This window comes from Pseudomonas sp. Z1-29 (assembly GCF_051131995.1).
Taxonomy (GTDB): Bacteria; Pseudomonadota; Gammaproteobacteria; order Pseudomonadales; family Pseudomonadaceae; genus Aquipseudomonas.
Window position 1 is genome coordinate 4,880,392 of sequence record NZ_CP071645.1, and the last position, 417,109, is coordinate 5,297,500.

Genomic DNA, 417,109 nt, shown 5'->3' on the forward strand with positions numbered 1-417,109 from the left:
CCTGAACTGGACCTTCGACACCACGCTGCTGCGCGCCAACCTGGGCGTCGCCGAGCGGTTCAGCGAATACCGCACCGACCTCAAGGAGCTGTCGCCCCAGGACAAGGACCGTATGCATGTCTACGGTGATGTCGGCTATCAGTGGATGCCAGGCCAATGGGCCGGGATCCGTGCCCACCACAGCCATGACAGCGGCAGCCTCGACTATCCGGTCCCGGGCCAGGCCACCGACACCCTGGACAAGACCCAGAACGGTGATCTGACCTGGCTCGGCCTGGAAGCCAACAGCGACGCCTACAACTGGCGCAACACCAATACCGTCAACTATTGGGCAAGCGTCACCGGCATGACCGGCGACCGCGACACCGTCAACCCGCTGAACGCCGACGGCACCCGCCCCGCGCAGCTCAAGCGCAGCGACGACGTCGACGGCTGGGCCACCGACCTGGGTATCCGCCTGCGCCTCGACCCGCAATGGCAAGTCGGTGCGGCCTATGCCCGCGCCAGCGAGGACTACGAACAGAACGGCCTGCAAAGCAACCGCTCGAACTTCACCGGCACCCGCTCGCGCGTGCATCGTTTCGGCGAAGCGTTCCGTGGCGAGATGGCCAACACCCAGAGCGCCAGCCTGTTCGGTTCCTGGCAGTTGCGTGACGAATACGACGCCAGCCTGGTGTACCACAAGTTCTGGCGCGTGGACGGCAACAAGGCAGTGGGCAGCAACGGCATCAACGCCGTGGAAAACAACACCGATGACGTGACCGGCGCGATCCTGTCCACCTCGTCCCTGCCGCTGCGCGACGGCGACAAGGACCTGGGCCAGGAAGTCGACCTGGTCGTCACCAAGTACTTCAAGCAAGGCCTGCTGCCGGCTGCGCTGAGTCAATCGATTGATGAGCCGTCGGCGCTGGTGCGCTTTCGTGGCGGCGTGTTCAAGCCAGGCGACGCCTACGGCAAAGAGGTCGATTCGTACATGCATCGCGCCTTTGTCGACGTGATCTGGCGCTTCTGATGCGAACGGCCATGGGAGTGCCCGATATGAACCACTACCTCAGGAACAGCCAGGCGATGAAAGGTTCGATCAGCCTGTTGGCCGCAGCCATGCTGCTGGCCGGCTCGTCGGCGTTCGCCAACGTTGAACCGGTGGTCAAGCCGGGCAACGTGGTCAAGGAACTGCAGCAAGCCAAGACCTACACCGTCAGCAGCGCGCCAACCGCACCGCTGGAACTGGCCGCACCGACCCTGCCCGACCTCTCCGGCTACACCGCCGAAGCGGTCGCGGCGAAGATCGTGCGCAGCAAGCCCGGCAAGGTCAGCGTGCGGCGGATGATGCAGGAAAACGCCTTGAAGGACTTCATCGGCGGCGACAACAAGATGGCCGAGTGGGTGGTGCGCCAGCACGGCATCCCGCAGGCCATCTTCATCGACGACGGCTACATGAACCTCAAGGATCTGGTCAAGAAGGTGCCCAAGCAGTACCTCAAGGAAACTTCGCCAGGCGTCTTCCTGGCGCGGATTCCGATTGTCGTGGGCGAAAAAGGCATCCTGGAGATCGACAAGCAGACCCAGGAACTGCGCCTGTCCCAAGAGGGAGGCTCGTTCCTGGTCAACGATGGCCGGATGTTCATCCGCGACACCAAGGTCACCGGCTGGCGTGAAAAGGACAACGGCCCCGCGACGTTCCGTTCGGCCAACGAGTTCCGGCCGTTCCTGCTGTCCTGGGGCGGCACCGAGACCTACATCGTCAACACCAAGATGGCCAGCTTCGGCTACGCCAACAGTAAGTCGTACGGCGTCAGTATTTCCCAGTACACGCCGAACATGGCCAAGGTCCTCAAGCGCAAGGAACCGACCGGCTGGATCATCGGTTCCGAGTTCTCGGACATGTGGTACGGCTTCTACTGCTACGAAACCAACGACTTCGTGGTCAAGAGCAACACCTACAAAGACAACATCGTCTACGGCATCGACCCCCACGACCGTTCCCATCGGCTGATCATTGCCGACAACACCGTCTACGGGACCAAGAAAAAGCACGGGATCATTATTTCCCGTGAGGTCAACGACAGCTTCATTTTCAACAACCGCAGCTACGACAACAAACTCTCGGGCCTGGTGATCGACCGTAACAGCGTGAACAACGTGATCGCCTACAACGAGATCTACAAGAACCACACCGACGGCATCACGCTTTATGAGAGTGGTGACAACCTGTTGTGGGGCAACAAGGTGATCAGCAACCAGCGCCACGGCATTCGGATTCGTAACAGCGTGAACATCCGCTTGTACGAAAACCTGTCCATGGCCAACGGCCTGACCGGGCTCTACGGCCACATCAAGGACCTCTCCGACACTGACCGGGACATCAAGCTCGACCCGTTCGACGCCCAGGTCTCCTTGATCGTGGTCGGCGGCGAACTGGCCGGCAATGGCAGCGGCCCGTTGTCCATCGACTCGCCATTGAGTGTCGAGCTGTACCGCGTGTCCATGCTCGCGCCGACCAAATCCAGCGGCATCAGCTTCACGGGGATTCTTGGCGAACGCCAGGACGAAATCCTCGACCTGCTGGTGCGCCAGCAAAAAGCCGTGCTGATCGACCCTGTCGAACGCCAGACCGAAATGCGGGACTGAGGAATGACCTTTATGAACCCACAGATGATCAAACTTCTGGGCCTGTCCGCCCTGACTGCCGGCATTCTCGCCGCCGCAAGCGGCGCGCGTGCCGATGAAGTCAAAGCACCGACCTTTACCGCCGAACCCTGCTGCAACCTGTGCCCGGCTGCCCATGACGCGAAGAACTACACCACGCGCTACCAGCAGAACTTCACCACGCTGGTGCAGGCCCAGGGCGACTGGCTGTTCCGTACTCAGGAAGACCTGCGTACCGAGTTCAATACCACGCCGGCCGGTTACAAGCGCATGCAACAACTGCACGACGCCTTCAAGAAAAAAGGCGTCGAGCTGGTAATCGTCTACCAGCCGACCCGTGGCTTGGTGAACCGCAACAAGCTCAACCCGCAGGAGAAGGCTTCCTTCGACTACGAAAAGGCCCTGGCCAATTACAAAACCATGCTCGGCCGTTTCGCGCAGATGGGTTACGTGGTGCCGGACCTGTCGCCACTGACCAACGAAAACCTGCCCGAAACCCTGCCGGCCCACGACTTCTACTTCCGTGGCGACCAGCACTGGACCCCGTACGGCGCCCAGCGCACGGCGAAGATCGTGGCCGAGAAGGTCAAGCAGATCCCGGCCTTCGCTGACATTCCCAAGCAGGAATTCGAGACCAAGAAGTCTGGCCGCATGGGCAAGACCGGCACCCTGCACAACATGGCCGGGCAACTCTGCGGCACCAGCTACGCGATTCAGTACATGGACCAGTTCACCACCGAGCCCAAGGGCGAGGCTGGCGACGGCGACCTGTTCGGTGATTCCGGCAATCCGCAGATCACCCTCGTGGGCACCAGCCACAGCGGCAAGAACTACAACTTCGCCGGTTTCCTGCAAGAAGCCATCGGCGCCGACATCCTCAACGTGGCCTTCCCGGGCGGCGGTTTCGAGGGCGCGATGATCCAGTACCTGGGCAGCGAAGAGTTCCAGAAGAATCCGCCGAAGATTCTCATCTGGGAATTCTCGCCGCTGTATCGCCTGGACCAGGAAACCATCTATCGCCAGATGATGGCGCTGCTCGACAACAACGGTTGCGAAGGCAAGCCGGCGCTGATGAGCAGCAAGGCCAAGCTCAAGCCGGGCAAGAACGAATTGATGGTCAACAGCAAGAATATGGACCTGCGTAACGGCAGTCACCAGATCGACATCCGCTTCACCGACACCTCGGTGAAAACCTTGCAAGCCACCCTCTGGTACATGAATGGGCGCCACGAGGACATCAAGATCGAAAAACCGAACACCTCCGAAACCGACGGACGTTTCGCCTTCCAACTGCGCACCGACGAAGACTGGGCCTCGCAGAACCTCCTGGCTCTAGAGGTCCAGGGTCCTGAAGCCGGTAAAGAGCCACTGCAAGTGGAAGCGAAAGTCTGCAAACGCAATGCATCTCCGCAAGCCGAGCAACAAACGGCTCAAATCGGACAATGAGGTCTCGTCTCATGACCAGAACCATGCGCACCCGAACGTTGAAAACGCTGTTGGCGCCATCGCTGCTGACCCTGGCGATATTCGCCGGGGCCACGCAGGCCGCGGCTCCACTGCGCCCGCCGCAGGGCTACTTCGCACCGATTGAAAAGGTCAAGGAAGGCTCCGGCGGCCAGGGCTGCGAAGCCGTGCCGACGCCTTACACCGGCTCGCTGCAGTTTCGCAGCAAGTACGAGGGCTCCGACAAGGCTCGCGCAACGCTGAACGTGCAGTCGGAAAAAGCCTTCCGCGACAGCACTGCCGACATCACCAAGATCGAGCGCGGCATCAGCAAGCAGGTCATGCAGTTCATGCGCGACGGTCGCCCCGAGCAACTGGAATGCACCCTGAACTGGCTGACCGCCTGGGCCAAGGCCGATGCGTTGATGTCCAAGGATTTCAACCACACCGGCAAGTCCATGCGCAAATGGGCGCTGGGCAGCATGGCTTCGGCCTATGTGCGCCTGAAGTTCTCCGAGTCGCGCCCGCTGGCGAACCACCAGGAACAGGCGCAACTGATCGAGAGCTGGTTCAGCAAGATGGCCGACCAGGTCGTCAGCGACTGGGACAACCTGCCGCTGGACAAGACCAACAACCACTCGTACTGGGCCGCCTGGTCAGTGATGGCGACCGCCGTGGCGACCAACCGTCGTGACCTGTTCGACTGGGCCGTCAAGGAATACAAGGTCGGCGTCAACCAGGTAGACGCCGAAGGCTTCTTGCCCAACGAGCTCAAGCGCAAGCAACGCGCCCTGTCCTATCACAACTATGCCCTGCCGCCGCTGGCGATGATCGCCAGTTTTGCCCAGGTCAACGGCGTGGACCTGCGCCAGGAAAACAATGGCGCCCTCAAGCGACTGGGCGACCGGGTCCTGGCCGGGGTGGAAGACCCGGACATCTTCGAAGAGAAGAACGGCGACGAGCAGGACATGAAGGATCTGAAGATCGATTCGAAATTCGCCTGGCTCGAACCGTTCTGCAGCCTCTACACCTGCTCCGAGGACGTGCTGGAACGCAAGCATGAAATGCAACCGTTCAAGACCTTCCGCCTCGGCGGCGACCTGACCCGCGTGTATGACCCTTCGCGGGAGAAAGGCGAGAAAGGTAGTTAAGACAACACATTTCCTGTGGCGAGGGAGCTTGCTCCCGCTGGGGTGCGTAGCGCCCCCAAGCCTGACGATGCGACTGCTTCGCAGCCGAGCGGGAGCAAGCTCCCTCGCCACAGGTAAGCAAGTGTTCGAAATGTAATAGCCCCCCGGTTTTCATGGGGGGGTTTGGGGGGGCTCTGGCCCTTGACTGTTGATTCAACATGGAGAGATCGGGATGGTATTTTCATCCAATGTGTTCCTGTTCCTGTTCCTGCCGATCTTTCTCGGCTTGTACTACCTGAGCGGGCAACGCTATCGCAACCTGCTGCTGCTGATCGCCAGCTACGTGTTCTATGCCTGGTGGCGGGTGGACTTCCTCGCCCTGTTCGCCGGCGTCACCCTGTGGAACTACTGGATCGGCCTGAAAGTCGGTGCCGCCGGCGTGCGCACCAAGCCGGCCCAGCGTTGGCTGCTGCTCGGCGTGGGCGTGGACCTGGCCATCCTGGGCTATTTCAAGTACGCCAATTTCGGTGTCGACAGCCTCAACGCGATCATCACCGGCTTCGGGCTGAACCCGTTCATCCTGACCCACGTACTGTTGCCGATCGGTATCTCGTTCTACATCTTCGAGTCCATCAGCTACATCATCGACGTGTATCGCGGTGACACACCGGCCACTCGCAACCTGATCGACTTCGCGGCATTCGTGGCGATCTTCCCGCACCTGATCGCCGGCCCCGTGCTGCGTTTCCGTGACCTGGCCGACCAGTTCAACAACCGCACCCACACGCTGGACAAGTTCTCCGAAGGCTGCACGCGCTTCATGCAGGGCTTCATCAAGAAAGTGTTCATCGCCGATACCCTGGCGGTGGTGGCCGACCATTGCTTCGCCTTGGAGAACCCGACCACGGGCGATGCCTGGCTCGGCGCCCTGGCGTACACCGCGCAGCTGTACTTCGACTTCTCCGGCTACAGCGACATGGCCATCGGCCTGGGCCTGATGATGGGTTTCCGTTTCATGGAAAACTTCAAGCAGCCCTACATCAGCCAGTCGATCACCGAGTTCTGGCGGCGCTGGCACATCAGCCTGTCGACCTGGCTGCGCGACTACCTCTACATCACCCTGGGCGGTAACCGCAAAGGCACGCTGATGACCTATCGCAACCTGTTCCTGACCATGCTGCTCGGTGGTCTGTGGCACGGTGCGAACATCACCTACGTGATCTGGGGTGCCTGGCACGGCATGTGGCTGGCCATCGAAAAAGCGGTGGGCATCGACACCAACCCACGCAGCATCAACCCGATCCGCTGGGCATTGACCTTCCTGCTGGTGGTGATGGGCTGGGTGATCTTCCGTGCCGAAAACCTGCACGTCGCCGGTCGCATGTACAGCGCGATGTTCAGCTTTGGTGACTGGTCGCTGTCGGAACTGACCCGCGCCAACCTCACCGGCCTGCAGATCGCTACGTTGGCGGTGGCCTACATCACCCTCGCCTTCTTCGGCCTGCGCGACTTCTACACCAATCGTCCGCCGGTCAAGGCCAAGCCTGAAGAGAGCACCGAAGCCAATGGGCCTGCCACTGCGCAACCGGGACTGATCAAAGCCGTACCGGGTGACAACCCGTCGACCATCCATGAACCAGGCTACACCGTCGGCGTCGAAGCCCAGGTGCAACCGGCCTACTGGACCGTGGACTGGTCGCGCTACGTGATGCGCACCCTGGTATTGGTGTTGTTCATCGCCTCGATTCTCAAACTGTCGGCGCAAAGCTTCTCGCCGTTCCTTTACTTCCAGTTCTGAGGGATCCGGACATGACCCGCTCATTACGCATCTTCTACGTCGCACTGTTCATGCTGATACTGACAGCGCTGGGTATCTGGTCGATGCGCAGCTTCCTCGGCTTCAGCACCAACCCCGATGCGACCGTGCTCAACGGTCGCTGGGCCAAGGCTGTGGAAACGCATTACGACGAAGAATTCCCGATCAAACGCCTGGGCACCAACATCTGGGCGGCGCTGGACTACAAGCTGTTCAACGAGGGCCGCAAAGGCGTGGTCCTGGGCCGCGATCAGTGGCTGTTCAGCGACGAGGAATTCAACCCGATCGTCAACGAAGACCAGAACCTGCAAGGCAACTACGCGCTGATCGAAGGCGTGCGCCAGAAGCTCAAGGAGCAAGGCATTACCCTGGTCATGGCCATCGTGCCGGCCAAGGCGCGGCTGTATCCGGAGCACCTGGGTGAAGTGAAGCCTTCGAGCATTCACGCCAACCTGTACCAGGATTTCCACGCCCGTGTCGCGGCGGACAAGATCCTTGCCCCTGACTTGCTCGCCCCGCTGCAACAGGCCAAGCAAAGCGGTCAGCAAGTGTTCCTGCGCACCGACACCCACTGGACTCCGGAAGGCGCGCAAATCGCTGCGGAACATCTGGCCAAAGCGATTGCCGAACGCACACCACTGAATGGTGAGCCACAGCGTTTCGTCACAGAGCCTGCGGAAAAAATCATCCACAAGGGCGACCTGCGTCAGTTCCTGCCGCTGGACCCGCTGTTCGAAAACCTGATGCCAGCCCAGGAACCGCTGGTCAAGCGCAACACCCGCGAAGCCGACGACCAGCCGGCCAGCGAAGACGCACTGTTCGCCGATGCCCAGGTGCCCGTGGCTCTGATCGGTACCAGCTACAGCGCCAACCCGAACTGGAACTTCGTCGGTGCACTCAAGCAAGCCCTGCACAGCGACGTCGTCAACTACGCCGAAGACGGCCATGGCCCGATTCTGCCGATGCTCAGCTACCTCAAGAGCGACGCCTTCAAGAACAGCCCGCCACAAGTGCTGATCTGGGAGTTTCCTGAACGTTATCTGCCCGTGAACAACGAGATCGGCGACGCCGATCCGCAATGGGTCGCCGAGCTCAAACAAGCCGGCGCCCGCCAACAGAACGTAGCTGCAAACACACAATCCGAGACGCCCGACCGGGCGCAAAACTGAAAGAGAGGTCCACCATGACTTTCAACACTACTCCTCGCCGTCTCGCTGCTCGCTCCTTCAAGGCCGTTGCCCTGGTCGCCAGCATGAGTGCCCTGTCCTTCTCAGCCTTTGCCGGTGACTCGGCCCTGTACGGCCCGGTCGCGCCAAAAGGTTCGAGCTTCGTGCGGATCTACAACGCCAGCAACGCCGAAGTCAGCGCCACCGTCGGCAGCACCAATATCAGCGACGTGGCCCCACTGGCCAGCAGCGACTTCAGCTTCATGCCTGGCGGCGACTACAGCGCCAAGGTGGGCAGCCAGACCGTACCGGTTAAACTGGCCTCCGATCACTATTACACCCTGGTCAACAACGCCAGCGGCCAGCCACAACTGATCGAAGAGCCACCGTTCAAGAACAAGCAGAAATCCCTGGTCCGCATGCAGAACCTCAGCGACAAGCCGCTGACCCTCAAGACCGCTGATGGCAAGACCGAAGTGGTTCCGAACGTAGCGGCCAAGGGCCGTGGCGAACGTGAAATCAACCCGGTGAAAGTGAGCCTGGCACTGTACGAAGGCGACAAGAAAGTCGGCGACGTCAAGCCTGTTGCCCTGGAGCGTGGCGAAGCGGCCGTGCTGTACGTAACCGGCTCCGGCAGCAGCCTGTCGCCAGTCTGGGTGAAACGCCCGGTGTCGACCCGCTGATGAGTTTTCCTGACTGACGCCCTGCCTGTGGGGGCCAACCTGCTCCCACTTTGAACCGAGGCGTCATTCAGGCACGGAACAACAACAAGAGAGTGAAACGACAGAACGCAGTAGCTCTGAAACCATTTCGATTTTGTAGGAGTAACACACATGATTCCGGTGATCTTGTCAGGTGGTAGCGGCTCACGTCTTTGGCCGCTTTCGCGCAAGCAATTCCCTAAACAGTTCCTGGCCTTGACCGGCGAACATACCCTGTTCCAGCAGACCCTCGAGCGCCTGGTGTTCGAAGGCATGGACACGCCGATCGTGGTCTGCAACAAGGACCACCGCTTCATCGTCAACGAGCAGCTGTCGGCCCGCAACCTGGAAGCCCAGCGCATCCTGATGGAACCGTTCGGTCGCAACACGGCACCTGCCGTGGCCCTGACTGCGATGATGCTGGTCAATGAAGGCCGCGACGAACTGATGCTGGTGCTGCCGGCCGACCACGTCGTCGAGGACCAGAAGGCCCTGCAACGCGCCCTGGCGCTGGCCACCGTGGCCGCCGAGCGTGGCGAAATGGTGCTGTTCGGCGTACCGGCGACCAAGCCGGAAACCGGTTATGGCTACATCAAGTCGACCAACGATGCCCTGCTGCCTGAAGGCGTCAGCCGCGTTTCGCACTTCGTCGAAAAACCCGACGTCAAGCGCGCCACTGAGTTCGTCGATGCCGGCGGTTACTTCTGGAACAGCGGCATGTTCCTCTTCCGCGCCAGCCGCTTCCTCGAAGAGCTGAAAAAGCACGATCCGGACATCTACGACACCTGCCTGCTGACTCTGGAGCGCAGCGAGCAGACCGCCGACACCATCACTTTTGACGAAGCCACTTTCGCCTGCTGCCCGGACAACTCCATCGACTACGCCGTGATGGAAAAAACCCAACGCGCCTGCGTAGTGCCGCTGTCGGCCGGCTGGAGCGATGTCGGCTGCTGGTCGTCGCTGTGGGAAGTCAATCCGAAGGACGCCAACGGCAACGTCACCAAGGGCGACGTCGTGGTGCAGGACAGCCGCAACTGCATGATCCACGGCAACGGCAAGCTGGTGTCGGTGATCGGCCTGGACAACATCGTCGTGGTCGAAACCAAGGACGCCATGATGATCGCCCACAAGGACAAGGTCCAAGGCGTGAAGCAGATGGTCAACACCCTCAATGCCCAGGGCCGCACCGAAACCCAGAACCACTGCGAAGTCTATCGTCCATGGGGTTCCTACGACTCGGTGGACATGGGCGGTCGTTTCCAGGTCAAGCACATCTCGGTCAAGCCGGGCGCGTGCCTGTCGCTGCAGATGCACCACCACCGCGCCGAACACTGGATCGTGGTCAGCGGCACCGCCGAAGTGACCTGCGACGAGAATGTGTTCCTGCTCTGCGAAAACCAGTCGACCTACATCCCGATCGCGTCGGTCCACCGCCTGCGCAACCCGGGCAAGATCCCGCTGGAAATCATCGAAGTGCAGTCCGGTAGCTACCTGGGCGAAGACGACATCGAGCGCTTCGAAGACATCTACGGTCGCTCCACCCCGATCGAACGCGGCGTGTCGGTGAAGACCATCGCGCAGTAACAATCAGCCGTACAAGAAGCCCCCATCCAGCCCACTGCGTCCCCTATCCGCAGCGGGTTGGGCGGGGGCTTTTTTTGTTTATCCGAAGCCCGCGACGAACTTCGTTTTTATGGGATGGAGCTCGCTCCAGCTAATCGGAGCGTCATGTGTGAAACGGGATCCATTCGTTAGTCCCTTTTTTCCTATAGGCCACTATATGCGCCGCCGGAATTGGCGTGATGAATGTGAGCTCTACCGTCATGGGCGGTATCATCGCAACAAAGTCAGCCTGATCAAGCGAGTCACCACTCATTAAAAGACGAGCGCTCAATTTTCCTTTCGGTTTGAATTCGAACGGCTGCTCGAGCCCCAATGTTTTTTCATTGACATTTCGCTCTTTCAGTCCAGGGATCTCCATGCGGTACAAATAATTTCTGGTGTCACCGTACCCCCCCGAATCCTCGTCCATCCCCGTGGATAGAAAACCAGGGACGGGACTTCTTACATGTTCATTGGCAATGGTGTTAAAGCCTTTATTGACCAATGCGCTCCGAAACTCCCTCTTAATTTCCGGACCTCTGTTATCCCTAGGATAAAAGCCACCGGCTTTGTGAATCTGCTCGGGAGAACGATCGTCGCCCCTCATGGCCAATATTCCGCCAGATTGGGTAACGGTTAATACGTGCGAGCCAACCAACATCGTCGTCTGTTCGCCTTGGGTTGGGGGTAATTCACTCCGCGCGCTATCGACTCCAGATGTCGTTGCAGAACTTACATCGTCAGTTGTCGGCGTATCAGCGATTAGCTCCAGCCGTCGAAAGGCTTGGGCGGTTGAGATTATCGAGAATGCTTTGTCCTTACCGCCTACGGTTTGAGGAGTCACTTGAATGTCGGGTGCGCTCCCGCCAGGCTCAAAAAGATTCTTCATTCTACTAACCGCACCCACACCCTTCCTTCCAAGCATAAGTCCAGCATTATCAATCCAAGTCATCGGATTGTTCTTGACCATCCGATACACATTCAAACCGTCCACCGCCCCCGCCGGATCCGGATTCACCCAACGCTGCAACCACGGGACGTAATAACGAAAGCCATAGTAATAAAGCCCCGTCGCATCCCGTTCCTTGCCCGAATAGCGGACCGTCTTGTAGTCCACCTCGATGACATCATCCCCAGCCAGATAGGCCGTCTCACCAAAGGGATAGAAATGCTCCCGGCTGATCGTCCGCCCGTCCTGGGCCAGTTCCAGGCCGACCGAGCCCAAGTGATCCGCAATACTGTATCGAAAGCAGTCATTCTCGCCGGTCGGCGGTGCGCTTTCCCAATGCAGCACCCGAACATCACCGAGCCCACCCTGGACGATGATCACCTGTAGCGCCTCGCCCGTGCCGCTGTCGGCACGCAATTCCAACCCCGGCAAATAACGCACCTCGGCGGCCACTGTGCGGGCGCCGGTTTGCAAGGTGCGCAGCTTGCGCACCCGTTGCCCGCCGCCGTCATAGATATAGGCCTCGCTATCGTTGAGCCCCGAGGCACGTTCGATGGGCGTCACCGAACTCAATTGGTTGCGCAAGTCCCACGCCAGGAACCGTCCCGCGTCCAATTCCAGGCAATTACCCCGCGCATCGAACGCGGCGGCGATTTCCTCTTCCGTGGGTGCCTCGCCGTTGCGGTAAGGCAGGCAGCGATTGCTGTAGCGAGCCGCTTTGATTTCCCGACCATGGCTTTGGGCACCGACGTGGGTCAGTTCCAATAAATTACCGGCCTCGTCGTAGCGGTAGGTCTGCCGGTAATTGCTCACCGCCGCTGGGTCGTTGCGCCCCACAGAGTCGGGCCCCTGGTTGGCGCCGCCCGCCTCCCACCCCGTGGCTTCGATCAGTTGGTAGAGACTGTCGTAGGCAAAGCGGCTGACCGGCTCGATGCGCTGGTTGGCGAAGTAGCGGATCGGCTGTTTTTTGTCTTCGATGCTCAATACGTTGCCCATGGGGTCGTAGGCATAAAGCAAATGTTGCAGAACATCGCCCGCGCGCACGGCTTGGCGCTCGATCAGTCGCCCGTCTTCGGGGCTGTAGGTGAGCGTGGTCTGAACGCCGTTGCCGGCCGTTTCCTGTTCGATCTGCCCTTGGGCGTCGTAGCGAATGTCGCTCACCAGCGACTGCCACTCGCCCTGCCCCGCCAACTGCAATTGGCTGCCAGACATCCGGCCATCGGGCGTCAGGCTTTGGCAATGTCGGTTTTCCCTGGCATCGACCTGCTCCAGCACGTCACCCAGCGGGCCAACGCGCCACGTCGAAACGGCGCCGTCGCCAGGTTCAAGCAAGTGCTCGCGATCCCCTTCCGACTCCGGCCAGTCAGCTGGCGCGGCATCGAGAATGAAACGGCGATCCTGGACAAGGTTCTGCCCCGCCAAGGCAAACGACGCCAGCACCAGCGTCCCCGCCGGGTCGTCGTGACGGATCAATTGCCCATGCTGGTTGTGGTCTTGATCGCGCTGGCCGGGGTATCCGTAGGTCATGCGCTCGGTGCAGCGACGCGGCTGGCTGGTGCCTTGCTCGAACACGGCCACGGGACGCAGGGAGTCATCGTAGAGGGTTTCCTGCTGCGTCCCTCGGCCATCCCAACCGAGCAAACCTTCGCCAGCGAGGCCCGGCAGACCGGTCTGTATGCCCGCGTCGACGCCGTCCGTATGCAGCGTGGCGCCGGACAGCGAATAGATCGCAGAGAGATTGGCCGGTGCCGGTTCGCCGGATTCAAACAGGGCCCACAAGCGCGGATCCCACTGTTTAATCGCGCGCCCGGCCACGTCAAAGAGACTGCGCTTGATACGCCGCTGCGCAAGGCTGCCCTCAAGGCTGCGGCAATAGCCGACCGAGCGAACCGCCAGGCCACGCGGATCGGAAGCAGTCAGCGTTGGTGTTCGATAATCCACACCCATCATCCAGTGTCCCGTCGTAGCGCCAGGGTGGTCGCTGACCATCAAACCTCGACTCCACAACGTTGCCTACTGTCAGATGTGACGGTGACGACCGGCGGCCAAAAGGCAGGTGAATACCCATTTCCCGCCCCCTTCGGTAGGATGTCGCCAAGGTCACGGAGGCTTCAACCATGCTCATCGGCGTTTTGCTGGTCATCACCTGGCTCATCCTGCTGTTGCGCTACCCGGCCAAGGCCTTGCCGGTGTCCCTGGCGGCGTTCGTCGGGCTGGGACTGGTGGCGGCGTGGGTGCTCTGGCAGGAAAACCGCGAAACCCGGCAACTGGCGCGCCTGGATGTGCGCATTGCCTATGCACCTGAACGCTGTCCCGCTGACCGTCCGCTGTCGTTGGGCCTGACAAATGGCAATGACGTGCCGTTGACCGAGCTGCAGTGGCGAATAGCGGCCTACGCGCCTGGCGACACCATTAACCTGGCCGAAAACATCTACAGTTCACCGCGCTACCGCGGCCCCGGCGAATTGCAACCCGGCGCCGATTGGCAGGACTGTCTGCCGTTGCCGCCGTTGCGTCCCGGCTATCGCCCGCAAACCCTGGAGTTTCGCGCCGAGCGGTTGCAGGGAAGTTTCTCTAATTGATTTCAAATCCGCCGTTACACAAGGAAAGCGCCATGCCCGTTGCGTTGATCACCGGTTGTTCCAGCGGCATCGGCCGCGCCCTCGCCGACGCCTTCAAGACCGCCGGTTACCAGGTCTGGGCAAGCGCGCGCAAGGATGACGACGTGGCGCAGTTGCGCGCCGCCGGGTTCACCGCCGTGCAGCTGGATGTCAACGACGCTCAGGCACTTGAACAGTTGGGCGAGCGGATCAACCAGGAACATGGCGGCCTCGATGTGCTGGTCAACAACGCCGGTTATGGCGCCATGGGTCCGTTGCTGGATGGCGGCGTGCCGGCCATGCAGCGTCAGTTCGAAACCAACGTGTTCGCCATCGTCGGCGTGACCCGCGCGCTCTTTCCCGTGCTGCGCCGGGCGAAGGGGATGGTGGTGAATATCGGCAGTGTTTCCGGTGTGCTGGTCACGCCATTTGCCGGGGCGTACTGCGCCTCCAAGGCTGCCGTGCATGCCTTGAGTGATGCGCTGCGCATGGAACTGGCGCCATTCGGGATCCGCGTGATGGAGGTCCAGCCCGGTGCCATTGCCTCCAGCTTCGCGAAAAATGCCGGCCATGAAGCCGAGCAGTTGATCAGCGAACAATCGCCCTGGTGGCCCCTGCGTGACGGTATCCGCGCCCGCGCCAAGGCCTCCCAGGACAACCCCACCCCCACCAGCGAATTCGCCGCCGCGCTGCTCAAAGCCGTGCAACAACCCAAACCACCGCGCTTGTTGCGTCTGGGCAATGGCAGCCGGGCGTTGCCGTTGATGGCCGGTCTGTTGCCCAAGGGGTTGCTGGAGAAAGGCTTGATGAAGCGGTTCGGGTTGGGTCGGTCATTGTAACTATCAAGGCTTGCAAGCTTTGCTGTTGTGGCGAGGGAGCTTGCTCCCGCTCGGCTGCGCAGCAGTCGCAATCCGGCTGATGCGGTTTACCTGACGCACCGCAGTGGCTGGTTTGGGGCGGCTTCGCCGCCCAGCGGGAGCAAGCTCCCTCGCCACGGGTGAACGAAAATCCAAGAGCAAATGGTAAAAAAGTGGGAGCGAGCCTGCTCGCGAATACGGTCTCACATTCAACATTGATGTTGGCTGAAACACCGCTATCGCGAGCAGGCTCGCTCCCACAGGGGCTCAGCGCTTGTCGTGGGGTTCTACCACCACCGTGCACGTCATCCCCGCCGCCAGCAGCACGCCATCCGGTACTTCATCCAGATGTATACGCACCGGCACCCGCTGGGCCAGGCGCACCCAGTTGAAGGTCGGGTTCACGTCGGCAATCAGTTCCCGGCTCTCGGGGTTGTCGCGGTCGTAGATGCCCCGGGAGATACTTTCCACGTGCCCCTTGAGCAGTTCGCCACTCATCAACTGCAACTGCGCGGCATCGCCGACCCGCACCTTGGGCAACTTGGTTTCCTCGAAGAAGCCATAGACCCAGAACGAATTCATGTCCACCACGGCCATCTTCGCCTCGCCGATGCGTGCATAGTCACCACGGTGCACATTGAGGTTGGTGACGTAGCCGTCCACCGCCGCACGGACCTCGGTGCGAGCCAGGTTCAGCTCGGCCGCCTCCAGCTGCGCCTGGGCGTGCTGGTAATCAGCCAGGGCCGAGTCGGCGATATTGCTGGCGTCGTCACGGTTTTCCCGGGAAATCACCAGGCTGTCCAGGTCGGCGCGCCGATGAGCGTTGACCTTGCGCATCTCCCAAGTGGCCTTGCGGGACGCCACCAGGGAACGCGCCTGCTTGAGCGCAATGCGGTAATGCTCGGGGTCGATGCGCATCAGCAAGTCGCCCTTCTTGACCAACTGGTTATCACGCACCGGCACCTCGATCACTTCGCCGCTGACGTCGGCGGCGACGTTGATGATGTCGGCCCGGACCCGGCCATCGCGGGTCCATGGGGTGTTCATGTAATGCACCCACAACGTCCGGCCGATCCACAGCGCAAGCGCCAGCACCAACAGCGTCGCCAGCAGGCTGAAAAATTTCTTCATCGCATCGATCTCAACGGTAGACCGTCAGCGCCAGCGCGCCGAACAGGCAAGTGAACAGGCTCAGGCGCAGCAGCGCCGGATGCCAGAAAAAACGGTACAGATCCAGCCCCGAGAGGAAACGATCCAACGCCCAGGCGAGGCCGGCGGCGATGAAAAACATCAGGGTCATGGTCGGCATGTATACGCCGTGGAAGGCGATCTCACGGAGCATGTTCAGGTTCCTGGGGCAGCGACGCGGCATAAGCCGCCAAGGGTGATTGCGGGTCCAGCAGAGAGGTGCGGATGAAGTGCAGGTAGCTCTTTACCCGGCGCAGGGCGGAGGTGTCGAAATGCGGGGCGAAAGGTTCGTCGGTGGACTGGACCCGGCTGATGGCCTGGTCCACCGCGACCAGGGCGCGCTCCAGATTTTTCTGGCCAGGCTGGCGGAACAGCCGCACCAGCGCCCGCCCCATCACCCGGATCGCCTGGCGCCATGGCTGGCTTTCGGCATAGGCCGGATGCACCGGCAGCGTCGCCTGTTCCTTGCGCAACTGGATGATCGCGTGGCCGACTTCCAGCACCACGAACATCCAGCGCAGCAAGTCCCGTTGCACCCGGGGCTGTCCCGCCGCCAGCCCGTAGGCCTGGTGCAGCAGATCGCGGGTACGGCTCTCGAATCCCGACGCGAGGCCCTTGAGCTTGCCACTGATGGCGAACACCACTTGTTCGCGCAAGTCCTGTTCCAGCCGGCGCCACATCCAGCGGCTGTTGGGCGGCAGGATGATCGCCCCGGCAGCCGCACACACCAGCATGCCGAGGATCATCGCGAGGTAGTCGTTGATGAAGGCGTAGGGGTTGTAGACCGTCAGGTTGTCCGGCACCGAGCCGGTGCTGAAAAAAATCAGCAGGCCCAGCCCGACCCCGGCGTATTGCGCACGTGAGCTGAGAAACGCGCCCAGCATGATCACGGGCGCCAACATCACGCAGAGCAAGGGGAAGCCGTCGATCAACGGGAAGATGAAGAACATCTCGACAAACCCGATCAACGCCCCGAACAACGTGCCGCAGGCCATCTGGAACGCCATGCGCTTGGGGTTCGGCGTGGCGGCCGACAAGCCCACGGTGGCGGCGGCGATCATCGTCATGGTCGCACCGCTCGGCCAGGCCGTGGCGACCCAATAGCTGCCCAGCACCACCAGGATGAAGGCGGCACGAAAACCGGCAGCCGCGGCGGCCAGGCCATTGGTCTGCGACACGAAGGGTTCGTCCCAGCGCTCACGTTCGTGGCGGTGATCGGCCAGCGACGCGTGGGTCTGGGCGTAGCCATGCAGGTCTTCGACGAAGCGATACAGCAATTCGTATGCAGTATGGAAATCCAGCTGCTGCGCCTCACTGGGATCCGTCTCTTGAAATTGTCCCCGCAGTTGGCGCACCCGGGCTGGCAAGTCGGCCTTGTAGGCCGCCAGCGCCGCCGCCAGACGCGTCGCATCGGCGTCGGTCAAGGCCCGCGCGCTGAAGCCGTCGAGCAATTCGGCGAGGGTTTGCAAGCCGGGTTTGATCGCGTCCACCACCGCATCGGCCGCGCCATTGCGCAAGCGTTCAAGCAACTGATGCAAGGCGTTGAAGCGCGTGGTAACGCCCATGAATTCGCTGTTCAGGCGACTCAGTCGGCCGTTGCGCCGGCGCATGTGCGGGTCTTCGAACACGGTCACGCTGCGCAGGCTTTCCAGGCCCACCGCCTCGGCGATGAAAGCGACGTTGCGTGCCTCGAATGCCTCGGGCTGGCTGCGTCCGCGCAAGCCATCGGTGACGAACAGGGCGAACACGCCGAAGCGCTGGTAGAGCGCGTTGCGCATGGCCGCGCTCGCGGTTTGCGGCAGGATTGCAGCGCTGATCGCGGTGGCGCAGAGAATCCCCAGGGCAATCTCCAGCACCCGCCACACCGCCGCCATGAAAGCCCCTTCCGGATGGGCCAGGGCCGGCAGGCCGATCATCGCCGCGGTGTACCCGGCCAACACAAAACCGTAGGCGCGAAAGTTGCGATAACGCGCTGCTCCGGCCGAACAGATGCCGACCCAGATCGCCAGGCAGCCGAGAAACAACTCGGTGTTCTGGGCGAACAGGGCGATCAGCGCCACCATCACCGTCGAGCCGGCCAAGGTACCGAGCAGGCGATAAAAACTCTTGGCGAAGACCTGGCCACTCTGCGGCTGCATGACGATGAACACGGTGATCATCGCCGTACGCGGTTGCGGCAACTCCAGGCGCATCGCCAGCCACAGGGTCAGGAACGCGGCGAGCAATACCTTGAAGATGTAGACCCAGGTCACCCCATCGCTGCGGGCCCAGTCGAAAAAGCCACGGCGCCATTCGAGGCGATGAAGCCGAAGTAAATACGTCACGGAAGGCCTGCTTAGCATCGTGGCGAGGGAGCTTGCTCCCGCTCGGGTGCGCAGCACCCATCTGAAGAACCTGGGGCTGCTTCGCAGCCCAGCGGGAGCAAGCTCCCTCGCCACAGGGGAGCGCTTGCCACAGGCATGTCGCTGCCGGCCTCCAGCCCGCCGCCCAATGCGGTGACCAAGTCGGCATGGGCGCTCAGCCGCGCTGCCTCTACCTGCTGTTGCACCTGTTGTTGCTTGAACAGCAGGCTCTGGGCGTTGAGCACGTTGAGGTAGTCGGTGAGCCCACGCTGGAACGCCACCAGCGCGATGTCGTAAGTGCGCTGGGCGGCGGCCACCGATTCGGCGGCGAAAACCTGTTGCTTGTCCATCGACTCACGGCGAATCAACCGGTCGGAAATGCTCTTGAGGGCATTCACCAGCGTCTGGTTGTAGCGCGCCACGGCGATGTCATAACCCGCCGCAGCCTCGCCCAACTCGCCACGCAGGCGTCCGCCATCGAAAATCGGCAGCGAAATCGCCGGGCCGACGTTGTAGGTGAGCTTCTTGCCTGTCAGGAACTCCAGCGCCCCACCGCCAGTAGCCATGTAACCCAGGCTACCGACCAAGTCGACGTTGGGGTAAAAACCCGCGCGCGCCACCTCGACTCCACGGGCCTGGGCCGCCACCTGCCAGCGCGCGGCAACCACATCCGGGCGCTGGCCGAGCAGTTCGGCGGGCAACGCCGATGGCAGTTTCAACGGAGCCCCCAGCGCCAGGCTCGGCCGTTGCAGGCGCGCGCCGTCGCCCGGGCCCTTGCCGGCCAGCGCCGCCAATTGATTGCGGCTCAGGGCAATGGCTTCGTCGAGGGCATCGAGCTGACGATGGGTTTCCGGCAATGGCGCCTGGGCCTGGCTGACTTCGAAATGGGTGCCGATGCCACCGTCCAGACGCTTTTGCGCCAGTTCGAGGATCTGCTCTTGCTGATGGAGGGTCGCGGCGATGATGTCGTGCTGGGCGTAATGCAGCGAAAACTGGATGTAGGCGCGCACGATATTGTCCTGCAATTCCAGCTGCGCCTGCCGCGCCTCGGCGACGCTGACATGGGCCAGGTCGACGGCCCGCTCGCTGGCGCTGCGCTCGCGGCCCCACAGGTCCAACGCATAGCTCAGGCCCAGGGCGGCGTTGTTGTCCCAAGTGGTGGTGTTGGCCAGTTCGCCGGGGCCATAAAACTGATCGGTGGGCCAGTTGTGGCGCTTGAGGGCCGACTCGCCATTGATCTGCAGCGACTCGGCGGCCTCGGCGACACCCGCCATGGCCTTGGCCTGGCGCACCCGGGCGACGGCCATGGCCAGGCTCGGGCTGTCTCGCACGGCCAGGTCAATCCAGCCGTCCAGTTGCGGGTCACCATAGGCTTTCCACCACTGGCGGGTCGGCCAGTGAGCATCGCGGGCGGCCTCGCGTATCGCCGCATCGGTCGCCAACTGGTTGGCCAACAAGAGCTCGCCTTGCGGCGCGATCCCTCCCGTCCCGATACAACCGCTGAGGGTCAGCGTCAAAACCCAAACACTGAGAGTCTTCAGCTCTCTGCTGATGCAACGCGGCACGGGCGCAATATTCCTGAGGTGGAGAGGCAAGAAGAGATGATGAGAATTTCGCCCTGACACACCTGTGGGAGCGAGCCTGCTCGCGAAAGCGGCCGGGCAGACACACCGAGGACAATTGGAGTGCCTGTTTCGCGAGCGGGCTCGCTCCCACAGGATCCAGGACTGGCGGCAATTCTAGGCATCACCCCCAACGGCGATAAGCCGACCTTTCTGCGAATCTTTGTTACCGTTATCGTGATAATCCATTAGTCGGGGTCCCGCATCTCTGTAACTTCATGTCACAATTTGGCACCTCCCAAGAGAGCCCTCCATGGACACTTTGCAAAACATGCGTGCGTTCAGCTGTGTTGCCGAAGCCGGCAGCTTCACCGCCGCCGCCGCGCAACTCGACACCACCACGGCCAACGTCTCGCGTGCGGTTTCCAACCTGGAAGCGCATCTGCAAACCCGTCTGCTCAACCGCACCACTCGCCGCATCGCCCTGACCGAAGCCGGCAAACGCTACCTGCTGCGGTGCGAGCAGATCCTGGCGTATGTCGAAGAGGCGGAAGCCGAGGCCAGCGATGCCCATGCGCGCCCGGCCGGACAATTGAAAGTCCACACCATGACCGGCATCGGCCAGCATTTCGTCATCGATGCCATCGCCCGTTATCGCAAGACGCACCCGGACGTGACCTTCGACCTGACCCTGGCCAACCGGGTGCCGGACATCCTCGACGAGGGCTACGACGTCTCGATCGTACTCGCCAGCGAGTTGCCGGACTCCGGCTTCGTGTCCCAGCGCCTGGGAATCACTTACAGCATCGTCTGCGCGTCGCCCGCCTACGTGAAGGCCAGCGGCTGCCCGCAGAAACCCAGCGACCTGCTGAACCACGCCTGCCTGCGCCTGGTCAGCCCGGTCATTCCGCTGGAGAAATGGGTGTTCGACGGCCCGGAAGGCCAGGAGATGGTCACCATCAACAGCTCACCGTTCCTGGTGAATTCCGCCGATGCGATGAAGACCGCGATCACCAGCGGCATGGGCGTGGGCGTGCTGCCGGTGTACGCCGCCATCGAAGGCTTGCGCAACGGCACGCTGGTGCGGGTCATGCCCAACTACCGCTCGCAGGAACTGAACCTTTACGCCATCTACCCTTCGCGCCAGTACCTGGATGCGAAGATCAAGACGTGGGTCGAATACCTGCGAGGCTCGTTGCCGGAAATCCTTGCGGCGCACCAGGCCGAACTGACGGCCTATGAATTGAGTGGAAGCCTGACGGGAGCACGGGTCGCGAACTGAATCCGCGACCGCGCGCCGAGGGGAAAGATCAGCGTTTGCCCATCGAACGGCGCGTGCCGGGAGGCGCGGCGCCGGGGGTCTTGGTATGGCCATTCTTCGCGCCGTTCTTGTACCACGGTTGTTGGCCGGCACCTTTGGCCGCTGCCAGGTCGCCTGGTTTGAATGGAAACTTGAAGGCCGGGATCGGCGCCTTGTCGTCGGCGGCGCTGGAAACATCGCTGTCGGTCTGGCCGGACGGTTCACCGTTCGGGTGCTCGTCCACAGGCGATGGTGTTGGGGAAGTCATGTAAGGCTCCGGGCGGGTATGCCGGGCTCGGTAAGTGAGCCGCGAAACGCAGCAGTATACCTGCGCAAAATCGCGGTGCACGGGGTAGATTCAATGGCTAAGTTCCGTCTGACGGGAAACCAAGATAAAACTGACAGCCCTGACAGCTAGCCGTCACCTTCCTGACGGGCTCACAACGCTATATAAGAAAGCCAGGAATTCCTCCGTCCCGAACCGGCGTTTCACGTTCATGCCTATCCAGAAAAAAACCGTCCTGCTCGTCGCGTTACTGATCGCCCTGGCCGCCCTCGCCCTCTGGTTCATCATGAAGCCCGTCGCCAGCAAACCCAGTGCTTCCACCGCCGTGCCAGTGAAGGTGATAAGCGTTGTCGAGCAGGATGTGCCGCGCTTTGCCAGTGGCATCGGCACGGTACTGTCGCTGCACAGCGTGGTGATCCGTCCGCAGATCGACGGCATCCTCACCAGGCTGCTGGTCAAGGAAGGGCAACTGGTCAAGAAGGGGGACCTGCTGGCGACCATCGATGATCGTTCGATCCGCGCCAGCCTCGACCAGGCCCGCGCCCAGCTCAGCGAGAGCCAGGCGCAACTGGCCGTGGCCCAGGTCAACCTCAAGCGCTACAAGCTGCTGAGCGTCGATGACGGCGTATCGAAGCAGACCTACGACCAGCAACAGGCGCTGGTCAACCAGCTCAAGGCCACTGCCCAGGGCAACCAGGCGGCCATCGATTCGGCGCAGGTGCAGCTGTCCTACACGCAGATCCGCTCGCCGGTGAGCGGTCGCGTCGGCATTCGCAATGTGGATGAAGGCAACTTCCTGCGCACCAGCGACACCGAAGGCCTGTTCTCGGTGACCCAGATCGACCCGATCGCCGTGGAGTTCTCCTTGCCCCAGCAAATGCTGCCGACCTTGCAGCGATTGATCGCCGCCCCGGACCAGGCCTTGGTCAAGGCCTACGTCGGGGCCGACGGCGTGACCGGGGAATTGCTCGGCGAGGGGCGGCTCAGCCTCATCGACAACCAGATCAACACCAATACCGGAACCCTGCGGGCCAAGGCCGAATTTAATAACGCCGCGCAACGGCTGTGGCCGGGGCAACTGGTGACGCTGAAAATCCAGACCGCTATCGACAAGGGTGCCCTGGTAGTGCCGCCCACCGTGGTCCAACGCGGGCTGGAGCAACACTTCGTCTATCGGGTCAAAGGTGACAAGGTCGAAAGCGTGCCGGTGCAAATGGTTTATCAGGACAGCGACAGGCACATCATCAAAGGCGTGAACGCCGGCGATCAGCTGGTGAGTGACGGCCAGTCACGCCTCAAGCCCGGCGCCAGCGTCCAGGTGCTCAGCGATCCGCCTGCCCTCGCCAAGACCGGGCAGGCGCAGCCATGAAGGGCCGCGGCTCGATATCGGCGTGGTGCATCGACCACCCCATCGCCACGGTGCTGCTGACGTTCGCCCTGGTGTTGCTAGGGTTGATCGCCTTTCCCCGCCTGCCCGTCGCGCCTTTGCCCGAGGCGGAATTCCCGACCATCCAGGTCAACGCCCAACTTCCCGGCGCCAGTCCCGAAACCATGGCATCGTCCGTGGCGACCCCACTGGAGGTGCAATTCAGCGCCATTCCCGGCATTACCCAGATGACCTCAAGCAGTGCGTTGGGCTCGACCAACCTGACCCTGCAATTCAGTCTCGACAAGAGCATCGACACCGCCGCCCAGGAAGTGCAGGCGGCGATCAACACCGCCGCCGGCAAGCTGCCCAATGACATGCCGAACCTGCCGACCTGGCGCAAGGTCAACCCGGCCGACAGCCCGGTGCTGATTCTCAGCATCAGCTCCGACCTGATGCCAGGCACCGAACTGAGTGATTACGTCGAGACGCTGCTCGCCCGGCAGATCAGCCAGATCGACGGTGTTGGACAGATCTATATCACCGGCCAGCAGCGGCCGGCGATCCGGGTCCAGGCCTCGGCCGACCGGCTTGCCGCCATCGGCCTGACCCTCGCCGATATTCGCCAGTCCTTGCAGCAGGCCAGCCTCAACCTGGCCAAGGGCGCGCTGTATGGCGAGTCGAGTATTTCCACCTTGTCCACCAACGACCAGCTGTTCAAGCCGGAGGAATACGGCGAGCTGATCGTTTCCTACCGGGACGGCGCACCGGTCCATCTCAAGGACATCGCCAAAGTCGTCAACGGTTCGGAAAACGCCTACGTGCAGGCCTGGTCCGACGATCAGCCCGGCGTCAACCTGGTGATCTTCCGCCAGCCGGGGGCGAACATCGTCGAGACGGTCGACCGCATCCAGGCGGCGCTGCCGACCCTGGAAGCCATGCTGCCGGCCGCCATACAGGTCAAGGTGATGATCGATCGCACCCAGACCATTCGCGCTTCGCTGCATGAAGTGGAAATCACCCTGCTGATCGCGGTGCTGCTGGTGGTGGCGGTGATGGCGCTGTTCCTGCGCCAGCTCTCGGCGACGCTGATTGTCTCGGCCGTGCTCGGGGTGTCGCTGACCGCCAGTTTCGCGCTGATGTATGTGATGGGTTTCAGCCTCAACAATCTGACCCTGGTGGCGATCGTCATCTCGGTGGGGTTCGTGGTGGACGACGCCATCGTGGTGGTGGAGAACATCCACCGGCACCTGGAAGCCGGCGATGGCATGCGCGAGGCGGCGATCAAGGGCGCCGGGGAAATCGGCTTCACGGTGGTGTCCATCAGCTTCTCGCTGGTGGCGGCGTTCATTCCGCTGCTGTTCATGGGCGGCGTGGTCGGGCGGCTGTTCAAGGAGTTTGCCCTGACCGCCACTTCGACCATCCTGATTTCCGTCGTGGTGTCCCTGACCCTGGCGCCGACCCTGGCTGCCTTGTTCATGCGCGCCCCGAAACATCACGCCCATGCCAGGCCGGGTTTCGGCGAGCGCCTGCTCGGCTGGTACGAACGCGGCCTGCGCCGGGCCCTGGCCCACCAGAAACTGATGATCGGCGTGTTCGGCCTGACCCTCGCCCTCGCGGTCGTGGGCTACCTGTTCATCCCCAAGGGCTTCTTCCCGGTCCAGGACACCGGCCTGGTGCTGGGCACCAGCGAAGCGGCGGCCGATATCTCGTTCCCGGACATGGTGGCCAAGCACAAGGCCCTGGCCGAGATCGTCGCCGCCGACCCGGCAGTGCAGACTTTCTCGCACTCCGTCGGCGTCTCGGGCAACAACCAGACCATCGCCAACGGCCGCTTCTGGATCGCCCTCAAGCCTCGGGGCGAGCGCGATGTATCGGCCAGTGGCTTCATCGACCGGATCCGCCCCAAGTTGCTGAAGATTCCCGGCGTTGTGCTGTACCTGCGGGCCGGGCAGGACATCAACCTCAGCTCCGGCCCGAGCCGCGCCCAGTATCAATACGTGCTCAAGAGCAACGACGGGCCGACCCTCAACGCCTGGACGCAGAAACTCACCGACAAGCTGCGCAGCATTCCGGCATTCCGCGACATTTCCAACGACTTGCAACTGGGCGGCAGCATCACCCACATCAACATCGACCGCAGCGCGGCGGCACGTTTCGGCCTCACCGCCAGCGATGTCGACCAGGCGCTCTACGACGCTTTCGGCCAGCGGCAGATCAATGAATTCCAGACCGAGACCAACCAGTACAACGTCATCCTGGAACTCGACACCCAGCAACGCGGCAAGGCCGAAAGCCTGGCGTATTTCTATCTGCGCTCGCCGCTGAGCGGGGAAATGGTCCCGCTCTCGGCCCTCGCCCGCTTCGACGCACCGACCAACGGCCCGCTGTCGATTGCCCACGACGGCATGTTCCCGGCCGCCAACCTGTCGTTCAACCTCGCGCCGGGGGTGGCGCTGGGGGATGCCGTGCGCCTGCTCGACCAGGCCAAGAACGAGATCGGCATGCCCGCGGCCATCACCGGCAGCTTCCAGGGCGCGGCCCAGGCGTTCCAGAGTTCGCTGAAAAGCCAGCCGTGGCTGATCCTCGCTGCGTTGGTGGCGGTGTACATCATCCTCGGCGTGCTCTACGAGAGTTTCGTCCATCCGTTGACGATTATTTCCACGTTGCCCTCGGCCGGCCTCGGCGCGTTGATCATGCTCTGGCTGTTGGGCCAGGATTTCTCGATCATGGCGCTGATCGGCCTGGTGCTGCTGATCGGTATCGTCAAGAAGAACGGCATCCTGATGATCGACTTCGCCCTCGATGCCCAGCGCAACGGCGGGATGGCGCCGCAGGAAGCGATTTTCCAGGCCTGCCTGACGAGGTTCCGTCCGATCATGATGACGACCCTGGCCGCCCTGCTCGGCGCCCTGCCATTGATGCTCGGCTACGGCCCCGGCGCGGAGTTGCGCCAACCCTTGGGCATCGCGGTGGTCGGTGGCCTGCTGGTGAGCCAGGCACTGACGCTGTTCACCACGCCGGTCATATACTTGTGGTTGGAGCGATTGTTCCATCGGCCCGCGCCTCGACCCGGTTCTGCGCCGACGGCGGCGCTGGCAAATGCAGACTGAGGCCGGGCCATGCGCGTTCTGATCATCGAAGACGAAGAAAAAACCGCCGACTACCTGCACCGCGGCCTGACCGAACAAGGTTACATCGTGGATGTGGCGCGGGACGGCGTCGAAGGGCTGCACCTGGCCCTGGAAAGTGACTATGCGGTGATCGTGCTCGACGTCATGCTGCCGGGCCTCGACGGCTTTGGCGTGCTGCGGGCCCTGCGCGCCCGCAAGCAGACGCCGGTCATCATGCTCACCGCCCGCGAACGGGTCGAAGATCGCATCAAGGGCCTGCGCGATGGCGCCGATGATTATCTGGGCAAGCCGTTTTCGTTCCTGGAGCTGGTGGCCCGCCTGCAAGCCCTGACCCGCCGCAGCAGCGGCCATGAACCGGTGCAGGTGAGCATCGCCGACCTGTGGATCGACCTGATCAGCCGCAAGGCCAGCCGCGCCGGGCAGCGCCTGGACCTGACCGCCAAGGAGTTTTCGCTGCTCAGCGTGCTGGCTCGCCGCCAAGGCGAGATCCTTTCGAAAACCGCGATTGCCGAAATGGTCTGGGACATCAATTTCGACAGCGACGCCAACGTCGTCGAAGTGGCGATCAAACGCCTGCGGGCCAAGCTCGACGGGCCTTTCGAGCACAAACTTCTGCATACCATCCGAGGGATGGGTTATGTGTTGGAGAATCGCGGTGAGTAACAGCATCGCCCTGCGCCTGAGCGGCATGTTCACGCTGGTGGCGGCGCTGGTGTTCCTGCTGATTGGCGGCGGCTTGTACCAGCAGGTCGAAAAAGGTCTCGGCCTGTTGCCAGAGGCGGAGCTCGATGCCCGCTACAGCGTGCTGGAGTCCACCGTCGGCCGCTATGGCACGCCGGAGCACTGGGTCAAGATCAACAACAAATTGCGCTTGCTCGGCGAGGAGGATAAACGCATCCACTTCTGGATCGTCAGCGATGACCCGCGCTTCGAATACGGTAACCCCGATGCACAGATCCGTGCCTTCGCCGCAGGTCCATTGGGCAAACGTGACCTGAAGCTGGCGACGCAGCATTACCCGATGAAAGTGCTGGTGAGCCAGTTCCCGGCCAAGGACCAGCGGCCGCCGCTACGGTTCATGATCGGTATCGACACCGAGACCTTCTACCAGACCCAGCATCGTTTGCTGGTCGCGCTGGTGAGCCTGGCGATCGTCGGCGTGCTGCTGGCCTCGTTGCTGGGCTACTGGGTGGCGCGCATCGGTCTCAAGCCACTCATCAGGTTGTCGGACGAAGCCCGGCGCCTGGCCCCGCCCCGGCTCACCGGGCGCTTGCAATTGTCACCGCTGCCACCGGAACTCAACCAGTTCGTCAGTTCCTTCAACGCAACCCTGGACCGCGTCGAGCAGGCGTATTCAAGGCTGGAGTCATTCAATGCCGACGTTGCCCATGAACTGCGCTCGCCGCTGACCAACCTGATCGGCCAGACGCAGGTGGCGTTGACTCGCGGGCGCTCGGCAGAGCATTACTTCGAAGTGCTGCAATCGAACCTCGAAGAGCTGGAGCGACTGCGCTCGATCATCAACGACATGTTGTTCCTGGCCAGCGCCGACCAGGGTAGCAAGGCCACCAAGCTGACCACGACGTCCCTGGCCGATGAGGTGGCAACCACCCTCGATTATCTGGACTTCATCCTCGAAGACGCCCAGGTCCGGGTTCGCGTCAGCGGCGATGCCCAGGCCAGTATCGAAATCGCCCACCTGCGCCGGGCCTTGATCAATCTGCTGAGCAACGCCGTCCAGCACACCGCGCCCGGCCAGGTGATCGACGTGGACATCGAAGCCACCGGCGACCAGGTCATCCTGGGCGTCACCAATCCCGGCGAGCCTATCGCCGGCGAACACCTGCCGCGCCTGTTCGAGCGCTTCTACCGGGTCGACGTCTCCCGCAGCAACAGCGGCGCCAACCACGGCTTGGGCCTGGCCATCGTCAAGGCGATTGCGCTCATGCACGGCGGCGATGTATTCGTGCGCAGCGACCGTGGTGCCAACACCTTCGGGATCCGCTTGCCGGCCTGAGGAGCAAGCCCGCCCCCACGAAACTCCTGTGGCATACGCCCACCCAAGGACAACACTGTGGGAGCGAGCCTGCTCGCGAAGGCGGCAGTCCATCCAACCTCGATTTCCATGCAATAAGCCACGATGTGGATTGCTCAATTCCAGTGTCACAAGCACAATCTTGCAAAAGGCCAGCATTGTCTGATGCCAGTCATCCGCTGTTAAAGATGAGCAGCCTATGGGAAGGATCCCAGCCACATGACAATGCAGATCGGAATCATGAGCGCGAGCAGTGCAACACCCGGCAACATTCCGCTTTCGATACGTTCGGAGCGGGTACTCGTTTTGGCCAGCTCGCTGGTTGTCATCGCTATCGTAGCTATCGTGACGTTCCTGCTGATCCGTGAACACGCCAGCGCGCAGCAGGCAGCGACGCGCGCGGCGAGCAACATTGTGCAGTTGATCGACGCCGACGTACTGCGCAATGTCGAACTCTACGATCTTTCGCTGCAAGGCCTGATTGCCGCAGCGAAACGCCAGGATCTCCAGGACGTTTCGCCAACGATCCGCCACCTCGCCCTGTTCGACCGCGCCACCGCAGCCCCTTACAAAGGCGACATATTGCTGCTCGACAAGCGCGGCGACGTGGTCGCCGATTCCGCTTCGGTCGAACCGCGCAAGGGCAATTACGCCGATCGGGAATATTTCCAGTCCCATCTGCAGGATCCGGGCCCGGGCATGAAGATCAGCCGTCCGTTCCGGGCCCGGAGCAGTCCGCATGATTGGCGCATCAGCTTCAGCTACCGCTTGAACGACGACCGAGGAGAGTTCATGGGTGTGGCCGAGGCTGCAATGCGCCTGGGCTACTTCAGCCAGCTCTTCAAGAGCTTGAACATCGGCCATGGCGGCACGGTCAACCTGGTCAGCCGCGACGGGATCCTGTTGGCTCAGGAGCCGCCTCTGGCCGAAGACATGATCGGCAAGGATTTCAGCAGTCGACCGAACTTCGTGCGGATCCTGCGCGAAGGCGATGGCAGTTTTACCAGCGTGTCCAGCGTGGATCAGAAGCAGCGGCTGTACACCTTTTCCCAGGTAGGTAATCTGCCGCTGATCGTCGTGGTCGCGCTCTCTTCCCAAGAGGTTTTCGCGTCATGGCAACGCACGGCGCTGCTGGTCAGTGGCGCCACGGGCGCGCTGTGCTTCAGCTTGCTCTGGCTCACCTGGCTGCTGCGTCGGGAATTAAGACGCCGGCACACCGCTGAACGGGAACTGGCCCTGCTGGCATCCGTCGACCCGCTGACAGGCCTGGCCAACCGCCGGACGCTGGACCAGACGCTGCAACTGGAGTGGCTGCGCGCCCAGCGCTCCGGTCAACCGTTGTCGATCCTGATGATCGATGCCGACCACTTCAAGGCGCTCAATGATCGCCTGGGCCACCAACGCGGTGACGAGGCGTTACGAACCCTGGCGCAACTGATCGGCGGGTACGTGCGCCGACCGGCCGACCTGGCGGCGCGTTATGGCGGTGAAGAGTTCTCGGTGGTGCTGCCGGAGACGACGACCGCAGGAGCGTTCACCATGGCGCAAAACATTCGCGAAGCCGTTGAGCAACTGCCCGGTGAATTGACCATGACCGTCAGTATCGGCATCGCTACGTGGGCGAACGGGCCTTACAACGAACTTGAGGCGTTGCTGCTCGCCGCCGACAAGGCGCTCTACCAGGCCAAGGCCAGCGGGCGTAATCGAGTTGTTTGTGCGATGTAAGCCTTGCTCCTGCTTTTGTGGCGAGGGAGCTTGCTCCCGCTGGGCCGCGAAGCGGCCCAGAGATAGCGACTCGCTCGCCTGATCCACCGCAGACCAGGTTGAGGACTGCTTCGCAGTCCAGCGGGAGCAAGCTCCCTCGCCACAAAAGCCTTTCGCAGCCGACATAAAACCCAGCCATAAAAAAAGGCCACCCGAAGGCAGCCCTTAAAAAACTAGAGAGGTTTTTTGCTTACACGGCCGCTACAGGGCGCATGTAAGAGATTGGTGCGGTGCTGGCGTCTTCGAACGTCACGACTTCCCAAGCGTCTTTCTGCTCAATCAACTTGCGCAGCAGCTGGTTGTTCAGTGCGTGGCCGGACTTGAAGCCCTTGAACTCACCAATCAGGCTGTTGCCCAGCAGGTAGAGGTCGCCGATTGCATCGAGGATCTTGTGTTTGACGAATTCGTCTTCATAACGAAGGCCGTCTTCGTTCAACACGCCATCGGAATCGACCACGATCGCGTTTTCCACACTGCCACCGAGTGCGAGGTTGTGCTTGCGCAGGTACTCGATATCACTCATGAAACCAAAGGTACGCGCGCGGCTGACTTCTTTGACGAACGAAGTGCTGGAAAAATCCACGCTTGCACTCTGGGTGCGGTCACGGAAAACCGGGTGATCGAAATCGATCTCGAAGCTCACCTTGAAACCTTCGAAAGGGACGAAAGTGGCGCGCTTGTCGCCGTCTTCCACTGTCACTTCCCGCAGGATGCGGATGAACTTCTTGGCCGCGTCCTGCTCTTCCAGGCCAGCCGATTGAATCAGGAATACGAAAGGTCCGGCGCTGCCATCCATGATCGGGACTTCGGACGCGGAGAGCTCGACGTAGGCGTTATCGATGCCCAGGCCAGCCATGGCCGAGAGCAAATGCTCCACCGTGTCCACTTTGGTGTCACCGTTGACCAGCGTGGTCGACATAGTGGTTTCACCAACGTTTTCCGCGCGAGCAGGAATCTGCACCACAGGGTCGAGGTCGGCACGACAAAACACAATGCCGGTGTCGACAGGCGCGGGCTTGAGGGTCAGATAGACCTTCTCGCCGGAGTGCAGGCCGACACCTGTGGCACGGATAATATTCTTCAGGGTGCGTTGTTTAATCATGGCATGGGCCGCTTCAGCGCAAATTGCGAACTGGTATCAACAAAGGCTGGCGATGATAGCAGACCAGACCTTTGCTGAACACCAATCACCCGTATACCCCTGATACATTCCATCAATCGGCCTGACGACGCAGGAATGCCGGGATGTCCAGGTAATCCAGATCGTCTTGCGGATTCATCTTCGCGGCAGTCGCAGCACCGGCCTGGGCCTGGTTGCGCATGACGGTCGGACGGTCCAGGTCACGGTAGTTCACCGCGGGAGCTTCCTGACGAGCGGCAGCTTGCTGCTGGGGCTGCGAAGCCATGGCGGTCTGCACGGTGTTGTCGATCACCTTCATCGGTTTCTCGATTTTCGCGCCCAGGCCAGTGGCAACCACGGTCACGTGCAGTTCGTCACGCATGTCCGGATCGATAACGGTGCCGACCTTGACCATTGCGTGGTCGGAAGCGAACGCCTCGATGATGCTACCCACGTCGGAGTACTCGCCCAGGGACAAGTCCGGACCGGCGGTGATGTTCACCAGGATGCCGCGGGCGCCCTGCAGGTTCACGTCTTCGAGCAGCGGGTTGCGGATGGCCGCTTCGGTGGCTTCGCGTGCACGGTTCGGACCGCTGGCGCAGCCGGTGCCCATCATCGCCATGCCCATTTCGGACATCACGGTGCGTACGTCGGCAAAGTCGACGTTGATCATGCCCGGACGCTTGATGATGTCGGAGATACCGCGAACGGCACCGGCCAGTACGTCATCGGCCTTGGCGAAAGCCGACAGCAGGCTGGCGTCCTTACCGAGGATGGTCAGCAGCTTCTCGTTGGGGATGGTGATCAACGAGTCGACGCTTTCGCTCAGCGCGCGGATGCCTTCATCGGCGATCTGCATGCGCTTGCGGCCTTCGAACGGGAACGGACGGGTCACCACCGCAACGGTGAGGATGCCCATTTCCTTGGCCACTTCGGCAATGATCGGCGCTGCACCGGTACCGGTACCGCCGCCCATGCCAGTGGTGATGAACACCATGTTGGTGCCAGCCAGGACTTCAGCGATGCGCTCGCGATCTTCCAGGGCAGCCTGACGGCCAACCTCGGGATTCGCGCCGGCACCCAGGCCCTTGGTCACGCCGGTACCGAGTTGGAGGATGGTCCGCGCGCCGATGTTTTTCAGCGCCTGAGCATCGGTGTTGGCGCAGATGAACTCAACGCCTTCGATGTTGCTCTTGACCATGTGGTTGACAGCGTTGCCGCCGCCACCGCCGACACCGATTACCTTGATAACCGGGCTGGCGGGGATGTTGTCTACGAGTTCGAACATTTTCCCTCTCCTTTCATTCTCTAGTTTTTTCGCCTACTGCGTTTGTTGCCGTCTTGCAACGCCGGGCCTGAAACCCGACGCCTGAATCTGAAATCGTTTAGAAATTGCCCTTCACCCAAGCCTGGAGCCGCTCGAACAGCGGTGCCTTGGGCTCTTCGCTGCTGTAGCTGTCACGGCTGCCGATGCCCGAGAACGAGATCCCGTCGGATTGCTTTTGCAGGCCGTACATCAACAGGCCCACGCCAGTCGAATAGATCGGGTTGCGCACCACGTCATCCAGGCCCTTGACGCCATGGGGCACGCCCAGGCGCACCGGCATGTGGAAAATCTCTTCGGCCAGCTCGACCGCGCCTTCCATCTTCGACGTACCGCCGGTCAGCACGATGCCGGCCGGGATCAGGTCTTCGTAGCCGCTGCGGCGCAGTTCGGCCTGGATCAGCGTGAACAGTTCGTCGTAGCGCGGCTCGACCACTTCGGCCAGGGCCTGGCGCGACAATTCGCGCGGCGGACGGTCGCCGACGCTCGGCACCTTGATGGTTTCACCGGCACCGGCCAGCTTGGCCAGGGCGCAGGCGTAACGAATCTTGATTTCCTCGGCGTACTGGGTTGGGGTGCGCAGCGCCATGGCGATGTCGTTGGTCACCTGGTCGCCGGCAATCGGAATCACTGCCGTGTGACGGATGGCGCCTTCGGTGAAGATCGCGATGTCGGTGGTGCCGCCGCCGATGTCGACCAGGCACACGCCGAGTTCTTTCTCGTCGTCGGTCAGCACCGAGTAGGCCGAAGCCAGTTGCTCGAGGATGATGTCGTCGATTTCCAGGCCGCAGCGACGCACGCACTTCTCGATGTTCTGCGCGGCGTTCACGGCGCAGGTGACCACGTGGACCTTGGCTTCCAGGCGTACGCCGGACATACCCAGGGGCTCGCGTACGCCTTCCTGGTTATCGATCACGTAATCCTGCGGCAGGGTGTGCAGCACCCGCTGGTCGGCCGGAATCGCCACGGCCTGGGCCGCGTCAAGTACGCGCTCAAGGTCGGCGGAGCTGACTTCACGGTCCCGAATCGCCACGATGCCGTGGGAGTTCAGGCTGCGGATGTGATTGCCCGCGACACCGACGAACGCCGAGTGGATCCGGCAACCGGCCATCAGCTGCGCTTCTTCGATGGCGCGCTGGATCGATTGGACGGTGGACTCGATGTTCACCACCACGCCTTTCTTCAAGCCACGGGACGGGTGTGTACCGATCCCGACGATGACCAGCGTGCCGTCGTCCGCGACCTCGCCTACCAGCGCTACCACCTTGGAAGTGCCGATATCCAGACCGACGATCATTTTTCCGCTTTGCACGTTTGCCATGGGTCCTGCCTCTTCTTAATTCTTCGCGACGGCGGGTTCGGCCGTCGTCGGCGCTACAGGTTCCCGCCAGCCAACAGCGAGGCCGTTGGCGTAGCGCAGATCGATGCGCGCAATGTTCGTAATCTGTTCTTTGAGCGTCTTGTCATAGATGGCAATGAAGCGGCGCATCTTTTCCACCAGGTTGCCGCGCCCGAGCAACAGCTCGATGCCCGGCCCCGAGCTGCCCGCGCCAGTGGTCAGGAACCAGCTGCCGCGCTCACGCAATTCCAGGCGCGCGATGGAGAAGCCCAGTGGCCGCAACATCTGACTCAACACCTGGTATTGCTGCATCACTTGCTGCTGGGCCCGCTGTGGACCGAACAGTTGTGGCAAATGTTCATAATTGGCCAGTTCCCGTGGCGTAAACGCCTGGCCCTGGTTGTTCAACAGCGACTCGTCGCCCCAACGGGCCACCGGCAACTGCTCTTCCAGACGAATCGACACCTGGTCCGGCCATACCCGCCGCACTTCGGCGTGGGCGATCCAGGGCATCTGCTCCAGCTCGGTGCGCATGCCCGCCAGGTCGATGGTGAAGAAGCTCGACGCGACGAACGGAGCGATCCGCTGCTGCACCGCCTGCTGGCTGATGTAGCTCAGGTCACCCTGGACGTTGATCCGGGCGATCGGACGATCGGCATAAGGCAGCAGCCGCTGCGCGCCTTCATACGTGCCGAACCCCAATACCACCAGCATCACCGGCCAGAACAGGCTCTTGAGAAAGCCGAAATTGGCTTTCGGCAAGCGCGCCGACATCGGCTCTTTGGCCACCATTCGGCTGGCACCCCGCGGCACCGGCTTGCGACCGGGTGCGGATGGCTGATGACGAAGCGATGCGCCTTGCATGGCTTAACCCCTGGACTCTTGGTTGCCGACACTGGCGGCCAGGATCGACAGCACCAGTTGCTGGAAATCCAGGCCGGCAGCACGAGCCGCCATCGGAACCAGGCTGTGGTCGGTCATGCCGGGCGCGGTGTTGACTTCCAGGAACCAGAACTGCCCATCGGCGTCCTGCATCACGTCCGCCCGCGCCCAACCGGCGATACCCAGCGCCTCACAGGCCTTGGCCGTGAGGTCCATCAATTGTTTTTCCTTGGCAGCGTCCAGCCCGCAGGGAATGCGGTACTGGGTGTCATTAGCGATGTACTTGGCGTCGTAGTCGTAGAACGTGTGGGGCGTGCCCAGCGCAATCGGGGGCAACACCTGGTCACGCAGGGTGGCGATGGTGAACTCGGGACCGGTGATCCATTGCTCGACCAACACTTGCGAATCGTAGGAACTGGCGTCCTTCCAGGCTGCGGTCAACTCAGGCAGCGAATTCACTTTCGCCATGCCGATACTTGAACCTTCATGGGCCGGTTTGACGATCAAAGGGAAGCCCAGTTCCGTCGCCGCCGAAATACAATCGGCCTCGGACGCCAGCACGGCGTGACGCGGCGTCGGGATGCCGAGGCTGTGCCAGACCTGTTTGGTGCGCAACTTGTCCATCGCCAGGGCGGAAGCCAGGATGCCACTGCCGGTGTAGGGAATGCCCAGGCATTCGAGCAAGCCCTGCATGCTGCCGTCTTCGCCGCCACGGCCATGAAGAATGATGAAGGCGCGATCGATCTTTTCGCTCAGCAGGCGCTGCAGGAAGTCGTCGCCCACGTCGATGCCGAATGCGTCGACGCCGGCGCTTTGCAGGGCTTGCAGCACGGCGTTGCCGGACTTGAGAGAGACCTCGCGCTCGGCGCTCTTGCCACCGAACAGCACGGCCACGCGGCCGAAGGCTTTCGGATCAAGGGTCGAGACCAGGTTGGCGTAGGCAGCAGTCATTTCAGTTTCCCCTCGCTGGAGGCCACGGTGGCTCCGGCGAATAACGGACTTTTCAACAGTTTCGGGGCCAGGCCACCGATATCACCGGCGCCCTGGCAGAGCAGGATGTCGCCGGCGCGCAGCAGCGGCTTGACCAGCGGCGCGAGGTCCACGCCGCGGTCGATGTAGATCGGGTCCAACTGGCCGCGCTGGCGGATGCTGTGGCACAGCTGGCGGCTGTCGGCGCCCGGGATCGGCTCTTCGCCGGCCGGGTAGACTTCCATCAACAGCAGCACGTTGGCGTCGGCCAGCACCTGGACGAAATCGTCGTACAGGTCGCGGGTGCGGCTATAGCGGTGCGGCTGGTAGACCATCACCAGCCGGCGCTCCGGCCAGCCACCGCGCACGGCCTTGATCACCGCCGCGACTTCGGTCGGGTGATGGCCGTAGTCATCCACCAGCATCACGTTGCCGCCGTCCACCGGCAGCTCGCCGTAGACCTGGAAGCGTCGACCCACGCCCTGGAACCCGGACAGGCCCTGGACGATGGCTTCATCGCTGACGCCTTCGTCGGTGGCGATGCAGATGGTCGCCAGCGAGTTGAGCACGTTGTGGTTGCCGGGCATGTTCACCGACACGTCCAACGGCTCGCGATCAGGACGCAGCACGGTGAAGAACGTCTGCATGCCCTGCTGGCGCACGTTGATCGCGCGCACGTCGGCGTCTTCGCCAAAGCCGTAGGTCACGGTCGGACGCTTGATCAGCGGCAGGATTTCGCGCACCACCGGATCGTCCAGGCACACCACCGCCAGACCGTAGAACGGCAGGTTGTGGAGGAACTCGACGAAGGTTTTCTTCAGTTTGTTGAAGTCACCGTCGTAGGTCGCCATGTGGTCGGCGTCGATGTTGGTCACCACGGCCACCAGCGGTTGCAGGTGCAGGAAACTTGCATCGCTCTCGTCGGCTTCGGCGATCAGGTAGCGGCTGGTGCCCAGTTGGGCATTGGTGCCCGCGGCGTTCAGGCGCCCACCGATCACGAACGTCGGGTCCAGGCCACCGGCAGCGAACACCGAGGCGATCAGGCTGGTGGTGGTGGTCTTGCCGTGAGTACCGGCGACGGCGATGCCGTGGCGATAGCGCATCAGCTCGGCGAGCATCTCGGCGCGCGGCACCACGGGAATGCGACGTTCCAGGGCGGTGGCGACTTCCGGGTTGGAAGTGTTCACGGCGCTGGAGACCACCAGCACATCGGCGTTGGCGGCGTTCTCGGCACGATGGCCGATGAAAATCTGTGCACCGAAGGATTCCAGGCGCTCAGTGACCGGCGAAGCCTTCAGGTCGGAACCCGAGACCTGGTAACCCAGGTTCAGCAACACCTCGGCGATTCCGCACATGCCCACGCCGCCGATCCCGACGAAGTGGATGCGGCGGATGCGGCGCATTTCCGGCTGCGGCATGGCTTTGCGATTCTCAACCATGGGCCACCTCCAGGCAGGTATCGACCACTTGGGCCGTTGCATCGGGTTTGGCCAGGCGGCGCGCGGCGCGGGCCATGTCTTCGAGTGTTTGCGGCTGCATCAAGACCTCTGTCAGGCGCGCAGCGAGATCCGCGGCGCCAGTCGTTCTTTGTGGCATCAGGAAGGCAGCGCCTTCGCGGGCCAAATAATCGGCGTTGCGGGTCTGGTGATCGTCGATGGCGTGGGGCAAAGGCACCAGCATCGAGGGCAGACCGGCGGCAGCCAGTTCACTGACGGTCAGCGCGCCTGCGCGGCAGACCACCAGGTCGGCCCAGCCATAGGCTTGGGCCATGTCTTTGATGAAAGGCTGCACTTGCGCCTCGACGCCAACGGCGCGATAGCGCTCGGCGGTCACTTCATCGTGGTTTTTGCCAGCCTGGTGAAACACTTCAGGGCGCAGTTCGGGGGCGACCTGGGACAAGGCTTCGGGCAGCAGTTTGTTCAACGGTTCCGCTCCCAGGCTTCCGCCCAGGATCAGCAAACGCGCCTTGCGTCCGGCCAGGGCCGGGCGCGGTGTATCGAGGAACAGCTCCGTGCGCACCGGGTTACCGGTGGTGCGACGGCTGCCCGACAGGGTAAAGGTGTCGGGGAAGGCTTCACACACTCGAGCGGCCAACGGCACCAGTAACCGATTGGCGGTACCAGCGACCGCGTTCTGCTCATGAACGATCACCGGCACACCGGCCAGTTTTGCCGCGACGCCGCCAGGACCGGTCACATAACCGCCGAAGCCGACGACACACACCGGCCGCAGCCGACGGATGACCGCCCGCGCCTGCCAGATCGACTTGAGCAGCATCAGCGGTGCCTTGAGCAGCGACAGCTTGCCTTTGCCCCGCAGGCCACTGGCGTTGATCCGATGCAGCTCGAGGCCGGCGGCGGGTACCAGTTCATTCTCGATGCCACGCGGCGTGCCGAGCCAGTGCACGGTGTAGCCGCGCGCCTGGAACTCCCGGGCGCAGGCCAGCGCCGGAAATACATGCCCGCCGGTTCCGCCCGCCATGATCAGCACGTTAGCGCCCATGAGTCGGCTCCTCGGCGAAGTCGCTTTCATGGAATTCCATTTCTTCGCTGCCCAGGTGGGTTCGACTTTCCCACTCGATGCGCAGCAACAAGCCGAGGCAGGCACAGCAGATCACCAGGGAGCTGCCGCCATAACTGAGGAACGGCAGCGTCAGGCCCTTGGTCGGCAGCAGGCCGACGTTCACCCCGATGTTGATCAGAAACTGGCCGATCCACAGGAACGACAGGCCGTACGCCACGTACGCGGCAAAGAACTGCTTGGCCTTCTCGGCCCACAAGCCGATGTACATGCCGCGCACACAAACGAAGACGAACAGCGCGACGGTGCACAGGGAGCCCACTACCCCCAGCTCCTCGGCGAGAACCGAGAACACGAAGTCGGTGTGAGCTTCCGGCAGGTAGAACTGCTTTTGCACACTGTTGCCCAGGCCCACGCCCAGCCACTCGCCGCGACCGAAGGCGATCAACGCCTGGGTCAACTGGTAGCCGGAACCGAACTGGTCGGCCCACGGATCGGTAAAGGTGATCAGGCGCGCCATCCGGTACGGCTGGGCCTGCACCAGGACGGTCACTGCCGCGAACGCCAGCGCTACCATCAGGGTGAAGCGGAACAGCCCGACACCGCCGAGGAACAGCATTGCCGCCGCCGCGCCCATCATCACCACCGTCGCGCCGAAGTCCGGCTCCATCAGCAGCAGGCCGGCCATCGGCAGCAGCACGATGAACGGCTTGAAGAAGCCCATCCAGCTCTCGCGCACTTCTTTCTGACGACGCACCAGGTACCCGGCGAGGTAGATCACCACAAAGACCTTGGCGATTTCCGAGGGCTGCACGTTGAAGAAGCTGAAGCCGATCCAGCGCATGGAGCCGTTGACCTCGCGGCCGATACCCGGCACCAGCACCATCACCAGCAGGCCGAAGGCACCCAGCAACATCAGCCAGCCCAGGCGTTGCCAGGTGGCGATCGGCACCATCATGGTGACAATGCACGCGCCCAGGCCGATCACCAGGTAAATCAGGTGGCGGATCATGTGGTAGAGGGTGTTGCCCGATTGCACGGCGGCCACTTCCGACGAGGCGGAGGTGATCATCACCAGGCCCAGGCCGAGCAGCGCCAGGCAGCCGGCGAGCATCGGGAAATCCAGGTCGATACCGCGACCGGTAATCAGCGGCGACGGGTACGGCTTGATGATGTTCATCAGGCTCATGCCAAGTCCTCCGCAGCCTGGGCGAACAGTTGCCCGCGCTCTTCGTAATTCTTGAACATGTCGAAACTGGCGCAGGCCGGCGACAACAGCACGGCATCGCCCGGTTGCGCGAGGGCACGGCATTGCTGCACGGCTTCGTCCAGCGAAGCGACGCGAACCTGCGGCACGGCATCGCCGAGGGCTTGGGCGATCAGTTCGCGATCGCGGCCCATCAGCACCACGGCACGACAGTTGGCCGCCACCGGATCGCGCAGGTCTTTAAAATCGGCGCCCTTGCCGTCGCCACCGGCAATCAGCACGAGCTTGCCCTGGATGTCCGCGCCGAGGCCTTCGATGGCAGCCAGGGCGGCGCCAACATTGGTGGCCTTGGAATCGTTGTACCAGGCCACGCCATCCAGGTCGCGCACCCACTGGCAGCGGTGCTCGAGCCCGGCAAAGCTGCGCAGCGCCGAAAGCATGGCGTCGAACGGCAGCCCGACGGCATGCCCGAGGGCGAGCGCGGCCAAGGCATTGGCCTGGTTATGGGCGCCGCGAATCTTCAGTTCGCGCACCGGCATCAGGTTCTGGAATTCGAAGGCCAGATATTTCTCGCCGTTCTCTTCGCGCAAACCGAAGCCTTTGAAATCTGGCGCGCCGAGGCCGAAAGTCCAGCATGGCAGCCCTTCGCTCATCAGCGGACGGGTCAAGGCGTCCTGGCGGTTGAACACCACTTGCCGGGCACCACGGAAAATCCGGTGCTTGGCCAGGTGATAGGCCGGCAGGCCGCTGTAGCGGTCCATGTGGTCTTCGCTGATGTTCAGCACAGTGGCCACTTCAGCGCCAAGGTGATCGGTGGTCTCGAGCTGGAAGCTCGACAGCTCCATGACGTACAGCTCGACCTCGTCGCTGAGCAGATCCAGCGCCGGGGTGCCGAGGTTGCCGCCCACGGCGACACGCTTGCCGGCGGCCGCGGCCATTTCACCGACCAGCGTGGTGACGGTGCTTTTCGCATTGGAACCGCTGATGGCGATAATCGGCGCCTTGGCGTTGCGCGCGAACAGCTCGATGTCGCCGGACAATTTCACGCCCCGGGCGGCGGCAGCCTGCAGGGCCGGGGTCGCCAGGGCCAGGCCGGGGCTCACGTAAAGCTCGTCGGCGCGGCACAGGAACTCGACGTCCAGCTCGCCACAACGCACATCCACCTGGGGATAGTCACGACGCAGCGTGGCCAGCTCAGGTGGATTTTCCCGCGTATCGGCGACGGCAAACGACACACCCCGGTTCGCCAGGAAGCGAACCAGGGACATGCCGCTCTTGCCGAGGCCGACAACGATGCGGAAGTGGTCAGAAGCGATCAGGGACACTCGTTCTACCTCAGCTTCAGGGTGGCAAGGCCGATCAGCACGAGAATCACGGTGATGATCCAGAAACGGACGATCACGCGCGGCTCGGGCCAGCCCTTGAGTTCAAAGTGGTGGTGGATCGGCGCCATGCGAAATACCCGGCGGCCGGTCAATTTAAAGGAAGCAACCTGAATGACGACTGACAGGGTCTCCATCACGAACACGCCGCCCATGATGAACAGGACGATTTCCTGGCGAACGATGACGGCGATGGTGCCCAGGGCCGCGCCCAGCGCCAGCGCACCGACGTCGCCCATGAAGACTTGCGCCGGGTAGGTGTTGAACCAAAGAAAGCCCAGGCCGGCACCGATCAGCGCGCCGCAGAATACGATCAGCTCGCCCGCCCCCGGTACATAAGGAATCAGCAGGTATTCAGCGAATTTCACGTTACCCGACAGGTAGCAGAAGATCCCCAGCGCACCACCGACCATCACCGTCGGCATGATCGCCAGGCCGTCGAGGCCGTCGGTGAGGTTGACCGCGTTGCTCGAACCGACAATCACAAGGTAAGTCAGTACGATGAAACCTGCGCCCAGCGGGATGCTGTAGTCCTTGAGCATCGGCAGGATCAGGGTGGTTTCCACCGGCGAGGCGGCGGTCATATAAAGGAAGATCGCCGCGCCGAGGCCGAACACCGACTGCCAGAAATATTTCCAGCGGCTTGGCAGCCCACGGGAGTTCTTCTCGATGACCTTGCGGTAGTCGTCGACCCAGCCAATGGCGCCGAAAAACAGCGTCACCAGCAGCACGACCCAGACGTAACGGTTCGCCAGGTCGGCCCAGAGCAAGGTGCTGATACCGATGGACGACAGGATCAGCGCGCCGCCCATGGTCGGGGTGCCGGATTTGGACAGATGCGACTGCGGGCCGTCGTTACGAACCGACTGGCCGATCTGCAGGCTCTGCAGGGTGCGGATCATCCACGGGCCCAGGAACAGCGACAACGACAACGCGGTCAGCACACCCAGGATCCCGCGCAGGGTCAGGTACTGGAAGACCGCGAAGCCTTTGTGGAACTGTTGCAGGTACTCCGCTAGCAGCAGCAGCATTAATGTTTCTCCATACGGGTGCCGCACAAAGCCGCAACGATGTTTTCCATCGCCGCACTGCGTGAGCCCTTGATCAATAGGGTGGTGTTCGGGTCTTGCTCGGCGCCCAGGGCCTGGATCAGCTCGGCCTGCGTGGTGAAATGCTGTGCGTGCTCGCCAAACGCCGCCACGGCGTGGGCCATCATCGGGCCGACGGCGTACAGCGCATCGACCTTGCCGCGCGCGTAGGCACCGACATCGTGATGGCCTTGCTGCGCCCACTCGCCCAGTTCACCGATATCCCCGAGCACCAGCACGGTGCGACCGGAGAAACCGGCAAGGATATCCACAGCGGCGCACATGGACGTCGGGTTGGCGTTGTAGGTGTCGTCGATGACGCGCATGCCGTTGCTTGCCAACTGCGCGACGCTGCGTCCCTTGACCGGTTGTACGGCGTTCAACCCGGCGACAATGCCCGGCAACGACACACCCAGCGCATGGGCGGCGGCCGCGGCGGCCAGGGCATTGGCAACGTTATGCGTGCCAAGCAGGTTCAACTGCACGCGCTCCGCGCCATCAGGGCTGTGCAGGTTGAAAGCCGGGCAACCACGGGCGTCGCGATCCAGGTCGCTGGCGTAGAAATTCGCCGCCAGGTTGCTCAGGGCGAAGCTCAGCACCTTGCGCTCCCCGGCCCGGGTCTTCCAGATTTCGAAGGCTTTATCGTCGAGATTGAGCACGGCGATGCCATCGTTAGCCAGCCCTTCGATGATCTCGCCCTTGGCCTCGACAATTTTCTCGGGGCCGCCGAACTCGCCGACATGGGCGGTCCCGGCGTTGTTGAGCACCGCCACGTGAGGCTTGGTCATGCCGACCGTGTAGGCAATCTCGCCGAGCCGTGAAGCGCCGAGTTCGATGACCGCGGCGCTGTGCTCCGGCGCCAGTTCGAGCAGGGTCAAAGGCACGCCGAGGTCATTGTTCAGGTTGCCACGGGTCGCCAGGACCGGACCGCGTGTGCGCAGGATGCTCGCGAGCATTTCCTTGACCGTGGTCTTGCCGCTGGAACCGGTGATGGCCGCGACCGGATTGGCAAACGCCGCGCGATTCAGCGCACCGAGCTGGCCCAGGGCCTGGCGAGTGTCGCTGACCAGCAACTGCGGCAGCGTGCTGTTGCTTACTTCCCGCTCGACCAGTGCCGCGACCGCGCCTTTGGCTGCCACCTCGTTGAGGTAATCGTGACCGTCGAAACGTGGTCCGGCCAGAGCGACGAACAACTGCCCCGGCGCGATCGCACGGCTGTCGATGCTGACGCCGTCGAACGAGGCGTCCGCGGCGATCAGGCGCGCATTCAAAGCGTTGCTCAGCTCGCTGAGCTTCAAGGCCTTAAGCATGGGCCACCTCCCACGCGGTCAGGGCGTGATCGGCTTCCACCAGATCGGAAAAGGCCTGGCGCACGCCGTTTATTTCCTGGTAGTCCTCGTGCCCCTTGCCGGCCAGGACGATGACGTCGTCCGCCGAAGCGCTGGCGATCAATTGGGCAATGGCCTGGCCACGCCCGGCCACGAAGGTGACGTTATCGACCTCCGAGAAACCGGCGCGGATGTCGTCGAAAATGCGCGCTGGATCTTCACTGCGCGGATTGTCATCGGTGACCAGCACGCCATCGGCCAGTCGTTCCACGACCTCGGCCATCAATGGGCGCTTGCCGCGATCACGATCGCCGCCGCAGCCGAACAGACAAAGCAACTTGCCCTTCGCGTGCGGGCGCAGGGCCGTGAGGACTTTTTCCAGTGCATCGGGGGTGTGGGCATAGTCGACCACCACCAGCGGCTGGGTTCCGCCGCCCAGGCGCTGCATGCGACCGGCCGGACCTTCGAGTTTCGGCAGCACCTTGAGAATTTCGTCCAGGGCATAGTCCAGCCCGAGCAAGGCGCCAATGGCGGCCAACACGTTGCTCAGGTTGAAACGCCCCAGCAAGGTGCTGCGCAAGTGGTGCTCGCCCTGGGGTGTGACCAGCGTGGCGCGCACGCCTTCGTCATCGAACTGCGCCTGACGGATATAAAGGTAGGCGCTGGGGTCTTCCTGGCTGTAGGTGATCAACCGGGACTCGCGCTGCTCGGCGGCCAGTTGGCGGCCGAACTCGTCATCAATGTTGATGACCCGGCACTTCAGATCGTTCCAGGCGAACAGCCTGGCCTTGGCTTCGCCGTAGGCTTGCATGGAGCCGTGGTAGTCCAGGTGATCCCGGGACAGGTTGGTCAGCACCGCGACGTCGAACGCCAGTGCAGTGACGCGACCCTGATCGAGGCCATGGGAAGAGACTTCCATCGCCACGGCCTTGGCGCCGGCCTTCTTCAGGTCGGCCAGGGTCGCCTGCACGGCAATCGGGTTCGGCGTGGTGTGCAGGCCGCTTTGCAGCGCGCCATGGAAACCGTTGCCCAGCGTTCCGACGATGCCGCAATGCTGGCCGAGCAGATCCAGCGCCTGCGCCACCAACTGGGTAACGCTGGTCTTGCCGTTCGTGCCGGTCACGCCGATCAGGTTCAGGTGACGGCTCGGTTCGCCATAAAAACGCCCGGCGATGTCCGACAACTGCGCCGCCAGTCCCTTGACCGGGATCAGCGGAACATCAGTGATCGGCAGCACGGTTGCGCCGTTCACTTCATAAGCCACCGCCGCCGCGCCGCGCTTCAAGGCGTCGGCAATGTGGTCCCGACCATCGAAACGGGCACCCGGCACCGCCAGGAACAGGTCTCCGGCGCGCACGTCGCGGCTGTCGAGGGCCAGCTCGCGAATCAGCAGGTCATGCCCGGCGTGGGCAAAAATCTTGTTCAGGCTCAGGGACATCAGCCACGCCCTCCGTCGGCTTTCAGGGGGACGACCGGGGCGGTACTCGCCTGCTGGGTCGGCGGCAGGTTATCCGGGGTGATGTTCATCAGGCGCAGGGTGCCGGACATCACTTTGCTGAACACCGGCGCCGATACCAGGCCGCCGAAATAACCGGCCTTGCTCGGTTCGTCGATGACCACCACGATGGCATAGCGCGGATCGCTCATCGGCCCGAAGCCGGCGAACAGCGAACGATAGGAATTCTCGGCATAACCCTTGGTGCCCACGGAAGTCTTGCGCGCCGTACCGGACTTGCCGGCAACGTGATAGGCCGGAACCTGAGCGCGATAGACACCGCGCGGCGCCTCGATCACCTGTTGCAGCATGCCCTGCATGGTCTTGGCGACGTCCTCAGGGATTACCTGGGTGGTTTGCGGCGCCTTGTCGGTCTTGATCAGCGTCAGCGGGGCAATACGGCCATTGTTAGCCAGCGCGGAAAACGCGTGGACGAGCTGGATCGCCGTCACGGAAACACCGTAGCCGTAGGACAAAGTGGCTGTTTCCGCCTTGCGCCATTCACGATAGTTGGGCAGGTTGCCGACGCGCTCGCCTGGGAAGCCCAGGCCCGTGTCCTGGCCGAGGCCGATCTTCTGGGCCAGGCGATAAATCGCCTCGCCACCGATATCGAAGGCGATCTTGCTCATGCCGACGTTACTGGAATTGATCAGGATGCCGGTCAGGTCGAGCACCGGTCCTTCGGTCTTGGATACGTCACGAATGGTGTACTTGCCGATCTGCAACGTTCCCGGATAGACCTCGACGGTGTCGCTCGGCTTCCAGCGCCCGGTTTCCAGGGCGGCGGCCATGGACACGGCCTTCATCGTCGAACCGGGTTCGAACACGTCGATCATCGCGCGGTTGCGCATCATCGCCGGCTGCAGGTTGCGACGGTTGTTCGGGTTGTAGGTCGGCTGGTTGACCATGGCGAGGATCTCGCCGGTCTTCACGTCCATGATCACCAGGCTGCCGGCCTTGGCACCGTTCTCGACGATGGCGTTGCGCAGCTCGCGGTTGGCCAGATATTGCAGGCGCAGGTCAATGGACAACGCCAAGGGCTTGCCGGCCTTGGCGTTTTTGGTGACCTGGACATCCTTGATCAGCCTGCCGCGCCGATCCTTGATGACCTGGCGCTTGCCGGCGACACCGGCGAGCCATTCGTCGTAGGCCAGCTCGACCCCTTCCCGTCCCCGGTCATCGATGTCGGTAAACCCGACCATATGGGCGGTGACCTCACCGGCCGGATAAAAACGCCGAAACTCTTCGATGCCGTAGACGCCCGGCACTTTCAGGTCGAGCACGCTCTGGCCTTGCTCGGGCGTCAGCCCGCGCACCAGATAGATGAATTCCTTGTTGGCCTGGGCTTCGAGGCGTTCGGTCAGAGCCTTGGGGTCCTGGCCGAGGGCGGCAGCCAGCGCCGGCCACTTCTCCTTGGCCTGCTGCATTTCCTTGGCGTTCGCCCACAAGGTGGTCACTGGTGTGCTGACAGCCAGCGGCTCGCCATTGCGGTCGGTGATCAGGCCACGGTGAGCCGGGATCGGGATATGACGCACGCTACGGGCGTCGCCCTGCTCCTTGAGGAAGTCACGGTCGACCACCTGCAAGTCGATGATGCGCCACGAGATGGCCGCGACCATGATCCCGAGCAAACCCAGGACCAGGCGGAACCGCCACGGGAACAGCGCCCCTTCGAGCTTCATCATGGCGCCACCATCTGCACTTCAGCCGCACCGGGGATGCGCATCTTCAGTTGTTCGGTCGCCAGGACTTCGATACGGCTGTGGGCGGTCCAGGTACTTTGCTCCAGGATCAACCGACCCCACTCGGCCTGCGCCTTGTCGCGCACGCTGAGCTCGTTGTAAAGGGTGTTGAGCAACTGCCGGTTCCAATGCGCGCTGTAAGACACGGCAATGGCCGAAACGAGCACGCCAATAAACAGCAGCAGCATGAAAAAGCTGCCGCCTGGCAGGGGCTTGGCGAAGAGCTTGCTCACCGCAACTTCTCCGCGACACGCATGACGGCGCTACGGGCGCGAGGGTTGGCCTTGAGCTCGGCCTCGGAGGCGAACTGCGCTTTGCCATGAATCTTGATTTTCGGTACGAACGCCTCGAAACGCACCGGCAGATTGCGCGGCAGGTTATCGGCTTCGCCTTTGGTGAGCTTGCGCATGAACAACTTGACGATACGGTCTTCCAGGGAATGGAAGCTGATCACCACCAGGCGCCCACCGATTTCCAGTGCCTCGAGAGCGGCTTCGAGACCGGCCTCAAGATCGCCCAATTCGTTGTTGACGTGGATACGCAGCCCTTGGAAAGCCCGGGTCGCCGGGTTCTTGCCTTTTTCCCAGGCAGGGTTGGCAACCTTCAGCACTTCGGCCAGATCACCGGTACGCTCGAACGGCTTGATGTCGCGACGCTCGACCACCGCGCGCGCCATGCGCCCGGAAAAACGTTCCTCGCCGTATTCCTTGAACACGCGGGCGATTTCTTCTACGGACGCGGTATTGACGAATTCAGCCGCGCTGATGCCACGGGACGGATCCATGCGCATGTCCAGCGGACCGTCGTTGAGAAAACTGAAGCCGCGTTCCGGGTCGTCCAGCTGCGGCGAAGACACGCCCAGGTCAAGCAACACGCCGCTGACCTTGCCTGCCAGGCCGCGTTGGGCGACTTCCGAACCGAGCTCCGCAAAGCTGCGCTGCACAACGACAAAGCGGCCGTCTTCGGCCGCTAGCGCTTGCCCGGTGGCAATCGCTTGAGGATCCTTGTCGAACCCCAGCAGCCGACCGTCCGGACCGAGCTGGCTGAGAATCAGCCGGCTGTGCCCGCCACGCCCGAACGTGCCGTCCAGATAGCAGCCATCAGGACGTACGGCGAGAGCCTCGACGGCTTCGTCAAGCAGTACGGTGATGTGGTTAAAGCCGCTATCAGTAGTCACAGGATCAAATCACGCAGTTCATCAGGCATGGCGCCCGGTTGTTGAATAGCAGCAAGGTCGGCGGCAGAAACCGCATTCCAGGCATCTTCGTCCCACAGCTGGAACTTGTTCAGTTGGCCCACCAGCATCGCGCGCTTGTCCAGCTTGGCGTACTCGCGCAGACGCGGTGGCACCAGGAAACGACCGCTGCCGTCGAGTTCGAGGTCGACGGCATTACCGATCAGCAGGCGTTGCAGGCGACGGTTCTCTTCCCGCAGCGAAGGCAGTGCGCGCAGTTTGGTTTCGATGATTTCCCACTCATCGAGAGGGTAAACGCATAAACATGGATCAACGGCGTCGATCGTGACGATTAACTGTCCTGAACTTCGCGAAACGAGCTCGTCACGATACCGGCTCGGCATGGCGAGACGGCCTTTTGCATCGAGACTGATAGCGTTAGCTCCGCGAAACACGTCAGCGTTTCTCCACTTTTTGGCGTTTTACCTTCAAAAAAACCCACTTCATGCCACTTTCCGCCACTTGCGCACACTATAGGAATGCGCCCACCGCACCGTCAAGGCGCGGAATGAAGGAAAAGCCTTATAGATCGGAGATTTAGGAGCGTTTCAGGAGGGGCAACAAGAAACTGACGTAGGAAAATTCGCTTTAACTCGAAGGCACACAGGGGACTGCACGCAGAAGTTAAAGTGATTTATTAAGAGTAAGATTTTTTTGATCTTAGGAACTGCTTCTGCCATTGATTCCGGCAGGGAGGGAAAAGGTGGAGAGTCGATCTGTAAGCCGGGTTCTGTCTTGAACAGTCATTCGTCTACGATGGCCATCACTGGACATCTTTAGCAACCTACCCGGTCCCAGCGCGGGCCACGCCTTGGGACCCTATTTGGTCTTGCTCCAAGTGGGGTTTACCTAGCCACGAACTGTTGCCAGTCGTGCGGTGCGCTCTTACCGCACCTTTTCACCCTTACCGGCGCCGAAGCGCTTAGGCGGTTATTTTCTGTGGCACTTTCCGTAGGCTCGCGCCTCCCAGGCATTACCTGGCACTTCGCCCTATGGAGCCCGGACTTTCCTCCCCCCCCTAATTTTCATAGAGGGCAGCGACTGTCCGATCGACTCTCCGCCGCGAAGGTTAACGGTAGCGCGCCCGAAGAACAAGCGCTAAAAGCCCTTGGCCAGCTTGGCGCGCCGGTTTCATTGGGCCTTCTGTTTATCCAGCGCAGCCTGATACAGCACATTCTTGCGCTCGCCGGTGATCTGCGCGGCGAGGGCCGCCGCTCGCTTGAGGGGCATTTCCTCCAGCAACAGATCAAGGATGCGCATCGCTTCGCTACTGACGGCGTCTTCGTCCTGGGGCGGTGTCCAGCCCGCGACCAGCACCACACACTCGCCACGCTGCTGATTGCTGTCGCTTTCAACAAACGCACGCAACTGCGCCAGAGGCAGCCCCTTCAAGGTCTCGAAGGTTTTCGTCAGTTCCCGAGCCAGCAATGCCTGGCGCTCGGGACCGAACACCAGCTCCATGTCCTGGAGACATTCGAGGATACGGTGCGGCGCCTCATAAAAGATCAGCGTTCGAGGTTCCTCCTTTATAGCTTCCAGGCGCCCTCGCCGCCCCACCGCCTTGGCCGGCAGGAAACCTTCGAAGATAAACCGGTCCGATGGCAAGCCGGCCGCCGACAACGCCGCGATCAATGCGCAGGCACCTGGCACCGGCACTACATTGATACCGGCAGCGCGGGCCTGGCGCACCAGGTGGTAACCCGGATCGGAAATCAGCGGCGTGCCGGCATCGGAAATCAGCGCCACATTGTCGCCGGCCAGTAGACGGGTAATGAAACGACTGCCTTCGTCCCGTTCGTTATGTTCATGGCAAGCTGCCAATGGCGTGGAAATACCGAAGTGCTGCAGCAGACGCTGGGAGTGACGCGTGTCTTCGGCGGCGATAAGGGCGACCTCGCCAAGGATCTTCAGCGCGCGGGCGCTGATATCGTCCAGGTTGCCGATGGGCGTCGCCACCACGTAAAGCGAGCCGGCAGCGGAATTCAAAGCACCTGGAGCAGTCAAAGCGCACACCTCATGATCATGAAAGTGGGCATTGTAGCGTGTGCCGCCATTCTCAGCCGCTCACATTAACCCTTGTGGCGAGGGAGCTTGCTCCCTCCCACGGGGTCAGACATTCGAGTGAGCAGCATCTTTGTGCTGCAATGCACGCTTTGAAATACCTAAATTGATCGATTCACACCACTAACATCGCGCCCCGGCCAGTGCTTGGGTACAATTCGACGCTAATTTGATCTCGTATCAGGAACACTTACATGATCGCTTGCCTGCGGCTGCTCTCCGCCCTCTGCCTCGCTGCCCTCCTGGCGGCTTGCGTCAGCTCGCCCTCGTCCAGCCTTGGCGAACTTCCACGGACCCCGGACGCCAGTATCGAGCAATTGCTCGAACAGGCCGCCCAGAGTAAAAACCCGGAACAAGCCGCCCTGCTGCGCTTGAGCGCCGCCGACCTGGCCTACCGCCAGGGCAATGCCGGCCAGTCCGCACAGATCCTGCAACAAGTGCCGATGGAGCAGCTCAAGCCCGGCCAGCAGATTTTCGCCAACGCGTTGTCAGCCGAACTGGCGATGACGCGCAACCAGCCCAAGGCCGCGCTGACTTCGCTGAGCCATCCGAGCCTGCAGCACCTGAGCGAAATGCCCGTGGAGCAGCAAGTCCGCACCGGTACCGTCCGCGCTCGCGCCCTGGAGGCCGATGGCCAGACCCTGGCCGCCGCCCGCGAGCGGATCTTCATTGCTCCGCTGTTGGAAAACGAAGCGCAGGCAAAAAATCACGAAGCCATCTGGACACTGATCGCCTCGCTGCCCACCGATCAACTGCAACCGACCACTACCGACGATCTCGGTGGCTGGCTGAGCCTGGCCAAAGCCGTGAAAACCGCCGGCACCCTGGAGCAGCAGCAAGCCGCCATCGACAGCTGGCGCGAACAGAACCCGAAACACCCTGCCGCACTCCAGTTGCCGACGCCGCTGGTCAAGCTCAAGGAGCTGGCAAGCCAGCCACTGGGCAAGATCGCCGTGTTGCTACCGCAGAATGGCCCGCTGGCCGCGGTCGCAAAAGCACTGCGCGAGGGCTTCATGGCCGCGCATTACCAGGCCCAACAGGCCGGGCAGAAGCCGCCGAGCATCCAGTTCTATGACAGCGCCAGCCTGACCTCGATGGACGAGTTCTATCGCAAGGCCCAGGCCGACGGCGTACAGCTGGTGGTCGGCCCGTTGGAAAAACCATTGGTCAAGCAGATCAGCACCCGCCCGCAATTGCCGATCACCACCCTGGCGCTGAACTACAGCGAAGGCGAACAAGGCCCGCCGCAACTGTTCCAGTTCGGCCTGGCGCCTGAAGACGAAGCCCGCGAAGTCTCCCGGCGCGCCCGCGCCGACGGCCTGCATCGTGCAGCCGTGATGGTGCCGAAAGGCGAATGGGGCGATCGCGTCTTGAAAGCCTTCAGCCAGGATTGGCAGGCCAATGGCGGGACCATCATGGCAATCGAGCGTGTCGACCAGCCGGTGCAACTGGCCCAGCAGATCGCCGACATGTTCCAGCTGCGCCAGAGCGAAGGTCGCGCCAAGAGCCTGCAAAGTACGGTAGGCACCGCGGTCGCGGCGCAGCCATCGCGTCGCCAGGACATCGAGTTCATTTTCCTCGCGTCGACCCCGCAGCAGGCCCAGCAGATCAAGCCGACCCTGAACTTCCAGTACGCCGGCGACGTGCCGGTCTACGCGACCTCCTCGGTGTTCAGCGTCAGCGGCGACCAGAACCAGTACAACGACATGAACGGCGTTCGCTTCTGCGAAACCCCATGGCTGCTCGACGCGAACGATCCGCTGCGCCAGCAGGTCACCGCGCAGTGGCCCCAGGCGGCCGGCAGCCTGGGCCGGCTGTACGCGATGGGCGCTGACGCCTATCGCCTGGCTCCACGCCTCGGCCAGCTCAAGGCCCTGCCGGACAGCCGCATCGAAGGCCTGTCGGGTAGCCTGGCTGTCTCCCCGACCCAGCGCGTGCAACGTCAACTCCCTTGGGCGCAGTTCGTCAACGGCCAGGTCCAGCGCCTGCCGGACACTCCGCGCTGATGCCCGACCGATCGCGCCAGCAAAGCGGCAGGGATGCCGAGGGCCTCGCCCTCGCGCATCTTGAGCAACACGGCCTGCGACTGCTGGCGCAAAACTGGCTGTGCAAACGCGGCGAGCTGGATCTGGTCATGCTTGACGGCGATACAGTAGTATTCGTCGAAGTCCGCTACAGAAAAAATACCCAATGGGGTGGCGCGCTCGACAGCATTGACCAGCGCAAGCGCCAGAAGCTGGTTTTCGCCGCGCAGTATTTCCTGCAACGCGAGTCTCGCTGGGCCGATCATCCTTGTCGCTTCGACGTGGTTGCCATCGATAGCAACGTCGACCAACTGAATTGGCTGCAAAACGCCTTCGACAGTTGAGCGCAGCCGAGCCGGACACCTTCACTCAACTTTTTGCTCTTTGCTTTGCGCGCCGCACATTTGTGCCGATAAGTCGCGCTACTTAAGGTCACACAGATGGACATGCAATCGCGAATCCGCCAGCTTTTTCAGGCCAGTATCGACACCAAGCAACAGGCGATGGACGTACTTGCACCGCACATCGAGCAAGCCAGCCAAGTGATGGTCAATGCCTTGCTCAACGAGGGCAAGATGCTTTCGTGCGGCAATGGCGGTTCGGCCGGCGACGCCCAGCACTTCTCTTCGGAACTGCTCAACCGCTTCGAGCGCGAACGTCCGAGCCTGCCGGCCATCGCACTGACGACCGATAGCTCGACGATTACCTCGATCGCCAACGACTACAGCTACAACGAAGTGTTCTCCAAACAGATCCGCGCCCTCGGCCAGCCTGGCGATGTGCTCCTGGCGATCTCCACCAGTGGCAATTCGGCGAATATTATTCAAGCGATCCAGGCCGCACATGATCGCGAAATGATTGTCGTAGCATTGACCGGTCGCGACGGCGGCGGCATGGCTTCACTGCTGTTGCCTGAAGACGTAGAGATCCGCGTACCGGCCAATGTCACCGCACGTATTCAGGAAGTCCACCTGCTGGCGATCCACTGCCTTTGCGACTTGATCGACAGCCAACTGTTCGGGAGTGAAGAATGACCCCTAATCGCCTAGGCCTTTTGGCCCTGACCCTGTGCCTCGGCATCAGCGGCTGCACATCGGTGGTTAACGCCAGCCGGGAAAAGCCGATTGAAGACGACCGCGGCACCCGCACCTTCGGCAGCAAGATCGACGACTCGTTGATCGAAACCAAAGTGGGCGTGAACATTGCCAAGGCCGACCCGGACCTGGACAACAATTCGCACATCGTCGTCACCAGCTTCAACGGCGTTGTGCTGCTGGCCGGCCAGACGCCCCGCGCCGACCTCAAGGCCAAGGCCGAACAGGAAGCCAGCGCCGTGCAGAGGGTCAAGACCGTGCACAACGAACTGCAGGTCCTCCAGCCCTCCTCGCTGCTGGCCCGCCAGAACGACGCCTGGCTGACCACCAAGATCAAGACGCAGATGCTCACCGACGCCAGCATTCCTGGTTCGCGCATCAAGGTTGTGACAGAGAACGGGATTGTCTATCTGCTGGGGTTGCTGACCAAGCAGGAGGCCGCGCAGGCGACCAATCTTGTTCAGGGTGTGTCTGGGGTGCAGAAGATCGTCAAGTTGTTTGAGTACATTGACTGATATCAAGCTCTGACTCGCTCAAGAAAATGGCGCTTGCTCCGCGATGGAGAGGCGCCGTTTTTTTGGGATGTCGGTTGGTGTGTATATCCGTTGCTGCGGTTATGGCTGCTAATGGTTTCGCCCTTACGGCGAGTCACTTTCAAAAAGCGTGAAAGTAACCAAAGCGCTTCTGCCCCACCACTCGGCACCTCGCCTGGGCTCGGTGTGCCCGCACTCCGGCATTGCTCCGTGAGCACGCCGCGAAGGGCCGTCCCTGGCCCAACGCGGCTATCCCGGCATCCATGCCGGGATGCCCACTCCACAATGCCTGCGTTCGGCCAGCGTGGTTAACGGGGCGCCGAAATCAACGTCCGCCACGAGGCGGCCTTAAAGCCGACCTGGTTTCGGTGGGACCGCGTTACTTCCTGTGGGAGCGAGCCTGCTCGCGAAGAAGACGGTACATCCAACATCGTCTTCTGCTGACACTCCGCCTTCGCGAGCAAGCTCGCTCCCACATTGGATCTGCAGGGAACATAAAACTCATGTGCACCACAGATCTCCTGCGGGAGCGAGCTTGCTCGCGAAGAGGCCACCACACTCCAGAATCTTCATCGACTGGCACTCCGCCTTCGCGAGCAGGCTCGCTCCCACAGTGGATCTTCAGGGAACATAAAACTCATGTGCACCATAGATCTCTTGTGGGAGCGAGCCTGCTCGCGAAGAGGCCATCCACATCTAACATCCTAATTGACTGACATTCCGCCTTCGCGAGCAGGCTCGCTCCCACAGAGGAAATGCAAAACCCACGAAACCAGGTCGGCTCGAAGGCCGCCTCGTGGCGGACGTTGATTTCGGCGCCCCATTAACCACGCTGGCCGAACGCAGGCATTGCGCAGTGGGCATCCCGGCATGGATGCCGGGATAGCCGCGCTGGGCCAGGGACGGCCCTTCGCGGCGGGCCCACGGAGCAATGCCGGAGTGAGGGCACACCGAGCCTAAGCGAGGTGCCAAGTGGTGGGGCAAAAGCGTTTTGCTTACTTTTGCGCTTCATAAAAGTGAGTCGCTGTAAAAGCGAAACCATAAGCAGCCATAACCGCAACAACGGATATACACACCACCCAACCCCACAAAAAAATGCCCGCATCTCACGACACGGGCATTTTCTCAACCAGGTTACCGGCCTTTCACACAGACCCGATCACTTCACCACTTTCAAACTAGGCCGCCCGCTAGGACGCGGCGGCTCATCGTCGGGCGGCAGATCCTCATCCGCCTCGAACTCTTCCTCACCGTCCAACGGCACTTCCAGCTCGAATACCATTCCCTGGCCATTCTCCCGGGCATAGATTCCCAGGATGGAGGCAATCGGCACGTACAGCGTATGCGGCACCCCACCGAAGCGCCCCTCGAAACTGACCGCATCGTTGTCCATGTGCAAATGACGCACAGCGGCCGGCGATACGTTCAAGACAATTTGCCCGTCATTGGCAAAACCCTGCGGCACCTGTACCGACGGATACTCGGCATTGACCAGCATGTGCGGGGTGCAATCGTTGTCCACAATCCACTCGTAGAGCGCGCGGACCAGATAAGGTCGACTGGAGTTCATAGCGGCTCCCTAAGCCTTAGCGCATGTCACGTTCGACACCAGACAGACTCGCCTGGAAAGCCTCACGCGCAAATTGGCGCTCCATATAATCAAGCAACGGCTTGGCGGGCCGTGGCAGTTCGATACCCAGGATCGGCAAACGCCAGAGTATGGGCAATAGGCAGCAATCCACCAGACTTTGTTCCTCACTGAGGAAAAACGGCTTGTCGACAAACAGCGGCGACACGCCTGTCAGGCTTTCGCGCAATTCCTTGCGCGCCACGACACGCGCCGGCTCCTTGGTCCTGGAATCCAGGATCAGGTCCACCAACCCGCACCAGTCACGCTGGATGCGATGGATCAGCAAACGACTGTTGGCACGCGCGACCGGGTACACCGGCAGCAAAGGCGGATGCGGATAACGCTCATCCAGGTACTCCATCACCACGGTCGACTCCCACAGTGCCAGGTCACGATCGACCAGCGTGGGCAGGCTGCCGTAAGGGTTCACCTCGATCAGCTTCGGCGGCTGACGGCCCGCTTCGACGTAAATGATCTCGGCGCTGACACCCTTCTCGGCCAGTACGATACGTACCCGGTGGGAATAGTGGTCGGCGGGGTCGGAGTAACAGGCCAACCGATTGGTCACGCCCATGGCGATCCTCCTCGCTTGTTGAAATTATCGAAAAACGGAAAAACGAGCGCGCCCAGAGGGCGTCTCCCGTAACCACCTGGCCGACCAGGCTCGTTACACCTTCAGAGACGCCCTTGGGCGCGCACGATTAACAGCAACGGCTTACAGCTTTATCAATGCACGTCTTTCCAGTATTCACGCTTGAGCAGATAAGCGAATACGAAGAAGAACGCCAGGTACAGCAATACATACGTACCGATGCGCTGATGTTCCAGCTTCACCGGGTTGGCCGAGTAGGCCAGGAAGGTCACCAGGTTCTTGACCTTCTCGTCGAACTGCTCCGGGGTCAGGCTGCCGGAGTTCGGCACGATGGTCAGCTGGTCGCAGGCTTCATGGGTCAAAGCGGTGCCGGTCAGCGGATCATATTGCTTCTTGCCGTCCTCGACGATCTGAACCTGCTTGCAGCCTATCACCTGACGACCCTGCAGGCCGACCAGAACGTTCGGCATGCCGACGTTCGGGAAGACCTTGTTGTTCACGCCCCAAGGGCGCGCCGGGTCTTCATAGAACGAACGCAGATAGCCATAGAGCCAGTCGGTACCACGCACGCGCGCCACCAGGGTCAGGTCGGGCGGCGCCGCGCCGAACCAGGTCTTGGCATCCGCCGGCTGCATGCCGATGTTCATGTGGTCGCCCAGCTTGGCGCCGGTGAACACCAGCTTTTCAAGCATCAACTCATGGGGAATACCCAGGTCATCGGCCACGCGCTCGTAGCGCTGGAACTTGGCGCTGTGGCAGCCCATGCAATAGTTGGCGAAAGTACGGGCGCCGTCCTGCATGGCCGCTTTGTCGGAAACGTCGATGTCGACTTTTTCCAGCTCCGGACCACTCGATGTGGACGCAAAGGACAGAACAGGCAAAGCAGCAAGAATCAGTACAGAAAATAGCTTTTTCATCAGCCAGCCACCCTTTCCGGAACCGGTTTGGTCTTCTCGAGCCTGGTGTAGAACGGCATCAGAATGAAGTAGGCGAAGTACAGGAAGGTGCAGACCTGCGACAGCAGCGTCCGGCCCGGTGTCGGTGCCAGCACACCCAGCACGCCGAGGATCACGAACGAGATGCAGAACACCCAGAGCCAGATCTTGCTCAGCCAGCCCTTGTAGCGCATCGACTTGACGGGGCTGCGGTCCAGCCAGGGCAGGACGAACAGCACGGCAATCGCGGCGCCCATGGCAATTACGCCCAGCAGCTTGTCGGGAACCGCTCGCAGGATCGCGTAGAACGGGGTGAAGTACCAGACAGGGGCAATGTGCTCAGGGGTCTTGAAGGCGTTGGCCTGTTCGAAGTTCGGCTTCTCGAGGAAGTAGCCGCCCATTTCCGGGAAGAAGAACACGATCGAACAGAAGATGAACAGGAAGACCACCACGCCGACGATGTCTTTCACGGTGTAGTACGGGTGGAAGGCGATGCCATCCAGCGGTACGCCGTTCTCGTCCTTGTGTTTCTTGATGTCCACGCCATCGGGGTTGTTCGAGCCGACTTCATGCAACGCCAGGATGTGCAGCACCACCAGGCCGAGGATCACGATCGGCAAGGCCACGACGTGCAAGGCAAAGAAGCGGTTCAGGGTAATGCCCGAGATCAGGTAGTCACCGCGGATCCACTGGGTCAGGTCATCGCCGATGACCGGGATCGCACCGAACAGCGAGATGATCACCTGGGCGCCCCAGTAGGACATCTGGCCCCACGGCAGCAGGTAACCCATGAAGGCTTCGGCCATCAGCGCCAGGTAGATCAGCATGCCGAACACCCACACCAGCTCACGCGGCTTCTGGTACGAACCGTAGAGCAGGCCACGGAACATGTGCAGATAGACCACGATGAAAAACGCCGAGGCGCCGGTGGAGTGCAGCAGACGCAGAATCGAGCCGTACTCGACATCACGCATGATGTACTCGACGGAGGCAAACGCTTCCTCCGCCGACGGGGTGTAGCTCATGGTCAGCCAGACACCGGTAACGATCTGGTTGACCAGGACGAGCAAGGCCAGGGAGCCAAAAAAGTAGAAGAAGTTGAAATTCTTCGGCGCGTAATACTTGCTGAGATGGTCTTCCCACATCTTGGTCGCGGGAAAGCGCGCATCAAACCAGTCCATTAATTTGCTCATCACGCTTTCTCCGTATCGACGCCAACGACAATGATGTCGTCCGACTCATAGGAATGCGGGGGAACTGGCAGGTTCAGAGGTGCAGGCTGCGATTTGTAGACGCGACCGGCCAGGTCATAGTGGGAGCCGTGGCATGGGCAGAAATAACCACCGACCCAGTCTTTGCCCAGGTCGGCAGGCGCCACTTCGGGACGGAACGTTGGCGAGCAACCCAGGTGAGTGCAGATCCCGATCAGCAGCAGCACTTCCGGCTTGATCGAACGGGTTTCAGGGTTGACGTACTCCGGTTGGACCGAGTTCTTGGAAGAGGGATCGGACAGCTGGCCCTCGATCTTTTTCAGATTCCCCAGGATCTCCTCTGTACGGCGGACGATGAATACCGGCTGGCCGCGCCACTCAGCAATCATCTGCTGGCCTGGCTCGATCTTGCTGACATTCACTTTCACCGGTGCGCCTGCGGCTTTCGCCTTGGCACTGGGAAACCATGACCCCACGAACGGGACCGCAGCCCCCACCGCTCCTGCAGCACCCACCACGGATGTGGCTGCTACCAGGAAGCGACGCCGGCCTGCATTCACGCCGTCATTGCTCATTCAGTCCTCTCCCATCAGCTTTGTGGCCTGTTAAATCAGGCGTCTACTAAGTAAAAATCTGAACTTATAAAAATTTTGCCGAATGGTAATGAAAACCCCCAATTCTGACAAGGTAATTACCCAGCGGCCAAACCGCCAGGCCTTGTAGTATAGGGGCTCTACGAATGTGGCAAGTTGTCACAGAGCAATTATTTCGCGCATAAAAAAAACGCCCAGCTCCGTGAGGAACTGGGCGCCTTTTGAACGCGGAAGCGAAATTAACGCTTCGAGTACTGCGGACGCTTACGCGCTTTACGCAGACCGACTTTCTTACGTTCTACTTCGCGAGCATCGCGAGTTACGAAGCCAGCTTTACGCAGGGCGCTGCGCAGAGTTTCGTCGTAATCCATCAGGGCGCGAGTGATGCCGTGGCGGATTGCGCCAGCCTGGCCACTTACACCACCACCGATAACGGTGACGTAGATGTCGAACTTCTCGACGGTCTCGGTCAGTTCCAGCGGCTGACGAACTACCATGCGGGCAGTTTCGCGGCCGAAGAAGTTATCCAGGGAGCGGTTGTTGATGGAGATGTTGCCAGTACCCGGACGCAGGAAAACGCGTGCGGTTGCAGTCTTGCGACGGCCAGTGCCGTAATTTTGAGTCGCCGACATAATGAACTATTCCGTTAAAACTTCAGTTCTTGGGGCTGCTGAGCAGTATGAGGGTGAGCAGCGCCCGCATAAACCTTCAGCTTACGATACATGTCGCGACCCAGTGGGTTTTTAGGCAGCATGCCTTTAACCGCGGTCTCGATCACGCGCTCAGGGGCTTTGGCGATCAGCTTTTCGAAGTTGATCGACTTGATGCCGCCAGGAAAACCGGAGTGGGAGTAGTACATTTTGTCAGTGGTTTTAGCGCCAGTAACACGTACTTGCTCGGCATTGATCACGACGATGTAGTCACCGGTGTCAACGTGAGGGGTGTACTCAGGCTTGTGCTTGCCACGCAGACGGCTCGCGATTTCGGTGGCCAGACGACCCAGGGTCTGACCAGCAGCGTCGACGACAAACCAGTCGCGCTTTACTGTTTCCGGTTTAGCAGTAAAAGTTTTCATTCTTTATAGCCTCAGGGGCCGCCCTGTAAATTAGACGGCGGATCTTACTGAATAGTGCGTACTTTGACAAGTCAAAGGCAGCCGGATACAGACGCTTTCGGGGGCTCGGGTCGGCGCGTCCGTTCAACGGCAAGATTCTTCGGCGGCGGCGCATCACTTCCACTGCAGAAAGAGGTGCGCAATTATGCAGATTGCGAAAAATATTTCAACCTGCTTTTATGATTGTTTTGCCCAAGGAGTCCCTGATGGACTATCGCAAGCTAGGCCGTACCGATCTGAATGTCAGCGCCTTGTGTCTCGGAACCATGACCTGGGGCGAGCAGAACAGCGAGGCAGAGGCGTTCGCCCAGATTGAACGCGCCAAGGGTGCCGGGATCAATTTCCTCGACACCGCCGAGATGTACCCCGTGCCGCCGAAGGCCGAGACCTACGCCACCACCGAGCGTTATATCGGCAATTATTTCAAGAGCCGTGGCGACCGCGCCGACTGGATCCTGGCCAGCAAGATCGCCGGCCCGGGCAATACCATCGACTATATCCGCGACAAGAATCTCAAGCACAACCGCCGCCACATCGTCGAGGCGCTGGACGCCAGCCTCAAGCGCCTGCAGACCGACTGGATCGACCTGTACCAACTGCACTGGCCGGAGCGCAGCACCAATTTCTTTGGCCAATTGGGCTACACGCACAAGGCCGACGAGGATTTCACCCCTCTGGAGGAAACCCTCGAAGCCCTGGACGAACAGGTCCGCGCCGGCAAGATCCGCCATATAGGCCTGTCCAACGAGACGCCGTGGGGCACCATGAAATTCCTCGCCCTGGCCGAAGCCCGCGGTTGGCCTCGCGCGGTGTCGATCCAGAACCCGTACAACCTGCTCAATCGCAGCTTCGAAATCGGCTTGGCGGAAATCGCCATTCGCGAGCAATGCGGCCTGCTGGCCTATTCGCCCCTGGCGTTCGGTTTCCTGTCGGGCAAATACGAAAACGGCGCACGGCCCGCCAAGGGCCGCCTGACGCTGTACAGCCGCTTCATGCGTTACTTCAACCCGCAATCGGAAGCCGCCTGCAGCCGCTATGTGGCACTGGCCCGCGAACACGGCCTGGACCCGGCGCAGATGGCCCTGGCATTTGTTACCCAGCAGCCGTTCGTGACCAGCAACATCATCGGCGCCACCACGCTGGAGCAACTGGACAGCAACATCGCCAGCTTCGACCTCAAGCTGTCGGATGAAGTGCTGGCGGGAATCGAGGCGATTCACAAGGACCAGCCGAATCCGGCGCCTTGATCCATAGGCCCCATCGCGAGCAAGCTCGCTCCCACAAGGGTTCTTTGTCGATCACAAAATAATGATCAGACACAAACCCTGTGGGAGCGAGCTTGCTCGCGATAGCGGTCTAACTGTCCTAATGCATCAAAGCGACCGCGCAATAATCTCCTTCATGATTTCGTTGGTCCCCGCATAGATCCGCTGCACCCGCGCATCAGCCCACGCCCGGGCGACCGGATATTCCCACATGAAACCGTAGCCGCCATGCAACTGCACGCATTCGTCGAGCACCTTGCATTGCAGGTCGGTGCCCCAGTACTTGGCCATCGCCGCCGTCGGTACATCGAGCTTGCCCTGCAGATGAAGCTCCAGGCAGCGGTCGACAAAGACCCGGCCGATCTGGATCTCGGTGGCCATTTCCGCCAGTTTGAAGCGGGTGTTCTGGAAATCCGCGATGGATTTGCCGAACGCCTTGCGGTCACGGGTGTAATCCAGCGTCCATTGCAGCGCCGCTTCGGCCGAGGCCAGGCCACCGATGGCGACGGTCAGGCGCTCCTGAGGCAGTTCCTGCATCAGGTAGGCGAAGCCCATTCCGGCCTGGCCCAGCAGATTTTCCTTCGGCACGCGGACATCCTGGAAGAACAGCTCCGACGTGTCCTGGGCCTTCATTCCGACTTTCTCCAGGCGCTTGCCTTTTTCAAAGCCCGGCGTACCCGCCTCCACCAGGAACAGGCTAGTGCCTTTGGCCCCCGCCTTCGGGTCGGTCTTGGCGACGACAATAACCAGGTCGGCCAGGAAGCCATTGGTAATGAACGTCTTGGAGCCGTTGATCACGTATTCATCGCCGTCGAGCACTGCCGTGGTCTTCACGCCTTGCAGGTCGGAACCGGCGCCCGGCTCGGTCATGGCGATGGCCGTGACCATTTCGCCGGACACCAGTTTCGGCAGGTATTTATGCTTCAACGCTTCGCTGCCGTAATGCAGGATGTAAGGCGCGACGATATCGGAATGCAACGAGAAGCCGATCCCGGTCAGCCCCAGGCGGCCGATTTCCTCGATCACCACCGTGCTGTAGAGAAAATCCGCTTCCAGCCCGCCGTAGGCCTCCGGCAGATGCGAGCACAACATCCCCGCCTCCCCAGCCTTGTTCCAGAGTTGGCGATCGATGTGCCCCTGTTTTTCCCACTGGCTGTGGTACGGCACGGCTTCTTTTTCAAGGAAGGTTCGTACGGTGTCGCGAAACAACTCGTGCTCGGGACTGAACAGGGTTCTGGGGATCATGGCGCACCTTTGGTTATTGTTGGGTGTGGTTATCCGACAGAGCCTAAGCCTGCGGCGTATGAGAGGACACTGGACACATCCGACAAAAAATAAGACGATCCAGCCGTCTGGTGACCACTTTCCCCTATAAAAATAAAGATGAGTTATGTCCATGCACGCCTCCACGCCCTTGCGGCGCGTCAGCATCCTGGCAGTCGACCGGGTTTTCGCTTCCACCCTCATGCAGGCCAAGGATTTTTTCCACCTGGCCAGCCTGCGCTACGGCAAACAGCTTGGCCACGGCCTGACCCCAGCGTTCGAAACCCGGCTGGTCAGCCCTGACGGCAAGCCAGTCAACAGCTTCAGCGATGTGCTCATGCCGGTGGACGGTGGCCTCGAAAATACCGATGTGATCATCCTGCCGGCGTTCTGGGATGACTTTGCCACGCTCTGCCAACATTATCCCCAGGTCCTGCCCTGGCTGCGCGAACAACACGCTCGCGGTGCGGTGCTCTGCGGCGAAGCCACCGGAGTATTCTGGCTGGCCGAGGCCGGGCTGCTCGACGGCAAGGAAGCCACCACCTACTGGCGCTTCTTCAATGCCTTCAAGGAGCGTTTCCCTCAGGTGCACCTGAACCAGGACAAGCACCTGACCGACGCCGACAATCTGTTCTGCGCCGGCGGCACCACGTCGGCCTGCGACCTTTACATCTACTTGATCGAACGCTTCTGCGGCGCCAACGTCGCCCAGGCCGTGGCGCGGGACATCCTGTATGAAGTGCAACGCAACTATTCGCCGGGACGCATCGGCTTTGGCGGGCAGAAACTGCATCAGGACGTGATCATCCTGCAGATCCAGCAATGGCTGGAGGAGCATTTCGCCGACAAGTTCCGCTTCGAGGACGTCGCCCGGGAGCACGGCATGAGCATCCGCAATTTCATGCGCCGCTTCCAGACCGCCACCGGCGACAAGCCCTTGCACTACCTGCAACGCCTGCGGATAGAAACCGCCAAGGGCCTGCTGTCCGGGAGCCGCAAGAGCATCAAGACGATCAGCTATGAAGTCGGCTACGACGACGCGAGCTTTTTCGCACGACTGTTCCGGCAGCACACCGACCTGTCACCGAACCAGTACCGGCAGCAATTCCAGCAGGCGGCGTGAGCACGTCGCTGAACGCAAATTCCATTGTGGGAGCGAGCCTGCTCGCGAAGGCGGTGTGTCAGCTTGCAGGGTTGCTGAACAGGCTCGCCTCTTCGCGAGCAGGCTCGCTCCTACTTTTGATTTCCGCTCATTCATCTTGGGAGATGCCCTACAAACCACACGGAAACGGCTGACTTACGCTCCACGCCCGTTTCGCCTCTTATAAACACGCCATTAAACAGCGTGAATAAAAATAAAAAGAGGTTTCTTGAATGAGCGAGCCAACCAGTCCTGTCCGCGTAGCGGTTGTGCAATTCGACCCTCAGGTCGGCGTAAGGAATCATGAGCAGAACCTGCATCACAGCCTTGCGCTGGCGTTGGAGGCGGTAAACGGCGGAGCGAATCTCATCGTTCTGCCCGAGCTGTCAAATACCGGTTATTTTTTCAGCAACCGACAGGATGCGTTCGAACACTCCGAATTGGTCCCTAACGGGCCGAGCGTGCAGGCCTGGAAGGACTTCGCCCGCCAGCACAAGATTTACCTGGTGGCCGGCTTGACAGAGCGCGAGGGCATGCGGCTTTTCAACACCGGTGTTCTGTTGGGGCCAGACGGTTTTATTGGCAAGTACCGAAAGGCCCATTTGTGGAACCTGGAGAAACTCTGGTTCACACCAGGGGACCTGGGTTTTCCAGTGTTCGAAACCCCGATAGGCCGCATCGGAATGCTGATCTGCTGGGACATCTGGTTTCCGGAAGTGCCGCGAATCCTGACCCAGCAAGGCGCGGACATCATCTGCAGCCTGAATAACTGGGTCTGGACGCCCCCACCGCTGTTTGATGACGCAGGCAAGTGCATGGCGTCATATCTGACCATGACGGCGGCACACGTCAATAACGTGTTCATTGCGGCGGCAAGCCGCATCGGCGAAGAACGCGGTGCCCGCTATCTGGGCTGCTCGCTGATCGCGGGTACTAACGGTTGGCCGATTGGCGCGGTGGCCTCCGCCGACCAGCAGGAAGTGCTGTTCGCCGACATCGACCTGACCAGTTCCCGTAGCGCCGCCATCTGGAACAACCTGAACGACCTGCACCGTGATCGGCGTTCGGATCTCTACGATCCGATGCTTGGTTATACCCAGCACCCTCTCCTGCCGCGCTGAGGGGGTTTATCCAATGGAATCCACAAACGAAAAACGTCAACGCCGGCATACCGCTCGTTCACCGCTGGATCTTGCAGTGATCCTGTTGATGCTCGGCGCGCTGTCGCTGGTCTTCTGGCTTTCTTTCATGAGCCTCGCCTCCTGGCCCGACTACGGCCACATGGTGTCGAATTTGCCACAGCCAACCTCATGGCTACGCTGGGTGGTGGGAGACATCAGCGAGGTCGCCTTTTATAAGCATGAATTTGCATCCATCGGACTGCTGGCGGGTGCATACCTGGCATACCGGGCCAATGAAACGGGAAAGGCCTGGCAAGGTTTTTCCATCTGCTACGGCAGCGGCCTGTGGCCGTGGGTCGTCGCCAGCTCACTGCTTGGGCTCCTGCTCAGCAACCTGTTATGGGGCTGGACCGTTACGGCCACCGCCTGGCAACCGACCTTTGCCGCATTCGTTTCATTGCCGGCGGCGATGGTGCTGATGTTTGGCGGTGGCTGGAAAGTGGCGATCAATGGCGCAGTCATGGGTGCATTGCTGGTCACCCCGGCGTGCTTGTTGCTGGTCAATTACGTCTGCAATCCACTGGGTTTGCCGGCAGTGATCGGCAACGTCTCGGGGATGGCTGTCGCCAGCGTCATGGCATTCCTGCTCTGTCGTTATGTGCCAAGCCTGGTGAGCTCGCAGGTCTCAATGAAACCATCCGAAACGCCATCAAGGCCCACGCCCAGCCGTGCACCCGACTACGGTGTCGTCTGGAGCCTGCGCCGAGTCTTGGCGGATTTCTCCGAAGCGCCGTTCTTCGGCAATGAGTGGGCCAGCCTTGGGCTCATATCGGGCGCCTTGCTGGCCTATGCCTTGAACCCGATGAGCCCGGTCTACGGCTCGGGCTTGCTGCCGCAACTGATCGGTGCGCAAGCGCTGACCTCGGCCTTGGGCGTGATGATCTGGCGTCGACAGTGGAGGTTGCGAGGCTGGTATCCCACTTATATCCCGCTGGTATCGGTCGTGCCTGCCGCGGTTCTGACCTACGGCGGCAGTTGGCCGGTGATTGTCTCCAGCGCCTTGCTAGGTGCATTTGTGGCGCCGCCACTGGCGTGTGCGATTGCCAAAAGGCTACCCACCGACATGCACGGATTTATTGCGAATGTCCTGTCCATGGCCATCAGTACCTTGCTCATCATTCCGCTTATCGGACGCCTGATAACCAACTGAGCCGCCCCCTTCCACGGCTGCATCTCGACCGGTAGGCGGTTGCAGCCATTTTTTGCAAGCACGCGAGGTATCACATGGACTTGCCCAACCTGAGCATCGCTTCACTCGGCGGCACCGTGAGCATGCAGGCCCGGGTCTTCGGAGAAGGAGTGGTCCCGACCGTCAGCGGCGCAACCCTGCTGGCTTCGGTACCCGAATTGAGAACCCTGGCCCGCGTCACTGTCGAAACGCTCCAACTGTTGCCCAGCGCCTCATTGAGTTTCGAGCATTTATTGAGTGTCCTGCGCTGGGCGAACACTCAGATCGAGCTAGGTGCGGTGGCGGTTGTCCTCACTCAGGGCACCGACACGCTGGAGGAATCCGCCGCATTTTTCGATCTCTTGTGGGACCACGACGAACCTCTGGTGCTTACTGGAGCGATGCGTTCCGCAGCCCAGACAGGCGCCGACGGACCGGGCAATCTGCTGGATGCCTGCCAGGTCGGCTTGGCCGAGAGCAGTTGGCGACGTGGTGTTCAGGTGGTCATGAACGGACAGATTCATTCGGCGCAGGCAGTTCGCAAAACCGATTCGATGGCACTGCAGGCTTTTTCTTCGCCCGTCGTAGGCCCGGCAGGCCTGTTACTGGAAGGTGACGTTCACTATTTCCACCCTCCACGCCAGCGCCACGTCTTGCCGTTGCCACAGCGCTCGACGCACAAGGTTGCGCTATTACAAGCGTCGCTGTCTGCCGACAGCCTGTTGCTGGAGAACGTTCTCGCGCTGGGTTACGACGGGCTGATGATCGCCGGTTTCGGCGCAGGGCACGTTTCTGAAACCTGGGCTGGAAAAATTGACGCCATTGCCAGAAAAATCCCGGTCATTGTTGCGACTCGCTGCGATTGCGGCCCAACGGCTCGCTCGACTTACGGCTTCAAGGGCGGCGAGATGGATCTGGCTAAAAGGGGTGCTTCGATGGCCGGTTTTGTCTGCCCACGAAAATCGAGGATTCTCTTATGGCTGCTGCTCGGTTGCCAGCGACAAGATGACCTGGCTCGCTATCTGAGGCTTTTGCAGTATTGAGGTTGCCTAGACGGATCGGCGGGGGCTGCTGCGCAGCCCAGCGGGAGCAAGCTCCCTCGCCACGGGTTTGTGCTGCAGTTGTATTACGGTTTATGCGCCCGCGACAGGAATTCGTGGGATTGCATCTCCAGCAGGCGACTGAGGGTCCGCTGGAATTCGAAGTTCAGGCGACCGCCGGTATAGAGGTCCTTGAGCTCGACTTCAGCCGAGATGATCAGCTTCACGTTGCGGTCGTAGAATTCGTCGACCATGTTGATGAAACGGCGGGCGATGTCATCGGTGGTGACGCTCATCTGCTCGACGCCGCTGAGCAGCACGGCATGGAAGATCTTGCCCAGCTCGATGTAGTCGTTCTGGCTGCGGGGGCCGTCGCACAGTTCACGGAAGTCGAACCAGGCCACGTCGTCGCAGGTGCGGATCGCACGGATTTCGCGGTTCTCGATGATCAATACATCGTTTTCAACCGCCTGGGTGCATTCCGGCGTCAGGGCGCGGAAGCTCTTGCGCAGGCTTTCTTCAGCGGCGGCATCCAGCGGGAAATGGAACAACTCCGCTTGTTCGAGGTGACGCAGGCGATAGTCCACGCCGCTGTCGACATTGACGATTTCGGTGTGCTCCTTGATCAGCTTGATCGCCGGCAGGAAGCGCGCCCGTTGCAGACCGTCCTTGTAAAGGCCGTCGGGGACGATGTTCGAGGTGGCGACCAGGGTCACGCCGTTCTTGAACAGTTCTTCCATCAGCGTGCCAAGGATCATGGCGTCGGTGATGTCGGAAACGAAAAACTCATCGAAGCAGATCACCCGCGTCTCGGCGGCGAAGCGCTTGGCGATGAGGGTCAGCGGGTTCTTTTCGCCACCCAGGGTCTTCATTTCCTCGTGCACGCGCTTCATGAAGCGGTGAAAGTGCGTCCGGGTCTTTTCCTTGAAGGGCAACGCTTCGAAGAAGGTGTCCACCAGGTAAGTCTTGCCACGGCCGACGCCACCCCAGAAGTACAGGCCCTTGACCGGTGTCTGGTCCTTTTTGCCGAACAGTTTGCCCAACAAGCCCGGCTTGTTGTTCGACGCGGCAACCAGGTCGTCGTACAGGCGCTGCAAATGCCGCACGGCCGTTTCCTGGGCTGCGTCGTGGAAGAATTCCGGGCGTTTCAGATCAGCTTGATATCGTTCTAGGGGCGTCATATTCGTTAGCAAGGCAACAAAAACGGGCCGTCACTGTAGCGATGGCCCAGAGGAATGGCAATCGGCCCTTATTCGGGCCGATGGTCGGGAACGCCTTCAATCAATCCTGGGCAGGCGTCAGTGCCACGCGCAACGCATCGATGGCCGCGTCTCGGGCGCTACTGTCGGCAAAGGCCGGGCTGTGGGCCACGCATTCGCCGTCGAGCCAGACGCTGAAACTCAGTTCATCGCTGCGCACGTCCAAGGGCTGGCCGGATTGCAACTGCTTGGTCACCTGGCCAGCGGTCTTGCCGTCGGCGAAGTTGTTCGAAAGCAACAACTGCTCGCCATCGGCAGAAAGCAGGCGGAAGCGGAAACTGCCGTCATCGTCGCGGAAGCTGACGAAGCGCGCAGCCTTGGCCGCTTTCTTTTTGGTCTGCGTTGCCACTTGCACCTGGCTGACGAAGGACCGCAGGCCAACTGCCTCGCGCAGTTCATTGAGAAACGGCGTTGCTACGGCCCGGGCTTTTTTCGCGCCCAGTTGCAGGATGTCTTCAAGGTCCGCCGGGCGTTCGATCAACTGGTGGTACCGCTCGCGCGCTTCACCCAACTGGTCGTCGAGCAGTTGGAACAGACGACTCTTCGCCTCGCCCCAACCCAGGCCTTGCAGCAGTTCGCTACGGAACGCGGCGGACTGCTCGGCAGTGGCGAAGGCCTGGAACAGCGTGAACAGGTGCGAGTTGTCCGGGTCCTTGGCTTCGCCCGGCGCGCGCGAGTCGGTGACGATCCGCGAGATCGCGTCCTTCATGTCCTTGGCGCTGCTGAACAACGGAATGGTGTTGTCGTAGCTCTTGGACATCTTGCGGCCATCGAGGCCCGGCAGCGTGGCGACGCTTTCCTCGATCAGCGCCTCAGGCATGGTGAAGAACTCCTTGCCCTTGCCGAACAGGTGGTTGAAGCGCTGACCGATGTCCCGCGCCATTTCCACGTGCTGGATCTGGTCGCGACCGACCGGCACCTTGTGGGCGTTGAACATCAGGATGTCGGCCGCCATGAGGATCGGGTAACTGTAGAGGCCCATGGTGACGCCGGCGTCCGGGTCTTCGCCGGTCTCGACGTTCTTGTCCACCGACGCCTTATAGGCGTGGGCACGGTTGAGCAGGCCCTTGGCGGCGACGCAGGTCAGCAGCCAGGTCAGTTCCGGGATTTCGGGGATATCGGACTGGCGATAGAACGTCACGCGGTCCACATCCAGGCCACCGGCCAGCCAGGTCGCGGCGATTTCCAGGCGCGAGCGCTGGATGCGCAGCGGGTCATCACATTTGATCAGGGCGTGGTAATCGGCCAGGAAATAGAACGAATCGGCATTGCTTTCGCGGCTGGCGAGGATCGCCGGACGGATGGCGCCGGCGTAGTTGCCCAGGTGCGGGGTGCCGGTGGTGGTGATGCCGGTCAGGATACGGGTACGAGTCGTCATGGGTTATCGCTTGTCAGACTGCTATCAATTCGAGAGGCGCGGCAGGAGCAGATCCTTGAGATCAGTCAGCTTGCCATGAAAAAAGTGTCCGCATTCTGCCACTTTCAGCAGCTCATGGGGGCGCTGGAGCGCGTCGGACCATGTGTAGACAAGTTGGGGATCGACCACTTCGTCGGTTTCCGGCTGGATCACGGTCAATTCGCCGCCGGTCGGCAGGGGCGCTTGTGCATCCAGGCGCATTACCGCCGGAGCAACCATGAACAGGTGCTTGAGCGCCTGGCCTTGGGCTTCCAGGCGTCCGCCAAGGGTGGCGGCGACGAAGCCGCCGAAGGAAAAACCGAACAGGGTCAGGGGCAACTGCGGGTATTTTTCCAGCAACCAGGCGGCCGCGGCCTGGGCATCGTCCACTTCGCCGGTGCCCATGTCATGGCTGCCGGCACTGGCGCCGACGCCGCGATAATTGAAACGCAACGTAACCAGGCCAGCGTCGCGGGCGGTGCGCTGCAGGGTCGAGACCACTTTGTTGAGCATGGTCCCGCCCTGTACCGGGTTGGGGTGGCAGATCAGCGCCAGGCCACGGGGCGCTTCGCTGTCCAGGTACAAGGCTTCCAGTTGACCGACCGGGCCATCGATGACTACAGGGGTTTCGCGCATAAGCAAGGGAAAGAACTCCGTGACCCCGAATAGGGTCGACTCGTCTAGCTAAAAGTCTGTGCCTGGCATGATTGCGATGTTCTTCGCGGTATACAGCGCAGGTCCGAGCCGTTAACGTAAAGCAAAGCCGTTTATAGAGGAAGGACTCGTGGAACACTCGCTCTTAGTTTGGCTGTTGCCGACTCTTGCCCTGGTTGCCGGTGTCGCCATTGGTTTCCTGATTGCCCGACTGCTGCCTAACGCGGTGCCCAACAGCACCCAACGTCAGCTCGACGACATCCAGGAACGTTTCGACAGTTACCAGAATGAAGTGGTCACCCACTTCAACAGCACCGCTTCCCTGGTGAAAAAGCTCACCCAGAGCTACCAGGAAGTCCAGGATCATCTGTCCGAGGGCGCCAACCGCCTGGCCCTGGACGAGCAGACGCGCCAGCGCCTGCTGGCCGCCCTGCAAGCCGACACGGCGCAGACGCCACGGGAGCGCCTGACCCCGCCCAAAGGGATCCAGGAACCGCCACGGGACTACGCCCCCAAGGCCCCGAACTCCCCGGGGATGCTGGATGAGCATTACGGTTTGAAGAAGTAATTTCCAGCAACACCAAAAAGCCCGCCCGATCGCATGATCGGGCGGGCTTTTTATTGCTTCCAATTCCCCCTATTCAATTTTGACCACCTGTGGCGAGGGAGCTTGCTCCCGCTGGGTCGCGAAGCGGCCCTTATAGCAGCGAACTCGATTTTCCTGGCACACCGAGTTGCCTGGTTTTGGGGCCGCTTCGCAGCCCAGCGGGAGCAAGCTCCCTCGCCACGGGCTACAGGGTCCTGAAGTATTATGTACTCAGCTCAAGCCAACACTTCCTCCGCCACCTGGTCGATGGCCCCTTTGGTGATGTCGACGATCAGGTCGGCATCTTCGCGGGTCAGGATCAGCGGCGGAGCGAAGCCCAGGATGTCGCCGTGGGGCATGGCGCGGGCGATCATTCCGCGTTCCAGGCAGGCGGCCGAGACCTTGGGGCCGACCTTGAGTGCCGGGTCGAACGCCGTACGCTGTTCACGATCGGCCATGAACTCCACCGCCGCCAGCATGCCGTCACCGCGCACTTCGCCCACCAGCGGATGGCCTTCGAGGGTTTCGCGCAAACGCCGGTTGAGGTAACCACCGACGTCTTCGGCGTTGGCCATGAGGTTTTCCCTTTCGAGGATATCCAGGTTGGCCAGGGCCGCCGCCGCGCAGATCGGGTGTCCGGAGTAAGTCCAGCCATGGCCCATCGCACCTTCGGCCTGGGAGGCTTTTTCGATCACGCTCCAGACCTTTTCACCGATGATCACCGCCGACAACGGCGCGTAGGCGCTGGTCAGTCCCTTGGCCGTGGTGATCAGGTCCGGCTGCATGCCATAGCGCTGGCTGCCCATCTTCGAACCCAGGCGACCAAACGCGCAGACCACCTCATCGGCGATCAACAGCACGTCGTATCTGTTCAGCACGGCCTGGATCGCAGCCCAATAACCGGCGGGCGGAACGATGATGCCACCGGTGCCCATCACCGGTTCGCCGATGAACGCCGCCACCGTGTCCGGGCCCTCGGCGAGGATCATTTTTTCCAGTTCATCGGCGCAATAACGCACGAACGTTGCTTCGTCCATGCCCGCCGGGGCCTTGCGATACCAGTGCGGACACACGGTGTGCTTGACCCCTTCGGCCGGCAGGTCGAAATGCTGGTGGAACGCCGGCAGCCCGGTCAGGCTGCCGGTCATGATGCCCGAGCCATGGTAGCCACGATCACGGGAGATGATTTTTTTCTTCTGCGGCCGGCCCAGTACGTTGTTGTAATAACGCACCAGTTTGATCTGGGTTTCGTTGGCATCGGAGCCGGACAGCCCGTAATAGACCTTCTTCATCCCCGTCGGCGCCCAGTCCATGATGCGGCTGGACAGTTCGATGATCGCCTCGCTCGAATGACCGACATAGGTGTGGTAGTAGGCCAGTTCCTTGGCCTGTTTGTAGATGGCATCGGCCACTTCGGTACGGCCATAACCAATGTTCACGCAATAGAGCCCGGCGAAAGCGTCGATGAAATCACGCCCCTCGTGATCGCGTATGCGAATGCCCGACGCGCTCTTGATGATGCGCCCCTTGAGCGCCCCGCTGGCGTGGTCGTGGGCGTGGGTCGAGGGGTGCATGAAATGCGCACGGTCTTGTTCGAACAGCGTGTTGAGTTCTTGGCTCATGCGGGCTCTCCTGGGAATTGGCCTTGATGGTGCAGGCAAAAGTATTTGGTTTCGACGAAGGGCTCGAAGCCCTCGGTGCCGCCCTCGCGGCCGAGGCCCGAGGCTTTCATGCCGCCGAAGGGAATCGGATGACCGGTGAACTTGACGCCGTTGACGGCGACCATGGCGTGGTCGAGACGACGGATCAGTGGGTAAATGACATCCAGGCGATTGGAGCAAATATAGGCGGCCAGTCCGTATTCGGTGTCGTTGGCCAGTTCGATGGCTTCGTCCAGGGTGTCGAACGGCATCACCCCGGCGATGGGCGCGAAGTTCTCTTCACGGTAGATGCGCATTTTTGGCGTGACGTCGGCCAGCACGGTCGGTTGATAGAACAACCCGCCCAGAGCATGGGCCTCGCCACCGGCCAGGCGTTGGGCGCCAAGGGCCAGCGCATCGGCGACGCGGTCGGCGGTCGCATCGAGCGCCGCCTGATGCATCAACGGCCCGACATCCACCGCCTGCTCCTGTTGATCAACCAGCGCCGGCCCGACCCGCAAGGCACGCACCGCGGTGGCGAAACGACTGAGAAACGCCTGATACACCGGGCGCTGCACCAGGATCCGGTTGGCCGCGCAGCAATCCTGACCCGAGGTCTGGAATTTCGCCTCGACAGCGACTTTGACTGCCAAGGCCAGGTCGGCATCGGCGCAGACAATGAAAGGCGCATTGCCGCCCAGCTCCAGCGCGACCTTTTTCACGTCATGGGCCGCTGCTTGCAGCACCAGTTTGCCGACCCGGGTCGAGCCGGTGAAACTCACCGAACGCACGCGGCGGTCCTTGACCAGGGTCTCCATGGTCATTTGCGGCTCGCCCAATACCACGTTGAAGACACCGGCAGGAAAGCCCGCTTCCTCGGCCAGTTGCGCCAGGGCCAACGCTGAGTAAGGCGTTTCATGGGCCGGCTTGACCACCACGGTGCATCCGGCTGCCAGCGCGGCAGCGGCCTTGCGGGTGATCATCGCCGAGGGGAAGTTCCAGGGTGTGAGCAGCGCGCAGACGCCCACTGGTTCCTTGACCGTGCCCAAATGAGCGTTCGGGATATGACTGGGAATGTTCTGGCCGTAGAGGCGCCGGGCCTCCTCGGCGAACCACGGGATGAAACTTGCGGCATAGGCGATTTCGCCACGGGACTCGGCCAGCGGCTTGCCCTGCTCCAGGCTGAGAATTCGCGCGAGGTCCTCGCTGTGCTCGCTGATCAACGCCGCCCAGCGCCGCAGCATCGCGCCGCGAATCTCCAGGCTCTGCTCGCGCCATGCGGGGAACGCGCGATGCGCCGCGTCCACCGCCGCGACGATCTGAGGTTGATCGAGCATCGGCACATGGCCGATAACCGTGCGGGTTGCTGGATTCTGCACCGCGATGCTCTGGCCGCTGTCGCTGTGGACCCAATGGCCATCGATATAGCAAAGCGCTTTGAACAGCAGCGGGTGTTGATAAGGCATGACGTTCACTCCAGACCGTTTGCGTGAATCCATGCTAGGGCTGCTGCGCTTTTGTTATCGGCTGTTTGCACGGGCCCAGACCTTGATTTTTTTCTGGAAATACCCTGCCGGAAAATGTTTTCTGCGGTGTTCAGGATGACGGTGTGAGCTCCGCCGGCAAGGCGCCGACGGTCTTGATGGTCTTGGTGACGATGTAGGTGAAGTAGCGTTCGATGCCGAGGTCTTCAAGCAACAGTTGATCGACGAAACGCTGATACGAATCGACGTCCGGCGCCTGGATCATCGCCAGGTAATCCACACCGCCGCCGGTGGCGTAGCAGAACACCACTTCGGGCGCGGCGAGCAGGCGTTGCTCGAAACGGCGCATGTCCTGGGCGGTGTGCCGGGCCAGGGTGATTTCCACCAGTACCTGCTGGCGCTTGAACACCGCGCCCCAGTCGATCTGCGCCCGGTAGCCGATGATCAGCCCCGCCGCCTCGAGTTTGCGCACCCGCTCCCAGGCCGGCGTCACTGAAAGATTGATCGCCTCGGCGAGGCTCGACTTGGTGATCCGCCCGTCCTCGGCGAGGATCTGCAGGATTTTCAGGTCATAGCGATCGAGCTTGTGCATGGGCCGGGCTCTCCAGGCAAATCAGAAAATCATACCGTCCCCTGTGGCGAGGGAGCTTGCTCCCGCTCGGCTGCGAAGCAGTCGTCGCTTTTGGCCTGAAGATCAGGGCCGCTGCGCGCCCCAGCGGGAGCAAGCTCCCTCGCCACAGGGTGTGTATGTGTCAGTTGAGGGGTATCAAGCCAACACATCCGCAATCACCACCAGCGTATCGCCACACTGCACCAGCCCGGGAAAGTGCCGCGCCGCCAGCAGGCCGCTGCGGGCGACGCGGTATTCAACCGGGGCGACGCCGCTGCGGGTGGCGTCGTGGATGCGCGCCACCACTTCTCCCTGGTTCACGCTTTCGCCGAGGTCGCGACACATTTCCAGCAAGCCGTCATGCTCGCTGGCGACGAAGCAACTGGCGTCCGGCATGTCGAGCATCACCGACGGCTGCAACTCGATCGAACCCCGCAGGATGCCGGCGTGGATCAACAGGTTGCGCACCCCGCGCTCGGCAATCGCCACGCTGCGGGCGGTGGACGAACCGCCGCCGCCCAGCTCGGTAGTAACAAACACCTTGCCCTGGGACTCGGCCGCCGTGTCGTACATCGACCCGGCATCCAGCTCCAGCATGCGCATGCAATACGGCGCGTTGAACGCCAGCATCGCGGCCTCGCAACGCGCCTGTTGCTGTTTGTCCGGCAATACGTGGCAGGCGGCGAATGGCAGGAAATCCAGGGTTCGCCCCCCGGAATGAATGTCCAGCACAATGTCAGCCAACGGCAGCAGGGTGCGGTTAAAATAGTCGGCGATTTTCTCGGTGACGGTGCCGTCCGGCTTGCCGGGAAAACTGCGGTTCAGGTTGCCTTTGTCGATGGGCGAAGTCCGGCGTCCGGCACGGAACGCCGGGGTGTTCATGAACGGCACGATGATGATCCGCCCGCTGACGTCTTCGGCGCTCAACTGCTGGGCCAGTTTGCTCAGGGCCACCGGGCCTTCGTATTCGTCGCCGTGGTTGCCACCGCTGAGCAGCGCGGTCGGGCCGCTGCCGCGCTGGATCACGGTGATGGGGATCATTACCGCGCCCCATGCCGAATCGTCCCGCGAATACGGCAACTTGAGAAAACCGTGCTGCACACCCTCGCGGCTGAAGTCGACCGTGGCGCTGATGGGATTGCTGGGCAATTCGCGCATGGCTCAATCCTTCACGAACAGTTGACGGGGCACGTTGCACAGCGTCTCGACGCCGGTCTCGGTGATCAGGATGCTCTCGGTGATTTCCAGGCCCCAATCGTCCATCCACAGCCCCGGCATGAAGTGGAAGGTCATGCCCGGCTGCAACACGCTGTTGTCGCCGGGGCGCAGGCTCATGGTGCGCTCGCCCCAATCCGGCGGATAACTGATGCCGATGGGGTAGCCGCAACGGCTGTCCTTGTGGATGCCGAACTTTTCCAGCACCTTGAAAAACGCCACGGCAATGTCGCCGGTGGTGTTGCCCGGCTTGGCCGCGTCCAGGCCAGCGGCGATGCCCTCGACCACGGCTTTTTCGCCGTCGAGGAAATGCTGCGGCGGCTTGCCCAGGTAAATGGTGCGCGACAGCGGGCAGTGGTAACGCTTGTAGCAGCCGGCGATTTCAAAGAAGGTGCCAGCGCCTTTTTCGAACGGCGAATCATCCCAGGTCAGGTGCGGTGCGCTGGCGTCGGCACCGGTGGGCAGCAGCGGCACGATGGCCGGGTAATCGCCGCCATGGCCGTCGGCACCGAGGATGCCGCTGCTGTAGATCTCAGCCACCAGTTCGTTCTTGCGCATGCCCGGCTCGATGCGTTCGAGGATCCGGCTGTGCATGTTCTCGACGATGCGTGCGGCGATGCGCATGTAGGCGATTTCCTGCGGCGACTTGACCGCACGCTGCCAGTTCACCAGGCCCACCGCGTCCACCAGCTTCGCCTCGGGCAGGTGCTTTTGCAGCGACAGGTACGCGGCGGCGCTGAAGTAGTAGTTGTCCATTTCCACGCCGATGCTCAGCGCGCCCCAACCACGGGCAATGATCACCTCGCGGGACAGGTAGTCCATGGGATGACGCTCGCGAGACTGCACGTAAATGTCCGGGTAGCCGACGATGTTATCGGCCTGCATGAACACCGTGCGCTTCGCCCCGTTGGCATCCTGGCCACGCCCGAACCACACCGGCTCGCCGTCCAGCGCCAGCAGCACGCACTGGTGCACATAGAACGACCAACCGTCATAGCCGGTGAGCCAGGCCATGTTCGACGGATCGGTGACCAGCAACAGCTCCAGGCCCTGGACCTGCATCGCCGCGCGAACCTTTGCCAGGCGCTGGGCGTATTCCTCCCGCTGGAACGGAAGATTGACGACTATCTCTGACATCCACCTGCCCTCTGTTCAATGACACGAATAAACAAATCGATTCAACGACCGAACGCGAAACCCTTGCCTGCCGCCCTCGCCCGCTCGAACGCCAGATTGGCGATGGCGGTGTCCTGGGCGCCGGTGCCGGTCAGGTCGCAAAGCGTTACCTGCGTTGCATCGGAGCGCCCGGGCTGCTGGCCCGCCAGCACTTGCCCGAGTTCCATCAAATCGTCACGGACAAAGCCGGCCGCCAAGGCATGGTGCAGTTCGCCGAGCACGCGGGTCTGGCTGAGGCGATCGGCGACATAGCAGTCGACGGCTGCCAGGGCCTGTGGGGAAATTTCGTTCTTGTGCTCCGCGTCCGAGCCCATCGCGGTGATGTGCAGGCCAGGGTGCAAGTGGCGGGGCTCGATCAGCGGCTCGCGGCTGGGCGTGCAGGTGATCGCGATATCCACGCCCTCCAGGGCAGCGTCAATGGAGCTGCAGGGCGTGACGGCAAGTCCGCTGTCACGGGCCAGTCCATCACTGAACGCCTTGGCCTTTTGCGCATCCCGCGCCCAGACCCGCACCTCGTCGATCGGCCGCACCAGGCGCAGCGCCTGAAGCTGCAACGCCGCCTGCTCGCCGGCCCCGATCAACGCCACGCTGCGGCTTTGCTCGCGAGACAGGCAACGCGCCGCCACCGCCCCGGCCGCGGCGGTGCGCACGGCGGTGAGGTAGCCATTGTCGAGCAGCAGCGCCTCCAGTAGACCGGTACGCGCCGAGAGCAGCATCATCATGCCGTTGAGGCTGGGCAGGCCGAGCTTGGGGTTGTCGAAGAAACCCGGACTGACCTTGATGGCGAAGCGCTCCAGGCCCGGCAGGTAAGCGGTCTTCACATCCACTTCGCCGTTGTGCTCGGGAATGTCCAGCCGCAGGATCGGCGGCATCGCCACGGCCGCGGTGGCCAGCAGCACGAAGGCCTGCTCGATGGCGTCGATGCTGGCCAGGTCGAGGGCCACGCAACTGCGCAGGTCGGCCTCGCTCAATAGGGTGACTTCACTCATGACAGGCTCCGTTAACGGGTTATCAGGCGTTGGCGCCGGCGATCACGCGGGCATGTTGTTCGGTGTCGACGTTGCGCCCGCTGACCACCACCACGATCGGTCCGCGCGGTTCGACCAGGCCGTCGAGCAACGCCGCGATGCCCACCACGGCGGCACCTTCGAGCACCAGGCGTTCGTGGTGATAGGCGTGGCGCAGGGCATTGGCGATCGAAGCTTCCGAGAGCAGGTGCACGTCATCGGCCAACTGCCGGGTCATGGCGAAGGTGTAGCGGTTGTCCAGGCCGATGCCGCCGCCAAGAGAGTCCGCCAGGGTCGGCAGCTCTTCGACTTCCAGCGGCCGGCCGGCGGCGAGGCTGGCATGCATCGCGGCGCCTCGCGCCATGCTGATGCCGTGGACTTGAATGGCTGGATTGGCGCTTTTCAGGGCCAGGCCCACACCGGCAAACAGGCCGCCGCCGGACAATGGCACCAGCACCTGGGCCACATCCGCTTGCTGTTCGAGGATCTCCAGGCCAAGGGTGCCCTGGCCGGCGATGATTGCGGGATGATCGAACGGCGGCAGGAAGGTCGCGCCCTGCTCGCGGGCGATGCGCTCGGCCTCGCGCTGGGCGTCGTCCTGGGACTGGCCGACAATGCACACCTCGGCGCCCAGATCGCGGATCGCCTGCACTTTGTTGGCCGGCACGAGGTTCGACAGGCAGACAATCGCCTTGACCCCTTGTTGCGATGCGGCATGGGCCAGTGCCCGACCATGGTTACCGGTCGAGGCCGTCACCACGCCTGACGCCTTCTGCTCCGGGCTGAGTTGCGCCACGGCATTGCTGGCGCCACGCAGCTTGAAGCTGCCGGTGATTTGCAGGGATTCCAACTTGAGGTATACGGGCACGCCGATCAATCGCGACAGGCTGGCGGAGTACTCCATGGGCGTGCGCCGCACCAGCGACTCGATGCGCTGGCGAGCGAGGTAGATGTCCTGAAGCTGCAACCCTGTCATGACCGCGTCCCGAGCCGATGTGTTGGGCGCAGTCTAAGAGGGCCGGATTGTGCTGATGAATGTACTAGGGCAATTTAGTGATGAAGTTCCAAAGTCACTACAAATCCCTGTGGGAGCGAGCCTGCTCGCGAAAGCGGTCTACCCGTCACATCAATGCTGGATGTGCTGCCGCCTTCGCGAGCAGGCTCGCTCCCACAGGATTTTTGTTCGCGTTATCAAAAATCATGAATCTGCGGATACTGGTTGAAGATCTGCCGCATGCCGATCAATGCATGGCGCATTTCTTCATCGCTGCATTCGGCGCCAACGCAGACCCGCACCGCCCGTGGCCGCGGTGTGCCGCGCACGGTGAACGGGTCGGGGGACGTGACGGCGATGTGCTTGTGGCGCAGCGCCCGCACCAGGCTGTCGACTTCCCAGTGGGGCGGGATGCCGATCCAGGCATTCAAGGCGTGGGGATGCTGGGCCAAGACGTGCTCGCCCATGTACTCGGTGACCATCGCCTGGCGCCCGGCCAACAGGCGCCGTTGTAAATGCAACAACGAGTCGGCGCGCCCGTCGCGGATCCAGCGAGCGGCGATCTCCGAGACCATCGGGGTGGCCATCCAACTGTTCACCCGCAGGATGCTCTCGGTGCGCAGCGCCAGGCGCTTGGGCACCACCAGATAACCGATGCGCAAGCCCGTGAGCACTGACTTGGTCATGCTCGTGCAGTAGAACGACAGCTCCGGCAGGTAATGGCTGATGGGCGGCGCCCGGCGCTCGTCCAGCAACGGACCGTAGACATCGTCTTCGATGATGTGCACGCCGAAGCGCCGGGCAATCTCGGCGATTTCCCGGCGGCGGGTGTCGGGCATCAGGCTGGTGGTGGGGTTATTGAGGTTGGGTGTACACACCAGCGCGGTGATGCGCTCGTTGCTGCACATGTCCTCGAAATGCTCGGGATCAATGCCGTGGCGGTCGGTGTCCAGGCCCTTGAGGGTGAAACCCAGCACCTGGGAATTGCCGATCACACCGTGGTCGGTCAGCCCTTCGCAGAGCACTACATCGTCGGGACCGGCCAGGGAAGCCAGGGCGAGGAAGATGCCATGGGCCGCGCCGTTGGTGATCAAGACGTCGTTGCGATCGACCTTCAGCCCCTGCCGGCCGATCCATTGCGCCGCCGCTTCGCGATGGGATTCAAACCCCGCAATCGGACGAAACGCATGAATCCATGGCTGGTCTTCTTCGGTGCTCAGCTCGGCGCAGGTGTCGCGCCAGAACTGATCATGCTCGCGAGTGTGCAGGATCCGCGTGATGGAAAAATCCACCAGCGCCCGCTCGGGGCTGTCGAGTATGTAAGTGGCGACCCGGTCGCTCATGCGCCGCGAAACGAAACTGCCGCGCCCTACTTCGCAACGCACCAGCCCCTGGCGCTCCAGTTCCTTGTAGGCGTTGGTGACGGTCTGCACGCTGATGCCCATGGCGTCGGCCACTTGTCGTTGCGGCGGCAGGCGCTGGTCGTTGGCGAGGATGCCCTGTTCGATGTCGTCGGCGATCGCCTGGACCAGAATCTTGTATTTGGATTCACCGCTGCGGGCGACGTCCAAGGCTGATTTCCACTTATCCATAACGCTGCGACCCGCCTGTGTACTGGTGCGCCCAGCATTGCTCGGGCTTCGCGGCAAAGCAATTGTCCTAGTGCAATACAATCGGCGCCGGGGCTTTTGTATGCTCGGTCCAAGGTCGTCATCCAGGCGGGCACACTGCCCCCGACAAAAAGCCGGATCGACCTGTACCGGCGCTGTTACCGACTCAGGCCCCGCCCGGATCCGCCGCTGTACGCTTTGCTCTTGCCACACTGCCTCCTAACACAGAACCGTCCAGCGACGGATCCACAAGAAACAGGAGATTTTATCGATGAGCAATTTTCCAACCAGCAGCTGCACGCCCCTGCGCCGCCTCTTGTTGACGTGTGCCGCGCTCGGCCTGGCCGGCAGCGTTCAAGCGGCCACCCTGGATACCGTCAAAAGCAACAGCAGCATCCGCATCGGCTACGCCAACGAAACGCCGTTTGCGTTCACCGAAACCGACGGCAGCGTGACCGGCGAATCGCCGGAGATCGCCAAGATCACCTTCGCCAGGATGGGCATCAAGCAGGTCAATGGGGTGCTCACCGAATGGGGCTCGCTGATTCCGGGCCTGCGCGCCGGGCGTTTCGACGTGATTGCCGCCGGCATGTACATCACCCCGGCGCGGTGCAAGCAAGTGTTGTTCACCGACCCACAGTACCAGTTGCCCGACGCCCTGCTCGTGGCCAAGGGCAACCCGAAAAAGCTCCACAGCTACGAAGACATCGCCAAGCAACCGGACGTGAAGCTGGCGATCATGGCCGGTACGGTCAACCTCGCTTACGCCCGCGACTCGGGGGTCAAGGACGAACAGATCCTCCAGGTTCCCGACACCACGGCGCAACTGCAAGCGGTGCGCGCCGGTCGCGCCGATGCCGCCGTCGGCACACAACTGACCATGAAAGGCCTGGCCAGCAAGGGCGGCGACAAAGTCGAGGCGATGACCGAGTTCAAGGACGACCCGTCCCACATTGGCTACGGCGCCCTGGCCTTCCGGCCCGAGGACAAGGACCTGCGCGACGCGGTCAACGCCGAGTTGAAAAAGTGGCTGGGCTCGGAGGAACATCTCAAGGCCGTCGCGCCATTCGGTTTCGACAAGTCCAACGTCACCAGCAAGACCGCGGCCGAGCTCTGCGCTCAGCCGTAATCGACACTGGCGTGCCGAACGGGCATGACGCGTACGCGTGATGCCTGTTCCCAGCTTCATCGGATACGGGTTGAACCATGGGCGAATTACTTCCGTTATTGATTCAAGGGGCCTGGGTCACGCTCCAGGTGACATTCTTTGGCTCGTTGCTGGCGATTGTCGCCGCGGTGCTGGCGGCACTCGGACGGCTCTCGCCGTGGCGCGCGTTGCGCTGGTTTTCCATCACCTACATCGAGGTGTTTCGCGGCACCTCGCTGCTGGTGCAGCTGTTCTGGCTATTCTTCGTGCTGCCACTTCCTCCGTTCAACATCGAGCTGAGTCCCTACGCCGTGGCGATTGTCGGCCTGGGGCTGCACATCGGCGCCTACGGGGCCGAGGTGATGCGTGGCGCGATCAGCTCGGTCGCCAAGGGGCAATACGAAGCCTGCACGGCGCTGAACTTCAGCAGCTATACGCGCTTCAAGCGAATCATCCTGCCCCAGGCCTTGCTGGCGGCCATTCCACCGGGCACAAACCTGCTGATCGAGTTGTTGAAGAATACCTCGCTGGTGTCGTTGATCACTTTGTCCGACCTGAGTTTCCGGGCACGCCAACTGGACCAGGCGACGTTCCAGACCCTGGAAATCTTCAGCCTGGCGCTGGTGATGTATTTCATCCTCGCCCAGGCCATCAACCTGGGCATGCGCCACGTCGAGCGGCGGCTGAGCCGGGGCCGGATGCGCGGAGGTCTGTCATGACGCTGTTCGATTGGTCCTACGCCGCACAAATCCTCCCGGACCTGCTGCGCGCGTCGCTCAACACCGTGGGCATTACCCTGATCGGTTTCCTGATCGCGATCGTGCTGGGGCTGTTCCTGGCGATTGGCCGGCGCAGCCGCAAGTTCTGGCTGTCGTGGCCGGCCACGGCGGTGATCGAGTTCATCCGCAGCACACCGTTGCTGATCCAGGTGTACTTCCTTTACTACGTGCTGCCCAACTACGGCCTGAGCCTGACGGCCATGCAAGTCGGCGTCCTCGGCATCGGCCTGCATTACGCCTGCTACATCGCCGAGGTCTACCGCAGTGGCCTCGACGCCGTGCCACGGGCGCAGTGGGAGGCGGTGACCGCGCTGAACATCGCGCCGTACGACGCCTACCGCAACATCATCCTGCCCCAGGCGCTGCGGCCGATCGTGCCGCCGCTGGGCAACTACCTGGTGGCGATGCTCAAGGACACGCCAGTGCTGTCGGCGATCACCGTGGTGGAAATCATGCAACAGGCCAAGAACATCGGCTCCGAGCATTTCCGCTACCTGGAACCGATCACCCTGGTCGGCCTGTTCTTCCTTGCCCTGAGCCTTGTCCTGGCTTGGCTGGTACGGCGCCTTGAAACGCGCATGGAGCTACGCTAATGACTTTACCCCTGTCCACGTCCACCGATTTGTCCCGGCGCAGCACGCTGGCATCGCAGCAGGAGGCCCCGGCCATGCAGATTCCGACACCGTCCCGGCCGATTGTGAGTTTCCAGGACGTGACCAAAAGCTATGGCAGTTTCACCGTGCTCGATCATTTGAACCTGGATGTCGCGCCCGGTGAAAAGGTCGCGATCATCGGCCCCAGCGGCTCGGGCAAGTCGACGCTGCTGCGGGTGCTGATGACGCTCGAAGGCATCGATCAGGGCCAGATCCGCATCGAGGACGATTCCCTGACCCACATGCCCAACCGCAACGGCGTGCTGGTTCCGGCCAATGACCGGCACATCCGCCGGGTGCGTGGCAAGATCGGCATGGTGTTCCAGAGCTTCAACCTGTTTCCCCACATGACCGCGCTGCAAAATGTGATCGAAGCGCCAGTGCAGGTGCTGGGCATGAACCCCAAGGAAGCCCGCGAGCGCGCCGCCGACCTGCTGGAGCTGGTGGGCCTGGGCAACAAGCTCGACCATTACCCGTCGCAGTTGTCCGGCGGCCAGCAGCAGCGGGTGGCGATTGCCCGGGCGCTGGCGATGCGCCCCAAGGTGATGCTGTTCGATGAAGTGACCTCGGCGCTTGATCCGGAATTGTGCGGCGAGGTGCTGAGCGTGATCCGCAAGCTGGGCGCCGAGCACAACCTGACGATGTTGATGGTGACTCACCAGATGGGCTTTGCCCGGGAATTCGCCGACCGGGTGTGCTTTTTCTACAAGGGGCAGATTCACGAACAAGGCACCCCGGCGCAGATTTTCGAGCACCCGCAGCAGGAGCGGACGTGCGCATTCTTGAGTGCGGTGAAAGAAGCGAATTAAGGGAGCACTTTGTGGCGAGGGAGCTTGCTCCCGCTGGCATGCGCAGCAGGCCCAAATCAGCCACCACGGTGTGCCAGGAAGGTTGAGGTGAATGGTCTGGGGGCTGCTGTGCAGCCCAGCGGGAGCAAGCTCCCTCGCCACGAAGGCCCAGGCGCCGGTCACAAAAAAAGGGCCATGTTTCCGTGGCCCCCTTTTTCATCACCGTCCAGCGGTTATGGATATTGCTGGTAAGTCTGCCCCTGCTGCTGCGGCGCCTGGTACTGCTGGCCAGGAATGGCCTTGAGGTTGACCTCGACGCGACGGTTTTGCGCACGGCCGTTGACGTCGGCGTTGCTTGCCACCGGGTTGTCCGGGCCGGCGCCACGGGCCGAGAGGTTGGCGCCGCTGACACCTTGGGACGTCAGGTAGGTCGCCACGCTCTGCGCGCGACGCTGGGACAGGTCCATGTTGTGCTGGCGGCTGCCGGTGCTGTCGGTGTAGCCGACAATCTCGATCTGGTTCTGGTTGAACTCCTTGAGGGAGTTGGCCAGGTTGTTCAGCGGCTGGTAGAAGCTCGATGCGATGTTCGCCGAGTCGGTGGCGAAGGTGATGTTGCCCGGCATGATCAGCTTGATCTGGTCGCCCTGGCGCTGCACCTCAACGCCGGTATTGGCCATGCTGGCGCGCAATTTCTTTTCCTGCTGGTCCGCGTAGTAACCGTAGCCGGCCGCGGAGGCCCCCACCACCGCCGCGCCGATCAACGCACCCTTGCCCCGGTTGTCGTGTCCGATGGCCGCACCGGCCAATGCCCCGGCCAGGGCGCCGAGGCCGCCATACTTGGCGGTTTTGCTCATGCCCGAAGATTCGGTAGAGGCCTGGCCCTGGTTGTCATAGGGGTTGGGCGACGCACAGCCGGACAACAGGGCCACGGCAGTAGCGACAACGATCAAGCGACGCGAGGTGAACATGAAGATGCTCCTGGGTTTTCAGTCTGAGTGCCAAAGTGTAGGCAATCGACTCTGGCTGGCGTTGGAACGCGACAATCGTCAAAAATTCCGTCCCGTCCCGTCGCGCTGCGCTTCGCCCGGACCGATCACCATGAGTCATCGGCCCGGACGAGGTAGCCTCACGCCTGCGCCAGGCAGCGGCTCACCCCTCTGACGATCATCTCGACTTCCCGCCCGTCGATCGTCAACGGCGGCAACAGGCGAATGGTCTTGCCCCGGGTGACGTTGATCAGCAAACCATGATCCCGGGCGGCACAGAGGGTCAGGTCGCGCACCGGTTGCTTGAGCTCGATGCCGATCATCAAGCCTTGGCCCCGAATCTCCAGGACATTCGGCTTGTCCGCCAACTCAGCCCGCAACCGGCTTAGCAATTGCTCGCCCTGACGTCTGGCGTTCTCCAGCAGGCCTTGCTCCTCGATGATGTCCAGCACGGTGCAGCCGACCCGACAAGCCAGAGGATTTCCGCCGAACGTGCTGCCGTGGCTGCCGGGGGTGAACAGTCCGGCGGCCTTGCCGCGCGCCAGGCAGGCACCGATGGGCACGCCGTTGCCGAGGCCTTTGGCGAGGGTCATCACGTCCGGGACGATGCCCTCGTGCTGGAACGCGAACCACTGCCCGGTGCGGCCGATGCCGGTCTGGATCTCGTCGAGCATCAACAACCAGGCGCGCCGGCTGCACAAATCCCGCAGAGCGTTCAGGTAACCCGGTGGCGCGAGTTGTACGCCACTTTCGCCCTGGATCGGCTCTACCAGGATCGCAACGATGCGCTCGCCGTGGGCTTGCTGGACTTTTTCCAATGCGCCGAGATCGCCGAACGGCACCTTGATGAAGTCCCCCGGCAACCGATTGAAACCCAGCCGCACCGAGGGCCCGTCGCTGGCGGACAGCGTGCCCAGGGTGCGCCCGTGGAAAGCATTGTCCATCACCACGACCAACGGCTGTTCGACGCCTTTGTGCCAGCCATACAGGCGGGCCAGCTTCAATGCGGTTTCATTCGCCTCGGCGCCGGAGTTGTTGAAAAACGCCCGTTCCATCCCCGAGAGCTGGGTGAGTCTGTGGGCCAACCGCTGCTGCCAGTCGATGCTGTACAGGTTGGACGTGTGCAGCAGCAGGCCGGCCTGTTCACTGATGGCTGCCACCAACCGCGGATGGGAATGGCCCACGTTGGTCACTGCCACGCCCGCCACCGCATCAAGGTATTCGCGACCATCCTGATCCCACAGGCGCGTACCCAAGCCATGGGTGAAGTTCAGCGCCAAGGGTTGGTAAGTGCTCATCAGGCAGGCGGCAGTCATGACATCTAGCTCCATCGGGTGGTTTTTTCCAGTATGGTTAGCCACTCTCGATGGATAAACCTCGCTTTACTTCATTCATTTAAAAGCAGAGCTTGATAATGGACCTGTTCCAGGCAATGACCGTTTACGTGAAAGTGGTGGAAACCGGCAGCCTGACCGCAGCGGCCCAGGCGTGCGAAATGTCCACGACCATGGTCGGCAATCACCTTCGGGCGCTGGAGCAACGCCTGGGTGTGCGCCTGATCAACCGTACGACGCGTCGTCAGCGCTTGACCGAATTCGGCTCGGCCTACTATCAGCGCTGCCTGGAAGTGATCGGGCTGGTTGCCGATTCCGAACGCCTGGCCGAGCAGACCCAAGGCGACCCCAGCGGCACCTTGCGCATCACCGCGCCGCTGACCTTCGGCACGGAGCGCCTCGCCCCGGCGCTGGCCGAATACAGTCAGCGTTATCCCCAGGTCAAGCTCGACGTTGTCTTGACCAACCAGCGTCTGGACCTGCTCGACCACGGCTTCGACGTCGCCATTCGCCTGGGCAGTCCCGACCCGAAGCTGATCGTTCGTCCCCTGATGGACTACACCCTGACCGTCTGCGCCTCCAAGGCCTACCTGGCACGGCGCGGCACGCCGCAAAAACCCGAAGACCTGCAACAGCATGACTGCCTGTCGTTTGCCTATTCCGCCGGAGACGAATGGCGTTTCGCCCAGGAGCACTGGCCCATCAACGGGCCGGACGGGGAGATCAAAGTGCCGGTGCGCGGGCCGATGCTGATCAACAGCTCGTCGGGTCTGCACCGCGCCGCCCTGGCCGGCATGGGCGTGGTGATGCTGCCGGACGCGCTGGTGGCGCAGGATCTGGAGGATGGACACTTGGTGGCACTGTTGCAGGACTATCAACTGCCCCACCGGCCAATGAGCCTGATGTACGCCCAGGATCGCTATCGTTTGCCGAAGCTGCGCAGTTTCGTCGAGTTTGCGCTGCAAAAGTGGAGCAAACCCTGAAGTAATAATCCTCTCGTGGCGAGGAGCTTGCTCCCGCTAGTGGCGCCCCGCCCCATCGGCTACTCTTAACCCCTGGAAAGCATTTTGATATCAGGGCTGATTGAGGGAACGATATGGACGACGCCTCGAAGATCGATTTGCTGCGGTTCGATTTGTCCGATCTGGACGAAAACGTGCTGCACACCATCATGGAACTGGTCAGCGATGGCATCTGGGACTGGAACGCCAACACCGGCTTCGTCTATCGAAATCCCGGCTGGTACACGATGCTCGGCTACACGCCTCACTCCCTGAGCAATACCGTGCTGACCTGGGAGAGTGTGATCCACCCGGAAGATTATCCCTATGTAATGGCGTTATTCGACGATTACCTCGAACAACGCGCCCCTAAGTACCAGGCCGAATACCGCTGCCGCGCCTATGACGGCTCCTATATCTGGATCGAAGACCGCGGCTACGTGATCGCCCGCAACCCCGATGGCAGCGTCGCCCGCATGATCGGTGCCCATCGCAGCATCGATGACAAGAAGCGTCTGTTCGAACAACTTGAACGGCGTAACAAGTCCCTCGAAGCCATCATCGAAGAACGCACCCGCGAACTGTCCCGGGTCAACGAGCAGTTGCAAATCCAGCTCGAGGAAAACCGCAGGCTCGCCGAAACCGACGCCCTCACGCTGGTCGCCAACCGCTATCGCCTGGAACAGGCGCTACCATTGGCCTGTGAACGCGCGCAGCGCTTTCGCGAGCAGTTGTCGCTGATTGCCATGGATGTCGACGATTTCAAGGACATCAACGATCGCTACGGCCATGCTTTCGGCGACGCGGCGCTGGTGCAAGTGGTACAGGCGGTCAAGCGCTGCGAGCGCGACGGCGACCTGCTGGTACGCTGGGGCGGCGATGAATTCATCATGATCTTGCCCAACACGTCCAAGGCCGATGCAGTCCTGTTGGCCGAAACCATTCGCCGAGGCTTGTCCGACCTGCTGCCGGTGGGCGGTTTCCAGATCACCATGAGTTTTGGCGTGGTGCAACGCCACGAAGACGAACCGCAAGCAGCGCTACTGGATCGGGCTGACCAGGCACTGTATCGCTCCAAGATGGCCGGCAAGAATGTGATTTGTGATTGAACGGGCAATGTCCGACTGGATCCTCAGGCCGCTACGGTGGTCATAGGCTGTAACTCTTGCAATCAGGTCCTCGCCATTGCCGACTCGACCCCTCTCCTCTTCGCCCGTGTTGGTGGGCTGCGCGGGCTGGTCATTGCCAAAGGAGCAATGGCCCGCTTTTCCCTTTGAGGGCACCCATTTGCAGCGCTACAGTGCCCGCTTCCCGGCGGTGGAAATCAACAGTTCGTTCTACCGCCCGCACCGTCCCGCCACCTATGCAAAATGGGCCGACAGTGTGCCGGCGGGTTTTCGCTTCTCAGTCAAGATGCCCAAGCAGATCACCCATGAGCGGCGCTTGCATGATTGCGAGGGGCTGGTGGATGAGTTCCTCGGGCAATGCTCGCAACTGAGGGAGAAACTTGGTTGCCTGTTGATCCAGTTGCCGCCGTCGCTGGCCTTCGATAACACCCAGGCCGAGGACTTTTTCAAAGCCTTGCGTGACCGTTACCAGCGCCACGCGGTACTCGAACCCCGGCACCCGAGCTGGCTCGCGCCACAGGCCATGGCATTGCTTGAGAAAGAGCGCATCGCCCGCGTCGCCGCCGACCCGTCGCCTGTGCCGGGCGGCGATCAACCGGCGGGCTGGGCGGGCGTGCGTTATTACCGGCTGCATGGCTCGCCGCGCATTTATTACTCCGCCTACGAAGACGCCTGGCTGCAGCGACTGGCAGACCTACTGAAGGCTGCCCCGGACACGCCGACCTGGTGCATCTTCGACAACACCGCCAGCGGCGCCGCGACGCCCGATGCGTTGCGATTGCTGCAGCTGCTGGGCGATTGAAATAGTCACCGGTGGCCGGTCCGACCGTGACAACACCGCTCGGGTCCAATAGATTAGGCGACCGAAAAAAGCCCCGTGCGTTTTCTCGCCATATCCCGCTAACAGAAGTAGTGAAATTTCAATGTCCGATTCCAATACCGCTGAATCTGTAGTCTCCCTGTCGTCCAAAGCGGAATACGAAAACTCCATCAATCTTTCACAGCATCTGCCCCAGGCCAAAAGCATCAGCGAAATGGTCCTCGATGCCTTCCAGTCGAACCGCGAAAGCGACCAGATCCGCGAACTGCGTACCGCCATTCGCCAGGCTCACGATGCGTTCGACGATGACAAGGCCTACGCACTGATGGGCCAGCTCAAGCAACTCAAGGACGCCGAAGCCGCCGATTTCGCCGCGCTGGAAGACCTCAGCAGCCGCTTCCCGATCAGCCGTATCCTTTCCAGCTACAAGGATGACCCGGCCTTCCAGGAACTGGTCTACGGCCTGGCCCTGAAGGTGCTGAACCAGACCCATCAGGCCATCAGCAACCCGAGCGGCGGCAAGGGCAAGGCCGCGCGCGCCAAGAAGGAAGCCGAGGTGTTTGTCATCAGCAAGGACGGCATCAGCGTCACCCTGCCCTTGCGCACACCACGCTCCAAGCCGAACGTCGACCGCGAGGCCTTCGAATTCCTCGGCTTCAACTTCATCGGCGAAGGCGACGAAGCCGAGCTGGAAAGCGAAACCTTCCTGGACAACGACGGCACCGAACAGCCGGTCACCCGCAAAAGCATCGTCACCGCCTTGCAGCAGCAAAAAGCCTTCGACGGCTACAGCATCGCCCAGCAATAAAACCCGAATCCGGGCCCTTGCGGGAGCGAGCCTGCTCGCGAATGCGCCGTGTCAGTCAGCCCCAGCTCACCTGACCCACCGCTTCGCGAGCAGGCTCGCTCCCACAGGAAGGTCAACAACGCCCTGAATATTACCTATGAAAAAGCCCCGCATTTCTCTCGAAGGCGGGGCTTTTTGTGCAGCGTCTGAAGCTTAAGGTGCGTACGTCAGCAGCAGCTCACTCGGCACTTTGAAGTCCAGGGACATCATGACGCTCAGGGCGGTGATGGTGAAGATCGAGAACACGAACAGCTTGCGTGCCCAGACCGTGTCATCCACTGCCTTGTAACCGGTCCAGGCCATGTACAGCCAGTACATGCCCATGGCGGCGGCGACGGCGAGGTAGCTCATGCCGGCGTAACCGCTGAACGTCAACATCAAGGTCGCCACGATGAAGGCCAGGATGTAGAGCAGGATGTGCTTCTTGGCCACCTGGATGCCCCGCTTGACCGGCAGCACCGGAATCGAAGCCGCCAGGTAGTCGTTGAAGCGGAAGATCGCGATGGCATAGGAATGCGGCATCTGCCACAGGCTGAACATCACCAGCAGCGTCAGCGCAGCCATGTCGAAGCTGTTGCTGACCGCGACATAACCGATCACCGGCGGCATGGCCCCCGACAGGCTGCCCACCAGCGTGCCGTGGACCGACTTGCGCTTGAGGTACAGGCTGTAGAGACCGACGTAGATGACAAAACCGATCACCGCGAACAACGCCGCCAACGGATTGGCCACCCAATACAGCAGCGCCACGCCGGCCACGCCCAGCACCGTGGCGAATGCCAGGGCCAGTTGCACTGGAATCAGGCCTTGGACCAGCGCCCGGTTCTTGGTGCGTTCCATCTTGATGTCGATGTCGCGGTCGATGCAGTTGTTGAACACGCAACCGGACGCCACCACCAGGGAAGTGCCGATCATCGCCGCCAGGAAGATGGCCAGATCGACATGCCCTTTCGAGGCCAGGAAAAACCCGCCCGCCACAGAAAGCACGTTACCGAAAATGATCCCCGGCTTGGTGATTTGGATAAAGTGCTTCAGTGACATCCGGACTTTCCTCAGTGCGCCATCATGTTGGAGTGGATGCTGAACATGATCCACAACGACAAGCCGACCAGCAGTACGATCACCAGCGCAGCGAAGACAAACGCAATGACGTTGTTACGCTGGGCGGCCGAGCGGTCCAGGTGCAGGAAGTACACCAGGTGGACCAATACTTGGACCACGGCGAAGATCAGAATGATCCAGAGCGTCAGGCTCTTCGGCAGCGTTGGATACATCACCAGGCCGAACGGAATGACGGTCAGGATCACCGACAGGATGAAACCGATCGCGTAGGACTTGACGCTGCCGTGGCCGGCGTCGTGGCCATCATGGGAATGAGCGTTAGCCATTTACAGGGTCCCCATCAGATAAACAACGGTGAATACGCAGATCCACACCACGTCCAGGAAGTGCCAGAACAGGCTCAGGCAGCTCAGGCGCGTCTTGTTGGTGGCGGTCAGGCCGTTTTTCTGGACCTGGTACATCATGATCGCCATCCAGATCAGACCGCTGGTCACGTGCAGACCGTGGGTGCCGACCAGGGTGAAGAACCCGGACAGGAAGCCGCTGCGGCTAGGGCCGTAGCCTTCGGCGATCAGGATGTGGAACTCGTTGATCTCCATGGCGATAAAGCCGGCGCCCAGCAGGAAGGTCATTGCCAACCAGCCCAGTACCTGGGTTTTCTTGCCCTTGAACAACGCCAGCATGGCGAAGCCGTAGGTGATCGAACTGAACAGCAGCAGCGCGGTTTCGCCCAGTACATAAGGCAGTTCGAAGATGTCGTGGCCCGACGGGCCACCGGCGACGTTGTTAACCAGCACCGCATATACCGCGAAGATCGACGCAAACAGAATGCAGTCGGTCATCAGGTAGAGCCAGAAACCGAATACGGTCATCTCGCCCGAGTCGTGGTGATGGTCATCGTGCCCATGGTCATGACCATGGGCGTGTCCAACATTGGTCACTAAGTTCGACATGGTTTAAGCCTGTTCCAACGAGGTTTCAACACGGGTGGCGGAGGCTGGGACTTTCCCGGCCGCGACCAGACGCTTGTGCTGCTCGGCTTCGATGCGCTCGATGACATCCACCGGCACCATGTAGCCCTGATCATCACGGGCGGCATGGATGGCGAAATACACCACGGTGCCGACCAGGCTGGCGATGGCCAGCCACCAGATGTGCCAGATCATCGCGAAACCGAACACGGTCAACAGAGCCCCCATGACCACACCGGTAGCGGTGTTGTTGGGCATGTGGATCGGCGCGTACCTGGCCGGAGTCTGGTACGCGGTACCGTTTTCCTTGGCTTCGGTGAACGGGTCGATGGTTTCCGCTTTCGGCAGCACGGCAAAGTTGTAGAACGGTGGTGGCGAAGAAGTCGACCATTCCAGGGTATGGGCATTCCACGGGTCACCGTGTTCGCACATGTTTTCCGGCTTCTTGCGGTCACGCACACTGACGTACAGCTGGATCAGCTGGCAGGCGATACCGACAGCGATCATCACCGCACCGAACATGGCGACGTACAGGTACGGCACCCACTCAGGGTTGGTGGTGGCGTTCAGGCGACGGGTCATGCCCATGAAGCCCAGTGCATAGAGCGGCATGAACGCGACGAAGAAGCCCGAGATCCAGAACCAGAACGCTGCCTTGCCCCAACCTTCGTGCAGCTTGAAGCCGAACGCTTTCGGGAAGTAGAACGCAAAGCCCGCGATGTAGCCGAACACGGCGCCGCCGATGATCACGTTATGGAAGTGCGCGATCACGAACAGGCTGTTGTGCAGCACGAAGTCCGCACCCGGGATGGCCAGCAGTACGCCGGTCATGCCGCCGATGGCGAAGGTCACCATGAAGCCCAGGGTCCACAGCACATGGCTGGTGAAACGCAGGCGGCCCTGGTAGATGGTGAACAGCCAGTTGAACAGCTTCACACCCGTCGGAATCGAGATCAGCATCGTCGCCAGGCCGAAGAAGGCGTTGACGCTGGCACCCGAACCCATGGTGAAGAAGTGGTGCAGCCAGACCATGAAGCCCAGTACCGAGATCGCGCCGGAAGCGTAGATCATCGAGTGGTGGCCAAACAGTTTCTTGCCGGAGAAGGTCGAGATGACTTCGGAGAAAATACCGAACGCCGGCAGGATAAGGATGTACACCTCAGGGTGACCCCAGGCCCAGAACAGGTTGACGTACATCATCGGATTTCCACCCAGTTCATTGGTGAAAATGTGGAAATCCATGTAGCGGTCAAGCGTCAGCAGAGCGAGTGTAGCGGTCAGGATCGGGAACGAAGCGACGATCAGCACGTTGGCCCAGGTGCAGGTCCAGGTGAAGATCGGCATGTCCATCAGCTTCATGCCAGGGGTACGCATTTTCAGCACGGTGGCCAGGAAGTTGACCCCCGTCAGCGTTGTCCCGAGCCCGGATAGCTGTAGCGCCCAGATGTAGTAATCCACCCCGACGCCCGGACTGTATTGCAGCCCCGACAGCGGCGGATAGGCAACCCAACCGGTCTTGGCGAATTCGCCGACACCCAGGGAAAGGTTGATCAGCACCACGCCGGACACCAGCAGCCAGAAGCTCAGGGAGTTCAGGAATGGATAGGCAACGTCACGCGCGCCGATCTGCAGCGGCACTGCAAGGTTCATCAGGCCGGTGAAGAATGGCATCGCCATGAAGATGATCATGATCACACCGTGGGCGGTGAAGATCTGGTCATAGTGTTCAGGCGGCAGGTAGCCGGGCGAGCCCTCGGTGGCCATGGCCAACTGGGTACGCATCATGATCGCGTCGGCAAAACCGCGCAGCAGCATGACCATGGCGACGATGATGTACATCACGCCGATCTTCTTGTGGTCGACCGAGGTCAACCATTCAGTCCACAGATAAGTCCACTTCTTGAAATAAGTGATACCCGCGAACAACGCCAGACCACCGAGCGCGATGATGGCGAGGGTCACCATGACAATCGGCTCGTGGAACGGGATCGCTTCCCAACTTAATTTACCAAACATCGTTTACTCCTCTGCCCCGGCAGCTGAATGCGAGCTCATGTCCATCCCTTCCATGTTGTGGGCCACTTCCTTGTCTTTCTTCTCGTGATGCATCGGCTTGCCCGGATTCATCCCTTCATACTTATCGATGATGGTCTGGAACAGGTTCGGCGTGACCGACGAGTAGAGTTCGACAGGGTTGTTCTGGCTCGGCTTGGAAAGGGCTTCGTATTCAGCTTTTTCAAGCTGTTTAGGTGCCTTCTTCACTTCGTTTACCCAGGCGTCGAACTCTTCCTGGGTGGTGGCGGTCGCTTTGAACTTCATGCCGGTGAAACCCGCGCCGCTGTAGTTGGCGGAGATACCTTCAAGTTCGGTGTTCTGGTTGGCGATCAGGTGCAGCTTGGTCTGCATGCCGGCCATCGCGTAGATCTGGCCGCCCAGGCCCGGGATGAAGAACGAGTTCATCACGGTGTCGGAGGTGACCTTGAAGTTGATCGGCGTGTGGGCCGGGAACACGATCTTGTTGACCGTGGCAATGCCTTGTTCCGGATAGATGAACAGCCACTTCCAGTCCATCGAGACCACTTCGATGGTGATCGGCTTGACGTCGGAATCCAGCGGACGGTACGGGTCCAGGGCGTGGGTCGACTTGTAGGTGATGTAACCCAGGGCAATGATGATCAGTACCGGAATGGTCCACACCGCGATTTCGATCTTGGTCGAGTGGGACCATTTCGGCGTGTAGGTGGCACTGGTGTTGGACGCGCGATATTTCCAGGCGAACAGGAACGTCATGACGATAACCGGCACGACGACCAGCAACATCAGCAGCGTGGCGGTGATGATCAGGTTTCGCTCATCCAGGCCGACCTGGCCCTTGGGATCGAGCAGGGTCATGTTGCAGCCTCCCAGCAGCAACGTGCCGAGCAGCGGCAACAAGCCTAGTAATCGGGGGTACCTGTTTTTACTCATCTCACGACCTCTAAAGCAGCTTGCGCAATGCAGTTGGGTTTTGATCGCCAACACTTCACCCTGCCAAGGGTTGGCATTTTCTTGGATTGAATAAGGGCTGCCCGTCGAACGTCAGACGCTGTTCGACACATCCTGGGCCAGCAGTGAGTTCTTATTCGTTGGTCAAAGGCCTGTTCAAGCCCAATTCCGTTTGGTGCGGGTAGTTGGAGGCACCGACACCTGGGGTCGCATGGGGCGCTGGCGCCCTTCGACCACTCTCGTGCTCAAGCCTGAGCCGGGTCGGAAAATCGGTGCGGGCGATTGTAGTGAGCTGCGGCGTTCGAGACCATGTCTTAACCCGAAATAATTTTTCTCCGATCCGGCAATAATCTGCCGCCGATATTGCAACGGGCCAGCATGTTATCGAAATTAATTCTCAACAAGAACCCCAAAAAACGTAAGGCTACTACGCCCGATTTAGACAGCTCCAGCAATTTAAGGCGAGCTTTTATCCGCTTTAGGCGCCCATTTTACGGGGCCTTGAAGGCAACCCGCTGCGCTGTTAAAAATGCCTGCTCCAGAGCGACTCCCAATTGAAAACGAAGGGTGGTCAGGCGGTTTTTTTGTTGCAGAATGAGGCGGCAATTCGGCCCCGGGACGGCTGCGAGACAGCAGATATGTGACAACATGTCGCACACTGTCGCAGGGTGTTCCTGCCTCTGATCAAGACGGTGCCTCATCGACCCTGAAACGTAAAACGCCCCGGTTCCGAAGAAGAGCCGGGGCGTTTTTCCACGATACTTCAGCGCAGCGTCTTGCGATTGCGCGACACCAGCAATGGCACCAGCACGACGGTGAGGACGAACGCCACCAGTGCCCATTGCGCCAGCGACAGGCCGAGGATCGGCGGGTACGGGGTGGAACAGAAACCATCGACCTGGAAGCCCAGCGGGAAGATCTTCGCCAGCGGCAGGCTATCGACAATCGGCTGCAACACATCCACACCGCAACTGACCGCGGGGAAAAACTGGGTGTACACATGGTGCCCGGCCACCCCCGCCCCCGCCAGCGCGCAAAGCACGACAAGGCCTTCGAAGACCGTCAGGCTGCGGCGCGTGCGCATGGCCGCGCCGATGAAGGCGAAGATGGCGATCAGCAACAACGCATAGCGCTGCAGGATGCACAGCGGGCATGGCGCTTCACCAAGCACTACCTGCATATATAAAGCACCGCCGATCAGTCCCAGGCAGATCAACCCCAGCAGCACCAGATAGCGCCGCTCACGGCCCAGCCGCAGCATTTCCTCACTCATTGCTTTTCCCTTTGATAGGCATGGATCGACGCGCGGCCTTGCGGCGACCGGCGCGCTTTCGGATGGCCGAAGTCTACACGCAGATCGTGAACGAGCGCAGTCGGCAATGTGGAGGGAATAGACAGCAAAGAGGTTAAGCGGGGATTAATTTCAGGACAGCGCCGGTCATGCCGCCGCTTTCGCGAGCAGGCTCGCTCCCACAGGTCACGCGTCGTGCATGCGTGTTCCGGATAATGCAGATCCTCTGTGGGAGCGAGCCTGCTCGCGAAGAAGGCAACCCGGTCACCCGGATGCCCCTGGCATTTATTCCAAAGCAGCCGCCGGCCCGAAGAATTCATAGCGGCTTTGTCCCGGCGGTACGCCCAAGGCCTTGAGATGACGCTTGATGGCCGCCATGAAGCCCTTCGGCCCAAGGAAGTACGCGTCCAGGTCTCGCTGCTCGGGCAACCACTGCGCCAGTTGCTCCTCACTCAACAGCCCTACCTTGTCAGCCGCCGGCCCAGCGCCGTCGTGCTCGTCATAACAGTAGAAACGCTTGAGTTGCGGGTGCCGCTTGGCCAGGTCGTCGATCCACTCGCGAAAGGCATGGACCTGGCCATTGCGTGCGCAGTGAATGAAATGCACCGGGCGCTCGGTTTGCAGCGCCGCTTGCAACATCGCCAGGGTCGGAGTGATGCCGACGCCGCCACTGATCAGCACCAGCGGCTTGTCGCTGGCGGTGAGGTAAAAATCTCCCGACGGCGGAAACAGCTGGATGCTATTGCCGACCTGGAAATGGTCGTGCAGGTAATTGGACACCCGTCCGCCCGCCTCGCGCTTGACGCTGATGCGGTACTGGCCATTGTTCGCCAAGGCCGACAACGAATAGTTGCGGCGCACTTCTTCACCGTCCAGCACCAGCTTCATACCGATGTACTGGCCGGGCTCGGCCTGCAGGATCGGCCCCTTGTCCGCCGGTTCGAAGTAGAACGAAGTGATTTCCGCGCTTTCCTGCACTTTGGCCGTCAGGATGAACTCACGTTCACCGCGCCAGCCGCCGGGTGCCGCGGCTTTGCGGTCATACAAGCTGGTTTCGGCGCCGATCAGGATATCGGCCAACTGGTTATAGGCAGCGCCCCACGCCGAAATCACTTCAGGTGTAGCGATCTCTTCGCCCAGTACCTCGGCGATTGCCCGCAGCAAGCAGGAGCCGACGATCGGGTAATGCTGTGGCTGGATCTGCAAGGCCACGTGCTTGTTGACGATCTTCGCCACCAGGTCGCCCAACTGGTCGAGCTGATCGATGTGCCGCGCATACATCAGCACACCGTTGGCCAGCGCACGCGGCTGATCGCCGCTGGCCTGGTGAGCCTGGTTGAACAGCGGGCGCACTTGCGGGTATTCCGACAGCATCATGCGGTAGAAGTGAGTGATCAGCGCTTCCCCACCGCTTTCAAGCAAGGGGACAGTGGAACGGATGATGGCGCGTTGTTCTCGACTCAGCATGGGTGACTCCTCGCGTGGTACAACTAACAGTTACCTATGCCTATCAGTTTTCATGCCACAAATTTTGGCCTTGTATTTCAGTCAGTTGAAGACGATGTAGTCATATCGACAAGGCAGCGTTTATAGTCCATATGACTAGATGGAGTCATTATGACCGCAACTTCCTTGCTGACCTCGCTATTGCCGCTGGTGGCCGACCTGTCCCGCGAACTGCCTGAAGGCGAGCGCTATCGGCGCCTGCTCGGAGCCCTGCGCAGCCTGTTGCCTTGCGACGCCGCTGCACTGTTGCGCCTGGACGGCGACTGCCTCGTCCCGCTGGCCGTGGATGGCTTGAGCACCGACACCCTGGGCCGGCGATTCCGGGTCCGTGAGCATCCGCGTTTCGAAGCTTTGCTGGCCAATCCGCAGCCCACTCGCTTCGCCACCGACAGTGACCTGCCCGATCCGTACGATGGATTGGTGGAAGGGCTGGATGAACATCTGGAGGTTCACGATTGCATGGGTTGCCCGCTGTTTGTCGATGAGCAGCCCTGGGGCTTGCTGACCCTGGACTCGCTGGACCCGGAACGCTTCGAACCTATTGACCTGAGCGCCCTGCAAGCCTTCGCCAGCCTCGCCGCCGCCACCGTCAGCGCCGCCGAACGCATCAAGCGCCTGGCGTTGAGGGCCGAGGACGAGCATCGCCGCGCCGAGGTCTACCGTCAGGCCAGCGGCCAGCAGCAGCGCGACATGGTCGGCCAGAGCAAGCCCCATAAACGCCTGGTGGAAGAGATCAAGCTGGTCGGGGGCAGTGACCTGACGGTACTGATCACTGGCGAAACCGGCGTCGGCAAGGAATTGGTCGCCCAGGCCATTCACGCCGCCTCCCACCGTGCCGACCAGCCGCTGATCAGCCTCAATTGCGCGGCGCTGCCTGACACGCTGGTGGAAAGTGAACTCTTCGGCCATGTTCGAGGCGCGTTCACCGGTGCCACCCAGGACCGGCGCGGCAAATTCGAGCTGGCGGATGGCGGCACGCTGTTCCTCGACGAGGTGGGCGAACTGTCCCTGACCGTCCAGGCCAAATTGCTTCGCGTATTGCAAAGCGGCCAGCTGCAACGCCTGGGCTCGGACAAGGAGCACCGCGTCGATGTGCGCCTGATTGCGGCGACCAACCGCGACCTCGCCGAGGAAGTGCGCAATGGCCGTTATCGGGCCGACTTCTACCACCGGTTGAGTGTCTACCCGCTGCAAGTGCCCGCGCTGCGTGATCGCGGGCGCGATGTGCTGCTGCTCGCCGGCTTCTTCCTGGAACAGAACCGCTCGCGCATGGGCCTTGGCAGCCTGCGCCTGACCAGCGACGCCCAGGCTGCGTTGCTGGCCTACGATTGGCCGGGCAACGTGCGCGAACTGGAACACCTGATCGGTCGCAGCGCGTTGAAGGCATTGGGCAAGCATCCGGTTCGGCCGAAGATTCTCAGCTTGAGCGCCGATGATCTGGATCTGCCTCACGTACTCCCGGAAAATGCTCCGAACAACAGCCTCGTGCCAGCCTCCGCAGTGAGGGTTTCCGGTGACTTGCGCCAGGCCACGGAAAATTATCAACGGCAAATGATCAGCGCCTGCCTGGAACGCCATCAACACAACTGGGCCAGCGCTGCCCGGGAACTGGGCCTGGATCGGGCCAACCTGGGGCGGATGGCCAGGCGGCTGGGCCTCAAATAGTTTGCCGAGGAGATTCTGTGGCGAGGGAGCTTGCTCCCGCTGGGTTGCGAAGCAGCCCTCACCTGCAGCGCGGTTTCGAATTTTGCGACCGCTGCGCGGCCGAGCGGGGGGAGTGTCAGATTTTTTGTGTGCGGGCCGGTAACGGCCTGCCGTTAGGCAGACCTTCATTTACCACGTCGGCCTGATGAACCGATCCCCGTACAGGATCGCGAACTGATTCATGGCGCTTTTCCAGTCATGGGCTGCACTGCCCCAGTTTGCGGTTATATTGCGCAAGCCCAGCCAGATTAACTTGGTGGCAGCTTCATCGGTTGGGAAGTGCCCCCTCGTTTTAATGATCTTGCGCAGTTGAGCGTTGATGCTCTCGATTGCATTGGTCGTGTAAATCACTTTCCGGATGGCGGGCGGAAAGACAAAAAACGGGATGACTCGATCCCAGGCGCGTCGCCAGGCAGCTACGATGGTTGGGTACTGTTTGCCCCAGGGGCCATTTTCGAACGAGTCCAAAGCCGCTTCGGCGGCCTCGGCGTTGATCGCTTGATAGATCGGCTTAAGCGCTTTGGCCAGTTCCCGACGTTTGTCCCAGGCTGCATAGTCGAGGCTGTTGCGGATCAGATGTACGATGCAGGTTTGCAAAGTCGTCTCAGGAAACACCGCGCTCAGGGCTTCTGGCATGCCTTTGAGACCATCGGTCACGGCAATCAGCACATCTTCGACTCCGCGTGTCTTGAGGTCATTGAAGACCTTCATCCAGAACTTGGCGCCTTCCGTTGTCTCGATCCAGATGCCCAAGATATCGCGGGTTCCGTCCGGTAATACGCCCAAGGCCAAGTAGATGGCCTTATTGCGGACCAGTCCTTCTTCCCTGATTTTGACCCGCAACGCGTCGAAGAAGATGACCGGATACATCTGCTCAAGCGGTCGTTGCTGCCAAGCGCCGATCTCCTCCATCACCGCGTCGGTGACCGAACTGATGAAGTCGTGCGAGACATCTGTCCCGTACTGTTCCAAGAGAAACGCGCGAATCTCGCGAACCGTCATGCCCCGAGCGTACATGGCGATGATCTTGTCATCGAACCCGGTAAAGCGCCGCTCATGCTTGGGAATCAGGATCGGCGCAAAGCTGCCATCGCGATCACGGGGAATCTCCAGACGAAGCGGACCGTCGTCTGTCAGAACGGTCTTGCCGCTTTTACCGTTGCGCTGGTTACTCGACTCCTCGGGACGCTCCGCGCCCTGAGGATAGCCAAGATGGTGGCCCAGCTCTGCGCCCAGGGCTCGCTCGATAAGCGCCTTCTTGAAGGCCATCGACGCATCCTGAATCGCCTCGGCAGTCATTGGGCCTTTGACGAACTGATCAATCAGCTCCTTCGGGATCGAAGGGAGCTCGGCTTTGGCCTCCAAGGCCGTCTTCTTTTTGGTTGGCATACATGCACCTCTTCAGCATGTTATGCCCGAACACAAAATTTCTGACAGTCCCCGAGCGGGAGCAAGCTCCCTCGCCACAAAAGCAGCGTTATGTGGACAGTGCTGCAGCGATCCTCGCCATTGACAGTTTTTCGCCCTAAAGCCTGCCCCCGACAAGTCGATAACCCGTTATCAAAAGCTGTCTTGGCGATCTTCATGCTCGCCCCACCTTTTTCCACAGAAGGTTTTTATGTCTTCCAACAAAGCCCGCGCAGATTCCCTTTCGCTTCTGCTGTTTACCTTGCGCAGCGGCAAGCTGATGGCAATCAACCTGCTCAAGGTCAGCGAAATCATTCCCTGCCCGCCGCTGACCAAACTGCCGGAGTCGCACCCACACGTAAAAGGCATCGCCACGTTGCGCGGAACGTCGCTGTCGGTGATCGACCTCAGCCGCGCCATTGGCGAGCGGCCGCTGGAAGACCCGGACGGCGGGTGCCTGATCGTCACCGACGTCAGTCGCTCCAAGCAGGGCCTGCACGTGCAGGCGGTGAGCAAGATCGTGCATTGCCTGACTACCGACATCAAGCCGCCGCCCTACGGCTCCGGCGGCGTGCGTGCGTTCATCACTGGCGTGACCTCGGTGGACGGCACGCTGGTGCAAGTGCTGGACATCGAAAAAGTCATCCACGGCATCGCCCCGGCGCAGATCGAGACGGCGCCCACCGAACTGAGCATGGAAGACGCCGAAGTCCTCGGCAACGCCCGAATCCTGGTGGTCGATGACAGCCAGGTGGCGCTCCAGCAATCGGTGCATACCCTGCGCAACCTGGGCCTGCAATGCCACACCGCCCGCAGCGCCAAGGAAGCCATCGACTGCCTGCTTGAGCTGCAAGGCACGGCGCAGGAGATCAACCTGATCGTTTCCGACATCGAAATGTCCGAAATGGACGGTTATGCCCTCACCCGGACCCTGCGCGAAACACCCGACTTCGCTCACCTCTACGTGTTGTTGCACACCTCGCTCGACAGCGCGATGAACAGTGAGAAAGCGCGGCTGGCGGGCGCCAACGGGGTCCTGACCAAGTTCTCCTCGCCGGAACTGACCAAATGCCTGATCACGGCGGCCAAGGCCGTCGCCGAACAAGGTCGCTGAACCCGCCCGCATTCCGATGGTGCGCCGAGTGCACGAGGCTGCGAGTTCGCGGCCTCGATAGCGTCCCAACCTCAGGCATACTCTTGCGCTGGCCTCCCAGAACAAGGATCTTGCCGATGAAAGTACCCTGCCTGATTTTCTTCGCCCTCAGCGCCCTGGCTGCACAGGCCCATGCCTCCAGCTCCGATGCCTGGACTGCCTATGACAAGAAGGTCCTCGCCAGTTGCATCAAGGCCAGCGGTTTGAAAAATGCCGAACCGGTCGGTAGCCCCGCGCAATTCGACGACCGGGTGGGCTACACCGCGCTGTTGCTGCAAGGCCAATACCCGCAAAAGCACATGAACGGCGCGACCGGCACCGAGCTGTGCCTCTACCGCAAGAAAACCAAGAGCGCGTTCGTGACCGAATGGGACTCGATCCGCCCGACCGAAACCTCCGGATGAATGGCGCATAAATTGCTTCGCATGGCTTATCACGGCGTTTTTCTGTCGCCGCTTTAGCCAATTGCCTTCGGTCAATCAATGAACACAACGTTTTCCTGCGTAGGGTGCGGTAAATGCTGCACGGGCCATCACGTTCCCCTGACGCTCGATGAAGCCAGGATGTGGGCGAATGATGGCGGCCAGGTGATTGTCCTGGTCGAGGCCTTCCTGCCCAATGGCCTCGGCCTGCCGGTGGCGCAACGCGAGCACGCCGAACGGCGCTCGGCAGTAGTGCGCAGCGGCGCCAGCGAGGCCCGCGTGGCGATCACCTTCGCCGCCTATAATCCCGGTCCTTGCCATAATCTGGACGCCGACAACCTGTGCCGCATCTATGAGCGTCGCCCCCTGGTGTGCCGCATCTATCCCATGGAAATCAACCCGCATATTCCTCTCGATACCGCCGCCAAGGATTGCCCGCCGGAGTCGTGGGAAACGGGGCCGCAGTTGATCGTCGGCGGTCAGTTGGTAGATCAGGAACTGGCCCGGTTGATCGAGCGCTCCCGCCAGGCCGACCGTGAAGAGATCGCCATCAAGGAACGCATCTGCGTGTCCCTGGGCATCCACACCACCGCACTGAAGGGCGACGGATTTACCGCGTACCTGCCGAACATGGCGGCGTTTGCCGCCGCCATCGATCAGGCTCGCGCGCAGCCGATGGGCCAAGAGGCAGGTGAATGGCAGTTCCACTTGTCCGGTGATGACATTGCTCGGCAGGTCACCGACAGCGGCGCAAGTGTTGTCACCGAGGAGCCGGTCAACTACGCGTTTATTTCGCTGCGGGCCGCCTGACTGTGTAGAAAGGCCCCTGTGGAAGAAAGGTCCCTGTGGGAGCGAGCCTGCTCGCGATGGCGATTTATCTGCCGGCCTATCCGGTGACTGACACACCGCGATCGCGAGCAGGCTCGCTCCCACATAAGCTCACTCCCAAAAGGAAAAGTGTGGCGCTGGGATGCACCGTCCCTCTCGCCTAACCCGCGCCAGGAATGTTAGCGTGCTTGGTATTCTCCGCAGATGAGCCTTGCACGATGAAAAAAACCGTACTCGCCTTCAGCCGTATCACGCCCCTCATGATCGAGCGCCTGCGCCAGGACTTCGACGTGATCGTGCCCAACCCGTCGAACGGCGACATCAATGCGCAGTTCAACGAAGCCTTGCCCCATGTCCATGGGCTGATTGGCGTTGGCCGCAAGCTCGGCCGCGAGCAACTGCAGCACGCCACGAAGCTGCAAGTAGTCTCCAGCGTGTCGGTGGGCTATGACAATTACGACCTGGCGTACTTCAATGAACGCGGGATCATGCTCACCAACACTCCCGACGTGCTCACCGAAAGCACCGCCGACCTGGCGTTCGCCCTGGTGATGAGCAGTGCCCGGCGCGTCGCCGAACTGGACGCGTGGACCAAGGCCGGACAGTGGCAGGCATCTGTCGGGCCACAGCTGTTCGGCAGCGATGTACATGGCAAGACCCTGGGCATCGTCGGCATGGGCAATATCGGCGCGGCTGTTGCCCGACGTGGTCGGCTGGGGTTCAACATGCCGATCCTCTACAGCGGCAACAGTCGCAAGCCCGAACTGGAGAACCAGTTGGGCGCACAGTTCCGCGAACTGGACCAGTTGCTGGCCGAAGCGGACTTCGTCTGCCTGGTGGTGCCGTTGAGCGAGAAAACCCGCCACCTGATCGGCCAGCGCGAGCTGTCCCTGATGAAACCGAGCGCCATCCTGGTGAACATTTCCCGCGGTCCGGTGGTGGATGAGCCGGCGTTGATCGAAGCCTTGCAGAACAACCGCATCCGCGGCGCCGGGCTGGATGTCTACGAAAAGGAACCGCTGGCCGAGTCGCCGCTGTTCCAGTTGAAAAACGCCGTCACCTTGCCGCATATCGGTTCGGCTACCCATGAAACCCGTGAGGCCATGGCCAATCTGGCCGTGGAAAACCTGCGCAGCGCCTTGCTGGGCGAACGACCGAAGAACCTGGTCAACCCGCAAGTCTGGAAATAAGCGGGCCGAGTACTCACCGTGGCGAGGGAGCTTGCTCCCTCGCCACGGGATTCATACCGGACGTTGTGGCTTAACGAGCCAGCACGACTTTCGCGGTCACGGGTCGCGGCTTGCGAAACACCAACACGTTGCCCAGCATCACCAGCACCAGTCCGACCAGCGCCGGTGCCGTCCACTGATAACCCTCGACAACAGCCGAGACATTCAAGGCCACTACCGGGAACAGCACGGTGCAATACGCCGCCCGCTCCGGCCCCATGCGTCCTACCAGCGTCAGGTACGCGGTAAAGCCGATGACCGAACCCGGGACCACCAGGTACAACAGCGAGCCGACGTAGCGCGTATTCCATTCCATCTCGAACGGAATGCCCTGGAACAAGCACCACACCGACAGCATCGCGGCCCCGTAGGCCATGCCCCAGGCGTTGGTGGTCAACGGCTTGAGGCCGGCCTTCTGTTGCAGGCTCGACAGCATGTTGCCCGCCGAGAAACACAAGGTGCCCAACAGCGCCAGCGCCAACCCGAGCAGCGTTTGCGGACTTGCGCGGTGCCCGGCCAGCTCCGGCCAGAACAACAACGCCAGCCCGAGCAGCCCAAGGGCACCGCCGAGCAAGACGTTTCGGGCGATCCGCTGACCGAAGAACACCCGCGCATTCAAGGCGTTCCAGAGCGTAGCGGTGGAAAACACCACGGCGATCAGGCCGCTGGGAATCCATTGGCTGGCGGTCAGGAAACACATGAAGTTGATGCAGAACAGGCACAGGCCCTGGGCGACGCAGATCAAATGACCGCGCCGGTTCATGACCTGAAGGCGGCGGCTGAGCAGGAGCATCACGAACAGGATCAGCGCGGCGAGGCCGAAGCGATAGACAATCGACACCGGAATGGCGACGACGCCCAACTGCAGTTTCAGGGCGATCCAGGTGGTCCCCCAGATGAGCACGGTGAGCAGGTACAACGAAAGGTTCATGGCGACGACTCCTGGCAATGACGGCCAGTCTCACGCCGATACGTGCCCGACGCTTGCGTAAACTTGCGGTTTTTATCAGGGACAGGCTGGCATGGGCGCCTCGAGGGAGTAGGATTCATGCTGGAGAAACCGATCATGACCAGTCTGCAAACCCTGCAAGTCTTCCAAGCCCTCAACAGCTCGCCCAATGCTCGCCTGGAGCACAGCGCCGAGCTCGGTGACGGCATGGCGGCGGCTTTGTGGAGCAACCATCACGACGCCCGTGACTACGAGGCGCCAACCCACCATACGCTGTCGTGCTACATCGCCGGCGGCACCGGCACTTTTCGCCGCGAGCGTCCCGACACCACGGGGGCGCCCGGCAAACTCTGCGTGTTGCCGGCCGGACATGAATCGGCCTGGGTCATCAACGGCGACATTCGCCTCGCCCACCTGTATTTCAGCCCCGAGCAATTCGCCCTGGGTTGCGTCACGCTGCTGGATCGCGAACCGCGGCAAGTGCAATTGCACGAGGCAACCTTTCTCGATGACCCGCGGCAGGCACAGCGCTTTCGACAGTTGATCGAGCTGGACTGGGCCGAGCCGGCTGAACGCCTGCTCGGCACCAGCCTCGCCCATGAACTGCTCAGCCACCTTCTGCTCAACCAGGTTGGCCAACGCCAGGGCCTGCGCCTGAAGGGTGGGCTGGCCGCGCACCAGCGACGCTTGCTGGTGGATTACATCGACGCTCAATTGGCCGAAGCCATCAGCCTTGGTCAACTCGCTGCGCTGTGTGCCCTGTCCGAATACCATTTCGCCCGGATGTTCCGCGAAACCTTCGGCCTGCCACCGCACCAGTACGTCCTGGCGCGGCGTCTCACCCGGGCGCGGCACTTACTGCGCCATACCCTACAACCGTTGGGCGAGGTAGCTCTGGCCTGCGGATTTGCCAGCGCCAGCCATTTCACCAACCGTTTTCGCCAGGCCCTGGGGGCAGCTCCCGGGGAGTATCGGCAGGCATTTTTGCGCTAGCGCGTCCATGTGCGAGCGAGCCTGCTCGCGAAAGCCCGATCCGGTCCATAACCGAAACGAAACACTCATCCCGATTGCCGTTTCCCTCTGCGCGCCTCTACAATGCGAACAATTCTTGTTCTCTAGCACAGCTTACCGCTGTCGGGATGTTCCTCGTTGCCGCCTGCACACACCGTCGAAGTGCTCTACAACGCCCACCACAGTTGGCTCAACGGCTGGTTGCGAAGAAAACTCGGGTGTCCCGACAGTGCCGCCGATCTGGCCCAGGACACGTTCATGCGCGTGCTGACCGCGCGCGATCCGCAGCCGGTCCTGGAGCCCCGTGCATTTCTCACCACCATCGCCAAGCGCGTATTGTTCAACCATTACCGACGCCAGGATCTCGAACGCGCCTACCTCGACACCCTCGCCCAGATGCCGGAGCAAGTGGCGCCGTCGGAAGAGGAGCGAGCGATCATCCTGCAGACCCTGCTGGAACTGGACCAACTGCTCGATGGACTGCCACGTGCGGTCAAAAAGGCGTTCCTGCTGGCGCAGATCGATGGCCTGACCTACAACGAAATCGCCCATGAACTGGGTATTTCCCTGCCGACGGTCAAGCGCCACCTGAACAAGGCAGCGATGCGCTGCTACTTCGCCCTGTGAACCCGCCGATGCCCAGCGCGCCGAACGTCAGCGCGCAAGTCGCCGAGCAGGCGGTGCATTGGCTGCTGGAAATGCAGCAAGGGCCACTCGATGCGCGCCAGCAGCAAGCCTGGGAACAGTGGCTCAATGCACACAGCGAACATCGCCGCGCCTGGGAGCATATCCAGCGGGTCAACCAGCGGCTGCGCAATGTGTCTTCTCCGTTGGCCCATGCGACGCTCAACACACCGAAGTCGGCAACGCGGCGCCGGACCCTCAAGATGTTGCTGCTGCTGGGTGCCGGCTCGGCCGCGACCTGGGGCCTGCGTGAACGCCAGTTGTTGCCGCCATTGCTCGCCGATTACCGCAGCCCGGTGGGCGAGCGGCGTCGCCTGGCGCTGGATGACGGCAGCCAGCTGCAGCTCAACAGCGGCAGCGCGGTCGATATTCGCTTCGACGCTCAGCGCCGCCTGATCCGCCTGCTGGAAGGGGAACTGCTATTGACCGCAGCCCAGGACCCACGCCCCCTGCAGGTGCTGACCGCCCATGGCCTGCTGGAAAGCCACGACGCCCGTTTCAACGTGCGTGAGTATGCAGACCACACCCAAGTCGCAGTGTTTGCCGGCCAGGTGGACATTCGCGGCAGGCACGGCACGGCTTTTCTGCTGGGGGCTTCCCGACAAGCGTCCCTTGGCATCAACGGCACCGGTCCCGCCACGGCGCTTGACGCCAACAGCGGTGCCTGGACGGAGGGCATGCTGGTCGCCGCGCACATGCGCCTGGCGGATTTCCTTGAGGAACTGGGCCGCTACCGACGCGGCCAGCTGCACTGCGACGAGGCGGTCGCCAACCTTCTGGTCTCCGGAACTTATCCGCTGGACAACGGCGAGCGAATCCTTGATCTGCTGGAAATCAGCCTGCCGGTAAAAGTGCGGCGTTTCACCCGCTATTGGGTCACGGTCGAAGCTCGCGCTTGAGCCCATGGCGGCCCACCCAAAAAAAATGATTTGCCAGTGAGCCGTTTTCCACACCTCGGGTGACAGAGAAGGAAAGCCACTTCGATATAACCTTCTCGGGATTCCCATCCATGCCGCAGCAACCCACCCGTCTCACCCCGCTCGCTCGCGCCGCGCGTCAACTGTTCCTGGGGGCCAGCTTGAGTTTCGTTGCACTGCCCGCCGTGCTGGCTGCAGAGGCCAAGGCCTATCACATTGCGCCGTCATCGCTGGAAAACGCCCTTAATCAATTCGGCCGCGAAGCCGGCGTGTTGATTTCCTTCGGCTCGCAACTGACCGGCGGCCTGCAGAGTCGCGGCCTGGAAGGCAGCTACAGCCCCGAGCAAGGCTTGAACGCGCTGCTTGAAGGCACAGGCCTGCAAGCCCGGCACGAGGGGGACAATGCTTTCAGCCTGCAACCGGTCAGCAGCACTGCACTGGACATCGGCACCACGACCGTGGTCGGTGACTGGCTCGGCGACGCAGCGCCGACCAACGTCTTCGAACACCCGGGCGCTCGGGACGTTATCCGCCGCGAAGAATTCGAACGCCAGGGCGCGACCCAGGCCCGGGACGTGCTCAATCGCATTCCCGGCGTCAACGCACCGGAAAACAACGGCACCGGCAGTCATGACATGGCGCTGAATTTCGGTATCCGTGGCCTCAATCCGCGCCTGGCTTCCCGCTCGACGGTACTGATGGATGGCATTCCAGTGCCTTTCGCGCCGTATGGCCAACCGCAGCTGTCCTTTGCTCCCGTGAGCATGGGCAACATGGACGCGGTGGATGTCGTGCGCGGGGGCGGCGCGGTGCGCTACGGCCCGCAAAACGTCGGCGGCGTGGTCAACTTCGTGACCCGGGCAATACCCGATGCACCGACCGTCAAAGGCGGTTTCCAGACCGAGGCGAGCCCGTCCTCCAGCCACGATGGCTTCAAGACGTCCGCCAATCTGCTGGCCGGCGGCACCGCCGATAACGGCCTGGGCGGCGCCCTGTTGTATTCCGGCACCCGCGGCGGCGACTGGCGCGAGCACAGCGACACGCAGATCGACGACCTGATCCTCAAGGGCAACTATCAACTGGACGAGGCCAACAGCTTCAACGCCATGGCCCAGTATTACGAAGGCGAGGCCGATATGCCCGGCGGCCTGAACGTGGCCGACTACAACGCCGACCCGTATCAGTCCACCCGCCAGAAAGACCGGTTCTGGGGTCGTCGTACCCTGGTCAATTTCGGCTACCGCTACCAGCAGGACCGGCGAGAATTCACCGCCAACACGTTTTTCACCAAGACCTTGCGCAGCGGCTATCTGGACCAAGGCTCCTTCCTGTCCCTGTCGCCTCGTGAATATTGGGTACGCGGCCTGGAAACCCGTTTCGCCCAAGGCTTCGATCTCGGCCCGACCAGCCACGAGGTCGGCGTCGGCTATCGCTATATCAACGAAGCCGGTCATGAACTGCGTTATCGCACACCGATCGCCAGCAACGAGCTGCCGACCACCTCCAGCCGCAACGACCGCGATACCCGCGGCGGAACCGAAGCCAATGCATTTTTCATCGATGACCGGATCGATATCGGCAAATGGACGATCACGCCCGGCATTCGCTACGAAATGATCGAGTCGCAGCAAACCAACAACCTGACCAACGTGAAGTACAAGGGCGACTACAACACCGCCCTGCCAGCGCTGAATGTGCTGTACCACCTGACCGACGAATGGAATCTGTATGCCAACACCGAAGGCTCGTTCGGCAGCGTGCAGTACAGCCAGATGCCCAACCGCGTCAGCAGCGGTGAAGTGAAACCGGAGAAGGCTCGCACCTGGGAGCTTGGCACCCGCTATGACAATGGCAACCTGCGGGCAGAGATCGGCGCCTTCCTGATCAACTTCGACAACCAGTACGAAAGCAACCAGACCAACGATTCGGTGATCGCCCGGGGCGAGACCCGCCACCAGGGCATCGAAACCAGCGTCAACTATGCCCTCGAAGGCCTGAGCCCGGCGCTGGCCGGTTTTGACGTGTACGCCACTTACGCCTACGTCGACGCCACCATCCGCGAAGACGGGCCGAACAAGGGCAACCGCGTGCCCTTCTCCTCCAGGCACAAAGGTACGCTGGGCGTAGGTTACACGGATGGGCCGTGGAAGCTGAACCTGGACAGCACCTACCAGAGCGCGCAGTTTGCCGACAACGCCAATACCCGCGCGGAAAGCGCCGATGGCAGCACCGGCAATATCCCTGGCTACATGCTGTTCAGCAGCCGCGCCGCTTATGATTTCGGCCCGCAACTGTCGGACCTGAACGTCGCGGTGGGCGTGAAGAACATCTTCAATACCCAATACTTCACCCGCTCGTTTGATGACAACAATCGGGGCAAATACGTAGGGGAACCGCGCACGTTGTATGTGCAGACGTCCGTGGCGTTCTGATTCGGGGCCACGGTGAATAGCTGAAACAAGACGGGCCTGCAATTGCAGGCCCGTCTGTTTGGTGGGTAATTTCAGTGACCGGGTTCAGCCGTTAAGCGCAGCCCGTTCGTTCTCGAGGAATTCTTCTTCCAGCATGGCATCAGCCAGTGCAATCGACTCGGTCTGGCCGTTGGTGGCGGCGCGCTTGCCGCGCAGTTTGCCGAACAGATGCTCCAGTTTATGTTCCAGCTTGGTGGCTGCGCCTTCGATCGCAAGTTCCAGCGACTCGGCCTTGTGCGTTACGGAAATTGGCTGGTGGCCTTTTGGCCGAGCCTCAAGTTGGCAACGCAAATCGTGGGGACCGGGCTTGTCGCCGTTCTCATCCCCCAAATGAACCTCGATCCGTGTCAGGTCTTCTTCGTAACGTTCGAGCGTGCTTTCAATGGTAGTACGTACCCACTCCTCCAGTCGGATGCTGCTTTGAATATGGTTATCGCTGTTGACTTGGATTTGCATAGTTCATCCCTTATTTCGGCTAGCTCGCCAGGGGCCAATCGACGTTAGCGCAACGGCCCCTTGAGTACAGAGTCGGGCTGGCGGGAGAACAATTCAACCCCCGAAAAAAGATAAATATTCATTTGTAAATAAAGCCGGACAACGAGCAACAGCGCTGTTAATGTCAGGAGTTGTCTCGCCCCGCTTGTTCATTCCAATCCGCCTGCGTGCCCTGCACCGTCAGCGAACATCGGCCCGCCAGTGCCCCGAAACGGGCTGCCGCCATAACCGCATTCCAGAGCATTGCGCGTCCAGGCGCCGTGATCATTGTCCGACAGTTTTTCCGGCATGCCCCTTGCTAACTCCCTTACAGGAGGCGCCGCGGGCTGCGATCAATGGGTCAGCCGCCTGCCCGCCCCGGGAATCTGGCGATGGATACGATCATGGAATGGCCGGTGGTCCGGTGTTGCGAACTAATCCCGATCATGGCCGGTCAACAACTGCACGTTCAATCAGGCGGTGACGCATCATGGACAACCCTTTTCAGATCATTACGGACGCCTTCGCGCCGCAATACCAGATCAACCTGAGCATCCAAGGCCTGGACGGCAGCATCATGCTGACCCTGTCCAAGGCCGGGCGCGTCGTTGCCAAGCGCATGATCAGCGCGCAGCAACGCAACGACCCGGAACGGCTCAAGCGCCTGGTGCAGAGTATTCAATTCGGCATTGCCATCGAGCAGGGCCACAGCGCCGTGGCCATCCTCGAAGCCATGACCGGCGGCGACAACATCAAGGTGCCGCCACCGCAGGTACAGGGCCAGGCGTCCAGCGCCGCCGGTCTCTAGATTTCGCCCTTCTCCACTTCGGCATGCTCGCTCGAACCCGCGCCGACCTTACGGTGCGGGTGTTCGATCTTCACCGAGGGAAACTGCGACGAGGCGTAGCGCACCACCAGGATCGCGAACGCCAGCAGCAGGATGCCGCCGCACAAGTAGATGATGCCCAGGTCCGGCGGGCTGTGATGCGAGACGTTGGAAATCAGCAGGCGCGTCAACGCGGTGATCGCCACGTAGATGAGAAATCGCACCGGCATGTGATTGGTCTTGAAGTAAATCCCGACCATCGCCCCCAACTCCAGGTAGATGAACAGCAGGAGGATGTCGTCGATCTTGATATGACCCTCCTCGATCATCTGCAGGAACTCCATCACGGCAGCCCATGCCGTCACCGCCCCGATGGCGAACAGCGCCAGGTAGTGGAAGGTCTCGACGAACAGGTTGCCCAGGGATTCGGCCAGCTGGTGGACATTCTGGCGCAGGTTCTCGGCCCAGTTGATTTTCACGATGTAGTTTCCTTAGGTCGACTCGACCGGATGATGCGGGTTGGACGTGACGGTTGTTCTGCATGCAGAAAAAAGGCCAGCGACCGCAATGAGATGGCACCGGGCTGGCATTCGACACGTTGGCGACATCAGCGGTCCCGTCGCGGGCACGTTTGTCTTGGGCGACAAACCTCGAAACCGGTCTACATTAAAAAGCCACTATTCAAAGCGTCAGGATTCGCTTATCCTTTGGCCTGTATATAAATACAGTAGTCACAGACAAAACCAATGTGAAGGCATGTGAGGTGGTGAATGGCCGTCGAAGTGGTATACCGCAGCAGCCGAGATCTGGAGCGATTGTTCATGGATAAAGCCGAAGCTGACCGTCATGACAAAATGCTGGAACTCGCTGAATTGCTCGCCGAAGTGTTGCAAAAAGCCGTTCCATCGCTGAGCGAACAACAGGTGGAGGAAGCCGGCATCTACATGGCGAAGAATCGCGATGTGTTCGCCAAGGCATTCAAGAGCCAGCCAGACGCGTTGTCCGAACTGCTCAATCCGTCAGACGAATGATCAAAAAGATCGCAGCCTTCGGCAGCTCCTACACGGTGTAGGTGCTGCCGAAGGCTGCGATCTTTTTTTATCGGTACAACAAACGCTCCGCGAGCTCGTCAGCCACCCTGGCCGGTGAGCGTTTTTCGGCCTGGGCGTGGGCGAAGACTTCCGTGAGCCGGGCACCGATCTTGGCGAGATGCGCCGTGATGGTCGGCAGCTCTTCGCCGCGGTGTTTCAAGGCAACATAGATCAGGCCGCCGGAATTGATCACGTAGTCCGGTGCATAGAGGATCCCACGTCTTTCCAACTGGTCGGCGACTTGCAGGTTGCTCAACTGATTATGCGCCGAGCCGGCAACGGCCGAGCAGCGCAGTTGCGCCACGCTCTGGCTGTTGAGTACCCCGCCGAGGCCGCAGGGAGCCAGGATGTCGCAGGGGGTACTGAGCAGTGCGTCGTTGGCGATGGGATGGGCGCCCAGTTGCTCCATCGCCAGCTGCACTTTACCGGGGTCGATATCGCTGACCAGCAGTTCGGCGCCCGCCGCATGCAGTTGCTCGGCCAGCGCATAACCGACATTGCCCAAGCCTTGGATGGCCACCCGCAGGCTTTCCAGGTTGTCGCTACCCAGGCGAGCCATGGCCGTGGCGCGGATCCCGGCGAACACCCCCATTGCCGCATGGGGCGCCGGGTCTCCCGCGGCAGTGGTGCTGGTGACATGACGAGTCTGCTGGGCGATACAGTCCATGTCCGCCACCGATGTGCCGCTGTCGATGGCGGTAATGTAGCGACCGTCCAGCTGCTCGATGCAGCGGCCGAAGGCTTCGAACAATGCCGCACGGCTCTCGACGTGTGCCGGACGCATGATGACCGCCACGCCCCCGCCCACGGGCAGGCCGGCCAGCGCAGCCTTGTAGCTCATGCCCTGGGCCAGGCGCACGGCGTCGGCCACGGCACTTTCGTCGTCGGGGTAGGAAAGATAACGACAGCCACCCAGTGCAGGCCCAGGACGGCTGCAATGAATGGCAATCACCGCCTTCAACCCGGTTGCCGGGTCTACGCTCAAGTGCAGCGATTCAAGGCGGGAGCTTTGCATGAGAGCAAACATCGACAGGCTCCCGAATCACTTTTTTGTCTGTCTCGCCAGTATAGGCGCGCAATCGAAATTTGCAGGAGCACGCCGGAATAACGCCGCATGATCGTCAGTCTTTTCGGCATAACCGGCTACCCCCTCTTTGCGAGACTGGACGAAACCTCGCGGCAGAGCTAAAACGAGGCATAGTCCGGAGACTGTGATGAAACCGCGCCAAGCCTTTTTTGACTGTCTGCACCGCTCGCCACCCGCACTGCTCGAAGCAGCCCTGTGGATCGCAGCCGAGCATGATCGTGAAGTGGACGTGCCAGCGTTATTGAAGGATTTCAGGGAGCTGCAGCAGAAAGTCAGCCACGGCCTGCCGATGCTGCCTGTCAGCGAATTGGGCCAGCCCCTGCTTCGGCGCCTGAATGATCTGGGTTTCGCCCAGGACGACGCTACGCCGCTACGGCCTGGCGCGGCGCTGCTGGACAAGGTCCTGGTCCGCAAGCGAGGGCAACCGCTGGCCTTGGGCCTGATAGCCCTGGAACTGGCCAAGGGCCTGGAAATCCCGATGACCGGCGTCAATTTCCCCGGCCATTTCCTGCTGCGCGTACCTGGCGCGGACCACCTGCTCGACCCCTGCGGCGGTCGCCGCTTGTACCCCAATGACTGCCGGGACTTGCTGCATCGCCAATACGGCGCCAACCTGCCGCTCAAGGCCGAGCACATGGTCTGCGCCGAGCCGATGCAGATGCTCCAGCGGCTGTCGCGCAATCTCAGGCAACTGCATCTGGCCAACGACGACTACATCGCCGCGCTGGTCGATGCCGAACGGGTGCTGGAGTTGGGTAACGCCAGCGCCGCCGACTACCTGGCCCGCGCCAGCCTCTACCAGCGACTCGATTGCCCCAACGCCGAACGTTTCGATCTCGAACATGCATTGATGCTCAGTGATGACCCGATCCAGCGGATCCGGCTGACCGAGCGATTGGGGCATCTTCCGCCAAATACGATTGTGCATTGAGCCCCGGCGGCCCATTACACACCCTGTGGGAGCGACTCAGGGAGTATCAGGCTGACTCGCCGGATGCGCTTGCTGGAACGCCGCATGGGCTGCCGCCAACGCCGCCACCCGGCGGATTCGTGGATACCCCTGCAACGACACATTGAAGCGCTCGGCCGCATACAGCTGCGGGATCAGGTAAACGTCCGCCAGGCCTGGCGCCGCGCCGAAACAATAGCCGTCTTCGCCAATCAACTGCTCCACTGCGACCAGCCCCTGGCTGATCCAGTGCCCGATCCACTCCGTCACCTGTGCTTCGTCGTGGCCCCACTGCCTGAGCTTGTTGAGCACGCTGACATTGTGCAGTGGATGGATGTCGCAGCCGATCAGTGCGGCCACGCCACGCTCATGTGCGCGAAGCACGGGGTCACGGCTGAGCAACGGCACCTGTGGATAACGTTCCTCCAGGTACTCGATGATCGCCGGAGACTGGACCAGCAAAGCGCCCTCATCGGTACGCAGCGCGGGTACCCGCCCCTGGGGATTGATCCCCAGGTAGGCCGGCTGGCGATGTTCGCCCCCGGGCGGCGCGATCAGGCTGACCGGCAGGGCCCGGTAATCCAGGCCCTTGAGCGCCAGCGCGATGCGCACCCGGTAAGACGACGTGGAACGGTAGTAGGTGTAAAGCTCCATGCCGCCCCCTCAATGCGCCGGCAAGACTTTGCCGCGGCATTCGCCGAAACCGATGGAGGCGGCACCTTCGCGGCCGCAACGGGCGCGCAGGATGATTTCGTCACCGTCTTCGAGAAATTTGCGGATTTCGCCGGACGCCAGTTCGATCGGCTTTTTACCGCCCTCGGTGATTTCCAGCAGGCTGCCGAACTGACCATTTTCAGGCCCTGACAATGTGCCCGAGCCAAACAGATCGCCGGCCTGTAATTGGCAACCGTTGACGCTGTGGTGCGCGACCATCTGCGCCACGGTCCAATACATGTACCGGGTGTTGCTCAAGGTCAGGCGATGAGGCGCCAGGCCCTGCTCGCGCATGGATTCGGTCAGCAGCAGGACTTCCAGTTCGATATCAAAGGCTCCGCCAGCCTGGTCACGCTTGTCCAGCAGATACGGCAGTGGCTGGGGGTCGCCTTCCGGGCGCGCCGGCTGCGGGCGACGGAACGGCTCAAGAGCCTCGGCCGTCACCACCCACGGCGATACGCTGGTGAGGAAACTTTTCGACAGGAAAGGCCCCAGCGGCTGGTACTCCCAAGCCTGGATATCCCGGGCCGACCAATCGTTGAGCAAGCAGAAACCGCCGATGTGCTCGGCCGCATCGCCGATGGCAATGGGCTCGCCCAGGGCGTTGCCCTTGCCGATCCAGATACCCAGCTCCAGTTCATAATCCAGCCGCGCGCACGGGCCGAAGATCGGCTCGGCCTGGCCGGGCGGCAGCGTCTGGCCTTGCGGACGGCGCACATCGGTACCGGAGGGGCGAACCGTCGAAGCGCGACCGTGATAACCGATGGGAACGTACTTGTAGTTGGGGAGCAGCGGATTGTCCGGCCGAAACAGCTTGCCGACATTCTGCGCGTGCTCGATGCCTACGTAGAAATCGGTGTAGTCATTGATTTTCGCTGGCAAGTGCATCTGGCAGTCCGCCGCCAGTGGCAGCAACCGCGCGCCCTGGGCCTGGATCGCGTCCCGCTGGGGGCTGTCCTCGCGCAACAGTTCGAGCAATCTTTCGCGCAGGGCAACCCGGGCCTCGCGCCCCAGGTCGAAGAAGGCGTTCAACTGGCCGCCCTGCATGGCCTCGACGGCTTCAGCCGCCTTGCCGTCAAACAGGCCCGCCTGCAACGCGGCCTGCAGATCGAAGATCCGCTCACCAATCGCCACGCCGCTACGGGGAGCTTCGCCAGCGACACTGAAGATGCCCAGCGGCAGGTTCTGCAGCGGGAAGTCGGGATGACCATTAGCGCAAACAACCCAGCTGAGGGTAGGGGAAACTTGGGTCATGGGTTATCTCCGGGTCGGGTCGAAAGTGACCGGCAGCGAGGCCCAGCAGGCGTCGTAGTCAGTTTGCAATTGTGCGCAGTCCAGGGCGAAACGGCTGGGACGCAGCACTTGGCTGGTCTCGAACATGAAGGCCATGGTGTTGTCGATTTTTGTTGGCTTGAGCTCGGCATTGATCGCCTTGGTGCAGGTCTCGCCATCCGGGCCGTGGGCGCTCATGCAGCTGTGCAGCGACGCGCCGCCCGGCAGGAAGCCCTCGGCCTTGGCATCGTAGGCGCCCTGGATCAGGCCCATGAATTCATTCATCAGGTTGCGATGGAACCACGGCGGACGGAAGGTGTTTTCCGCCACCATCCAGCGCGGCGGGAAAATTACGAAATCGAGATTCGCCAGGCCATGGACACTGGTCGGCGACGTCAACACGGTGAAAATCGACGGATCGGGGTGGTCGAAGCTGACCGTGCCGATCGTGTTGAATCGTCGCAGATCGTATTTGTACGGCACGTTGTTGCCGTGCCAGGCCACCACGTCGAACGGCGAATGGTCCAGCTCGCAGGCCCACAGTTCACCGAGGAACTTCTGTACCAGCGTGGTCGGTTGCACGAGGTTTTCGTAATGGGCGACGGGGGCCAGGAAATCCCTTGGATTGGCCAGGCCATTGCTGCCGATCGGCCCGAGGTCTGGCAGGCGCAACGGCGCCCCGTGGTTCTCGGCGATGTAGCCGCGAGCTTGCGCGTCGAGCAGTTCGACGCGAAATTTCAGCCCTCGAGGCAGCACGGCGATTTCCAGCGGAGCCACTTCCAGCACACCCAGCTCGGTGGCGATGCGCAGCCGCCCCAGTTGCGGCACGATCAGCCACTCACCATCGGCGTTGAAGAACACCCGCTCCATGGAGCGGGTGGCGCAGTAGTGATAGATGCTGATACCGGCGGGTTTGTCCGCACCGGCATTGGCCGCCATCTGGACCAGGCCGTCGATCAGATCGGTGGGCTCGGTGGGGAGCTGCAACGGGCTCCAGCGCAGGCGATTGGGTGTCACCTCGCCCAGCGGGCCTGCGGCCAATTGCCGTTCCAACCTGGCGAAGGCCGGATGGTTGGCCGAAGGACGGATGCGGTACATCCAGGTTCGCCGCGCTTCGCTGCGGGCCATGGTGAAGGCGGTGCCGGAAAACAGTTCGGCGTACAGGCCGTACGGGGCTTTCTGCGGAGAGTTCTGGCCAACGGGCAGTGCGCCGGGCAGCGCCTCGCTGGCGAATTCGTTACCGAAGCCAGACTGGTAAGCCAGGTCCGACGCCGTGGAATCGAGGTTCATGGAGCCTCCTGAATACAGGACTGGATGCGTCCCGTCGCTCTGTGGAGCAGCCTGGGCGCACCGGGTTATTTTTATCGTAATTCGATTACGCATAACGTAATTTGCTCGACGACCACCGTCAAGCTATAAAGACGCCCATTCGCTTCCGGACCAGAACCTCCATGGAAAACCCGCCCAGCAACGGTAAACAGAAAGTCCGCTCCGCTGAGGTCGGCACCGACATCCTCAAGGCCTTGGCCGAGTTGTCCCCTTCCACCTCGCTGTCACGCCTGGCCGAACATGTGCAGATGCCGGCCAGCAAGGTTCATCGTTACCTGCAAGCGCTGATCGCGAGTGGCTTCGCCGAACAGAACAGCGCAACCAACCACTACGGTTTGGGCCGCGAAGCCTTACGCGTAGGGCTGGCGGCGCTCAACGGCATGGATGTGCTGCAAGTGGCCGCCCTGCCCTTGGCCGAACTGCGCGACGACTTGAACGAAACCTGTTTTCTCGCGGTGTGGGGCAATCACGGCGCGACCGTGGTGCGGATCGAACCCGCCGTGCGGGCCGTGACCGTGGTGACGCAACTGGGCTCGGTCCTGCCGTTGCTCAGCTCATCCACGGGATTGGTTTTCAGTGCCTACCTGCCGGAGCGCGAGACCATCGAGCTGCGCGAACAGGAGGTGCGCGACGCCACCGACCACGCCTTGGCCGATGACAATGTCTATGCCGCCTTGCAGGGGCAGATCCGCAGTCGCGGCCTGCACCATGTGCATGGCTTGTTGATGCCCGGCATTGATGCCTTGTCCGCGCCGGTTTTCAACGCCATGGGCCAGGTGGCGGCAGTCATGACCATTGTGGGTCCGACATCGCTGTTCCACGCCGACGAAAACGGCCCGGCGGCGCAGCGCCTGTTGACCGCGACCCGGGCCGTGAGCCGGCGAATGGGGTATGACTCAGAGTCATGAGCCCAGCAAGATATTGGCTAACTCATCACGCCCATGTTTTTCGCTTTTGCGACCGCTTGTGTCCGCCGCTGTACGCCCAGCTTGCTATGGATCCGCCGCGCATGGGTTTTCACCGTATGCAGCGAGATGAATAGGCGCTCGGCGATCTGCTGGTTTGAATGACCCTGGGCAATGAGTTCCAGTACTTCCAGTTCGCGCTGGCTGAGCAGCGTTTCTTCCGCCGCGCGTCCCGGCAGCTCGATCCGCTCCTGAGATTGCATCCAGTGCACCAGTTCAGGCTGGCGCATACGCAGCTCACCCAAGGCTTGCTGCGCCCGCCAACAGGCCACTTGCTTGAGCGCCTCCGGCGCGATCAATCCAAGAGAAGTGCGATCGACGGACAACCAGACGACCTCGGCCAGCGCCAACTGCAACTCCGTTTCCAATGCGTGCATTTCGCGCTGCCGTGCCTGGGCGATCATCGCCTGCAGGCGAGCCTGCGGCTCATACGCCCGATGCAGGTAGACCTCGGCCAGCACCAGCAGATACTCGAGGCGTGGAATCAGCTCCAGGGTCGCTGGCGGCGCCTGCTTGGCCTGCGGCCCGTGGAAATGCCGCAAGACCCGGGTCAAGACTTCATGAGCAAGCTCCGGGCGCCCCTGCTGCAACCAGAATTGACAGCTGGTTTGCAGCAGCACGCCGCGATAGACCGTGTCGGGGATGTGTCGCTGCTGCATGATCCGCTCGGCGTCGCGCAGTTGCATGAAGGCTTCGCCATAGTCACCCCGGTTGGCCGCCAGGCAAGCCTTGCCGAGAAAGCCGTAGAGCACTTGTTTGTCCTGGCTGCGCAGGCCCGCCTCCAGGCCGGCTTGAAAGTGTTCGGCGGCCTGCTCGTCAGATCCCATGCGTAACGCCAGGCGCCCACGTCGCAGGGCGATACGTCCCAGCAGCGCGGAAAAATCCTGGCCGGGCTTGTCGAGCAGCACCTGGACGGCGCTCAACAAATGATCCGCCCGATGGGGCGCGCCGCGTTGCTCAAGTACCTGGGCGTGATCCAGTTCCAGCAATCCTTCGAACACCAGCGAGCCATGAGCCCGGGCCAGGCACAGCGCCTGACGGTTGATCCATTGCGCGGACGCCAGCTCACCTTTGAGCAGTGCCCGCTGCGTCTGGCCGATCAGGCACAGCACCTTGAGAGCCCAGGCGTGCGGTTCGAGGCCGGCTTCGGCCTGGAGGAAATGCTCAAGCGCCGGTTCGCCCTCACCGTCCAGATGCAGCAGCCAACCACGCAAGACCTGCCAGCGGGCAATCAGTTCTCGCTGCCGGCAGGCCAGCGGTTGTGGCGCGAACCGGCCCAATTGCTCGATGCACCGCTCGGCCTCGGCGAAACGTCCGGCGCACAGCAAGGCTGCGGTAACCAGCCCCACCGATTGCGGCGTACCGAGGGACAACGCCTCGTCCTGCTGGTCATGCAGGCTCAATAACAGCTGGACGTTGTTGCCCTGCAAGACATGCTCGAAATTCAGATGCTGGAGGACACTCACGGCGGTCTCGAACTCCCCCGCTTGCATGGCCTGTTCGAATGCCATCGGCCAATCCTGCTCGGCGGCGAACCATTGGCAGGCCCGCCGGTGCCAGGAGCGCGCCTGGGGCCAGGGCTCGTCACGCACCAGGCGGGCCAGCGGAGGGAAAATCTGCATCCATTCCGAAGACTGCGCCCACGGTTCGATGAAGCATCCCAGGTCCAGCAGCAAGGGAAGGCATTCGGCCCCCACCGTATCGCCGAACAGATGCTCGCAAAGCCGGGCATTGAAGCGCGGCAAATGCGCCAGCACGCGCCAGGCCTGCGCCAGCTCCGGGGACAGGGCGCCAAACAATTCATATTCGAGGTAGTCGGGCAAAGTCCCGGCACGCCCCGACGAAGCGTTGCTCCGCGCCCACTCGCAACGTTCGAGCAAGGCAAAGCGCACCCCGGCACACCAGCCACCACTGCGCTGAACCACCTCGCGGGCGGTGCGTGCTGCCAGTGGGCCGGGCAAATGCCCGAGCAATTGCTGAACGTCCTCGGCGGTAAAAACCAGGGCTTGCGCGTCGAACTCGTGCAGCTCGTCGTCCAGCAACAAGCGTGGCCAATTGCAGTGCGGGCGGCGACGGCCATTGAGCCACAGATGCAGCGCCGGACTGCTGGTGTTCAGCAAGCGATCGAGCAATTGGTCGAGTGCCGGATTGGGCACCCGGCAATAATCATCCAGGAACAACCATGTCGGGGTTTGCAACCGTGCCAGGTGAGCCAGCAGGCTCGCCTCATCGACCACCGGCAATCCGAGGGCCTGGGCCAGGCACTCACAGAATTGCGCGACATCCATCGCCGCGCCCCCCAGCGGCAGCCAATGCAGCCGGCAGCCCGGGGGCGCTTGCAGGAAACATTCAGCGAACAAAGCGCTCTTGCCGCTGCCCGCCGGTGCGTAGAGCAGCTTTACCCGCGCCTCGGAAGCCAGCAACGACTCGCTCAAGGACCGGCGTGGCACATGCGTCGAAGACAGGCGCGGCAGCAGCCCGGGACGGTCCGGACACGGGGTCATGGCGGTCATTGTGCAAGGTCCCTTTTATTGTTGTTCCATCACCCTAGACCTGTGTCGAGCACCTTAGGAGAAATATTCAGCGCGCTGATTGCGGCTCATAAAAAAATGACCGGCAGCTCAGCTGTCGGTCATTGGTTTTGCTCAGGGTCTGGAGGGTTTTGGGGCCGCTTCGCGGCCCAGCGGGAGCAAGCTCCCTCGCCACGGGTATTTTGCCAAGACGATCTAGCGAACCCCGCTCGACCGCAACGCTGCCGGCGTGTAGTCGGCTGCCCGAGCCTCGAACCCATAGACGTAGGCGTGCTTCTCTTCGTTTTTCATCCCCAGGGCAATGTAGCGGCCAGCGATGATGTCGTAGAGCGCTTCGAGTGTGTAGCCCGGGTTCTGATGGTCGTAATAGAACTGGGCATGCCCTTCGGCCACGCGCCACAACTGGCCGCGCCCGTCATAGTGGTCCACCAGTGCCGCTTGCCAGCTGTCCTCATCGATGTACATGTGGCGCTTGGCGTAGATGTGCCGCTCGCTGGGCTTGACCGTACCCACTACTTCCCAGACCCGGTGCAGCTCGTAGCGCGTCAGGTCCTGGTTGATGTGCCCGGCCTTGATCACGTCATCGTATTTGAGACTCGGTGAATCGAGTTTGTAGCTGTTGTACGGGATGTACATTTCCTTCTTGCCCACCAGCTTCCAGTCGTAGCGATCCGGGGCGCCGGAAAACAGGTCGAAGTTGTCGGAAGTACGCAAGCCGTCGGCAGCGGTGCCCGGGCCGTCATAGGCAACTTGTGGGGCACGACGCACGCGACGCTGGCCGGCGTTGTAGATCCATGCCAGACGCGGCTCCGTCACCTGGTCGAGCGTTTCATGCACCAGCAACACGTTACCGGCCAGGCGCGCCGGGGCCGTCACCTCTTGCTTGAAATAAGTGAGTACGTTGCTGGCTTTTTCCGGGTCGGCGTCCTTGATCAGAAACGGCACGGCGATCTCTTCTTCGAAGCGGATCGGCGTGAAGCTGCCGTTGGTCTGCGGTGTGGCCTGGATGATGACGCGCCGCAGGTTGCCGCCGTGGTAGCGGGTGACGTGGTTCCACAGCACCTCCACGCCGGTCTTGGGAATCGGGAACGCGTAGTAGCGGTTGCCAGTGAAGTTGGCCAGGCCGTTACCGTCGTTGATGGCGTTCACGTTCAGTGCGCTACGTTTGGCCGCCTCATAGATCTCCGGCGGCAGGCCAACGCTGCGGTGGGTCGGGTAGACCGGAATCCGGTAGGTTTCCGGGTAGCGCTTGAACATCGCGACCTGGCCTTCGGAGAGTTTGTCCTTGTACTTGTCCACGGTCGCGGCGGTGATGGTGAACAGCGGTTTTTCACTGGCGAACGGGTCGGCGAGGAAGCCTTTGCTGTCCACGGCACCGGCATTCTTCGGAATACCGCCGGTCCAGGCCGGGATCGAACCATCGGCGTTGCCGGCCTTTTCCGCGCCCAGCGGGGTGAGGCTGGTGCCCAGTTTGTTCGCTTCCTCCGGCGAGACCGCCGCCATTACGTTCGCGGCCAGCAGGCTCAGGGCCAGGGCACCGCATTGCAGGATCATCTTGCGCATTGGGTTTTCCTTGTCAGCCAGATCAGAAGTTCACGCCGAAGCTCAGCGCGAGGAAGTCGCGGTCTTCGAGAACGTTGTAATCGCCGCCGAAGAAATCGGTGTAGCTCAGGCTGGCGGTGTAAGTGTTGCGGTAATCGGCATCGACACCCACGCTGACCGCCTTGGCGCCTTCGTTGAACAAACCGTTGGGCCCATAGCCGGCCACGTCATGGGACCAGGACAGGTTGGGCTTGAAGTTCACCCCGCCGATAACGTTGGAATAGTCAAGAATCGCCCGGGCGCGATAACCCCAGGAGGTCGAGGTGACAAAACCGTCGGTGTCGCCGTTGAAGCCGTACTGGCCGTAGACCGAATCGCGTCCATAACGCAGCTCGTCCTTCGATTCGAGACCGCCGACATGCACGACCGCGGCCTCACCGACCACGGTCAGGCGATCGGCGCCCAGCACCTGGTCGAAGAAGTGCGTCAGGGTGCTCTGCACCTGGGTCACTTCCTTGCGGCGGTAACCGGTGTTGTCCGCGCCCGGCGAAGTGGCGATCGGTGACGCGGCGCCTCCGGCGATCGGGTTCACCAAGGCCAGGGTCAGGTCGTTGGTATTGACCTGTACCGGTGCATTGGGGCGGTAACTGATTTCGCCGGTCCACGCCGTGCCAGTCGGCAACGTGGTGGAGAAACTGGCGCCGTACAGGCGGATGTCTTCAGGGTATTCGAGGTAATACCCACCGCGCCCCAACATCACGCTTTGCGCCAGGCCCGCGCCGCTGCCAGGGGCGATGGCGTTTGCAGTCGCGACCATCCCCGGCAGCGCAGCCAGCGTAGAGAGCCCCGCCGTAGTGGTGCCCACAGTCGGCGTGCGGCTGTGGTAATTCATGAAGTACAGGCCGTACTCGGTGTCATCGCCGAGCCAGCGCAACGCCGTGCCCCACTGGCCGGAGTCCCGCGCATCGCGGTCACCGCCACGGGGAATGACCACGCCTTCGCTGGTCACCTGGATGCCCTGGCCGAACGCGGTGGTCAACGGCACGAACGGCGCAATCGCCGGGCTGCCTACGGTATAGCCATCGGTGCAACCATCGGCGACCACATCGTTACCGAAGAAGGTGCCGCAGTTGTCCACAACCGTCTGGTCCCACTCCAGTTGGTAGAAACCTTCGACGGTAAGCTTGTCGGTCAAGCCCTGGGAGGCGAACAGCATGTTGACCGGGATCAGGCCTTCCTTGATCTCCGCACCCGGGCGACGGAACGCGGACACATCCACCGGGTTGATGCTGTTGATGGAGTTGCCGATGAAGGTACTTTCGCCCCAACTGACCACCTGCTTGCCGGCGCGCACCGTGCCCGGCAGATCGGCGATGGAATAATTGTGATAGACGAAGGCATCGAGGATCTGCGCCCCCGACGACTTGGCGCCCTCCTTGCGGTTACTGTCGCTGATGTCCTTGAACTCGCGGTTTTCGTCCTTGAGCTCGAAGTCGTACCAATACTTGCCACGGACAAACACGCCGGTGTCGCCGTACTTGAGTTCGAGGTCGTGGAGGCCCTTGAAGATTTTCGAGAACGTCTCGCCTTTCCTGAAATTCAATCGGCCGTCGTCACCGGTGGAAGACTGGCCCGTACCGCCATTGACGGTGCCGACCAGATCCCTGTCGGCATCGCGCATGCCCCAGCTCGCGCCAACCGACAGCGAGGAGTCGAACTGCCCCTCGATTTCGCCAATGTTGAATGAAACGGCCTGCGCCTGGGCACAGCAACCCAAGGCCACCGCGACGGCCAGCGCCTGCGGCTTGAAGATGGCGCGCATTGTTATTGTTGTCATGCGTCTTCCCCGGTGAGTGACAGAGCCTCCACCCTACTGCCCCACGTCATGGGCGATAAGCGCACCAAGGGGGTATTCGCGATGTACCTCCAAAGGATGACAGCCCATGCGGGCCGGGCCTTTGCGTGGTGCATGAACGGACTGGATGAGAGGTTATCAACGGCGTGCATTTTCATCGCTGCGCCTGCACTGTTACATGCACTGCAACAGTGCATGTCCGGATCCGGGCTGTTTCCGAAAACGTCCCATCCCTATGCTGGCCGGGCTTGCGGGACAACGGGCCTGCAAGCGCAAGCCGCCAGGCGTCCCTCGCGCCTGGCGCACCGTCATTCGGATGGATTGCGCATCAATCCATCGTCCCCGTGTCCACTGACGTTGATTTGTAGCTCCTTTACAACGTCACGTTTAGGCCGCTGCGTTTTGCAGCGGCCTTTTTTATTTCCGGGTTATTTCCGCGAGGGAACTTCTTGTTTCCTGGATAACTCGAGCACTATTCAGAATATTCTCAAACGCTACCCGGAAATCGGTCCGGTAAACGTGCTCGGGCATTCGGACATCGCCGCGGGCGCAAGAGGTTATCCAGGCCCGATGTTTGCGAGGCATGCGTTGTATCTCAAGGGTATCGGCGCCTGGTTCGAGCCTTCCAGCTGCATTTTCGCCCGGCGAAACATGACGGTGTGATAGACAGGGAGACCGCTGCGAATCTCGCGGCCCTGGTGCAGAAGTACTTCCCCTGAGCGCGGTGCCGCGCCTGGCGACAACGTGCCCAGGGACGCGATTCAAATGGCGTGGCGCTGCAGGTTCGCCATCATCTCTTTCAAAGCTTCCAGGTTGTCGTTCGGGTGGACTGCGTTCTCAAAGTCGCAAATCTGCTGCCAGTGAGCGGCGACGTCCTCGGGTGAGAACCCCTCGCGCGGATCGAAGCCGGCACCGAGGCTGCGCTCCCAGCGCACCTTGCCCATCCAGCCGCCGCCTACTTCGAACAATCCGGAAGTTTCCTGACAGGCTTCGCTGGCCAAGTACACGACCAGCGGGCTGACCAGCTCGGGCTTGAGCTGCTCGAATACCTGCGGCGGGATCAGGCCTTCAGTCATACGGGTGCCGCCGGTGGGGGCGATGGCGTTGACGAGAATGTTGTTCTTGCGACCTTCGATAGCCAGGGTGCGAGTGAGGCCGTACAGGCCAAGCTTGGCCATGCCGTAGTTGGACTGGCCGAAGTTGCCATAGATGCCGGACGTGGAGGCGGTGAAGATCACTCGTCCGTAGTTCTGCTCGCGCAGGTGCGGCCAGGCGGCGCGGGTGACTTTATAGGCACCTTCGACATGGACACGGTAAACCAGGTCCCAGTCGGCATCGTCCATCTTATGGAAGGTCTTGTCGCGCAGGATACCGGCGTTATTGACGACCACGTCCACCCTGCCGAAGGCGTCGAGGGCGTTTTGCACAAGCTTGTCGCCGTCAGTGACCGAGTCATGATTGGCTTCGGCAATACCACCGGCGGCACGGATTTCAGCCACCACCCGATCCGCTGCCGAGGCGTTGGCGCCCTCCCCCTGCGCTGAGCCGCCGAGATCGTTCACCAGCACGCGTGCGCCCTGCCGGGCAAACAGCAGCGCATGAGCGCGGCCAAGGCCGCCGCCGGCTCCCGTGACGATCACGACTTTATCTTCGAAGCGCACAGACTCACTCATGGGCAGAACTCCAGCAGGCCGATAGGACATTGCCACGAGTGTCCGGCACAAGTCGGCAGGCCACAATCAACTGGGCTCAGAGTGAATGGTGGGCGATAAGGTGAGGGGATGATGCCAGGCAATCGGTCATGAACAGGCCATTTGCCTGATCGGCGCCGCGATGATTTCGCGAAATGCCAGGTAATGCTTGAGTACCTGAACAGGTGCCTCGGTGTGTGGATAGTGACCAATGTCAGGCAACAGCACCGTGTCGGCGTTCGGAATCAAGGCTCGGTAACGCGCCACCATATGCGCACCGGAAATCGGATCGATTGCCCCGTCGATGACCCGCAACGGCACTTCGCCGCGCTGCATCGCCTGCACCCAACGGTCGCGTTGCACCCGTCGTTCGGGAATATAGGCGATGAGTTTGTGCATGATCCGCGGCCCGTGATGGGTTTCGACGAGGCTCCAGTAATCATCCATCTCGCTTTCGGTCGGGCAGGTCCTGGGGCCGAAAATCCGTTGGAAACTCTTCACCAGCCCGTCCCTGGAGAAGGCCCGGCCTATCAGCCACCCCAAGGGGCTGAGCAGTAACTTCTGCATCAGCACCGGACGATGGGTCTCGGGGAACAGTCCACCATTGAGAAAGACACAACTGGCGACGTCGGCGCGCGCCTCGCTGTGCCGGGCAATCAACTCCTGGGCCACGCTGTCGCCATAATCGTGGGCCAGCACATGAACTCCCTGTGTCACATTCAAATGCGTCAGCAACGCTTGCTGCAGATCGGCCTGCTCCAACAGGCTATAGGTGTGATCCACAGGTTTATCGGAGTCACCGAAACCGAGCATGTCGCAGGCGATCACCCGGTAACGCTGTGCCAGCGGCTGCCACAGGTAATGCCAGTCCCAACTGGCGGTAGGGAACCCGTGGATAAACAGCAGAGGCTCGCCGTGGCCCGCCACCCAATAGCGGATAGCGTGACCTCGAAACATGAAGGTCTGTCCGCGCTGGCGCCAGATACGCAGCGGAATCTGGACCATGGGCATCAGCTTTTATAACCCGGATCTTGCTGGTCGAGTTTGCGCAGCAAGGCCGGCCAGGCCAGCGCGCCCCCCATGCCTTGGGCGCTTCGGGTCACCCCGGCAACCATCGCCCGGGCACCGGCCAGCACCTGGGGCTCGATGGCGATCAACTCGGCGCCGCCGGTCTGCGCCAGAACCTGGATGTCACAGGCTCGCTGGAAAATGAACATCATCAGGAAGGTATCGGCGATGGTGCCGCCACAAGTCAGCAGACCGTGGTTGTGAAGCATCAGGAAATTACTGTCGCCCAGGTCCGCTTGCAGGCGGGCCTTCTCTTCAGGATTGAGGGCGACCCCTTCGTAAGGGTGATACGCCAGGCTCGACAGCACGAACAGCGATTGCTGGCTGATCGGCAAGACGCCCTGTTTTTGCGCCGATACCGCGACACCGGCGGCCGTGTGGGTGTGCAACACACACATCACATCGTGCCGCACCTCGTGCACCGCACTGTGAATGGTGTAACCCGCCGGGTTTATCTCATAGGGGCTGGGCATCAACTTGTTGCCGGCCTGGTCGACCTTGACCAGGCTCGACGCGGTGATTTCATGGAACATCAACCCGAACGGGTTGATCAGGAAATCTTCGGTGCCGGGGACCTTGGCGGAGATATGGGTAAAGATCAGATCGTCCCAGCCGTGCAGCGCGACCAGCCTGTAACAGGCGGCAAGATCGACGCGGGTTTGCCATTCCGCGGCGCTGACCTGGTCCTTGATGCCGGGTGTCGATTGAATGGGCGTCACGCTCACGGTTATGACCTCTGGCTTCTTGTTATGGTGGAGGCGTATCCAACCTCCATGAACAGAAAACCAGTCTAGTCAGCTCCGCCAGGGCCGGTAGTTGCATTGGCAGCCAGCTTACTGACCGAGCGGGTCATCAGGCGAACATCCGCGATCAGTGCCGGCCGCTCCTCCATCAATGGCGCAATGCAGCGATCAATTCGCCCAGCCAGGGCTCGGCATCGCTTTCCGGCGTCACACTCTCACTGGCATCCAGGCGTAACATGGCCAGCACCTCATGCACGCCCAGCTCGGCGAACAATTCGCGCATCTGCTCGCCACCACCGCAGAACGTATCGCCATAGCTGGCATCGCCGAGGCCGATCACCGCACCGGGCAGGCCGCGAAACGACGCGGGCAATTGGTCGCGAATCGTCGAATACAATGGCATCAGGTTGTCCGGCAGCTCGCCCATGCCGGTAGTGGACGTTATGGCCAACAACGCCTGCGGGCCAAACGCCTGGATATCCGCCAGGGTTGCCCGCGGATTGTGGAATGTCTGGAAACCGGCGTCATCAAGCAATTTGGCGGCATGCCGGGCGACTTCTTCGGCGGTGCCGTATACGGAGCCGGAAAGGATGGCGACTTTCATCAATCTGATCCTGAAGCGGAATAAAGAGCCGCAATGGTAGCAGGCTGAACAGTGATGCCGGGATTGATTCTCAACAACCAATAATGGCAAGTAGACATCGCCCAGAGTTCTTCTAGAATGCAGCGCACGCAGGGATGACGATGGCTGGAGGCCTCATGATTAATGCTCACTTGATGCAGTTGGTGATCAGCGCTTCGAACGACGGGATCGTCATCGCCGAAAAGGAAGGCGACGAAGACAATATCCTGATTTATGTAAACCCGGCGTTTGAACGGCTGACCGGCTACAGCCGCGACGAGATCCTCTACCAGGACTGCCGTTTCCTGCAGTCCGGCGATCGCGATCAACCGGCCCTGGAGCACATCCGCATGGCCTTGAAGCAAGGCGGATCATGCCGACAGGTCCTTCGCAACTATCGCAAGGACGGCACGCCGTTCTGGAATGAGCTGTCGTTGTCGACCGTGAAAAACCAGGCTGACGGGCACACTTATTTCGTCGGTGTGCAGAAGGACGTGACAATCCAGGTGAAAGCTCAACAGCGAATCGCCCAGCTTGAAAAGGAGTTGGCTGAAGCACGGGAGACCATTGCGCGCCTGGATGCGACGAACGGCGCAAACAAAACGGCGAATTAATGGTCAGTCACTACAATCACCCGTGAACTCGCACATATTTTTCGAGCACTGTATGCAGCGCGACGCCCTTCTTACCCAGGATGAGCTGGATTTCATCCGGACCATGCAGCACAGCCCGCAGTTGAACGAGCGGGATGTCACGTCGAGCTTGCTGGTAAACGGTGGGTCGCAGATCCGTGACCTTTTGACGCGCCTGGCAGCAAACGAGCAGGTCACGTTACAAGCCAATTTCGAAAACCAACAGATGACCTTTCCGTTGCATCTGGTGGAAGACGAATTCCATGCCATGCACCTGCGCCTGGGTGTGCCGAGCATCTATGAGGATGGACCAAAGGTGCGCCCATGGCGCCTGACGCTCGAGGCACCGGTTGCGCTGGAAAATGCCAAGGGTCAGCCAGGTCCTTTATGGGTGCACGAGGTATCTTGCAAGGGCGTTCTGCTGGAAATTCGCAACCGCACCAAACCGCCAAAACAGTTCGCGTTGTGGTTCAGCCCTTCAGGCTACGAGAGAATTTCGCTTCGCGGTACGTTCGAACGGGAAACCGATCAGGGCCTGTACGCCTACCATCTGAATCAGCATGACCAGGACGAAACCGAGCGCCTGCGTCAGTACATCCTCCAGCAACATCGTCTGACCCATCCGGCGATGCACCTCTAGGCTTTGTACGAAAAGTGCCTGCGCGACGATCGGCGACTTTTCGTACAAATCCTAGCAAGCCATTCAAGTGTCCAGGTTACCCGCCAGAAATTGACGCAAGCGTTGGCGCATCAGCATGCCTTCATTTCCCAGGCAAGCGATGGAAGAGCCCGCCAGGCTTTCCTGCGCCAGGTCTGACGCATCGCCGGCGAGCATGACCGGGCAATCGAGGCTCATCGCCAGCCTGTTCAGCCGCTTGGGCAGCTCCGCGGCCGGCGCATGATTGGAAACCAGCACGAGCGCCAATGGCTTGATCTTCTGGCAAATCAGGGTCAATTCGTCAAAGGGTTGGCCGACAGCCATGACCCTGACATCCACCTCCGCCCTGGAGATGAATAGCGTCGTGACCAGCAACTCCAATTCCCGGCATTGGCCAGCTATGGCGCTGACCAGGACCCGGCGCGACGAAGTTTCGCGCTTCAGCAAGAGTCGTTGCATGACACGCGAGCGCAAGAAACCGTCGAAAAACAGCCACTCACTGGTCTGCCCGAACTCATGCTGGCGTTGGAGCAATGCTCGCCAGAGCGGCATCAGGATGTCCTGGAAGACGACCGGTGCCGTATAGCTGGAAAAAATCTGTCCATAGACCCGATCCAGCTCCACATCGTCAAAGTTGCCGACTGCTTCAGCCACGAGCTGTTGCCACTGGGCGTAATCAGCGCGCACCAGATCGGGCGAAATGAACCTGGAGGCTGGCTGGATCGACTCGGTCCTGGCGAGAATTTTCCCCACCTTGCTCACCGCTACCCCGCGTTCGATCCAGGCGAGAATGCTGCGAACCTTTTCGATATCGCCCAATGAATACAGGCGGTGCCCGCTTTCGGTGCGTGTGGGCTGGATGAGGCCGTAGCGCCGCTCCCACGCGCGCAAGGTCACCGGATTCACGCCAGTCACCCGCGCCACTTCGCGGATGGGAAACAAGTCCTCGCTTTTCAAAGCCACGGAGGCCTGAAACGCAAGGTTCTCTTCGATGATCACGCTCATTCCGAAGGCTTACCCGGCTCGAATTGGATCCCAGTTTACTCCTCACCGGGGATGTCTTTACAAGGGAGATGGCGAACCATATTCGAATTTGTAGTTTTTTATCCTACAAGGAATAATCCTTGCTTGCCTTCAGGCATCGAACGCCGCCCCCTTACCCTCGGGCCGTTCTTCAAGCGAATCTCCTACCCGGAGTGCCGCAACCGTAACATGGAGATACAAAATGTCTGCCTCACCCGTCACGTTGATGGTTGCCCGCCGCGTCGCCAATGGCCGCTATCAGGACCTGATCGCCTGGTTGCGCGAAGGCGAGCAACTGGCGACCGACTTCCCCGGCTACCTGGGCTCAGGCGTACTTGCGCCGCCGCCCGAAGACGACGAATTCCAGATCATCTTCCGTTTCGCCGATGAGCAGACCCTGCATGCATGGGAACATTCGGCCTCGCGTACGGCTTGGCTGGGACGCGGCAGCGAGCTGTTTGCCCATCCCTCCGAACACCGTGTGCGCGGCATCGACGGCTGGTTCGGCGCCGTCAACCAACGCCCACCGCGCTGGAAACAGGCGGTGGCTATCTGGCTGGCGTTTTTTTCCGGTTTCGTTGTTGTTCAATTTTCTGCTGGGGCCATTACTGGTTGAACTGGGCATGTTGAGCCGGGTGCTGATCAGCACGCTCATCCTGACGCCGCTGATGGTTTATCTGTTTATCCCGTTATCGACCCACTTGCTGGCGAACTGGCTCGCCGGCGCACCGCAACGACCAGTGCCGGCGACGCAGAACCATTAATGCAGCAGGACTTCGTGTGGGAGCGAGCCTGCTCGCGAAAGCGGCCTGCCAGCCAGATTGAATCCAGCTGGACCAACGCCTTCGCGAGCAGGCTCTCCCACAGTGAAATTGGCAATGCATTCACTGGATCGGTCGCCAATAGGTACACGGTATCCGGCGCTGTTATAGTTTTGCTTCCGCCGCAAACCGAGCCGCCCCATGCCTACCGCTCCGATCCTCATCACCGGCGCAGCCCAGCGTGTCGGCCTGCACTGCGCCCGTCGGTTGCTGGAAGACGGGCAACCGGTCATCGCCACCTATCGCACCGAACGCCCGGGCGTGCAGACGCTACGGGACTCAGGGGCCACGATGCTGTTTGCCGACTTTTCCAGTGAAGCGGGAATCCTCGCCTTCATCGAACAACTCAAGCAGCACACCGACCAGCTACGCGCCATTGTGCATAACGCCTCGGCCTGGCTGGCCGAAACCCCAGGCGATGAGGCGGCCGCCTTCGGCGCGATGTTTGGCGTGCACATGCTCGCACCTTACCTGATCAACCTGCAGTGCGCCGAGCTGCTGCAACGCTCGGTGCCGGCCGATATCGTGCACATCAGCGATGACGTGACCCGCAAGGGCAGCAGCCGGCACATCGCCTATTGCGCCACCAAGGCCGGGCTCGAGAGCCTGACCTTGTCGTTTGCGGCAAAGTACGCACCCGCCATCAAGGTCAACGGTATCGCCCCGGCCCTGCTACTGTTCAATCCCGACGACAATTCAGCCTATCGGGCCAAGGCCCTGGCCAAATCCGCGCTGGGTTTCGAGCCGGGCAGTGAAGTGATCTACCAGAGCCTGCGTTATCTGCTGGACAACCCCTACGTCACCGGCACGACCCTGACCGTCAACGGTGGGCGGCACATCAAATAATCCTGTTCCGAGGAAGCGCAATGGCCCTGTCGCCCGAGCATTACCGCGAGATCCTGATCGGCCTGGGCGAAGACCCGGAACGCGAAGGCCTGCTTGATACACCGGTGCGGGCCGCGAAGGCCATGCAGTACCTTTGCCATGGCTATGAACAGAGCATCGAACAGATCGTCAACGGCGCCCTGTTCGCCTCCGACAGCGATGAAATGGTGATCGTTGCCGACATCGAACTCTATTCATTGTGCGAACATCACCTGCTGCCCTTCATCGGCAAGGCCCATGTGGCTTATATTCCTACGGGCAAGGTCCTGGGGCTGTCGAAGATCGCCCGGCTGGTGGATATGTTCGCCCGCCGCCTGCAGATCCAGGAAAACCTCACCCGGCAAATCGCTGACGCGGTGCAGCAGGTCACCCAGGCCGCCGGCGTTGCGGTGGTGATAGAAGCCCAGCACATGTGCATGATGATGCGCGGTGTCGAAAAACAGAACTCGACGATGAACACCTCGGTGATGCTTGGCGCCTTTCGCGAGTCCAGCACCACGCGCCAGGAGTTCCTGCAATTGATTCGACGGAGCCAATAAATGCCACAACTTCAGCCCGCCATGGCGCGCATCAAGATCAAGGACCTGCGCCTGCGTACGTTCATTGGCATCAACGAGGACGAGATCCTCAACAAGCAGGATGTGTTGATCAACCTGACCATCCTCTACGCGGCCCAAGAGGCAGTGCGCGATAACGACATCGACCACGCCCTGAACTACCGCACCATCACCAAGGCAATCATCGCCCATGTGGAGGGCAACCGATTCGCCTTGCTCGAACGCCTGACCCAGGAGTTGCTGGACCTGGTCATGGCCAACGAGTCGGTGCTGTACGCCGAGGTCGAAGTCGACAAGCCGCACGCCTTGCGCTTCGCCGAGTCAGTGTCGATTACCCTCGCGGCAAGCCGTGCTGCTTCGTAGCAGCCAAAAGTTTCAAGCTGTAAGCTTCAAGCCTGAACACCGCAAACCCACTTGCAGCTTGAAGCTCGCCGCTTGAAGCTGTCTCGCAGAGACTCCCATGAACGATCAACAACGCCTCGAACTCGAAGCCGCCGCCTTCCGCCGGCTGGTTGCCCATCTGGACAGCCGCAAGGATGTGCAGAACATCGACCTGATGAACCTCGCCGGTTTCTGCCGCAACTGCCTGTCGAAGTGGTACAAGGCTGCCGCCGACGAGCGTCAGGTCGAGGTCAGCCTCGACGATGCCCGCGAAGTCGTCTACGGCATGCCCTATGCCGATTGGAAAGCTCAATACCAGAAAGAAGCCAGCGCCGAACAGCAAGCGGCGTTCGCCAAAGGAACTCCCGATGCCTGACCTGAACACCTTCCGCGCCAGCCTCAAGAGTGGCGAACATGTTTTCGCCGATACCCTGGCCTTTGTCGCCGATGGCTACGATTACCAGCCCCAGGCTTTCAACAACGGTGGCGTCGAGAACGCCGCCGGGCAGAACGAAGGTTCGTGCAAGACCCTGGGCCTGGCGTTGCTTGAAGGCTTGAGCGATGAAGAAGCACTCCTGGCGTTTGGCGAGCATTACCGTTCGGTGCTGGCCACGCCCGAGGGCAGCGATCACGGCAATATCCGCGCGTTGATGGTCCATGGTCTCGCCGGCGTGAAGTTCGAGGCGCAGCCGCTGCAACGGCGCTGACCGTCCCGCTCTTGTGGCGAGGGAGCTTGCCCCCTCGCCACAAGAGCCGCTTGCGCAAGATTCACAGTTATCCACATCCCGACTTTTATGATTGACCCGGCAACTTTATTTCGTTTGCCTGGCGCCTCTCCCCGCGGCTTAGATAAAGGCAATATTTCTTCCTCCGAGCCGTCATCCATGAGCCGCGAAAGCATCAGCCAATCGATTTCCTTCGTTCACCCCGTCAGCCTCGACCATGGAAAAAACGCCGAAGTCTGGGACACGGATGGCAAGCGCTACATTGATTTTGTCGGCGGCATCGGCGTGCTGAATCTCGGCCACTGTCATCCGCGTGTCGTCGAGGCGATTCGCGAGCAAGCCACCCGGTTGACCCACTATGCGTTCAATGCCGCGCCGCACCGGCCTTATCTCGAATTGATGGAGCGCCTGGCAAGATTCATCCCGGTGGACTATCCGGTTAGCGGCATGCTTACCAACAGCGGCGCCGAGGCAGCGGAGAACGCCTTGAAAATCGTCCGCGGCGCCACGGGGCGCACCGCCGTGATCGCGTTTGATGGCGGCTTCCACGGCCGGACCCTGGCCACCCTCAACCTCAACGGCAAGGTTGCGCCCTACAAACAGAAAGTCGGTGTCCTGCCCGGACCGGTCTATCACCTGCCCTATCCCAGCCAGGACAACGGCGTGACCTGTGCCGAAGCCTTGAAAGCCATGGACCGGCTGTTCAGCGTCGAGATCGATGTAAACGACGTAGCCTGTTTCATCGTCGAGCCGGTGCAGGGCGAAGCCGGTTTCCTGGCGATGGACGTGACCTTCGCCCAGGCGCTGCGCCAGTTCTGTGACGACAAGGGCATCGTGTTGGTCATTGATGAGATCCAGTCCGGTTTCGGCCGTACCGGCCAACGTTTTGCGTTTTCGCGGCTGGGCATCGAACCGGACCTGATCCTGCTGGGCAAGAGCATCGCCGGCGGTGTCCCGCTGGGGGCGGTGATGGGACGCAAAGCCCTGATGGACAACCTGCCCAAGGGCGGCCTCGGCGGCACCTACTCGGGCAACCCTATCGCCTGCGCCGCCGCGCTGGCGACCCTGGACGAGATGACCGACACGAACCTGCGGGCCTGGGGGGCGCGCCAGGAGGAGGCCATAGTAAGCCGCTACGAATCCTGGCGCCGTCGCGGGTTGTCCCCCTATCTGGGGCGGTTAACCGGAGTCGGCGCCATGCGCGGCATCGAACTGGCCCACGCCGATGGCACCCCGGCGTCGGCTCAATTGACGCAATTGTTGGCGGCGGCACGGGATTCGGGCTTGCTGCTGATGCCCAGCGGCAAATCCCGGCACATCATTCGGCTGCTGGCGCCGTTGACGACCGAGCCGGCGGTGCTGGAAGAGGGATTGGACATCCTGGAAGCGTGCCTGGCGGAACTGGCCTGAATACGGTCCCCTTGTCCACACAGCCCTTGTGGGAGCGAGCTTGCTCGCGATAGCGTCAGGTCAGCCAACATCTATGTTGACTGACACACCGTCATCGCGAGCAAGCTCGCTCCCACAAGGGCTCGGCATCCACCTGTTGGTCATGTGACAGGCATAAAAAAACCGGCCGAAGCCGGTTTTTTTATTGCCCGATGGATCAGAACGAAACGTTCTGCAAGCCATCCAGGTAACGCTCGGTGTCCAGGGCCGCCATGCAACCGGCGCCGGCCGAGGTGATCGCCTGGCGGTAGACGTGGTCGGCCACGTCGCCGGCCGCGAAGATACCTTCGACGCTGGTGGCCGTGGCGTTGCCGTCGCGACCGCCCTTGACCACCAGGTAACCGTCCTTGAGCTCCAGCTGGCCTTCGAACAACGAGGTGTTCGGCGTGTGGCCGATGGCGATGAAGACGCCGTCGACCTTGATCTCGTCAAAGCTGCCGTCGTTGTTCTTCAGGCGGGCACCGGTCACGCCCATGTTGTCGCCCAGCACTTCGTCCAGGGTCGCGTTGAGCTTGAGGATGATCTTGCCTTCGGCGACGCGGGCGTTGAGCTTGTCGATCAGGATTTTCTCGGCGCGGAAGGTTTCGCGACGGTGGATCAGCGTGACCGTGCTGGCGATGTTGGCCAGGTACAGCGCTTCCTCGACTGCGGTGTTGCCGCCACCGACCACGGCGACCGGCTTGTTGCGGTAGAAGAAACCATCGCAGGTGGCGCAGGCGGACACGCCTTTGCCCATGAAAGCTTCCTCCGATGGCAGGCCCAGGTAGCGGGCGCTGGCGCCGGTGGCGATGATCAGGGCATCACAGGTGTAGGTCGCGCTGTCGCCGGTCAGGGTGTAGGGCTTGGCGGCGAAATCCACGGCGTTGATGTGGTCGAAAACGATCTCGGTCTCGAAGCGCTCGGCGTGTTCCTTCATGCGTTCCATCAAGGCCGGACCGGTCAGGCCATGGACATCACCCGGCCAGTTGTCGACTTCAGTGGTGGTGGTCAACTGACCGCCGGCCTGCATGCCGGTGATCAGCAACGGCTTGAGGTTGGCACGTGCCGCATAGACCGCGGCGCTGTAACCGGCAGGGCCGGAACCGAGGATAATCACTCGCGAATGACGGACTTCAGACATGACCTGCTCCTGTTGACCGGACCCTGCGGCCCGGAACGCCGGCTATGCGGCGGGAATAAAAAAGGACTGTGGATGCACTTGGGGAAGGCTTGGTTCGACAGTCCTGAAAAAGATTGGGTGCAGCGTATCGAGGGAGCGAAGATTAAGGAAATACGGTTTAACAATCCAGCTCATAGGTGAGCTCTATCCGCGGCAGCGCTCCCGATAGCTGCGATCCTGCGCTAAACCTTTGTTACACACAGTGTCGTGGCTTTCGCGCACCGAGCAAAGCCGGTAAGGTCGGCGCGTCCACCTACCCTCGGAGCCACCTATGCCCGCCGCCCCTGTCCTGTCCGGCCCGCAATATTTGCGAGAAGGACTCAAACTGGTCCTGAGCCCAAGCCTGCGCCTGTTTGTCTTGTTGCCGCTGGCGATCAATCTGGTGTTGTTCGTCGGGCTGATCTACCTCGCCGGTCACCAGTTCAGCCTGTGGGTCGACACGCTGATGCCGTCGTTGCCGGATTGGCTGAGCTTTCTCAGTTACGTGCTCTGGCCATTGTTCGTCGTCCTTGTCGTACTGATGGTGTTTTTCAGCTTCACCATGCTCGCCAATATCATTGCGGCGCCCTTCAATGGCTTTCTCGCCGAGAAAGTCGAGGTAGTGGTTCGCGGCACCGATGATTTCCCCGCGTTCAGTTGGGGCGAGCTGGTTGCGATGATCCCGCGTACCTTGGCCCGGGAGGCGCGCAAGCTCGGCTATTTTCTGCCCCGGGCCCTGGGGCTGTTCGTGCTGTCATTCATCCCGGTGATCAATATCGTCGCCGCACCACTGTGGCTGCTGTTCGGCATCTGGATGATGGCGATCCAGTACATCGACTACCCGGCGGACAACCACAAGCTGGGCTGGAACGAGATGCTCGCCTGGCTGCGGGAAAAACGCTGGCAGAGCCTGGGCTTCGGCGGCAGCGTTTACCTGGTGTTGCTGATCCCCTTCGTGAACATTTTGATGATGCCGGCGGCGGTGGCCGGGGCGACGCTGTTCTGGGTGCGCGAACAAGGTGCCGAGACCGCTTTGGCCCGTCAGGGCTGAGCCGTCACAAATCCATCATCCTGGCGTCACAATGACGAAATGGCCCCGGTCGACACTGGGGTCATGACCACACTCCTGCACGTTACCCTCGTCACCGAAACCTTTGCGCCGGAAATCAATGGCGTAGCCAACACCCTGGGTCGTCTCTACGACGGCTTGCGTGCCCGCGGGCACCGGGTGGAACTGATCCGCCCACGCCAGGCCGGGGACCACGGCCTGGCCAGTGACGAGCAGTTGCTGCTATGCCGGGGCTGGCCTTTGCCCGGGTATCCGGGGCTGCAATGGGGGCAGGCGTCGATGCACAAGTTGCTCAGGCGCTGGAAACGTCATCGCCCGGACGTGCTGTATATCGCCACGGAAGGCCCGCTGGGCTTGTCCGCGCTACGAGCAGCGCGGCGCCTGGGGATTTCGGTGGTCAGCGGCTTCCATACCAATTTCCAGCAATACACCCAGCAATATGGCCTCGGCTTGCTAAGTCGCGGGCTGACCCATTACCTGCGCTGGTTCCACAACCGCTCCAGCCTGACACTGGTGCCCAGCCTCAGCCAGCGTCTGGAACTGGAACGCCGGCATTTCGAACGCGTGGCGTTGCTGTCCCGCGGCGTGGACAGCCAACTGTTCCATCCAGCCAAACGCTCCACAGACCTTCGTGAAACGTGGGGCCTGGGCGAGGACGACATTGCCGTCATCCATGTCGGACGCCTGGCGCCGGAGAAAAACCTCGGGCTGCTCAAGCGCAGTTTCGACACGCTGAGCAGCGCCTTCCCGGCACGGCGAATCAGACTGGTGATAGTCGGTGACGGCCCGCAGCGGCCCGCCCTCGAACAGCAATTGCCCGAGGCGATCTTTTGCGGCGCACAGCGTGGCGAAGCGCTGGCTGCGCATTATGCGTCCGGGGACGTGTTTGTCTTTCCGAGCCTGACCGAAACCTTTGGCAACGTCGTGCTCGAAGCACTTGCCTCGGGGCTGGGCGTGGTGGCCTACGATCAGGCTGCGGCGGCGCAGCACATCCGTCACGGCTATAACGGCGTGCTGGCGATGCCAGGGGATGAAGAGGCTTTTTGCGACGCGGCCCGCTGGCTGCTGGAAGAGCGCGAGGCCTTGCGTTGTGTGCGGCTCAATGCGCGCCAGCATGCCAGTCGCCAGGGCTGGGCATCGGTGATCGAGCAGTTCGAGGCGCAGTTACGCGGGGTTTGTGTGGGTGAGCAGGTGCTGCCTGCGGCGCCGACGGTGCGTTGATTGTCGCTGATGCTGAGGGCGCCATCGCGAGCAAGCTCGCTCCCACATTGAATCTTCGGCGGAATATATATCTGCTGTTCTACCGAAATCCCCTGTGGGAGCGAGCTTGCTCGCGATAGCGTCAGCTCAGACGATGCTTAAACCAAGGTCATCAACGCCTCGCGGCTGAACGGCAGGATCTCCTGTTCGCGCCCTTCCCGCACTTTCTGCGCCCAGTCCGGATCCACCAGCAGCGCGCGCCCCACCGCCACCAGATCGAATTCCTCCTTGTTCAGGCGCTCGAGCAGATTCTCCAGGCTGGCCGGTTGCGCAACCTTGTCGGTGTTCACCATAAATTGCAGGAACTCACCATCAAGGCCGACGCTGCCGACGGTAATGGTGGGCTTGCCCGTGAGCTTGCGGGTCCAGCCGGCCAGGTTCAGGTCCGAGCCTTCGAATTCCGGCTCCCAGAAGCGACGCGTAGAACAGTGGAAGATATCCACGCCGGCATCCGCCAGGGGCTTGAGAAATTCTCCCAGCGCTTCGGGCGTCTGCACCAGGCGCGCGGTGTAGTCCTGCTGTTTCCATTGGGAGAAACGGAAAATGATCGGGAAGCCCTCACCTACCGCAGCCCGCACCGAGCGAATCAGCTCGATCGCGAAGCGCGAACGGTTGGCCAGGCTGCCACCATAACCATCGGTGCGCTGATTACTGCCTTCCCAGAAGAACTGGTCCACCAGGTAGCCGTGGGCACCGTGGATTTCCACCCCGTCCATGCCAATGCTCTGGGCGTCTTTTGCCGCTTGGGCGAATGCCGCAATGACCTCGTCGATGTCCATCTGGGTCATGCCATGGACCACGACCTGGCCGTCCTTGAGTTTTTCAGTCGGGCCGTAGCCCGGCACGGCGCCATCCGGCTCGGTGCCGAGGCGCCGCACGTTGCCCACGTGCCACAGTTGCGGAACAATCTTGCCGCCTTCGGTGTGCACGGCATCGACCACTTTTTTCCAGCCGGCCAGCGCGGCGTCGCCGTAGAAGTGCGGTACGTTCGGATAGCCATTGGACGCCTGATGGCCGACCGTGGTGCCCTCGGTGATGATCAGGCCGACCCCGGCCGCCGCGCGACGACGGTAATACTCGATCACCTTGGAGTTCGGCACGCCGCCAGGCGAAAAGGAGCGCGTCATCGGCGCCATCACGACCCGGGTCGGCAGTTCCAGCGCGCCGAGATGAAAGGGTTTGAACAGGGCTCTTACAGGCATGGGGCACTCCATGAAAACGAGGTCGCATCGGATATGACGACGATAATATGGGGCATGCACAGCGCTGGGTAGCACTATTGATTGGAGTGATTAAGGATCAGAAGGCCGCGAAGATCGACATTGGAGAGGCTCAACCTGATGCAAGCCGAGCGCATAACCTGTGGCGAGGGGATTTATCCCCGCTGGGCTGCGCAGCAGCCCCAAGAGCAAGCGACTTGATAAGGCCGACACACCGAGGCATCAGATTTTAGGGCTGCTCCGCAGCCCAACGGGGATAAATCCCCTCACCACAAAAGTTCAGCGGATGGTTTAGCTCAGCGCTTTTTCAATCGCCTGGATGACCGAAGGATCATCCGGCGACGTGCGCGGCGAGAAACGCGCCAGCACCCGGCCGTCCTTGCCGAGCAGGAATTTTTCGAAGTTCCAGGTGATGTCCCCGGGAAACTCGGCACCTTCACCCGCCAACAGACGGTACAGCTGGTGACGGTCGTGGCCGTTCACTTCCAGCTTGCTCGACAGCGGAAACGTCACGCCGTAATTGAGGCTGCAGAATTCCTGGATCTCCTGCTCGGTTCCCGGCTCCTGGCCGGCGAACTGATTACAGGGCAGGCCCAGCACGCTGAACCCCTGGTCCTTGTATTGCTGATAAAGATTTTCCAGCGCCGCGTACTGAGGCGTCAGGCCACATTTGGAGGCGACGTTGACCACCAGCACGACTTGGCCCTTGAATGGCGCGAGGGGAAGCTCCTGACCATCCAGGGCTTGCAGTTTAAGGTCGTGGAAAGCACTCATGACGAACTCCAGGGTTTGCGGATCTTTTCGAAACAGCCATGGGCGATGCTAACAGCAAGCGACTAAAAAGGCGCCATAGGGCGCCTCTCCAGTCAACTTGAGCGTAGCGCAGAAATCAGTGCTGATGGCCGCCTTCACCATGGACGTGGCCATGGGCGATTTCTTCCTGGCTGGCATCACGGATGTCGACGATCTTGACCTGGAAGTTCAAGCGCTGACCGGCCAACGGGTGGTTGCCGTCGACAGTCACGTCGTCGCCGTCGAGGTCACGGATAGTGACGATCTGCATCTGGCCATCAGGCGCCGAAGCGTGGAACTGCATGCCCACTTCCAGCTCATCCACGCCTTCGAACATGCTGCGGCTCAGGGTGCTGACCAGCTCGGCGGAATATTCGCCATAAGCGTCTTCCGGCTCAACGGCCACTTTCAGCTCATCACCGGTGGTTTTGCCTTCCAGGGCTTTTTCCAGGCCCGGGATGATGTTGCCTGCGCCATGCAGGTAGACCAGCGGAGCGCCGCCGGCGGAGCTGTCGATGACCTCACCAGCGTCGTTGGTCAGGGTATAGTCGATGGAGACAGCCTTATTGGCGGCGATCAGCATGGGGCGAGACCTTTTGCATAAGAATGAAGAACGGACAAGTCTAAACAAGGATTTGCCCGAAAGCGAACGGAACCCGGACAAACGGGCTAGCTCGAACAGACCAACGGTCACCGGTTTCCATCAGGATGAGGACGGGCACTGGGTGGCCGAGCTGTCCTGCGGCCACACCCAGCACCTGCGCCACCAGCCACCGTGGCAATCCCGGGCCTGGGTGCTGGACCCGGCGCAACGTAATGAAAAAATAGGCCAGCCCTTTGATTGCGGCTGGTGCGCTCAAGGCCCGGTTAGCGCTAACCTTGGCGACTGAATTGACGGTAGACAGCCAGTCATAGGCTGCAGCCTTGCCATGCCCCTCTAGAGAATCCGCATGCAGACTTTTTTTATCGCGCCCACCGACTTTGGTGTGGGTCTGACCTCCATCAGCCTCGGGCTGGTGCGTACCCTCGAACGGGCCGGGCTGAAAGTCGGCTTTTTCAAACCCATCGCCCAGCCCCACCCCGGCGATACCGGCCCGGAACGCTCCACCGAACTGGTGGCCCGTACCCACGGCCTCAAGCCACCGCAACCACTGGGCCTGGCCCATGTGGAGCGCATGCTCGGCGATGGCCAGCTCGATGAATTGCTGGAAGAAATCATCACCCTCTATCAACAGGCCGCGATCGGCAAGGACGTGCTGGTCGTCGAGGGCATGGTCCCGACCCGCAGCGCCAGCTACGCCGCCCGGGTCAACCTGCACCTGGCCAAGAGCCTGGACGCCGAGGTGATCCTGGTGTCGGCGCCGGAAAACGAAGTGCTGACCGAACTGTCCGGTCGTGTCGAGTTGCAGGCGCAACTGTTCGGCGGGCCGAAAGATCCGAAGGTCCTCGGCGTGATCCTCAACAAGGTGCGCACCGACGAAAGCATGGAAGCGTTTTCAGCACGGCTCAAGGAGCACTCGCCCCTGCTGCGCAGCGGCGACTTCCGCCTGCTCGGCTGCATCCCTTTTCGCCCCGAACTCAACGCCCCGCGCACCCGCGACGTGGCCGACCTGATGGGCGCGCAGGTGCTCAACGCCGGCGACTACGAAACCCGGCGCATGAGCAACATCATCATCTGCGCCCGCACCATGCGCAACACGGTGGAGCTGCTCAAGCCCGGCGTACTGGTGGTCACCCCGGGCGATCGCGATGACATCATCCTGGCCGTGAGCCTGGCGGCGATCAACGGCGTGCCGCTGGCCGGCCTGCTGCTGACCAGCGACACCCTGCCCGACCCGCGCATCATGGACTTGTGCCGAGGCGCCTTGCAGGCGGGACTGCCGGTGCTGTCGGTGAGCACTGGCTCCTACGACACCGCCAACCTGCTCAACAGCCTGAACAAGGAAATCCCCATCGATGATCGCGAACGCGCGGAGATCATCACCGATTTTGTTGCCAGTCACCTCGACGCCAACTGGCTGCACCAACGCTGCGGCACGCCACGGGAAATGCGCCTGTCGCCGGCGGTGTTCCGCTACCAACTGATCCAGCGTGCCCAGGCCGCCAACAAGCGTATCGTCTTGCCCGAAGGCAGCGAACCGCTGACCGTGCAGGCGGCGGCGATTTGCCAGGCTCGGGGCATCGCCCGTTGCGTGCTGCTGGCCAAGCCGGCCGACGTTGAAGCGGTGGCCCGCGCCCAAGGCATCGAATTGCCGCCAGGGTTGGAGATACTCGACCCGGATACGATCCGCGAGCGCTACGTGGAACCCATGGTGCGGCTGCGCAAAAGCAAGAGCCTGAACGCACCGATGGCCGAGCAGCAACTGGAAGACACCGTGGTGATCGGCACCATGATGCTGGCGCTGGACGAAGTCGACGGGCTTGTCTCCGGGGTCATCCACTCCACCGCCAATACCATTCGCCCGGCGTTGCAACTGATCAAGACCGCACCCGGCTGTTCGCTGGTGTCCTCGGTATTTTTCATGCTGTTTCCCGAGGAAGTGCTGGTCTACGGCGACTGCGTGATGAACCCGCACCCCAGTGCAGCGGAGCTGGCCGAAATCGCCCTGCAAAGCGCCGATTCAGCCGCAGCGTTCGGCATCACGCCACGGGTGGCGATGCTCAGCTATTCCAGCGGCGAATCGGCCAGCGGTGAAGAAGTGGAGAAGGTCCGCGAAGCCACCCTGCTGGCCCACGAGGCACAACATGGCTTGCTGATCGACGGGCCGTTGCAATACGACGCCGCCGCCAACGAGGCCGTGGCCCGGCAATTGGCGCCCAACAGCCAGGTAGCCGGCCGCGCCACGGTGTTCATTTTCCCGGACCTGAACACCGGCAACACCACCCACAAGGCCGTGCAGCGCAGCGCCGACTGCGTCAGCCTCGGGCCGATGCTGCAAGGCCTGCGCAAACCGGTGAACGATCTGCCGCGCGGCGCCCAGGTCGATGACATCGTGTACACCATCGCCCTGACAGCGATCCAAGCCGCCAACCGACCTCTGGACATTTAAATGCTGGATTTCCTGCCTGCCCCCGTGCGCGGCGTCATTGCCTCGCTGCTGTTGGCGCTGAACACCATCGCCTGCTGTACGCCGCTGTTCGTCGTGGCGATCTTCAAGCTGTTGCTGCCCTTCCCCGCCGCCCAGCGTTTCACCGACTGGCTGATGAGCCACATCCATGAAGCCTGGATCAGTAACAACAAGGCCTGGATGAACCTGGTGCGCCCTACCCGCTGGCGCCTCAGCGGCCTGGAAGGCCTGGACTACCAGCACTCGTACCTGATCACCAGCAACCACCAGAGCTGGGTCGACATCATGGTGCTGCAATACGTGCTGAACCGACGCATCCGTCCATTGAAGTTCTTTCTCAAGCAGGAGCTGATCTGGGTGCCGGTGATCGGCCTGGCCTGGTGGGCGCTGGGGTTTCCGTTCATGAAGCGTTACTCCAAGACGTACCTGGAAAAGCATCCGGAGAAGAAAGGCAAGGACCTGGAAACCACCCGCAAGACCTGCGCGAAGTTTCGCAACAACCCCGTGGGCATCTTCAATTTCGTCGAAGGCACGCGCTTCACCGAGGGTAAGCATGCCCAGCAACAATCACCGTTTCGCTACCTGCTCAAGCCCAAGGCCGGCGGCATCGCGTTTGTGCTTGATGCGATGGGCGAGCAACTGGAGTCGATCATCAACGTGACGATCCATTATCCGGGCGGCCGTCCGGGCTATTGGGATTTGCTCTGCGGCAACGTTGGCGAGGTGGTGGTGCATTTCCAGGAGTTGAAGATCCCGCCGCAGTTCATCGGCAAAAGCTACGACCAGGATGGGGAGTATCGCCTGGAATTCCAGGGTTGGATCAATCAGTTGTGGCAAGACAAGGATGCGCTGCTTGAGCAGATGCATCGCGAGTATCCCGCCAAGTCTTGAGGTGACTGTACAGGCCTCATCGCGAGAAAGCTGGCTCCCACAATGGTCAGCGCTGAGACAAATACCTGTGGGAGCGAGCTTGCTCGCGATGGCGTCCCTCCAGACAACAAAAAAGCCCGCCGATGATCATTCATCGGCGGGCTTTTACTTGCCGCTTGAAGCTAGAAGCTTGTAGCTGCTTCCCTTAGATCGCCCCACGCTTGCGCAGCAGATCCAGCACCTGCTTGACGCTCTCTTCCAGGGTCAGCGACTGGGTGTCGATCACCAGGTCGGCATCCAGCGGCACGTCGTACGGGAAGGACTCGCCCGGGATGTTGTCGCCGGCGGCGGCATACAGCCCTTGCGGATCACGCTGGGCGCACACCGTTGGCGAGGCCTGGACATAGACCGTCAGCAGGCGCTCGCGGCCGATCAGGTCCTTGGCCTGCTCACGCCCTTCGGCACTCGGTGCAACGAAGGCGGCCAGGGTCAACAGGCCCGCTTCGTTGAACTGACGGGCGACGTGAGCCGCACGACGCCAGTTCTCGGTGCGTCCGGCACGGTCCTGCGGCAAGCCTTTGTTCAAGTCGTGGCGCAGGTTTTGACCATCGAGCACGAACACCGCGCGGCCCATGTCGAACAGCTTGCGCTCTACAGCATAGGCCAGCGTGCTCTTGCCCGCGCCCGACAGGCCGCTGAACAGCACGGTGGCCGGCTGCTGGCCGAAACGCTGGGTGCGTTCTTCCACCGACACGTGGGCCAGTTTGCCGTGGTGCGTGCTGCTGCCGTGGGCCAGCGGCTGGGCGACGATCATGCCGGCACCGACGGTGCCGTTGGTCAGGCGGTCGATGATAATGAAGGCGCCGGTGGTGCGGTTGCTCTCGTAGCCGTCCAGGGCGATCGGCGCGTCCAGAGCAATCTTCACCTTGCCGATTTCGTTGAGCTGTAACGCGCTGGCCGGGCCTTCCTCAAGGGTGTTCACATCGACCTTGTTGACGATGCTGGCAATCGAGCCGGGCACGTAACTGGTGGCGCGCTTGATGTCGTACTTCTTGCCCGGCAGCATCGGCTCTTCGGCCATCCACACCAGCATCGCTTCGAAGCTGTCGGTCACCGGCGGAACGTTGTCGGCGTGTACCAGCAGGTCGCCACGGGAGATATCGATCTCGTCTTCCATGGTCAACGTCACAGCCTGGCCTGGGCCGGCGTGTTCCAGCTCGCCCTCGAAGGTGACGATGGATTTCACGCGGCTGCTCTTGCCCGACGGCAGCACCACGACTTCGTCGCCCTTGTGCACGATGCCGCTGGCAAGGGTGCCGGCGAAACCGCGAAAGTTCAGGTTCGGACGGTTGACGTACTGCACCGGGAAACGCAGGTCGGAGAAGTTGCGGTCGCCCGCCACTTCCACGGTCTCGAGAATTTCCATCAGCGACTGGCCGGTGTACCACGGCGAACGCTCGGACCTGTTCACCACGTTGTCGCCCTTGAGCGCCGACATCGGCACGAAGTGCATGCTGGTGGGCTTCATCTTCAAGCCTTCGGCGAACTTCAGGTAGTCGGCCTTGATCGACTCGAATACGCCCTGGTCGAAGTCCTTGAGGTCCATCTTGTTGATGGCCACGACGATGTGCTTGATGCCCAGCAACGAGGCGATGAAGCTGTGGCGGCGGGTCTGGGTCTGCACGCCGTAGCGGGCGTCCACGAGGATGATCGCCAGGTCACAGGTGGAGGCACCGGTGGCCATGTTCCGGGTGTACTGCTCATGGCCGGGCGTGTCGGCGATGATGAATTTACGCTTGGCGGTGGAGAAATAGCGGTAGGCGACATCGATGGTGATGCCTTGCTCGCGCTCGGCCTGCAGGCCGTCGACCAGCAGCGCCAGGTCGATGTCGTCACCGGTGGTGCCGACTTTCTTCGAATCGCGAGTGATCGCTTCCAGATGATCTTCGTAGATCATCTTCGAGTCGTGCAGCAGGCGCCCGATCAGGGTGCTCTTGCCGTCGTCGACGTTACCGCAGGTCAAAAAGCGCAGCAGCTCTTTACGTTCGTGCTGGCCCAGGTAGGCGAGGATGTCCTCGCTGATCAAATCAGATACGTGCGACATGACAACCCCTTAGAAATAACCCTGACGTTTCTTGTCTTCCATCGAGCCTGCGCCATCGTGGTCGATGACCCGGCCCTGGCGCTCGGAAGTTCGCGTCAGGAGCATTTCCTGAATGATGTCCGTCAGGCTTTCCGCCTCGGACTCCACCGCGCCCGTCAACGGGTAGCAGCCAAGGGTACGGAAACGCACTTTCTTCTTGACGATGCGCGCCTTGTCTTCGTCGGACAGGTGCTCGAGGATGCGCTCGTCGTCGATCATGATCAGCGTGCCGTTCTTCTCGATCACTTCACGCTCGGCGGCGAAGTACAACGGCACGATCGGGATGCCTTCGAGGTAGATGTACTGCCAGATGTCCAGCTCGGTCCAGTTCGACAGCGGGAAGACGCGGATCGACTCGCCCTTGTTGACCTTGCCGTTATAGACGTTCCACAGTTCGGGGCGCTGGTTCTTCGGGTCCCAGCGGTGCTTGCTGTCGCGGAACGAGTAGACGCGCTCCTTGGCGCGGGACTTCTCTTCATCGCGACGGGCGCCGCCGAATGCAGCGTCGAAACCATGCTTGTCGAGCGCCTGCTTCAGGCCCTCGGTCTTCATGATGTCGGTGTGCTTGGCGCTACCGTGGGTGAACGGGTTGATGTTCTGCGCGACGCCGTCCGGGTTGATGTGGGTGATCAGGTCCAGGCCCAGTTCTTCGACCATCTTGTCGCGGAACTTGTACATCTCCTGGAATTTCCAGCGGGTGTCGACGTGCATCACCGGAAACGGCAGCTTGCCGGGGAAAAACGCCTTGCGTGCCAGGTGCAGCATCACGGCGGAGTCTTTACCGATGGAGTACAGCATCACCGGGTTATCGAACTCGGCGGCCACCTCGCGGATGATGTGGATGCTTTCCGCCTCCAGCTGTTTCAGATGCGTCAGTTTGTCGACCATGGCTACTCACGAAAGCTTTCTTATGAACGGCCAGCGGGCCGTGTTCGAGCGGGGAATCCTAGCACAGCGACCTCTTCTAATCAGGGCGCCAACTAGATCGAAACAGCATATGGATATGCCTGTGGGTTCGGGCGCGTTCAGGTATCAATGTGGGAGCGAGCCTGCTCGCGAAAGCGGTGCGTCAGTCAATACCCATGTGTCTGTTATAACGCTTTCGCGAGCAGGCTCGCTCCCACAGGGGTGACCAGCAGTCAGATAGGATTCGGGCAATCGATGAAGATATGCTCCAGCGCGAAGCGTCGCGCCAGATAGTCACCCAGCGCCTGGACGCCGTAGCGCTCGGTCGCATGATGCCCGGCAGCAATGAAGCTGATGCCGTTCTCCCGGGCGCTGTGGAAGGTCTGCTCCGACGCTTCGCCGCTGAGATACAGGTCAACCCCGGCGAGTACCGCCTGATCGATGTAGCCCTGGCCACCGCCGGTGCACCAGCCCACCCGGCGGATCATCTGCTCGCCTTCGATCAACAACGGCTCGCGCCCCATCACTTCCTGGACCTTGCGAGCGAAATCCCGGGGCGTCATCGGCTCGGACAAGGAGCCGACCAGGCCGACGATTTTCGGATTGTCCGGGTCCAGCGGCCCCTCCACGGTGATGTCCAACTGCCGGGCGAGTTGCACGTTATTGCCCACCTCGGGGTGCAGATCCAGCGGCAAGTGGTAAGCCAAGAGACTGATGTCGTGCTTGAGCAGCGTTTTCAGGCGCCGCTGCTTCATGCCGGTGATGCACGGGTTCTCACCCTTCCAGAAATAACCATGATGCACCAGCACCAGGTCGGCGCTGGCCTCCACGGCGGCGTCGAGCAGCGCCTGGCTGGCGGTCACGCCGCTGACGATGCGCATCACCTGCGGCGCGCCCTCGACCTGCAAGCCATTGGGGCAGTAATCGGCGACCCGGCTGCTTGCCAGGTATCGGTCCGCTTCTTCAACCAGGGTGCTCAGGGCTACGGCCATAAAAAGACTCCTAAATATCCCGTTCAGAGGCGTGCGCGGCCTCGTATAATGCGCGACATTATGGGCGGTCCCATTCCGCCTGCAACCTCTGTAGGACGTGCTTAATGCTCAAGGCGCTGCGTTTTTCCGGCTGGCCGCTGTTGGCCGGCGTACTTGTCGCACTACTGATTATCCAGCGCTACCCGGAATGGGTCGGCTTGCCAAGCCTCGACGTCAACCTGCAACAGGCACCGCAGGCCAAGGCTCCGCAGCAGGGCCCCGTGTCCTATGCGGATGCGGTGACCCTCGCCGCGCCGGCGGTGGTCAACCTGTACACCACCAAGGTCGTCAACAAGTCCGGTCACCCACTGTTCGAGGACCCGCAATTCCGACGCTTCTTTGGTGACAATTCCCCCAAGCAGAAGCGCATGGAATCAAGCCTGGGCTCGGGCGTCATCATGAGCCCGGAAGGCTACATCCTGACCAACAACCACGTCACCAGTGGTGCCGACCAGATCGTGGTGGCACTCAAGGACGGTCGTGAAACCCTGGCGCGGGTGATCGGCAGCGACCCGGAAACCGATCTGGCCGTGCTGAAGATCGATTTGAAGAACCTGCCGGCGATCACCATCGGCCGCTCCGACAGCATCCGTATCGGCGACGTGGCCCTGGCGATCGGCAACCCGTTCGGCGTCGGCCAGACCGTGACCATGGGCATCATCAGCGCCACCGGTCGCAACCAGTTGGGCCTGAACAACTACGAGGATTTCATCCAGACCGACGCCGCGATCAACCCCGGCAACTCCGGCGGTGCGCTGGTGGATGCCAATGGCAATCTCACCGGGATCAATACGGCGATCTTCTCCAAGTCCGGCGGCAGCCAGGGCATTGGCTTCGCCATTCCGGTGAAGCTGGCCATGGAGGTGATGAAGTCGATCATCGAGCACGGCCAGGTGATTCGCGGCTGGCTGGGCATTGAAGTCCAGCCGCTGACCCAGGAGCTGGCGGAATCCTTTGGCTTGTCCGGGCGCCCCGGCATCGTCGTGGCGGGGATTTTCCGCGACGGTCCGGCCCAGAAAGCCGGCCTGCAATTGGGTGACGTGATCCTCAGCATCGACGGCGAACCGGCCGGCGACGGCCGCCGCTCGATGAACCAGGTGGCGCGGATCAAGCCCACCGACAAGGTCACCATCCAGGTGATGCGCAACGGCAAGGAGCTCAAGCTCACCGCCGAGATCGGCCTGCGTCCACCGCCGGCACCGGTGGTGCTCAAGGAAGAAGAGTAACCGCGGCGCCTTGATCAGAACACTTGTGGCGAGGGGATTTATCCCCGCTGGGCTGCGAAGCAGCCCCAAGAGCAAGCGACTCGACCAGACTGACACACCGCGGCAGCCAAGTAAGGACTGCTGCGCAGCCCAGCGGGGATAAATCCCCTCGCCACATGTACTCCTCGTTCTGCGGCGACCATAGCTGCACCTGAAATTACAGATAGCATAAATTCTCATTAGTAGTGTTATATTGTTTCAATACTAAAATTGGAACAACATAACATGTCATCCTTCAAACGGATTTCCGCTGCCAGTCTCGCCCTGGGCCTGCTCGGTGATCCCGCCTTCGCCGAAGAAATCCAGCCCCTGGAACTGGACGCCATCAACGTCACGTCCGAGTACGAATCCCCCACCGGCCCCGTTTCAGGTTATCGCGCCACCCGCTCCGCCAGCGCGACCAAAACCGACACCGCCCTGCGCGACGTCCCGCAATCCATCAGCGTGATTACCGCCAGCGTGCTCAAGGACCTGGGCAGTACCAGCGTCGAACGGGCGCTGGAATATGCCGGTGGCGTATCGAAGCAGAACAATTTCGGCGGCCTGACGCTTTATGAATACAGCGTGCGCGGCTTTACCACGTCGGAGTTCTACAAGGACGGCTTCAGCGCCAACCGCGGTTACCCAAGCACCCCGGACGCCGCCAATATCGAACGCATCGAAGTTTTGAAGGGCCCGGCGGCCAGCCTTTATGGTCGGGGAGACCCTGGCGGGACGGTGAACATTGTCACCAAGAAACCCCAACCCGAAGCCTTCACCACACTGCAGACCAGCGCCGGCAGTTGGGACCGATATCGCACAGCGCTGGACGTCAATACGCCACTGGACGCCGAAGGCAACCTGCTGTCGCGAGTAAACCTGGCGGTGGAGGACAACCACAGTTTCCGTGATCACGTCGACAGCAAGCGCGTCTTCGTGGCCCCGTCCATCAGTTGGCAACTGAGCCCGGACACTCGACTGCTGGTGGAAAGCGAAATCGTGCGCCACAGCTCGACGTTCGATCGCGGCATCGTCGCTCCGAATAATCGCTGGGGTGGCGTCTCCCGCTCGACTTTCCTCGGCGAACCCAACGACGGCGACATCGACAATCACAACAATATGCTCCAGGCCGCCCTTGAGCATCAGCTCAACGATACCTGGCAACTGCGTCTGGCCAGCCATTACAAGCAGGGTGAACTCTGGGGCTTCGCCTCAGAGGCGCGCGCCCTGAACGCCGACGGCCACACCGTGAACCGCCGCTACCGCGAGCGCGACAATGATTGGCACGACAGCATCACCCAGTTGGAACTGCGCGGCCAGTTCGACCTCGGCCCCTGGCGGCATGAACTGCTGATCGGCACGGAATACGAGGACTATCGCAAGAACGAACGCGTGACGACCATCGCCGGCAGCGCTTATCCCATCGACATTTACAACCCGATCTACGGCCAGCCGAAACCCAACGGTACGCGCTCCGGCACGGACTTCTTCGAGCATGTCGAAAGCAGGGCCCTGAACCTGCAGGACCAGATCGTCTTCACCGACAAACTACGCGGCCTGCTTGGCGTGCGCTATGAGCACTTCGAGCAAAGCATCGACAATCATGTCAACGACGTCACCAGCCGTCAGCGCCATGACGCCCTGACGCAACGCGCGGGGCTGCTGTATCAACTGACGCCTGAAGTCGGGCTGTTCGCCAACGCCTCCACTTCGTTCAAGCCCAATAACGGCCTGGATGCCGGCGGCAAGACCTTCGACCCGGAGGAAGGTGTCGGTTATGAACTCGGAATCAAGAGCGAGCTGTTCGACGATCGCCTGAGCACCACCCTGGCGGCTTTTCATATAGAGAAGGAAAACGTCCTGACCCAAGTCGCCGGAACCGACTTCAGCCGCGCCGTGGGCAAGGCCCGCAGCCAGGGCATCGACCTCCAGGTCACCGGCCAGGTGACCGACGCCGTGCGGGTAATTGGCGCCTTCGCCTACATCGATGCCGAAGTGACCAAGGGCGACGAGCAGATTCCCGACGGCAGCCGGATCCTCGGCGTTGCCAAGCGCAGCGGCAGCCTGCTTGGGGTCTACGAATTCCAGGACGGCCACCTGCGCGGCTCGGACGTTGGCGCGGCATTCACTTATGTCGGCGATCGCTCGGGCGAGGCCGGCAAGGACTTCGAACTGCCGGCCTACCACACCGTGGATCTGCTGGCCCATTACAAGGCCAGTGACAACGTCACCGTCGGCCTGAACCTGAACAACGTCCTCGACGAAAAATACTACGAACGCTCCTACAGCAATTACTGGGTCACCCCCGGCGATCCGCGCAACTTCACTGTCAGCCTCACCCTCGATCTATAAAAAGGAAAATCAGCATGAAATACCCCAAGACCTTTGCCCTGCTCGGCATGCTCCTGGCTATCGACGCCTCGGCCCATGGCCTGTGGACCGAACAACGCCGCGGCAATATCGAGGTGATCTACGGCCACGGCGCCGAAGACAACGCCTTCAAGGCGCAGAAAATCAGTGGCGCCTGGGCCTACGACCTCGGCGACAAGATGATCCCGGTCACGGTGGAGCGTTTGTCGGACCACGCGCGCCTGCAGCCGCTCAAGCCGCCGGCCGTGCTGGCGGTCGCCCTGGACAACGGCATGTGGTCGCAGACCGCCGACAAGAAATGGATCAACGAAGGCCGCAGCAAAGTGCCTGGGGCGATTGAATCAACCCAGACCTTCAAGTACAGCCTGGCGATCTACGAGCCGGGCGCCAAGCTGCCGAAGCTCGAACCGATCAAGTTCGTGATCCTGCCGGAAGTCGACCCGCTGACCGTCGGCCCCGGCCAATCGCTGCCGGTGCGGGTGCTGCTCGATGGCAAACCGGCCGCCGGTGTGAAGCTGGTGGGCGACTACCGCAGCGCACCGAACACCGTGAGCACTGAAACCGACGCCGAAGGCCGGGCCAAGGTGCTGGTGCGCAATGAAGGTTTGAACGTGATCGCCGCAAGCATGGAAATCCCGCTCAAGGACAACAAGGACGTGGCGACGCGCGGGGTGTTTACTTCGCTGACATTCCTCGGTGAGCCGCATCACGAGTGAAGTCGAAAACTGCGGGAGCTGAGCCGACGCCTTCGCGAGCAGGCTCGCTCCCACAGGGGATTTACAAGTTTGCCGACCTTTTGGACACCCTGAAACGCATGTGGGAGCGAGCCTGCTCGCGAAAGCGTCGGTTCAGCCACCCTTGAGGTGACAAACACTCAGCCATCGCGAGCAAGCTCGCTCCCACAGGGCCGTGCTGAAGGTTAGAGCTCGCCCATAGCCTCGATCAGTGCCTGGTTCTGCTCCGGCGTGCCGATGCTGATCCTCAGGAACTGGGCGATGCGCGCCTGCTTGAAGTGCCGCACGATCACGCCCTGCTCGCGCAGTTTCGCCGCCAGCCCCGCCGCGTCATGTCGGGGGTGACGGGCGAAGATGAAGTTGGCCGCCGACGGCAGTACTTCAAAACCCTTGGCTTCAAGCTGCCCAACTACCCATTCGCGGTGCTCGATGACCGACCGGCAGGTCTGGTCAAAATACTCGCGATCATCGAACGCTGCCGCGCCGCCGACATTCGCCAGGCGATCCAGCGGGTAGGAGTTGAAGCTGTTCTTGATCCGCTCCAACGCTTCGATCAAGTCCGGATGGCCCACCGCCAGGCCCACGCGCAGCCCCGCCAGCGAGCGTGACTTGGACAGGGTTTGTGTCACCAGCAGGTTCGGATAACGATCCACCAGGCTGATGGCCGTTTCGCCGCCGAAATCGATATAGGCCTCATCGACCACTACCACTGAATCCGGGCTGGCCCTGAGGATCTGTTCCACCGCGTCCAGCGCCAGCAGGCAACCGGTCGGCGCATTCGGGTTGGGGAAAATGATCCCGCCATTGGGCTTGGCGTAGTCTGCCGGGTCGATCCGGAATTGTTCATCCAGCGGCACCGCATCGAACTGGATACCGTACAGCCCGCAATAAACCGGATAGAAGCTGTAGCTGATGTCCGGAAACAACAACGGCTGATCGTGCTGCAACAAGCCGTGGAAAATGTGCGCCAGCACTTCATCCGAACCGTTGCCCAGGAACACCTGGTTGGTCTGCACTGCGTAATACCGGGCCACGGCGCTTTTCAGCAAATCACTGTTGGGGTCCGGATACAGGCGCAGATTGTCGTTCAGCTCGGTCTGCATCGCGGCCAGGGCCTTGGGCGATGGGCCGTAGGGATTTTCGTTGGTGTTGAGCTTGACCAGCCGGGTCAGCTTCGGCTGTTCGCCCGGCACGTAGGGCACCAGGTTCTTGACGAACGGGCTCCAGAATTTACTCATTTCAGTTCCCCTGCCCTTCAATGGATGGCTCGTCAAGAATGCGGTACTCGGCGCTACGGGCGTGGGCGCTCAGCGATTCGCCGCGGGCCAGCACCGAAGCGGTCTTGCCCAGTTCGGACGCGCCCTGCTCGGAGCAGAAAATGATCGACGAACGTTTCTGGAAATCGTAAACGCCCAGCGGCGACGAGAAACGCGCGGTGCCGGAAGTCGGCAGCACGTGGTTGGGGCCCGCGCAATAATCACCCAATGCCTCGGACGTGTGACGGCCCATGAAGATCGCACCGGCATGGCGAATCTTCGGCAGCCAGGCTTGCGGGTCGGCCACCGACAACTCCAGGTGTTCCGGTGCGATGCGGTTGGCGACCTCGATGGCCTGCTCCATGTCTTCGACCTTGATCAGCGCTCCACGGCCATTGATCGAGGTGTTGATGATCTCGGCGCGGTCCATGGTCGGCAGCAGCTTGGCGATACTGGCAGCGACCTTGTCGAGGAACCCGGCATCCGGACTGACCAGGATGGCCTGGGCATCTTCGTCGTGCTCGGCCTGGGAAAACAGGTCCATGGCGATCCAGTCCGGGTCGGTCTGGCCGTCGCAGACCACGAGGATCTCCGAAGGGCCGGCGATCATGTCGATGCCGACCTGGCCAAATACGTGGCGCTTGGCGGTGGCAACATAGATATTGCCCGGCCCGACCACCTTGTCGACCCGCGGCACGCTTTCGGTGCCATAGGCCAACGCAGCCACGGCCTGCGCACCGCCGATGGTGAACACTCGGTCGACGCCGGCGATGCAGGCGGCCGCCAACACCAGTTCGTTGATGTCCCCGCGCGGAGTCGGGACGACCATGACCACTTCGGTCACGCCAGCCACCTTGGCCGGAATCGCATTCATCAACACCGAAGACGGATAGGAGGCCTTGCCACCCGGCACATACAGGCCGGCGCGGTCCAGCGGCGTGACCTTCTGGCCAAGCACCGTGCCATCGGCTTCGGTGTAGCTCCAGGAATCCTGCTTCTGTCTTTCGTGATAGCTGCGCACGCGGGACGCAGCTTTTTCCAAGGCTTCGCGCTGGGGCACGGTGATTCGGGTCAGGGCCAGCTCCAGGCGCTCGCGCGGCAGGATCAGGTCGGCCATCGAGGCGACTTGGAGGCCGTCGAACTTCTGGGTGAACTCCACCAGTGCGGCATCACCACGCTCGCGCACGGCTTTGATAATGTCGAGCACACGCTGATTGACCGAGTCGTCGGACACACTCTCCCAGCTCAGCAGATGATCCAGATGATGTGCGAAATCCGGGTCGGCAGCGTTGAGTCGGCGAATCGAGGTGGGAGCGGTCATGGCGAGGGCCTCATTAATGGCAAATGCTCAGGCGCCCTAAGCTACCAGTCCATTCGCGTGGGCACCTGAGAAAATTGGCTATGACGCGGATAGACGGGCGCGACGCAGAAGTCGCGCAGGTGAATCAGCCGCGGTGTCGCGATTCCACTGCCTTGCGCAGGGTGTCGATCAAAGCCTGGATGCGGGCGTGCTGCATTTTCATCGAAGCCTTGTTGACGACCAGCCGGGAGGTGACGTCGGCGATGAAATCCTGCGGCTCAAGACCATTGGCCCGCAACGTATTGCCGGTGTCGACGACGTCGATGATCTTGTCCGCCAGGCCGATCAGCGGCGCCAGCTCCATCGAGCCGTAGAGCTTGATGATGTCGACCTGACGGCCTTGTTCGGCGTAGTAACGCTTGGCAATGTTGACGAACTTGGTCGCCACCCGCAGGCGGCCCTTGGGCTCGGGGGCGCCGACCTTGCCGGCGGTCATCAGCTTGCAGCGGGCGATCCGCAGGTCCAGCGGCTCGTAAAGGCCCTGGCCGCCATACTCCATCAGCACGTCCTTGCCGGCTACGCCCAGATCGGCGGCGCCATGTTCCACATAGGTCGGCACATCGGTGGCGCGTACGATCAACAAGCGCACGTCGGCCTGGGTCGTAGGAATGATCAGCTTGCGGCTCTTGTCCGGATTCTCGGTCGGCACGATGCCCGCTTCGGCCAGAAGCGGCAGGGTGTCGTCAAGGATGCGGCCCTTGGACAGTGCGATGGTCAACATGGGAAGCGTCAGTCCTTATCAAGGTACTCATGCCTGGTCGCAAGCGGCGCCAGACAGACATCGAGGGTGCAACCACCCTCGATGTGAAACGAAATCAGAGGGCACTTCCGTGTGCCCGTTCAGCCGCTACTAGCCCGGTACGCGACGGATCTTGGCGCCGAGCATCTGCAGCTTCTCTTCGATGCACTCGTAGCCACGGTCGATGTGGTAGATGCGGTCGATCAGCGTGTCGCCTTCGGCAACCAGTGCAGAGATGACCAGGCTGGCCGAAGCCCTCAGGTCGGTCGCCATGACAGGCGCGCCTTTCAGTTTTTCGGTCCCGGTGACGATGGCCGTGTTGCCTTCGACCTGGATCCTGGCGCCCATGCGGTGCAGCTCGTAGACGTGCATGAAACGGTTTTCGAAGATCGTCTCGATCACCGCGCCCGTGCCTTCGGCAATGGCGTTGAGGGAGATGAACTGCGCCTGCATGTCAGTCGGGAACGCCGGGTATGGAGCGGTCCGCACGTTGACGGCTTTCGGCCGCTTGCCGTGCATGTTCACTTCGATCCAGTCTGCACCGCAGGTGACTTCGGCACCGGCTTCCTTGAGTTTCTCCAGGACGGCTTCGAGGATGGTCGGATCGGTGTCCTTGACCTTGACGCGACCACCGGTGACGGCGGCGGCTACCAGGTAGGTGCCGGTTTCGATACGGTCCGGCATCACTTTATAGGTGGCCGAGTGCAGGCGCTCGACGCCATCGATGGTGATGGTGTCGGTGCCGGCGCCGCTGATCTTGGCGCCCATGGCGATCAGGAAGTTCGCCAGGTCGACGACTTCAGGCTCGCGGGCAGCGTTTTGCAGCACGCTGCGGCCCTTGGCAAGGGCGGCGGCCATCATGATGTTTTCGGTACCGGTCACGCTGACGGTGTCGAAGAAGAAATGCGCGCCACGCAGGCCGCCTTCAGGCGCCTTGGCCTTGATGTAGCCGCCTTCGACGTCGATCACCGCGCCCATGGCTTCGAGGCCACGGATGTGCAGGTCCACCGGACGCGAACCGATGGCGCAACCGCCAGGCAAGGCGACTTCGGCTTCACCGAAACGAGCGACCATCGGGCCGAGTACCAGGATCGACGCACGCATGGTCTTCACCAGTTCGTACGGCGCGATCAGGGTCTTGATGGTGCGCGGGTCGATTTCGACGCTGAGCTTCTCGTCGATCACAGGCTCGATGCCCATGCGACCGAACAGCTCGATCATCGTGGTGATGTCGTGCAGGTGCGGCAGGTTGGCCACGGTCACCGGGCCATCGCACAGCAGCGTCGCGGCCAGGATCGGCAGGGCGGAGTTCTTTGCCCCGGAAATACGGATTTCGCCATCAAGACGAACGCCGCCGGTAATAATCAGTTTATCCATAAGAATCTCGAGGCCCTTGGGCTCAGGTGCGCTCGGCCCAGGCCGCGCTGCTGAAAAATTTCATCGTGACCGCGTGGATGCTGCCATCGGCGATCCATGGGTTCAAATGGGCATAGATGCTCTGCTGACGCTTCACTGGGCTCAACGCCGCCAGTTCATCGCTGATCACGTTCAACTGGAAGTTGCAGCCTTCGCCTTCAACTTCCACCTGCGTACCAGGCAGCTTTCCTTCAAGGAAGCTCTTCACTTCTACAGCCTGCATGCTCAACCTCAATCGGCGCCCTGTGCGCACGGGTCGCACATCATACAAAAAAGCCCCGCGCCTGCGAACCCCGCGAAGCAGGACTCTGACAGGGGGCGCTTCCAGCGATGTGGGTCAGGGATGCGCCAACAGCTCGGTCAATTCGCTGACCTGGGCTATTTCGCGCATGTCTTCGGGCATCCCGCGGATGCTCCACGTCTTGCCGGCGGCCCTGGCGTCGCGCATGAAGCACAGCAGCAGCGACAGGCCGACGCTGCTGGACTTCTGCACGCCCGAACAGTCGATAACCAGCTCCGCAGCCTTCGCGGACTCGATCAGCGCCTGGCCCTGCTTGCGCAATCCAGGGCCGGTACGGTAATCCAGCACGCCGCTGAGCAGCAGCTCGCCGGCCTCGCCCAGGCGAACGGCCGATTCACTCACCGGCTCATTCATTGTTGCTGCTTCTCTTGGGCGTCTTCGGCAACTTCCTTGGCCTTGGCGACTTCACCGGCCCAACCGTTGATGGTCTTGTCCAGGTCATTGCCATTGCGCTGCATCGCATCGGCGAACTGATCACGGAACAACTTGCCGATGTTGATGCCGTTGATGATCACGTTGCGGACTTTCCACTCGCCGTTGATTTTCTCGAGTGTGTAGGACACCGGGTACACGGCGCCATTGTTGCCCTTGACCGTCATGCCGACGCTGGTGCGCTCGCCTGACTCATCCTTGGCCGGGTCGACCGTGATCCCCTGGTTGTTGTACTCGAGCAAGGCGTTGCCATAGAACTGGAACAGGCTGCGCTTGAAGTTTTCCTGGAAGCGGGTCATCTGCGCGGGCGTAGCCTTGCGCGAATACTTGACGGTCATGATGCTCTTGGAAATACCGTCGGCATCCACCACCGGCCCGACGATACGATTCAAGGACTCGTAGAATGCGCCCGGGTCCTGCTTGTACTTTTCCTTGTTCGCCGACAGATCGGCCAACAGTTGGTCGGTGGTCGTCTTGATGATGTCGTGCGCCGAAGGCGCCGCCACGGCGTTGCCCATCAGCGGCAGCGCCGCCAGCAGGACCAGCAGGCTGCGTCGCAGGATAGAGATCATTCAAAAGCTCCTCATTTGGCGTCTTTGCTAACGGTATTGAGCAGGAATTTACCGATCAGGTCCTCAAGCACCAGCGACGACTGCGTGTCGTGAATGGTCCCGCCATCCTTGAGCAGGGAGTCTTCCCCGCCCACGCTGATACCGATGTATTTCTCACCCAACAGCCCAGCCGTGAGGATAGATGCAGTGGAGTCAGTCGGCAGGTTGTCCACGCGCTTTTCCAGCTGCAGCGTCACCCGACCGGTGAAACTGTCGCGATCCAGATCGATTGCCGTGACCTTGCCGATGGTCACACCGGCCATGGTCACCTTGGCTCTGACAGTCAAACCGGCGATATTGTCAAAATAAGCATAAAGTTTATAAGTATCGGTGCTTGCGGTCGGCGCCAGTCCACTGACCCGCAGGGCCAGCAACAGCAAAGCCAGGATGCCAGCCAGCAGGAAAAGGCCGACACCGATTTCCAGGGTGCGGTTTTGCATCAGAAATCTCCAAACATCAAGGCGGTCAGAATAAAGTCAAGGCCCAGGACGGCCAACGAGGCGTATACCACGGTCTTGGTTGTGGCACGGCTGATCCCCTCTGACGTGGGCTCACAGTCATAACCTTGAAACACGGCGATCCAGGTCACTACGAAAGCGAATACGGCACTCTTGATCACACCGTTGAGCACATCGTCGAGAAAATCGACGCTGTTCTGCATATTGGCCCAGTAGGAGCCTTCATAGACCCCCAGCCAATCGACGGCAACCCATGAGCCGCCCCAGATCCCCACGACGCTGAAGATCATTGCCAGCACCGGCAGGGAAATGAAGCCGGCCCACAAGCGCGGGGCAATGATGTACTTGAGCGGGTCGACCCCGATCATTTCCAGGCTGGACAGCTGTTCGGTGGACTTCATGTTACCGATCTCGGCCGTCAACGCTGAACCGGCGCGCCCGGCAAACAGCAGCGCCGTGACCACGGGACCGAGCTCACGCAGCAAGGTCAGCGCAACCATCTGCCCGACCGCCTGCTCGGAACCGTAGCTGGACAATATGCTGAAGCCCTGGAGCGCCAGGACCATGCCGATGAAAATCCCCGAGACGACGATGATCACCAGGGACATCACCCCCACCGAATGCAGTTGCTTGACCAGCAGGCCAAAACCGCCGCCGGTCGAACTGCGACCGAGCAAGGCGTGCATCAGGAACAGCGACGAACGCCCCAGTACCGCCACCACGTCGATGCCCGAGCGACCGAACAGGCGGACTCTTTCTATTAATGACTTCTTGCGCATCAGCGCTTCCCCAGCAGATCGGTACGGTAATCCGTGGCCGGAAAATGGAACGCCACCGGGCCGTCCGGATCACCTTTCATGAATTGGCGAATACGCGGGTTGTCCGAATCCTTCAGCTCCTGGGGCGTGCCCTGCCCCAACACCTGGCCATCGCCGACCACATAGATGTAGTCGGCAATGCTCGCGGTTTCGGCCAGGTCGTGGGACACCACGATACTGGTGATGCCCAACGCATCGTTGAGCAAGCGGATCAGACGCACCAGCACGCCCATGGCGATAGGGTCCTGTCCGACGAAGGGCTCGTCGTACATGAGGATCTGCGGATCGAGGGCAATCGCCCGAGCCAACGCGACGCGACGCTTCATGCCACCGGACAGTTCGTCCGGCATCAGCTCCAGGGCGCCGCGCAGCCCGACGGCCTGCAATTTGAGCAGGACAATATCGCGGATCATCTCTTCCGGCAGCTCCGTATGGACCCGCAGGGGAAACGCCACGTTTTCGAATACGTCGAGATCGGTAAACAGCGCACCGCTCTGGAACAGCACGCCCATGTGCTTGCGCGCATCGAACAGATCGCTGCGCGACAGTTCTGGAAGATTCTGGCCATTGACCCAGACTTCGCCGGCACTGGGACGCAATTGTGCCCCCATCAGGCGCAGCAGCGTGGTCTTGCCGCAGCCGGAAGGCCCCATGATGCCGGTCACCTTGCCGCGCGGGATACGAATATCGATGTCATTAAAAATGCTGCGCGTCCCTCGCTTGAAGGACAGCCCCTTCAGCTCGACCGCGTAGGCGTTGTCGGCACTCATCTAAACTCCTTGCGATGCAGCCTCATATTCGGATGTCCCGGCCAGCCGACAAACGCCGGTAACGCCGGGCACACGAACCGGCGGCGAACTATATCACTGCAACGACCAAGCGCCCAAGGCCGACGCCCGCCCGTTGAGCCTTGCTCGAGGTAAAACGTCACATTTCATGTCAAGCGTTGGGGCTGCCTGAACAAAGCATGACGAACTAACGTGAGGGAATCGTTCATTGCCGGTATAATCGCCGCCTTTTCATCGGGCTATACGATTTCTGACATGAGCCAATCCAGCGAACTGATTCAATCGGCACAACGTACCCTCCGCCTCGAACTCGAAGCCGTGCAAGGTTTGCTGGCCCATATCGATGCTGATTTCGTACGCGCGTGCGAGATGATTCTGTCCAGCAAGGGCCGCGTGGTCGTGGTGGGCATGGGCAAATCCGGGCACATCGGCAACAAGATTGCCGCGACCCTGGCCAGCACCGGCACCCCGGCGTTTTTTGTCCACCCCGCCGAAGCCAGCCATGGCGACATGGGCATGATCACTCGGGATGACATCATCCTGGCGCTGTCGAACTCCGGCTCCACCAATGAAATCGTCACCCTGCTGCCGCTGATCAAGCGCCTGGGCATCCAGTTGATCAGCCTCACCGGCAATCCTGACTCGCCGCTGGCCAAGGCCGCCGAGGTGAACCTCAACGTGCATGTCGAACACGAAGCCTGCCCGCTGAATCTGGCACCCACCTCTTCCACCACGGCGGCGCTGGTCATGGGCGACGCCCTGGCCGTGGCCTTGCTGGAAGCCAGGGGCTTCACCGCCGAAGATTTCGCTTTCTCCCACCCCGGTGGCGCCCTGGGCCGCCGGCTGCTGCTCAAGGTCGAAAACGTGATGCACGCGGGAGACGCATTGCCGCAGATACAGCGTGGCACGCTGCTCAAGGACGCCCTCATGGAGATGACCCGCAAGGGCCTGGGCATGACCGTTATTCTAGAAACGGACGGCAAGCTCGCCGGGATCTTCACCGACGGCGACCTGCGTCGTACCCTGGATCGCACCATCGATATCCACAGCACGACCATCGATGAGGTCATGACCCCCCACGGCAAGACAGCCCGGGCCGAAATGCTTGCCGCCGAAGCCTTGAAGATCATGGAAGACCACAAGATCAGCGCCCTGGTGGTGGTCGACGACGAAGACCGCCCGGTGGGCGCCCTGAATATGCACGACTTGCTGCGTGCGGGAGTCATGTAAATGAGCACAGACCTGTTGCAACGCGGCAAAGCAATCAAACTGGCAGTGTTCGACGTGGATGGTGTGCTGACCGATGGCCGCCTGTACTTCCTCGAAGACGGCAGCGAATTCAAGACGTTCAACACCCTTGATGGCCAGGGCATCAAGATGCTGATGGCCACCGGCGTGCAGACCGCCATCATCAGTGGCCGCAAGACCCCAGTGGTCGAACGGCGCGCGAAGAACCTCGGCATCCCGCACCTTTATCAGGGCCGCGAAGACAAATTGGTGGTGCTGGACGAACTCCTCGGCCAACTCAATCTAAGCTATGAGCAGGTCGCCTACCTCGGTGACGATCTGCCAGACCTTCCGGTGATCCGCCGTGTCGGCCTGGGCATGGCAGTGGCCAACGCGGCTGCCTTCGTACGCGAGCACGCCCATGGCGTCACCACGGCGAGGGGCGGCGAAGGCGCGGCCCGCGAATTCTGTGAACTGATCCTGCGTGCCCAGGGCCACCTCGAAGCGGCCAACGCCGCGTACCTGTGAGCCACCTATGCTAAGCAAGAAAATTCGCACCATCCTGGTGTTCGGCTGTATCGCCGCGATCTTCGCGGCGGTGGGCTACTGGAACATCAGCCCGGAACGCTTCCTCGACCAGCCTGCGGTCCAGGCGCCGGAAAACGATATCGACTGGTACGCGACCAACACGCACACCTTGCAGTACCTGCCTGACGGCAAGCTGCAGTATGAGATGACGTCGGACAAGGTCGATCACGTGAAGGCCAGCGACATGACGCTGGTCACCAAGCCGGACCTGAACATGTTCCGCGGCACGGAGTTCCCGTGGCACGTACAAAGCGAGCGCGCCGAGGTCAACCCCGGCGGCACCGAAGTGGAACTGATCGACTCGGTACGCGTGGCCCGGACCGATGAGAAGAACCGTACGACCATCATTACCAGTACCCGTATGACAGTCTTCCCGCAGCGCCAATATGCGCAGACCGAGCAACCCGTTAGAATCGACGGCGCCGGCGGCGTGTCGACCGGCACGGGAATGAAGGCCTATTTGAAGGAAAGCAGGATACACCTGCTATCGAACGTAAGAGGACAGTATGAAGCTCGCTAAAACCCTCCCTATTTTGCTCAGTCTGGGCGCAGCACTGGGAAGCGCGAGCGCCTGGGCCCTCCCCACCGACCGCGACCAGCCTATCCGCATCCAGGCCGACGACGCGCAACTGGACGACAAGAACGGCGTCGCCACTTATAAGGGTGACGTGATCATCACTCAGGGTTCGATGAAGGTCACCGGCAATACCGTGACCATCACCCGCACCCAGTCCGGCGACATCGACGTGGTGACCTCGGTGGGCAACCTGGCCTACTTCGAGCAGATGCAGACCGCGGGCGATACCAAGCCGGTCCAGGGCTATGGCGTCACCATCCAGTATCACGCGTCCCAGGACCGCGTCGTGCTGATCGACCGCGCCAAGGTTGTCGACAAGGACAATAACGTGACCCAGGGCGAGAAAATCGTCTATGACACCAACAAGAAACTGGCCAGCGCCGGTCGCGCCACTGGCAGCAAGGTCACCGAATCGCGCCCACGCATCGACATGGTGATCCAGCCGAAAAAGAAAACCGACGAGCAGAAGGCCCAGTAATGGCAACTCTGAAAGCTCAGCATCTGGCCAAGAGCTACAAGAACCGCCAAGTCGTGCGTGATGTCAGCCTGTCCATCGAAAGCGGCCAGATCGTAGGCTTGCTCGGCCCCAATGGCGCGGGCAAGACCACCTGTTTCTACATGATTGTCGGCCTGGTGCAGGCCGACCAGGGTCGCGTACTGATCGATGACCTGGACGTCAGCCACCGGCCGATGCATGGCCGGGCAAAGGCTGGCATTGGCTACCTGCCACAAGAGGCGTCGATCTTTCGCAAGTTGTCGGTAGCCGACAACATCATGGCGATCCTGGAAACCCGCCAGGAGCTCGACAAGGCCGGCCGTCGCCAGGAGCTGGAAAGCCTGCTGCAGGAGTTCCATATCAGCCACATTCGCGACAATCTGGGCATGAGCCTTTCCGGTGGCGAACGTCGCCGCGTGGAGATCGCCCGTGCCCTGGCCACCGCGCCGAAATTCATTCTGCTGGATGAGCCGTTTGCCGGCGTGGACCCGATTTCGGTGGGCGACATCAAGCAGATCATCCATCACCTCAAGGCCAAGGGAATCGGCGTGCTGATCACCGACCACAACGTACGCGAGACGCTGGATATCTGTGAAACCGCCTACATCGTCAACGATGGCCAGCTGATCGCCGAGGGCGACTCCGCCACCATCCTGGCCAACGAACTGGTCAAGGAAGTATACCTGGGCCATGAGTTCCGCCTTTAAGCCAAAGGTGGCCTGGCGGATGCCCGGGCGCCCTCAATTAATTGAGATAGCCCCCTAGGCAAACACTTCAGTTTCAGGCATATAATTTGCTTAAGTTTGGCGCTTCGGCGCCCTGTAGTGGATGGCGCATGTGCGCCGGCGAATAAGGTGTTAAGCCCCAGCCATGAAACCATCGCTAGTCTTGAGAATGGGCCAGCAGCTGACGATGACACCGCAGCTGCAACAGGCTATCCGCCTACTCCAATTGTCGACCCTGGACCTGCAACAGGAAATCCAGGAGGCGCTGGAGTCCAATCCGATGCTCGAACGCCAGGAAGAAGGCGACGACTTCGACAATACCGACCCACTGGCCGACAACGTCGAGCAGAAAACCACCCCGGAGGTCCCGGAACCGTCCTATCAGGAAGCCGCCCCGACGGTGGATAACCTCGACGATGGCGAATGGAGCGAACGCATTCCCAATGACCTGCCCGTGGACACGGCGTGGGAAGACGTCTACCAGACCAGCGCCAGCAGCCTGCCAGGCGGTGACGACGACGAGTGGGACTTCACCACTCGCACCTCTGCTGGCGAAAGCCTGCAAAGCCATCTGCTGTGGCAACTGAACCTGGCGCCGATGTCGGACACCGATCGCCTGATCGCGGTGACGTTGATCGATTGCATCAACAACCAGGGCTACCTGGACGAGACCCTCGAAGAAATCCTCGAAGCCTTTGACCCTGAGCTCGATATCGAGCTGGACGAGATCGAAGCCGTCCTGCATCGCATCCAGCAATTCGAACCCGCCGGCATTGGCGCTCGCAACCTAGGCGAATGCCTACTGCTGCAATTGCGCCAGCTGCCCGCCAAGACGCCATGGCTGGGCGAAGCCAAGCGCCTGGTAACCGATTACATCGACCTGTTGGGCGGCCGCGACTACAGCCAGTTGATGCGCCGGATGAAGCTCAAGGAAGATGAGTTGCGCCAGGTCATCGAACTGGTGCAAAGCCTGAATCCGCGCCCCGGCTCGCAAATCGAATCCACCGAGCCCGAGTATGTCGTCCCCGATGTGATCGTGCGCAAACACAACGATCGCTGGCTGGTGGAGCTGAACCAGGAATCGGTACCCAAGCTGCGGGTCAATGCCCAATACGCCGGTTTCGTGAAGCGCGCCGACACCAGCGCCGACAATACCTTCATGCGCAATCAGTTGCAGGAGGCGCGCTGGTTCATCAAGAGCCTGCAAAGCCGCAACGAAACCCTGATGAAAGTCGCCACCCAGATCGTCGAGCATCAGCGCGGCTTCCTGGAGTACGGTGACGAAGCGATGAAACCGTTGGTCTTGCATGACATCGCCGAGGCGGTAGGCATGCACGAGTCGACGATTTCGAGGGTGACAACCCAGAAATTCATGCATACCCCAAGGGGCATCTATGAATTGAAATACTTTTTCTCCAGCCACGTCAGTACCTCCGAAGGCGGTGAATGCTCGTCCACGGCCATCCGCGCGATCATTAAAAAACTGGTCGCTGCGGAAAATCAGAAAAAGCCGTTGAGTGACAGCAAGATCGCTGGTTTACTGGAGGCACAAGGCATTCAGGTGGCCCGCCGTACCGTCGCCAAATACCGCGAATCCCTGGGAATCGCGCCTTCGAGCGAACGCAAGCGGTTGATGTAACAGGCCACGCCACAGCGTTCCAGTGGCAGGTATTTCTACCTGCCGCTTTATGCACTGGCAACGAAGGAGAAGCTGTATGCAAGTCAACATCAGTGGACACCAACTGGAAGTGACCGAACCCCTGCGCACCTACATCGGCGAAAAGCTCGACCGATTGGAAAGGCATTTCGACAAGATCACCAACGTGCAAGTCACGATGAACGTCGAGAAGCTGCTGCAGAAAATCGAAGCCACGCTGCATATCCCCGGCGGAGAAGTGGTTGCCAACGCAGAGCATTCAGACATGTATGCCGCGATTGACCTGCTGACCGACAAGCTGGATCGCCAACTCAAAAAGCATAAGGAAAAGACCCAGAGCCTCCTCCAGGGCGCAACCGGTCGTTAACCCCCCCAATCCATGATCCGACTAGAATCCATCCTGACCCCCGGCCGTTCACAGGTGAACGCGCCGGGCGGCAGTAAAAAGAAAGCCCTCGAACAAATCGCCAACCTGATCCACCGCGAAGTACCGGATCTGGAAATGCAGGACGTTTTCGAGGCGCTGGTTGCCCGTGAGAAACTCGGCTCCACCGGTTTTGGCAACGGCATCGCCATTCCCCATTGCCGCCTCAAGGGTTGTTCCGCGCCGATCAGTGCGCTGCTACACCTTGAAGCCCCCATCGATTTCGACGCCATCGACGGCGCCCCGGTCGACCTGCTGTTCGTATTGCTGGTCCCGGAAGCGGCGACCGATGCGCACCTCGAGCTGCTGCGCCAGATCGCCAGCATGCTCGACCGCAAGGAAGTACGCGAAAAACTGCGCAGCGCCCCGAGCAACGAAGCCTTGTATCAGGTAGTCCTGGACGAGCAGAACGGTCATTAAACATGCGTATGATCATCGTCAGTGGCCGCTCCGGCTCCGGCAAAAGCACGGCCCTCAACGTTCTTGAGGACAGTGGCTACTATTGCATCGACAATTTGCCGGCCGGCCTGCTCCCACAACTGGCCGAGCGCGCCTTGATCCACACCGAGCTGGCGCAACCGCTGGTCGCCGTCTCGATCGACGCGCGTAACCTGCCGAGCCATTTGTCGCGGTTTCCGGCATTGCTTGAAGAAGTGCGCAGCCGGCACATCCAATGCGACGTGTTGTACCTCGACGCTGACGAAGAAACCCTGCTCAAGCGCTTCTCGGAAACCCGTCGACGCCACCCGTTGAGCAACGCCAGCCGCTCCCTGGCTGAAGCGATCCATGACGAGAGCCAACTGCTGGGGCCGATTGCCGACCTGGCGGACCTGAAGGTCAACACCACCAACCTGAACCTGTACCAGTTGCGCGACACCATCAAGTTGCGCCTGCTGAACCAGCCGGAACCGGGTACGGCGTTCCTGGTGGAGTCGTTCGGCTTCAAGCGTGGCATGCCGGTGGATGCCGACCTGGTGTTTGATGTCCGCTGCCTGCCCAACCCTTACTGGAAACCCGAACTGCGCGAGCAGTCCGGGCTTGACCAGTCGGTGATCGACTACCTGGCTGCCCAGCCGGATGTCGAGGAAATGTACCAGGATATCTCCAGCTACCTGCTCAAGTGGCTACCGCGTTTTGCCGCCAGCAATCGTGCCTATGTCACGATTGCCATCGGCTGCACCGGCGGTCATCACCGCTCCGTGTACCTGACCGAACGCCTGGGTCAGCTCCTGCAAAAATCCCTGAAGAATGTCCAGGTTCGCCACCGCGACCTCAGCTAAAGGATTCACATCGCGATGCCTGCTCGGGAAATTGAAATCATCAACAAGCTGGGTTTGCATGCCCGTGCATCGGCGAAATTCGTAGGTGTCGCCGGCAAGTTTCCAGAAACCACGATCAGGGTCGGGCGCACGCCGGAGGCAACAGTCGACGGTAAGAGCATCATGGCGATGATGATGCTGGCTGCGGGTAAAGGCACCAAGATCCACCTGAGTACCGAAGGTGAACAGGCGCAGGAAGCCATGGATGCGCTGGTGGCACTGATCAACAACTATTTCGACGAAGGCGAGTAATCAGGCACTGCTGACTTGCCGGTGGTGAGGGAGCAAGCTCCCTCACCACAAAAGCTCATCCACTTGCAGATTTGCATCACCCCAACGCCGTATCCATCACCATCATCAAGCAGAACCCAAGCAAGAGCCCCAGGCTCGCCAGTTTTTCATGCCCATTGCGACGCGACTCGGGGATGACCTCATGGGTCACCACCAACAGCATCGCTCCAGCGGCCAGCGCCAGCCCCAACGGCAACAGCACCTCGGCCAACGTCACCAGCCAGGCACAGAGCAATGCGAACACCGGCTCGACCAGCCCTGACGCTGCGCCAATCAGGAACGCCTTGACCCGCGACATCCCCGCCGCGGCCAGCACCAGCGCAATCACCAGCCCTTCCGGCACATCCTGCAAAGCGATGCCCATCGCCAGGCTATCGGCATCCGCCATGCCGCCGCCCGCCGAAACGCCCACCGCCATGCCTTCCGGGATGTTGTGGGCGATGATGGCGAACACGAACAACCAGATCCGCGGCGCAATAACCGGTCGTCCTGGGGTCGCAACCAGTCGTTCAGGGCTGGCAGAGACCTTGCGGTCCACCAGGTACAGTCCGAACGCCCCCGACAGGATGCCGAAACAGATGAGCCCGCTGGCCGCCCAAGGCGTGAAGCCCAACTGCTCGGCTGCGGCAATGCCCGGCACGATGAGCGAAAACGCGGTGGCGGCGAGCATCACCCCGGCCCCGAAGCCCAGCAGCGAGTCGCTCATGGCCTGAGGCATGCGCCGTATCACCAGCACCGGCACCGCGCCCAACGCCGTACCCAAGGCGCAAAGCCCACCGCCCTGGAGCGCACGCAACATTTTTGGCTCAAGCTCCAGCCACGCCAGCCCTTGGGCCACCAACAATGTCATGCCGGCCAACAGCAACAGCGAGCCCAAGGCATAGCGGAACATTCGCCCGCCGCCTATCGCCAGAGTTTCAGTGTCCATAGTCAGCCTTGGGTTGTTTATAAGAACTCAAGCAAGCGCAGCCTGGTAGCGCCGGGCGACTTCTGGCCAATTGATCACGTTGTAGAACGCGTTGATGTATTCCGGACGGCGGTTTTGATACAGCAGGTAATAGGCATGCTCCCAGACGTCCAGGCCCAGGATCGGCGTGTTGCCGCCCATCAGCGGGCTGTCCTGGTTGCCGCTGCTTTCCACCACCAGAGTCTTTTGCGGGGTCACACTCAACCAGGCCCAGCCGCTGCCGAAGCGGGTCAGTGCCGCTTTCGTGAAGGCTTCCTTGAACTGATCGAGACCGCCCAACTGCGCGTCTATCGCCGCTGCCAGCGCACCGTCCGGCTGGCCGCCACCGTGGGGCGTCATCACTTCCCAGAACAGCGAGTGGTTCGCATGACCACCGCCCTGGTTGATCACCGCGGCTCGTAGCGCCTGCGGTAATTGCTCCACGCTGGCCACCAGTTTTTCGATGGGCCAATCGGCATATTCAGTGCCATCCACCGCCGCGTTGAGGTTGTTGATGTAAGTCTGGTGATGCTTGGTGTAGTGGATCTCCATGGTCTGCGCATCGATGTGCGGTTCCAAGGCGTCGTAGGCGTAAGGCAATGCAGGCAAGGTGAAAGCCATCTCAGTGGACTCCGTAATGATGAGGGACGTGGCTGTGCCGGGACGAAACGGCAGCGTTGTGCAGCAGGCGCTGAGTGCGTGGGTACTCGCCATGCTCGCTGATGAAATTCAGCAGTTCGACGTAGGTCCTGTGGCTCTGGCGCATCGCGGCGGCACGCAGGGCCGGCGCCAGGCGTTCGTCCTGCATGGTCTGCAATAACCGTTGGTGAATCGCGCAGAGGTACTCGGCGCTCTCCTCCGGCTGGTTCAGGCGCAAGTGCAGATCCGCCAGGTTGTGATGCGACACGACACAGGCGGCCACGGCTTCGTCGGCATCCGCCCAACGCTCGAACAACACCTGCGCCAGGGCCAGGGCCTGCAGGTAGGCTTCGCGGGCATCCACCCACTCGCCCTGCAGGAAATGGTGATTGGCCCGTTCGATCGTACGTTTCCAATGCTCCATGATGAGTCCTCCACACAAGTGTCGGGGTTACACACCACCGGCGGTGAGCTTTTCCGGGTCCAGCAGGATCTCCAGTTCGGCGCGCGACAGGTCGGTGTGTTCCAAGGCGACATCGATCACCGGGCGACCTTGCTGATAAGCCTTCTTGGCTATTTCAGCGGCCTTCTGGTAACCAATGATCGGATTCAGTGCCGTGACCAGGATAGGATTGCGCGACAGCGCTTCCTTGAGCCTGGCTTCGTTGACCTTGAACGTGGCGATGGCCTTGTCCGCCAGCAATCGGCTGGCGGTGGACATCAGGGCGATGCTGCTCAGCAGGTTCTGGGCGATGATCGGCAGCATCACGTTGAGTTCGAAATTGCCCGACTGGCCGGCGATGGTAATCACCGTGTCGTTGCCGATGACCTGGGCCGCGACCATGGCGGTGGCTTCGGGAATGACCGGATTGACCTTGCCGGGCATGATCGAGGAGCCCGGCTGCAGGCCTTCGAGCTCGATCTCGCCCAGGCCGGCCAGCGGCCCTGAGTTCATCCAGCGCAGGTCGTTGGCGATTTTCATCAGCGACACGGCAGTAGTCTTGAGCTGCCCGGAAACCGCCACGGCAGTGTCCTGGGAGCCGATCAGCGCGAACAGGTTCTTGCCCGGGGTGAATTGCAACTGGGTCAGTTGCGTCAGCTGCTGGCTGAACAATTCGGCGAAGCGTGGATGGGCATTAACGCCGGTGCCAACCGCCGTACCGCCCTGGGCCAGGGACTGCAGGCTCGGCAACAGATCCTGCAAGTGGCCGATGTTGGCCTTGAGCTGTTGCGCCCAACCGTCGAGCACCTGGCTCAAGCGCACCGGCATGGCATCCATCAGGTGGGTGCGGCCAGTCTTTATGAAGGGGTGGACTTCTTCGGCCTTGCGTTCGATCACCTGGACCAGGTGCAACAGCGCCGGCAGCAATTGCTCGTGCAGGGCCAGCGCGGCGCTGACATGAATACTGGTGGGGATGATGTCGTTGCTGCTCTGGCCACAATTGACGTGGTCATTCGGGTTGACCACCTCTCCCAGCAAGCGGCTGGCAAGCGTGGCAATCACTTCGTTGGCGTTCATGTTGGAACTGGTGCCGGAGCCGGTCTGGAAGATATCCACCGGGAAATGCGCCATGAAGTCGCCTTCGAGCAGGCCCTGGGCCGCATCGACGATGGCTTTGCCCTGGGCGACGCTGATTTGCTCCAACTCGACATTGGCTCGTGCGGCGGCGGCCTTGGCCAGGATCAGGGCACGAATGAACTGCGCCGGCATGCGCTGGCCGCTGACCGGAAAATTATCCACCGCGCGCTGGGTCTGCGCGCCATAGAGTGCGTCCACGGGGACCTGAAGTTCACCCATGCTGTCGCGTTCGATACGGGTATTACTCATCGGGAAATCCTTGCTCCAGTTCAATAAGAGAAATCGACGGCTCCAGCGCGCAGGTAGCCAGCGCCCAGGCATGGCTTTGCCAACGCTTGAGGCGGCAGCGGCAAAGCGCCTGCCGCTCAAGTTCACGCAACGGGCGCCAGGCTTGATCCAGGCAGAGGTTGCGCCAGTGCCAGGGCAGCGCGACATCCGAAGCGGTGTCGAGCAACAGCCGGAAGGCAGTTTCGCCAATCATCCACGGCGACGTGGCGGTGCAGCAGGCCAGGTAGCGCCCCTCGGCCAGGTAGTGTTCGATCAGCCGCGGCTCGTCCGGGCTCATCGCGCAGCGGATCTGGCGGCTCATCCAGCGCCAGTTTTCAAGGTAGGGTTGTTCGTGCAGGGCAAGACTCATGACCGGGGCTCAATCGGCGAATGAGATTCATTATTAGATGATAATAAGAACCAACACAACAGCAAGATAGCACTCACCGTCGTGGCGAGGGAGCTTGCTCCCGCTGGGTCGCGCAGCGGCCCCAGGATTTTGCGGTCGCTGCGCAACCGAGCGGGAGCAAGCTCCCTCGCCACAAAAGCTCTCTTGCCGCGGTTTTCTGTGGGTACAAAAAAGGCGCGTCATCCCAACGGATGACGCGCCTTTTTTGATGCGATGAGTTTCAGCTACCCGCCACCATCATTCGCTCGATCAGCACCGAGCCGGTGCGGATGTTGCTGCGCAGCTCCAAGTCGCTGCCCACCGCCACGATCTGCTTGAACATATCGCGCATGTTGCCAGCAATGGTGACTTCCTGGACCGGGAACTGGATCTCGCCATTTTCGACCCAGAACCCCGCCGCGCCACGGGAATAATCGCCGGTCACCATGTTCAAGCCATGCCCCATCAGCTCGGTGACCAACAACCCACGCCCCATGCGCCGCAGCAGCGCTGCCTGGTCTTCCTCGCCATGAGTGACGAACAGGTTGTGCACGCCACCGGCGTTAGCGGTGCTCGGCATGCCCAATTTGCGACCCGAATAGGTGCCGAGGATGTACGAAACCAGCTCGCCGTTTTCCACGAACGGCTTGGCATAGGTGGCCAGGCCATCCCCGTCGAAAGCCGAACTGCCCATGGCCTGCATCAGGTGCGGACGCTCGTCGATGGTCATCCATTCCGGAAACAGTTTCTGGCCCAGCGCGCCTTCGAGGAACGAGGATTTGCGGTACAGGTTGCCGCCGGACACCGCCGACAGGAAGCTGCCGAACAAGCCACCGGCCAACTCGGCGGAGAACAGCACCGGCACCTCACAGGTCGGCACAGGCCGCGCGCCCAGGCGACTGGCGGCCCGTTGCGCAGCCTTCTGACCGATGCTCACCGGGTCCGCCAGCAATGTGCCCTGGCGACTCACGTCGTACCAGTAGTCGCGCTGCATCTGCCCGTCAGCCTCGGCGATCATCACGCAGCTGAGGCTGTGGCGGGTCGATGCGTAACCGCCGATGAACCCATGACTGTTGCCATAGACGCGGCAACCCTGGTGGGTGTTGAGCGTAGTGCCGTCGGCATTCTTGATCCGGCTGTCGGCGTCGAATGCCGCCGCTTCGCAGCGCAGTGCCTGCTCGATGGCCTGCTCGGGCGTGATGTCCCAGGCGTGGAACAGATCGAAGTCCTTGAGCTCCTTGCACATCAGCGCGGCATCGGCCAGACCGGAGGCTTCGTCTTCGGACGTATGCTGGGCAATCGCCAATGCAGCGGCGACTGTTTCGCGAATGGCGTCAGGGCCGCTGGCCGAGGTGCTGGCCGAGCCCTTGCGCTGACCCACGTAGAGGGTAATGCCAAAGCCCTGGTCGCGATTGAATTCGACGGTCTCCACTTCGCGTTGGCGCACCGACGTCGACAGCCCCTGCTCCAGCGACACCGCCACTTCGCACGCACTGGCGCCCTGTCGCCTGGCTTCGGCGAGGATCTGCTCGACCTGTTCCTGCAGTGCCGGCAATGCTTGCGGGCCGACGCTTTGAACTGCACTCATGGTGTTCTCCACTCAAATTCTGCTTTCGGTAATGGCCATCGAGCGACCGGGCCGGACAAGCGGCCCCCGACTGGTTATCATGGCGGCGTTTCTTTGCGGACTGCCACCATGGTTGATTCTTACGACGACTCCCTCTACGAGGGTGAAAAAAGCAAATCCCAGGTCAAACGCGAGCTGCATGCTCTGGTTGACCTCGGCGAGCGCCTTACAACACTCAAGCCTGACTTGCTGGCCAAACTGCCCTTGACCGACGCCTTGCGCCGGGCCCTGGCCGATGCGCCCAAGCACACCGCGAATATCGCGCGTAAACGGCACCTGCAATTCATCGGCAAGCTGATGCGCGACCAGGACACTGACGCCATCCTGGTTCTGCTCGACCAGCTCGATGCCTCCACCCGGCAGTACAACGAGCGTTTCCACAACCTGGAACGCTGGCGTGATCGCCTGATCGCAGGCGATGACGGCACTTTGGAAAAATTCGTCATCGACTACCCGGAGGCCGATCGCCAGCAACTGCGCTCGCTGATCCGTCAGGCCCAGCACGAACTGGCGCAGAACAAGCCGCCGGCGTCGAGCCGTAAAATCTTCAAGTACATCCGTGAGCTGGACGAGACTCAACGCGGCCTGCGCTGATCGTAACAGCTTGACTCCTCTGCAAGAGGCGGCAGTTACCGTGGCGAGGGAGCTTGCTCCCGCTCGGTTGCGTAGCAACCGCATTGGGGCTACTGCGTAGCCCGGCGGGAGCAAGCTCCCTCGCCACGATGACGTGCGCACATCCTTGAATATTTTTATGCGCCCGTGCCACCCACGGTAATCGCATCGATCTTCAGTGTCGGCTGACCGACGCCTACCGGCACCGACTGACCGTCCTTGCCACACGTGCCCACGCCGCTGTCCAGCGCCAGGTCGTTACCGACCATCGACACCTTGCTCATCGCCTCCGGCCCGTTGCCGATCAACGTCGCGCCCTTGACCGGTGCGGTGATCTTGCCGTCTTCGATCAGGTAGGCCTCGCTGGTGGAAAACACGAACTTGCCGCTGGTGATGTCCACCTGGCCGCCGCCGAGATTGGCGCAGTAGATGCCCTTCTTCACCGACGCGATGATTTCCGCCGGATCACTCTGGCCGCCGAGCATGTAGGTGTTGGTCATGCGCGGCATGGGCAGGTGCGCGTAAGACTCGCGGCGACCGTTGCCGGTGCGGGCCACGCCCATGAGGCGGGCATTGAGCTTGTCCTGCATGTAACCCTTGAGCACGCCGTTCTCGATCAGCGTGGTGCATTCGGTCGGGGTGCCTTCATCGTCGACGCTCAGCGAACCACGACGCCCGGCGAGCGTGCCGTCGTCGACGATGGTGCAGAGTTTCGAGGCGACCATCTCGCCCATGCGCCCGCTGTAGGCCGAACTGCCCTTGCGGTTGAAGTCACCTTCCAGGCCGTGACCCACGGCTTCGTGCAGCAGCACGCCGGACCAGCCGGAGCCGAGCACCACTGGCAACGTGCCGGCCGGGGCCGGGACGGCCTCCAGGTTCACCAGCGCCTGGCGCAGCGCTTCGCGGGCGTAACCCATGGCGCGGTCTTCGCTGAGGAAATAACGATAGTCGGTACGACCACCACCACCGTGGCCACCGCGCTCACGGCGACCGTTCTGCTCGACGATCACGCTGACGTTGAAACGCACCAGCGGCCGCACATCCGCCGCCAGGCCACCGTCGGTGGAGGCCACCAGAATCCGCTCCCAGACCCCGGCCATGCTCACCGATACCTGCTGGATACGCGGGTCGAGGGCACGCGTGGCGACGTCAATGCGCTTGAGCAGCTCGACCTTTTCGGCGCGACTCATGACTTCCAGTGGGTTGTCCGGCGCATACAGCTGGGCCACGTCCTGGCTGCTGAACGCCTGGACCGTGCCATTCTGCCCGGCCCGGGAAATCGAGCGAGCCGCACGAGCCGCGGCGCCGAGGGCCTCAAGGGTGATGGCGTTGCTGTAGGCAAACCCGGTCTTTTCGCCGGATTGGGCACGCACGCCCACACCCTGGTCGAGGTTGAAACTGCCTTCCTTGACGATGCCGTCTTCCAGCGACCAGGACTCGGAAATCTGTCCCTGGAAATACAGGTCGGCCGCATCGATGCCCGGACCGGCCAGGTCGCCCAGCACGCCTTGCAGGCTTTCGAGGGTCACGCCGCCGGGGGCTAAAAGGTGTTCACTGACTGAGGACAACAACCCGCTCATATGTTTTACGCCTTGAATTCGTCGTCTTGGACAGGTCGCTGTCGAGCGCCCTGCGAGAAAAAGCGCCGGTGGCTCGCCACCGGCATGCGCGCCCGGATGGACGCCTGTTCACTGTCGTCGCGCTCGGCCAGCAGCACGGCCTCGCCTTGATCCTGTTGCGCCAGCACACGCCCCCACGGGTCGACTATCGCGGCATGGCCAAAGGTTTCCCGGGGCCCCGGATGCAACCCACCCTGGGCGGCCGCCAGCACGTAGCACTGGGTTTCGATGGCCCGGGCGCGAATCAGTACGTCCCAATGCGCAGCGCCGGTCACCGCGGTAAACGCCGAAGGCGCGGTAATCAGCTCGGCCCCGGCCGCCCGCAACTCGCTGTAGAGCTCGGGGAAGCGCAAGTCGTAGCAGACCGTCAGGCCAACCCGGCCCACCGGTGTGTCGGCAACCACCACGTTGCCGCCATAAGCATAGTCATCGGATTCGCGGTAACGACCGCGATTGTCGGCCACGTCCACGTCGAACAGGTGCAGCTTGTCATAACGCGCGACGATCTCGCCCTGGTCGTCCACCAGCAACGAACATGCATGGGCCTTGGCCTCGGGCTGGCCCACCGGGGGCAACGGCAACGTGCCGGCCACAATCCATAACCTGAGGTCGCGCGCGACCTGTTTCAACCACGGCAGGATCGGACCCTGACCAAAGGCTTCGGCCCGCGCGATATCGGCAACGTCCCGCCGGCCCATGGCCGCGAAGTTTTCCGGCAGCACCGCGAGCCGTGCGCCACCCGCCGCGGCCTGCTCCAGCAACACCCGGGCACGGGCCAGGTTGGCAAGCACATCGCTCTGGCTGACCATTTGAATCACGGCGACTGGCATGGTGCCTCCTTATTTTTCTTATGCCTCATTGCCCCTGTGAGAGCGAGCTTGCTCGCGATAGCGGTGCATCAGTCACCTCTTCCTTTGCTGACCCGGCGCTATCGCGAGCAAGCTCGCTCCCACAAGGGGGCTTCGCATTTTCTGTCAAAACGGCTTGTCGAAAGTGATCTTCGGCTCTTTCCACGGCCCCTTGACGTCGTATCTTACGCTGGCAAAACGCGCGACGCGGTCGCCGATCAGCTTGTCGATCAGAAACAGCGCCCCACCCACCGCCGGTGCGCCGACGATCAACGCGGCGATCGGCAGGTTATTGGTGACGGGCAGGGTTACCAGCAGCTTGGCATCGACCCGGTCAGCCACCATGTCCAGCGTTCCGTTGAGTTCCAGGTTGCTCGAAGGTCCGGTCAGGGTAATCGGCTCACGAGTCACGTATACACCACTGCTCGCCACCAGCAGGCCCTTGACCCGATCGTAGCTCAGCCCCTTGCCGAACAGATCGGAGAAATCCAGGCGCAAGCGCCGGCCGATGGAGTTGAAGTTCAACAGGCCGAAAACCCGCAAGGCCTGCGCGCTGCCTTCGACTTCGACGAACTGACCCTTGTTGAGTGACGCATCGAGGCTGCCGGAGAAACGCTTGGTGGCGACCCATGCAGGCGAACCGGGCCAGCGTCCGTCGACGTCCAGATGGAATTCCTGGCTTGTCACGCTAGGCGCAAACCCCCAGCCCTTGAGCACATCGGCGAGGTTCTTGCCCTTGATCCGGCCTTTGTACCAACTGCTGGTGGAACCGGGCAGGCCCTCCCAGGCGCCATTGCCATGCAGGACCATGCCCTTGAGCCCCATGTCCAGATCATTCAGCGCGATGCCCTTGCCCGTCGGCCGGACTTTCAGCGACCAGGCACCAATGAGATCAGGCCCCTGGAACAACTGGTCGATGGCGATATCCATCGCCGGGATTTTGCTCGGGTCGACCGAGGCCAGCGGGTCCGGGGCGTTTTCGTCGGCCTGGACCGTCGGGTCCGCGGCCGGCAGGCGCACATAGTCGAGGCGGATCCCGATTGGCGCGGCCTTCGCATCCGGCAGGTTGACGCTGCCCTTGGCCTGCTGGCTATCGAGCCGCAGGGCCCAGGCATCAGCCTTGCGGTCCAACTGTACCGAGGCCTGGTCAAGCGTCGTGCCCATCGCGGTGAGCTTGCCAACCTTGAGATCGGCACTGCTGAGCACCTGCCGGGCACTGCCGCCCGGGTCCTTGCCGGCATATTTGCCCAACAGATCCTGCCAGGGGCTCACGTCCAGCTCCGACAATGTGCCGCGCAGCCGCAGCCCCTTGGCGCCAGGCAGAACCGCCTCGCCGGCGCCCAGCAGCAATTCGCCACGCCCGTCAGCGATTTTTCCGCTCGGCGCGGCGTAAGTGAAACTGGCCACGTCGCCATAGTCGACCCAGTAGCGCCGCTCCGCCCCTTGCAACGTCATACGGAACACCGTGTCGCGCCCGACATCCGCAGCCATGCCGAAGGGCGCCGGCAGATCCACCGCCACGCCCTTGAGATCGGAGCTGACCGATAATTGGCTGTCGGCACCGTTGAGCGTCACTTGCAACTGATAGGGAACCACGCCGGAGATGGGCAACGGCTGGGTCACGCTCAACCAGTCCGTAAGCTTCTTGACCTCGACCCGCCCGGACGCCACCACCCGTGTGTCGAGCGCACCGGCACGGCCCTCGGCAAAAATCTGCGCGCTTACCGGCCGGTCGAATGCCCGGGCCGCGATGTTCTTGCCACTGAGCCCCTTGTTGCTGTCGAAACGGAAGTCGCCCTTGAGCTGGGTCAGCTCCAGCGCCGGCTCACTTAGCTTGAGCCGGGCCTTGTCGGTACTGAAATCCACCAGGATCTTCGGCTGTTCACCTTTGGCCAGCGGGATATCCAGGTTCACCTTACCTTGCAGGTCGCCCTCGCCTTCCCAACCGGCGAAGGTCTCGGCCGTGCCGATGGGTGCGGTCTGGAGGATTTTCAGCCCGTCGCCCAATACCCCGGCAAAGCCGCCGTCCAACAGCAGATGGACATTCTGCCCGGACGGCGCATGGGGAATGGTTACCGCAACATCCTTGACCTGGGTGTCCAGCAGTTGCCCCTGGCTGGCATAGATACGTACGCCGCTGTCCTCGACAAAGACGTCGCCGCTGACCTTGCTGACCGAAGGCCAGCCCGGCTGGAACGCCAGCTCGGCGTCATGCACCTTGAAAAACAGGCTGATGCTGCGAGACGCGTCCTCGGCACCTTTGTTCAGCGAGCCCTGGTACTGGAAAAAACCCTCGTCCACCGCGCCCTTGACGATGGCGGTGCGCAACCATTCATCCAGCGCCGGACTGAGGACGGCCGGCAGGTACTTGGCGGTGTAGCGCCCGTCACCGTCCACCAGGCCGACCCGCAGGTCCATGTAGTCTTCCTGGCTGTGGTCGAAATGCAGGCGGATCAGGAAGTCGCCGGCAATCCGCCCTTCCTCTCCCAGCACCTTCAAGTACGGTGCGATCAGGGTGAACCCCTGCTTGTCGAGCTTCCAAGTCAGCCGGGCATTGGCCTGCAAGTATTGCCAGGGCTTGGCGAAAATCGGGTCCAGGTGCAGGGAAAAATCCTTGCTGTCCATGCGCAGCTCACCGCCGCCGAGGTCACCGCTGAGGCTGCCTGAGACGTTGCGCGCCGCCGGGGCGCCGCGATAGGCGTCAAACCCGACCGTGTCCAGATTGGTGGCGAAGCTGATTTTCTGATCACCGGTGTTCTGTGGCCGGTAATCCAGCAACACGTTGCGCAGGCCACCGGTCACCTTGAGCCGGTCGATCGCCGTGGCGACACCTTCGGGCAATGGCGCCAGGGCATTGAGCAACGGCGTGAGCGGCGTCAGGTCAAGGCGATCGGCCTGCACGTGCCAACGCTCCTCGACCTTCTCGGTGGCGCTGTTCTGTTGCAACTGCAGGCGTGTTTCCCAGCGCGTCTCACCCAGGTTCATCGCCAGCGAGTCGAAGGTCGCGGTGAACCCCTGGCTGCTGCGCTGGAAATATCCGTTGAGGGCCAGGTTGTGGATTTGCACGGGCCTGCGATCGGCATAGGCGCCCTGGATCTGTGGCGCGTTCAACCGCACGGCGGCACTTTGCACCGTGCCCTCTCCCCAACTGAGCCAGAATTCCCCACCGGCCTTGATCTCGGCAAAATTCCACTGCCGGGTCAGGCGTTTCGGCAGCCATTTCGACCAGTCGCTTTGCGGCAGGCTCAGGTAGGCGTCGGCCTCGCCATTTCGCCAATCGCTGGCGCGGATACGGGTGCGCAGGTTGAGCGCCACGGGCTGGCCGTCAGGCAGGGTAATACGTGCGTCCAGGCGCTGGCGAGCCGGACCGGTGCGCAAGCTCAGACCAACATAGGTCAGGCTCAGCGGCGGATGGTCCAGCGGTTGCAAGGTGACCTGACTGTCGAGCACCGACAGTTTTGAAATCATCTGCATGCGTTCAAGCAATTGCTGCGGATCGAGCGGCTGATCGTCCTTCACCGGCAGGCCTTCAAGGGACCATTTGCCGTCAGCGCCCTCTTTCAGGCTGACCTTCAGGCCGCTGACTTCCAGATGAGCGATGCGCACCTGGCGAGCCAGCAGGCTGTCCCACACCGCAGGCACGGCACGTACCTGATCCAGGTGCAAGGCGTTGGGCCCCTCGCCGACTACCACGTCGCGCGCCGCCAGGACGGGCGCCAGGGCGCTCCAACTGCCTTCGAGGCTACCAACGTGCACGGGAATGCCCAACGCTTCGCCGGCCCGGCTCTCGGCTTCACCGCGATACTCGGCCACCAGCGGGATCAACTCCCGGCCGAGGCTGACATACAGGGCCAGCAGTATCAGCAGCAGCGCACACAGGCCCAGCCCCCAGCGAGTCAGCGTCCCCATAAGGCGTGTCAGACGCTCCATGTCAGCGGGCTCCCCTGGCAAAGGCATTCATATTCGCGGCCCTGGCGCTGCGCGCGCCGCTTCAGAGCAACACCACGTCGTACTGTTCCTGGGAATACATGGTTTCCACCTGGAAGCGAATCGTGCGCCCGATAAAGGCCTCCAGTTCCGCGACGTTGCCGGACTCCTCATCCAGCAGGCGATCCACCACCTTCTGGTTCGCCAACACTCTATAGCCGGTGGCTTGGTAGGCGCGCGCCTCCCGGAGGATTTCCCGGAAGATTTCGTAACACACGGTTTCCGGAGTCTTCAACTTGCCCCGGCCCTGGCAACTGCTGCACGGCTCGCACAGCACCTGCTCAAGGCTCTCGCGGGTGCGCTTGCGGGTCATCTGCACCAGGCCCAGTTCGGTAATGCCGATGATGTTGGTCTTGGCGTGATCGCGTTCGAGCTGTTTTTCCAGGGTCCGCAGCACCTGGCGCTGGTGCTCTTCGTCTTCCATGTCGATGAAGTCGATGATGATGATCCCGCCCAGGTTACGCAGGCGCAGTTGCCGGGCGATGGCCGTGGCCGCTTCAAGATTGGTCTTGAAGATGGTTTCCTCAAGGTTGCGATGGCCGACGAATGCACCGGTATTGACGTCGATGGTGCTCATCGCCTCGGCCGGATCGACCACCAGGTAACCGCCGGATTTGAGCGGCACCTTGCGTTCAAGGGCTCGCTGGATTTCATCTTCGACGCCGTACAGATCGAAAATCGGCCGCTCGCCAGGGTAGTGCTCCAGGCGGTCGGCGATTTCCGGCATCAGCTCGGCGACGAATTGCGTGGTTTTCTGGAAGGTTTCCCGGGAGTCGATACGGATTTTTTCGATCTTCGGGCTGACCAGGTCCCGCAGGGTCCGCAGGGCCAGGCCCAGGTCCTCGTAGATCACACTCGGCGTGGCGATGGTCTTGATCTGCTCGGCGATCTGGTCCCAGAGCCTGCGCAGGTAGCGGATATCCATGAGGATTTCATCGGCCCCGGCGCCCTCGGCGGCCGTGCGCAGGATGAAACCGCCGGCCTCCTTGATGCCTTCTTTCTCAATGCAGTCGCTGACAACCTTCTTCAGACGCTCGCGTTCGGCTTCGTCCTCGATCTTCAGGGAGATGCCAACGTGGGCGGTGCGCGGCATGTACACAAGATAGCGCGACGGAATCGACAACTGGGTGGTCAGGCGCGCGCCCTTCGAACCGATGGGGTCCTTGGTGACCTGCACCACCAGGCTCTGGCCTTCATGGACCAAGGCGCTGATGCTCTCTACCGCCGGCCCTTCGCGCATCGAAATTTCCGAGGCGTGGATGAACGCCGCGCGGTCCAGGCCGATATCGACGAAGGCCGCCTGCATGCCCGGCAGCACCCGTACCACCTTGCCCTTGTAGATATTGCCGACGATGCCGCGTTTTTGCGTACGCTCGACATGGACCTCTTGCAGGACGCCGTTTTCAACCACCGCCACGCGCGATTCCATCGGCGTGATGTTGATCAGGATCTCTTCACTCATGGCAGGGTCTCGTTCAGGCATATTCACGATTTATGGCCGCATCTGGTCAGACGGCGCTCAGCGCGCGCTCAAGGTTTGCCAACAGGGTATGCCGAAATGGCCGAGCAGTTCTGCGGTTTCGCATAGTGGCAGGCCGACCACGGCCGAATAACTGCCTTCGAGGTCGGCGATGAACACCGCGCCCAGCCCTTGGATACCATAGCCGCCCGCCTTGTCCCGGGGTTCGCCGCTGGCCCAATAGGCAATCGCTTCCTGCTCCGTGACCGGGCGAAAGCGCACCCGACTGCGAACCACCCGGGATTCGCAACGCTGGCCATCGAGCACGGCAATCGCGGTCAATACCTCATGGTCGCGACCGGACAGGCTCAGCAGCATCGACTTGGCATCGGCCTCGTCCTGAGGCTTGCCGAGAATCCGGCCATCCAGTACCACCGCGGTATCGGCACCCAGCACACAGCAATCGGTGCCGTTCTGCAACGAGTGCAGCCCGGCCTCGGCCTTGCCCCGCGCCAGGCGCTCGACATAGGCCGATGGGGTTTCGTGGTCGAGGGGAGTTTCGTCGATGTCCGCGCCGATCGCGGTAAAGGGAACGCCGATCTGCGTGAGCAATTCACGCCGACGCGGCGAGCCCGAGGCAAGGTAAAGCGGTTTCATCAAGACATCTCCCTTGTACGCGCCGGCTTTTGTGGCGAGGTAGCTTGCTCCCGCTCGGTTGTGCAGCAACCGTAAAAATGGGGCCGCTACGCAGCCCAGCGGGAGCAAGCTCCCTCGCCACTGGGATGTAGGTATTCAAAAAAGTCTAGAGATCCCGACCGCATCAGTTGATCTTGAAACGCAGGCGCAAGCCACGCAAACCGAAGCTGACCCAAGGCCAGAGCAACGCACTGACCAGGGCCGGCAACACCAGCGCCAGCGTCGGCTGACGATTGCCGGTCAGTGCGCTGAGCCACAATTGCACCAGTTGCGCCAGGCCAAAGATCACTAGGATCACCAGGCTCTGCTGCCACATGGGAAACATCCGCAGGCGCTGTTGCAGCGAGAGCACCAGGAAAGTGATCAAGGTCAGGATAAGCGCGTTCTGCCCCAGCAACGTGCCATAAAGCACATCTTCGGTCAGGCCCAGGCACCAGGCGGTGACCATGCCGACCTTGTGCGGCAAGGCCAGCGCCCAGAAGGCCAGCAGCAAGGCCAGCCACAACGGACGCAGGATCTCCATGAACTGCGGCAGCGGCGACACACTGAGCAACAGGCCGATGGCGAAGGTCAGCCAGACCATCCAGCCGTTACCGGATCGAGTACTGCTCATTCTTCTCGTGCTCCCCTGGTCGCCGGTGTAGCGGCGGGTGTCGAGGCCGGTGGCTTGGCCGCGGGCCGTGCAGGTTGGGATGTCGTCGCATGGGCGGCCGGCCGGGCGGGCGTCGCAGCGGGTGCGGCCGGCGGGGTGGTTGCCGTGACGGGCGCCGCCACTTGGGGTTTTGGCACCGTGGCCGGGACCGACGCGGGTGCAGGTGCGGGCGCAGGCGCAGCAGGCGCCGTCGACTCGCCACCCTGCCGATCCTGGACTTCCTGGGCCACGGCGGCGTCATTGGCGCGCTCTTCAGGCGTGCGGTTGTCGCTGAACACCAGCAGCAGGTAACGGCTACGGTTCAGCGCGGCCGTGGGCACCGCCCGGACAATGGCGAATGGCTGACCGGAATCGTGGATGACTTCCTTGACCGTCGCCACCGGATACCCCGCCGGGAATCGCTGGCCAAGACCCGAGCTGACCAGCAGGTCGCCTTCCTTGATGTCGGCGGTGTCGGCCACATGCCGCAGCTCCAGGCGCTCAGGATTACCGGTGCCGCTGGCAATCGCCCGCAAGCCGTTGCGATTGACCTGCACCGGAATGCTGTGGGTGGTATCGGTCAACAGCAGCACGCGGGAGGTATAGGGCATCAGCTCGACCACCTGCCCCATCAGGCCACGGGCATCGAGCACCGGCTGGCCGAGGACCACGCCGTCGCGCTCACCCTTGTTGATGATGATCCGGTGCGTGAAGGGATTGGGGTCCATGCCGATCAACTCGGCGACCTCGACCTTCTCATTGACCAGCGCCGAGGAGTTGAGCAACTCGCGCAGCCGCACGTTCTGCTCGGTGAGGGCCGCGAGCTTCTGCATGCGCCCCTGCAACAGCAGGTTTTCGGTCTTGAGTTTTTCGTTTTCGGCGACCAGTTCGGTGCGGCTGCCGAACTGGCTGGCCACACCCTGCCACAGCCGCTGCGGCAGGTCGGTGATCCAGTAGGACTCCATCAACACCAGCGACATCTGGCTGCGCACCGGCTTGAGCAGCGTGAAGCGGGCATCGACCACCATCAGCGCGACCGATAGCACGGCCAACACCAGCAGGCGTACGCCCAATGAGGGGCCTTTGGCAAAAAGCGGTTTAATAGGCCGCTCCTCCCAGGCAAATGTTGTCTTTATTCATACGGCATCAACCGGCCTGGATACGAATGACAGAAGATAAACGCCAACGGGCAGCACTGCAAAGTGCTGCCCGGAAGCGAACAACATAGACGATCCCGCCAGCTTATTCGCTGGAAAGCAGGTCCATGGTGTGCTTGTCCATCATTTCCAGCGCACGGCCACCGCCGCGGGCAACGCACGTCAGCGGGTCTTCGGCGACGATCACCGGCAGGCCGGTTTCCTGGGCCAGCAGCTTGTCGAGGTCACGCAGCAGCGCACCACCACCGGTCAGCACCAGGCCGCGCTCGGCGATGTCCGACGCCAGCTCCGGCGGCGACTGCTCCAGGGCGCTCTTGACCGCCTGCACGATAGTCGCCAGCGACTCTTGCAGCGCCTCGAGCACTTCGTTGGAGTTGAGGGTGAAGGCGCGAGGAACGCCTTCGGCCAGGTTACGGCCGCGCACGTCGACTTCACGCACTTCGCCGCCCGGGTAGGCGGTGCCGATTTCCTGCTTGATGCGCTCGGCGGTGGATTCGCCGATCAGGCTGCCGTAGTTGCGGCGCACGTAGGTGATGATCGCTTCGTCGAAACGGTCGCCGCCGACACGCACGGACTCGGCATAGACCACGCCATTCAGGGAGATCAAGGCGATTTCAGTGGTACCGCCACCGATATCGACGACCATCGAACCGCGGGCTTCTTCCACCGGCAGGCCGGCACCGATGGCAGCGGCCATCGGCTCTTCGATCAGGAATACTTCACGGGCACCGGCACCGAGGGCCGATTCGCGGATGGCGCGACGCTCCACCTGGGTGGATTTGCAGGGCACGCAGATCAGCACGCGAGGGCTGGGCTGCAGGAAACTGTTTTCGTGAACCTTGTTGATGAAATACTGCAGCATCTTTTCGCAGACGCTGAAGTCGGCGATCACGCCATCCTTCATCGGGCGAATGGCTGCAATGTTGCCCGGTGTGCGGCCCAGCATGCGCTTGGCTTCAGTACCGACAGCCACGACACTTTTCTGGTTACCGTGGGTGCGGATGGCCACGACCGAGGGTTCATTCAGGACGATACCGCGCTCGCGCACGTAAATAAGGGTGTTGGCAGTGCCCAGGTCGATGGAAAGATCGCTGGAAAACATGCCACGCAGTTTCTTGAACATGGGAAAGGGACCCTAGGCAACGCGTGGGTAAAAAAGTGCGGCAAACTCTAACAACGACAGGGATTTTGGGCAAGGCGCCAATATGTTAAATTGGCCGCTTTTCTGTGCACCAAACCCCGAGATCGCGGCCGTAGGGCCGTAGAAATGCGGTAGTGTTCCGACAATCTAACACACGGACAGACTGCGTCCGTTTTGTTTTCCACTGGAGAATCCCATGGCGCTTGAACGCTCCGACGTGGAAAAAATCGCTCATCTGGCCTGTCTGGGCCTCAATGAAGCCGATCTTCCACACATTACTTCTGCCCTGAACAGCATTCTAGGGCTGGTCGACGAGATGCAGGCGGTCGACACCGACGGTATCGAGCCGCTGGCCCACCCACTGGAAGCCAGCCAGCGCCTGCGCGCCGACGTCGTCACCGAGTCCGATAACCGCGAGGCCTACCAGGCCATCGCACCGGCGGTCGAAAACGGCCTGTACCTGGTTCCGAAAGTCATCGACTAAAGGGAAAGAGCCTCTCATGCATCACATGACCCTGGCCGAGATCGCCCGCGGACTCGCCGACAAGAAATTTTCCTCCGAAGAGCTGACCAAGGCCCTGCTGGCGCGCATTGCCCAGCTCGACCCGCAGCTCAACAGCTTCATCAGCCTCACCGAAGAACTGGCCCTGAGCCAGGCCAAGGCCGCCGACGCCCGTCGCGCCAACGGTGAGAGCGGCGCCCTGCTCGGCGCGCCGATCGCCCACAAGGACCTGTTCTGCACCCAGGGCATCCGCACCAGTTGCGGCTCGAAGATGCTCGACAACTTCAAGGCCCCGTACGACGCCACCGTGGTCGCCAAGCTGGCCGCCGCTGGCGCCGTGACGCTGGGCAAGACCAACATGGACGAATTCGCCATGGGTTCGGCCAACGAATCCAGCTACTACGGCGCGGTGAAAAACCCCTGGAACCTGGAACACGTACCGGGCGGTTCGTCCGGTGGTTCCGCTGCCGCCGTGGCTGCGCGCCTGTTGCCGGCGGCCACCGCCACCGACACCGGCGGCTCGATTCGCCAGCCGGCGGCGTTCACCAACCTCACCGGCCTCAAGCCGACCTACGGCCGCGTCTCGCGCTGGGGCATGATCGCCTACGCCTCCAGCCTCGACCAGGGTGGCCCGCTGGCACGCACCGCCGAAGACTGCGCAATCCTGCTGCAAGGCATGGCCGGGTTCGACCCGAACGATTCCACCAGCATCGATGAACCGGTGCCGGACTACAGCGCCAGCCTCAACGGCTCGCTGCAAGGCCTGCGGATCGGCGTGCCGAAGGAATACTTCGGTGCCGGCCTCGATCCGCGCATCGCCGAACTGGTTCACAACAGCGTCAAGGCGCTGGAAAAGCTCGGCGCGGTGATCAAGGAAATCAGCCTGCCGAACATGCAGCACGCGATTCCGGCGTATTACGTGATCGCCCCGGCGGAAGCCTCCTCGAACCTGTCGCGCTTCGACGGCGTGCGCTTCGGCTATCGCTGCGAAAACCCGCAGAACCTGGTCGACCTGTACAAGCGTTCCCGTGGCGAAGGCTTCGGCGCCGAAGTGCAGCGCCGGATCATGGTCGGCGCCTACGCGTTGTCCGCCGGCTACTACGACGCCTACTACCTCAAGGCGCAGAAAATCCGCCGCCTGGTGAAAAACGACTTCATGGCCGCCTTCAACGAGGTCGACATCATCCTCGGCCCGACCACGCCGAACCCGGCCTGGAAGCTCGGCGCCAAGAACAGCGACCCGGTCGCCGAGTACCTGGAAGACGTCTACACCATCACCGCCAACCTCGCCGGCTTGCCGGGCCTGTCCATGCCGGCCGGCTTCGTCGATGGCCTGCCGGTGGGCGTGCAGCTGCTCGCGCCGTATTTCCAGGAAGGCCGCCTGCTCAACGTGGCGCACCAGTATCAGTTGAACAGCGACTGGCACACCCGCACCCCAACCGGCTTCTGAGGAGAAACACATGCAATGGGAAGTCGTGATCGGGCTGGAGATTCATACCCAGCTCACCACCCGATCGAAAATCTTTTCCGGTAGCTCGACCACGTTCGGTTCCGAGCCCAACACCCAGGCCAGCCTGGTAGACCTGGGCATGCCCGGCGTATTGCCGGTGCTCAACGCCGAAGCGGTGCGCATGGCGGTGATGTTCGGCCTGGCGATCGACGCCGAGATCGGCCAGCACAACGTGTTCGCCCGCAAGAACTACTTCTACCCGGACCTGCCCAAGGGCTACCAGATCAGCCAGATGGAACTGCCGATCGTCGGCAAGGGCCACCTGGACATCGCCCTGGAAGACGGCACGGTCAAGCGCGTCGGCATCACCCGTGCGCACCTGGAAGAAGACGCCGGCAAGAGCCTGCACGAAGAATTCAACGGCGCCACCGGCATCGACCTGAACCGTGCCGGCACGCCGCTGCTGGAAATCGTCTCCGAGCCGGACATGCGCAGCGCCAAGGAAGCCGTGGCCTACGTCAAGGCGATCCACGCATTGGTGCGCTACCTGGGCATCTGCGACGGCAACATGGCCGAAGGCTCGCTGCGCTGCGACTGCAACGTGTCGATCCGGCCCAAGGGCCAGACCGAGTTCGGCACCCGCTGCGAGATCAAGAACGTCAACTCGTTCCGCTTCATCGAGAAGGCGATCAACAGCGAGATCCAGCGCCAGATCGAACTGATCGAGGACGGCGGCAAGGTCATCCAGCAGACGCGCCTGTACGATCCGAACAAGGACGAGACCCGTCCGATGCGCAGCAAGGAGGAAGCCAACGACTACCGTTACTTCCCCGATCCGGACCTGCTGCCGGTGGTCATCGAGAACTCCTTCCTCGACGAAGTGCGCGCCACCCTGCCGGAACTGCCGCCGCAAAAGCGCGAGCGCTTCCAGGCGCAGTTCGGGCTGTCGAGCTATGACGCGAACGTCCTGGCCACCAGCCGCGAACAGGCCGATTACTTCGAGAAAGTCGTGAGCATCGGCGGCGACGCCAAGCTGGCGGCCAACTGGGTGATGGTCGAACTGGGCAGCCTGTTGAACAAGCAGGGCCTGGAAATCGACGAGTCGCCGGTCTCGGCCGAGCAACTGGGCAGCATGCTGTTGCGGATCAAGGACAACACCATTTCCGGCAAGATCGCCAAGATGGTCTTCGAAGCCATGGCCAATGGCGAAGGCAGCGCCGACGAGATCATCGAGAAGCGCGGCTTGAAACAGGTCACCGACACCGGTGCGATCAGCGCCGTGCTTGATGAAATGCTCGCGGCCAATGCCGAGCAGGTCGAACAGTACCGCGCGGCGGACGAAGCCAAGCGCGGCAAGATGTTCGGCTTCTTCGTCGGCCAGGCCATGAAAGCCTCCAAGGGCAAGGCCAACCCGCAACAGGTCAACGAACTGCTAAAAAGCAAGCTCGAGGGCTGATGGCCATGGAGCCAGTCTTCCAATCTGGCTCACCCCCCTGTGGCGAGGGAGCTTGCTCCCGCTGGGTCGCGAAGCGGCCCCCAACAATCTGCTGCCAGATTCAGGGGGCTGCTGCGCAGCCCAGCGGGAGCAAGCTCCCTCGCCACAACAACTTTCACAACCACACTGATGTGGAACCCCCCTACATGAAGCGTCTCCTCGGCGCCTGCGCGCTGCTGTCCCTGCTGGCCGGCTGTGCCAGCCAGAGCGGGACGGTCGATCCAAACGGCTACGACCAGACCGGCGTCGCCTCCTATTACGGTTCCCGGCACCACGGCAAACGCACCGCCAGCGGCGAACGTTTTGACCAGCACGGCCTGACCGCCGCTCATCGCCAGTTGCCGTTCGGCACCCGGGTGAAAATCACCAACCTGAAAAACAACGACAGCGTCGTGGTCCGCATCAACGACCGTGGTCCGTATTCACGCGGCCGACTGATCGATGTATCGCGCGCCGCTGCCGAACAGTTGGGCATGCTGCGTAGCGGTACCGCGCGGGTGCGCGTACAAGCCCTCGACGACTGACAGACGGAGTCCGGCCATTTCCCTGATCAACGCTTTATCCCTGCTCAGCCTGATCGAATTGCTCGGCGCCTTGCTGTTGCTGATCGCCGGCGCCGAGCTGCTGGTGCGTGCCGCTGTCGGCCTGGCGGCGCGCTTGCAGGTGCGTCCGCTGATCATCGGCCTGACCGTCGTCGCCTTCGGCAGCAGCGCGCCACAGATGGCCGTCAGCCTGCAGGCGACCCTGGCGCAAAACGCCGACATCGCCGTGGGCAGCGTCATCGGCAGCACGATTTTCAACCTCCTCGTGACTCTGGGCCTGTCGGCGCTGATCATTCCGTTGCGCGTCTCGCGACAACTGGTGCGCCTGGACATCCCGCTGATGATCGGCGCGTGCCTGCTGGTTTTCGTACTGGCCTGGAACGAAGAGCTGAGCCGACTGGACGGAGCGCTGCTGCTGATAGCCCTGGCGGTGTACCTGGCGCTGCTGCTGCGCCAGTCCCGGCATTCGGGACGACCGCATCCGCTGGGCGAAGTGGTCGACATGGCCTGGCCCAAAAGCCTGGTGATGATCGCGTCGGGCCTGGCCATGCTGGTTTTCGCCGGGCACCTGTTACTGGGCGCCGCAGTGGAAGTGGCGACGGACCTGGGACTGTCGGAGCGCATCATCGGCCTGACCATCGTCGCCGTCAGCACCTCGCTGCCGGAACTCGCCACCTCACTGATCGCCGCACTGCGCGGCCAGCGGGACATTGCGGTAGGCAACGTGATCGGCAGCAACCTGTTCAACCTGCTGGGCGTACTCGGCGTGACCGCCCTCGCCGCCCCTTCGCCGCTCTCGGTCTCGCCCAATGCCCTGGACTTCGACCTGCCGGTAATGCTCGGCGTGGCGGTGCTGTGCCTGCCGGTATTCTATTCCGGCTACCGCGTCACCCGCGCCGAAGGGCTGCTGTTGCTGGGCTTGTACCTGGCCTACGGGCTGCACGTGGTGTCGTTCACCACCGGCATGCCCCTGGCCGGCCAACTGGAACGGCTGATGCTGTTCTACGTGCTGCCGGCGCTGCTGGCGTTCTTGCTGTTCACTTCCGTGCGCGCCTGGCGCCGCCAACACCACAAGAGGGATTTGCCATGACCAACACCCCGAAGACCGGCCTCGACATGCGTCGCCAGGTGATGGGCGACGCCTTCGTCGATCGCGCCCTGGGCAACGCCACCGAATTTACCCAGCCACTGCAGGATTTCGTCAACGAGCACGCCTGGGGCAGCGTCTGGAGCCGCGAAGGCCTGCCGCTGAAAACCCGCAGCCTGATCACCCTCGCCGCCCTCACCGCCCTCAAATGCCCGCAGGAACTCAAAGGCCACGTGCGCGGCGCCTTGAACAACGGCTGCACGGTAGAGGAGATTCGTGAGGCACTCCTGCATTGCGCGGTGTACGCGGGCGTGCCGGCGGCGATCGATGCGTTTCGGGCGGCGCAGGAAGTCATCGATAGTTATCAGAAGCCTGAGTGACTGTGGGATTGCCTTCGCGAGCGGGCTCGCTCCCACAAGGACCAGAGGTATCGCAGTCACCTGTGGGAGCGAGCCTGCTCGCGAATGGATCGAAAGAGCGCTGCAAATCCGAGGCTAGATCCACCCACCCCACTGCAGCACAAAAATCCCCACGTTGGTGGTAATCGCCGCCATCAGCGTAGTGATGACGATGATTGCCGCCGCCAACTCATGGTTGCCATTCGCGGCGCGGGCCATGACGAAGCTGGCGGCGGCGGTGGGGCTGCCGAAGTACAGGAACAGGATCCCCAACTCGGCGCCGCGAAAGCCCCACAGCCAGGCGCCCAACGTAGTCACCAGGGGCAGGCCGACCATTTTCACCAGGCTCGAACTCAGGGCCATCTTGCCGCTCTTGCGCAAGGCCGCCAGCGACAGCGTGCCGCCGATGCAGATCAACGCCAGGGGCAAGGTCATTTGCGACAAGTACCTGGCCGAGGTCTCGAACCAGTTCGGCAGGCCGATTTGCCAATAGGCGAACGGCGCGGCGGCGAGCACGCTGATGATCAGCGGGTTGCTGATCACGCTTTTGCAGATGCTCCATGGGTCGGACTTGATCACCGGGCTGTAGACCGCCAACACGATGGTCGACAAGGTGTTGTAGAACAGGATCACCAGCGCCGCGAGAATCGCGCCCAGGGAAATCCCGTAGTCACCGTACATGCTTGCCGCCAGCGCCAGGCCGATTACCCCGTTGTTGCCACGAAACGCGCCCTGAGTGTAGATACCGCGATCTTCACGCGGGCAACGCCAGATCGCCCAGCCCCAGGCCATGGCAAAACTCGCCAGGGTGGCGATCGAGAAATAGATCAGCAGGTCCGGCTGCAACGCCGCATGCAGATCGGCATGCAGAATGCCGAGGAACAACAGCGCCGGCATGGTGACGTTGAACACCAGCGACGAGGCGATGTAGATGAAGTTGTCGTTGATCCAATTGATACGCTTGAGCAGCGTCCCCAGAAACAGCATGGCAAACACCGGCGCGGTGATGTTCAGGGTTTCGAGGAAAATTGCCAGCATGCCGGGGGACCTTGAGAAGGAGTGTCGTTAGGTGGCTAATGATAGCCACTCACGGCGTTGGCGTCTGGTGAAGCCTCTTCGCGAGCAGGCTCGCTCCCACCTTTATTCCGCGATGAACACAAAATCCAAATGCACCACCTACCCCTGTGGGAGCGAGCTTGCTCGCGAAGAGGCCGGCACATCCAGCATCAATGCAAGCTGACCCACCGCCTTCGCGGGCAAGCCCGTTCCCACATTTGCTCTGCGATAAACACAGAATCCAGATGCACCACATCCCACTGTGGGAGCGAGCCTGCTCGCGAAGAGGCCGGCACACCCAGCATCAATGCAAGCTGACCCACCGCCTTCGCGGGCAAGCCCGTTCCCACATTTGCTCTGCGATAAACACAGAATCCAGATGCACCACATCCCACTGTGGGAGCGAGCTTGCTCGCGAAGAGGCCGGCACATCCAGCATCAATGCAAGCTGACCCACCGCCTTCGCGAGCAGGCTCGCTCCCACACTGGATCCCAACCGGTCACGAAATCATCAGGTAATCGGCGCGGGGTTGAACAGCGTGATGTCGTTGTACAGCTTGTGCCGCTCGGCCCAGGTCTGTTTCTTGCCGCTGGCCACATCCAGGTAGTAGTGGAACAGCTCCCAGCCCAGCTCTTCGATGCTTGCACGCCCGGTGGCGATCCGGCCGGCGTCGATGTCGATCAGGTCCGGCCAGCGTTGGGCCAGTTCGGTGCGGGTCGAGACCTTCACCACCGGCGCCATCGCTAAACCGTACGGCGTACCGCGTCCGGTGGTGAACACATGCAGGTTCATCCCCGCTGCCAGTTGCAGCGTACCGCAGACAAAATCGCTGGCCGGCGTGGCGCAGAAGATCAAGCCCTTCTGCTTGAAGCGCTCGCCCGGGCCGAGCACGCCGTTGATCGCGCTGCTGCCGGACTTGACGATCGAGCCCAGGGATTTCTCGACGATGTTCGACAGCCCGCCCTTCTTGTTGCCCGGCGTGGTGTTGGCGCTGCGATCGGCTTCGCCCTTGGCCAGATAGCGGTCGTACCAGTCCATCTCGCGCACCAGCTCCTCGGCGACTTCACGGGTTTGCGCCCGGGACGTCAGCAGGTAGATCGCATCGCGCACTTCGGTGACTTCGGAGAACATCACCGTCGCACCGGCCCGCAGCAGCAAATCCGAGGCGTAGCCCAGGGCCGGGTTCGCGGTGATGCCGGAAAACGCATCGCTGCCGCCGCATTGCATGCCCAGGATCAGCTCCGAGGCCGGCACGGTTTCGCGACGGCGCTGGTCGAGTTTCTTCAGACGGGTCTCGGCCAGTTCCATGATCTGCTCGATCATTTCGGTGAAACCGTGGCTGGAGTCCTGCAAGCGATACAACCATGGCTCGCTGAGATCCACCGAACTGTCGCCCTCGTGCATGACCTGCCCGGCCTGCAATTTCTCGCAGCCCAGGCTGATCACCAGCGCCTCGCCGCCCAGGTTCGGGTTGCGCGCCAGGTTGCGCACGGTGCGAATCGGGATATAGGCATCGGTGGCGGTGATCGCCACGCCACAGCCGTAGCTGTGGGTCAGCGCCACCACGTCATCGACGTTCGGGTACTTGGGCAGCAGCTCATCCTTGATGCGCTTGACCGCATGGTCCAGCACGCCGGTCACACACTGCACCGTGGTGGTGATACCTAGGATGTTGCGCGTGCCGACGGTACCGTCGGCATTGCGATAACCTTCGAAGGTGTAGCCCTCAAGCGGCGCATCGGCGGCCGGCACATCGGTGGACAGCGGCAGGCTGTCCAGCGGTGGCGCGGTAGGCATGCGCAACTGGTCTTCCTTGACCCAGCTGCCACGCGGGATCGGCTGCAGCGCGTAGCCAATGACCTGGCCGTAGCGAATCACCTCGCCGCCCTCGGGAATATCCTCCAGGGTGACTTTGTGGCTTTGCGGCACGAAGTCGACGGTAACCAGGCCGTCCGGGAATTCAGTCCCGGCCGGTACGCCTTGGTCGTTGACGACGATCACTACGTTGTCCCGCTCATGCAGGCGGATGTAACGGGGCGAATCGGCATGTTCAATCAGATTCATCGACGCCGCTCCTCAGGATTTGGCTTCAGACAGGCTGGAAATGTCGGCATCCCTGGCCGTTGGTTCCTTGAGCACGACACGCTTGATCGGGCCCACGATAACCAGGTAGCTGAACACCGCCATCAGCGCGTTGCAACCGACAAACACCAGCGCCCACTTGAACGAACCGGTGGAGCTGATGATGTAGCCGATGACGATTGGCGTGGTAATCGACGCCAGGTTGCCGAAGGTGTTGAACAGGCCACCGCTCAAGCCGGCGATCTGTTTTGGCGAAGTGTCGGAGACCACGGCCCAGCCCAATGCACCGACGCCTTTACCGAAGAAGGCCAGGGCCATGAAGCCCACCACCATCCATTCGATGTCCACGTAGTTGCACGCCACGATGCTGCTGGACACCAGCAGGCCGGCAATGATCGGCGCCTTGCGGGCGAAGGTCAGCGAGTGGCCCTTGCGCAGCAGGTAGTCGGAAATCACCCCGCCAAGCACGCCGCCGATAAAGCCGCAGATGGCTGGCAAGGACGCGATGAAACCGGCCTTGAGGATGGTCATGCCGCGTTCCTGCACCAGGTACACCGGGAACCAGGTGAGGAAGAAGTAGGTGATGCCGTTGATGCAGTATTGGCCCAGGTACACGCCGAGCATCATGCGGTTGGTCAGCAACTGGCGGATGTAATCCCACTTCGGACCATCGGCTTTCTTTTCCTTGCCCTTGTCTTGGTCCATGTCGACCATCGCGCCGTTGGACGCGATGTGATTGAACTCGGCCTCGTTGATCATCGGGTGCTGGCGCGGGCTGTAGATCACTTTCAGCCAGACCAGCGAGAACACGATACCGATCACGCCCATCACGATGAACACGTGCTGCCAGCCGAAGCGGTAGACGATCCAGCCCATCAGCGGTGCGAACAGTACGGTGGCGAAATACTGCGCCGAGTTGAAGATCGCCGAGGCGGTGCCGCGTTCCGCGGTGGGGAACCAGGCCGCGACGATACGGGCGTTACCCGGGAAGGAAGGCGCTTCGGCCAGCCCGACCAGGAAGCGCAGCATGAACAGCGCCACCACCGCCGTGGACATGCCGAATTCACCGACATAGCCTTGCAGCACGGTGAACAACGACCAGGTGAAAATGCTCAGGGCATAGATTTTTTTCGAACCGAAACGGTCGAGCAGCCAGCCGCCAGGAATCTGCCCGGCCACGTAGGCCCAGCCGAAGGCGGAGAAGATATAACCGAGGGTGACGGCATCGATGCCGAGGTCTTTTTGCAGGCTGGAACCAGCGATGGCGATGGTGGCACGGTCGGCATAGTTGATCGTCGTCACCAAAAACAGCATGAGCAGGATCAAATAGCGGACGTGCGTCGGCTTGGTCTCTTGCATGTAATCTACTTCCACTATTTATTTTTATGCGGGAAATCAAATTGTACGGTCGGCGCCGGAGCCCGGCGCCGTCCGGTGTTGCGTATTACGAGCCGATGTAGGAGGTCTTCACCACGGTGTAGAATTCTTGTGCGTAGCGGCCTTGCTCGCGCGAACCATAGGACGAACCTTTGCGCCCGCCGAACGGCACGTGATAATCCACGCCGGCGGTTGGCAGGTTGACCATCACCATGCCCGCCTGGGAATGGCGCTTGAAGTGGTTGGCGTACTTCAACGAGGTGGTAGCGATACCGGCCGACAGGCCGAACTCGGTGTCGTTGGCCATCGCCAGCGCCGCCTCGTAGTCAGCCACGCGCACGACGTTGGCGACCGGGCCGAAGATTTCTTCACGGCTGATGCGCATCGAGGCTTCACTGTCGGCGAACAGCGTCGGCGCCAGGAAATAACCTTCGGTGTCGCAGGTCACCACACCACCACCGCTGACCAGCCGCGCACCTTCGCTCTGGCCGATGTCGATGTACTTCAAGTCCTGGCTGAGCTGGGCCTCGGAGACCACCGGGCCGATATCGGTGCCGGCCTTCAATGCATGACCGACCTTGATCGACTTCATGCGCTCGGCCATCGCCGCGACGAACTGGTCGTGGATACCGGCGGTGACGATCAGGCGGCTCGACGCGGTGCAACGCTGGCCGGTGGAGTAGAACGCGCTCTGCACCGCCAGCTCGACGGCCTGCTTGAGATCGGCGTCGTCGAGGATGATTTGCGGGTTCTTGCCGCCCATTTCCAACTGCACCTTGGCCTGGCGCGACACGCAGTTGACCGCGATCTGCCGGCCCACGCCCACGGAACCTGTGAAGCTGATGCCGTCGACTTTGGGGCTGTTGACCAGGACTTCACCGACCACGCGGCCGCTGCCCATGACCAGGTTGAACGCACCGGCCGGGAAACCGGCGCGGGAAATGATTTCGGCCAAGGCCCAGGCACAGCCCGGCACCAGCTCGGCGGGCTTGATCACCACGCAGTTGCCGTAGGCCAGGGCCGGGGCGATTTTCCATGCGGGAATAGCGATCGGGAAGTTCCACGGGGTGATCAGGCCAACCACACCAAGGGCTTCACGAGTGACTTCAACGTTGACGCCCGGACGCACCGACGGCACGTAATCGCCCGACAGGCGCAGGCACTCGCCGGCGAAGAATTTGAAAATATTGCCGGCGCGAGTCACTTCGCCGATGGCTTCGGGCAGGGTCTTGCCCTCTTCCCGGGCCAGCAACTGGCCGAGTTCTTCGCGGCGGGCGAGAATTTCGCTGCCAACTTTATCCAACGCGTCGTGGCGGGCCTGGATACCCGAGGTCGACCAGGCCGGGAACGCAGCACGAGCAGCGTCGATGGCGGCATTGACTTGAGCGGCGTCAGCCTTGGCGTATTCACCGATGACATCGGACAAGTCAGACGGGTTGATGTTGGTGCAATAGTCGGCACCGGCTACCCACTGACCGTTGATGTAGTTATCGAAACGCTTTGAATCTGCCACGGAGCTTCTCCTATTACAAAACCTGTCTAGGAACGCTGGGCGTCCCTGTACGCAAAAAGCCGCTGATTGCTCAGCGGCTTTGTCGGGTCTGTTACTGCTTGCCTTGCTTGTCGATCAGCGCGGCCAGGGCTTCGTATTCTTCTGGCAGCAGGTCGGTCAGCGGCGTGCGCACAGGGCCCGCGTCGTAGCCGACGATTTTCGCACCGGCCTTGACGATGCTCACCGCGTAACCGGCCTTGCGGTTGCGGATGTCCAGGTACGGCAGGAAGAAATCGTCGATGATCTTGCCAACGGTTTCGTGATCTTCGCGGGCAATGGCGTGGTAGAAGTCCATCGCGGTTTTCGGGATGAAGTTGAACACCGCCGAGGAGTAGACCGGTACGCCCAGCGCCTTGTAGGCAGCGGCGTAGACTTCGGCGGTCGGCAGGCCGCCCAGGTAGCTGAAACGATCGCCGAGGCGACGACGGATCGACACCATCAATTCGATATCGCCCAGCCCGTCCTTGTAGCCGATCAGGTTCGGGCAACGCTCAGCCAACTGCTCCAGCTGGGTGGCGTTCAGGCGGCAGACGTTACGGTTGTAGACCACCACGCCGATCTTCACCGATTTGCACACGGCTTCAACGTGGGCGGCAACGCCGTCCTGGCTGGCTTCAGTCAGGTAGTGTGGCAGCAGCAGCAAGCCCTTGGCACCCAGACGCTCGGCTTCCTGAGCGTATTCGATGGCCTGGCGGGTCGCACCGCCAACACCGGCGAGGATTGGCACGCTGGTGGCGCAGGTATCGACGGCAGTCTTGATGACTTGCGAATACTCACTGGCGGCCAGGGAGAAGAATTCACCGGTGCCGCCCGCTGCGAACAACGCAGAGGCGCCATACGGGGCCAGCCACTCGAGGCGCTTGATGTAGCTGTCGCGATTGAAATCGCCATTGGCAGTGAAATCGGTGACCGGGAACGACAGCAGGCCAGACGAGAGGATGGACTTCAGTTCTTGTGGATTCATTATTCGAACACCCTGGACGCAAATGTTGTGTTGTAGGAAAGCGGTTCAGCTTCGTGAGAAGTTGTAGGTCATCGTACAACTTAAAATCTGAACGTCAACTGAATTTCGTCGGTGGGTAGGTGTTGTGGCCGAGCGCGACCTCTTCCGCCGGGGAGGCCAGGGCAGCGCGCGGCATACCCGAGCGCTCATTACCACTAGCAGATCTGACAGTTGTGCCTTCTCGGCAGTGCTGAGAGGGTATTACTGCGAACCCAAACAATCTTTGACATGAGCCGCCCGCAAAACAGCCGCGGCCAAGACTACATGGAGTTAGATCATGGCTATGTTCGACCCACCCATCCTGTCGATCAGTTTGTCGGCTTTGGGAAATACCCTGAATGTCTTGATCCCTGATGCCGACGGGATTTCCGCCGACTGGTGGGTTTTTCCGACGCTTCGCGCCGATAACATTCCCGATTGGGAAGGAGAACAAGTGCCCGCGGGCCGATGGGACGACCCCGACCAAGGGCCGATTAAATTGACGGGATTACGGGTGATCGTGCCCGAGAAAGAGCTGAGAAGGTATATCGGAAAGGAAGTTGAATTGCAGTACCGGTTTTCCAACGAGTCCAGCCAGGACATCCATTCAGCCCCGGTGAAGTTGAAGATCGAGAAGTAACCGTCCTCCCCGTAAGGTGGGTTATCTGCTGAATCAGAAGCCAACACAGGGACCTCCGTGGCGAGGGAGCTTGCTCCCGCTTGAGTGCGAAGCACTCATATAGAGAGGGGCTGCTGCGCAGCCCAGCGGGAGCAAGCTCCCTCGCCACGAAAAGCAGCGAAGGTCAGCCTTGTGCTTGCGCCTCTTCATGGGCCTGGCGCAGCCGCTCGCGGCTGTTGGTCAGGTGCAGGCGCATGGCCGCGCGGGCCGCATCGGAGTCCCTGCGGGCGATGGCTTCGTAGATTTCTTCGTGCTCGCGGCTCAGGCGATCCATGTAGTGCTGCTGGTCATCATGGGCCAGGCGCGCCGAGTTCAGCCGGGTGCGCGGGATGATGCTGGTGCCCAGGTGGGTCATGATGTCGGTGAAATAGCGGTTGCCGGTGGACAAGGCGATTTCCAGATGGAAAGCGAAGTCCGAGGCCACCGCGTCGCTGGCGTGGGCCGCGCTTTCATTCAGGGCGTCGAGCGCCGCGCGCATCGCTGCCAATTGTTCGTCGCTACGCCGCTGCGCCGCCAGCCCGGCCGATTCCACCTCCAGGCTGATGCGCAATTCCAGGATCGCCAGCACGTCACGCAAGGTGACCACCGTCGCCGGGTCGATGCGAAAGCCGCTCGGGCTCGGCGTGTCGAGCACGAATGTACCGATGCCGTGGCGGGTTTCCACTTGCCCTGCCGCCTGCAAACGGGAAATCGCCTCGCGCACCACGGTACGGCTGACGCCATGGGCCTCCATGATCGCCGACTCGGTGGGCAATTTATCGCCACGCTTGAGCAGACCGTCGCGAATCTGCTCGGACAGCACCGTCACCAGCTCCTGCGCCAGGCTGCGGCGCTTGCGGGGAAGACGTGGGACGTTGAGCGGGTTTTCCATGGTGTATCTCTATTTTGACAAGCGGCTGAATACGCATCATAGCGCAACGTGGTTGTACGATCACCGTTGGTGCAGAAACCGAGTCGCTTTCATTGCGAGCAGGCTTCCACGGGGACCGGCTGTAGACATAAACCTGCGATTCGCCAGCACCCCTTGTGGGAGCGAGCCTGCTCGCGAAGACGGTGGGTCAGACACTTCAACCGCAACTGACACACCGCCTTCGCGAGCAGGCTCGCTCCCACATCAGGTTTGGGGGTTTCAGGCGGTTACGGCCTGCTCCACCAGTTGGCCATTCTCGATGCGCACATGTCGCCCATGGAAACGTTTCAAACTGCTTCGATGGCCGACGCTGATGATGCTCAGGCCTGGCAGCTGGTCGAGCAACGCCTGGTACAGCGTTGCCTCGTCTTCTTCATCCATCGCCGACGTTGCTTCATCCATATACAGCCATAGCGGCGCATACAGCAACGCACGGGCGAAGGCCAGGCGCTGCTGTTCGCCCGGAGAGAGCATGCGTTGCCAATGGTTGCTTTCGTCCAGCCGTGAAATCAGGTGCGGCAGGCGACAGGTTTCCAGCACCTGTGCATAACGTTCGTTGGGGTAGATATCGCCCGCTTGTGGATAACTCAACACCTCGCGCAGGCTGCCAATCGGCAGGTAAGGCTTTTGCGGCAGGAACAGATAACGCGCCGAAGGCAACAGGATGCTGCCGTGCCCGGCGGGCCACAAATGCCCCATCGCCCGCAGCAAGGTGGACTTGCCGCTGCCGGAACGCCCGCTGAGCATCACCCGCTCACCCGGTTCGACACTCAGTTCAGCGCGGGTCAGCAAATGACGACCGTCGCTCAGGTCCAGCCCGAGGTTGCGGACTTTCAGTTCGTTGCCCTGGTTCTGCACATCGATGGCCGGTACCCGGTCTTCGTTGTCGCTCATGGCCTGGCGGAAACTCAGCAGACGGTCACAAGTGGCGCGCCAGGCGGCGAGCGAGGCGTAAGCATCAATGAACCAGCTGAAATTCTCCTGCACATTGCCGAACGCCGAGTTGATCTGCATGAGCTCGCCCAGCTGGATCTTCCCGGAAAAATAACGCGGCGCAGCGACGATAAACGGGAAGATGATCGCGATCTGCCCATACCCAGAGGTAAAGAACGTCAGGCGCTTGGACACGCGCATGATGTCCCAGAAGTTGTGCCACACCAGGCCGAAACGCTCGCTCAGGCGGCGGTTCTCGTTGGGTTCGCCGTTGTACAGCGCAATGCTCTCAGCATTTTCCCGCACCCGCACCATGGAAAAACGCAGGTCGGCTTCGAAGCGCTGCTGGTTGTTGTTGAGGCCGATCAGGCGTCGCCCGATCAAATGCGTCAGCCAGCTGCCCACCGCCGCATACAGCAGCGCACACCAGAACATATAGCCAGGGATCGTGTAGCCGAACACTTCGATGCTGCCCGACACGCCCCACAGAATGATCGAGAACGACACCAGGCTGACCACGGTACGCAGCAGCCCCAAGCCCAGGCTCAACGTCGTGGAAGTGAAGCTGTTGAGGTCTTCGGAAATCCGCTGGTCAGGGTTGTCGGTGTAGCCGCCCTGCTCCAGCCGGTAATAATTCTTGTCGTTCAGCCAACGGGCAAAATGCTGCTCGGTGAGCCAGGCCCGCCAGCGAATCGTGAGCATCTGGGTGAGGTACAGACGATACACGGCGCCGAGGATCGCCACCGTGGCGATGCCGCCGAAATACAGGATCAACTTCCAGAACGCCTCGCTGTTCTTTTCCTGCAGGGCGTTATAAAAATCCTTGTACCAATTGTTCAGCCACACCGAAATCGCCACGCTGAACAGCGACAGCGCAATCACGGCGATCAACAGCGTCCAGGCCTTGCCCTTCTCCTCACTGCGCCAGTATGGCGTGGTCATTTGCCAGACACGGCGGAAAAACTGGCCGCGCACCGCGTCATTGACCGCGGAATATTCAGCGTTCTGATTCATGGTTAAGGCTCGATAAGGGGAAAACTCGGGCCGATCATAAAGCAACGGCCCGATGTGTCGCGAGGGTGGACAGCATTCGTTCAGCGCAGGTTCAGCGACGTACCGGACGCTTCTGCAATTTGCGCTGCAAGGTCCGCCGGTGCATGCCCAGGGCGCGGGCGGTGGCGGAGATGTTGCCTTCGTGCTCGGTCAGCACCCGCTGGATGTGTTCCCACTGCAGGCGGTCCACCGACATCGGGTTTTCCGGCACCAGGGTGTCCAGGTCGGCGTGCTCGGACAACAGCGCCGCCAGCACGTCGTCGGCGTCGGCCGGTTTGCACAGGTAGTTGCAGGCGCCGCGCTTGATCGCCTCGACCGCCGTGGCGATGCTTGAATAACCGGTGAGGATCACCACGCGCATTTCCGGGTCGAGTTCCAGCAGCTTGGGCAGCAGCACCAGCCCTGAGTCGCCATCCATCTTCAGGTCGAGGGCGGCGTAGTCCGGCAGGTCGGCCTGGGCGATGGTCAGGCCCTCTTCGGCGGAGCCGGCGGTGCTGACGCGAAAACCGCGTCGGGACATGGCCCGGGCCATGACGCGGGTGAAGGTGGCATCGTCGTCCACCAGCAAAAGGTGCGGCAGTTCTTCGCCGTCGACTTGGATCTCGTCACTCATATTCGTCTCCTCGGTCGGCATGGGGCAGGCGCAGCTCGGTGAGCGTGCCGCCCTCCTCATGGGGGTAGAGTTTCACCGAGCCGCCGGCGCGTGTCACGCTGGCCTTGCTCAAAAACAGGCCGAGGCCGAAACCCTTGCCCTTGGTGGTGTAAAACGGTTTGCCGATCTGCTCGGCAATCGCCAGCGGCACACCGGCGCCGTGGTCGCGAATGCAGATCGTCAGTTCATGGGCGTTCCAGTCCAGCACCACTTCCAGGCCTTCGGGACAGGCATCGGCGGCATTGTTCAGCAGGTTCAGCAAGGCCTGGGTCAGGTCCGGCGGCGGCGCCATGCGCGGCACCGTGCCCTGGCCCAGGCACTGGAAGCGATAACTGGCTTCGGGGCGCATCAGGTGCCAGCGATTCAGGGCCTCGTCGAGCCAGTCGGTGACGTCCTGCATTTCGATGGCCAGCCGGCGGTTCGCCTCGGCGGCACGCACCAGGTATTGCAGGGTTTCCTTGCACAGCTGGACCTGGTCCTGCAGCACGCTGAGGTCTTCCTGCAACGCCGGGTCGTGATGATCCTGGCGCATTTCCTTGAGCAGCACGCTCATGGTCGCCAGCGGCGTGCCCAATTCATGGGCGGCGCCGGCGGCCTGGGTCGCCACGGCCAGCAATTGCTCGTCGCGCAGGCCCTCTTCGCGGCGAATCGCCCGCAGCTCTTCCTGGCGACGCAGCTCTTCGGCCATGCGCGCGGCAAAAAACGTGATGACCGCGGCGGCCAGGGCAAAACTCAGCCACATGCCGTAGATCTGCAGGTTTTCCCGGGCGATGGGGAAGGTTTCCAGCGGATAGAACCGCGCCAGCAACAAGGTGTACAGCGCCAGGGCGATGCCGGACAGGATCAGCGAAAAACGCCACGGCAGCGTAACCGCAGCAATCGTCAGCGGCACCAGGTAATACGACACGAAGGGGTTGGTCGACCCGCCGGAGAAATACAGCAGCGCACTGTGGATAAACAGGTCGCAGGCCAGTTGCACGGCATATTCAAGCTCGGTCACCGGCCAGGAAGTGCGCAGGCGAATCGCCGTCAATGCGCAGAGTACGCTGGAGCACACCAGGGTAATCGCCAGTTGCAGCCAGGGCAGCGGCAGCAGGTCGAACCAATAGGCAAGCCCCACGGAGCCAGCCTGGGCCGCGAGGACCAGAATGCGGATGAACGTCAGACGCCAGAGGTTCTGGCGCGAAGCGGAAGTCATTTGCAAAGGGGCGAGCATGAGCTCTCCTGATGAGCGCTCCAGGCGGATCGCACGGAGTATAACCAAGGCGCGGCGGGCATAGGCGAAGATGCGGCAAAGCGCCACAGCTTCCAGCCTTGCCGCAGCCTCCTGTGGCGAGGGGATTTATCCCCGCTGGACTGCGCAGCAGTCCCGATAGTGTCATGACCTGATTCAGTGTGATGGCTGATCTTTTGGGGGCGCTTCGCGCCCAGACGGGGATAAATCCCCTCACCACAGAAAGCCCTTCGCCGGGCATCATCTGTATAGAAGTTGTAACTGTGCGAACCCGCCCATAAAAGCTAGAGTCTTATCGTTCACGCAGGCTCGGAACCTACCCCTGCGCATCATCCCAAGGAGCTTTCATGCACACGTTCAGTCGCCCCGCCGCCCTGCTCGCCCTCAGCCTCGGCGCCGTCGCCAGCCTGCCGGCCCTGGCCGCCGATGAGCTGCACTACAACCAGATTTCCCTGCACGCCGAAGCCAGCCAGGAAGTGGCCCGCGACCTGATGATCGTCACCCTCTACACCGAGGAACAGAACACCGACCCGGCCAAACTCGCCGCCGCCGTCAGCACCACGCTGAACAAAGCCATCGGCCAGGCCAAGCAAGTCAAGGACATCAACCTGCGCCAGGGCAGCCGCAACAGCTACCCGGTCTATGACAACAAAGGCGGGAAAATCACCGGCTGGCGCGAACGCGCCGAGCTGCGCCTGGAAAGCGCCGACTTCGCCGCCCTGTCCAAACTCACCGGCGAACTGCTGGGCGACATGAAAATGGCCGGCATGGATTTCGCCATCGCCACCGCCACCCGCCAGACCAGCGAAGACGCCCTGCTCAAGGACGCCGTCAACGCCTTCAAGGCCCGCGCCCAACTCGCCACCGAAGCCTTGGGCGGCAAGGGCTACAAGATCGTCAACCTGAACTTCAACACCAACGGTTACCCACAACCGTACATGCGCCCGCAAATGATGATGAAAGCGGCATCCATGGACGCTGAGTCGGTCACGCCTGAGGTTGAAGCCGGCACCAGCAAAGTGACCATGACCGCGGATGGGGTGGTTGAGGTGTTGATGCAGTAATGATTGGCGGTGGCCAGTCAGTATCCACCGACCGACCACCGCGTCCCCCGTGGCGAGGGAGCTTGCTCCCGCTGGACTGCGCAGCAGTCCCAAAACCGGACACCTCGTTGTGTCAGATGTACAGAGTCGCTGTTATTGGGCCGCTTCGCGGCCCAGCGGGAGCAAGCTCCCTCGCCACGGGGGAAGTGGTTGGCCAGCGATTCATGGCGGCCTTTAGAACGCCTTCGCGAGCAGGCTCGCTCCCGCAATGGGGTTGGAATACCAGCGCAGAAACAGGTGGGATGTCGAGCCGGCTCTTCCAAGCGCTATACCCAAACCCAACGGTCACCCTCACTTTTAGATATTTCCTACGCGCCCGCCCCACCCGCTACCCTTCAGAAAAACCGTCATCAAGATCTAAGGGATTTCATGGACAGAACCACCTTCAAACCCCTCTTGCTTACGCTTGCCCTGCTGAGCGGCGCCCCACTGGCCCAGGCCGCGACCACCCTGGTCTATTGCTCCGAAGCCAGCCCCGCCGGCTTCGATCCCAGCCAATACACCAGCGGCACCGACTTCGATGCCTCGGCCGAAACCGTCTTCAACCGCCTCACCCAGTTCAAGCGCGGCGGCACCGAAGTCGAGCCCGGGTTGGCGTCAAGCTGGGACGTATCCGCCGATGGCCTGGCCTACACCTTCCACCTGCGCGAGGGTGTGAAGTTTCATACCACCGACTATTTCACCCCGAGCCGCGACTTCAACGCCGACGACGTGCTGTTCACGTTCCAGCGCCTGCTCGATCCGCAACATCCGTTCCGTCAGGCCTACCCCACCGAGTCGCCGTACTTCACCGACATGGGCCTGAACACCACGATCAAAAGCGTCGAAAAAATCGACGAGCACACCGTGCGCTTCAGCCTGAACAACGTCGACGCCGCATTCGTGCAGAACCTGGCGATGAGTTTTGCCTCGGTGCAGTCCGCCGAGTACGCAGCGCAGCTATTGAAGGAAGGCAAGGCCGGCGACCTCAACCAGAAGCCCATCGGCACCGGGCCGTTTGTGTTCAAGCGCTATCAGAAGGATTCGCAGATCCGCTACGCCGCCAACACGGCGTACTGGAAACCCGAGGACGTGAAGCTCGACAACCTGATTTTTTCCATTACCCCGGACGCTGCCGTGCGCCTGCAAAAGCTCAAGCGCGGCGAATGCCAGGTCAGCGGTTATCCGCGTCCGGCCGACATCGAAGTGATGGAGCAGGACCCGAACCTGCGCGTGCTCAGGCAGCCCGGTTTCAACCTGGGTTTCCTCGCCTATAACGTGACGCATCCGCCGCTGGACCAGCTCAAGGTCCGTCAGGCGCTGGACATGGCCATCGACAAGCCGGCGATCATCAAGGCCGTGTATCAGGGCGCCGGGCAGTTGGCGCAGAACGCCTTGCCCCCGGCTCAATGGTCGTTCGACCCGGCGATCCAGGACGCGCCCCATGACGTGACCAAGGCCAAGGCGCTCCTCAAGGAAGCCGGGGTTGCGCCCGGTACAACCATTGATTTATGGGCAATGACGGTGCAGCGCGCCTCCAACCCCAATGCGCGAATGTCTGCGCAAATGATCCAGCAGGACTGGGCCAAAGTTGGCATCAAGGCCAACATCGTCAGCTACGAATGGGGGGAGTACATCAAGCGCGCCAAGAATGGCGACCACGACGCGATGATCTACGGCTGGACCGGCGACAACGGCGATCCAGACAACTGGCTCGGCGTGCTGTACAGCTGCGCGGCGGTCAAGGGCAGCAACTACGCCAAGTGGTGCGACCCAGCCTACGACCGGCTGGTCCAGCAGGCCAAGGTCTCGACCGACCGCCAGCAACGCATCGACCTGTACCGCCAGGCGCAGAAAATCCTCAAGCAGCAGGTGCCCATCACGCCCATCGCCAACTCGACGGTGTTCCAGCCGATACGCAAGGAAGTGGTCGATTTCAAGCTCAGCCCGTTCGGGCTTACACCCTTCTACGGCGTGGGTTTGAACAAGTAAAACCCGCCCCAGGCCGGTGCATTGCAGCCTCACAACGCACCGGCACGGAGCGCCCCTCGCCCCAAAAAAACCGGCGCAAACGTTCAAATGCGTCAAAAGTTATAAAGATGCGACATTAAGGTACGTACGTGCCACTGTTTCAGACTTGAAACCGCTCTGGATCTTGCATTGGGTATGGGGCCTGCATAAGTATCCGCAGGACGACTCACGAGGTCGCCCTCAAATCCAAAAATGACAACAAATCATGAGGCCAACATGCTTAAACACGCGGTCATTCCGTTTTTAGTCGGCGCAGGCTTGTTAGCCAGCGCTCCTTTCGCTTCCGCCGCGACTAACCTGGTGTTCTGCTCCGAAGGCAGCCCGGCCGGTTTTGACCCTGGTCAGTACACCACCGGAACCGACTTCGATGCCTCTGCAGAAACCATGTTCAACCGCCTGACCCAGTTTGAGCGCGGCGGTACCGCCGTGATTCCTGGCCTGGCCACCAAGTGGGACATTTCCGAAGACGGCCTGACCTACACGTTCCATCTGCGTGAAGGCGTCAAGTTCCACACCACCCCGTATTTCAAGCCGACCCGTGAATTTAATGCCGATGACGTGCTCTTCACGTTCAACCGCATGATCAACAAGGACGATCCCTTCCGTAAGGCGTACCCAACCGAATTCCCGTACTTCACCGACATGGGGATGGACACCAACATCACCAAGGTCGATAAAGTCGACGACCACACCGTCAAGTTCACTCTCAAGGATGTCGACGCCGCGTTCATCCAGAACCTGGCCATGAGCTTCGCCTCGATCCAGTCCGCCGAGTACGCCGCCCAGCTGCTCAAGGACGGCAAGCCTGCCGACATCAACCAGAAGCCGATCGGCACCGGCCCGTTCGTGTTCAAGAGCTACCAGAAAGACTCCAACATCCGTTACACCGGCAACAAGGACTACTGGAAGCCTGAAGACGTGAAGATCGACAACCTGATCTTCGCCATCACCACCGACCCGTCGGTGCGTATCCAGAAGCTGAAGAAGAACGAGTGCCAGATCACCCTCTTCCCACGCCCGGCCGACCTCAAGGCCCTCAAGGACGACAAAGCGCTGAAGATGCCTGACCAGGCGGGTTTCAACCTGGGCTATGTAGCTTACAACGTGATGGAAAAAGTCAAAGGCGACGACAAGCCCAACCCGTTGGCTGACCTGCGCGTTCGTCAAGCCCTGGACATGGCTGTAAACAAGCAACAGATCATCGACTCGGTGTACCAAGGTGCGGGACAACTGGCGGTCAACGCCATGCCTCCGACCCAATGGTCCTACGACACCACCATCAAAGATGCCAAATACGACCCTGAAAAAGCCAAGGCTCTGCTCAAGGAAGCCGGCGTCAAGGAAGGCACGGAGATCGTTCTGTGGGCCATGCCGGTTCAGCGTCCGTACAACCCGAACGCCAAACTGATGGCGGAAATGCTGCAGAATGACTGGTCCAAGATCGGCCTGAAGGTCAAGATCACCAGCTATGAGTGGGGCGAGTACATCAAGCGCTCCAAGGGCGGCGAGAACCAGGCCATGATCATCGGCTGGAGCGGTGATAACGGTGACCCGGACAACTGGCTCAACGTGTTGTTTGGCTGCGACTCGCTGCAAGGCAACAACTTCTCCAAATGGTGTGACAAGAAGTTCGACGGCCTCGTCAAGGAAGCCAAGCGCACCACCGACCAGGCCAAGCGCACCGACCTCTACAAACAGGCGCAACACGTCCTCAAGGACGCCGTGCCGATGACACCTATCGCTCACTCGACGGTGTATCAACCCATGCGCGCCAACGTGCAGGACTTCAAGATCAGCCCCTTTGGCTTGAACTCCTTCTACGGCGTCAGCGTCAGCAAATAAAGGTAATCAACGGCGGCGTTTCCAACGTCGCCGTTGCTTTATCTGCCGAGACAAAGACTTGGAAATTGCCTACATCCAAAAGCACTGCGTACCACAGCAGTTGGTTTAGGACGTGTCGCCTTTTCCCACAAGTCTTTCAGGCATTGCGCATATACCGCCTGGCACACGACTCATACCGTCGGGGCTGGAGGTTTTGCCAATCCTGCGGCAGCGCTGTTCACGCATTGGAATGAGCCCAGTGCCCCGGCCCCGTCCCTGGAAGGACACCGGTTCACTGTCAAACACCCCGAACGAGAGAGGGAGCGTCATGCGCCATACCTTGGTTTTATCCGCATTGCTGGGCACCGGCCTGCTGGCCGCTACATCCGCGGCCCAGGCCGCCGGCGGCAGCCTGGTGTTCTGTTCCGAAGGCAGCCCCGCCGGTTTCGACACCGCGCAATACACCACCGCGACCGACAACGATGCTGCCGAACCGCTGTACAACCGCCTGGCCGAATTTGAAAAAGGCGCGACCAATGTCGTGCCGGGCCTGGCGACGAGCTGGGACATTTCCGAAGACGGCCTGAAATACACGTTCCACCTGCGCGAAGGGGTGAAGTTCCACACCACCGACTACTTCACGCCGACCCGGGATTTCAACGCCGACGACGTGCTGTTCACCTTCAACCGCATGCTCGATCCGCAGCATCCGTTTCGCAAGGCCTACCCCACCGAGTTCCCGTACTTCAACGGCATGAGCCTGAACAAGAACATCGCCAAGGTCGAAGCGACAGGACCGTTGACGGTGGTCATGACGCTCAACAGCGTGGACGCCGCGTTTATCCAGAACATCGCCATGAGCTTCGCCTCGATCCTTTCGGCCGAGTACGCTGACAAGCTGCTCACTAGCGGCAAGCCGAGCGACATCAACCAGAAGCCGATCGGCACCGGGGCTTTCGAGTTCAAGAGCTACCAGAAAGACTCCAACATCCGCTACGTCGCCAACAAGCAGTACTGGGCGCCTGAGCGGGTCAAGCTGGACAACCTGATCTTCTCGATCAACACCGATGCGTCGGTGCGGGTGCAGAAGCTCAAGGCCAACGAATGCCAGATCACCCTGCACCCACGCCCGGCCGATGTCCCGGCGCTGAAGAACGATCCCAAGCTGCAACTGATCGAGAAACCCGGCTTCAACCTCGGCTACATCGCCTATAACACCCGCCACAAACCCTTCGACCAGGTCGAAGTGCGCCGGGCGCTGGACATGGCGGTGAACAAGCAGGGCATTCTCAACGCCGTTTACCAGGGCGCGGGGCAGTTGGCGCAAAACTCCATGCCGCCAACCCAATGGTCCTACGACGACACGATCAAGGACGCTCCCTACGACCCGGAAAAAGCCAAGGAGCTGCTCAAGGCCGCCGGGGTCAAGGAAGGCACCGAAATCACCCTCTGGGCCATGCCCGTGCAACGCCCGTACAACCCCAACGCCAAGCTGATGGCCGAAATGCTCCAGTCCGACTGGGCGAAAATCGGCTTGAAGGTGAAGATCGTCACCTACGAATGGGGCGAATACATCAAGCGCACCAAGAACGGCGAGCACGACATCAACCTGATCGGCTGGACCGGCGACAACGGGGACCCGGACAATTGGATGGGCACGCTGTACAGCTGCGACGCCATTGGCGGCAACAACTACTCCCAATGGTGTGACCAGGATTACGACAAGCTGATCAAGCAGGCCAAGATCGTCACCGACCGCGAGCAGCGCACCGTGCTCTATAAACAGGCCCAGCAGTTGCTCAAGCAGCAAGTGCCAATCACGCCTATCGCCCACTCGACGGTCAACCAGCCGCTGAGTGCCAAAGTCGAAGGGTTCAAGGTCAGCCCCTTCGGTCGCAACGTCTTCTCGGGCGTCAGCCTGAACCCATAACCGTTTAGCCATGCAGCGAGGGCTTCCTTTGGAAGCCCTCCGCCAGCGTTTTGCCTTAATTCGCCGATCAGGCAGCTGGCAAACGTTTGCAAGCTGCAAATGCGTTGTAAACCAATAGCCGTATCAGCCAAAAAGAACGGCATAAAAAAGAAAGAAAAAGGAGCGTTACCCATGAAACTGAGCAGCACCGCGATACTGGCCCTGGCCATCAGCAGCATCACCGCGACGGCCTATGCCGAGTCTCAAAGTCAGGCGGTCACGCCCGTGGCTCTCAAGACCACCAGCGAGCAAAGCGAAGCCAAGGGTTTCATCGAAGGCCAGTCCATCAGTGGCACCACGCGCAACTGGTACGCCAACGAGCAATTCAAGCGGGGCACAAAGCTCACCTATCGCAAGAACGGCGAAGCGCGCGAGACCGACCGCCGTATCAACTGGGTTCAGGGCACCATCGTCAAATACAACTCGGGGTTCACCGAAGGCACCGTGGGTTTCAGCACCGAACTGGCCGCCTATAACGCTATCGCCCTTGACCAGGATCGCAAGGATCTGGCGTCCAACAATGGCGGAGCGCCGACCACCCGTCCGGGCGCCGGCAACAACCGTACCCTGACGCGCGAAGGCGGCGACGCCGTGGGCCAGTGGAGCAAACTGGGTCTGGCCAACCTCAAGGCCCGTGTTTCCAACACCACTCTGACCGCCGGCCGCCAGAACTTCAGCAGCCCGATGGTCGATGTCATCGGCAACCGTGCGCTGCCTTCCAGCTTCCAGGGTGTGAGCCTGCACAGTGAAGAATTCGAAAACCTGGCGTTCGATATAGCCACCTTCGACCGTAACTCTCCTCGCATGGAACAAAGCCAGCGCAAGTTTCGCTCCGAGTATGGCGACAGCAGCGTCGAGACCGATCACGTCAACACCGCCGGTATCAGTTACCAGCCACTGGCCAGCCTGAAGACCAGCCTCTGGGCGACCGAGGCCGAGGACATGTGGAACCAGTACTATTTCGGTGCCACCCATGAACTGGGCGACAGCTCGGTGCTGAGCCTGACTACCGGCCTGAACTACTACAAGACCGTGGACTCGGGTAAAAGCAAGCTGGGCGAAATCGACAACGACACCTATTCCCTGTCGTTCGGCTTGACGCACCAGGCCCACAGCCTGACGTTCTCTTACCAGCAAGTGAACGGCAACGAATACTTCGACTACCTGCACGAAACCAACGGCATCTACCTGGCCAACTCCCTGTTGTCGGACTTCAACGGCCCGAACGAGAAATCCTTCCAGGTCGCCTATGGCCTGAACATGGCCGAATACGGCGTTCCGGGCCTAAAATTCAACATTTATCAGGCTCGCGGCTGGGGCATCGACGGTACGCATTACAACAGCACCGGTTATGACGTCGCCGCGATGGACGGCGAGCATCACTACGAATACGGTATCGGTGCCTCCTATGCCGTCCAGAGCGGCCCGCTGAAAGCCACCGCGGTCCGTGCGACCTACACCGCACACCGAGCCAGCGAAAACCAGGCCGACGGCAGTCTCAACGAATTCCGCCTGGTTACCACCATCCCGTTCAACATTCTCTAACCTTTCCACCGACGGTCGACCCACAAGGTTGACCGTTCGGTTTTTTGCCGTTCAACCGATTGCAGAGGATTGACGATGAACATGAACCCCCTACGCGCCGCCATTGCCGCCGCACTGCTGAGTGTTGCCGTTGGCGCCACGGCCAAACCCCTGGTGGTTTGCACAGAAGCCAGCCCGGAAGGCTTCGACATGGTCCAGTACACGACTGCAGTCACCGCCGACGCCGTGGCCGAAACGATCTTCAACCGCCTGGCCGACTTCAAGCCCGGCACCACCGAAGTGATTCCTGCCCTGGCCGAGTCCTGGGACATCAGCGACGACGGCTTGACGTATACCTTCCACCTGCGCAAAGGCGTCAAGTTCCACACCACCGATTACTTCAAGCCGACCCGCGACATGAACGCCGACGACGTGGTCTGGAGCTTCCAGCGCCAGCTGGACCCGAATCATCCGTGGCACAAACTGTCGAGCGTGGGTTTCCCGTACTTTGAAAGCATGGGCTTCAAGGAACTGCTCAAGAACGTCGAAAAAGTCGACGAGCACACGGTCAAGTTCACCCTGACCCGCCGCGAAGCACCGTTCCTGGCCGACATCGCCATGGCGTTCTCCTCGATCTACCCGGCCGAATACGCCGACCAGTTGCTCAAGGCAGGCAAGGCCGCCGAGCTGAACAACAAGCCGATCGGCACCGGGCCGTTCATCTTCCAGCGCTACAACAAAGACGCCCAGGTTCGCTTCAAGGCCAACCCGGACTACTTCCGGGGCAAGCCGCCGGCCGATGCGCTGGTACTGGCGATCGCCACCGATAACAATGTGCGCATGCAGAAACTCAAGACCAATGAGTGCCAGATTGCGCTGTACCCGAAACCGGACGATATCCCCAGCATCAAGAAAGACCCGAACCTGAAGGTCACCGAGCTGGATGCGATGACCGTTTCCTACACCGCCCTGAACACCAGCCACAAATACATGAGCGACGTGCGGGTGCGCAAAGCCATCGACCTGGCCTTCGACAAGGAAGCCTACGTCAACGCGCTGTTCGGCAAGGGCAACGCCACCGCCGCGGTCAACCCTTACCCGCCGACGCTGCTGGGTTACAACCACGACCTGAAGAACCCGACCCGCGACCTCGACAAGGCGCGCCAGTTGCTCAAGGAAGCCGGCGTGCCGGAAGGCACCGTGTTTACCCTGTTCACCCGCAACGGCGGCGGTCCGACCAACCCCAACCCGATGCTCGGCGCGCAAATGATGCAGGCCGACCTGGCGAAAGTCGGGATCAAGGTCGATATCCGCGTGATGGAATGGGGCGAAATGCTCAAACGCGCGAAAAACGGCGAGCACGATATGGTTTCCGCCGGATGGGCGGGCGATAACGGCGACCCGGATAATTTCCTGACGCCTATGCTCAGTTGCGAAGCCGCCAAGAACGGCGAAAACTACGCGCGCTGGTGCAACGAGAAATTCCAGGCGCTGCTCGACCAGGCACGCGCCACAGTGAACCCCGAGGAGCGCGCGAGGCTCTATGAGCAGGCCCAGGTGATTTTCAACCAGGACCAGCCATGGATCAGCATGGCCCACACCCGCATGTTCACGGCAATGCGCAAGAACGTAGAGGGCTATGTGATTAGCCCGCTCACCACCAACAACTTCGCCACCACCCAGGTGAAGTAGATAAGAAAACGCCCGGCAACCTTCACCAAAGGATTGCCGGGCACGCCTAACCGGCTGATGAGGTACACCTGAAGATGTTTAGTTTTATTGCCCGCCGACTGGGATTACTGATTCCCACGTTCTTCGGCATCACCTTGCTGACCTTCGCGTTGATTCGCATGATTCCCGGCGACCCCGTGGAAGTGATGATGGGCGAACGTCGGGTCGATCCCGAAATGCATGCTCAGGCAATGGAACGCCTTGGCCTGAACAAACCGCTGTATGCCCAGTACCTGGACTACATCGGCAAACTGGCCCAGGGCGATCTTGGCGAATCGCTGCGCACCCGTGAAAGCGTATGGAGCGAGTTCAGCTCGCTGTTTCCCGCGACCCTGGAACTGTCCCTGGCCGCGCTGCTGTTCGCCGGTATCCTCGGCCTGCTGGCCGGGGTGATCGCGGCGCTCAAGCGAGGATCCCTGTTCGACCATGGGGTGATGGGCATCTCCCTGGCGGGATATTCGATGCCGATCTTCTGGTGGGGCCTGATCCTGATCATGTTCTTCTCGGTGTCCCTGGGCTGGACACCGGTGTCGGGACGGATCGACCTGCTCTACGACATCGAGCCGAAAACCGGCTTCATGCTGATCGATACGCTGCTGGCCGATGAGCCGGGCGCGTTCCTCGACGCACTGCATCACCTGATCCTGCCGGCTATCGTGCTGGGCACCATTCCGCTGGCGGTGATCGCCCGCATGACCCGCTCCTCGATGCTCGAAGTGCTGCGCGAGGACTACATCCGCACCGCCAAGGCCAAGGGCCTGTCGCCGTCGCGCGTGGTGTTCGTGCACGGCCTGCGCAACGCGCTGATCCCGGTGTTGACCGTGGTCGGCCTGCAAGTCGGCACGCTGCTGGCCGGCGCGGTCCTGACCGAAACGATCTTCTCCTGGCCGGGCATCGGCAAGTGGCTGATCGAAGCCATCGGCGCCCGGGACTATCCCGTGGTGCAGAACGGCATCCTGTTAATCGCCTGCCTGGTGATTCTGGTCAACTTCGTCGTGGACATTCTCTACGGCTTTGCCAACCCACGTATCCGTCACCAGCGCTGAGATCAAGACCATGAGTACTCCAACTACCGCGGTAGCAGTCGATCAAAGCCTGCTGTACCCGTCCCCGTACAAAGAATTCTGGCAAGCGTTTTCCCGCAACAAGGGCGCCGTCGCCGGGCTGCTGTTCATGATCCTGATCGTGTTCTGCGCACTCTTCGCCCCGTGGGTCGCGCCGCACGACCCGAGCGAGCAATACCGCGACTTCCTGCTGACGCCGCCGGCGTGGCTCGAAGGTGGGCAGATGCAGTTCCTGCTGGGCACCGACGAACTGGGCCGTGATTTGCTCTCGCGCCTGATCCAGGGTTCGCGGCTGTCGCTGCTGATCGGCTTGTCGTCGGTGGTGATGTCGCTGATCCCGGGCATCCTGCTGGGGCTGTTCGCCGGGTTCTTCCCGCGCATCCTCGGCCCGACCATCATGCGCCTGATGGACATCATGCTCGCCCTGCCCTCGCTGCTGCTGGCCGTGGCGATCGTCGCCATCCTCGGCCCAGGCCTGATCAACACTGTGATCGCCATCGCCATCGTCTCGCTGCCGTCCTACGTGCGCCTGACCCGCGCCGCCGTGATGGGCGAGCTGAACCGCGACTACGTGACCGCCGCCCGCCTGGCCGGTGCCGGCCTGCCGCGCCTGATGTTCATCACCGTGCTGCCCAACTGCATGGCACCGCTGATCGTCCAGGCGACCCTGAGCTTCTCCTCGGCGATCCTCGACGCCGCCGCCCTGGGCTTCCTCGGCCTCGGCGTGCAACCGCCGACCCCTGAGTGGGGCACCATGCTGGCCTCGGCCCGCGACTACATCGAACGCGCCTGGTGGGTCGTGAGCCTGCCTGGCCTGACCATTTTGCTCAGCGTGCTGGCAATCAACCTGATGGGCGACGGTCTGCGCGATGCGCTGGACCCGAAACTCAAGAATGCCGCCTGAGGAGATTCCCATGTCACTGCTAGAAATCAAGAATCTCAACGTCCGCTTCGGCGACGCCACCGCCGTGCCGGTGGTCGACGGCCTGGACCTGAGCGTGGATAAAGGCGAGGTGCTGGCGATCGTCGGCGAATCGGGCTCGGGTAAATCCGTGACCATGATGGCGCTGATGGGCCTGATCGAGCACCCCGGCATCGTCACCGCCGATGCGCTGAACTTCGACGGCAAGAACATGCTCAAGCTGAGCAACCGCCAGCGCCGGCAGATCGTCGGCAAGGACCTGGCGATGGTTTTCCAGGACCCGATGACCGCGCTCAACCCCAGCTACACCGTGGGTTTCCAGATCGAAGAAGTACTGCGCCTGCATCTGAAGCTGTCCGGCAAGGCCGCCCGCAAGCGCGCCATCGAACTGCTGGAAAAAGTCGAGATCCCGGGCGCCGCCAGTCGCATGGATGCCTACCCGCATCAACTGTCCGGCGGCATGAGCCAGCGTGTGGCGATTGCCATGGCGATTGCCGGCGAGCCGAAACTGCTGATCGCCGACGAACCGACCACCGCTCTGGACGTGACCATCCAGGCGCAGATCATGGACCTGCTGCTGGCCCTGCAGAAAGAGCAGGACATGGGCCTGGTGCTGATCACCCATGACCTCGCCGTCGTGGCTGAAACCGCGCAGCGCGTGTGCGTGATGTACGCCGGCCAGGCCGTGGAAGTGGGCAAGGTGCCGCAGCTGTTCGACATCCCGGCCCACCCGTATAGCGAAGCACTGCTGGCGGCGATTCCGGAGCACAGCATGGGCGCCGAGCGCCTGGCGACGTTGCCGGGCATCGTGCCCGGTCGCTACGACCGCCCGCAAGGCTGCCTGCTGTCGCCGCGCTGCCCGTACGTGCGTGACAACTGCCGCCAGGAGCGCCCTGCGCTCGATCCGAAATCCAACAGCCTCGCCCGCTGCTTCTACCCGTTGAACCAGGAGGTGGCGTGATGGCCGTCGTACTTACCGCCCGTGACCTGACCCGTCATTACGAAGTGTCCCGTGGCATGTTCAAGGGCCATGCGACCGTACGCGCCCTCAACGGTGTGTCGTTCGAACTGGAGGCCGGCAAGACCCTGGCCGTGGTGGGCGAATCCGGTTGCGGCAAATCCACCCTCGCCCGGGCCCTGACGCTGATCGAAGAGCCGTCCGCCGGCTCCTTGAAAATCGCCGGCCAGGAAGTGGCCGGCGCCAACAAGGCCGAGCGCAAGCAACTGCGCAAAGATGTGCAGATGGTTTTCCAGAGTCCTTATGCGTCCCTCAACCCGCGGCAGAAAATCGGCGATCAACTGGCCGAGCCGTTGCTCATCAACACCAACCTGTCGGCCACCGAACGGCGCGAGAAAGTCCAGGCGATGATGAAGCAGGTGGGCCTGCGCCCCGAGCATTACCAGCGCTATCCGCATATGTTCTCTGGCGGCCAGCGCCAGCGCATCGCCCTGGCCCGCGCCATGATGCTACAACCCAAGGTGCTGGTGGCGGACGAACCGACCTCGGCGCTGGACGTGTCGATCCAGGCCCAGGTGCTGAACCTGTTCATGGACCTGCAACAGGAGTTCAACACCGCCTACGTGTTCATCTCCCACAACCTGGCGGTGGTGCAGCATGTCGCGGACGACGTGATGGTGATGTACCTCGGCCGCCCGGTGGAAATGGGCCCCAACGAGTCCATCTACAGCCGCCCGCTGCACCCCTACACCCAGGCGCTGCTGTCGGCCACCCCGACCATCCATCCGGACCCGAACAAGCCGAAGATCAAAATCGTCGGCGAACTGCCCAACCCGCTCAACCCACCGTCCGGCTGCGCGTTTCACAAGCGTTGCCCGTATGCGACTGAGCGTTGCAAGACCGAAGAACCGGCGCTTCGCCCACTCGATAACCGGTTGGTGGCGTGTCACTACGCCGAGCGGTTCCTCGACGGCGCGGCGTAAGGCTAAAAGGCAACAAAGCACTTAAGGCAAAAAGCTTTTGTGGCGAGGGAGCTTGCTCCCGCTGGACTGCGTAGCAGGCCCAAAAAGAGGGTCCGCTTTGCGGCCCAGCGGGAGCAAGCTCCCTCGCCACAGGAAATAAAAAAACCTCCAGACCGACTCGGGCTGGAGGGTTTTTTATGCAGGGCATCTACGTCGGGCTATCGCCCTCTTCATCCTCATCGCCATCCGGCGTGTCGATTGGCGAACCATCATCATCCTCGCCATCGTCCGGATCGCCTGCGTCCGCATCGGTCGCGGCAAGCATCAACTCGCCTTGAACCACCGAGCCACTCGACGCGTGCTTCTCGTGCTCATCGCATTCGGCCCATGCAGCGGTGGAACCGAGGGACAGCATCACCAACACCTTTATAAAAAACATCATGCGCAGCAGCTTATTCATAGCCAATTCCTTCTTTACCGGATAAAGCCGGGGCCGACGGTGCTCAGGAAATATTGTTCCGAACAGACCGGTTCATCAGATAGGACGCCATGGAATAGCCAGAAATGCCGCTGCCATAAAGATTGGTTTCGAATAAGGTTTATTCCCAAACCCACTAACACCAAAAAATCCAACGTGGGAGCGAGCCTGCTCGCGAAGAGGCCCGCACATCCGGCATCCAGGCAAGCTGACCCACCGCTTTCGCGAGCAAGCTCGCTCCCACAGGGGTTGTGGATGACTGGGAGATTGGCGACCTGCATAGGACCAATGTGGGAGCGAGCTTGCTCGCGATGACGGCGGCACATCCAAAATGGATATGGCTGACACTCCGCTTTCGCGAGCAGGCTCGCTCCCACAGGTTTTCGGTTTCGACGCTCGGGGCTTAGTGATGCTCGCGCGTCGCGCGGAATTTCACATCTGGCCAGCGCTCTTCCATCAGCGCGAGGTTGACCCGTGTTGGCGCCAGGTAGGTCAGGTGGCCGCCGCCGTCCAGCGCGAGGTTTTCCACGGCCTTGTTGGAAAATTCCTCGAGTTTTTTCTTGTCGTCGCATTCAATCCAGCGGGCGGAATATACGGTGATCGGCTCGTAGGAGCACTCGACCTTGTATTCCTCTTTCAGGCGACTGGCGACGACGTCGAACTGCAGCACACCGACGGCGCCGAGGATGATGTCGTTGCTGCGCTCCGGGAAGAACACCTGGGTGGCGCCCTCTTCGGCCAACTGCTGGAGGCCCTGGCGCAGTTGCTTGGACTTGAGCGGATCCTTCAGGCGTACCCGGCGGAACAGTTCCGGGGCAAAGTGCGGAATGCCGGTAAAACCCAGGGCTTCGCCTTCGGTGAAAGTGTCGCCGATCTGGATGGTGCCGTGGTTGTGCAACCCGATGATGTCACCGGCGAAGGCCTCTTCCAGTTGCTCGCGTTCCGAGGAGAAGAAGGTCAAGGCGTCGCCGATGCGCACGTCCTTGCCGGTGCGCACGTGGCGCATCTTCATGCCCTTCTCGTACTTGCCGGAGCAAATGCGCATGAAGGCGATACGGTCGCGGTGCTTGGGGTCCATGTTCGCCTGGATCTTGAACACGAAGCCTGCGAATTTCTCTTCCACCGGCTCCACGGTGCGCTCGTTGGCAACGCGTGGCAGCGGGCGCGGAGCCCAATCGACGACGGCGTCGAGCACATGGTCGACGCCGAAGTTGCCCAGGGCGGTACCGAAGAACACCGGGGTCAGCTGGCCATCGAGAAACTCCTGCTGGTTGAATTCATGGCAGGCGCCCTGAACCAGCTCCAGTTGCTCGACGAAACGCTCGTATTCGTCGCCCAGGTGCGCGCGGGCCTCGTCGGAGTCGAGCTTCTCGATGATCTTGGTTTCGGTGCGTTCATGACCGTGGCCGGCGGTGTAGACGATGATGTAGTCGTCGGCCAGGTGGTAAACGCCCTTGAAGTCGCGGTAGCAACCGATCGGCCAGGTGATCGGCGCGGCCTTGATCTTCAGGACCGCTTCGATTTCGTCGAGCAGCTCGATCGGGTCGCGAATGTCGCGGTCGAGCTTGTTGATAAAGCTGACGATCGGCGTGTCCCGCAGACGGCAGACGTCCATCAGCGCGATGGTCCGTGGCTCGACGCCCTTACCGCCGTCGAGGACCATCAAGGCCGAGTCCACCGCGGTCAGCGTGCGGTAGGTGTCTTCGGAGAAGTCTTCGTGGCCCGGGGTGTCGAGCAGGTTGATCATGTGCTCGCGATACGGGAACTGCATGACCGACGTGGTAATGGAAATACCCCGCTGCTTTTCCATCTCCATCCAGTCGGAGGTGGCATGGCGGTCGGATTTGCGGGATTTCACCGTGCCGGCCACCGCAATCGCCTTGCCCATCAGCAAGAGCTTTTCGGTGATGGTGGTCTTACCGGCATCGGGGTGGGAAATAATGGCGAAAGTGCGGCGTTTCGCGACTTCGGCGGCCTGTTTGGTCATGGGAAATCGCCTGGCAGGTGATTCAAAAAAGGGCGGCGATTATAGCTCAACTTGTGCCAGGAACCGAACCGTTGAGCACATCAAGGGTGGCCAGATGCTGCCGCACATGGGAACCTTTTGCCACGTGGAGGCGTCCACCACCCTGATACGAGCAACCGTCAGGGGCTGAAAAATCAGCAAGTTAGCCTGACGAGGCTGCGCTCATGGCTCGCTTCGACAGCCGTTTTGACGGCATCGAAAAGAGCTGCTTCTCGCGAACGTTTTCCCGGCAACCAATGAAGGTCCGCCGCCCGGGAAAGCGTGCGCCGACAAAAAAAGACAAAGGAGTCCGCCTGTGGCTATCCGCTATGGCAAAGGGCTTATCGGGGGGGCGGTCGTCGTCGCCCTCCTGGCCCTGTTGGTCCACTGGATCGGCATCGATACGATCCACCGTTACCGCGACGACCTGCTGTTCTACCTGCAAGCGCACCTGATGCTTGTACTGGCTTCCATGTTGGCGGCCCTGATCGTCGGCATTCCCGCCGGCATCGCCCTCAGCCGCCCCGGCATGGTCGGGCGCGCCGAACGCTTCATGCAAGTGTTCAACATCGGCAATACCGTGCCGTCCCTGGCCGTGCTGGCCATTGCCCTGGGTATCCTGGGCATCGGCAGCGGGCCGGCGATCTTCGCCCTGTTCCTCGCCTCGCTGTTGCCCATCGTGCGCAACACCTATGAAGGCTTGAAAAATGTCCAGGGCTCGCTCAAGGAAGCTGCCGTCGGCATCGGCATGACCCCGCGCCAGGTGTTGTGGAAAGTCGAACTGCCCAACGCCGTGCCGATCATCGTCGGTGGCGTGCGCGTAGCCCTGGCGATCAACGTCGGCACCGCACCGCTGGCGTTCCTGATCGGCGCCAACAGCCTTGGCAGCCTGATTTTCCCCGGCATCGCCTTGAACAATCAGCCGCAATTGCTGCTCGGCGCGGCCTGCACCGCCTTGCTGGCGCTGCTGCTCGACGGCCTGGTAACCCTGGCCAGCCGCCTCTGGCTGGAACGCGGTCTGCGACCGTCCTGAGCCTGGCTGGATAAAGGAATCGTTATGAAGAAGTTGAGCTTGATCCTGGGCTGCCTGCTGCTGTTCGCGGGATTCGCCCAAGCCGCTGAAAAACCGCTGATCCGCCTCGGTGCCCGGGTGTTCACTGAGCAGACCCTGCTGGCCGAGATCACCGCGCAATACCTGCGCGACAAGGGCTACGACGCTCAGGTCACTGGCGGACTGGGCAGCAACCTGGCCCGCAGCGCCCATGAAACCGGGCAGTTGGATTTACTCTGGGAATACACCGGCGTGTCGCTGGTTTCCTACAACCATGTCACGGAAAAACTCGACAGCGCCCAGTCCTACGCCCGGGTGAAAGAACTCGACGCGAAAAAAGGCCTGGTCTGGCTCGCGCCGTCGAAATTCAGCAACACCTACGCCTTGGCCCTGCCGGAGAAAGTCGCGAAGAAGTACCCGCAGATCAATTCCATCAGCCAATTGAATAAGGTGCTGCAGACCGAGGCCGAGGAAAATCACCTGGTCGCGCTGGACACCGAGTTCGCCAACCGTTCCGACGGCCTGGCCGGCATGGTCGAGCGCTACGGCATGAACCTGACCCGCAAGAATATCCGGCAGATGGACGCCGGCCTGGTCTACACCGCCCTGCGCAACAGCCAGGTGTTCGCCGGACTGGTGTACACCACCGACGGCCGACTGAACGCGTTCAAGCTGAAGCTGCTGGAAGACGACAAGCACTATTTTCCCGACTACACCGCCGCGCCAGTGGTGCGCCAGGCCTTCCTCGACGCCCATCCGCAACTGGCCGCGCAGCTCAAGCCACTGGCCGAACTGTTCGACGACGAAACCATGCGCCAGCTCAACGCCCGTGTGGATGTCGATCATGAAAGCCCTTCCGCCGTTGCCGCCGATTTCCTGCGCCAGCATTCCCTGCTCTCAACCCAATGACCTGGAGGAAAAGCCATGGATTTTCTTGACGCCTTTTCCCATCTGGACTGGCCGCTGGTGCTGCACCTGACCTGGCAGCACATCACCCTGGTGGGCATCGCCGTGACCCTGGCGATAATCGTCGGCGTGCCGCTGGGCATTTTCATGACCCGCTTCCCGGCGCTCGCTGGCCCGTTGCAAGCCAGCGCCACGGTACTGTTGACCATTCCGTCGATTGCCCTGTTCGGCCTGCTGCTGCCGTTCTATTCCAAGTTCGGCCAGGGCCTCGGTCCGATGCCAGCGATCACCGCGGTGTTCCTTTATTCGCTGCTGCCGATCATGCGCAACACGTACCTGGCCTTGACCGGCGTCGAACCGGGCATTCGTGAAGCCGCCCGCGGCATCGGCATGACCTTCGGCCAGCGCCTGCGCATGGTCGAACTGCCGATTGCCGTGCCGGTGATCCTCGCCGGCGTACGCACCGCCGTGGTCATGAACATCGGCGTCATGACCATCGCCGCCACCATCGGCGCCGGTGGCCTGGGCGTGCTCATCCTCGCTTCCATCAGCCGCAGCGACATGTCGATGCTGATCGTCGGCGCCGTGCTGGTCAGCCTCCTGGCCATCTTCGCCGACCTGCTTCTGCAATGGCTGCAACGCTCGCTGACCCCGAAAGGACTATTAAAATGATCGAACTTCAAAACCTCAGCAAAACCTTCAAGAGCAACGGCAAGGATGTAAAAGCCGTGGACTCGGTGAACCTGACCGTCAACGAAGGCGAGATCTGCGTGTTCCTCGGGCCGTCGGGCTGTGGCAAAAGCACCACGCTGAAGATGATCAACCGCTTGATCCCGCCGACCTCGGGCAAGGTCTTGATCAACGGCGAAGACACCACCGGCCTCGACGAGGTGACCCTGCGCCGCAACATCGGCTACGTGATCCAGCAGATCGGCCTGTTCCCGAACATGACCATCGAGGAGAACATCACCGTGGTGCCGCGCCTGCTCGGCTGGGACAAGCAGAAATGCCACGACCGCGCCCGCGAGTTGATGAGCATGATCAAGCTCGAACCCAAGCAGTACCTGCATCGCTACCCCCGTGAACTGTCGGGCGGCCAGCAGCAGCGGATCGGCGTGATCCGCGCCCTGGCCGCCGATGCGCCGTTGCTGCTGATGGACGAACCTTTCGGCGCGGTCGATCCGATCAACCGCGAGATGATCCAGAACGAGTTCTTCGAGATGCAACGGGCGCTGAACAAAACCGTGATCATGGTCAGCCACGACATCGACGAAGCCATCAAGCTGGGCGACAAGATCGCGATCTTCCGCGCCGGCAAGCTGGTCCAGTGCGATCACCCGGACACGCTCCTCGCCCACCCGGCCGATGAATTCGTCAGCAATTTCGTCGGCCAGGACAGCACGCTCAAGCGCCTGTTGCTGGTCAAGGCCGAAGACGCCGCCGACAACGCCCCGTCGGTCAGCCCCGAGACGCCGGTGGCCGAGGCGCTGGAGTTGATGGACGAACACGACCGTCGCTACGTGGTGGTCACCTGCGCCGAGAACAAGGCGCTGGGGTATGTGCGCCGGCGCGACCTGTACCGCCAGACCGGCACCTGCGGGCAGTTCCTGCGGGAATTCAACGCCACCGCGGCCTACGACGAACATCTGCGGATCCTGTTGTCGCGCATGTATGAGTTCAATCGTTCGTGGCTGCCGGTGATGGATGCCGAGCGGGTCTTTCTTGGGGAAGTGACCCAGGAATCGATTGCCGAATACCTGAGCTCCGGCAAGTCCCGTGGCGGCAAGACCAGTATCGTCTCGCCGGCCGAGACCGCGTCTACCTGACCATCGGTGAAGCACAATTCCTTTGTAGTGAGGGGGCAATTTGTGGCGAGGGGATTTATCCCCGTTGGGCTGCGAAGCAGACCCATACTCTGGCACCACGCTTATTCAGATAGGGCAAATCAACCGGATGGGGCTGCTGCGCAGCCCAGCGGGGATAAATCCCCTCGCCACAAAATCAAAAGGCACATTGCGCAAGGTTGAAAACCGATCCGAGGGAACATCAACCTGTCACACCGGTCGGTTACATCATGAACTGTCGCGCACTGCACGACGGAGACGTGCAAAAACGCGACATTTTTAGTTGATCTCAGGCCCCTCACGCCCTAAAGTTCGCGCCGAACGTCCATGCTGGAAACGATCCATCCGGCTCAAGTACTGACGACGAGACAGCAAGGCCAAGGGACTCAAGCGTCCCATGGCCTTTTTGCTTTCGGCGACATGCCTTGGGAAGTAGGCGAACCAAAGTGGGGATACGGAGGACGTTCGCGAGGGTTGCTGCCCTCAAACCCATTGATCCTGATGTTTGCCAGTAGGAGTCCCAAGTATGTCGATCCAGGTCGAAGATTATTTCGCGCGCGAAACCTTTCAGAAAATGAAGGCGTTCGCCGACAAGCAGGAAACCCCGTTCGTGGTGATCGACACCGCGATGATCGCCAAGGCCTATGACGACCTGCGCGCCGGTTTCGAATTCGCCAAGGTCTACTACGCCGTCAAGGCCAACCCGGCGGTGGAAATCATCGACCTGCTCAAGGATAAAGGCTCGAACTTCGACATCGCCTCGATCTATGAACTGGACAAGGTGATGAGCCGCGGCGTCGGCCCGGACCAGATCAGCTACGGCAACACCATCAAGAAATCCAAGGACATCCGCTACTTCTACGAGAAGGGCGTGCGCCTCTACGCCACTGACTCCGAAGCCGACCTGCGCAACATCGCCAAGGCCGCGCCGGGTTCGAAAGTCTATGTGCGCATCCTCACCGAAGGTTCGACCACGGCTGACTGGCCCCTGTCGCGCAAGTTCGGCTGCCAGACCGACATGGCCATGGACCTGCTGATCCTCGCCCGCGACCTGGGCCTGGTGCCGTACGGCATCTCGTTCCACGTCGGCTCGCAACAGCGCGACATCAGCGTCTGGGACGCGGCCATCGCCAAGGTCAAGGTGATTTTCGAGCGTCTGAAAGAAGAAGACGGCATCGTCTTGAAGCTGATCAACATGGGCGGTGGCTTCCCGGCCAACTACATCACCCGCACCAACAGCCTGGAAACCTACGCCGAGGAAATCATCCGCTTCCTCAAGGAAGACTTCGGCGACGAACTGCCGGAAATCATCCTGGAGCCGGGCCGTTCGTTGATCGCAAACGCCGGCATCCTGGTCAGCGAAGTGGTACTGGTGGCGCGCAAGTCGCGTACCGCCGTCGAGCGTTGGGTGTACACCGACGTGGGCAAATTCTCCGGCCTGATCGAAACCATGGACGAAGCCATCAAGTTCCCGATCTGGACCGAGAAGAAAGGCGAGATGGAAGAAGTGGTCATCGCCGGCCCGACCTGCGACAGCGCTGACATCATGTACGAGAACTACAAATACGGTTTGCCGCTGAACCTGGCGATTGGCGATCGTTTGTACTGGCTGTCGACGGGTGCCTACACCACCAGCTACAGCGCTGTGGAGTTCAATGGCTTTCCGCCGCTGAAGTCGTTCTACGTGTAAAAACGCGCTTGCCTGACCCAAAAGCCCGTGACTCGCTCACGGGCTTTTTTGCATCTGCTGGATTCGCGCCTGATAGGCCTCGATCAGTGGAGACAACGCAGTCAGCCGCGCCGTCTGCAAGGTTTGCACGGCGACACGAAGAAAATTCAGATTCCCTCCGGCCAACGCCCGGCGCAACCACACCAAGCCCTCTTCGATACGGGCATCGGCAATCAATACGCAGCCATGGCTGAACTGCCCCCGAAAATCCCCGCCTTCGGCCGAACGTCGATACCACCGGGCCGCCGCCACCGGGTCCGCCGGGCAGAAACGCCCCTCTTCCAGATAACGCCCCAACAGATTCATTGATTTGGCGTGCCCCAGCTCGGCCGCGCGCCAATAAAGGACCAATGCCTGCGGCTGATTCTCAGCAACGCCGCGCCCAGTCGCCAGCAGGTTGGCCAGGTTGTACATCGCCCAATCCAGTCCTGCCTCGGCTGCCTGACGATAATGTCCGGCCGCGACCGAAGGATCGGCGACACAGCCCCAGCCATGCTCATGGCAACGCCCCAACATGTTGCGCGCCATCAGGTGCCCACGTTGGGCGGCGATCTCGAACCAGCGCCGGGCCAGGGTTTTGTCCTGTTCGATACCGCGCCCGTCGAGCAGGATCTGCCCGAGCAGCGCCTGGGCCTCCAGCAGCCCTTCGCCCGCTGCGATCAGAATCGCCTGGGCCGCCCGCGCCGGGCTGTCCTCGAGCATGGCCTTGAGGGCCTCGCCGTCGAGCACTTCCTCGCGGCGCAGACGAAAATCCGCCACCTACACCTCGACCCAGCGACGCAACAGGTTGTGGTAGGTGCCGGTCAGGCGAATCAACGACGGATGCTCGGGCACGTCCCGGGTCAGTTCCCGGATCGCACCGTCCATCTCGAACAGCAGCGCGCGCTGGCTGTCTTCGCGCACCAGGCTCTGGGTCCAGAAGAACGAGGCATAGCGTGCGCCACGGGTAACCGCGTTGACCTTGTGCAGGCTGGTGCCCGGATACAACACCATGTCCCCGGCCGGCAACTTGACCCGCTGGGTGCCGTAGGTGTCCTGGATTTCCAGCTCGCCGCCGTCATAGTCCTCCGGGTCGCTGAAGAACAGCGTGGCCGACAGGTCGGTGCGCACCCGCTCGGCACTGCCCTTGGGCTGGCGCACGGCATTGTCGATATGGAAATCGAAACTGCCGCCGGCGGTGTAGCAGTTCACCAGCGGCGGGAAGACTTTGTGTGGAAGCGCCGCCGACATGAACAAGGGGTTTTTCCACAACCGATCCAGCATGGCCGCGCCGATTTCCTTGGCCAGGGGATGCCCCTCGGGCAGTTGCAGGTTGTGCTTGGCCTTGGCCGATTGATAACCGGCCGTGACCTTGCCATCTGCCCATTCGGCCTGCTCCAGCGCCTCGCGGATACGCTGCACTTCTTCAGGAGAAAACACACCGGGAACGTGCAGCAACATGGCATTCAAGACCTGTGGATAACGCGGGGCGCCAATGGTAGTGATTCTTATTGACTGTGTACAACCCCCGCCAACGCGCCATTGGGCAGAAACCGTAAAGGCAAAATGTAAAGAATGTAAATTCCTCCCAAATAGCAATGTTTCGCAATTGATACATAAAAGTGTTTACCCTATATTCCGCCGCCTCAACCTTGGGGAAGGCACTGTTCATGTCGCGTCAACAATCACAATTACCGGTTAATTCACCTCGTCTGCTGGCCTCCGCCATCGGCGTCGCCCTCGGTGCGACGTCAATCGCACAGATGGCCCAAGCGGCGGAAAAGATCGATGAAAAAGCCCCGCGCAACGCCATCTCCCTGGACGCTACCAGCATTACGGGCGAGGCCCAGGACACGACGTCCTACCAGGTCGAAAAAGCCTCGTCCTCGAAATACACCGCGCCGCTGGTCGACACGCCGCGCTCGGTGACGGTCATTCCCCAGCAGGTGCTCAAGGACACCGGCGCCCTCAACATGCAGGATGCCCTGCGTACCGTGCCGGGCATCACTTTTGGCGCCGGCGAAGGCGGCAACCCCCAGGGCGACCGTCCATTCATCCGTGGCTTCGATGCCCAGGGCGACACCTACCTGGATAACGTGCGTGATACCGGTTCGCAAAGCCGGGAGATCTTTGCGGTGGAGTCCGTCGAGGTCAGCAAGGGCCCGAACTCGGCCATCGGCGGCCGCGGCGCCGCCGGCGGCACCATCAACCTGGTGAGCAAGAAAGCCCACTTGGGCGACTCGTTCGACGGCGGCTTCACCTGGGGTTCGGACCAGACCCAGCGCTACACCCTCGACGGCAATTACCAGTTCAGCGACAGCGCCGCCGGCCGGCTCAACCTGATGAGCCACGAAAGCAACGTCGCCGGTCGTGACCAGGTCAACTACGATCGCTGGGGCGTCGCGCCGTCGCTGGCGTTCGGCCTGGGCACCGACACCCGGATCAACCTCGACTACTACCACCTGGAAAGCAACGATCTGCCGGATTCGGGCATTCCCTACAGCGTTCCCGCCTCGGGCCGCACCGCCGATCGCACCAAAGCCAACCCGGACAAGCCCGATGCCGGCGGCGACAGCAGCAACTTCTATGGCCTCACCGACCGCGACTTCCGCAAGACCCGCGTCGACACCGCGACCATCGCCATCGAGCATGACCTGAGCGATGCACTGACCGTCAAGAACACCCTGCGCCACGGCTCCAGCATGCAGGACTACATTCTCACCCAACCCGACGACAGCAAGGGCAACGTCAACAACGGTACGGTCTGGCGGCGCGTCAACAGCCGCGTCAGCAACGTCGACACCACCACCAACCAGACTGATCTGTTCGGTGATTTTTATGTGGCCGGCTTCAAGAACAGTTTCTCCACCGGCATCGAGCTGAGCCGCGAGACCGGCGAGAAGACTTCGTACAACGTCAACACCGACACCGTACCGGGCACCACCGCCGCGAACACCAACTGCACGCCGGCCCTGGTCGGCGCGCCGAGCGGCTACAACTGCACGTCGCTGTCCAACCCGAACCCGAACGATCCCTGGAACGGCGCGATTTCGCGCAATTATGCCGGCACCGACACCACCAGCGTCACCCGCGCGCTCTACGTGTTCGACACGCTGGAACTGTCACCGCAGTGGCTGGTGAACATGGGCTTGCGCTACGACCACTTCGACACGAAATACAAGACTTACGACGCCGCCGGTACCACCACGTCCAAGGGTGACGACACCAGCGAGTTCGTCACCGGCCAGTTCGGCCTGGTCTGGAAACCAGCCGACAACGGCAGCATCTATGCGTCCTACGCGACCTCGGCCACGCCGCCCGGCAGCATGGTTGGCGAAGGCATCGAGGGCAATCCGCTCGGTGGGACGCCAGACCGCAGTGGCAACCTGCTCGCCAGTGACATGGAGCCGGAAACCACCAAGAACTACGAGATCGGAACCAAGTGGGACTTGCTCGACAGCCGGCTTTCGCTGACCGCGGCGATTTTCCGCACCGAGAAGGAAAACGCCCGGGTGCAGGTCGACACCACGACCTATGAAAACGCCGGCAAGACTCGCGTCGACGGCCTGGAGCTGTCGGCCAGCGGCAAGCTCACCGAGAAATGGCAGGTGTTCGCCGGCTACAGCTACCTGGACAGTGAGCAGGTCGATGGCGGGCCAATGAGCACCAGCGATGGCAACGAATTGCCGAACACGCCGAAAAACAGCGCCAGCGTCTGGACCACCTACGCGCTCACGCCAAAGCTGACCATCGGTGGCGGGGCCTTCTATGTGGATGATGTGTTCGGCAGCGTGGCGAACACCACCATGGTCGACTCTTATGTGCGTTATGACGCCATGGCCAGCTACAAGGTCAGCAAGCACCTGGACCTGCAACTCAACGTGCAGAACCTGACCGACGAGACTTACTACGACAAGGCATTCTCGACCCACTTCGCCAACCAGGCGGCCGGGCGCACGGCGTTGTTGAGTACCAATTTCCACTTCTGACCGGTTGAAAGAACCCGACGCCGATGGCCAGGCAATGAACCTGTGGGAGCGAGCCTGCTCGCGAAAGCGGAGTGTCAGTTGATGAATGCGTGACTGACACGACGTCTTCGCGAGCAGGCTCGCTCCCACAGGATCTGGCCACCACCCATTACTGACCGGCACCGGGCAAAGCCCCGTTCATGCAAATGAATGGGGCTTTTATGTGTGTTTATGAATGCTTCTCGATAACACACGGCATAATGCACGCCGTGACAAACAGTATTGAATGAACAAGGCGGGCGACGTGTTGAAGAAAACCCTGTTCCAGTTGCACTGGTTTTTCGGCATCAGTGCCGGGCTGGTCCTGGCATTGATGGGCGTTACCGGTGCGGTGGTGTCTTTCCAGGACGAGATCCTGCGGGCATTGAACCCCGAGGTGCTGACGGTTGAAAAACAACCGGCCGGCGTCCTGCCTCCCGCCGAACTGGTGGAACAGATCGAAGCCGCCTCAGGCAAGACCGTCGCCATGCTCTGGGTCGAAACCGACAGTGGCAACGCCGCGCGGGCGATCTTCACCGCCCCGCCGGGAGAGAAACGCGGGCCGATGCGTTACTTCAATCCTTACAACGCGCAGTTTCTCGGCGATGTGGTGGGCCAGGATTTCTTCGGCCTGATGCTCAGGCTGCACCGCGTCCTGACCCTGGACGACGTGGGCCGGCAGATTACCGGCGCCTGCACGCTGATCCTGGTGTTCTTCTGCTTGTCCGGCCTCTACCTGCGCTGGCCACGCCAGTGGAAAAACTGGCGCGCCTGGCTGACCCTCGACTGGGCGAAAAAGGGCCGCAGCTTCAATTGGGACCTGCACTCCGTTGCGGGCACCTGGTGCCTGCTGTTCTATCTGTTGGCCGCCCTGACCGGGTTGACCTGGTCCTATGAGTGGTACAACAAAGGCCTGACCCGCCTGCTTTCCGATTCGCCCAAGGATGAGCGCGTGCGCACCCGTGGCCCGGCACCGAGCGGCCCGGCGCCGATCGCCGATTACCGGGCCATGTGGAGCAGCATCTACAGCGCCGCCGGCCCCGGCCTGTCCGCCTACAACGTGCGCATGCCACCGGTGGCCGGGCAACCGGCGACGGTGTTCTACCTGCTCAAGGACGCCCCTCATGACCGCGCCCTGAACCAACTCATGCTCGACCCGAGCACCGGCGTCATCAGCCGTCACAGCCGCTACACCGACAAGAGCCTCAAGGCGCAATTGCTCACCAGCATCTATGCCCTGCATGTCGGCAGTTACTTCGGCCTGGTCGGGCGGATCCTGGTGACCGCCGCCGCATTGGCGATGCCGCTGTTTTTCATCACCGGCTGGCTGCTCTACCTGGACCGCCGGCGCAAAAAACGTCAGGTCCGCCAGGCTCGCCAGGCGCTTGCCGGCAACCCTGGCGATGCCCCGGCGTGGCTGATCGGCTTTGCCAGCCAGAGCGGTTTTGCCGAGCAACTGGCCTGGCAGACCGCCGGCCAGCTCCAGGCCGCCGGGCTACCGGTGAAGGTCCAGCCGTTGGCCGGCGTCAGCGACAAGGATTTGAACAGCGCCACCCGCGCCTTGTTTGTCGTCAGCACCTTTGGCGACGGTGAAGGACCGGACAGCGCTCGCGGTTTCGAGCGCAAGGTGCTCGGCCGGGCGATGAGCCTGGAAAGCCTGCAATACTCGGTCCTCGGCCTCGGTGACCGGCAATATGACAATTTCTGCGGTTTCGCCCGCCGTCTGCACGCCTGGCTCGCGGAGCACGGCGGCAAGACGCTGTTCGCACCGGTGGAAGTGGACAGCGGCGACCCGTACGCCTTGCGGCACTGGCAACAGCAATTGGCCGAGCTGACCGGCCAGCCTCCGGCGGATGCGTGGCAAGCGCCGAGTTTTGAACACTGGACCTTGAGCCAACGCACCCTGCTCAACCCCGACAGCAGCGGTTCGGGCGTGTACCTGCTCGGCCTCGGCGCCCCCGGCCCGAGCAGCTGGCTGGCCGGTGACCTGGTGGAAATCCTGCCGCGCAATGACCCGTGGGCTATCGAACACTTCCTCGATGGCCTGGGTATCGCCGGTATCGCTCGGGTGCAGGTCGATGGCTTGCAGCAGACGCTCGAACAAGCCCTCGCCACGCGTCAACTGCCGGAAAACCGCGCACACCTAGTGGGTCTGCACGCCCAGGCGCTGGTGGAGGCGTTGGCACCGCTGGGAATGCGTGAATATTCCATCGCCTCGATCCCCGCCGACGGTGTACTGGAACTGATCGTACGCCAGGAACGTCACGCCGATGGCAGCCTGGGCATCGGTTCCGGCTGGCTGACCGAGCATGCGCCGCTGGGCAGCCCCATCAGCCTGCGCGTCCGTCGCAACAGCAGTTTCCATCTGCCGCCCCAGGGCGTGCCGATGATTCTGCTGGGCAACGGCACCGGCCTGGCCGGCTTGCGCAGTTTGCTCAAGGCCCGTGTTGCCCAGGGCATGCAGCGCAACTGGCTGCTGTTCGGCGAGCGCAACCGCGAGCATGATTTCCATTGCCGCGACGAACTGCAGGAATGGGTGACCTCCGGCGACCTGGAACGCCTGGACCTGGCGTTCTCCCGGGATCAGGAAAAGAAAATCTACGTCCAGGACCGCCTGCTGGAATCGGCCGCGTTGCTCAAGCAATGGCTGGCCGACGGCGCGGTGATCTATGTCTGCGGCAGCTTGCAGGGGATGGCGTCAGGCGTGGACCACGTGCTCAATCTGGTGCTGGGCCGCGAGGAAGTGGAAAAGCTGATCGAGCAGGGCCGGTATCGGCGGGATGTTTACTGACGAACGCTTATTTTGAATCCACCCTAAAACCCTGTGGGAGCGAGCTTGCTCGCGATAGCGGATTGTCAGTCAGCATTTTATTGACAGACATACCGCCATCGCGAGCAAGCTCGCTCCCACATTGGTTTTGTGGTGAGCTTTGGATTCAAACCGGCTGCAACTTCTTCTCGAACACCGCCACCCCTTCAAGATCGCGCAACACCACGCTCATCTCGCCGCTCTGTCCGTCGATGTTCACCTCGCCAAAGAATTGATACCCGGCAAACGGCGAAGTGTTCTGCACGGGGGGCGCTTTCTGGAATACCACTTCCGGACCGAAGGTCTTGTCCAGGGCATTGGGCCCGAAGCTGCCGGCGTTCAGCGGCCCGGCGACAAACTCCCAGAACGGTTCGAAGTCCTGGAACGCGGCCTGTTCAGGATGGTAATGGTGGGCGGCGCAATAGTGCACATCGGCAGTCAGCCAGACGTAGTTGCGCACCTGATGCTTGCGCAGATAACCGAGCAGTTCGGCAATTTCCACTTCACGCCCCTGAGCCTCGCCCGGGTCACCGTTGGCGACCGCTTCCCAGCGCGGCACACCGGGACTGACTTCGCCGTCGGGTACGCCGAGGCCAATGGGCATGTCGGCGGCAATGACTTTCCACTGCGCCCGGGATTGCTTCAGCTCGCGCTTGAGCCAGTTCAGTTGCTCACGCCCCAGGAACGGTTTCGCCGCGCCGAGGTTGGCGTCATTGGCTTCGCGGTAGCTGCGCATGTCCAGCACGAACACATCGAGCATCGGCCCGTAGCCGAGCTTGCGATAGATCCGTCCACCATGGTCGGCCTTCTGCAGGCGCATCGGCGCATATTCCAGCCAGGCCTGTCGCGCACGGCCTACCAGGCTGTGGATATCCTTGGTCTGGTAGCGCTCGTCCAGTTGCTTGCCCGGCGACCAGTTGTTGACCACCTCGTGGTCGTCCCATTGCCAGATCTGCGGCACCTCGGCGTTGAAACGACGGACATTTTCATCCATCAGGTTGTAGCGGTAGTTGCCGCGATATTCGTCCAGGGTCTCGGCAACCTTGCTCTTGGCTTCGGTGGTCAGGTTGCGCCAGATGCGGCCGCCCTCGGTGGTGACCTGCGCCGGCACCGGGCCGTCGGCGTAGATGGTGTCGCCGCTGTGGATAAAAAAGTCCGGCAGGCGCAGGCGCATGGCTTCGTAGATGCGCATGCCACCAATGTCCGGGTTGATGCCGAAGCCCTGGCCTACGGTGTCGCCGCTCCAGACAAACCGGATGTTGCGCTTGAACTGCGGCACGCTGCGCAAATGGCCGAGCCAGGGCTCGCTGGCGACACCGCTGCGGGCGTCTTCGAAATGCACGCGGTAGAAAATCGCCTGGTCGGGCGGCAGGCCGGTGAGTTCGACCCGGGCGGTGAAATCGCTGCGGCTGTCGGCCAGCGCCGAGACAAAGCGCCGAGGGTTGGAGAACTGACTGCGGGTGTCCCACTCCACCACCATTCGCGCCGGGCGGTCGCTGCGACTCCAGATCATCGCCCGGTCGCCCTGCAAGTCGCCCGATTGCACGCCTTCGGTCAGCACCGGCCGATCCTTGACCGAAGCAATCACCGCCGGCGCCAGCCCCGGCAGCAACAAACCGGCACCAACGGCTTGCATTACACGGCGACGGCCCAGGTCGAATTCGCTCATGGTGTTCTCCCTTGAAATGGGGAAACTTAAGCATGGCTGTGTGAAGTGGGTGTGACAGAGACTCAGGACGCCCCAAGATCAACTGTGGGAGCGAGCTTGCTCGCGATGGCAGGGTGTCAGGCAACTAAAATGTCGACTGATACACCGCTATCGCGAGCAAGCTCGCTCCCACAGGAAACAACAGGGTTGGGTCAGGCCTTAGCCGGCTCCAGCGCCATCTCTACCGCCTCCGGCCGCTTGAGCAGCGCATAGGTCACCGCCGTCAGCAGGCTGCCCGCGACGATTGCCAGCAGGTACAGCAACGCATGATTGATGGCGTTGGGGATCAGCATCACGAACAGGCCGCCGTGAGGCGCCATGAGTTTGCAGCCGAAATACATCGACAGCGCACCGGTCAGCGCACCACCGGCAACACTTGACGGGATCACCCGCAGCGGATCCTTGGCCGCGAACGGAATCGCGCCTTCGGAAATGAAGCACAGCCCCAGCACCAATGCCGCTTTACCGGCCTCGCGCTCGGTCTTGGCGAATTTGCGCCGGGCGATGAACGTAGCGATGCCCAGGCCAATCGGCGGGACCATGCCGGCGGCCATGGTCGCGGCCATGGGTGCATAACTCTGCGAAGCCAGCAGCCCCACCGAAAACGCATAGGCGGCCTTGTTGATCGGCCCACCGAGGTCGACGCACATCATCGCCCCCAGCAGCACGCCCAGCAGCAGCGCATTGGTGGTGCCCATGCTGTCGAGGAAATGCGTCAGGCCTTCGAGCATGCCCGCCACTGGTTTGCCGACGATGTAGATCATCACCAGGCCGGTGAACAGGCTCGCCAACAGCGGAATGATCAGGATCGGCTTGAGCGCTTCCAGGCTCTGGGGCAGCCGCGCGTAGCGGTTGATCGCCTTGGCGGCATAGCCGGCCAGGAAGCCGGCAATGATCCCGCCGATGAACCCGGCGCCCAAGGTGCTCGCCAGCATCCCGCCGATCATGCCTGGCGCCAGGCCCGGCCGGTCGGCGATGGAATAGGCGATGTAGCCCGCCAGCAGCGGCACCATCAATTTGAATGCGGTATCGCCGCCGATCTGCATCAGTGCCGCCGCCAGGGTGCCAGGCTCCTTGAAGGCCTCGATGCCGAACACGAACGACAAGGCAATCATCAAGCCACCCGCCACCACCATCGGCAGCATGAACGAAACACCGGTCAGCAAGTGTTTGTAGACGCCGCTTTTTTCCGCTTTCGCCGGACCGCCGGAAGTGTCGCTGGCAGCGCTTTCCTGCCGACCTTCGGCCAAAGCCTTGTTCAGCGTGGCTTCGGCCTGCTTCAACGCGATGCCGGTGCCGCAGCGGTAGATTTTCTTGCCGGCGAAACGCTCGGTGGCGACTTCAATGTCCGTCGCCAGCAGCACCACGTCGGCCTCGGCAATCGCTTCGGGACTCAGCGGATTACGCGCGCCCACCGAGCCCTGGGTTTCGATCTGCAAGTCGTAGCCCAAGCGCGCCGCTGCCTGCTGCAAGGCTTCGGCGGCCATGAAGGTGTGGGCAACGCCGGTCGGGCACGCGGTGATGGCCACCAGGCGCGGGGCGCGCTCGGTGGAGGCCTGTGGTGCTTCGGCGAGCACGTCGGCCTCGGCCATTACCTCGGCTTCTTCGGCGCCACGCCGCAGCACCGTATCAACGTCTTGCAGGGCCTGGGCCGGGGTGCTGCGAAATACCCGCTTGCCGACAAATCGCGACAGGTCCACCGGGCCGCTGGCAACCAGTAGCACCCACTCGGCCGCCTCAAGCGTGGCGGCCGACAACTGGCGCTCGGGGTGCGCCGGGTCATGCACTTCGACGCTGGTGCTCCAGCCCTGGCGCTGGGCCGCCGCGTCCAGCAGACGGGCGCACAACACACTGGTGACCATGCCGTTCGGGCAGGCCGTCACAATGGCTAATTTCATCTTGCGAACCCTCTTATTGTTCTGTCAGGGGGCGCACGCGCACGCCCTGTTCAAGCGACGCCAGCAACGCGGTGTCGTGGATGCCAAAACCGATCTGCGTGACCGCCATGGCGGCGATGGCCGTGGCGCTGCGCAGGGTCTGCTCCGGCGTGTGCCCACCGAGCAAGCCGTGCAGCATGCCGGCCAACAGCGAATCACCGGCACCCACGGTACTCGCAACCGTCACCTTGGGCGGCGAAGCATGCAGCGCCGAACCGACGCTGAACCAGTTCACGCCGTCGGCGCCATGGGAAATCACCACGTGCTCGATACCCTCGGCATGCAGGCGCTGCGCCGCTTGCGCCTGGGCCAATTCGCTGACCACGGCGCAGCCCAGCGCATCGGCCAGCTCTTCGGTGTTCGGCTTGATCAGCCACGGCCCCGCCGCCAGGGCGACGCGCAAGGCTTCGCCGCTGGTGTCGAGGGCCACGTTCAAGCCAAGTTGTTTCAGGCGCGTGATCAGCGCCCGCAGCCATTGCGCACTGACGCCACGGGGCAAGCTGCCGGCCACGACCACCACATCATGGCCTGGGGCGATTTGCTCAAGGCGCGCCAGCAACGCCTGCTGAGCGGCTTCGTCGACCATTGGGCCCGGGCCGTTGAGATCGGTGATGCGGCCGTCCTGCTCGGCCAGCTTGATGTTGCTGCGGGTTTCGCCCGGAACGCGGATGAATGCGTCGACGAAGCCACGCTGGGCGAACAACGTCTCGAACACCTGGGCGTTGTCCTCGCCGAGAAATCCACTGACCGTCAGCGTATGGCCGAGATCGGCCAACACCTGGGCGACGTTCACGCCTTTACCGGCGGCGTGGGCGTGCATGGCATCGCTGCGGTTGACCTGGCCCGGTTCCAGGCGCGCCAACTCCACCGTGAGGTCGAGCGCCGGGTTGAGGGTCAGGGTAAGAATCTTCGCCATTACAGCGCCTCCACTAATGCGCGCACGTCGTCGGCGCTGCCCACGGCCAAGGCCTCTTGGGCCAGGGTTTGTACTTGCGCCAGGCTCAATTCGCGAACCCGCGCCTTGACCTCGGCAATGCTGCGGGCCGAAACGCTCAATTCGTCGACACCCAGGCCCACCAGCACCGGCACCGCCAGCGGATCAGCCGCCAGCTCGCCGCACACGCCGACCCATTTGCCATGGGCATGGGCCGCGCGCACGGTGATGTCGATCAGCTGCAATACCGCTGGATGCAAGCCATCGGCCTGGGCCGACAGGGTCGGGTGACCCCGGTCGATCGCCAGGGTGTATTGGGTCAGGTCATTGGTGCCGACGCTGAAGAAGTCGACCTCCTTGGCGAGCACCGGCGCCAGCAACGCGGCGGACGGCACTTCGATCATGATCCCCAGTTGCAGGTCCGCCACCGGGATTTCCCGGCGCAGGCGCTCGGTCATGTCGCGGGCCTGGCGCCACTCGTCGACGCTGCCAACCATGGGGAACATGATCCGCAGCGGACGGTTGTCCGCCGAGCGCAACAAGGCGCGCAACTGCGCTTCCATCACCTGCGGACGCTGCAAGGTCAGGCGGATGCCGCGCACCCCGAGGAAGGGGTTTTCTTCCTTCGCGATCGGCCAGTACGGCAGCGGTTTGTCGCCGCCCACATCAAGGGTGCGCACCACCAGCGGCCGACCGGCCAGGCCATCGAGCACCTTGCGGTATTCGGCTTCCTGGGTCGCTTCGTCCGGGGCCTCGTTGTGAGCCATGAAAATCAATTCGGTGCGCAGCAGGCCGATGCCTTCCGCGCCCTGCTCCACCGCGCTGGTGACGCCGGCGCTTTCGCCGATGTTGGCGAACACTTCCACGGCGTGACCGTCGCGGGTCTGCGCCGGTTGGTGACGCTGCTCGGCGGCGGCCTTGAGGCGCTGCTCGCGGGTGTCGCGTTCTTCGGCGGCGCGTTGCAGCGTGGCGGCGTCCGGGTCGACATGCAGCCGACCGCGCTGGCCGTCCAGCAGCAAGGAGGTGCCCGGCGCCAGCAGCAATACCGCTGCCCCCGCACCGACCAGGGCGGGAATGCCCAGGGCACGGGCAACAATCGCGCTGTGGGCGGTGGCGCCGCCCCGGGCGGTCAGGATCCCCGCCACCCGAGCCGGATCCAGGCGGGCGACGTCGGAGGGGCCGACTTCGTCCATCACCAGAATGTACGGTTGATCCGGCTCTGCCGGCGTTTCCACGCCACACAGCTGCGCCAGCACCCGCCGGCCGACGTCCCGCAAGTCGGCGGCACGTTCGGCAAGCAAGGCATCCTGCAGGGCTTCCTGTTCTTTCGCGGCGGCTTCGATCACGCCCATCCACGCCGCTTGCGCGCTCTCGCCCAGCTTCAAGCGGGTGTCGACCTCGTCGGTCAGCTCCGGATCGTCGAGCATTTCCTGGTGAGTGATGAAAATCTCGCGGATGGCCTTGGCCTTCGCGCGCTCGATCAAGCCTTCGATGTCGCGGCGCACCTGGCTCAGGGCTTTTTGCAGGCGCTCGCGCTCGATGGCCGGTGACTCGCCGCGCAACGGATAGTCGATGTCTTGCAGCACTTGAATATGCGCCGGGCCGATGGCGATGCCCGGTGCGGCGGCGACCGCCTGGAGCAGGCTGCCGGATTCGGGCGCCAGCATCACGCTGGCGACTTCGGCGATGGTGGTTTCCCGTGGCGCGCTCGGTGGCGGCAGCGGTTCGACCTCTTCGCCGAGCCCCTCTTCGACGGCGGCCAGCAAGGCCGGCAGCGCATCGGCGGCAATGCTCGGCTCGGCGATGAACTCCAGGACCTGGCCGCGACGGGCGCCCAGGCTCAACAGTTTGCTCAGGCTCTTGGCCGACACGGCGCTGTCCTGGCCGTCGACGATGCGCACGCGGATCTCGCCTTCGAAGTTTTTCGCCAATTGCGCGAGGATTTTCGCCGGACGTGCATGCAGGCCGTGGGCATTGGCCAGGCCGATACGGGCGCTGGGCCAGTCGGCGGGCAGCTCGCCGCCCAGCACTTCGAGGACCTTGCGACTGCTGGTGGCGCGGCCCAGTTCGTGGCCGCGACCTTCGATCAGCAGCGCGCAGAGTCTTTCCAGCAAGGCCTGATGGGCCTCGCCGAGGCTGGCCAGGCAGAACAGTCCGCTCAGGGGCTGGCCGAGGTAACGGATGGGCTTGTCCGGCGTGACGAAAGCCAGGCCAGGGCGCTTGACAGTCTGTTCACTGTGCAGCCACCACAGGCCGTCGCCCAACGGCAGCGCCTCGACCTGCTGCAACACACCGGCGAAGCCGTTGCTCACGCAGTCGGCCTGGCGCAACAGACGAGCGCCGCGCCACACCAGTTCTTCGAAATCGTCGGCCGACACGCCGAGGCCGATCATCTGCGCATCCAGCGCCAGTTCCTGCGGCGCGCCTTGCAGCAGTTTCAACAGCGCCTCGGCAGACCCGGCGCGGCGCAGGGCCTGACCCAGGTCCGTCTCGCCGAGGGCGCGGGTCAGCAGTTGCAACAGGCGCAGGTGCTCGTCGGATTTGGCCGCGATGCCAATCGCCAGGTAGACGATCTGGCCATCGCCCCAATCCACGCCGTCCGGGAATTGCAGCAGGCGCACGCCGGTGGCATACACCAGGTCGCGGGTCTGCGGGGTACCGTGGGGAATGGCAATACCTTGGCCAAGAAATGTCGAGCCCTGGGCCTCGCGGGCCTGTAAACCGGCGAGGTAACCTTCGGCGACCAGGCCATCGGCCACCAGTTTGTCGGCGAGCAATTGCAGCGCGGCGTCTTTATCCACAGCCACCTGGGCCATGGATATCTGCTCTAGAGTGAGCTCGAGCATGCTTTCTCCTTTTTGGCGTCCGGTGGGCGCCAGGTATTGTTTTGAATGAATCAGCTTAGCGTGTGGGACAGCTTCCGGCGGTATCGCGGCAGTGCGGCCAGAAAATCCCGAGAGCCTGAAAATACGCTTGCTGAAACGTTTAATCTAGAAAGATTGGCACGTTACTCGATAATCTCTCATCCTTGAAGTGCAACTTGTCGAAAGCGCCTCGGGGGTGACCATCGTGCCGAATCGGGTAGGATGGGCCTTCAATGTCGCGGCACACTCGAAAAACAAGGAAAACCGGGTTGAAACTCAGTGATATCGCCCAGCTTGCCGGTGTGTCCGTCACCACCGCCAGCTACGTCATCAACGGCAAGGCCGAACAGCAACGCATCAGCAACGCGACCGTCGAACGGGTGCGGGCGGTGGTCGAAGAACATGGCTTCACGCCTAACCCCCAGGCCGCCGGGCTGCGCAGCCGGCACACGCGGACGTTGGGTTTCATCCTGCCGGACCTGGAAAACCCCAGCTATGCCCGTATTGCCAAACTCCTGGAACAAGGCGCCCGCGCCCGGGGCTATCAACTGTTGATAGCCAGTTCCGACGACGCGCCTGACAGCGAGCGGCAATTGCTGCAACTGTTCCGCGCCCGGCGCTGCGATGCGCTGATCGTCGCCAGTTGCCTGCCGGCCGAGGATGACAGTTACCGTCAGCTCCAGGCCAAGGGTATTCCGATCATCGCCATCGACCGGGTGATGGAACCGGCGCACTTCTGCTCGGTGATCAGCGATGACCGCCAGGCCAGCCTGCAACTGACCCGTAGCCTGCTGGGCACCCACCCGCGGCAGATCGCGCTGATCAGTGCCCGTCCCGAACTGAGCATCAGCCAGGAGCGGGCGGCGGGGTTTCGCGAGGCGCTGGCCGGGTTCGACGGCCAGGTGTTGATCGAACACGGCGAGTCGTTCAGCCGTGAATGCGGTCGCCAACTGATGGACGAGATGCTCGCGCGCCTGGGGCATTTGCCCGATGCGCTGATCACCACGTCCTATGTACTGCTGCAAGGTGTGTTCGACGCCCTGCATGATTTTCCGCTCAAGTCGCGGCCGCTGCGCCTGGGCACGTTTGGTGACACGCAACTGCTGGATTTCCTGCCGCTGCCGGTCAATGCCATGTCCCAACAGCATCAACTGATCGCCGCCAAGGCGCTGGAACTGGCGCTGGCAGCCATCGAGAACGATGACTACCAGCCTGGTGTCCAGGCGATTGCCCGCACGTTCAAACAGCGTATCCACCAAGGCTGAGGATTTTCCCGGATCGAACCATGGAGCTGATCGACACCCACACCCACCTGGACTTCCCGGATTTCGACGCGGATCGCTCGGCGCTGCTTGCCGAAAGCCGCGCCCTGGGCGTTCGGCAAATGGTCTTGCTGGGGGTATCTCGGGACAACTGGCAACGGGTCTGGGACCTCGTGCAAAGCGACCCCGACCTGCATGCCGCGCTGGGCCTGCACCCGGTGTACCTCGATCAGCATCGTGGCGAAGATCTTGAGCATTTACGTGACTGGCTGGCCCGCCTGGCCGGGCATCGGCAGTTGTGTGCGGTGGGGGAAATCGGCCTGGACTATTACATCGAGACCCTGGACCGTGATCGCCAGCAGGCATTGTTCGAGGCACAACTGGGCCTGGCCGTGGAGTTCGAACTGCCGGCACTGATCCATGTGCGCCGCAGCCACGCCGCGGTGATCGCGACCCTGAAGCGTATCCGCCCCACCCGCACCGGCATCATCCACGCCTTCGCCGGCAGCTTCGAAGAGGCCCGCGAATACATCAGGCTCGGTTACAAGCTCGGCCTCGGCGGCGCTGCGACATGGCCGCAGGCTTTGCGCATGCACCGGGTGCTGCCAAAACTGCCGCTGGACGCGGTGGTGCTGGAGACCGATTCACCGGACATGGCCCCGGCGATGTTCCCCGGCCAGCGCAACAGCCCGGCGCATTTGCCGACGATTTGCGCGGCGTTAGCGCAGATCATCGGGATCAGCCCGGAGCGATTGGCCGAGGCCAGCACGGCCAACGCCCGCCAACTGTTCGATTGGTGACAACCTGTGGGAGCGAGCCTGCTCGCGAATGCGGTGTACCAGACACCCTGTCTGCGAGTGATATGCCGCTTTCGCGAGCAGGCTCGCTCCCACATTGGAACTGTGTGGACACAGGAATCAAACCCGAAACGCATTGATTAATTGCTTGAGCTGCACCACCTGCGCGGACAGCTCGCGGCTGGCGTCTTCGGTCTGGTGCGCGCCCTCGGCGGTGCGCTCGCCGGCGCGGTTGATCTCGACGATGTTCTGGTCGATGTCATGGGCTACCGCCGTCTGTTGCTCTGCGGCAGCGGCGATCTGCTGGTTCTGGTCGACGATCATGCCAACGGCGCCGAGGATATTTTCCAGGGCCTGCTGAACCCTTTCCGATTGGCCGACGGTGCCGCTGGCCATCTCATGACTGCTGCCCATGGCCTTGACGGCGGCGCCCACGCCGCTGTGCAGCCGGCTGATCATCGCCTCGATTTCCTCGGTCGATTGCTGGGTTCGCTTGGCCAGGGTACGGACCTCATCGGCCACCACCGCGAACCCACGCCCCTGCTCGCCGGCCCGGGCCGCTTCGATCGCGGCATTGAGCGCCAGCAGGTTGGTCTGCTCGGCGATGCTCTTGATCACGTCCAGTACACGGCTGATGGCCTGGCTGTCGGTGGCCAGTTGATTGATCACTTGCACCGACTGATCGATTTCACTGGCCAGCCGGGCGATGCTGCTTTGCTGTGACTCAACCAGGCCGCGCCCGCTGAGGGTTTCATCGTTCACGCTATGGGCGCTGCTGACCGCCGCGGCGGCACTGCTGGCGACTTCCTGGGCGGTGGCCGACATCTGGTTCATCGCCGTGGCGACCAGCTCGATCTGGCTGCGCTGCCCGGCCACGGCCTGGTTGCTCTGGGCAGACACGGCTTGCACCTGACCGGCCTGGCGCTCGACCTCGGCAACCGTGCGACCGACCTGCTCGATCAGGTCATGGATTTTCGCCACGGTGCCGTTGAACACTTCACCCAGCTCGCCCAGCTCATCCTTGCTGCGAGCCACGAAATTGACCGTCATGTCGCCGGCCGCGACCTTGTCCATCATTGCGCCCAAATGCTTGAGCGTGGTGCGAGTCGAGGCGTAGAAACCGGCGTACAGGTAAAAAATCAACAGGAACACCACCGCCAATGCCACCGCTTGCAGCACCATGTGTCTGCGGTTCTGCTCCAGGCGGTGCTGCAACTGGACACCGAGAAAACCCAGTGTCACTTCGTTCAGCCGATAGGTCTGTTCCATCAGGCCGCTGACCTGCTGGTAAAACGCCGACCAGGGGGCGTCGAGCGTATCAGCCATCACCACCTGTTCCTCGATCAGTTCGGCGGCCTGCTTGAGAGAATTCTTGCTGGCGCCAGCCTGCTCGGCAAGCGCCTGCCCGGCCGCCTTGCTGGAGCCAAGGGCGTCCTGCAATTTAAGATCATATTCGCCCTGGAGTTTTTCGACCTGTACCAGCAACTCGTCAAACCGGGTGCTCGAAGCAGAATTGAGGAACCCCAAGCCCAACGACGAAGCCCCCAGCGCACGCCCTTCACCCAGGATCTGGGTAACCTTGGGGGTCACGCCGACCATCAGGTCGCTGAGTTGGCGGATGTCGCCCTGGTTGTCGCGGCTCAGGCCCGCCTGGCTGGCAATGACCTGGCCAAATATTTGTGCATTGTTGAGCAACCTGCCGATCAACGCGCTTTTGCTTTGCAGTGAGCTTTCGGCCTGCTGGGCCTTGAAGGCGACAATCATTTCGTCGCGCTTGGCATCGAAGGCGCTGACGTGCTCGGGCTCTGCGGCCATCGCCTGCATGCCCTGCAGGCGCGCGAGAATCTGTTGCTCCAGGGTGCTGATCCGGCTTTCCACGTCGCCCGCCTTGCCGGACTGGCCCAGGCTGGCATTGATCTGCACCAGGTTGTTCAAGGTCTCCAGGTCGCGGCGCAGAGTCAGGCTGCTGCCCAGCAAGTCGAGGCTTTGCAACTCGACTTGGGTGCCCTGAAACTCCCGGTAGGAGTCACGTACCAGAAAGAAGTTGGTCACCAGCATCGGCAGCAGGAACAACACGCTGATCAGGCTGAACTTCATGCCGAAGCTCAGGCGGTTCATCAGGGCGACGGCGGGCCAGAGCAAACTCTTCACAAGGAAGTCTCCCGATATTTTTTATTTTTATAGGCGCGCGGGCAGGCAGCAGAAGGCCACTATGCGGACGCTGCTTCTGTATAGCCTAAATCGGCGAGGAGATTTGTAACTTAAGGTTAACGAGAGGAATGACCCGGCTCAGTCGTGGCGAGGGGATTTATCCCCGTTGGGCTGCGAAGCAGCCCCTGGTATCTGGCTTCCAAAAGCGAGGGGGCCGCTTCGCGCCCCAGCGGGGATAAATCCCCTCGCCACAACCGACTCGCTTGCCTAGGCCAACACCGTCCACAACGCAAACCCGGCATACCAGAGTACCGCCGCGCGCAACAGCAGTTCCCACAGCCGATCCAGGCTGTTGATGCCGTCCGGCCCGGCGACGGGGCTCGGGATCTCGCCGGCCACCAGGCCGACCTTGTTGATCAGCTCGGCCGCGCTGATGTTCCAGTTCAGCAGTTCGTGCAGCATCACCCGGCTGACCGCCACGAAGTTGCCCACCAGGGCGAAGCTCGCCGCCAGCAACCGCACCGGGACCCAATCGAACGCGTGGCGCAGCTGCGCCGCACGCTCGGCCACGCCGGGGTTGTGGCTGTGTTCGGCGGCAAGGGCGAGCAATCGATAGCTCAGGGCAGCCACCGGGCCCAGCAGGAAATACCAGAAGATGACCGCAAAAAAACTCTGGTACGCCTGCCACAGCAAGTGCCCCTGGACCCGCTCCAGCAACTGCTCGCCGCCATCGGCATCGATGTTCAGGTCGCGCTTGGCCACATGATTCGCTGCCTGCAGATCTTCACGGCGCCAAGCGTCGCGAAACGGCCCGAGTTCAGCCAACAGATCGCCGCGCCCCAGGCTGTAGATCACCACCAACAGGTGCACCGGCAGTGCCAGCAGACCATAGGCCACCGGCTCCAGCACCCATAACAGCAATGCCAACAGCGCCACCGGCAACAGCACCATCACCATCAGCACCAGCCAGGGCCGATTGACCCAGCGTGGGCTCGCTTCGAGCTTGTTCAGCTCGCCCAGCCAACCGCCGTCACGCTGGACCCGCTGGCGCAGGGCCGAGAATTTCTCGATCCAGACTGCCAGCAGCAACACCAGAAAACTCATTGTCCTTCCCCTTCTGTCAGGGCCGCGCGATAGCGCGCCCAGTCGAATGCCGGTCCCGGATCGGTCTTGCGCCCCGGAGCAATGTCGCTGTGCCCACAGATGCGCTGCACCGTGATCGCCGTAAACGCCGCGCGAAGCTGCCGGGTCAGGTCCACCAACGCGACATATTGCGCGTCGGTGAACGGCAGATCATCGGTGCCTTCAAGCTCGATGCCTATGGAAAAATCGTTACACGTCTCCCGCCCTTCGAAGCACGAAACCCCCGCATGCCACGCACGCTCCAGACAAGAGACAAACTGCGTCACGGCGCCGTCACGTTCGATCAGAAAATGCGCAGAGACACGCAGGTCGGCAATACCGGCAAAGTAGGGATGTTCCGTGACATCCAGACGATTCTGGAAAAATTCCTGCACCTTGCCAGTCGCGAACTGTGCCGGCGGCAGGCTGATGTTGTGGATCACCAGCAGGGAGATCTCGCCTTCGGGGCGCGCATTAAAATTGGGCGAAGGGCAATGACGCACGCCATCGCACCAACCGCTCACGGGGTCCAGCTGCATACGGGTTCCTTCGATGACGACGGTGAGTGCCGCCAGTATGCCGCGATCTACGTCGGCTGCGCGATCACTTGCCGCGATTGAGCTGGCGCAGGTTGCCGAGAACAGACTCCAATGCCCGGTCGAACAGCAGGGTGTCGTCCAGCAGACGTGCCGCTCCCCGGCGGAACTCCAGGGCGAGGCTGGTGCGGCTGTGCTCCAGGACCTTGAGGCCGGTGCGGTTGACGAAAACGAACTTGCCGGTGGCCTGGATGATTGCCGCCAGCTTGCAACGCAGGCTGTTGTCTTCGTCTTCCTGGAACTCTACCCAGCATCCCAGGCGCAATTGATCGACCTGAAGCAGGCCTGCATCATCAGCCGGCAAGCGCACGGTCGGCTCTTGCGCGGGCGTCTGTGGCGCAGTGCGAAGGACGATGGGTTCCGCCACTTCGACCATGACCGGCAGATCCGCCGGCTCGCCAGCCTCCGTTGCCTGGCCCAGCCGCTGCAGGGCCTGGACATGAAGCAGTTCCAGCTCGCTGAAAAATTCGCTGGTGGCGAACGGATCGAACGCCGAGCGACTCAGCCCCTCGCGCAGGGCCTTGAGCAGCTCCGGCACCATCGCCAGCAAACGCAGGCCCGCATCGGACTCTTCGTGATGCTGGACACTCCAGACCAATTGTTCCAGTGTCAGCACGTCGGCCCGCCATTCGGCTGAATGCTCGCCATGCTTGAAGCCGGTCAGCAGCAGCACCTGGCTCCAGGCCTGCTGTACAAAATCTACTACGGCCTGGGGCAGGACTTTGCCCAGCATGACCTGGTTCAGTGCCCCTTCGACCCGCTGTCGAGCCAGGTCGGCCTTTGCCCTTCCCTCTTCGGCGTCACGGATGCGCTGCTCAAGCAATTCACAGCGGCGGCGCTCGTCGCTGGTGAACGCCAGGAAATCGGCCAGCACTTCGGAAAATATCGCCGGATCGTCGACGAAGTCGTTCAACAGACGCTGCACCACCTGCTCGATGCGCAGGTAGAGGCTGTCGCGCTGATGATCATCGCAATCACCCCAACCCATCGCCGCCGCTGCGATTTCATTGAGCAACCGGCGCGCCGGATGATTATTGCGACTGAAAAAACTCTTGTCCTGCACCGCGACCTTGAGCATCGGGATCTGCAGCCGGCCGATCAAGGCCTTGAGGGAGTCCGGCAGGTTACGGTCATCAAGGATGAATTCGAACATCATCGCGATCAGGTTGATCACATCTTCGTCGGCGCCTTCGACCACGCGGGATTTGCCGCTCTTGACGCTGACCCGGGTCAACAGCTGTTCAAGCTGGCTGCGCAGGTCGAAGTCATCCTGAACCGAGGGGGCCGGCACGTATTGCTGCAAATGAGACAACAAGCGCAAAAGGTCACGGGTCGTGATTGGCTGGGCCGGTGCACTGGGCTCAAGGGTAGGCGCGACACTGCCGCGCACCTGGACCAACAACTTCTGCAAAGCGGCGAAGACTTCGTGCACGCTGTCATCGACATCGTCGACCCTTGGCCTGGCAGGCCCGGCAGTGCTGGGCCGAACAGGCTCTTCGACACGGTCCGAGGCCCGCCGCGACGGAGAAACCTTCAGATCCGGCAAGATCCCGGTTGCCGCCAATAGCTGATTGGCCTCGGAATAAAGGTTGTCGCATTCGCTGAGCACATACCGCTCGAAGAGCTTGAGCAGGATCAGTTTGACCTTGATGCCTACGCCCAGGTTACGCCCGGCCTGGAGAAAATTCTCACACAGCAGGGCCGGGCTCAAGGGGTTGTGCTGGTTCGCCAGGGGCCGCGACAGTAACGCGCCGAGGCGCGCCGTGAGTTGATCGAGAGACAGGCCATCGCGACTGAGCACCCGGGTGACCATGGTTTCCACCGCCAGCCGGCGTTCGAGGTCATCATGGTTGGGATGGGCCGGTATGGCGCCCAATACGGGCGCAAGGGTGGCCTGGGTCAGATCGTACTGGGCAAGATTGACGAACGCCTCGAAAAACTGCTCGAGGAATTCACGTTCGATGCTCTTGCGTTTCAGCCGCAGGTCTCGCATGGCTTCGAAGTAGAGGTTCTGCTCCACATCGTTCCGCGCCCGATCGGCCATTTCGAACAAGGTATCGTCAGCATTATCGAACAATTCCTGCAAGCCAAGGCGCAACTGCTGCGCAGCCTTGTCGCGAACCTGAAGCAGAATCACAGGCAGGCGGGCGAGCGGCGAGCGACTCGCCTGATCGGTAGACGCCTTGTGCAAAGGCACTACATTCCCGTCGTTGTGCATCCTGGCCTCCTGAAAGGGCATTCTTCGGTTCGCGACGTCAAAGTCATGGCGTCAATCGAAAGGCGGATTATCGGGTAAAAGAACCCTGTCGCACCAGTGGACACTTGTGAACCAGCTCGAAATACTCGGAACAACTGACAGGACAATCGGGAAAATGTTGCGGGCATGCGACCAAATGCAGGTTTCATCCGGCAGCGCGCAAGTGGCGCCTTGGGTTCGCCTGCGGCCTGGCCCTATAATCCGGCCACTTTGTTTGTGGAGCCCGTCATGCCGAATCTACGCCTCGCCGATCTGACCGCCGAAATCGAAGCCAACGTGCGCCGTGCGTTGCTCGAAGACATCGGCAGCGGCGACATCACCGCACAACTGATCCCCGCCGAACGCCTGGCCAAGGCCACCATCATCACCCGGGAAGCCGCGACCATCAGCGGCACGGCCTGGGTCGATGCGGTGTTCAGACAACTGGATCCCCGCGTCGCGGTGCATTGGCAAGTGCGCGACGGCGACCGGGCAAGCCCCGACCAGGCCCTGTTCCACCTCGAAGGCCCGGCCCGCTCACTGCTGACGGGCGAACGCAGCGCGCTGAACTTCCTGCAGATGCTCTCGGGCGTTGCCACCCGGGCCCGCTACCTGGCGGATTTCGTTGCCGACACCCAGGTCAAGCTGCTGGATACCCGCAAGACCCTGCCCGGGCTGCGCCTGGCCCAGAAGTACGCGGTCACCTGCGGCGGCTGCCATAACCATCGCATCGGCCTTTACGATGCCTTTCTGATCAAGGAAAACCATATCGCCGCCTGCGGTGGCATTGCCCAGGCCATCAGCGCCGCCCACAAGATCGCACCGGGCAAGCTGGTGGAGATCGAAGTGGAAAGCCTGGCGGAATTGAAAGAAGCGCTGGCGGCCGATGCCGACATCATCATGCTCGACGAGCTGAGCCTGGACGACATGCGCGAAGCCGTGCGCCTGAACGGCGGCAAGGCGAAACTGGAAGCCAGCGGCGGCATCAACGAAAGCACGTTGCGCCCGATTGCCGAGACCGGCGTGGACTATATCTCCATCGGTGCGATGACCAAGGACGTCAAAGCCGTGGACCTGTCGATGCGCTTGAGCCTCTGACAAAAAAAAACGCCAGCCTTTAAGAGGCTGGCGTTTTTTTCAGACCACCAGATTATTCATCTCGCAGTACTCATCCCAATCCACACCCAACACCTCGGCCGCCTCCTTGTGCAAGACAAGGCGCTGCGCCTCGAACTCTTCCGGCGTACTGGTGTACTTGAGCGTCAGCTCCCAAGGCTGCAGGCCCTGGGCTTCGGCCTCATCCTCGAACGCCCACTGGACCTGGTCTTTCTGGTCATCGGCGGACAAGTCCTTGATCTCATCGCGCAACTGCGGCGTTTCTTCGAGGTACTTTTCCAGGGCTTCTTCGTGCCTGGCTTCTTGGGACAATTCTTTAGCGGTCATGGCGTTCTCGCTGATCTGGGAATGGAAGATGGATCTGGATCATCAAGGATCTCTCTGACGCAGGAAGCCGTTGGAAGCTCGGTTTTCCTGGCCTTCAGAACCATTCGTGGATCATCTGAAAACTGCTGGGCGATGCTCATGCAGGTGACGAATATAGGATGTTTTGGCAACGATTTACACGGCTCTTTACATCCACCGCAGAAAAAATTTCATGCCTGACGGCAAGGTGCCCAGGAACATTTGTCATGGCAACCAGTCGTAGCGATGTGCCATATCGGCACTTCTTCAGGAACCCAATGATGCGCAGTCTTGCGAAACGCTCGTCGACCCGGTTTGCTACCACGTCCCTCCTGCTCGGCAGCCTGAGCTTGATCGGTGCCGTTCAAGCGGCTGTCGAAGTTTCCTCCGGCCCCCCTCTGCCGTCTGACACGATCCCGCTGCTTCGCAACTCATTCGACAAGGATGTTCTGATCAAGACCAATATCAACGTGGGTGACCTGGAAAAATTACCAGAAGCAGTCAAGGACAACACCGCCGAGCTGGACAGTCAGAAGCGCACCCTTGGCGAGCAGGCCCGACAAATCGAAGAACTCAAACGCAACAGTGGCTCCAGCTCCACCTCCAGCAGCAAGGAGATAGACGATCTCAAGCGCATCATCAAGGAACAGGAACGCGATCTGAACGACCTTGGCAAGCAAGTGGAAGAACTCAAGCGCAACAGCGGTTCCAGCTCAAGTTCGAGCAGCAGCGAAATTTCGTCCCTGAAACGGCAGCTCAGCGATCAGGACAACGAGCTGACACAGCTCAAACGCACGGTCGAGGAACTGAGCAGGAAGGTGAAATAACCAGGGGGGATTGGTGCCCGAGACAGGAATCGAACCTGCGACCTTCGCGTTACGAGTGCGCTGCTCTACCGACTGAGCTACACGGGCGGTGGCTAAACCTAGCATCGTCCCCGGGGGACAGGCAACCTGCCCTGAAGGGATTTTCAGCACACAGCAAAACGCCCCGAACCAGTCGGGGCGTTTGCTTGTTCAGCGGTCAAGCGAGGGAGTGATTAAACGCCCGACGCCTTGGCTGCTGCAACGTCCTTGATGGACAGCTTGATACGGCCGCGGTTGTCCACGTCCAGTACCAGCACTTCCACTTCCTGGCCTTCTTTCAGGATGTCGGTCACTTTCTCGACGCGAGCATCGCTCAGCATGGAGATGTGAACCAGACCGTCCTTGCCAGGCAGGATGTTGACGAACGCACCGAAGTCGACGATGCGTTCAACCTTGCCGACGTAGATCTTGCCGATCTCGGCCTCTGCGGTGATGCCCAGGACGCGCTGGCGTGCTGCTTCTGCCGCTTCCTTGGTTTCGCCGAAGATCTTGATCGAACCGTCGTCTTCGATGTCGATCGAAGCCTTGGTTTCTTCACAGATCGCACGGATAGTCGCGCCGCCTTTACCGATGACATCACGGATTTTGTCGGTGTCGATTTTCATCGCGATCATGGTCGGAGCATTTTCCGACAGTTCGGTACGGGACTGACCGATGATCTGGTTCATCTGACCGAGGATGTTCAGGCGCGCTTCCAGGGCTTGGCCCAGGGCGATTTCCATGATCTCTTCGGTGATGCCCTTGATCTTGATGTCCATCTGCAGTGCGGTGACGCCCTTGGCGGTACCGGCCACTTTGAAGTCCATGTCGCCCAGGTGGTCTTCGTCACCCAGGATGTCGGTCAGGACGGCGAATTTCTCGCCTTCTTTGACCAGCCCCATGGCGATACCGGCCACCGGCGCCTTCATCGGCACACCAGCGTCCATCAGGGCCAGGGAAGCGCCGCAGACCGAAGCCATCGAGCTCGAACCGTTGGACTCGGTGATTTCCGATACCACGCGAATGGTGTACGGGAACACGTCAGCGGCCGGCAGCATGGCCTGGACCGAACGACGGGCCAGACGGCCGTGACCGATTTCGCGACGACCGGCGCCACCCATGCGACCACACTCGCCCACCGAGAACGGAGGGAAGTTGTAGTGCAGCATGAACGGGTCTTTCTTTTCGCCTTCCAGGGTGTCGAGCAGTTGCGCGTCACGGGCGGTGCCCAGTGTCGCAACGACCAGCGCCTGGGTTTCACCACGGGTGAACAGCGCCGAACCGTGGGTCTTTGGCAGAACGCCGACTTCGATGTTCAGCGGACGCACGGTGCGAGTGTCGCGACCGTCGATACGCGGCTTGCCGTTGACGATGTTTTCGCGAACGGTGCGGTATTCGATTTCACCGAAAGCCGCCTTGACGTCGCTGGCCGATGGCTGGCCTTCTTCGCCGGAGAACTTGGCAACGACCTGGTCACGCAGCTCGCCCAGACGCGCATAGCGGTCGGCCTTGATGGTGATGGTGTAGGCCTGAGAGATCGCTTCGCCGAACTCGGCACGGATCGCGCCCAGCAGCTCGGTGGCTTCTGGCTGAGGAGCCCAGGTCCAGGTTGGCTTGGCGGCTTCGGCGGCCAGTTCCTTGACGGCGTTGATGACCACCTGGAACTCGTCGTGGGCGAACAGCACGGCGCCCAGCATCTGGTCTTCGGTCAGTTCCTTGGCTTCGGATTCAACCATCAGCACGGCTTCGGAAGTACCGGCCACGACCATGTCCAGGCTCGATGCCTTCTGTTGTTCGTAGGTCGGGTTCAGCAGGTAGCCGGTGCTTTCGTGGAACGCAACGCGGGCAGCGCCGATCGGGCCATCGAAAGGAATGCCGGAGATCGCCAGCGCAGCCGAGGTACCGATCATCGCAGCGATGTCCGGATCGGTCTTCTTGCTGGTGGAAACGACGGTGCAGACAACCTGCACTTCGTTCATGAAACCTTCAGGGAAAAGCGGACGGATCGGACGGTCGATCAGTCGGGAAGTCAGGGTTTCTTTCTCGGAAGGACGGCCTTCACGCTTGAAGAAACCGCCAGGGATCTTGCCCGCGGCGTAGGTCTTTTCCTGGTAGTGCACAGACAGAGGGAAGAAACCCTTGCCTGGATCGGCCTGCTTGGCACCGACGACGGTCACCAATACGCTGACGTCGTCGTCAACGGTGACCAGCACTGCGCCGGAGGCCTGACGGGCGATACGGCCAGTCTCGAGGGTAACGGTCGACTGACCGAACTGGAATTTTTTGATTACCGGGTTCACGGTGTCCTACCTTCTTTGTGGCTCTTGGGGAACTTGTCTTCTTGCGAAATTCTTGGGCAATGACGGGAATCGGCCCGACGCCTGTCCAGGGTAAAACGTGTATCCAGATAAAACTTGAGGCTGGGAGCCTGCCATGTGCCAGCGGGAAACCCACTGACGTACGACAGACCACCAACCTCTAGCGCAATCGCTGATTAGCGACGCAGACCCAGGCGAGCGATCAGAGCGCTGTAACGGCTCACGTCCTTGCCTTTCAGGTAGTCCAGCAGCTTGCGACGCTGGTTTACCATGCGGATCAGACCACGACGGGAGTGGTGATCTTTACCGTTGGCCTTGAAGTGACCTTGCAGTTTGTTGATGTTGGCGGTCAGCAGTGCAACTTGCACTTCTGGCGAACCAGTGTCACCAACAGCTTGCTGGTAGTCAGCTACGATTTGAGCTTTTTCTTGAACGTCGAGAGCCATGAGGCAATCCTTTTAGTCAGGAAACTGTTTCAAAGAAACAGCTTCAACAGGCCAGGGACAAATCCCTGTATCTATAAATGAGTAGTGACCGTGCCTGTTAACAGCCACACTCGCCAGCCTGTTGTTACACAGGCTGGTTCCGGTCATTCCGACCGAATCAATCGACGCGGCGCGATACGCCCGTCTTCGCTCACTTCACCGATACCGATGAAGCGACCATTGTGATCCTGCACCCGGACCATGCCGAACTTCGGCGCATCCGGAGCGCGCACCGGCTGGCCGTTGAGCCAGTAGAACGCACTGTGTTCGGAGAACTGCAGCAGCGGCCAATCGAGCAAACCGCTGTCCGAAGGCATGAGGAAACGGTCGACCGCTTCGTTGCCGCCTTCGGCGTGTACCGCTTCGAGCTCTTCCAGCGTGACCGTCTGGGCCAGGGTGAAAGGCCCGGCCTGGGTCCGTCGCAATTCCGCCACGTACGCGCCACAGCCGAGCTGCTCGCCGATATCCTCCACCAGGGTACGGATATAGGTGCCTTTGCTGCAATCCACGGCGAGCCGTGCAGTATTACCGCCAAAGGCCAGCAATTCCAAGCGCGCAATAGTAACAGAACGCGGTTCGCGCTCCACTACTTCGCCTGCACGGGCCAGTTTGTACAACGGCTGCCCATCACGCTTGAGCGCGGAGTACATCGGCGGTATCTGACTGATTTGCCCACGAAATTTCGGCAACACCGCCTCGATATCCGCCTGACCAACGGTCACCGGACGCTCCAGCAAAACCTCACCTTCGGCATCCGCCGTGGTGGTGGTCTTGCCCAGTTGCGCCAGGGTTTCATAACCCTTGTCGGAATCGAGCAGGTATTGGGAAAACTTGGTCGCCTCGCCGAAGCACAGCGGCAGCACGCCGGTAGCCAGTGGATCGAGGCTGCCGGTGTGCCCGGCCTTTTCAGCATTGAGCAGCCAGCGAACCTTCTGCAACGCCGCGTTGGAGGTAAATCCCAACGGCTTGTCGAGCAGGATGATGCCGCTGACGTTACGACGGATACGTTTGACCTGAGCCACCGATTACTCCTTGGTGTCTTCGGGTTCAGCGGCAGCCGGATGCTGACTGTCTTCAGCCACGGCACGCTCGATCAGCGCCGACAGATGCGCGCCCCGCACGACGCTTTCGTCGTAGTGGAAGTGCAGCTGTGGAACGCTGCGCAGCTTCATTTCCCGCGCCAGTTGCATGCGCAGGAAACCGGCTGCCGAGTTGAGCACCTTGATGCTCTGGGCAATTTCTTCGGCGCTGTCCTGACCCATCACCGTGATGAAGATCTTGGCGTGACCGACGTCACGGCTGACTTCAACAGCGGTGATGGTCACCAGGCCGACGCGCGGGTCTTTGACTTCGCGACGGATCAGTTGGGCCAGCTCGCGCTGCATCTGATCGCCGATTCGTTGGGTACGGCTATATTCTTTTGCCATGTCTTGTTACCTGTTACTGCCCCACGGTCAAACCCGTGAGGTCTGAAAGCGGCAAACGCCCGGCCTGGCAAAAGCCAGACCGGGCGTTGCGTTTAGAGTCCGCCAGCCAGGCAGCGCATATTCATGCGACTGCCCGGTACGGCTCTTGAAGTACGCGAGTCAGAGGCTGCGAGCAACCTGGACCTTCTCGAAGACTTCGATCTTGTCGCCGACCTTGACGTCGTTGTAGCTCTTGACGCCGATACCGCATTCCATGCCGGCACGTACTTCGGAAGCGTCATCCTTGAAGCGGCGCAGGGATTCCAGCTCGCCTTCGAAGATCACGATGTCTTCACGCAATACGCGGATCGGACGGTTACGGTGAACGACACCTTCGATCACCATGCAACCGGCGATCGCGCCGAACTTCGGCGAACGGAACACATCGCGCACTTCGGCCACGCCCAGGATGTTCTCGCGAACGTCGCTGCCGAGCATACCGGTCAAGGCTTTCTTGACGTCTTCGATGATGTCGTAGATCACGTTGTAGTAACGCATATCCAGGCCTTCCTGCTCGACGATCTTGCGCGCGCCGGCATCGGCACGCACGTTGAAGCCGAACAGTACAGCGTTGGAAGCGAGTGCCAGGTTGGCGTCGGATTCGGTGATACCACCGACACCGCCACCGACAACGCGCACTTGCACTTCGTCGTTACCCAGGCCATTCAAGGCGCCGTTCAACGCTTCGAGCGAACCACGGACGTCGGATTTGAGGACGATGTTGAGCGTCTTCTTCTCTTCCTGGCCCATGTTCTCGAAGATGTTTTCCAGCTTGCCGGCGTGAGCGCGAGCCAGTTTGACTTCGCGGAACTTGCCTTGACGGAACAGAGCCACTTCACGGGCCTTCTTCTCGTCAGCCACAACGCTCATCTCGTCGCCAGCATCCGGGGTACCGTCCAGACCGAGGATCTCGACCGGGATAGCCGGACCGGCTTCCTTGATTGGCTTGCCGTTCTCGTCGAGCATGGCGCGCACGCGGCCATAGTTCGAACCGACCAGCACCATGTCGCCCTGACGCAGGGTACCGTCCTGAACCAGGACGGTCGCGACCGGACCACGGCCCTTGTCGAGACGCGATTCAACGACCACGCCACGGCCAGGAGCCGAAGGTGTAGCGGTCAACTCCAGAACTTCGGCTTGTAACAGAACGGCTTCGAGCAGTTCGTCAACGCCGGTACCCATCTTCGCCGAGACCGGAACGAAAGGAGTGTCGCCACCCCACTCTTCGGAGGTCACGCCGTGGACCGACAGTTCGCTGCGGATGCGATCGAGATCGGCGCCCGGCTTGTCGATCTTGTTCACCGCAACCACCAGCGGCACGCCAGCAGCCTTGGCATGCTGAACGGCTTCGATGGTTTGCGGCATCACGCCGTCGTCCGCTGCAACCACCAGGATCACGATGTCGGTTGCCTTGGCACCACGGGCACGCATCGCGGTAAACGCGGCGTGGCCCGGGGTATCGAGGAACGTCACCATGCCGCGGTCGGTTTCAACGTGGTACGCGCCGATGTGCTGGGTGATACCACCGGCTTCGCCAGCGGCTACCTTGGCACGACGGATGTAGTCGAGCAGCGAGGTTTTACCGTGGTCAACGTGACCCATGACGGTCACGACCGGCGCACGGGAAACAGCTTCACCTTCAAACTTCAGGGACTCGGCCAGGGAATCTTCCAGGGCGGTGTCGCTGACCAGGGTCACTTTGTGGCCCAGCTCTTCGGCGACCAGTTGGGCAGTTTCCTGGTCCAGTACCTGGTTGATGGTGGCTGGCGTGCCCAGCTTGAACATGAACTTGATGATTTCAGCAGCCTTGACCGACATCTGCTGGGCCAGATCGCCCACAGTGATGGTCTCGCCGATCTTCACTTCACGCACGACAGGGCCGGTAGGGCTCTGGAAACCGTGGGCGTTGCGTTTCTTCAGCTTGGCCTTGCCGCGACCGCCGCGACGGAAGCCATCGCTTTCTTCGTCGGTGGTACGTGGCGCAACACGCGGCGCAGGCGCCTTCTCCTTGACCGAAGCACGATGAGGAGCGTTTTTGCGCTCGCCATCGCCACTGCCACGACGGTTATCGTCGGCACGTGGTTTGTCCGGACGACGCTGTTCGTCGCGCTTGCGGGTGTCCGCCGGCGCCGGAGCAGCTGCCAGGACAGGAGCGCTTTCACGCACTGGCTCAGCTGCCGCCGCAGGTGTCTCGACCACTTCGGCTGGAGCAGATTGCGCAGCAGCAGGCTGGCGACGCGCTTCTTCTTCGGCGCGACGCTTGGCTTCTTCTTCAGCCTTCTGACGTGCAGCATTTTCTGCCGCGCGACGTTCTTCCAGTTCGCGTTTGCGCTCGGCTTCGATTTCTTCCGGGCTGCGCTGTACGAAGACTTTCTTCTTGCGTACTTCAACGCTGATGCTTTTGCTACCGGCAACACGCAGGGTGCTGGTGGTTTTACGCTGCAGAGTGATCTTGCGCGGTTCTTCCACTTTCGCCTTGTGACTGCTCTTCAAGTGAGTGAGCAGGGACTGCTTCTCACTGTCGGTCACATGTTCCTCGGCGGCGGTGTGCGGCAGACCTGCCTCACGCATCTGCTGCAACAGGCGCTCTACCGGTGTTTTGACCTCATCGGCCAGTTGTTTCACCGTGACTTGCGTCATGCACTTCTCTCCTCAGGCCGCGCCTAATTACTCGAACCAGTGGGCTCGGGCGGCCATGATCAACTTGCCGGCACGATCATCGTCAATGCCGTCGATGTCGAGCAGATCGTCAATAGACTGCTCGGCCAGGTCTTCGCGGGTAATTACGCCGCGCACCGCCAGTTCCATCGCCAAATCCTTGTCCATGCCCTCAAGCGAGAGCAGGTCTTCGGCCGGATGGGCGTCTGCCAGCTTTTCCTCAGTAGCGATGGCTTTGGTCAACAAGCGATCCTTGGCACGAGCGCGAAGCTCGTTGACGATGTCCTCGTCAAAGCCGTCGATGTTGAGCATTTCCTCCACCGGTACGTAGGCAATCTCTTCCAGGCTGGTAAAGCCTTCATCCACCAGCACCTGCGCCAGCTCTTCATCGACTTCAAGCTCTTCGATGAAGTTGCGCAGGATGTCGCCGGTTTCAGCTTGCTGCTTGGCCTGGATGTCCGATTCGGTCATCACGTTCAGGGTCCAGCCAGTCAATTGGCTAGCCAGACGCACGTTCTGACCACCGCGACCGATGGCCTGAGCGAGATTGTCTGCGCCAACGGCGATGTCCATGGCATGGGCATCCTCGTCGACGATAATTGCCGCCACTTCAGCGGGCGACATGGCATTGATCACGAACTGAGCCGGGTTATCGTCCCACAGGACGATATCCACACGCTCGCCGCCCAACTCGCCGGATACGGCCTGGACGCGCGAACCACGCATGCCGATGCAGGCACCTTGCGGGTCAATGCGCTTGTCCTTGGAGCGGACCGCGATCTTGGCCCGCGAACCCGGATCACGGGAGGCGGCCATTACTTCGATCAGGCCTTCAGCAATTTCCGGCACTTCGATGCGGAACAACTCGATCAGCATTTCCGGCGCGGTACGCGACAGGATCAGCTGCGGGCCGCGGTTCTCGGTGCGGATTTCCTTGAGCAGCGCACGCAACCGCACGCCAACACGGAAAGTTTCGCGAGAAATGATGTCTTCACGGGCCAGCAATGCTTCGGCATTGTTGCCCAGATCAACGATCACGTTGTCGCGGGTGACTTTTTTAACGGTGCCGGAGATGATCTCTCCCAGGCGCTCGCGATAGGCATCGACGACTTGCGCGCGCTCGGCTTCGCGAACTTTCTGCACAATGACCTGCTTGGCAGTCTGTGCAGCAATGCGGCCAAACTCGATGGACTCGATTTTTTCTTCGACGACATCACCCACCTTGGCGCCAGGATGCGTTTCTGCAACCTTGCTCGGCCAGGTTTCGATAGCCGGATCATCCAGGTCGGCCTCCTCGACTACCGTCCAGCGACGGAAAGTCTCGTAGGCACCTGTGTGGCGATTGATCTCCACACGCAAATCAACTTCGTCTTCGAAGCGCTTCTTGGTAGCAGTGGCCAGGGCCAGCTCCAGTGCTTCAAAAATAACGTTAGCCGGTACGCCCTTTTCATTGGATACCGACTCAACAACCAGCAGTACTTCTTTGCTCATCGTACGCCTCGCCTTTCGCAAGCCATTGGATCCGCGGGATCCGCAGTATCTGGCACGTATCAGTCAAAACTGGGAATAATGTTGGCCTTGTCGATCATATCGATCGGCAACAGGAACTCATGGTCATCTACCTGCACCACGACATCCTGTTCTTCCACACCGCGCAGAAGGCCTTGGAAGTTGCGTCGGCCTTCAAAGGGCGAGCGCAGCTTGATCTTCACTTGTTCACCGGCAAACAAAGCGAACTGTTCAAGAGTGAACAGAGGGCGTTCCATGCCAGGCGAGGAAACTTCAAGGGTGTATTCGGAGGTGATGGGATCTTCAACATCCAGCACACCACTGATCTGACGGCTGACGATGGCGCAATCATCCACCAACACGCCGCCTTCCTTATCGATATAAACGCGCAACAGTGAGTGGCGACCTTGAGCCGAAAACTCAATACCCCAGCATTCATAGCCAAGGGCCACGACCACCGGGGCCAACAAGGCCTGCAACTGTTCTAGCTTGCTCGACACCTGAACCCCCTCGTGCATGTATGTGCATGCCATGCAAATAAAAAAAAATGGGCGAATCGCCCATCCCTGAAACGCCGTCGAACAGCGGCGTTGTAAATGTCCAGCTAACAAAAAGCCCCTTGGAAGGGGCCCTGAAACTGGTTGCGGGAGCCGGATTTGAACCGACGACCTTCGGGTTATGAGCCCGACGAGCTACCAGGCTGCTCCATCCCGCGACAAAGCTGGGGCGGAAGTATACGACCGATCCTTTACAGGGTCAATGTAACGCTTCCACCTACAAGAAAGCCCGCAATTGCGGGCTCTCCTGATAATTGGTACCGAGAAGGGGACTCGAACCCCTACACCCTATGGGCACAACCACCTCAAGGTTGCGTGTCTACCAATTCCACCACCTCGGCAATACAGCGTTTGAAACCTTCTTACTTCTGCTCTTGAGCTGGAGGTACGTCAGTCGCCGGATTGGCCGACTTTTGCTCTTGAAGCACCGGGACATCATCAGAAGCCGGTTGTTGCTTTGGCGCTTCCAACACCGCTGGGTTTGGCAAACCTACCTGAGTCAGCTCATGAGCCTTCTCTTTAGCAAAGTAACCTAACCCCAAGCTGGTTATGAAGAAACCGGCGGCGAGTATAGCAGTAAACTTACTAAGAAAGGTAGAGGAACCTTGGCTTCCGAATACAGTATTTGAAGCACCTGCACCGAAAGACGCACCAGCATCCGCACCTTTACCCTGCTGCAGCAATACGAGAGCAACTACACCCAGTGCGCCCAGCAGATGAAAAACGACTACGACTGTTTCCAGCATTTTTTCAGTTTCCCGCGGCGCGACAGATCGCACCGAACTCATCTGCATTCAGGGACGCTCCACCAATGAGCCCCCCATCGATATCCGGCATGCCGAACAGTTCGACCGCATTGGCCGCCTTCACGCTGCCGCCGTATAGAAGCCGCACACCTCGTGCCACTTCAGAATTTTCTTGCGCCAACTGCGCGCGGATGGCGGCGTGCACATCCTGCGCTTGTTGAGGCGAAGCAGTCAGCCCGGTGCCAATGGCCCAGACCGGCTCGTAAGCGATGACTGCCTTTGCAAAAGCACCGACACCCAGGTCCTCGATGATGCTGCCCAACTGGCGAGCGACAACTTCGAGAGTCTTGCCTGCCTCACGCTGTTCGAGGGTCTCCCCTACGCACAACACCGGAATCAGACCACAAGCCTGTGCCGCGGCAAATTTGCGAATCAGGGTCTTGTCCTGCTCGCCCATGATCAGGCGACGCTCGGAATGACCGACCAGGACCAGTGAACACCCTGCGTCCACCAGCTGACTCGGCGCGATTTCACCGGTCAACGCACCCTGCATGGATTCCACTGCAGAGTTTTGTGCACCGACCGAAATCGACTTGCCTTTCAAGCCATCAACCACTTGGTTGATATACAGGCAAGGCGGGAACACCGCCACATCAACACCGCTTGGCAAGGCCAGGTTACGAAGGCCCTTGATCAGCTCAGCGACGCTGGCGCGGGTACCGTGCATCTTCCAGTTACCAGCTACCATAGGGCGACGCATGCTGTACCTCGTCGGTCAAAGTGGGCGCAGATGTTACCCAACGGATTCATGACTGGCAAGCCGAATTCAGGCAGAAACTTCAGTAACCAGCTTCGCCAGCTCTTCGGCATAACCGCGGACCTGTACTTCATCCTCGCCTTCGACCATGACGCGCACCAAAGGCTCCGTGCCAGACTTGCGCAACAACACCCGTCCACGCCCGGCCATTGCCTGTGTTATGCGCTCGCTGGCCTGCTTGACCGTCGCATGTTCAAGAGGACTGACACCTCCACCAAAACGCACATTGATCAATACTTGCGGACATTTGCGCAGCGCCTGGCGCGACTGCGCCAGCCCTTCGTTACGGGCCTTGAGCGCCATCAGCACTTGCAGCGCAGCGATGATCGCATCACCGGTGGTGGTATGGTCGAAGCAGACGATGTGGCCGGAATTCTCGCCTCCGATCACCCAGTTGCGCTCCAGCAATTCCGAGATCACGTAGCGGTCGCCGACATTAGCCCGGACGAATGGGATATCCAGATCCGCCAAGGCCAATTCAAGCCCGAGGTTGCTCATCAACGTACCAACCACGCCGCCCTGCAGCTTGCCGCGACCATGCAGATCGCGCGCGATGATGAACAGCAACTCATCACCATCAACGACCGTACCGGTATGGTCGACCATCAACACCCGGTCACCGTCACCGTCGAAAGCGATCCCGAGATCGGCATGTTCGGCCAGGACCGCAGCCTGCAATGCCTCGGTATGGGTCGAGCCGCAATTGTGGTTGATGTTCAGCCCGTTGGGCTGGGCAGAGAGCACCACCACCTCGGCGCCCAATTCGCGAAAAACGCTGGGCGCGACCTTATAGGTTGCGCCATGCGCGCAATCGACAACGATTTTCAGACCGGAAAAGCTCGTACCGGTTGGAACACTGCCTTTGCAGAACTCGATATAACGACCCGATGCATCGTTGATCCGCGACACCTTGCCGATCTTGCTCGACTCGACCACCGTCATCGGCGCATCCAGCAGCTCTTCGATCATCAGCTCGATTTCATCCGGCAGCTTGGTGCCCTTGCCAGAGAAAAACTTGATGCCGTTGTCGTCATGAGGATTGTGCGAAGCACTGATCACAATACCCGCCTGGGCCTGGAATGTACGGGTCAGGTAGGCAATGGCCGGCGTCGGCATCGGGCCCAGCAACATCACATCGGCACCCGCCGACGTAAGGCCGGCCTCGAGAGCCGATTCGAACATGTAGCCGGAAATCCGCGTGTCCTTGCCGACCAGCACCTTGCATGCGCCCATCTTGCGGAACGCCATGCCGGCGGCCCAGCCGAGCTTGAGCATGAAATCAGGGGTAATAGGGTATTCGCCGACCCGACCACGAATACCGTCGGTGCCAAAATATTTCTTGCTCATAAGTGCTCCGTCATTCTTATTCGGCTGAATCCACTGCGTCGATCATCCGCACGACATCCATCGTTTCGGCTACATCATGCACGCGCAAAATGCGCGCACCTTTGGTAAGGGCCAAGGCAGCCAGGGCGAGACCGCCATACAAGCGCTCACCCACCGGCCGGCCCAAGGCATTGCCTATCATGCTCTTTCGCGAGACGCCAACCAACAGGGGCCGCCCCAGCGCATGCAAGGCTTCCATATGCTTGAACAGGCTCAGGTTGTGAGCCAGGGTCTTGGCAAAGCCGAACCCGGGATCAAGGATGACCCGCTCGGCAGGAATGCCCACGCCAGCACACTGGTCCAGGCGCTCCGCGAGGAACCCCGCCACTTCCCTGGTCACATCATCATAGTGCGGATCGTCCTGCATGGTCCCCGGCTCGCCGAGCATATGCATCAGACACACCGGCAAGCCGGTTGCCGCCGCGGCGTCCAGCGCGCCGTCGCGCCGCAAGGACCGGACATCATTGATCAGTCCCGCCCCCAGCCGCGCTGCCTCGCGCATGACCGCTGGCGTAGAGGTATCAACCGAAATGATGACATCAAGCTCGCGGTGTATACGCTCGACAATCGGCGCCACTCGCTCCAGCTCCTCGGTAGGTGATACTGCCCGCGCACCGGGACGGGTCGATTCACCGCCGACATCGATCAGCGTTGCGCCCGCTGCCACCATGGCCTCGGCATGCCGCAATGCAGCGTCGAGCTGGCAGAATCTTCCACCATCGGAAAAGGAATCGGGAGTGACATTAAGAATGCCCATGACGTGCGCACGGGCCAAATCAAGAAACCGGTTGCCGCAAGGCAACCGGTTAGAGGACTGAACAGAAGTCATTTCAAGCCTTAGACGTCGGCGGCCGGACCACCGATGGGCGTCTCGGGACGCTCACCCTGTACCGCTGGCGGCGTACCGGAGGTACCCGTGCCACCACCGGACCAGTCACGAGGCTCACGAGGTGTGCGGCCGGCCATGATGTCGTCGATCTGCTCGGCATCGATGGTTTCATATTTCATCAGTGCGTCAGCCATCGCGTCCAGTTTGTCGCGGTTGTCCGTAAGGATCTGCTTGGCCGTGCCGTAGCACTGGTCAATGATGCTGCGAACTTCCGAGTCGATCAGCTTGGCCGTCTCACCAGAGAAGCTTGCATGCTGGCCACCGCCGCCGCGACCCAGGAACACTTCGCCCTCTTCCTCGGCATACATCAACGGACCAAGCTTTTCGGACAAGCCCCACTTGGTAACCATGTTCCGGGCAATCTGGCTTGCGCGCATGATGTCGTTGGAGGCACCTGTCGTCACGCCGTCAAAGCCCAACGTCATTTCCTCGGCGATACGGCCACCGTACAGCGAACAGATCTGGCTGATCAGCGCGCGCTTGGACAGGCTGTAACGGTCCTCTTCCGGCAGGAACATCGTCACACCCAGCGCACGACCGCGCGGAATGATCGAAACCTTGTACACCGGATCATGCTCAGGCACGACACGACCGACGATGGCATGTCCTGCCTCGTGGTAAGCGGTGTTCTGCTTTTCCTTTTCCGACATGACCATGGATTTGCGCTCGGCGCCCATCATGATCTTGTCCTTGGCGAGTTCGAACTCCTTCATTTCCACGACACGCTTGCCGGAACGAGCAGCAAACAGCGACGCTTCGTTTACCAGGTTCGCCAGGTCAGCACCGGAGAAACCCGGTGTGCCGCGAGCGATGACGGCCGGAGCAACGTCATCCCCCATTGGCACCTTGCGCATGTGAACCTTCAGGATCTGCTCGCGACCACGAATGTCCGGCAGCCCCACCACGACCTGACGGTCAAAACGACCTGGACGCAGCAGCGCAGGGTCGAGCACGTCAGGACGGTTGGTGGCGGCGATCACGATGATGCCGTCATTCATCTCGAAACCGTCCATCTCGACCAGCAACTGGTTGAGGGTCTGCTCGCGCTCATCGTGACCGCCGCCCATGCCGGCACCACGGTGGCGACCAACGGCGTCGATCTCGTCGATGAAGATGATGCATGGCGCGTGCTTTTTCGCCTGTTCGAACATGTCGCGAACACGGCTGGCACCGACGCCGACAAACATCTCGACGAAGTCGGAACCGGAAATGGTGAAGAACGGAACCTTGGCTTCGCCGGCGATTGCCTTGGCGAGCAAGGTTTTACCGGTACCAGGTGGCCCCACCATCAGTACGCCGCGGGGAATGCGTCCGCCCAGGCGCTGGAACTTGCCCGGATCACGCAGGAATTCAACCAGCTCGCCGACCTCTTCCTTGGCTTCATCGCAACCGGCGACGTCAGCCAGGGTGGTCTTGACCTGATCTTCGGACAATAGTCGGGCCTTGCTCTTGCCGAAACTCATCGGCCCGCCCTTCCCTCCAGCCCCGCCCTGCATCTGGCGCATGAAGAACATGAACACCGCGATGATCACCAGGATCGGGAAGCTCGCGACCAGGAGCTGGGTCCAGATACTTTGCTGCTCAGGCTGCTTGCCTTCGATCACGACGTGATTGTCCACCAGGTCGCCGATCAGACCATTGTCCTGGATCGCCGGACGAATGGTCTTGAAGCTGTCGCCATCGCTGCGCTTGCCGGTAATCACATAACCATCAACGGCTACGCGCTCGACCTTGCCTTCCTTGACCTGCTGGAGGAAATCGGAATAGTTGAGGGTCTGCGGCTCGTTAGGGCTGGAGAAGTTGTTCATCACGGTCACAAGGACAGCGGCGATGATCAACCACAGGATCAGATTCTTTGCCATATCGTTCAATTAACTACCCTCTGAAGCAAGCTCCGCTACTGGCGCGCGCTTCGCATGATATTCACCGGCCTAACTTACTACATTACCTGCGACTCTGGCAGGCGCCGTCTGTAACCCTTTGTGAAACTTTGACTCGCGCAATTTTCGTTACGCGACGCCCGCAATGCGATACAAAAAAAACTATCGGCCTGTTTCAAAGCCGCTCATCACTGGAAGCGCCTTCGATTCCGCGAAACCCTCGCGCCAGCAGATACTGCTCGCGAGAGCGGTCGCGGGACGACAAAGGCTTGCGCATCTGCACCTTGTCGAACAATTTGCGCATGCCCTTGTGGTATTCATCGAAGCCTTCACCCTGGAAGACCTTGATCAGGAAATCACCACCCGGACGCAGAACCCGCCCCGCCAGATCAAGGGCCAGCTCGCTGAGGAACATTGCACGAGGCATGTCGACAGCCGCCAATCCACTCATATTGGGGGCCATATCGGAAATCACAAGGTCGACTTGCGTATTTCCGACGGCCTCGAGGATTTGCGCCAATACGGCGTCCTCGGTGAAATCACCCTGAATAAAGGTCACGTCAGGGATGCTGTCCATTTCCAGGATGTCTGAAGCGATCAATCGCCCCTGGCCACCAATCAGACGACTGGTCACCTGCGACCAGCCACCCGGCGCCGCACCGAGGTCGATCACGGTCATGCCAGGACGAATCAGGCGATCCTTCTCCTGGATCTCCAGTAATTTATAGCTGGCGCGCGAGCGATAACCGTCTTTTTGCGCCATTTTGACGTACGGATCGTTGAAATGCTCTCTGAGCCAGTTCTGGCTAGTCTTGGAACGGGCCACGGGCCACCTCTGAAAAATAAATCGGGTCGTGATTAAGTGGGCGGTCCCGGACTCGCTCGGGTAAACTGGCCGCCGCTTTTTACAAGATCAGACGCAGGGGTCAGATTATGCCGCTCACTCAAGAGCAGAAGAAACAATACAAATCCATCGGCCACCATCTGAAACCGGTTTTGACTGTGGCTGACAACGGTTTGACTGAAGGTGTCCTCGCTGAACTGGAACGCGCCCTCGGCGATCACGAGCTGATCAAGATCAAGCTCAACATCCTCGACCGCGAAGCCCGCCTGGCTGCCGTTGCCGAGCTGTGCAAGGTCGGCAAGGCTGACCTGGTCCAGGTCATCGGCAAGATGGCGCTGATTTATCGCAAGAATTTCAGCGTCAACAAGCAACTGTCGAACGTTCACCGCTTCAAATGATGCAAACGGTCAAGGGTGTGCTTCGCGCACCCTGCCGCTCCATCCGGGAACCGGCTGCAACACCAGCACCAGGCCGGAAAAACCCAGCACCAGATAGCTGAATACCTGCCATTGGCTCGCGTCCGGCCAGCCGAGACGCACCGCCAGGAACATCCCGCAAGCGTACAAGGCCATGAGCAGCAATTGCCCACGAATGTCGCGCCATAGACTGCCAAGACCCTCGGCCTGAACCAGCACCAAAGCCTGGAATATCACGCACACTGCTGAAAAGCCCACCAGCAGCGCCGTCAGCATACCCGCGATTTCATTGATGAGCAGCGGTGCCAGGCCAATCCGACCCAGCACCGGCAGCAGACCGATATGCAACAACCAGACGCCGCCCACCCATAACATCTGGGTGAGCTGCCAGATCATGGCACCCGCACGCAGCGGGTGCCTTCGTTCAGATATGACGGACTTCGACAATCTCGTACTCAATGACACCGCCAGGTGTCTTCACGGCAACCACATCACCCTCTTCCTTGGCAATCAAGGCGCGGGCGATAGGCGAGCCGACTGAAATCTTGCCGAGCTTGATGTCCGCCTCGTCCTCGCCAACGATCTGGTAAGTGACGCTTTCATCAGTCTCGACGTTGGCGATTTCCACGGTAGTGCCGAAAATCACTTTGCCAGTGTGCGGAATCGTCGTGACGTCGATGATCACCGCATTCTGCATGCGGCCTTCGATGTCACGGACACGCGCCTCGACCATGCCCTGCTCCTCTCGGGCAGCGTGGTATTCGGCGTTTTCCTTCAGGTCGCCCAGTTCACGGGCTTCACCGATCGCCTGGCTCAAGCGCGGGCGCTCGACCTTGGTCAGGAAAGCGTGCTCTTCCTCCAGGGCCTTCGCGCCCTGAACAGTCATCGGGTACTTGGTTATGCTCATGCCTTCAATCCTGCATGTAGATCCTGCAAGCGACGTACGGTCTTCTCGGGTCCGAACTTGAGCGCTTCGCAGATCGCTTCGCCGGCAGCAATAGTCGTGGTGCAGTAGATCTTATGCTGCAGCGCATTGCGACGAATGGAATAGGAATCGGCGATCGATTGACGGCCTTCGGTGGTGTTGATGATCAGCGTGACTTCGTCATTCTTGATCATGTCGACCACGTGCGGACGACCCTCGGTCACCTTGTTCACGCGGCGCACTTTCAGGCCCGCCGCCTCGATCAGCTTGGCGGTACCGGCAGTGGCGACCACTTCGAAACCCAAGTTGATCAGATCACGGGCCACGCCCGCAACCAGTGGCTTGTCGTCATCACGCACGCTGATGAACGCCGTGCCGCCCGTTGGCAGGACTTCGCTGGCGCCCATCTGGGCCTTGGCAAAGGCCTCGCCGAAGGTGTCGCCAACACCCATCACTTCACCGGTGGATTTCATTTCCGGGCCGAGGATCGGGTCAACGCCAGGGAATTTGGCGAATGGGAACACCGCCTCTTTCACACTGTAGAAGTTCGGGATGATTTCCTTGGTAAAGTTCAGCTCTGCCAAGGTTTTACCGGCCATCACGCGAGCAGCGATCATCGCAAGGGAAACACCGATGCACTTGGACACGAACGGTACGGTCCGGGAGGCGCGCGGGTTGACTTCGATGACATAGATGTCTTCGCCCTGAAGCGCCAGCTGCACGTTCATCAGGCCGACAACCCCGAGCTCCAGGGCCATTTTCTTGACCTGTTCACGCATCTCGTCCTGGATGTGAGCCGGCAACGAATACGGCGGCAGCGAACAGGCGGAGTCACCGGAGTGAACGCCTGCCTGCTCGATGTGCTGCATGATTGCGCCGATCACGACATCCTTGCCGTCGCAGACCGCGTCCACGTCCATTTCGATGGCGCAGTTGAGGAAGTGGTCGAGCAGAACCGGGCTGTCATTGGACACCTGGACCGCTTCGCGCAGGTAGCGCTTGAGTTCGTCTTCCTGGTAAACGATTTCCATCGCACGGCCGCCCAGTACGTAGGACGGGCGCACCACCAGCGGATAACCGATCTTCGCCGCTGCACGAATCGCTTCGTCTTCGCTGCGCACGGTGGCGTTTGGTGGCTGGCGCAGGTTAAGGCGCTCGACCATCTGCTGGAAGCGCTCGCGGTCTTCGGCGCGGTCGATGGCATCCGGGCTGGTGCCGATGATCGGCACGCCGGCGGCTTCGAGGGCGCGGGCCAGTTTCAGAGGGGTCTGCCCGCCGTACTGGACGATCACGCCTTTTGGCTTCTCGACACGGACGATTTCCAGCACGTCCTCCAGGGTCACTGGCTCGAAGTACAGGCGATCAGAGGTGTCGTAGTCGGTGGAAACGGTCTCCGGGTTGCAGTTGACCATGATGGTTTCGTAACCATCGTCGCGCAGCGCCAGTGCCGCGTGGACGCAGCAGTAGTCGAACTCGATGCCCTGGCCGATCCGGTTCGGACCGCCGCCCAGGATCATGATCTTGTCCCGGGTCGAAGGCGCGGCTTCGCACTCTTCTTCGTACGTGGAGTACAGGTAGGCAGTGTCGGTGGCGAACTCGGCCGCGCAGGTGTCGACGCGCTTGTAGACCGGGAAGACTTCCAGCTTGTGGCGGTGAGTGCGCAGGCTCTTTTCGGTGACACCCAGCAGCTTGGCCAGGCGCATGTCGGAGAAGCCCTTGCGCTTGAGACCCAGCATCGTGTTGCGATCGATGCTGGACATGCCCATGGTCTTGACCTTCTCTTCTTCCTTGATCAGATCTTCGATCTGCACCAGGAACCAAGGGTCGATCATGTTCATGTCGAAAATCTGCTCGACAGTCATGCCGGCGCGGAAGGCATCCGCCACGTACCAGATACGCTCGGCGCCCGGCACGGTCAGCTCGCGCTTGAGCTCGCTCATGCTTTCCGGCTTGCTCAGGTCCAGCTTCGGATCGAGGCCGCAGACACCCACTTCCAAGCCACGAAGGGCTTTTTGCAGGGATTCCTGGAAAGTCCGGCCGATGGCCATGACTTCACCCACCGATTTCATCTGGGTGGTCAGGCGCGCGTCAGCCTTGGCGAATTTTTCGAAGGCGAAACGCGGCAGCTTGGTCACCACGTAGTCGATGGACGGCTCGAAGGACGCCGGAGTCTTGCCGCCGGTGATGTCGTTCGACAGTTCGTCCAGGGTGTAGCCGACGGCCAGCTTGGCGGCGACCTTGGCGATCGGGAAGCCGGTGGCCTTCGAGGCCAGGGCCGACGAACGGGATACGCGCGGGTTCATCTCGATGACCACCATGCGGCCAGTGTTCGGGCAGATGCCGAACTGGACGTTGGAGCCACCGGTTTCCACGCCGATCTCGCGCAGTACCGCCAGGGAGGCGTTACGCAGGATCTGATATTCCTTGTCGGTCAGGGTCTGGGCCGGCGCAACGGTGATCGAGTCGCCGGTGTGCACGCCCATCGGGTCGAAGTTTTCGATGGAGCAAACGATGATGCAGTTGTCCTTTTTGTCCCGGACAACTTCCATTTCGTATTCTTTCCAACCGATCAGGGACTCGTCGATCAGCAGTTCCTTGGTTGGCGACAGGTCCAGGCCTCGGGCGCAGATTTCTTCGAATTCTTCACGGTTGTAGGCGATGCCACCACCCGTGCCGCCCATGGTGAAGGACGGACGGATGATGCAAGGGAAGCCGAGGCGTTCCAGCACGGCGTTGGCTTCTTCCATGCTGTGGGCGATGCCCGAGCGTGGGCAGTCCAGGCCGATGGATTTCATCGCCTTGTCGAAGCGCGAACGATCTTCGGCCTTGTCGATGGTGTCGGCATTGGCGCCGATCATTTCCACACCGAACTTCTCCAGGACGCCTTCGCGCTCCAGGTCCAGAGCGCAGTTCAGTGCGGTCTGGCCACCCATGGTCGGCAGCAATGCGTCCGGGCGCTCCTTCTCGATGATCTTGGCAACGGTCTGCCATTTGATCGGTTCGATGTAGGTGGCGTCGGCCATCGACGGGTCGGTCATGATGGTGGCCGGGTTGGAGTTCACCAGGATGACGCGATAACCCTCCTCGCGCAGGGCCTTGCAAGCCTGGGCGCCGGAGTAGTCGAATTCGCAGGCCTGGCCGATCACGATCGGGCCAGCGCCGAGAATCAGGATGCTTTTTATGTCTGTACGTTTTGGCATGGGTTTGTCACTCAAATCCGCAGGTCAGTCGGCTAGGCCGTCGAACAATCTTTGAAGCGCCCGAAGGGGCCGCCGTTTTCGGGGCCGCCCTCGGGTTTCACGCGGTCAGCGTCGCTTGGCCATCTCATTGATGAAGCGATCGAACAGCGGCGCCACATCGTTCGGGCCCGGGCTCGCCTCAGGGTGGCCCTGGAAGCTGAACGCGCTCTTGTCGGTACGCTCGATGCCTTGCAGCGTGCCGTCGAACAGCGACTTGTGGATGGCCCGTACGTTGGCCGGCAGGGTCGCCTCGTCAACCGCAAAACCGTGGTTCTGGCTGGTGATCATGACGACACCGGTATCCAGGTCCTGGACCGGGTGGTTGGCACCGTGGTGGCCGTGGCCCATTTTCAGGGTCTTGGCGCCCGAAGCCAGGGCCAGCAACTGGTGCCCCAGGCAGATACCGAATACCGGGATCTCGGTTTCCAGCACGTCCTTGATCGCCTGGATCGCGTAGTCGCATGGCTCCGGGTCACCCGGACCGTTGGACAGGAACACGCCGTCGGGCTTGAGGGCCAGGACGTCAGCCGCGGGGGTCTGGGCCGGCACTACGGTAACGCGGCAACCGCGCGCGACCAGCATGCGCAGGATGTTCAGCTTGACGCCGTAATCGTAGGCGACTACGTGATACGGCAGTTCGGAAGCCTCGATCGTCGCGTGGCTATCGGTTTTCAAGTCCCAGACCGAGGAGCGCCACTCGTACTGTTTCTTGGTGCTGACGACTTTCGCCAGGTCCATGCCCTTGAGGCCTGGGAAACCCTGGGCAGCGGCAATGGCGGCCTCGTCGGAAATATTGTCACCGGCCATGATGCAGCCGTTCTGCGCGCCTTTTTCCCGCAGGATGCGGGTCAGGCGGCGGGTGTCGATACCGGCGATCGCCACGACGTTGTTGGCTTTCAGGTAGTCGGACAGGGACATCTTGTTACGCCAGTTGCTCGCTACCAGCGGCAGGTCGCGGATGACCAGGCCAGCGGACCAGACACGATCGGACTCGGCATCTTCCGGCGTGGTGCCGGTATTGCCAATGTGCGGGTAAGTCAGGGTAACGATTTGCTGGGCGTAGGAAGGATCGGTAAGAATTTCCTGATAGCCGGTCATTGCGGTGTTAAACACCACCTCACCAACGGTCTGACCGTCGGCTCCAATGGCTTCGCCGCGAAAAATGCTGCCATCAGCAAGGGCGAGTATGGCTGGCTTAGTCAAGAAGACCTCCCGTAAATAAAGCCTGAAAGGGCGATCGCAGGTTGTAAAAAAGCGGAGTGACGTATGGACACGTCACCCCGCTTGTTCACTGAATTATTCTGCGCGCTTTTAGTGGACACACTAAAGCTGTAGCTTACAGAAAAAGGCTTTTTTGGTCCACCGCTAATGAGCCTTAAAGGCAGGGGAATGCGACAGGCCGTCGCGAAGCGGTGTAAAACGGGGCTCAGTGTAACCTGAACCCCGCCTTGAAGGCATCAACGCAGGTCGAGAACGTCCTGCATGTCGTACAAGCCGGGCTCGCGACCATCCAGCCACAGCGCGGCACGCACGGCGCCCTTGGCGAAAGTCATCCGACTCGACGCCTTGTGCGTAATCTCCAGGCGCTCACCCTCGGTGGCGAACAGCACGGTGTGATCACCTACCACGTCGCCACCACGTACGGTGGCGAAACCGATGGTGTCTCGCTCACGCGCACCGGTGTGCCCCTGGCGCCCATACACGGCCACTTCCTGCAGGTCACGACCCAGCGCATCGGCAATCACTTCCCCCATGCGCAAGGCTGTTCCCGAAGGCGCATCGATCTTGTGACGGTGATGCGCCTCGATGATTTCGATATCCGCATCATCACCCAACACCCGCGCCGTCAGGTCCAGCAGCTTGAGCGAGAGATTCACGCCCACGCTGAAGTTCGCCGCGAACACGATCGGAATGTCCTTGCCGGCATCGGCCAACAATTGCTTCTGCGCGGCGTCCAGGCCGGTCGTGCCGATGACCATGGCCTTGCCGGCCTTGCGGCAGGTGGCGAGGTTTTTCAGCATGACTTCCGGCAGGGTGAAGTCGATCAGGACGTCAAATTCATCGAGTACCTTTTCCAGCCCACCGGACATTGGCACGCCGATACGTCCGATCGAGGCCAGCTCGCCAGCATCGGCGCCCACCAGCGTACTGTCGGGCCGGACGATGGCAGCCGTCAGGCCAGAGAGCGGCGAGCGCTGCTGCACCGCCTCGACCAGCGCCTTGCCCATACGCCCCGCGGCGCCCATCACAGCTATACGTCGCATGCCCACTCCTTACAGATCGCCGAAGAAGCGCTTCACACCTTCGAACCAACCGGTGGTTTTCGGCGAGTGGCTGTTGTCATCCGCCAGGGAACTGCGGAACTCTTCCAACAGCTCCCGCTGGCGCCGGCTCAGGTTGACCGGTGTCTCTACCGCGACGCGGCACATCAGGTCGCCCGCACCGCCGCCACGCACTGGAGCCACGCCCTTGCCGCGAATGCGGAACTGCTTGCCGGTTTGAGTTCCCTCGGGAATCTTCAGCTTGACGCGACCATCAAGGGTCGGGATTTCAAGCTCACCGCCCAAGGCCGCATCAACAAAACTGATCGGAACTTCGCAGAACAGATGCTTGCCATCACGCTGGAAGATCGCGTGCTCGCGCACGTTGATTACTACATACAGATCGCCGGTCGGGCCGCCCTGGGCACCCGCCTCGCCTTCGCCGGACAGACGAATGCGGTCGCCGGTATCGACACCGGCCGGCACTTTGACCGACAGCGTCTTGTACTCTTCGACACGCCCTTCGCCGTGGCAGGAGTCGCACGGATCGGAAATGATCTTGCCCTGGCCATGGCAACGCGGGCAGGTCTGCTGGACCGAGAAGAAGCCCTGCTGCATGCGAACCTGGCCGATGCCGCCGCAAGTCGGGCAGGTGACCGGCGAGGAGCCCTTCTTGGCGCCCGAACCGTCGCACGGCTTGCAATTGACCAGCGTCGGCACCCGGATATTCACGGTAGTACCGCGCACCGCTTCTTCCAGGTTCAGCTCCAGCGTGTAGCGCAAATCGCTGCCACGCTGGGCACCACCACGGGCGCCGCCGCGGCCGCCGCCAAAAAAATCACTGAACACATCGCCGAAGATATCGGAGAAGTTCTGGCCGCCGAAACCGGCACCGCCGCCACCCATGCTCGGGTCGACACCGGCATGCCCGTATTGGTCGTAGGCCGCGCGCTTGCTGGAATCGGACAGAACTTCGTAAGCCTCGTTGGCTTCCTTGAACATCTCTTCCGACGCTTTATCGCCGGGATTACGGTCTGGGTGGTGCTTCATCGCCAGGCGACGGTAAGCCTTTTTCAGCTCTGCCTCGCTGGCTCCCCGCTCGACACCCAATACTTCGTAAAAATCACGCTTCGCCATTAGTCTTTGCACTCTTATAGGACGTCCGGCAAACCTCTCCTGAACCTTGCCAAACTCGTTGAGCCCCAATACAGGCCCGGACCCAACTCACGTCGATTCAACGATCCTGGTCTCGGCGCATATCGCCCGGAAAGCAGGAGCATTCCCGAACACACCGCCAGCACCCGAACGCTGTCGCATGCTGTAAAAATTCACTGACTCCAGACACGCCAACGCGGGAGCAAGCTCCCGCGCGGCGACATCCTACCAGCCACCGCACAAACGCAGTCAACCGGCCGACCAACAAGCGATTACTTGTTGTCTTTCACTTCTTCGAACTCAGCGTCGACCACGTCATCGGCTTTCTCGGCCGATTCGCCTTGCTGCGCAGCACCTTCAGCTGGCTGGGCCTGCTCGGCATACATCTTCTGGGCCACTGGCGCGGAGACTTTCGACAGCTCTTCGATCTTCGCTTCGATGGCAGCCTTGTCGTCGCCTTTGACGGCAGCTTCAAGGGCAACCACGGCAGCTTCGATCGCGGTCTTCTCTTCAGCAGTCACTTTGTCGCCGGCATCGGCAACCATCTTGCGAGTCGAGTGAACCAGGGCGTCGCCCTGGTTACGAGCACTGGCCAGCTCTTCGAACTTGCGGTCTTCCTCGGCGTTGACTTCAGCGTCGCGAACCATCTGCTGAATTTCTTCCTCGGACAGACCGGAGTTGGCCTTGATCACGATCGACTGGGTCTTGCCGGTGGCCTTGTCTTTCGCGCCGACGTGCAGGATGCCGTTGGCGTCGATGTCGAAAGTCACTTCGATTTGTGGCACACCGCGTGGAGCCGGTGGAATCTCAGCCAGGTCGAACTTGCCCAAGGACTTGTTCTGGGCCGCTTGCTTGCGCTCACCCTGCAGCACGTGGATGGTCACGGCGCTCTGGTTGTCGTCGGCCGTCGAGAACACCTGGGATTTCTTGGTAGGAATCGTGGTGTTTTTCTCGATCAGCGCGGTCATCACGCCGCCCATGGTTTCGATACCCAGGGTCAGCGGGCTGACGTCGAGCAGCAGAACGTCCTTCACATCACCGGCCAGAACGGCGCCCTGGATGGCAGCACCCATGGCAACGGCTTCGTCCGGGTTCACGTCCTTACGTGCTTCTTTACCGAAGAAATCGGTAACCAGCTTCTGGACCAGCGGCATACGGGTCTGGCCGCCGACCAGGATCACGTCGTTGATCGAGCCGACGTCGATACCGGCGTCCTTCATCGCAATGCGGCAAGGTTCGATGGTGCGCTGAACCAGGTCTTCCACCAGCGCTTCGAGCTTGGCGCGGGAAATTTTCACGTTCAGGTGCTTCGGACCGGTGGCGTCTGCGGTGATGTAAGGCAGGTTCACGTCGGTCGACTGGCTCGAAGACAGCTCGATCTTGGCTTTTTCAGCAGCCTCTTTCAGACGCTGCATGGCCAGCGGGTCACCCTTGAGGTTCATGCCGCTTTCTTTCTTGAACTCGTCGACGAGGTAGTCGATCAGGCGGATGTCGAAGTCTTCACCACCGAGGAACGTGTCGCCGTTGGTTGCCAATACTTCGAACTGGTGCTCGCCATCGACTTCGGCGATTTCGATCACGGAAACGTCGAAAGTACCGCCACCCAGGTCATAAACGATCACGGTGTGATCGCCCTTGGCCTTGTCCATACCGTAGGCCAGAGCGGCCGCGGTTGGTTCGTTGATGATACGTTTCACGTCCAGGCCAGCGATGCGGCCGGCATCTTTGGTCGCCTGGCGCTGGCTGTCGTTGAAGTAGGCAGGAACGGTGATGACCGCTTCAGTCACTGGCTCGCCGAGGTAGTCTTCGGCGGTTTTCTTCATTTTTTTCAGGATTTCAGCCGAGATCTGTGGCGGCGCCATTTTCTGGCCGTTCACTTCAACCCATGCGTCGCCGTTGTCAGCCTTGGCGATTTTGTAAGGCACCATCTTGATGTCTTTCTGCACGACTTCTTCGTCGAACTTGCGGCCGATCAGACGCTTCACCGCGTACAGGGTGTTATGCGGATTGGTCACAGCCTGACGCTTGGCGGACTGGCCCACCAGGATCTCGCCATCGTTGGCGTAAGCGATGATCGACGGCGTGGTACGCGCGCCTTCAGCATTCTCGATGACTTTGGCCTTGCCGTTTTCCAGCACGGAGACGCACGAGTTGGTGGTCCCCAGGTCGATACCGATAATCTTGCCCATGTTAACTCTCCCGGAACTTGAATTTTTTTGCCGCAGCAGTGGTGGCTAACTGCGGTAGTACTTAAACGCTTGACTTCTTAATGGGGCCGTTGCGCCCGATTTCAAGCCTGCTCATCGATAGAAGGCGAAACCGGCGCTGGCGCCTTGCTGACCACAACCATGGCCGGGCGCAGCAAGCGGCCGTTGAGCAGGTAGCCCTTCTGGAATACTTTCAGCACGCTGTTCGGCTCGACGTCGGCACTTTCCTGCATCGCCATGGCCTGGTGGTGCTCGGCGTTGAAGGGTTCACCGTGGGGATCGATCGCTTCAAGCTGATAACGCTTGAGGGTGTCCTGGAACATTTTCAGCGTCAGCTCGATGCCTTCACGCATCGGACGGATGTTCTCGTCGTCCGGGTTGGACAGCTCCAGGCCGCGCTCCAGGCTGTCGATGATCGGCAGCAGGTCGCCGGCGAAACGCTCCAGGGCGAATTTGTGGGCCTTTTCCACGTCTTGCTCGGCGCGGCGGCGGACATTCTGCAGGTCGGCTGCTACGCGCAACGCCTGATCCTGAGCACCGGCCAGTTGCTCTTCGAGCACTTGTACACGAGCCGACAGGTCTTCGCCCGAATCCTGGGGAGCCTGATTGGCGTCTAGATTTTGCGTATCCTGCGTCTGTTCGTCAGCCATAGATTTCTCCTTTCAACTTCGTCCGCGAGCTCGACTCGCGCTTCTGCCCCGGTATATGGGGCCACGTTTTTCAGCTTCAAGGGCCGCGCGACGAATTAACCTTACAAAAAACAGCTGCATATCATTCCCGGCAGCGCTAAAAAATCACGCAATCCAAGCAAATCGAGCTAAGCCCGGGCATTGTCAGCTCGCGACAAAACACTGTATAAATAACCAGACCTAATGCCTGGGAGCGGCCTTATGCTGGTGCACCTGTCCGTACACAACTACGCCATCGTCGAACATCTCGACCTCGAACTCGACCGGGGCATGAGCGTGATTACCGGTGAAACCGGCGCTGGCAAATCGATCATGCTCGATGCCCTCGGGCTGACCCTTGGCGATCGTGCCGACAGCGGCGTGGTGCGCCCCGGGGCGGACAAGGCCGACATCCTGGCGACGTTCGACCTGGTCGATATTCCCGAAGCCAGCGCATGGCTGGCCGAACGGGACCTGGACACCGACAGCCTGTGCATCCTGCGCCGGGTCATCACCGCCGAAGGCCGCTCCCGAGGCTATATCAATGGCACCCCGTGCCCGCTGGGTGACCTGAAGGCACTCGGTGAGCTGCTGATCGATATTCACAGCCAGCACGAACACCAGTCCCTGCTCAAGACCGATACCCATCGCCGTCTGCTCGACGAATACGCCGGAGCCACCGACCTGGCCCGCCAGGTTCACCTGGCAGCCCAACGCTGGCGCCAGACCCGGCAGGAGCTGGACCGACTCGCCAATTCCGGCGACGAGCAACGCGCCCGCCACCAACTCTTGAGCTACCAGCTCGAAGAGCTGGAGAACCTGGCCCTGGGTGAAAACGAACTGGAGGAGCTGGAACAGGAACACAAGAACCTGACCAACGCCGAAGCACTGCTGGGCGTCTGCCGCCAGGTAGTCGAACAATGCAGCGAAAGCGACTCGGGCAATGTGCTCAGCGCATTGACGGCGAGCCTGAACCGGCTCTCCAGCGTCAGCAATTCGGTAGGCGCCCTGAGCGAGGCCAGCAACCTGCTGACCAGCGCACAGATCCAGGTCGAGGAAGCCGTCGGGGAACTGAACCGGTTCCTGGATCATTTCGATGCCGACCCCGCGCGCCTGCAATACCTGGAAGAACGCCTGGACACTATCTATACGCTTGCACGCAAGCACCGCGTCCAGCCAACCGAAGTCGTCGAACTGCAGCAACGCCTGCTGGAAGAACTGGAAACCCTGAACGCCAACGACGAATCCATCGAGCGACTCGCAGATGAGCTGGCTTCCTACGCGCGGCATTACCAGGAAAAGGCCAGGGAACTCAGCGAGCTGCGCCGCAAGGCCGCCACCGGCCTGGCCGGTGCCGTGGAGCAGGAAATCCAGCGCCTTGGCATGCCAGGCGGCCGATTTACCATCGAACTGCGCCCCAACGCCGGCGACGAGCTTCAGCCCAATGGCTTGGAACAAGTGGAGCTACTGGTCAGTGCCAACCCCGGGCAACCGCTCAAGGCCCTGGCAAAAGTGGCGTCCGGCGGTGAGTTGTCGCGCATCAGCCTGGCCATCCAGGTCATCACGGCGCAGACATCCCGTGTACCGACATTGGTCTTCGACGAAGTCGACGTGGGCATTGGCGGCCCGACAGCGGAGATCGTCGGTCAATTGCTGCGCAGGCTGGGTGAGCGCGGGCAGGTATTGACGGTGACTCACCTGCCTCAGGTCGCAGCCCAAGGCCATCAGCATTTGTTCGTGCACAAGGTGCGTGGCGAAGACGCGACTCGCACCGCCGTCTCCAAGCTCGACAAGAACGAGCGCGTGGAAGAAGTGGCACGGATGCTGGGAGGCATCGACCTGACCAAGGAATCCCTGGCTCATGCCAAAAAAATGGTGGTTGCGGCAAAAAGCTGAAAGCGCTGTAAAGCAAGAAGGCGACCCGAGGGTCGCCTTCTTTCGTTTTGCGGGCTTTCGCCTACGTGACGAACTTACTTGCGCTTGCGGACATGCAAGACGAGATGGTGATCGATCAAATCGAAGCCATACTCGTCAGCAATCGCCTTTTGCAGCTTTTCGATTTCAGGACTGACGAACTCGATTACCTCGCGAGTCTCTACATCCACCATGTGGTCATGGTGCTCCCCGTCCGCCAATTCGAAGACAGCATGACCGCCATCAAAATTATGACGAGCCACCAGTCCCGCCGCCTCGAATTGGGTCAATACACGGTAAACCGTGGCCAGACCGACGTCCTCGCCAGCTTCCATGAGCGCCTTGTAGACGTCTTCGGCACTCATGTGGCGTTGCTCGGCGGAATCGAGCATTTGCAGAATCTTGACCCTTGGCAGGGTCACTTTGAGGCCGGCTTTGCGTAGTTCGCTATTTTCAACCATGGTCAGCTTTCTCGCGATGCTGCTTCGCAGCTTCTCTTAATGCGGGTATGATCGGCGTTTACGTTGTCCCAGCCAAGATAGTGGAAGTCGCCCACCGATGCAAAACACCAAGCTCTTGCTAACCAGTTTCACCTTCGTGGGACTGCTCGCACTCGCCGGTTGTTCATTCCCCGGGGTTTACAAAATCGACATCCAGCAGGGCAATGTCGTCACGCAGGACATGATAGACCAGTTACGCCCGGGAATGACCCGTCGGCAAGTACGGTTTATCATGGGCAACCCCCTGCTGACCGACACGTTCCATGCCGATCGCTGGGATTACCTGTACAGCCTGCAGCCAGGCGGTGGTGAACGGCAACAGGAACGCATCAGCGTTATCTTCAATGCCAATGACCAACTTGTCAGCCTGTCGGGTGATTTCATGCCTGGTGTGAGCCGCGATGAGGCCATCATGGGCAAGGACAGCGGTACGACCGTCACCGACCCGACCCAGAATGCCGAACAGCCGAAACCGGAAAAACCGGCCAAGCCAGGTTCGTTGCTGGATCAGATCCAGAAGGATGTGGACAACGTCGAGACCGTACCTGTCCCGACGCCCGAGCCTCTGGACACCTCGCCGCAATAAATTGCGACAACAAAAAACCCGGCATGCCGGGTTTTTTATTGCCTGCAATTAGGCGCTGCTTACTGATCCGCCTGACGCGCCTGAGCAGCCTTGGCCGCTCGCAGACGACGAATTTCTTTCGGATCAGCCAGCAACGGTCGATAAATTTCGAGCCGATCACAAGCTTGCACCGCTTGCTGATCCGGATCGGCGACCACCTTGCCAAAAATACCGATCGGACACGCGCTCAAGTCCAGCTCCGGAAAATCCTCGGCAATACCCGACGCCAACAGCGCAGCGCGAACGCTGGTACCTTCGGGCACTGAACATGTGCGCAAGACCTGGCGGTCGACGCTGGCATGCACCACTTCAATTTCGATCAACGCTTGAGCTCGGCGTTCTGTTTGGCGCGTTGGCAGAACGCATCGACCAGCGTATTGGCCGCCTGGTTGAACAGCGGCCCCAAGGTCGCCCGCACGATTGGCCCCGCGTAGTCGAACGACAGATCCAGGCTGATCTTGCAGGCCTTTTCCCCGAGCGGCTTGAACACCCAGACACCATGGAGCTGATTGAACGGCCCCTCTTCGAGGTTCATTTCGATCGACTGCCCCGGCACCAAGGTGTTACGCGTGACGAAGTGCTGGCTCAATCCGCCCTTGGCCACATTGAGACTGGCGCGCATGTGGGTTTCGGAGCTTTCAAGTACCTCGGCGGACGAGCACCAAGGCAGGAACTCCGGATAACTCGCCACATCGTTGACCAGGTCGTACAGCGCCTGCGCCGGGTAGGGCAGCAAGGCCGAGCGTTGAATATGTGTCGTCATGTAAGCGTCACTTCCACAGCTGGGCGGCAAACACTACCAGGATGCCGATGGGCGCCACATAGCGCATCAAGAACAGACTCAAGGCGAACACCACCGGGCTGCGCAGCGACAGCTCATCACGCACCGCGTCACGCCCCATGATCCACCCTGCAAACACCACGAAACACAATCCACCCAAAGGCAGCATGATCCGCGACGTGAAGAAATCAATCACTCCGAAGAAATCCAGCCCTCCGGTCGCTCCCCACTGATAGAGGTGGAACAGACCGCCTTCGTTCACGAAAAACTTTGCCTGCTTCCATATATTGAAGGAAAACACCGTACCCAATCCCACGAACCAGCAGGTGAAGGCCAGCCAGAAAGTGACCCAGGCGCGGCTCAGGCGGGTACGTTCAACCAGATAAGCGACCATCGGTTCGAGCAAGGAAATGGCCGAACTCCAGGCAGCGACTGCCACCAGGACAAAAAACACCACGCCCATGACCTGGCCGAACGGCATGCTACCGAAGGCGAAAGGCAGGCTGACGAACATCAGCCCCGGCCCTTCACTGGGGTTCAGGCCTGCGGCGAAGACAATCGGGAACAACGCCACCCCTGCGAGCAGCGATACAAAGGTATCCAGCAACGCAACGCCGAAGACAGTCCTGGTCAGCGAGGCGTTCTTGGGCATGTAGGCGCCATAGATCATGATCGAGCCGACGCCAACGCTCAGGGAGAAAAACGCATGCCCCATGGCCGGCAGCAGCCCGTCCATGACTTTCTCCGGCTGGAAGTCGAACATGAAATGCACGCCCTCCATGAAATGTCCGGTGGTCATGCTGTAGCCCAGCAGCACCAGGATCATCACGAACAGCAGCGGCATCATGATCCGCAGGCTGCGCTCAAGCCCGGCGACCACGCCTCGGGCGATCACTACGGCCGAGAGCACCATGAACAGCGTGTGCCACAGTGTCAGCCTCCAAGGGTCGGCGATCACGTTGCCGAAGTAGGCGCCGACCTGATCGGGCGTCGCCCCCTGGAAATCTCCCCGGCCCATATCGATGATGTAATCCAGGGACCAGCCGCCAACCACACTGTAGAAAGAAAGAATCAACAGTGCCGTGACCATTCCGGCGAACGCTCCCCACGACCACCTGGCCGAATGGCCCGCCTCCGTCGCCAGCACCTTCAAGGCATTGGCCGGGCTTTGCCGGGCGCGACGACCGATCAGTGTTTCGGCCAACATGACCGGCGCACCGATCAGGGCGATGCATGCCAGGAACATCAATACGAAGGCACCGCCGCCGTAGACGCCGACCATGTACGGAAACTTCCAGATACTACCCAGCCCCACGGCCGAACCGGTCGCAGCGAATATGAAGACCCAGCGGCTAGCCCAACTGCCGTGGACAGAAACCTTGTCTGTCGACATCGTGATCACGCCCAAGCGTTCAAAAAAGAGGCCGCATTGTCCGGGATTCATTCAACCTGCTCAAGCATGCTGCTTCACCGTAGCCGACACGCACGCAACTGCCTATAATGCCGCCCCTATGGCTAAACAGAAGAAACACCCCACAGGGACCATCGCGCAAAACAAAAAGGCGCGACACGATTACTTCATCGAACAGCGTTTCGAGGCTGGCATGGTCCTGGCCGGCTGGGAAGTAAAAAGCTTGCGTGCCGGCAAGGCGCAACTGGTCGACAGTTACGTCCTGCTCAAGGACGGCGAAGCCTGGCTGCTGGGCAGCCACATCACGCCGCTGACCACCGCCAGCACCCACGTCATTGCCGATCCTGTGCGCTCGCGCAAACTGCTGCTCAACAAGCGGGAGCTGGAGAAGCTCTTCGCCTCCGTGCAGCAGAAGGGTTATGCCTGCGTCTGTACCTCGCTGTACTGGAGCAAGCATTTGATCAAGTGCGAAATTGCACTGGGCAAGGGCAAGAAGGAATACGACAAGCGCGACACCGAGCGCGAACGCGATGCCGGGCGCGAGTTGCAGCGCGCGGTGCGTAACAAGGGCAAGGAAGACTAGCCCGACCGCGAGCCACTGTGGGAGCGAGCTTGCTCGCGATGGCATCGGCATATCTTGCATTGATGTGTCAGACAGACCGCCATCGCGAGCAAGCTCGCTCCCACACGATCCGCAACAGGGCTACATCCCCTTGCGCCGCTCCGCCCGGGCAACCCGCTGCACTTCCTGACGCACCTCTTCCAGCACCTCCTGCACATACAGGATATGTCGGCTGGAAACCTCCCGCGCCAACTCGGCGTGACCATCCATGATGGCTTGATACAACTCCCGATGCTGACTGATCAGCATGTCGCGGGTCTCGCTGCGCTGTTTGTACATGCCGCCGATATTGGTCACCACGTTGCGCTTGAGCAGGTCGAACAAGCCGCGAATGGTGTGCAGCAAAACCGCGTTATGACTGGCCTCGGCGATCGCCAGGTGAAAGCGCGCATCCGCCGCGCCCTCCTCCGCCCGACTCACCTGTTCGTGACGCGAGTAACAATCCTGCAACTCATCGAACGCCGCTGTCAGCCGCTCGCGATCGACCTCGGTAGCCCGCAATGCTGCGTAATAAGCGCAGGACGCCTCCAAGGTATGCCGGAACTCCAATAGATCACGCTGTGCTTCGGGATTGCTTTCCAGGAGCTGAAGCAGCGGATCACTGAACGTCGAGCCCAACGACTCCACCACATAGTTGCCGCCGCCCTGACGACTGATCAGCAAACCCTTGGCCGTCAGCTTCTGGATCGCCTCACGCAACGAAGGGCGTGACACACCGAACTGCTCGGCCAGGGTCCGTTCGGCCGGCAATCGCTCGCCGGACTTCAACGTGCCCTCGAGGATCATGCCTTCAAGCCGCTCGACAATATCGTCAGACAAACGGCGCTGACGAATCTGATCAAACCCCATAACTCGATTCTCCACGGTCCCGACGGCTCGCCGGGCTCTCTATTCTGGCCCATCCGGGCCTGGTCCACACCCAACAAAAAATATTAATGCCAGCAGATCAGATGTCATCTGCACCGCTTATTCGACGAAAGTTTCAAAGCGGCAAATTGACACACGACGACCAAGGCTTTTACCCTAGCCGACAGCGCTTGTAAATTGGTATTACCAATTACCCAAAACCGCTGACCAGTGCCTGACCAACAACAATTAGGGGCTCACCCAATATGCAAACCTGGCAACAGCTTTACAGCCCGCTCGGCAGCCTAGGCTTGTCCGCACTCGCGGCCGTCATTCCCATCGTGTTTTTCTTCCTCGCCCTGGCGGTGTTTCGCCTCAAGGGGCACGTGGCGGGCAGCATCACCCTGGCCTTGGCGATTGCCGTCGCGATCTTCGCTTTCCAGATGCCGGCCGACATGGCGTTTGCCGCCGCCGGCTATGGCTTTGCCTATGGTCTTTGGCCGATTGCCTGGATCATCGTCGCCGCCGTGTTTCTCTACAAACTGACCGTCAAGAGCGGCCAGTTCGAAATCATCCGCAGCTCGGTGCTGTCGATTACCGATGACCAACGCCTGCAAGTGTTGCTGATCGGCTTCTGCTTCGGCGCATTCCTGGAAGGTGCCGCCGGTTTCGGCGCTCCCGTCGCGATTACCGCCGCGCTGCTGGTCGGCCTGGGTTTCAACCCGCTCTACGCCGCCGGCCTGTGCCTGATCGCCAACACCGCTCCGGTAGCCTTCGGCGCACTGGGTATTCCGATTATCGTTGCGGGCCAGGTCACCGGGATCGACGCTTTCAAGATCGGCGCCATGACCGGTCGCCAGCTGCCGTTGCTGTCGCTGTTCGTGCCGTTCTGGCTGGTGTTCATGATGGATGGGCTGCGCGGTGTGCGGGAAACCTGGCCGGCCGCCCTGGTAGCGGGCTTGAGTTTCGCCATCACCCAGTACTTCACTTCGAACTTCATCGGCCCGGAACTGCCGGACATCACGTCGGCCCTGGCCAGCCTGGTATCCCTGACGCTGTTCCTGAAAATCTGGCAGCCCAAGCGTACCGCCGGCGCCCAGATTGCCGGTGCAACCTCCAGCGCAGCGATCTCCGCCAGCGTCGGCGGTTTCGGCCAGCCGCGCAGCACCGTGGCTTCGCCCTACAGCCTGGGGGAAATCATCAAGGCCTGGTCACCGTTCCTGATCCTGACCGTGCTGGTGACCATCTGGACCCTGAAGCCCTTCAAGGCGATGTTCGCCGCCGGTGGCTCGATGTATGGCTGGGTGTTCAACTTCGCGATCCCGCACCTGGATCAACTGGTCATCAAGGTCGCCCCTATCGTGATCAACCCCACGGCGATTCCGGCGGTGTTCAAGCTCGATCCGATTTCGGCCACCGGCACGGCGATTTTCTTCTCGGCACTCATTTCGATGATCGTCTTGAAGATCAACTTCAGAACTGGTCTTACCACTTTGAAGGAGACCTTCTACGAACTGCGCTGGCCTATTCTGTCCATCGGCATGGTGCTGGCGTTCGCCTTCGTCACCAACTTCTCGGGCATGTCATCAACCATGGCCCTGGTATTGGCCGGAACTGGCGCAGCGTTCCCGTTCTTCTCGCCATTCCTCGGTTGGCTGGGCGTGTTCCTGACCGGCTCCGATACCTCGTCCAACGCCCTGTTCGGCTCGCTGCAAGCGACAACCGCGCACCAGATCGGTGTCAACGACACATTGCTCGTGGCAGCCAATACCAGTGGCGGCGTCACCGGCAAAATGATTTCGCCGCAATCGATCGCCGTAGCCTGCGCGGCAACCGGCCTGGTGGGCAAGGAATCGGATCTGTTCCGTTTCACCCTGAAACACAGCCTATTCTTTGCAACGATCGTCGGCTTGATCACGTTGGCCCAGGCCTACTGGTTCACCGGCATGCTGGTTCACTGAGTACTACACGAAACATTAAAAAACCCGACGCTGAAACGTGATTCGGCGTCCGCTATTCACCACCGGGTCTGCAAGGCTGCTGAAAGATTTCCTCTCTATATTCAGCAGCCTCAGCAGACGGATAACCGGGACCACCCGGAGACACGCCTGATGAGCGAGCTTTTTTACAACGCCGTGCCGAACGCGACCCGAGTCGCCCCGCCATTGCCTGAGCCGCGCCAGTATCCCAGCGAGAAACCCCGACGGGTCTATCTGTTCGGAACCTGCGTGGTGGATCTGTTCTACCCCGAAGCCGGGATGGACGCGATTCATCTGCTTGAGCGCGAAGGCATCCAGGTCGACTACCCGCAAGGCCAGACGTGCTGCGGGCAACCGGCCTACACCTCGGGGTATACCGAGCAGGCGCGGACGGTGGCGCGGGCGCAACTGGCCCTGTTTGCCGGGGATTATCCGGTGGTCGTGCCATCGGGCTCGTGTGCCGGCATGCTGCGTGAACATTACGCCGACCTGTTCAAGGACGAGCCGCAAATGCTCAAACAGGTCCAGGCCCTGGCCGCCAGGACCTATGAGCTGGCCGAGTTCCTGCTGTTCGTGTGCAAGGTGCGGTTGAATGACAGTGGCGCGCCGGTGAAGGTCGCGCTGCATACGTCCTGCTCGGCACGACGGGAAATGAATACGCACCTGCATGGTCGTGCGTTGTTGGCACAGCTGCGCAACGTGGAACGGGTTGACCACAGTCACGAAAGTGAATGCTGCGGTTTTGGTGGGACGTTCAGCGTTCGCATGCCGGATATTTCCGGCGCGATGGTGGCCGACAAGACCCGCGCGCTGAAGGAATCCGGCGCGCATCAGGTGGTCAGTGCCGACTGCGGTTGCCTGATGAACATCAACGGCGCGCTGGAAAAACAGCGCGAAGCGCTACGCGGCCAGCATCTGGCGAGCTTCCTCTGGCAGCGTACCGGAGGTGTCGCATGAGTACGCCGACGCTGATTCCGACCGTTGCAGTGCAGGAAGATTTTCGCGCCCGAGCCCACAAGGCGTTGGACGACACGCAACTGCGAAACAACTTTCGCAGCGCGATGGATTCACTGATGACAAAACGGGCAACGTCCTTCAGCGATGCCCACGAAAGAGAACACCTGCGGGTGCTGGGCAATGCTGTCCGCGCCCGCGCGTTATCCAAGCTGCCCGACCTGCTCGAGCAACTTGAAGCCAACCTGACCCGCAACGGTGTGAACGTGCACTGGGCGGAAACGGTGGACGAGGCCAATGGCATCGTCCTCTCGATCATCCGCGCTCACGAGGCGCGGCAAGTGATCAAGGGCAAATCGATGGTCAGCGAAGAGATGGAGATGAACCATTTCCTCGAGGCTCGGGACATTGAATGTCTCGAATCCGATATGGGGGAATACATCGTCCAGCTCGACCACGAGAAGCCTTCACACATAATCATGCCGGCAATCCACAAGAATGCCGGTCAGGTCGCGTCCTTGTTCCATGACAAACTTGGCGTGGAGTACACCAAGGACGTCGACCAACTCATTCAGATCGGTCGCAAGGTCTTGCGGCAGAAATTCTTCGAAGCCGACGTCGGCGTTTCCGGTGTCAACTTCGCCGTCGCCGAAACCGGCACGCTGCTGCTGGTGGAAAACGAAGGCAACGGGCGGATGTCGACCACGGTGCCGCCGGTGCACATTGCCGTGACCGGCATTGAAAAAGTCGTGGAGAACCTGCGGGACGTCGTGCCGCTGCTCTCGCTGCTGACCCGCTCTGCCCTTGGTCAGCCGATCACCACCTACGTCAACATGATCTCCGGCCCGCGCAAGGCAAACGAACTGGACGGGCCGCAGGAAGTTCACCTGGTCCTGCTCGACAACGGTCGCAGCCAGGCGTTTGCCGACAGTGAGCTGCGCCAGACCCTGAACTGCATTCGCTGCGGCGCCTGTATGAACCATTGCCCGGTCTACACCCGAATCGGTGGCCATGCCTACGGCGAGGTTTACCCGGGACCTATCGGAAAAATCATCACGCCGCACATGGTCGGCCTGGCCAAAGTGCCGGATCACCCGAGCGCGTCTTCGCTGTGCGGTGCCTGCGGCGAAGTGTGCCCGGTGAAGATTCCGATCCCGGCCCTGCTACGACGGCTGCGAGAAGAAAACGTCAAGGCGCCGGACAGCCCCAACCCGGTCATGCGCGGCCAGGGCAGCAAGTATTCGGCCAAGGAGCGCTTCATCTGGAATGCCTGGGCCCGGCTCAACAGCTCGCCACGGCTGTACCGGCTGTTCGCTTTCCTCGCCACGCGCCTGCGCGGCCTGACACCGCAGAACGTCGGCCCCTGGACCCAGAACCACAGCGCCCCGAAACCCGCCGCCCGCTCGTTGCATGACCTGGCCCGCGACCACCTGACCCCGCAGGGAGACCGCCGATGAGCGCCAAGGGAAATATCCTCGCCAAGCTGCGTAAAAGCCTGACCGGCACCACGCCCGTTGCCGACAACTACGACGTCGAACTGGTGACACAGACCTACCGCTACGCGCCCGAGGAACGCATTCCACAATTGCGCAAGCTGATGGAAGCGGTGCACACCGAAATTCACCTGACGTCCGGCGAAGCCTGGCCGACGCTGCTGGCGCAACTGCTGCGCGACCGGCAACTGCCGAGCCTGCTGATCGCACCGACAACGCCCCACGGGCAAAAAATCGTACGGTTCTGGGCGAACAATCCTGGCCTTCCTGCGCTCAAGGCCTACGATCGGCCGGTGGAGGAATGGAAAGCCGAGCTGTTCAACGATACGCCTGCCAGCCTGACCGGCACCCTCGGAGCCATCGCCGCAACCGGTAGCCTGATTCTCTGGCCTACGCGGGAGGAACCGCGCCTGATGAGCCTCGTCCCGCCGGTGCACTTCGCCTTGCTCAAGGCCAGCGAAATCCGTGACAACTTTTATGAAGTGCAGCAGGAATTCGAATGGGCCCAAGGCATGCCGACCAACGCCCTGTTGGTGTCGGGCCCGTCAAAGACCGCCGACATCGAGCAGGTCCTGGCCTACGGCGCCCATGGACCAAAGGATCTGGTGGTGCTGATTCTGGAGGACCAATGACGCTTCCGGCCCCTTTCCTGCGCGACGTATACCAACTGATCCCGGAGAAACGACGCTTCGACGACCCGTTGTCGACCCTGGCCTTCGGCACCGATGCGAGCTTTTATCGGCTGATTCCGAAACTGGTGGTACGCGTCGAAAGCGAAGACGAAGTCATCGCCCTGCTGCAGCTGGCCCAGCGCGACCGGGTTCCGGTGACCTTCCGTGCGGCCGGCACCAGCCTGTCCGGCCAAGCCATCAGCGACTCAGTGCTGATTGTGCTCGGGGACAACTGGAACGGCCGGGAAATTCGCGAGCAAGGCACACAGATCCGTTTGCAACCCGGCGTGATCGGCGCCCAGGCCAACGCCTGGCTGGCCCCGTTCGGGCGCAAGATCGGCCCGGATCCGGCGTCGATCAACGCCTGCAAGATTGGCGGCATCGTCGCCAACAACGCCAGCGGCATGTGCTGCGGCACGGCGCAGAACACCTATCACACCCTGGCCGGCATTCGCCTGGTACTCGCCGATGGCACGCGCCTGGACACCGAAGACGCCGCCAGCGTGGCGGCATTCAGGGCGAGCCACGGCGAACTGCTGGAGCAGCTGGCAACCCTTGGCCACGAGACCCGCGCCAACACGGAGCTCGCCGCCCGAATTCGCCACAAATACCGTCTGAAAAATACCACCGGCCTGTCGCTCAATGCCCTGGTGGATTTCGACGAGCCGGTGGATATCCTCAGCCATCTGCTGGTGGGCTCTGAAGGCACCTTGGGATTCATCAGCGCGGTGACCTACAACACCGTTATCGACCACCCGAACAAAGCCTCGGCACTGATCGTGTTTCCGGATGTGGAGACCTGCTGCAACGCCGTGACCGTACTGAAAAGCCAGCCGGTCTCCGCCGTTGAGCTGCTGGACCGCCGCAGCCTGCGCTCAGTGCAGGACAAGCCGGGCATGCCGGATTTCGTACAGCACCTGTCGAACAATGCCTGCGCGCTGCTGATCGAATCCCGCGCCGCTTCGTCATCGTTACTACAGGAACAACTGACCCGGATCATGGCTTCTCTGGCGGCTTTCCCGGTGGAAAGGCAAGTCGACTTCACCGAGGACCCGCGAGAAAACGCCCGCCTGTGGGCCATCCGCAAAGACACCTTCCCCGCCGTAGGCGCGGTGCGCAAGACCGGAACCACGGTCATCATCGAAGACGTGACCTTCCCGGTCGAGCAACTGGCCGCTGGCGTGAATCGCCTGATCGCCCTGTTCGACAAACATCACTACGACGAAGCGATCCTTTTCGGACACGCACTGGAAGGCAATCTGCACTTTGTCTTCACCCAAGGCTTCAACAGCACTGAAGAAGTCGCACGCTACCAGGCGTTCATGGATGACGTAGCGCAACTGGTGGCGGTGGAATTCGGCGGCTCGCTGAAAGCCGAACACGGCACCGGCCGCAACATGGCACCGTTCGTTGAGTTGGAATGGGGCACTGATGCCTATCAATTGATGTGGCAGCTCAAGCGCTTGCTCGACCCCAACGGCATCCTCAACCCGGACGTCGTGCTCAGCGAGGACCCGCAGATCCACCTCAAGCACCTCAAGCCATTGCCGGCAGCTGATGAGATTGTCGACAAGTGCATCGAGTGCGGCTTCTGCGAGCCGGTGTGTCCCTCCAAGGACCTGACCTTGAGCCCGCGCCAGCGCATCGTGATCTGGCGCGACATTCAAGCGAAAAAGCGCGCCGGTATCGATACCTCCGAGCTGGAAACGGCCTATCAATACCAGGGCATCGATACCTGTGCCGCCACGGGCCTTTGCGCCCAACGCTGTCCTGTAGGCATCAACACCGGCGAACTGGTGAAAAAACTCCGCAGCCGCACTGCGACGCGTACGAAAACCGCAGATTGGCTTGCGGGCAATTTCGCCACTGCGCTGCAAGGGGCGCGCTTTACCCTGCACGTCGCCAACGGTGCGCGAATGATGTTGGGAGCGCCGCGCCTGGCACGCTTTTCCGCCGGGCTGACGCGGCTGTCCAAAGGACAGGTCCCGCAATGGACCAACGCCATGCCGCAGCCGGAAAGGGCGATTCGGTTCAGCCCCAGCGTGTCGGACGAACGACCGAGGGTGGTTTATCTGGCGGCCTGCGTGTCGCGGGTCATGGGCCCGGCGGCGGGGGACAAAGAACAGATGTCGTTGCACGACAAGACCCGCGGGCTGCTGGAAAAAGCCGGTTACCAAGTCGTTTTCCCGGACAACGTAGACAGCCTCTGCTGCGGCCAACCCTTTGCATCCAAAGGCTACGCCGAACAGGCCGAGCACAAGCGCCAGGAACTGATCGGCGCGCTGCTGCACGCCAGCCGCGGCGGGCTCGACCCGATCTATTGCGATACCAGCCCATGTACCCTGCGCCTGGTTCAAGACTTGGGTGACGTACGCCTGGACCTGTACGACCCGGTGCGTTTCATTCGCACGCACCTGATGGATCGCCTCGACTTCATTCCCCAGGAGGCGCCCATTGCGGTGCACGTCACCTGCAGCACGCAGCACCTTGGCGAGAGCCAGGCGTTGATCGATCTGGCGCGCAGGTGCAGCAAAAACGTGGTCATTCCGGAAGGCATCCATTGCTGCGGATTTGCCGGGGACAAAGGCTTCACCACGCCGGAACTGAACGCCCACTCGTTGCGCACGCTCAAAGGCGCGGTAGAGCATTGCAGCGAAGGGATCTCCACCAGCCGGACCTGTGAGATCGGTCTTACGCAACACGGTGCGATTGATTACCACGGGCTGGTTTATCTGGTCGACCGAGTGACACGGGCCAGGGCGATGTGAAAAAAATAGAACCCTGACGAACAACGGCAGTCCATTGATCAGGTCCCGCAAACGCGGGACTTCCTCAACAGGTAGCCGCCCTGATGGCCAGCAAATGCTGCCCTTGGGTCAAGGAGAGACATATGAAACGCTCTGTGCTGTTAGGTCTGTTTGTCACTGCTTCGATGCTGGCATCACCCTCGTTTGCTGCCGGCGATTCGGACAGTCTCTGCGCCACCAACATCAAAACCATTGAGAATGCCAAGACCCAGTACCAAGGCTCGGATTCGCAAAGCCAGATCGAGGCGAGCCTTCAGCAAGCGAAGGCCCATCAAGCCTTGAAAACCAAGGAAGGCACCGAGAAATGCATCTCTGAAACCACCCAGACCATCCAAGAGATGCAGAAGACCAACAAAGACGGTAAAAACTCCTGAATGCAGTGGGCCAACCTTCGGGTTGGCCCCTGATGCGTTTTGGCGTACACTACGCAGGCCTGTCGCTCTACAGATTCACAGAGCGCCAGGTTCGGGGCCGTTTAGGATTCGACGCCGGTTGCGAAACTTTAGGTGCATGCCGAGTTGGTAACAGAACTCGTAAATCCACTGTTGCAACTTCCTATAGTTGCCAATGACGAAACCTACGGGGAATACGCTCTCGCTGCGTAAGCAGCCTTAGCCCTTCCCTTCTGGTACCTTCGGGTCCAGCAATCACCAGGGGATGTCCGTAAACCCAAAGTGATTGTCATATAGAACGGAATCGCCGTGCAGTACGTTGTGGACGAAGCGGCTAAAACTTACACAACTCGCCCAAAGCACCCTGCCCGTCGGGTCGCTGAGGGTTAACTCAATAGACACGGCTACGCATGTAGTACCGACAGCGGAGTACTGGCGGACGGGGGTTCAAATCCCCCCGGCTCCACCAAATAAGTTATATAAATCAGGCACTTAGCGTCTAACGCAAGTGCCTTTTTTGTGTCTGAATGGGTGGTTTTGGCTCGGTTATGCCAGCTTTATGACAGCCCGACAGTGACGGTCGCGAGCAGTCCGGGCCTCGCCCAGCGTAACTGGCGGACCATTGAATGACTGCTACGCTCCAATGCAGGTACGGCCCCAGTTCATCCAATCGAACCGACGCTCGCTGCGCAGCAAGAGTGGGCCGTACCTTCCCGTAAAGCGTGAAAGCGTGCGCCAATGACAAAATTACTCGTTCAACCCCGAATCCTTAGGTCCTCTCAAGCGCCTCCTTATCTGGGTATGTGCCGGGCTGAGTTCAATAAGACAGTGCGGCCAAACGTTCGGGAATTCCCGATCGGCAAACGGGGCGTCGGCTTTGATCGTGTGGAGCTTGATGCCTGGGCCGATGCGTACATTGCCGCCAACGCTATCGAAAAACATCCACCGACCTACACGACAACGCAACTGCCGGGCACCGTTGCGCAACCAATCTCGCGAGCGCAGCCCGGAGCGGCCCATTGGAAAACGGCACCCACTCACACAACCAAGGAAGAATTTGAAAGAGTGATAGAGATGATCTTGGGCAAACGAAAACGGAAGCTCTAATCAAGGTTAGAAGCATGCGTGGCCATGGGGGTTGCCGATGGATGATGAGTGTGAAGTCGTATACGTAGCAGGCCTAGGGAAAATGCTCGGGCGAACCGAGGCTTCTGTGCGGGAGGGTATCCGCCGCGGCGTGGATTGGTTGCCGAAGGGATTCAAGATGGGCGCCAGGCATTGCTGGCTCAAGGATGACGTGCGGGAGTTCCTGCGCGCCTGCCGGGATGGCGAGAACAAGACGCCGGAAGTGGGCAGGAAGCGCCGGCCGCCGCCGACGCTCGTAACTCTTCGCTGAAGAGAGAGCAGCCCATGCCAACCAGAGCCGGAACAGACAGCATCGATCGCTTCATGCGCCTTGACGAGGTACTTCACGTTACCGGCCTCGGCCGCAACACGGTTTATCGCCGCATCAGGGAAGGCACCTTCCCAAAACAGCTTAGGATAGGCCCCAATTCGGTTGCGTGGCGTCAGTCAGAGATCGCTGAATGGATGGATTCGCTCACGCCGAATGAAGATCATGCCCGGTGATGACTGCAGCCTGCTAGCTAAAAGGAGCGCACTATCTTGACGCTGATATCAATCACGGAAGCCGCGGCTCTATTGGGCATCGGTCGCACCACTGCCTATCGTCTTGCTAAGGAAGGCCGCATCCCCTGCGTACGAAGCTTTGGGCCATTAAGGGTTCACGCAGAAAGACTACAAGCTTTGGTTGATGCGGAAGCTGAAGCAAGCGTGACTTCCGCCCGACGCTCAAATTGCAACGCTGCCCCCAGCATTGCAAATCAAGCAGGAGCAAGAGGATCAAAGTCTCCAGCCCAACTCACCCAAGAACTCGACGAGCTGCTCCAGGCCAGACCGAAGAATCCGAACCTTTGATCAACCCCAGACGAATCACGAGCCAGAAAGGAGAGTGAGGATTCCGAAGAGTTCAGCTGCAACACTGCTAAGGATGGTATTAAAACCTCGCGCCCCCGGCGTTTTGCCGACCTATCGGCCCCGCCTCAGACTGCTACGCTGATTCCATTGCCAAAGGAATCGTCACGTGCCGAATTCAGACCTGCTCCCTTCCCTGCTTTACAAAATCAACGAAAACCAGCTGGCGCTCGAAGCGGCCATCTTGGAACTGTCCAACTGGGTCGAGCAGCATGGCTCGCCCGAAGTCGCCGACAACGTGCGCGGCGCCCTAGACACCATTGACCAGAACGAGGAGTTCATCAAGCTGACGCTCGCTGTGCTGATGGCGCCAGAGTGAAATAGCGCTGCTCGTCGGCTCAACCTCGCCTGCGCCTACCGCCTCGATTACTGTATATCCAAACAGTATTAAGCAAGCGAACCCCAATCATGAACGTTGAGCAGGCCAAGGCGCTGAGGATCCAGCGATGGCGCGACACCCTTGATGATCACGACTTCAGAATGCGCAACCCAGAGGCGCACCGGTCCTGCCTGCTTGAAACAAGTGCACGGTTAGCCGAGGAACGGCTGATTGATCGAATGGAACAGTTCGAGATGGATGAAATGGCGAACGCTGCGTACTGGCTCGCTGTCGAGGATCTGCACGCACAGCCCGTTATATTCAGGCCTTCATATGGATATGACGTGGTCCCGAAGGGCGGCGCACCGCGGCTTGGGACAATCTTTCATTCGATATTGACGCTCGATGCCAGCCGAGACGACCCGCGGCGCCCATACGACGGTCAAGTGTATCGGGACGAGGAAGGGCTTGCGTTGCGATACAGCTACGCCAGCACCACGGGCCGCATCGAAGGGCTGACCCTGACGCTGGATGACGGCCGGCAATTTGACCTGATCGAAACTCAGAGAATGGTTTCGGGAGTGGTATATCAGCCCATAGAAGATCCGGACGTGTACCGCTGGATGCTGGACGTCCTGCAGGTGGCCAAGGAGAACAAGCAGCTCGATATCATGCAGAAAATACGGCCCTTCTTCGAGCTGGCAAGGTTTGCCGCATGCCTGTCATGTAACGACCGGTTCGGCCGGCGGGAGGACTGCGAGACTTGCAGCGGCTTAGGCTTCATCGAGAAACCCGTCCATCTGGGAAAACTTCCAGTGCAATGCCAAGGTCAACCGAGCACGGCCAGCGAACCAGGTGAAGAACATGTGCGGCGGAGTTGAAGCAGCGGACAAGAATCGGGCGTATGAGCGGGTCAAGGTGTATTTCCCGAATCCCAAGGCAGCGTTTCCCGTGGTGCTTGAGGACGGGACGGACCTTGGATGGGTGCGGTGGGGCCGGCGCCGTGAGGAGAAAGGCACAGGCCCATCAGGGGGATGGGCGAAGCTGGAGACGGTGGAACGTGGCGGATGGGAGAAGTATCAGCCACAGCGGGCCCTGGGCCTGGTGCAACGATACATGGAGAAGGACGGCGAGCGTGTATCCCACTGGTTCGATATGAACGAAGGCTATGCCCTGGAGTGCCTGGTGCTGGGCGAGAAGGAAAACCGGCGCGTGTATGTGGTCACCACCTCCCCTCCCACAGAGTTCGCCTGGATACATGACCGGTGGCCGATGATAGGCCGGCTCCCCGGTCCTATCACTGACCCAGCGCCTTGACATACGCCTGGCACGCCTGCAGCGCGATCAACCCCCGGTCGCCGGCGTCGGTGATGGCGATAATTCTTTGAGCATGCGCTGGGTCAAGTTGGGCTCTTGTTCTTCCATGACCCATGCCGCCGGCGCCGGCGGTGGCAGGCACTGCGCTGCAACTGGCTGGATCCTGGTCGAGGAGGACTGACAGCCGTACATCAGCAGTAGCGAGGCGATCGCGAAGGCGATCTTGATCACGTTGGGCATTGGTCAGTTCCTGATAGTGTGTTTGCTCGCTGACGGATAGTTGCTTTTCCAGAGCCAGGCGCTTGCCCTGCTCTGCCTGGACCTGGTCCGCGGCAGCGCTACTGATCTTTGCCAGGTCGTCCTTATGCAGGCCGGCCTGCTTTGCAAGCTGCCCGCTATACCGCCAGTCCTGCACCGTCCATGTCGCGCCGATCGCCAGGATCAGCGCCACGGCCACGCCGGCGATCAAAAGCTTCAGGCTGGCGGGGCTCATGTCAAAACCTCCAGCGCCCGCTCATACAGAGAGCGACGTTCTTCCGCGCCGTTCTGGCCGCCATTGATCCTGCGAGTGATCTTGTCGAAGGCGCCAGCATCCGCAAGACCATTCAGCCCACGCGTAGACCAGAACCATGCCGCCGACTTGCTGGCCCACTCCGGCAGTTCCAGAAGCTCTGGCTGGTTTATCAGGTCCAGGCCCAGGGACTCGCCGCACTCGGCGTAGTTGGCTCGGCCTGTGATCTGGATCAGTCCACGCCCCCGGAACTTAAAGCCGTCCCCCTTCTCCGTGTTGCCAAGATCTTCCCTGCCCTCATAGCGGACCTGCGCTGGTGTTGGCCCCCACAGCTCACGCACGTAACGCAGATGGCCGGACTCGTGGCCGATCTGGGCAATAAATGCAGCAACGCGTTGCACGCCAACAATCTGGTATCGCCCCATGGCTGTGTTGAGGGCCGGCGCAAAAACGCCGGCTTTGGTGCCGGCGTTCGGAAGGACTTGCAGCAGCTGCTGCGCGGTAACAGGCATGGCTTTCTCCGAGCATAAAAAAACCCGCCGTAGCGGGTTATGTGACTGTTGACGCCTAAGCAGCCGCGGCTACCTTGGGCTTAATTCTTTCTTGAATTGAATGACGCATTCTTTCGATGGGCGCCTCTACTACGTAATGCAGCAGAGCTCCAAATACGACTGCCAACCCGACACCTACAAGCATCCATCCAAAACTATCGGGATGCGCAGAGCTGAGCGTCACATAGAAATACCAGTGGACCAAGTAAATGGAGAAGCTCCACGCCCCGAGCTTATTCATAATCGCGGACTGGAGTATCGCGCCAATCACCCCTTTGCCGTCAGCAAGGGCAACGATGAACAACCCCCAAAACAGGCTCAAATATACGAACTTGTTTTGAAGCCATTTATCCATGGGCATATCGAAAAGAACATTCCGCATGAACGGACTTGACAATACCATCAGGCAGATAACAGCGACACCTACAAAATCCGCCAATGCTGGCTTCACTGATTCTCGATAGTACTCAAAAGACACAGCGAAATAACAGCCCAGGGTGAAGCTCGATAGATACCATCTAGTGGAAATGCTATTTTCAGTAGTCGCCCAGTAGGGCCAAAATCCCTGCTGCAAAGCAATCAAAATCACCGCCAAGGAAAGAGTTGCCGCATGACCGCCAAACGCCTTAGCCCTTACCAGACCAAATGCAACGACAGGCAGAACCACATAGAACTTAAACTCAACAGGAATAGTCCACAAATGCGCAAATCCTTGCGTTAATAGGATCGCATTCTTTGCATCCGTTCCAGTGACTATATTTGCGGTGCCGAGAAAGTAATACAGACACACCACTATTGCAAACAGCGGCATGATCCTCAAAACCCTACCCAACCCGTATACCAAAATCGCATAAAACGAGAAACCAGTCCTCTCAAATTTGCTTGTCAACAAAAAAGCACTTAGCACGAAGAATAGCCAAACGCCGATTTTCCCAGTTCCAGCTAGCGGCATATAAGTTGAGCTGAAAAACATCGCAGCCGCATGAACACACAGCACGATAATACAAGCAAACCCTCTGATCCCATCTGCGCCAGCGTAACGAATACTATCGTTCATGATGCCCTCACATTTCGTGAAAACATTGAAGCACTTGCGCAGAAGAGATCCAAGAAGTTTTTCAGAGTTCAGCGTCGAATATCACAACGGATTTGTCGGATCGTGCAGCCATTCTGCCGGCCCCGGCGGCCGCGATCTTCAGCAATGCCGAGGAATACCCCGGCGTCCAGGTTGGGGTACCCACGACATTTACTGTTGCAAAAGCCCCAGCCATTGAGATGGTGGGAAGCCTAGCCATACTGACCGGGTAAGGGATAGTAGAGTAAGCGGTCTCACCAGCCGCTCCTGCGTATCCTGTCACCCCTAGGGAATCGATACTGATCGGATGCCCTAGGATAAAGCAGTAGCGCTGGCAGCGTCGTAGCTCCGTCGTGATATCGACAGGCATGAAGGGCGTAGCATCGGAGCCAACCTCAAGCTTAAGCTGACTGATTCTTAAATAGTTGCCGACAGCACTAGCGAGATTCACGTTATTGTTGCTGGCTACATAATTCCCTACAACCCAGCTCCCTGGCGAAACTTTATAATTAGCGCCAGCGTAAAATGCAAATCTGATTTTTAGGCCGTACGTACCGGTTACGTAGCTCCAGCCGCCAACCACCGTGGACAAATCCACGGTGATAGTTTTTTTCTCCCAGGCCCCGCTCTGAAGAATTGTGTAATCCAAAGCAAGCGTCTGTTCGACGGTGCGGGAGGCCGACGGGTGCACCAGTGTTATGCTGTATATACCGGGGAGGTTGCTTTTAGCCCAAAAACTAAATGTCACCACCTTGCCAGCCACCGCCAACACTGCCTCTCTTCCCTCGATTGAATATCTTATGTGAGCTTCATCACCAGGCAAAGGTGAGTGTGACGCTATAACTGAAAACTCAATTGAACTTTGGCTTTGCAGGTTAGGGACATCGGCAGAGCGGGAAATCTTAAATTTTGCTGCTCCCGAACTCTGCCCAAATACGAAGCGATCAGCCGTTGGAGTAAAATGCGGAGGATCATTAAATTCAGTCCCTCGCTGCCACAAATCGAAATTGCCATTAAGCAAAACATTATTCGTCATGGAGCGCACCGTTAATTTACTTAGGGAGTTCCGGCCAAGTTATAGTTTTTGGAAAGCCTGACTGAGCCGAGACCTTTCCCAATTCCATTTTGTAAGCAGCGAAAGCTATAAACCGTTCCCTATCCTCTGCACTGAGCAAGTCCGCTATGTAGGCATCTGCCATGCCAAGCGTCTGTTCGTCCGCTTCTGCAATTCGGGCAACCGCTTCTGCCCTAACTGCAGCGGCTTGCTCTTCCTTTGAGACGCTTACGGACGGCTCGGCAAAAGTCCAAGTACCCGATGTATCGGTCGCTTCCCAGCCGGGGTATGGCCGAGGTGTGACGTCGGATATATCCACCCATAACATTGACGGATGAAACATTTCCTTTATATCCCCATCCGTCTCGGTGACCTCGAAAATCGTGCCGTTATTGATATAGGCATAGGTTTTCATGATGAATACTCCGTAATAATTACGACCCCCGGGCGACCCGGGAATCCTGCAATGGCAGCTTGGCTCGCGTTTCGACAGATCCCTCCCGCCCCGGAACCGTATCCAGTGGCGTCCGATCCTGAGAGCCCAGTGATACCGGAACCGAGACCGCCGCTACCGTATGGGGTCGATCCACCGTTACCGCCCACGTTTGCGGTAAAGCCCACGCTCCCCGGTTCGCCTGATGAATTAAAGATTGACCCACCGCCAGCTTGCGGTCCTGAAGGGGTCCCGGCCACCAAAAAGAACTGCGCCGAAATAGCCGCACCTGTAGCAGACCCCGGTCCACCTGGAGCACTAACCAATGCGCCAAAGCTGCTTGTGCCTCCTGATCCGCCAGGGCCACCGGCTGCACCCACCGTGCCAGCGCTTCCGACCGAAACCGCGACACCGGAGAAACCGCTAGTGATTCGGCCCTTCGCAAAGCTTCCCGACGCCGCTCCCGCGCTCGCTGCATATTGTGACGCTGATGTCGCTGCGCATCCGCCGCTACCACCGCCACCACCAACCACCTCCACAACTATCGAAGCGGTTCCAGGAGTAGGGATATAGGTGGAGCTCGAAGTGAATGTCCTTACGTTTAAAAGACGACCTGCCGGCTTAGTAGAAGAGGCCACATACCAGCCGATTCCATTACTGGCGACCGTAACTTGCTCGCCTTGAGCCAACTGCAGGGTATTGCTCGAATCACCGAAGGCGTCGGCGATCTGCTCTGATCCACTGCCTTTGATAGTGCAGGTTGCCCATGCAGCGAAAGCAATCGCTGTTCCTGGCGGCATGCCTGCCACTGGCGGCAATGTTTGGACCGTTCCAGCGGCGGTAACAACGATGATCTGACCGAAGTTGTTGAGGCCAAGGACGGTGCTTGTGCTGGTTCCCAACAAATTGCTGAAGCTACCAAGCTGGGAAAGATTTACGGCCTGGTTGGTTTTGAGGCCTTTCGGTATCTGAGTCGCGCCACCGGTGCTGGCGATTAAAACCCATGAACCAGAACCGATAGAAACGTTGTACTGCAGCCACACGTCGCCGCCAGCTACAATCTCACCGCCCTGCAACGCGATGTGCGCCCCACCGACGATAGCTTTCGCACCTAAGCCATTCGGATTGAAGGTCGCCGGACCGGTGTTGTTGCCGATCGCTTTGCATTTCAGAACCATGCCATCAGAGAGGGACGATACAGCAGGTGCGAAAGTTGCTGAGATCGCATTCGCTGTTCCTGCTGCGACCGCATATTGGGCCTGACTATGTCGGGCGAGCCTGCCAATGGCGAGTAAAAGCTGCCCGTTGTCGAACTCGTCTGGTGTCACTGCCGCAGCGGCCAACACGTTCAATATTTCCTCTGTAACTGCATTCCCCCATTGCGAGGGGATCAACGATCCAGGGGTTCCCGTGCCTGGGTTCTCATCGACAAACTTTCCGCCCACCAGTCCAACACTGGGTACGCTAATCGGATAATCCACGTTCCTACCTCTCAGTCATAATTGATGTGCACAACGGTGTGTGCCGGAGCCGGGCGCCGGATGGTGCATTCGAGCGGGTTGCCCGGGTTCGCACCGAAGCGCTCCCCCCAGTAGCTAACGCCAAAGCGCCGACCCTGGCGCTGCCGGCCGCCCGTATTGAGCGTCCACATGAACTGGGCGTTCCACGTGCCAAAGTGCGCCGAGCCAAAGCGCGCACGACCGAAGCGCGGCGCTCGATGCTCGGTAATCGTGGCGTTCGGGTAGCCCTGGCTTACGGCGATCTCGATGAAATACGCCCGGCTCTGCCCGCCCACCTCGACCAACCGACGACGTACCGCGAGCCGACGATCTTCAAAAGCGGGATTGGGACCCAAGCACGGGTCAGGCAGCCCCATGATTGCCTCCCAGTCCGGAACCAGTTCGCTGACGCCCGCCGGGTCAATCTCGTTGAGAAGGTCAACAGCCCGGGCATCGAGGCGCGAGAACTCGACGGATACCCCCGTCAACACCAGGTCGATTTCCGGCACCAGCTCGGGATCCCAGGCAGGGCCAGAAGGCAGTAGGCCGCGCAGCTGGCGGCGGTACTGCTCTGCGGTTCGCGCTACAGCCATGTGATGCCCCCAAAGGTCAATAACTGATTGGCCGCGGCGGGGACATTGGCCGCCGGCACCGTCAGGGTTTGATCCGTTTCCCCTGCCGCGCCGCTGATCGCTTCGCGGATGTGGCTGATTAACAGAGTGCTTCCCAAGCCAGCCTCGCGGTCATGCAGGTCGATCAGGTTAGCGGTGATCGCGGCACGCACTGCTGTGGTGTCCGGTACCGGGTGGATGCTGTAGGCGACCGGCACCCGTACCGGCGCCAACACGTATAGCTCCGCTGTCACCGGCCGCAGAGGCTCGATGTAGGCCTTCACTTCGGCCAATTGCGCTGGGGTGGGCACCGGGTCAAGGTCTTCGTCACGCATGATGAACAGGCCAACGGTGCCGGGGCCCAGATAATTGCCCCGGCACCAGGCCCGGGTCACCCCTGGCACCTCAAGCGCCCAGGTCTCATAGTCGTCCGCCGAGCCGCCATGCGGAATGATGCGGTAGGACCTGACCACCCGCGCGCGTAGCGCCTCGACGCTTTCCTCGGCGATGCCGCCAAGCAGGCCTGGCGACAGCACGGTGAAGGCGTTGGTAACCCCTGACACAGGCTGCACCAGGGTCAGCGACAACCCAGCGTCGGCGTTGCCCAGCGTGCCAGCGTCCACCGCTTCGACGGGGGCGGTGTTTAGTCCGGCTACGGTGGTCACGCTGGCAGCCACGCGGTAACTCCGGCCATCACCGGCCTGGAGCACTACGTCAGCGTCGAGCACGGCGCCAGCCGCCGCCTGGAAACTGACCGCCCCTTCGGCGGGCTGGGCGGGTTTGCGGGGCTGTCCCAAACGAAGCTGTGCGATGCGCTCCAACGTGTCTTCATCGGCACGGTCGGGCAGGATCTGTTCGACAATCCAGTCAAGATAGCCGTACAGGCCGTAGGCAGTGCCCGCTAAGGTACGGGCCAACACCTGCGCGTCGGATCGGCGCAGGGCGTCACTGGTCAGATCGCTTTGGGTGCGATCCACCAACACCGGCAACGATGGCGTTTCAAACGGCATAGATCACCTGCCAGGAAGGGGTGGGTTGGATTTCAAGCTTGGCGCCGGTGGTCAGCGTGAGCACCACGCCAAGGTTTAACCGATCGATGCCGGCCCGGGCGCTGCTAATCGCGACGTCCAAGACCTGGCCGTCATCGATCAGCCAGCGCAAAGCCTCTGCGGCGTAGTACTCAGCGTCTCGCTGGGTGGCGTCCGTGAGTTTCACTCGGCGCAGCAACCACAGCCTCGAACCGATACGGTCATCAGCAAACACGGGGTAACTGTCCCCCCACCAGCCGTACAGTTCGTCATCGTCTACCGGGTCATCAACTTCAGCCCGGCGCCAGGTGTACAGGCTGATCACCACCGCACGAATCAGCGCGGCTTCGACAGTGCTCGGAATAATCATCATGCCCCCGGCGCGGGTGCACCGCTCTGCCCGCTACCCGGCTGGGTGCTGGTGTGGACGTGGCCGATTTGGCTGACCCCACCGGCCACCTGGTCGCCCTGCGACACGATCTGGCCCGTCTGGGTGATGGTCGGGGTGTCGAAGTTCACCGAACCGCTGGCCTTGATGTTCAGCGTTTCAGTTTCGATATCGATGATCCGGCCACGCTTGAGGTGGATCTTGTCGCCCTCGTCGGTGTAAATCGCCACTTCGCCGGACTCCAGTTCCTGGATGCGGTACCGGCGATCGGCAGCAACAAGCACGACCGCGTGGGAGCGATCACCAGCGATGAACGCCGTGAGTACTTCAGCGCCAGCCAGCGGATTGCTGGTGAAGCCATAGGGTTCGAAGTGCTCGACGTTGTCCTTGAGTTCGCCAGCGGTGAGCCGCAGTTGAAGGGATTGCATTTTCTTCAGGGCGTCGACGAGCACCACGGTGCCGCGGGCCAGCATGTTTTTCACGGTCATTGTTTTGGCTCGTAGTCCGCGGGGATCAGGTATTCGAAGTTGTCGGCCTTGCCGCCCTTCTTCAATTTGCGGTTCTTGTGCGGGTCATGCGGTTCCGGCTCGAAGCTGTCCGGCGGACCGACCTCCATCTTCGTGATCATGCCGGCCTCGGTGAGCGTGTAGGTCACCCGGGCGATCAGCATCCACCGGTCAAAGCCGATGATGGGATCGATCACGCGAACCAGCGTGTTGTGCTTCCAGAGCGCCCCGTTGGTTTGCCGCCAGCCTTGTACGGTGTAGGTGGTGGCCAGCGCCTTGCCCATGCGCGTGCCGCGCTCCCAGTTAGCCCGTGCCTGGGCAAGCTCGTTGGTCATCTGGCCCGACTCCTGGATGATCAGCACGCGCTTGCGGGTGGTCCGGTCATCCGTCAGGACCGCCGACACTTCGGCAGCCGCCTCGCCAAATTCATCGTCTGTACCTGAGCGCTGGCCGAGCACCTGGTATTCGGAAAACACACCGGAGAAGTCCAGCGGCGCGCCGCCGGTGAGAATGTTCTTGCCGACCTCCAGATGATCGAAGGCCCGCCCCTCGCTGCCAGGCCTGGCCAGCACCGCCACCCCCCGCGCGTCATCGGTGGAGAACACCCGGAACAGCGTCAGCAAGCGGTCAATGGATTCGAAGGCGGTCTCGCCCGGCTCGATGGTGTGGTCGGAAAGCTTCGCCCCCTCGGGGATCTCGCTGCGCACGGATATGCCATAAGGCGCCGCGAGCGCCTTGACGATGGTCAGCACACTTTGGTTGGTCCACTGCCCTGGCTTGTTCACCGCGGCGCAGTCAACCAGATCCGCCGTCAGCGAGCGGCCGCTGATCGTGGTCGTGATCTTCTGATGGTCGTAGTCAATCGGTGTGGAAAACACCCAGCCGGTCAACACCAGGTCATCGCCGATACGCACCTGGCATTTCGCGCCCTGCCGGATCGGCACCGCGACATCCTGCCCAGGCCACTTCCAGGTGATGCTCAGGGAGAAAGACCGGGCCTGGTCTTCCAGGCCGGCGGTGATCTCCACCGATTTCCAGCCGGAATAATCCAGACCGTCAACCGTAAGGCTGACAGTGTTTTGATCTTCGGCCATGGGTTACCTCTGGGCGAGTTTGATCGGCGCCGCCGGAATGAAACCCGGGTGCCGGATTCGGTTGCGCTGCACTACCTCACTGGCCCGGGTCGCATCGCCGAAACGGCGGTACGCGAGCACCAGAGCGGAGGCGGTTTCAGGCGGAGTTATATCCACCAGGCGAACGCCGGATTCAGCGACGGCGGTCAGGTGCTTGACCAGGGCCTGGCGCAACGTGTTCAACACCACGTAATGCGCCGAGTCGGCCTTGAGCGAAGCTTCGTAAATCGCCTCGTTGAGCCCATCGCGCAACTCGATCACATCATCAGCCACTGGCACTTCGGGGCGAACCAGCGGGAGAACCGCTTGCTGTTCGACCGAAGGCGTCGAGACGGTTGCCACCGGCTGCGATGCGATCGGCATCTCGCTCACGATGAGCGCGATCTGAACCAGCAGCGCGTCCTGCACCAGGTTGGCAGTGGCCTGGGACGCAGCCACCGCGTCCACGCCGCCAACTTGGCTCACGGTATTGATGCTGGCCACCGCCTCGGCCTGTTGGGTGGTGGTGGCCACCGCGGCGCGATAGCTCGAACTGGTGTCTGAGAAGGCACTGTCCTGGATCGAAAAGTCTTTGAAGTAGCTGGAGAACAGCGACGACAGCGAGTCCGGCGCGTTCATCAACGACTGCACGAACCCCGACAGATTGGTAAACACCCCAACGAATGGGGCGAACTGCTGCTGAATGATCGTGTAGACGTTCGACAGGCTGTTGCGCAACCTGATGAAGCCAAGGCGCGCCTGGTCGACTTTTGACATGGCTGCCTTGTAGCGAGCCAGGGATGAATCCAAAAGGCTGTCAGAGGCTTTAACCACCTGCTGCTGACTGTTGACCTTGGCAGTAGGAAAAGTCAGCGGCTTATCTGGGTAGAAAGTCAGATCAAAGCTGACCATACCGCCGGCGGTCAGCTGGTGAGACAGGTTGCAATCGCCGACCTTCACCTGCATGCGGCCCAGCCAGGGATGAACCAGTTCGCCCGGGCCTGGCGTTTGCAAAGCCTCCAGCAACTTGTCGCGCCGCTCGAAACAATCATCACCAATCACCCACGCCGTCATGGTGTGGACCTGGGCCTGCTTGCCGAGCTGTTCGAAGAATGGCTCGTCCCGCTGTGGGTATTCGTGAAGCTGTCCCTTCTGGCCGACCGGGACCGACGCCTGTGGGATCAAGAAACTGATCCCGCGGAACGACGCTGGCAACAGTTGCTTGCGCCAATCACTTGCCATGCTCTACCCCTTCATGACGCCAACGGTACGGGTACCGACGTTGGGCTTGATGTTCAGCCCTGGCTGGTTGGTTTTCGGCTGCTCGATCGTTGTGCCCGGCGGTGCGCCGTTCAGGTTGATGTTGAGTTCGCCGTTGAGCTTTTGGCCGTTGGTGGCAGCGGTCTGCTGTAAAAGCTGGTTGTTGCTGATGCCAAACGCCTGGTTGTTCATCGCCTGGCGTGCTGCAGCGGACTGCGTAGCATCTGCCAGCAACAGCTCCCCCGTACCGCCACCGGCACCCGCGTTGCGTTTCTGCTGGGCTTCGGTGAACGCGTTCACTTTGTCGGTGGCGTTCTGGATGATCCCTTCGCCGCCATCCCCGCCACCGAACCACTTCATGATCGGTTCGATGATGGGCCGCAGCTTTTCCCACAACTGCTGGAACCAGGCCGTGATCGGCCCCCAGTTATTGATGATCATCCCCAGTGGCGACCAGTCGAACATGGTCTTGAGGTGCTCCATCACCGGGGTCGAAAGCGCCATCACTAGATTCCAGGTGGCTGCGAAAAGCTCGGTTAGCGGTTCCCAGTTTTTCCTGATCAGGGCAATGGGTCCCCAATTGGCGAAGGCCTTGAAGAAATCCCAAACGGCAAGTACTGGGCCCTGAATCAGCTGCCATACACGCTCGAAGTACGGCGCCACGATGGACCAGTTGGCAATGAGAACCCCGGCTGCTAGCGCGATGCCCATGACGGCGAGGCCCACGACGGACCTTTTCATAGTCCCGTCCAGCAGCTTCATAGCAAAGATTGCCGCCGTAACCGCAACGCGCAACACGCCATAGGCCACCGCCGCGCCAAGCACCCCCTTGATCAAGCCAGGGTGCTGTGAAGCCAGTGAGGCGAGACTGGAAACCAGCGGCCCCACCAGTGTCATGAAATCGTTGAACGGCGGCAGCAAAGCGCTGCCCACCTCTACACCAAGCCGATTGACCTTGTTAGTCAGAAGTTGCATGGCGTTGGCAGTGGTCTTGGACCGTGCGGCGAATTCCGCCTCCATGGATCCGGCGAACTTTCCACCGGCGCCGACCGCGGCGAAGCTTTTCTTCAGCAGATCCAAGTTGGTCAGCAACGGAGCGATAGCAGACACCGACTCAGTGCCGAACAACTCAGTCAACAGGCCTGCCTGCTTGGCGGGGTCCACCTTGGCGATGCGCTCAAGCACATTCTCAATCGTGCCTTGCGCATCCTTCTGCATGCTCTGGGCGACTTTCTTCACATCCAGGCGCAGCGACTTGAAGGCCTGGGCCTGTTGTTTCGTGGCCGCCCCACCCTTCGTCAGCGCCAGCATAAAGTTCTTCATGCCGGTAGCCGCGACTTCGCTGGGCACGCCCACGCCCGCCAGGGTTGCGCCCATCGCTGCGATCTGGCCGGAGGCCAGGCCCGCAATAGCACCGAGCGGCCCAATGCGGGTCACGATGTCGGAGATCTGCGCGGCCGACGATGGCCCCACGTTGCTCAAGTAGTTGATCTGGTCAGCCAGCTTTACCACTTCTGGCTGCGTCAGTTTGAAGGACGTCCGCCACTTCGCCATCATGTCGCCGGACTGTTCAGCGGTCTGGTCGAAAGCGATACCCATCTTCACGGCGTCTTCGGCGAATTGCTTCAGCTCCCCCGCGGCGAAGCCGGCCTGCCCCCCGGCGGCGACGATAGCCGCAATCCCGGTCGCCGCCATCGGCAGCCGCTCAGACATGTCCAGGACATCCTGGCCCATCTGTTCGAACTGCTTGGGCGTTTCGAAGGTGACGACTTTTCGAACATCGGCCATGGCCGTTTCGAATTCCATCGCGGCTCTCGCGCCGGCGATGAACGGAGCGGCAAACGCCCCGCCCTGGACAAGATCCTTGAACCCGATATTACCCAGGCCCGAGCTATTCATCTGTTTGCGGAAACCCGCAACGTTTTTGCGAATGCCCGCCAGCGTCGGCGACAGCTTGTCGACGCCGGTGATCAACGCCTTGAGCTGGAACTTGTCCGCCATCACTGCACCTGCTGGGCTGCGTTAATTCGTTGGGCGTGCTCCAGGGATTCGCGGAGCACATCCAGTGGCCTGGCCATCATCTGTTCGGGGTCAACCTTCCAGAACCAGGCCAGGTCATAGGCGGCTGCAATCAGGTCGCCGATGGCTGCGACGCCGCACTCATGAAAAAACTGGCGACCATCCAGCTCAAGGCGTTCAAGTCGACCAGGTCCAGCTGGTTCACGGAGGACGGTGGGATGCCGGCGCAGACCGCGATGTATTTCGCGGCGATGTCCATGTCCAGGCTGACTTCCTCGTTCTTGTCGATCTTGTACGGCAGCGCCTTGATTGCCCGCACTTCCTGCACAGTGGGCCGGCGCAGAGTGAGCTCGCTCAGCGGCTCGCCGTGAGCATCGATCGCGACCTGGAGTTTTTGAACTTGACTCATTGCCAGCTCCCTTTGATGCCGTCGAATTGCAGTTCAATGGTGCCGTCGTCCCCTTTCGAGGTGGGCTCGTCCACGAGATAGGCGCCGGCCAAGACGTAGACCGTGCCGTTGCTGAACTCGCAGGTGATGGTCATGTCGCGACCGGTTGTGAGGGCCTTGATCGGAAAGTTCGGCGTGTGGATCGCCGTCATCTTCAGGTACGCCGCCAGCTCTTCCTCCTTGAAAAAGCCTGGGTAGATTGTTTCGCGCTTCTTATCCATCAGCGGCGCTTCCGCGCCACCGGTGATAGTCAGCTGTTCGCCGTCCACCTTTACGTAAACGGTGCCCGCTACTTTTTGACCCATGGTCTGTGTCTCCAGAATGAAAAAGCCCGCGCTGGGCGGGCTGGGTGTCGTGGGTCGGGGTTACGCCGCTTCGTCGTATTGCAGGCGGAACTGGTTGAGCAGCGCGAAGACGCGCAGGCCGTTGATGTAGTCGGGCGGGAACAGCACGTTGATCCGGCTCGGGTCCTGGGTGTCGCGCTCCACTACCAGGTGTTGCGCGAACAACTCGGCATTTTCCACATGCCCTTCCAGCTCGAGCTTGGCGTACTGCGCGATCAGCTCGCCACGGATCACCGCCGGTGTGACAATCGGCTGGCCGGCGCCGAACGCGGTACCGTCGCTCGCCAGCTTGTGGCGGCCGTACTTGCTGGTGATCACGCTGCGCATCCGCCGGATGATGAACGCCGACTGGTGCATGGTCTCGCTGTCCAGGTAGGAGTTGTCCGCCTGGCCGTAGGGGTTCTTCTGGTAGGTGGTGATCGAGCGCTGAATGCGCACGTACCCGCCCTCGTAGTATGCCGTCGCGATGCCGTAGGTCAGCAGGGACTGACGCTCGGTCAGCGTGAAGCGCTCGCTCGCCGGCGCCGGGTCCAGGCCCGGCAGGCTGCCGCTTTGAGTGGGCCGACTGGCATCCGCCGAGATAAACACCGCTGTGCGCGCCGCCAGGGCCGCCGCCTGCACCCAAACCGGTTGCGGCACGCCAGGCTCGACGGCCTGGAGGGTGACGTGCTGATCGTTGCGCGCCTGGCCGGCCGCCACCAGCGTGCCGATGGTGCCGCGCTTGGCGCTGTAGACATGGCCGAACAACTGCTTGGCCCAGGACCAACGGCCAGTGTTGTCGTCCATCGTGTCCTTCCAGACGTTCAAGCTGGTCGTGTCCGACCACGGCATGCAGATAAATTCGAACGGCTCATCACCCAGCGCCGCCGCAGCGTCCACTTGGTCTGGCACACCGACGCCGCCAGCCATGGCCGTGGTTACCACAGTCAGGCCCGCCGGGGTCGTCTCGCCGTTGGACTTGCCCAGGCGGTTCATGGCCACGGAAATGTCGTTGCCGCTTTCCCCGGTCCACTTGCTGGTCAGGGTCACCACGCCAGCTACCGCAGCCGCGGTCACCGGCAAGTCCGGTGTGGCATTGATCTTCACCGCCAGGGCCGCAGCCGCCACGGTCGGAGTAGCCGCCGAGGGCACGACGGACTGAACGCGGGTACCGCCGACATACAGGTTCAGCAGGCCGGCCTCGGTCGCGGCGCCCGTGATGGTGACGGTAGCCGTCGCCAGGGCGCCGGTTTCGTTCTGCAATGGCAGGCACCAGATTTCCCCGATGGGATCAGCCTTGCGCCAGGTCTCATACATCGCGGCGAGCATCGAGCCCTGGCCGCCGATTTCCTTTGCCAGTGCCACGCTCGATACCAGAACCAGTTGGCCGATGCTTTCGCTGGTCGCGTTGTCGTTGACCTGGGCGACGATCAACCGGCGCATGGCCGACGACGCGCTGTTGGCCGCCGAGTTATCCATCTCCGCGTAGAACAGCGGCACACGGATGTCGGCAGGGATGTTGCTGAATCCGATAGCCATTATTGCGCTTCCTCAGATTTCGCCAGCGTGCCGGCTTTTGTGGATGGGGCCTTTTCGGCTTTGAGCGTCACGTCGCCATCGGCCTGACGGCGGCGCCACCACGCGTTATCGGGAACCTCGCGACCTTCCTTCGGCAAGAGGTCGCCGGCCTCCGGGTCGGGCACAGAACGGCCAGAGGCCGGCACCACAGTGATGCGATTGGTCATGGTGTTACGTCTCCAGTGAATTGCGCTTCGATGCGCCCGTCCGGGCCGGGTCGTTTCAGGTTCGGGTCTGCGGGGTCGATGCAGTCCATATTGATGTTTGCGCCGGTGAAGCCTGGCAGGCCGTCGAGCTGATATTCCTGCCAGGTCTCGGCTGGGTCGCTCGGGCGGTTTCGGCCGAGCTGGAATTCCGAGAAGAAGGTGAACTGATAAACGACCCGGGCGCGGCTGATGTGCAGCAATGCGCCCTTGCCGTATTCGATGCGGGTGTAGTCCGGCCCAGGCTCCCAGCCAACCAGCGACCGCCAGAGCTCGGCGCGAATGTCGTGCAGTTGGTCGTTATCTTCCTGCCCTCGCTCGTCGGATGTAGCGAGGACTATCACCACGTTGAACTGGTCGGTTATGTCCTGGATGACCATGTTCTGCGCCTTGCTTGGCTTCGCCGCATCCGCTGTGGCGATTACGTAGGCAGCCGGCAAAGCAAGCTGCGCGCTATCCACGACGGCATCCCAGTCGATGCCGCCTGCGACACGTTCGGCAAAGGTCGGGCACGTCTCCCGGATATGGGCAACGATGGGGTTCAGTTTCATGCTTGGGTCCGTTGGGGCAGTTATCAGCCCAGGGCGGCGGCGAAAGCTGCCGAGAGAATCGATTGAACTTGCGAGGCAGAGTCCTGCAGGGCGTCGGCCATGTAGTTGTCGCGGGGTTTGATGCGCCATTCGCCTGATGCTCGTTCGGCAAGCGCCGCGGCCCGGGCTCCCTTGGCTCGGCGATTCGATTTGCCTTTACCTTGGCCAGGCGCAAGCTTCCCGAGCTTTCGGCCTTTCTTCACGCCGTAGTGCAGATATGCCGGGTAGAACTCTTCCATGGCCGACGTTTTCGTCGGGGAGATCCGCACCAGGAAGCCGGAGCGGGAAACCTTGAAGGAAACCGATTCGACCGTCGCACCGGTCCGGTTGACCGGGTAGCCGTCCTGGCCTTTGCCCAGCACCAGGTTCATCTGGGCGCGCTGGGTGATCAGGAGGCCGACCTTGCGCATGCCCGCCCGGATCTTTCGCTTATCGAAGGCGTCGCGCTCGAAGTTGTCGAAGCCCTCGACGTGGAGGTAACCGTCGATTGAGGCGGAGTTAGACATAGATGCCCCCTCCAGGCTTAAGCAGACCGAGCTCTTCGACTTCAAGCACAACAAATCTGCCTCGCCCGTTCATATCGAAGCCACGTTTCACTCGGTACAGTGTCCCTTGATGCACCACCTCATAGGCGGTCGTGATACCAGTTCGATAGCGCAGAAACACACGGTGCGTAATTTTGTTTTCGGTTTGCGCGCTGTCGGTATAGACAGCAGATCCAACCGGTTCAATCTTCGCCCAGCGTGGGTTTAGCTCTGAAAACAGAGAATCCAGACCCATGTCAGGTGCTGGCACATCGGCGCGACGGCGAAGCGTTACGTGCTTGTTGAGCTCGCCAGCTCCGGGCTCTCGGTAAGCCATTCAAACCCCCATCGAAACTCTATCGGGCTGCAATAATGAGCGCGAGCCATGGGGAAGCTCCGTGACAGAAGAGGTATTGATTCCTGTCACAGCGTCCTCCCGGTTCGCCCAGAGGTGGCCGAGGGTGAGCAGGCAGGCCGCGACGATGGATTTGTTTATGACCATCCCGCGGGCCACAGCGGTGCAATCTCGCAATGCCTCGGAAAACACGAACTGTGCATCAGTAAGAGCTGCGCAGCGGTCATCCCAGTTTTCTACCGTTTCCGCTGCCGTGACAGCCAAGTCGTATGCCGTGCGAGCAGCGAGACGCGCGGCCGGAACTTCGGCGATGGCCTCGGACAATGCAGCAGCGTCTGCATAGAACCGGCGCTGCAAGAACTTCTGGGCGGCGCTTTCAGCACTATCAAGCTTCGACTGAACGTCTTCGACATCCTCGGATTCCGCCCGAAGGTGCTTCATTGCTAGATCGATGCTGATCACGCTCATGATTACTCGGCCTTCTTCTTGGTGCCTGGTTTGGGCGCCGATTTGTTATCAGGGTCCGGCGATTTTTTGTTTTCAACCTCTTCGGCCTGTTTCACGTCGTAATCCTCGACGAGGCCGAGACGGTGCAACTCAGCCGCCCGAAACTCATCAGCAGTGATTTCAGATCCTCGCTTGGCATATACATGGCCATTGAGGAAGCCCTTTTTGGTTGTCAGTTGAATCTCTGGCATGGCAAATCGCGCCCAGTCGCCCGGGCGCGCTCCTGATCAGTGAGAGGAAAACAGTCGCGATTACGGCGTCGGATCTTCGAACTCGCCGTGTACGAAGGACTCAGGACGGTAAACCGCCAGCGCCAGACGTTCCTCGGCACGGATGGTGACCATGTTGGTGCGGAAGTTGTCGCCATCTTCGGTCGAGACCTCAACAGCGGCATCTTCACGGTCGAACACCTGGGCCGCGATGTTCATCGCGCCTACCAGGAACTCGCCTTCAGGGACGGCGTTGCTGTCCACCACCGGCAGCTTCCACAGCCGCTGAACGCCGCCTTCTTGAACATTGACCCAGATGTAGGAGCCGGTGCTGTCCTTGGTCAGCTCGATATCGGCCCAGTCCACCGGGTTCAAGGCGATTGCCGAGGCGCGGTATTCGGCGACGCGCACCTGCAGGATGGCTCGGCGCAGGGTGTCGATCTTGGTGTCGCCAGCTTTGCGCAAGGCTTCGTTGAATGCTGTGGCTTGCGGGATCAGGCCCAGCAAGTTTTGGCCGGTGCCGTCGCCCGCGAGGATCTGTTCCTCTTCCTTGTACTTCAGGCCGTAGATCGCGCGGCCGTTGATGTAGCTTTGCAGAAGCGGGATGTCCGACAGCACCTGCTTCGAAGCCCGGAACCAGTGAGCGATGGTTTTAACGGTGGTGGTCACCAGACCGAACGACAGGTCGGATTGAGCCTTGAGAGCACCCTCGCCCGCCTGGGGAGCAGCCATGTTCTGGAAGCCGGTTTCCTGCACGAACTCGATGGCGTTCGAGGAGGTGCGACCAGGCATGATCAGGTCACGGATAGTGAACTGACGTTCCGGGTCGGTAATGATCCCCGGCACCCGGGTCGGCTGAATGCCCACGCCTACACCGCCGGTACCCGAGGTGCTGCTGGTGATGTTGGTGACCGCTTTCAGACGCAGACGGGCCCGGCCGTGATCTTCTTTGACCAGGTTCTGGAAGCTGTCGGACTCGGCGAGCTGCTCACCGAAAGACTTCTGATCGCTCGGATCATTCGCGGAGAAGCGGCGCGCCATCTTCTGCTCGATCTCGCTCAAACGATCTTGCAGGCCCAGGCCATCCTTCACCAAACCATCCAGGACAGTTTTGGTGTCAGCGAGAATGGTGCCGTGTTCTTTGATTTCTTGACTTGCCTTTTCGGCGAAGGCCTTGATTTCCTTGTCCCGCTGATCGAGCAGATCATTGACTGCTTTCAGCTGAATCTGATCGCCAGCGTGTTCCTTACGCTGCATTTGACGATGCTCGGCGCGAGCGTCGTTGCTCATGACGTTATGCATGGTGAATCCTCAAAAAGAAGGGAGAACCAGCGCCGGGCGCGATTTAAGCGCCTCGACGATTTCGATGGCTGCCAGGTCGCCCTCGGACTCGCTCCGGAGCAGGTGCTGCAGTCCGCGATTGGCAATCACCGCAGACTGAGTTTTCGAGAAGCCTGCCTCGCGCAGGAGCAGCTCAAATTCGGGCATCGAAGGGAGGCCGCCGTGGGCCAGCTTCGATTTGATAGTGTCAGTGCGTGCCTCGTCGTTCGCCGGCACGGTCACAATCGAAATTTCCACCAAGTCGAGCTTGGTCAACGTGCGAACCCGCGTCTTCTCGTCGAACTTGGAATCGCGCACGTAGTACCCGATCGACAAGCCAGTGATAGAACGCGACTGCATCCCACGAAAAGCGATGCGGGCATAGGGTGCGTCCGCCAGCCATAGATCGCCGGAACCGAACAGGCCGCGTTCATCCTCTTTCAGGCTTTCGATATCCCAACTGCCGATCGGCTCGCCAGTGCGGTGCTGCCACAACACCGGGAACGTCCGGCTTTTGACCTTGGCGTCAGCGATGGACTCGAGGAAAGCCCCTGGCGCCACCACCTCGTTGTAGCTGTCGACCACACCGAACACGGATCCATAGCCAGAAAAAAGGCCGTCATCGCTGACAGCCTTTACGTCGTAGTCAAATGAGCGGTACTTAACCGCCAGGGACTGGTCCTTATGTCTCATTCCTGGTTCCCCTTGGGTTTGTCGTTGAGCCAGTCCAAGAGCGCCGAGCGCGCTTGCTGCGCATCGCCCGAGCCTTCGCCAAGCTTGTCGATTGGCAACATATTGGATTGCACTGTTAGCTGGTCGGCGTTGCCACCCTTTGGCGCTAGGTTCTCCTTGATCCTGCATTCGTCGCGGGTGTAGATGCCGTTTTGCGTCATGGAGCTATAGAAGGCAGCCCGAGCTGCACTGTCGGCCCGTAACAAGCCTTCAGGGTTGAACTTGGCGTAGAAGCGGCGGCGTTCATCCGGACGAAGCAGGCGCCGGTTGATGCTCTGCTCGATGCGCTTCATCCATGGCAACAGGGTGAAGCTCAGGAAGCCGATCATCTGCTGCTCCATGCCGGTTCCCCAGCTGGTGCTGTTCTGAGTGTGGCCAACCATCCAGGGTGGAACGCGGAACCAGCGGCAGATCTCCTCAACGTTGAAGGCCCGTGTCTGAAGCATCTGGGCGTCTTCAGGTGTCATCGACACCTGCTGGTACTTCATGCCCGCTTCCAACACCATGGTTTTGCCGGTGTTGACGGCGCCAGCGAATTTGGCGGCCATGTCTTCGCGAATGTCTTCTCGCTGGGCCTTGTTCAGGATCTGATCCGTGGAAAGCACACCGCCGAGTTTCATGCCATTGGCGAACATCTTGCTCGCCGATTCATCAGCCGCCATCGCTGCGCCGAACACATTGCGCCCCATGGCTAGAGGGCTCAGGCCGCAAAGTGGATCGGTGCCGAAACCGCGGGTGTGCATCATCTGTTCGTCCAGCAGCGTGTGCGGCTTGCCTTCGCTGTCCGTAAAGCGGTATTCAATCGCCCCGCTACTGGTACGCCTCGGCGGCGACACCGATTGCGGCAGCAAGAACTCCAACGAAGAAAGTTCACGCCCCACCAGGTGGGGTTCATTGAAGCTGTTGCCGCTCAACAATAGGCTGGCCACAACGCATTCCCAGAACTCCACCGGCGTTTGGTCAGCGTTCGGCTGGATACTGATTACACGATGAACTGGGTGCGATGAGGCTACGGTTGGCACACCGTTCTTATCTTCATAGAGCGCAATCGGCAGCGTCGCTAAGGTTTCAGCAATGAGCCGAACACAGGCCCACACCGTGGACAGCTGCAACGCGGTTTGCTGGCTGACCGTTTTGCCAGATGCGGAGTCCGTCCCGTAGAAACCGTTCCAGAAAGCAGCGTCGCCCAGGCCGATTCGCCGCCCCACCCAGCCTGCAAGCGATGACTTCACGATTCCAGGCTCTGCCGATTTAAACAGCGCCTGTCGAAGCACGGACTTCAGGGGTTTATTCACTGGTCAGCCCCTTTCGAATAAAGCCGGCGGCGAGCAGTAATGCCACGCCGCCGGCAATCAGGGACCACCCCAGACCGGCCAGAACGAAGACTCCGCCAACCATCAAGCAGAACCCGGCCACGGCCGCCAGCAGAAATATGAGGAGGCCTGTATTCATGGTGATTCCTGTTATCCAACGATAATTGGGCTTGAGAAAAAGTCGCTGATGTTGCCTTCGTTGTTACCGGACAAAATGAGCACCCTGCCGATCGCCATGATCAACGCCACGGCACCGTCAATTTTGTTGTCATCGCCCTGTTTTATCGGCCTGACCACGTCGTCGTTGCCCGGCAGGAACTTGCCGATCACGTTGGCGATACACCAGGTCATGATCGGATTCCCGTCGTGGTGGAACCGGCCGGCGGTAATCGCCGCTTCCAGCTCCTTCATCGGGTCGCTCATGTTGGTGTAGTTCTGGGTGATGGTGACGGGGTTGAGCCCTTCGTCATCAAGGTCATGCGAAAGCCCGGTTGCCCCGTGGGGGTCGATTGGGCATTCCCGGACAGGCGCCAGATGATTCGCCTCTTTGGCCTCGGCAAGAATTTCGCGGTAGTCCACCTCGGCGCCGTCGGTTGTGAGCAGGTGCCCAGTATTGATCCAGGCTTGGAACCGCTCAGCCATACGCCTATTGTCGGTGTCGTTGGCTGTATCCTCGGGGACCCAGAACTTCGGGGCGATCGAGTAGTAATGCGTCTTGCCGTCGATGACGCGCCAGAACAGGCGAGCCATTGAGTTCATATCAAGCTTGCGCGCCAGGTCGAAACCCAGGATGCATTCCTGCCCTTCGAACATCTCCAGAGTCAGCGTCTTGTCTTCGCAGGACCGCCAGGTTTCGACGTTGAAGAATCCCGCTTTTGCACTCACCCACAGGTTGAGGTGTTTGGTCTTGAACGTGTTAGTGAATCTGGCCGAGCGGATTGCGCGGGCGAGCTGGCTTTCCAAGTACTCCTGGAACACCGAGACGCCCATGCATGGGTTGGCCTTGGCAAGGTTCTTCGGGTCGGTCCAATCGTCGTCTTCATCCAGGGTCCAGATGTAGCCAAACAACTCAGGGTCCGGCACCGTGCCGTTGAGCATTTCCAGGACTTGGCGGCGCTTGTCGTAGCATGGGCCTTCGATGTTCGCGCCGGCGGTGGTGATGATGAACATCAGCGGCTGCCGACGGGACCCCATGCCGGTCAGCATCGTGTCGTATTGGGCGGCGCTGTCGTGTTCGTGAAACTCGTCGATGATCGCGCAGGATGGCGACGCACCGTCGCCCGGGTTGCCAATCAACGGCTCGAAGCGACTGCAATCCGAAGGTATGTTCATGTTCGAGGCGTTCACCTCGATACCGGCCGCCTCGATCAACATCGGCGAGCGCATGACCATCAAGCGCGCTGGGCGGAAAACCTCCCAGGCTTGTTTCTCGGTGGTCGCACCGGAATAGACTTCGGCGCCGAACTCGTTGTCGGCCACGAACATGCCGATGCCCACGCCGGCGGCGATGACACTCTTTCCGTTCTTCCTAGGGACTTCCCAATAACTTTCCCGGAACCGGCGATAGCCACCCTTCTTCTTTACCCACCCGAACGTGCACGCCAGGCCGAACAACTGCCACGGTTCAAGGGTGATGAGCTGCCTTTTAAACGCCCATTCGCCTTTGGTGTGCGGCAAAAGCTGCATCAGCTTTAGCTTTTTCTCGGCTTTCTTGGGGTCGAACTTGTACGGAAACGACTTGAGCCGGCTCGCGGCAACGTCGTCGAAGTGCCTCTGAATCGATTGGTGGATGTACCGGCAGGCCGGAAACTTGCCTTTCAAAACGGTTCTTGCCCAAGCCATCGCCTTGTCGACGTTGGGGTGGGCAGTTTTGGCCATCAGCTACTCAATAGTTTGGCGAACTCATTGGTGGATCGTTGCTTGTTCCCACCGATTATTCGGGTGCGGCTGGAGGGGTCGAGGCCAAGTAACGACCCAAACGTCACAAGCTGGCGCATCGATTCGTTCGCCGCAGTGAGCGCCGGATTTTTCATGGGGCTGCCCTGGGATGACTCGACAACAATCCCAAACTGCTGGACAGCCTCTTCAGCCATTCGCCACTTGTCGTACGCAGTACAGAACGCTTCGACGTTATGCAAATCGGTGAGCGCGACGACGTGTTCACGGAGCAATTCAGGTATCAGCATCCGCCACATCGTGGCCGCCCGATCACTCAGCCAGTCCGGCGGGTCGATGTTCGTGACTGTGGAAAACTGCGGCTCATCCGTGTTCAGCGCACGCTTGCCAGGATTTCCGGCGAGTGCTTTTTTGGCCGTTGGCTTGGGTTTGCGACCACGGCCGGCGACCGTGGCGGTGCCCCCCATCGCGCAACTCCTGATTTTTTAATTTCGCGGTCGTGAAAGAAAGGCTGGGCGGACGGTCTAGAAGGCGAAAGCCCTCGACTTTTGCCCCTCCCCCTCCCCATGGATGGGAATCCGTCTCATTTGAGCCCTTTTTCGGGCATTCCCCACGGTCAGCGCCTCGGGTTGCCCCATCCGCCGTCTTCACGGGCCGTCTTGCGGCTGTGGCAGCTATGGCACAGCGACTGCCAGTTGTTCCGGTTCCAGAAGATCGTCGCGTCACCCTTGTGGGGCACAATGTGGTCAACCTCAGTGGCAGCGACAACCTCGCCTTGGCGCTCATGCTCGGCACACAGTGGGTAGCGAGTGAGGAAGCCCTTGCTCGCCTTCTGCCACTTGTATGTGTAGAGGCGCTGGGTGCTGCTCTCACGCTTCCTGGCAGCCTGGCGCTCTGCCTGCGCCGTGCCTAAGCCGACGTGCTCATCGCAATACCTGGGGTTGCGTGTGAGCGCACGACACCCTAACGCCGCGCACGGTTTTTGCGGCCTTGGGGGCATCGAGCATTTCCTATTTTAGGTTGGTCATAGAATCCACCGCAGGCCGTTACCACGCTCCTGCCATCTTGGCGCCCACCGCTACCCCAATGATGAAGACCAGCACCACCAGCATCGAACCAATGCTTAGGATGACCGGTGCAGGCAGCGGGGTGCGCATGGGCGGTGGTGCTGGCGGTGCGGGCTTGGTGATAACGCAGCGAGCGCAATTGCCGCAGGCAGTGCCGAGACGCCAATCACCTTTGCAGACTGGGTTGCTGTAACCGAGGCCCATGGTCAGGGCTCCAAGGAAAGCTTGATCGAGGCGAGTATCACACCAAGCGCAGCCAACTGTTAGGACTTGGCCAGCTCAAACACTAGAGCTTCAACAAGGGGGACTTCTGCCTGCTCATCGGCAGGCATGAGCACTCACCATACCTTTGATTTGGTAGTACTCGCCGCTGACTATGCTCATTGAATTTTGATGCCTCGCTTGGCCAGGACTTGAAATAGTGGCTTGTTGCCGGTATTGATGTGGATCCAATCCAATGAAGGTGACAACCATGGAAAATCTTCGCGAAAGCATCAAAGTTGCTGGAGATGTCGACTACTCAAATGAAGTGCGCAGAACCGCAGCTGTGTCCGCCGCACTGACCGTGATCGCCTACAAAGCTTCCGGCGCAGACTCCACCAACCTCAGCGTCGAAATGACACGCCTCTCTACATACGCCGACCAAATCCAGGAAGCCCTGAGAGTGAAGTGATCACCCGTGCCGCACTCACCCTGCGGCACGCCCGTTCGATGCAGAACAAGCACCGCAGGTTCTCGATAGCAAAACCTACTCAGTTAAGGATGATTAGTTTGACCAACACCGCAAATCCAGCAGCACCAACACCAGTTAGCTCAAGCACCCCCTGGCTAACAACCGCGATAGCATTTGGAACGTTTATGGTAGGTGTCGGCACCACCCTGGTGGTGGGCGGCATGAATTTCGGACAGCAGAAGAACGCCTTAGAAAACCAGACGGTTCGAAATCAGGAATTACAAAAGCAGAACAATGAGCTTGGCGACTTGCTTGAAAAATGGAGGGAAGCAGTGGCACAACGAGACTCGCTTCTATCCTCGACCCAGGCAAAGCTGGCTGCCATGCAAAATGACCAGTGCGAAGCTATACGGAGTGAGATAGAAGGCTTGGAAAGCAGCCTCACCTGGGCTGACAACAGCCATATGTCCGAAGTGAGGCGTTCAGAAATCAATAAGTTGATAACGCAGCACCAGCAGTCGTTGCAGAGTTGCTTCGCCGCCCGGCGCTAGCCTTGCCACACGTCGCGACACAATTTGCTGATTCGCGAAACGTGTCGCGCGTTATCGCTTCTTCTCGCAGCCCATGCAGTGCTCGCAGTTCAGGTGCCGACATAGCCAGGCTTTGACCCGCTGCCAGTACGTGACCATGAACAGGTGTCGAATGCCGGCCAGGGCCAGGGCTATATGCAGGGTCAGGCCGGCAGTGGTCGGGCCGAACAGGAAGCTGTCGTGCCGGGTGGTGACCACGTATGCGCTGATGGCGATCGTCGAGTAGATCAGTTTCCCAAGGATGCCGTCCCTCACCTTCCCGCTCACCACGCACCAGAATGCCCACAGGGCAATCATGCCGCAGGCAATGGAATTGATCAGTTCAAGATTCATGGTGGATTGCCTCCCCCGAACCGCTGGCGGATGAACGCCCAGAGGTCAGCGGCTTTGATGGCCCGAGTGATCGCGGCGATAAGCGATCCGCCGAAGGTTCCCAAGAGGAAGCCGACACCGGCAACACTGCGCGGCTCGACCACTCCGAAATAGGCACTGATCAGACCCGTCAGGTAATGGGCGCAGACGGCACCCGAGAAAATAAAGATGGCCCAGGCCTTTCGGTCTACCAGATCATCGCGGTGCCAGAAGCTTGCGGCTATAGCGCCAAGCAGCCCAGCAAATGCCCAGTCGAGCTTCTCGAACAGGCGCTGTAGTAAATCCATGCGCTCGACTCCATGGGCGTGAGCAATAGGCCATAGGCCATGTAGAATCCCTTTGTCAAAAATCCCAAGGACAAGGGCATGAAAACAAAACTCCCGCTGATACTTATCTCATCGCTTAGCTTCGCGACCGCAGCACATGCAGGCGACTTCACAAACGCAGAAATCTGCAAGGCGGCAATCTCCGTAGAGATGGGGCGCCCCACGAAGACAATGAAAACCAGCACCGTCGACCCGTATCCAGAAATCCACTACAGACGCCCGGATGGGGACTCCTTCAAATATCGCTGCCAAGTGAGCGGTGATCGGGTGATCTGGTCGGCGTTCATGGACGACACCCAGGAATGGGGCCGCTGGCGAAACAGGTATTCAGAAGGCGATGCCTCCACGACATATTCAGTTTCGAAGGGGATCTTGACGATAATGAACGATCAGTCGGGCGATCAAAACTTCAAGAAGAAGGACTTCTGAGGCCCTAAAATAGGTGCGCAGTCTTTCCCGCTGTCTGCCGTAGGCAATCACACCGTCGACGCCCTATTGCATCGATCTCGCTGTTCAAGTCTCGCGCCACCCGGAAAGCATGTTAGGTCAAGGTGCGCGGGCTGCCGGTGTTATTTCCGTACGCCGTACTGTCCGGCTAATCGGCGTCCAGGTCGTCACGAGGGCTGTCCTGGCTACAGGTGAATCTCGGCCAATAAAAACCCGGCACACGGCCGGGCTTTCAGTTACGTCTCGCTCAGTGAGAGCTTGCGATCTTGCTGAGCTTGATGAGGACCTGCTTCAGCCTCTCATCGTTTATTCCGAGCTTCTCCAGAGTTTGATCTGGATTTTCGGTCAGCGGAGCCAGGGCCTTGATATCTGCAAACGAAACAGTTGCAGCCGGCTCACCCTGCTCATCAAAAAATTCCAACATAGCGACTCCTTGCGATTGGTTTTTTGGCGCGTGGTGCGCCAAATGCAATCGTATAGGAATCACCAATGAAAAACCCGACGCGGTGGCCGGGTTCAAAATAGGTGCAGATGGCCGATGCTGGTCTCCGGCTTGATTCGTCTACGCGTTGGTTTGTCGATCCACCATCGAATCCGATCCCGCTCTCTGCGCATCAGCCTGCGCATTCATCCGCATAACGTGCGTCTCTTCCCACGATGCCCGCCAACGCCACCCCGCAAGCATAATCGAGGACTATGTACGTAGACTGCAGGTGTTCTGCTGTAGCGCGTGACAAACCGGCGATACCGCGTCCAGGCCCCGCCCGCAGGTCCATCCTGGCTATGGTTTCACGCCCACATAAAACCGAAAAAGCCCCAGCGAATGCCGAGGCCTTGAGAAGCGTCGATTGTTCTAGAACACGGCTGTTGCCACTTGCTTGCCAACCATTGCCGGTAGAGGGATTAGGATTTCCCACCGCGGCGGCTGGCGCGGGCCCACTGCAGGCTGATGATTAGACTCCAGCCCATTCCAATAGGAGCATGCGTATTCAATACGATGAGCCAACCCGACTTCATAGTCGAGCCAATTCATGTCATGCCTAGACCATCGGGCGGCAAAAATCTCGTAGATAGGAACGGGGCGAATGGGAGTTGGCTTTATCGCACGCGCAAACTCAATAGCTTGCTCAACAGTTTCAGCGGCGAAAATCGAGCAATTTCTCGACCATGGAAAATCAACGATATTCAAAGCATTTTCAGCACAGAACTCACGAACCACCGCATCCTCCGCTCCAATATCGGGCTGAGATTGAATCCGCGACCAGTAAACCGAGCCGAAAACTGATAACCCTCTCTCGTCAACCAGTAATTCCTCGCCAGTTTTGAGAGTTGAATTCCTGTCCGCGTGAAAAAATGTGCGCATGCCGGTGCCCTCTTCGAGAGCAGAACACTACAGTAGCGCAAAGCAATAAAAAACCCGACACTTGGCCGGGTTTTCTCTTTGGTGTCGCGCTTGAAAAGCTGAACACGGTGCTATGAAAACAGAGCTATTCCATATGGACAACTCTTTTTTTCATGCTGCGTCCCTCACCCGCTCCAATACGCAATCCACCCATGCAACACCGGCTTTAATCAGCTCTCGAGCCTTGCCTTCGCTCATGCCGTAGTGGCGTCCGACTCGCACCGCGGCCCATTTCGCGCCGTAGTAAAGCCAGATCATGTCGCCCATCTGCTGGTCTCGCTTGCAGAGCCTGGCCACCGCACCATCGACCACTCCCGCCAGTTCGTCCGTGATGACATAGGACTTGGAGGTGGATGGCATCACTTCCCGCATGATGGCCATCATCGGCGAGGCGTAGCTGGGAATCCCCATCCCATCCATGCGCCACCAGCCCCATTGCTCCAGCATGTACTCGGTATCGCCCAAGGGGCGCTGCAACGGCTTTCGAATCATCATGCTGCTTTCCTCGGGTCAGGATCACTCAGGCCGAACAGATCTCGAAGCAAGCGGTCAGCCGCGGTCTTCTTCGCATTGCCTTCCAGAAGCCAGCGCTGGCCATAATCATGAAAACCGATCTGCAACCGGCTCGAGTGCCAACTGGCGACCATGTCCAACAGAGCCGCCAGCGCGGCAGGCCCTCCCATTTTGACCTTCGCCAACTCCTCGCCGGCGATTTTCAAGAACTGGCACTCGATATCGCTCATGGCTTTGCGCGGCAGTACCGCTTTGACGTTACTCATAGTCTTTCCTCCCCTTGCCGTACTTGCTCGCGTAGCTCGATCGGCCTATTTCGACCTCCTCATTGCTGGGAGGCTGGCCTTCGAAGTCGACGAACCGTACGAACTTGCCCTGCTGCTGGACCAAGCAAGAACCAACACGAGCGTGGCGAACCTTGCCCACGATCAGTTCGGTGATCCCGTTCTGCCCTTCCTCGCTTTCCATGTCCTTGTGCACCAGGATCACGACGTCGGCGTCCTGCTCGATCTGGCCGGAGTCGCGGATATCGCTTGGGCGTGGACGCTTGTCGGGGCGATTTGTCGATCCGCGGTTGAGTTGCGCCAGCACGATTACTGGAATCTTGAGTTCCTTGGCCAAGTTCTTCAGAGCTGTGGATATTTTCCCCACCTCCAAAGATCGGTTCGAACTGCTCTCCGCGCTGATCAGCTGGATATAGTCGATCAGCAAGATGCTGAGCCCTTCCCGTCGCTGGCACTGACGGGCAATCGAACGGATACGCGCCACCGTCATGCCGGCCTGGTCGTTTACGAACAGCTGGGCATTCATTAACTCGCCAGCGGCACTGGTAAGCCTCGGCCAGTCATCGTCCTCAAGCTCACCGCTGTCGAGCGCGCTCAGGTTGATCCCGCCAATGGAAGCCAAGCCGCGGGTAATCAGTTCCTCCTTGGTCATTTCCATGGAGAATGCCAAACCGGAACCGCCGAGCTTGCAGGTGACGTGCTGGGCTATCTGAAGGCCAAGGATAGTTTTGCCAGAACCCGTCAGGCCACCAATTACAACCATGTTGCCCGGGCGCAGGCCGCGCACCAGCTCGTCCAGCTTTTCCAGGCCGGTGGAAAGGCCCGTGGGCATTGTCTTCTTGTACTTGGCGTCAATGGTGTCGATCACCGCTGGCAAGATGTCGCTTGCCTTGTAGTAATCCTGCTGGCCGTCGTCATCAAGGTCGCGCAGATCCGCAGTAGCCTGCTGCGCCATGGCAATCACTTCAGATAGCGGACGCTCCTCATTCGCGGTGTCGTTGATCACACAGGCCGCATCAACGATCTGCCGAAGGACTGCCCGCTCCCGGACAATGCGCGCGTATGCCTTCCAGTTGGCGGCGCTCGGCACGTTCATGGCTAACTCGCTGGCGAGAGCGATCGTCGGCTGGCCACTGGGAAGGTTCTGACGACGATCACTAAGTGTGACGACATCAATTGGAACCCCAGCAGCGTTACAATCAATCATGACTTGATAGAGCGCTGCGTTCTCCAAGTCGTGGAAGTCAGCCACAGCCACCTTGCTGGATATCTCATCGAAAAGGTCGGGTTTGCGCAGTATTGCCCCGAGGATGCCGAACTCGGCCTCATTGCTGAACAGTCCACGGCTCATACGTCACCCCGTGCCGAAGCCCAGCGAAACACCACCACGATGCCGCTCTTGTCCCGCAGGCGATCCACCGCCCGGTCGCCGAGGCACTGACGGAGCTCAGTGACACCCAGGTTGCTCACTACGATTGTCGGCTTCACCCGCTCGTATCGGCCATTGATCACCTCGAACAGGACTTGGCGCTCGAAGTCGGTCCCGTGCTGGACGCCAACCTCATCAATCACCAGGAGGTCGGGCCGGATCAAGTCCTCGTAGACATCCGCCTCGGTGCGGCCGCGGTTGCCAAACGTCGCCTTCACGTCACGAATGATCGAACCGGCGGTGGCGTAAAGACCTCGTAGGCCCTCGAGGGCATACTCGCGAATCACCGCTTGCAGCATCGCCGTGCCCAGGTGGGTTTTGCCTGTGCCCACCGTGCCCAGCAGCATCGCGGAGCGGCCGACCAGGAAGTTCTCATCGAATGCCTCGACGAATCCGCCACACGCTGCGAGCGCTTGGCCCTGTGCTGGCGTGGCTGCGTTCCAGTTGGCCAGCGTGCAGCCCATGAATCGGTCAGGGATATCCGTGTCCAACAGCCGCTCGTTCAGCAGCCTGCCGCGCTGGATATTCACGGCCTGAAAGCGCTGATCCAGATCTTGCGAATGGCGTGCATCGAAATGACAGCGAGGGCAGCCGAACCAAACCGGATCGGTTCCGAACTGTTGCACGAGGTGATCAGGAAAGCGTCCATGCTCACGGCAATCGCCCGCCCGGGTTTCCAGGGTGTACTTGGGTTTAGTGGTCATAGGGTCACGCTCGCAATTCGGTAGGTGCCGTCGGCCTGTTGCTCAAGGCCGTCTTCGTGGTTGATCTGGTCCAGGTTGGTATGGCGGGACTGCTTGCCGCCGGCCGGCTTCAGCTCGTCTGTCCAGCGCTCGCCGTTCAGCCAGGTCGAGGCGTTCGGGATGTAGCGCCCACCGTCTTTGGTCCAGTCCTCGGAAACGCAGTGGCTGCCCAGGGCGGTGATCAAGGTCTGGCGTAGCTCGTCGTTCGGTGCAAGCTTCGCCCAGGCTTTTGCGGCGTCCTTGCGGGACTTCTTCTTCGGGTACAGTTTCCAGAACTGATCGAAGCCCTCTGCCGTATCTGAAATGACCGTAGGTTTAGGTTCCTTGACTGGTTCATAAGAGTGACTGGTTCTGGGGGCAGCTCCTGCCCCACCCCCTGGGTTATCTCCTGCCCCAGGTGGGTTATCTCCTGCCCCACCCCCTAGGTCAGGAACTGCCCCACCATCAAGCGACAAATGGAAAACGTTCGACTGATTCAGTTCGCCTTTTCGGCGGTACTCACGGCGAAGAAAGCCAGCCTTTTCCAATTCGCGAATATGCAACTTCACCGTCGAGCGGCCGATCTCGCACTGGTCAGCGATGTGCTGGTAAGACGGCCAGCACTCGCCCTGATCGCTGGCGTTATCCGCCAGCTTGACCAGCACCAGCTTGCGCAGCGGGTTCCCAACCTTCGTTTTCATGGCCTTGACCATTAGATCCATGCTCATGGTCAGATCTCCAGCTCGGCGCAGACGCGACGGATGAATTCGTCGTAGCTCTCAGTCATGACGACGCCGCGATCCTCCAAGGCTCCCCGGGCGGCCTTGGCCATGCCGTAAACCTCCCAGCGATCGCGTTCAGAAAGGTGACGGCAGTTCGAATAGTTCGGCCAAGGGCCGGCGACCACTTCGGCAGTGGCGGGCAAACTGCCCAAATCCCGGGTAGTTGTTTTGGTGGTGGTGGTCATTGCAGAGTCTCCCCTGGCTTGCGGCACAGCCCGGCGCCCATGGCCTCCACCGAGCCGCCAGACAGGCGCAGGACCAGCAACCGGAGCGCTGTAGTGGAGTCAATGGAGAACGTGCGAGCCTCGTCCAACGCCAAAGCCTGCGGCGTGTGTTCCATGATCAGGAGTCGAACGCGGTCGCTGTAGTTGAACGCCGCGCAAGCCAGCTGTTGATCGGTCAGGCCTTCGAACGCTTCATCAGGCAGACACGCGACCGGGTACACGACGACTGGGATTTTGTTTTCAGGGCGCGGCTCACCCGCCAGCAAGTGGCGGGTCATTGCCTCGAAGTGATCCTGGGCAACCTGCCTTGCATCGTGACCGGTCCTGCGCCTGAACAGCACTTTGAGCGCGTAGTAGGCGCGATACAGGTCGATGTGCGTGTCATCCTCCTTCTCGATGGAATATTCAGGCTCGTCGATCACCTCCAGGGCATCCTTGACGACCTCGAAGCACTTCAGCAGCAGGGCTGCGTCTGGATACTTCTCGAAGTGCGCCTCATCAATACGTTCCACGAGCTGCGCCGGCGGGGGGAAATTCAGTACGTTTTTCATGCGGTAGTCCTCAGGCACAGCTTGAAGCGGCCCTGCTGAATATCGGGATGGGTGGCGCGCTCGGGCGTGACGAAGGTGCACTCGGCGGCGAACCGATCAAAGCGGCGGGTGATGTCGGCCTTGGGCCAGATCGCGTATGGCTGGGCACCGTCATCGGCGTGCTTGCTGCGCACCATGGCGAACGGCAAGGGCGCTCCCGGGATATCGCGCATGACAGCGTTGATGACCCATTGGGGAAGCCCCAAACGCAGGTTGACGCGCTCACGAATTGAGGTCATTGACTCGAAGCCTGCTGGCCTGGAGTCCAGGTAACGCACCTGTTCAACATTGGCCACCCGGGTTTCGATCCGCTCCAGCGCGACCTGCTGCTCCCGTTGCTGGCGCTCGACGGCAACCAGATGGTTAGCGTTGGCGGCGGTGATTTCGGCCTGGGTCATGGGGCGGGCCGCCTGCTCTTCCAGGGCCTGCCAGCGATCTACCAACACAGCGGTGAATTCCGGGCAGAGCTGCGCCACAACCACGAAGCTGTCGCGCTTGCAAACGTGGTAGACCGCCTCCGTGCGTGGGCGGCCCAGACTGTCGCTGGATTGTTCGTCCCCCACTGGGGGTTGGACGATAACGCCGCGCTCGGCCAGGCGATCGATCGATTGCTTGACCTTGTCATGCCGAGAGCCGACCAGGTCAGCGATCTCGCGAGAGGACATGGTGACGGCATCACCGCCTTGGAATTTGGCGATGGTCATTGGTCACCTCCACCTTTGCGCGACACATTCTTCTTGCCAGCGTTTTGTGTCGCGACACCGGCCTTTTCGAATGCGGCCGCGGTGCGCGTCTCAAGGGTTTCGCGCTCGGCGTCGAGCTGGTTGTGCCAGTCGTCAGCGTTGAAAATGGCCAGGTTCGCCACGGTTGCGTAGTGCTCGTCATGGCCCTGGATGAGCCGATCCTCAAGGACGTGAAGAACGCCCCGCAGCCAGTTGATGTGCTCCATTGCGCAAGTAATCTGAAACGTTGCGTCCTGGGCGATGCGTTGCTGCTCGTTCATGCGGCACCATCCTTGGCCATCGCGGCCTCGATACCAGCGTGAGAGGCGTAAACAAGGGCCAGCGCTGCGTCAGCAGCTAGATACACAAGGGTCGCCTCATGGGTGCATTCGGTGACGTTCATCAGACCGCGCAGACCGGCGACTACTGACTCCAGATAGCTGGATGCGGCATCTAAGGAGTCGACTACGGGCACGCCCCCGACTGCCGCTAGGACAGCGTGGTTTCCGGTTACGCAGTGCTCATGCTCAAGGGTGAGAATTTGGCTTTTCATTGCGCACTCCCCTCTGCGGCGTATGCCTCGATGCCTTTTTCAGCCGCCCAAACCAGCGCGCTCACAGTCTCGGCCAGGAAGCCCAACGCTGCGACACCGTCGCAATAAGCCAGCTCGCCCATGTTCAGGCTGTCGTGAAGATGCCGGCAGATCTGGCCCAGGCCTGACGAGAGAACCTTGGCCGTTTGGAGTGCGTCTTCGACGTTCGTGCCGGCCGCAATGGCGAGCATTTGGATGCCTCGATTGTCGATTGGCGTTTCGCAAAATCCGACATGGACAGTTAGCAACGCTTGCGCTGCAGGTGGTGTGGTGCTATTTTTTGGGTGCATGAATTCGTCCTCCAAAGAACGAAGAAGTACCTAAGCGCTTGCTGTCACAAGTGCCGATTGAGAACCCGCTTGCAGGCGGGTTTTCTGCTTTCTGGGATTCAGAAAGTCAGAATTTGAAGCAGGCGCGCGGTCAGGGCGGTCCTGTGGTTTGTAGAATTGGTGCGCCTGCGTGTTTCATTCTTGATGTCCTTCTACTGGGGTTTTATCCAGTTCACATAGGATACTTTAGGTATCCAGACAAGCCACAACCAGACCTGCGCATCCGAGGAACACAACTCGTTAGCGTCCTGGGAATTTGCTAATTTCTTTCGCCGATGCAGTGCCATCGGCCGCCAGGTCCACAAAAATGGTCCTGCCTGCTGCGATTGCTTTCGACAAAGCTGGACCAGTGCAATCCAGATCTATCGCCGCCTGCTTCCGGCCTTTGCGCTCAATAAAATCTTCGAGTGGAATGCCGCTCGATACGTGAGTCATTGGGTGGCCTGCGAGGTACTGGATGAATGAACAGATGGATTGCCCGACTCTTCAGAGATCAGTGATAGGCGTATCGTTTTACTCAGCATCGGGCCATTTCCAAGCCTTGAGCTCCTCGCGGCACACGAGGGAAAGCTTCTAATTTCTATAGCGGTGAACGTCCCGTCGAGCTGTTCAATGACGAGAACATCTCGACCGGTACGAATGGCCTTGCTCAGCGCACCTTGAGTCATACCTAGAAGCAAGGCTGCCTGTGGCTGACCGCGATCCTTTGCAAAATCTTTCAGATTGATCCGCTTCACGGCCAATTCTCCAAATAGAACTTTGGGAAAATAGTACCTATGGCATTTTCACAAAGCAATACCTTTGGCATTTGTTAAACTATTACCGATGGGAATATTATCGACTGATGAAAAAACCATTACCTGCTGACCGTAAAGAAGAATGCCTGCGCTTGAAGGCAATTTTCACAGCCAAAAAGAAGCAGCTGAAGCTGACTCAGGAAAAGCTGGCTGAGCAACTCGGGATTAACCAGAGCTCTGTCTCACACTATCTGAACGGTGTGAACCCGCTGAACACAGAGATAGCGGCTGCATTCGCCAAAATCTTGGACGTGCCAGTTTCTGACTTTAGTCCGCGCCTGGCGGGGATCATTGAGATGGTGGCGTCGTCGCGCGTCACCGCTGACTCATTTCGGACAACCTGGGCTAAAGCTGCTCGCATTATTGATGCCCCGCCACGCGAGCAATACGTCCTGATTCCGCAGTATTTGGACGATAATTCTTTCGTGCCCAACGTGAACGACGAGCATCGCGGGCTGACCGAAGGTATGGTGTTCAGGCGCGGATGGCTTCAAGAGATGGGAGTCTCGTTTAGCAGTCTCAACATCGTTTATGCCGGCGACGATAGTATGGCGCCACATATTTTGTCCGGCGACGTGGTCATGATTGATACGTACAAGCCGACCTTGAAGGACGGTGAGGTATATCTCGTCCGTATGCCTGATGGCAGGACCAGCGTCAGGCGGGTAGCGCAGCAAATTTCGGGAAACTGGATGCTAAGGTGTGACAATCAAGACAAGCAGCTCTTCCCCGACGAGCTGATCCCAAGTTCAGCAGCCGTCGAGCTCCCATTGATTGGAAGAGTGGTATGGCGCGGGGGCAGTGTGAGGGTATCCAGACCTTAGCCGAAAAAGCCGCCGCTTTGAGCGGTTTTTTTTGGCGCGTGAAAATTAATATTGCCAAAGGTATTTACTTAGATAATTACCTTTGGTACTTTTTGCGCCATCGCACTCTGCATGGAGCTTCACCAAATGACCAACAGCACTCTTACCGCCGGCAACTGGCAGGGCAACCTCAAGATGGGTCTGGCTCCTCGCGAGCTTGAAGCCACCCTGTGGGCTGCCGCCGATCTGACGGTGAAGCAAATTGGTCGTGCAATGAGTATCAGTCCAGCCACCGCAGAAAAGCGACTTGAAAACGCCCGCTTCAAGCTTGGTGTCAAGACGATGCGCGGCCTCGTGCTGGAGGCATTCAAACGTCAGATCATCAGCCCCTTGGTCATTGCTCTCTGCGCCATTCTCGTTGGTCAGTCCGCTACCAGCGATAACCCGATGAGCCGTGTACGTCGACCTGGCGAACGCAAGATTGAAACCCGCGTGGCGGTCCGCCGCATCGAGGTTGCCCTCACCGCTTAACCCAACCTGATTTTTTGCGAAAGCCAACAACGCGGCCGGGATTCACTTGGCCTGGAGAAAGCCAATGAGCACAAATCAATATGATTCACGCACCGCTGACAAATTTGTTGCGCGCCTGCCAGACGGCCTGCGGGCAGACATCGAAGCGGCGGCAAACGTCAGCGACCGCAGCATGAACAGCGTGTTTGTTCAAGCGGTCCGCCAGTATCTCGATGTCCAGCGGCGCCAGGAGCTCCTGCTGGACGCGCTGGCCAGTGCTGCAAACATTCCGGCACATGGCGACCCAATGCACATTGATGATCGCGTGAAGCTCATGGCTGACCCTCGCGATCTGTTCATCGCGACAAACCCTATCGGCGCCACCAACAATGAACTAACAAAGGGTCCTAGCGGATTCGTCGACGAATGCACTCATGCGGACTACCTGATTTTCCTGGCTGGCTACAGGGCGGCGATCAAGGAACCAGAAGGGACGGAGGCGCAGCCATGACAGCCACATCGCCAATTGGCAGCCGGATTGCTCTTCAAGACGAGTTTAGCCAGCTCGGCTTCCGCCTGGTCCGCTTCGGTCAGGCCATGCAAGAGCCCAGCACCACCGTCAGCGAACTGATGCGCCTGGCCCAGGCCTGCGGCATTAACCTGAAACTGCGGGTTGTTGGTGAGTCCAGCGACAACGCCGAGCGGTGAAGCTATGCGCTATGTGACCGTCAGAAAATTTGCCAGCGAGTCTGGCTACACAGAAGACGCGATCCGCTCAAAGATCCGTGACGGGATCTGGCGGCTCGGTGAGATATGGATCAAAGCGCCGGATGGCCGGACGCTTCTCGACATAGAAGGATATGAGTCATGGGTAGAGGCGGGCGGGGAGTTCGGGCAGTCTCCGATTCGAGTATCGAAATCACGTTCATGTATCGGGGCGTCAGGTGCCGCGAGCGCATCACACTCAAGCCCACCGCCACTAACCTGAAGAAGGCCGAGCAGCACAAGGCGGCGATTGAGCACGCGATATCGATCGGCACCTTCGACTACTCGGTGACGTTCCCAGGATCCGGCCGGGCCGCGAAGTTCGCCCCCGAAACGTCACGAGAAACCATGAATGGGTTCTTGACCAGATGGCTTGAAGCAAAGAAGAGACACGTGGCCAGCAGCACCTTCGACGGCTACCGCAAGCTGGTCACCCTGCGCCTGATCCCCGCCTTTGGCGATACCTTGCTGGTCGACCTCAAGCGCAAGGCGGTGCGTGACTGGCTGGACACTCTGGAGGTAGGCAACAAGACGCTCAGCAATATCCAGAGCTGTCTGCGCTCCGCACTCAATGATGCGGCGGAGGAAGAGTTGATCGAGCTGAACCCCCTCGCCGGCTGGACCTATGCCCGCAAGTCCGCGCCGCCGAAAGAGGATGATGTAGACCCCTTCAGTCCGGAAGAGCAACAGGCGGTGTTGGAAGCCCTCTCCGGCCAGGCTCGCAACATGATGCAGTTCGCCTTGTGGACTGGACTGCGTACCAGTGAACTGGTCGCGCTGGACTGGGGCGATATCGACTGGCTACGCGAAGAGGTAATGGTCAGTCGAGCAATGACCCAGGCCAGCAAAGGTACGGCTGAAACCACGAAGACTGCAGCCGGACGTCGTAGCGTGAAGCTTCTCAAGCCTGCTATGGAAGCGTTGAAAGCTCAGAAAGCTCATACGTTCCTGGCGGACGCCGAAGTCTTCCAAAACCCGCGCACGCTCAATCGGTGGGCAGGCGATGGTCCGATCCGGAAAACGATGTGGGTACCAGCGATGAAAAAGGCCGGCGTCCGGTACCGGCGTCCGTACCAGACTCGCCATACCTATGCATCAATGATGTTGTCTGCAGGCGAGCATCCAATGTGGGTGGCCAAACAAATGGGACATACCGATTGGACCATGATCGCAAGAGTCTACGGAAGATGGATGCCCCATGCAGACACTGAGGCGGGAAAAAAGGCCGAGTTGGCTTTCTGTGAAACAGGCAATAAACAATTGCCTGCACATTCAAAGGGATAGGATTTAACCTAAATTTAGATTTTGACTGTGTGTGAACGCTGACTCAGAATGCGGCGATTAAGCACTTGCCTTCCACATTCGGAATAGTTCCATGCCTCAAACAAACGGACTTGAATTTCTCGAACCGCTGCCGGAAAGCTGTCCACCTACGTCGGTGAACGCTCCAAACGAGCCAGTTTTGTGGCGGCTGATTAAATCCGGGTCGCCCTCGGCGGAAGACTTTCACTCTCAGCGAGAACGATTACCAACCCGTCATTATGATGACGAGTGCCTCGCTAGGTCGGTTTCGCTTGTGACTTCTCTCGCGGTTTGCCGAGCTGTAGTTAAGAGTCCAAGAATGAAATTCAGCCACGCCGTTCCGATCACTTGTGATCCGTCATATGGAATCTGGCACAAGGATAGCGAAACGCATGTTAATTGGTGGCCATATGTGACTATCGACCCAGTCAGTCTGATTGGGGAAGTGGAGGCGCTAAATGGCTAAGCTGACGATAGAAAAAGTTTTGCTTAGTTATGAGATACCTTTGGTAGTTCTCGCAAAGTCGGGCACCGGCGATAGATTTCTTGGATTGAACTATGATGACACGGAAGTAGGGCACAAGTTTTATTTCTCCCGCATAAAAACCGAACACTTGAAACTTCTATATGCCGAAAAAATAGACGTTCATTACGTGGTAACCAAGCTTCATAAAGGAAAATATGAACTCGGCGAGCTATGGGGGAAAGCTGGTGAAGAGTTCAAGACCAAACGTGCTGCTGAAATAGCCCCCGATATCCTTCCAGAGCCGGGGATGTTTATACCGGGCCACGCTCAAGAAAGTCTAAACAGTGATTACAAGGTAGTAGAGATAGATGGAAGATGGGAAATCAGCGACCTACGAAAATTTTCCGATCTAGTCCAAGACTGCTATTCGTTTGGATTTGCTTTGTTAGGAGCTACCGGGAACGCTGCAAAGGCGAAAATTGATTCACTCTTCCATAAGCACCCGTGGAGAGGAGGCTTCAGCTCAGTAAATTTTTTCAAAGAACTTTACAAGAACATTCCCCAAGAAGATCGAGCAGGAATCAGGGAGATCAATTACGCATCTCCTGGAGAAATTAAGTTTTACATGAACGGTGACGTAGCCGACTCCATCAGAGAGTTGGTTCTAGACATCAATGATGATGAAAGTCCGGCTCAGGAAAGTTACAAGTCTGCCAGAGCGTTCCTTCAAAATAGGAACTGGCTCAGCAAGTCCGATATGGACATTGACTTGTCGAAGTCCGACCTCACTGAGCTTACTGAGCTACTCAACTCTAGCTGCAAAGCGTTTGGCTTGGAGGAGCATAGTGCGCATATCCTAGCCCTTGCCAGCGGCGACCCACTTTCAGCGGTAAAAATCGTGCTCGCTTACTTCAGGCGCCTGCAAGGACTTGCCGACTATGTAGCGACGGGGAAAGCGCAGGACATATTCAGGGACGCTCGCGCAGCAGAATGACAGCAATATGGCAGCTTGAGGGCTGAAAGCCGCGAAATACAAGGGCTGGATGCGGGTTCAAATCCCCCCGGCTCCACCACTTCATCATCTAAAGACGTCCATGGACGTCTTTTTTTGTGCCTGAAATCCAGTAAATACGCGGACTCCAGCGCTTTTGCGGTCTTTTGAGAGTTTTTGAGTTCCAGACATTCGGGTATTCCAAACAGTATTCCAGCCCATCCGGTGCTAATCTTTGGAATACCGAATCAGTGCCTGAGGACAATCTCATGCCTGCCCAAAACCTCCGCCTCTCCGATCGACAGCTCAAGGGAGTCAAACCCGCGTCCAAGGATTACGTCCTCACGGATGGTGACGGTTTGCAGCTCCGGGTACGCAGCAACGGCTCGTTGCTGTGGAATTTCAACTACCGCGAACCGGTGACCAAGAAGCGCATCAACATTGGCTTTGGGACCTACCCCGAACTGTCACTGGCCAACGCACGAAAGATGGCAGTCGATGCACGCGAGTTGCTCGCACAGGGCATCGATCCGAAGGTGCAACGAAATACGTTGAATGAAGCCAAGCGCGCAGAAACGGAACACACCTTTGAGAACGTGGCCACCGCCTGGTTCGAGCTCAAGAAAGACTCGGTCACCCCGGCCTACGCCGAGGACATCTGGCGGTCGCTCACGTTGCACGTGCTCCCCGATTTGAGGACGACACCACTGACGAAAATCACCGCGCCGATGGTGATCGGATTGCTTCGTCCAATCGAAGCGAAAGGCAGCCTGGAGACGGTCAAGCGTCTAAGCCAGCGGCTAAACGAGATCATGACCTACGGCGTAAACTCCGGGCTGATATTCGCCAACCCGCTCAACGGTATCAGGGCAGTCTTCAAGAAGCCCAAGAAAGAAAACATGGCTGCGCTTCCGCCCGAAGAGCTCCCCGAGCTCATGCTGGAGATCGCGAACGCCAGCATCAAACGCACCACCCGCTGCCTGATCGAATGGCAGTTGCACACGATGACTCGCCCCGCCGAGGCAGCGACTACTCGCTGGGCAGACATCGAATTTGAAAGGCGCGTTTGGACTATCCCTGCGGAGCGGATGAAGAAGCGCCGCCCACACAGCATTCCTTTGAGTGATCACGCTGTCGCGTTGTTGGAGTCACTGAAGACTCACAGCGGACATCGCGAATACGTCTTTCCGGCAGACAGAAATCCGCGCACACACGCCAATAGCCAGACCGCCAACATGGCGTTGAAACGTATGGGCTTCCAAGATCGACTGGTCAGCCACGGCATGCGCTCGATGGCCAGCACCATCTTGAATGAGCATGGGTGGGACCCGGAACTCATTGAGGTCGCACTGGCGCATGTCGACAAGGATGAGGTGCGCAGCGCTTACAACCGGGCCGACTACATCGAGCGCCGGCGTCCGATGATGGCTTGGTGGAGTGAGTACATCCAGAAGGCCGCCACCGGTAGCCTGCTCGCCTCCGCATACGGCCAAGTCAGAGACAAGAACGTGGTGCCGATCCGCTAGCTCTGTACGGCGCAAGAACAGCAGCAGCGACAACTGAGCGCTCAAGATTCGGGGCAAGCAGCGTCGCTTATCCGCTTTTAAGCACGGGTCCTTCCAAATAGGGCTGCAAAGCCGCCCTGTTTGGAAGGACCTCACTTTGAAAAGCTAAAAGCCAAAACGATGTCCAGGATTTACCACGGAATTCCACCGGTGGATATCCGTTCTTCAAGTCCAAAGTGGCGCTGAATTTCGAACCTTGACCGGGTTTATCCACAAGCGTAGAACTGGCCGTGCAAGTGCTGTCGATGACAGCAACCCAGGTGGCCCGAACCTTGAAGGTCACGCCGCTCCCGCGGTGGTTCTCCCCCCAAATGGCGATTAGCGTCCGGCAGCTCGCCCGGTCACCTCCCCGGTGATGGATGCCTACTTCAGATCATGGCCCACGTGCGCCAGACGACACTTCCTACTCCGCTGCCCTGCAGCAACCTATCCGCTTGGCCGAATCTTGCGCCAACCTGCGCCCGTCTCTTTCTCCTGGAAAGAGACGGGCGCTTCTAACACTGCTGCAGCCCTGATCGCACATGGCTTTGCGGCAATCCCCCTCGTGACAATCGGCGTGACAAATGCCGATGTCACCAGCAACAGCGCTGTAGATGATGGTGCCGCAGACCAGGGAATGGACTGCACCGACTGACAGTCAGGCATGCCCCGGTCATCGCATTGCTGCGTTCACCCGACTCAGGATCTCCAGGCGCTGGTTTCGTCAGCCAGTACTGCCTCCACCCGCCCACCGGTAACGGTGTTCAGGAGGCCAGATCATGAGATGCCCTTGCTCCCGGACGTAAGGAGCCGCCAGTCCCGCGTAGTGGACATTCCCCACAGGTCGCAGGGGCCTTGATCCCTGATAACACTCAGCATTCTTGGCGGGATGACGTGGGGCGAGGATCGGAAAGCGAACGATGAGGTGACAGACATGGCACTGGTGGGTAGGCGCGACGGCCGCAATTTTGGCTACGGCAGGCAATTGAGCTATGCAGGGCCGCAGGCACTGCAAGACATGTTCGGCGGTGGCCATTACGGCACGGTCAAGGCGCACTGTCATCGGTGGCAAGCATTTGTGAAGTGGTGCTGCTCCGAACAGGGGCCTGGGATCAATGATGCGCGGCGGATTGATGGGAAGGTGTTGGCCGACTATGCGGTGCATCTGCGCGATTTGGTTGGACGCGGTGACCTCGCCGTCAGCACCGCACAGAATCGGCTATCCAGCGTTAACAGGATCATGGCGGCGCTTCGCGGTGATCAGTACGTGAAGTTGCCAAGTCCGAGTAAGACGTTGGGTATGCAGCGCACCGGGGTTCGTCAGTTGGTTCCACAGGGCCAAGACCGCGAACAGATTAAGCAGATTGTTGACGCACTTTGTAGTCGTGATCAGTTACGAGCCGCCGCGATCGTTCTGTTGGCGCGAGCCACCGGCATGCGCTTGCGTGAGGCCATCTTGGCTGATCTGCCACGGCTAAGCCGTGAGGCTAACGACCTAGGCAGGATTAACATTCAGGATGGCACCAAAGGCGGCCGCGCCGGTGCCTCGGCGCCACGTTGGATTGCGGTGGATGAGCATATTCGTGCGGCGCTTGGATTTGCGCAGCAGGCGTCGCCTGCGGGAAGCCGCAACCTGATAGCGTCAATCGAAAGCTACCTGAGCGTTTTGCAGAAAGTCGTCCGCCCTGCGCGGGACATCCTACATGGGCACAACCTCAAAGGTTTTCATGAGCTACGGGCGGCTTACGCATGTGAGCGCTATGAGCAGATCACCCAACACCGCGCGCCTATCAACGGCGGCCACTGTTGCCGGGTAGATATGATTCTTGATCGTGAGGCCCGGAGGCAAATCAGCTTTGAACTGGGGCATGGCCGCATCGAAGTAGTTGCTGCGTACATCGGGGGCGCGTATGACCAAGGCGTTTGATATGGAGGTGTTCTTGGGGGGCGTGCTGACCGGCTCGCATGCGACGCGTCAGCGACATTTGCGGCAAGCGAAGATTATCCACGCTGCAATCGCAGAGCGATGGCAGCGGAAGACGCCTTGGGGTTGGAAACGGAAACATCTGGCTTGGTTTCTCAAACATCGACTGAAACAGCGCAGTAAGGAGACCCGATATTACTATCTGCTCACTGTTCGGTTGATCACTCGGCGCCTAGAAATGCCATGGGTTTTCGACCTTTGAGCGGAAACTGGACCTCCGCTGCGACCGAAGGCAAGACATCACCTCCAGCGCGCATTGAGAGGCTAAAGAGTTGGGCCTCACGACCCAACCGTGGCCTTCTATTTCAAAACCACTCACTCATCTGTCCGTACCCATAGACAAACGCCAGCTTTCGGGCCCTGGTCAGACTGACGTAAATGAGCGCACGCTCCTCGTTTTCCTTCTGACGTCTGGTCACCAGATCAGCTGCCTGGCTAACCACGAAGTCCAGGGGGACCAAGCCCTTATTCACAGAGAGGATGAATACCGCATCAAATTCAAGCCCCTTCACCCGGTGCATGGTCGCCAGGTTGATGGCACCATCAGGGGTGGAGGCACTGTCACGATCCAGCATATGACAGCGCAGGCCACAGCTCTCGAATGTAGCTTGAATTTCTAGTAATTCCTTGCGGGTACGAGCGATCACGCAGCAATTGTCAGAGGCCAAATCATTGGCCTGAAGGTCCCCTATGACCTGTCGTACCTGCTCAGCCATACCGGCAAAACTCCTGATGACCGGACTAGGTCCGTGCATCAGCGAATGGTAATAAGCGTTGGTATCCTCGCCGCCATCAAGATCGTCCACGGACACACCCTCAAGCACACTAACCGCGACCTTTCGGGTTTCATCCGTAGTACGGTAGTTCACTTTGAGGCGGGAACTGCGACCTCGAATATCGATACCGCATTGGCCCAATATCACCTTGTTCTTGCCATAAATGCGCTGGTGCCCATCCCCGACAATGAACAAATCGTTAGAACTCGGAGGTACCAGAGCACGAATCAGCATGAATGCCTGGGTGCCCATATCCTGCGCCTCATCCACGATAACCGCGCACAGCTCCGGTCGGAGCTCAGCGCGGCCTTCTAGCAGCCGGCGCGCATCGCGATAAGCGTCATCCGGTTCTTTGAGGTAATTGCTCGACAGCAGATGTCGGTAGCGTTCAAAGACAGGCCAGATATCGATACGCTGCTGCCTATTCAGTGGCGTGCCGCGACCGATACGTGAAGCGGTCTTGAACTCATCGGCAGTCATGATCGATAGGGGCTGAACCACCCTCGCCCATTCTTCCTGGAAGAACGCCAGACTCAGCTCAGAGCCAGCCGGCTTGTCGGAGTAAGCCTGCTCCCAGAGTTGCCTTTCCTGCTGGCCATTCATCAACAGCCCATAGTCATAACCCTGCCTCTTCAGGAAGCTGATCACCCATGCATCCAGGTTGATTACCTCAATACGCTCGCGTTGTGCCGGACCGCAAATCTTGTTCAGATTTTGCTGGATATCCGTCGCCAGGTTGCGAGTAAAGGTGGTGAACAACACCTTATTACCTGGACTGGCCACATGCTCGGCCAGCCATTTAGCACGATGCATGGCCACTACGGTCTTGCCAGTACCGGCACCGCCCAGCACTCGCACCGGACCATTCTTCTTGCCTTCCACCAAGCGCCGCTGCGCCGGGTGCAGAAAAACCCGCCATTTCTCCAGCGACTGATTGAGCACCTCCTGCAGTGCCTCTTCATTTTCTGCCACAACAAAGCACGCGCGAGATTCGGGGCGCGCCAATGCCGTAGTGAAGTCGTCGGTATCCACCTGCTGTGTAACTACCGGAACAACCTCGTTGAAAGCCTCTTCGAAGCTGGCGCCAGCCATCAACATGAATAATCCATCATGTACATCTGCCGGGATCTGCTCATTTAGGCGCGCCGTTTCCAGATCAGCCTCGATCTTCATACTACGCACTAGTGGCAAGGCCTCCTCCGGAACTCCCAACTGAGTCAGCTGACGATCGCGGATGGAATCAAACAGCCCAGGCTGTGCAAACATGGCAGGCTGTTCGGGCGCCACCAACTCTTGCTCCTGGACAGTAAATACTTGCAGACTGCCTGTGTTGGGGTTGATCTCGACCTTACGACGCGCCGCCCAAAAGTAAGCCTGCTCGTGGTGGTCTATGTAGAGCATCAAATATAAGTTCTGTTTCTCCACTGTCGCCAGGATGATTCGAACATCTTGGTTCACCCGGATCGAACGCAGTTTGTCATCCCTGAAAGCTGTCAGCTTTTCGTAGTGCAGACCGCCATGCTGCGGATCTTGCTGGAACAGCATGACCGCCTTGTTAGCCTGAGCTTGCTCGTTCGGCGTGAGCTTCAACAGGCTGTCAAAATATTTGTCCGAAAACGCAACACTAACCATCTTAGGCTCCTGAATTCAATTGGGTGATGGCCTTAACCAGATCCTCGGCGCTGGAAACGATGATCCAACCTGCTTTCTGCAAATACGCCATCGCCGCCTGCTGGTCTTCCAAATGCTCAAGCAGCAGAGCAATTTTCTGCTCGGGCAACAGCAGCTCTGCTTCACCGACCACTTCACCCTGCTCATCCATAACCGCATCGCCGACAACAGCAGACATAGACCAAGCAATCTGATGCTCACTCAAGGCGGTGGCTACGTTCTCATCCAGCAGCTGGAACCAGTTGGGCAACTGGCGTGCTTCCACCGACTCTTCGGCCACCGCACCAACCAACGGCCAGAGCAAGCCTGCAGCTGTCCCATCGTGCTTTGACTGGGGTGTCCAGGCATAAAACAGCGGCAGGAACTGCAGAAAATTCACCGCAGCCCAGAATCTCTGCCATTGATAGCGAGCAGCCTCTTCACTGCCTTGCTTCAAGTCATAGCAAAATGACACCAAGGCTTGGTTCAGATCAAACTGTCTGACCAAATCCGCACCGGCAATCAAGCCCAAGCTGATCAGCGCAGCCCCTTGCGCATCCTTGACTTCCACCGCCCCCGCGAGAGCTATCGGTTCTGGTTGCTGATCGGTAAAGCTTACCGGCAGGCCATGGAGGCTTTGCAAAAGCTTCGCCCGAACTTCGGCGTCGGCCAACGAAGCAGCCGGCAAGCATTGCAGAGTGAAAAATAGCGCTTGCTCCGACAACGCTTGCGGATTCTGATTGGCAAGAAAGTGCGTGAGTAAGTCGAAGGTGGGCATGCTCAGGTGTTGAGCCGTATTGGCTGTCCCTGCCAATTTTGCCAGCCCCGCGATCGCCTGGTGATGCTGTGTTGGTGAAGTCATACCGGTTAGTAAAGGCACATCCAAGGCTTTATCACCGATCACCTTGTTGACGTCATACCAGTTCAACGTCCATACCACGAAACCGGCATGCATCAAGCTTTGTCGCTTGATCAAGTCTTCGCTACTTTTCTGTCCGTGAAATTGGTAGCCATCAAGGAAGATCGCAATTGGCTTGAAATCAGCCGATGCAGGCCAAAGCACGAAATCCGGCCGACTGGCAAACTGGACACCCTCAGCCTTGCCCAGATCAACCTGGGGCTCCATTTCATAGGCCTGCTCGCCGATCGTTAGCCGGTAACCGGTCTTACCGTGAATGATGTCAGCCGATACCCTGACCTTCTGACCGCTGACGCAATCCATACCACTGAATCGCGCAAGCGCCTCGGGGAAACGTGCTTCCAGCTCACTCTCCACCCATGGATTACCGGAGAGGGAACTTAGGGACTCACTGTTCTGCACCCACTCATGCTCACCTTCGACAATGTCCTTGAGCATTTCCAAGGCTATCGCCTTACTGGTGCTCTCCATGCCATAGGCATTGCGGTACTCCAGTAGGCAGCGATAACAACCATCCATCGTGTGCTCGTAGCAATCACACGTCACCATGACATCGTAAGCCATGCGGAACACAGCCTGCATGTTCTCAGCCCGGCTCAGTAGCTCATGCAGATACCCAGTCCCGCCAGGCACAGAGTCGTACAACACAATAAAATGTCGACGTTCGTCTGTTTCCCCTATCGGCTCGCTCTGGTGGGCTACTCGCAGATGGTCAACTTTGCCGCCAAACCGTCGTTTGAGTCCCAACTGCAGGGCTGCAACAAAGGAGTTAATCTGCTCTTCAGTCCCCCCCGTTGCCAGTCTTGGCAAAAGAATACGTAGGGCTTCCGAAGTAAATTGGCGGTACAGATACAGGCAGTTGTCCAATCCAAAGTCGTCACCGCCATTGACAAGCTTTTTCACGCCCTTGGCATAGCTACAGCTCTTCAGATGAACCGGCTCGCCCTTGCCTGCCATCACCTTACGGCTCTGCACCGAGCCACACTCGCGACAAACGGCAAAACCGGATCGCTGCAACTGCTCGCCAGCCACATGGAACATTATCTCGTCGCCGTCACGGCGACCGAAGTTCACCTCAAGGAAAGTCGCCGAGCGGATAAACTCGAAACCAAATGGACGATCCTTATCATCCAAAACCCAAGTGATATGGATATCTGCAGGCTTAAAATCGATCAGCATCTGCTTACTGAAAAATACCGGCTCCCGATCATCCGAGTGGTCATTCAACAGCGCATCGCGTGCGTTAGTAAACGCATACACCTGAGTCATCTTCAGCATCTTGGTACGAGCGCTTGAATCCCCCCACTGACTGGTATGGCAACGCGGACAGAGCTTTTCGCTGAAGCCTGCAGTGGGGTTGTCCGCAGCCGCGGAGTAATGGCATCGCGGGCAGAATCTCCAGTCCTGAATATTGCGCCCTTTGGCGGTTTCCACTCGGGATATCTTCACCTTGCGGTTACCGGCATAGAACACCGACTCAGGCGCCAATTCCGTCAGCGCTGCCTGTGCCGGTCGCTGGTATTCGTACTCGCGCTTGATCAACTCGCGCTCAGCCCCATTACCAGAAGTTGCTTTTTCTGATCGGAAGATAACCGAATGCAAGGTTGCTCCTTCCTCTGGGAAGGCGTAGTTGGGGAGTAAGCCTTCATCTGTCAGGAAATTGAGCGTTTCGCGCCGGTTCATCACATAGCGCAAACGATTGAAACCCTCACGCTCTCGCTCAAGCTCAGCGAGTTCGTCACGGGTATGCTCGTCCTGTGGTGCCTTGGCTAGCTTATCGATCTGCTTTTTCAGATCCGCACTGCGCGCAGCCATATTTGCCCGCTCATCAGCAACCACCTTGAGCCGCCCAAGCACATACAACTGCAAATGGTCATCCAGATGCTGCGGCCCGCCAAACAAGAACTGGCGCAGCAACTCAAGATCATCACCACTGAGCTCTCTGGCTACATAAGCACTGAAGCCATCCCAAATTTCCTGCATATTGTGTTTAAGGAAATTCAGCAGGGTATAGGGGAAACGGTCTTCTTGGACCTTTTCCACCGCATCCAGCACCGGCTGCATATTCGAAGGCACTAGGTTGTCGCCCCTGGATTCCCTGGTCCAGCAGTCCATGGCATATGCCAGCAATTGCCTACGCAACACATACCGCGCTTTGAGAAAAACCGCTGGGGGCTCCACCGGGGTATCCAGCATGCGGCTCGGGTCGGCGTAGAACACCAGGTCATGGGGCCGACCGTTGGCCACGGTCAGGACGAAGGAGTTGCCATCACGCCGCCCACCTCGCCCAACGCGCTGCAGGTAGTTCGCCTGTGCCGGCGGTACGGAGCAAAGCAGCACGCTGGACAGGTTGCCAATGTCGATACCCATTTCTAGGGTCGGCGTAGCAGACAGCAGGTTGTATTCCCACGGTTTGCCACCCTCACGCATAAAACTGTTCTCGACGCGGATCCGCTCCGGCGTGGATAGCAGCCCGGTATGCTCATGAGCTATCACCCGGTGAATGACGCCATGGCGGAACAGGTTGCGATACAGCGAGTCCCGTGTGGGTACAACTTGCAAGTAATGCAGATCCGGGTGTGCCGCGTTCAACAGCGGCATGCCGAGCCAAGCCTTGGCATGGCTTGCCGGCAACAGCAGAGAACGATGGCCCGGGCACTCTACGTTATGCACTTCCGAGGTGACTTGCAGCACTTCAGGCACCACCGCCCACAACTGAACACCACGCTCACTCAGCTCCTCTTTAAGCAGCCCAGTCGAACAAAGAGCCTTGAACGACGCCCCCAACACCGACTCCAACTGTTTTCGATCGACCAACTCTCCCGGATTCAGACAAGCCAGCCAACGCTGGTACCAGGTAGCGCCCTGGCTTCCAGAAAGCACTTCAAAACCATCACCATTACTCGCTGCCGGATAACGTGGTCGAGCGGCAGACGGACCGCTGGCCGGCGCGTAATCAAGGAGGTTCAGCAGATAAGACTTCCCAGAATTCCAGCGGTAGCTCGCAAGGTCCTCTAAGGCGAATGCACCCAGATACACCAAATGCAGCATCAGTCCCTGCATATACTGCCGGGCTGCCTCAGCATCAATCCGGTAGCCGAGCGTATTATTTACCTCCGTCGCCCAACGTTCTGCAGCCTGCTGCACCTTATCCAACGGCCACTCTAGCGCTGCAATGCCTAAGCGATTTAGCGAGCGACCAACCTGCGCACGCCAACCTAGATCCTCCAGCACCTGCCAGAGCATGCGATTGCGGATGATCTTCAAATGTCGGGCCGGATTTCGCACCTCACCAGACTGCTCAAAAAATTCAAAGTCCCCATCAAAACGCTTATCCGGCGGCATGAACTCACGCAGGTAATACGGCAGCGCCAAATGCCCATGGTGACCTTCATGCTCTAGCCAATAACGCTCAAACAACTCCGGTATCTGCAAGAGCCGCACCGGACCGGTCTGATTTTCCAGCAGCTGAGTCAAGGCCATTCGAACGTTGTTCTGCCAGGTACGGGCGGCAAAGAAACCGGCGCGATGTGCTGCATCCTGCACCGAATCACTAAAGGTCAGCAGTTTTCGGTCATCGTTATCGCGACTGCTGAATAGCTGATGAATAGCCACCGCACTCAGACTCGCGGCTCGCGCACCGAACACCACCAGGGATGCTTTTGCGGAGCAGTACGGGCAGTTGTGCTGATGTACAACCCGGTTTACCTGACCGACGCGCTCCTCTTTGAGCAAATCTGGACGACTGACTCGCACCAGCGCTTCATTCCCAGCCTGACAGGCCTTGCACCCACCGCTATGTTCCAGCCCTGCGGTAAAGCCGCACTCACGGCAAACCCGAAAATGGGTCAACCTTGGGCCGCTCATCGGCTTATCACCATTAGGCTGCCAAGGCATCAACAACCCGGTTTCCTGGTGATTGCTGAAGAACGCCGAGTAAATATTGGCCAGATCCAATTCGATCTGCTGATTGACCGGCTGCGCCACCTCCATCCGCGTCAACCATGCTGTACCGTGGCACTCACGACACTGCACGAGTGGCAACCGAATCTGCTGCTTGTCCCTGGCCGGCGGGTCATCACCAAACGCCAGCAAGGGCGGCAAGCGCTTGATACTGCCGGTCTCCTCGAACTCAAGATCATCTGCGGGGACAGGCTCGCGCAAGGTACCGACAATACGTCGCAGCTCTCGTGCCCACAGCTGCAGACGCAGCTGCATCAGGGGCAGCTTGGTTTCCGCCCGTGCATGAGCTGCCAATGACAAAAGAGCAATCAGTGCCTGTTCCGGCTGACGTTGAAAACGCTTTGGAATCTGAGCGGCCAGACGATTCGCTAACTCTCTGAAGGTTGGAGTCTTGTAATCCTGCCGCAGATGTCGCAATAGATTGGCCAGTTGCCCGTGCTGCTTCAACTCCTTACCAAGCGCTATACGCCCTGGCATTTCCTGAAGATCCATCTCCGGCTGTTTGCTGAAGTACAACTCGTAAGCGACCAGCAAATACTCGTTCAAGCCCTGGCGCAGCGCGATCTGCAGGGTCTCTGGACCAATGTCCGGGTTCAGGTTGAGGAACGACAGCGTGTCGATGAATTCATCCGGCGACTGACGCTGCTCAGTGATCACCGCCTCCCGTGGGAAGGGAGCGGAAAATATATCGCTGGCATACTGAAGCAGCCCCGCCACACTGTCTTCACCTCCCAATGTCGCCGAGGTACCCACGCAGATCAGGCGCTCCGGCGCCAGATCAAAGCGGGCACGTAAGCGGCGGATCAGGAGGGACAGATCCGTACCTTGGGCGCCATCAAAGGTATGCAGCTCATCCACTACCAAGTAACGGAGGGTGTCGGGCTCATTGTTCACCCACAGTTTCTGGTCCTGCGGGCGCATCAATAGGTAGTCGAGCATCTTGTAGTTGGTAAGCAGCACGTCGGGCGGATTCTGGCGCAGGGTTTCCTTATCCGTGATTACCTGGTCCGGTCCCATGGCCTTGACGCCGTGGCCATCACCGCCGACAAACAACCCAACACGCAGTCCCTTCAGTGACGGTTGATTATAAACTTCTTTGGCAAAACGCTTGGCCTGATCCGTCGCCAAAGCGTTCATCGGGTAAATGACAATGGCCTTAATACCGGGCTTGCCAGCCTTCTGGCAGAAATCCAGCACCGGGTACATAAAGCACTCTGTCTTACCCGAGCCAGTACCCGTCGCCACCAGTGTATTGGCTGCTTTACCATTCGCCGCAAGGCGCCGCCAAGCCTGCTCCTGGTGAGCATGAGGAGGGAATTCAGTCTTAAATCCAGAAAAGAAATCGCAGCCTGACTGACCACTCAGAAATGGCAAACCAACGGTAACGTAAGGCCCTTTGATGAAAGCCTCGCCGTCCTGCTGCTCCTCAACCAGACGGCGGAACTCCCCCCGGAATGGCGCGGTTTCAGTCTCGAAACCAGTAATGATAAATTCGCGTAGTGCAGCGGATACTTCGCTGGCCAACAAGCCGGGAATCATGAAACGTCCTTATCATCTGAGACAGAGCAAATGCTCTGCTGAAGGTACCTTGCAGTGCGCTGAGCCGCGCAGCCAGACCCCTAATATAAAAATCCTACATTAGGCAACCCAATACATCTCCGCTCATGTGCCTGCACCGCTCGACGCGTGATTACGCGTATCCAGCGCTTTCCTCAAAAATGGCCCAAGCCACCCGGTAGTCCTCTTCCCGATCAGGTTTAAAGAAGGGGGCGTGGTAAGTGATGGTGGTTTCCCAGGGACCGCCAGGCAGGGTGTCGTCCTGATAGGTTCTGCGCACAACGCCTTGGGTTAATTGCTGGATATCTTCCCAACCGAGGGCGATGTCATGAGCGTTGGAGTCCGAGGACTCGACCGAGTAGTGGGTGCCCTCGGCCAAATCACTATTGCGGGCTTTTCTGGGCAGGCCAACGCCGACCTGGCCTTTGCTGGGTGTGAAGATGATACGGCCGCTCTGGTCGTACCAGGTATCGGCTTCGTATTGGCGCATGACTGGAAACTGAACTCGGTAGATAGTAAGCAGCTCCTCCAGAGTCAGACCGAGCGCCTGAGCTACCAATACGTCAATCTCAATCAGTGCCTGACGCCGAATGTAGTCGCTCCGCAGAGCGTTGTTGCGTTGCCACTGGGGAGTGAGATTGGTGAAGAAGTCCTGCGGCAGCGCAGGATTGGGCTTATCAATGGCCCAGCGTTGTTTACGGAAGCTGTCTTGCCAGTTGAGCTGCCAGAGATTGGCATATTGTGTGGTCAAACAGTTCAAAGCCAACCCGCGAATTTTCGCACCTGTGGACAGATTTACCAGTAGTGGCATCATCCCAACCAAGTCACCTCGACAGTCAGCTTTCCCTGTTGTCTTAACAAAAAAATCGAATGGCAGCGATATAAAACTGGTATTAAAAGTAGTTAAGATTTTGACATCTCTAAACACAATCGAGAAACCACCATCTATATGGGCAACACCAGGCGGGATGATTGCCCCAATAGCTGTCCGCTCCGACGCAGAACCGATCGCACGGCGATTAATGTGTCGGAAGTGGTCAGTGACCAACCGCTCTCGATGCTCGCCATCTTCCACCCAAGACACTCGAGGGGTACGCTCAAGGTAGGTATTGATTTCGCAGACAGGGATGTAGTTAGCGCGCGGTAAATAGTTGTCCGGCAAAGATTGCAGGTCGATATTATCGTAGTCTTTGTTACTTTTGCATCCGGGACGCGGGCTTTTGAAAAACGGATTACCAACAAAAAAATGCGGGCCGGAGAGAATCCATTGTTCTGGGCTCTTCGGGAATTGGGTAATCCTCTTCATAGTTCCGTCTTGCTGAGCGTGGACCTCATTCCAATGTTGAGTCGAATAGTACATTCCTTTCAGTCCCTCCAACCGCTGGGGCTGCGCGGCAAATTTATCCAGCACTGCCATCAACTGCCGGGCATGCAAAGATGGAAGGCGAGCTTCCAGGGCATCAGTGCCGACTTCGTCATAGAGCTGGGCAAACAGGGCAAGCTCGTGCTGACCAACATTAATAATACGATCTCGGTGGCCGTCGAAGTTCCACTTTACCTTCACTCGACCATCAGGCAGCTCCAATTCCTCCTTTATTCCCGGCACCCCTCCTATCCCGTTATGCTGGAAGCATGCATCTATTGTCATCGGATGGAACAAATTAGCCAAATTTTTAAATTTGACAACATCCAAACGACAACCATATATATTAATACTATATCTGCGACTATTATCCACCTCAGAAAACAATTTAATATCATTTTTAAACTGAAAGTGCGAACGCAAACGCTGATATATCTCACGCCTTAAAACACCACCATTGGAATCATCATAAACTCCCTCCGGGTGCAAGAAGCCGCTCACACCTTGCTTATTAGCATTGACCCAAGCACGGGGAAGAAAGCATTTGTAAAGATTGGCTTTTTGCCCAGCGAGCTGTGGATAGTTCTGGGTAGCATTGAGGAACGCTTGCGAGCCTTCCGCTTCCGCCAGCTCGGCAAACCAGGCCTGTTGAAGTTGCGGGCTGCGCTGGAAAGCGGCTTCGCGTCGGTCGGTGAGCTGCTTGGCATTGAGTTTATGCAATACAAAGGCCGGGTTGTGATCACCGAGTATACCGCCTTCCTGCCACTCCACCTTGCGCCAAGGTGGGTTGCCCAGGGTGATGTCGAAACCACCGCGCTTGGCGTAGATATCCGAAAAAGTCAGTTCCCAGTGGAAGAAGCGAAATTGTTCGCCCAGCTCGTTGGCTATGGCAAGGGTGTTGAAAAACGGGTTCTTAAACAGTTTCTCCAGGTTGAGCTCACCCTGCTGGGTGCTGACGTCGCGGACAGCCTGGGTTTCGGCGCGTAGGGTTTGTTGGGGCTCGTCGGCGGCGAAAAGGTCCTCGATGGGTTTCGCGAAGAGATCTTCTCCTTCCGCCGGTTCAGCACTGAACAAACCCTCTTGCATAGGGGTGAATTCGAAGGTTCCGGCGCTGTTGAGGATGGTGTTGAGATCGAACAACCATTTTTGTCGGTCAGGCAGTTGCTCCGCCTTGTCCAGAGGCCAGAACCACAGGGCGCACCAGTAGTCCATAGCCAGTTTCAAGCGGCGGTAGGGAGAAGCAATACGGGCGTTAGTGTTGAATATGCCGATGGTGCGCAGCTGGTCTTTTTCTTTGGTGCTAGTGTGGTGTTCGACCATGCCCTGCTGCCCCCACAAGGGATAGCTGTCTTCGGTGCGCCGACGGTGCTGTTCCAGCATCTGGGCATGTTCGCGCCACAGGCGATCGACTGCATCACTGAGCGCCTGCAGGGTACGAACTTCCTGCGCTTCGAGCGGAGCACAGAAAGCTTTTTTCCATTCTTTGATAGCCCTGAAGGCATCAGGACGCAGCTGTTTGGCAACGCTGTCGTTGTAGCCGACCATGCCGGGGTCGGGCAGCAGGAAGTGGTAAATCTCCCCTTCTTTTCGGCCACCCTCGCCTCCCTGTTCCAGCAGGCTAAAGGGGGCGAGCCGACGCGGGGCATGGTTGTACCACAGGCTCTCCTTGGCTTGTTTCTTGAGAGCGCTGGCCGAAAAGACCTCACGGCGGGCACCAATCAAGCTGTTTCCGGTGAACAGCTGGTAGCCGAACCAGGGTACGCTGTGGCCACCGCTTAGGGCGTTAAGCCAGAGTGAGACTTCCGCTAGTTCAACAGCGATGGGATTGAGGTCAACACCGAACACGTTGTGGTCGGCGATGTGCATTTTTACCCGCTGCAGTTCGCGTTGATAGTTCTCGTGAGGAATCCGTAAGCCTAGCTCCTGCTGTTTACGCGTTAGGTAGGCCTCTGCGAGCTGGTTGACGGCTTCGTTCAAGAAGGCGGCGCTGCCCATGGCGGGTTCGCACACCGTCAGATTGAGGATATCGTCGGCGGTGACCTCGTCTGTCAGGCGCTCCTTGAGGGTGTACTTCACCAAGCTTTTGGTGAGAACTTCCGGGGTGTAGTAGCTAGCGGATTTTTCCCGATCGCGCCCCGCCATACGGTATATGAATTTGCCTTTGGGGTGGACGCGCAGCTTTTTCTTCTTGTCCTCGATATCGTAAACCCATTCACTATCTTCGTCGAATTCGCTCAGTTGGCTTTGTGTAACGAAGAAGCCGGTTTCCAGCTCGTCAGGTTTGATATTTTGGCCTTTGCCGGCGACTTCGTAGAGGTCTTCGGAGGCGAAGAAACCACGGTAACTGAGCAGCGCTTCATACACGGCACCGAGTTGGTTGATACCGAGCTGGGTGTAGCTGACACGACCACGGCGCTTGCGGCCTTTCTGGGGCCGGGTCAATGACATGCTCTGGATCACCTGTTGCAGAGTTTCGTTGCTGAAGGTGACTCGGTTGAGCAACGGAGTATTAGCCGGGTCAAACAAGTGGCTGTCCAGGCCCTGCAGGGTGAAGCCGTTGGCGGTGCTTTCGTGCAACTGGTCGAGTTGGCGGTTGAGCTGGTGGCCTTTGTAGATCAAGCCGAACATGCGCTGCAGGCTGTGGTGAAAATAGTGACCGCGACGGCTTTCTTCGGTGGTCAAGCGAACACTTTCCAGATCGCGCAGGCTCTCCAGACTGTAACCTTGCCGCCAGGCATCGTGCTGGTGCGGCAGGTAGCCGAGCTCTGGCCGAGCTTCGATATAAAACAGGAAAAGGATGCGGTACATGGTGCGCAGGCATTCGCTGGACAACTGGTCGGGGTCCAGCGCATTGCTGCCACTGTAGATGCCCTCTTTGCGGTCTCGGGCCTGCTCGACCAGTTGCGCGGCCGCTTCGTTACCGAGCAACTCAATAGCGTGGCGCAGGGCATATTTCAGATCATCGGAGACGGCAAAGGCGTGTTTGTGACTGTTTTCATCCAGGCTGTCGAGTCGACTCTGGCCATCATCCGGCACCAGGCTTTCTCGGTGCAGCAGTACCGCGGTGGCCTTGAGGGTGCGGTCGTCTCGACGTCCGAGAATCTCTTCCCAGTCAAAACGCAGCATGCGATTCTGCGACCACTTGTAGCGGTCAATCAGAATGCCCTGGCGGTCGCTGAGCAGCAGTACCCAACGCGGCGGCTGCTCGTTAAACGGGCTGGATTGGCGAAACACCACTTCATTGAGGATGCGGTACCAGTCGGTATTGCTCAATTTGTCGTGGTGCGGACCAGAGCCGAAGAACTGGTCACGGTGCAGTTGCAGCGACAGCGGATCTTCGCCCTCGCTATTAGCATCCAGTGCACCCAACACCCATAGTTGGTCACCCAGCACACTGAGCACTGGCAGCTCCATATTGGCGGCAACCTCACGGTTGCCGGGCTGGTAGGGAATACCCAGCGCAACAAGCAGGTCGCGGTAGAACTCGCGTTGCAGACGGATTCGCTCACTGGCGCTGCGTTCAGTCTTGAGCTTGTGGCGCAGCGCAAAATAGCCCTGATTCAGGTTGCGCAGAGCGCGCTGCGGGGTGACGAAACCTTCGCACTGCTCTTCCCGGATTTCCCACTCTTTGATGGTGTCAGCCAGGTCGCCCTGGAATACCTCTGCAAGGTAATGGGCGCTAAAAAACTCGTTATCGTTGCTCAACCCGATAAAGGTGGCCACGCTGTCCTGTAACGACATCTAACTTTTACTCCTTTGCCTGAGCCCGACTGCTCAGTCTGTGGCCCGGGTAAATACGGCAAGAATTTGAATAAATGGCACAGGTTCTATGGTGTGAGTGTCCTGCACCCAGGTCTGGTAGTCGGCAAACACCTTTTCAATCCGGTTCAGACGCTCTTCTTTGCGAGCGGCCTTGAAATGCTCCGCCTGACTCGAACCTTCCAGTTGCAGATCGAGCTGCAGGACCTGACGCCCCTTAAGCGCCTTGAGCTCGGCCAGCTGACGCTCCAGCTGCGGTCGGTGTGCGGCGATGTAATCCTGTTGCAGTTGCTGCATCTGCTTGCGCGCAGCGGTAATCACTGCCGGCCGCAGACGTTCTAGCTGAACGATAGCCAGCGGCTGAGCGCGGTTAGGCAAGCGGTTGTCCAGCTGCAGGCGCTGCAACCACGCTTCGGCAGGTTCAATGCCCGTGACCGCGTCGTTACGGATCCTGATGGCGAACCACTTCCAGATCACTGGGTGTGCCTTGCGGTTGGGAATCAGGCCACTGACCAGGAACACACTCTCGTCGGGTTGCATTAGCTGGGTGACCCGGTCGATATCCGGCAGCGCTAGTACCGGCGCACTGTGCCGAGCCACTTGGGCCAGCAGCTTGTCTTGCAGCCATTGGATCGCCGGATGTTGGGGCCAGAGGTAGTGCAGCTTGGGCCAGGCGTTCTCGTCCTGACGACTACGGCGAATTTCTTCGGCAAAACGCTGCTTGTCAGCGGTAAGTACCAGGCTGCCATCTTCCGGGCGGATCTCCGGGGGTAGGAAGCGGAAACGGTAGTCCAGGTCGTCCGGAGGCGTCAGGGTGATGGTTTGACGCTCATTGTTGGCCGTGAAGTTGACCTGGCGGCGCTCACGGTTGATGGCTTCCAGCGCCTGACGAGCGAACTCATAGTCACTGGGGAACAAGCTGAAGCCGTCGACGGTGAACTGCTCTACCTGCTCAGGAGTTTTTGGCTGCACGGCCTCGGGGTTGAGAAACAGCGCAAGCAGATCGTCACCTTCATTACTGTCATTGGCTTGGTATTGCTGATCAAACGATTGTGCGTCGGTGCCGGTGGCCATGGCCTGCATGGTCAACGCTTCTTCAGCGTCCGCATCGTGGACCTTCATGAAAGTGGCTGGATCACCGATGTTACGGTAGGCCTGATCGTCCTTCTCCTTGAGGATTTCCAGTATGCGCTGGTCGCCCTTGACCGTCGGATTGCTACTCTGGGCAATCAGGTAGGTGATGATCGGCGTCTGCTCTTGGCCGTAGCGGTCAACCCGACCGTTGCGCTGCTGGAACACCATCAGCGACCAGGGCAGATCAAAATGCACCAGACGATGAGACAGGTAGTGCAGGTTGATACCCTCACTAGCCACGTCCGAACACAGCAATACACGCAGCTTGCTTTCCGGCTTGCCGAAGGCTTCGACGATGGATTGCTGTTCTATGTCGCTCATGCCGCCATGCAGTATCTGGATGGCATCGTCCTTAAGCTTGAGATCCTGCTGCAATTGGGCCTGCAGCCAGTTGAGCGTTTCGATACGCTCACTGAAGATCACCAGGCGGTCGTCGGTGTCGCTCTTCTTCCAGCCAAAGTCCTTGCTGTTCAGCAGGCCGAGAAATTCCCGATATTTGCTGAAGCTGGTCGGGGTGATGTTGCGCAAGGCGTGCTGAAGGTTGTGAAGCGCTTCAATTTCAGCCTGCTCGTCGGTGCTGGCACCCTTACCCTGCAACTTGGCAATGCGCTGCTTGACCGATATCTCGGCGGCAGCCGGCGAGCTAAACATGGCTTTCTGCAGGCCGATACGCACTAACTGGCCGTTGCTGGTCGCACTATGCTCGCCACGGTATGTGAAGGGCACATCAAGCAGGGCCTGGTAAGCACCCTCCTCCTCCAGCGAGGCGTACAGGTAGATGTCCTTGACTACTCGCTCCTTGAACTCCTGCTTTACTTGGTCGCGGATGTCCTTCTTGAAGCGACGGATGACCAGCCCCTTATCGCGGAAGTCCTCCTTGGCGTAGTCGTCCGGATCGGAAATGGCAGTCGGGTCAAGCATGTTCATCAGGCTGGCGAAGCTGCGCGCCTTGCCGTCATGCGGCGTGGCCGAGAGCATGATCAGCGTATCGGAGCGGCCAGCCAGCAGTTGCGCGAGCTTGGCACGCTGCGAGCCACTGCTGCGCTCGGCGACGTTATGTGCCTCGTCGATGACAATAATGTCCCAGTAGGCCTCTTCCAGATGGCGGCGATACTCGTTGTCCTGCTTCAGCGTGTCGATAGAGATGATCGACTTATCGTAGTAGTAGAAAGGGTTGTGATTACCCGGTATGTGATTGCGCACACGCTGCAGGCCGGCGGAGTCCAGCCGAGTCAGCGGGATAGTGAATCGGTTCCACATCTCCTTCTGGAACTGGGTCATCATGCTTTTCAGCGTCAGCACCAGAATGCGCTTGCCGCGGCCCCGGCGGATCAGCTCCGTCATCAGGATGCCGGCTTCCAGGGTTTTCCCCAGGCCCACCGAGTCGGCAATAAGGATCCTCTGGCGATTCTGCTTAAGCGCCTGCAGCGCTGGGTCGAGCTGGTAAGGCACCGTATCCATCGCTGCGCGATGGCCCAGATGAATCATGCCATCTGCTGGAGTGATCTGCCGCAGCTGGGTTTCGATGAACAGACGGCTCTTCTCGAAGCCTGGAGTGGTGTCCTGCTCGAAGCGGGTATCTACCGGATCCAGAATACGGATCACGTCAGCCTGCTCCTCTAGCCGAGAGAGAAACTGCGCACTCTTGCCATTGACCAGCTCGGATAACCCATCGACGGTGAGGATGTAACCACCGTCATCGCAGGGATCAGCTCGGCGCACTACCCATTCGCAGTCACGGATAACGACGCGAGCGCCTGGAGCATAAAGACTTTGCATTGAAAATTCCTGTAACAGACACGACCCCGACATCCAGTGTCATGTGACGACAACGATAATGGCCGGATGATGCGACATATCCACCAGTGAGGTGAAGCCTTAACTGGATATTTAGCTGACCGGATGAAAATCATGCGGCAATGGGCGGCCAACCACCGCTCACCAGTTCCGACTGTAGTGATGCGCACTGGTGAGCGCTGCCATTTACTCCACGCTACTCAACGGCAAAACGCCTTTGGTAATGGCGCTGCATTGCCGCCAGCATCGACGCCTGATGTTCAGCCGCCCATGTATCTCCCCATTCGTCGTTCGAGTAGATCAAGTCCATTTTCAAAGAGTCTGGCCGCTTCTCAAGGGCTCGCTTATTGAGGAATCGCTGGCGCTTTTCGTTGTATGGCAGATTGCTGTACTCGGAGTTAATGCTACGCGAGACCAGCGCCAGATTGCCAAAGCGGTTCAGCCAGGTGTTGGTGACCTTATTGGTATCGGTCGCCTGTGGATTCTGCGGCGAAATATGCTCCACCGAGTTTTTGGCTGTGAAGCGGAAGTTGCCCCATGCATCATGATCACAATGCTTCTCATGCCAGAGCACGAAGTCCAGTTTGTAGAACCAGTAATGGGAAAATTCCACGCCGTCGTCGCCGGGCAGCACTGCCTCGAATTGAAGCTCGGTAGCGGTACGCCAGGGCTCGTCCATGAATCCCCGCGTGCGCACTACCAAAGGATCGCTCGTCACCTCCCCGAGGAGTTGGTTATCCAAATGGCACAGGAAGTCGTAGTAGCGCTCAACCTCTCCCACGCCGCCACGTAACGTTTGCGCGTGCTTGTGGATGAAATAGAGGAAAGGTGTCACCCAATAATGGGTGGTGATCTCCTGGGAGTGGTAGAGCATGCTCTGCAGTAACGACATGCCTTGTTTCAGATCGTTGTCACGGCTGCGACTGATGTAACGTTTATCATCATTGGCAGAGATCGAGGTGTGGCAAATTTGATGAATTTCGTCATCGCCCTGGTCGACCCATTTGATGACGTATTCATCCCAAAGCACCCGCATACGCCAGAGCAGGTCAATGAACCCTTGCGCCCTTGCGGTACGCTGCGCTGGCTCCGCCGACAGCAGTAAGTGGGCCTCGAACAAGGTAAGTAGGTTCCGATCCAGCACGCGGGGCACATCCGGCTGCCCTTGCTCTTTCAACCAGATACGCAGCACATGCAGAAGGAACAGTGGGAAGCCAATAATACTACGCGCCCATGGCGCTTCGCCTTCATCCACCGCGATGGCCGCTGAACCATTGTCAAACCTGGTAACTGCGCCGTTGACGATTTTCTCCAAAGTCAGTCGTTCAGCGGATTCCGCTTGTGCAGCCTCGGCTCTTCGCGACAGCAGCCCGTGCACAGCTGCCGCGTGCAGCAACTGCCCCTTGCTATAGAGATCACCCAGACGGTGAGCCTCCAGCTGAGTTTCCTGGCAAAGGTTACGTTCGACAAAACCACTCATGTCGGCACAGGCATTCCACAAAGCCGCGTAACGGGAACGGCTTTCTGCAGGGATGTCGCGCAATAGCCTGGCCTTGAGAATTTCGTGATGTTGGAGCTGGATGCCGCGGTTGTTGATGACTTCGAACAACTTGTTCAAGTCCATCCCCTCAGGCACCTGTGTGAGCACGAGCGAGACGTTGCGATAAACGAAGCCAGCCAGCGCCTTGAGATATTCATCATCCACAGGTCCGCCATCCGCACGCTTATAGGTCTGTTTGAAGGAAACCATCAATTGCTGAGCTTCTCTCATGCTTTGGGTATCGAGGATCTCCGGGCTCGCTCCCCCCTTGCCCGGCATCATGCTGGCAAGGAAGGCGTTCACTTGCTCGCGAATCGAGAAGTGCAAACGCGGAATCACACCGTCTTTCAGCACCACCCTGCTGAAATCCCCCATCACCTGGTTCCATATGACGATCGTGCTGAGCATCCACAGCGTAGTAAAGCGCTGCTGCCCGTCGATCAGGTCGAAGCGGCGCAAGCCCTTAAGGCGGTCTTGCTCAGAGGTTTTTTCGACCAGCAGGGCACCACCCAGAAAGAACTGCTCATCGCGCCGATCGAAGGCATTGGCCATATCGGTCAGTAACGTCTTTATCTGATCGTCACCCCAAACGTACAAGCGCTGATAGATGGGCACGTTGAAGCACCAGGCCGCGTCGTCTTGATTAACCAGCTGTTCCAAGGTGAAGAGACGGGAATCAATACGCATGGCGATCTTCCTGGCAAGCCTTCAAGTACGTTTCGAGCCATTGCGATTTACCCGCAAGGCTCAAGCATTCGGAATCCAACTGCCCTTGATAGAACTCGAGGACTGCCCTCTTGTATCGTCCCTGCACACCCTGCCCTGTTGCTACCGTTTCGTGGGCATACGAAGACGCCACCGCTTGTTGTCGGTGCTGAAGAAAGTCCAGCACCTGCTTCGGATGGTAACTCTGGGCAATCACATCCAACAGGTTCAGCTCGGCCAGCCTGAAGAAATTGGCCGCGGTTTCCTGCTTGACCTGTTTTTTCTCCAAGCGAATCGCACCCAGCAAAAACTCCAAGCGCAGGGCAAAGGCGGTCAGTTGTTCAACTTCGAACTGATCGACATACATCAGGCTGCACAGCATGAAGATCTCGCGCAGGTACTCTTGGTTATTGCGCAGCAGCTGTTTGTAGATCGTGCGGAACGTGCTCACCTGCAGGCATGGCGCTGGATCATTCATCAGCCGTTGCAGCAACGCTGCGTACTTGTCTGCGTAAAGAAAGAACCCAACACCTTCATGGATGGGCTGACGCAACGCCATGGGCAGGCTTGCAGGATTTTGACCGACTCGCAGCTGGCTGCCCTGCAGCACGTAATCGCCATCTCCCGCCAGAGTCATGCAGGACGCTAGCCGATTGTGCCGAGTCGCATAGAGCGGCACGCTGTCAATGCGGCTACGGCTGTCGGCGACGTGGGGCCAAGTGTCGCGCTGGAATTCTGCCAGGAGCGGTTCGTGCCTCCCCGCAGGCGTGTGCGATCCGCGCCAACGCCGCGCACGCCAGAGAAAACGATTGAATAAGTTAGGGGCAAAGTCCTGACCAGGGCTTAGTACCGCCGGGTGGCGTTGTAGACTCTCCCAACGCTCCGCACAGTGCCGCTGCAGTGCTGCCTTGAGTTCGGTCTTCCCTTGCGCATAGTCGATCGCACGCAGGTGGTAGGCCTTGAGCAGGTCAGTGGCCTCCAAGCGCACCCCGCGGTTGTTCTGGGTGTCGAAGAAGGTGAAAGCGAGGTCAGTGCTGTCCACTTCGATCACTGTCAGCCGTAGCCTTTCGATGATCTGCGGCGTAATCGCCTCCATTTGCTTCAATGCCTGCAACCCTTCAGCAATATGTCGCGCGGATTGGCCCGAATAGCTGAGTGCCTGCCCCACTGGCAACTTGCCGGTAGAGCGGTGGTACAACAGCGATAGCGCGGTGATGCGCTGCTGACCATCGATGATGAACCGCTTCGACTGGTTTGCGTCGCGATGCAGTAGTACCCCGCCCATGTAGTAAGGCAAGCTGGTATCCGCCTGTTCTGCATATGCTGCTAGGTCACTGACCAATTGCGTCAGCTTATCTGGCCCCCAGACGAAACCACGCTGATAGCTGTCCAATGCCAATGGCCAATCGCTTGCATTGAGCAATTCGGCGAAAGGCAGAGTACTGACCCGCACAAGCGAATTCGGCTTGGCGGTCAGGAATTCCCAGCTCAATTTTCGTCCCAACGTCTACGCAGCGTCCTGATCAGTGCGTTCCCCCGCAACGCGCGACCGTCTGGCCCACAGAGCGCGACAGAACCTTCCGGCAACCCAAAGACTTCTTCGATCCTTGCCCGGATGGTGCTCACTTTTGCATCCGAGCGCGCGGCCCGATAGCGAGCCGCCTTCCGGTTGCCGATAACGACCGTCGAGTCTTCTTCCTGGTCATCCGAAGCCTGCAGGTCCTCAGCATCCCAGGCCTCTTCCGTTTCATCCTCCTCGATAGGCTCGGCATCGTCGTCGACCTCTTCAGCCTCGTCAGCTTCAGCGGTCAGGTCAGCCAGTGTCTGGGCGTGGGAGTACCAAGTGCTGGCATCCTCTTGTTCCCACACCAGGCCATCCTGAACATGGAAAGTGCGCAAGGCAGCGGAAGACGGAACGTAATCGCTGAAACACGACTTCACGGCTGGCAACCGTTCAAAGCCGGCCCCCAAGGCACGCAGCACTTTTTCTGGACCTGCAACCAGCAAAAACTCAGACCAGCACGGCTCGCGGAAATTGACGCTGACAGTACCGTACATATAGAGAGTCGCCCGGAATGATGCGTCCTGCTCGGCTAATTGGGTGAGTACCTGCATCACCGTGCGGTAGATGCTGAAACCTGCGTCCTCGATGGACTGCGAATCGACCTCGACGGTGGGTAGCGGCGATTTACTGTTGACGAACGCGAGCTCCGTCACCGATTTCTTGATCATTGCCTTCATTCCTTGAGCGGGACCTTGGGTGGGCTTCACGACCTAATTTGCCATGATTGCAAACGTTGGGATGAGCGCACACAGCTGCGATAGCCATCCCGCGCGGAAGCCGCATGGTTGAGAAAGCATAATGCCACTATTACATGATAAGACTCTACAAGCCTCCGTCGAACCTGGCTTCAGGCTTGGGGTCACCACCTAGAACAGCAGCGTCAACCGGGATCAACTGCGTAACTGCGCCAACCTGCTAGGAAAGCTGGTACCGTTAATTATTCTGCTCATCCTGAAACACCCAGAAAACTTGTGGGGAGCGTTATCCGGGTGTTGTTCAACTAGATGACTGCGATTGAAGCAAAGGTCGGCTTACAGGCAACACAACTGCTTGACCACAGACCAGAAATACCCTTAACAGTATTTCAATTGGCATTAAATCTTCGAATACAATCCGATTTTCAGTGATTCAATCGATATGTTACTGGCTTGATTTAGCTACCCCGAGGCTGCCGTAGGTACGGTACGGAGTCCGCAACGAACATTCACTAGGTGGTTAAAATGGTGTCCAATTAAATTAAGTGAACACCATTCCTTTCGGCGGAATGGTCGGGAAGAAGAGTCGATAGGCGCATAGCCTTGATTAGCGAGAGACTCGACAAATCACCACTTTCCCCGCGCCGCTCACCTCAATCGCGCCATAGCGTCTGCAAGCACTTGATCAGCGCTATAGGACTCACGCTCAATGTTAACCAGCGCCGCTTCCGAAGCTCGTAACTCATTACGCGCCCTCTGTGCATTCAGCACGCGACCAACACACTGTAGCGTGTCCTGATAGCCCTGCTCGATCCACGATGGAATTTTCTCGCCATCAAAACCTAACAAGTCGCGAGCCCCCGCCAAAGGCCCATTCGCACGTGCCAAACTCTTGCTCGGGCGAATCTCCAAAATGGTGGCATCAGGGAATTGCTGCCTGCTCCAGACTGATCCATCACTCAGATGCGTGACGATGACCAGGTTGCAACCCGCCTCCAACAAGGGAGTAATCGGCGTATTGCCTTGCATGGTTTGCCAACCACCCTGCCCTCCGTCTGACCAGCTTCGCCCATCATGGCGACGTGATTTGAAAAGCAACGGAAGCGCCGCCGAGGCCAGCAAGATGCGTTTCTGTTCCTCCTCATCTGCAATCGACTGGACATGGAAAAACTTTGAATGTGGCGTGTCACCAAAGCCAAGTTCAGCACAGAGAGCACGCGCTATATCCTCGAGCCCTCCCAAGCTCTCGTACAGAGAAACGTACAATGGCAGGCCGCGCTGCAGATCTTTGCTGACCAAGAACTCATCCATTAGTTGCTGCAACGGCTTGTCGTCTAGAAAACCGTCTTCCCAGCCATTCAGCCACTCGGGGAACTCGACATCAAAGCGCTGGGCTAGCCTCTTGGCGCCATGAGCTGCAGCAAGAATGGCAGGCGCGCCGTTCATGCGTAATCCTGCAGCTACCAGCAATGACACATAGCCTGGCATTTTCAAACTCAAAGGGGAGCTTTTACTCAAACGCCCCCACAATTCTTCTAGACGCTCAATGGCAACATCCAGCGAAGGCGCTGACGCGAGAATGCCCCCATTGAGTGCTCCGATACTTGCACCTGAAACAGCATCAATGCGAGTACCCAGCTCGCGCAACGCTTTCAGCACACCAACTTGGTATGCACCTTTCGCTCCTCCACCCGACAGCACCAAGCCCACTTTCAAGGATGCACTCATGCTGAAGTCTCCAAGAACAATTCATTGACCAACCCTTCAGTCATACGCCGGGCAGAACCCAGCAGAGGCACTTGGAGTGGTAACTCGTCAGGCACCTGCGAAATTGCATAGGACATTGGCGAACGATCAGGACACGACCAATCACCCAGATAAGCAAGCGTCTCTTCGCTTACATTCCACGGTACGCCAGGCGAAGGCCTCGCCAGCCAGCGATTTCGGGTAGCGATGCGCTCCCCTTGCCCCACCTGAGCGTCTCGACTCAGCTGTATGATCGCCCGGTTGGCTAGGTCCTCCAACAGTTGCTGACGCTCAGTACCAGAAATGGTTAGGCAATGATCGCCGAATGCCCCCCAGCGCAACTCTTCCAGCACCGCATAACAGCGGCCAGTAAGACTAAGACCAGCGAACCGACCCGCGCCCCACTTGCCCATAACACTCTCGAGGTGTAACTGGGCACGTTGCGTACAATCGATTCTCGCAACATTTAGCTCTAAAGCACTGCATCGATCGCCAAGGTGCTGCGAAAGTCGCTCCAACGCATAGCGGGTATCGGCTGAATAGTTAGCGACCGTAGCTAAATCCTGCTTCATTCCACTCACCCGCATCTGCACTTGATAGATCGCGCGGTTACTCTTGGCCAACGATTGAGTCAAGTCGACCAGCCACTCCAGTGCCCCTTCGACGCCATCGGTGAGGCTTGCATTGATTTCCGTCTGGTTCTGGGCTGTTTTGCCAGTAAACCCATCGTAAAGGCGGTCGAACATCCCGGTCCGAGTCGACATATGCCTCTGGCGCTCGCGCACCACATCGATACCGTTGGCGAAGTCCACCACGAATTTTTCCGGCAGGCAGGTAAACAGACGGCTCATTTCGCCAATCAACTCATCGTTTTGCGCTTCGCTCATGCTGGCACCCCAGCCGGGCTCACATCTCGCAGCAGCTCCTCGCTGTCGCGCTTGATGGGCATGACCTCGCGTTTGTAACTAGAAAGCAAACCAGCCAATGCAATTTGCTCGTCCTGGCTGCGTTCCTGATCGCGAATACTCTGTTGCAAATCGCTTCGAATGCTTTCGATGCTGCCTTTTAGTTGCTCGAAGAAGGTGTGAAGCCCTTCATTGAGCGGCTGAGCGATGGTGTCCGCAGCGGAGGCTTCCAGGTCTTTGAACAGCTGTTCGATCGATGCGTCGATGGCTTTGCGGACCTTGTTGATATCGACTGCGTAATAGCCCTGCTTGACCGTGTACTCTTCCCAGCCCCAGTCAGAGGTACCGAACCAGCTACAAATGGTGCCCCATGCACCTTTGCTGCGGCGAGAGCGCGTGACGTTACGGTGCTTGTTATCCACCGAATCACGCAGAATCTCGCCAGCGGTGTACTTGAGAGTCAGCGGGGTCGTGTCCGGGATTTTCACATCGATGGCAAAACCGCTGCGATTGAGCCGCTCATTCAGGCCTGCGATAAGTTTGTTGGCTTCGGCTTCGATATCAACTGCGAAAGTGATGCGGAAATCCTTGAGGATTTCACCCATACGCCTTACCAGTTCGACTTCACCATCGCTAATGATGCTGTGCACCCCATCTTCGATTTTTTTCAGCAGCGCTTCGGCCTCAGACTGCTTATCGAAATTGATTACTGGGCTTTCTTCGTCGAATTCAAAATCGAAACCGTTGCGCGCGCGACGAGCCTGTTCGCCACCCAACCAAGTGCTAAAGGCTCCCTTAAGGAGCCCTGCCATGGTCGGTGCGAGCTGCTCTTGCATTCTGGCGACGGCTTGTTGCTGCTCTTGCCGCTTTCCCGCTTTGAATCCTTCGCCGACCTCATGCTTGATAGCCTCCGCCAATTCGGTGAAGGTCATGCTCATCTCGCACTTGATTTCCGCCAGCGCGTTCTGCGAAGACTCCTCGCTGTCCTGTTCCAGGCGATCAATCATTGCAATGTCATGGCGCAGCGACCCAATCTGCTCCTGAAGTTCTTCGGCGCTCTTGGCCAGCGCGGTATCACGCACTTCCAGGAAGCGTGCAAGGCGGGTCGCCGTGTCAACCAGTTTCGACGCAGCAGAGGACAACGCCATGACGGCTGCCTGCCGGTGGGCCTTGAAGATCACTTTCTCCAGCGGCTCGGCGAAATTTGATTTTTTCCAAAGGTGACTGGCACCGCGCTGGACAAGTTCGGTGTCTTGCAAGGCGTCTTCCCATTCCATGCCCAGCACCAACTGGCCGAAGTCTTCGACCCAGGCATTTTGGCCTCTCTTGGCCTCAGGAAGCTTGCCGTGGTTGGCAATTTCCTGTTGGGCACGGCTGGCCAAATATCCCCAGCGCGAAGAGACTGGATAGACATCTGCTGCATCGAGCCTGCGATTCATCAACGACTCGGCCACGAAGGTACGTGTTTGGTCAGCACTGTCGCCGTTGCGGTCCCTTTGGTCGAACTTGTTCACCAATGCAAACAGTCGCCCTTCGGCAATATCGGCAATCTCATCCAGCTCCTTTCGCACCTGCTCATCGGCGTCAGACTTGAGCTGTGTGAAGTCCATGACAGCCAACACAGCCGAAGCCTTCTTCAACTGTTCCTTGAGCATTTTGCGAAGATGCTGCTGGCCCGCCTCATTGGGGCCGGGTGTATCGAGCAATGCCAATTTACCCTGACCCGCCGCCTGGCCGAGATGAGAAAATTCGATGCGGATGACAGGGTAATCGTCGATACTGGAGTAGCTGCCAAAGGGGAAGTCCACCCCCAGAAACGCCGCAAGCCGTACCAAATCGTTCAGGCTTTTGAGGAACCAGAAGATATTTTCCGACCCCTCATATAGCGCTTTGAAACTTCCCCGCTGATCAATCAGCTGCAGCAGGTCAAGCATGTCATCGGTACGCTCCAGATTCTGCAGCGCCGCGTCACCTCGGTCAGATGAGATTACTTTGCCAAGCTGCACAATGAGGTCGTTGATCGGCTTGCAGTTTTTCAGCTCCAACACTGGCTCGACTTGGCCAGGGGTGTGCTCGATCAAAGTCGGCAACGCAGTCATTGGCCGGTTGCGGTTAGGCAGCACTTCATGTCCAACGATGGCATTGATTGTGGTTGATTTACCGGCCTTCATGGTGCCGACCACGGCCAGTACCATCTTCAATTCGCCGACTTTGACCAGCTCGCCTTCGAGGTAACCAATCTCTTGGATGACATTCGCTTTGCTGAAGGTCTGATGCTCATCACCCTGATCATCAGACAGCACACCTTCGCCTTCCTGCACGTGATGCAGCAAGCCTAGCTCCAAGCTTAGAAGCCTACGAGCTTCATCACGTAGCAGATCTATCGATTGTTCCTGCATCAAAAACTCCTTGCGCGAGGCATCATTGGCCTCTAGTCATCCGTAAAACGCCTACCGCAGACAAGCGGCCTATCTTCGTCACGCCGATAATATCAAAATGACAGCAACCTACTGTGAACTCAAATCACGATTGCCAGTGGGCAAACAAAGAGCGGCATAACCCTGATCACGCCACCCCAGACATGGCGACAGCCCGCTATGCAAACGCCCTGAACGGCACGCTACTCAATCCATTGCCGCTGATCACTCCGCAACCGGCACCAACGCCTCCAGCAACTCACACTTGCGCCGCAACTGCACCACATGCTCTCGCTCCGCCCGCAACGCTGACCGCAGCTCACTATTCTCCATCTCCCAAATCTGCAACCAGCGCAGATCCCTCTGGCAGTGCTCCACCGTCTTCCCAAGCTCGCCGAGCTTTAAACCCTGCTGAATCAGCACCAGCAGGATGATCCCCATCGCCACCAATGCACCCGTCGCAACCACTTCCGGCATAGCCATACTCATATCCTTTGCTGCCTGCGAAGTATTCAAAAGACAAGCGAAAGATATGTAATGTGAAATTACACGTCTAGAATGTAGACTTATACAGGTAAAGTAATCGCGCACATGGAGAGGGTATGAAACGCAAGCAATCCATCGAGCGGGTACGCTGGGACCTGGCACTTCGCTATCGCTTGATCGAGACCGTTGCCTGGTGGGAAGGCCGGCTGACCACGGGCCACCTGATGCAGAGCTTTGGCATCAGCCGCCAGCAGGCGTCTAAGGACATCAATACGTACATCACCGAACATGCGCCCAAAAACTTGACATATGACAAGCAGCTCAAGGGCTATGTGCCGAGCAAGCATTTCAAGCCGCTGTTCATCGACAACAGCGCCAGCGCCTACCTGCACCTGCTCTACCAGAACAATGAGCGCGCCCCGCACATCGACGGGCTGGCTCTGGCGTATGCGCACACCCGGGTTCTGGAAGTGCCTGACCGCCCCATTCGGCCAGAGGTACTGCGCCCTTTGCTCAAGGCCTGCCGTGAAGGCCTGCGCCTGGAAACCGAATACGTGTCCTTCAACACCCCCAACGTCGAGGTGCGCCTGATCGCCCCCCACACGCTGGTCTACACCGGCATGCGCTGGCACGTGCGGGCCTATTGCGAAAAGAACGGCCAATACCGCGACTTCGTCCTTAGCCGCCTGCGTGGGCAGCCAGACTTGCTCGACGTTTCACCGAACACGCGCGAGCAGGATGAAGACTGGAATGTCGAGGTGCCGGTCATCTTCGCGCCTGATGGGCGGTTGAACGAGGCGCAGAAGGCAATCATTGAAACCGACTACGGCATGACGCAGGGGCAATTGGTGGTGCCAAGCCGCAGGGCATTGGTGAAGTATGTGTTGCAGCGGTACCAGATTGACCACCGCAACATGGCGATACTTCCCGAGGCCCAGCAACTGGTGGTGAGCAACCTCCAGGAACTGCAGCCGTGGTTGATGAAATACTGACGCTTGGATCTTAGCAGCGTCAACCGAGATCAACTGCGTGACTGCGCCAACCTGCTCGGCAACCTAGTTCCGGTCATCATTCTACTGATGCTGGATAACCCGGACACATTGTGGGGTGATGCGTGTTATCCCGTAGTCGTTAGCTCAGTGACCGCGCTTGGACCAAGGGTCGCCCTACAGCGGGCGACCCTTGGTCATCAGCAGTCCAGGAACACTTTTCGCAGTATTCCAATCGGTATTCCAGCTTAAAATACAAACCGGAACTCACCCAATTAATCAACATGTTACTGACCTAATTCAGATTACCCCGGCCCACCAACTCAACGAAAAAAGACGTCTAGGGACGTCTTTTTTGTGCCTGAAACCCAGCGAAATCAAGAGTCTCAGCGATTCCGAGGTGTTTTGGCATCCGCCGAGTTCTGACTGTTCAGGTATTCCAAGCCCGCCGGGACTTATCTCTGGAATACCAAACAGCGCCTGAGGTAGATCTCATCCCTGCTCCAGCCCTGCGACGATCCGACCGACAACTGAAGGGAGCCAAACCGGAGTCCAAGGATTACGTCCTCACAGATGACGACGGTTTGCAGCTCCGCGTACGCAGCAACGGCCCAGCAATCATCCATTTCCATCCGAAATCAGACCATGACCAGGAAACGCTGAAGTTCTCTTAGTTGTAGCGAGCCAGATAGCTGTCCAATGCAACCATCTGATCTTTCGTGAAGACCCCTGCCAGATAGCCATCCGGCCTGACCAACACGGCGGAGCCTTCAGCGAGGCCGTAGAACTGGGCGAATTGACCCAGGTAATCTTCGATTTCCCAGCCGGGCCCGATGCCGTGGATATGCAAGCCCGCGCTTGGCGCGAAGTTCGAGGGACCATTGGCTAACAGGGTCCAATGTGTGCCCTTGAACAGGTTGAACAAGCGCGTTGGGCTGCCGCCTGCGCCTCGAACGACAGCATCAGGTGCGCGATCGCCTGGCGCGAGCCCGCTGTCGGTGGCCTGCGACGGGAGCGATAGCGGCGAGTGGGGATAGCCGATATCCAACTGCTGGACCTCACGGGTCCGCCTGTTGTCCCCGGTCTTGAAGCTTGCAAGCAGGCGCGTGGACAGCCCGAGCACGTCTGCGGCCACCGGGCGGCGCTCAGCTTCGTAGGTATCCAGTAGAGCCTCTGGTGCGCCGGCCAATACGGCCGCCAGCTTCCAGCCCAGGTTGTAAGCGTCCTGGACGCTGGTGTTGAGGCCTTGTCCACCGGTAGGCGGATGGACATGCGCCGCATCGCCGACCAGGAACACCGGGCCATCCCGGTAACGGTCGGCAAGCCTGGCATTCATGCTGTAGATGGATGACCAGGCGACCGAATGGACCATGATGTCCGTGCGCCCCGTGTGCTGGGCAACGCGTTCGGTCAGCGCAGCCGCGCAGAGATCTATATCGCCCTCCAAGGGAACAGGGGCCTGGATCTGGAACAGGTCTGTGCCCGCCAACGGGCAGATAGCCAATGGGCCTGAGCCCCCACCATCAAACTGGTGCCACACGTCGCGCGGCAGTCCATCCAATATGACATCGGCCACGATCGCCCGTACGCCCAGGGTCTTGCCCGGAAAGCCAATCCCCAAGGTGTTGCGCACGAAGCTGCGCCCGCCATCGGCACCCACCAGGTATCGGGTATGGAGGGTCTGTTCTCCATCCGGGGTTGCGAGTACGGCTTTGACTCCGTCGGCGCTGACCAGCGTCCCGGTTAGCTCGACACCAAACTCTGGCGCATGCCCCAGTTCGATCAAGCGCTCGCGCAAGACTGCTTCGGTCTTGAATTGAGGAATCATCAAAGGCAGGCAATAGGGCTCGGCAGGTCTGGGCTCGGCAACGTTCGTCACGTCTTGGTCCACGTGACTGCCATCGGGCGCGTATTTGCGAATAGTCGGGTAGATACCGCCTGCGGCCATGATCCGGTCCAGGATCCCGAGATCTTCGAAGACCTCCTGGGTGCGGGGCTGAATGCCTTTGCCGCGCGAGCCCAAGAAGGGCGAGGAAAGCTTTTCGATGAGGGCAAAGCGCACCCCTCGCCGCGCCAGGTCAATCGCTAAGGTAAGGCCCGCGGCACCGGCACCACAAATCAGGACGTCAACGGGCTTACGCATATCACCTCTCCCAAGAATGTGTAAGATGCACATATCAGGAGAGCAGCTTATGACCGTCGAAAATAAAGTGCAAGATACACATATATCGGCGCAGATGAAGGATCTGCATCGGTCCTTGATCTCGATCGTGAGCGTGATGAACCGGCCTAGGAACGACGAGCGACTCATCGCGGAAGCTGGTGTACACCTGGACCAGGCGCTCTTTCGCCTGCTGGTGGTAATCGAGCGGGTGGGGCCGATTGGTGTCGTGGATCTGGCAGGTCGCCTAGGCAGGGACTATACGACCATCAGCCGTCAGGTCTCCAAGCTTGAACACATGGAGTTAGTGATCCGGCATGAGAACTCGGAAGATCGACGGATGCGCGAGGCGGTGGTGTCCGCGAAGGGCAAGGCGATCACCGACCAGATAGACCAAGCGCGCGAGCGCCTGGCACGAGGAATCTTTCAGGACTGGGCTGCCGAGGACATCACCGACCTGGTGCGTCTGATGCGTAAATTTGCCAAGGCCCTGGAACAGGGCACAGGGGCTGGTTAGCTCGGCAACTTTCGCGGGATCAGCCACCATGGAGCGGCCACAACAACCACCCCACCCCTAATGCGAAGAAACATACCCCGACGCCGCCGCCCCCTCCGGCAACGCATAAGTCGCCCTCATCCATTCCACCTCGGCCTGCGGCGTCCGACCAAACATCCGCTTGAACTCGCGGCTGAACTGCGAGGCGCTTTCATAGCCGACGCTGAACGCCGCCGTCGAGGCGTTCATGGTGTTGCGCAGCATCAATAATCGCGCCTGGTGCAGGCGGGTCGATTTCAGGTACTGCATGGGTGATGCGCCCGTCACGTTGCGAAAGTGCAGGTGAAAGTTGGGGACGCTCATGCCGGCTTCCTGCGCCAGGGTTTCGACGTCCAGATGCTCGTGATAGCAACTGTGGATCTTGCGTATCGCCCGGGTGATCTTGCCGAAATGTCCCCGGCGACTGAGGGCGGCGCGCATCGAGCCGCCCTGTTCGCCGGTCAGGATTCGATAGTAGATTTCCCTCATTAGAGAAGGGCCCAGTATTTGCGCCTCGCCCGGACGGCTCATGGCCTCCAGGAAGCGCAGCGTCGAGGCGCGCAGCGGCTCATCCATGGGCGAGGCGTACATGCCTTTGGGCTGGGCGTCGCTGGGGCCGTGGGTTTCGTCCACTTGCAACATGAGTTCGCTGGCCAGTTGCAAGTCGAGGCGCATATAGACCGCCAACATGGGCTCCGCGGCGCTGGCGTCGGTCTCCATGGTGAATGGAACGGGGACAGACACCACCAGGTAATGCTGGGCGTCATAGACATAGACGTCATCGCCCAGATAACCGCGCTTGCGCCCCTGGCAGAGGATCACGATGCCGGGTTCATACAGCACCGGCGTACGCGTCAGGGGGCGGTTCGAACGCAGGAAGCGGACGTCGTCCAGCGCGCTGAGGTTGTAGCCTTCCACCGGTGCGAGCTGTTCCATCAGCTGCACCATGCGCGCAGCGGCCTGAGTCATCGAAGTCCCCTTTTTGCTGGCCGTTCAACTGTCGGTCGAACGGGTCAGCGCTTCCCATTGATCAATCTCACTGGCGGCACGACTCAGCTTTTCCCGCACCAGCTTCAACGCATCACTGCCCAACAGCAAATGCGCGGGAGGTGTCGGGCTGGCGATGATCTGCAGCATGGCCTGCGCCGCTTTCCGCGGATCGCCCAGTTGTTTGCCGCTTTTCTCCACGCGCGCTTTACGTATCGGATCGAAACTGGCGTCGTAGTCGGCAATGCTCCGCGCCGTGCGCTGCATCGAACGGCCGGCCCAGTCGGTGCGAAACGAGCCGGGCGCGACGGCCGTCACGAAGATGTTGAACGGTAGCAGTTCCTTGCTCAGCGTATCGGAGAGGCCTTCGAGGGCAAACTTACTCGCGCAGTAATAAGAGATGCCCGGCATGGTAATCGTGCCGCCCATGGAAGTGATATTGAGGATATGACCGGCACGGCGCTGGCGAAAATACGGCACGAAGGCCTTGGTCACCGCCACCGCGCCAAACACGTTGACGTCGAATTGACGACGCATTTCCTCCAGTGGCGACTCTTCGAAGATGCCTTCGTGGCTATAGCCGGCATTATTGACCAGCACATCGACCGGGCCGTGGGCGGCCTCCGTCGCCGCCACATCGGCGTCGATTCGATCGAACTCGGTGACGTCCAAGATGACGCCATGGGCACGCTCCGTGGACAGCGACTCGAAGGCCTGCAACGCCGCCTCATTGCGCACCGTGCCGATGACACGGTGGCCTGCTGCAATTGCCTCTTGCGCGAGTGCGCTACCCAAGCCGCTGCTCACGCCGGTGATGAATAGGGTTTTGCGACTGGGCATGGTGAACTCCAATGGATGAACAGGTAGCCATGGTAGCGAGCGAAAAATGCCCCTCCTATGCCGGTTTGCCTTGGGGCATTGCCTATTCCTATCAGCGCGTCAGAGGCATCGCCGCCAGCGCCCTACCCTAGACTCACATGCCTCAGCCGAGGCTTCCGCGGGTATACTGGGCCCGCTTCACAAGCCCTGAAATCTCCCATTCAGTTCATGGATCGAATGAAAACATATCTTGCTGTTCCATTAGCAGTGACTCTCGCTTTTGCAATGACCGGTTGTGGCAGCCGCCAAGCGAGCGTTCAACCCTCTTCCATGCCAGTAGTTCCACTGGCGGCGGATGAGCATCATGCAAGCCTTACCTTCCGCACCCTCGGCGGCGCGGGTGATCACCCCGTCAGCTATTCGCTGGGTCCTGCCAACGCGGTCGAGTACGCCATGTCTTCCGCTGGCGAGCCCGTCTACGATGCAGGCTACTTCAAGCGCATACCGGGTTACCTGAAGAAAATGGCAGGTGGCACGGACAGCATCGATACGCTGGTAGAGGCCGAAAAGCCCCTGAAAGTGAGTGCGTCGGTGAAAAGGCAGATCGCTACCCTCAATGGCATACCCATGCATACGTTGTTCGGCTACGGCATAACACCACAGCCTGCTCCGCTGGTATTCACACCACGACCGCAAAAGAACTATCTCATTGAAACGGTGATCGCGGATTACTACATCATGAAGGTGTATGAAATTTCCGCGACGGGTGAGCGCAGAGAGGTCAGCGTGCCTGTGGGTACGAATTGAAATCTGACCCGAAAAAAAAGATACATAGGATAACGAAGACACATCCTGTCTTATCGAAGAAGCCGTTGCCTCTTACTCATAAAACCTGGTCTGTACTAACTTTTTGTAAAGGATAAATGTGATGTTTCCACGATATTTCCGCTGGATTTCAGCATTGGGTGTTCTCGCTGCCCTGGCGGCATTCATATTTTTCGGCCTTGGGGTGTTTACCGGTCAGGCGCCAGCGACGGATCTGATCAGACCCGTCATTGCCGTTATCGTGTTTGCTTGGGCTTTCACTCAGTCGACCAAGGCCTGAAAAAGCGGCAGACCACGTTTTTTATCGCAGAAATTGGGCAGGAGCGTGGTCTGCCTCTCACTCAAGCCTATTCAAGATGTTTCGACGCTTAGTTATCTGCGCGCCAGTCGACTAGACCTTAACGTGCTTGAGTTCATCCAACGTGAAACTAGAAAAAACCGCCCGGCAACATTTCAACGCTATCCTTTCTTTGGCGGATATGTTGAAAGCACGGATCCGAGCCTCCGGGGTATACCTAAACTATCCTCTAAGTGCCGTTTACGCTACCCCACCTCCTTCTCTATGTCTCCAACAAAGTCTTCAATAATTCGCCTATCTGAGTCATTTTTTGCAGAACGACGTAACACGGGGACTAGATAATAGAGTAACAATTCGCGCCTAGCAGCATCTTCCGGTAAAGCTTTCTTAACACAGCCGACCATAGAAGCTACAGACATGATAGATGCGAACGCCTCGTATCCTCGATAACCTGAAAAAGGCAGCTTTTTAAAGAAATGATTCGCCAAACGCTGCTGTTCAGATTTTTTCCATGATCGATGGGGTAGAAGCAAAATGGCCTCCCCCCATTCATCAGAGTCTATTGGATATGTATCAATCAACCAGTCGGCAGCTTGATCGGAGCTCATTCTTGAAAGCTGTTTACACAGTTCCGCCTGTCGTGCGTCCATACCAAACCTATTTAGGGTTAAAGAAATTTTGGGGCAGACCAGAGTTATCTTTCAACGAAGCAGGCGGCTTGTAATGCCCTGAGCTGTTATCCCACTTCGTTATAGTGCCTCGCTCTGGTCCTTGGTTGTTCCCGAAGCGAATAGAGCCCGCGTATTTAACGTCTTTACCACCACTAAGCCCAAGATGGGTTGAAAACCCTTCGTTGATATTCGGCCTACTAACTTTAATAGTCCCATCCGGCAACGTAACAAAATCATATGAGCCTGAGGGAGTAATTCTGCCGCCTGCTTGCCCTTGGAGCCAATACCGCCCTGACTCGTCCTGAACCAGAGTTCTTATTGGTCGCTGTGCGATAGCTGGATCAGACGGAAAAACGTTAGTAAGTGTGCCACGCTCAGTAAGATTCGGAACAGTCTGCACCTGTGGTTTACCGCCAGCGGCACCACGTCAGTTCAGGAGAGGGAAAACTTTCTGCGTAAAAAAGAGACGCATCTCACAGGACGCGTCCGAATGGCTTGGTTGATTCGCGCTATCCGCAATTTCCAGGCCTGCCGTTCAGACGGAGGAAGGCGCGTTGCCCAACGCCTGCACGACGGGCGGCACCGTGCGCTGTCGATTCGACAGCGGCTGCTCCAAGGCGCCTCGCCCATAAAACACCAGCGCCATCAACCAGCAGCTCAACCAGACAAAGATTCCCGCCCAGAAGGTATGGGACATGTAGTGCCAACCCTGCAGGACCCGCGTCGTGCCATAGACGAACCCCAAGGCCAACGCCCCATACATCACCGCTTTGGAATGACGCCAGCGATAACGACGGGCGACGAAGTACAGCGCCAGCAGGGTGAAGCCGCCGGACGCATGGCCACCCGGCCAGCAGCGCCCCTCACCGGCCACTTTCAGCAGGTCGAAATTCCGGAACCATTCCTTGTGCTCGATCTTGCCGGCGTATTGGCTGGTTTCCACCGGGCAGTACACGCTGGTATGGCCCTTGAGGTAATGGATAACCCCGGTACTGAGCGAAAAGGCGAAGACAACGTAGAGGAAATCGCGCCGGTGTTTGTAGGCAAAACGTAGCGGTTTCGCCAGCCGGGTTCTGTCCAGTACGCGAAGTAGCCCAGGGCGCTTTTCCGGTTTCAACAGCGGCCAGAAAAACGACAGCACGGCGCCGATTATGGCCGCCTCCCCCGTCCAGTTCGGAATGGCCCTGGCCCATTTGTGCGTGATTTGCTCGAACAGCCGCACATGCCCCAACGGAAAGACCTGGTGCAACGGGTCATAGAAAAGATTGCTGATGGCGATGTCGATACGGGTCAGATCGAAAAGCAGGAACACCATGGCGGCAACGGCCAAGGGAATTCCGAGGTTGAGCCCGTAGAAACGGGCGCGGGCAGACGTCAGCATGAGCGGTCCTGGTCGTGGGAAGAATTACTGGAATGTCACCGAGCGCCAGTCAGGGGCTTCGATAAAACCGAGCACTCGTGGCGCTTGTGGCTGAGCGCTGGAAACGAACAACGAAGCCCCATAGCCGAACGAGGAAGTCGGGCGCAGAAGCGCGGTTTCCATCGCCTGCATGCATTCGCTGTGGGTGATTAGGATCAGGTTGCGACCGGCCACTTTGTGGGCCAGGGCATTGCGCAGCAGGTCATGTCGGCAGTCGAACAGCCAATCGTCACCGGCGCTCACCTTGTTGAACATGTAGCCCGCCGTCTGCGCGGTGCGCACCCGTGGGCTGTTGTAAAGGTCGACGTGGTCCAGGCCCAGTTGTTCGAACCGAGCCCCGAGCCCCACCGCAACGGCACGGGCGCGGTCGGTGATGCCTTCGCGGTCACCCAGGCAAGCAGCCTTGGAGTGGTCGCAGCGCTCGACATGGCGCACCAGCACGATCATTTCGCCCTTGGCCCAGCCATCGGCCAGGGCCCGGGCGCCGGCGACGTTGCCATGGGCCAGGTCCGGCACCGCTGCCGGGCCGAGTAGCCACAGGACCAACGGGACAGCCAGCAGCGCCGAGGCGAGCACGACCACGGTGTTTTGGTAACGGGCAAAACGGCGCCTATCGATCGAGCGCGTCAGGCCGAAAAGACTCAGTCTCAGTTCCACATCAAGCCGCCCCGACGGCATCCACCCAGTGATTCGATGGCGCGACAGTAGAGAGGCCGACGTAGGCAGGCAGTGAAAGCGATGTGAAAAAAAACTTCGGATTCAACGATCGCGCCGCTCACAGCGCTCGATCAGTTACCTCCCCATCCACCAGCCGCCGAATCCCTAGCGGATTGCCGTTCTGCAATGCCTGGGGCAACAACGCATCCGGGTAATTCTGGAAACACACCGGCCGCAGGAAACGATCGATGGCCAACGTGCCCACCGACGTTCCCCGTGAATCGGATGTTGCCGGATACGGTCCGCCGTGCACCATCGCCTCGCACACCTCCACCCCGGTCGGATAACCGTTGAGCAGGATCCGCCCGACTTTTTCCTGCAGTACTTCTGTCAGCCAACGGTACTCCAGTAATTCATCAGCCTCACCGATCAACGTCGCCGTCAACTGTCCGCGCAGGCCGTGCAGCGCCGCCGCCAACTGTGTCCGATTCTCCACTTCGATGACGATGGTGGTCGGCCCGAACACTTCTTCCTGAAGCAACGCATCGCCCTTGAGCAACAGGCTGACATCGGCCTTGAACACCTGCGGCTGCGCCTGGTTGCCCTGTTGCGTTTTGCCCGCCAGGTGCGTCAGGCCCGGATGCTCGTACAGCTCACCGAGGCTGCGGCTGTAACTGGCCAAGGTGCCCGGGTTGAGCATGGTTTGTGGCGGTTGCTGGTTCATGCTCGCGCAGAAGCTTTCCAGGAACAGGCTGAACTGCGGCGAGCGCAGGCCAATGACCAAACCCGGATTCGTACAGAACTGACCGCACCCCAACGTCACCGAACCGGCCAACTGCGCCGCGATCTGCTCGCCGCGTACCGCCAACGCTTCGGGCAGCAGGAACACCGGATTGATGCTCGACATTTCGGCGAACACCGGAATCGGCTGTGGCCGGGTGGCGGCCATGTGGCTCAAGGCGTTGCCACCCTTAAGCGAACCGGTGAAGCCCACCGCCTGAATGGCCGGATGCTTGACCAGCCATTCACCGACACCCCCGCCATAAATCATGTTGAACACGCCGGCCGGCATTTCAGTCCGTTCAGCGGCACGGATGACCGCGTCCGCCACCCACTCGGCAGTCGCCATGTGGCCACTGTGGGCCTTGAACACCACCGGGCACCCCGCTGCCAGCGCCGAAGCGGTGTCACCGCCGGCCGTGGAAAAGGCCAGCGGAAAGTTGCTGGCGCCAAACACCGCCACCGGCCCCAGGGCGATGCGGTATTGACGCAGATCCGGACGTGGCAGTGGCTGGCGATCGGGCAATGCGCGGTCAATCCGCGCACCGTAGAAGTCGCCACGACGCAGCACGCTTGCAAACAGACGCAACTGGCTGCTGGTGCGACCGCGCTCCCCTTGAATGCGCCCGGCAGGCAATGCGGTTTCGCGGCACACGGTAGCGATGAAGTCATCGCCCAGCGCGTCGATTTCCTCGGCGATTGCATCGAGAAACGAAGCGCGTTTTTCCGCGCTCAGGTTGCGGTAAACCGGGTAAACCGCAGCAGCGGCCTTGGCGGCGGCATCCACTTCGGCTTCGGATGCCTGGAAGAAGGTGCCGGGCAAGGGCTCGCCGGTGCTCGCATCGAAGCTTTGCAGTTGCAGGGTGCCGTTGGCGCTGCGACGGCCGCCGATGTAGTTGTATCCCTGTGGCAATGTCATGAGGGCATTTTCCTGTTGAAGGCTTAGAGCGCACGCACCTGGCCGATGGGCAGCGGCTGGGCACTCTCGCCGATACCGTTCACCAGCGGCGCACCGAACTCATCGAGGCTGATCCGAAAGCGATCCCCCGGCTGTGTCTTCACACCGTCGGCGAACGACAGGGTAGCGGTGCCGAAGTAATGCACATGGACATCACCCGGTCGCAAGAACTGCGCGTACTTGAAGTGGTGAAATTCCAGGTTGGCCAGGCTGTGGCACATGTTGTCCTCGCCGCTGAGAAAAGCCTTCTCCCAGAGGGTTTCGCCATTGCGCTCGATGCGACTGGTGCCGACCAGATGCCTGGGCAACTCACCGACGCGCAGCTCCGGGCCGTAGGAGCAACTGCGCAGTTTCGAGTGGGCGAGGTACAGGTAATTGCGCCGCTCCATGACGTGGTCGGAGAACTCATTGCCCAAGGCATAACCGATGCGATACGGCAGGCCATCGTCGCCAATCACATAGAGACCGGTCAGCTCCGGCTCTTCACCGGCATCTTCGGCAAACGGAGGCACCGGGAAGTCCGCGCCGGGGTGCACGACGATGCTGCCGTCACCCTTGTAGAACCATTCCGGTTGCGCACCGACCTGCCCCGGCGCCGGCTTTCCGCCCTCGATCCCCCATTTGAAAATGCGCATGGTGTCGGTCATGCCGGCCTCGACCTCACCGTCATGCTGGTGCATCTTGTCCCGCGCCGAGGCGCTGCCCAGATGTGTCAGGCCGGTGCCGCTGATCAGGCAGTGGGCCGGATCTTCGTGATCCAGCGGCGGCAGGACTTTGCCTTGGTGCAACAGCGCTGCGTAATCCGGGCCCGGCTCGGTGCCGCGCGAAGCGACTTCTTCATGCAGGCTGCGATTGCCACGGATCGCTGCAAGCGCCAGTTCCCGGGTATTGCGGGTTCCTTTGAGCACTTGAACAAGTGCCCCATCGACGACGCCGACCTGGCGCTCTCCGGCGGAGTTTTCAAATTGAATCAGGCGCATGGCGGCCTCCAGAAATCAGGGTAGGCGCCGCTCGTTTGCGGCGCGTCCAGGTCACTCGATGATGTTGAAGTCGCTCAGGTATTCATCGGAGATTTCCAGGCCCAGGCCCGGCGTGTTGTCGTCGAGCTGGATGTACCCGTTGACCGGTTGCGGCTCGCCCTTGAACACGTAGTAGAAGAGTTCGTTGCCAACCTCGACGTCGAACACCGGGAAAAACTCGGCCATCGGCGAGGCGGTGGTGGACATCGTCAAGTGGTAGTTGTGCATCTGCCCGGCGTGGGGAATGACCGGCACCGACCAGGCTTCGGCCATGGCGTTGATCTTGCGCGCGGCAGTGATGCCGCCGACGCGGTTGGTGTCGTACTGGATGACGTCGACGGCGCGGCGTTCCAACAGGTCTTTGAAGCCGTAGGAGGTGAACTCGTGCTCGCCGCCGGAGATCGGCATGATGCCCATCTTCTTCAGTTCGATGTAGCCTTCGATGTCGTCGGCGATCACCGGCTCTTCCAGCCAGCGCGGTTCGAACTCGGCCAGTTTCGGCAACATGCGCCTCGCGTATTCCAGGGTCCAGCCCATATAGCATTCGAGCATGATATCGACGTCAGGGCCGGCCAGCTCCCGCAGGGCGCGCACTTGTTCGATGTTGCGGCGCATCCCCGCCGGACCGTCTTTCGGACCGTAGCCAAAGCGCATCTTCAGCGCGGTGAAACCCTGGTTGAGATAGCCCTGGGCCTCTTCGAGAAACAGATCGAGGTTGTCGTTGGCGTAGAGCTTGGAAGCGTAGGTCCAGATCTTTTCCTTGGTGCGACCGCCGAGCAACTTGAACACCGGCTTGTTGACGGCCTTGCCCATGATGTCCCAGATCGCGATGTCGATCGCCGAGATCGCCGCCATGCCGATGCCTTTTCGGCCCCAGGCGTGACTCTGACGGTACATTTTCTGCCAGATGTATTCGTTGTCGAAAGGGTCTTCGCCAATGGCGATCGGTGCCAGGTAGGTGTCGATGATTTCCTTGGCCACACGCGGTGCCAGGGCGCAGTTACCGATACCGACGAGGCCGTTGTCGGTCTCGACTTCCACCACCAGCCAGCCGTGGAAACGGAAGGAGCCCATCGCGTCGCCGCGCTCGAACAGGATGTCGCTGGCGTTGGTGCAGAAGTGCGCCTGGGGCGGGACGACTTTGCCCTTCCACTCGAAAACGCGGGTACGGATCGCTTTGATTTTCATGAAATACAGTTCCTTGGGCTGCGGCTTCTTGTCATTGTCGGTCGTGTGCGCAGAGCCTTTTCAGGAAGGGGCTCCGGCATCCGATGGGCCGACTTTAGCCAGCGTCCGAGGACTGCGGATAATCACTTATGCGTATCCGGCGATAGCCTGAGGTGATAGCAAATCCGAGTAAGAGAGCAGATCGGGTTATCAGCCATACACAAACAAATGTGGGAGCGAGCCTGCTCGCGAAAACGGTGTATCAGCCACTGGAAATGTGGCTGTACTACCGTGATCGCGAGCAGGCTCGCTCCCACAACGGACCGCATTGATTTCAGGATCAGTGCCGGTTGCGTCCCATCCGGCATGCGATTTCGAAGGCCTGGCGCGTAGCACCGACGTTGGCCTTGCCCTGCCCCGCGATATCAAAAGCGGTGCCGTGGGCCGGGGTGGTGATCGGAATCGGCAAGCCGCCCTGCACCGTCACGCCACGGGAGAAACCCATCAACTTGATCGCGATCTGGCCTTGGTCGTGATACATGGTCACGACAGCATCGAAGGCATTGGCATCGCCCTGGACCTTGAGAAAGATCGTGTCTGCCGGATACGGCCCTTGTGCCGCGATGCCCAGCGCCTGCGCCGAGCGTACGGCCGGACCGATGATGTCCAGCTCCTCGCGACCGAACGAACCGTTGTCGCCGTTGTGCGGGTTCAAGCCGCAAACACCGATTCGCGGTTGCTCCAGGCCATTGCGCTTGAGGGCGGTGTCGATCAGTTGAATCGCTTCCACCACCCGCTGCTCACTGAGCAGGCCCGGCACTGCGGACAGGGCCACATGGGAGGTCACGCGTGAAGTCCAAAGGTTGTCGAGCACGTTGAATTCGCAGAACGGTCCGTGGAAATCCAGCAGCTCGGCAAACCAGTGCAATTCATCGCTGTGGGCCATGCCCGCCATGTGCAGCGAGGTCTTGTTCAGCGGCCCGAACAGGACCGCGTCGGTGGTCCCGGCTTCGGTCAGGCGCAGGGCCTTTTCCAGGGTGTCGAGGCTGTAGCGACCGCCAATCACGCTGGCCTCGCTACGGGGGAACTCGCCGACCGTGTCGCCGCGAAAGTCATGGAACAGCGGCGTGTCATCGACGAACTCCAACACGTCCAGTGTCTCCACCCGGCGATAAGGAAACTCGCTGCCGGCGATGCGCATGCCGCGACGCATTTCCGCTTCGTCGGCAATCAGAATGATGTTGGCCTTGCTGCGTATCTCGGGCTCGGCGAGCAAGCGTGCAATCAATTCCGGGCCAATGCCAGCCGGGTCACCCAGGACCATGGCGATAGTGGTTTTTTTCATGCTTCACTCCTCAAGGGTCCCATGCCACGCCCGGTCATGACGCAAAGCTCTCGTCCTGAGCCATGACACGTACCCCGTTTGTTATTGTTGTGAAATGCCGTCGGCCTGAAGACGTTGCCGAGCACTATCGGAGGCCCGGCGATAACCGTCTAATCAAAACTTGAAATCAGGTGATAGCTTCGGGTTATGGCATAGCGCGCTTTCAGCCTTCGGGTTCTATTTCGGCTTGTTTCAAAAAAGCCCCAGCCCTCGACATCTGGACGATGTCCACCCGCTCCTTTTTGCGAGCTATAACCTCAGGCTATCGGTGTATGTATTGTTTTGACTAGACGCGGCGCCGGCACCTTTCCACACTCAGGCCAGGCTTGCGGCTTCATCGCGCAGACAAGTCACTCATAACAACGACAAAAACGAGGCCCATCATGCGAAATGCATTCGTCCGTCGCACATCGCGTCTTCTTCTAGGCGGCGCCCTGATTGCCGTCGGCGTCCTTCCCGCCCTTGCCCACGCCGCCTGGCAACCGGACAAGAATGTCGAAATCGTCGTCGCCGGCGGCCCGGGTGGCGGAACCGACCAGCTCGGTCGCCTGATCCAGTCGATCATCACCACCCATAAGCTGCTCGACGTCAACACCATTGTCCTCAACAAGGGTGGCGGCAACGGTGCCGAGGCCTTCCTCGACATGAAGATGAACAAGGGCGATGCAGAGAAACTGGTGATTGCCACCAATAACGTTTACCTGTTGCCGCTGGTTTCCAAGCTCGGCTACCAATGGCAGGAACTGACCCCGATTGCCGCCGTGGCCGAAGATGACTTTATCCTCTGGAGCTACAAGGGCGCGCCGTGGAAAGACGCGAAAGGTTTCTACGAAGCGGCCAAGACCGACCCGGCGAAGCTGCGCATGGGGGGCAGCCAGTCCAAGGACGTCGACCAGACCCTCACCCTGCTGCTCAACCAGACCAACAACAGCAAACTGGTGTACATCCCGTTCAAGAGCGGCAGTGAAGCCGCGACCCAACTGGCCGGCAAACACATCGCGGCCAACGTCAACAACCCCAGTGAAAGCATCAGCCAATGGCGCGGTGATCAAGTCGAACCGCTCTGCGTATTCAGCAAGGAGCGCATGAGCTACACCGAGAAAGTCGCCGGAAACAAAGCCTGGGCCGATGTTCCAACCTGCCACGAACAGGGCCTGGGCATCGATCAGTACCGCTTCCCGCGTACGGTGTTCATGCCCGGCGATGTCAGTGCCGAACAACGGGCCTTTTATGTCGAGCTGATGCGCAAAGTCACGCAGACCGATGAGTTCAAGGCCTACGTCAAACAGAACGCGCTGGTGCCGACGTTCCTTGAAGGCGAGCCCCTGACCGCCTACATCGAAAAGGACGTCGCCCGCGTCACCCCGGTGTTCAAGGAAGCCGGCTGGCTGAAAAACTGAAGTTGCCAGGGCCGCTCGCCCCAGGGCGGTCGTCACCTACTGGAGGTGTTTGATGTCCCATTCTTCGGATTCACCGGCGCTGGTCGGTACCCGTTGGGTCGAGCTCGGCCTGACGCTGTTTACTACCCTGCTCGGTGCCGTGGTGATGTTCGGCAGTGTCGAACAAGGCATCGGCTGGGGCGATGCCGGCCCTGAACCGGGTTACTTCCCGTTCTATATCGGCCTGATACTGAGTGCGGCGAGCGTCGCCAACGGCGTGCTGACGGTGGTGCGCTGGCAGGCCCTGAGCGTTGCATTCCTCACCCGTAGTGCGTTCAAGCAAGTGCTATCGGTTTTCCTGCCCATTGCCCTGTTCGTCGGTGCGATGCCCTTCACCGGCATCTACCTCGCGTCGGCCTGCTTCATTGCCTGGTTCATGTGGCGCGACAAGGTCCGCGCCAAGCCTTACGGCAAGTGGATGATCGGTGCGGTTGCCCTCGGTGCGGCGCTCGCCAGCTACCTGATTTTCGCGCTGTGGTTCAAGGTCCCGCTGGATGCCGGCCCAATAGGCGACTGGATTGCCCTGGCCGGGAGAACCTTCAAATGAGCGAGTTCGATTCCCTGTTGCAGGGCATGAACCTGATCCTGACCCCGGGCCACATCGGTCTGATGGTGATCGGCGTTCTGCTGGGCATCCTGGTCGGTGTGCTGCCCGGTCTCGGCGCGCCCAATGGCGTGGCGCTGTTGCTGCCCTTGACCTTCACCATGTCGCCGGTGTCGGCGATCATCCTGCTGTCGTGCATGTACTGGGGCGCGCTGTTTGGCGGCTCGATCACCTCGATCCTGTTCAACATTCCTGGCGAGCCTTCATCGGTGGCGACCACCTTCGACGGTTATCCGATGGCCCGCGAAGGCCGGGCTGCCGAGGCGTTGACCGCCGCGTTCAGCTCGGCGCTGATCGGTGCGTTGTGCGGGGTGTTGTTGCTGACGTTCCTGTCGACAAAAATCGCAGCGTTCGCCATGTCCTTCAGCTCGCCGGAGTTCTTCGCGGTGTACCTGTTGGCGTTCTGCACCTTCATCGGCATGAGCAAGAACCCGCCATTAAAAACCGTGGTCGCGATGATGATCGGCTTCGCCATGGCGGCAGTCGGCATGGACACGGTTTCCGGCAACCTGCGCCTGACGTTCGACCAGCCGATCCTGATGACCGGGATCAGTTTTGAAGTGGCGGTGATCGGCCTGTTCGGCATCGGAGAAATTCTCTGCACAGTCGAGGAAGGCCTGGTGTTTCGTGGCGAACATGCGCGCATCACACCGATGGTGATTTTGCGCACCTGGGCCAGGTTGCCGCGTTATTGGTGGACGATTGTGCGCAGCACACTGGTCGGTTGCTGGATGGGCATCACCCCCGGCGGCCCGACGGCGGCATCGTTCATGAGCTACAGCCTGGCGCGACGTTTCTCGAAAAACCGCGACAACTTCGGCAAAGGCGAGATCGAAGGGGTGATCGCCCCGGAAACCGCCGACCACGCTGCCGGCACCAGCGCGCTGCTGCCGATGCTGACGCTGGGCATTCCGGGTTCCGCCACGGCAGCGGTGATGCTCGGTGGCTTGATGATCTGGGGCCTGCACCCTGGGCCGACGCTGTTCGTCGAGCAACACGACTTTGTCTGGGGCCTGATCGCCAGCATGTACCTGGGCAACGTGGTCAGCCTGATCGTGGTGTTGGCCACCGTGCCGTTGTTTGCTTCGATCCTGCGCATTCCGTTCTCGATCATCGCGCCGATCATCATCATGGTCTGCGCCATCGGTGCGTACTCGGTGCACAACTCGTTCTTCGACGTGGTACTGATGCTGGGCTTCGGTGCGCTGGGTTACCTGTTCAAGAAACTCGGCTATCCGATTGCGCCGCTGGTGCTGGCAGCCGTCCTGGGGGACAAGGCCGAAGACGCATTCCGTCAGTCGATGCTGTTTTCTGACGGACAGCTGGGAATTTTCTGGTCCAACCCATTGGTGGGCAGCCTGACCACCGCCGCGCTGCTGATGCTGTTCTGGCCGCTGATCTCCAAGGCACTGGGCCTGCTGGTGGGCTTGCGCAAACCCCACGTCGCCGAGGCGAAATCATTGCTGTGACTCGGCACTGCTGGTAACGCCTGGCATTTATTGTCAGGCTTGCCACGGACTTTCCAGCGAGTACCGCCCATGACCCGAATTCCTGTTGCCAATGTCATCCATAGTCGACTGCGTCTGCGCCAACTGCGGCTGATGCTGGCATTGCAGGAATTAGGTTCTCTGCGCCGCGCAGCCGACCACATCGGCATGACCCAACCGGCTGCCACCAAAATGCTGCACGAAGCCGAGGACTTGCTCGGCGTCGAGCTGTTCGAACGCCTGCCCCGTGGCATGCGCTCCACCCCATTCGGGGAAACCGTCATTTACTACGCGCGTATGGTCTTCGCCGAGCTCAGCGGCATGCGCGAAGAACTGGTGGCACTCGAATCCGGCAACCTCGGCCGGGTGGCAGTCGGCGCCATTCCGGCACTGGCTTCGGGACTGCTGACGCGCACCATCGCGACCTTGAAACAAAGCCATCCCCGCTTGTCCATGAGCATCCAGGTCGACACCAGCGACGTGCTGGTACAAGCGCTGTTGCAGGATCAACTGGACATTGTCCTCGGCCGTATTCCCGCCGGTGCCCGCGCCGAAGAGTTGCTCTTCGACAGCCTCGGGGAAGAGGCGCTGTGTGTCATTTGTGGCGCGCAGAATCCGTTGGCGCAGGCGAGCCGACTGGGCTGGGCCGAGCTACAGAGCATGACCTGGGTGTTGCAACAACACCCAAGCCCGATGCGCGCAATCATCAACCAGGTGTTTCACAACGCCCGGGTCGATATTCCCAGCAGCATCGTCGAAACCACCTCGATCATGACCTTGCTCTCATTGGTCCAGCAGACCGACATGCTCGGCGTCACCCCGATATCGGTCGTCGAGGATTATCCAGGTCGTGACTTGCTCGCCGTGTTGCCGATCAAGTTCGAAGCCCGGTTGCCACCGTACGGATTGATCACCCGCCGCCATCGCATTCAGTCATCGGCGATGCAGGCGTTCATGAATTCGGTACGTGCCGAGCATGCGTTATTGAACTGAAAGGCCCGCGTCGGACGGCCGATCAGCCAATCGACGAGGCCAGCCCCTGCATGAACTTTTCTTCACCCCACATCCTCGCGGGATTCGCTAACATCGCCTCGCTCATTCAAGAAACTAAGGTTTTAGCCCGCTCTCCCGCGGGCTTTTTTTTGCCTGCATTTCAGGCCGAGTCGCCCGCTGTGCCCCCTGCCTTTCCCGATGTAGAAAAAAATCTTACAGATCCCTCCGTTTCCGCCGATAAAGCTCCGTTACACGTTTTTGCTGGCTCTTAACAACAACAATCTTCCAGCCAACCGACGATAAGCAGCACAACGTTCCTGGAGGAATTTGATGAATAGCTGGTTTGGCAACATTAGCGTCAACATGAAATTGGGCCTGGGCTTCGGCCTGGTGCTGGTCCTGACCTGCCTGCTGGCCCTGACCAGCTGGACCAGCCTTGGCGGCCTGATCGACCGCAGCAACTGGATGAGCGACATCACCCAGCTCAACGCCGGCCTGACCAAACTGCGCGTGACTCGCCTGCAATACATGCTGGCCAACGGTGACGAAACCGCTGCACAGAATGTGCAAACCACCCTCGACGGTTTCGTCGCGCAACAGAACGCGCTGCTCAACAGCTTCAAGAGCCCGGAAAACGTCAAGCTGCTCAGAGAGCAGAGCGCGACCATCAGCGCCTATCAGGTATCACTGAACAAAATGCGCAGCGCCTACCGCACCGGTAACAGCGCTCGTGATGTCATGGGGGCGAACGCCGAAACGGCCTACAAGCTGATCGAGGCCATCGACGCCGACGTGAAGCATATGGCCCTCAACGATGAACGCTTCGCCCAGTTCCAGGCCATCACTGAAGCCAAGCAGGCGTTCATGCTCGCTCGTTATGAAGTGCGCGGCTACACCGCCAACCCCAACGCCGATACCGAACGCAAGGCCTTCGCCCAACTGGACGCGGCGATTGCTTCGCTCAAGCCGCTGAACGAATATTTTGCCAGCGTCCATCAGGACGAACTGCGTCAGCTGGAAACCACCCTGGTGCAATACCGCAGCGCCGTGCAGGCCTTCAAATCGGCCACGGCCGACGTGGTGCAGGCGCGCAAGGAAATGACCGACCAGGGCGCGACCATCGTTTCCCTGAGCGAACAGCTGTACCAGATCCAACTCGACCGTCGCGACGCCGAAAGCGCCCAGGCGCGTACGTTGCAACTGGTCAGTACATTGCTGGCGTTGTTGGTCGGCATCATTGCTGCCGTCATCATCACCCGCCAGATCACCCGTCCGCTGCGCGAAACCCTGACCGTGGTCGAACGCATCGCCAGTGGCGACCTGTCGCAGGATGTGATCGTCACCCGTCGCGATGAGCTGGGCGTACTGCAACAGGGCATCGCGCGCATGGGCGTGACCCTGCGCGACCTCATCAGCGGCATCCGTGATGGCGTGACTCAGATCGCCAGCGCCGCCGAAGAATTGTCGGCGGTCACCGAACAGACCAGTGCCGGGGTCAACAGCCAGAAAGTCGAGACCGACCAGGTCGCAACCGCCATGCACGAAATGACCGCTACGGTGCAGGAAGTTGCCCGCAACGCCGAAGAAGCCTCCCAGGCAGCGGCCGCCGCCGACGGCGAAGCCCGTGCCGGCGACCAGGTGGTCAGCGAAGCCATTGCCCAGATCGAACGCCTGGCCAGTGAAGTGGTGCGCTCCACCGACGCCATGAGCGTGCTGCAACAGGAGAGCGACAAGATTGGCGCAGTGATGGATGTGATCAAGGCCGTGGCCGAACAGACCAACCTGCTGGCACTCAATGCCGCCATCGAAGCCGCCCGCGCCGGTGAAGCCGGTCGTGGCTTTGCGGTCGTCGCCGACGAAGTCCGTGGCCTGGCCCAACGCACCCAGAAATCCACCGAGGAAATCGAAGGCCTGGTGGCCGGCCTGCAGAACGGCACCCAGCAAGTGGCCGCCGTGATGAACAACAGCCGCAACCTCACCGACAGCAGCGTGGCCCTCACCCGCAAGGCCGGCGTATCACTGGAGAACATCACCCGTACGGTGTCGAACATCCAGTCGATGAACCAGCAGATCGCCGCCGCCGCCGAGCAGCAAAGCGCCGTGGCCGAAGAGATCAGCCGCAGCATCATCAACGTGCGCGACGTGTCCGAACAGACCGCCGCCGCCAGCGAAGAAACCGCAGCGTCCAGCGTTGAACTGGCGCGGCTTGGCAGTCAATTGCAGCAGATGGTCAGTCATTTCAGGGTTTGACGAAACGCGTTTGCCCGCTTCTTTGAAGAGGCGGGCAAACTGATCAAGCGATTCGCGATATCTGTTACACACTGATCGCATTGGTAAACACCAGCCGATTCCCGAACGGATCACTGATGGTCATGTCCTGGCTACCCCATGGCATGGCCTGGATTTGTGGGTGGGCGTAGCGGTATTGCTTGGCCATCAACTGTTGCTGGAATGCTTCCAGCTCATCGGTCTCGATCCGCAGCGCCGAACCCGGTGTGCAATCGCCGTGGTGTTCGGACAAGTGCAGCACGCAGTCACCGCGCGACACTTGCAGGTACAGCGGATAGTCGTCACCAAAGCGATGTTGCCAGTCGACGGTAAAGCCCAGGAAATCGACATAGAACGCCAAGGCCTTGGTTTCATCGAAAATCCGCAGGATCGGGGTGGTCTTACCGAAGCTCATGGGTTGCTCCCTGGCTGAAATGACCCAGTTTAGATGGGTTGACCCCAATGCTTCGGCCTGTAAGCCGGCTTCTTTAGTATCGTAGTGCCATTATTGTGGCGTCAATTAACGTTATATCAGCCGCTTACACACCTTTAAAAGTCCGAAATCCCTGGCGAAGATTGCCTTCCCGCGCCAGGAATCGGCCTTCCCGGCGGCCGTTTGCCTGGCCATCGCGATAACTCAGGACGCCGTTGATCCATACGCCATCGATGCCCTCGGCAGCCCGTTGCGGCTGGTTGAAATCGGCGACGTCGCGGACGGTTTGCGGATTGAACAACACCAGGTCGGCCCAATATCCTTCATGGATTTCACCCCGCTCCTTCAGGCCAAAGCGTGCAGCCGAAAGGCCGGTCATCTTGTGCACGGCGGTGTGTAACGGAAACAGCCCGATGTCTCGACTGAAATGTCCCAGCACCCGTGGGAAAGCGCCCCACAACCGAGGATGGGGAAAAGGGTCCTCGGGCAAGCCGTCGGAGCCGACCATCGACAATGGGTGTGCGAGGATGCGTCTTACGTCGCTTTCGTCCATGCCGTAGTACACCGCGCCGGCCGGCTGCAAGCAGCGCGCGGCTTCCAGCAGTGGCATGCCCCATTCGGCGGCGATGTCGATCAAGTCCCGTCCGCTCATGTGCGGGTGCGGCGTCGACCAGGTGATGGTGATGCGATGGGCATCGGTCACTTGCTTGAGGTCCAGCGTCGAAGAGCTCGCCGCGTAGGGATAACAGTCGCAACCGACGGGATGGCTTCTGGCGGCAGTTTCCAACGCCGCGAGCACCTGTGGACTACGCCCCCAATTACCGGCCCCCGCACATTTGAGGTGGGAAATGATTACCGGGCTCCGGGCATGACGGCCGATCTGGAAGGCCTCGTCCATCGCTTCCAGCACCGGTTCGAATTCGCTGCGCAAGTGGGTGGTGTAGACCGCGCCGAACGCTGCCAACTCTTCGCTCAGTTGCATGACTTCATCGGTCGACGCACAGAACGCGTTGGCGTAGGCCAGGCCGGTGGATAAACCCAGCGCACCGTCCTCCAGGCTTTCGCGCAGTTGCTGACGCATGGCGGCGATTTCGCCTGCGCTGGCGGTGCGCAGCAGATCGTCCAGGTGGTTGCTGCGCAGCGCCGTGTGCCCGACCAGTGCCGCGACATTGACCGCCGGCGTGGCGGCTTCCACCGCCGCACGATAATCAGCGAAGCGTGGGTAGGCGAACGCCTGGGCAGCACCGAGCAGGTTCATCGGGTCCGGTGGATCGCCCCGCAGGCTGACGGGCGCAGCGCTGATGCCGCAATTGCCGACGATGACCGTGGTGACGCCCTGACTGAGTTTGGGCAGCATCTGCGGTTGGCGTATGACTACCGTGTCGTCGTGGGTATGCACGTCGATGAATCCCGGCGCCAGCACCCGGCCGGCGGCGTCGACTTCTTCAGTCGCCCGGGCGGCGCCGAGGTCGCCGATGTGCTCGATACGACCGGCGCGTATCGCCACGTCGGCGCTGTAGCCGGGCTTGTCGCTGCCGTCGATGATCAGCGCGTTGCGAATAAGCGTGTCGTAGTGCATGTCAGTCTCCCAGCGGCAGGTCGTCCTCGCCGCCTCGGTAATCGTCCAGGGCGAGCTTGACCCGCCGCAGGCGCTCTTGATTGTCTTGCGGATGGGCCAGCGCCAACTCGGTGGCGAGCACATCGATCGCCAACAGCATGCCGTAGCGCGCCGCCGTGGGTTTGAAGATGAACGAGGTTTCGGCACCTTGCAGGGGCAGCACCACATCCGCCAGGTGGGCCAGCGGCGAGTCGGCACGGGTAATCGCCAGGATCGCTGCACCGTAGCTGCGCGCCAGTTCGACCGCGCCGAGCAGCTCCGGGGTGATACCAGTCAACGAACAGGCAATCACCAGATGCTGATCGCTCAGCGAAGTGGCCGTGATACGCATCATCAGCGGGTCGCGGCAGGCGGCGATCGGGTAGCCGAAACGCACCAGCCGCACCTGCAACTCTTCGCCGCACAGCGCCGACCACCCGCCGAGCCCGAACGCATGGATCATCCGCGCCTTGCCGATCATCCGTACCGCGTCGGCGAAGCGTGACTCGTCAAATGCCGACAAGTGCTGGCGCAGCGTCGACTCGATATCGCCGACGATCTGCCCATAAAACGCCGACTGCTCGGGCGCGCCCGTGGGGTCGAGGAAACGGCTGCCAACGCCACTGGCCTGGGCCAGTTGCAGGCGCAGATCGCGCAAATCGCGGCAACCGACAGTCCGGGCAAAACGCGACAGTGTGGCACTGCTGACTTCGGCGCGTTGGGCCAGTTCATCCAGGCTGGCGGAAGCGGCAAATCCTACGTCGTCGAGCATCAGTCGGGCGATTCTTCCTTCGCCTGCACTGAAGAAATCCTGACGGGAGCGGATCTGGTAAAGGATGTCCATGACGGCACCTCTGTTGGAGCGCGATCAGAGCACGCGCGCAAGCCCGAGGGTCAGGCCGAACGCGACCAGGGAGATCAACGTTTCGAGCACGGTCCAGGTCTTGAAGGTTTGGGTGACAGTCATATTGAAGTATTCCTTGATCAACCAGAAGCCGCCGTCGTTGACGTGGGAAAAGATCACCGACCCGGCGCCAGTCGCCAGCACCAACAGTTCAGGATGGGGATAACCGAGGCCGATCGCCACGGGCGCGACAATGCCCGAGGCCGTAGTCATCGCCACCGTCGCCGAACCGGTGGCGACGCGCATCAACGCGGCGAACAGCCAGCCCATGACCAACGGCGACAACTGGAACTCCTGGGCCAGCCCGACGATCTGCTGGGTAACGCCAGCGTCCACCAGAATCCGGTTCAAACCACCGCCGGCGCCCACCAACAGGGTAATGCTGGCCGTAGGCGCCAGGCACTCGTTGGTGAATTTGAGGATCGATTCGCGGTTGAAGCCTTGGGCCAGGCCGAGGGTCCAGAAGCTGAGAATGGTCGCCAGGAGCAAGGCGATCACCGAGTTGCCGATAAACAACAGAAACTGGTTGAAACCGCTTCCCGGTGTGGAAATCAGGTTGGCCCAGCCACCGATCAACATCAGGACCACCGGCAACAGGATCGTCCCCAAGGTGATACCGAAGCCCGGCAGATTTGCACGTGGCTCGCGGTCGAGAAATTGCCGCTCCAATGGGTTCTCGGCCGGCAGCTGAATGCGGGGCACGATGAATCTGGCGTACAGGGGACCGGCGATGATTGCGGTGGGAATGCCGATCAGGATGGCATACAGCAGGGTCTGCCCCACCGAAGCCTGGAATGCCTGCACCGCCAGCATCGCCGCCGGATGCGGTGGCACCAGGGCGTGGACCACCGACAGCCCGGCCACCATTGGCAGGCCGACCATCAGGATCGACACGCCGACACGCCGGGCAATCGTGAATGCGATAGGCACCAGCAGCACAAAGCCGACCTCGAAAAACAACGGCAACCCCACCAGGAACGCAATGCACACCATCGCCCAGTGAGCGTTGCGCTCGCCGAAGCGCTCGATCAGCGTCTGCGCCATCCGCTCCGCGCCACCGGACTCGGCCATCATCTTGCCGAGCATCGTGCCCAAGGCCACCACCAGCGCAATGTGCCCCAGGGTTTTTCCCACGCCCGCCTCGTAGGCGCCGACGACGCTGGAGGGTGGCATCCCGGCCAGCAGCGCCAGGCCGATGGAAACCAGGGTAATCACGATGAACGGGTTGAGACGGTAGCGCGCGATCAGGACAATCAGCGCAATGATCGCGATCGCCGCGTAGACCAACAGCCAATAACCGAAATCAGGGGCCATGCGTTACTCCTCGAATGGGGTCACGTCGTTGTTTATGAAACTCATAAATCATTTCGAGAAGAAATCCACAAACCCGCTGAAAGTAATTTTCGCCCACAGACAAAAAATGTCGCGCAGGGACATCGAGACAAGGCGCCGATGAAAATCCACAGCCGAATTTTCATCGCCAAACAGGCCCTTCGTCGCGAGGGAGCTTGCTCCCGCTGGCCTGCAAAGCAGGCCCCCAGAAAAGCCAATCACTGGCCCCAAGGTCGTCGATTCCGTACCATTCCCCTCCTGCTTTTCGCACCACTTCTTCGGCAGCCGACTCTTCACCGGCGCCCAATCAGGTAAACCATGAAACCAGCTCGTCTTCGCGCCGACGCCCTCGCCGGCCTCACCACCTCTTTCGCCTTGCTCCCGGAATGCATTGCCTTCGCCCTGGTTGCGCATCTGAATCCGCTGATGGGTCTGTATGGCGCCTTCATCATCTGCACGTTGACAGCCCTGTTCGGCGGGCGGCCGGGCATGGTGTCGGGGGCGGCGGGATCGATGGCGGTGGTGATCGTCGCGCTGGTGGTGCAACACGGCGTGCAGTACCTGCTGGCCACGGTGCTGCTGGGCGGATTGATCATGATGGCGTTCGGGCTGCTGCGGCTGGGCAAGCTGGTGCGGATGGTGCCGCACCCGGTGATGCTCGGTTTCGTCAACGGCCTGGCGATCGTCATCGCGTTGGCGCAACTGGAGCACTTCAAGAGCGACGGAACCTGGCTGAGCGGCGCCCCGCTGTACCTGATGGCCGGCCTCGTGGCGTTGACCATGGCCATCGTCTATCTGCTGCCGCGCCTGACCCGTAGCGTACCGCCGGCCTTGGTGGCAATCCTCGGGATTGGCCTGGCGGTCTATTTGCTTGGCCTGCCGACCCGGACGCTGGGCGACATGGCGCACATCGCCGGTGGCTTGCCGGTCCTTACCCTGCCAGATATCCCCTGGAACCTGGAAACCCTGCTGATAATCGCGCCCTATGCGGTGGTCATGGCGATGGTCGGCCTGCTGGAAACGCTGCTGACCCTTAACCTCACCGACGAAATCACTGAGAGTCGTGGTTATCCGGACCGTGAGTGCGTGGCATTGGGCGCGGCAAACATGGCGTCCGGCCTGTTAGGCGGCATGGGCGGTTGCGCCATGATCGGCCAGACGGTGATCAACCTAAGCTCTGGCGGGCGCGGCCGGTTGTCCGGGGTGGTGGCTGGGGTGATGGTGTTGCTGTTCGTGCTGTTCCTTTCGCCCCTGATCGAGCGCATTCCGCTGGCCGCGCTGGTGGGCGTGATGTTCGTGGTCGCTCAGCAGACCTTTGCCTGGGCCTCGTTGCGGGTCATCAACAAGGTGCCGACCAATGATGTACTGGTGATCATCGCGGTCACCGTCATCACCGTGTTTACCGACCTGGCCGTCGCGGTCCTTTGCGGGATTATCATCGCGGCGCTCAACTTCGCCTGGCAACAGGCGCGGGAGTTGTACGCCGACACGCACCTGGAAGCCGATGGCAGCAAGCTTTATCGGCTGCACGGCACGTTGTTCTTCGCCTCGACCACGCCGTTCCTCAACCAGTTCGACACGGCCAACGACCCCGACCTGGTGACCCTGGACTGCCGCCACTTGAGCTTCGTCGACTACTCGGCCATCGCCGCGTTGATGACCCTGCGCGAGCGCTACAGCAAGGCGGGCAAGCATCTGCGCGTGTTTCATCTGTCCGAGCGTTGCAAACAGATGCTCAAGCGCGCGGGTGTGCAGCACGACTGACGAATGCCAACACAAAACCCTGTGGGAGCGAGCCTGCTCGCGAAGGCGGAAGACCAGGCAACATGTGCTTCGACTGACAGACCGCCTTCGCGAGCAGGCTCGCTCCCAAAAGGGTGTTTACTCTTACGGCTCGAACGGCGTAACTCACACCATCTCATCAAGAATCCAAGCCACCACCGACGTGCGCTTCGGCGTCCACCCCAACAGCTCGCGGGCATTCTTGCCGCGCACGCGGCTGTTGGAGCCCAGGCCGTAATTGGCCATTTCATAACCCCACTCGGCTTCGGCATCCGCCAGCGGCCAATCCTGCGGTTCGCCCAGGTTCAGCGCCTGAGCCATCGCGGTGGTCATTTCAATGAACGAAGCTTCACCGCTTTCGACGAAGTAGAACGTGCCAGGCTGGTTGCGGGTCAGGGCCAGCGTGTACAACTCGACCACGTCCTCGATGTGCACATTGGACCAGATGTTCTGCCCCGGTCCGACATGCCGCACCACGCCGCTTTTGCGTGCCTGCTTGAGGAGGCGCGGCAGTTGCACGCTGTCACGCTTGACGCCCAGGCTGTGACCGTAGATCAGCGTGTTGCAGATCACCGCCGAGTTCACGCCATGCTTTGCCGAGCCGAGAATCAGGTTGTCGATCGCGACACGGGGCGCCTTGTCGGCGGTAGGTTGCGGCAGGGAGTCTTCGTAGTAGATGTCATCGCTGGCACGACCGCCCGATGCGTCGCCGACGATGCTCGAACCGCTGGTATGCAGCAACACCTTGTTCGAGCCCTTGAGCGCCTCGACCAACGCTTCGGCCGCGCCACGATGATCGCTGCTGGCGGCGTTGATCACCGCATCAGCAGCTCGTGCCTGTTTGATCAGCAGCGCGCTGTCTTCAAGGGTGCCGATAACCGGCGTGATGCTCAGCGCGCTCAACTCGTCGGCTTGTTCGGCGTTGCGCACCAGGCCAGTGACCTGATGGCCGGCCCGCACGAGACCGGTAGCAATGGAACCGCCGATGAAGCCGGCAGCGCCGGTAACAAATACTTTCATGGAGTAACTCCTTGGCAAAATAAGTGATGGGACGAGTATCGAGGAGCGTTCCTTGCCGAAACAGTCCACGTTGCCCAAATCACTCTTGCCTTGAAGTCACGAATCAGCCCTTGAATTCGCGCGATGCGTACCCGGCGAGCTTGCCTTGGATGAAGTCCAGGAAGCACTGGATCCTCAGCGCCAGTTGAGAGTTGCGGTAGTACACCGCGTTGATCGGCTGGCGGTAGCCGCTGTTGGCATCGGCCAGCAGCACCTTGAGGCTGCCGGCGCTGATATCGTCGCGCGTCATGAAATCCGACAGGCAAGCGATGCCCTGCCCTTGCAGCGCCAGGTGACGCACCGTTTCGCCGCTGGACGCGCTGATGGCCGGCTGGATCGGCCAGCGATCACCGTGGATGTGGCGCAGCGGCCATTGGTTGAGCCCGTCGTTCTGGGCAAAACCCAGCAGCGAATGCTCCGCCAGCTCGGCAACGCTGGAAGGTGTGCCATGCCGCTTGAGATAGGCCGGGCTGGCGAGGATGTGCAACGGACTGCATCCCAGCGACCGTGCGTGAAGCGTCGAGTCGGTCAGGGTGCCGATGCGGATGGCGACGTCTGTGCTTTGCTCGAGCAGATCGATGATCAAGTCGTTGCTGTTGAGTTCGAGCTGAATGTCGGGGTAGAGCGTGCGGAATTCTTCGATATGAGGAACGATCGCGTGCAGCATGAACGGCGATGCGGCATTGATCCGCAAGCGCCCGGCGGGGTTCTTCTGGCGGGAAGACAAGCGCTCTTCCAGCTCGTCCATCTGGTCGAGAATGCCCTTGGCCTGCTCGAAGAAATACTTGCCCTCTTCAGTCAGGTCCATGCGCCGCGTGGTGCGGTTGATCAGCGTGGTGTCGAGCTTGGCCTCCAGGCGCGACAACGTACGGCTGACCGCCGACGGCGTCTGCCCGACCTGCTCGGCGGCGGCGGAAATCGATCCGCATTCGATCACGCAGACAAAAATCTGCAACTCGTCGGATCTGGCTTTCACAGACATCCTCTCGTGGAATGCATATACCGATTAACGATCGCCTTTGTGGCGAGGGAGCTTGCTCCCGCTGGGCGCGTAGCGACCGCTTTTTGGAGGCGCTTCGCACCTCAGCGGGAGCAAGCTCCCTCGCCACGACACCTTCGCTTCAAGTCAGCCGGATACTAGCCCGATTACCGAGAAAGACCGAACACCTCAATCAAATGCCGCTCATACCGCGCCACATCTTCTTCGATGCTCGGACGCTTCATCACGTCCACGCAGAGAAACGTTGGCAGACCGGTCATGCCGAGGAACTGGTTGGCCTTGTGGAACGGGAAATACACCGCGTCCACGCCCTTGGCTTCGAAGAAATCAGTCGGGTCGTCGAAGGCTTGTTGCGGGGCGTTCCAGGTCAGCGACAGCATGTACTGCTTGCCCTGCACCAGGCCACCGCTGCCATATTTCTGCGAAGCATCGGAACGGGTACGGCCGTCGCTGGCATAGAGGCTGCCGTGGCCTTCGGTGAAGACCTCGTCGATGTATTTTTTTACCGTCCAGGGAGCACCCATCCACCAGCCGGGCATCTGGTAAATGATCACGTCGGCCCAAAGGAATTTCGCGACTTCTTCCTTGATGTCGTAGCCGCCGTCGATGAACGTGGTTTTTACATCCAGGCCGCCACGGTCGAGCACGCTGAGCGCAGTGTCGTGCAGGGTTGCGTTATAGCGACCGTCGGAGTGAGCGAATTGTTTACCGCCATTGAGCAACAGGATTTTTTTCATCGGAGCCTCATTGGTTCCACGGCGTAGACCGCTGGACGGACGCCGAAGGGAAAGATTGAAAATGATGGCGGCAGAGTACCGATGAGCTTCGCGCGGAATAAGCAGCGAAACGACAAAACTGTTTTGACCTATACGCACGAATCGCAACTGGATTGTTGCCGTAAAATTCGCCGGACCCTTTGACCAGGAGCCCACCTGATGAGTGAATTGCACGGATTCATCCTGCACGCCAAGACCCGCCCGGAAAAAGCCGAAGCCTTCGAAACGCTGTTTCGCGCCTACGTCGAACCGAGTCGTGCCGAGCCTGGCTGCATCGAATATCACATGCTGCGCGACCAGCAGGACCCGACGTTGTTTATCTTCTATGAGATCTGGGCATCCCAGGCGGACCTGGAAGTGCATTCGAACCTGCCGCACATGAAGCAGTTCTTCGAGCAGCGCATGGACTATCTGGAACGCGACTTCGAGATCCGCCGCGTCGACATGCTCAGTCGATCCTCGGCTAGCCGTTGATCAACAAATGGCCGCCGAGCGCGCCAAGGCCAATGAAAAAAACCCGCTTGAACAGCACGGCGCTGATCCGCTGGCGCAGCCATTGCCCCAGCCACATCCCCAGCAGCGCCGGCACCAGCGCCAGCAGCGAAGCGCTCAGTTCACCGCCCCCCAGCGCACCGCGCCACAGCAGGCCAGCCGCCAAAGCCAGCGTCGAGACGGTGAATGACAGGCCCAAGGCCTGCACCAACTCATCCTTGCTCAAGCCCAGCGCTTGCAGATAAGGCACCGCCGGGATGACGAACACGCCTGTGGCCGAGGTGATCACACCGGTCAACACGCCACAGAGTGGCGCAAGCCAGTGTTCGTTCCGAGCGCTCACTCGCAACGTCGGCAGCAGCAACCCGCTCAGCGCATACAACACCAGCGCCGCGCCGAGCGCCCGTACTGCCCAGGCGCCGCCCACCATGCCGATCCACAACGTGCCAAGGCCGGTGCCGATGAAAATCGCCAGCAGCAGCGGCCACAAGCGCCGGATCAATGCTTGCAGATGCCCGCCAGATGCCAGTTGCCAGACGTTGGTCAGCGTGGCCGGAATCAGCAATAGTGCCGCAGCCTGTGCCGGAGCCATAGCCAGGCCGAGCAGCCCCATCGAGATGGTTGGCAGGCCTAGGCCAATCACGCCCTTTATGGTACCGGCCAGCAGAAAGGTGCCGATGACCAGCAAGGAAAGGGCCAGGCCGAGGTTTTGATAGAAGGCGAGGAGTGTGTTCATGGGGTTATCGTAAGGTCCGCGCCCGGGTTTGAAAATGTGCCATATACTGAGGGTGCCTCTTGTCTGGCGATAGGCAAAAAAATTTACATCGCCGCTTTCGCGAGCAGGCTCGCTCCCACAGTCGAAACACAGAACCCTGTGGGAGCGAGCCTGCTCGCGAAAGCGATAAACCAGACACCGCAGCCCCCGAGAGCAGCCCATGCACTTCGATCTCACCGACCTGCGCCTCTACCTGAACATCCTCGACACCGGCAACATCACCGCCGGCGCCGCTCGCAGCCATCTTTCCCTGGCAGCGGCAAGCGCCCGGGTGCGTGCCATGGAGGCGTCCCTGGGCATCGACCTGCTCGAACGCGGGCGGCGCGGCGTCACTCCGACGCCGGCCGGCAAAGCCTTGGCCCAGCACGCCCGGGTCTTGCTGCAGCACGCCGAACATCTGCAACAGGACCTGGCCGAATACGCCAAAGGCGTCAAAGGCCAGGTGCGGCTGCTGTGCAACACCAGCGCGATGACCGAATACCTGCCCGAATTACTCGCCAGTTTCCTCAATAGCCACCCCAACCTGGACATCGACCAGCAGGAATTGCCCAGCTCACGGATCACCCATGCGTTGCGCCAGGGCGCCGCAGACCTGGGTATCGTTTCCGACGCGGTGGACACCGCTGGCCTTCAGACCTGGCCTTTTCGTGACGATCCGCTGGTCCTGGTCCTACCGTCGGGACATCCCTTGGCTGACGGCCGCACGCCGAGTTTCAGCGAGACCCTCAACCACGACTATGTCGGCCTGAACGCCACCAGCGCGCTGGCGATTTACCTGGAGGAACAGGCGCTGCACACCGGAATGCGCATGCAGATCCGCATTCGCGCCGAGGGCTTTGACGGGGTGATCCGCATGGTGGCCCATGGCGCGGGTATTGCCGTCGTGCCGAAAGCCGCTATCGAACGCCGTCCATCCCAATCCTCATATCACTACGTGCCGCTGCAGGAGGCCTGGGCACACCGGGCCCTGTTGCTTTGCGCACGGAATTTCGAACGGCTTCCGGCCTACGCCAAGGCCCTGGCCCGGCATCTGGCCGAATGATGCGCGCTTCTGGGCAGCCCGGTGTCGAGTTCAGGCATCTGCCTGGTACTTCTCCACGCTAGGGTGCAGGTTCTTTTCTGCCCCTTCGGAGCTCACATGACCGCCCCCATCACCGTCCTGCGCGATACCCATCCGCTGCCCGTACTCGATGCCTGCAAATGGGAAAAACTCGAAGGCGACCCGCACACCGTCAACCTCAACGCTTATACCAGCGAGGACGGCAGCAAGATCATGGGGACCTGGATCTGCACGCCCGGCAAGTGGCGGGTGGACTACGTGAAGTGGGAATACTGCCATTTCCAGGAAGGCTACTGCGTGATCACCCCGGACGGCATGGCACCGATTCATCTGCGCGCCGGTGATATTTTTGTCGTCGAACCAGGCATGAAAGGCACTTGGGAAGTGGTCGAGACCGTGCGTAAATATTTCGTGTTTGCCTGAAACAAAAAAGCCGAGGGACCACCCGACATGGTCGCTCGGCAAACAACTTTCAAATCTGAATGGTGCCCTTTGTGGCGAGGGGATTTATCCCCGTTGGGTCGCGAAGCGGCCCTGAAAACTGGCGCCTCGATGCACCAGATAATTGAACCAACTATTTTCGGGTCGCTACGCAACCCAGCGGGGATAAATCCCCTCGCCACAAAAGCCTCTCGATATCACAGGTTCACTGCGGCTTGCGATAGCTGTTCACAATCGCCGAGAAATCCTTGCCGCCCTCGCCCCGCTGGCTCATCGCCTGGTACAACTGCTGCGCCACTGCCCCCAGTATCACCGGCTGGCGGGCCTGCCGCGCGGCTTCGGTGGCCAGGCCCAAATCCTTGAGCATCAGGTCCGCGCCAAACCCGCCGGTATATCCACGCGCCGCCGGGGCCGTTTCGATCACGCCGGGCCATGGGTTGTAGGTATCGGAACTCCAGCATCGGCCGGTCGAACTGTTGATGATGCCGGCCAGCACCTGGGTGTCGATCCCCAGGGCATCGCCCAAAGCCATGGCCTCGCTGACGCCGACCATGGAAATACCCAAGAGCAGGTTGTTGCAGATCTTGGCGATCTGCCCGGTGCCGACTTCGCCGCAATGCACGATGTTGCGGCCCATTTGCGCTAGTACCGGTTGCAGGGTGGCGAACAGCTCAGGCGTGGCGCCGACCATGAAGGTCAGGGTGCCCGCCGCCGCGCCGCCGGTGCCGCCCGAGACAGGCGCATCGGCCATTGCCACTCCCTGCCTGGCAGCGGCAGCCGCCACGTCACGGGCGGTTTGTGGATCGATGGTGCTGCAATCCACCGCCGGCGTGCCGGCGGCGATACCTGCCAGCACGCCGTCTTCGCCCAGCCAGACACTGCGCACATGGGCAGCGGCCGGCAGCATGGTGATCACCAGCGCCGCGCCCTGGGCCGCATCGCGAGGCGAGGCGCTGATGGTGCCGCCGAGCGCCGCCAGTTCGGCCAGCACCGTCTGGTTCAGGTCGAACAGGTTCAGCGAATGGCCGGCTTTGAGCAGATTGCGCGCCATCGGGGCGCCCATGTTGCCGAGGCCGATAAATGCGATGTTCATGTCCGGCTCCTTAACGCAAGTTGATGGTGGTGTTCACACCGTCGTTGACGCTGTCATCGTCGAACCAGCGCGCGGTGACGGTCTTGGTCTGAGTGTAGAACTGCACCACTTGTTTGCCGTAAGGGCCGAGGTCGCCGAGTTTCGAGCCGCGGGAGCCAGTGAAGCTGAAAAACGGCACCGGCACCGGGATCGGGATGTTGATACCGACCTGGCCGACGTCGATTTCGCTCTGGAATTTGCGCGCCGCCGCACCGCTCTGGGTGAACAGGCCAGTGCCGTTGCCAAACGGATTGGCGTTGACCAGGGCGATCGCTTGATCGAGGGTATCGACCTCCAGCACCACCAGCACCGGGCCGAAAATTTCCTCGGTGTAGATGCGCATGTCGGTGGTTACGCCGGAAAACAGGGTCGGACCGACGAAGTTGCCCTGCTCGAAGCCCGGCACGCTGATGTCGCGGCCATCCAGTTCAAGTTTTGCGCCTTGCTGCACGCCGCTCTCGATCAGTTCAAGGATGCGCGCCTTGGCTCGCTTGGAAATCACCGGGCCGACATCCGTGCCCGGCTCGCTGCCGGCATTGACCTTGAGTTTCTGCGCCAGCGCCTTCAGCTCCGGCAACCATTGCCTGGCCGCGCCCACCATCACCACCACCGAAGTCGCCATGCAACGCTGGCCCGCCGCGCCGAAACCGGCACCGACCAGGGCGTTCAGGGTTTGCTCGCGATTGGCGTCGGGCAGCACCACGGCGTGGTTCTTGGCGCCCATCATCGATTGCACGCGTTTGCCATGGCGACCCGCCAGGTCATACACATGGGTGCCGACCGCCGTTGAGCCGACGAAGGAAACGGCCTTGATGTCCTTGTGAGTGCAAAGCGCATCCACCACATCCTTGCCGCCGTGCACCACGTTCAACACGCCCGGCGGCACACCGGCCTCGATGGCCAGCTCCACCAGCAGCATGGTCGACAGCGGATCCTGCTCCGACGGCTTGAGGACGAACGTATTGCCGCAGGCGATGGCCATCGGGAACATCCACAGCGGGATCATCGCCGGAAAATTGAACGGGGTAATACCCGCGCACACACCAATCGGCTGGCGCAAGGTATAGGTATCCACCCCACCGGCGACATTCTCGGCAAACTCGCCCATTTGCAGGGTGCCGATGGAACAGGCGTGCTCGACCACTTCCAGGCCGCGGAAAATATCGCCTTCGGCGTCGGCGATGGTCTTGCCCTGTTCGGCACTGAGCACCGCGGCGATGCGCTTGGAATGCTCGCGGATCAGCGCCTGGAGCTTGAGCATGATGCGCATCCGCGCACCAATCGGTGTCAGCTTCCAGGTCTGGAAAGCACGCTGGGCAGCAGCGATGGCGGCATCGACTTCCGACGCGGTGGCAAACGGTACCTTCGCCAGCACTTGTTGGGTGGCCGGGTTGACGATGTCGTGCCATTCGCTGGATTGGGACTCGACCCACTCGCCATCGATCAGCAATCTGACGGTTTGCAGGGCTGTGTCGCTGGGCGTAAGGGAAACGTTCATGCTGGCCTCCGGGATTGTTCTTATAAGGGCGCGCTGGTTCAGCAACGACCAAGGTGAAGAGTCACCTTGGTGATGCGACGGTTTTTGGAGTATAGATGTGCAAACTTCTAATAAGAACGCACATAAAAACCGGTCCATCATGCAAAAAAACATCACCTCCTTAGGGTCGCTGAATTGGGACGACCTCAAGTTTTTCCTCGAAGTGGCCCGCACCCGCAAGGCCAGCACGGCCGCCAAGCGTCTGGCCGTCGACTACACCACGGTGTCGCGACGCATCAGCTCGCTGGAAGCTTCCTTGGGTACGCTGCTGTTCGAAAAATCCCGGACCAACGGTTTTGTCCTGACGGCTGAAGGCCAACGTTTACTGGGCTATGCCGAGTCGATCGAAAGCACGCTGCACATGGCTTGCGAACAAGTTTCAGGCTCAGGCGTCGCGCTGTCCGGTCATGTACGCATGGGCTGTACGGAAGGCTTCGGCAGCTTTTTCATCACCCCGCAGTTGAGCCATTTCGTCGACGCCTACCCGGCGATCTCGGTGGACATCCTGCCGCTGCCGCACTTCATCAGCCTCTCCAAGCGCGAAGCCGATATCGTCATCGCCCTCGAGCGCCCCGAACATGGGCCGTATGTGTGCTGCAAACTCTGCGACTACCGATTGCAGCTTTATGCAACCCGGCAATACCTGGACAACCACCCACCCATCCACCGCCCGGCAGACCTGAACAAGCATTCGTTCATCAGCTATGTGGATGACCTGGCGTTCAGTTCCGAGCTGCTCTACCTGGCCAACGTATTGCCCGGCGCCCACGCTCATTTGCGCAGCACCAGCGTGATCGCGCAATTCGTCGCGGCGCAACAAGGCCGGTCACTGGCGATCCTGCCATGCTTTTTGGCCGCCCAAGACCCACGCCTGCTGCCGGTGCTGCCGGAGGAGATCACTGTCACCCGGCAATTCTGGATGTACTGCCGGGAGGATCTGCGCAAGCTCAAGCGGATCACGTTGTTGTGGGATTACATCCGGGAAGTCACCGAACAGAACCAGCCACTACTCATGGGCGACAGCCGGGAGATGGTGTTTGCCGATTAGTCGGCGATGACCACGATGGCCACGCGACGATTTTCGGTGCGCCCGCTGGCGGTGTCGTTGGGGGCGACGGGTTGGCTGCTGCCAAGGCCGCGCAACTGGACGTTCTCTTCGCGCATGCCCACGCCTCTCAAGACTTTGCCAACGCTTTCGGCCCGACGTATCGACAGTTGTTCGTTATAGGCCTGGGAGCCCGATGCATCGGTGTGACCGTCGATACGTACCCGCTCGATTCCCGCACCCAGCAGTGCCTTGCCGATCCGCTCGACGATCTCGGTACTGGCCGGGTTGAGGCTTTCCACGTCACTGCCAAACAGCACTTTGCCCGAAAGTCCGAAGGCCCAGCCGTCGTCTGTCAGTTTGAACCCCTGCTCCTTGAGAACAGCGATCTGCGCTGGGCTCAGGCCTTTTTGCGGCGTCGTCTGGCATCCGCTGAGGGCAAAAATGGCGATGAACAAAAATGCTGCATAACGCAGCAGAGAAAAACGCGAATTGGAAAACATGCAAATCAGCTCCTGGTTTGAAGATCCGCGACCGGGTGCTCCGACCCCGCCGTGTGTTGGCCGCCTCGGGCGAGGCGTTTGGCCTGGTACATCGCCGCATCAGCGGCGCTGAGCAAGGCGCCGGGCGTGGCGCCATGATCGGGGTAAACGGCGATGCCGATGCTGAGGGACGTCAGGACCGAGGCATTGCCGGGCAATTGAATCGGCATCTCCATGCTGGCGATGATTTTTTCAGCGATCCGTTCGGCATCCTCGGTCTTGTGCAACGGCGCCAGCAGCACGGCAAACTCGTCACCGCCCAGACGCGCGACCAAGTCATCCTCACGCAACTGCGCCCGGACCCGGGTCGCCACGGCGGTCAACACCGCGTCACCGGCGGCATGACCAAAGTTGTCGTTGATGCCCTTGAAGCGATCGCTGTCCAGGTAGAGGACGGCCACTTGCTCGTCGAGCTTGTTGGCATTGCGCAAGGCACGGATCAGCCGACCTTCGAAAAAGGCCCGGTTCGGCAGCCCGGTCAGACTATCGTGGCTGGCCTGGTGAGCCAGGGTCTCGTTTTCACTTTGCAGATGGGTCTGCCAGGATTCCAGCTCGGCAAGCAGTGCGTTGAAGTCGTTGCCCAGGTTATCCAGTTCAGCGATATCGGCCGGTGGCACTCTGCGATCCAGGGCGCGCTCGCAACGGGCGGCGTGGGCTACTTCAGCCAGGCTACGCAAAGGTCCGGTAATCGCCCGCAGCTGACGGCGCGCCAGATACAGGGCAACCCAGGCACTGACCGCCGTGCACAGAATGATCCCGGCCAGGCCGCTGAGCAGAAAGCGCAACAGGCTACCGCCGTGTCCTGCCAGCAGGATCCTGCCGATGTTCTGTTCCTGGTGGATGATTGGCAGGCTGATGGGCTTTTCCAGGAATGCCTTGGCGATGTGCAATTCCAGCTCCGACAGAAGACCGGTTTCCGGTCGCCGCCAATGCGCCAACAGGCGGCCACTTTCATTGAAGACCTGGGCATCGGCGACTTCCTCAGTGGAAGCAATCAGAGCCAGCGCTTCGGTGGCCGCCGCAGCGTCATCGAAGACCACGGCCGCCTCCACGGTGTAGCTGATCGAACGGGCAATCAGATGCAAGTTGTGATCGGCATAGACCCGTAAGGCAAGCACGCCCAACAAGGTCAGGGAGACGCTGGCCATGGTGATCGCCACCAGCGCAACGATCAGGTGACCGCGACCGATGACCGAGCCCAACGTGGGACGAATTCGTGATCTGGACGAATTCATGGCGCGGCGGGCCTACGGCGTGACAGCTGGAGGACGCTCGGATGGATGCGTACACCGCTGCGTGCCACCGAGTCGAGGTTGACCTCGAACGACACCTGTTCATCTCCGACCCGCAGGCAGAACAGGCTGCCCACGGTGCATTGGTCGCCGCCTTCGCTGATGCTCAACACCGGTTTGCCGATCAGGGACGCAAACAATCGGGAACGTTCGTCGTTGGTCAGCCGGCCGATGTAGACGGCATTGCAATCGTTCGCAATGCCGGGATGATCGGCCAGCAAGCGCTGTACCGTCACAGGCCTGCCGGTGGCCTGGGCGGTGCCTTTGACCAGGTCGTCGGTGTATTGCGTCGGACCGACGATGCACAGCTGCAATTGCGTCGGTTCAACAGGCCAGCGAGCGTAGCTGAGGATCCCCAACACGACCTGGGTGACCGCTTCGGCCCGCTGTTCGGCCCGAGTGGTAGAGGTCGGCTCCTGGGCGGCAATTGCAGGCGACAGCAAGCACAGCAGACCGGCGAGCGCATAATGCCTCCGGCCGTTTCCGCGCGCCGCCCCCCGAACCGCCGCTTCCATGGAGAATCTCTTGGTGTGGATAAGTGCGAAACGATAGCACAGTGTCAAAAAGCCAGCGAGACAGAGTCCTACGCAAATTTCCGTCAGAAAACAGACTAATCACAACCTTTGAACGAACAGGCAAACCCGAGCTTCAGTCGTTTCCATCCAATTCGAGCATCAACCCGCTCAAACGCTTGACCTTGCGCCGAACCGCTTCTTCGAATATTCCCGTGCGCGGCTCTATCAGGCTGAACCACTGCTTGCCTCGGGTAATGGCGGTATACACCAGTTCCTTGGTCAAAACGGGGTTCAAGGCATCCGGAAGAATCAGGGCCGTGTGGGTGAATTCCGACCCCTGGGACTTGTGCACCGTCATGGCGTAAACGGTTTCCACGTCATTCAGGCGGCTGGGCAGGACGAAACGCACACCACCCCGGCCATCGTTACGAGGAAAGGCAACACGCAGGACCTGCTTGCCAGCGTCAGGACCATCACGCTCGGGCAACTTGAGAGCGATCCCGATATCGCCGTTCATCAATCCCAGCCCGTAGTCGTTGCGAGTCATCAGTACCGGACGCCCCTCGTACCACTGGTGATCGCTATCGATCAGGCGAGCCTTGAGCAGCGCGGCGGTGATTCTCGGGTTCAGGCCCTCGACGCCCCACGGCCCCTTGCGTACGGCACAGAGCAATTGGAACTCGTCAAAGGCCGACAAGACCTCACGCGCCCAATCAGTCCAGCAATTGTCCTCCAGCGGGCGAGAAATGTCCGGACGTCGCTGTCGCAGCAGGCTCAGATAATGCCGATAGCCCTGCGGACCGCCGGGTCGACCATCGAGCAACCAGCGCTCCAGCGTCCCGTCGTGCTGGCTCTTCAGCGCCAGGGAGAACAGGTCGGCATATTGGCCCTCCTCCAGCAACTGACGAGCTTCTTCAGGCTGCTGTCGATTGACCCGTCGGGCCAGTTGGCCGATACCGCTGCCTTCGCCAAAGCGTCGGGAATGCCTGAGCATCACCACTTGCTGCGCGAGGGGATGAGTGTCGTCGAGGTCCTGTTTCAGATCGCTCGCCGCCAGGTTCTCGCCGCTGACGGACTCGAGCCAGGCGCGCGTTTGTGGGCTATACCAGCCGTCCTCGGCATCCCGGCACAGATCCCCCAGTACCGCGCCGGCCTCCACGGAAGCCAACTGGTCCTTGTCCCCCAACAAAATCAACCGCGCATGGGACGGCAGCGCGTCCAGCAGATTGGCCATCATTTCCAGATCGATCATGGACGCCTCATCGACCACCAGCACATCCAACGGCAATCGATTGCCACGATGGTGGCGGAAATGTCGGGTGCCGGGACGACTGCCGAGCAGGCGATGCACCGTGGTGACGTCGCAGGGAATTCGCTCGCGTAGGGCGTCGATCACATCCAGCGTCCGGACTTGCTGGCTGATCGACTCGGTCAGCCGCGCAGCGGCCTTGCCGGTGGGTGCGGCCAGGCGAATCCGCAGCGGTTTCCCCGCCTCGACGGCAGGTGCCTGCAGCAAGGCAAGCAAGCGCACGACCGTGGTGGTCTTACCCGTGCCCGGGCCGCCGGTAACGATGCTGAAAGCGCTCCGCGTCGCCAGCGCGCAAGCCAGCTTCTGCCAGTCGATCGGGCCGGTCGTGCTGGCCGGCCCGAACAGTCCGTACAGCCGCTCGCGCAGGTCATCAGGGGCGCTTTCCTGTTCGGCCAGGCGTTGACGCAACGCCGCGTCGATCCGTCGTTCATAGCCCCAGTAACGACGCAGGTAAAGCCGTTTGCCGGACAATACCAGTGGCCGCTGCTGCGCCTCTTCACTGTCATCGACCGCCAGGGCCACGAGGCGGCTGGACGCCAGGACCTTGCACCAATGGGCACCGTCCAGCGTTCTCAGGATCTGCGAAGGCAACAGCATCACGCCCGTCTGCAGGTCGCCCTCGGGGGGCAGTGACAGGGCGAAATCAGGTTCCTTGAGTGTCTCGAACAGGTCCAGGCAAACATGCCCATGGCCCAGTTGGTGGCTGGTCAGCGCAGCCGCCAGCAATACCAGCGGATCATCGCCAGGCGATAATTCATGGAGGAACACCACGAATGCCTTGTCCAGGGCCCGCAACCAGCCACGTTCGACCCAGCGCGTGAGCAACAGCAGCAGGTCCTCTGCACGACTCAGCGGCGCCAGGTCGACCAGCCCTTCGTCGTCGAGCGATTGGGGCAGCAGGTCGGCAAAGGAGCGACTCATAACAATTCTCCTTGCACCCATGCCGGCTCGGCCTTCGGCGCGGGTGCTCCCTGGAACAGGCGGTCAAGCTGTTCGATCAGTGCCCGAGGGGGCTTGGTGAAAAACACGCCCTGGCTGGCTGCACGTGTGCCGCGCAGGAAAAGATACAACGCGCCACCGACATGCTGGTCGTAGTCATAGTCTGGCAGGCGCGCCTTGAGCTGGCGATGCAGGGCCAACAGGTACAGCGTGTATTGCAGGTCATAACGATTATCCAGAATCGATTGCTCCATGGCTTGAGCGGTATAGGCCATGTCATCGGCGCCCAGCCAGTTGGATTTGTAGTCAGCCACGTAATACCGGCCGTCATGCTCGAAGGTCAGGTCGATGAAGCCCTTGAACATTCCGTTGAGCAGTGCCGGTTCTGCGGCGACACGAGCCACGCCACCGTGGGTTGACTGGCAAACCAGCTCATCAAGCTTGAGCACATCAACCTTGTGACTGGAGAACCAGAACTCCATCTCGACCTGGAACTGGCTCAACCGAGCCAGTACCACCGGAGGCTGTCCGCCACCGATCTGCAAGGGCGTCGTGACCAGGTGCTGCAACCAGTCTCCAAGGGTGCTGATCCAGCCTTTCCAGCCGCGGCGGTTGCAACGTCGCGCGATGGCATCTTCGAGGGCCATTGGCGAGGCGGTAAATCCCTCTCCGGCAGCCCATTCCAAGAGACCATGGAGAAACGTACCGGGGTTAGGACCGCGGGGGAAACGATGGATATCACCGCCGACGGCGATGACTTCCCTGGGAGCGTCAGGATCAAGCCGTTCGTCGTCGAACATTTTCTGCGCCTGCGGGTTTTCCGGCGCGGAATCGGTGCCGGCGCTGAGACTTTCTCCAAAGCGCAGCGCGCTGTACGAAGCGATCCACCAGTTCTCGCTGGCTTTACGTACCGGAAGCAAGGGTTCAAGCAACACCGCATCATTACGTGGGGGTCGATAGTGCTGATCGTTGGCCTCCGGCATATCCTGGCAGCTCACCGCGTCGCTCCCCTGCTGCAGATCTTCCAGCCAACGTCTCAACGCCACCGACTCGGTCAACGGCGCACCACCGCCCAACAGATACCCCAGCGCAGACAGATGCAGGATCGAGCGGCTGTTACTGCCTCGCTTGAGATCGGCCACGCTTAACCAGCAGGCATGCTGCGCACGGGTAAGCGCCACGTATAGAAGCCGAAGATCCTCGGCCAGGCGCTCGTCGTCGGCCTTGGCGATCAACTCGGGGCTGGGCGTAAGACTGATCTGCGCATGACCGGCTTCATCGTGGTAATGCAACGGCAATCGGGTGCCGTCCACCGGTTTCGTCGAGCATATGAACGGCAGGAAAACCAACGGATACTCAAGCCCCTTGGATTTATGGATCGTGACCACCTTGACCAGTTGCTCGTCGCTTTCCAGGCGCAGGATCTGTTCCTCTCCCGCCTGCCCGGTCAATGCAAGGTGTTCGGACAGATAGCGAATCAAGGCCTGCTCGCCATCCAGCTCGACGGCGGCCTGCTGTAACAGCTCGCATAGATGCAACAGGTTGGTCAGCACCCGCTCGCCATCGCCACGCATCATCAAGGCCTGGGGCAGCTTGAAGTCATGCAGCAGGCGCCTCAGCATGGGCAGCACGCCCTGGGTGCGCCAGACCACCCGATAGCTACGGAACTGCATGACTCGACGTTCCCAGGCCAACTCGTCCTGGTTGAGGCGCTCCAGTTCTGCAAGCGGCAGATTCAGGGTGACGCTGGCCAGCGCAGCTCGCAGCGGCCGCTCGACGTCCGGCTCGGCGCAAGCCTTGAGCCAGGCCAGCAAATCCCTTGCCTCCTGCGAGGCGAAGACCGAGTCCTTATCGGATAGATAAACGCTGCGCACACCCCGTGCCGACAACTCGTTTCGCACGGCCTGCGCTTCCTTGCCATCACGCACCAGGATGGCGATATCCGCCGGTCGAAGCCCCCGAAACATTTCCCCATCACCAACGAAGCCATTGTGCCCTGACTGGCCGCCATTGAGCAGCGCCGTGATTTCACTGGCGCAGGCCACGGCCATTTGCTGTCGGTACACCGCTCCGGAGAGCGGCTGGTCCGAGGCCAGATGCCAGATATTCAAGGCCGCGACCGTCCGCCCCGCAAGCTGCAAGGATTCCTTGCGGCCCTGGGAGTCGACCGGCAGGAATGGCACCGGATTCTCACCCGATGGCTCGCGGAACAGAAAAGCCCCGCGCCCATTCAGCCGCGATTCGGCGTATTGAAAAATATGGTTCACAGCGCCGACCATGGCATGGCTGGAACGGAAATTGGTCCCCAGCGTATGCAACCTGCCGGCAGTGGCTTCGCGGGCGCGCAGATAGGTGTAGATGTCGGCGCCGCGAAACGCATAAATGGCCTGTTTCGGATCCCCGATCAGGAACAGCCCCGTTTCAGGATCGTTGTCGCCAATGCGATAGATGCTCTCGAAGATGCGGTACTGGACCGGGTCGGTGTCTTGGAACTCGTCAATCAGCGCAACCGGAAACTGCTCGCGAATCAGGCTCGCCAGGCGCTCCCCACCTTCAGCCTGCAGAGCTGCGTCCAGGCGCAGCAGCATGTCGTCGAATCCCATTTCCGCCCGGCGCCGCTTCTCCGCCTCGAAGCGCGCCCCGACCCACTGCGCAGCATGCTGCAGCACCGCAGCGTCGGGCGTGGGCAAGGCATCCAGGCCGGCCTTCAGGCCCGCCATGGCGTCCAGCCCTGGGTGGTTGGGCACGTCGCCCTTCCAGGCCTCGGCCATGCCTTCGGGCGTCAAGCGCGTGAAGCCGGTGCCGATGTCGAGCAACTCCAGGCTCTCGTCTTCAACCCATGCAGATAGCTTCTGAAACCATGGCTCGAAGTAACGAGCCTGCATCTTGCGCCCGTCGACGGTTTTATTGGCTACGCCTTGCTGGCAGATCTCCAGCAACTCCACCGCCCACTGCCGCCAGGGCGCCTTGAGATCGAGCAACGCTGCGCTGCGCTCGCGCAGGGACGCGGCGATGAGCTCCGCCGGTTCAAGCCCATCGTCACCACCCCGCGAGTTGGCAAACAACCCCCTCACCCGTGGCAACAAAGCAGCAGGACCGCCCCAGTGCGCTCGCACCCAATCCAGTGCCTCACCCTCCATCGAGTAGCAGAACAATCGCCAATAATCGCGCAGCACCTCGCCGAGCAATTCGCTGTGGTCGGTTTCCAGGGTCTGGGTGAACAGGCTGCCACTGTCAAAGGCATGCTCACGAAGCATCCGCTGGCACCAGCTGTGGATCGTCGAAACGGCGGCTTCATCCATCCATTGCGCGGCGATATCCAGCCGATTCGCACAGCCAGGCCATTGCCCTTTATCAAACTCATCACGCAGTGCGTTTATCAACGCGTCGGGAGCGGGAATCTCGTCACGAAAAAAACGCGCCGCTTCCGCGAGGCGGGTGCGGATGCGTTCGCGCAATTCCTTGGTGGCAGCGTCGGTGAAAGTCACCACCAGTATCTGCGGTGGAAGCAGCTCACGGCCAAAGCCGGCCGTCGAGCCGCCATGTCCCAGCACCAGGCGCAAGTACAACGCCGAGATGGTAAAGGTCTTGCCAGTTCCTGCGCTGGCTTCGATCAATTGACTGCCGCGTAGTGGGAAAGCCAGCGCCAAGGGTGTTTGTCGACTCATGAATGCGCTTCCTCACCCGCCAACGAACGCCACGGTGCTTCCAGAAGCGGTCGATAGAGCGCGTCACACCAGTCGGGGAATGTTTCGTCAGCGATAAGCGCATCGAAGTCGGCATATTGCCGAGCCAGGGCGGGGCTTTCGCGCCGCTCGCCTTCAGACGTCAGCCCATCGCCTTCGTAGGCTTTTCGAGCGGCCGCTTCGGCTTTGTCCGGATCACTCTGGCCGAGCCAGGCGAAGGCGGTCTTCACTGCGATTGGCAGCGGTTGGCGCATGCCAGCCTGCCAGGCTTGCAACAAGTCGCCGAGCAGCTTGCGGGCTACCGACTCGTCAAAAGGATTCAGCAGCAAGCTGTCATCGCTGGCGACCAATGCCGTCGTCATCGACAGACCGTTGGCGCAAGCCACGAGATGGTTCACCCAGGGTCGTATCAAGCGGTGCCATTTCCGGGTCCTGGTAGAACCGATACTGTTGGGAATGGCAGTGATGGCGAGGACCGCACCATCGGAGCGCTGGTGCAGACCGCTGAGCCAACCTTCAATGTTCACACCGTGTAATTGCAGGCTGACGGGCACGGCACTGGTCAGCGGAGTCGGCCATAGCGCCAGAAGTTGCTGGTAGCGTTGCAGTAGATCAGGCAGCGGCTCGATCAATTCACGCTGCATACATTGGCCAAAGCCAGCCATGGGTAACAGGCCGCTGTTCTGAAGCCTCCTGGCATGGGCCTCCAATGCAAGGTCCGCTTGGTCAAGGCGAACAAGGGCAGCCTCAAGCAGGCTGTCGCTCAGGCTATAGCGCTGCAAGGCATCCAGGATGAAAGGTTCGTCGTCCGCCAATGGGGCTTCGAGAGGCTCGAAGAACACCTTGAGTCGCTGGCTGAAAAAGTGCCGGACAGGATTACGCAGGAAATCCTGCAACTGACCAAGCCCCAGGGGTTCCTCCTGAACGTAGGGCTCCAGGGCCCCAGGCTTGCCAGCGTGCTCATGAATCTCATGAAGTCCTCGCCATTCGCTGGCATAGCTGAACAGCTCATCGCCCTGGTAGAAATAACGAGCGCTGAACGGTTGCAAGGGGTGCTCCTGGGTCAGCCTTTCAAGAAGGTCGCCATGGACGTCCACCAACTGCCAGCCAGTTGCGAGATGATCGCGCAACTGTCCGACCAGGACTGAGGCAGGCCGCTCGGTGTTGTCGCGGATGCTGCGCCCGACCCAACTGATGTAGAGTTTTTCCCGCGCAGAAAGCAGCGCCTCCAACAGCAGGTAGCGATCGTCCTCTCGTCGAGAGCGATCTCCCGGCCGATAATCACTGCCCATGAGATCGAAATCCAATGGCGGTTGGGCCCGCGGGTAATCACCATCGTTCATGCCCAACAGGCAGACCAGCTTGAAGGGGATCGCCCGCATCGGCATCAGGGTACAAAAATTGACCGCACCGGCGAGGAACCGCTGGGACAGTCGCCCTTGATCCAGCCCCGCCAGCCAGGCCTCTCTGACAACCGTCAACGGCAGCTCGTCGTGCAGGCCGACCGACTCGCAGGTTTCCAACCAGTTTTCACGCAAGTCCTCGAGCTGGGCCAGCAGATAATCGTCATGCTCGTTGCTCGCCAGAAAGAACAACTGCATCAGATCATGCAGGCGCGTCCCCCAGTCCTGAGGTGAGGCGGGTTGACTGAGCGCCTGGTAAGCAACCTCCAGGGCATCGAGCAATGCAACCAACGGACCGATCAATGCGGCATCCAGACCGCCGATTTCGTCATAGGGTTCTATGCCTTCATAGGCTTGCGAATCACCAACGGCATACCCCAACAACATGCGACGCAGGCCGAAACGCCAACTGTTCTGCTCCAACTCCGCGGGCAAGCCCAACCCGGCTCGGTGCTCGGCGCTTATCCCCCAACGGATGCCTGCGCCCTCGATCCAACGGTGCAGTGTCGGTAAATCGGCCTCATCAATGCCAAATCGCTCACGCAATGCCGGGACGTCCAGCAAATCAAGGATTTCGCTGACGGGGAAACGGCTATCGGGAAGTTTCAGCAAATGCTCGACGGCAATCAGCAGCGGATCGCGTCCACGCTGACCTTGGTCCGTCAGTGTGAATGGGATGAAACGCGGATCGACCCGGTCGAGTTGACCGAATACCGCGCGAATATGCGGCGCATAACTGTCGATGTCGGGGACCATGACGATGATATCCCGAGGGCGTAAAGCCGGGTCATTGCTGAAATGGGCAAGCAACTGATCGTGAAGAATCTCGACTTCACGCTGGGCGCTGTGGGCGATATGAAAACGGATCGATCCGTCTCGCGAGGTATCGACCGCGGGCCACTTTTCCCGGGTTTCGCTAAGTGGCCGCAGCTCAAGAATGTCATCCTGCAACTGGCTGAGGAGCGTAGTGGGATTGCCTTCGCTGAACAGGTCGATCCGCCCTTCGCGAAATACCGAGCGATAGGTGTTTGGCTCGTCATAGCTGTCGAGCAAGTTGATATAGTCGCGCCCCTGCTTCCCCCAGGCAGCCAGCAATGGATGAGCATGCTGATGCAAGGTTTGCGGGTCCAGGACGTCCGGCATGCCGCTCTTGCGTGCCTGCCGCTTGTATTGGTGGCGAAGCAGATCCTTGTCGGCCACGATATCTGCCCAATGGTGACGGCATGGGTTATGGACGCACAGCAGAACCTGACTGAACCGTGACAGCCCGGCCAGGGCTTCGAGCGCTTGGGCGGGCAGTGAGGAAATACCGAAGACTATTACCCGCGCAGGCAGACCTTTTGGAGCGGCTTCCAGACTATTGATGCGCTCGATGTAGCGCTGATGAACACCCGCACGACTTTGAGCCATGCCCTGCTCTCCCACATCCAGCAATAACGCCCGCCACAATTCCGCTTGCCAGCAATTCGCCGGCGCGAGCGGCTTGATTTCACCCCGGACGTTGCGGATCTGATGGCGCCCTTGGGCCCAGTCTTCGAGCCAGTCGGCGCGGTACACCTGATATTGGTCGAACAAATCTGCAAGGCGCTCGGACAACTGGTACCGCTTGCGCAAGTCCGTGTCATGGGTCAGAAAACGCCGCAGGGGCTCGAAATGGGGCTGTTCAATCAATTGCGGCAGGAGGCGCATCAGGCGCCATGTAAGCGGGGCCTTGTCCAGCAAGGACTTGGCTGGAATCTCGTCACGCCCGAGCACCATTCGATAGAGCTGCCACATGAAACTGCCGGGCAACTGCACATCAATCGCAGCCGCGATGCCGCAGCCGCCCATGTCGTCGTCAAGGGGATCCTCAGCCAGTGCCAGCTTCAGCCATTGGGCAATGCCGTTGCTTTGTACGAGCGCGATTTCATTTTCAAGAGGGGCCAGCGGATAGCGCCGCATGAGGCTTATCACCAGGCTGCGCAGCTCATCAAGGCGGTTCCCGTGGACCACCATGAAAGCAGGGCTGAGGGACTTAGCGTCCGGCATAAAGGCGTCCTTGAAAAATGCAAAAGCCAGGGCGGAACCTTAGCATTGTCGGGGGGCCGTGACAGCCGGGAGCTTTCTGCACTTGTCGTAAGAATTTTCTTGCGGGCAAAACAAAACCCCTACCTGCGTCAGCAGATAGGGGTTTCGGAATTTAATCTTGACGATGACCTACTCTCACATGGGGAAACCCCACACTACCATCGGCGATGCATCGTTTCACTTCTGAGTTCGGGATGGGATCAGGTGGTTCCAATGCTCTATGGTCGTCAAGAAATTCGGTAGCCAGTGCGTGCCTTACGGTCACGTTCCAGCGAATGGGTATGCGATAGTTTGTGGGTTTTGATTCGAACTTTCGGTTCATTTCGTCTTCACACACCGCAATCTGGCGCCTTTCTCCGTTTCCAGAGCAGGATCAGCAAATTGCTTGGGTGTTATATGGTCAAGCCTCACGGGCAATTAGTACAGGTTAGCTCAACGCCTCACAGCGCTTACACACCCTGCCTATCAACGTCGTAGTCTTCGACGGCCCTTCAGGGGACTCAAGGTCCCAGTGAGATCTCATCTTGAGGCAAGTTTCCCGCTTAGATGCTTTCAGCGGTTATCTTTTCCGAACATAGCTACCCGGCAATGCCACTGGCGTGACAACCGGAACACCAGAGGTTCGTCCACTCCGGTCCTCTCGTACTAGGAGCAGCCCCTCTCAAATCTCAAACGTCCACGGCAGATAGGGACCGAACTGTCTCACGACGTTCTAAACCCAGCTCGCGTACCACTTTAAATGGCGAACAGCCATACCCTTGGGACCGGCTTCAGCCCCAGGATGTGATGAGCCGACATCGAGGTGCCAAACACCGCCGTCGATATGAACTCTTGGGCGGTATCAGCCTGTTATCCCCGGAGTACCTTTTATCCGTTGAGCGATGGCCCTTCCATACAGAACCACCGGATCACTAAGACCTACTTTCGTACCTGCTCGACGTGTCTGTCTCGCAGTCAAGCGCGCTTTTGCCTTTATACTCTACGACCGATTTCCGACCGGTCTGAGCGCACCTTCGTACTCCTCCGTTACTCTTTAGGAGGAGACCGCCCCAGTCAAACTACCCACCATACACTGTCCTCGATCCGGATAACGGACCTGAGTTAGAACCTCAAAGTTGCCAGGGTGGTATTTCAAGGATGGCTCCACGCAGACTGGCGTCCACGCTTCAAAGCCTCCCACCTATCCTACACAAGCAAATTCAAAGTCCAGTGCAAAGCTATAGTAAAGGTTCACGGGGTCTTTCCGTCTAGCCGCGGATACACTGCATCTTCACAGCGATTTCAATTTCACTGAGTCTCGGGTGGAGACAGCGCCGCCATCGTTACGCCATTCGTGCAGGTCGGAACTTACCCGACAAGGAATTTCGCTACCTTAGGACCGTTATAGTTACGGCCGCCGTTTACCGGGGCTTCGATCAAGAGCTTCGCGTTAGCTAACCCCATCAATTAACCTTCCGGCACCGGGCAGGCGTCACACCCTATACGTCCACTTTCGTGTTTGCAGAGTGCTGTGTTTTTAATAAACAGTCGCAGCGGCCTGGTATCTTCGACCGGCGTGGGCTTACGCAGCAAGTGCTTCACCCTCACCGGCGCACCTTCTCCCGAAGTTACGGTGCCATTTTGCCTAGTTCCTTCACCCGAGTTCTCTCAAGCGCCTTGGTATTCTCTACCCAACCACCTGTGTCGGTTTGGGGTACGGTTCCTGGTTACCTGAAGCTTAGAAGCTTTTCTTGGAAGCATGGCATCAACCACTTCGTCACCCAAAGGGTAACTCGTCATCAGCTCTCGGCCTTAGAATCCCGGATTTACCTAAGATTCCAGCCTACCACCTTAAACTTGGACAACCAACGCCAAGCTGGCCTAGCCTTCTCCGTCCCTCCATCGCAATAACCAGAAGTACAGGAATATTAACCTGTTTTCCATCGACTACGCTTTTCAGCCTCGCCTTAGGGACCGACTAACCCTGCGTCGATTAACGTTGCGCAGGAAACCTTGGTCTTTCGGCGTGGGTGTTTTTCACACCCATTGTCGTTACTCATGTCAGCATTCGCACTTCTGATACCTCCAGCAAGCTTCTCAACTCACCTTCACAGGCTTACAGAACGCTCCTCTACCGCATCACTTGCGTGATACCCGTAGCTTCGGTGTATGGTTTGAGCCCCGTTACATCTTCCGCGCAGGCCGACTCGACTAGTGAGCTATTACGCTTTCTTTAAAGGGTGGCTGCTTCTAAGCCAACCTCCTAGCTGTCTAAGCCTTCCCACATCGTTTCCCACTTAACCATAACTTTGGGACCTTAGCTGACGGTCTGGGTTGTTTCCCTTTTCACGACGGACGTTAGCACCCGCCGTGTGTCTCCCATGCTCGGCACTTGTAGGTATTCGGAGTTTGCATCGGTTTGGTAAGTCGGGATGACCCCCTAGCCGAAACAGTGCTCTACCCCCTACAGTGATACATGAGGCGCTACCTAAATAGCTTTCGAGGAGAACCAGCTATCTCCGAGCTTGATTAGCCTTTCACTCCGATCCACAGGTCATCCG

At 60.5% G+C, this 417,109-nt stretch carries 372 protein-coding genes, 3 tRNA genes, 2 rRNA genes, 2 other RNA genes and 4 pseudogenes (2 of these 383 running past the window's edge); 147 read left to right on the top strand and 236 right to left on the bottom strand.

Annotated elements, in window-relative coordinates; genetic code table 11:
* The 8 genes from J3P84_RS22235 to J3P84_RS22270 form a co-directional block, all read left to right on the top strand.
* Positions 1–1,012 carry the 3' portion of an alginate export family protein gene (locus tag J3P84_RS22235; RefSeq protein WP_434631468.1) on the top strand. It extends 473 nt beyond the left edge of the window, so the window shows 1,012 of its 1,485 coding nt (coding positions 474–1,485); the start codon falls outside the window, past its left edge; it ends in the stop codon at positions 1,010–1,012.
* 26 nt (positions 1,013–1,038) lie between these two features.
* On the top strand, positions 1,039–2,631 hold the full coding sequence (gene algG, locus J3P84_RS22240; protein WP_434602881.1) for a mannuronan 5-epimerase AlgG: 1,593 nt from the start codon (positions 1,039–1,041) through the stop codon (positions 2,629–2,631).
* Positions 2,632–2,643: 12 nt separating this feature from the next.
* Positions 2,644–4,095 (top strand): alginate O-acetyltransferase, encoded by a 1,452-nt coding sequence (locus tag J3P84_RS22245; RefSeq protein WP_434631471.1) that lies wholly within the window; start codon positions 2,644–2,646, stop codon positions 4,093–4,095.
* Between the two features lie 23 nt (positions 4,096–4,118).
* Positions 4,119–5,243, top strand: a complete 1,125-nt coding sequence (locus J3P84_RS22250) for a mannuronate-specific alginate lyase (protein ID WP_434631474.1) — start codon at positions 4,119–4,121, stop codon at positions 5,241–5,243.
* Positions 5,244–5,454: 211 nt separating this feature from the next.
* Positions 5,455–7,020: an MBOAT family O-acyltransferase gene (locus J3P84_RS22255; protein ID WP_434625921.1), complete on the top strand. Its 1,566-nt coding sequence runs from the start codon at positions 5,455–5,457 to the stop codon at positions 7,018–7,020.
* An 11-nt stretch (positions 7,021–7,031) separates the two neighbouring features.
* Positions 7,032–8,207 (top strand): alginate O-acetyltransferase, encoded by a 1,176-nt coding sequence (locus J3P84_RS22260; protein WP_305496611.1) that lies wholly within the window; start codon positions 7,032–7,034, stop codon positions 8,205–8,207.
* Between the two features lie 14 nt (positions 8,208–8,221).
* A complete protein-coding gene (locus J3P84_RS22265) occupies positions 8,222–8,887 on the top strand; it encodes an alginate O-acetyltransferase AlgF (protein WP_434625923.1) in 666 nt (221 codons plus the stop codon).
* Positions 8,888–9,037: 150 nt separating this feature from the next.
* Positions 9,038–10,489: a mannose-1-phosphate guanylyltransferase/mannose-6-phosphate isomerase gene (locus J3P84_RS22270; RefSeq protein WP_434569722.1), complete on the top strand. Its 1,452-nt coding sequence runs from the start codon at positions 9,038–9,040 to the stop codon at positions 10,487–10,489.
* A gap of 142 nt (positions 10,490–10,631) precedes the next feature.
* On the opposite strand, the gene J3P84_RS22275 is transcribed toward J3P84_RS22270, so the two are convergent.
* Positions 10,632–13,403, bottom strand: coding sequence for an RHS repeat domain-containing protein (locus tag J3P84_RS22275; RefSeq protein ID WP_434631477.1), 2,772 nt, complete (start codon positions 13,401–13,403; stop codon positions 10,632–10,634).
* Between the two features lie 170 nt (positions 13,404–13,573).
* Between J3P84_RS22275 and J3P84_RS22280 the strand changes: the two genes are divergently transcribed.
* Both J3P84_RS22280 and J3P84_RS22285 read left to right on the top strand, forming a co-directional pair.
* Complete coding sequence (locus tag J3P84_RS22280) at positions 13,574–14,038, top strand: multidrug transporter (protein ID WP_434625925.1); 465 nt, start codon at positions 13,574–13,576, stop codon at positions 14,036–14,038.
* A 32-nt stretch (positions 14,039–14,070) separates the two neighbouring features.
* A complete protein-coding gene (locus tag J3P84_RS22285) occupies positions 14,071–14,895 on the top strand; it encodes an SDR family oxidoreductase (RefSeq protein ID WP_434625927.1) in 825 nt (274 codons plus the stop codon).
* A 285-nt stretch (positions 14,896–15,180) separates the two neighbouring features.
* On the opposite strand, the gene J3P84_RS22290 is transcribed toward J3P84_RS22285, so the two are convergent.
* From J3P84_RS22290 to J3P84_RS22305, 4 genes are read right to left on the bottom strand one after another with little or no spacing between them, the layout of a single operon-like run.
* Entirely contained in the window at positions 15,181–16,044 is an 864-nt protein-coding gene (locus tag J3P84_RS22290; RefSeq protein WP_434602878.1) for an efflux RND transporter periplasmic adaptor subunit, read from the bottom strand.
* Between the two features lie 10 nt (positions 16,045–16,054).
* The gene (locus J3P84_RS22295; protein WP_434569726.1) at positions 16,055–16,255 is read right to left on the bottom strand and encodes a DUF1656 domain-containing protein; all 201 of its coding nucleotides are present in this window, start codon (positions 16,253–16,255) and stop codon (positions 16,055–16,057) included.
* Entirely contained in the window at positions 16,245–18,425 is a 2,181-nt protein-coding gene (locus tag J3P84_RS22300; RefSeq protein WP_434625930.1) for an FUSC family protein, read from the bottom strand. Before J3P84_RS22300 ends, J3P84_RS22295 begins: the two co-directional genes overlap by 11 nt.
* Before the next feature lie 11 nt (positions 18,426–18,436).
* A complete protein-coding gene (locus J3P84_RS22305) occupies positions 18,437–20,008 on the bottom strand; it encodes an efflux transporter outer membrane subunit (RefSeq protein WP_434625932.1) in 1,572 nt (523 codons plus the stop codon).
* Between the two features lie 310 nt (positions 20,009–20,318).
* Between J3P84_RS22305 and J3P84_RS22310 the strand changes: the two genes are divergently transcribed.
* Complete coding sequence (locus tag J3P84_RS22310) at positions 20,319–21,287, top strand: LysR family transcriptional regulator (protein WP_434569728.1); 969 nt, start codon at positions 20,319–20,321, stop codon at positions 21,285–21,287.
* Positions 21,288–21,315: 28 nt separating this feature from the next.
* Here J3P84_RS22310 and J3P84_RS22315 read toward each other — a convergent pair whose 3' ends face one another.
* Positions 21,316–21,573: a hypothetical protein gene (locus tag J3P84_RS22315; RefSeq protein WP_434625934.1), complete on the bottom strand. Its 258-nt coding sequence runs from the start codon at positions 21,571–21,573 to the stop codon at positions 21,316–21,318.
* 229 nt (positions 21,574–21,802) lie between these two features.
* Between J3P84_RS22315 and J3P84_RS22320 the strand changes: the two genes are divergently transcribed.
* The 5 genes from J3P84_RS22320 to J3P84_RS22340 all read left to right on the top strand — a co-directional run bounded on the left by J3P84_RS22320 (position 21,803) and on the right by J3P84_RS22340 (position 29,851).
* On the top strand, positions 21,803–22,960 hold the full coding sequence (locus tag J3P84_RS22320) for an efflux RND transporter periplasmic adaptor subunit (RefSeq protein ID WP_434625936.1): 1,158 nt from the start codon (positions 21,803–21,805) through the stop codon (positions 22,958–22,960).
* Positions 22,957–26,070 (top strand): multidrug efflux RND transporter permease subunit, encoded by a 3,114-nt coding sequence (locus J3P84_RS22325; RefSeq protein ID WP_434625938.1) that lies wholly within the window; start codon positions 22,957–22,959, stop codon positions 26,068–26,070. The genes J3P84_RS22320 and J3P84_RS22325 overlap by 4 nt, the downstream gene beginning before the upstream one ends.
* Positions 26,071–26,079: 9 nt before the next feature.
* On the top strand, positions 26,080–26,754 hold the full coding sequence (locus J3P84_RS22330) for a heavy metal response regulator transcription factor (protein ID WP_434625940.1): 675 nt from the start codon (positions 26,080–26,082) through the stop codon (positions 26,752–26,754).
* Positions 26,729–28,108 (top strand): heavy metal sensor histidine kinase, encoded by a 1,380-nt coding sequence (locus J3P84_RS22335; protein ID WP_434625943.1) that lies wholly within the window; start codon positions 26,729–26,731, stop codon positions 28,106–28,108. Before J3P84_RS22330 ends, J3P84_RS22335 begins: the two co-directional genes overlap by 26 nt.
* Positions 28,109–28,366: 258 nt before the next feature.
* Positions 28,367–29,851, top strand: a complete 1,485-nt coding sequence (locus tag J3P84_RS22340; RefSeq protein ID WP_434631480.1) for a sensor domain-containing diguanylate cyclase — start codon at positions 28,367–28,369, stop codon at positions 29,849–29,851.
* A gap of 229 nt (positions 29,852–30,080) precedes the next feature.
* Here J3P84_RS22340 and lpxC read toward each other — a convergent pair whose 3' ends face one another.
* From lpxC to rsmI, 18 genes are all read right to left on the bottom strand, one after another.
* Positions 30,081–30,992: a UDP-3-O-acyl-N-acetylglucosamine deacetylase gene (gene lpxC, locus J3P84_RS22345; protein WP_030139673.1), complete on the bottom strand. Its 912-nt coding sequence runs from the start codon at positions 30,990–30,992 to the stop codon at positions 30,081–30,083.
* 112 nt (positions 30,993–31,104) lie between these two features.
* Positions 31,105–32,298: a cell division protein FtsZ gene (gene ftsZ / locus J3P84_RS22350; protein ID WP_305496634.1), complete on the bottom strand. Its 1,194-nt coding sequence runs from the start codon at positions 32,296–32,298 to the stop codon at positions 31,105–31,107.
* 97 nt (positions 32,299–32,395) lie between these two features.
* The gene (ftsA, locus tag J3P84_RS22355) at positions 32,396–33,655 is read right to left on the bottom strand and encodes a cell division protein FtsA (RefSeq protein ID WP_058542749.1); all 1,260 of its coding nucleotides are present in this window, start codon (positions 33,653–33,655) and stop codon (positions 32,396–32,398) included.
* A 15-nt stretch (positions 33,656–33,670) separates the two neighbouring features.
* Positions 33,671–34,537: a cell division protein FtsQ/DivIB gene (locus J3P84_RS22360; RefSeq protein WP_434569734.1), complete on the bottom strand. Its 867-nt coding sequence runs from the start codon at positions 34,535–34,537 to the stop codon at positions 33,671–33,673.
* Positions 34,538–34,540: 3 nt separating this feature from the next.
* The gene (locus J3P84_RS22365; protein WP_305496638.1) at positions 34,541–35,506 is read right to left on the bottom strand and encodes a D-alanine--D-alanine ligase; all 966 of its coding nucleotides are present in this window, start codon (positions 35,504–35,506) and stop codon (positions 34,541–34,543) included.
* Positions 35,503–36,963, bottom strand: coding sequence for a UDP-N-acetylmuramate--L-alanine ligase (gene murC / locus J3P84_RS22370; RefSeq protein WP_305496639.1), 1,461 nt, complete (start codon positions 36,961–36,963; stop codon positions 35,503–35,505). The genes J3P84_RS22365 and murC overlap by 4 nt, the downstream gene beginning before the upstream one ends.
* Positions 36,956–38,026, bottom strand: coding sequence for an undecaprenyldiphospho-muramoylpentapeptide beta-N-acetylglucosaminyltransferase (gene murG / locus J3P84_RS22375; protein ID WP_434625947.1), 1,071 nt, complete (start codon positions 38,024–38,026; stop codon positions 36,956–36,958). Before murG ends, murC begins: the two co-directional genes overlap by 8 nt.
* The gene (gene ftsW, locus J3P84_RS22380) at positions 38,016–39,233 is read right to left on the bottom strand and encodes a putative lipid II flippase FtsW (RefSeq protein WP_370870999.1); all 1,218 of its coding nucleotides are present in this window, start codon (positions 39,231–39,233) and stop codon (positions 38,016–38,018) included. The genes murG and ftsW overlap by 11 nt, the downstream gene beginning before the upstream one ends.
* Positions 39,230–40,576 (bottom strand): UDP-N-acetylmuramoyl-L-alanine--D-glutamate ligase, encoded by a 1,347-nt coding sequence (murD, locus tag J3P84_RS22385; protein ID WP_434625950.1) that lies wholly within the window; start codon positions 40,574–40,576, stop codon positions 39,230–39,232. Before murD ends, ftsW begins: the two co-directional genes overlap by 4 nt.
* 5 nt (positions 40,577–40,581) lie before the next feature.
* Positions 40,582–41,664 carry a phospho-N-acetylmuramoyl-pentapeptide-transferase gene (gene mraY, locus J3P84_RS22390; RefSeq protein WP_030139681.1) on the bottom strand — a complete coding sequence of 361 codons (1,083 nt, stop codon included), beginning with the start codon at positions 41,662–41,664 and terminating at the stop codon, positions 40,582–40,584.
* Positions 41,664–43,031 (bottom strand): UDP-N-acetylmuramoyl-tripeptide--D-alanyl-D-alanine ligase, encoded by a 1,368-nt coding sequence (locus J3P84_RS22395; protein WP_434625953.1) that lies wholly within the window; start codon positions 43,029–43,031, stop codon positions 41,664–41,666. The genes mraY and J3P84_RS22395 overlap by 1 nt, the downstream gene beginning before the upstream one ends.
* Positions 43,024–44,487: a UDP-N-acetylmuramoyl-L-alanyl-D-glutamate--2,6-diaminopimelate ligase gene (locus tag J3P84_RS22400; protein ID WP_434602871.1), complete on the bottom strand. Its 1,464-nt coding sequence runs from the start codon at positions 44,485–44,487 to the stop codon at positions 43,024–43,026. Before J3P84_RS22400 ends, J3P84_RS22395 begins: the two co-directional genes overlap by 8 nt.
* A complete protein-coding gene (locus tag J3P84_RS22405) occupies positions 44,487–46,226 on the bottom strand; it encodes a peptidoglycan D,D-transpeptidase FtsI family protein (RefSeq protein ID WP_305501351.1) in 1,740 nt (579 codons plus the stop codon). The genes J3P84_RS22400 and J3P84_RS22405 overlap by 1 nt, the downstream gene beginning before the upstream one ends.
* On the bottom strand, positions 46,226–46,519 hold the full coding sequence (gene ftsL, locus J3P84_RS22410; protein WP_003178214.1) for a cell division protein FtsL: 294 nt from the start codon (positions 46,517–46,519) through the stop codon (positions 46,226–46,228). The genes J3P84_RS22405 and ftsL overlap by 1 nt, the downstream gene beginning before the upstream one ends.
* Positions 46,516–47,463, bottom strand: a complete 948-nt coding sequence (gene rsmH, locus J3P84_RS22415; protein ID WP_305496646.1) for a 16S rRNA (cytosine(1402)-N(4))-methyltransferase RsmH — start codon at positions 47,461–47,463, stop codon at positions 46,516–46,518. Before rsmH ends, ftsL begins: the two co-directional genes overlap by 4 nt.
* Complete coding sequence (gene mraZ / locus J3P84_RS22420) at positions 47,460–47,915, bottom strand: division/cell wall cluster transcriptional repressor MraZ (protein ID WP_003205355.1); 456 nt, start codon at positions 47,913–47,915, stop codon at positions 47,460–47,462. The genes rsmH and mraZ overlap by 4 nt, the downstream gene beginning before the upstream one ends.
* Before the next feature lie 308 nt (positions 47,916–48,223).
* An RNA gene (gene rnpB, locus J3P84_RS22425) (RNase P RNA component class A) lies at positions 48,224–48,577 on the bottom strand.
* Positions 48,578–48,651: 74 nt separating this feature from the next.
* Positions 48,652–49,524, bottom strand: a complete 873-nt coding sequence (gene rsmI, locus J3P84_RS22430; protein ID WP_434625955.1) for a 16S rRNA (cytidine(1402)-2'-O)-methyltransferase — start codon at positions 49,522–49,524, stop codon at positions 48,652–48,654.
* A 251-nt stretch (positions 49,525–49,775) separates the two neighbouring features.
* Here rsmI and J3P84_RS22435 point away from each other — a divergent pair, with 251 nt between their 5' ends.
* From J3P84_RS22435 to J3P84_RS22450, 4 genes are all read left to right on the top strand, one after another.
* A complete protein-coding gene (locus tag J3P84_RS22435; RefSeq protein ID WP_434625957.1) occupies positions 49,776–51,587 on the top strand; it encodes a penicillin-binding protein activator in 1,812 nt (603 codons plus the stop codon).
* On the top strand, positions 51,587–51,949 hold the full coding sequence (locus tag J3P84_RS22440) for a YraN family protein (protein WP_434569741.1): 363 nt from the start codon (positions 51,587–51,589) through the stop codon (positions 51,947–51,949). The genes J3P84_RS22435 and J3P84_RS22440 overlap by 1 nt, the downstream gene beginning before the upstream one ends.
* A gap of 96 nt (positions 51,950–52,045) precedes the next feature.
* Positions 52,046–52,639: a phosphoheptose isomerase gene (locus tag J3P84_RS22445; protein WP_007928463.1), complete on the top strand. Its 594-nt coding sequence runs from the start codon at positions 52,046–52,048 to the stop codon at positions 52,637–52,639.
* Positions 52,636–53,214: a BON domain-containing protein gene (locus J3P84_RS22450; RefSeq protein ID WP_030139689.1), complete on the top strand. Its 579-nt coding sequence runs from the start codon at positions 52,636–52,638 to the stop codon at positions 53,212–53,214. Before J3P84_RS22445 ends, J3P84_RS22450 begins: the two co-directional genes overlap by 4 nt.
* Before the next feature lie 1,177 nt (positions 53,215–54,391).
* Here the strand turns inward: J3P84_RS22450 and J3P84_RS22455 are convergent.
* From J3P84_RS22455 to rplM, 7 genes are all read right to left on the bottom strand, one after another.
* Positions 54,392–54,802 carry a ClpXP protease specificity-enhancing factor gene (locus J3P84_RS22455; RefSeq protein ID WP_434569742.1) on the bottom strand — a complete coding sequence of 137 codons (411 nt, stop codon included), beginning with the start codon at positions 54,800–54,802 and terminating at the stop codon, positions 54,392–54,394.
* 16 nt (positions 54,803–54,818) lie between these two features.
* The gene (locus J3P84_RS22460; RefSeq protein ID WP_003178195.1) at positions 54,819–55,436 is read right to left on the bottom strand and encodes a glutathione S-transferase N-terminal domain-containing protein; all 618 of its coding nucleotides are present in this window, start codon (positions 55,434–55,436) and stop codon (positions 54,819–54,821) included.
* A gap of 152 nt (positions 55,437–55,588) precedes the next feature.
* Positions 55,589–56,371, bottom strand: coding sequence for a cytochrome c1 (locus J3P84_RS22465; RefSeq protein ID WP_305496653.1), 783 nt, complete (start codon positions 56,369–56,371; stop codon positions 55,589–55,591).
* Positions 56,371–57,582, bottom strand: a complete 1,212-nt coding sequence (locus J3P84_RS22470; protein WP_434625960.1) for a cytochrome b — start codon at positions 57,580–57,582, stop codon at positions 56,371–56,373. The genes J3P84_RS22465 and J3P84_RS22470 overlap by 1 nt, the downstream gene beginning before the upstream one ends.
* Positions 57,582–58,175, bottom strand: coding sequence for a ubiquinol-cytochrome c reductase iron-sulfur subunit (gene petA / locus J3P84_RS22475; RefSeq protein WP_305496657.1), 594 nt, complete (start codon positions 58,173–58,175; stop codon positions 57,582–57,584). The genes J3P84_RS22470 and petA overlap by 1 nt, the downstream gene beginning before the upstream one ends.
* A 257-nt stretch (positions 58,176–58,432) precedes the next feature.
* A complete protein-coding gene (gene rpsI, locus J3P84_RS22480) occupies positions 58,433–58,825 on the bottom strand; it encodes a 30S ribosomal protein S9 (RefSeq protein ID WP_003228056.1) in 393 nt (130 codons plus the stop codon).
* A 14-nt stretch (positions 58,826–58,839) separates the two neighbouring features.
* On the bottom strand, positions 58,840–59,268 hold the full coding sequence (gene rplM, locus J3P84_RS22485; protein ID WP_003205365.1) for a 50S ribosomal protein L13: 429 nt from the start codon (positions 59,266–59,268) through the stop codon (positions 58,840–58,842).
* Between the two features lie 245 nt (positions 59,269–59,513).
* Here rplM and J3P84_RS22490 point away from each other — a divergent pair, with 245 nt between their 5' ends.
* Positions 59,514–60,554 (top strand): NADP(H)-dependent aldo-keto reductase, encoded by a 1,041-nt coding sequence (locus J3P84_RS22490; protein ID WP_198796609.1) that lies wholly within the window; start codon positions 59,514–59,516, stop codon positions 60,552–60,554.
* Positions 60,555–60,680: 126 nt separating this feature from the next.
* Here J3P84_RS22490 and J3P84_RS22495 read toward each other — a convergent pair whose 3' ends face one another.
* A complete protein-coding gene (locus J3P84_RS22495; protein WP_434625962.1) occupies positions 60,681–61,817 on the bottom strand; it encodes an acyl-CoA dehydrogenase family protein in 1,137 nt (378 codons plus the stop codon).
* Between the two features lie 244 nt (positions 61,818–62,061).
* On the opposite strand from J3P84_RS22495, the gene J3P84_RS22500 reads away from it, so the two are divergent.
* The 4 genes from J3P84_RS22500 (at position 62,062) to J3P84_RS22515 (ending at position 66,368) form a co-directional block, all read left to right on the top strand.
* Complete coding sequence (locus tag J3P84_RS22500; protein WP_434631484.1) at positions 62,062–62,958, top strand: GlxA family transcriptional regulator; 897 nt, start codon at positions 62,062–62,064, stop codon at positions 62,956–62,958.
* A gap of 251 nt (positions 62,959–63,209) precedes the next feature.
* Complete coding sequence (locus tag J3P84_RS22505) at positions 63,210–64,097, top strand: nitrilase family protein (RefSeq protein WP_305496660.1); 888 nt, start codon at positions 63,210–63,212, stop codon at positions 64,095–64,097.
* A gap of 13 nt (positions 64,098–64,110) precedes the next feature.
* Positions 64,111–65,307 carry a hypothetical protein gene (locus J3P84_RS22510; protein WP_434625964.1) on the top strand — a complete coding sequence of 399 codons (1,197 nt, stop codon included), beginning with the start codon at positions 64,111–64,113 and terminating at the stop codon, positions 65,305–65,307.
* A 74-nt stretch (positions 65,308–65,381) separates the two neighbouring features.
* Positions 65,382–66,368, top strand: a complete 987-nt coding sequence (locus tag J3P84_RS22515; protein ID WP_434625966.1) for an asparaginase — start codon at positions 65,382–65,384, stop codon at positions 66,366–66,368.
* Positions 66,369–66,451: 83 nt separating this feature from the next.
* On the opposite strand, the gene zapE is transcribed toward J3P84_RS22515, so the two are convergent.
* From zapE to J3P84_RS22530, 3 genes are all read right to left on the bottom strand, one after another.
* The gene (zapE, locus tag J3P84_RS22520) at positions 66,452–67,546 is read right to left on the bottom strand and encodes a cell division protein ZapE (RefSeq protein ID WP_305496664.1); all 1,095 of its coding nucleotides are present in this window, start codon (positions 67,544–67,546) and stop codon (positions 66,452–66,454) included.
* Between the two features lie 100 nt (positions 67,547–67,646).
* Complete coding sequence (locus J3P84_RS22525) at positions 67,647–69,002, bottom strand: tryptophan--tRNA ligase (RefSeq protein WP_434625969.1); 1,356 nt, start codon at positions 69,000–69,002, stop codon at positions 67,647–67,649.
* A gap of 24 nt (positions 69,003–69,026) precedes the next feature.
* On the bottom strand, positions 69,027–69,656 hold the full coding sequence (locus tag J3P84_RS22530; protein ID WP_434631487.1) for an alpha/beta hydrolase: 630 nt from the start codon (positions 69,654–69,656) through the stop codon (positions 69,027–69,029).
* A 148-nt stretch (positions 69,657–69,804) separates the two neighbouring features.
* On the opposite strand from J3P84_RS22530, the gene J3P84_RS22535 reads away from it, so the two are divergent.
* Positions 69,805–70,242 (top strand): YhcB family protein, encoded by a 438-nt coding sequence (locus tag J3P84_RS22535; protein WP_305496666.1) that lies wholly within the window; start codon positions 69,805–69,807, stop codon positions 70,240–70,242.
* Between the two features lie 254 nt (positions 70,243–70,496).
* Here the strand turns inward: J3P84_RS22535 and J3P84_RS22540 are convergent, their stop codons facing one another.
* From J3P84_RS22540 to J3P84_RS22575, 8 genes are all read right to left on the bottom strand, one after another.
* Positions 70,497–71,882, bottom strand: a complete 1,386-nt coding sequence (locus tag J3P84_RS22540) for an aspartate aminotransferase family protein (protein ID WP_434625971.1) — start codon at positions 71,880–71,882, stop codon at positions 70,497–70,499.
* Positions 71,879–73,366 (bottom strand): NAD-dependent succinate-semialdehyde dehydrogenase, encoded by a 1,488-nt coding sequence (locus J3P84_RS22545; protein ID WP_434625973.1) that lies wholly within the window; start codon positions 73,364–73,366, stop codon positions 71,879–71,881. Before J3P84_RS22545 ends, J3P84_RS22540 begins: the two co-directional genes overlap by 4 nt.
* A 130-nt stretch (positions 73,367–73,496) precedes the next feature.
* Entirely contained in the window at positions 73,497–73,976 is a 480-nt protein-coding gene (locus tag J3P84_RS22550) for an Lrp/AsnC family transcriptional regulator (protein ID WP_305496671.1), read from the bottom strand.
* A gap of 174 nt (positions 73,977–74,150) precedes the next feature.
* Positions 74,151–75,152: a N(2)-acetyl-L-2,4-diaminobutanoate deacetylase DoeB gene (gene doeB / locus J3P84_RS22555; protein ID WP_434625976.1), complete on the bottom strand. Its 1,002-nt coding sequence runs from the start codon at positions 75,150–75,152 to the stop codon at positions 74,151–74,153.
* Between the two features lie 3 nt (positions 75,153–75,155).
* On the bottom strand, positions 75,156–76,346 hold the full coding sequence (gene doeA / locus J3P84_RS22560) for an ectoine hydrolase DoeA (RefSeq protein ID WP_434625978.1): 1,191 nt from the start codon (positions 76,344–76,346) through the stop codon (positions 75,156–75,158).
* A 41-nt stretch (positions 76,347–76,387) separates the two neighbouring features.
* Positions 76,388–77,374: a cyclodeaminase gene (locus tag J3P84_RS22565; RefSeq protein ID WP_434625980.1), complete on the bottom strand. Its 987-nt coding sequence runs from the start codon at positions 77,372–77,374 to the stop codon at positions 76,388–76,390.
* Between the two features lie 22 nt (positions 77,375–77,396).
* Positions 77,397–78,368 carry a hydroxyectoine utilization dehydratase EutB gene (gene eutB / locus J3P84_RS22570; RefSeq protein WP_434625982.1) on the bottom strand — a complete coding sequence of 324 codons (972 nt, stop codon included), beginning with the start codon at positions 78,366–78,368 and terminating at the stop codon, positions 77,397–77,399.
* A 215-nt stretch (positions 78,369–78,583) separates the two neighbouring features.
* Positions 78,584–79,978 (bottom strand): PLP-dependent aminotransferase family protein, encoded by a 1,395-nt coding sequence (locus J3P84_RS22575; RefSeq protein WP_434625984.1) that lies wholly within the window; start codon positions 79,976–79,978, stop codon positions 78,584–78,586.
* A 289-nt stretch (positions 79,979–80,267) separates the two neighbouring features.
* Between J3P84_RS22575 and ehuB the strand changes: the two genes are divergently transcribed.
* From ehuB to ehuA, 4 genes are all read left to right on the top strand, one after another.
* Positions 80,268–81,125: an ectoine/hydroxyectoine ABC transporter substrate-binding protein EhuB gene (gene ehuB / locus J3P84_RS22580; RefSeq protein WP_434625986.1), complete on the top strand. Its 858-nt coding sequence runs from the start codon at positions 80,268–80,270 to the stop codon at positions 81,123–81,125.
* Between the two features lie 77 nt (positions 81,126–81,202).
* Positions 81,203–81,862 (top strand): ectoine/hydroxyectoine ABC transporter permease subunit EhuC, encoded by a 660-nt coding sequence (gene ehuC, locus J3P84_RS22585; RefSeq protein WP_434625989.1) that lies wholly within the window; start codon positions 81,203–81,205, stop codon positions 81,860–81,862.
* Positions 81,859–82,515 carry an ectoine/hydroxyectoine ABC transporter permease subunit EhuD gene (gene ehuD / locus J3P84_RS22590; RefSeq protein ID WP_434625991.1) on the top strand — a complete coding sequence of 219 codons (657 nt, stop codon included), beginning with the start codon at positions 81,859–81,861 and terminating at the stop codon, positions 82,513–82,515. The genes ehuC and ehuD overlap by 4 nt, the downstream gene beginning before the upstream one ends.
* Positions 82,515–83,384: an ectoine/hydroxyectoine ABC transporter ATP-binding protein EhuA gene (gene ehuA, locus J3P84_RS22595; protein ID WP_434625993.1), complete on the top strand. Its 870-nt coding sequence runs from the start codon at positions 82,515–82,517 to the stop codon at positions 83,382–83,384. The genes ehuD and ehuA overlap by 1 nt, the downstream gene beginning before the upstream one ends.
* A 212-nt stretch (positions 83,385–83,596) precedes the next feature.
* On the opposite strand, the gene J3P84_RS22600 is transcribed toward ehuA, so the two are convergent.
* A complete protein-coding gene (locus tag J3P84_RS22600) occupies positions 83,597–84,331 on the bottom strand; it encodes an OmpA family lipoprotein (RefSeq protein ID WP_018604257.1) in 735 nt (244 codons plus the stop codon).
* A 158-nt stretch (positions 84,332–84,489) separates the two neighbouring features.
* Positions 84,490–85,665, bottom strand: coding sequence for an aspartate aminotransferase family protein (locus J3P84_RS22605; RefSeq protein ID WP_434625995.1), 1,176 nt, complete (start codon positions 85,663–85,665; stop codon positions 84,490–84,492).
* Positions 85,666–85,763: 98 nt separating this feature from the next.
* On the opposite strand from J3P84_RS22605, the gene J3P84_RS22610 reads away from it, so the two are divergent.
* The 4 genes from J3P84_RS22610 (at position 85,764) to J3P84_RS22625 (ending at position 89,439) form a co-directional block, all read left to right on the top strand.
* Complete coding sequence (locus J3P84_RS22610; RefSeq protein ID WP_434625998.1) at positions 85,764–86,666, top strand: LysR family transcriptional regulator; 903 nt, start codon at positions 85,764–85,766, stop codon at positions 86,664–86,666.
* Between the two features lie 113 nt (positions 86,667–86,779).
* Complete coding sequence (locus J3P84_RS22615) at positions 86,780–87,793, top strand: sensor domain-containing diguanylate cyclase (RefSeq protein ID WP_434626000.1); 1,014 nt, start codon at positions 86,780–86,782, stop codon at positions 87,791–87,793.
* A 76-nt stretch (positions 87,794–87,869) separates the two neighbouring features.
* Complete coding sequence (locus tag J3P84_RS22620; protein WP_434626002.1) at positions 87,870–88,613, top strand: DUF72 domain-containing protein; 744 nt, start codon at positions 87,870–87,872, stop codon at positions 88,611–88,613.
* 121 nt (positions 88,614–88,734) lie between these two features.
* The gene (locus tag J3P84_RS22625; RefSeq protein ID WP_434626004.1) at positions 88,735–89,439 is read left to right on the top strand and encodes a hypothetical protein; all 705 of its coding nucleotides are present in this window, start codon (positions 88,735–88,737) and stop codon (positions 89,437–89,439) included.
* A gap of 192 nt (positions 89,440–89,631) precedes the next feature.
* On the opposite strand, the gene cyoE is transcribed toward J3P84_RS22625, so the two are convergent.
* From cyoE to hmpA, 7 genes are all read right to left on the bottom strand, one after another.
* A complete protein-coding gene (gene cyoE / locus J3P84_RS22630) occupies positions 89,632–90,519 on the bottom strand; it encodes a heme o synthase (RefSeq protein ID WP_434626006.1) in 888 nt (295 codons plus the stop codon).
* A gap of 11 nt (positions 90,520–90,530) precedes the next feature.
* The gene (cyoD, locus tag J3P84_RS22635; RefSeq protein ID WP_249876093.1) at positions 90,531–90,866 is read right to left on the bottom strand and encodes a cytochrome o ubiquinol oxidase subunit IV; all 336 of its coding nucleotides are present in this window, start codon (positions 90,864–90,866) and stop codon (positions 90,531–90,533) included.
* The gene (locus J3P84_RS22640) at positions 90,867–91,493 is read right to left on the bottom strand and encodes a cytochrome o ubiquinol oxidase subunit III (RefSeq protein ID WP_053125033.1); all 627 of its coding nucleotides are present in this window, start codon (positions 91,491–91,493) and stop codon (positions 90,867–90,869) included. It abuts the gene before it with no gap.
* 3 nt (positions 91,494–91,496) lie between these two features.
* The gene (gene cyoB, locus J3P84_RS22645; RefSeq protein WP_434626009.1) at positions 91,497–93,527 is read right to left on the bottom strand and encodes a cytochrome o ubiquinol oxidase subunit I; all 2,031 of its coding nucleotides are present in this window, start codon (positions 93,525–93,527) and stop codon (positions 91,497–91,499) included.
* Between the two features lie 3 nt (positions 93,528–93,530).
* Positions 93,531–94,478, bottom strand: a complete 948-nt coding sequence (gene cyoA / locus J3P84_RS22650; protein ID WP_305496696.1) for a ubiquinol oxidase subunit II — start codon at positions 94,476–94,478, stop codon at positions 93,531–93,533.
* Positions 94,479–95,259: 781 nt separating this feature from the next.
* On the bottom strand, positions 95,260–95,769 hold the full coding sequence (locus tag J3P84_RS22655; protein ID WP_434569750.1) for a disulfide bond formation protein B: 510 nt from the start codon (positions 95,767–95,769) through the stop codon (positions 95,260–95,262).
* A 303-nt stretch (positions 95,770–96,072) separates the two neighbouring features.
* Complete coding sequence (gene hmpA / locus J3P84_RS22660) at positions 96,073–97,254, bottom strand: NO-inducible flavohemoprotein (protein ID WP_434626011.1); 1,182 nt, start codon at positions 97,252–97,254, stop codon at positions 96,073–96,075.
* A 150-nt stretch (positions 97,255–97,404) separates the two neighbouring features.
* Here hmpA and norR point away from each other — a divergent pair, with 150 nt between their 5' ends.
* Positions 97,405–98,958, top strand: coding sequence for a nitric oxide reductase transcriptional regulator NorR (norR, locus tag J3P84_RS22665; RefSeq protein ID WP_434626013.1), 1,554 nt, complete (start codon positions 97,405–97,407; stop codon positions 98,956–98,958).
* A gap of 168 nt (positions 98,959–99,126) precedes the next feature.
* Here the strand turns inward: norR and J3P84_RS22670 are convergent, their stop codons facing one another.
* A complete protein-coding gene (locus tag J3P84_RS22670; RefSeq protein ID WP_434577927.1) occupies positions 99,127–100,386 on the bottom strand; it encodes an IS256 family transposase in 1,260 nt (419 codons plus the stop codon).
* Positions 100,387–100,615: 229 nt separating this feature from the next.
* On the opposite strand from J3P84_RS22670, the gene J3P84_RS22675 reads away from it, so the two are divergent.
* The 4 genes from J3P84_RS22675 to J3P84_RS22690 all read left to right on the top strand — a co-directional run bounded on the left by J3P84_RS22675 (position 100,616) and on the right by J3P84_RS22690 (position 103,997).
* Positions 100,616–101,518: a chemotaxis protein CheV gene (locus J3P84_RS22675; RefSeq protein WP_030139917.1), complete on the top strand. Its 903-nt coding sequence runs from the start codon at positions 100,616–100,618 to the stop codon at positions 101,516–101,518.
* A gap of 116 nt (positions 101,519–101,634) precedes the next feature.
* Positions 101,635–101,961 (top strand): hypothetical protein, encoded by a 327-nt coding sequence (locus tag J3P84_RS22680; RefSeq protein ID WP_434626016.1) that lies wholly within the window; start codon positions 101,635–101,637, stop codon positions 101,959–101,961.
* A 78-nt stretch (positions 101,962–102,039) separates the two neighbouring features.
* Positions 102,040–102,789 carry a YkgJ family cysteine cluster protein gene (locus tag J3P84_RS22685; RefSeq protein ID WP_434626017.1) on the top strand — a complete coding sequence of 250 codons (750 nt, stop codon included), beginning with the start codon at positions 102,040–102,042 and terminating at the stop codon, positions 102,787–102,789.
* Between the two features lie 236 nt (positions 102,790–103,025).
* Entirely contained in the window at positions 103,026–103,997 is a 972-nt protein-coding gene (locus J3P84_RS22690) for a 2-hydroxyacid dehydrogenase (protein WP_434626019.1), read from the top strand.
* 70 nt (positions 103,998–104,067) lie between these two features.
* Here the strand turns inward: J3P84_RS22690 and J3P84_RS22695 are convergent, their stop codons facing one another.
* Positions 104,068–104,967: a DMT family transporter gene (locus tag J3P84_RS22695; RefSeq protein ID WP_434626021.1), complete on the bottom strand. Its 900-nt coding sequence runs from the start codon at positions 104,965–104,967 to the stop codon at positions 104,068–104,070.
* 135 nt (positions 104,968–105,102) lie between these two features.
* Between J3P84_RS22695 and J3P84_RS22700 the strand changes: the two genes are divergently transcribed.
* From J3P84_RS22700 to fecA, 4 genes are all read left to right on the top strand, one after another.
* On the top strand, positions 105,103–105,978 hold the full coding sequence (locus J3P84_RS22700) for a helix-turn-helix domain-containing protein (protein ID WP_434631490.1): 876 nt from the start codon (positions 105,103–105,105) through the stop codon (positions 105,976–105,978).
* Between the two features lie 156 nt (positions 105,979–106,134).
* On the top strand, positions 106,135–106,623 hold the full coding sequence (locus J3P84_RS22705) for a sigma-70 family RNA polymerase sigma factor (RefSeq protein WP_434626023.1): 489 nt from the start codon (positions 106,135–106,137) through the stop codon (positions 106,621–106,623).
* An 8-nt stretch (positions 106,624–106,631) separates the two neighbouring features.
* Positions 106,632–107,579, top strand: a complete 948-nt coding sequence (locus tag J3P84_RS22710; protein WP_434626025.1) for a FecR domain-containing protein — start codon at positions 106,632–106,634, stop codon at positions 107,577–107,579.
* A 110-nt stretch (positions 107,580–107,689) separates the two neighbouring features.
* On the top strand, positions 107,690–110,029 hold the full coding sequence (fecA, locus tag J3P84_RS22715) for a TonB-dependent Fe(3+) dicitrate receptor FecA (RefSeq protein ID WP_434626028.1): 2,340 nt from the start codon (positions 107,690–107,692) through the stop codon (positions 110,027–110,029).
* 84 nt (positions 110,030–110,113) lie between these two features.
* Here the strand turns inward: fecA and J3P84_RS22720 are convergent, their stop codons facing one another.
* Positions 110,114–110,524, bottom strand: a complete 411-nt coding sequence (locus J3P84_RS22720; RefSeq protein WP_434626030.1) for an HPF/RaiA family ribosome-associated protein — start codon at positions 110,522–110,524, stop codon at positions 110,114–110,116.
* Positions 110,525–111,032: 508 nt separating this feature from the next.
* On the opposite strand from J3P84_RS22720, the gene J3P84_RS22725 reads away from it, so the two are divergent.
* Entirely contained in the window at positions 111,033–111,350 is a 318-nt protein-coding gene (locus J3P84_RS22725) for a DUF3509 domain-containing protein (RefSeq protein ID WP_434626032.1), read from the top strand.
* Here the strand turns inward: J3P84_RS22725 and J3P84_RS22730 are convergent.
* Positions 111,347–111,847, bottom strand: a complete 501-nt coding sequence (locus J3P84_RS22730; protein ID WP_186611035.1) for a phosphate-starvation-inducible protein PsiE — start codon at positions 111,845–111,847, stop codon at positions 111,347–111,349. The two genes, J3P84_RS22725 and J3P84_RS22730, sit on opposite strands and share 4 nt — an antisense overlap.
* Before the next feature lie 291 nt (positions 111,848–112,138).
* Here J3P84_RS22730 and J3P84_RS22735 point away from each other — a divergent pair, with 291 nt between their 5' ends.
* Positions 112,139–112,399, top strand: a complete 261-nt coding sequence (locus tag J3P84_RS22735; protein WP_003205410.1) for a YebG family protein — start codon at positions 112,139–112,141, stop codon at positions 112,397–112,399.
* Positions 112,400–112,466: 67 nt separating this feature from the next.
* Here J3P84_RS22735 and J3P84_RS22740 read toward each other — a convergent pair whose 3' ends face one another.
* Complete coding sequence (locus J3P84_RS22740) at positions 112,467–113,486, bottom strand: Glu/Leu/Phe/Val dehydrogenase dimerization domain-containing protein (protein WP_434569763.1); 1,020 nt, start codon at positions 113,484–113,486, stop codon at positions 112,467–112,469.
* A gap of 187 nt (positions 113,487–113,673) precedes the next feature.
* Here J3P84_RS22740 and J3P84_RS22745 point away from each other — a divergent pair, with 187 nt between their 5' ends.
* Positions 113,674–114,477: a SirB1 family protein gene (locus J3P84_RS22745; protein ID WP_434602853.1), complete on the top strand. Its 804-nt coding sequence runs from the start codon at positions 113,674–113,676 to the stop codon at positions 114,475–114,477.
* A gap of 36 nt (positions 114,478–114,513) precedes the next feature.
* On the opposite strand, the gene maiA is transcribed toward J3P84_RS22745, so the two are convergent.
* Genes maiA through hmgA form a run of 3 tightly spaced genes read right to left on the bottom strand, consistent with a single transcriptional unit; the run spans position 114,514 to position 117,771 of the window.
* On the bottom strand, positions 114,514–115,149 hold the full coding sequence (gene maiA, locus J3P84_RS22750; RefSeq protein WP_434626035.1) for a maleylacetoacetate isomerase: 636 nt from the start codon (positions 115,147–115,149) through the stop codon (positions 114,514–114,516).
* A 9-nt stretch (positions 115,150–115,158) separates the two neighbouring features.
* The gene (gene fahA, locus J3P84_RS22755; protein WP_434569766.1) at positions 115,159–116,463 is read right to left on the bottom strand and encodes a fumarylacetoacetase; all 1,305 of its coding nucleotides are present in this window, start codon (positions 116,461–116,463) and stop codon (positions 115,159–115,161) included.
* 3 nt (positions 116,464–116,466) lie between these two features.
* Positions 116,467–117,771, bottom strand: a complete 1,305-nt coding sequence (gene hmgA, locus J3P84_RS22760) for a homogentisate 1,2-dioxygenase (protein WP_434626037.1) — start codon at positions 117,769–117,771, stop codon at positions 116,467–116,469.
* Positions 117,772–117,932: 161 nt separating this feature from the next.
* Here hmgA and J3P84_RS22765 point away from each other — a divergent pair, with 161 nt between their 5' ends.
* Positions 117,933–118,718: an IclR family transcriptional regulator gene (locus J3P84_RS22765; protein WP_434626039.1), complete on the top strand. Its 786-nt coding sequence runs from the start codon at positions 117,933–117,935 to the stop codon at positions 118,716–118,718.
* Positions 118,719–118,735: 17 nt separating this feature from the next.
* Here the strand turns inward: J3P84_RS22765 and J3P84_RS22770 are convergent, their stop codons facing one another.
* The 7 genes from J3P84_RS22770 to J3P84_RS22800 form a co-directional block, all read right to left on the bottom strand.
* Positions 118,736–121,288 carry a LuxR C-terminal-related transcriptional regulator gene (locus J3P84_RS22770; RefSeq protein WP_434626041.1) on the bottom strand — a complete coding sequence of 851 codons (2,553 nt, stop codon included), beginning with the start codon at positions 121,286–121,288 and terminating at the stop codon, positions 118,736–118,738.
* Between the two features lie 213 nt (positions 121,289–121,501).
* Positions 121,502–122,869, bottom strand: a complete 1,368-nt coding sequence (locus J3P84_RS22775; protein WP_434626043.1) for a DUF1329 domain-containing protein — start codon at positions 122,867–122,869, stop codon at positions 121,502–121,504.
* A 22-nt stretch (positions 122,870–122,891) separates the two neighbouring features.
* Entirely contained in the window at positions 122,892–124,685 is a 1,794-nt protein-coding gene (locus J3P84_RS22780; RefSeq protein WP_434626045.1) for a DUF1302 domain-containing protein, read from the bottom strand.
* Positions 124,686–125,464: 779 nt separating this feature from the next.
* On the bottom strand, positions 125,465–126,376 hold the full coding sequence (locus J3P84_RS22785) for an SDR family oxidoreductase (RefSeq protein ID WP_434569771.1): 912 nt from the start codon (positions 126,374–126,376) through the stop codon (positions 125,465–125,467).
* A 126-nt stretch (positions 126,377–126,502) separates the two neighbouring features.
* Complete coding sequence (locus tag J3P84_RS22790) at positions 126,503–127,405, bottom strand: alpha/beta fold hydrolase (RefSeq protein ID WP_434626047.1); 903 nt, start codon at positions 127,403–127,405, stop codon at positions 126,503–126,505.
* The gene (locus J3P84_RS22795) at positions 127,405–128,187 is read right to left on the bottom strand and encodes a class II aldolase/adducin family protein (protein ID WP_434569773.1); all 783 of its coding nucleotides are present in this window, start codon (positions 128,185–128,187) and stop codon (positions 127,405–127,407) included. The genes J3P84_RS22790 and J3P84_RS22795 overlap by 1 nt, the downstream gene beginning before the upstream one ends.
* Before the next feature lie 166 nt (positions 128,188–128,353).
* On the bottom strand, positions 128,354–128,809 hold the full coding sequence (locus J3P84_RS22800; protein WP_434626049.1) for a flavodoxin: 456 nt from the start codon (positions 128,807–128,809) through the stop codon (positions 128,354–128,356).
* A 155-nt stretch (positions 128,810–128,964) separates the two neighbouring features.
* On the opposite strand from J3P84_RS22800, the gene J3P84_RS22805 reads away from it, so the two are divergent.
* Positions 128,965–129,441 (top strand): PAS domain-containing protein, encoded by a 477-nt coding sequence (locus J3P84_RS22805; RefSeq protein ID WP_305501358.1) that lies wholly within the window; start codon positions 128,965–128,967, stop codon positions 129,439–129,441.
* Positions 129,442–129,493: 52 nt separating this feature from the next.
* The gene (locus J3P84_RS22810; RefSeq protein WP_305496748.1) at positions 129,494–130,099 is read left to right on the top strand and encodes a hypothetical protein; all 606 of its coding nucleotides are present in this window, start codon (positions 129,494–129,496) and stop codon (positions 130,097–130,099) included.
* A 63-nt stretch (positions 130,100–130,162) separates the two neighbouring features.
* On the opposite strand, the gene J3P84_RS22815 is transcribed toward J3P84_RS22810, so the two are convergent.
* Positions 130,163–131,122: a MerR family transcriptional regulator gene (locus tag J3P84_RS22815; RefSeq protein ID WP_434626052.1), complete on the bottom strand. Its 960-nt coding sequence runs from the start codon at positions 131,120–131,122 to the stop codon at positions 130,163–130,165.
* Positions 131,123–131,342: 220 nt separating this feature from the next.
* On the opposite strand from J3P84_RS22815, the pseudogene J3P84_RS22820 reads away from it, so the two are divergent.
* The 7 genes and pseudogenes from J3P84_RS22820 to J3P84_RS22850 all read left to right on the top strand — a co-directional run bounded on the left by J3P84_RS22820 (position 131,343) and on the right by J3P84_RS22850 (position 135,919).
* Positions 131,343–131,904, top strand: a pseudogene (locus J3P84_RS22820) (antibiotic biosynthesis monooxygenase).
* Between the two features lie 198 nt (positions 131,905–132,102).
* On the top strand, positions 132,103–132,807 hold the full coding sequence (gene folM, locus J3P84_RS22825) for a dihydromonapterin reductase (RefSeq protein ID WP_434626054.1): 705 nt from the start codon (positions 132,103–132,105) through the stop codon (positions 132,805–132,807).
* A 20-nt stretch (positions 132,808–132,827) separates the two neighbouring features.
* Positions 132,828–133,385: a GTP cyclohydrolase I FolE gene (folE, locus tag J3P84_RS22830; RefSeq protein ID WP_434569779.1), complete on the top strand. Its 558-nt coding sequence runs from the start codon at positions 132,828–132,830 to the stop codon at positions 133,383–133,385.
* Positions 133,386–133,766, top strand: coding sequence for a dihydroneopterin triphosphate 2'-epimerase (folX, locus tag J3P84_RS22835; protein ID WP_434626056.1), 381 nt, complete (start codon positions 133,386–133,388; stop codon positions 133,764–133,766).
* Positions 133,767–133,863: 97 nt separating this feature from the next.
* Entirely contained in the window at positions 133,864–134,160 is a 297-nt protein-coding gene (locus J3P84_RS22840) for a DUF1244 domain-containing protein (protein ID WP_434626057.1), read from the top strand.
* On the top strand, positions 134,153–134,491 hold the full coding sequence (locus J3P84_RS22845) for a HopJ type III effector protein (RefSeq protein ID WP_305496755.1): 339 nt from the start codon (positions 134,153–134,155) through the stop codon (positions 134,489–134,491). The genes J3P84_RS22840 and J3P84_RS22845 overlap by 8 nt, the downstream gene beginning before the upstream one ends.
* A gap of 177 nt (positions 134,492–134,668) precedes the next feature.
* Positions 134,669–135,919, top strand: a complete 1,251-nt coding sequence (locus J3P84_RS22850; protein WP_434626059.1) for a 2-aminoadipate transaminase — start codon at positions 134,669–134,671, stop codon at positions 135,917–135,919.
* 196 nt (positions 135,920–136,115) lie between these two features.
* Here the strand turns inward: J3P84_RS22850 and trxB are convergent, their stop codons facing one another.
* A complete protein-coding gene (gene trxB / locus J3P84_RS22855) occupies positions 136,116–137,078 on the bottom strand; it encodes a thioredoxin-disulfide reductase (RefSeq protein ID WP_212799028.1) in 963 nt (320 codons plus the stop codon).
* A gap of 310 nt (positions 137,079–137,388) precedes the next feature.
* On the opposite strand from trxB, the gene cysZ reads away from it, so the two are divergent.
* Both cysZ and J3P84_RS22865 read left to right on the top strand, forming a co-directional pair.
* Positions 137,389–138,147 (top strand): sulfate transporter CysZ, encoded by a 759-nt coding sequence (gene cysZ / locus J3P84_RS22860; RefSeq protein WP_434569783.1) that lies wholly within the window; start codon positions 137,389–137,391, stop codon positions 138,145–138,147.
* A gap of 39 nt (positions 138,148–138,186) precedes the next feature.
* Complete coding sequence (locus J3P84_RS22865; RefSeq protein ID WP_434626062.1) at positions 138,187–139,386, top strand: glycosyltransferase family 4 protein; 1,200 nt, start codon at positions 138,187–138,189, stop codon at positions 139,384–139,386.
* Positions 139,387–139,523: 137 nt separating this feature from the next.
* Here J3P84_RS22865 and J3P84_RS22870 read toward each other — a convergent pair whose 3' ends face one another.
* From J3P84_RS22870 to J3P84_RS22880, 3 genes are all read right to left on the bottom strand, one after another.
* A complete protein-coding gene (locus tag J3P84_RS22870; RefSeq protein ID WP_434626064.1) occupies positions 139,524–140,627 on the bottom strand; it encodes an NADH:flavin oxidoreductase in 1,104 nt (367 codons plus the stop codon).
* 309 nt (positions 140,628–140,936) lie between these two features.
* Positions 140,937–141,419 (bottom strand): glutathione peroxidase, encoded by a 483-nt coding sequence (locus J3P84_RS22875; protein WP_434626066.1) that lies wholly within the window; start codon positions 141,417–141,419, stop codon positions 140,937–140,939.
* A gap of 115 nt (positions 141,420–141,534) precedes the next feature.
* A complete protein-coding gene (locus J3P84_RS22880; protein ID WP_305496761.1) occupies positions 141,535–142,020 on the bottom strand; it encodes an FKBP-type peptidyl-prolyl cis-trans isomerase in 486 nt (161 codons plus the stop codon).
* Between J3P84_RS22880 and J3P84_RS22885 the strand changes: the two genes are divergently transcribed.
* The 3 genes from J3P84_RS22885 to J3P84_RS22895 are packed head-to-tail and all read left to right on the top strand — an operon-like array spanning position 141,989 to position 145,396.
* Complete coding sequence (locus J3P84_RS22885; protein WP_434626069.1) at positions 141,989–142,327, top strand: DUF3565 domain-containing protein; 339 nt, start codon at positions 141,989–141,991, stop codon at positions 142,325–142,327. The two genes, J3P84_RS22880 and J3P84_RS22885, sit on opposite strands and share 32 nt — an antisense overlap.
* 60 nt (positions 142,328–142,387) lie before the next feature.
* Entirely contained in the window at positions 142,388–144,487 is a 2,100-nt protein-coding gene (pta, locus tag J3P84_RS22890) for a phosphate acetyltransferase (protein WP_305496764.1), read from the top strand.
* Complete coding sequence (locus tag J3P84_RS22895; RefSeq protein ID WP_434626071.1) at positions 144,488–145,396, top strand: acyltransferase; 909 nt, start codon at positions 144,488–144,490, stop codon at positions 145,394–145,396.
* Positions 145,397–145,580: 184 nt separating this feature from the next.
* On the opposite strand, the gene cysN is transcribed toward J3P84_RS22895, so the two are convergent.
* The 3 genes from cysN to J3P84_RS22910 all read right to left on the bottom strand — a co-directional run bounded on the left by cysN (position 145,581) and on the right by J3P84_RS22910 (position 149,416).
* Positions 145,581–147,479, bottom strand: a complete 1,899-nt coding sequence (cysN, locus tag J3P84_RS22900; RefSeq protein WP_434626073.1) for a sulfate adenylyltransferase subunit CysN — start codon at positions 147,477–147,479, stop codon at positions 145,581–145,583.
* Between the two features lie 9 nt (positions 147,480–147,488).
* A complete protein-coding gene (gene cysD, locus J3P84_RS22905; protein WP_007912374.1) occupies positions 147,489–148,406 on the bottom strand; it encodes a sulfate adenylyltransferase subunit CysD in 918 nt (305 codons plus the stop codon).
* 251 nt (positions 148,407–148,657) lie between these two features.
* A complete protein-coding gene (locus J3P84_RS22910; protein ID WP_434626075.1) occupies positions 148,658–149,416 on the bottom strand; it encodes a Nif3-like dinuclear metal center hexameric protein in 759 nt (252 codons plus the stop codon).
* A gap of 104 nt (positions 149,417–149,520) precedes the next feature.
* Here J3P84_RS22910 and algW point away from each other — a divergent pair, with 104 nt between their 5' ends.
* From algW to J3P84_RS22925, 3 genes are all read left to right on the top strand, one after another.
* A complete protein-coding gene (gene algW, locus J3P84_RS22915; protein ID WP_305496771.1) occupies positions 149,521–150,681 on the top strand; it encodes a Do family serine endopeptidase AlgW in 1,161 nt (386 codons plus the stop codon).
* Between the two features lie 264 nt (positions 150,682–150,945).
* Positions 150,946–153,051, top strand: a complete 2,106-nt coding sequence (locus tag J3P84_RS22920; RefSeq protein WP_434626078.1) for a TonB-dependent siderophore receptor — start codon at positions 150,946–150,948, stop codon at positions 153,049–153,051.
* 14 nt (positions 153,052–153,065) lie between these two features.
* Positions 153,066–153,785, top strand: coding sequence for a DUF4198 domain-containing protein (locus J3P84_RS22925; protein ID WP_434626081.1), 720 nt, complete (start codon positions 153,066–153,068; stop codon positions 153,783–153,785).
* A gap of 203 nt (positions 153,786–153,988) precedes the next feature.
* Here J3P84_RS22925 and hisC read toward each other — a convergent pair whose 3' ends face one another.
* The 10 genes from hisC to J3P84_RS22975 all read right to left on the bottom strand — a co-directional run bounded on the left by hisC (position 153,989) and on the right by J3P84_RS22975 (position 161,964).
* Positions 153,989–155,041, bottom strand: coding sequence for a histidinol-phosphate transaminase (hisC, locus tag J3P84_RS22930; protein WP_434626083.1), 1,053 nt, complete (start codon positions 155,039–155,041; stop codon positions 153,989–153,991).
* Position 155,042: 1 nt separating this feature from the next.
* Positions 155,043–156,380, bottom strand: coding sequence for a histidinol dehydrogenase (gene hisD, locus J3P84_RS22935; protein ID WP_434626086.1), 1,338 nt, complete (start codon positions 156,378–156,380; stop codon positions 155,043–155,045).
* A 124-nt stretch (positions 156,381–156,504) separates the two neighbouring features.
* Complete coding sequence (gene hisG / locus J3P84_RS22940; protein WP_305496776.1) at positions 156,505–157,140, bottom strand: ATP phosphoribosyltransferase; 636 nt, start codon at positions 157,138–157,140, stop codon at positions 156,505–156,507.
* 129 nt (positions 157,141–157,269) lie between these two features.
* Positions 157,270–158,535, bottom strand: coding sequence for a UDP-N-acetylglucosamine 1-carboxyvinyltransferase (gene murA, locus J3P84_RS22945; protein ID WP_305496778.1), 1,266 nt, complete (start codon positions 158,533–158,535; stop codon positions 157,270–157,272).
* Between the two features lie 22 nt (positions 158,536–158,557).
* On the bottom strand, positions 158,558–158,797 hold the full coding sequence (locus J3P84_RS22950; RefSeq protein WP_007953556.1) for a BolA family protein: 240 nt from the start codon (positions 158,795–158,797) through the stop codon (positions 158,558–158,560).
* A 114-nt stretch (positions 158,798–158,911) separates the two neighbouring features.
* Positions 158,912–159,217, bottom strand: coding sequence for an STAS domain-containing protein (locus J3P84_RS22955; protein ID WP_434626088.1), 306 nt, complete (start codon positions 159,215–159,217; stop codon positions 158,912–158,914).
* An 8-nt stretch (positions 159,218–159,225) separates the two neighbouring features.
* Complete coding sequence (locus tag J3P84_RS22960) at positions 159,226–159,879, bottom strand: MlaC/ttg2D family ABC transporter substrate-binding protein (protein WP_305496782.1); 654 nt, start codon at positions 159,877–159,879, stop codon at positions 159,226–159,228.
* A gap of 11 nt (positions 159,880–159,890) precedes the next feature.
* Positions 159,891–160,358: an outer membrane lipid asymmetry maintenance protein MlaD gene (gene mlaD / locus J3P84_RS22965; RefSeq protein WP_186613429.1), complete on the bottom strand. Its 468-nt coding sequence runs from the start codon at positions 160,356–160,358 to the stop codon at positions 159,891–159,893.
* A complete protein-coding gene (mlaE, locus tag J3P84_RS22970) occupies positions 160,358–161,155 on the bottom strand; it encodes a lipid asymmetry maintenance ABC transporter permease subunit MlaE (RefSeq protein WP_305496784.1) in 798 nt (265 codons plus the stop codon). The genes mlaD and mlaE overlap by 1 nt, the downstream gene beginning before the upstream one ends.
* Entirely contained in the window at positions 161,155–161,964 is an 810-nt protein-coding gene (locus J3P84_RS22975) for an ATP-binding cassette domain-containing protein (RefSeq protein ID WP_305496786.1), read from the bottom strand. Before J3P84_RS22975 ends, mlaE begins: the two co-directional genes overlap by 1 nt.
* A 273-nt stretch (positions 161,965–162,237) precedes the next feature.
* Here J3P84_RS22975 and J3P84_RS22980 point away from each other — a divergent pair, with 273 nt between their 5' ends.
* The 10 genes from J3P84_RS22980 to J3P84_RS23025 all read left to right on the top strand — a co-directional run bounded on the left by J3P84_RS22980 (position 162,238) and on the right by J3P84_RS23025 (position 169,247).
* Positions 162,238–163,212: a KpsF/GutQ family sugar-phosphate isomerase gene (locus J3P84_RS22980; RefSeq protein ID WP_434626092.1), complete on the top strand. Its 975-nt coding sequence runs from the start codon at positions 162,238–162,240 to the stop codon at positions 163,210–163,212.
* Positions 163,213–163,737 carry a KdsC family phosphatase gene (locus J3P84_RS22985; protein WP_305496788.1) on the top strand — a complete coding sequence of 175 codons (525 nt, stop codon included), beginning with the start codon at positions 163,213–163,215 and terminating at the stop codon, positions 163,735–163,737.
* A 7-nt stretch (positions 163,738–163,744) separates the two neighbouring features.
* Complete coding sequence (gene lptC / locus J3P84_RS22990) at positions 163,745–164,317, top strand: LPS export ABC transporter periplasmic protein LptC (protein WP_434626094.1); 573 nt, start codon at positions 163,745–163,747, stop codon at positions 164,315–164,317.
* Positions 164,304–164,852 (top strand): lipopolysaccharide transport periplasmic protein LptA, encoded by a 549-nt coding sequence (lptA, locus tag J3P84_RS22995; protein WP_305496790.1) that lies wholly within the window; start codon positions 164,304–164,306, stop codon positions 164,850–164,852. Before lptC ends, lptA begins: the two co-directional genes overlap by 14 nt.
* Positions 164,852–165,577 carry an LPS export ABC transporter ATP-binding protein gene (gene lptB, locus J3P84_RS23000; RefSeq protein ID WP_305496791.1) on the top strand — a complete coding sequence of 242 codons (726 nt, stop codon included), beginning with the start codon at positions 164,852–164,854 and terminating at the stop codon, positions 165,575–165,577. The genes lptA and lptB overlap by 1 nt, the downstream gene beginning before the upstream one ends.
* A 163-nt stretch (positions 165,578–165,740) precedes the next feature.
* A complete protein-coding gene (locus J3P84_RS23005) occupies positions 165,741–167,234 on the top strand; it encodes an RNA polymerase factor sigma-54 (protein ID WP_434626097.1) in 1,494 nt (497 codons plus the stop codon).
* Positions 167,235–167,310: 76 nt separating this feature from the next.
* Positions 167,311–167,619 carry a ribosome hibernation-promoting factor, HPF/YfiA family gene (gene hpf / locus J3P84_RS23010; protein ID WP_039592236.1) on the top strand — a complete coding sequence of 103 codons (309 nt, stop codon included), beginning with the start codon at positions 167,311–167,313 and terminating at the stop codon, positions 167,617–167,619.
* 12 nt (positions 167,620–167,631) lie between these two features.
* Positions 167,632–168,096, top strand: a complete 465-nt coding sequence (gene ptsN / locus J3P84_RS23015; RefSeq protein ID WP_210642854.1) for a PTS IIA-like nitrogen regulatory protein PtsN — start codon at positions 167,632–167,634, stop codon at positions 168,094–168,096.
* A 2-nt stretch (positions 168,097–168,098) separates the two neighbouring features.
* Positions 168,099–168,956: an RNase adapter RapZ gene (gene rapZ / locus J3P84_RS23020; protein WP_434626100.1), complete on the top strand. Its 858-nt coding sequence runs from the start codon at positions 168,099–168,101 to the stop codon at positions 168,954–168,956.
* A gap of 15 nt (positions 168,957–168,971) precedes the next feature.
* A complete protein-coding gene (locus tag J3P84_RS23025; protein ID WP_434602828.1) occupies positions 168,972–169,247 on the top strand; it encodes an HPr family phosphocarrier protein in 276 nt (91 codons plus the stop codon).
* Positions 169,248–169,323: 76 nt separating this feature from the next.
* Here J3P84_RS23025 and J3P84_RS23030 read toward each other — a convergent pair whose 3' ends face one another.
* From J3P84_RS23030 to pmbA, 6 genes are all read right to left on the bottom strand, one after another.
* Positions 169,324–170,214 carry a ZIP family metal transporter gene (locus J3P84_RS23030; RefSeq protein ID WP_434626103.1) on the bottom strand — a complete coding sequence of 297 codons (891 nt, stop codon included), beginning with the start codon at positions 170,212–170,214 and terminating at the stop codon, positions 169,324–169,326.
* Between the two features lie 27 nt (positions 170,215–170,241).
* Positions 170,242–170,853, bottom strand: a complete 612-nt coding sequence (locus J3P84_RS23035) for a superoxide dismutase (protein ID WP_434569804.1) — start codon at positions 170,851–170,853, stop codon at positions 170,242–170,244.
* 1 nt (position 170,854) lies between these two features.
* On the bottom strand, positions 170,855–171,295 hold the full coding sequence (locus J3P84_RS23040; RefSeq protein ID WP_434626105.1) for a hypothetical protein: 441 nt from the start codon (positions 171,293–171,295) through the stop codon (positions 170,855–170,857).
* Between the two features lie 27 nt (positions 171,296–171,322).
* On the bottom strand, positions 171,323–172,699 hold the full coding sequence (locus tag J3P84_RS23045; RefSeq protein ID WP_434626107.1) for a class II fumarate hydratase: 1,377 nt from the start codon (positions 172,697–172,699) through the stop codon (positions 171,323–171,325).
* Complete coding sequence (locus J3P84_RS23050) at positions 172,692–173,087, bottom strand: FagA protein (protein WP_434626109.1); 396 nt, start codon at positions 173,085–173,087, stop codon at positions 172,692–172,694. Before J3P84_RS23050 ends, J3P84_RS23045 begins: the two co-directional genes overlap by 8 nt.
* A 259-nt stretch (positions 173,088–173,346) precedes the next feature.
* Complete coding sequence (pmbA, locus tag J3P84_RS23055; protein ID WP_434626111.1) at positions 173,347–174,693, bottom strand: metalloprotease PmbA; 1,347 nt, start codon at positions 174,691–174,693, stop codon at positions 173,347–173,349.
* A 108-nt stretch (positions 174,694–174,801) separates the two neighbouring features.
* Between pmbA and yjgA the strand changes: the two genes are divergently transcribed.
* A complete protein-coding gene (gene yjgA, locus J3P84_RS23060; RefSeq protein WP_014336624.1) occupies positions 174,802–175,326 on the top strand; it encodes a ribosome biogenesis factor YjgA in 525 nt (174 codons plus the stop codon).
* 155 nt (positions 175,327–175,481) lie between these two features.
* On the opposite strand, the gene tldD is transcribed toward yjgA, so the two are convergent.
* From tldD to mreB, 8 genes are all read right to left on the bottom strand, one after another.
* Positions 175,482–176,924 (bottom strand): metalloprotease TldD, encoded by a 1,443-nt coding sequence (tldD, locus tag J3P84_RS23065; protein ID WP_434626113.1) that lies wholly within the window; start codon positions 176,922–176,924, stop codon positions 175,482–175,484.
* A gap of 5 nt (positions 176,925–176,929) precedes the next feature.
* On the bottom strand, positions 176,930–177,793 hold the full coding sequence (locus tag J3P84_RS23070) for a carbon-nitrogen hydrolase family protein (protein ID WP_434626116.1): 864 nt from the start codon (positions 177,791–177,793) through the stop codon (positions 176,930–176,932).
* Positions 177,794–177,937: 144 nt separating this feature from the next.
* Entirely contained in the window at positions 177,938–181,741 is a 3,804-nt protein-coding gene (locus J3P84_RS23075; RefSeq protein ID WP_434626118.1) for a YhdP family protein, read from the bottom strand.
* Between the two features lie 61 nt (positions 181,742–181,802).
* A complete protein-coding gene (gene rng, locus J3P84_RS23080) occupies positions 181,803–183,260 on the bottom strand; it encodes a ribonuclease G (protein WP_434626120.1) in 1,458 nt (485 codons plus the stop codon).
* A 57-nt stretch (positions 183,261–183,317) separates the two neighbouring features.
* A complete protein-coding gene (locus J3P84_RS23085) occupies positions 183,318–183,914 on the bottom strand; it encodes a Maf family protein (protein WP_434626122.1) in 597 nt (198 codons plus the stop codon).
* A gap of 163 nt (positions 183,915–184,077) precedes the next feature.
* On the bottom strand, positions 184,078–184,566 hold the full coding sequence (gene mreD / locus J3P84_RS23090) for a rod shape-determining protein MreD (protein WP_305496816.1): 489 nt from the start codon (positions 184,564–184,566) through the stop codon (positions 184,078–184,080).
* Complete coding sequence (gene mreC, locus J3P84_RS23095; RefSeq protein ID WP_434631493.1) at positions 184,563–185,639, bottom strand: rod shape-determining protein MreC; 1,077 nt, start codon at positions 185,637–185,639, stop codon at positions 184,563–184,565. Before mreC ends, mreD begins: the two co-directional genes overlap by 4 nt.
* A 187-nt stretch (positions 185,640–185,826) precedes the next feature.
* Positions 185,827–186,864 carry a rod shape-determining protein MreB gene (mreB, locus tag J3P84_RS23100; protein ID WP_002555108.1) on the bottom strand — a complete coding sequence of 346 codons (1,038 nt, stop codon included), beginning with the start codon at positions 186,862–186,864 and terminating at the stop codon, positions 185,827–185,829.
* A 214-nt stretch (positions 186,865–187,078) separates the two neighbouring features.
* Between mreB and gatC the strand changes: the two genes are divergently transcribed.
* The 6 genes from gatC to J3P84_RS23130 all read left to right on the top strand — a co-directional run bounded on the left by gatC (position 187,079) and on the right by J3P84_RS23130 (position 192,338).
* Positions 187,079–187,366 carry an Asp-tRNA(Asn)/Glu-tRNA(Gln) amidotransferase subunit GatC gene (gene gatC, locus J3P84_RS23105; protein ID WP_434626124.1) on the top strand — a complete coding sequence of 96 codons (288 nt, stop codon included), beginning with the start codon at positions 187,079–187,081 and terminating at the stop codon, positions 187,364–187,366.
* Positions 187,367–187,382: 16 nt separating this feature from the next.
* On the top strand, positions 187,383–188,834 hold the full coding sequence (gene gatA, locus J3P84_RS23110) for an Asp-tRNA(Asn)/Glu-tRNA(Gln) amidotransferase subunit GatA (protein WP_434626126.1): 1,452 nt from the start codon (positions 187,383–187,385) through the stop codon (positions 188,832–188,834).
* Positions 188,835–188,844: 10 nt separating this feature from the next.
* Complete coding sequence (gene gatB, locus J3P84_RS23115) at positions 188,845–190,290, top strand: Asp-tRNA(Asn)/Glu-tRNA(Gln) amidotransferase subunit GatB (RefSeq protein ID WP_434569815.1); 1,446 nt, start codon at positions 188,845–188,847, stop codon at positions 190,288–190,290.
* Positions 190,291–190,475: 185 nt separating this feature from the next.
* Positions 190,476–190,853 (top strand): septal ring lytic transglycosylase RlpA family protein, encoded by a 378-nt coding sequence (locus J3P84_RS23120; protein WP_434626129.1) that lies wholly within the window; start codon positions 190,476–190,478, stop codon positions 190,851–190,853.
* A gap of 49 nt (positions 190,854–190,902) precedes the next feature.
* Positions 190,903–191,961 carry a calcium/sodium antiporter gene (locus J3P84_RS23125; protein ID WP_434604992.1) on the top strand — a complete coding sequence of 353 codons (1,059 nt, stop codon included), beginning with the start codon at positions 190,903–190,905 and terminating at the stop codon, positions 191,959–191,961.
* Positions 191,958–192,338, top strand: a complete 381-nt coding sequence (locus tag J3P84_RS23130; RefSeq protein ID WP_434626131.1) for a carboxymuconolactone decarboxylase family protein — start codon at positions 191,958–191,960, stop codon at positions 192,336–192,338. Before J3P84_RS23125 ends, J3P84_RS23130 begins: the two co-directional genes overlap by 4 nt.
* A 114-nt stretch (positions 192,339–192,452) precedes the next feature.
* Here J3P84_RS23130 and J3P84_RS23135 read toward each other — a convergent pair whose 3' ends face one another.
* From J3P84_RS23135 to kdgD, 5 genes are all read right to left on the bottom strand, one after another.
* A complete protein-coding gene (locus J3P84_RS23135; RefSeq protein WP_305496830.1) occupies positions 192,453–193,394 on the bottom strand; it encodes an AEC family transporter in 942 nt (313 codons plus the stop codon).
* Between the two features lie 529 nt (positions 193,395–193,923).
* Positions 193,924–195,477: a galactarate dehydratase gene (gene garD, locus J3P84_RS23140; protein ID WP_434626132.1), complete on the bottom strand. Its 1,554-nt coding sequence runs from the start codon at positions 195,475–195,477 to the stop codon at positions 193,924–193,926.
* Between the two features lie 12 nt (positions 195,478–195,489).
* Positions 195,490–196,854, bottom strand: coding sequence for an MFS transporter (locus J3P84_RS23145; protein WP_434626133.1), 1,365 nt, complete (start codon positions 196,852–196,854; stop codon positions 195,490–195,492).
* Between the two features lie 85 nt (positions 196,855–196,939).
* Entirely contained in the window at positions 196,940–198,385 is a 1,446-nt protein-coding gene (locus J3P84_RS23150) for an aldehyde dehydrogenase family protein (protein WP_434626134.1), read from the bottom strand.
* A gap of 91 nt (positions 198,386–198,476) precedes the next feature.
* Positions 198,477–199,388: a 5-dehydro-4-deoxyglucarate dehydratase gene (gene kdgD / locus J3P84_RS23155; protein WP_186613371.1), complete on the bottom strand. Its 912-nt coding sequence runs from the start codon at positions 199,386–199,388 to the stop codon at positions 198,477–198,479.
* A 316-nt stretch (positions 199,389–199,704) separates the two neighbouring features.
* Between kdgD and J3P84_RS23160 the strand changes: the two genes are divergently transcribed.
* On the top strand, positions 199,705–200,046 hold the full coding sequence (locus tag J3P84_RS23160) for a hypothetical protein (protein ID WP_434626135.1): 342 nt from the start codon (positions 199,705–199,707) through the stop codon (positions 200,044–200,046).
* A gap of 163 nt (positions 200,047–200,209) precedes the next feature.
* Here the strand turns inward: J3P84_RS23160 and J3P84_RS23165 are convergent, their stop codons facing one another.
* The 4 genes from J3P84_RS23165 to J3P84_RS23180 form a co-directional block, all read right to left on the bottom strand.
* Entirely contained in the window at positions 200,210–200,956 is a 747-nt protein-coding gene (locus tag J3P84_RS23165) for a FadR/GntR family transcriptional regulator (RefSeq protein WP_434626136.1), read from the bottom strand.
* A gap of 258 nt (positions 200,957–201,214) precedes the next feature.
* The gene (locus tag J3P84_RS23170) at positions 201,215–202,942 is read right to left on the bottom strand and encodes an ABC transporter ATP-binding protein/permease (protein WP_305496838.1); all 1,728 of its coding nucleotides are present in this window, start codon (positions 202,940–202,942) and stop codon (positions 201,215–201,217) included.
* 91 nt (positions 202,943–203,033) lie between these two features.
* Positions 203,034–203,594, bottom strand: coding sequence for a response regulator transcription factor (locus tag J3P84_RS23175; protein WP_003177957.1), 561 nt, complete (start codon positions 203,592–203,594; stop codon positions 203,034–203,036).
* Complete coding sequence (locus J3P84_RS23180) at positions 203,587–204,849, bottom strand: ATP-binding protein (RefSeq protein ID WP_434626137.1); 1,263 nt, start codon at positions 204,847–204,849, stop codon at positions 203,587–203,589. The genes J3P84_RS23175 and J3P84_RS23180 overlap by 8 nt, the downstream gene beginning before the upstream one ends.
* Before the next feature lie 365 nt (positions 204,850–205,214).
* Here J3P84_RS23180 and J3P84_RS23185 point away from each other — a divergent pair, with 365 nt between their 5' ends.
* From J3P84_RS23185 to J3P84_RS23230, 10 genes are all read left to right on the top strand, one after another.
* Positions 205,215–205,931, top strand: a complete 717-nt coding sequence (locus J3P84_RS23185) for an SIMPL domain-containing protein (protein ID WP_434569824.1) — start codon at positions 205,215–205,217, stop codon at positions 205,929–205,931.
* A gap of 408 nt (positions 205,932–206,339) precedes the next feature.
* On the top strand, positions 206,340–207,941 hold the full coding sequence (locus tag J3P84_RS23190; protein ID WP_434626138.1) for an ABC transporter substrate-binding protein: 1,602 nt from the start codon (positions 206,340–206,342) through the stop codon (positions 207,939–207,941).
* Positions 207,942–208,196: 255 nt separating this feature from the next.
* A complete protein-coding gene (locus J3P84_RS23195) occupies positions 208,197–209,822 on the top strand; it encodes an ABC transporter substrate-binding protein (protein ID WP_434626139.1) in 1,626 nt (541 codons plus the stop codon).
* A gap of 307 nt (positions 209,823–210,129) precedes the next feature.
* Positions 210,130–211,731 carry an ABC transporter substrate-binding protein gene (locus J3P84_RS23200; protein ID WP_434626141.1) on the top strand — a complete coding sequence of 534 codons (1,602 nt, stop codon included), beginning with the start codon at positions 210,130–210,132 and terminating at the stop codon, positions 211,729–211,731.
* A gap of 171 nt (positions 211,732–211,902) precedes the next feature.
* Positions 211,903–213,315 (top strand): OprD family porin, encoded by a 1,413-nt coding sequence (locus J3P84_RS23205; protein WP_434626142.1) that lies wholly within the window; start codon positions 211,903–211,905, stop codon positions 213,313–213,315.
* 75 nt (positions 213,316–213,390) lie between these two features.
* The gene (locus J3P84_RS23210) at positions 213,391–214,986 is read left to right on the top strand and encodes an ABC transporter substrate-binding protein (RefSeq protein WP_434626144.1); all 1,596 of its coding nucleotides are present in this window, start codon (positions 213,391–213,393) and stop codon (positions 214,984–214,986) included.
* 74 nt (positions 214,987–215,060) lie between these two features.
* On the top strand, positions 215,061–216,071 hold the full coding sequence (locus J3P84_RS23215) for an ABC transporter permease subunit (protein ID WP_434626145.1): 1,011 nt from the start codon (positions 215,061–215,063) through the stop codon (positions 216,069–216,071).
* A 10-nt stretch (positions 216,072–216,081) separates the two neighbouring features.
* On the top strand, positions 216,082–216,993 hold the full coding sequence (locus tag J3P84_RS23220) for an ABC transporter permease subunit (protein WP_186613348.1): 912 nt from the start codon (positions 216,082–216,084) through the stop codon (positions 216,991–216,993).
* A gap of 10 nt (positions 216,994–217,003) precedes the next feature.
* Positions 217,004–217,972, top strand: coding sequence for an ABC transporter ATP-binding protein (locus J3P84_RS23225; RefSeq protein ID WP_434626146.1), 969 nt, complete (start codon positions 217,004–217,006; stop codon positions 217,970–217,972).
* Complete coding sequence (locus tag J3P84_RS23230) at positions 217,972–218,952, top strand: peptide ABC transporter ATP-binding protein (RefSeq protein WP_030139820.1); 981 nt, start codon at positions 217,972–217,974, stop codon at positions 218,950–218,952. Before J3P84_RS23225 ends, J3P84_RS23230 begins: the two co-directional genes overlap by 1 nt.
* Positions 218,953–219,139: 187 nt before the next feature.
* On the opposite strand, the gene J3P84_RS23235 is transcribed toward J3P84_RS23230, so the two are convergent.
* Complete coding sequence (locus tag J3P84_RS23235) at positions 219,140–219,391, bottom strand: hypothetical protein (RefSeq protein WP_434626147.1); 252 nt, start codon at positions 219,389–219,391, stop codon at positions 219,140–219,142.
* Between the two features lie 421 nt (positions 219,392–219,812).
* The gene (locus J3P84_RS23240; protein WP_434626148.1) at positions 219,813–221,396 is read right to left on the bottom strand and encodes a peptide chain release factor 3; all 1,584 of its coding nucleotides are present in this window, start codon (positions 221,394–221,396) and stop codon (positions 219,813–219,815) included.
* A gap of 334 nt (positions 221,397–221,730) precedes the next feature.
* Between J3P84_RS23240 and J3P84_RS23245 the strand changes: the two genes are divergently transcribed.
* From J3P84_RS23245 to J3P84_RS23265, 5 genes are all read left to right on the top strand, one after another.
* Positions 221,731–222,447 carry an ABC transporter permease gene (locus J3P84_RS23245; RefSeq protein WP_434626149.1) on the top strand — a complete coding sequence of 239 codons (717 nt, stop codon included), beginning with the start codon at positions 221,731–221,733 and terminating at the stop codon, positions 222,445–222,447.
* A gap of 24 nt (positions 222,448–222,471) precedes the next feature.
* Positions 222,472–223,374: a glycine betaine ABC transporter substrate-binding protein gene (locus tag J3P84_RS23250; protein WP_434626150.1), complete on the top strand. Its 903-nt coding sequence runs from the start codon at positions 222,472–222,474 to the stop codon at positions 223,372–223,374.
* 15 nt (positions 223,375–223,389) lie between these two features.
* A complete protein-coding gene (locus tag J3P84_RS23255) occupies positions 223,390–224,043 on the top strand; it encodes an ABC transporter permease (protein ID WP_305496867.1) in 654 nt (217 codons plus the stop codon).
* Positions 224,040–225,197 carry an osmoprotectant ABC transporter ATP-binding protein OsmV gene (locus J3P84_RS23260; protein WP_305496869.1) on the top strand — a complete coding sequence of 386 codons (1,158 nt, stop codon included), beginning with the start codon at positions 224,040–224,042 and terminating at the stop codon, positions 225,195–225,197. The genes J3P84_RS23255 and J3P84_RS23260 overlap by 4 nt, the downstream gene beginning before the upstream one ends.
* A gap of 544 nt (positions 225,198–225,741) precedes the next feature.
* Positions 225,742–226,905 (top strand): type III PLP-dependent enzyme, encoded by a 1,164-nt coding sequence (locus J3P84_RS23265; RefSeq protein ID WP_305496871.1) that lies wholly within the window; start codon positions 225,742–225,744, stop codon positions 226,903–226,905.
* 36 nt (positions 226,906–226,941) lie between these two features.
* On the opposite strand, the gene J3P84_RS23270 is transcribed toward J3P84_RS23265, so the two are convergent.
* Together J3P84_RS23270 and J3P84_RS23275 are read right to left on the bottom strand one after the other, a co-directional pair.
* A complete protein-coding gene (locus J3P84_RS23270; RefSeq protein ID WP_434626151.1) occupies positions 226,942–227,703 on the bottom strand; it encodes a tetratricopeptide repeat protein in 762 nt (253 codons plus the stop codon).
* Complete coding sequence (locus J3P84_RS23275; RefSeq protein WP_434626152.1) at positions 227,704–228,384, bottom strand: Fe2+-dependent dioxygenase; 681 nt, start codon at positions 228,382–228,384, stop codon at positions 227,704–227,706.
* 209 nt (positions 228,385–228,593) lie between these two features.
* Here J3P84_RS23275 and J3P84_RS23280 point away from each other — a divergent pair, with 209 nt between their 5' ends.
* Positions 228,594–230,912: a TonB-dependent receptor gene (locus J3P84_RS23280; protein ID WP_434626153.1), complete on the top strand. Its 2,319-nt coding sequence runs from the start codon at positions 228,594–228,596 to the stop codon at positions 230,910–230,912.
* A gap of 283 nt (positions 230,913–231,195) precedes the next feature.
* Positions 231,196–233,721, top strand: coding sequence for a PepSY domain-containing protein (locus tag J3P84_RS23285; RefSeq protein ID WP_434631497.1), 2,526 nt, complete (start codon positions 231,196–231,198; stop codon positions 233,719–233,721).
* 145 nt (positions 233,722–233,866) lie between these two features.
* Here the strand turns inward: J3P84_RS23285 and J3P84_RS23290 are convergent, their stop codons facing one another.
* The 4 genes from J3P84_RS23290 to ptsP form a co-directional block, all read right to left on the bottom strand.
* A complete protein-coding gene (locus tag J3P84_RS23290; RefSeq protein ID WP_434626154.1) occupies positions 233,867–235,408 on the bottom strand; it encodes an alkaline phosphatase D family protein in 1,542 nt (513 codons plus the stop codon).
* A 191-nt stretch (positions 235,409–235,599) separates the two neighbouring features.
* Positions 235,600–237,345: a PTS fructose-like transporter subunit IIB gene (locus tag J3P84_RS23295; protein WP_434626155.1), complete on the bottom strand. Its 1,746-nt coding sequence runs from the start codon at positions 237,343–237,345 to the stop codon at positions 235,600–235,602.
* A gap of 13 nt (positions 237,346–237,358) precedes the next feature.
* Positions 237,359–238,300, bottom strand: coding sequence for a 1-phosphofructokinase (gene pfkB, locus J3P84_RS23300; RefSeq protein WP_434626156.1), 942 nt, complete (start codon positions 238,298–238,300; stop codon positions 237,359–237,361).
* A complete protein-coding gene (ptsP, locus tag J3P84_RS23305) occupies positions 238,300–241,164 on the bottom strand; it encodes a phosphoenolpyruvate--protein phosphotransferase (protein ID WP_434626157.1) in 2,865 nt (954 codons plus the stop codon). Before ptsP ends, pfkB begins: the two co-directional genes overlap by 1 nt.
* 287 nt (positions 241,165–241,451) lie before the next feature.
* Between ptsP and cra the strand changes: the two genes are divergently transcribed.
* Together cra and J3P84_RS23315 are read left to right on the top strand one after the other, a co-directional pair.
* Positions 241,452–242,447: a catabolite repressor/activator gene (gene cra, locus J3P84_RS23310; protein ID WP_434626158.1), complete on the top strand. Its 996-nt coding sequence runs from the start codon at positions 241,452–241,454 to the stop codon at positions 242,445–242,447.
* Between the two features lie 20 nt (positions 242,448–242,467).
* Positions 242,468–243,244: a TatD family hydrolase gene (locus J3P84_RS23315; protein WP_434626159.1), complete on the top strand. Its 777-nt coding sequence runs from the start codon at positions 242,468–242,470 to the stop codon at positions 243,242–243,244.
* Between the two features lie 117 nt (positions 243,245–243,361).
* Here the strand turns inward: J3P84_RS23315 and J3P84_RS23320 are convergent, their stop codons facing one another.
* From J3P84_RS23320 to J3P84_RS23340, 5 genes and pseudogenes are all read right to left on the bottom strand, one after another.
* Complete coding sequence (locus J3P84_RS23320; RefSeq protein ID WP_434631500.1) at positions 243,362–244,291, bottom strand: methyl-accepting chemotaxis protein; 930 nt, start codon at positions 244,289–244,291, stop codon at positions 243,362–243,364.
* Positions 244,268–245,359, bottom strand: a pseudogene (locus J3P84_RS23325) (methyl-accepting chemotaxis protein); the annotation flags it as partial. The pseudogene J3P84_RS23325 and the gene J3P84_RS23320, both read right to left, overlap by 24 nt.
* Positions 245,360–245,659: 300 nt before the next feature.
* Positions 245,660–246,496: a regulatory signaling modulator protein AmpE gene (ampE, locus tag J3P84_RS23330; RefSeq protein WP_434626161.1), complete on the bottom strand. Its 837-nt coding sequence runs from the start codon at positions 246,494–246,496 to the stop codon at positions 245,660–245,662.
* Positions 246,493–247,053 (bottom strand): 1,6-anhydro-N-acetylmuramyl-L-alanine amidase AmpD, encoded by a 561-nt coding sequence (ampD, locus tag J3P84_RS23335; RefSeq protein WP_434569850.1) that lies wholly within the window; start codon positions 247,051–247,053, stop codon positions 246,493–246,495. Before ampD ends, ampE begins: the two co-directional genes overlap by 4 nt.
* 64 nt (positions 247,054–247,117) lie before the next feature.
* Positions 247,118–249,328 carry a DUF1631 domain-containing protein gene (locus J3P84_RS23340; RefSeq protein ID WP_434626162.1) on the bottom strand — a complete coding sequence of 737 codons (2,211 nt, stop codon included), beginning with the start codon at positions 249,326–249,328 and terminating at the stop codon, positions 247,118–247,120.
* A 267-nt stretch (positions 249,329–249,595) separates the two neighbouring features.
* Here J3P84_RS23340 and nadC point away from each other — a divergent pair, with 267 nt between their 5' ends.
* Entirely contained in the window at positions 249,596–250,444 is an 849-nt protein-coding gene (gene nadC / locus J3P84_RS23345; RefSeq protein ID WP_434626163.1) for a carboxylating nicotinate-nucleotide diphosphorylase, read from the top strand.
* A gap of 39 nt (positions 250,445–250,483) precedes the next feature.
* Here the strand turns inward: nadC and J3P84_RS23350 are convergent, their stop codons facing one another.
* Positions 250,484–250,789 (bottom strand): DUF6388 family protein, encoded by a 306-nt coding sequence (locus J3P84_RS23350; RefSeq protein WP_434602788.1) that lies wholly within the window; start codon positions 250,787–250,789, stop codon positions 250,484–250,486.
* Positions 250,790–251,088: 299 nt separating this feature from the next.
* Between J3P84_RS23350 and J3P84_RS23355 the strand changes: the two genes are divergently transcribed.
* Complete coding sequence (locus tag J3P84_RS23355) at positions 251,089–251,634, top strand: hypothetical protein (protein WP_434631503.1); 546 nt, start codon at positions 251,089–251,091, stop codon at positions 251,632–251,634.
* A gap of 11 nt (positions 251,635–251,645) precedes the next feature.
* On the opposite strand, the gene J3P84_RS23360 is transcribed toward J3P84_RS23355, so the two are convergent.
* The 16 genes from J3P84_RS23360 to rlmE form a co-directional block, all read right to left on the bottom strand.
* Positions 251,646–251,721: transfer RNA gene (locus J3P84_RS23360), tRNA-Thr, on the bottom strand.
* Between the two features lie 125 nt (positions 251,722–251,846).
* On the bottom strand, positions 251,847–253,952 hold the full coding sequence (pnp, locus tag J3P84_RS23365; protein ID WP_305496899.1) for a polyribonucleotide nucleotidyltransferase: 2,106 nt from the start codon (positions 253,950–253,952) through the stop codon (positions 251,847–251,849).
* A gap of 194 nt (positions 253,953–254,146) precedes the next feature.
* On the bottom strand, positions 254,147–254,416 hold the full coding sequence (gene rpsO / locus J3P84_RS23370; RefSeq protein ID WP_011332409.1) for a 30S ribosomal protein S15: 270 nt from the start codon (positions 254,414–254,416) through the stop codon (positions 254,147–254,149).
* Between the two features lie 143 nt (positions 254,417–254,559).
* Positions 254,560–255,477: a tRNA pseudouridine(55) synthase TruB gene (gene truB, locus J3P84_RS23375; RefSeq protein ID WP_434626164.1), complete on the bottom strand. Its 918-nt coding sequence runs from the start codon at positions 255,475–255,477 to the stop codon at positions 254,560–254,562.
* A gap of 3 nt (positions 255,478–255,480) precedes the next feature.
* Positions 255,481–255,882, bottom strand: coding sequence for a 30S ribosome-binding factor RbfA (gene rbfA / locus J3P84_RS23380; protein WP_181287552.1), 402 nt, complete (start codon positions 255,880–255,882; stop codon positions 255,481–255,483).
* A gap of 159 nt (positions 255,883–256,041) precedes the next feature.
* On the bottom strand, positions 256,042–258,561 hold the full coding sequence (gene infB / locus J3P84_RS23385) for a translation initiation factor IF-2 (protein ID WP_434626165.1): 2,520 nt from the start codon (positions 258,559–258,561) through the stop codon (positions 256,042–256,044).
* A 27-nt stretch (positions 258,562–258,588) separates the two neighbouring features.
* On the bottom strand, positions 258,589–260,070 hold the full coding sequence (gene nusA, locus J3P84_RS23390; protein WP_047229054.1) for a transcription termination factor NusA: 1,482 nt from the start codon (positions 260,068–260,070) through the stop codon (positions 258,589–258,591).
* Positions 260,071–260,129: 59 nt separating this feature from the next.
* Positions 260,130–260,588 (bottom strand): ribosome maturation factor RimP, encoded by a 459-nt coding sequence (gene rimP / locus J3P84_RS23395; RefSeq protein ID WP_053118762.1) that lies wholly within the window; start codon positions 260,586–260,588, stop codon positions 260,130–260,132.
* 138 nt (positions 260,589–260,726) lie between these two features.
* Positions 260,727–260,803, bottom strand: a tRNA-Met gene (locus J3P84_RS23400).
* A gap of 97 nt (positions 260,804–260,900) precedes the next feature.
* A tRNA-Leu gene (locus J3P84_RS23405) sits at positions 260,901–260,986 on the bottom strand.
* A 21-nt stretch (positions 260,987–261,007) separates the two neighbouring features.
* Complete coding sequence (gene secG, locus J3P84_RS23410; RefSeq protein ID WP_025211789.1) at positions 261,008–261,391, bottom strand: preprotein translocase subunit SecG; 384 nt, start codon at positions 261,389–261,391, stop codon at positions 261,008–261,010.
* Between the two features lie 4 nt (positions 261,392–261,395).
* Positions 261,396–262,151, bottom strand: a complete 756-nt coding sequence (tpiA, locus tag J3P84_RS23415) for a triose-phosphate isomerase (RefSeq protein ID WP_305496904.1) — start codon at positions 262,149–262,151, stop codon at positions 261,396–261,398.
* 66 nt (positions 262,152–262,217) lie between these two features.
* Positions 262,218–263,555, bottom strand: a complete 1,338-nt coding sequence (glmM, locus tag J3P84_RS23420) for a phosphoglucosamine mutase (RefSeq protein ID WP_434626166.1) — start codon at positions 263,553–263,555, stop codon at positions 262,218–262,220.
* Positions 263,556–263,571: 16 nt separating this feature from the next.
* The gene (gene folP, locus J3P84_RS23425; RefSeq protein ID WP_434626168.1) at positions 263,572–264,423 is read right to left on the bottom strand and encodes a dihydropteroate synthase; all 852 of its coding nucleotides are present in this window, start codon (positions 264,421–264,423) and stop codon (positions 263,572–263,574) included.
* An 8-nt stretch (positions 264,424–264,431) separates the two neighbouring features.
* A complete protein-coding gene (gene ftsH / locus J3P84_RS23430) occupies positions 264,432–266,345 on the bottom strand; it encodes an ATP-dependent zinc metalloprotease FtsH (protein ID WP_305496907.1) in 1,914 nt (637 codons plus the stop codon).
* Positions 266,346–266,538: 193 nt separating this feature from the next.
* Entirely contained in the window at positions 266,539–267,189 is a 651-nt protein-coding gene (gene rlmE, locus J3P84_RS23435; protein ID WP_305496908.1) for a 23S rRNA (uridine(2552)-2'-O)-methyltransferase RlmE, read from the bottom strand.
* Positions 267,190–267,296: 107 nt separating this feature from the next.
* Here rlmE and J3P84_RS23440 point away from each other — a divergent pair, with 107 nt between their 5' ends.
* A complete protein-coding gene (locus J3P84_RS23440) occupies positions 267,297–267,605 on the top strand; it encodes a YhbY family RNA-binding protein (RefSeq protein WP_181287543.1) in 309 nt (102 codons plus the stop codon).
* Between the two features lie 9 nt (positions 267,606–267,614).
* Here the strand turns inward: J3P84_RS23440 and J3P84_RS23445 are convergent, their stop codons facing one another.
* The 8 genes from J3P84_RS23445 to grpE form a co-directional block, all read right to left on the bottom strand.
* The gene (locus tag J3P84_RS23445) at positions 267,615–268,019 is read right to left on the bottom strand and encodes an MFS transporter (protein WP_434626169.1); all 405 of its coding nucleotides are present in this window, start codon (positions 268,017–268,019) and stop codon (positions 267,615–267,617) included.
* A gap of 28 nt (positions 268,020–268,047) precedes the next feature.
* Complete coding sequence (greA, locus tag J3P84_RS23450; protein WP_030139783.1) at positions 268,048–268,524, bottom strand: transcription elongation factor GreA; 477 nt, start codon at positions 268,522–268,524, stop codon at positions 268,048–268,050.
* A gap of 2 nt (positions 268,525–268,526) precedes the next feature.
* Positions 268,527–271,748 (bottom strand): carbamoyl-phosphate synthase large subunit, encoded by a 3,222-nt coding sequence (carB, locus tag J3P84_RS23455; protein ID WP_434602783.1) that lies wholly within the window; start codon positions 271,746–271,748, stop codon positions 268,527–268,529.
* Positions 271,749–271,853: 105 nt separating this feature from the next.
* A complete protein-coding gene (gene carA / locus J3P84_RS23460; protein ID WP_186639522.1) occupies positions 271,854–272,990 on the bottom strand; it encodes a glutamine-hydrolyzing carbamoyl-phosphate synthase small subunit in 1,137 nt (378 codons plus the stop codon).
* Between the two features lie 254 nt (positions 272,991–273,244).
* Positions 273,245–274,051: a 4-hydroxy-tetrahydrodipicolinate reductase gene (dapB, locus tag J3P84_RS23465; protein WP_305496916.1), complete on the bottom strand. Its 807-nt coding sequence runs from the start codon at positions 274,049–274,051 to the stop codon at positions 273,245–273,247.
* A gap of 9 nt (positions 274,052–274,060) precedes the next feature.
* Positions 274,061–275,185 (bottom strand): molecular chaperone DnaJ, encoded by a 1,125-nt coding sequence (gene dnaJ, locus J3P84_RS23470; protein WP_030139779.1) that lies wholly within the window; start codon positions 275,183–275,185, stop codon positions 274,061–274,063.
* Between the two features lie 290 nt (positions 275,186–275,475).
* Positions 275,476–277,392, bottom strand: a complete 1,917-nt coding sequence (gene dnaK, locus J3P84_RS23475; protein WP_434602781.1) for a molecular chaperone DnaK — start codon at positions 277,390–277,392, stop codon at positions 275,476–275,478.
* 101 nt (positions 277,393–277,493) lie between these two features.
* Complete coding sequence (gene grpE / locus J3P84_RS23480; protein ID WP_181287537.1) at positions 277,494–278,060, bottom strand: nucleotide exchange factor GrpE; 567 nt, start codon at positions 278,058–278,060, stop codon at positions 277,494–277,496.
* Positions 278,061–278,300: 240 nt separating this feature from the next.
* On the opposite strand from grpE, the gene recN reads away from it, so the two are divergent.
* Positions 278,301–279,974 (top strand): DNA repair protein RecN, encoded by a 1,674-nt coding sequence (recN, locus tag J3P84_RS23485; RefSeq protein ID WP_434626170.1) that lies wholly within the window; start codon positions 278,301–278,303, stop codon positions 279,972–279,974.
* A gap of 74 nt (positions 279,975–280,048) precedes the next feature.
* Here recN and fur read toward each other — a convergent pair whose 3' ends face one another.
* Complete coding sequence (fur, locus tag J3P84_RS23490; protein ID WP_305496921.1) at positions 280,049–280,453, bottom strand: ferric iron uptake transcriptional regulator; 405 nt, start codon at positions 280,451–280,453, stop codon at positions 280,049–280,051.
* 97 nt (positions 280,454–280,550) lie between these two features.
* On the opposite strand from fur, the gene bamE reads away from it, so the two are divergent.
* Positions 280,551–281,078, top strand: a complete 528-nt coding sequence (gene bamE / locus J3P84_RS23495; protein WP_305496923.1) for an outer membrane protein assembly factor BamE — start codon at positions 280,551–280,553, stop codon at positions 281,076–281,078.
* Positions 281,079–281,137: 59 nt separating this feature from the next.
* Here the strand turns inward: bamE and J3P84_RS23500 are convergent, their stop codons facing one another.
* Genes J3P84_RS23500 through J3P84_RS23510 form a run of 3 tightly spaced genes read right to left on the bottom strand, consistent with a single transcriptional unit; the run spans position 281,138 to position 283,291 of the window.
* Positions 281,138–281,440: an RnfH family protein gene (locus J3P84_RS23500; protein WP_434626171.1), complete on the bottom strand. Its 303-nt coding sequence runs from the start codon at positions 281,438–281,440 to the stop codon at positions 281,138–281,140.
* The gene (locus J3P84_RS23505) at positions 281,437–281,880 is read right to left on the bottom strand and encodes a type II toxin-antitoxin system RatA family toxin (RefSeq protein WP_305496926.1); all 444 of its coding nucleotides are present in this window, start codon (positions 281,878–281,880) and stop codon (positions 281,437–281,439) included. The genes J3P84_RS23500 and J3P84_RS23505 overlap by 4 nt, the downstream gene beginning before the upstream one ends.
* Positions 281,881–281,887: 7 nt before the next feature.
* Positions 281,888–283,291, bottom strand: coding sequence for a sodium-dependent transporter (locus tag J3P84_RS23510; RefSeq protein WP_305496927.1), 1,404 nt, complete (start codon positions 283,289–283,291; stop codon positions 281,888–281,890).
* Positions 283,292–283,409: 118 nt separating this feature from the next.
* Here J3P84_RS23510 and smpB point away from each other — a divergent pair, with 118 nt between their 5' ends.
* Positions 283,410–283,892, top strand: coding sequence for an SsrA-binding protein SmpB (smpB, locus tag J3P84_RS23515; protein WP_030139770.1), 483 nt, complete (start codon positions 283,410–283,412; stop codon positions 283,890–283,892).
* A gap of 120 nt (positions 283,893–284,012) precedes the next feature.
* On the opposite strand, the gene J3P84_RS23520 is transcribed toward smpB, so the two are convergent.
* The gene (locus tag J3P84_RS23520) at positions 284,013–284,780 is read right to left on the bottom strand and encodes an FCD domain-containing protein (protein WP_434569863.1); all 768 of its coding nucleotides are present in this window, start codon (positions 284,778–284,780) and stop codon (positions 284,013–284,015) included.
* A gap of 263 nt (positions 284,781–285,043) precedes the next feature.
* On the opposite strand from J3P84_RS23520, the gene J3P84_RS23525 reads away from it, so the two are divergent.
* The 12 genes from J3P84_RS23525 (at position 285,044) to J3P84_RS23580 (ending at position 296,307) form a co-directional block, all read left to right on the top strand.
* Complete coding sequence (locus J3P84_RS23525) at positions 285,044–286,738, top strand: lactate permease LctP family transporter (RefSeq protein ID WP_434626172.1); 1,695 nt, start codon at positions 285,044–285,046, stop codon at positions 286,736–286,738.
* A gap of 150 nt (positions 286,739–286,888) precedes the next feature.
* Positions 286,889–287,713, top strand: coding sequence for a (Fe-S)-binding protein (locus J3P84_RS23530; RefSeq protein WP_434626173.1), 825 nt, complete (start codon positions 286,889–286,891; stop codon positions 287,711–287,713).
* Positions 287,710–289,167 (top strand): LutB/LldF family L-lactate oxidation iron-sulfur protein, encoded by a 1,458-nt coding sequence (locus tag J3P84_RS23535; RefSeq protein WP_434569866.1) that lies wholly within the window; start codon positions 287,710–287,712, stop codon positions 289,165–289,167. Before J3P84_RS23530 ends, J3P84_RS23535 begins: the two co-directional genes overlap by 4 nt.
* On the top strand, positions 289,164–289,835 hold the full coding sequence (locus J3P84_RS23540; protein WP_434626174.1) for a LutC/YkgG family protein: 672 nt from the start codon (positions 289,164–289,166) through the stop codon (positions 289,833–289,835). The genes J3P84_RS23535 and J3P84_RS23540 overlap by 4 nt, the downstream gene beginning before the upstream one ends.
* The gene (locus J3P84_RS23545) at positions 289,832–292,642 is read left to right on the top strand and encodes an FAD-binding and (Fe-S)-binding domain-containing protein (protein ID WP_434626175.1); all 2,811 of its coding nucleotides are present in this window, start codon (positions 289,832–289,834) and stop codon (positions 292,640–292,642) included. The genes J3P84_RS23540 and J3P84_RS23545 overlap by 4 nt, the downstream gene beginning before the upstream one ends.
* Positions 292,643–292,764: 122 nt before the next feature.
* Positions 292,765–293,055, top strand: a complete 291-nt coding sequence (locus tag J3P84_RS23550) for a hypothetical protein (protein ID WP_434569869.1) — start codon at positions 292,765–292,767, stop codon at positions 293,053–293,055.
* A gap of 93 nt (positions 293,056–293,148) precedes the next feature.
* Positions 293,149–293,542: a transfer-messenger RNA gene (gene ssrA / locus J3P84_RS23555) on the top strand.
* Between the two features lie 269 nt (positions 293,543–293,811).
* Positions 293,812–294,180 (top strand): hypothetical protein, encoded by a 369-nt coding sequence (locus J3P84_RS23560; protein WP_434626176.1) that lies wholly within the window; start codon positions 293,812–293,814, stop codon positions 294,178–294,180.
* A gap of 303 nt (positions 294,181–294,483) precedes the next feature.
* Positions 294,484–294,702: a helix-turn-helix transcriptional regulator gene (locus tag J3P84_RS23565; protein WP_434626177.1), complete on the top strand. Its 219-nt coding sequence runs from the start codon at positions 294,484–294,486 to the stop codon at positions 294,700–294,702.
* Between the two features lie 72 nt (positions 294,703–294,774).
* On the top strand, positions 294,775–295,050 hold the full coding sequence (locus J3P84_RS23570) for a helix-turn-helix domain-containing protein (protein WP_434631505.1): 276 nt from the start codon (positions 294,775–294,777) through the stop codon (positions 295,048–295,050).
* Between the two features lie 166 nt (positions 295,051–295,216).
* Positions 295,217–295,426, top strand: coding sequence for a hypothetical protein (locus J3P84_RS23575; protein ID WP_434569151.1), 210 nt, complete (start codon positions 295,217–295,219; stop codon positions 295,424–295,426).
* A gap of 89 nt (positions 295,427–295,515) precedes the next feature.
* Positions 295,516–296,307, top strand: a complete 792-nt coding sequence (locus J3P84_RS23580) for a hypothetical protein (RefSeq protein ID WP_434626178.1) — start codon at positions 295,516–295,518, stop codon at positions 296,305–296,307.
* Between the two features lie 416 nt (positions 296,308–296,723).
* Here J3P84_RS23580 and J3P84_RS23585 read toward each other — a convergent pair whose 3' ends face one another.
* The 29 genes from J3P84_RS23585 to J3P84_RS23725 all read right to left on the bottom strand — a co-directional run bounded on the left by J3P84_RS23585 (position 296,724) and on the right by J3P84_RS23725 (position 319,788).
* Positions 296,724–297,236 carry a lysis protein gene (locus J3P84_RS23585; protein WP_434626179.1) on the bottom strand — a complete coding sequence of 171 codons (513 nt, stop codon included), beginning with the start codon at positions 297,234–297,236 and terminating at the stop codon, positions 296,724–296,726.
* Positions 297,233–297,766, bottom strand: a complete 534-nt coding sequence (locus tag J3P84_RS23590; RefSeq protein WP_434626180.1) for a glycoside hydrolase family 19 protein — start codon at positions 297,764–297,766, stop codon at positions 297,233–297,235. The genes J3P84_RS23585 and J3P84_RS23590 overlap by 4 nt, the downstream gene beginning before the upstream one ends.
* A gap of 55 nt (positions 297,767–297,821) precedes the next feature.
* Entirely contained in the window at positions 297,822–298,862 is a 1,041-nt protein-coding gene (locus J3P84_RS23595) for an acyltransferase family protein (RefSeq protein WP_434626181.1), read from the bottom strand.
* A gap of 61 nt (positions 298,863–298,923) precedes the next feature.
* Positions 298,924–299,916 carry a hypothetical protein gene (locus J3P84_RS23600; protein ID WP_434626182.1) on the bottom strand — a complete coding sequence of 331 codons (993 nt, stop codon included), beginning with the start codon at positions 299,914–299,916 and terminating at the stop codon, positions 298,924–298,926.
* 16 nt (positions 299,917–299,932) lie between these two features.
* On the bottom strand, positions 299,933–300,349 hold the full coding sequence (locus J3P84_RS23605) for a phage tail assembly chaperone (protein ID WP_434626183.1): 417 nt from the start codon (positions 300,347–300,349) through the stop codon (positions 299,933–299,935).
* Entirely contained in the window at positions 300,346–301,848 is a 1,503-nt protein-coding gene (locus J3P84_RS23610; RefSeq protein WP_434626185.1) for a hypothetical protein, read from the bottom strand. Before J3P84_RS23610 ends, J3P84_RS23605 begins: the two co-directional genes overlap by 4 nt.
* Positions 301,849–301,859: 11 nt before the next feature.
* Positions 301,860–302,459 (bottom strand): YmfQ family protein, encoded by a 600-nt coding sequence (locus J3P84_RS23615; protein ID WP_434626186.1) that lies wholly within the window; start codon positions 302,457–302,459, stop codon positions 301,860–301,862.
* Entirely contained in the window at positions 302,450–303,487 is a 1,038-nt protein-coding gene (locus J3P84_RS23620; RefSeq protein ID WP_434626187.1) for a baseplate J/gp47 family protein, read from the bottom strand. The genes J3P84_RS23615 and J3P84_RS23620 overlap by 10 nt, the downstream gene beginning before the upstream one ends.
* Positions 303,477–303,875, bottom strand: coding sequence for a phage GP46 family protein (locus J3P84_RS23625; RefSeq protein ID WP_434631508.1), 399 nt, complete (start codon positions 303,873–303,875; stop codon positions 303,477–303,479). Before J3P84_RS23625 ends, J3P84_RS23620 begins: the two co-directional genes overlap by 11 nt.
* On the bottom strand, positions 303,875–304,381 hold the full coding sequence (locus J3P84_RS23630) for a phage baseplate assembly protein V (protein WP_434626188.1): 507 nt from the start codon (positions 304,379–304,381) through the stop codon (positions 303,875–303,877). Before J3P84_RS23630 ends, J3P84_RS23625 begins: the two co-directional genes overlap by 1 nt.
* Positions 304,378–305,493, bottom strand: a complete 1,116-nt coding sequence (locus tag J3P84_RS23635; RefSeq protein ID WP_434626189.1) for a phage baseplate assembly protein — start codon at positions 305,491–305,493, stop codon at positions 304,378–304,380. Before J3P84_RS23635 ends, J3P84_RS23630 begins: the two co-directional genes overlap by 4 nt.
* A 3-nt stretch (positions 305,494–305,496) precedes the next feature.
* The gene (locus J3P84_RS23640; protein ID WP_434626191.1) at positions 305,497–306,753 is read right to left on the bottom strand and encodes a DNA circularization protein; all 1,257 of its coding nucleotides are present in this window, start codon (positions 306,751–306,753) and stop codon (positions 305,497–305,499) included.
* 3 nt (positions 306,754–306,756) lie between these two features.
* The gene (locus J3P84_RS23645; RefSeq protein ID WP_434626192.1) at positions 306,757–308,772 is read right to left on the bottom strand and encodes a phage tail tape measure protein; all 2,016 of its coding nucleotides are present in this window, start codon (positions 308,770–308,772) and stop codon (positions 306,757–306,759) included.
* A 130-nt stretch (positions 308,773–308,902) separates the two neighbouring features.
* A complete protein-coding gene (locus J3P84_RS23650; protein WP_434626193.1) occupies positions 308,903–309,199 on the bottom strand; it encodes a phage tail assembly protein in 297 nt (98 codons plus the stop codon).
* Positions 309,196–309,543 (bottom strand): phage tail tube protein, encoded by a 348-nt coding sequence (locus tag J3P84_RS23655; protein WP_434626194.1) that lies wholly within the window; start codon positions 309,541–309,543, stop codon positions 309,196–309,198. The genes J3P84_RS23650 and J3P84_RS23655 overlap by 4 nt, the downstream gene beginning before the upstream one ends.
* 60 nt (positions 309,544–309,603) lie before the next feature.
* A complete protein-coding gene (locus tag J3P84_RS23660; protein ID WP_434626195.1) occupies positions 309,604–311,100 on the bottom strand; it encodes a phage tail sheath subtilisin-like domain-containing protein in 1,497 nt (498 codons plus the stop codon).
* On the bottom strand, positions 311,100–311,306 hold the full coding sequence (locus J3P84_RS23665) for a DUF2635 domain-containing protein (RefSeq protein WP_434626196.1): 207 nt from the start codon (positions 311,304–311,306) through the stop codon (positions 311,100–311,102). The genes J3P84_RS23660 and J3P84_RS23665 overlap by 1 nt, the downstream gene beginning before the upstream one ends.
* The gene (locus J3P84_RS23670) at positions 311,303–311,893 is read right to left on the bottom strand and encodes a phage tail terminator protein (RefSeq protein WP_434626197.1); all 591 of its coding nucleotides are present in this window, start codon (positions 311,891–311,893) and stop codon (positions 311,303–311,305) included. The genes J3P84_RS23665 and J3P84_RS23670 overlap by 4 nt, the downstream gene beginning before the upstream one ends.
* A gap of 23 nt (positions 311,894–311,916) precedes the next feature.
* Entirely contained in the window at positions 311,917–312,438 is a 522-nt protein-coding gene (locus J3P84_RS23675; protein ID WP_434626198.1) for a hypothetical protein, read from the bottom strand.
* Positions 312,431–312,793, bottom strand: coding sequence for a phage head closure protein (locus tag J3P84_RS23680; protein ID WP_434626199.1), 363 nt, complete (start codon positions 312,791–312,793; stop codon positions 312,431–312,433). Before J3P84_RS23680 ends, J3P84_RS23675 begins: the two co-directional genes overlap by 8 nt.
* Positions 312,794–313,279, bottom strand: a complete 486-nt coding sequence (locus tag J3P84_RS23685) for a head-tail connector protein (RefSeq protein ID WP_434626200.1) — start codon at positions 313,277–313,279, stop codon at positions 312,794–312,796.
* Positions 313,280–313,281: 2 nt separating this feature from the next.
* Positions 313,282–313,509 (bottom strand): hypothetical protein, encoded by a 228-nt coding sequence (locus tag J3P84_RS23690; RefSeq protein WP_434626201.1) that lies wholly within the window; start codon positions 313,507–313,509, stop codon positions 313,282–313,284.
* 60 nt (positions 313,510–313,569) lie between these two features.
* Positions 313,570–314,829: a phage major capsid protein gene (locus tag J3P84_RS23695; protein ID WP_434626202.1), complete on the bottom strand. Its 1,260-nt coding sequence runs from the start codon at positions 314,827–314,829 to the stop codon at positions 313,570–313,572.
* A 9-nt stretch (positions 314,830–314,838) separates the two neighbouring features.
* A complete protein-coding gene (locus J3P84_RS23700; protein WP_434626203.1) occupies positions 314,839–315,540 on the bottom strand; it encodes an HK97 family phage prohead protease in 702 nt (233 codons plus the stop codon).
* Positions 315,537–316,874 carry a phage portal protein gene (locus J3P84_RS23705; protein ID WP_223472882.1) on the bottom strand — a complete coding sequence of 446 codons (1,338 nt, stop codon included), beginning with the start codon at positions 316,872–316,874 and terminating at the stop codon, positions 315,537–315,539. The genes J3P84_RS23700 and J3P84_RS23705 overlap by 4 nt, the downstream gene beginning before the upstream one ends.
* Positions 316,867–317,031, bottom strand: a complete 165-nt coding sequence (locus J3P84_RS23710) for a hypothetical protein (RefSeq protein ID WP_434626204.1) — start codon at positions 317,029–317,031, stop codon at positions 316,867–316,869. The genes J3P84_RS23705 and J3P84_RS23710 overlap by 8 nt, the downstream gene beginning before the upstream one ends.
* 11 nt (positions 317,032–317,042) lie before the next feature.
* A complete protein-coding gene (locus J3P84_RS23715) occupies positions 317,043–318,770 on the bottom strand; it encodes a terminase large subunit (protein ID WP_434626205.1) in 1,728 nt (575 codons plus the stop codon).
* Entirely contained in the window at positions 318,770–319,255 is a 486-nt protein-coding gene (locus J3P84_RS23720; RefSeq protein ID WP_434626206.1) for a phage terminase small subunit P27 family, read from the bottom strand. The genes J3P84_RS23715 and J3P84_RS23720 overlap by 1 nt, the downstream gene beginning before the upstream one ends.
* 149 nt (positions 319,256–319,404) lie before the next feature.
* The gene (locus J3P84_RS23725; protein WP_434626207.1) at positions 319,405–319,788 is read right to left on the bottom strand and encodes an HNH endonuclease; all 384 of its coding nucleotides are present in this window, start codon (positions 319,786–319,788) and stop codon (positions 319,405–319,407) included.
* Between the two features lie 539 nt (positions 319,789–320,327).
* Here J3P84_RS23725 and J3P84_RS23730 point away from each other — a divergent pair.
* Both J3P84_RS23730 and J3P84_RS23735 read left to right on the top strand, forming a co-directional pair.
* On the top strand, positions 320,328–320,528 hold the full coding sequence (locus J3P84_RS23730) for a hypothetical protein (RefSeq protein WP_434626208.1): 201 nt from the start codon (positions 320,328–320,330) through the stop codon (positions 320,526–320,528).
* Positions 320,525–321,079, top strand: a complete 555-nt coding sequence (locus J3P84_RS23735; protein WP_434626210.1) for a hypothetical protein — start codon at positions 320,525–320,527, stop codon at positions 321,077–321,079. Before J3P84_RS23730 ends, J3P84_RS23735 begins: the two co-directional genes overlap by 4 nt.
* Before the next feature lie 51 nt (positions 321,080–321,130).
* Here J3P84_RS23735 and J3P84_RS23740 read toward each other — a convergent pair whose 3' ends face one another.
* Together J3P84_RS23740 and J3P84_RS23745 are read right to left on the bottom strand one after the other, a co-directional pair.
* A complete protein-coding gene (locus tag J3P84_RS23740; protein ID WP_028236773.1) occupies positions 321,131–321,451 on the bottom strand; it encodes a hypothetical protein in 321 nt (106 codons plus the stop codon).
* Entirely contained in the window at positions 321,448–321,777 is a 330-nt protein-coding gene (locus J3P84_RS23745) for an MFS transporter (protein ID WP_434626211.1), read from the bottom strand. Before J3P84_RS23745 ends, J3P84_RS23740 begins: the two co-directional genes overlap by 4 nt.
* 78 nt (positions 321,778–321,855) lie before the next feature.
* Between J3P84_RS23745 and J3P84_RS23750 the strand changes: the two genes are divergently transcribed.
* Positions 321,856–322,245 carry a hypothetical protein gene (locus J3P84_RS23750; protein WP_434626212.1) on the top strand — a complete coding sequence of 130 codons (390 nt, stop codon included), beginning with the start codon at positions 321,856–321,858 and terminating at the stop codon, positions 322,243–322,245.
* Between the two features lie 265 nt (positions 322,246–322,510).
* On the opposite strand, the gene J3P84_RS23755 is transcribed toward J3P84_RS23750, so the two are convergent.
* The 15 genes from J3P84_RS23755 to J3P84_RS23825 all read right to left on the bottom strand — a co-directional run bounded on the left by J3P84_RS23755 (position 322,511) and on the right by J3P84_RS23825 (position 330,589).
* Positions 322,511–322,687 carry a hypothetical protein gene (locus J3P84_RS23755; RefSeq protein ID WP_434626213.1) on the bottom strand — a complete coding sequence of 59 codons (177 nt, stop codon included), beginning with the start codon at positions 322,685–322,687 and terminating at the stop codon, positions 322,511–322,513.
* Between the two features lie 429 nt (positions 322,688–323,116).
* Entirely contained in the window at positions 323,117–323,626 is a 510-nt protein-coding gene (locus J3P84_RS23760) for a hypothetical protein (RefSeq protein WP_434626214.1), read from the bottom strand.
* Positions 323,627–323,776: 150 nt separating this feature from the next.
* Positions 323,777–324,160: an antiterminator Q family protein gene (locus J3P84_RS23765; RefSeq protein WP_434626215.1), complete on the bottom strand. Its 384-nt coding sequence runs from the start codon at positions 324,158–324,160 to the stop codon at positions 323,777–323,779.
* Entirely contained in the window at positions 324,157–324,444 is a 288-nt protein-coding gene (locus tag J3P84_RS23770) for a hypothetical protein (RefSeq protein ID WP_186651775.1), read from the bottom strand. Before J3P84_RS23770 ends, J3P84_RS23765 begins: the two co-directional genes overlap by 4 nt.
* Positions 324,437–325,813, bottom strand: coding sequence for a replicative DNA helicase (locus J3P84_RS23775; protein ID WP_434626216.1), 1,377 nt, complete (start codon positions 325,811–325,813; stop codon positions 324,437–324,439). Before J3P84_RS23775 ends, J3P84_RS23770 begins: the two co-directional genes overlap by 8 nt.
* On the bottom strand, positions 325,810–326,595 hold the full coding sequence (locus J3P84_RS23780; protein WP_434626217.1) for an ATP-binding protein: 786 nt from the start codon (positions 326,593–326,595) through the stop codon (positions 325,810–325,812). The genes J3P84_RS23775 and J3P84_RS23780 overlap by 4 nt, the downstream gene beginning before the upstream one ends.
* The gene (locus tag J3P84_RS23785) at positions 326,592–327,341 is read right to left on the bottom strand and encodes a helix-turn-helix domain-containing protein (RefSeq protein ID WP_434626218.1); all 750 of its coding nucleotides are present in this window, start codon (positions 327,339–327,341) and stop codon (positions 326,592–326,594) included. Before J3P84_RS23785 ends, J3P84_RS23780 begins: the two co-directional genes overlap by 4 nt.
* Before the next feature lie 2 nt (positions 327,342–327,343).
* The gene (locus J3P84_RS23790; RefSeq protein WP_434626219.1) at positions 327,344–327,580 is read right to left on the bottom strand and encodes a hypothetical protein; all 237 of its coding nucleotides are present in this window, start codon (positions 327,578–327,580) and stop codon (positions 327,344–327,346) included.
* Positions 327,577–328,170 carry a hypothetical protein gene (locus tag J3P84_RS23795; RefSeq protein WP_434626221.1) on the bottom strand — a complete coding sequence of 198 codons (594 nt, stop codon included), beginning with the start codon at positions 328,168–328,170 and terminating at the stop codon, positions 327,577–327,579. Before J3P84_RS23795 ends, J3P84_RS23790 begins: the two co-directional genes overlap by 4 nt.
* A complete protein-coding gene (locus J3P84_RS23800) occupies positions 328,167–328,913 on the bottom strand; it encodes a Rha family transcriptional regulator (RefSeq protein WP_434626222.1) in 747 nt (248 codons plus the stop codon). The genes J3P84_RS23795 and J3P84_RS23800 overlap by 4 nt, the downstream gene beginning before the upstream one ends.
* Positions 328,910–329,212, bottom strand: coding sequence for a hypothetical protein (locus J3P84_RS23805; RefSeq protein ID WP_434626223.1), 303 nt, complete (start codon positions 329,210–329,212; stop codon positions 328,910–328,912). The genes J3P84_RS23800 and J3P84_RS23805 overlap by 4 nt, the downstream gene beginning before the upstream one ends.
* Positions 329,209–329,484, bottom strand: coding sequence for a hypothetical protein (locus J3P84_RS23810; protein ID WP_434626224.1), 276 nt, complete (start codon positions 329,482–329,484; stop codon positions 329,209–329,211). The genes J3P84_RS23805 and J3P84_RS23810 overlap by 4 nt, the downstream gene beginning before the upstream one ends.
* On the bottom strand, positions 329,481–329,813 hold the full coding sequence (locus J3P84_RS23815; protein WP_434626226.1) for a hypothetical protein: 333 nt from the start codon (positions 329,811–329,813) through the stop codon (positions 329,481–329,483). Before J3P84_RS23815 ends, J3P84_RS23810 begins: the two co-directional genes overlap by 4 nt.
* Positions 329,814–330,092: 279 nt before the next feature.
* Entirely contained in the window at positions 330,093–330,287 is a 195-nt protein-coding gene (locus J3P84_RS23820) for a Cro/CI family transcriptional regulator (protein WP_434626227.1), read from the bottom strand.
* Positions 330,284–330,589, bottom strand: a complete 306-nt coding sequence (locus J3P84_RS23825) for a Cro/CI family transcriptional regulator (protein ID WP_434626228.1) — start codon at positions 330,587–330,589, stop codon at positions 330,284–330,286. The genes J3P84_RS23820 and J3P84_RS23825 overlap by 4 nt, the downstream gene beginning before the upstream one ends.
* 107 nt (positions 330,590–330,696) lie before the next feature.
* On the opposite strand from J3P84_RS23825, the gene J3P84_RS23830 reads away from it, so the two are divergent.
* The 9 genes from J3P84_RS23830 to J3P84_RS23870 all read left to right on the top strand — a co-directional run bounded on the left by J3P84_RS23830 (position 330,697) and on the right by J3P84_RS23870 (position 339,216).
* Entirely contained in the window at positions 330,697–331,473 is a 777-nt protein-coding gene (locus J3P84_RS23830; RefSeq protein WP_434626229.1) for a LexA family transcriptional regulator, read from the top strand.
* 126 nt (positions 331,474–331,599) lie between these two features.
* Positions 331,600–331,983: a response regulator transcription factor gene (locus J3P84_RS23835; RefSeq protein ID WP_434626231.1), complete on the top strand. Its 384-nt coding sequence runs from the start codon at positions 331,600–331,602 to the stop codon at positions 331,981–331,983.
* Between the two features lie 64 nt (positions 331,984–332,047).
* The gene (locus J3P84_RS23840; RefSeq protein WP_434626232.1) at positions 332,048–332,473 is read left to right on the top strand and encodes a CopG family ribbon-helix-helix protein; all 426 of its coding nucleotides are present in this window, start codon (positions 332,048–332,050) and stop codon (positions 332,471–332,473) included.
* Complete coding sequence (locus J3P84_RS23845) at positions 332,470–332,670, top strand: hypothetical protein (RefSeq protein WP_434626233.1); 201 nt, start codon at positions 332,470–332,472, stop codon at positions 332,668–332,670. The genes J3P84_RS23840 and J3P84_RS23845 overlap by 4 nt, the downstream gene beginning before the upstream one ends.
* 159 nt (positions 332,671–332,829) lie before the next feature.
* Complete coding sequence (locus tag J3P84_RS23850; protein WP_434626234.1) at positions 332,830–334,011, top strand: Arm DNA-binding domain-containing protein; 1,182 nt, start codon at positions 332,830–332,832, stop codon at positions 334,009–334,011.
* A 476-nt stretch (positions 334,012–334,487) separates the two neighbouring features.
* On the top strand, positions 334,488–335,489 hold the full coding sequence (locus J3P84_RS23855) for a hypothetical protein (protein ID WP_434626235.1): 1,002 nt from the start codon (positions 334,488–334,490) through the stop codon (positions 335,487–335,489).
* A gap of 266 nt (positions 335,490–335,755) precedes the next feature.
* Entirely contained in the window at positions 335,756–337,012 is a 1,257-nt protein-coding gene (locus J3P84_RS23860; protein WP_434626236.1) for an integrase domain-containing protein, read from the top strand.
* 952 nt (positions 337,013–337,964) lie between these two features.
* Positions 337,965–338,957, top strand: a complete 993-nt coding sequence (locus J3P84_RS23865) for an integrase domain-containing protein (RefSeq protein WP_434626237.1) — start codon at positions 337,965–337,967, stop codon at positions 338,955–338,957.
* Positions 338,941–339,216 (top strand): hypothetical protein, encoded by a 276-nt coding sequence (locus J3P84_RS23870; protein WP_434626238.1) that lies wholly within the window; start codon positions 338,941–338,943, stop codon positions 339,214–339,216. Before J3P84_RS23865 ends, J3P84_RS23870 begins: the two co-directional genes overlap by 17 nt.
* A 103-nt stretch (positions 339,217–339,319) precedes the next feature.
* Here the strand turns inward: J3P84_RS23870 and J3P84_RS23875 are convergent, their stop codons facing one another.
* The 11 genes from J3P84_RS23875 to J3P84_RS23925 form a co-directional block, all read right to left on the bottom strand.
* Positions 339,320–341,422, bottom strand: a complete 2,103-nt coding sequence (locus J3P84_RS23875; RefSeq protein ID WP_434626239.1) for a UvrD-helicase domain-containing protein — start codon at positions 341,420–341,422, stop codon at positions 339,320–339,322.
* 1 nt (position 341,423) lies between these two features.
* Complete coding sequence (locus tag J3P84_RS23880) at positions 341,424–347,861, bottom strand: DEAD/DEAH box helicase (RefSeq protein ID WP_434626240.1); 6,438 nt, start codon at positions 347,859–347,861, stop codon at positions 341,424–341,426.
* A gap of 151 nt (positions 347,862–348,012) precedes the next feature.
* Positions 348,013–352,983: an Eco57I restriction-modification methylase domain-containing protein gene (locus J3P84_RS23885; RefSeq protein ID WP_434626241.1), complete on the bottom strand. Its 4,971-nt coding sequence runs from the start codon at positions 352,981–352,983 to the stop codon at positions 348,013–348,015.
* A gap of 33 nt (positions 352,984–353,016) precedes the next feature.
* On the bottom strand, positions 353,017–355,914 hold the full coding sequence (locus J3P84_RS23890) for a DEAD/DEAH box helicase (RefSeq protein WP_434626242.1): 2,898 nt from the start codon (positions 355,912–355,914) through the stop codon (positions 353,017–353,019).
* Positions 355,915–356,128: 214 nt separating this feature from the next.
* Positions 356,129–358,159, bottom strand: coding sequence for a DUF262 domain-containing protein (locus J3P84_RS23895; RefSeq protein WP_434626243.1), 2,031 nt, complete (start codon positions 358,157–358,159; stop codon positions 356,129–356,131).
* The gene (locus J3P84_RS23900; protein WP_434626244.1) at positions 358,149–359,669 is read right to left on the bottom strand and encodes a DUF262 domain-containing protein; all 1,521 of its coding nucleotides are present in this window, start codon (positions 359,667–359,669) and stop codon (positions 358,149–358,151) included. Before J3P84_RS23900 ends, J3P84_RS23895 begins: the two co-directional genes overlap by 11 nt.
* Positions 359,666–360,409 carry a hypothetical protein gene (locus J3P84_RS23905; protein WP_434626245.1) on the bottom strand — a complete coding sequence of 248 codons (744 nt, stop codon included), beginning with the start codon at positions 360,407–360,409 and terminating at the stop codon, positions 359,666–359,668. Before J3P84_RS23905 ends, J3P84_RS23900 begins: the two co-directional genes overlap by 4 nt.
* Before the next feature lie 675 nt (positions 360,410–361,084).
* On the bottom strand, positions 361,085–362,164 hold the full coding sequence (locus tag J3P84_RS23910) for a patatin-like phospholipase family protein (protein WP_434626246.1): 1,080 nt from the start codon (positions 362,162–362,164) through the stop codon (positions 361,085–361,087).
* The gene (locus J3P84_RS23915) at positions 362,161–363,069 is read right to left on the bottom strand and encodes a diguanylate cyclase regulator RdcB family protein (RefSeq protein WP_434626247.1); all 909 of its coding nucleotides are present in this window, start codon (positions 363,067–363,069) and stop codon (positions 362,161–362,163) included. Before J3P84_RS23915 ends, J3P84_RS23910 begins: the two co-directional genes overlap by 4 nt.
* A complete protein-coding gene (locus J3P84_RS23920) occupies positions 363,066–365,486 on the bottom strand; it encodes a dynamin family protein (RefSeq protein WP_434626248.1) in 2,421 nt (806 codons plus the stop codon). Before J3P84_RS23920 ends, J3P84_RS23915 begins: the two co-directional genes overlap by 4 nt.
* Positions 365,487–365,729: 243 nt before the next feature.
* Positions 365,730–365,987, bottom strand: coding sequence for a hypothetical protein (locus tag J3P84_RS23925; protein WP_064053100.1), 258 nt, complete (start codon positions 365,985–365,987; stop codon positions 365,730–365,732).
* 119 nt (positions 365,988–366,106) lie between these two features.
* Here J3P84_RS23925 and J3P84_RS23930 point away from each other — a divergent pair, with 119 nt between their 5' ends.
* Positions 366,107–366,982: a WYL domain-containing protein gene (locus J3P84_RS23930; protein WP_434626249.1), complete on the top strand. Its 876-nt coding sequence runs from the start codon at positions 366,107–366,109 to the stop codon at positions 366,980–366,982.
* Positions 366,983–367,473: 491 nt separating this feature from the next.
* Positions 367,474–367,611: pseudogene (locus J3P84_RS23935) on the top strand (integrase); the annotation flags it as partial.
* A gap of 38 nt (positions 367,612–367,649) precedes the next feature.
* Here the strand turns inward: J3P84_RS23935 and J3P84_RS23940 are convergent.
* Positions 367,650–369,122 (bottom strand): FAD-dependent oxidoreductase, encoded by a 1,473-nt coding sequence (locus tag J3P84_RS23940; protein ID WP_434626250.1) that lies wholly within the window; start codon positions 369,120–369,122, stop codon positions 367,650–367,652.
* A 49-nt stretch (positions 369,123–369,171) separates the two neighbouring features.
* Here J3P84_RS23940 and J3P84_RS23945 point away from each other — a divergent pair, with 49 nt between their 5' ends.
* Positions 369,172–369,657: a MarR family winged helix-turn-helix transcriptional regulator gene (locus J3P84_RS23945; RefSeq protein WP_434626251.1), complete on the top strand. Its 486-nt coding sequence runs from the start codon at positions 369,172–369,174 to the stop codon at positions 369,655–369,657.
* A 57-nt stretch (positions 369,658–369,714) separates the two neighbouring features.
* On the opposite strand, the gene J3P84_RS23950 is transcribed toward J3P84_RS23945, so the two are convergent.
* On the bottom strand, positions 369,715–370,644 hold the full coding sequence (locus J3P84_RS23950; protein ID WP_434626252.1) for an AraC family transcriptional regulator N-terminal domain-containing protein: 930 nt from the start codon (positions 370,642–370,644) through the stop codon (positions 369,715–369,717).
* Between the two features lie 24 nt (positions 370,645–370,668).
* Entirely contained in the window at positions 370,669–371,502 is an 834-nt protein-coding gene (locus J3P84_RS23955; protein WP_434626253.1) for an oxidoreductase, read from the bottom strand.
* Positions 371,503–371,718: 216 nt separating this feature from the next.
* Between J3P84_RS23955 and J3P84_RS23960 the strand changes: the two genes are divergently transcribed.
* Positions 371,719–372,288 carry a hypothetical protein gene (locus J3P84_RS23960; protein ID WP_434626254.1) on the top strand — a complete coding sequence of 190 codons (570 nt, stop codon included), beginning with the start codon at positions 371,719–371,721 and terminating at the stop codon, positions 372,286–372,288.
* 121 nt (positions 372,289–372,409) lie between these two features.
* Positions 372,410–372,586, top strand: a complete 177-nt coding sequence (locus J3P84_RS23965) for a hypothetical protein (protein WP_434626255.1) — start codon at positions 372,410–372,412, stop codon at positions 372,584–372,586.
* Between the two features lie 263 nt (positions 372,587–372,849).
* Here the strand turns inward: J3P84_RS23965 and J3P84_RS23970 are convergent, their stop codons facing one another.
* From J3P84_RS23970 to J3P84_RS24000, 7 genes are all read right to left on the bottom strand, one after another.
* Positions 372,850–373,254 carry a hypothetical protein gene (locus J3P84_RS23970; protein ID WP_434626256.1) on the bottom strand — a complete coding sequence of 135 codons (405 nt, stop codon included), beginning with the start codon at positions 373,252–373,254 and terminating at the stop codon, positions 372,850–372,852.
* Between the two features lie 556 nt (positions 373,255–373,810).
* The gene (locus J3P84_RS23975) at positions 373,811–374,656 is read right to left on the bottom strand and encodes a phosphatase PAP2 family protein (protein WP_434626258.1); all 846 of its coding nucleotides are present in this window, start codon (positions 374,654–374,656) and stop codon (positions 373,811–373,813) included.
* A 24-nt stretch (positions 374,657–374,680) separates the two neighbouring features.
* A complete protein-coding gene (locus tag J3P84_RS23980; protein WP_434626259.1) occupies positions 374,681–375,352 on the bottom strand; it encodes a histidine phosphatase family protein in 672 nt (223 codons plus the stop codon).
* Between the two features lie 118 nt (positions 375,353–375,470).
* Positions 375,471–377,051 (bottom strand): aldehyde dehydrogenase (NADP(+)), encoded by a 1,581-nt coding sequence (locus tag J3P84_RS23985; protein ID WP_434626260.1) that lies wholly within the window; start codon positions 377,049–377,051, stop codon positions 375,471–375,473.
* 23 nt (positions 377,052–377,074) lie between these two features.
* A complete protein-coding gene (gene araD1 / locus J3P84_RS23990; protein WP_434626261.1) occupies positions 377,075–378,070 on the bottom strand; it encodes an AraD1 family protein in 996 nt (331 codons plus the stop codon).
* Positions 378,071–378,121: 51 nt separating this feature from the next.
* A complete protein-coding gene (locus tag J3P84_RS23995; protein WP_305496980.1) occupies positions 378,122–379,297 on the bottom strand; it encodes an L-rhamnonate dehydratase in 1,176 nt (391 codons plus the stop codon).
* A gap of 319 nt (positions 379,298–379,616) precedes the next feature.
* Positions 379,617–380,621, bottom strand: coding sequence for a 4-hydroxythreonine-4-phosphate dehydrogenase PdxA (locus J3P84_RS24000; protein ID WP_434626262.1), 1,005 nt, complete (start codon positions 380,619–380,621; stop codon positions 379,617–379,619).
* A 422-nt stretch (positions 380,622–381,043) separates the two neighbouring features.
* Between J3P84_RS24000 and J3P84_RS24005 the strand changes: the two genes are divergently transcribed.
* From J3P84_RS24005 to J3P84_RS24030, 6 genes and pseudogenes are all read left to right on the top strand, one after another.
* Positions 381,044–382,060, top strand: a complete 1,017-nt coding sequence (locus J3P84_RS24005; RefSeq protein WP_434626263.1) for a Bug family tripartite tricarboxylate transporter substrate binding protein — start codon at positions 381,044–381,046, stop codon at positions 382,058–382,060.
* A 52-nt stretch (positions 382,061–382,112) separates the two neighbouring features.
* Positions 382,113–382,646 (top strand): tripartite tricarboxylate transporter TctB family protein, encoded by a 534-nt coding sequence (locus J3P84_RS24010; protein ID WP_434569883.1) that lies wholly within the window; start codon positions 382,113–382,115, stop codon positions 382,644–382,646.
* Complete coding sequence (locus J3P84_RS24015; RefSeq protein WP_434626264.1) at positions 382,643–384,172, top strand: tripartite tricarboxylate transporter permease; 1,530 nt, start codon at positions 382,643–382,645, stop codon at positions 384,170–384,172. Before J3P84_RS24010 ends, J3P84_RS24015 begins: the two co-directional genes overlap by 4 nt.
* A 69-nt stretch (positions 384,173–384,241) precedes the next feature.
* Complete coding sequence (locus tag J3P84_RS24020; RefSeq protein WP_434626265.1) at positions 384,242–385,183, top strand: LysR family transcriptional regulator; 942 nt, start codon at positions 384,242–384,244, stop codon at positions 385,181–385,183.
* A gap of 465 nt (positions 385,184–385,648) precedes the next feature.
* Positions 385,649–386,527 (top strand): annotated as a pseudogene (locus J3P84_RS24025) (methyl-accepting chemotaxis protein); the annotation flags it as partial.
* Between the two features lie 201 nt (positions 386,528–386,728).
* The gene (locus J3P84_RS24030) at positions 386,729–387,433 is read left to right on the top strand and encodes a methyl-accepting chemotaxis protein (protein ID WP_370871140.1); all 705 of its coding nucleotides are present in this window, start codon (positions 386,729–386,731) and stop codon (positions 387,431–387,433) included.
* Positions 387,434–387,497: 64 nt separating this feature from the next.
* Here the strand turns inward: J3P84_RS24030 and J3P84_RS24035 are convergent, their stop codons facing one another.
* From J3P84_RS24035 to J3P84_RS24050, 4 genes are all read right to left on the bottom strand, one after another.
* The gene (locus tag J3P84_RS24035; RefSeq protein WP_434569886.1) at positions 387,498–387,866 is read right to left on the bottom strand and encodes a glyoxalase superfamily protein; all 369 of its coding nucleotides are present in this window, start codon (positions 387,864–387,866) and stop codon (positions 387,498–387,500) included.
* Positions 387,867–387,990: 124 nt separating this feature from the next.
* Entirely contained in the window at positions 387,991–389,463 is a 1,473-nt protein-coding gene (locus J3P84_RS24040; protein WP_434626266.1) for an N-acyl-D-amino-acid deacylase family protein, read from the bottom strand.
* Position 389,464: 1 nt separating this feature from the next.
* A complete protein-coding gene (locus tag J3P84_RS24045) occupies positions 389,465–390,325 on the bottom strand; it encodes a MurR/RpiR family transcriptional regulator (protein ID WP_434626267.1) in 861 nt (286 codons plus the stop codon).
* A 24-nt stretch (positions 390,326–390,349) separates the two neighbouring features.
* Positions 390,350–391,699: a gluconate:H+ symporter gene (locus tag J3P84_RS24050; RefSeq protein ID WP_434602741.1), complete on the bottom strand. Its 1,350-nt coding sequence runs from the start codon at positions 391,697–391,699 to the stop codon at positions 390,350–390,352.
* A 336-nt stretch (positions 391,700–392,035) separates the two neighbouring features.
* On the opposite strand from J3P84_RS24050, the gene J3P84_RS24055 reads away from it, so the two are divergent.
* Positions 392,036–393,481 (top strand): SulP family inorganic anion transporter, encoded by a 1,446-nt coding sequence (locus J3P84_RS24055; protein ID WP_434626268.1) that lies wholly within the window; start codon positions 392,036–392,038, stop codon positions 393,479–393,481.
* 144 nt (positions 393,482–393,625) lie between these two features.
* On the opposite strand, the gene J3P84_RS24060 is transcribed toward J3P84_RS24055, so the two are convergent.
* The 3 genes from J3P84_RS24060 to J3P84_RS24070 form a co-directional block, all read right to left on the bottom strand.
* Positions 393,626–394,519 (bottom strand): NAD-dependent epimerase/dehydratase family protein, encoded by an 894-nt coding sequence (locus tag J3P84_RS24060; RefSeq protein ID WP_434626269.1) that lies wholly within the window; start codon positions 394,517–394,519, stop codon positions 393,626–393,628.
* 103 nt (positions 394,520–394,622) lie between these two features.
* Positions 394,623–395,534: a LysR substrate-binding domain-containing protein gene (locus tag J3P84_RS24065; RefSeq protein WP_434626270.1), complete on the bottom strand. Its 912-nt coding sequence runs from the start codon at positions 395,532–395,534 to the stop codon at positions 394,623–394,625.
* Between the two features lie 170 nt (positions 395,535–395,704).
* Positions 395,705–396,295, bottom strand: a complete 591-nt coding sequence (locus J3P84_RS24070) for an NAD(P)H-dependent oxidoreductase (protein WP_434626272.1) — start codon at positions 396,293–396,295, stop codon at positions 395,705–395,707.
* A gap of 198 nt (positions 396,296–396,493) precedes the next feature.
* Here J3P84_RS24070 and J3P84_RS24075 point away from each other — a divergent pair, with 198 nt between their 5' ends.
* On the top strand, positions 396,494–396,808 hold the full coding sequence (locus tag J3P84_RS24075) for a putative quinol monooxygenase (protein WP_434626273.1): 315 nt from the start codon (positions 396,494–396,496) through the stop codon (positions 396,806–396,808).
* Here the strand turns inward: J3P84_RS24075 and J3P84_RS24080 are convergent.
* Entirely contained in the window at positions 396,798–397,562 is a 765-nt protein-coding gene (locus J3P84_RS24080) for a sulfite exporter TauE/SafE family protein (protein ID WP_434626274.1), read from the bottom strand. The two genes, J3P84_RS24075 and J3P84_RS24080, sit on opposite strands and share 11 nt — an antisense overlap.
* 199 nt (positions 397,563–397,761) lie before the next feature.
* Here J3P84_RS24080 and J3P84_RS24085 point away from each other — a divergent pair, with 199 nt between their 5' ends.
* Complete coding sequence (locus J3P84_RS24085) at positions 397,762–398,643, top strand: LysR substrate-binding domain-containing protein (protein WP_434626275.1); 882 nt, start codon at positions 397,762–397,764, stop codon at positions 398,641–398,643.
* Positions 398,644–398,739: 96 nt separating this feature from the next.
* On the top strand, positions 398,740–399,084 hold the full coding sequence (locus tag J3P84_RS24090; RefSeq protein WP_003177747.1) for a cupin domain-containing protein: 345 nt from the start codon (positions 398,740–398,742) through the stop codon (positions 399,082–399,084).
* A 223-nt stretch (positions 399,085–399,307) separates the two neighbouring features.
* Here J3P84_RS24090 and mmsB read toward each other — a convergent pair whose 3' ends face one another.
* Positions 399,308–400,195, bottom strand: coding sequence for a 3-hydroxyisobutyrate dehydrogenase (mmsB, locus tag J3P84_RS24095; protein ID WP_434569898.1), 888 nt, complete (start codon positions 400,193–400,195; stop codon positions 399,308–399,310).
* A 10-nt stretch (positions 400,196–400,205) separates the two neighbouring features.
* Positions 400,206–401,732, bottom strand: a complete 1,527-nt coding sequence (locus J3P84_RS24100) for a CoA-acylating methylmalonate-semialdehyde dehydrogenase (protein WP_434569899.1) — start codon at positions 401,730–401,732, stop codon at positions 400,206–400,208.
* Between the two features lie 139 nt (positions 401,733–401,871).
* Here J3P84_RS24100 and J3P84_RS24105 point away from each other — a divergent pair, with 139 nt between their 5' ends.
* Entirely contained in the window at positions 401,872–402,819 is a 948-nt protein-coding gene (locus J3P84_RS24105) for a LysR family transcriptional regulator (RefSeq protein WP_434569900.1), read from the top strand.
* On the opposite strand, the gene J3P84_RS24110 is transcribed toward J3P84_RS24105, so the two are convergent.
* The 8 genes from J3P84_RS24110 to J3P84_RS24145 all read right to left on the bottom strand — a co-directional run.
* The gene (locus J3P84_RS24110; protein ID WP_434569901.1) at positions 402,816–403,319 is read right to left on the bottom strand and encodes an OmpA family protein; all 504 of its coding nucleotides are present in this window, start codon (positions 403,317–403,319) and stop codon (positions 402,816–402,818) included. The two genes, J3P84_RS24105 and J3P84_RS24110, sit on opposite strands and share 4 nt — an antisense overlap.
* Before the next feature lie 5 nt (positions 403,320–403,324).
* A complete protein-coding gene (locus J3P84_RS24115) occupies positions 403,325–404,593 on the bottom strand; it encodes a diguanylate cyclase domain-containing protein (protein ID WP_434626276.1) in 1,269 nt (422 codons plus the stop codon).
* Entirely contained in the window at positions 404,590–405,165 is a 576-nt protein-coding gene (locus J3P84_RS24120; protein ID WP_434626277.1) for a YfiR family protein, read from the bottom strand. The genes J3P84_RS24115 and J3P84_RS24120 overlap by 4 nt, the downstream gene beginning before the upstream one ends.
* 133 nt (positions 405,166–405,298) lie before the next feature.
* Entirely contained in the window at positions 405,299–407,395 is a 2,097-nt protein-coding gene (gene recD, locus J3P84_RS24125) for an exodeoxyribonuclease V subunit alpha (RefSeq protein WP_434626278.1), read from the bottom strand.
* Positions 407,392–411,081: an exodeoxyribonuclease V subunit beta gene (gene recB, locus J3P84_RS24130; protein ID WP_434626280.1), complete on the bottom strand. Its 3,690-nt coding sequence runs from the start codon at positions 411,079–411,081 to the stop codon at positions 407,392–407,394. The genes recD and recB overlap by 4 nt, the downstream gene beginning before the upstream one ends.
* On the bottom strand, positions 411,078–414,530 hold the full coding sequence (gene recC, locus J3P84_RS24135; RefSeq protein WP_434626281.1) for an exodeoxyribonuclease V subunit gamma: 3,453 nt from the start codon (positions 414,528–414,530) through the stop codon (positions 411,078–411,080). Before recC ends, recB begins: the two co-directional genes overlap by 4 nt.
* Positions 414,531–414,685: 155 nt before the next feature.
* Positions 414,686–414,801: ribosomal RNA gene (rrf, locus tag J3P84_RS24140) — 5S ribosomal RNA — on the bottom strand.
* A 164-nt stretch (positions 414,802–414,965) separates the two neighbouring features.
* Positions 414,966–417,109, bottom strand: a 23S ribosomal RNA gene (locus J3P84_RS24145); it runs 748 nt beyond the window's last position.

Bases quoted from the DNA above. Each gene is read 5' to 3' on its own strand.
- mlaD (WP_186613429.1), bottom strand. From the start codon at position 160,358: ATGCAAAACCGCACCCTGGAAATCGGTGTCGGCCTTTTCCTGCTGGCT.
- hpf (WP_039592236.1), top strand. From the start codon at position 167,311: ATGCAAGTCAACATCAGTGGACACCAACTGGAAGTGACCGAACCCCTG.
- J3P84_RS22950 (WP_007953556.1), bottom strand. From the start codon at position 158,797: ATGCAGGCTGTAGAAGTGAAGAGCTTCCTTGAAGGAAAGCTGCCTGGT.
- J3P84_RS22340 (WP_434631480.1), top strand. From the start codon at position 28,367: ATGAGCGCGAGCAGTGCAACACCCGGCAACATTCCGCTTTCGATACGT.
- J3P84_RS22765 (WP_434626039.1), top strand. From the start codon at position 117,933: ATGGAAAACCCGCCCAGCAACGGTAAACAGAAAGTCCGCTCCGCTGAG.
- lptB (WP_305496791.1), top strand. From the start codon at position 164,852: ATGGCAACTCTGAAAGCTCAGCATCTGGCCAAGAGCTACAAGAACCGC.
- J3P84_RS23965 (WP_434626255.1), top strand. From the start codon at position 372,410: ATGTTTCCACGATATTTCCGCTGGATTTCAGCATTGGGTGTTCTCGCT.
- J3P84_RS23850 (WP_434626234.1), top strand. From the start codon at position 332,830: ATGGGTAGAGGCGGGCGGGGAGTTCGGGCAGTCTCCGATTCGAGTATC.
- J3P84_RS23585 (WP_434626179.1), bottom strand. From the start codon at position 297,236: ATGAGCCCCGCCAGCCTGAAGCTTTTGATCGCCGGCGTGGCCGTGGCG.
- J3P84_RS24075 (WP_434626273.1), top strand. From the start codon at position 396,494: ATGAGTGAATTGCACGGATTCATCCTGCACGCCAAGACCCGCCCGGAA.
- J3P84_RS22805 (WP_305501358.1), top strand. From the start codon at position 128,965: ATGATTAATGCTCACTTGATGCAGTTGGTGATCAGCGCTTCGAACGAC.
- J3P84_RS22470 (WP_434625960.1), bottom strand. From the start codon at position 57,582: ATGAGCAAATTAATGGACTGGTTTGATGCGCGCTTTCCCGCGACCAAG.
- gatA (WP_434626126.1), top strand. From the start codon at position 187,383: ATGCATCACATGACCCTGGCCGAGATCGCCCGCGGACTCGCCGACAAG.
- J3P84_RS22700 (WP_434631490.1), top strand. From the start codon at position 105,103: ATGACCAGTCTGCAAACCCTGCAAGTCTTCCAAGCCCTCAACAGCTCG.
- ampD (WP_434569850.1), bottom strand. From the start codon at position 247,053: ATGCAGCTGGACCCCGTGAGCGGTTGGTGCGATGGCGTGCGTCATTGC.
- ftsA (WP_058542749.1), bottom strand. From the start codon at position 33,655: ATGGCAAACGTGCAAAGCGGAAAAATGATCGTCGGTCTGGATATCGGC.
- J3P84_RS23205 (WP_434626142.1), top strand. From the start codon at position 211,903: ATGAAACTGAGCAGCACCGCGATACTGGCCCTGGCCATCAGCAGCATC.
- J3P84_RS24090 (WP_003177747.1), top strand. From the start codon at position 398,740: ATGACCGCCCCCATCACCGTCCTGCGCGATACCCATCCGCTGCCCGTA.
- rbfA (WP_181287552.1), bottom strand. From the start codon at position 255,882: ATGGCAAAAGAATATAGCCGTACCCAACGAATCGGCGATCAGATGCAG.
- J3P84_RS23560 (WP_434626176.1), top strand. From the start codon at position 293,812: ATGACAAAATTACTCGTTCAACCCCGAATCCTTAGGTCCTCTCAAGCG.
- J3P84_RS22800 (WP_434626049.1), bottom strand. From the start codon at position 128,809: ATGAAAGTCGCCATCCTTTCCGGCTCCGTATACGGCACCGCCGAAGAA.
- J3P84_RS23745 (WP_434626211.1), bottom strand. From the start codon at position 321,777: ATGGATTTACTACAGCGCCTGTTCGAGAAGCTCGACTGGGCATTTGCT.
- J3P84_RS23170 (WP_305496838.1), bottom strand. From the start codon at position 202,942: ATGAATCAGAACGCTGAATATTCCGCGGTCAATGACGCGGTGCGCGGC.
- J3P84_RS23005 (WP_434626097.1), top strand. From the start codon at position 165,741: ATGAAACCATCGCTAGTCTTGAGAATGGGCCAGCAGCTGACGATGACA.
- J3P84_RS22810 (WP_305496748.1), top strand. From the start codon at position 129,494: ATGCAGCGCGACGCCCTTCTTACCCAGGATGAGCTGGATTTCATCCGG.
- J3P84_RS23355 (WP_434631503.1), top strand. From the start codon at position 251,089: ATGCGCAGTCTTGCGAAACGCTCGTCGACCCGGTTTGCTACCACGTCC.
- J3P84_RS24000 (WP_434626262.1), bottom strand. From the start codon at position 380,621: ATGAAAAAAACCACTATCGCCATGGTCCTGGGTGACCCGGCTGGCATT.
- secG (WP_025211789.1), bottom strand. From the start codon at position 261,391: ATGCTGGAAACAGTCGTAGTCGTTTTTCATCTGCTGGGCGCACTGGGT.
- gatB (WP_434569815.1), top strand. From the start codon at position 188,845: ATGCAATGGGAAGTCGTGATCGGGCTGGAGATTCATACCCAGCTCACC.
- J3P84_RS23750 (WP_434626212.1), top strand. From the start codon at position 321,856: ATGAAAACAAAACTCCCGCTGATACTTATCTCATCGCTTAGCTTCGCG.
- J3P84_RS23820 (WP_434626227.1), bottom strand. From the start codon at position 330,287: ATGACTCACGTATCGAGCGGCATTCCACTCGAAGATTTTATTGAGCGC.
- J3P84_RS23680 (WP_434626199.1), bottom strand. From the start codon at position 312,793: ATGGCTTACCGAGAGCCCGGAGCTGGCGAGCTCAACAAGCACGTAACG.
- J3P84_RS23035 (WP_434569804.1), bottom strand. From the start codon at position 170,853: ATGGCTTTCACCTTGCCTGCATTGCCTTACGCCTACGACGCCTTGGAA.
- J3P84_RS22525 (WP_434625969.1), bottom strand. From the start codon at position 69,002: ATGACGACTCGTACCCGTATCCTGACCGGCATCACCACCACCGGCACC.
- J3P84_RS22880 (WP_305496761.1), bottom strand. From the start codon at position 142,020: ATGCTGATCGCCGCCAATAAGGCTGTCTCCATCGACTATACCCTGACC.
- J3P84_RS23925 (WP_064053100.1), bottom strand. From the start codon at position 365,987: ATGGCTATGCCGGAAGTGGTTGCGACGGGTGCATTGGTGGCGATGGGG.
- J3P84_RS22465 (WP_305496653.1), bottom strand. From the start codon at position 56,371: ATGAAAAAGCTATTTTCTGTACTGATTCTTGCTGCTTTGCCTGTTCTG.
- J3P84_RS23210 (WP_434626144.1), top strand. From the start codon at position 213,391: ATGAACATGAACCCCCTACGCGCCGCCATTGCCGCCGCACTGCTGAGT.
- J3P84_RS22985 (WP_305496788.1), top strand. From the start codon at position 163,213: ATGAGCACAGACCTGTTGCAACGCGGCAAAGCAATCAAACTGGCAGTG.
- petA (WP_305496657.1), bottom strand. From the start codon at position 58,175: ATGAGCAATGACGGCGTGAATGCAGGCCGGCGTCGCTTCCTGGTAGCA.
- algW (WP_305496771.1), top strand. From the start codon at position 149,521: ATGCTCAAGGCGCTGCGTTTTTCCGGCTGGCCGCTGTTGGCCGGCGTA.
- J3P84_RS22790 (WP_434626047.1), bottom strand. From the start codon at position 127,405: ATGCCCATGGTCCAGATTCCGCTGCGTATCTGGCGCCAGCGCGGACAG.
- J3P84_RS22310 (WP_434569728.1), top strand. From the start codon at position 20,319: ATGGACACTTTGCAAAACATGCGTGCGTTCAGCTGTGTTGCCGAAGCC.
- J3P84_RS22610 (WP_434625998.1), top strand. From the start codon at position 85,764: ATGGACCTGTTCCAGGCAATGACCGTTTACGTGAAAGTGGTGGAAACC.
- J3P84_RS23530 (WP_434626173.1), top strand. From the start codon at position 286,889: ATGAGCGAGCTTTTTTACAACGCCGTGCCGAACGCGACCCGAGTCGCC.
- J3P84_RS22775 (WP_434626043.1), bottom strand. From the start codon at position 122,869: ATGCGCAAGATGATCCTGCAATGCGGTGCCCTGGCCCTGAGCCTGCTG.
- J3P84_RS23910 (WP_434626246.1), bottom strand. From the start codon at position 362,164: ATGAGTGCATCCTTGAAAGTGGGCTTGGTGCTGTCGGGTGGAGGAGCG.
- J3P84_RS23550 (WP_434569869.1), top strand. From the start codon at position 292,765: ATGAAACGCTCTGTGCTGTTAGGTCTGTTTGTCACTGCTTCGATGCTG.
- pfkB (WP_434626156.1), bottom strand. From the start codon at position 238,300: ATGGCGAAGATTCTTACCCTGACCCTCAACCCGGCGCTCGACCTCACG.
- J3P84_RS22615 (WP_434626000.1), top strand. From the start codon at position 86,780: ATGGACGACGCCTCGAAGATCGATTTGCTGCGGTTCGATTTGTCCGAT.
- J3P84_RS23760 (WP_434626214.1), bottom strand. From the start codon at position 323,626: ATGCGCACATTTTTTCACGCGGACAGGAATTCAACTCTCAAAACTGGC.
- J3P84_RS23675 (WP_434626198.1), bottom strand. From the start codon at position 312,438: ATGTCTAACTCCGCCTCAATCGACGGTTACCTCCACGTCGAGGGCTTC.
- J3P84_RS22975 (WP_305496786.1), bottom strand. From the start codon at position 161,964: ATGAGTGCCGACAACGCCTACGCGGTCGAGCTGAAGGGGCTGTCCTTC.
- J3P84_RS23145 (WP_434626133.1), bottom strand. From the start codon at position 196,854: ATGCAAGAGACCAAGCCGACGCACGTCCGCTATTTGATCCTGCTCATG.
- infB (WP_434626165.1), bottom strand. From the start codon at position 258,561: ATGACGCAAGTCACGGTGAAACAACTGGCCGATGAGGTCAAAACACCG.
- J3P84_RS23840 (WP_434626232.1), top strand. From the start codon at position 332,048: ATGAGCACAAATCAATATGATTCACGCACCGCTGACAAATTTGTTGCG.
- J3P84_RS23775 (WP_434626216.1), bottom strand. From the start codon at position 325,813: ATGAGCCGTGGACTGTTCAGCAATGAGGCCGAGTTCGGCATCCTCGGG.
- J3P84_RS22655 (WP_434569750.1), bottom strand. From the start codon at position 95,769: ATGAGTGAGGAAATGCTGCGGCTGGGCCGTGAGCGGCGCTATCTGGTG.
- J3P84_RS23445 (WP_434626169.1), bottom strand. From the start codon at position 268,019: ATGATCTGGCAGCTCACCCAGATGTTATGGGTGGGCGGCGTCTGGTTG.
- rpsI (WP_003228056.1), bottom strand. From the start codon at position 58,825: ATGTCGGCGACTCAAAATTACGGCACTGGCCGTCGCAAGACTGCAACC.
- J3P84_RS23190 (WP_434626138.1), top strand. From the start codon at position 206,340: ATGGACAGAACCACCTTCAAACCCCTCTTGCTTACGCTTGCCCTGCTG.
- J3P84_RS22315 (WP_434625934.1), bottom strand. From the start codon at position 21,573: ATGACTTCCCCAACACCATCGCCTGTGGACGAGCACCCGAACGGTGAA.
- J3P84_RS22250 (WP_434631474.1), top strand. From the start codon at position 4,119: ATGCGCACCCGAACGTTGAAAACGCTGTTGGCGCCATCGCTGCTGACC.
- J3P84_RS23025 (WP_434602828.1), top strand. From the start codon at position 168,972: ATGCCTGCTCGGGAAATTGAAATCATCAACAAGCTGGGTTTGCATGCC.
- tpiA (WP_305496904.1), bottom strand. From the start codon at position 262,151: ATGCGTCGCCCTATGGTAGCTGGTAACTGGAAGATGCACGGTACCCGC.
- garD (WP_434626132.1), bottom strand. From the start codon at position 195,477: ATGAATCTGATTGAACATGCCGATTCGCCCCGTTACATCCGCCTGCAT.
- J3P84_RS23970 (WP_434626256.1), bottom strand. From the start codon at position 373,254: ATGGACGCACGACAGGCGGAACTGTGTAAACAGCTTTCAAGAATGAGC.
- J3P84_RS22865 (WP_434626062.1), top strand. From the start codon at position 138,187: ATGGCCCCGGTCGACACTGGGGTCATGACCACACTCCTGCACGTTACC.
- J3P84_RS23180 (WP_434626137.1), bottom strand. From the start codon at position 204,849: ATGCTCGCCCCTTTGCAAATGACTTCCGCTTCGCGCCAGAACCTCTGG.
- J3P84_RS22870 (WP_434626064.1), bottom strand. From the start codon at position 140,627: ATGCCTGTAAGAGCCCTGTTCAAACCCTTTCATCTCGGCGCGCTGGAA.
- murG (WP_434625947.1), bottom strand. From the start codon at position 38,026: ATGGGCGCTAACGTGCTGATCATGGCGGGCGGAACCGGCGGGCATGTA.
- J3P84_RS23215 (WP_434626145.1), top strand. From the start codon at position 215,061: ATGTTTAGTTTTATTGCCCGCCGACTGGGATTACTGATTCCCACGTTC.
- J3P84_RS23600 (WP_434626182.1), bottom strand. From the start codon at position 299,916: ATGACGAATAATGTTTTGCTTAATGGCAATTTCGATTTGTGGCAGCGA.
- ftsW (WP_370870999.1), bottom strand. From the start codon at position 39,233: ATGAGCCTGATGAACATCATCAAGCCGTACCCGTCGCCGCTGATTACC.
- mraY (WP_030139681.1), bottom strand. From the start codon at position 41,664: ATGCTGCTGCTGCTAGCGGAGTACCTGCAACAGTTCCACAAAGGCTTC.
- J3P84_RS23765 (WP_434626215.1), bottom strand. From the start codon at position 324,160: ATGATGATTCGAAAGCCGTTGCAGCGCCCCTTGGGCGATACCGAGTAC.
- J3P84_RS23075 (WP_434626118.1), bottom strand. From the start codon at position 181,741: ATGGAGCGTCTGACACGCCTTATGGGGACGCTGACTCGCTGGGGGCTG.
- J3P84_RS22605 (WP_434625995.1), bottom strand. From the start codon at position 85,665: ATGACTGCCGCCTGCCTGATGAGCACTTACCAACCCTTGGCGCTGAAC.
- J3P84_RS24015 (WP_434626264.1), top strand. From the start codon at position 382,643: ATGAGCGAGTTCGATTCCCTGTTGCAGGGCATGAACCTGATCCTGACC.
- J3P84_RS23130 (WP_434626131.1), top strand. From the start codon at position 191,958: ATGACCAACACCCCGAAGACCGGCCTCGACATGCGTCGCCAGGTGATG.
- J3P84_RS22840 (WP_434626057.1), top strand. From the start codon at position 133,864: ATGAACGATCAACAACGCCTCGAACTCGAAGCCGCCGCCTTCCGCCGG.
- J3P84_RS23720 (WP_434626206.1), bottom strand. From the start codon at position 319,255: ATGGGGGGCACCGCCACGGTCGCCGGCCGTGGTCGCAAACCCAAGCCA.
- J3P84_RS22680 (WP_434626016.1), top strand. From the start codon at position 101,635: ATGAAAGTACCCTGCCTGATTTTCTTCGCCCTCAGCGCCCTGGCTGCA.
- cyoE (WP_434626006.1), bottom strand. From the start codon at position 90,519: ATGTCACTGAAGCACTTTATCCAAATCACCAAGCCGGGGATCATTTTC.
- J3P84_RS23730 (WP_434626208.1), top strand. From the start codon at position 320,328: ATGGAAAATCTTCGCGAAAGCATCAAAGTTGCTGGAGATGTCGACTAC.
- J3P84_RS22710 (WP_434626025.1), top strand. From the start codon at position 106,632: ATGCCCAGCGCGCCGAACGTCAGCGCGCAAGTCGCCGAGCAGGCGGTG.
- J3P84_RS24105 (WP_434569900.1), top strand. From the start codon at position 401,872: ATGCAAAAAAACATCACCTCCTTAGGGTCGCTGAATTGGGACGACCTC.
- J3P84_RS22460 (WP_003178195.1), bottom strand. From the start codon at position 55,436: ATGGGCGTGACCAATCGGTTGGCCTGTTACTCCGACCCCGCCGACCAC.
- ftsH (WP_305496907.1), bottom strand. From the start codon at position 266,345: ATGGCAAAGAATCTGATCCTGTGGTTGATCATCGCCGCTGTCCTTGTG.
- eutB (WP_434625982.1), bottom strand. From the start codon at position 78,368: ATGACAGGGTTGCAGCTTCAGGACATCTACCTCGCTCGCCAGCGCATC.
- J3P84_RS23135 (WP_305496830.1), bottom strand. From the start codon at position 193,394: ATGCTGGCAATTTTCCTCGAAACCCTGAACATCACCGCGCCGGTGTTT.
- J3P84_RS23625 (WP_434631508.1), bottom strand. From the start codon at position 303,875: ATGATTATTCCGAGCACTGTCGAAGCCGCGCTGATTCGTGCGGTGGTG.
- J3P84_RS22505 (WP_305496660.1), top strand. From the start codon at position 63,210: ATGAGCGAGCCAACCAGTCCTGTCCGCGTAGCGGTTGTGCAATTCGAC.
- J3P84_RS22875 (WP_434626066.1), bottom strand. From the start codon at position 141,419: ATGAGTGCTTTCCACGACCTTAAACTGCAAGCCCTGGATGGTCAGGAG.
- J3P84_RS22600 (WP_018604257.1), bottom strand. From the start codon at position 84,331: ATGTTCACCTCGCGTCGCTTGATCGTTGTCGCTACTGCCGTGGCCCTG.
- J3P84_RS22285 (WP_434625927.1), top strand. From the start codon at position 14,071: ATGCCCGTTGCGTTGATCACCGGTTGTTCCAGCGGCATCGGCCGCGCC.
- J3P84_RS23655 (WP_434626194.1), bottom strand. From the start codon at position 309,543: ATGGGTCAAAAAGTAGCGGGCACCGTTTACGTAAAGGTGGACGGCGAA.
- mmsB (WP_434569898.1), bottom strand. From the start codon at position 400,195: ATGAACATCGCATTTATCGGCCTCGGCAACATGGGCGCCCCGATGGCG.
- J3P84_RS23685 (WP_434626200.1), bottom strand. From the start codon at position 313,279: ATGAGCGTGATCAGCATCGATCTAGCAATGAAGCACCTTCGGGCGGAA.
- J3P84_RS23830 (WP_434626229.1), top strand. From the start codon at position 330,697: ATGAAAAAACCATTACCTGCTGACCGTAAAGAAGAATGCCTGCGCTTG.
- hmgA (WP_434626037.1), bottom strand. From the start codon at position 117,771: ATGAACCTCGATTCCACGGCGTCGGACCTGGCTTACCAGTCTGGCTTC.
- J3P84_RS23725 (WP_434626207.1), bottom strand. From the start codon at position 319,788: ATGCCCCCAAGGCCGCAAAAACCGTGCGCGGCGTTAGGGTGTCGTGCG.
- J3P84_RS23185 (WP_434569824.1), top strand. From the start codon at position 205,215: ATGCACACGTTCAGTCGCCCCGCCGCCCTGCTCGCCCTCAGCCTCGGC.
- recN (WP_434626170.1), top strand. From the start codon at position 278,301: ATGCTGGTGCACCTGTCCGTACACAACTACGCCATCGTCGAACATCTC.
- J3P84_RS22320 (WP_434625936.1), top strand. From the start codon at position 21,803: ATGCCTATCCAGAAAAAAACCGTCCTGCTCGTCGCGTTACTGATCGCC.
- cysZ (WP_434569783.1), top strand. From the start codon at position 137,389: ATGCCCGCCGCCCCTGTCCTGTCCGGCCCGCAATATTTGCGAGAAGGA.
- J3P84_RS23660 (WP_434626195.1), bottom strand. From the start codon at position 311,100: ATGGCTATCGGATTCAGCAACATCCCTGCCGACATCCGTGTGCCGCTG.
- J3P84_RS23845 (WP_434626233.1), top strand. From the start codon at position 332,470: ATGACAGCCACATCGCCAATTGGCAGCCGGATTGCTCTTCAAGACGAG.
- mreB (WP_002555108.1), bottom strand. From the start codon at position 186,864: ATGTTCAAGAAACTGCGTGGCATGTTTTCCAGCGATCTTTCCATCGAC.
- J3P84_RS23350 (WP_434602788.1), bottom strand. From the start codon at position 250,789: ATGACCGCTAAAGAATTGTCCCAAGAAGCCAGGCACGAAGAAGCCCTG.
- J3P84_RS23545 (WP_434626175.1), top strand. From the start codon at position 289,832: ATGACGCTTCCGGCCCCTTTCCTGCGCGACGTATACCAACTGATCCCG.
- J3P84_RS23915 (WP_434626247.1), bottom strand. From the start codon at position 363,069: ATGAGCGAAGCGCAAAACGATGAGTTGATTGGCGAAATGAGCCGTCTG.
- J3P84_RS23580 (WP_434626178.1), top strand. From the start codon at position 295,516: ATGAACGTTGAGCAGGCCAAGGCGCTGAGGATCCAGCGATGGCGCGAC.
- J3P84_RS23790 (WP_434626219.1), bottom strand. From the start codon at position 327,580: ATGACCACCACCACCAAAACAACTACCCGGGATTTGGGCAGTTTGCCC.
- J3P84_RS24030 (WP_370871140.1), top strand. From the start codon at position 386,729: ATGACCGCTACGGTGCAGGAAGTTGCCCGCAACGCCGAAGAAGCCTCC.
- cyoB (WP_434626009.1), bottom strand. From the start codon at position 93,527: ATGTTTGGTAAATTAAGTTGGGAAGCGATCCCGTTCCACGAGCCGATT.
- J3P84_RS23230 (WP_030139820.1), top strand. From the start codon at position 217,972: ATGGCCGTCGTACTTACCGCCCGTGACCTGACCCGTCATTACGAAGTG.
- recB (WP_434626280.1), bottom strand. From the start codon at position 411,081: ATGAGTCGACAAACACCCTTGGCGCTGGCTTTCCCACTACGCGGCAGT.
- J3P84_RS23800 (WP_434626222.1), bottom strand. From the start codon at position 328,913: ATGACCATCGCCAAATTCCAAGGCGGTGATGCCGTCACCATGTCCTCT.
- J3P84_RS23785 (WP_434626218.1), bottom strand. From the start codon at position 327,341: ATGAGCATGGATCTAATGGTCAAGGCCATGAAAACGAAGGTTGGGAAC.
- J3P84_RS24055 (WP_434626268.1), top strand. From the start codon at position 392,036: ATGAAACCAGCTCGTCTTCGCGCCGACGCCCTCGCCGGCCTCACCACC.
- J3P84_RS23265 (WP_305496871.1), top strand. From the start codon at position 225,742: ATGTCGATCCAGGTCGAAGATTATTTCGCGCGCGAAACCTTTCAGAAA.
- J3P84_RS23440 (WP_181287543.1), top strand. From the start codon at position 267,297: ATGCCGCTCACTCAAGAGCAGAAGAAACAATACAAATCCATCGGCCAC.
- algG (WP_434602881.1), top strand. From the start codon at position 1,039: ATGAACCACTACCTCAGGAACAGCCAGGCGATGAAAGGTTCGATCAGC.
- J3P84_RS22335 (WP_434625943.1), top strand. From the start codon at position 26,729: ATGTGTTGGAGAATCGCGGTGAGTAACAGCATCGCCCTGCGCCTGAGC.
- mreD (WP_305496816.1), bottom strand. From the start codon at position 184,566: ATGAGCAGTACTCGATCCGGTAACGGCTGGATGGTCTGGCTGACCTTC.
- J3P84_RS23320 (WP_434631500.1), bottom strand. From the start codon at position 244,291: ATGACGGTCAATTTCGTGGCTCGCAGCAAGGATGAGCTGGGCGAGCTG.
- J3P84_RS22280 (WP_434625925.1), top strand. From the start codon at position 13,574: ATGCTCATCGGCGTTTTGCTGGTCATCACCTGGCTCATCCTGCTGTTG.
- bamE (WP_305496923.1), top strand. From the start codon at position 280,551: ATGCAAAACACCAAGCTCTTGCTAACCAGTTTCACCTTCGTGGGACTG.
- J3P84_RS24040 (WP_434626266.1), bottom strand. From the start codon at position 389,463: ATGCACTACGACACGCTTATTCGCAACGCGCTGATCATCGACGGCAGC.
- J3P84_RS23045 (WP_434626107.1), bottom strand. From the start codon at position 172,699: ATGAGTAATACCCGTATCGAACGCGACAGCATGGGTGAACTTCAGGTC.
- pmbA (WP_434626111.1), bottom strand. From the start codon at position 174,693: ATGAGTGCAGTTCAAAGCGTCGGCCCGCAAGCATTGCCGGCACTGCAG.
- J3P84_RS23670 (WP_434626197.1), bottom strand. From the start codon at position 311,893: ATGAAACTGAACCCCATCGTTGCCCATATCCGGGAGACGTGCCCGACC.
- J3P84_RS23710 (WP_434626204.1), bottom strand. From the start codon at position 317,031: ATGAATACAGGCCTCCTCATATTTCTGCTGGCGGCCGTGGCCGGGTTC.
- J3P84_RS22815 (WP_434626052.1), bottom strand. From the start codon at position 131,122: ATGAGCGTGATCATCGAAGAGAACCTTGCGTTTCAGGCCTCCGTGGCT.
- J3P84_RS24045 (WP_434626267.1), bottom strand. From the start codon at position 390,325: ATGGACATCCTTTACCAGATCCGCTCCCGTCAGGATTTCTTCAGTGCA.
- J3P84_RS22275 (WP_434631477.1), bottom strand. From the start codon at position 13,403: ATGGGTGTGGATTATCGAACACCAACGCTGACTGCTTCCGATCCGCGT.
- J3P84_RS23525 (WP_434626172.1), top strand. From the start codon at position 285,044: ATGCAAACCTGGCAACAGCTTTACAGCCCGCTCGGCAGCCTAGGCTTG.
- rapZ (WP_434626100.1), top strand. From the start codon at position 168,099: ATGCGTATGATCATCGTCAGTGGCCGCTCCGGCTCCGGCAAAAGCACG.
- J3P84_RS23040 (WP_434626105.1), bottom strand. From the start codon at position 171,295: ATGGAGCATTGGAAACGTACGATCGAACGGGCCAATCACCATTTCCTG.
- J3P84_RS23195 (WP_434626139.1), top strand. From the start codon at position 208,197: ATGCTTAAACACGCGGTCATTCCGTTTTTAGTCGGCGCAGGCTTGTTA.
- ftsZ (WP_305496634.1), bottom strand. From the start codon at position 32,298: ATGTTCGAACTCGTAGACAACATCCCCGCCAGCCCGGTTATCAAGGTA.
- hisD (WP_434626086.1), bottom strand. From the start codon at position 156,380: ATGACCGCTCCCACCTCGATTCGCCGACTCAACGCTGCCGACCCGGAT.
- J3P84_RS22255 (WP_434625921.1), top strand. From the start codon at position 5,455: ATGGTATTTTCATCCAATGTGTTCCTGTTCCTGTTCCTGCCGATCTTT.
- J3P84_RS23780 (WP_434626217.1), bottom strand. From the start codon at position 326,595: ATGACCACTAAACCCAAGTACACCCTGGAAACCCGGGCGGGCGATTGC.
- lptA (WP_305496790.1), top strand. From the start codon at position 164,304: ATGAAGCTCGCTAAAACCCTCCCTATTTTGCTCAGTCTGGGCGCAGCA.
- J3P84_RS23635 (WP_434626189.1), bottom strand. From the start codon at position 305,493: ATGGCCGAAGATCAAAACACTGTCAGCCTTACGGTTGACGGTCTGGAT.
- folX (WP_434626056.1), top strand. From the start codon at position 133,386: ATGCCACAACTTCAGCCCGCCATGGCGCGCATCAAGATCAAGGACCTG.
- J3P84_RS23315 (WP_434626159.1), top strand. From the start codon at position 242,468: ATGGAGCTGATCGACACCCACACCCACCTGGACTTCCCGGATTTCGAC.
- J3P84_RS23690 (WP_434626201.1), bottom strand. From the start codon at position 313,509: ATGCCAGAGATTCAACTGACAACCAAAAAGGGCTTCCTCAATGGCCAT.
- J3P84_RS22575 (WP_434625984.1), bottom strand. From the start codon at position 79,978: ATGGATAAGTGGAAATCAGCCTTGGACGTCGCCCGCAGCGGTGAATCC.
- J3P84_RS23565 (WP_434626177.1), top strand. From the start codon at position 294,484: ATGCCAACCAGAGCCGGAACAGACAGCATCGATCGCTTCATGCGCCTT.
- J3P84_RS23540 (WP_434626174.1), top strand. From the start codon at position 289,164: ATGAGCGCCAAGGGAAATATCCTCGCCAAGCTGCGTAAAAGCCTGACC.
- J3P84_RS22330 (WP_434625940.1), top strand. From the start codon at position 26,080: ATGCGCGTTCTGATCATCGAAGACGAAGAAAAAACCGCCGACTACCTG.
- gatC (WP_434626124.1), top strand. From the start codon at position 187,079: ATGGCGCTTGAACGCTCCGACGTGGAAAAAATCGCTCATCTGGCCTGT.
- murA (WP_305496778.1), bottom strand. From the start codon at position 158,535: ATGGATAAACTGATTATTACCGGCGGCGTTCGTCTTGATGGCGAAATC.
- J3P84_RS23930 (WP_434626249.1), top strand. From the start codon at position 366,107: ATGAAACGCAAGCAATCCATCGAGCGGGTACGCTGGGACCTGGCACTT.
- J3P84_RS23235 (WP_434626147.1), bottom strand. From the start codon at position 219,391: ATGAATAAGCTGCTGCGCATGATGTTTTTTATAAAGGTGTTGGTGATG.
- murC (WP_305496639.1), bottom strand. From the start codon at position 36,963: ATGGTTGAGAATCGCAAAGCCATGCCGCAGCCGGAAATGCGCCGCATC.
- J3P84_RS23165 (WP_434626136.1), bottom strand. From the start codon at position 200,956: ATGGAAAACCCGCTCAACGTCCCACGTCTTCCCCGCAAGCGCCGCAGC.
- hmpA (WP_434626011.1), bottom strand. From the start codon at position 97,254: ATGCTGAGTCGAGAACAACGCGCCATCATCCGTTCCACTGTCCCCTTG.
- ptsN (WP_210642854.1), top strand. From the start codon at position 167,632: ATGATCCGACTAGAATCCATCCTGACCCCCGGCCGTTCACAGGTGAAC.
- J3P84_RS22450 (WP_030139689.1), top strand. From the start codon at position 52,636: ATGACCCCTAATCGCCTAGGCCTTTTGGCCCTGACCCTGTGCCTCGGC.
- J3P84_RS24080 (WP_434626274.1), bottom strand. From the start codon at position 397,562: ATGAACACACTCCTCGCCTTCTATCAAAACCTCGGCCTGGCCCTTTCC.
- J3P84_RS23715 (WP_434626205.1), bottom strand. From the start codon at position 318,770: ATGGCCAAAACTGCCCACCCCAACGTCGACAAGGCGATGGCTTGGGCA.
- J3P84_RS22295 (WP_434569726.1), bottom strand. From the start codon at position 16,255: ATGCTCCGTGAGATCGCCTTCCACGGCGTATACATGCCGACCATGACC.
- J3P84_RS23890 (WP_434626242.1), bottom strand. From the start codon at position 355,914: ATGCAAAGTCTTTATGCTCCAGGCGCTCGCGTCGTTATCCGTGACTGC.
- J3P84_RS22495 (WP_434625962.1), bottom strand. From the start codon at position 61,817: ATGATCCCCAGAACCCTGTTCAGTCCCGAGCACGAGTTGTTTCGCGAC.
- J3P84_RS23295 (WP_434626155.1), bottom strand. From the start codon at position 237,345: ATGAAATTAGCCATTGTGACGGCCTGCCCGAACGGCATGGTCACCAGT.
- J3P84_RS23050 (WP_434626109.1), bottom strand. From the start codon at position 173,087: ATGAGTCTTGCCCTGCACGAACAACCCTACCTTGAAAACTGGCGCTGG.
- kdgD (WP_186613371.1), bottom strand. From the start codon at position 199,388: ATGAATCCACAAGAACTGAAGTCCATCCTCTCGTCTGGCCTGCTGTCG.
- J3P84_RS23290 (WP_434626154.1), bottom strand. From the start codon at position 235,408: ATGAGCGAATTCGACCTGGGCCGTCGCCGTGTAATGCAAGCCGTTGGT.
- ptsP (WP_434626157.1), bottom strand. From the start codon at position 241,164: ATGCTCGAGCTCACTCTAGAGCAGATATCCATGGCCCAGGTGGCTGTG.
- J3P84_RS22720 (WP_434626030.1), bottom strand. From the start codon at position 110,524: ATGCAAATCCAAGTCAACAGCGATAACCATATTCAAAGCAGCATCCGA.
- carB (WP_434602783.1), bottom strand. From the start codon at position 271,748: ATGCCAAAACGTACAGACATAAAAAGCATCCTGATTCTCGGCGCTGGC.
- J3P84_RS22325 (WP_434625938.1), top strand. From the start codon at position 22,957: ATGAAGGGCCGCGGCTCGATATCGGCGTGGTGCATCGACCACCCCATC.
- J3P84_RS22895 (WP_434626071.1), top strand. From the start codon at position 144,488: ATGCTGGATTTCCTGCCTGCCCCCGTGCGCGGCGTCATTGCCTCGCTG.
- J3P84_RS24060 (WP_434626269.1), bottom strand. From the start codon at position 394,519: ATGAAAGTATTTGTTACCGGCGCTGCCGGCTTCATCGGCGGTTCCATT.
- J3P84_RS22745 (WP_434602853.1), top strand. From the start codon at position 113,674: ATGAAACCGCGCCAAGCCTTTTTTGACTGTCTGCACCGCTCGCCACCC.
- J3P84_RS22260 (WP_305496611.1), top strand. From the start codon at position 7,032: ATGACCCGCTCATTACGCATCTTCTACGTCGCACTGTTCATGCTGATA.
- J3P84_RS23770 (WP_186651775.1), bottom strand. From the start codon at position 324,444: ATGAGTAACGTCAAAGCGGTACTGCCGCGCAAAGCCATGAGCGATATC.
- ehuB (WP_434625986.1), top strand. From the start codon at position 80,268: ATGAGCAATTTTCCAACCAGCAGCTGCACGCCCCTGCGCCGCCTCTTG.
- J3P84_RS23510 (WP_305496927.1), bottom strand. From the start codon at position 283,291: ATGTCGACAGACAAGGTTTCTGTCCACGGCAGTTGGGCTAGCCGCTGG.
- J3P84_RS23640 (WP_434626191.1), bottom strand. From the start codon at position 306,753: ATGGCAAGTGATTGGCGCAAGCAACTGTTGCCAGCGTCGTTCCGCGGG.
- J3P84_RS23200 (WP_434626141.1), top strand. From the start codon at position 210,130: ATGCGCCATACCTTGGTTTTATCCGCATTGCTGGGCACCGGCCTGCTG.
- J3P84_RS22695 (WP_434626021.1), bottom strand. From the start codon at position 104,967: ATGAACCTTTCGTTGTACCTGCTCACCGTGCTCATCTGGGGGACCACC.
- J3P84_RS23740 (WP_028236773.1), bottom strand. From the start codon at position 321,451: ATGAATCTTGAACTGATCAATTCCATTGCCTGCGGCATGATTGCCCTG.
- J3P84_RS23275 (WP_434626152.1), bottom strand. From the start codon at position 228,384: ATGTTGCTGCACGTTCCCGGTGTGTTTTCTCCTGAAGAAGTGCAGCGT.
- J3P84_RS22740 (WP_434569763.1), bottom strand. From the start codon at position 113,486: ATGTTTGCTCTCATGCAAAGCTCCCGCCTTGAATCGCTGCACTTGAGC.
- J3P84_RS23665 (WP_434626196.1), bottom strand. From the start codon at position 311,306: ATGACCAATCGCATCACTGTGGTGCCGGCCTCTGGCCGTTCTGTGCCC.
- J3P84_RS22725 (WP_434626032.1), top strand. From the start codon at position 111,033: ATGGACAACCCTTTTCAGATCATTACGGACGCCTTCGCGCCGCAATAC.
- J3P84_RS23030 (WP_434626103.1), bottom strand. From the start codon at position 170,214: ATGGACACTGAAACTCTGGCGATAGGCGGCGGGCGAATGTTCCGCTAT.
- J3P84_RS22270 (WP_434569722.1), top strand. From the start codon at position 9,038: ATGATTCCGGTGATCTTGTCAGGTGGTAGCGGCTCACGTCTTTGGCCG.
- yjgA (WP_014336624.1), top strand. From the start codon at position 174,802: ATGGTTGATTCTTACGACGACTCCCTCTACGAGGGTGAAAAAAGCAAA.
- J3P84_RS23975 (WP_434626258.1), bottom strand. From the start codon at position 374,656: ATGCTGACGTCTGCCCGCGCCCGTTTCTACGGGCTCAACCTCGGAATT.
- J3P84_RS23225 (WP_434626146.1), top strand. From the start codon at position 217,004: ATGTCACTGCTAGAAATCAAGAATCTCAACGTCCGCTTCGGCGACGCC.
- J3P84_RS22980 (WP_434626092.1), top strand. From the start codon at position 162,238: ATGAGCCAATCCAGCGAACTGATTCAATCGGCACAACGTACCCTCCGC.
- J3P84_RS22265 (WP_434625923.1), top strand. From the start codon at position 8,222: ATGACTTTCAACACTACTCCTCGCCGTCTCGCTGCTCGCTCCTTCAAG.
- J3P84_RS24115 (WP_434626276.1), bottom strand. From the start codon at position 404,593: ATGAATTCGTCCAGATCACGAATTCGTCCCACGTTGGGCTCGGTCATC.
- J3P84_RS23945 (WP_434626251.1), top strand. From the start codon at position 369,172: ATGACCGTCGAAAATAAAGTGCAAGATACACATATATCGGCGCAGATG.
- J3P84_RS23875 (WP_434626239.1), bottom strand. From the start codon at position 341,422: ATGGTTAGTGTTGCGTTTTCGGACAAATATTTTGACAGCCTGTTGAAG.
- J3P84_RS23885 (WP_434626241.1), bottom strand. From the start codon at position 352,983: ATGTCGTTACAGGACAGCGTGGCCACCTTTATCGGGTTGAGCAACGAT.
- J3P84_RS22455 (WP_434569742.1), bottom strand. From the start codon at position 54,802: ATGAACTCCAGTCGACCTTATCTGGTCCGCGCGCTCTACGAGTGGATT.
- J3P84_RS22445 (WP_007928463.1), top strand. From the start codon at position 52,046: ATGGACATGCAATCGCGAATCCGCCAGCTTTTTCAGGCCAGTATCGAC.
- J3P84_RS23260 (WP_305496869.1), top strand. From the start codon at position 224,040: ATGATCGAACTTCAAAACCTCAGCAAAACCTTCAAGAGCAACGGCAAG.
- J3P84_RS23505 (WP_305496926.1), bottom strand. From the start codon at position 281,880: ATGACGACACATATTCAACGCTCGGCCTTGCTGCCCTACCCGGCGCAG.
- J3P84_RS22440 (WP_434569741.1), top strand. From the start codon at position 51,587: ATGCCCGACCGATCGCGCCAGCAAAGCGGCAGGGATGCCGAGGGCCTC.
- nusA (WP_047229054.1), bottom strand. From the start codon at position 260,070: ATGAGCAAAGAAGTACTGCTGGTTGTTGAGTCGGTATCCAATGAAAAG.
- J3P84_RS23940 (WP_434626250.1), bottom strand. From the start codon at position 369,122: ATGCGTAAGCCCGTTGACGTCCTGATTTGTGGTGCCGGTGCCGCGGGC.
- J3P84_RS23615 (WP_434626186.1), bottom strand. From the start codon at position 302,459: ATGGCTGTAGCGCGAACCGCAGAGCAGTACCGCCGCCAGCTGCGCGGC.
- J3P84_RS23220 (WP_186613348.1), top strand. From the start codon at position 216,082: ATGAGTACTCCAACTACCGCGGTAGCAGTCGATCAAAGCCTGCTGTAC.
- J3P84_RS23175 (WP_003177957.1), bottom strand. From the start codon at position 203,594: ATGAGTGACGAGATCCAAGTCGACGGCGAAGAACTGCCGCACCTTTTG.
- J3P84_RS23880 (WP_434626240.1), bottom strand. From the start codon at position 347,861: ATGATTCCCGGCTTGTTGGCCAGCGAAGTATCCGCTGCACTACGCGAA.
- J3P84_RS24085 (WP_434626275.1), top strand. From the start codon at position 397,762: ATGCACTTCGATCTCACCGACCTGCGCCTCTACCTGAACATCCTCGAC.
- J3P84_RS24120 (WP_434626277.1), bottom strand. From the start codon at position 405,165: ATGGAAGCGGCGGTTCGGGGGGCGGCGCGCGGAAACGGCCGGAGGCAT.
- araD1 (WP_434626261.1), bottom strand. From the start codon at position 378,070: ATGCGCCTGATTCAATTTGAAAACTCCGCCGGAGAGCGCCAGGTCGGC.
- cyoD (WP_249876093.1), bottom strand. From the start codon at position 90,866: ATGGCTAACGCTCATTCCCATGATGGCCACGACGCCGGCCACGGCAGC.
- trxB (WP_212799028.1), bottom strand. From the start codon at position 137,078: ATGTCTGAAGTCCGTCATTCGCGAGTGATTATCCTCGGTTCCGGCCCT.
- J3P84_RS24110 (WP_434569901.1), bottom strand. From the start codon at position 403,319: ATGTTTTCCAATTCGCGTTTTTCTCTGCTGCGTTATGCAGCATTTTTG.
- ehuC (WP_434625989.1), top strand. From the start codon at position 81,203: ATGGGCGAATTACTTCCGTTATTGATTCAAGGGGCCTGGGTCACGCTC.
- fahA (WP_434569766.1), bottom strand. From the start codon at position 116,463: ATGACCCAAGTTTCCCCTACCCTCAGCTGGGTTGTTTGCGCTAATGGT.
- J3P84_RS24050 (WP_434602741.1), bottom strand. From the start codon at position 391,699: ATGGCCCCTGATTTCGGTTATTGGCTGTTGGTCTACGCGGCGATCGCG.
- rng (WP_434626120.1), bottom strand. From the start codon at position 183,260: ATGAGTGAAGAGATCCTGATCAACATCACGCCGATGGAATCGCGCGTG.
- J3P84_RS22365 (WP_305496638.1), bottom strand. From the start codon at position 35,506: ATGACTGCTGCCTACGCCAACCTGGTCTCGACCCTTGATCCGAAAGCC.
- J3P84_RS22625 (WP_434626004.1), top strand. From the start codon at position 88,735: ATGTCCGATTCCAATACCGCTGAATCTGTAGTCTCCCTGTCGTCCAAA.
- J3P84_RS24010 (WP_434569883.1), top strand. From the start codon at position 382,113: ATGTCCCATTCTTCGGATTCACCGGCGCTGGTCGGTACCCGTTGGGTC.
- hisC (WP_434626083.1), bottom strand. From the start codon at position 155,041: ATGAGTAAATTCTGGAGCCCGTTCGTCAAGAACCTGGTGCCCTACGTG.
- cysD (WP_007912374.1), bottom strand. From the start codon at position 148,406: ATGGTCGACAAACTGACGCATCTGAAACAGCTGGAGGCGGAAAGCATC.
- folM (WP_434626054.1), top strand. From the start codon at position 132,103: ATGCCTACCGCTCCGATCCTCATCACCGGCGCAGCCCAGCGTGTCGGC.
- J3P84_RS23795 (WP_434626221.1), bottom strand. From the start codon at position 328,170: ATGAAAAACGTACTGAATTTCCCCCCGCCGGCGCAGCTCGTGGAACGT.
- J3P84_RS22685 (WP_434626017.1), top strand. From the start codon at position 102,040: ATGAACACAACGTTTTCCTGCGTAGGGTGCGGTAAATGCTGCACGGGC.
- J3P84_RS23920 (WP_434626248.1), bottom strand. From the start codon at position 365,486: ATGCAGGAACAATCGATAGATCTGCTACGTGATGAAGCTCGTAGGCTT.
- cysN (WP_434626073.1), bottom strand. From the start codon at position 147,479: ATGTCGCACGTATCTGATTTGATCAGCGAGGACATCCTCGCCTACCTG.
- dnaK (WP_434602781.1), bottom strand. From the start codon at position 277,392: ATGGGCAAGATTATCGGTATCGACCTGGGGACCACCAACTCGTGCGTC.
- J3P84_RS23985 (WP_434626260.1), bottom strand. From the start codon at position 377,051: ATGACATTGCCACAGGGATACAACTACATCGGCGGCCGTCGCAGCGCC.
- J3P84_RS23590 (WP_434626180.1), bottom strand. From the start codon at position 297,766: ATGCCTGTTACCGCGCAGCAGCTGCTGCAAGTCCTTCCGAACGCCGGC.
- J3P84_RS22675 (WP_030139917.1), top strand. From the start codon at position 100,616: ATGTCTTCCAACAAAGCCCGCGCAGATTCCCTTTCGCTTCTGCTGTTT.
- J3P84_RS23960 (WP_434626254.1), top strand. From the start codon at position 371,719: ATGAAAACATATCTTGCTGTTCCATTAGCAGTGACTCTCGCTTTTGCA.
- J3P84_RS22770 (WP_434626041.1), bottom strand. From the start codon at position 121,288: ATGACCGCCATGACCCCGTGTCCGGACCGTCCCGGGCTGCTGCCGCGC.
- J3P84_RS22925 (WP_434626081.1), top strand. From the start codon at position 153,066: ATGAAATACCCCAAGACCTTTGCCCTGCTCGGCATGCTCCTGGCTATC.
- J3P84_RS22435 (WP_434625957.1), top strand. From the start codon at position 49,776: ATGATCGCTTGCCTGCGGCTGCTCTCCGCCCTCTGCCTCGCTGCCCTC.
- J3P84_RS23605 (WP_434626183.1), bottom strand. From the start codon at position 300,349: ATGAAAACCTATGCCTATATCAATAACGGCACGATTTTCGAGGTCACC.
- fecA (WP_434626028.1), top strand. From the start codon at position 107,690: ATGCCGCAGCAACCCACCCGTCTCACCCCGCTCGCTCGCGCCGCGCGT.
- J3P84_RS23895 (WP_434626243.1), bottom strand. From the start codon at position 358,159: ATGCGTATTGATTCCCGTCTCTTCACCTTGGAACAGCTGGTTAATCAA.
- J3P84_RS22405 (WP_305501351.1), bottom strand. From the start codon at position 46,226: ATGAAGCTCGAAGGGGCGCTGTTCCCGTGGCGGTTCCGCCTGGTCCTG.
- hisG (WP_305496776.1), bottom strand. From the start codon at position 157,140: ATGTTGACCATCGCACTGTCCAAGGGCCGCATCCTTGACGACACCCTG.
- J3P84_RS22245 (WP_434631471.1), top strand. From the start codon at position 2,644: ATGAACCCACAGATGATCAAACTTCTGGGCCTGTCCGCCCTGACTGCC.
- ehuD (WP_434625991.1), top strand. From the start codon at position 81,859: ATGACGCTGTTCGATTGGTCCTACGCCGCACAAATCCTCCCGGACCTG.
- glmM (WP_434626166.1), bottom strand. From the start codon at position 263,555: ATGAGCAAGAAATATTTTGGCACCGACGGTATTCGTGGTCGGGTCGGC.
- smpB (WP_030139770.1), top strand. From the start codon at position 283,410: ATGGCTAAACAGAAGAAACACCCCACAGGGACCATCGCGCAAAACAAA.
- recD (WP_434626278.1), bottom strand. From the start codon at position 407,395: ATGAGTCGCTCCTTTGCCGACCTGCTGCCCCAATCGCTCGACGACGAA.
- J3P84_RS23645 (WP_434626192.1), bottom strand. From the start codon at position 308,772: ATGGCGGACAAGTTCCAGCTCAAGGCGTTGATCACCGGCGTCGACAAG.
- J3P84_RS24035 (WP_434569886.1), bottom strand. From the start codon at position 387,866: ATGAGCTTCGGTAAGACCACCCCGATCCTGCGGATTTTCGATGAAACC.
- doeB (WP_434625976.1), bottom strand. From the start codon at position 75,152: ATGCGCGAATTGCCCAGCAATCCCATCAGCGCCACGGTCGACTTCAGC.
- J3P84_RS23250 (WP_434626150.1), top strand. From the start codon at position 222,472: ATGAAGAAGTTGAGCTTGATCCTGGGCTGCCTGCTGCTGTTCGCGGGA.
- J3P84_RS23860 (WP_434626236.1), top strand. From the start codon at position 335,756: ATGCCTGCCCAAAACCTCCGCCTCTCCGATCGACAGCTCAAGGGAGTC.
- J3P84_RS23905 (WP_434626245.1), bottom strand. From the start codon at position 360,409: ATGATCAAGAAATCGGTGACGGAGCTCGCGTTCGTCAACAGTAAATCG.
- J3P84_RS23070 (WP_434626116.1), bottom strand. From the start codon at position 177,793: ATGCCAGTCGCCGTGATTCAAATGGTCAGCCAGAGCGATGTGCTTGCC.
- J3P84_RS23955 (WP_434626253.1), bottom strand. From the start codon at position 371,502: ATGCCCAGTCGCAAAACCCTATTCATCACCGGCGTGAGCAGCGGCTTG.
- J3P84_RS22735 (WP_003205410.1), top strand. From the start codon at position 112,139: ATGGCCGTCGAAGTGGTATACCGCAGCAGCCGAGATCTGGAGCGATTG.
- zapE (WP_305496664.1), bottom strand. From the start codon at position 67,546: ATGACGCCCCTAGAACGATATCAAGCTGATCTGAAACGCCCGGAATTC.
- lpxC (WP_030139673.1), bottom strand. From the start codon at position 30,992: ATGATTAAACAACGCACCCTGAAGAATATTATCCGTGCCACAGGTGTC.
- folP (WP_434626168.1), bottom strand. From the start codon at position 264,423: ATGACTTCTGTTCAGTCCTCTAACCGGTTGCCTTGCGGCAACCGGTTT.
- J3P84_RS23870 (WP_434626238.1), top strand. From the start codon at position 338,941: ATGACCAAGGCGTTTGATATGGAGGTGTTCTTGGGGGGCGTGCTGACC.
- J3P84_RS22395 (WP_434625953.1), bottom strand. From the start codon at position 43,031: ATGCTTAAGGCCTTGAAGCTCAGCGAGCTGAGCAACGCTTTGAATGCG.
- J3P84_RS22780 (WP_434626045.1), bottom strand. From the start codon at position 124,685: ATGACAACAATAACAATGCGCGCCATCTTCAAGCCGCAGGCGCTGGCC.
- J3P84_RS24005 (WP_434626263.1), top strand. From the start codon at position 381,044: ATGCGAAATGCATTCGTCCGTCGCACATCGCGTCTTCTTCTAGGCGGC.
- norR (WP_434626013.1), top strand. From the start codon at position 97,405: ATGACCGCAACTTCCTTGCTGACCTCGCTATTGCCGCTGGTGGCCGAC.
- dnaJ (WP_030139779.1), bottom strand. From the start codon at position 275,185: ATGGCGAAGCGTGATTTTTACGAAGTATTGGGTGTCGAGCGGGGAGCC.
- J3P84_RS22885 (WP_434626069.1), top strand. From the start codon at position 141,989: ATGGAGACAGCCTTATTGGCGGCGATCAGCATGGGGCGAGACCTTTTG.
- J3P84_RS22490 (WP_198796609.1), top strand. From the start codon at position 59,514: ATGGACTATCGCAAGCTAGGCCGTACCGATCTGAATGTCAGCGCCTTG.
- J3P84_RS22640 (WP_053125033.1), bottom strand. From the start codon at position 91,493: ATGTCGAACTTAGTGACCAATGTTGGACACGCCCATGGTCATGACCAT.
- rpsO (WP_011332409.1), bottom strand. From the start codon at position 254,416: ATGGCTCTCGACGTTCAAGAAAAAGCTCAAATCGTAGCTGACTACCAG.
- recC (WP_434626281.1), bottom strand. From the start codon at position 414,530: ATGCCGGACGCTAAGTCCCTCAGCCCTGCTTTCATGGTGGTCCACGGG.
- J3P84_RS23280 (WP_434626153.1), top strand. From the start codon at position 228,594: ATGTCGCGTCAACAATCACAATTACCGGTTAATTCACCTCGTCTGCTG.
- J3P84_RS23855 (WP_434626235.1), top strand. From the start codon at position 334,488: ATGGCTAAGCTGACGATAGAAAAAGTTTTGCTTAGTTATGAGATACCT.
- J3P84_RS22850 (WP_434626059.1), top strand. From the start codon at position 134,669: ATGAGCCGCGAAAGCATCAGCCAATCGATTTCCTTCGTTCACCCCGTC.
- tldD (WP_434626113.1), bottom strand. From the start codon at position 176,924: ATGAGCGGGTTGTTGTCCTCAGTCAGTGAACACCTTTTAGCCCCCGGC.
- J3P84_RS23695 (WP_434626202.1), bottom strand. From the start codon at position 314,829: ATGCATAACGTCATGAGCAACGACGCTCGCGCCGAGCATCGTCAAATG.
- J3P84_RS22960 (WP_305496782.1), bottom strand. From the start codon at position 159,879: ATGATCTCTATCCTGCGACGCAGCCTGCTGGTCCTGCTGGCGGCGCTG.
- doeA (WP_434625978.1), bottom strand. From the start codon at position 76,346: ATGTCAGAGATAGTCGTCAATCTTCCGTTCCAGCGGGAGGAATACGCC.
- lptC (WP_434626094.1), top strand. From the start codon at position 163,745: ATGCTAAGCAAGAAAATTCGCACCATCCTGGTGTTCGGCTGTATCGCC.
- maiA (WP_434626035.1), bottom strand. From the start codon at position 115,149: ATGGAGCTTTACACCTACTACCGTTCCACGTCGTCTTACCGGGTGCGC.
- J3P84_RS23240 (WP_434626148.1), bottom strand. From the start codon at position 221,396: ATGACCAAACAGGCCGCCGAAGTCGCGAAACGCCGCACTTTCGCCATT.
- J3P84_RS23255 (WP_305496867.1), top strand. From the start codon at position 223,390: ATGGATTTTCTTGACGCCTTTTCCCATCTGGACTGGCCGCTGGTGCTG.
- mlaE (WP_305496784.1), bottom strand. From the start codon at position 161,155: ATGCGCAAGAAGTCATTAATAGAAAGAGTCCGCCTGTTCGGTCGCTCG.
- J3P84_RS22550 (WP_305496671.1), bottom strand. From the start codon at position 73,976: ATGCACAAGCTCGATCGCTATGACCTGAAAATCCTGCAGATCCTCGCC.
- J3P84_RS23805 (WP_434626223.1), bottom strand. From the start codon at position 329,212: ATGAACGAGCAGCAACGCATCGCCCAGGACGCAACGTTTCAGATTACT.
- J3P84_RS23810 (WP_434626224.1), bottom strand. From the start codon at position 329,484: ATGAAAAGCCAAATTCTCACCCTTGAGCATGAGCACTGCGTAACCGGA.
- J3P84_RS22920 (WP_434626078.1), top strand. From the start codon at position 150,946: ATGTCATCCTTCAAACGGATTTCCGCTGCCAGTCTCGCCCTGGGCCTG.
- J3P84_RS23085 (WP_434626122.1), bottom strand. From the start codon at position 183,914: ATGAAACCGCTTTACCTTGCCTCGGGCTCGCCGCGTCGGCGTGAATTG.
- J3P84_RS22545 (WP_434625973.1), bottom strand. From the start codon at position 73,366: ATGCCTTATCAACACCCGCTGCTGTTCAAAGCGCTTTGCTATATCGAT.
- fur (WP_305496921.1), bottom strand. From the start codon at position 280,453: ATGGTTGAAAATAGCGAACTACGCAAAGCCGGCCTCAAAGTGACCCTG.
- J3P84_RS22530 (WP_434631487.1), bottom strand. From the start codon at position 69,656: ATGCGCGAAACCCCTGTAGTCATCGATGGCCCGGTCGGTCAACTGGAA.
- J3P84_RS23650 (WP_434626193.1), bottom strand. From the start codon at position 309,199: ATGAGTCAAGTTCAAAAACTCCAGGTCGCGATCGATGCTCACGGCGAG.
- J3P84_RS22670 (WP_434577927.1), bottom strand. From the start codon at position 100,386: ATGCCAACCAAAAAGAAGACGGCCTTGGAGGCCAAAGCCGAGCTCCCT.
- J3P84_RS23535 (WP_434569866.1), top strand. From the start codon at position 287,710: ATGAGTACGCCGACGCTGATTCCGACCGTTGCAGTGCAGGAAGATTTT.
- rplM (WP_003205365.1), bottom strand. From the start codon at position 59,268: ATGAAAACTTTTACTGCTAAACCGGAAACAGTAAAGCGCGACTGGTTT.
- cyoA (WP_305496696.1), bottom strand. From the start codon at position 94,478: ATGAGTAAAAACAGGTACCCCCGATTACTAGGCTTGTTGCCGCTGCTC.
- J3P84_RS23160 (WP_434626135.1), top strand. From the start codon at position 199,705: ATGGCTATGTTCGACCCACCCATCCTGTCGATCAGTTTGTCGGCTTTG.
- J3P84_RS23755 (WP_434626213.1), bottom strand. From the start codon at position 322,687: ATGTTGGAATTTTTTGATGAGCAGGGTGAGCCGGCTGCAACTGTTTCG.
- J3P84_RS23815 (WP_434626226.1), bottom strand. From the start codon at position 329,813: ATGCACCCAAAAAATAGCACCACACCACCTGCAGCGCAAGCGTTGCTA.
- J3P84_RS22510 (WP_434625964.1), top strand. From the start codon at position 64,111: ATGGAATCCACAAACGAAAAACGTCAACGCCGGCATACCGCTCGTTCA.
- J3P84_RS23630 (WP_434626188.1), bottom strand. From the start codon at position 304,381: ATGACCGTGAAAAACATGCTGGCCCGCGGCACCGTGGTGCTCGTCGAC.
- folE (WP_434569779.1), top strand. From the start codon at position 132,828: ATGGCCCTGTCGCCCGAGCATTACCGCGAGATCCTGATCGGCCTGGGC.
- J3P84_RS22360 (WP_434569734.1), bottom strand. From the start codon at position 34,537: ATGCAAGGCGCATCGCTTCGTCATCAGCCATCCGCACCCGGTCGCAAG.
- dapB (WP_305496916.1), bottom strand. From the start codon at position 274,051: ATGCGACGTATAGCTGTGATGGGCGCCGCGGGGCGTATGGGCAAGGCG.
- J3P84_RS22910 (WP_434626075.1), bottom strand. From the start codon at position 149,416: ATGGCCGTAGCCCTGAGCACCCTGGTTGAAGAAGCGGACCGATACCTG.
- J3P84_RS22515 (WP_434625966.1), top strand. From the start codon at position 65,382: ATGGACTTGCCCAACCTGAGCATCGCTTCACTCGGCGGCACCGTGAGC.
- J3P84_RS24100 (WP_434569899.1), bottom strand. From the start codon at position 401,732: ATGAACGTTTCCCTTACGCCCAGCGACACAGCCCTGCAAACCGTCAGA.
- J3P84_RS23700 (WP_434626203.1), bottom strand. From the start codon at position 315,540: ATGAGACATAAGGACCAGTCCCTGGCGGTTAAGTACCGCTCATTTGAC.
- J3P84_RS22845 (WP_305496755.1), top strand. From the start codon at position 134,153: ATGCCTGACCTGAACACCTTCCGCGCCAGCCTCAAGAGTGGCGAACAT.
- J3P84_RS23340 (WP_434626162.1), bottom strand. From the start codon at position 249,328: ATGCACAACGACGGGAATGTAGTGCCTTTGCACAAGGCGTCTACCGAT.
- J3P84_RS24070 (WP_434626272.1), bottom strand. From the start codon at position 396,295: ATGAAAAAAATCCTGTTGCTCAATGGCGGTAAACAATTCGCTCACTCC.
- J3P84_RS22540 (WP_434625971.1), bottom strand. From the start codon at position 71,882: ATGAGCCAAGAACTCAACACGCTGTTCGAACAAGACCGTGCGCATTTC.
- J3P84_RS22690 (WP_434626019.1), top strand. From the start codon at position 103,026: ATGAAAAAAACCGTACTCGCCTTCAGCCGTATCACGCCCCTCATGATC.
- J3P84_RS23835 (WP_434626231.1), top strand. From the start codon at position 331,600: ATGACCAACAGCACTCTTACCGCCGGCAACTGGCAGGGCAACCTCAAG.
- J3P84_RS23595 (WP_434626181.1), bottom strand. From the start codon at position 298,862: ATGAACGATAGTATTCGTTACGCTGGCGCAGATGGGATCAGAGGGTTT.
- J3P84_RS22785 (WP_434569771.1), bottom strand. From the start codon at position 126,376: ATGAGTGAGTCTGTGCGCTTCGAAGATAAAGTCGTGATCGTCACGGGA.
- J3P84_RS22290 (WP_434602878.1), bottom strand. From the start codon at position 16,044: ATGAAGAAATTTTTCAGCCTGCTGGCGACGCTGTTGGTGCTGGCGCTT.
- pta (WP_305496764.1), top strand. From the start codon at position 142,388: ATGCAGACTTTTTTTATCGCGCCCACCGACTTTGGTGTGGGTCTGACC.
- J3P84_RS23865 (WP_434626237.1), top strand. From the start codon at position 337,965: ATGGCACTGGTGGGTAGGCGCGACGGCCGCAATTTTGGCTACGGCAGG.
- J3P84_RS22400 (WP_434602871.1), bottom strand. From the start codon at position 44,487: ATGTCCCTGAGCCTGAACAAGATTTTTGCCCACGCCGGGCATGACCTG.
- J3P84_RS23620 (WP_434626187.1), bottom strand. From the start codon at position 303,487: ATGCCGTTTGAAACGCCATCGTTGCCGGTGTTGGTGGATCGCACCCAA.
- J3P84_RS23950 (WP_434626252.1), bottom strand. From the start codon at position 370,644: ATGACTCAGGCCGCTGCGCGCATGGTGCAGCTGATGGAACAGCTCGCA.
- J3P84_RS24020 (WP_434626265.1), top strand. From the start codon at position 384,242: ATGACCCGAATTCCTGTTGCCAATGTCATCCATAGTCGACTGCGTCTG.
- ehuA (WP_434625993.1), top strand. From the start codon at position 82,515: ATGACTTTACCCCTGTCCACGTCCACCGATTTGTCCCGGCGCAGCACG.
- J3P84_RS23995 (WP_305496980.1), bottom strand. From the start codon at position 379,297: ATGAAAATCAAAGCGATCCGTACCCGCGTTTTCGAGTGGAAGGGCAAA.
- grpE (WP_181287537.1), bottom strand. From the start codon at position 278,060: ATGGCTGACGAACAGACGCAGGATACGCAAAATCTAGACGCCAATCAG.
- J3P84_RS23520 (WP_434569863.1), bottom strand. From the start codon at position 284,780: ATGGGGTTTGATCAGATTCGTCAGCGCCGTTTGTCTGACGATATTGTC.
- ampE (WP_434626161.1), bottom strand. From the start codon at position 246,496: ATGAGTTTTCTGGTGTTGCTGCTGGCAGTCTGGATCGAGAAATTCTCG.
- nadC (WP_434626163.1), top strand. From the start codon at position 249,596: ATGCCGAATCTACGCCTCGCCGATCTGACCGCCGAAATCGAAGCCAAC.
- J3P84_RS22565 (WP_434625980.1), bottom strand. From the start codon at position 77,374: ATGAGTGAAGTCACCCTATTGAGCGAGGCCGACCTGCGCAGTTGCGTG.
- J3P84_RS23120 (WP_434626129.1), top strand. From the start codon at position 190,476: ATGAAGCGTCTCCTCGGCGCCTGCGCGCTGCTGTCCCTGCTGGCCGGC.